Below are 390,064 nucleotides of genomic sequence, written 5' to 3'. Positions count from 1 at the left end.
CTCAAGGAACGGTCGCTTCCTTTGTACTCACCCTCTCGGGCTTTCCTCCGGGCGCTTCCCTTCGGTCTTGCGTTTCCGACTCTATCAGATCTTTCCGATCCGATTTCCTCGGTGCTTTCCAGGTTTCCGCTTCCGCGTTTCCCTTTCCGGCGGTTCCGACTTTATCAGAAGTTTCGGGCCGTACTGACCGGCCGCTCATTTCCGAATCATCGGGAGTGGCTTCAATGAAATCAGCGTTTCAAGGAGCCGACAGATTCTCATGGTCGCCGTCCGGGGTGGAACCCCTCTATAGGCAACTGTTCAAATCTACCTCCCCGCACTTGCCGTGTCAATGGCTCCTGTGGGGCGAAGAGGAGACTAGCAGCTGAACGGACGTGGTCGCACATCCGGCGGGCGAGGGGACGTTCAGGCAGCTGTCGGCACAGTGGCGCTGCGTTCTGCCGCCTCGACGTCGCCCGTGTCTCCGGCGCGGGCGGCGCGACCGCCCAAGACGTAGACGTAGGCGAGGAAGGCCAGTTCTGCGGCGACCCCAATGGTGATGCGTGCCCAGGTGGGGAGGCCGGACGGGGTGACGAAGCCTTCGATGGCGCCGGAGACGAAGAGGACCAGGGCGAGGCCGATGGCCATGCCGATGGCGGCTCGGCCCTCTTCCGCGAGAGCGGTGCGTCGAGTGCGGGGGCCGGGGTCGATGAGGGTCCAGCCGAGGCGCAGGCCGGTGCCCGCGGCCACGAAGACGGCGGTCAGTTCCAGCAGGCCGTGTGGGAGGACCAGGCCGAGGAAGGTGTCGAGTCGGCCGGCCGAGGACATCAGGCCGAAGCCGATGCCGAGGTTGAGCATGTTCTGGAAGAGGATCCAGATGACCGGGAGTCCCAGGAAGACGCCGAGGATCAGGCACAGGGCAGCTGCCCAGGCGTTGTTCGTCCAGACCTGGGCGGCGAAACTGGCAGCCGGGTGACTGGAGTAGTAGGTCTCGTACTGGCCGCCGGGGCGGGTCAGTTCGCGTAGTTCGCTGGGCGCCGCGATGGAACCCTGTACTTCGGGGTGTGTGCCGATCCACCAGCCCAGGAGCGCCGCCACGGCCGTGGACAGGAGCGCGGTGGGTACCCACCAGTGGCGTGACTTGTAGACGGCGGCCGGGAAGCCGTGGGCGAGGAAGCGGGTGACGTCGCGCCAGGAGGCGCGTCGGGTACCTGTCACGGCACTACGCGCGCGTGCCACCAGTTGGCTGAGCCGGCCGGTCAGCTGGGGGTCGGGGGCGCTGGACTGGATCAGGGAGAGATGCGTGGCGGTGCGCTGGTAGAGGGTGACGAGTTCGTCGGCTTCGGCGCCGTTGAGGCGGCGCTGGCGACGCAGCAGGGCTTCGAGGCGGTCCCACTCCGCGCGGTGGGCGGAGACGAAGACGTCGAGGTCCATCGGTGTGCCTGCTCCTCGGCTGTTCGTCGGAGACTCGTCGTGGATCAGCTTGTCGTACTGCGGCGCGATGCGCCCTCAGCTTGGCAGACTGGCTCTGTCCGGGGCAGGGCAGGGGAAGGACGGCAGGCGTGAGTGAGCTGGTGACGGGCGAGGCTGTGGCGTTGGAGCTGCGCCCAGCGAGGCTGCCCAGCAGGGCGCTGGCCGTGCTGCTCGATCTGGTGGCGGCCCTTGCCGTCTACGTGGCGGTGACCATCGTGCTGGTGACTTCCACGGCCTCGCTGGACGAGGCGGCGCAGACGGCGCTGTCGATCGCGACCTTCGTTCTCGTGCTGGTGGGTGCGCCGATCGCGGTGGAGACGCTCAGTCACGGGCGTTCGCTCGGGAAGATGGCGTGCGGGCTGCGGGTGGTGCGGGACGACGGAGGTCCGATCCGGTTCCGGCATGCGCTGGTGAGGGGCTTGATCGCGGTGATCGAGATCCTCATGACCTTCGGGGTCGTCGCCTGTATCGCCTCGTTCGTCTCGGCGCGTGGGCGGCGGCTGGGAGATGTGTTCGCGGGGACCCTCGTCGTACGGGAGCGGATTCCGGTCGCGCGGACCGGCTTTGTGCCGCCTCCTCCGCCCTGGCTGGCGGGACGGTTCTCGGACCTCGATCTGTCCGCGGTGCCCGACGGATTGTGGCTCGCCGTCCGTCAGTACCTGACGCGTATGCAGCAATTGGATCCGCAGGTGGGCTCGTCGATGGCGGAGCGCCTGGCGTCGGATCTCGCGGAGCGTACGGGGGCTCCGGCGCCGCAGGGTGTTCCGCCGGCGGCGTATCTGGCGGCGGTCGTGCAGGAGCGGCAGGCGCGGGAGTCCCGGCGGGCTTTCGGTAGCAGTTCGGCTCCCGCTCCGGCAGCGGACGGGCCTCCGGCCGTGTACGGAGCTCCGGCCGCCGCATACGAACCGCCGACTGCTGACGTACCGCCCGTTGTGGCGCCTGGTGCGGCGTCCGAGTCATCCGGCGGGGGCCGGCCTGTGGAGGCGCCGGAGGTGGCGGCGGGTGACCGGCCCGGCACGGGGTTCGTGCCGCCGGCTTAGTGAGAGCGGGGCTGCTCGCTCAGCTGTGGCTGCCCGGTCAGGTGAATGTCGACGGCGGTGACTCGAGGTCCTCGAGCTCGATGCCGGGGGCCGCGAGGACCACGTCGCCCGCGATGTGCACGGCGTGCTGCTCGCCCGTGTCCAGGTCTGTGACCTGGTATTCGTCCACGGTCAGAGGGCCGTTGTCAGTGGCGTGTGCTTCTCTCTTCAGCAAGGACCACGACTGGTCCACGGTGCGCGGGGCGAGGACCGGGTCCGTGAGGGCGACGAGGCGTACGCGGGTGGCAGCCGCGGAGGGGGTGAGGCGCAGGAGACGGGCGGTGGCGACGAGGAACGCCGGGGAGGTGCCGGTGAAGGCGTGGGCGCGCACATTGCCTTCGGTGGCCTCGGTCCCGGTGGGGTCGGTGCGGACCCAGGTGACGCCGTCGAGGGCGGCGCCGCGGACTTGCCAGGCGGCGGCGTGGAGTTCGAGGCGGATGGGGCGGCCGAGTTCGTCGAGGGTGAGGTCGACGGAGCCGTGGTGATCGCCCGAGGGGGTGGTCAGCTGGGAGACGTAGCGCCAGCCGGAGGGGCCGGTGGCGCAGTGGAAGTGTTCTTCTGCGAGGGGGGTGTGATCGTGCGGATCGTGGAGCGAATAACGGCCGCGGGGCATGGGGGTCGTCCTGGGGCTTGACGGGCCGGTCCGGGCGGTGGTCCGGGAAACGGGGCAGGCCCCCGGCACGGGGGTGCGGGGGCCTGCCTCGAAGGACCTGCTGCCGAGCGGTGCGGCTCAGTAGCGGTAGTGGTCCGGCTTGAACGGGCCCTCGACCTGGACGCCGATGTACTCGGCCTGCTCGGGGCGGAGCGTGGTCAGCTTCACGCCGAGCGAGTCGAGGTGGAGGCGGGCGACCTTCTCGTCGAGGTGCTTGGGCAGCACGTAGACGCCGGTCGGGTACTCGTCGGGCTTGGTGAACAGCTCGATCTGGGCCAGGGTCTGGTCCGCGAAGGAGTTGGACATCACGAACGACGGGTGGCCGGTGGCGTTGCCCAGGTTCAGCAGGCGGCCCTCGGAGAGGACGATGAGCACCTTGCCGTCGGGGAACGTCCAGGTGTGAACCTGCGGCTTGACCTCGTCCTTGACGATCCCGGGGATCTTGGCAAGGCCGGCCATGTCGATCTCGTTGTCGAAGTGGCCGATGTTGCCGACGATCGCCTGGTGCTTCATCTTGGCCATGTCCGAGGCCATGATGATGTCCTTGTTGCCCGTCGTGGTGACGAAGATGTCGGCCTTGTCGACGACCTCGTCGAGGGTCGTGACCTGGTAGCCGTCCATCGCCGCCTGGAGCGCGCAGATCGGGTCGATCTCGGTGATGATCACGCGGGCGCCCTGGCCGCGCAGGGACTCCGCACAGCCCTTGCCCACGTCGCCGTAGCCGAAGACGACCGCGGTCTTGCCGCCGATGAGGACATCGGTGGCGCGGTTGATGCCGTCGATGAGCGAGTGGCGGCAGCCGTACTTGTTGTCGAACTTCGACTTGGTGACGGCGTCGTTGACGTTGATCGCCGGGAACAGGAGGTTGCCGTCGCGCTGCATCTCGTACAGGCGGTGGACGCCGGTCGTGGTCTCCTCGGTGACACCGCGGATCTCCGAGGCGAGCTGGGTCCACTTCTGGGAGCCGTCGGTGATGGTGCGGTTCAGGAGTTCGAGGATGACGCGGTGCTCGTCGTTCTCGGCGGTGTCGACGGCGGGGACCTTGCCGTCCTTCTCGTACTCGACGCCCTTGTGGACGAGGAGGGTGGCGTCACCGCCGTCGTCGAGGATCATGTTCGGGCCGCCGGTGGGGGTGTCCGGCCAGGTCAGCGCCTGCTCCGTGCACCACCAGTACTCCTCCAGGGTCTCGCCCTTCCAGGCGAAGACCGGGACGCCCTGCGGGTTGTCGGGCGTGCCGTTCGGGCCGACGGCGATGGCGGCCGCGGCGTGGTCCTGGGTGGAGAAGATGTTGCAGGAGGCCCAGCGGACCTGCGCGCCCAGGGCGACCAGGGTCTCGATGAGTACGGCGGTCTGCACGGTCATGTGCAGGGAGCCGGTGACGCGGGCGCCGGCGAGGGGCTGGGCCTCGGCGTATTCCTTGCGGATCGCCATCAGGCCCGGCATCTCGTGCTCGGCGAGGGTGATCTCCTTGCGGCCGAAGTCGGCCAGGGAGAGGTCGGCGACCTTGAAGTCCTGTCGGTTGTCGACAGTCGTCATTGCGAGCTGCTCCTCGGAGTTTGGGTCGAGGTGGGTACGGCTGGTCTGCGCGGCGGCGGACACAGGGGTGCCCGAGGAGGACACTGGCATGCCCGCGTACACGCAGCGCAGTCCGTCGGAGGCCCTCTCTCCCTCGGCCGGTCCGCGGTGGGACCGCCCGACCGCCATCAGCAGCGACGTCTGGCTCCGTCCCAAGCTACACCGGGAGGCCGGGCCGTCCCCAGTCCGTGTCCGAACAGATCGCGCCATCGAGGAGGGGCGGGCACGAGAGGCGACGGGCGGGCGCGATAACAGGACACCAACGAACCGTCGACAGGAGGCCATAAAGCGGACCTTCAGGGATCTATTGGCCTTTGAGTCTGCGGCGGCGTGGTGCAGGATGCCCGGGATATCTGAACAACTGATCGATCTTGCGGGGCGTCCGGGACGGCGATTCCGCATGACAAAGGCGTTAGGAGATCGACGTGACCAGTCCGGCCGGCCCTCCCCCCACGGGCGGCGGCGATGGTGAGCGGCAGCGGTTGAAGCTGCTCGCGGTGACCGCATGCCCGACCGGCATCGCCCACACGTACATGGCGGCTGAGAAGCTCGCGCAGGCCGCCGAGAGTCGCGGCATCGAGATGAAGGTGGAGACGCAGGGATCCATCGGGGCTGAAAACGTCCTCGACGACAACGATGTCAAGCACGCCGACGGCATCATCGTCGCCGCGGACAAGGACGTGGACCTGAGCCGTTTCGCGGGGAAGCGGGTCCTGACCGTCGGGGTGGCGGAGGGCATTCGTCACCCGGAGCAGCTGATCGAGCGAGTGCTGTCGGCGCCCGTGCACGCGGAAGGGGGCGCCCCCACGGCTCCCGCGACCAGTGGCGGCAAGGAACGGAGCCTCGGGTACAAGGCACTGATGAACGGGGTCAGTTACATGATCCCGTTCGTCGTGGTCGGCGGGCTGCTGATCGCGATCTCGCTCTCGCTCGGCGGGCACGCCGATCCATCGGGCGGTCTGGTCATCCCGAAGGACTCCTTCTGGATGGACGTGAACAACATCGGCGTCATCGGCTTCACGCTGATGGTGCCGATCCTGTCCGGCTACATCGCGTATGCCATCGGGGACCGGCCCGCCCTCGTGCCCGGCATGATCGGTGGCTGGATCGCCAACACCGGTGAGTTGTACGACTCCAAGGCGGGCGCCGGGTTCATCGGGGCGATCGTGACCGGGTTCCTCGCCGGGTATCTGGTGTTGTGGATCAAGAAGGTCAAGGTCCCGAAGTTCGCGCAGCCGATCATGCCGATCATCGTGATCCCGATCGTGGCGACCACGGCTCTGGGGCTGTTCTTCATCTACGTCATCGGCAAGCCGATCTCCTGGGTGTTCGAGCACCTGACCGACTGGCTCAGCGGGATGACCGGGACCAGTGCGATCCTGCTCGGCGCGATTCTGGGGCTCATGATCGCGTTCGACATGGGCGGGCCTGTCAACAAGACGGCGTTCCTGTTCGGGGCCGGCCTCATCGCGACCGGCAACCAGACGGTCATGGGCATGTGCGCGGCCGCGATCCCGGTCATGCCACTGGGTCAGGGCCTTGCCACGCTGATACGGAAGCGGCTGTACACCGAGCAGGAACGGGAGACGGGGCTCGCCTCGCTGTTCATGGGCTGCTTCGGCATATCGGAGGGTGCGATCCCGTTCGCGGCAGCCCGGCCCGCGCAGGTCATCCCCGCCAACATGCTGGGTGGCGCGGTCGCCGGTGCGATCGCCGGGGTCGCCGGGGTCGAGGACGCGGTGCCGCACGGTGGGCCGATCGTCGCCGTGCTGGGTGCGGTGAGCGGCGTGCCGATGTTCTTCGTGGCCGTGGCGATCGGCTCGGTCGTCACCGCGTTGACGACAGTGGCCCTCGTCGACCTGGGTGAGCGCAAGCGGCGCGGGGAGGCGGGCTTCGGTGCGGGTGCTGCTGGGCTTGAGCCCGTGCCGGCCGGAGTGCCCAGTGGCGGTGCGGTCGTAGAGCAGGCGACAGTACGTGCGCCGGTGACGACCGCTGCTGCCGCGAGCAGCGCCACGGCCGTGGCGGACGAGGCGGCGGTGCCCGAGCAGGCCGAACCGTCCGACCCCGGCGAGACCCCCACCGAGGTCCTCGCCGGTCACCTCACCGACCAGACCGTCAAGGTCAGCCTCGAAGCCGACGACAAGGAGGCCGCCATCCGGGAGATGGCGGAGCTGCTGGCCCGTACCGGCAAGGTCGCTGACCTGGACGAACTGGTGGCGACCGCACTGCGTCGCGAGGCGCAGGGCACGACCGGGCTCGGTGAGGAGATCGCGATTCCGCACGCCAAGACGGATGCGGTGACGGAGCCGGTCGTCGGTTTCGCGCGGTCCGCGCAGGGCGTCGAGTGGGACTCGCTGGACGGTACGAAGGCGAGGCTGGTGTTCATGATCGCCGTACCGGAGGCGGCAGCGGGTGACGAGCATCTGAGGATTCTGGCGCTGCTGTCGCGGAAGTTGATGGACGCCGGGTTCCGGGAGCGGCTGCTGGCCGCGTCGGACGAATCGGCTCTCCTCGGGGTGCTGCGCGAGGTCGGGTAGGAGGAAGCGCAGAGGGCCCGCCGATTGGTTCGGCGGGCCCTCTGCGCGTTCGGGCAGTGCTGCGGGACGTCAGTGTCCGGCGTCGCTCGGCGTCGGTCCCCCGGGCGTCGCCTCGGGGTCGGGGCCCTTGGCGGCTTCGGTCTCGCTGTAGATGTCCGGCTCGAGGTAGATCACGCGGGCGATCGGGACGGCCTCGCGGATGCGGGACTCGGCGGCGTTGATCGCGGCGGCGATCTCGGTGGCCGTGTCGTCGTGCTGGACGGTGATCTTGGCGGCGACGAGCAGTTCCTCGGGGCCGAGGTGGAGCGTGCGCATGTGGATGATGCCGGTGACGGTGTCGCCGTCGACGAGAGCCGTCTCGATCTTCTGCGTCTCCTCGGCGCCGGCGGACTCGCCGAGCAGCAGGGACTTGGTCTCGGCGGCGAGGACCAGGGCGATCAGGATGAGCAGGATGCCGATGCAGAGGGTGCCGATGCCGTCCCAGACGCTGTCGCCGGTGAGCAGGGCGAGGCCGACGCCGCCGAGCGCGAGGACCAGGCCGACGAGGGCGCCGAGGTCTTCCAGGAGGACGACCGGGAGTTCGGGGGCCTTGGCGTGGCGGACGAACTCCGTCCAGGAGCGGCGCCCGCGCAGGACGTTGGACTCCTTGATGGCGGTGCGGAAGGAGAAGGTCTCGGCGATGATCGCGAAGACCAGGACGCCGACCGGCCAGTACCAGTTCGTCAGCTCGTGCGGGTGCTTGATCTTCTCGTAGCCCTCGTAGAGGGCGAACATGCCGCCGACCGAGAAGAGGACGATGGAGACGAGGAAGGCGTAGATGTAGCGCTCGCGGCCGTAGCCGAAGGGGTGTTGCGGGGTGGCTTCACGCTTCGCCTTCTTGCCGCCGAGGAGGAGGAGTGCCTGGTTGCCCGAGTCGGCGAGCGAGTGCACGGATTCGGCGAGCATCGAGGACGAGCCGCTGAAGAGGAACGCCACGAACTTCGCTACCGCGATCGCGAGGTTGGCGGCCAGTGCCGCCACGATCGCCTTGGTTCCGCCTGACGCGCTCATATGTTCGCGTTGTCCCTTCGTACGCCGTTTCAGGGCCCGGGTGCTCGCCTTGGTGCGTCGCCCGTGGCTTTGCCCGTGCTTGACGGTGGGCCATTGTTGCAGCCCGCTCCGGCAGGAGCTCGCCAGGTCACCGTCGGAGGGAGGTCAGGCGATGACCGTGGCCCGGAAGAGGGTGCCGGTTCCGGACACTTCGGCCTTTTCGTCGGCCGGGACGAAGACGGACCGGCCCGGGGTCAGGTCGTGCTCGCCCGCCCGGAGGGAGCCGGCCGTGCAGAGCAGGATCTGCGGGGTGGGGCGGGTGAGGTCGTGGGTGGTGCCGGCCTCGGGCAGGACGTAGCGGGAGAGGCGGAACTCGTCGATCGGGGTCTCGTAGATCTCCTCGCCGTCCGGGGAGGCCTCGGGGCGCAGGACGCCGGGGTCGCCGGCGCGGAAGTGGACGATGCGCAGGAGTTCGGGGACGTCGACGTGCTTGGGGGTGAGGCCGCAGCGCAGGACGTTGTCGGAGTTGGCCATGATCTCCACACCGAGGCCCTGGAGGTAGGCGTGCGGGACGCCGGCGCCGAGGTAGAGGGCCTCGCCGGGCTGGAGCCGGACGTGGTTGAGCAGCATCGCGGCGATGACGCCGGGGTCGCCCGGGTAGTGGTGGGCGATGTCGGCGTAGGGGGCGTAGGCGCCGCCGAGGCGGTCGCAGGCGGCGGCCGCTTCCTCGACCGTGCGGGACATCTCGTCGGGGTCGGCGGTGAGGATCGCCGTGAGGACCTCGCGCAGGGCCGCGTCCTCGGGGTGGGCGTGCAGCAGGTCGACGTACGGCTTGAGGGAGTCGACGCCGAGGTCGTCGAGCAGGCCGGCGGCCTCGATCGGGTCGCGGAAGCCGCACAGGCCGTCGAACTCGGTGAGCGCGCAGATCAGTTCGGGCTTGTGGTTGGCGTCCTTGTAGTTGCGGTGCGGGGCGTCCACGGGGATGGAGCGGCGCTCCTCGTCCGCGTAGCCCTCCTTCGCCTGCGCCAGGTCGGGGTGGACCTGGAGGGAGAGCGGGGCACCGGCGGCCAGGATCTTGAGGAGGAAGGGCAGGCGGGGGCCGAACTTGGCGACGGCGGCCGGTCCGAGTTCCTTCTCGGGGGCGGCGTCCACGACCTCGACGAGCGTGCCCCGGCCGGTACGCGAGGGTGCGCCCGGGTGGGCCCCCATCCACATCTCCGCCTGCGGCTCGCCGGTCGGTTCGACGCCGAGCAGGTGCGGGATGGCGGTCGGGGAACCCCAGGCGTAGGGGCGGATGGTGTTGTCGAGGCGGTCCATGGGGATCTCTCCGCGTGTCCTGTGAGTGCGTACGTACGCCTGCTGCTCCCGGGCGGCTGCCGCGTGGGCGTCAGGGTGTCCCGGGCATGATCAGGCCCTCGAAGCGAGCGCCAGGTAAACGGCGGCGAAATCCGTGATGGCGATCAGTTCCGCGAGGGTCTCCAGCTCGTCGCCCGCCTCCGGTTCCAGTTCACTGATCGGGGTGTCGTGGCTGAGGGCCAGGTCGCGGGCTCCGGGGGCGGCGGTGAGGCCGCCGATGGGGCGGTCGCGGAGCAGCACCACGCGCGCGTGGAGGGCGGGTGCTTCCTCGACGCGGTCGCGGAAGAAGTCGTCGGGGTCGGCGCTGGCGGCCAGCGGGCCCGCGAGCAGGGCGCTGTGTGCGGCGAGGGCCTCGGGGAGTTCGGCGACCACCGCGGGGGTGCCGGACAGTTCGGCGAGGGCGGCGGCGAAACGGCGGCCCGCCGGTCCGGCCGAGACACCCTCGGTCCAGACGATGGGGAGCGCGTCGGCGAGTTCGGCGGCCAGGGTCTTGGCGGCGTTGCTGTACGTCGCGATGGCGGGGCCGCAGCGTTCGGCGATGCGGTCGAGGCGGTCGGCGACCTTGCCGAGGGCCTCCGGCGGGGCGGTGAGCACTCCGGCACGGTCCAGGAGCCCGAGGAGCGGGGTGAGCAGGGCCCACAGGACGCCGGGGGCGGACGCGGCGAAAGGCTCGTCCTGGTCGTACGGGGCGGTCGCCATGGGGACGAACAGGCCGTGCGAGCCGTTTACGGCGTCGGCGAGCGGGGACCTGCCGGGGGCTACGGCCACGACGGTGCAGCCACGGCGGTAGGCCTGCTCGGCGAGGAGGGACAGGCCCGGTTCGGTCCCGTCCGGGGTGGTGATCAGGAGGAGGTCGACGGAGCCGACCCAGCCGGGCAGTTCCCAGCGCAGGGCGCCCGCGGCGGGGGCGACGCCGATGGGGGCCAGGCGGGTGACCGGGCTGCCGGCGCCGGCGAGTGTGCCGAGGAGGTCGGCCGCGTGGGTGGCGGCGGCGCCCGGGCCGGCGATGAGGACGCCGCGGGGGCGGCCGTCGGGCTTGAGGTCGTTGATGCCTGCCTCGGCGGCATGGCGGGCGGCCGTGCGGACGCGCGCGCCGGCTTCCGCGGCGCCGCGGAGCAGGTTGCGGTGGTCGGCCTCCGCGAGGCGCTCCGGGGAGTCGAGCAGCGATTCGTCGAGCATGGGGCGGCAGCCTCCGATCGCCGGGGTCCGTTATGGGGGTGTCGTCCTACCTCGGTGCCCGTTGTGCCGGGAGCTATGTGCACCGGGGCTCACGCGGGTGTCCGCCCGCGTGTCCTACGCGGGGCGGCGGGCCTCGTCGACCAGGAGGACGGGGATGCCGTCGCGGACGGGGTAGGCCAGGGCGCAGCTCTGATCGGTGCAGATCAGTTCGGTGTCCTGCTCCTTGAGCGGGGCGTGGCAGGCCGGGCAGGCGAGGATGTCCAGGAGGCCGGATTCGAGGGGCATATGGCTTCTCTTCCAGGGGTCGGAGTGCTGCGGATGTGCCTGGTCAGGGTACCGCCGGTGAGGGTGGTGCGGAGGGGCCGGAAGCTGACCGGCGGTCCTGTCAGCCCCTGATGATCGCCAGCGCCTCGTCCCGCACCCTGGCCATGGTCTCCGGGTCCCTCGCCTCCGCGTTCAGGCGCAGCAGCGGCTCCGTGTTGGAGGGGCGGACGTTGAACCACCAGTCGGCGGCGGAGACCGTGAGGCCGTCGAGTTCGTCCAGTTCGATGCCCTCGCGGGTCTCGTACGCGGAGCGGATCCCGGCGAGGCGGGCGGCCTGGTCGGTGACCGTGGAGTTGATCTCGCCGGAGGCCGCGTAGCGGTCGTACTGGGCGACGAGGGCGGAGAGGGGGCCCGTCTGGCCGCCCAGGGCCGCCAGGACGTGGAGGGCGGCCAGCATGCCCGTGTCGGCGTTCCAGAAGTCGCGGAAGTAGTAGTGCGCGGAGTGCTCGCCGCCGAAGATCGCGCCGGACCGGGCCATCTCCGCCTTGATGAAGGAGTGGCCCACGCGGGTGCGGACCGGGGTGCCGCCGTTCTCCTTGACGACCTCGGGGACCGACCAGGACGTGATCAGGTTGTGGATGATCATGCCCTTGCCGCCGTGCCTGGCCAGTTCGCGGGAGGCGACCAGCGCGGTGATCGCGGACGGGGAGACCGGCTCGCCGCGCTCGTCGACGACGAAGCAGCGGTCGGCGTCGCCGTCGAAGGCGAGGCCCAGGTCGGCGCCCTCCTCGCGGACGCGCTTCTGCAGGTCGACGAGGTTGGCCGGGTCGAGGGGGTTGGCCTCGTGGTTGGGGAAGGTGCCGTCGAGCTCGAAGTACATCGGGACCAGGGTCACCGGCAGGCCGGCGAAGACCTCGGGGACCGTGTGGCCGCCCATGCCGTTGCCCGCGTCGACGACGGCCTTCAGGGGGCGGACGGAGGCCAGGTCGACCAGCGAGAGCAGGTGCGCCGCGTAGTCCGACAACGTGTCGCGGCCGGTGATCGTGCCCGTCTTCGCCGCCGGCTCCGGGGCGCCCGACTCGCTCCAGCCCTCGACGAGTTCGCGGATCTCCGCGAGGCCGGTGTCCTGGCCGACCGGGGCGGCGCCCGCGCGGCACAGCTTGATGCCGTTGTACCGCGCCGGGTTGTGGGAGGCGGTGAACATGGCGCCCGGCAGGTCCAGCGCGCCCGAGGCGTAGTACAGCTGGTCCGTCGAGCACAGGCCGATCTCCGTCACGTCGGCGCCCTGCGCGGCGGCCCCGCGCGCGAAGGCACGCGACAGGCCAGGCGAGGAGGGCCGCATGTCGTGCCCGGTCGCGATGGCACTCGCACCCGTGACCCGGACGAAGGCCGCCCCGAAGAGCTCGGCCAGGGACTCGTCCCACTGGTCCGGGACGACCCCGCGTACGTCGTACGCCTTCACGACCTGCGACAGATCAGCAGCCACGGCCAACCTTCCCTGGAAAAGTACTGTCGGTCGGCCCAAACTACCCGGCCCCGCTGACAGCGCGCTGTGCGGACGCTGTGCGGGTGCCCGGACGTCGCCTCGGGCGTCAGGGCAGCATCCAGCCCAGGACCGGTGTGCTCTGGCCGACCACGATCAGGCACATGACCAGCAGCAGGCCCAGGCTCCACGGCAGTACCTTGCGCAGCAGGTCGCCCTCCCGGCCCGCGAGTCCGACGGCCGCGCAGGCGATGGTGAGGTTCTGCGGGGAGATCATCTTGCCGAGGACGCCGCCGGAGCTGTTGGCTGCGGCCAGCAGGTCGGGGGAGAGTCCCGACTCTCGGGCGGCGGTCACCTGGAGGGCTCCGAAGAGGGCGTTGGCCGAGGTGTCGGATCCGGTCACGGCGACTCCGAACCAGCCGAGGACGGGCGAGAGGAACGCCAGCCCGGCCCCGGCCGCCGCGACGAAGTGGCCGATCGTCGCCGCCTGGCCGGAGAGGTTCATGACGTAGGCGAGCGCCAGTACGGAGGTCACCGTCAGGATCGCGAAGCGCAGCTCGTGGACGGTCGCGAGCCACTCCTTGACCGCCACGCGCGCGTGCACCCCGATGACGGCGGCCGTGCAGATGCCGGCGAGGAGCACCAGCGTGCCGCCGGTCGACACGATCGGCCAGGTGAAGACGTTGCCGCTGACCGGGTCGCCGTCCGGCCCCGCCACGTTCAGGAAGGGCCAGTCGTAGGTCTGGGTGGTCCTGGCCAGCCAGTCCTTGACGGCCGGTATCTGCGCGACGGAGAAGATCAGGACGATCAACGCGTAGGGGGCGTAGGCGCGCAGGACTTCGCGGGGCGGGTCCTCCTGATCGAGTTCCTCGCTGCGGGCGCCGGTCAGCACGGAGGCGCGTACGGACTCGGCGGCGGGCACGCGCGCGTGCGGCACGGCGACCAGGGCGCCCGCGCCGGCCAGGGCGGCGCCGATGTCGGCGAGTTGGGCGGAGACGTAGTTGGAGGCGGCGAACTGGGCGACGGCGAAGGCGACTCCGCACGCCAGGGCGGGCACCCAGGTCTCGCGCAGCCCGCGCCGGCCGTCCACGAGCCAGACCAGCACCAGGGGCACCACGAGGGCCAGCAGCGGCGTCTGACGGCCCACCACGGACGCCACGGAGTCCAGCGGCAAGCCGGTGACCTGGGCGAGGGTGACGACCGGTGTACCCATCGCGCCGAAGGCCACGGGCGCGGTGTTGGCGACCAGGGCGACGACGGCCGCGCGCACCGGTTCGAAGCCGAGGGCGACCAGCATGACCGCGCTGATCGCGACGGGCGCCCCGAAACCGGCGAGTGCCTCCAGCAGCGCCCCGAAGCAGAAGGCGATGACGAGCGCCTGGATGCGCGGGTCGTCGGACAGCCGCCCGAAGGACCGGCGCAGGATGTCGAAGTGCCGGGTGCGGACGGTCATCCGGTACACCCACACGGCGTTGACGACGATCCACAGGATGGGGAAGAGGCCGAAGACGGCGCCCTGAGCGGCGCTGGAGAGGGTCTGGCCGAGGGGCATGCCGTACGCGAGGCAGGCGACGAGCACGGCGGCGAGGAGGCCGGTCAGGCCTGCCAGGTGCGCCTTGAGGCGGACGCCGCCGAGCAGGACCAGGACGATCACGAGGGGCAGGGCGGCCACGAGGGCGGACACGCCCAGTGAGCCGGCGACGGGTTCCAGTTCCTGGACGTACAACGGGCGCCTCCCCGGTTTCCGTCATGTGAAAGCGATTTCTCGCATCCTCAAACGGAATGGTCATGTCCGCGCCAAGCTCGCGTCAATGGGTGTGCGCGAGACAGCGGCCGAACGGGGCGCTCAGTTGTCGGGGGATCGCAGGACCCGCAGATGACCCCGCCGCGCGACCTCCATCGGGTCGGCCGCACGCCCTCCGCCACCGGCCCCGGCCGCCCGCTCCTGGGGGCGGGCCGCCTCGCGCACGGCGTTGGCAAGGGCTTCCAGGTCGTCACCGCTGGGGCGGGCCGGGGCCGAGCCGTCGAGGAGCCGGACGACCTCCCAGCCGCGCGGGGCGGTGAGGCGCTCGGAGTGCTCGGCGCACAGGTCGTAGCAGTGGGGTTCGGCGTAGGTGGCGAGCGGGCCGAGGACCGCGGTCGAGTCGGCGTAGACGTACGTCAGCGTCGCGACGGCGGGACGGCCGCAGGCGGTGCGCGAACAGCGACGTACAGGGCTCACGATGTTGGACGGTACCGCACTCTTGAGCGGGCCGCGACGACTCTCCATCAGGTCACTCCACCGTGTCGCGTTATGAAACGCCCCACACGCCCCCGTGGGCACACCCGGCTGACCTGCCCGGACACCGTCGGTCGGGGGGTCGGACGAGCCCGCAAGCGGTCAAGAGTCATCACAAAATCCTCAATTGCCGTGACGTCGCCGGTCTCGGCGGGATACGGAATCAAGCCCAACCTTGGCTGGAATGGTCATGTAACGACATGCCCTGTGGGTCGGCCGGAAGCCGTCCGTGGCGCCGCGCGGTGCCGGGCACACGCGCGTGGCGGGGACTACCCTTCAGCAGTGATGGACAAGCCCGTAACGCCCCGTGCCGCCGCCCCCGGGCCCCGCCGTCGTGATCGCCACGGCCGGGGCATGCGCGGCCCGATCGCACCACCGCAGGTGCCGCTCGCCGCGAGCCGCGCGGAGGCGTTCGCGGATCTGGTGCAGGACTCCGTGGAGCGTCTGGAGCGGCGGTGGCCGCAGCTCGCCGACATCGATTTCCTGGTCCTGGAGGTGCCGCGGCTCGACGGGCCCGGCGAGGCGTGGAACGACGAGGCGGTTCCGCTCGGCGGCACGATCAGCGCGCGCGAGGGGCGCCCCGCGCGCGTGGTGGTCTACCGGCGACCGGTCGAGATCCGCACCAAGGGGCGCGACGAGCGGGCGGCGCTGGTGCACGAGGTGGTCGTCGAGCAGGTCGCCGAGCTGCTGGGGCTGACGCCGGAGACGGTGGATCCGCGGTACGGCGAGGAACAGGGCTGAGACGGGGGGGGCCGCCGTACGTCCCCCCTCCCCCGCCGCTCCTGCTACTTCTGCAGCACCGACTACTTCTGCAGCACCGACAGGTCCTCGTCCGCCTCCGGTACCGCCACCGTCCCCCGGTCGTCGGGGAGTGTCTGCACGGTGAAGGCGGGGACGCCGCTCTCGTTCGCCGTCAGGGTGCGGGCGCCGTAGACCGGGCCGCCGGAGACCGGCTCGACCGTGAGGGCGTAGGTGCCCTTGAGGCCGCCGGGGGCCGGGGGCTCGATGTCCTGGGTCGTGCCGGCCTTGATCGTGTACGTCTTCGACGTCGGGGTGCCGCCCTCGCTGCCCGCCGAGGCGGTGACCTTGACCGTGGCGGCACGGCCGGGGGCGGTCAGGGACAGGGTGCTGCCCTTGGCGCTGTTGTCCGCGGACGTCGCGCGCGTGCCGACGGGGCGGGTGGCCGGGATGAACGCCGTCTCCTGCTTGTCGCCCTTGCCCCGTACGACCCGCAGGGCCGCCACGACCGGCACGGACCGGTCCGTCGGCGTCAGCACCAGGGAGCCCGCCTCGCCGCGTGTGACGTCGCCGAGGTCGACGGCGGTCGTCATGCCACCCTTGACGTGCACCGTCTCGTGCCCGGCCGGGGTGATCAGCCCGGAGGGGGAGGCGAGGCGCACCTTCAGGTCCGCGTCGGCGTCGCCGGGGGTGAAGGCGACCAGGCGCACGGAGGTGGCGTCCTTGGGGATGCCGGGCAGGACCAGACTGCCCGACGGGTCCGTGGACGCGGCCAGCCAGTCGCCGCCGAGCTTGTCGTCCAAGGCCTGCACGGAAGCGCCGACGCGTCCGCTGCGGACGTTGACGTGCACGGTGAGGTTGGTCTGCTCCTCGTCCGTGAGCGTGGACAGCAGCACCGGCTCGCTGGAGTGCGGCTGGACGGTGATGCCCTCCCCCACCGTGGACTTCAGGGAGCCGTCCTTGCCGTAGAGCTCGACGTCGACCACGGCGGCCGAGTCGTCGGGGTTCGTCAGGTGGACGTAGTCGGTGCGGCCGGCCGCCGTGCTGGCGCCCGGGAACCAGAAACTCGTGTCCGGAGCCGTGCAGTTGACGCCCTGGAGGCCGCGCCCGGTCCCGGCGGCGACCTCCGTGGTCTCCTGGACGGTCCAGCCGGGCGCGAACCTGCCGTCGGCGGTCCCGACGAGCGCGGGCGCGTCGGAACCCGAGCTGTCCCCGGTGACCGGCTTGCCGGGCTCCTTGGGAGTGAGCACGGGCTTCTCGGCCTTGTCCTCGCCTGACTTCCCGTCGTCCTTGCCCTTGTCACCGCCCGGGCCCAAGCCGTCCGCCGACGCCTCGGCCGCCGCCTGGAGTTCGGCCTTGCCGCCGCTGTCCGTGCCCTTCGTGACGGGCGTGAAGGACGTGTAGGACGTCTCGGCGAGGTCGGACGTGCTCGGCGCCGGGCACAGCAGGCTCGTGCGCTCCACGGGCAGTTGGGCGGCCGCCTCGGCGGTGGCGCCCGCGCCCGGGGCGTCCGGGGCGGACAGCGCGGCGAATCCGGTGACGGCGGCGAGCGCGGTCACGCCGGCGATCAGGGACAGGGTGGTGCGGTTCACTGCTGGCTCCCGTCGGGACGCTCACTGCCCGTGCCGTGGGGGTCGTGCTGCTCTTGCGCCGGGTCGTACGGCGTGCCGTAGCCCTGGGTGTAGGCCTGGTCGTAGCCCGCCTGATCGTACGGCGGCGCCTGGGGCGAGCCGCCGTACGCGTACGGGTCGTACTGGCCGCCCTGGTAGGGATCCGCCTGGTACTGCCCGCCGTACGCGTCCGCCGGATGCGCGGCGCCCTGGTACTGGTCGCCGTAGCCCGCGTACTCGCCGCCGGCCGGGTAACCCGCCGCGTCCCACTGACCGTAATTCTGCTGCTGCGGCACTGCCGCCGGCGGCTGCTCGGGCGGCGGGGGCGGGAACTCCCCGGGCCCGGCCGCTCCTTCGGTCGGGGGCTCGGCCTCGGCCTCGGCCTGGGCGCGCAGGCGGCGGGCGCGGCGGCCCTCGCCGGCGACCGCCTGGGCCGGGACGACCGGCTCCTCGGGCATGTCGTCGTCGACGTCGCGGCGCCGGCCGGGCAGGGCGAGCACCACGAGGACGACGGCGAGCAGGCCCTGCGTCCACAGCCACACGGTGTGGCCGATCGGGTCGTCGTAGGTGACGTCCAGCGTGCCGCCGGTGGCGGGGAGTTCGAAGCCCTGGGCCCAGCCGTCGACGGTGGTGCGGGTCAGCGGCTTGCCGTCCAGCGTGGCGGTCCAGCCGTCGGCGGCGGTGTCGGCGAGGCGCAGCACGCGCCCGTCGGCGCCGGTCGGGATCGTGGTGTGGATGTCGACGGGCCCGGCGGCGACGGGCTGCGGGGTGCCTGATCCGGAGGCGGGGACGATGGCGGCGCGCGCGACCTGCCGGTCGATGCGCCACAGCGCGCCGCCGCTCTGCTGACTGAGCCGGGTCAGGCCGGGTGTGGCGTCCAGGACGCGGGTGACCTCGCGGGGCGCGCCCTGGTGGACGAGGACGTAGCGCACGGCGAAGCCGCCGAGCTGGTCGGCCTGGTCGGCGCCGGAACCGGCGACGAGGTTGGCGACGACCTTGTCGAGCCTGCTGTTCTCGCCGTCGGCCGCGGCGACCTCGCCGTCACCGAGGCGGGCGCCGGAGCCGCGCACGAGCATGTAGCCGACGTGGGCGCCGGAGTCGCTGTCGAGGACGAGGGTGCGGGCCTGGTCGCGGCTGCCGCTCTCCTCGGCGACGAACGCCGGGACCTGGGTCGGGTCGCGCCGCTCCAGGGGACCGTCGGCGCCGCGGATCATCCAGCCGGCGGCGACGAGCAGCGGGCCCGCGGCCGAGGCGAAGGCGATCAGCACGGCGACCGGCTGGCGCCAGCCGAAGCTCTGCTCGGCCACGCGCGCGCGTGCCCCGTCGGCGCCGAGCGCGGCGGCCGCCAGGAGGGCGATGCCGTAGACGAGGGTCGCGGGGCCGGCCCAGGTGGAGCTGTTGGACAGGGCCGCGAAGACGAAGCCCACCAGGGCGACCGCCCAGGCCGTCCGGATGCCCGACTGGCGTTCCGAGCGCAGCAGGGCGGCGAGCGCGGCCAGCACGATGCCGATGAGCATCAGGCCGCTGACGGTGCCGGGGCCGCCCGGGCTGGCGCCGAGCAGGTCGAGGGCGGAGGCGGAGCCGGCTCCGTACTCCAGGCCGGCCTGCTGGAAGAAGCCGAACGGGAGCAGCGACAGCGACCAGGGCGCGAGGACCAGCAGGGGCGTGCCGAGCTGGGCGAGGAACCGCGGCCCGTACGCGGTGATGTCCCTCCGGCGTACGGCCAGCAGCCCCACCCCGAGGATCAGCGCGACGGGCCACACGATCGGGGTGAACGCGGTGGTGATGGTCAGCAGCAGTGCGTACGCCCAGGTGGCGCGCCAACTGCCCCGCGCGCCCGCCGGGTTCGCCAGGCCGCTGGCCGCGATGCCCGCGCGCGCGATGAGCGGCAGCAGCACGGCCAGGACGGCGGTGCCGAGGCGGCCGCCGGCGAGGGCGCCGGTGGCGGCGGGCAGGAAGGCGTAGACGACGGCCGCCCACGCGCGCAGCAGCCGGGACTCGACCAGCGGGCGGGAGGCGAAGTAGGCGGCGACGCCGGCCAGCGGCACCGAGCAGACGAGCAGGACGGTGACGGCGAGGCCGGTCGAGCCGAACAGCAGGGACGCCAGCATCGCCACGAGCGCGACGTACGGCGGCGCGGAGGAGGTGCCTCCAGCGCCGACCGGATGCCAGGCGTCCAGGTAGCGCGCCCACAGTGCGGAGGAGTCGGCCGGGGCGGGCAGCAGGGAGCCGCCCGCGAGCGCGCCGCCGCCGAGGAGTTCACGGCAGGCGAGCAGGGAGACGAGCAGCAGGACGACGAAGAGCACCGGGCCGGGCTTGCGCGCGATGCGCTTGAGCCGGGCGAACTGCTCGATCTGCAGGAAGTCCGCGTCATCGCCGCCGGGGCCCGACTCGACGGCACCGCCGTGCCGTCCGGCACCGGCGGCGACCTCGGGGTCGGAGCTGCCGACGAGGTTGCCCGCGACCTGCTCGACGGTCATGCGGACGGTGGCGCCGGGCGGCGGGAACAGCGGCCGCAGCTCGCCCTTGTCGACCTGGGGGGTGCCTCTGCGGCGCCGCCCGGCGAGGATCCGCTCGGGCCGCAGCAGGGTGCCCATGAGGCCGCGGATCTCGTCGACGGCCTGTCCGGGGACCTTGCCGACAAGGTAGGCGACGGTCCGCAGGAGGGTGCCGAGCACGACGCGCAGCAGCACCCAGGGGAGCACGGCCGTGCGTGTGTTGACGAGCAGGCTGTAGACGGCGCCCGCCTTGTCGACCTTGTGCGGGGAGGCGGAGGTACGGCCCACGCAGTCGACGGCGCGGCGCTCCCGGGACGCCGCCTCGGCGTGCCGGACGACGGCTTCCGGGGCGATCAGCACGCGGTGGCCCGCGGCGTGCGCGCGCCAGCACAGGTCGAGGTCGTCGCGCATGAGGGGCAGGTGCCGGTCGAAGCCGCCGAGCTGTTCGAAGACGTCGCGGCGGACGAGCATGCCGGCGGTGGACACCGACAGCACGGTCCGGACGTGGTCGTGCTGGCCCTGGTCCTGCTCCCGGCGGTCCAGGCCGGTCCAGCGGCGGCCGGAGTTGGCGATGGAGACGCCGACCTCCAGCAGCTGCCGCCGGTCGTACCAGCCGCGGAGCTTGGGGCCCACGACGGCCACGTCCTCGCGGCCCAGCTCGTACTCGTTGTCCACGACGCGCAGCAGCTGGGCCAGGGCGTCGGGTTCCGGGGCGCAGTCGTCGTGCAGCAGCCACAGCCACTGCACCGGCTCGCCGTGCGGGAGCTCGGGCAGGTCGTAGGCGTCGTCGCGCCACGAGCGCGTGACCGGGTCCCAGCCGCTGGGCCGCTTCAGGTACGGCAGCTGCTCCGGGGTGAGGACCGGGGCGCTGCGGCCGCACTCCTCGACGGCCTGGCCGAAGCCGGTACGGCGGGCGAGGTGCAGCACCCGGTCGGCGCCGAGCGCGTCGGCGACCAGCTGGGCGGAGGCGTCCGCGCTGCCGGTGTCGGCCCCCATCGCGTACTGGACGGGTCGCTCCTGGCCGAGCAGCCCGGAGAGCGCGTCGGGCAGCCAGCGGGCGCCGTCGTGGGAGACGAGGACCGCGGTCACCACATGACGCGGGAACTCGGGCGGGTGGGCCGGGTCAAACACGGCTGTGGCAGCGGTGTCGTGATGAGCTGCCGGGTGGCTGTGCACGGACATCGAGGTACGGGCCCCGGTTCGGTGGACTGCGGTGGACGCCTGCGACCGGCGGGGGCCGCGGGGCGTCTCGGACGAGCGCCCACACTATCGGCAGTCCAACAGGGGCGGCGCGCAGCGCCTCGATGAGGGGTGGGGCCGGGAGACGGGCGGGCGAGGCGGCCCGCCGCCTGTGGACAACCCACCGGCGACGGGCCGTTCACGCACCAGGGGTCCGGTCAGACCGCGGCCTTCTTCAGCCGGCGGCGCTCCCGCTCGGACAGGCCGCCCCAGATGCCGAAGCGCTCGTCGTTGGCGAGGGCGTACTCGAGGCACTCGGAGCGGACCTCGCAGGAGAGACAGACCTTCTTGGCCTCCCGGGTCGAGCCGCCCTTCTCGGGGAAGAAGGACTCGGGGTCGGTCTGGGCGCACAGCGCGCGCTCCTGCCAGCCGAGTTCCTCGTCCGCGTCGTCGACCAGCAGTTGCTGCACCAGCTCGGTCATGTGCGCCCCTCGTCTGTTCTTTTCCGCGTCCCCGTGATGTAGCCGTTACCGATTGCGGCTGAACGACACGAGTGAAATTACAAGTGTGCTGCTCCGGGCGAGTCAAGCCGAGATCTGCTATTGAGCCCCTTATTCACTCTGCGGAACCAAGGCCATGCGGAAAGTGTTCAAATCGGCATAAACCTTGACACGCAGACGGAGCCCACGAGAGGCCCCACCGTCACCCGGGCCCCGTACGGACCTGTACGAGGAAGGACGCCCAGGAGTTCGATCTCGTTCCGGCACGCACGTCGAAGCGAATCTGATCACAGTCTGATCACGAGTGCGCAACGAGGTTTGTGTGCCCGGATGGACGCCATGTGTCCCGGCCGGGAGATGAACAAACCTTTCATCTGAGCGAACGACCGGATGAGGTGAACCTCGTCCCACATACCGGGTGCCGAGTTGACAGTGGAGGTGTGACCCGGTGTCCTAGTGGGCATGCTCGCGAACTTGGCACTCACCTCGACCCGCACCGCCGGGTCCCATGGTGCTGCCCGCGCTCGCCGTAGCTGTTGCTGTTCCAGCTGTTGAGCCACACCCGCTCCAGCTGAAGGCCGGGCCACCAGTCCCTCGGCTCCCGTTCCCTCTGACCCACTTTCACTGAGGAACCACCGCACCCATGAACAGCGACAGCGACCTCCAGATCGCCGGCGACATCCTCGAAGTCCCGCACCTGCTCCAGCTGGAACGCGAACACCCGGCCACCGTCGCCGAGTTCGCCGGACTCGCCCGCTCCATCGCCGCCGACCGCTCCCAGTGGGAGCACCTCGTCCGCTACGACGCGGCCAGCCGCTGGTACCACCGGCTGCGCACCGGCCCGGGCTACGAGGTGTGGCTGCTGTCCTGGGTGCCCGGGCAGGGCAGCGGGCTGCACGACCACGGCCGCTCCTCCGGTGTGCTGACCGTGCTGGACGGCACGCTGACGGAGCGCACGGAGCGGGGCACACGCGCGTTGCGGACGGGCGCGCAGCGCGTGTTCGCGCCGGGGTATGTACACGAGGTAGTGAATGACGCACTCGAGTCGGCGGTGAGTTTGCACGTCTACTACCCGGGGCTGACGCAGATGCCGATGCACACCTCTCCGCACTGCGAGGCGGCCCGTACCGAGCCGGGCGCCCTCACTGCCTGACCGGTTGTCGTAGCCGCCGACCCGTTGTCGTAGGGGCCTGCAAGACTGGCTCCCATGCGCATTGTGGTTCTGGCAGGCGGCATCGGTGGTGCCCGGTTCCTGCGTGGTCTGAAGCGGGCCGTCCCGGACGCGGACATCACGGTCATCGGCAACACCGGGGACGACATCCACCTCTTCGGGCTGAAGGTCTGCCCGGACCTCGACACGGTGATGTACACGCTCGGCGGCGGCATCAACGAGGAGCAGGGCTGGGGGCGTGCCGACGAGACCTTCCACCTCAAGGAGGAGCTCGCGGCGTACGGCGTCGGGCCCGAGTGGTTCGGTCTGGGCGACCGGGACTTCGCCACGCACATCGTGCGGACGCAGATGATCGGCGCCGGGTTCCCGCTGAGCGCGGTGACGGAGGCGCTGTGCGAGCGCTGGAAGCCGGGCGTGCGGCTGATCCCGATGTCCGACGACCGCGTGGAGACCCATGTGGCGGTCGAGGTCGACGGCGAGCGCAAGGCGATCCACTTCCAGGAGTACTGGGTGCGGCTGCGCGCCTCGGTGCCCGCCGAGGCGATCGTGCCGGTGGGCGCCGACCAGGCGAAGCCCGCTCCGGGTGTCCTGGAGGCCATCGCCGAGGCGGACGTGATCCTCTTCCCGCCGTCCAACCCGGTCGTGTCGATCGGCACGATCCTCGCCGTGCCCGGCATCCGGGAGGCGATCGCCGACGCCGGGGTGCCGGTGATCGGCCTGTCCCCCATCGTCGGTGACGCGCCCGTGCGGGGCATGGCCGACAAGGTGCTGGCCGCCGTGGGCGTCGAGTCGACCGCGGCGGCGGTGGCCGAGCACTACGGCTCGGGCCTGCTGGACGGCTGGCTCGTGGACACGGTGGACGCGGGCGCGGTGGAGCAGGTCGAGGCGGCCGGGGTGCGCTGCCGGGCCGTGCCGCTGATGATGACCGGCACCGACGCGACCGCGCAGATGGCCCAGGAGGCGCTGGCGCTGGCGGAGGAGGTGCGGGGCGCGTGAGCGGCGAGGGTGCCGAGGGGTACCGGGTCTGGGCCGTGGCCGGGCTGCCCGAGGTCGCCGCCGGGGACGATCTGGCCAAGCTGATCGCGGCCGCCGAGCCCGGTCTGGCCGACGGGGACGTGCTGCTCGTCACCTCGAAGATCGTGTCCAAGGCGGAGGGCCGGATCGTCCGGGCCGCCGACCGGGAGACGGCCATCGACGCGGAGACGGTACGGGTGGTGGCCCGGCGCGGTGCCCTCCGGATCGTCGAGAACCGGCAGGGCCTGATCATGGCCGCGGCCGGGGTCGACGCGTCCAACACCCCCTCCGGGACCGTGCTGTTGCTGCCCGAGGACCCGGACGCGTCCGCCCGCGCGATCCGTGACGGAGTGCGCGACGCCCTCGGCGTCGAGGTCGGTGTCGTCGTCACCGACACGTTCGGCCGGCCCTGGCGCGCGGGGCTCACGGATGTCGCGATCGGCGCCGCCGGGGTGCGCGTACTCGACGATCTGCGCGGGGGCACCGACGCGCACGGCAATCCGCTCAGCGCCACCGTCGTCGCCACGGCCGACGAACTCGCCTCCGCGGGCGACCTGGTCAAGGGCAAGGCCGCCGGGCTGCCCGTGGCCGTCGTGCGCGGGCTCCCGGACCTGGTCGCCAGGGACGACGACGGCGAGGGGGCGCGGGCCATGGTGCGCGGCGCGCGCGACGACATGTTCCGGCTCGGCACGTCGGAGGCGGTACGGCTGGCGGTGACCCAGCGGCGTACGGTCCGGGCCTTCACGGACGAGCCCGTCGACCCCGGTGCCGTACGGCGGGCGGTGGCCGCTGCCGTGACGGCTCCGGCGCCGCACCACACCACTCCGTGGCGGTTCGTGCTGCTGGAGTCCGAGGAGTCGCGGACGCGGCTGCTCGACGCCATGCGGGACGCCTGGATCGCCGATCTGCGGCGGGACGGCAAGACGGAGGAGTCCATCGCCAAGCGGGTGCGGCGCGGGGACGTCCTGCGGAACGCGCCGTATCTGGTCGTGCCCTGCCTGGTCATGGACGGCTCGCACACGTATGGCGACGTACGGCGTGACGGGGCCGAGCGGGAGATGTTCGTCGTCGCCGCGGGCGCCGGCGTGCAGAACTTCCTGGTCGCGCTGGCCGGGGAGCGGCTGGGGTCCGCGTGGGTGTCGTCGACGATGTTCTGCCGGGACGTGGTGCGCGAGGTGCTGGGGCTGCCGGCGGACTGGGACCCGATGGGCGCCGTGGCGGTCGGGCATCCCGCTGAGGAACCGCGACCGCGGCCGGAGCGGGACGCGGGGACGTTCATCGAGGTGCGGTGACCGGCGCGGGGCGGCGTCTACGCTCGTAGGGCTGCTCCTCTCATCCCTCCCGGTGAGTCATACCGGCGACTTCGTTCAGGGGCCTTGTTCATGGCAGGACGGTTCACTCCCCGGCCCACGCGTACGACGGTGCGCGGCGGGCATGTCGCCGTGGGCGGGGGCGTGCCCCGGCAGGCGGCGGCGCCGGGGCGGGTGCGCGACTGGGTGCCGGACGGGCCGCTGGATCTCGGGCTGGTGCTCGGGCCGCTGCGGCGCGGGCCGGGTGATCCGACGTTCCGGGCGACGCCGGACGGGTCGGTGTGGCGGACCGCTCTCACGCCCGCCGGGCCCGGCACGCTACGGGTGCGCGCGTCCGGCGGCGGGGTGCGCGGGGAGGCCTGGGGGCCCGGGGCCGAGTGGCTGCTGGAGCGGTTGCCCGAGCTGCTCGGGGCCGCCGATGATCCGTCCGCGTTCGTGCCGCGGCACCGGCTGGTGGCGTTGACCCGGCATCGGCGGCCGGGGCTGCGGCTGACGCGGAGCGGGCTGGTGCTGGAGTCGCTGATTCCGTCGATTCTCGAGCAGAAGGTCACGACCGATGAGGCGTATCGGGCGTGGCGGTTGCTGGTGCGGAAGTTCGGGGAGCCGGCGCCGGGGCCCGTGCCCGGGCCGATGCATGTGATGCCGGGGCCTCGGACGTGGGCGTTGATTCCGTCGTGGGAGTGGCATCGGGCCGGGGTCGACAACAAGCGGGCGTCGACGATCCTGCGTGCGGTTCGGGTGGCCGGGCGGTTGGAGGAGGCGGCCGGGATGGAGCCGGGGGCGGCTCGGGCACGGCTGGAGTTGGTGCCGGGGATCGGGCCGTGGACGTCGGCGGAGACGGTGCAGCGGAGTCATGGGGCGGCGGATGAGGTGACGGTGGGGGATCTGCATCTGCCGCGGATCGTGGGGTGGGCGTTGGCCGGGGATCGGGATGCGGATGACTCCGTGATGCTGGAGTTGTTGGAGCCGTATGCGGGGCAGCGGCATCGGGCGGCTCGGTTGGTATTGCTGAGTGGGAGGGTGCCGGGGCGTAGGGCGCCGAAGATGCCTCGGTGGGATATCGGGGGGTTGTGATGCACTGCCCGTTGCTCGGTGCCCTGCGTCGGTGCTGAGGGCGGGTGGGTGCGCAGCCCGGCGGAGCGGGGCGCCGCTGCGCCCACCCGTGCCGCCCCTAGCGGCACGCATGCCCGCAGCTGGGGCGGCCGGCGCGCGGAGCGCGGCGGGGATCTACTGGTCCGACGAGAAGCGGACCGCTCCCGCTGGGATCTGGGCGTCGCACCAGATGCGGGTGCCCTCCAGGAGTTCGTTGTCGGGGCCGATGGTCGCGCCGTCGCCTATGACCGTGCCGGTGAGGACGGAGCGTTCGCCGACTCGGGCCCGGGCGCCTATGAGGGAGTCGGTGACGACCGCGCCGGGTTCGATCACGGCGCCCGGCATGATCGTGCTGCCGAAGACCCGCGCGCCCTCGGCGACGAAGGCGCCCTCCCCCACCACCGTGCCGCCCGACAGCTTCGCGTCGGCCGCGACCGTCGCCGTCGGCAGCACCAGGCGGTCGCCGCAGCGGCCGGGAACGGCGGGCGACGGGGCCCGGCCGAGGACCAGGTCCGCCGAGCCCCGGACGAACGCGGCCGGTGTGCCGAGGTCGAGCCAGTACGTCGAGTCGACCATGCCCTGGAGGTGGGCTCCGGCGGAGAGGAGGTCGGGGAAGGTCTCCCGTTCCACCGACACCGGCCGGCCCAGCGGGATCGTGTCGATGACCGAGCGGCGGAAGACGTACGCCCCCGCGTTGATCTGGTCGGTGACGATCTCCTCGGGGGTCTGCGGCTTCTCCAGGAACGCCAGGACCCTGCCCGTGTCGTCCGTGGGGACCAGACCGTAGGCACGCGGGTCCGTGACCTTCGTGAGGTGCAGGGAGACGTCCGCGCCCGTCGACTCGTGGGTGTCCACCAGGGCCCGGATGTCCAGGCCCGTCAGGATGTCGCCGTTGAAGATCAGGACCGGGTCGTCGGGGCCGGAGCTCAGCCGGGAGGCGACGTTGCGGATGGCGCCGCCCGTGCCGAGGGGCTCTTCCTCCGTCACGTACTCCAGGTGCAGGCCCAGCGCGGACCCGTCACCGAAGTACGGCTCGAAGACCTCGGCCAGATAGGACGTGGCCAGGACGATGTGCTCGACGCCCGCCGCTCTCGCTCTCGCCAGCTGGTGCGTGAGGAAGGGCACCCCGGCCGCCGGGACCATGGGCTTGGGCGTGTGCACCGTGAGCGGGCGCAGCCGGGTGCCCTTGCCACCGACCAGGAGGATCGCTTCAGTCACGTGTCGTCTCTGCTTCCTGCCGGGACCGGCCGAACTGTCTTTCGGCCGGTCAGTGTATGCAGACCGTTCCGTGGCGCCTTCGCTGGCCGTGCGGCATTCCGGCCCTCCGTTCTCAGCGGCCCTGGTAGCGGGCCGCCGTGGAGCGGGCCGAGCCGAGCTTGCCGTAGAGCTTCCGTCCCGGGCAGGCCGTCTTGAAGCCGTCCCGGTGACCGGAGATCACGTTCAGTCGTACCTTCTTACCTTTGCGGTGGAGATTGCTGCCAGCCGACTTCAGGTAGGTCTTTCCCCGCGGATTCATCCGGTACAGGCCCAGCTTCCACGCCGTGACGCGGGCGATGGCCTTGACGGCGGCGGACGACGGCTTCTTGGATCCGTACGATCCGAGGACGGCGATGCCCATGCTGTTGCTGTTGAAACCAAGGGTGTGCGCGCCGAGGACCGGCCTCGCCACGCCGCCCGCGCGGCCCTCGTAGATCTTTCCGCACTTGTCGATGAGGAAGTTGTAGCCGACGTCCCGCCAGCCCATGCTCTTGACGTGGTAGCGGTAGATACTGCGGATGAGTGACGGGGACTGCGAGCAGTTGTACTTGTTGCCGCTCGCGGTGTGGTGCACGAAGGCGGCCTTGACCTTCTTCGTGTAGACGAACTTCCGCTCCCGCAGCCCCTCGTTCGCGCCCCAGCCGCGCCGCGTGACGATCCGCGGGCGGGGGCCGACGTACGGCTTCGCCCGCTGCCGATCCACCGAACCGCCGGCACGGAGGGTGTAGAACTCGCGCTCGGTCGCCGCGCGGCTCAGTGCCGTGATCTCGGTGGCGCCGAGGGGGGCGAGGTCCGCGTTGGCGGCGGAGGCGTCGGTGGCGGCGGAGGTCTCGGTGTTCAGGCCGCCGGTGCGGGGGCTGTCCACGGGGCCGCCGGGCAGTGCCTCGTCGCCCTCGCCGGGGTCGACGAGTTCCAGACGGAGGCCGGAGGGGAGCGAGGGCGCGGCGATCGCGACGCTGCGGCCGCCGGTGCCTTGGAGTTCCGAGCGGACCCGGAGTTCCACGCCGTCGGAGTCGCCCACCCACAGCGGTGCCGTGGCGCCGCGGACGCGGCCCGAGGTGCTCTCGGGGGTGTCCAGGTCGGCCGCGTGGTCGGCGTTGTGGGTCTCCACGACCTGCCAGCCCGACCAGGTGCCGGTGCCGGCGGCGCGGGTGCGGACGTGGACGCGGCCGTGCAGTTCGGCATGGGGGTCGTCCCAGATGACGCCGACGAGGGAGAAGCGGCGTACGGCACGGCGGGACAGGCCCTGTTCGGCGGCGGCCGAGGCGGAGGCGGAGGGGGTGGCTCGGTTGCGGGTGAGGGGTTCGAGGGGGAGGGACTGGGTGCTGCCGGCGGCGGACGGTTCGGCCGCGCGCCGGTCGGTCAGGGTCGGGTCCGGCGTCCCCGCGTGGGGCGCGGGTCTCGCGGCCGTGGCGACCTCGGTGGTCGGCACCGGTCTCGCCGTCGCCGCGAGGGCGGGCGGAGTGAGGGGAAGGGCCAGAGCGGCCGCACAGGTGACACCGATCGAGGAAGCAAGGAATCCGCGCATGCCCCTGATCTTGGACATAGTCGTATAAGTCTGTCCATTTGGGAGTTGACGGACTGTCGGCCGGAATTCGGCCGAACCGGTGGTGAACACGGGGCGGGGCGGTGGCCGGGCCGTTGGGTGGAGGCCGGCGTGCCGCGTACCCTTGCGCGGGTGAACGCCACCGATCGCACCCCCGCCGACCTGCTGGGTTCCGCGCTCGCCGCGGATCCGGGACGCCCCCTGGTGACCTTCTACGACGACGCCACGGGCGAACGTGTCGAACTGTCCGTGGCCACCTTCGCCAATTGGGTGGCCAAGACCGCGAACCTGCTCCAGGACGAGCTGTCCGTCGAGCCCGGGGACCGGGTCGCGCTGCTGCTGCCCGCGCACTGGCAGACGGCGGTGTGGCTGCTCGCCTGTGCGTCGGTCGGTGTGGTCGCGGACATGTCCGGGGACGCTCGGGCCGCCGATGTCGTGGTGAGCGGGCCGGACGGGCTGGAGGCGGCCCGGGCGTGTTCCGGGGCGCGGGTCGCCATGGCGCTGCGGCCACTCGGCGGGCGGTTCCCGCAGGCCCCCGAGGGGTTCGTCGACTACGCGGTGGAGGTGCCGGGGCAGGGGGACCGGTTCGTGCCGTACGCGCCCGTGGATCCGGAGGAGCCGGCGCTGATCGTGGCGGGGCGGGAGTTCACTGGGGCCGAGGTTGTGGAGCGGGCTCGGGCGGGGGCGACGGAGCTGGGGCTGACCGGGCCCGGCTCGCGGATTCTGTCGGGGTTGCCGTACGACACGTGGGAAGGGCTGAACGCGGGGTTGTACGGGCCGTTGGCCACGGGAGGGTCTGTGGTGCTGTGCCGGAATCTGGAGTTGGCGGGGGGCGAGGTGCTGGACAAGCGGGTGGAGAGTGAGCGGGTTACGGCGCTCGCCCGGTAGGCCGTTTTTCTTGGTGCTGGGCGTTTCCGCTGAAGGTGGGTGGGTCCGCGTCCCTGCGTAGCGGGGGTGCCGCTCTCTTTGGGACGGGTGCCGCCCTCAGCGGCACGATTGCCCGCGGCCAGGCCGCCAGCGCCCCCCGTTCGGCCCATCCCCACCCCTCCCCCACCGCCCATCCACGCCACAGTCGTAAGAGCAGTGCGCGCGCACGTTCGTACGACGTGAGGGGTGGTCCCTGTCGTGGCCGACACCGGTGGTGGGTCCTTGCCGAGGCTCGGGCCGGGTGCGGGGGCCTCGGCCAGCGGTCGGGGGCTGGCGCGGCGGCGTCGGCGGCGGTGGGTGCGGTGCACGGCGTTCGGGATCGCCGGCCTCGTCGTGGCGGCCGCCGGGGCCGGATGGGCCGTGTACGCGAAGCTCAGCGGGAACATCACGCCCGACGAGGCGGCGGCCGCCGAGCTCGCGCGGTACGAGAAGGAGCGGCCCACCTCGCTGGTCAGGGACGCGCGGAACATCCTGCTGATCGGCTCGGACTCGCGCGAGGGTGACGACAACGCCCGCTACGGCCGGGACTCCGGGACCGAACGGTCGGACACCACGATCCTGCTGCACCTGTCCGCGGGCCGGAGCAGCGCCACCGCCGTCTCCCTGCCCCGGGACCTGATGGTGGAGCTGCCGGGCTGCCGGCGCCCGGACGGGTCCCGCAGCGCGCCGCGGTTCGCCATGTTCAACCAGGCCTTCGCGCTGGGCGGTTCGGCCTGCACCATCCGGACCGTCGAGAAGCTCACCGACGTCCGTGTCGATCACCACGTCGTCGTGGACTTCCACGGCTTCAAGGAGATGGTCGACGCGGTCGACGGTGTCGAGGTGTGCCTGCGGGAGCCGGTCGACGACCGGGCCGCCAAGCTGAGGCTGCCCGCAGGACGCGTCACGCTCAACGGCGAGCAGGCGCTCGGCTACGTCCGCGCCCGCAAGTCCCTCGGCGACGGCAGCGACACGGAGCGGATGGAGCGGCAGCAACGATTCCTCGGCGCACTCGTCAACAAGGTGCGCAGCAATGACGTCCTGCTGAATCCGGTGAAGCTGTATCCCGTGCTGGACGCCGCCACGTCCTCTCTCACAACGGACCCGGATCTTGCCAGCCTGCGCGGTTTGTACGAACTCGTGCGCGGCCTGCGCGACATCCCCATGGAACAAGTGCAATTTCTGACCGTCCCCCGGGAGTCGTATGCGTACGACGCCAATCGCGACCAACTCGTGGAGCCCGAGGCGGAGAAGCTGTTCGAGCGGCTGCGTAAGGACTCGCCAGTGGTCGTCGCGGGGGACGTTCCACACGGTTCTGCCCCGTTGAGGCCCACCGAATCGCGTGACGGGTCGTACGGGGATCCGCATCCGGGTCCGTTCACGAAATCCGTCGTCACCGTTTCTCCTCCACCCACGTTCCGTGGAAACACGGCAGCCGAGGACACCTGCGAGTAAAGCGGACACCAAGGCCGCCTCAAGGTAACGCGCTCTTCACCGGGAAATGGGCGGATTGCCCAGGTGTAGGGACGTGGACTTCGTCACCGTCGTCGCTCGACGCTGAACTGGGCGGTTAGTGTGAGCGATCCCGGTGCGCCCGGCTCTGAGGACGGTCCTGAGATCGCGCACTGTGTGACCGAGACCGAGCGCCTTGGAGGGGAAGGCGCCGCGTGCCCCGACGGAGGAAACAGACAACCGTGGACGCGCAAGGCCGTGGGCGGGCGGACGACATCGATCCCGCCGACCAGTGGGTGCTCAATCCGAACACCGGCGAATACGAAATGCGACTGCCCCCTTCCGCACCGCAGTCAGGTGTCCCCGGGCCCCGCAAACCACCGGCCTCCGATACGGACCCGTCGGCGCTCGGCTCCACGCAGCCGCTCGGCCGTTCCGCGGCGCCCGGCCGCGCCAGGCCCGAGACGCCCGGTCGTGCGGTGCCGCCGCCGCGCAGGCGCCGCGGGGCTCCGGCTCCGGAGGAGCCACTGCCGGGGCGGCGCGGGCGCCGGCCCGCCAAGAAGGCCGCGAAGGGCAAGAAGGTCCTGCTGTGGACCGGCGGCGTGATGGCGTTCGTGCTGGTCGCCGGGGCGGGCGCCGCGTACTTCTACATCGAGCACCTGAACAGCAACATCGCGTCGGTCTCCGACGACGGCGCGAGCACCGGTGGCTTCGAGAAGGACAAGGCCATCAACATCCTGCTGATCGGCACCGACAAGCGCACCGGCGCGGGCAACGAGAAGTACGGCGACGCGGGCAGTGTCGGGCACGCCGACACCACGATCCTGCTGCATGTCTCCAAGGACCGCTCCAACGCGACCGCGCTGAGCATCCCCCGTGACCTGATCGTCGACATCCCGGACTGCCCGACCACGCAGGAGGACGGGTCGCAGAAGGTCATCCCGGGCACGCCGCAGACCCGCTTCAACACCAGCCTCGGCCAGGACGAGCGAACCCCCAGCTGCACCATGCGGACCGTGACGGAGCTGACCGGGGTCAAGCCGGACAACTTCATGGTCGCCGACTTCAACGCGGTCAAGACGCTGACCAGCGCGGTCGGCGGGGTCGAGGTCTGTCTGGGCAAGGACATCGACGACCCGGACTCGCACCTGAAGCTGTCGAAGGGCAACCACACCATCGAGGGCGAGCAGGCGCTGGCCTTCGTGCGCACCCGGCACTCGGTCGGCTTCGGCGGCGACCTGAGCCGGATCGGGCTCCAGCAGCAGTTCCTGAGCGCGCTGATGCGCAAGCTCAAGGACAACGACACGCTCACCAGCCCCTCGAAGATGCTCGATCTGGCCGAGGCGGGCACGAAGGCGCTGACCGTCGACTCGCAGCTGTCCAGCATCGGCAAGCTGAAGGACCTCGGTCTCGAGCTGGGCAAGCTCAACACCAAGAACCTGACGTTCGCCACCACCCCGGTGATCGACAACCCGGCGGAGAAGGTCCCGACCACGGTCGTCCTCAACGAGTCGTCGGCCCCGCAGGTCTTCGACATGATCAAGAACGACGTCTCCTTCACCGCGGTCAAGGACAAGAAGAAGAAGGAAGCCGCCGCGGTGGCCGCCCGGCTCAAGGGCACCAAGTCCGCGGCCTCCGAGGTGCGGGTGCGGATCATGAATGGCGGTGCCGTCGCCGGCAGCGCCCAGGAGACACTCAGCTGGCTGCAGGTCGAGGAGGGCGTGACCAAGTCGGAGAACGCCGGCAACGCCCCCGCCGAGCTGGCGAAGACGACCCTCGAGTACGCCCCCGACCAGGCCGACCAGGCCCGCCGCCTCGCCGACATCATGGGCCTGCCCGGGTCCGCGCTGAAGCCCGGCGAGAGCGTGGAGAACGCCCAGGGCGTCCCCGCGATGACCCTGACCCTCGGCAAGGACTTCAAGGGCGCGGGCTCTTCCCAGACCACCCCGGCCAAGGCGCCGGCGGACGTGGACAAGTCCACGGCGGACAAGGTCGAGTGCGCCGAGTGACCTGAAGGGCCTGTCCTACGTCTCACAGGGCGTACGGCAGGCCTTTTCGGTGACACGGGGGTGGGGGAAGCAGATGGCGCGGAGCAGCGGTGTGTATGGGGAGGGGACGAAACCGGGTGCCGTCCCGCGTGAGCCGGCCCCGGGCAGATCCACCGGGCCGGGCGGCGGGGACCGCCGCAGAGGCCGTCGGGCCCGCCGCGGACGCCGAGTCCTGCGCTGGTCGGCGACGACCCTCTCCCTGCTGGTCCTCGGAACCGCCGGCGCCGGTTACCTCTACTACGAGCACCTGAACGGCAACATCGAGAAGGGCCAGCGCAGCAGCGGCGACTCCAAGGCGCGGCGGGCCGCTCCGAACGCGGCCGGGCAGACGCCCCTGAACATCCTGCTGATCGGCTCCGACAGCCGTAACTCCGACGAGAACGTGAAGCTGGGCGGCGCCAGGAAGGACCGCGGCACTCCGCCGCGGGGCGATGTGCAGATGCTCATCCACCTGGCCGCGGACCGCGAGAGCGCCTCCGTGGTGAGCATTCCGCGCGACACCCGGGTCGACATACCCAAGTGCACCGACCCGAAGTCCGGTCGGACGTACCCGCCGGTCAACACGATCATCAACGCCTCGCTGGCCCGGGGCGGAGCGGGCTGCACGCTGGCGACCTGGCAGAACCTCACCGGGGTCTACGTCGACCACTGGATGACGATCGACTTCGCGGGCGTGGTGAAGATGGCCGACGCCATCGGCGGGGTCGAGGTGTGTGTGGAGCAGAACGTGTGGGACCGCCCGCTGCCCGGCGTGCCCGGCGGCTCCGGCCTGAAGCTGAGGGCCGGCCGGACGAAGGTCCAGGGCGAGCAGGCTCTCCAGTGGCTGCGCACCCGCCACGCCTGGGGCAGCGACCCGCTGCGGGCCAGGGCGCAGCACATGTACATGAACTCGATGATCCGCACGCTCAAGTCGCAGAACGTCTTCACCGACACCGGCCGGCTGACGGACCTCGCGGAGGCGGCCACCAAGTCGCTGCACGTGTCCGAGGAGATCGGCACGGTGAAGAAGCTGTACGACCTGGGGGCGCAGCTGAAGACGGTGCCGACGGACCGCATCACCATGACGACCCTGCCCACGGCCGCGGACCCGGAGGACGCCAACCACCTGGTCCCGGCCGGCACCGACGCCGACCGGGTCTGGGAGATGATCCGCGACGACGTGCCGTTCGACGGCAAGGGCGGGAAGCCGGGCGCGAAGAAGGCGGAGAAGGCCGAGAAGGCGTCCCGGGATCCGGCCGCGGCGGACGGCGAGATCGGCGTCCTGGTGCAGAACGCCACGCGCTCCAGCGCCCTCGGCCCGGTGAGCGGACGCGCGGGCGCCATCGCCCAGTCGCTCGTGGGCAAGGGCTTCACGAAGGCCGCGGCGGACACCTCGGGCGCGCTGGCCGAGGAGCGGACCGTCGTGCGCTATCCGAGCGCCGAGCTGGCGGGCGATGCCCAGCGCGTCGCCAAGTCGCTGGACATTCCGCGGAGTTCGGTGCGGCAGTCCACCGACGTATCCGGCGTCACGGTCGTCGTGGGCGCCGACTGGCGTACGGGTACGGCGTATCCGAAGCGGCCGGCGCCGAAGGCCGGAGACCTGCCCGGTGACGCGGACGCGCTCAACGGCTCGGACGCCGGTAAGTGCATGAACGTGTACGCGCCCTACCGCTGGTAGAGATTCCCGGAACGGAATTGGGCTGGATTGCCCAAATGTAGGGACGTCGAATTTGTCATTCAGCGCACACCGACGTTCAACTGGGCGGATAGTGTGAGCGATCCAGTGCTTCTGTGATGACCAAGTACCCGCGCGCCTTCCGGGGGGAGAAGGCGCCGCGTGCCCCGACGGAGGAATCGGACAACCGTGGACGCGCAACGCCGTGGGCGGGGGGAACAGATGGACCCCGCAGACCAGTGGGTACTCAATCCGAACACCGGCGAATACGAACTGCGACTGAATCCATCCGCAGCGCAGTCGCGGACGGCTCCTCGTACCGCCACCGCACGTTCGACCGGCGCACGTTCGGCCGCTCCCCGTGAGGGCGCGACCCGCAGCACCCGTACCGAGGTTCCGCCGCAACGCAGGCGGCGCGGTGCTCCCGAGGAGCCGCCGCCGGGGCGCCGCGGTGGGCGCCGGACGGTGCAGCAGAAGCCGAACAAGGCGAAGAAGGTGCTGCTGTGGACCGGCGGCACGATGGCGTTCGTGCTGGTCGGGGTCAGTGCGGCCGGCTACTTCTACCTCCAGCACCTGGAGGGCAACGTGTCGACGACCGACGTCGGCAACGCGGGTGCCAGCAACTTCAGCAAGGACGAGGCCTTCAGCGTCCTCATCATCGGTACGGACAAGCGCACCGGCGAGGGCAACGAGGGCTACGGCGACAAGGGCAGTTCCGGGCACGCCGACACCACGATCCTGCTGCACGTCGCGAAGGACCGCTCCAACGCGACCGCGCTGAGCATCCCGCGCGACCTGATCGTGAACATCCCCGACTGCCCGACGAAGCTGGAGGACGGCTCGGAGAAGGTCATCCCAGGGAATCAGAGCGTCCGCTTCAACCGGAGCCTCGGGGAGGGCGGTCGGGACCCGGGCTGCACCATGCTCACGGTGGAGGAGAACACCGGCATCGATGTCGACCACTTCATGATGGCCGACTTCAACGCGGTGAAGACGCTGACCACGGCGGTGGAAGGCGTCGACGTGTGTGTGGAGAAGCCGGTCAACGACAAGGAGTCCAAACTCGTCCTGCCCGCGGGCGAGTCGACGGTCGAGGGCGAGCAGGCCCTCGCGTTCGTCCGTACGCGCAAGAGCTTCGGCAACAGCGGCGACCTCGACCGGATCAAGGTGCAGCAGCAGTTCCTGGGCTCGCTGATGCGCAAGATGTCCTCCAGCGACACCCTCACGAGTCCCTCGAAGCTGCTGAACCTGGCCGAGGCCGCGACGAAGGCGCTGACCGTGGACCAGGCGATCGGCAGGGTCAGCACGCTCAAGGACGTCGCCCTTGAGCTGAAGAAGGTGCCGACGAAGAACATCAGCTTCACCACGGTGCCGGTGGTGGACAACCCGGCGGAGACGGTGAAGGCGACGGTCGTCGTCGACAAGTCCAAGGCGCCGCAGGTGTTCGACATGATCGAGAACGACGTCTCCTTGACCGAGGTCAAGCAGCAGGAGAAGAAGGAGAAGGACGCCCAGGCCGCCCGGCTCAAGGGCACCAAGTCCGCGGCCTCCGAGGTACGGGTGCGGATCATGAACGGCGGTGCCGTCGCCGGCAGTGCGCAGAAGACCCTCCAGTACCTCCAGGTCGAGGAGGGCGTGGACAAGTCGGAGAACGTCGGCAACGCACCCGCCGAGCTGGCCAAGACGACCCTCGAGTACGCTCCCGACCAGGCCGACCAGGCCCGCCGCCTCGCCGACATCATGGGCCTGCCCGGGTCCGCGCTGAAGCCCGGCGAGAGCGTGAACAACTCCCAGGGCGTGCCCGCGATCACCCTGACCCTCGGCAAGGACTTCAAGGGCGCCGGCGTGAAGCTCAACGCCCCGGCCAAGGCGGCGGACGTGGAGAAGTCCACAGCGGACAAGGTGAAGTGCGCTAGTTGACCCGTTGAGGGCAACTGACAGGCCCGTCGTGCGTCTAACAGGAGGCAGGGCGGGCCTGCTGCATGCGCCGGGGGGCGGAGAGGACCGGGGAAGTGACGCAGAGCGGTGTGCGGGAGGACGGTAAGCGGCAGAGCGTCCGCCACGAACCGGATCCGGGCGAGGAGAAGCCGACGACGGGCAGTCAGTCGCCCGACGGCGACGGCACGTCGACAGGGGACGCGGAGACGTCCGACGACGAGGGCGTGTCGGCGGGGAGTTCGAGCACGCCCGACACCGACGACCCCCCGACGGAAAGCACGAGCACCCCCGACACCGACGCCCCCCCGACGGAAAGCACGAGCACGCCCGACACCGACGACCTGCCGGCAGCGAGCGAGAGCACGCCCGACCGCGACAGCGCATCGGCGACCGCCCCGAACTCACCCGGCCGCGACGATGCGGCCGGCGGCGACGGTGGGGAAAGCGGTCGGCTGCCCGGGGGACGGCCCCCTCGCAGGCGGCGGGTGTTGAAGTGGTCAGCTGTCGTGCTGGCCGTGCTGATACTCGGGACGGCCGGGTCCGGCTACCTCTACTACCGGCATCTCAACGGCAACATCAAGAAGGACGTCCTGAACCTCGGCGACAGCAAGGTCGCCGCTCCGACGCCCAACGCCGCCGGGCAGACCCCGCTGAACATCCTGCTCATCGGCTCCGACGCGCGGGACAGCAAGGAGAACCAGAAACTCGGCGGCGCCCGCGAGACGTTCGGCGCCACGCCCCTCGCGGACGTCCAGATGCTGCTGCACCTGTCCGCCGACCGCACCAACATGTCGGTCATCAGCATGCCCCGCGACACCCTCGTGAAGATCCCGAAGTGCACCGACCCGGACGACGGGAAGGTGTACCAGGCGACGCAGGGGCGGACGATGACCAACCAGAGCCTCGGACACGGCGGTCCGGGCTGCGCCGTGGCCACCTGGCAGGAGCTCACCGGCATCCACATCGACCACTTCATCATGGTCGACTTCGCGGGCGTGGTGTCGATGGCCGACGCCGTCGGGGGCGTCCCCGTCTGCGTCGACGCCAACATCCACTCCCGCACCTCCGACGGCAAGGGCTCGGGCCTGAGACTGGAGAAGGGCACCTCGTACATCCAGGGCGAGCAGGCCCTGCAGTGGCTGCGCACCCGCTACGGCTTCGAGGACGGCAGCGACCTCGCCCGCGCCAAGGCCCAGCACATGTACATGAACGCGATGGTCCGCCAGCTGCGCGACAACATGACCCTGAGCAGCCCGAACAAGCTCCGCAGACTGGCCGAGGAGGCCACCCGGGCCATGACGGTCGACCCGGGCCTCGACACCGTCAAGAAGCTCTACGACCTCAGCGACGAGCTGCGCAAGGTGGAGCCGAAGCGCATCACCATGACCACGATGCCCAACCGCTACGTCGGCGCCCGCGTCGAACCCACCGAGGACGCCGAGCAGCTCTTCCGGCTGGTGCGGGAGGACATCGCCCTGGACGGCAAGGACAAGGCGAAGAAGCCGACCGCCGAGAAGGCCTCCGCCGACCCGGCCGCGCCCGACGACGAGATCCCCGTCCAGGTCCGCAACGGCACCCGCACCGACACCCTGGCCGCGGCCCGCGGACGCGCCGGCACGGTGGCCGGCCTGCTGAAGGAGGAGGGCTTCACCCAGGCCGTCGCCGACACCACCGGCTCATGGACCGAGGACAGGACCGTCGTCCGCTACCCGAGCGCCGACCTGGAGGGCGACGCCCAGCGTCTCGCCAAGGCCCTGGGCATCCCGCCGAGTTCGGTGCAGCGGTCCACCGACGTCTCCGGCATCACCCTCGTCGTGGGCGCCGACTGGCGGGAGGGCACGGCCTACAAGGCGCCCGAGGAGAACGACACGACCCCGAAGTCGGCCGAGGCGCTCAACGGCGCCGACGACAAGGCCTGCATGCACGTGAACCCGGCGTTCACCTGGGACTGAACGGCGACGGGCCCTTTCCCCGGCCGGGGAAAGGGCCCGCGTCAACACGCCGGTGATTCAGCTCGCGGAGGCGTCCGCGCGTACCGCCGGCCGGCGGCTCGCGATCACCTTGCGGGCCAGCGCCCGCGGGCTGGTCAGAAAGCCCCAGCCCCACGACATGTGCATGGTGGCCAGCGCCACGGGAATCTGCAGCCGCGCCTTCAGCGGCAGCCCCTTGCCCGCCGGGACCGAACCGGCGAGGATCGCCGCGAGATAGCCGCCGGGCACCACGAAGCCCCACGGGGTCAGCAGCGCGCCCACCACGATCCCCGCCGCGATCGCGCACACGGCGGTCGGCGGGGCGAGGTAGCGCAGGTTGATGGAGCCCTCGTGGTAGCGGGCGACGACATGCCGCCAGCGGCCGTAGTCCTTGTACTGCTTGGCGAGGGCCTTCACGCTCGGCCGCGGCCGGTACGACACCCGCAGCTCGGGCGAGAACCAGATCAGCCCGCCGGCCTCACGGATGCGGAAGTTCAGCTCCCAGTCCTGGGCGCGGATGAACTCCACGTTGTAGCCGCCCTGCTGCTCCAGCGCCTCGCGCCGGAAGACGCCGAGGTAGACGGTGTCGGCCTGCTGCGCCTGGCCGCCCGTGTGGAAGGCGGCGTTGCCGACCCCTATCTTCGAGGTCATCGCGGCGGCGACGGCGTGCTCCCAGTCGTTCTCGCCCTCGGCGTGCATGATGCCGCCGACGTTCTGCGCGCCGGTCTCCTCCAGGAGCCGCACGGCGGTGGCGATGTAGTTCGGCGAGAGCATGCCGTGCCCGTCGACGCGCACGACGATCGGGTGGCGGGAGGCGTTGATCGCCGCGTTCAGGGCGGCCGGCGTACGGCCGGTCGGGTTCGGGACGGTGTGCACACGCGGGTCGTCCGCGACGAGCTGAGCCGCGATCTCGTCCGTGCGGTCCGTGGACGGACCCAGGGCGATCACGACCTCCATCTCGCCGGCGTACTCCTGCGCGAGGATCGCTTGGACTGCTCCCCGCAGATGCCGCTCCTCGTTGAGGACGGGCATGATCACGGAAACGGCGGGGTGGCGCACGTCGGGATTGGCGTTCATAGGGGGCTCACGTTACCGCGAACGGGGGACACCGTTGCGCGCCGCCGGGCCGGTACCGCGGGCTGCAGATCGTATCGGCCTACGGTGTCACGGATCCCACGTACGGCCCTCGTCCGGAGGTGTCCTCTTGCCCACGCCGCCGCGGTCCCCCCGGACCACCGCCGCCCCGCAGCGCCGCCCGCAGCCGCCCTCCTCCCGCCGGCAACCGCGCAGGCCCGTGCGGCGCGGGAAGCCGCGCTGGGGCATGCGGGCGGTGACCACGCTGTCCGTGGTGGTCCTCGCGTCCGCCGGCATCGGGCACGCGGTGGTCACGAGCCTGGACGCGGACATCGCCCGGGTCGACGCCTTCAAGGACATGAAGAACCGGCCCCAGGCGGGCCACGGCATGAACGTCCTGCTGGTCGGCACCGACGGCCGCGAGAAGATCAGCCAGGACGAGCGGCGGAAGTACCGGCTCGGCGGCGCGCCCTGCCACTGCACCGACACGATGATGATCGTGCACATCTCGGAGGACCGGGAGCGGGCGAGTGTGGTGAGCCTGCCGCGCGACTCGTACGCCGTGACGCCGGCGCATGTCGACCGTACGACGGGCAGACGGCACGAGGGCCACCCGATCAAGCTGAACGCGGCGTACGCCGAGGGCGGGGCGCCGCTGACCGTGCGGACGGTCGAGAACATGACCCGGGTGAAGATCGACCACTATCTGGAGGTCGACTTCACGAGCTTCATGAAGACCGTGGACGTGGTCGGGGGCGTGCAGATCTGCACGTCCGCCCCCCTGAGTGACCACTACACCGGCCTGAACCTGCCGGCCGGGCGCCACACGCTCGAGGGCGGGCAGGCGCTTCAGTATGTGCGCGCACGCCATGTCGACGGGGCGTCGGATCTGGGCCGTATGAAACGGCAGCAGCGGTTCATGGCGGCGCTCGTGGAGCGGGTCATGTCCTCCGGGATCCTGCTGAACCCGATGAAGTTCCGGGACGTGACACGGGCGGTGCTCGGCTCGGTGCGGGCCGACAAGGGCTTCGGCACGGACGAGATGCTGGCCCTGGGCCGGGCCATGCGGAACTTCTCCCCCTCCTCCTCCGAGTTCACGACCGTCCCGATCGGGCAGCTCGGATACCCCGTGGAGGGCGTCGGCTCCACGCTGAAGTGGGACCCCGTGAAGGCGGAGCGGCTCTTCCACGCCCTGCGCGCGGACCAGCCCCTGTCCGTGCGGAGGCAGCGCGACGAGGCCCGGGTCGTCCCGGTCGCCCCGCAGCAGATCAGCGTCCAGGTGGAGAACGGCACACCCACGCCCGGCCTCGGCCGCCGGGTCGACGCGGCACTGGCCTCGACGGGCTTCCGTACGACCGGGGTCCCTGCCAACGCCGCCACCACCGATGTGAAACGCACGGTCATCGTCTACGACCCCCGCTGGGACCGCTCCGCCAAGTCCCTCGCGGCGGCCCTGCCGGGCAGCGAGCTGCGCGCGGCCCCGGGGCTGGGCGCGACCCTGAAGGTCATCGCGGGCACGGACTTCGAACGCGTACGCAAGGTGCGGGCGGAGGACACGGGGCAGGGCGAGTCCGGCGTGGTGGTGCGGGGGGACGAGGTGGCGTGCTCATGAAGCTCATCGGTGACGCCTACGGGCCCGCGACGCACGCATGGCGGATTCCTTCCTTCCGCCCCATGGCGGGCAGCGTCGCACAGGCGTAGGACGGAAGGCACGGGGGCCGACCCCCGGCCCCCACCGTCCCCCGGAGGAAGTCATGACCCAGCAGCCCGCCACCGCGACCCCGCTGAGCAAGGAGATGCAGGACTGTGTCCAGGCGTGCATGGCCTGCCACAGCGTGTGCGAGGAGACCATGAGCTCCTGCCTGCAGATGGGCGGCACGGCCCAGATGCAGATCATGCGCGCCGTCATGGACTGCGCCGAGATGACGCGCATGTGCGCCGACATGATGATGCGCCGCTCGCCGCTGTCGGCCGAGATGTGCGCGATGTGCGCCAGGGCCTGTGACATGTGCGCCGAGGCGTGTATGTCCATGCCGGACGACGACCAGATGATGCGCTGTGCCGAGGCGTGTCGCCGCTGCGCCGAGATGTGCCGCTCGATGTCGGCCGCCACGATGTGAGAACCGCCTCACAGGGAAGGGGGGCACCCGCCCGGGTGCCCCCCTTCTTTCCCGCTGCCGCCTTCTTTCCTGCTGCCGCGTGCTCAGTTGCTGGAGACGGTGACCTGCTCGTCGTTCTTCAGCTGGTTCACCAGCGTCTTCACCTTGGCGGTGTCCCACTGGAGGTTGCCGTTCGCGGAGTTGCCCGAGAGCGGCATGTTCATCGACTTGCCCTCGCCGCCGCTGACGCCCTTCATCGCCCAGAACATGGACGCCAGGTCGAACAGGCCCATGTCCTTGTCGACCACGAGGGAGTCCAGGCCCGCGCCCATGGTCGGGTACAGCTTGAACGGGTTGAGGATCGTGCTCGGCGTGGCGACCTGGTTGGCCAGGGCCGACAGGAACTTCTGCTGGTTCTTCGTACGGTCCAGGTCGGAGCCCCTGAGCGCGTAACGGGTGCGGACGAAGGCCAGGGCCTGCTCGCCGCTCAGCGTCTGCTTGCCCTTCTTGAAGTCCGCGCCGGACTTGGTGTCCTTGATGTCCTGCGGGATGTCCATCTCCACGCCGCCGACCGCGTCCACGATGCTCGCGAAGCCGCCGAAGCCGATCTCCACGTAGTGGTCGATGTGCAGGTCGGTGTTGGCCTCGACGGTTCGGACCAGCAGCTCGGGGCCGTCCTCCGCGTACGCGGCGTTCAGCTTGGTCTGGCGGCCCGTGCCCGGGTAGGACTTGCCGGAGTCGGAGCCCACGAACGACGGGATCGTGACGTTCGAGTCACGCGGCAGGGAGATCAGCGTCGGGCCGTTGCTGCCGGTGTGCAGGATCATCATCGAGTCCGTGCGCTTGCCCTCGGCGGAACCGGTGCGGAGTCTCTTCTTCTCCTCGGCCGACATGCCCTCGCGGCTGTCGGAGCCGACGATCAGGTAGTTCGTGCCCTCGCCCGCCTCCGGACGGTCGATGACCTTCGACAGGTCGACGTCGCGGTTGAGCTTGGAGTCGGCCCAGAAGTACGTGGCGACGCTGGTCACCACCAGCACCGTCACCAGCGTGATGGTCGTCACCTTGATACGGCGGCGCCAGTTCGGCGCGGGCCGCGGCTCGTACCTGCCGTCGCCCGGACCGCCGGGGCCCCTGCCACCGGGGGAGCCGTAGACCTGGCCGGTGTTGTAGCCGCTGTCGTAGCCGCCGTCGACGTACGACGGCTGCTGCGGCACTCCGCCGGCGTACGGCGGCGCACCGCCGTACCCGGCCTGCCCGGGCGACGGCGCCGGGCCACGGCGGACCTGCCGCATGGCGCGGGCGCTCTCGGGCTGTGCGCTCGAGCTTCCGCGTCCGTAGCGGTTGCCGCGGTTGTCGTCGGACCGCCCCTCGGGCCAAGTGTTCATGCGGACCAGTGTGCAGGTCCCCGTAGTGCGCCATACAAGAGTCGTCGGAAAATCAGAGCACGGCTGTGGCGAAGCTGACACAAAACATCCCCATACCGCCTCGGCATAGGGTGGGGCCATGACAGACCAGGCCCCAGCTGCGGATTCCGGCAGTACGGATATCCCGGGCAAGCCGACTTCGGCGTCCCGCACCACCCTCAGCCACATCATGACCCACAACGACACGAACCTGCTGGGGACGGTGCACGGCGGGGTGATCATGAAGCTGGTCGACGACGCGGCAGGGGCCGTGGCCGGGCGGCACTCCGGCGGGCCGGCGGTCACCGCGTCCATGGACGAGATGGCGTTCCTCGAACCGGTCCGCGTCGGCGACCTGGTCCACGTCAAGGCTCAGGTCAACTGGACCGGCCGGACGTCCATGGAGGTCGGCGTCCGGGTCCTGGCCGAACGCTGGAACGAGTCCGCTCCGCCCACCCAGGTCGGTTCCGCCTACCTCGTCTTCGCCGGGGTCGACGCCGACGGCAAGCCCCGCCGGGTCCCGCCGGTCCTCCCGGAGACCGAACGTGACAAACGCCGCTACCAGGAGGCCCAGATCCGCCGCACCCACCGCCTGGCCCGCCGCCGCGCGATCATGGAGCTGCGGGAGAAGCGGGCGGCGGAGGGGTTCGAGGACTGATCGATCCTCCCGGCAGGCCGTGCCCTGGCCCGAAGCCGGGGCTCGACGCAGCGCAGCGGGCGAGGTCGTCCGGTTCGAGCTCAACCGCGATCGCGGGGCCGTGATGCGGCCGTCACAGCACGACCTGGGGGGGCGCCCGATCCGTGCCGGGCGCCCCCATGCTCTGGATCGGATCGGGAGCTCTTTACCTGTAGCGCTCCGCCGCGCGGCGGCGGGACGGCAGCGACGGGTCCACGACGGCTCCGGCGCCTTGACCGGCCGTCTCGTCCCAGCGGCGAAGCTTCGCCGCAACAGCGGCGAGACGCGGGTCTCCCGGCCTGGTGGCAATCGAGAACAGGCCCTCGTAGCAGCGGCGGTCGTCCCCTCCCCAGCGGACGACCCCCTCGCATTCGGCGAGGATGTCCCGGATCGTGGCCTTCTGGGCCGCGTCGAACCCGTCACGGGCACCCGGCACGTACCAGGTCGGACGGATCACGACGGCCGTTCCGGACGCCAGGCCGGCCTCCGGCAGATGGCTGTCACGGACCTTGCCCGGGTGGATCCAGCCCTGCAGCGCGGGATCCTCGTCCTTCGAGCCGAGCTGGTCGATCTCGTAGTTGAAGCGGCGGATCACATGCATGAGGACGGTCTCCACGTCACCGGAGCGCAGGGCGACGGTCAGCGGGCCGCGGGTGCCCTCGACTTCGCGGGTCCAGATCGAGCATTCCGCGTCGATCTCGTTCTCCATCTCCCAGCCGTTCGGGGACTTGCGGCCCGTCAGGACGCGTCGGCGCCGGGCTTCGAGACGACGGAGCGCCTCTTTCAGCTCGTCGTTCGTCGAAGGGCCGGGCTCCGGCTGGGCCTGGGGTGCGGCCGCGACCGGGGTGGCGAGGAGGCCGACGGAGCCGAGGCCCGCCGCGGTGGTGACACCGGCCACCACAGTGAGCGTGTTTCTGCGGGTCAGGTCGTTGTGGCTCAACGGTCAGGGTTCCTTCCGTGGTGCCGTGCGCTGCTCGCGGTGGAGGAGGACGGATGCGACGGCACAGGCCAGGGCGAGCAGCAGCAGGACGGCGATGGACGGGTTGATGTAGTCGGGGACGAGGACGGTGAAGCTCCGGCCGTCGTCAGTCCGGCATACGAGTCGCAGAGGGACGAAGTCGCCGTGGAAGGCGGCGACGCGAACCCCACCGGCCTCCTCGGCGCATGCGTTGCCGGCCTCCTGCCGTCCCACGAAGACCACCTGGAGGCAGCCCCACACATACAGGGCGAGCGACGCGGTGGCCGACATCAGGGACACGTCACGCCACACGGCGGGCAGGGTGTAAGCCCTGAGGCGTTGTCCCGTCAGGCGTGAGCAGAAGTAGACGACGAGTCCGAGAAGGGCCGCCGAGCCGACGATCAAAGCGGCGAGTACCGCCGTGAAGTCATGCGTCCGGTACGGGTCGTATGCCGTGCTCATGATGGTCAGGATCCTCGGATGACACGGTTGTACTTCTCGAAGATCGCGTACAGCGGCATGCGCAGCTTCGCGTCACTGAACGCGGGCTCGACCGGGCCCTGGTAGCGCCGGAGCACCTCGTAGATCTCGGTCTCGGAGTAGTCCAGTGCGGGGCGGCGGATCGGGGTCTCCTCCTCGTCGCCCTTCTTGCCGTCGGCGGACCAGATGTGGACGAGGGCCACGGTGCGGACGTTGAACGCGTTGTCCTCGAGCAGCCGGATCCACATCTTGTACCGGTCGGCATCCGGGCGGGGGCGCTTGTCATCGGGGTCGAGGACGGTTCCGTCAGCGAGGCCCGCACGGATGGCGTTGTTCCACGCCAGGATGCCGCTGCGACCCTGGATCTGCCCTACTCCGGTGCTGCTGTCCTCGAACTTTTCGACAATAGGGAGGCCCTCGGCCCAGTCGGGAACCGAACCGGTGTAGTAGAAGCCGACGCCGCCGTCCTTGATGGCGTCCTCTCGGCCGTAGTGGCAGAACTCCCAGAAGGCGGAGGTCTGGATGAGAGCCTTGCGCATGCGGTACCTACGGGCCGTGGACGTGATGACGTCGTCCAGCGAGATGACCGTCTCCAGGCACTGCTTGCGCGTGTATATGTTGTTGCTCTGCTCGCCTCGCCCGATGGAGGCCATGTAGTCGTCGGCTTCCTTCAACAGCGCGTCCCAGTAGGAGAGGCTGAAGCCGATGTCGAGCTTCTGGGCGGGAGGGGCGTCGAAGTCGCCCTGGCCGGTGTCCCGTCCAGAGGCGATGTTGTTGTCGATCTCGATCGCGCCGGCACCAGAACCGACCGTCTTCGTGACGATCTGGTCGAAGGCCCAGTCCGCCGGCAGCGTGTAGCCCAGGTTCCCGGAGAATCCCGACGACATGTCGGACACGAAACTCGCGCCCGAGTATCCGGCGGCGGAGACGCGCGCGCACACGTTGCGCGGCCCGTAGATGCCAATCTTGTAGGGGCTTCCCATCCGGTTCATCTGATTGCTGATGCTCCGGAAGTACGGCAGGACGTGTGAGGTGACCTCCTCGTCGACCGCGTCGTAGTCGACGGCGAAATAGATCCGGGACCCCGGCTTGAACCCGTGCTCCTCCGCTTTGTACGCCGCGTTCATGCAGTCCGTGACACCCTGCTGGACGCTGTAGTAGTCGACCGAGCGGGCCCAGGTCTGGTAGATCGGGAAGCAACGCAGGCCGTACTGCTTGATCGTGGCGAGTTCGCCCGGCTGTATCTCCTTCTCCGGCAGGGAGGTGGTGGACGGGTTGTACAGGTACCGGCCTATGTACTTGTATCCCGCCTCCTTCAGTGCCTGGGCGCGAGCCGGGGTGATCTTCGTGACGCCGTCGCAGGATTCGCCCTTGCGGGTCTGGTCCCCGTAGGAAACCAGCAGCGACGCCCAGGTCTGGAAGTCGCCGAGTCCGGTGACGGGTAACTTCGCGAACGACTGGAAGACCTGTACACCGGCCTTCACGTCCCCGGTGAAGTTCCCGAACGGCACGCTCCGCTTGTTCAGAATCATCGCGGCGGTGAACAGCAGCGCCCAGGTGCCGGTCGTGCCGGCGGCGACGGTGTGGTTCTTCAGGCCGGACTGGGTGCCAGGTCCGAATACGCCGTTCGCCGTGCCGTCGGCCATGCCTAGCTCGTACTGGATCGCATACAGCAGGGACTTGGCGACATCACGGGAGTGGTGGCCGTCGCAGGGGATGACGTAGAAGTCCCTGCGGTTGACGTAGCGTCCGTTCATCCACTGCTGGATTTCGCGGATGGTGGCGGACCCGTCGTTGACGGTGGCGTAGGCGTCCATGTTGAGCAGGCCCTTGAAGACCTTGGGTACCAGGTCGGCCCCGGGAAACACACCGCTGACGCCCATGTCCGCCTTGAGGGCGGCGATCGAGGCGGCGACCCGGTCGCTGTACTTGCCGTCGATGGAACCGCCGTCGTAGCCCTTGCAGTACAGGGCGGACTGAATGATCCGGCAGAAGTCCGCCGACTTCACGGTGGACGCGTTGATCTTCGGGTACTTCGACTGAAGCGTGGAGAGCGTGGTGGGGCCGAAGCTGTTCGACAAGGAGCTGATGCCGAGTTCCCACTGCAGGGCGCGAGTGAGGGCGTACATCACAGGCCACCCTGTCCGCCCGTTCTCCTCGACCGTCATGCCGATGCGGCTGCCGTAGACGCTGTTGACGAACTTCTGGGCTCTGAGAACCATCTCGTCGGCCATGCTGGATGCCTGCTCCTTCATAGGTCGCGGTGAGGCAGGAGACAAACATCCCGTCCCCCTTTGGCCGTGCGCGTGCAATGGCCTGGCCGGGCCGCCTGCAGCGGCGATCACCATAAGCCTGCTATGACAGAGGCGGGCAAGATCAGTGGTTGACATTGGCCGAATGGCGACAGCGGAAGAAAGTGGTTTAGCCAGTAGTCAGGTCGGTGCTGAGCTGCTTGTTCAGGCAGGCCGCCGCACGCACACGCATAGCGGAACCGGCCAGGCCACTTTCTGCACCTCGTGCCGTTCATCGTTCCGCTTCACCGGAATTCCACAGGCCAAGCAGGTCAAGTAAAGGAGCACTGTTCCTCCGGATACTCAGGTAAGGCAGGACTGATTGTTGCCATGTCCTGATCAACCTCTGTTACGGATGGTCGCATTGTGTCTACAGTGCTCAAGCGCTCGGCGGGCTGATCCTTACCCACCTGGCCAGCGAATTCCTCGAAGAAGGGAACACCGGATTTCCATGCACACGCTGATACGCACCGTCGCCCCGGCCGCAGCTCTTCTCTCCACTTTCTTGGTTGCTCCCCAGGCCATTGCCGAAGACCACACCTCCACAGAAACCAGCACTGTCGTCTCCGGGACCAGCGTCGAGTTCTCCGAAGCCGGCGCACTGAACAAGCAGACACGCGCCATCGCAGCCGAGGATCCAGCAGCGGTCCGCGCCACTGCCACACTGTGCGGAAGCGGATATGAGCTGGAATACGCGGAGCGTCTTCCCGACGCACGGCGTTTTGGGACGCTGTTCACCTACACGAAGTACGCGTCCGGTAAGTACGGGGCCTGCGCGGTTTTCGAGAACAACCTCGGCACCGCGAAGAAGATGAAGCTGAAGCTGTGTCCGAACAAGGCGGACGTGTCGTGCAAGGTGGATGAGGGCACCTTCTCGCAGTACGCGGGCCCGGTGAAGTACGAGGCCACCGGCAGCGGCTCCTGGGTGGACTGCTCCGAGGTGACGGCCATCATGTGGTCGGACGGTGTTCCGATCATCGACCGGAAAACGACCGTCGCGGCGTGTGACTGATCCAGAGGTCTGGGGAACGACCGGCCGATGACGCAGCCCCGGCCCGGAACGGCCGGCCGGGGCTGCGTCATCGACTCGTTACGGCAGGTTGCGGGCGATGACGATGCGCTGGACCTGATTCGTGCCCTCGTAGATCTGCGTGATCTTCGCGTCGCGCATCATGCGCTCCACCGGGTAGTCGCGCGTGTAGCCGTAGCCGCCGAGGAGCTGGACGGCGTCCGTCGTGACCTCCATGGCGACGTCCGAGGCGAAGCACTTGGCGGCGGCGCCCTGGTAGGTGAGGTCGGCGTCGCCGCGCTCGGAGGCGGCGGCGGCCTGGTAGGTCAGGGCGCGGGCGGCCGAGATCTTCATGGCCATGTCGGCGAGCATGAACTGGATGCCCTGGAAGTCGGCGATCGGCTTGCCGAACTGCTTGCGCTCCTGGACGTAGCCCTTGGCGTAGTCCAGCGCCCCCTGCGCGATGCCGAGGGCCTGGGCGGCGATGGTGATGCGGGTGTGGTCGAGGGTCTTCATCGCCGTGGCGAAGCCGGTGCCCTCCTCGCCGATCATGCGGTCGGCGGGGATGCGGACGTTGTCGAGGTAGACCTCGCGGGTCGGGGAGCCCTTGATGCCGAGCTTCTTCTCGGGGGCGCCGAAGGAGACGCCCTCGTCCGACTTCTCGACGACGAAGGCCGAGATGCCCTTGGAGCGCTTGGCCGGGTCCGTGACGGCCATCACCGTGTAGTACTCGGACTCGCCCGCGTTGGTGATCCAGCGCTTCACGCCGTTGAGGACGTAGTGGTCGCCGTCGCGGACGGCCTTCGTCTTCATGCCGGCGGCGTCGGAGCCGGCGTCCGGCTCGGACAGGCAGTACGAGAACATGCCGTCGCCCTTGGCGAGCGGGGTCATGTACCGCTTCTTCAGGTCCTCGGAGCCGGAGAGGATCACCGGGAGCGAGCCCAGCTTGTTCACCGCGGGGATGAGGGAGGAGGAGGCGCAGACGCGGGCGACCTCCTCGATCACTATGACGGTCGCCAGCGCGTCCGCACCCGACCCGCCGTACTCCTCGGGTACGTGCACGGCGTGCAGGTCGTTGCCGGTCAGCGCCTCGAGCGCCTCCTGCGGGAAGCGGGCTTCCTCGTCCACCGCGGCGGCGTACGGCGCGATCTTCGCCTCGGCCAGGGAGCGGACGGCGTCACGGAGCATGTCGTGCTCCTCGGACGGGCGGTACAGGTCGAAGTCAGCCGATCCGGCCAAGGTCTCTCACGCTCCAAAACGCTGCGATGCTGACGCTAACTACCGTTAAGTAATCAAAAGTTTATGGGGTCGCCCCCGGGAGTGATACGTGAGCTAGACGACAGCGGAGAAGTTGCCCGGTGAAGCGCCTCCCCATGCCCCGGCTATGCTCGGGCGCGCACCGCATGCCGTAGACCCCTGGAGCACCCCATGGCCCTGAAGATCACCGTGATCGGCACCGGTTATCTCGGCGCGACACACGCGGCGGCCATGGCCGAGCTGGGCTTCGAGGTGCTCGCCCTTGACGTGGTGCCCGAGAAGATCGAGAAGCTGGAGCGCGCCGAGGCCCCGATGTACGAGCCGGGCCTGGAGGAGCTGCTGCGCAAGCACGTCGCCGGTATCGAGGGCTCCAGCGGGCGGCTGCGCTTCACCCAGGACTGGGCCGAGGTCGGTGCCTTCGGGGATGTGCACTTCGTCTGTGTGAACACTCCGCAGCGGCACGGCGAGTACGCCTGTGACATGTCGTACGTCGATTCCGCGATCGCTTCCCTCGCCCCGCATCTGCACGGACCGGCCCTGGTCGTGGGCAAGTCGACGGTGCCCGTCGGTTCCGCCGATCGCCTCGCGGCCTACCTGGCCGCGCACGCGCCCGCCGGCGAGGACGCCGAGCTGGCCTGGAACCCGGAGTTCCTGCGCGAGGGCTTCGCGGTCGACGACACGCTGCACCCCGACCGGCTCGTGGTGGGCGTGCGCAGCGAGCGTGCCGAGAAGCTGCTGCGGGAGGTGTACGCCACGCCGATCGCCGAGGGCTCGCCGTTCGTGGTGACCGACTTCCCGACGTCGGAGCTGGTGAAGACCTCCGCGAACTCCTTCCTCGCCACGAAGATCTCGTTCATCAACGCCATGGCGGAGGTGTGCGAGGCCGCCGGCGGTGATGTCGCCAAGCTGGCGGAGGCCATCGGCTACGACGACCGGATCGGCAAGAAGTTCCTGCGGGCCGGGATCGGCTTCGGCGGCGGCTGTCTGCCGAAGGACATCCGGGCGTTCATGGCGCGGGCCGGTGAGCTGGGCGCGGACCAGGCGCTGACCTTCCTGCGGGAGATCGACTCCATCAACATGCGCCAGCGCGGGCAGATGGTGGAGCTGGCGCGGCAGGCGCTGGGCGGCGGGCCGTTCCTCGGCAAGCGGGTGGCGGTGCTGGGCGCGACCTTCAAGCCCGACTCCGACGACGTACGGGACTCGCCCGCGCTCAATGTCGCCGGGCAGATCCATCTCCAGGGCGGTCAGGTCACGGTGTACGACCCGAAGGGCATGGAGAACGCCCGCCGGGTCTTCCCGACCCTCGGCTACGCGGACTCGGCGCTGGAGGCCGTCCGGGGCGCCGACATAGTGCTGCATCTGACGGAGTGGCGGGAGTTCCGGGAGCTGGACGCCGAGGCCCTCGGTGAGGTCGCGGCGACCCGCCTCGTCCTGGACGGCCGCAACGCCCTCGACCCGGACCGCTGGCGCAAGGCCGGCTGGACGTACCGCGCGATGGGGCGCCCCAAGGCCTGAAGGTGCCTGAAGACGCCCGAAGGTGCCTGAAGGTGCCTGAGAAAAGGTGACGCCGGTTCGGCCGAGGCTCAGTCGGCCGAACCGGCGTCACCGTGCATTCTGCACCACGGGGCGGTGCCGCGGGGCGGGCTGGGCCTCTTGGCCCGGGCAACGGCACGTCCTCGCGAGGGCTCGCGCCCAGGGGCGACGATGCCCAAGCACGCGCCCCAAGCGCCCCCGGCCCGATACCTCGCACGAGCAGGCGTCCCCTCCCATCAGCCAGAGGCAGCGGCATCCCCGCACCCCACACCCGTGACGACGGCCGAGCACACGCCGAGCCCTCTCGGCCCGGCAACAGCAACGAGCCCGCGGCCAGGTTCCCCGGCCCGTAGCGGCCCGTAGCGGCCCACCCCGGGGCCCGGCACACCTGCCTCCACACAGCCGGCGGCACGCCCGCCCCTAGGGCCTGTCGTTTGGGTCAGGTCGCAGGGAATCGGCGGCACCTTGTCAGCGCCGGTGAGCGGGGCCTGGTGCGTGCAGTTGCAAGGCGGAGGAGGGAGTCGATGCGGAGCATCGGCGAGTGACGACAACGCGGCAGATGCGCGTGCCAGGCCCCGCGTCTGCGGCGTGATCCAAACGACAGGCCCTAGCCCCCCGGGACAAGAACCCCCTAAGCCCCCTTGGCGCGATAACGCCGCATCTTCGCGCGAGCCCCGCACACCTGCATCGAGCACCAGCGGCCGCGGCCGGCCGGGCTGCGGTCGTAGTAGGCCCAGTGGCAGTCGGGGGCCTCGCAGGCCTTGAGGCGGGTCCAGGTGCCGGCGACCAGGGACTCGGCGACGGCTGCGGCCACGCGTGCGTGCAGGGAGCGGTCGTCGGCGGGGGTCAGGGCGGCCGAGCCGTCCGTCGCGTCGACCGTGACGATCAGCGGGGCCCGGGCCAGGAGTTCGCCGAGCGGGGGCGTCTCGCGGTGCGGCGGGTGGCCGGCGTGGGCGAGGAGGGTCGCGCGCAGGGACTCGCGCAGGGCGCGGGCCCGGTCCGTCTCGTCCGGTGTGATCCCGAAGCGCGCCCGGCCCTCGGGCGAGTCAAGCGCGTCGGCGCCCGACTCGATGTCCAGCGTGTTCACCAGGGCCTCGACCAGGGCCAGGCCGCCGGGCGCGGGCGATCTCTCCGTCATGGCTGGACCGTACCTCTCGCCTTTTCCCTTGCGAGGTTACCTCCAATGAGGGAGCATGCAGTAACGGTTACTGGTTACCCGATTCTGAAGGTAACAGCGACTTCGAGGAGGAAGTCATGGCTCTCGCCAAGCTGGGTGTCGTCGTCCTGGACTGTCCCGACCCGCACGCACTCGCCGCCTTCTACGCCGAGGTACTCGGCGGCACGCCGGAGGTCGCGACCGACGGGGAGGACGAGTGGGTCGACCTGAAGGTGCCGGGCGGCACACCGCTGGCCTTCCAGGCCGCCCCCGGTTTCGTACCCCCGACGTGGCCCTCACCCGACCACTCGCAGCAGTTCCACCTCGACCTGGACGTGGAGGACCTGGACACGGCCGAGAAGGGCGTGCTGGCGCTCGGCGCCAAGCCGCTGGACACCGAGGACCGCTCCCGGACGTTCCGGGTTTACGCAGACCCCGCCGGGCACCCGTTCTGCCTCTGCGCCTGCTGACACCGGGAGACCTCATGTCCGCCGTGGCACATTTCCGTTCCGTGGTCGTCGACTGCCCCGACCCACGCGAGCTGGCCCGCTTCTACGCGCAGGTCGGCGGCGGCACGCTCGAGGACGACGACCCTGACTGGGTGGTGCTGCGCCTCCCCGGCGGGCCCCGGCTCGCCTTCCAGCGCTCGCCCGGCTACACCCCGCCGGAGTGGCCCCGCTCCGACCGCAACGCCCAGCAGTTCCACCTGGACTTCGTCGGTGGTGCGACCTGGGAGGAGATGGACGCGGCCGAGGAGCGGGTGCTGGCGCTGGGAGCGCGGGTGCTGGACAAGGAGGACGACAAGAAGAAGGACTTCCGGGTCTACGCGGACCCGGCGGGCCACCCGTTCTGCCTCTGCCGGATCGCGCACGACTGATCGGGCGGAGGGGAGCGGAGGAGACAGGACGGCGGGAGAGCGCGGGCGGGGGACGGCTACCCGTCCAGCTCCGAGATCGTCGCCTTCGACGGCGCGCGACGCTGCTGGGCGGCGCGTGCGGTGAAGTCGGCCCCGCGCAGGACGCGCTGGACGTTGCCCCAGGTCAGGAGGGCCACGTCGCCCTCCTCCCAGCCGCGCCGCAGCAGCTCCGCGATCAGTCGCGGATAACAGGAGATGTCGCCGAGTTCCTGCGGATGGGCGGAGCCGGAGTCGTAGGTGCCGGACAGTCCGACGCACCGCGCTCCGGCCACGGCACGGATGTGGTCGAGGTGGTCGGCGACGTCACGGACGGTCGGGCCGGTCTGCTCGGCCGTCAGCGGCACCAGGCACAGCCCCTTGGCCGCGCCCAGCTCCGCCAGCAGCTCGTCGGGGAGGTTGACCGGGTGGGGGCGGATCTCGCGGGCCGCGGAGCGGCTGAACAGCACGGGCGCCCGGGAGAGGCTCAGCACACGGCGGACGGTCTGCTCCGGGGCGCCGGAGAGATCCGCGATGACACCGAGCCGGTTCATCTCGCGCACGACCTCCTCGCCGAACCGGGTCAGCCCCGCGTCGCTCGCCCAGGACACACCGGTCAGCGTCAGGGCGCGCAGGCCGAGGAGGTGCAGCTGGCGCAGGGTGCCCAGCGAGTCGCCCACGGCCGAGGCCCCGGCGGGACCGAGGAGCACGGCGACGCGGCCGCAGTTGCGGGCGTCGGCGACCTGCCCTGCCGTACAGGCGGGCCGCAGGCCATCGTCGCAGGTGCGGACGATGCTCTTCGCCAGGTCGAGCTGTTCCAGGGTGGCGCCGACGGCCCGGTCGCCGTCGAGGCCCTCGGGCAGGTGCAGCGACCAGAACAGCGCGCCCACATGGCCGCGGCGGAGCCGGGGCACATCCGTGTCGACGGTGCTCTCGCCGTCCTCGAGGTCGTAGTAGGACAGGCGTTTGAGCGCCCAGGGCAGTCCGTTGTACCCGTCGGCGACGGGGTGGGCGGCGAGGATGGCGTGGGCCCGGGTCAGGGGCGCGTCGTCCGGATCGGAGACGGGCTCGTAGGGCTCCGCCGCGACGACGCCCTCGTCGGGGTACTGCTCGGTCAGGTCGTCGAACTCTCCGGCTGCGGCGGCCGGGCGCAGGTCGTGCTGGAGATCTGCCATGGCGGCTCCGTACGGTGCTCGTGACGTACGGTCACCGTCGCACGGGGCGAGGGGCTGTTCCTGGTGAGCGGGGCGTTCGGAGTACGGCCCCGGCCCCGGACGGGCGGGCTCCCAGGGCGCTCTCAGGGCACGCTCAGGGCAGGCGGGCCGCGTCGATCACCTCGTCCAGGGTGTCCCGGGAGCGGACCAGGTCGGCGATCATCCGGTCGATGCGGGCGCGCTCGGCGGTGAGGTTCGCGACCAGGCTGGGGGTGGCGCGGGCCGAGGGGCCGCCGTCCGCGTCCCGCATGCACGGCAGCAGCTGGACGATCTTCTCGCTGCACAGTCCCGCCGCGAACAGCTCCTGGATCCGGATGACCCGGTCCACGGCTGCCTCCGGGTACTCCCGGTGCCCGCCGGGCGTCCGCTCGGCGGAGAGCATGCCCTGCTTCTCGTAGTAGCGCAGCGACCGCTCGCTGACGTTGGTACGCCGGGCCAGTTCACCGATCCGCACGTCCACTCCCGCCCTTGAATCTGACATGGGTGTCAGGTTCTAGCGTAAGGGCATGACGCAGCACACGACAGCACTCCTCGAACCGGCTCGTCTCCCCGGTCTCGACCTGCCCAACCGTCTGGTGATGGCGCCCCTGACCCGCAACCGGGCCGAGGCCGACGGCACCCCGACCCCGCTCATGGCCACGTACTACGCGCAGCGCGCCTCGGCCGGGCTGATCATCGCCGAGGCCTCGACACCGAACCCGGTCGGGCAGACGTACCCGAACATCACCGCCGTCCACAGCCCGGCGCACGTGGCCGGCTGGCGGCAGGTCACGGACGCCGTACGGGACGCGGGCGGGCGGATGTTCCTGCAGCTCCAGCACGGCGGGCGGGTCGGCCACCCGGCGACCAGCGGACTGACGCCCGTCGCGCCCTCGCCCGTCGCGCTCCCCGAGACGATCTTCACCCCGGAGGGCCACCGGCCGGCCGTCGTGCCGAGGGAGATGACGGCCGAGGACATCCGCACCACCGTCGCCGACTTCGCGAAGGCCGCCCGCAACGCGGTCGCGGCGGGTTTCGAGGGGGTGGAGGTGCACTCGGCCAACGGCCATCTCCTGCACCAGTTCCTCGCCGCGAACACCAACCTGCGCACCGACGGCTACGGCGGACCGGTCGCGGCCCGGATCCGCTTCACGGCCGAGGTGACCGAGGCCGTGGCCGCCGAGATCGGCGCCGAGCGCGTGGGACTCAGGGTCTCCCCCGGCAACACCGTCAACGGCATCGCGGAGGGCGAGACCGAGGAGCTCTACCCCGCGCTGGTCGAGCGACTCGGCGGGCTGGGGCTCGCCTATCTGCACCTTGGGTATGCCGACCCGGACACCACGGTGTTCCGGAAGGTGCGCGCCGCATGGCCCGGCGTGATCATCGCCAACCCGGTGCTGAAGGAGATCACCACCGAGGGCGTGCACCGGGCGTCCGAGGCGCTGCTGGCGGCCGGAGCGGACCTGATCGCCCTCGGCCGGCCCTTCCTCGCCAATCCCGACCTGGTGACCCGGCTGCGGCTCGGGGCGCCCCTGAACGAGCCGCGCGACCGGTACTTCATGTACGTGGGCGGGGCGGCCGGTTACACCGACTACCCCGCCCTGGACACTCAGCCGTCGAGCGAGTCGATCGTGGCGTTGGACGCCGGCCGCGTCGCCTGAAGGCCACGGGCCACGTCCTCGGCCGCGCCCAGCACCCGTACCGCGTTCTTCCAGGTCAGCTTGGCCAGGTCGGCCTTCGACCAGCCGCGCTCCAGCAGCTCGGCGAGGAGGTTCGGATAGCCGGAGACGTCGTCGAGGCCGTCCGGGGTGAAGGCCGTGCCGTCGTAGTCGCCGCCGATGCCGAGGTGGTCGATGCCGGCGACCTCGCGCATGTGGTCCAGGTGGTCGGCGACCGTCGCCACCGTCGCGACCGGGCGCGGCCGCCGCTCCTCGAAGGCGCGGTGGACCTTCATGGCCTCCGCGGTGGTGTCGAGGTGGTGGAAGCCGTGGGCGCGCATGTTCTCGTCGGCCGCGGCCGTCCAGTCCACGGCCGCCTGGAGCACGAACTTCGGCACGAACGTCACCATCGCGACGCCACCGTTGGCGGGCAGCCGCTCCAGGACGTCGTCCGGGATGTTGCGCGGGTGATCGCACACGGCCCGCGCTGAGGAGTGGGAGAAGATCACCGGCGCGGTGCTCGTGTCGAGCGCGTCCCGCATGGTCGTCGCCGCCACGTGGGAGAGGTCGACGAGCATGCCGACGCGGTTCATCTCCCGGACGACCTCCCGGCCGAACGCGGTGAGGCCGCCGGCCTTCGGTTCGTCGGTCGCGGAGTCCGCCCAGTCCACGTTGTCGTTGTGGGTGAGGGTCAGATACCGCACACCGAGCCCGTACAGACCGCGCAGGGTGCCCAGGGAGTTGGCGATGGAGTGACCGCCCTCCGCGCCCATGAGGGAGGCGATACGGCCCTCCCCGCGCGCGGCCTCCATGTCGGCGGCCGTCAGCGCGGGCCGGAGGTCACCCGGGTGGCGGGCCAGCAACTGCCGTACGCAGTCGATCTGTTCGAGGGTGGCCGCGACCGGGTCCGGCGAGTCCGTACGGACGTACACCGACCAGTACTGCGCACCGACGCCGCCCGCGCGCAGCCGCGGGATGTCGGTGTGCAGGTGGGCGCTCTGGTCGGCGGCGACATCGCGGGCGTCGAGGTCGTAGCGGACCTGCTCGCGCAGCGCCCAGGGCAGGTCGTTGTGGCCGTCGGCGACCGGGAACTCGCGCAGGAGTTCCCGGGCCGACTCCAGGGAGGTCATCGCCGTCACTTCCCCGCGCCGAAGCCGAAGCCGCCCGAGCCCTCGACCTTGGAGCGCAGGCGCTTGCCCTTCTCGGTGGCCTGGTCGTTCAGCTCCTGCTGGAACTCGCGCATCCGGCCGCGCAGCTCCTCGTCGTGCGTGGCGAGGATGCGGGCGGCCAGCAGACCGGCGTTGCGGGCGCCGGCGACGGAGACCGTCGCGACGGGCACACCGGCCGGCATCTGCACGATCGACAGCAGGCTGTCCATGCCGTCGAGGTACTTCAGCGGCACGGGCACGCCGATGACCGGCAGCGGGGTGACCGAGGCGAGCATGCCGGGCAGATGGGCGGCGCCGCCGGCCCCGGCGATGATCACCTTGAGCCCGCGGCCGTCGGCCTGCTCGCCGTACGCGACCATCTCGCGCGGCATGCGGTGGGCCGACACGACGTCCACCTCGTAGGGGATCTCGAACTCGTCGAGGGCCTTCGCGGCGGCCTCCATGACGGGCCAGTCGGAGTCCGACCCCATGACGATGCCAACAACAGGGCTCATTCGGTGATGGTGCCTCTCAGGTAGCCGGCTGCGTGACGGGCGCGCTCCAGCACCTCGTCCAGGTCGTCGCCGTAGGTGTTGACGTGTCCGACCTTGCGGCCGGGCTTCACGTCCTTGCCGTACATGTGGATCTTGAGCTGAGGGTCGCGGGCCATGCAGTGCAGGTACGCGGAGTACATGTCCGGGTAGTCGCCGCCGAGGACGTTGACCATGACCGTCCACGGGGCGCGCGGGCGCGGGTCGCCGAGGGGCAGGTCCAGGACCGCCCGGACGTGGTTGGCGAACTGGCTGGTGACCGCGCCGTCCATCGACCAGTGGCCCGAGTTGTGCGGGCGCATCGCCAGCTCGTTGACGAGGATGCGGCCGTCACGGGTCTGGAACAGCTCGACCGCGAGGTGCCCGACGACACCGAGCTCCTTGGCGATGTTCAGGGCCATCTGCGAGGCCCGGACCGCGAGGTCCTCGTCGAGGTCGGGGGCCGGGGCGATGACCGTGTCACAGACGCCGTTCACCTGGCGTGACTCGACGACCGGGTAGGCGACGGCCTGGCCGTGCGGTGACCGTACGACGTTGGCGGCCAGCTCGCGGAGGAAGTCGACCTTCTCCTCGGCGAGCACGGGGACACCGGCCTTGAACGGGTCGGCGGCCTCCTCCACGGAGTCGACGACCCACACGCCCTTGCCGTCGTAGCCGCCGCGCACGGTCTTGAGGACGACGGGGAATCCCTCGCCCTCGGCGGCGAAGGCCGCCACGTCCCGCGGATCGGAAACGATCCTGTGCCTGGGGCAGGGCACGCCGATCGCGTCGAGCTTCGCGCGCATCACGCCCTTGTCCTGGGCGTGCACGAGCGCGTCGGGGCCGGGGCGCACGGGGATGCCGTCCGCCTCCAGGGCTCTGAGGTGCTCGGTGGGAACGTGTTCGTGATCGAAGGTGATCACATCGCACCCGCGGGCGAAGGCACGCAGCGTGTCCAGGTCGCGATAGTCGCCGATGACGACATCGCTCACGACCTGCGCAGCTGAGTCCTGCGGGGTGTCACTGAGAAGCTTGAACCTGATGCCCAGCGGGATGCCCGCCTCGTGTGTCATACGAGCGAGCTGGCCACCGCCGACCATGCCGACTACCGGAAACGTCACTCCCTCAGGGTATCGGCCGCGCCAAGGTGGCCGGTTTCCTGTCCCTGCCCTCCCCCGCCCGGACCATCTCCGGCCGTCCACCGGTATCCGCAGGAAGATCGCGCGGGAGGGTGGTTAGCATGGCTGCGTTGACATCAGCTGAGGGACGGGGGCCTGCACGACCATGGGACATGGTGCCTCGCGGCTCCGACGGCTCGTTCACGAAGTCGCCAAATTCGGCGCGGTGGGCGGAGCCGGGGTGCTGGTCAACCTCCTCGTGTTCAACCTGGTGCGGCATGTCACCGACCTCCAGGTGGTGCGCGCGAGCGTCATCGCGACCGTCGTCGCGATCATCTTCAACTACGTCGGCTTCCGCTACTTCACGTACCGCGACCGCGACAAGTCCGGCCGCACCCGGGAAATGACCCTGTTCCTGCTGTTCAGCGCGGTGGGCCTGGTCATCGAGAACGGCGTGCTGTACGCGGCGACGTACGGCTTCGGCTGGAACACCCCGCTCCAGAACAACATCTTCAAGTTCGTCGGCATCGGCATCGCCACGCTCTTCCGCTTCTGGTCGTACCGCACCTGGGTCTTCGTCGCCCTCCCGGCCCGGCCACCGGCGTCGGACACCGGCCCGACGGCGGAGCAGGAGCGGAACAAGCAGCGGGTGCCGTAGCCGCACGAGCCTCCGAAGAGCCGGACACGGCCTAGGGCCTGTCGTTTGGATCAGGTCGCAGGGAATCGGCGGCACCTTGTCAGCGCTGGTGAGCGGGGCCTGGTGCGTGCAGTTGCAAGGCGGAGGAGGGAGTCGATGCGGAGCATCGGCGAGTGACGACAACGCGGCAGATGCGCGTGCCAGGCCCCGCGTCTGCGGCGTGATCCAAACGACAGGCCCTAGCGGACCATCGGCTCGTCCTCGTCCGTCATCGACGTCTGGGCGGCCGTGCGGGACAGGAACAGGCCGAAGACCGGGGGCTTGGTCTGGAGCATTTCCAGGCGGCCGCCGTCCGCTTCCGCCAGGTCGCGGGCGACGGCCAGGCCGATCCCCGTGGAGTTCCGGCCGCTGATCGCCCGCTCGAAGATGCGGGCGCCCAGGTCGGCGGGGACGCCGGGGCCCTCGTCCGTGACCTCGATGACGGCCTGGTTGCCGGTGACGCGGGTGCGCAGGGCCACCGTGCCGCCACCGTGCATCAGGGAGTTCTCGATCAGCGCGGCCAGCACCTGCGCGACCGCGCCGGGCGTGCCGACCGCCTCCAGATGCCGCTTGCCGGAGCTGACGATCGCCCGGCCCGCGCTGCGGTACGCCGGCCGCCACTCGGCGAGCTGCTGCTGGATGACCTCGTCGAGGTCGAAGGTGACGGCGGAGCCGGTGCGCGGATCGCGGGAGTTGGTCAGCAGCCGCTCCACGACGTCCGTCAGCCGCTCGACCTGCGTGAGCGCGATAGTCGCCTCGTCCTTCACCGTGGCCAGGTCGTCGGTGAGGGTGATCTCCTCCAGCCGCATGGACAGCGCCGTGAGGGGTGTCCGCAGCTGGTGGGAGGCGTCCGCGGCCAGTCGGCGTTCGGCGGTGAGCATGCGCGCGATGCGCTCGGCGGAACCGTCCAGCACGTCCGCCACCCGGTCCAGCTCGGGCACGCCGTACCGCTTGTGCCGGGGGCGGGGATCGCCCGAGCCGAGCCGCTCGGCGGTCTCCGCGAGGTCGGTCAGCGGCGACGCCAGCCGGTTCGCCTGGCGGACCGCCAGCAGCACCGCGGCCACCACCGCCAGCAGCGCGACCAGCGCGATGATCAGCAGCGTCCGGCCGACCTCGCGGGTCACCGAGGAGCGCGGCTCCTGGACGGTGACCGTCTCGCCCTCCTCGCCGGGGGCGGTCGCGCTGATGACGTCACCGGACGGCTTGCTGCCGACCTCGATGGGCGCCTCCCCGGGGAGGCGGATCACCGCGTAGTAGCGGTCCTGGGTGACCTGGTCGCGCAGCACCTCGGCGTCGACCTGCTGGGCCCCGAAGAGCCGGCTGTCGACGATGCTGGCGAGGCGGACCGCCTCGGACTCCACCCGTTCCTGGGCACTGTTGCTGATCGTCCTGGTCTCGACGATGACGAGCGAGACACCGAAGACGGCGATCACGACCAGCACCACGGCGAGCGTGGACTGGATCAGTCGGCGGCGCATGTCCTGTTACCCGTGCCTGCCTGCCCCGTGGCTCAGCTCTTCTCGAAACGGAAGCCCACACCGCGCACGGTGGCGATGTAGCGGGGGTTGGCCGCGTCGTCGCCGAGCTTCTTGCGCAGCCAGGAGATGTGCATGTCGAGGGTCTTGGTCGACGACCACCAGGTCGTGTCCCAGACCTCGCGCATCAGCTGGTCGCGGGTGACGACCCGGCCCGCGTCGCGCACCAGCACCCGCAGCAGGTCGAACTCCTTGGCGGTGAGCTGGAGCTCCTCCTCGCCCATCCAGGCGCGGTGCGACTCGACGTCGATGCGCACGCCGTGCGTGGCGGGCGGCTGCTGCGGCTCGGCGGCACCGCGCCGCAGCAGGGCCCGGACGCGGGCGAGCAGCTCGGCGAGCCGGAAGGGCTTGGTGACGTAGTCGTCGGCGCCCGCGTCGAGCCCGACGACGGTGTCCACCTCGTCGGCGCGCGCGGTCAGGATGAGGATCGGGATGGTGTGGCCCTCGCCACGCAGGCGGCGGGCCACCTCCAGACCGTCCATGCCGGGCAGACCCAGGTCGAGCACGACCAGGTCGACGCCGCCCTGCAGTCCTGCGTCGAGAGCGGTGGGGCCGTCCTCACGCACCTCGACCTCGTAGCCCTCCCGGCGCAGAGCACGGGCCAGCGGCTCCGAGATGGACGCGTCGTCCTCGGCGAGCAGTACACGGGTCATGGAGTGATGGTAGACCTGCGAGGCCGTGAGCTGGGGTGTGACCGGAAGCGTTGATTCTTACCGTTGGCATACCCGCTTCTTACGTTCCGGGGGAACGCTGACGGACCTCTGCCTTTGGGGTGCGATCCTGGTAAGGACCTTGGAAGTAGGGCTCACGGTTCCCCTGACACCTGTGATCCTCCTCTCAAGTCCTTCCATATGCGGCTGTGTCCTGCCGTATGGTGAATCAACGCCTGTAGCCCTAGGCGACCTTCTGAGGCTTCTCTGCCTCGAAGGTCTCTTTTGTGTCGGGCCTCGTCGTGCGGCGACGCGCGTAGAGGCGTGGACCCCACGTGGACCCCGGTGGCGACCGCCCACCGCTCCGTGACCCGGAGCGGACCCCCGTAGGCGTCGGGGGCGACGGCCGTACGCACCGGTGCCGACAGCCCCCACCGGGCGCACCACCGCTGTCGCGGGGCGCGTCCCGACCAGCAAGGAACGACCATGGCGTCCAGCCTGACGAAGGACTCGGCCCGTCCGGGCACCCCCGACTCCGAGAAGACCTTCTTCGGCCACCCCCGCGGACTGGCCACTCTCTTCATGACCGAGATGTGGGAGAGGTTCTCCTACTACGGGATGAGGGCCCTGCTCCCGCTGTATCTGGTGGCTCCGGGTGGCCTGCACCTGCCCGCGGGGACGGCGACGGCGATCTACTCCGTGTACGTGTCGCTGGTGTACCTGCTCGCGATGCCCGGCGGCTGGTTCGGCGACCGCGTCTGGGGGCCGCGCAAGACGGTCGCCATCGCCGGCGGAATCATCATGCTCGGCCACCTCACGCTGGCCCTGCCCTCCTCCGGCACCTTCTACGCGGGCCTCGGCCTGGTCGCGATCGGTTCGGGTCTGCTGAAGGCCAACATCTCGACGATGGTCGGCCACCTCTACGACGGACCGGACGACCCGCGCCGCGACGGTGGCTTCACCGTCTTCTACATGGGCATCAACCTCGGTGCCTTCGCGGCGCCGCTGATCATCGGCACCATCGGTGAGAGCGTCAACTGGCACCTGGGCTTCGCGCTCGCCGCGCTCGGCATGGCGCTGGGTCTCGTCCAGTTCCTGATCGGCTCGCGCAACCTGGCCGAGCGCTCCAGCGTCGTCCCGACGCCCATGTCCGGCGAGGAGAAGGCCTCGACGCTGCGCAAGGCGGCGATCTGGGCCGCGATCGCGGTCGTCCTCTACGCGATCGTCGGCTTCTCCGGCCACTACACGCTGAACTGGATCCTGGTCCCGCTGACCCTGCTGGGCGTGATCATCCCGACGATGGTCCTGGTCCGCATCAAGCGCGACAAGGACCTGGACCGTGCCGAGCAGTCGAAGATGTCCGCGTACATCTGGTTCTTCGTGGCCGCGGCCGTGTTCTGGATGATCTACGACCAGGGCGGCTCGACGCTGTCGATCTTCGCGGACTCCTCCGCCGAGAACAGCGTCTTCGGCTGGGGGTTCCCGGTCTCCTGGTACCAGTCGGTCAACCCGGTCCTGATCATGGCGCTGGCCCCGGTCTTCGCCTGGTTCTGGCTGGCGCTGAACCGGCGCGGCAAGGAGCCGAGCACGATCGTGAAGTTCGGCTCGGGTCTGGTCCTGGTCGGCGCGTCCTTCTTCCTCTTCCTGGCCCCGCTGTCGATCGCCGAGGGCGGTCACAAGGCGGCGGCGCTGTGGCTGGTGGCGATCTACTTCACGCAGACCGTCGGTGAGCTGCTGCTCTCCCCGGTCGGTCTGTCGGTGACGACGAAGATGGCTCCCGCGAAGTACGCCTCGCAGATGATGGGCGTCTGGTTCCTGGCCGTCACCGCCGGTGACGCCACGACCGGTCTGCTCTCCATCGCCGGGGTCGACCTGAACAAGACGGGCATCGTGGCTCTGGAAGCCACGCTCGCCGTCCTCGCCGGTGGCGCGGTGTGGATGTACCGCAAGAAGGTCAAGGAACTCATGGGCGACGTCCGCTGAGCCGCCCGGCCGGGCCGTGACGCAAGGGCCGCCGCACCCTCGGGGTACGGCGGCCCTTGCGCATGCGCGAGCACGTTCGCGCCCGTCAGGCCTGCGTCGTCGGATCCTTCCCGTACGACGCGGAGGACCGTTCCTCGTCTTCCGGGCCGGCGTCGGGGGTGACCCAGGGCAGGGCCGGGGCCGCGGAGGGTGTGCCCGTCCCGGCGCGCTTCCTCGGGGGGTGCGGCAGCGCGGGCAGCCCCGTACGACAGGCCGGGCGGGCCGCGTGGCCGGGGTGGCGAGGCCGTACGTGGTCCACCACGGCCAGGCCGGCGCGGAACACGGCCGCCGGTACGACCAGGAGGACCAGAACCCAGAACAGCGTCACGCCCCAGGGACGGCCGACGCCCCAGGGGTGTTCGGCGAGAACCTTGCCGCCGTACTTCAGGGACACCGTGTAGTCGCCGTGCGCCCCGGCCGCGAGCTCCACGGGCAGCTCGACGCGGGCCTCGCCGCCGGGCCGGATCGTGCCGCGCCATCGCTGGTCCTGCCACTGCGGGGCGAACACGCCGTGCGCGGTGCCGACCTGGAAGACGGGGTTCTTCACGGGGGACGTGCCGACGTTGCCGACGGTGGCCTGAAGGGTCCGGGCGGGCGGGGAGCCGAACCAGGTCAGCAGCCCGCCGGCGCCGCGCAGCCGGGTGTCCGCGAGCAGGGAGAGCCGCCCGCCGGACCGTTCCGCGGGCAGCGGCTCGACCGTGTGCCCGGCGACCTGGAGGGCCGCGTCGGCCTCGGCACCGGCTCCGGTCACCGTCTCCACGTGCACCACGCAGGGGCACGGCACCGGTGGTTCGACGATGGGCAGTGCGCGGCGGAAGCGTCCCTCGGCGTCGGTGGTGACGGCCCGGCCGTCGGCGTTGGCGCAGGAGTTGGTACCGCCGGTCACACCCCGGTCCGGCTCGGCCTGCCCGCAGACCAGCAACGTCAGCAGAGCACGCGCCCGCCAGCCACTGCCGCTGACAGTGACCGAACCACCGGCCCCGGCCTGCCCCTCGGACAACTCGACCCGGGGCCGATCCACCGCCCCGACGGGCCCGGCCCCCGCCAGAACCATCAGAAGCACCAGCAGAACAGCTCCCGCAAACGTCCGGCGCATGCTCAGTGGCGGACGCGTGCGCTCTGGTGACGTCGGGTCAGCCACAGGGCGCCCGCCGCGCCGGCGAGCAGGACTGTCCCGCCCAGGGTGCCGAGGGCGATGGCCGAGTCCTCGGGCCCGGTCCGCGGAAGCCCGGCGCCGGTGTCCGAGCCGGGCCCGGGGTCGCCGCCCTGGGCGGAGCCGGTGCCGGTGCCGCTCGCGGCCTTGACGTCGAGGGTCAGGGACGGGCCCGGGTCGTTCGTCGGGGTGCATGTGGTCGTCGTACCGAGGGCCTTGATGGTGAGGACGCCGGCCGTGAAGGTGACCTTGCCGCTCTTCTTCGGCAGGTACGTCCCGCTCAGGTCGTTGATCTTGATCGGGGTGTTGGCCGGAAGGGCGGCGTCGTTGGCGGGGCCGGTCACCGTCAGGGTGCCGTTGTCGGCGCCGCCCAGGGCGATCGTGGCGCTCGGGGTCATCGCTCCCTTGCCCAGTTCGACCGGGCTGGAGGAGACGCCCTTCTGCCAGGACATGGTGATCTTGTAGCCGTCGCCGTCCTCGACGCCCTTGATGTCGATGGGCGAGACGGCACTCTTGTCGCCGATCGGCGTCTTGCACTGGTAGTTGACGTCGACGACCTCGGCCCGGGCCACGGGGGCGGCCATCAACACCGCCGAGCCGGCCAGGGCCGCGGCGGACGCGAGCGCGGCGGTTCGATTCCGGTACGACACGGTGCCACTCCCCTTCCTGTTTCCTGACGGCGCATCAGATCGGGCCGCCAAGGTACGCCCGGGGCCTTGAGGAAGGAAGACACAGAGCGCGCCGGATCTGTGGCGATCCGGCGCGCGGTGAAAGTGACGTATGGGGATGTACGGCGGAGAATCCGTGGGCGCGGGGCCCGGTCGGGCAGCGCCCGGCCAGACAGTGGCCCGTCAGGCGGGTGCGCCCAGTTCCGCCCACACCGTCTTGCCGGCCACTCCCGGCGTGCGCACGACACCCCAGTCCAGGCAGAGCCGCTGGACGATGAACATGCCGTGGCCGCCCGGACGCCCCGCCCGGTGCGGATTACGGGGAGCCGGCTGCCCGGTGCCCTTGTCGGCGACCTCGAGGCGGATCACCTTGTTGTCGCAGGTGATCCACAACTGGTCCGGCCCCTCGGCGTGCAGGCAGGCGTTGGTGACCAGCTCGGAGACGACGAGCAGCACATCCTCGGCGGCGGCCCGCTGGTCGGCGGAGGCGGCCGGCAGCCAGCCCCACGCGTACAGCGCCTGGCGGGTGAAGTCGCGGGCGAGCGGAACGACACCGCTCTCCCCGTCGAAGCTCAGCCGGCGCACCTGCCGACCCCCCGGCGGCGCCTCGGCCCCGGACGGCGCGCCCACGCCCTCGCCGGACGCTGTGGCCGCCGGTACGCCACCCTCGGACGCCCCGGAAGCGCCGCTGGGCTCCGGCCCGCGGTCGCCCGGCGGGTAAGGCCGGGTGGTGCTCATCAGCGCTTCACCTCACCGATTCACCAGTTCACGATTCAAAAGATTCTGTACACAGTCAGTTACGCAGTGCGCGGCATATCGGTTTCGCTGCACCCCCGCCACCCCGGTAGCCAACAGGTTCAGGATGTCTCCTGCCCTGGCGTCCCGGCGGAACACCCCCGGATTCGGCACGAAAGGCGTGACGGACATAGGACGTCGGTCACAGAGGGAAGGCCGAGGCTCGGCGCGCCGACGCACCGCCGCTCAGCTCGACTCGTCGGCCAGGGCCGCCTCGAGCGTGTCGTGGACGGTGAAGACCGCGTCCGCACCCGTGATCTCGAAGACGCGCGCCACCACCGGCTGCATCCCGGCGAGGGTCACACCGCCACCGGCGGCCTCCGACTTCAGCCGTGCGCCGAGGAGCACATTCAGCCCCGTGGAGTCGCAGAACTCCAGGCGCGCGCAGTCGATGACCAGGCGCTTGAATCCCTTGGCGAGGCAGTCCTCGAGTGGCTCACGCAACAAATCGGCGGTGTGGTGATCCAACTCACCCGCCGGGGTCACGACGGCACTAGAGCCCTCTTCCCGCACCTCCACCAGAAGCCGGCCAGACTGTGCGCTGCCGACCGTCCCGCGGTCCATGCCGTCTCTCTCTCCTGACGTCGAGGCTGCTTGCTGACGCCCTCGAACACTACGCCTTCCTGACACGCTTCGACACCCGAACAACTACACACAAACGGACATATGCCCACAGAACGCACTTGCGGTGGGCTCAGGAAAGCGGGTAGGCCTAGTAAGGACACGTACCCGACACCACGGCCGGCTTTGGAGGCGCCGCACACCGCAGTGCACGTAACGGCTCCGGCAGCCTTATGCCGAGAACGATGGAGGACATCATGTCACCCCGGCTCGACGCATCGCGTACCCAGAAAGCGACGTCGACACCCCCTCCGGAACATCTGGATCCCATCGAGCAGGACGAGACGCTCGTCACACAGGACGACCTTCTCGCCGGACTTCCGGACATCCCCCCGTACGAGCAGGTCGACGCGGTCGACGCACGAGCTCTGTCCAAGACCCTCTTCGAGCGCCTCGAAGCGCTGGAGGAAGGCACGCACGAGTACTCGTACGTCCGCAACACGCTGGTCGAACTGAATCTCGCGCTGGTCAAGTTCGCCGCTTCCCGGTTCCGCTCCCGCAGCGAGCCGATGGAGGACATCATCCAGGTCGGCACCATCGGCCTGATCAAGGCGATCGACCGGTTCGAACTCTCCCGGGGTGTCGAGTTCCCCACCTTCGCGATGCCGACCATCGTCGGCGAGATCAAGCGCTTCTTCCGCGACACCTCGTGGTCCGTGCGCGTGCCGCGGCGGCTCCAGGAGCTCCGGCTCGACCTGGCCAAGGCCGGTGACGAGCTGGCGCAGAAGCTGGACCGCGCCCCGACGGTGACGGAACTGGCCGAGCGCCTGGGACTGTCCAAGGACGAGGTCGTCGAGGGCATGGCCGCCTCGAACGCCTACACCGCCTCCTCGCTGGACGCCCAGCCGGAGGAGGACGACTCCGAGGGCGCGCTCGCGGACCGCATCGGCTACGAGGACCACGGACTCGAAGGCATCGAGTACGTCGAGTCGTTGAAGCCGCTGATCGCCGAACTCCCGCCGCGCGACCGGAAGATCCTGTCCCTGCGCTTCGTCGCGGGTCTCACCCAGTCGGAGATCGGCGAGGAACTGGGCATCTCGCAGATGCACGTGTCGCGACTGCTGTCGCGGACGCTGGTACGACTGCGCAAGGGGCTGACCGTCGAGGAGTGATCCTCGGGTGATCCCTGCCGGGTGACGTGTCCTTCGGGGGCGGACCGAACGGTCCGCCCCCGGGCGCGTGCCATGGCCCGCCCCCGCGGACACCTTCCGTACCGGACTCAGCCGGCCCGCTGCTCCCGCACCAGCCGCTTCGCGCGGTCGCGCCGCGACGGGGTCAGGACGTCCACCGTCACGCCGGCGCCCTCACCGGGCGTGGCCTCGGCCAGCCGCAGCCGGTCGGCCAGCTCCCGGACCGACGCGTCGTCCGGGCCGCGGTCGACGTAGAACAGCGCCTCGTCCACCGGGCTGTCGTCGCCACCCCAGCGCACCACGCCCGCGCAGTCGGCGAGGATGTCGCGCACCGTCAGCACCTGCAGCGGGAAGAGACTGCCGCTCGCGCCCGCGCCCGGGCGGATCCGCACCGCGGTGCCCGAGGCGAGGTTGGACTCGGGCGCACGCTTGTCGAGTCCTCCGATCGGCTGCCAGCCCGCCAGGTCGACGCGGCCGAGCTGCTCGACCTCGTAGTGGTAGCGCCGTATGACGTGGAGCAGGATCGCCTCCACGTCACCGATCCGCAGGTCGGTCTCCAGGCCGGTGCCCGGGACGGAGCGCGTCCAGACGGTGGAGACGTGGTTGGCCTCCTGCTCCAGGGGCCAGCCGTTGGCGGAGGTGGGAGCCTTCTTCGGCGCGCTCACCGGGCCGCTCTGCGGGGCCGCCGTCGCGGTGGACGGGGCGATCGAGCCGATCGCCGCCGCGGCCGTGATCACACCGGCGCTCTTCACCAGGGTTCGTCTCGATACGGCGTTGCGCGTGTCGTGCTGCACGTCTGCTGTTCCTTTCTCAGGAGATGAGGATGAGGACGACCGTGGGGAGGAGGGGGGCCAGAACGCTCAGCAGCCAGTACGTACGCGGAGCCAGCGTCGTCCGACGCCGGAGGGGACTGTTGGCCAGCCACCAGATCAGGCCGAACAGCGCGACGACGGGGACGACGATCACGAGCCAGAGGGCCATGCCGTCGTTCTCCGTCGGCTCCCGCACCGTCAGCCCGAGTTCGGCGAGCGGCCAGTTCACCGCGAGGTACCACAGCAACCAGATCGGCACCACTGCCGGGATCCCGAGCAGCAGGTTCACCAGGAGCGGTGCCGACCAGTGCTTTGTCATCCGTCCCACTCCTCCGTCAGCGCGGGTCGTCAGTTGCCGCGCGACAGCGCGTTGTAATTCTCCAGCACGCCGTACAGACCGATCAGCTCACGGCCGTACTGGGCGGCCGCGTCACCCGTGCCGTTGTACCGGGCGAGCAGGGCCTGGGTGTCGGCGAGGCTGGTGGTCAGGCTCGGCCGGGCGATGCCGAGCTGGTGGGCGTTGTAGACCGTGAGGTAGGCGACCGAGCGGACGTTGTACTCCTGGTCGTCATGGAGTTTGTTCCACACGTCCGGCTTGTCCGCGTCGGTCAGGGGCGTGCCGTTGATGATGCCCTGCTGCATGCAGTAGTTGCGGGCGTCGATGGTGACCCAGGCCCAGATCTGTCCCCAGCCGGTGCTGCAGTCGTCGGCCGCGCCGGACATGACCGCCGCGTCGGAGGCGAAGTCCTTGGGGTTGAGCTTGCGCAGCTCCCACAGCACGGGGGCCTGGATGAGGGCCTTGCGGAGCTTGAGCTGCCGGGCCAGCGCGGTGAAGAGCCAGTCCGCGTCCACCACCGCGTCGAACGCCTCCGTGTTGGAGATGCCGCCCAGGGTGGCCCAGTCCTTGTCCGTCCAGCCGTCCCCGCCGGTCTCGGGGACGCCGATCGACTCCAGGTAGGTCTTCACGTCCTGGAGCATCAGGCTCCGGTACGCGTCCTTGTCCAGGTCCGTGTCCAGCCCCCCGAGGTCGGCGCCCGGGTTGAAGTCGCTCTGGCCGAAGTCCCGCCCGGAGACGATGTTGTTGTCGATCTCGATGAGGCCGGATCCGGAACCGACCTCGATCGTGGAGATCTGGTCGAACGCCCAGTTCGTGGGCAGCGGGTAGCCGAGATTGCCGGAGAAGCCGCTGGACATGTCCGAGACGAAGCTCGTCGCCGCGTACCCGGCGTCGGCGACGCGCTGGCAGACGTTGCGCGGGCCGTAGACGCCGATGCCGTAGGCGGAGTTCTCGCCGATCGTCCGCATGATGCCGCGGAAGTGCGGGATGATGTAGTCGGTGACCTCGCCGTCCATGGCGTCGTAGTCGACGGCGAAGTAGATGATGGTGCCGGGCTTGAAGCCGTGGAACTCGGCCCACTCGATCGCGCGGAACGCGTCGGCGGTGCCCTGGCTGTAGCTGAAGTAGTCCGCCGACCGGCTCCAGGTCTGGAAGATCGGGAAGCAGTTGAGGCCGTACTCCTTGATGGTGGCCAGCTCGCCCGGCTGGATCTGCTTCTCCGGCAGGCTGGTGCTGGAGGGGTTGAAGAGGTAGCGGCCGATGTACTTGTAGCCGGCGTCCTTCAGGGCCTGCGCACGCTCGGGCGTGATCTTGGTGACGCCGTCGCAGGCCGTGCCCTTGCGGGACTGGTCGCCGTAGGAGACGAGCAGCGAGGCCCAGGTCTGGAAGTCGCCCTTGCCGGTGACGGGGAGCTTGCTGAAGGACTGGAAGGTCTCCACCCCGGACTGCACCGTCGAGGTGAAGTCGCCGAAGGGGACGTTCCGCTTGTTCAGGACCATGGCCCCGGTGAACAGCTGCGCCCAGACGCCGGTGGTGCCGGTCGAGACGGTGTGGCTCTTCAGACCGGACTGCGTGCCGGGCCCGAACACGCCGTTGGCGACGCCGTCCGCCATGCCCAGCTCGTACTGGATCGCGAACAGCATGGACTTGGCGACGTCACGGGAGTGGTGGCCGTCGCAGGGGATGACGTAGAAGTCCTTGCGCAGGATGTAACGGCCGTTCAGCCACTGCTGGATGGTCCGGATGGTGTCCGAGCCGCCGCTGATGGTGACGTAGGCGTCCATGTTGAACAGGCCCTTGACCACCTTCGGCCACAGGGAGCTGCCCGGGTAGGTGCCCGAGACGCCCATGTTCTGGTTGAGCTTCACGACCGCGTCCTTGACCCGGTCGTTGTAGGTGCCGTCGATCTCGCCGCCGTCGTAGCCCTTGCAGTAGAGGGCGGACTGGATGATGCGGCAGAAGTTGGCCGACGGGATCGTCGACTCGTCGAGCTTGCCGTACAACTCCCCCAGCTTCCCGAGCGTGGTCGGGCCGAAGGAGTCGGACAGGGCGGTGATGCCCATCTCGTACTGGAGCGCCCGGGTCAGGGCGTACATCACGGGCCAGCCGGTCTGGCCGTTCTCCTCCAGCTTGGATATGCCCAGCGTCGCGCCGTTGTTGTACGTGGTGTTGATGAATCTCTGGGCGCGCTGCACCATTTCGTCCGCCATGGGCTTCCTCCTGTCGTCCGGAAAACGGGGCGGGGAGGAAAGCGGCGTCATCGCGGTGCGCGCACGGCGCGCGCCCACGTGTCCACGCATGGAACGGCACGCCCTCGCGGGACATGCCGTAACCCCCCTCGTCGCCCGCGTCCGGCGCGGGGTCACGGTGCGCGCGGCGACTGAGCGCGATCTTCCGCCGCGGCGCGAAGGGGGTCAAGTCCGTTATGTGCGAAGGGTGTTGATGTGGCGGATCGTCAACTCCCGTTTGTCATGGACTCGTGATGCATCCGGTATGGAAGTCGTGCACAACCTTGGGGTGAGTTCGCTGGTCAGAGCACCCTTTCGCCGCGCCGCCAGACTCCGGTGACCAGGGGGACGCCGGGGCGGTAGGCCAGGTGGACGTGGCTCGGGGCGTCGAGGAGCGTCAGGTCGGCGTACGCGCCCGGGGTGACGCGGCCGATGTCGGTGCGCCGCAGGGCCGCCGCGCCGCCCGCCGTGGCCGACCAGACGGCCTCGTCCGGGGTCATGCCCATGTCCCGTACGGCGAGCGCGACGCAGAACGGGACGGAGGAGGTGAAGGACGAGCCCGGGTTGCAGTCGGTGGACAGGGCCACGGTGGCGCCGGCGTCGAGGAGGCGGCGGGCGTCCGGCCACGCGGCCCGCGTGGAGAACTCGGCGCCGGGCAGCAGGGTGGCGACCGTACGGCTGTTCGCCAGGGCGTCCACGTCCGCGTCGGTCAGATGGGTGCAGTGGTCGGCGCTGGCCGCGTCGAGCTCGACGGCGAGCTGTACGCCGGGGCCGTACGAGAGCTGGTTGGCGTGGATACGGGGGTGCAGGCCGCGTTCCTTGCCGGCGGTGAGGATCGCGCGGGCCTGGTCGCCGTCGAAGGCGCCCTTCTCGCAGAAGACGTCGATCCAGCGGGCGTACGGGGCGCAGGCGTCGAGCATCTCGCCGGTGACGAGGGCGACGTAGCCGGCCGGGTCCTCGGCGAACTCGGGGGCGACGATGTGGGCGCCGAGGTAGGTGACCTCGTCGGTGTGGGCGGCGGCGACGCGCAGGGCCCGGGCCTCGTCCTCGACGGTCAGGCCGTAGCCGGACTTGGTCTCGAAGGTGGTGGTGCCCTGGTGCAGCGCCTCGCGGAGGTAACGGGTCACGTTGGCCTCGAGTTCCGCGTCGCTCGCGGCGCGGGTGGCGGCGACGGTCGTGCGGATGCCGCCCGCGCTGTACGGCCGCCCCGACATACGGGCGTTGAACTCCTGCGTCCGGTCGCCCGCGAAGACGAGGTGGGAGTGGGAGTCGACGAAGCCCGGGACGACCGCCCTGCCGCCCGCGTCGACCCGATTGTCAGTGGCGGGTGCTTTGCTTTGATCACCGGTCCACACGACGCGGTCGCCCTCGATGGCGACGGCCGCGTCCTGGACCAGTCCGAGGGGGGAACCTCCCCCATTCTCGAATTTGCTCGAACGGGGGGACCCCCATCCGAGGGAGGGGTCGTTGGTGACCAGGCTGGCGATGTTCGTGATGAGCGTGCTTGCGGTGCTCGCGGAGTGGGCGGGGCTGACGGTCGTCGCGTTGCTCATGGCGTCCTTGGTGGCCTGGTCGGCGGTGGGGTCGGGTTCGGGGGCGGAGACGGGGGCGGAGACGGACCGCGCGGGTGGGCGGCCCGCGGTCATCCGCGCAGGGCTTCGACGGCGTCCGCGAGGGCTCGCGGCACATCCGGTACGAGGGAGTGCCCCCCGTCCCGTACGACGTGCCGACCACCCACGACCGTATGCAACACGTCTGCTGCCGACGCGGCGAATACGGCTGTCTCGGCCCCGAGCCGCGGAAGCGGCCCAGCCGTTCTGACCGAGTCGAGCGCGACCGTCGTGAAGTCGGCGAGCGCGCCGGGCTCCAGGGCGCCGGCGTCCGCCCAGCCGAGGGCGGCGTGCCCGCCGGCCGAGGCCGCCCGCAGCAGGGCCGCGGCCGTCCAGTGGCCTCGGGTGCGGGTGCGCAGGCGCTCGTTCAGCTCCAGGGCGCGCGCCTCCTCCAGCAGGTCGATCACCGCGTGGCTGTCTGAGCCGAGGGAGAGCGGGGAGCCCTCGTTCTGCAGGGCGGCCGCGGGCCCGATGCCGTCGGCCAGGTCCCGCTCGGTGGTGGGGCACATGCAGGTGCCGGTGCCGCTGCCGCCGATGAGGGAGACGTCCTCGGCGGTGAGGTGGGTGTTGTGGACGCCGGTCGTGCGCGGCCCGAGGACACCGTGCAGGGCGAGCAGCTGGGTCGGAGTGCACCCGTGGATCTCCAGGCAGGCCTCGTTCTCGGCGGTCTGCTCCGACAGGTGCACATGCAGCGGGGCCCGCCGCTCCTCGGCCCACCGCGCGACGGTCGCCAGTTGGCCGGCGGGCACGGCCCGTACGGAGTGGATCGCCGCTCCGATCCGCGCGTGATCCCGTTCCTTGAGAACTGAACAGCGTTCGGCCCAGGCGTCCGCCGTGCCGTCGGAGAAGCGGAGCTGCTGGGCGGAGGGCGGCTGCCCGAAGCCGGAGGAGAGATAGGCGGTGTCGAGGAGGGTGATGCGGATCCCGGCTTCGGCGGCGGCCGCGATCAGGGCCTCGCCCATCGCGTTGGGGTCGGCGTAGGGGACGCCGCCTGGGGCGTGGTGGACGTAGTGGAACTCGCCGACCGCCGTGATGCCGGCCAGGGCCATCTCGGCGTACACGGCGCGGGCCAGGGCGTGGTAGGTGTCCGGGGTGAGCCGGGCGGCCGTGGCGTACATGACCTCGCGCCAGGTCCAGAAGGTTCCGGAGCCGACCTGGACGGTGCCGCGCAGGGCCCGGTGGAAGGCGTGGCTGTGGGCGTTGGCCAGCCCGGGGAGGGTGAGGCCGCGCAGGACCTCGGCGCCGGGGGGCGGGGTGGTGGCCTCGGTCCGGACAGCGGTGATACGGCCGTCGTGGACGTCGAGGGCGACACCCGGCTCGACGTGCGTGCCGAGCCAGGCGTGTTCCAGCCAGTACGTACGGGGCTGCTGGGTGGGCGTCACGTGCGGGCCAGTCCTTCCAGTACGTCGGCGAGGGCGAGTACCCCGGCCACGCAGTCGTCCTCGGTCGCGGACTCGGCCGGGGAGTGGGAGACGCCGGTCGGGTTGCGCACGAACAGCATGGCGGTCGGGATGCTCCCGGACAGGATCCCGGCGTCGTGTCCGGCGCCGGTGCCGAGGACGGGGACCGTGAGGCCGGTGTCCTTGCCGAGGATGCGGGCGAGTTCGTCGCGCAGGGCGTGGTCGAACTCGACGACGGGGGTGAACGACTCGCGGACGACGGCCAGCTCGACGCCGTGGGCCGCGGCGTACTCCCCGGCCGCCTTCTCCACGCCGGCGACCACGGCGTCCAGGCTGTCCTGGTCGGCGGCGCGCGAGTCGAGCCAGCCGCGCACGAGGGAGGGGATGGCGTTGACGCCGTTCGGCTCGACGGCGATCTTGCCGAAGGTGGCGACGGCACCGGCGAGTCCGGCCTCGCGGCGGGCGGCGAGGACGGTCTCGGCGTAGGACAGCATGGGGTCGCGCCGGTCGGCGAGCCGGGTGGTGCCGGCGTGGTTGGCCTCGCCCCGGAAGTCGAACCGCCACCGGCCGTGCGGCCAGATCGCGCTGGCGATGCCGACCCGGTCGCCGGACAGGTCCAGGGCCCGGCCCTGCTCGACGTGGAGTTCGACGAAGGCACCGATACGGGCGAGCCGTTCGGGGTCGGGCCCGATGGCGTCGGGGTCGTATCCGGCGGCCTCCATGGCGCGTGGCAGCGTCACGCCCTCGCCGTCGGTGAGCCGGTGCGCCTGCTCGCGGGTGAGCTGCCCTGCGGTGAGCCGGGATCCGACGCAGGCGAGCCCGAACCGGGCGCCCTCCTCGTCACCGAAGTTCACGATGGCGAGGGGCCGGGTGAACCGCGCGCCCCGGCCGCGCAGTTCGTCCAGCGCGGCGAAGGCGGACACGACGCCGAGGGGCCCGTCGAAAGCCCCGCCGTCCGGCACGGAGTCGAGATGCGACCCGGTGACGACGGCGTCCCCGGCGGCGGGGTCGCCGAGCCAGGCCCACTGGTTGCCGTTCCGGTCGATCTCGTGGCGCAGCCCACGGGCACGGGCTTGTTCCTCGAACCAGGCCCGGCAGTCACCGTCGACGCCGCTCCAGGCGAAGCGCCGGTAGCCGCCGGAGGCGGGGTGGCGACCGAGGGGGAGCAGCTCGCGCCACATCCGGTGGAAGGAGTCGCCGGTGGGGTCCGGCAGCGCGCCGGCGGCGGTTTCCTGAGTCACGCGTCGTCACCCTCGCGCATCGGGACACGGACGCCCTTGTCCTCAGCGACCGACTCCGCGATGTCGTACCCGGCGTCGACATGCCGGATGACGCCCATGCCGGGGTCGTTCGTGAGGACCCGGCGGATCTTCTCACCGGCCAGTTTCGTGCCGTCGGCGACCGTCACCTGCCCGGCGTGGATCGACCGCCCCATGCCGACCCCGCCCCCGTGGTGCAGGGACACCCAGGACGCCCCGGACGCCACGTTCACCATCGCGTTGAGCAGCGGCCAGTCGGCGATCGCGTCGGACCCGTCGAGCATGGCCTCGGTCTCCCGGTAGGGGGACGCGACGGATCCGCAGTCGAGGTGGTCGCGGCCGATGACGACCGGCGCGGCCAGCTCCCCGCTCGCGACCATGTCGTTGAACCGCTCACCGGCCTTGTCCCGCTCGCCGTAGCCCAGCCAGCAGATACGGGCGGGCAGTCCCTGGAAGTGGACCCGCTCCCCTGCCATGCGGATCCAGCGGGCCAGGGACTCGTTCTCCGGGAAGAGGTCGAGGATCGCCTTGTCGGTCTTCGCGATGTCGGAGGCCTCTCCGGACAGCGCGGCCCAGCGGAAGGGGCCCTTGCCCTCGCAGAACAGCGGGCGGATGTAGGCGGGGACGAAGCCGGGGAAGGCGAAGGCCCGGTCGTATCCGGCGAGCTGGGCCTCGCCCCGGATGGAGTTGCCGTAGTCGAAGACCTCGGCGCCGGCGTCCATGAAGCCGACCATGGCCTCGACATGCCGGGCCATGGACTCGCGGGCCCGGGTGGTGAACCCGGCCGGGTCCTTCGCGGCGGCGTCGGCCATGTCCTCGAAGGCCAGGCCGAGGGGCAGATAGGCCAGCGGGTCGTGGGCGGAGGTCTGGTCGGTCACGATGTCGATCGGGGCGCCCATGGCGAGCAGCCGCGGCAGCAGCTCGGCGGCGTTGCCGAGGACGCCGATGGACAGCGGCCGGCGGGCGTCACGGGCCTCCACGGCCAGCTGCAGCGCGTGGTCGAGGGAGTCGGCCTTCACGTCCAGGTAGCGGTGCTCGATGCGCCGCTCGATGGCACGCGGGTCGCAGTCGATGCAGATGGCGACGCCGTCGTTCATGGTCACGGCGAGCGGCTGGGCGCCGCCCATGCCGCCGAGACCGGCGGTGAGGGTGATGGTCCCCGCGAGGGTGCCGTCGAACTTCTTCGCGGCGACGGCGGCGAAGGTCTCATAGGTGCCCTGGAGGATGCCCTGGGTGCCGATGTAGATCCAGGAGCCGGCGGTCATCTGCCCGTACATGGTCAGGCCGAGGGCCTCCAGGCGGCGGAACTCCTCCCAGTTCGCCCAGTCGCCGACGAGGTTGGAGTTGGCGATGAGGACGCGCGGGGCCCACTCATGGGTCTGCATGACGCCGACGGGGCGGCCGGACTGGACGAGCATCGTCTCGTCCTGCTTGAGCGTCCTCAGGGTGCGGACCATCGCGTCGAAGGAGCGCCAGTCGCGTGCCGCCTTGCCGGTGCCGCCGTAGACGACGAGCTTGTCGGGGTGCTCGGCGACCTCCGGGTCGAGGTTGTTCTGCAGCATCCGCAGGGCGGCTTCCTGCTGCCATCCCAGGGCGCTCGGTTCCGTGCCGCGCGGCGCTCGGACTCCACCAGGGGGCGGCCCGTAGGGCCTCGTTTGAGGGTGGTGGTGGGAGACGGGCGGGCGGGGTCCTGACATGGTCTGCCTCCCGGCGGTCTGTTGTTACTTCTATTCACATCCTGGCTTTCTGAATAGGGCTAGTCAATACCTCGGGAGGTCGGCGCGGCGGTGCCGTGGATGTTTGGCTGGATCCATGGATGACGACATTCAGGCAGGCGACTTGGGCGCCGGGCGGGCGGCCCGGCGGGACGAGGCGGTGCGGGCCGCCGTGGAGCAGGGGCTGGTCGGGGCCGGCAGCCCCGTCGTCGGGTTGCTGGACGTCACCGGCATCCGGGACTCGGCGGCGGAGCTGCGGGCGGCGTTCGACGCGGTCGTGGCACCGGGCACGCCCGTGCTGCACGCCTTCGCGGTGAAGGCGACCCCGCTGGTGCCGGTGCTGCGGCTGCTGCGCGAGGAGGGCATCGGGGCGGAGGTGGCGAGCCCGGGTGAGCTGGCGCTGGCGCGGGCGGCGGGGCTGGGCCCGGAGATGACGGTCCTGGACTCACCCGCCAAGACACCGGCCGAACTGCGCGAGGCGCTGGACCTGGGCATCGCCGTCAACGCGGACAATCCGCAGGAGCTGGACCGCATCGACGGCCTGATGAGCGCCGGCGGCAGTCGCTCCCCGCTCGGGATCCGGGTGAATCCGCAGGTCGGCGGGGGTTCCATCGGGGCGACCTCGACGGCCACGGCGACGTCGAAGTTCGGGGTGGCGCTGCGCGACGAGGGGGCCCGGGAGTGGGTCGTGCGGGCGTACCAGGACCGCCCGTGGCTGACCCGGCTGCACGCGCACACCGGGTCCCAGGGCATCCCGCTGTCGCTGCTGGCCCGGGGGGTCGCGGAGGTGTACGCGCTCGCCGAGGAGATCAACGGGCGGATCGGGCGGCGGCAGATCGACACGCTCGACATCGGCGGCGGGCTGCCGGTGAACTTCGCGTCGGACGCGACGACGCCTACGTACGCGGAGTACGCGCGGATGCTGGCCGGGGAGGTGCCGGGGCTGTTCGACGGGCGGTACGGGCTGGTCACGGAGTTCGGACGGTCGCTGCTGGCCAAGCACGGCACAGTGGTGGCGCGGGTCGAGTACGCGAAGTCCTCCGGCGGGCGGGCGGTCGCGGTGACGCATGCCGGTGTGCAGGTCGCCACGCGGACGGTGTACGCGCCGGAGAGCTGGCCGTTGAGGATCGCGGCGTATGACGCGAAGGGGCGGGTGAAGGAGGGGCCCGTCGTGGTGCAGGACGTCGCGGGGCCGGCCTGTTTCGCGGGGGATCTGCTGGCGGAGGGGCGGTCCATGCCGGTGCTGGAGCAGGGGGATTACGCGGCGGCGCTGGATACGGGGGCGTATTACTTCGCGCATCACTATGGGTACAACTCCCTTGTCCGGCCGGGGGTTTACGGGTTCGGGCCGGGTGGGGAGGGGGGTGTGGTCTTCGCGGTCGTGCGGGAGGCACAGACGGTGGAGGAGGTTGTGGCGGAGTCCGGTGGGGTGCATGTGGAGGCGCTGTCGAGTGGCCAGGCGCCGTGGGGGCTTCCGTAGTTTCCGACGTGCGGGTGCGTTGTGGCTGTTCGCGCAGTTGCCGCGCCCCTGAAAAGCAGGGCACGCGCCCCCGCCCCGCTATACGAGCGCCGGTGATTTCCTTCTCGCCCCGCCCGGCGCCGCGTCCCCCGCCGCGATGCCCGTGCTGCGGTACGCCTTCACCTGCTTGCCCGCCAGGCGTCCCGTGCCCCCGCGCAGCCAGTCCACCCGAACCCACACCAACGCCTCGTCGGCACGCTCCCGGCGGCCCAGCCACGCCGCCTTCAGCCACAGGCCCGCTCCGCAGCCGGCCAGGAGCAGGCCGCCCGCGGCCGGGAGGGCGAAGGCGGTGCCCAGGGCGGCGAGGAAGGCGAGGAGGAGCCACCAGCGGTGGTGGCGGCGCCAGTTGCGTACGGTCACCGCGCGGTCCTGGAGTACGTCGTGCTTGCCGGCGCGGGACGCGGAGGCGGCCAGAGTGACATAGCGCTTGCGGCCACCGTAAGCGACCACGGCCGTCGCCAGGACGAACAGCGCCGCCCCGGCCAGGACGCCGATGCGGCGGCCGGTCAGTCCCGGGGCGAGGACGCCGATGCCCGCGGCACACACGCCCAGCCACCACAGCGGTGCGGCCCCCGCCCGTACGACGACGGCGACCCGAGCCAGTCCATGTCCATGCCCTCCGCGCGTCACGTTCAGCCTCCGTGCGGTCTCCGAAGCCTCTGAAGAGGGTGCAGGAGACGCACGTTAGCGAGGCAACGTGAGACGAGTCTGAGAGGACGGTGCCCGGGCCGTCAGTCCACGAACAGGCCCCGGGCCGCAGCCTTCGCGTCGAACTCCTCCAGGCGGGACTGGGCCTCGGGCAGGTCGTCGCACATCGCCTCCAGCAGCACCCGGCCCAGCAGCATCGGGGCGCAGGCCGTGTCGAAGGCCAGGCCGGTGCCGACCGCGGCGGGGATCAGCAGGTCGGACACCTTGGCGACCGGTGCGAAGGCGGAGTCGGCGACCGTGACGACGGTCAGCCCGGCCTCCTTGGCATGGGCGAGGGTGTCGACGACCTCGCGGGGATGCCGGGGCAGGGCGAAACAGAGCAGTGCGGTCGCACCGGCCCGGACGGCGGCGTCGATGCGGTCCTGGACCATCGTGCCGCCCTCGTTGAGCAGCCGTACGTCGGGGTGGACCTTGGCGGCGAAGTAGGCGAAGCCGTGCGCCTGTGCGGCCGCCGCCCGCAGGCCGAGGACGGGGAGCGGACGGGAGGCCGCGAGGAGGCGCCCGGCCCGCTGCACGGGCCCGGTGTCGGCCAGGGCCTCCGCCAGGTGGCGCAGGTTCTCGATCTCGGCCTCGACGGCCTGCTGATACTCGTTGACGGACCCGGCGTCCGCCGCGGGTTCGGCCGGGGCGACCTCGCGCAGATGGCGGCGCAGGGCCGGGTAGCCGTCGAAGCCCAGGGCCACGGCGAAGCGGGTCACGGACGGCTGGCTGACCCCGGCCAGTTCGGCGAGCTCCACGCTCGACAGGAACGGCACGTCGGCGGCCCGCCGCACCATGCTGTGCGCGATGCGCCGCTGGGTCGGCGTCAGCCGGTGGCCCTCGAAGAGCGCCTGGAGCCGCGCGGCAGGGCTGTCGGTCACGCTCATGACGTGCTCCCCCTCGCCTATTCAGTAGCTGAGGATTCTGCATGAGCATATGCAGACCGGCAAGCGGGAGCCGAGGGCCGCCCCCCGTCCCGACACGGGGGCTAACCCCAGTGCGGCGGGCATCGCTTCTTTCTACCGTGGGTCTCATGACCGGAATGGACGCGCGGGACACCGAGCTGAAGAAGGAACTCGACGCCACCCTGCACGCACGCAGGGAGCTGGGCGAGGAGTACGAGTCCGCGCTGGTCGACTCGTTCCTGGAGAAAGTCGACCAACGGATCGACGGCGCGGTGGACCGCCGGGTGCGCCGGCAGCTCGCCGAGCAGCAGATGCAGACGGCCCGGGAGTCCCGGTCGCCGCGGCCCACGGACTCCTGGGGCGAGCGCTTCGGCTTCGGCATCGTCTCCCTGGTCCTCGCGGTGCCGCTGTCCGCGATCGGCGGGGGCGTGGCCCAGCTGCCCGGCATGCTCGTCGCCTGGGCCGGCATCGTGGGCGTCAACCTCGTCCAGGCCGCCCGCACCAATCCGGACCTGTTCGGCCGCCGCAAGTCCTCCCAGGACAGCGGCTGGGAGGACTGAGCGGGCGCACCCCGTTCAGGCCTGCCGGGTGGGCAGCGCGACGATCTGGCGGAGATTGACCCGGCGCGGCCGGCTGGTCGCGTAGGCCACCAGGTCGGCCAACTCTTCGGCGGACAGCGCACCCACCTGCTCCCGCAGGTCCGCCACCTGCCGGGCCAGTTCCGCGTCACCGATGTGGGTGAGCAGCTCGCTCTCGACGAACCCGGGCTCGATGTTGGTGACCCGGACGTCCCGCGGCCCGAACTCGCCGCGCAGGGACTCCGACAGGTAGGTGACGGCCGCCTTGGTCGCGCCGTACACCGCGTAGTTCGGGAAGCTCATGTGCGCGGCGATGGACGAGATGTTCACGATGTCGGCCGTGCGGCCGTCCGCCGCCGCGCCCACCAGGTCTCCGGTGAAGGCGCCGGTGATCCGCAGCACGCCGGCGACATTGGTGTCGAGCATGCGCTGCCACTCGTCGGCGCGCCGGGCGTCGACGGGGTGCGGCAGCATGACGCCGGCGGAGTTGACGACCAGGTCGACGGGCCCGTACTCGGTGTGGATCCGGTCGGCGGCGGCCGCCACGGACGCGTCGTCGGTGACGTCCGCGACGACGGCCAGGGCCTGTCCGCCGTCGGCCCGGATCTTCCCGGCGAGCTCCGTCAGCCGTTCCTCACGCCGGGCCAGCAGGGCCACCCGTGCGCCCCGGGCGGCCAGCAGGACGGCGATGGCCTCGCCGATCCCGCTCGCGGCTCCGGTGACGACGGCGGTGCGGCCGGCCAGGTTCTCGTACGACATGGGAGATCCCCTCGGTGGTGGCCGGGGCGTCTCCCCGGCCTCGTCCACCACCCTCGGCGCCGTCGGCCGCCGTACCCAGGGGGGCGCTTTTCCTGGGTCTGCCAGTACCAGGCTCACCGCGCGCGGGACGCCTAGGCTCGAAGGCATGGACGGAGAACTGGGAGACTTCCTGCGCTCGCGCCGCGCCCGTATCCAGCCGGAAGAGGTGGGGCTGCCCTCCTACGGCCGCCGCCGTGTCCCGGGTCTGCGCCGTGAGGAGGTGGCGCAGCTGGCCGGGGTGAGCGTCGACTACTACGTCCGCCTGGAGCAGGGCAGGGGCCCCGGGGACCCGTCCCGGACGAAGTCCGGTGGAGTGTCGGACGCCGTGCTGGACGCGGTCGCGCGGGTGCTGCGGCTGGACGAGGCGGAGCACGCGTATCTGCGGGCGGTCGCCCGGCCCCGCCGGGCCGGGAGCGCTCCGGCCGCGCCCCGGGTGCGCCCGGGTGTCCAGCTGATCCTCGACGGCATGGACCGCAACCCGGCGTACGTCCTGGACCATCGCATGGAGGTGCTCGGCTGGAACGCCCTCGCCGACGCCCTGCTCGACTTCAGCGGCTCCGGCTCCGACGAGCGCAACATCCCGCGCCGTGTCTTCCTCGACCCCGCCGCCCGCGAGATCTATCCGGACTGGGCCGCTATCGCGGGCCAGACGGTCGCCCATCTGCGGCTGCAGGCGGGCCACCACCCCGGGGACGCCGCCACCGGGGAACTCGTCGCCGAACTCTCCCGCGTCAGTGAGGACTTCCGCCGGCTGTGGGCCGACCACCTGGTCAAGCCCTGCGACCACGGGGTGAAGCAGCTGCGGCACCCGGTCGCCGGCCTGCTGACCCTTCCGTACGAGACCCTCGCGATCCCCGGGGCACCGGACCAGACGATCGTCGCCTACGCACCGGATCCGGGCTCGGAGACGGCGGAGCGACTGGCACTGCTGGGGAGTTGGGCGACGAGCCGGGCCGGCTGAGCCGGGAAGAAAAATGCGCGGGGACCGCCGCACCCCCTGTTCGGGGGGCGGGACGACGGCGGTCCCCGCGAGGGACGCGGGCCTGGTCAGGGCCGGGCTGGCGCGTCAGTAGGGTCCATGGAGGTCCGGGAGCCGCTCCGGAGGTCCTTGACGCCTACGGTGTCGGCCTGGGCGGGGAGCCGCTCCCGCCCTGCCGACACCCACCAATGTGCAGGACTCGTGTTAAGCGGGTGCTGCGCGAACGTGACACGCTCGTACCACTTCCGCGAAGTCCACGAAGATCACGGACGCCGCAAGTTCACCCGGTTCACGGGTGGTTCACCGGGCGTTCGCCGCCGCTTTCCCGGTCCTGGCGAGGAAGGACAGCAGGTCCTGCCGGCTGACCACACCGGTCGGCTTGCCCTCGACGAGGACGATCGCGGCGTCCGCCCTGCCCAGCACGGCCATCAGGTCCTCGACCGGTTCGCCGGAGCCGACCTGGGGCAGCGGGCCGGACAGGTGCTTCTCCAGCGGGTCGTCGAGCGAGGCGCTCTTGCTGAACAGCGCGTCCAGCAGCTCGCGTTCCACGACCGAGCCGACGACCTCGGCGGCCATCACGTCGGGGTGGCCGGCGCCCGGCTTGACGACCGGCATCTGCGAGACGCCGTACTCGCGCAGCACATCGATGGCCTGGCCGACCGTCTCGTCCGGGTGCATGTGGACGAGGGAGGGCATGCGGTCGCCCTCCTTGTCGGCGAGGACGTCGCCGACGCGGGCGCTCGGGCCCGTGTCCTCCAGGAAGCCGTAGTCGGCCATCCACTCGTCGTTGAAGATCTTGCTGAGGTAGCCGCGCCCGCTGTCCGGCAGCAGCACCACCACGACGTCGTCCGGGCCGAGCCGCCCGGCGACCTCCAGCGCGGCCACGACCGCCATGCCGCAGGAGCCGCCGACCAGGAGGCCCTCCTCCTTGGCCAGACGGCGGGTCATCTGGAAGGAGTCCTTGTCGGACACGGCGACGATCTCGTCCGCGACGGTCCGGTCGTAGGCGGTCGGCCAGAAGTCCTCGCCGACGCCCTCGACGAGGTACGGCCGCCCGGAGCCGCCGGAGTAGACGGAGCCCTCGGGGTCGGCGCCGACGACCTGCACCGTGCCGTCGCTGATCTCCTTGAGGTAGCGCCCGGTCCCGGAGATGGTGCCGCCGGTGCCCACGCCCGCGACGAAGTGGGTGATCTTCCCCTCCGTCTGCTTCCACAGCTCGGGGCCGGTGGAGTGGTAGTGGGAGAGCGGGTTGTGGGGGTTGGAGTACTGGTCGGGCTTCCAGGCCCCCGGCGTCTCACGGACCAGCCGGTCGGAGACGTTGTAGTAGGAGTCCGGGTGCTCGGGATCCACCGCGGTCGGGCACACGACGACCTCGGCGCCGTACGCGCGCAGCACGTTGATCTTGTCGGTGCTCACCTTGTCGGGGCACACGAAGATGCACTTGTACCCCTTCTGCTGCGCCACGATGGCGAGCCCGACCCCGGTGTTGCCGCTGGTCGGCTCCACGATCGTGCCGCCGGGCTCGAGCGCGCCGCTCTCCTCCGCCGCCTCGATCATGCGCAGGGCGATGCGGTCCTTCACGGACCCGCCGGGGTTGAAGTACTCCACCTTGGCCAGGACGGTCGCCCTGATGCCCTTGGTCACGCTGTTGAGCCTCACCAGCGGGGTGTTGCCGACGAGGCTGATCATCGAGTCGTGGAACTGCACCGTTGTCTCCGGATGCCGCAGAAGAAGTGGTCTGAGGGGTCCTTGCACTATGAGCGCCCGATCAGGTCGCGTGGTCTGGTGCCGTGCATCGCAAGGCGCCGGAGAGCCCTCGTAGCGGAGCTACTAGGGCTTTTCGGCAACGCGGCGAGGTGAGGTGCCAGGCCGCGCGACCCGGGCGCTCATAGTGCAAGGACCCCTTAAGTGGTGCCGCCAGCCTATGTGCTGCCCGTGGTCCGTGACGGTCGTTCACTCCGCGTTGAGATTGGGCGACGGCCTGTACGGGGCAAGCACTGGGTGTACGGGTTCGAGGAGGTGGCGGCGACGCATGACGAGCATGTCGAGGGCGAGGGTGGCCCGGCGGATCGCGGCCGGCGCGGCGTACGGCGGCGGCGGTATCGGTCTGGCGGGAGCGGCCGCCGTGGGGCTGGTGCTGGCGGAGGTGCAGCTGGCGCGGCGCCGGGTGGGCAACGGCACGTCCGGTCACGTGCCGAACGCGGACGGGCTGTACGGCCGTGCGTACGCCGGTTCCGGTGAGACGCCGCTGCGGCTGACGATGCTGGGCGACTCCACGGCCGCGGGCCAGGGCGTGCACCGGTCCGGGCAGACACCGGGGGCGCTGCTGGCGTCGGGGCTCGCGGCGCTGGCGGAATGCCCGGTGCGGCTGCGCACGGTGGCGACACCCGGGGCCCGTTCGGACGACCTGGACCGCCAGGTGGCCCTGGTGCTGGCCGACCCGGATCCGGTGCCCGACATCTGCGTGATCATGGTCGGCGCGAACGACGTCACCCACCGCATGCCCCCGACCCGCTCGGTGCGCTGCCTGGCGTCGGCGGTACGGCGGCTGCGCACGGCCGGTGCGGAGGTCGTGGTGGGCACCTGTCCCGACCTGGGCACGATCGAGCCGGTCCGGCAGCCGTTGCGCTGGCTGGCGCGACGGGCCTCCCGCCAGTTGGCGGCCGCCCAGACGATCGGAGTGGTCGAGCAGGGCGGCCGCACCGTGTCCCTGGGCGACCTTCTGGGCCCCGAGTTCGCCGAGAACCCGCGCGAGCTGTTCGGGCCCGACAGCTACCACCCCTCCGCCGAGGGCTATGCGACGGCGGCGATGGCGGTCCTGCCGAGTGTCTGCGCCTCCCTCGGCCTGTGGCCGGCCGAGGAGGAGCGCCCGGACGCCTCCCGTCGCGAGGGCTTCCTGCCGGTGGCCCGGGCTGCGGCGGAGGCCGCCTCGGAGGCGGGCACGGAGGTCGCGGCGGCGATGCCGACCGGGTCGCGGGGCCCCTGGGCCCTGCTGAAGCGCCGGCGGCGCCGGCGGGTACCCGAGCAGGAGCCGGCGCCTGCCACGCCCTCGAACTGAGAGGGAGAGAGAAAAACGAGAACGAGAAAAGCAAGCGCTTAGAAAACTGCGGTCAGGGTCACACCGCGAGACCCGTGACCCAGGCCATACGTACGGGTAACTTCCCAGACAGCCCAGCCAGACCACCCGGTACGTCAATGGAGCCGTGATGCCCGAAGCCGTGATCGTCTCAGCCGCCCGCTCCCCCATCGGCCGCGCCGTCAAGGGCTCCCTCAAGGACCTCCGCCCGGACGACCTGACCGCCACGATCGTCCAGGCCGCCCTGGCCAAGGTCCCCGAGCTGGACCCGAAGGACATCGACGACCTGATGCTCGGCTGCGGCCTGCCCGGCGGCGAGCAGGGCCACAACCTCGGCCGCATCGTGGCCGTACAGATGGGGATGGACCACCTGCCGGGCTGTACCGTCACCCGGTACTGCTCGTCCTCCCTGCAGACCTCCCGCATGGCCCTGCACGCCATCAAGGCGGGCGAGGGCGACGTCTTCATCTCGGCCGGCGTGGAGACGGTCTCCCGGTACGCGAAGGGCAGCTCCGACGGCCTGCCCGACACGCACAACCCGCTCTTCGCCGACGCCGAGGCCCGCACCGTCGAGACCGCCCAGTCCGAGGGCTCGACCTGGCACGACCCGCGCGAGGACGGCCTGCTGCCCGACCCGTACATCGCGATGGGCCAGACCGCCGAGAACCTGGCCCGCGCCAAGGGCGTCACCCGCCAGGACATGGACGAGTTCGGCGTCCGCTCGCAGAACCTCGCCGAGGAAGCCATCAAGAACGGCTTCTGGGAGCGTGAGATCACCCCGGTGACGCTCCCCGACGGCACGGTCGTCGCCAAGGACGACGGCCCCCGCGCCGGCGTCACCCTGGAGGGCGTCCAGGGCCTCAAGCCGGTCTTCCGCCCGGACGGCCTGGTCACCGCCGCCAACTGCTGCCCGCTGAACGACGGCGCCGCCGCACTCGTGATCATGTCCGACACCAAGGCCCGCGAGCTCGGCCTCACCCCGCTCGCCCGCATCGTGTCGACCGGCGTCTCCGGCCTCTCCCCCGAGATCATGGGCCTCGGCCCGGTCGAGGCGAGCAAGCAGGCGCTGCGCCGCGCGAACCTGTCGATCGACGACATCGACCTGGTCGAGATCAACGAGGCGTTCGCCGCCCAGGTGATCCCCTCCTACCGCGACCTGGGCATCCCGCTGGAGAAGCTGAACGTCAACGGCGGTGCCATCGCCGTCGGCCACCCCTTCGGCATGACCGGCGCCCGCATCACCACCACGCTCATCAACTCCCTCCAGTTCCACGACAAGCAGTTCGGCCTGGAGACGATGTGCGTCGGCGGCGGCCAGGGCATGGCCATGGTCATCGAGCGCCTCAGCTGAGCACCGCACCGTAGCCGCCATAGCACCGGCTGTGAGGCCTTGGCCCAGAACCCCGGAAACTCCTGGGTTCTGGGCCGTTTTGTGATCCAATCTCCCCCAGGATGTGACCTATCTCCCTCCGCCCGGGGAGAAGCGCAGGTCACGGCAACCACACCCCCTCCCCCGACGCCGACACCCTGTCCGTTTGGTGACGTTACGCACTGACAGCTGGTTAGTCCGCCCTTCAAGCTGATGTAGGAAGTCGGGGGTCGACTTTGAACCGGGAGTACGTCAGTGAGCGCCATGCCGATCGCGTTGCTGGTCACCACGGCCGCCACGGGCGCCGTGGGCGTTGCCGTCCTGCGCACCGTCCTGCAGCTGCGGCGACAGGTCGCGGCCCTGCACACCGCGCTGGCCGAGAACCGCGCCGCCACCACCCGTGCGCTGCTGCCGGCCGCCCGCACCCAGGCCGACGCCGAGGAGATACGCGCCGCCGTGGCCGCGGCGCTCGCCGAGGAACGGGAGCGCGAGCTCGCCGAGGCGCGGGCCTTCTGGGCCGCCCAGGAGACCCGTGACGCCTCCGACGCACCGTCCCTGCTGGGTCTGCCCGACCACGATCTGTTCCTGCCCCGGCAGGCCGATTTCGCGGGTCTGGAGCCGGTTTCCGAGACCGGCGCCGACACCGAGGAGCCGGCCGGCGAGTCCCCGGAGCTGGCCGCGGCCCGCCGCCGTCACCCCTCCCACCCGGACTTCGTGCCGGCGCAGTCGCCCGTGGTGAACGACCACGAGCGCACGGTCGCCACCCTGGAGGAGCTGGCCTCCTCCCGCGTGGAGCTGACGGACGTCCGTCCGGGCCCGCTGGGCACCCTCGACGTCTACGTCTTCGCCGACGGCACGACCCTGTGCATGACCCCGGGTCACCGCGAGACCGCGGAGCACCTCGCCACGGCCCTGCGCGCGGGCGAGACCCCCGTCCTCCTCGGCGGCTCCGGCATCGCGGGCGCCTACACGCTGACGTTCGAGTGCGGCGAGGAGAACGTCTACATCCTGGCGGACCGGGTCATCTCGTCCCTCTAGGCAAGCGCCCCCGAGGGGCGCGGGGCTGTATCGATCCGCGGCTCCGCCGCGCGGGCGCGAGCAACCACAACGAACGCGCACCCGCGCACGGCGCTAGACCCCCGCCCGCTTCTGCGCCTCCTCAACCAGCCGCACCGCGTCATCGACATCGGCATCACTGGGAATCACCACCGCCAGATCATGCCCGGCAACTGTGATCTGATCTGCCGCTGCAAACATTCCCGCATCCGGCATCTCCCGAGCCTCCACGCCCGGCTCCTCCAACTCCTGCGCCCACCGGGCAAGCTCCCGGGCCAGCCCGAGAGCCTCGGCGGCAGCGCCCCGCTGCAGCCGGCTCTGGGGCGCGGCCCTCAAACGATCGGCGAAGTGATCCACCGCACGGGTCAGAGGCGTCGTATCAACCACGCCGCGAGCGTACGCGTCGCACCGGGACTGTTGCCAACGGGCGAACACTCAGGCACGGTGACCTGAAGGACCGGCTTACATCCCAGCGTCCGGAGGCGCCGATGTCCCAAGTCTTCTCCGAAGAGACCCATCGCAACATGCTCGCCCGCATCCCGCACTGCACCGGTCGTGAGATCACCGACTGGCTTCGCACCGTCGAAGATGGCCCGGCGCTCTTCCGCTTCGAGGAAAAGGTCAGCTGGCTCCGGCACGAACACAACCTGGCCTACGGCCACGCCAAGGCGATCATCCATGAGTACGACCTGAGGAGGGCCGCGCGCAAACTGCTCTAGGCGCGCACCGTCTCGACGACGACACCGTCCGGACAACGTGAGACAACGACAAGGGCCCCGGCCGAAGCCGGGGCCCTATCGCGTACGACGGTCAGGACTTGCCGTACTAGTCGCTGCTGTTGAGGATCGAGATGAGCCTCAGGAACTCCAGGTAGATCCAGACCAGCGTCAGCGTGAGGCCGAAGGCCGCGAACCACGCCTCCTCGCGCGGAGCACCGTAGGCGATGCCGTCCTCGACCTGCTTGAAGTCCAGGGCGAGGAAGCAGGCGCCGAGGATGATGCCGATGACGCCGAAGACGACGCCGAGGGCACCACTGCGGAAGCCGAGGCCGTCACCGCCGCCGAACACCGCGAACAGCAGGTTCACGGTCATCAGCAGGATGAAGCCGAGCGCGGCCGCCATCACGAAGCCGTAGAAGCGGCGGTTGACGCGGATCCAGCCGGCCTTGTAGGCGATCAGCACACCGGCGAAGACCGCCATGGTGCCGATCACGGCCTGCATGGCCGCGCCGTCGGCGATGCGGTTGTCGACGATGTTGGAGACGACGCCGAGGAAGACACCCTCGAACGCGGCGTACGTCAGGATCAGCGCGGGCGAGGCCTTGCGCTTGAAGGACTGCACGAACGCCAGGACCATGCCGATCAGCGCGGCGCCGATACCGATGCCGTAGCTACGGCTGATGTTGGCGTCGTCGATCGGCAGCAGGGCCCAGGAGAGCGCGGCGGTGAGGATGAGCACACCGAGCGTGCTCGCCGTGCGCAGGACTACGTCGTCGATGGTCATCCGGCCGGTGGTGGCCGGCGCCTGCGGCGGCGCGCCGTGCTGCAGGTCCTGCTGGGCGTAAGGGTTCTGCGCGTACGGGTTCTGCGCGTACTGGTCGCCCGTCGGCTGCGCGTACGGGTTGCCCTGCGTGGCGACAGCGGGACCCCCGGCCTGCGGCGCGGTGTTGAAGCCCGCGTAGCCGTTGTCGCGGCTGAACCCCCGTCGCGAGAAGACCGGGTTTCTGCTCCTCATTTCACTCCTCCATGGCCACACGTCATGGCCTTGGCTCAAGAGTAATAGGTAGGCAAAGGAATGACCCTAGTGCTTGGGGAGGATCTTTCCCTCATCGTGCTGCCCAACACGCTACGCGGCTTCATGATTCCCCTCACCGGAGGGGGTCACTCGTCACACGCCGAGCGGAAACCCCGTGTACCCCTCCGCCAGGTCGGTCTCGGCGGCGCGGCTGGAGGCGATGCGCTCCAGCCGGGCGAGCTGGAGCCGGTCCTCGAAGCCGGTCGCGCCGGGGGCGCGGTGCAGCAGGGTCGTCATGTCGTAGGAGAACCGCTCGGCCTGCCAGATCCGGCGCAGACAGGTCTGCGAATAGGTGTCCAGCAGTTCCGCCGAACCGGTCTCCTTCCGGTGCGTCAGGGCCCGCGCGAACGTCACGACGTCGCCGACGGCGAGATTCAGCCCCTTGGCGCCGGTCGGCGGCACGATGTGCGCTGCGTCACCCGCGAGGAAGAGGCGGCCGTGGCGCATGGGCTCGTGGACGTAGGAGCGCATCGGGGTGACGGACTTCTGGGTGATGGGGCCGCGCTCCAGAGTCCAGTCGTCGGCGGTCTCGAAGCGGCGCTCCAGCTCGTCCCAGATCTCCTCGTCGCTCCACGCCTCGGCGTCGGTGCCGTCGGGCACCTGGAGGTAGAGGCGGGAGACGGACGGCGAGCGCAGGGAGAGCAGGGCGAAGCCGCGGTCGTGGCGGGCGTAGACGAGCTCGTCGTGCGAGGGCGGTACGTCGGCGAGGATGCCGAGCCAGCCGAAGGGGTACGTCCGTTCGAAGACCTGGGTCAGTTCGGCCGGGATCGCCTGGCGGGCCACGCCCCAGAAGCCGTCGCAGCCGACGACGTACTCGCACTCAAGGACGTCCTCGCGGCCCTCGTGCCGGAAGCGGACGCGCGGGGCGTCGGTGCCGGCGCCCTCCACGGCCAGCGCCTCCGCCTCGAACAGCAGCGGGCCGCCCTCCTGGAGCTGGAGGGCGATGAGGTCCTTGCAGACCTCGGTCTGGGCGTAGACCATCACGGACCGGCCACCGGTGAGGGCGGGGAAGTCGACACGGTGCCGTCGGCGGTCGAAGCGCAGTTCGATGCCGTCGTGGCGCAGGCCCTCGCGGTCCATGCGCTCCCCCGTGCCGGCCGCGCGCAGTACGTCGGCCGTGCCCTGCTCCAGGATCCCGGCCCGCTGCCGCCGTTCGACGTAGGCACGGTCGCGGCTCTCCAGGACGACGGAGTCGATGCCCGCGTTGTGGAGCAGCCGGGCGAGGAGGAGGCCGGCGGGGCCGGCTCCGATGATGCCGACGGTGGTGCGCATCGGGCACCTTCTCTCTCAGGTTCGCGAAGGCTTGTTCGCGTGGTGAAAATTCTTTCACTACTGTCGGATGTGAGTTTCCGACGGCATGCGCCCGCTGTCAACGGGCGTGCCGTGAAGTCTTCAATGAACCATGCAGGAGTCGGAAGGTGCCCGGAGCCGGACTCGAACCGGCACGCCCGCGAAGGGGCAGCGAGGTTTAAGCTCGCCGTGTCTGCATTCCACCATCCGGGCAGGCCATGGGCTCCGCGTCGAGGTTCCGAGACTATCGGGACGGATCCCCCGAACAGCGGAAGCACGGACCGATGTTGTCTTATTTTATTGACGTCTGAGGGTGCATCAGCACCCGGAACGCGCCATCCGCACTTGCCAATAGCCTTGCGTGCGGCGGTGGGCGCCGCATACGGAATGACGGAATTTCACCGCCCGAACGAGGGCACTCCACCTGTTCTCGACATCCGGACCTCTCAGGTTCCCGACACCGGGGCCACTCAGGGACGTTCGTCATCCCCAGGTATGACACTCCCCCTCGCGGTCAGACCGAAGTCGGCCCTCGGAACGGGAACTACGGGTGACTACACGGCGGCCGGGGACCCGGACGATGGATCACATCCCCCTGACCGCACCACCGTCCGACAGGAGTGCCATCCCGTGACCACCGCTTCCCTCGCCGACCGGGCCACCACCGTGGCCGCGCGCGCCACGGATCTCTCGAAGATCTATGGGCAGGGTGAGACCCAGGTGGTCGCCCTGGACCGGGTCTCCGCCGACTTCCGGCAGGCCGAGTTCACCGCGATCATGGGCCCCTCCGGCTCCGGCAAGTCGACCCTGATGCACTGTGTGGCCGGTCTCGACTCCTTCTCCTCCGGGTCGGTGCGCATCGGCGACACCGAGCTCGGCTCCCTGAAGGACAAGCAGCTGACCAAGCTGCGCCGGGACAAAATCGGCTTCATCTTCCAGGCGTTCAATCTGCTGCCGACCCTGACGGCCCTGGAGAACATCACCCTCCCGATGGACATCGCGGGCCGCAAGCCGGACAAGCAGTGGCTGGACTCCGTCATCCGGATGGTCGGCCTGGCGGACCGGCTGGGCCACCGGCCCTCGCAGCTGTCGGGCGGTCAGCAGCAGCGCGTCGCCGTGGCGCGGGCGCTGGCCTCCCAGCCCGAGATCATCTTCGGTGACGAGCCCACCGGAAACCTCGACTCGCGCTCCGGCGCCGAGGTGCTGGGCTTCCTGCGCAACTCCGTGCGGGAGCTGGGCCAGACGGTGGTGATGGTGACTCACGACCCGGTGGCCGCGGCCTACGCGGACCGGGTCGTCTTCCTCGCGGACGGCCGGATCGTGGACGAGATGCACGGGCCCACGGCCGACTCGGTGCTCGACCGCATGAAGGCGTTCGACGCCAAGGGCCGCACCAGCTGATCCCCCGTCAGGACCGACAGGACTGAGAAGAAGAACCCATGTTCCGTACCGCCTTGCGCAACGTGCTCGCGCACAAGGCCCGGCTCCTGATGACCGTCCTCGCCGTGATGCTCGGCGTGGCCTTCGTGTCGGGGACCCTGGTCTTCACCAACACCATCTCCGACGCCTTCCAGAAGAGCTCCGCCAAGGGCTTCGACCGGGTCGACGTCGCCGTGACCTCGGACTACCAGGAATCCGAGGGCGACCGGGTCGGCAAGGTCCACGACCTGGACCGGGCCGTGCTCGACAAGAGCGAGCGGGTTTCCGGTGCCGCGTCCGCCATCGGGGTCGTGCAGGGCTTCACCGCCATCGCCGACAAGGACGGCAAGCTGATCGGCCAGGGCTTCCAGTCGCAGGGCGGCAACTACTGGGGGGACAAGGACCCCCGTTACCCGCTGGCGAGCGGGCACGCGCCCAAGGGCGCGGGCGAGATCCTCATCGACTCCGAGACGGCCAAGCGCGCCGGGTACGAGGTCGGCGACACCGTACGCATGTCGGTCGACGGTCCGGTCCTGACCCCGAAGATCGCCGGCATCTTCACCACCGACGACGGCAATGTCGCGGCCGGCGGCAGCCTGACCCTGTTCGACACGGCGACCGCGCAGAAGCAGTTCGGCAAGGCGGGCGTCTACGACCAGATCAACGTCACGGCGAAGCCGGGCGTCTCGCAGACCGCGCTCAAGGCGGAGCTGGACAAGGCGCTGCCCGAGGGCACCGTCCAGACCACCACCGGCAAGCAGCTCGCCGACGACCAGGCGGAGACCATCTCCCGGTCGATGAGCGGCATGCAGACGGCTCTGCTGGTCTTCGCCGGCATCGCCCTGTTCGTCGGCACGTTCATCATCGCCAACACCTTCACCATGCTGGTCGCCCAGCGCACCAAGGAGCTGGCGCTGATGCGGGCGGTCGGTGCCTCACGCCGGCAGGTGACGCGTTCGGTGCTGATCGAGGCGTTCGTGGTCGGGGCGGTCGCCGCCGTGACCGGACTGGTCGCGGGCATCGGCATCGGGGCCGGAATGCGCTCCCTGATGGGTTCGTTCGGCGCGACCGTGCCCGACGGCCCGCTGGTCATCAAGCCGGCCACGATCGCCGCCGCGTTCGCCGTCGGCATCCTGGTGACCATGCTGGCGGCGTGGCTGCCGGGCCGCCGGGCCGCGAAGATCCCGCCGGTCGCGGCCATGAGCAGCGTCCACGCCACGGCCACGACCAAGTCGCTGGTGCTGCGCAACACGCTGGGCACCCTGTTCTCGGCCGCGGGCATCGCGGTGGTCCTGGTGGCCACGACCATGGACGGCTCGGACGGCCAGATGCCCATGGGCCTCGGCGCGGTGCTGCTGATCATCGGCGTGTTCATCCTGACCCCGCTGCTGTCCCGGCCGCTGATCGCCGCGGCGGCGCCGGTGCTGCGCGCCTTCGGCGTCTCCGGCAAGCTGGCCCGGCAGAACTCGGTGCGCAACCCGCGCCGTACGGCCGCCACCGCCTCCGCGCTGATGATCGGCCTGACCCTGATCACCGGTATGACGGTGACGGCGGGCAGCCTCCAGCAGGCCATCGACAAGATGGCGGCGTCCGCGATCAAGGCGGACTACGTGGTGTCCATGGCGAACGGCAACCCGCTGTCCCCGGACGTCGAGAAGAAGCTGAAGCAGACCGACGGCGTCACCGCCACCAGCTCGATGACCAACGCCGTCGCCCGTGTCGACGGCAAGACCGACGAGTACCTGACCGGCGTCAACGGCGCCGCGATCGGCGAGCTGGCCGGTCCCAAGGTCGACGACGGCTCGTTCGAGGTCGGCGGCTCCCAGGTCGTCGTGGACAGCACGACCGCCGAGTCCAACCACTGGAAGGCCGGTTCGAGCTTCAGCGTCGCCTTCGAGGACGGCAAGAAGCAGCGGCTCACCGTCGCCGGGACCTACGAGAGCAACGAGTACCTCAGCGGCATCCTGCTCGACCAGTCGACGCTCGCGCCGCACACGTCCGACCCGTACGTCATGAAGGTCATGGTGAAGACCTCCGGCGGCCCGTCCGCCGCGGCGCAGGACAAGCTGGAGAAGGCCCTCGACAACAACCCGGCGATCAAGGTCCAGGACAAGAAGGACATCTCCAACGAGATCGCGCAGATGTTCACGCTGATGCTGAACATGCTCTACGGACTGCTCGCCATGGCCGTGATCGTGGCGGTCCTCGGGGTCATCAACACCCTGGCCATGTCGGTCTTCGAACGCTCCCAGGAGATCGGCATGCTCCGGGCGATCGGCCTGGACCGCAAGGGCATCAAGCGGATGGTCCGTATGGAGTCCCTGGTGATCTCGCTGTTCGGCGGGGTGCTGGGCATCGGCCTGGGCGTGTTCTTCGGCTGGGCGGCCGGTGAGCTGCTGGCCTCGAAGATGCCGACCTACGCGCTGGTCCTGCCCTGGGCGCGGATGGGTGTCTTCCTCCTGCTGGCCGCGACGGTGGGTGTCCTCGCGGCGCTGTGGCCGGCGCGACGGGCGGCCCGGCTGAACATGCTGGAAGCGATCAAGGCGGATTGACATGCTCCTCGCCCTGAAGGGCGAGGATTCTGGCCTTCTCGACCGGGTGCTGTGCCGCTAGGCGGCACGGGGCCCGGTCGGGAATCCGTGGCTTCCTGTTTCTTCACGCTGTGCCGGGACTGCTCCCGGTCTTACCGGCGCTCCGCAGGCCGATACCGCCAGTCCGGCGGCCGTCTTCACGTTGATCGCGGCGTTGGTGTCCCGGTCGTGGACGGTGCCGCAGGCTCTACAGGTCCACTCCCGCACGTTCAGGGCTTTGGGCCCGTCCTTGACGCCGCAGGTGGAGCAGGTCTGGGAGGTCGGCTCGAACCGGCCGATCTTGACCAGGGTGCGGCCGTAGCGGGTCGCTTTGTACTCCAGCATGCTGAGGAACGTCGTTGAACACGACACGAGCGCACCCGAACGCCCTCGCCAACGCCCTCTGCTGGCCGGTGTCCGGGTACAACCTGAAGGCGTACCTGAGCTGCATGACGATCACACTAGGAACGTCGCACAGGTGTCACCAGAGAGAACATGCGGACGAATCATCACCCTGACTGCCTCACCTCACGCCGCCACCACAGCGTCCGGCTCCGCCGGAACGACGCCGCGACGCTCCGCACCGCGACCACCAGATCCGCTTCACCCCCGACCTGAAGGCCGGAGCACTGCCAATGAAACCCGGTAGCGAGACGGTGAAGGCCCCCTGTCCCACCCACGCAAGACCGGTGGGACAGGAGGCCTTCGCCGTGTCAGTTCCAGGTACGGGCGCGCAGCGGCATGCCCGACTCCCCTGATTCGGGGGCCCGCACGGCCAGGACCTGGTTGACGCCGATGCGGTTGCGCTCGAAGGCGACCGCGCAGGCGGCCATGTACAGGCGCCAGACGCGGGCCCGGCCGGGGCCGGTGAGCTGGACGGCACGCTTCCAGTCGGCCTCCAGGCGGGTGACCCACCGGCGCAGCGTGAGGGCGTAGTGCTCGCGGATCGACTCGACGTCGCGCACCTCGAACCCGACACGCTCCAGCTGGGTGACGGTGACGCCGACGGGCTGGAGTTCACCGCCGGGGAAGACATAGGAGTCGATGAACGCGTCGACCTCGTACGTCGTCTCGTCCCGCTGCGGGCGGCGGGCGATCTGGTGGTTCAGGAGCCGTCCGCCGGGCTTGAGCAGGTCGTACAGGCCGTCGGCGTACTCCAGGTACCGGTCGGCGCCGACGTGTTCGGCCATGCCGATGGAGGAGATCGCGTCGTACGGCCCGTCGCGGACGTCGCGGTAGTCCTGTACGCGGATCTCGATCCGGTCGGTGAGGCCCTCCTCGGCGACGCGCTTGCGGGCGTAGGCGGCCTGCTCCTGCGAGAGCGTGACGCCGACGACCCTCACGCCGTGCTCGCGGGCGGCGTGGATGGCCATGGAGCCCCAGCCGCAGCCGACGTCGAGCAGCCGCTGACCGGGGCTCAGGCCGAGCTTGCGGCAGACGAGTTCGAGCTTGTCGTGCTGGGCCTGTTCGAGGGTGCTGTCCGGGCCGTCCGGGCTGTCCCAATAGGCGCAGGAGTACACCATGGACGGGCCGAGGACGATCTCGTAGAAGTCGTTGCCGACGTCGTAGTGGTGGCTGATGGCGCGTCTGTCGCTGCGCTTGGTGTGCAGGTGGCGGCGGGGGCTGCGGGCCTCCTCGGGGGGCGGGGCGGGCGGCAGCGGGGTCCCAGCGAGCCTGACGAGTCCGCGGACCGCGGAGCGGACCTCGGGGTCGCGCAGGGCCTGGGCGAGGGTGCGGGCGTCCTCGCCGCGCTCCCAGATGTCTCCGGCGAGCAGGTCGAGGGCGGCGTAGAGGTCGCCCTCGATGTCCAGGTCGCCCGCCACCCAGGCGCGGGCCAGACCCAGTTCGCCCGGCTTCCACAGCAGGCGGCGCAGGGCGCGGCGGTTGCGTACGACCAGGGTGGGCGCGCCCGGCGGGCCCGCCTGCGAACCGTCCCAGGCGCGGACGCGCACCGGGGGCGGTGCTCCCAGCAACTGTGTGAAGAGGCCCTGCAGCCGCTGCGCGGCGTCTGCCATGGTGTACACCTCCGTGACGGGGAATCCCGGAATGTCCGACACCACGTAAACACCTGCGGGGCCTCACCGCAGTCCCCGGCACGCGTCATGTCTGAGCAAAACCGCCACTTCGCCCACCCGGCGGGTGAGGTCCGTACAACGCCGAAGGACCTCCCGCACCACGGATGGCGGGAGGTCCTTCGTCAGGCGGGTGACCGGGTGAGGGTCAGGAGGCCTTGGCCTTCTCCTCGGTCTTCTCCTTCGGCGCGGCGGCGACCGGGGCCGGCTTGGCGGCCTCGTAGAACTCCTCGCGCGGCGTCTCCATCGCTCCGAGGGAGACGACCTCGCGCTTGAGGAACATCGCCAGGGTCCAGTCGGCGAAGACGCGGATCTTGCGGTTCCAGGTCGGCATCGCCAGACCGTGGTAGCCACGGTGCATGTACCAGGCGAGACGGCCCTTGAGCTTGATCTTCATCTTGCCCATGACGATCATCGCGACGCCCTTGTGGAGGCCGAGACCGGCCACCGCGCCCTTGTTGGCGTGGGCGTAGTCCTTCTGCGGGAAGCCCCGCATGCCGGAGACCACGTTGTCGCCGAGGACCCGGGCCTGGCGCAGCGCGTGCTGGGCGTTCGGCGGGCACCAGGCGTTCTCGTTGCCGGCCTTGCGGCCGACGAGGTCCGGGACCTGCGCGTTGTCGCCGGCGGCCCAGATGTAGTCGGTGCCCTTGACCTGGAGCGTCGGCTCGCAGTCGACGTGGCCGCGGGGGCCGAGGGGCAGGCCGTAGCGGGACAGGGCCGGGTTGGGCTTGACGCCCGCGGTCCAGACGATGGTGCTGGAGTCGACCTCGAGGCCGTTCTTCAGCACGACGTGGCCGTCGACGCAGGAGTCCATGGAGGTGGACAGGTAGACCTCGACGCCGCGGCCCTCGAGGTGCTCCTTGCCGTACTTGCCGAGCTTGGGACCGACCTCGGGGAGGATCTTGTCGGCGGCGTCGACCAGGATGAAGCGCATGTCCTCACGGGACACGTTCTTGTAGTACTTCGCCGCGTCGCGGGCCATGTCCTCGACCTCGCCGATGGTCTCCGCACCGGCGAAACCGCCGCCCACGAAGACGAAGGTGAGCGCCTTGCGGCGGATCTCCTCGTCGGTGGTGGAGTCGGCCTTGTCCAGCTGCTCGAGGACGTGGTTGCGCAGGCCGATGGCCTCCTCGACGCCCTTCATGCCGATGCCCTGCTCGGCGAGGCCGGGGATCGGGAAGGTGCGGGAGACCGCGCCGAGCGCGATCACCAGGTAGTCGAAGGGCAGCTCGTAGGCCTCGCCGACCAGCGGGGAGACCGTGGCGACCTTGCGGTCCTGGTCGATGGTGGTGACCCGGCCGGTGAGAACCTCCGCCTTGGGCAGCACGCGTCGCAGCGGGACGACGACGTGGCGCGGGGAGATGTTGCCGGCGGCGGCTTCGGGGAGGAAGGGCTGGTAGGTCATGTACGACCGGGGGTCGACGACCGTGACGGTCGCCTCTCCGTAGCGCATCTTCTTCTGGATGCGCCGAGCTGCGTACAGGCCTACGTACCCACCGCCTACTACGAGGATCCTGGGACGCTCCGTGGTGCTCATGCCATCGAGTATCCACCCGGCTCAGGGGGGTGGCTCGTGCGCCCCTTCACAAGCTCGGGCAGGGTGTGTGTTATCCTCCGCGACTCGCGTGATCCATGTCATGGTGACAACCGGGCTCCTTTGTGCACCCCGGACCGTTGTCAATGCCGCGTGAGCTGCCTCTCTGGGCGGAAAGGGCCTCCGTGAGGCCACCCCGGAGTCCCGCTCCGGGCCCCTTCCCCGGCACCTCCATATCATGCTTCTGAACATGTTCAAAGGCATCTTGGGGCCCCGGATGGGTCAACCGGACCCCTCTTGTCGCTCTCGCGGGCCGAATTCCTTGTGAAGAACTTCACGAACTTTTCCGATGAGCTGCCGCCGGGGGGTTCACCGGAGCCCCCCGGACGCGCTCAAACGTGATCCATGCCTGCTCAGAAGCGGCCTACGCGACCGACCACGCGATGCCGTCGAGGATGTCGTGCTCGCTCACCACGACCTCCTCGGCGCCGATCCGCTCCATGATCGACAGCAGCACGAGGGCCCCCGCCGCGATCACGTCGACCCGGCCCGGGTGCATGGAGGGCACGGCCGCGCGCTCGGCGTGGGTGGAGCGCAGCAGCCACTCGGTGATCTCGCGGACCCGGTCGTGGGAGACGCGGGAGTGGTGGATGGCGGCCGAGTCGTACTCGGGCAGCTCCTGGGCGATCGCCGACACGGTCGTCACGGACCCGGCCAGGCCCACCAGCGTGCGGGCCTCGCGCAGCGGGACCGTCTCCTCGGCGAGGTCGAGGGCGGCCTCGATGTCCGCCCGCATCGCCGCGATCTGCTCCTCGGACGGCGGGTCGCTCACCACGCCGTCCCGGACCAGGTGACGTTCGGTCATCCGGACGCAGCCGATGTCCACCGAGCGGGCCGCCCGGACATGGTCGTCGCCGACCACGAACTCGGTCGAGCCGCCGCCGATGTCCACGACGAGGTAGGGCTCGGGGAGGTGGTCTCCCCCGGCGAGTTCCTTGGTGGCGCCGGTGAAGGAGAACTCGGCCTCCTGGTCCCCGGAGATCACCTCGGGCTCGACGCCCAGGATGTCCAGCACGCCGCGCACGAACTCGTCGCGGTTCTCGGCGTCCCGGGACGCGGAGGTCGCCACGAACCGCAGCCGCTCCGCCCCGTGCTCCTTGATGATCCCCGCGTACTCGCGGCACGCCGCGAAGGTCCGCTGCAGCGCCTCGGGGGCGAGCCGGCCGGTGCGGTCGACGCCCTGCCCGAGCCGCACGATCGTCATACGGCGGTCCAGGTCGACCAGCTCACCGGTGGCCGGGTCGGCGTCGGCGACCAGGAGCCGGATGGAGTTCGTACCGCAGTCCACGGCGGCGACACGGGTCACTGGGCGGCCTCCTCGGCGTTCGTCACGCACGGGCCCTTGCGCCACCACTCCGGCAGCATCTCGATGGCCTCGTCGCCGAGCGGGTTCACGCCGGGCCCCGCGGCCAGCGAGTGCGCCACCAGCACGTGCAGGCACTTCACCCGGTCCGGCATGCCGCCCGCGCTGGGGAAGTTCCTCAGTTCCTCGATCTCGTCCCGGCGCCTGACGTAGTCCTCGTGCGCCGCCCGGTAGGCCTCCGCCAGCTCGGGGTCCGAGGCCAGCCGCTCGGTCATCTCCTTCATCACGCCGTTCGCCTCCAGCGTGCCGATCGCCGAGGCGGCGCGCGGGCACGTCAGGTAGTACAGCGTGGGGAACGGCGTGCCGTCCGGCAGCCGCGGTGCCGTCTCGACGACGTCCGGGTGCCCGCACGGGCACCGGTGCGCGATCGCGCGCAGACCGCGCGGGGGCCGACCGAGCTGCTGCTTGAAGGCCTCGACGTCCGCGTCGGTGGGCTCGGTGCGCGGGGTGGTCGGCGGGGGCGTTTCCATGGCTGTCTTCAGGCTGTCTTTCTTTGAGTCAGATACTTGAGTCGAATACGTGAGTCGGATGACCGGCTGGTCCTCGGGTCACCGGTCGGAGGCGTCGGACTTGTCGACGCCGTCCCACACGTTGGCGTACCAGGGGCGGTCGGCCGTCCCGAGCACGGCGTGCGACTGCCGCGCCGCGTGCGGGTCGACGACGATGAATCCCGTCTCCCCCGGCATGACGTAGTGCAACCGCTGCCGGATCTGCTGTTCCGCGTACGCGTCGTCCTGCCAGCGCGCCTTCTGGTCGCGCAGCCTTTCGACGCGCTGTCGGGCCTGCTGCTGTTCGCGCTGGAGGTCGTCGATCTCGGCACGCTGGGAGACGTACTCCCGCATCGGGTAGGCGAGCGCCACGATCAGCGTGCACATCACCAGGGCGAGCAGCGCGGCCCGGCCGGTCAGCCGGGAGCGGCGGGCCTGGCGCCGGGTCTGGGAACGGTAGACCCGGGCCGCGGTCTGCTCACCGAGCAGCCGGATCCTGGTCGCGGTGGAGAAACGGTCCCGGTCCTTCACGGCCATGTCTCCCCGCTCTCCCGCTCCACCGTCCAACGCGCGTACGTCCCCGGACACGGTACGGGACCGAGTACGGGGACGTACGTACGACTGGCTCAGGGTTGACCCTTAACGGGTCAGCCCGGGTCAGCCCTTGAAGCGCGGGAAGGCGCTGCGGCCGGCGTAGACCGCCGCGTCGTCGAGGATCTCCTCGATGCGCAGGAGCTGGTTGTACTTGGCGACGCGCTCGGAGCGGGCCGGGGCGCCGGTCTTGATCTGGCCGCAGTTGGTGGCGACGGCCAGGTCGGCGATGGTGACGTCCTCGGTCTCGCCGGAGCGGTGGGACATCATGCACTTGAAGCCGCTGCGCTGGGCCAGCTCGACGGCGTCCAGGGTCTCGGTCAGCGAGCCGATCTGGTTGACCTTGACCAGCAGGGCGTTGGCGGCGTTCTCGTCGATGCCGCGGGCGAGGCGCTCGGGGTTGGTGACGAACAGGTCGTCGCCGACCAGCTGGACCTTGTCACCGAGCTTCTCGGTGATGGTCTTCCAGCCGTCCCAGTCGTCCTCGAACAGCGGGTCCTCGATGGAGACGAGCGGGTACGCGTCGACGAGCTCGGCGTAGTACTCGGTCATCTCGGCGGCGGAGCGGGTCTTGCCCTCGAAGGTGTAGGCGCCGTCCTTGTAGAACTCGGACGCGGCCACGTCGAGGGCGAGGGCGATCTGCTCGCCGGGGGTGTAGCCGGCCTCCTTGATCGCCTCGAGGATGAGGTCGAGGGCCTCGCGGTTGGAGCCGAGGTTCGGGGCGAAGCCGCCCTCGTCGCCGAGGCCGGTGGCCAGGCCCTTGCTCTTCAGGACCTTCTTCAGCGTGTGGTAGACCTCGGCGCCCCAGCGCAGCGCCTCGGAGAAGGACTCCGCGCCGATCGGCGCGATCATGAACTCCTGGATGTCCACGTTGGAGTCGGCGTGCGAGCCGCCGTTCAGGATGTTCATCATCGGCACCGGCAGCAGGTGCGCGTTCGGGCCGCCCAGGTAGCGGAACAGCGGCAGGTCGCTGGCCTCGGAGGCGGCGTGGGCGACGGCGAGGGAGACGCCGAGGATGGCGTTGGCGCCGAGGGAGCCCTTGTTGTCGGTGGCGTCCAGGTCGAACATCGCCTGGTCGATCAGGCGCTGCTCGGTGGCGTCGTAGCCGACGAGCTCCGGGCCGATCTGCTCGATGACCGCGAGGACGGCCTTCTCCACACCCTTGCCGAGGTAGCGGTTCGAGTCGCCGTCACGCAGCTCGATGGCCTCGAAGGCGCCCGTGGAGGCGCCGGACGGAACGGCGGCACGACCGGTGCTGCCGTCGTCGAGGCCGACCTCGACCTCGACCGTGGGGTTGCCTCGGGAGTCCAGGATTTCCCGGGCTACGACGACGTCGATGGACGGCACGAGCATCTCCTTCTTGATGTGACGCGGGTTCGCGGGTCGCGTGGACCCGGCGAGGTGCGGGCCGTGGTGGCTCGCGACATGAGCCTAACCGGCTCCGGCCGATCGGCCACCGGGTCGCCCACCCCATGGACAGAACCGAGAGTAAATTGTTTCCGAACGGAACAAAGCCGGAACGCAAAGACCGGCAGAAAAAACCCCGCCCCGGCGCGTACGGGGGAACACGCACCGGGGCGGGGAGCCCGTGGGGACGGGGAGGGGCCGCTGCCTACTTCAGGTGCAGCTGCTGGCCCGGGTAGATGAGGTTGGCGTCCTCGACGATGTCCTTGTTCAGCTGGAACAGCTTCTCCCAGCCGCCCTCGACCTTCTCGTCCGCCGCGATCGAGCTCAGGGTGTCGCCCTTGGCCACCTTGTACTCGCCGTCGCCCTTCTTGACCTTCTTGCCGGTCGGGGTGGTGACGGTCTTCTTGGCGGCCGGGCGCTCGTCGGAGCGGGAGGCCGGCTGCTGCTGGGTCTCGCGGGACTCGGTGCTCTGCTGCGAGGAGCTGCCGGAGTCGTTCGAGGAGGAGCCGCCGCCGCTGTAGCCGGCGCTCGACAGGCCCTTGCCGCAGACCGGCCAGGCACCCTTGCCCTGACCCGCGAGGACCTTCTCGCCGATCTCGATCTGCTGCTCCTTGGTGGCCTGGTCGGCGGTGGCGGCGTACTTGGTGCCGCCGTAGCCGGACCAGGTGGAGGCGGAGAACTGCAGACCGCCGTAGTAGCCGTTGCCGGTGTTGATGGACCAGTTGCCGCCGGCCTCGCACTGCGCGACGGCGTCCCACTCGGAGGCGGTGGCGGCGGAAGCGCCGCCGGCCGCCATCAGCGGGGCGGCGACAGCGGCGCCGGTGACACCGGCGACGGCGATGGCACGGCTGGCCTTGGACGGACGACGGTGCTTGCCCTTGCTGGAAAACAGCATGGAAGGATCCCCTCACCGACGCCTGCGAGGTGAGCTGTCGGGTTCGGGCCGGTTGAGTTGCCCGGCCGCATCCCTCCCGGGACACGGCTTCACCCCAAGCCCTTCCGGCGCAACTGGCCGGTCGGGCACCTACCTTGGGTCCCCCGCTCCTGCCTACGGCGCTTGACGCGACGACTGTTCCCGTACGGCCGCTGGCAGGATTCGGCGTTGCGGCAGCCGGGGCTCGTGGTGACGAGCGGTCCCGACCGTAGCCACGCGATCCGCCGAATTTCAAAGACGATCAGGGCTTCTGAGATCTATCTCTCACGGAGCCCAAACGGGACATTCGCCGCGAAACATGACGCGAACTCGCCCGGCTTCGGGGCGACTTCCACCCCCGTTTCCGCACTGCCCGAACAGCTACTTCCCGTCCGCTTCGCCCTCTACCGTGAGCTTCTCACCGGGGCGAATGAGGTTCGGGTCGGCGCCGACGGCCTTCTTGTTGCCGTCATAGAGCTCGTGCCATCCGCCGCTGATGTCAAGGGAGTCGGCGATGGACCAGAGACTGTCGCCGATACCCACGATGTAGGCACCCTCGGACGTGTCGTCGGAGCCCTCGTCGCCGCGGTCGTCGCGCGAGGCGTGACGCCCCGTGGACTCGTCCGTACGGCCGTTCTCGGGCGCCTGGGTCTCGTCGGCACTGGGGCCGCGGTGACGGCCGGAACCGGTGTCGGTCCCGGTGCCGGCCTCGGTGGGCGCCGAAGATTCGTCGCCCTGCCGCGAGTTGCCGGACTTGTCACGCTCGGGCGTCGCCGAGGGGGAGCTGCCGGGCTCCTGCGAGGCGGACTCCTCGATGTCGGGCGACTTGTCGGACTTGGTGGATTCATCCTTCGAGGCCGACGACTCGCCAGAAGGCGGCGAGTCGGACGAAGGGGACGACCCGAGAGAGTCGAGCAATCCGGGCGAATCCGATGAATCAGACGAGTCGGATGAACCGTCCGAGTCGGACGAGTTCTTGTCCTGCTCGAGGCCGGAGAGCAGTCCGCAGGTGCGCCAGGCGCCGACTCCCTGGTCGGCGAGGATTCTCTCGGCCACGGCTATCTGCTGGGAACGGCTGGCCAGGTCGGCGCTCGGGGCGTAGTCGAGGCCGCCGTGGTTCTCCCAGTCCTCCTGCGACAACTGCAGGCCGCCGAAGTAGCCGTTCCCGCTGTTCTGGCTCCAGGCGCCGCCGGTCTCGCAGTCCGCGACCCGGTCCCAGGTCGTGGCGTCGGCCGCGCTGGCGCCGGAGGCCCCGAGGAGCGGGATCGCGATGGCGGAGCCGGTCACTCCGGCCGCGACGAGGAGAGCCGGAGCCTGGCGGGGGCGACGGTGCCGACCGTTCCCGGAGAGCATACGGAGACCTTTCGCGAGACAGCAGTGACCGGCGCGGCGGAGTGGATTTCCCAGGCCGCGCCGATGATGGGTGAACGTATAGGCAGACGATCACTTGTCACAAGTTAATGCCGCGTAGATCACGTGAAGATCACAAGCCTGACGGCGTGTCATCCCCGGGCGGGCGTGAACTCCACCGGCAGCGTGCGCAGCCCGCGCATGATCAGGCCGCCGCGCCATCTCAGCTCGGCCGGGTCGGCCGCGAGCCTCAGGTCCGGGAGGCGGGTGAGGAGCGTGGCGAGGGCGGTCTGGCCCTCCAGGCGGGCCAGCGGGGCGCCGAGGCAGTAGTGGATGCCGTGGCCGTATCCGAGGTGCTGGTTGTCGCGGCGGGCGAGGTCGAGCACGTCCGGATCGGCGAACCGCTCCGGGTCCCGGTCCGCGGCGGCCAGGACGACGAGGACCGGGTCGCCGGCCTCGATGCGCTGCCCGCCGATGGTGAGCTGCTGCGTGGCGAAGCGCCAGGTGGCGAGCTCGACGGGGCCGTCGAAGCGCAGGAGTTCCTCGACGCCGGTCTCCAGGAGGCCTCTCTCCCCGGCGGCGAGGGAGGCCTGGAGCCGGGTGCGCTGCTCGGGGTGGGTGAGCAGGGCGTAGGTGCCGTTGCCGATCAGGTTCACGGTTGTCTCGAAACCGGCGAACAGCAGGATGAAGGCCATGGCGGCGGCCTCGTTCTCGGTGAGGTGCTCGCCGTGGTCGGAGGCGCGGATGAGACCGGAGATGAGGTCCTCGCCGGGGGTGGGTTCGGCGGGGAGCGCCTCTCGCTTGCGGTGGATGAGGTCGGCGAGGTAGCCGCGCATCTTCTTCACGGACCGCGCCACGCCGCCCCGGGGCCCGCCCTGGTGACGGATCATCATGCCCGCCCAGTCCCGGAAGTCGTCCTGGTCCTCGCGGGGGACGCCGAGCAGGTCGCAGATGGCGTAGATGGGAAGCGGGAAGGCGAACTCGTGGATCAGGTCGGCGGACCCCTGCTCCGCGAACCCGTCGATGAGGCCGTCGGTGAGCTCCTGCACCCGCTGCTCGAACTCGGCCACCCGGCGGGGCGTGAACGCCTTGGACACGAGCCGCCGCAGCCGGGTGTGGTCCGGCGGATCGATGTTGAGCAGATGCGTCATCAACTCGGCCTTGCGCTCACCGGGGATACCCGTCTTGCCCTTGGCGTGCGCGGGCTCGTGGTGATGCGCCGGGTTCTTGGAGAGCCGGTTGTCGGCGAGGGTCTGCTTGGCATCGGCGTACCGCGTGACCAGCCAGGCCTCCACGCCGCTGGGCAGCTTGGTCCGGTGCACGGGGGCGTGCTCGCGGAGCCAGGCGTAGGCGGGGTAGGGGTCGGTGGCGAACTCCCACGAGAACAGTTCGGGCACCCCGGGCACTTCATGTTGCATGCCATGACCCTACGCAGCGGCTCCGGAGGGCACCGGCCGCCACTGTCAGAGGCCATCGCTACTCTGACCGCTTCGGGATCAGGGAGGGCCGGATGCTTGAAGGTGTGTTGATCGCGGAGAGCCTGCGGGCCGGGGCCGAACTGTCCGGCGTCCCACTGCGTGTCACGAAGATCACCAGGGTGGAGGTGGAGGGAGCGGCGGCCGGGCAGCCGCCACTGTGGACCCTGCTGGACTTCGCGGCTGAAGAGGCCGACGCGGAGCGGCTGGCCGAAAGGCTCGCCGCCTGCCTGGACGACTCCGGGGGCTGGTACGTCAACTACAACACGGCCGGGGAAGCGTTCGTGGTCTTCGCCGGCCGGGTCTTCCGCTATCCGCGCGGTCAGGCGGAGGGGCGTCTGCAGGCACGGGAGCACGGCCGGTCCCTCGGGATCCCCGAAGCGCAACTGGACTGGCAGGACTGACCCCGCCGGGCACCGTGTCACGACCGTCGGTCTCAGGCCCCGGTCTCAGGCCCCGGTCTCAGCCCTCGGTCTCCCTGATCGCGTCCCGGTAGGCACGGGCCGCCGCTCTCAGGGCCGCCTCCGGGTCCACGCCCTCCGACTCGGCGCGGACCGCCAGGGCCAGGAGGTCGTAGCCGATGCCTTCGACGGGTGGGAGCGGTATGTCCAGGTTCGCTGTGCGGGCCCGGGAGGCAAGCTTCGCGGCGAGGGCCAGGCCGGGCTGGCCCAGGGGGATGCCCTCGGTGACGGAGGTGCGCTGCTTCTCGACCGCCTTGGTGCGCAGCCAGTGCTCCTTGACCTCCTCGGGGGTGGTGGCCGTCTCGTCGCCGAAGACGTGCGGGTGGCGGTGGATCAGCTTGGCGACGATGCCGCCGGCGACGTCGTCGATGGAGAAGGGGGTCTCCCCGTCTTCCGGGCGGCCTTCCTCGGCGATGCGGGCGTGGAAGACGACCTGGAGGAGAACGTCACCGAGTTCCTCGCGCAGCTCGTCGCGGTCGCCCTCCTCGATCGCCTCGACGAGTTCGTACGCCTCCTCGATGCCGTACTTCGCCAGGCCCTTGTGGGTCTGGCGGGACGACCAGGGGCACTCGGCGCGGATGCGGTCCATGACCTGGACGAGGTCGAGGAGGCGGGCGCCCGGCAGGTCGTAGGAGGCGGGGAGCAGCTCCAGCTCGGGCATGTCGACGCGGCCGGTGCCGGCCAGGCGCGCCAGGCCGTCCGTCAGGGCCGGCTCGCCCTCGCCCGTCGCCACGACGACCACCGTGCGGCCCCCGGCGCAGGTGTCGATCAGTTCCTGGGCGGCCGGGGACGCCTCGTCGACGGCTATCCCCGCCTCGCGCAGATAGGGCAGCTGCGGGTGGGTGCCGTCCGCGCACAGCACCTGGTCGGCCGCGTGCAGTGCCTGCCAGGCGGGCCAGGAGAGCAGGCCGGGGGCGACGCGGTGGCTGGTGGTGAGCAGGACGATGCGGCCGGGGGCGGCGTGCGTGCCGGGGGCGGCCTGCTCGGGTCGCGGGGTGGCTTCGGAGCTGTTGGCGTTCACGATTCGAAGCTATCCCACGCCGCCGACAGCCCTCGAAGTTATCCACAGGCCGCAGGTCCCGCGGCGCCTGAGTTGTCCACAGGCCCCGCGGAGGGGCGGGCCTACATGCCCTGCTGCGTCTGGGCCGCCGTCACGTCCCGCACCCACGGCGTCTTCGCGTCGGCGCGACTGCTCTTCTGGACGTCCCAGGCGCCGTATCGCGGGTTGAGGTCGACGTCCAGGTCCTTGGAGGCCTCTGACAGGGCCTTCCAGAACTCGGGACGGCTGGTGTCGGTGTTGAGTTCCTCGGCGAGCTTCTGGGCCTCGAGCTGGAGGCGGAGGTTCTCTTCCAGGCGCTCCGGCGGGATGCCGTACTGCTGGAGCCAGGTCGCCTCCAGCGCCTTGGCGCCGCCTGCCTGCTCCTCCAGGCCGGACCGCATCTCCTGGATCTCCCTGCGGGTGACGGTCACACCGGCGTCCTCGGCGGCGCGGTGCAGCACCCGGTCGAGGACCATGGTGTGCAGGGTGTCGCGGGTGAGGGTGCCGGTCCGGGCGATGGCCTGCTGGTACTGGGCGTCGTTCCGCACGGTCGCCCGCTGGGCCGCGCGTACCTCGCCGACCCGCTCCTCCAGCTGGGAGACGGTGATCCGCTGCCCGCCGACCACGGCCGCGGCGCCGGGATGCGCCTCGTTTCCGCAGGCGGTGAGGAGGGGCGCCGCGGCGGCGATCGCGGCGGTGAGGACGAGCGCGGTGCGACGGCGGCGGTGCAAGAGGACCTCCCGAGGAGATTGCAACAACAGGTGCGGCGCGTAGCGCCTCCACCAGGGGTGGTGGTCGGGCGACGGGCGGGCGCACAAGGTCTTGCGGTGATCGATGTTAGGCAGTGAGCAGGCTCTGGCCAACCCATTCGACCAACGATTCACCAGGACTTCCGGCACCGCCGCGCCGCCCCCGAGCCGGGCTCTAGCCGCGGACCTGCCCCAGCCACTGCAGGGTCCGGCGGATCTCCGCGCCCAGCGGGTGGCCGGGGCCATGCGTGCGCTCCACGTCGTGCAGCAGCCGGGCGAGGGTGTCGTGGGCGGCGCCGCGGTCGCCGAGGGCGAGCAGGAGATGGCCGATGCGGCGGCGGACGTCGTGCGCCAGTTCGGGACCGCCGGCGGCGACGTACTGGTTCTCGTAGTAGGGCAGCACCGCCCGGTACTCGGCGAGCGCGGCGGCCGGTTCGCCCAGCTGCTCCAGGCACTGGGCGGCCTCGTAGCGGAAGCGCAGGGACTGCGGGTCGGCCTGCCCGGCCTCGGCGGCGCGTTCGTCGGCGAGGCGGCGCAGCTCGGGCAGGGCACGCCGGTACTGGCCGTCGTCCAGGAGCGTGGCCGCGTACTGCTTGCGCAGGGTGCGTACGACCGGGGAGTGCTCGCCGTGCTGTTCGGCGGCGGCGGGCAGGGTCGCGCCGAGGATGTCGACGGCCTGGGTGATGCGGCCCTCGCCGAGGAGCCGTTTGACCTCGTCGACGGCGCGGGCGATGTCCGTGTTGCCCGGCGTCTCGGTGACGGGCGTGGCGGGCGCGGGCTGGGGCGCCGGGGTGCGCGCTCGGTCGGGCCAGGGGGCGTGCGGGCGCAGGAACGGGCGGGTGGGGTCGAGAGGCGCTCCGGTGGGCGTCCCGCGCGCGGGCAGGAGCAGCTCCAGATGCTCGTACACCTCCTGCGCGGAGGCCGGCCGGTGCTGCGGGTCCTTGGCGAGGAGGCGCAGGACGAGGGCCTCCAGGGCCTCGGGGACCTCGGGGCGGATGCGGCGCACCGGCAGCGGGGGCTCGTAGAGGTGCCGGTGCAGTACGCCGAGGGCGGTGGAGCCGGAGAAGGGGACGTCGCCGCTGAGCAGTTCGTGCAGGACCACGCCGAGTGCGTAGAGGTCGGTGTACGGGCCGACCGCGCCGCCCATCGCCTGCTCGGGGGCCATGTAGGCGGGCGATCCTATGGGGGTGCCGGTGTGGGTGAGGCGGGTGGTGTCCGTGTCCATGACGGAGGCGATGCCCAGGTCGAGGACGGTGACCGTGCCGTCCTGCTTCACCATCACGTTGCGTGGCTTGAGGTCGCGGTGGACGATCGGCACGGCGTGCACGGCGCTGAGCACGGCGCACAGTTGCGCGGCGACCGCCACCGCCCACTGCCAGGGGTACGGGTCGCGCTCGGCGAGATGGCCGGCGAGGTCGGCGCCGTCGATGTACTGCATGACGAGGAACAGCTCCTCGCCCTCACTGCCCGCGTCGTGCACCGTGACCAGGCCCGGGTGGTCGACCTGCGCGGTCACCCGGCACTCGCGCACGAAGCGGCGGCGCAGTTCCTCCGCGTCCTGCCCGGCCACCTTGTCGGGGCGCAGCAGCTTCACCGCCACGCGCCGGTCGAGCCGCTGGTCGTAGGCCGTCCAGACCTGTCCCATGCCGCCCTGGCCGAGGAGCGTGGACAGCTCGTAGCGGCCGGCGACGACACGTCCTGCCGCCGCGCTCACCTGCCGCCCTCGGGGGTGCCGTCCCGGTGGCCTTCGCCCTCGTGCCGGCGCAGGTAGTCGCTGAGTTCGTCGAGTTCGGCGCGTACCTGGTCGATGCGGGCGGGGGCGGGGCGCTGCGGCGACGGCGGTACCGGCCCGGGATGCGGGGCGTCGCCGGCGACGGGTGTGTGCGGCGGCCGCTGCGGAATCGGAGTGGAGGTCGGGGCGTAGGGCGGCGCGGCGGGGTGCGGATAGCCGTACGGGGTGTGCGCCGCCGTCTGGGCGTGGGGCGACGGGTAGCCGGTGAACTGCCGCGGCTCGCTGTGGTGACCGATGTCCACGATCAGGAACCAGATGGAGGCGCCCAGGCCGAGCAGCAGCATCACGGCCAGCGCGATGTCGGTCCGGTAGTCGCCCTCCGGCAGTACGCCGATCACCGCGAAGCACGCGATGGACAGGGGCAGACTCACCCAGGCCAGCACCCAGTCGAGGCCCCGTCCGCGCAGGACGGCGACCCGGAACAGCGGTACGCAGGCCAGCACGCCGCACGTGAGGAATCCGGCCGCGGCGAACAGCACGCGCAGGGAGATGACCGTTGCCGCGCTGCGGGGAGGCGGCGCCGCGCCGTGGCCGTACATGACTGCTCCTGGACCGGTGTAGCCGACGGGGACGGATGTGCGAGTGACAGAGCCCGGATGGGAGTCCGAGCGTATAGCCCGACACGGACAACCCGTCACGGGTTGTACCGAACCGTTGTCGTGCTGATCACTTCGCGCCGTCACACCTCCTGGTCGGCGCTCACAAGGCGTGCCGCATCCACACGTTGGGCTCGACGTACACCGCGTAGCCGCGCGCGGGCTCGCAGCGCACCGGCACCAGGCCGCCGGGCAGTTCGATGTCGCCCTCCGTGTCGAAGGGCAGTCCCGTCCAGCGGCGCCAGTGCGCCAGTGAGGCGGCCACCGTCATGGAGGTGGGTGCCACGGAGTCGATGGTGGCGCCGGCCCGGGCGTGGACGCGCAGCCAGGGGTCCTGGGGCAGGCCGTCGGGGCGTACGCGGTGGGCGTACTCCTCGATCGGGGTGTGCGGTTCCAGGTGCTTGGCGTTGGGGCGGACCGGGGCGACGACCTCGCGGAAGCCGCGGGCCCGGGCGTTGTCGCGCAGGGCCGAGAGCATCACCGCGGACAGGCCTCGGCCCTGGGCGTGCGGGGCGACGGAGACCGAGATCGCGCTGACGGTGTCGGGGCGGACACCCCGGCGCAGGTCGGAGAAGGCCCATACGAGGACCGTGTCCCAGCCGCCCGCGGGCAGTTCGCCGCGGCCCTCGGCGCCGAGAGCGAAGGGCACGCTGTAGGCGCTCGCCACGACCTCGCCCTGCTCGTCCTCGGCGAACAGGACGTACTCGGGGAGTTCGGCGGCGATCCGGGGGAAGTGAGAGGCGCCCACGAGGTCCTGGATCACGAACTCCGGCCAGCTGTCCGCCATTCCGGCCACCCGCTCCAGCATGTCCGGGCGGTCGGCGAGGCTCGATATCTTCGGCTGCATGCGGTCACGCTAGGCGAGCGGGCACACACCCGGTATCGAATTACCAGGTGGGGACCCGGTCCGACGGCTGGGACGCCCTGGCCCGGCGGGCGGCGACCACCATGACGAGGACAGAGGTCAGGGCGATCCCGGCGCCGGCCCAGAGCGGTGCGGTGTAGCCGAGGCCCGCGGAGATGGCCAGGCCGCCGAGCCAGGCGCCGAAGGCGTTGCCGACGTTGGACGCGGACACGTTGGCACTGGCGGCCAGTGCCGCCCCGTGGGCGACGTCGGTGACGCGGGTGATCATGCCGGGCACACTGGCGAAGCCGGTCACCCCCATCAGGAACACCAGGACGACGGACGCGGCGGCGCTGTGGGCGAGCAGTCCGAACAGGGCCAGGGTGAGGGTGAGTCCGAGCAGGGCCAGGACCAGGGCGCGGTCCCGGTCGCGGTCGGCCGCGCGCCCGCCGACCAGGTTTCCGACGACCAGCCCGACGCCATACACCATCAGCAGCCAGGCGACATCCGCCGGGGCGAAGCCGCTGACCTCGGTGAACGTGTACGCGATGTAGCTGAACGCGCCGAACATGCCGCCGTAGCTCAGCGCGGTGGCCGCCAGGGTCAGCCAGACCTGCGAGGACCGGAAGGCCCTGAGCTGGTCCCGCAGGCCGCTGGGCGGTCTCGAGCGCTGCTCCCCCGCCCGGCCGGGGACGAGTGCGGCGATTCCCGCCAGCGCGAGCACGCCGATCGCGGTGACCGCCCAGAACGCCGCCCGCCATCCCCAGCGTTCACCGACGAGCGCGCCGAACGGCACGCCCAGCACGTTGGCGACCGTCAGCCCGGCGAACATGACCGCCACGGCCCGGGACTTCTTCTCCGGCGCGACCAGGCTCCGCGCGACCAGCGAGCCGATCCCGAAGAACGAGCCGTGGCACAGCGCCGCCACGATCCGTCCGAGCAGCATCACGGGATAGTTCGGCGCGATGGCGGAGAGCAGGTTGCCGATGACGAACAGCGCGACCAGGCCGACCAGGACGGGCTTTCGGGGCAGCCGTGCCGTCGCGGCGGTCAGCGCGATCGCTCCGACCGCGACACTCAAGGCGTACCCGGAGATCAGCCACCCGGCGGCCGCCTCGGACACCTCGAAACTCGATGCCACCTGCGGCAGCAGGCCGGCGATCAGGAACTCGGTGAGTCCGATGCCGAAGCCGCCGAGGGCCAGGGCTATGAGTCCGGTCGGCAATTCTTCGCTCCCCCCGTTTCGCGTGCGCACCGTCGCATGTGCGCTATCGCGTGCGCACCGTCGCGTGCGCACCGTCGCGTGCGCACTATCGCGTACGTACGAATCGCGCCCGCTCGTCCGCCGGGAGCAGCTCGGTCGCACAGCGCACGGTGATGCGCGGCAGTTCGGTCTGGTGGCGTTCGAGGAACGCCACCACCAGGGGCGCGTCCCGGCGGCCGATCTCGCGCAGCATCCAGCCGAGCGCCTTGTGGATCAGCGGTTCCGGATCCCGGCACAAGGCGCGCACCAGGCGGAGCGTCGGCTCGAAGCGCCCCTCGCGGATCAACGCCAGCGTCGCGACCACGGCGATCCTGCGGTCCCACAGCCACGCCGAGGCGGCCAGCCGGTCCAGGATCTCCGGGGCGTCCGCCGGTCCGTCCACCAGCCAGGGCCCGAGCACGACATGCGCGGAAGCGTCCACCAGGTCCCAGTTGTCCACGCCGCCGGTGTGCGCCAGATAGAAGTCGACCAGCTCCGCACGCTCGGCCCCGCGCGCCTTCCGCATCCGCTCGGCCAGGACGAGGAGTCCGGCGAGCCGCTCCTCGTGGACGCGGCTGTCCAGCAGCACGTCCACGTCGTCGAGCGCCAGGTCCCGGTACGCCCGGGCCAGCCGGCGCAGCACGGGCACGCGCACGCCGAGCAGTTCGTCGTCCTCCGGGGGACGGAGCACCCGCAGTTGCTGCACTCTGACCCCCGGCTCCGCCATGCCCCGGAGTTCGGCCCGCATGGCGTCGAGCGAATCGGCCGTCATGACGAAGGACGCTAACCCCTTCACCCCCCGCACTGCCGCAGCATCATCTCCTTGTCGGCGGCCGTCACGGGCAGGTCGTACTTCAGGGACACCTGGGCGAAGCGCACCGAGTAGGAACAGCGGATCCGCTTGTTCGGTGGCAGCCAGGACGCCGGGCCGGAGTCGCCCTTCGCGCTGTTGGCCGGGCCGTCCACCGGGACGAGATTGAGCGGGTCGTTGGCGATGGACTCCCGCTTGTCCTTCGTCCAGCGCGCGGCGCCCATCTGCCAGTCGTACGACAGCGGCATGACGTGGTCGATCTGGACCGCGATCGCGCGGGACTTGGTCCACTCGATGACCTTCCCGGTGTACGGGTCGTTCAGCGTCAGTGCCATGACGACGCAGTCCGAGCCCGAGCGGAAACGGAGATCCTCCCCGTCGCGCTTCAGGAGATCGTTCCGCGAGTCGCAGCCGTTGTGCGAGAAGGGAACGTCGCGCGGCGCCGAGTCCATCCAGGCGTAGCCGAACTTGTCCCGTTCGTATCCCGTCCTGGGGCCGCGCCCCTTCGTCCCCACCTTCTCGATCAAGGCGCGTGCCTTCGCCCGGTCCGTGGTGGAGGTGATCGCCGCGAGCCCCGGCTTCGTGCCGTCCGGGTTGTCCAGCGGGTTCACCGCCCGGCCGTCACCCCGGCCGTCACCGGCAGCCGGGGCTCCGGAACCGGAGGGTCCGCCGCCGTCCGCGGGCGGGGCCAGGCCCTCGCAGCCGACCAGCGCCGAACCGGCGAACACCATCGCGACAGCCAGTGCCGCCCCGCCCCTCAGACGCGTCACCGTGCACCCCTCCCCTGCTTGCCTGCACCTGGTCCCACGGTAGCGAGGGAGAGGTCCAGACCACATCGGGCCTAAAGGGGGCATTACTCACATGTCGCGCGTATCGTCGGTTCTGAGTCACCTCCTGAAGGAGTTCTGCATGGGCATCTTCGACAAGTTCAAGAGCCAGGCGCGGCACAAGGGCAAGCAAGGCTCGGACACCGCGGAACAGAAGGCCAACGAGAGGACCGGCGGCAAGTACGAGGACCAGGTCGACTCCGGGCAGCAGCGGGTGGAAGGCTCTCTCGGCATGGACCGGGACCGCGACCGGCCCGACCAGCAATAGAAGCCTTCTGCGTCAGAAATGCACTTCCTGCATCAGAGGCCGTCCGGGGCGAGGCGTACGCGCCTCCCGCGGGCGGCTTCCGACGTCCCGATCGACCCGATGCCCTGAGGGCGGTTCTCCACACGGCGCTTGACCTTGACACCGGCGTCAGGGTCGGACGATCCCCGCATGGCATCCCCCCATCCGAAGACCTCGCGAACCGTGCTCGTCACCGGCGCCGGCACCGGCATAGGCCGCGCCACCGCCCACGCGTTCGCCGACGAGGGCGCGCACGTCGTGGCGGTGGGCCGCCGCGAGGCGCCCCTGGCCGAGACCGCCGCCCACGACCCGTCCCGCATCAGCCCGCTCGCCGCCGACATCACGGCCGAGGACGGCCCGGAGACCATCGTCCGTGCGGCGCTCGACCGGCACGGCCGTCTCGATGTGCTGGTGAACAACGCGGGCATCGTCAACGCGCAGTCCCTGCGTACGTACACACGCGACGCCGTCGAGCCCCAGCTCGCGACGAACCTGCTCGCCCCCGTCCTGCTCACCCAGGCCGCGCTCCCGGCGCTGGAGGAGAGCAGGGGGGTGATCGTGAACGTGACGACGGCGGTGGGACAGCGCGGCTGGCCCGGCAACTCCCTGTACGCGGCCGGAAAGGCGGCCCTTGAGGTGCTCACGCGCAGCTGGGCGGTGGAGCTCGCCCCGCTGGGGATCCGGGTCGCCGCCGTGGCCCCGGGCGCTATCGACACACCGATCGGCGAGCACACCGGCCACACCCCCGAGCAGCGCGCCGCGATCCGCGCGTGGCAGCTCGCCCACACACCGCTCGGCCGGGTCGGCCGCCCCGCGGAGGTGGCGTGGGCGATCGCCCGACTGGCCTCGCCGCAGGCCTCGTTCATCACCGGCGTGGTGCTTCCGGTGGACGGCGGCGCGCTCGTCACATGAGACTGACACGCACCATGAGACCGACGCGCGGGGCGGAACCCCGTACCCGGATCGGCGAACTCGCCGAGGCGACCGGCACGAGCCCGCGCGCCCTGCGCCACTACGAGCAGGCGGGCCTCATCACCTCCGAACGGGCCGCGAACGGCTACCGCCTGTACGACGCCGCCGCGGTGGTGGTCCGCGTCCGCAACATCCGGCAGCTGCTCGACGTGGGGCTGACGCTCGACGACATACGGGTGTTCCTGCCGTGCCTGGACGGTGATGTCATGGCCGGACCCGCCTCCGACCGGGCCGTGCGGACCGCCGCCGAGCGCCTCGCCGTACTGGACGCGCGGATCGCCGCGCAGGCCGCGGTGCGCGACCGGCTGGCGGCGGTCCTTCACACGCGGGGCGTCAGGACCCCAGCACCGACGTCAGGAACTCCCCGACCCACGCCAGCAACTCCCGCCCGACCAGCGGCTTCCCGCCGACCTTCGCGGTCTTCGGGCGCGGCACCAGCACCTGGTGCACCGCCGGCTTGATGACCGTCCCGGGATACAGCCGCTTGAGCCGCAGTTCCTGCGATTCGCGCAACTCCACGGGGGCGAAGCGGATGTTGGTGCCCTGGAGCACGATCTCGCCGACCCCGCACGCGCGCGCGAGCATCCGCAGACCGGAGACGAGCAGCAGGTTCTCCACCGGTTCGGGCAGCTTGCCGTAGCGGTCGACGAGTTCCTCGCGGACGGCCTTGACGTCCTCCTCCGTGTTGGCGGAGGCGATGGCGCGGTATGCCTGGAGACGGAGCCGCTCGCCCGGCGCGTAGTCGTGCGGGACGTGCGCGTCGACGGGCAGCTCGATCTTGACCTCGAGCGGCGGCTCCTCCTCGATCTCACCGGTCTCCAGCTGGCGCCGGTAGTCCGCGACGGCCTCGCCCACCATCCGTACGTAGAGGTCGAATCCGACGCCCGCGATGTGTCCGGACTGCTCGCCGCCGAGGAGGTTGCCCGCGCCGCGGATCTCCAGGTCCTTCATCGCCACGTACATGCCGGCGCCCATCTCCGTGTGCTGCGCGATGGTCGCGAGCCGCTCGTGCGCGGTCTCGGTCAGCGGCTTCTCCGGCGGGTAGAGGAAGTAGGCGTATCCGCGCTCGCGGCCTCGGCCCACCCGGCCGCGCAGCTGGTGCAGCTGCGAGAGCCCGAAGTTGTCGCCGCGCTCCACGATGAGCGTGTTCGCGTTGGAGATGTCGATGCCGGATTCGACGATGGTCGTGGAGACGAGCACGTCGAACTTCTTCTCCCAGAAGTCGACGACGACCTGCTCCAGTGCCCCCTCCGACATCTGGCCGTGGGCGGTGGCGATGCGCGCCTCGGGGACGATCTCGCGCAGCCGGGCCGCGGCGCGGTCGATCGACTCGACCCGGTTGTGGATGTAGAAGACCTGGCCCTCGCGCAGCAGTTCACGGCGGATGGCGGCGCCGATCTGCCGCTCCTCGTAGGGGCCCACGAAGGTCAGCACCGGGTGCCGCTCCTCCGGCGGGGTGGTGATCGTCGACATCTCCCGGATGCCCGTGACCGCCATCTCCAGGGTCCTGGGGATCGGGGTCGCGGACATCGTCAGGACGTCGACGTTCGCCCGGAGCTTCTTCAGCTGCTCCTTGTGCTCCACGCCGAAGCGCTGCTCCTCGTCGACGATGACCAGGCCCAGGTCCTTGAACTTCGTCTCCGACGAGAACAGCCGGTGCGTGCCGATGACGATGTCCACCGAGCCCTCGCGCAGGCCCTCCAGGACCGCCTTGGCCTCGGTGTCGGTCTGGAAGCGGGAGAGCGCCTTCACGCTGACCGGGAACTGCGCGTACCGCTCGCTGAACGTCCCGAAGTGCTGCTGCACCAGCAGGGTCGTGGGCACCAGGACGGCCACCTGCTTGCCGTCCTGGACGGCCTTGAAGGCGGCCCGGACCGCGATCTCGGTCTTGCCGTAGCCCACGTCGCCGCAGATCAGCCGGTCCATCGGGACCGTCTTCTCCATGTCGTCCTTGACCTCGGCGATGGTGGTGAGCTGGTCGGGCGTCTCCGCGTAGGGGAAGGCGTCCTCCAGCTCGCGCTGCCAGGGGGTGTCCGTCCCGAAGGCGTGCCCGGGGGCCGCCATGCGCGCGCTGTAGAGCTTGATGAGGTCGGCGGCGATCTCCTTGACGGCCTTCTTCGCGCGGGCCTTCGTCTTCGTCCAGTCGGCGCCGCCCAGGCGGTGCAGGGTGGGCGCCTCGCCGCCGACGTACTTGGTGATCTGCTCCAGCTGGTCGGTGGGGATGTAGAGGCGGTCGCCGGGCTGGCCGCGCTTGGCGGGCGCGTACTCGACGACCAGGTACTCGCGGGTCGCGCCCTGCACGGTGCGCTGCACCATCTCGATGTAACGGCCCACGCCGTGCTGCTCGTGGACGATGTAGTCGCCCGGCTCCAGGGTGAGCGGGTCGATGGTCTTGCGGCGGCGGGCCGGCATCCGGGCGCCGTCGCGGCCCGCGGCCCGCTGGCCGGTCAGGTCGGTCTCGGTGAGCACCGCGAGGCCGAGGGCCGGGTCGACGAAGCCGTGCTCGATCGAGCCGCACGCCACATGCACCAGGGACGGGGAGATCTCGGCGAGGTCGGCGTCGAGGCGGGCCGCGATGCCCTCGCCGCCCAGCACCTCGACCGTACGGGCCGCCGGTCCGTGCCCCTCGGTGACGAACACCGTGCGCCAGCCGTCGGCGAGCCAGCCCTTGGTGTCGGCGAGGGCCTTGGCAGTGTCGCCCCGGTAGGTCTCCGGGGCGTGCATGCCGAGCTTGAGGGTGTCTTTGTCGAGCTCCTCGTCCGCGGCGAACGGCGACACCGACCACCACATCATGTCCAGCTCGCGGGCCCGGTCCCGGACGTCGGCGATGGACCACAGGGAGGCCGCGCCGACGTCGATGGGCGCCTCGCCGCCACCGGCGGTGGCCGCCCAGGAGGCCTGCAGGAACTCCTGCGAGGTGGCCACCAGGTCCGACGCGCGCGTGCGGACCCGCTCCGGGTCACAGACGACGGCCATGGCGCCCTTGGGCAGCACGTCGAGCAGCAGCTCCATGTCGTCGACCAGGACCGGAGCGAGGGACTCCATGCCCTCGACCGCGATCCCCTCGGCGATCTTGCCGAGCAGTTCACCGAGCTCGGGGTGCCGTTCGGCCAGGGCACGCGCCCGCGCGCGGACGTCCTCGGTGAGCAGCAGTTCGCGGCACGGCGGCGCCCACAGGCCGTGCTCGGCGACTTCGAGGGAGCGCTGGTCGGCGACCTTGAAGTAGCGGATCTCCTCTACGTCGTCGCCCCAGAACTCGATGCGCAGGGGGTGTTCCTCGGTGGGCGGGAACACATCGAGGATGCCGCCGCGCACGGCGAACTCGCCGCGCTTCTCGACCAGCTCCACGCGCGCGTACGCGGCGGCCGCGAGGGCCTCGACGATCTCCTCGAGGTCGACGCTCTGCCCCGGGCTCAGGGAGACCGGCTCCAGGTCGCCGAGGCCCTTGACCTGCGGCTGGAGCACGGAGCGGACGGGCGCCACGACGACGGAGACCGGGCCGGTCTCGGGGTCGTCGGGGCGGGGGTGGGCCAGACGGCGCAGCACGGCCAGGCGGCGGCCGACGGTGTCACTGCGGGGGCTGAGCCGCTCGTGCGGGAGGGTCTCCCAGGAGGGGTACTCCACCACTCCCGCCGGCGGGAGGAGGGAGCGCAGGGCCGCGGCCAGGTCCTCCGCCTCGCGGCCCGTCGCCGTCACCGCCAGCACCGGGCGGCCCGTGTCCCGGGCCAGGGCGGCGACCGCGAAGGGGCGGGCCGCAGGGGGGCCGACCAGGTCGACGTGCATGCGGTTGCCGTCTGCGGCGGCGCTGACCGCTTCCGCGAGGGCGGCGTCTGTGACTACGGCGTCGAGCAGACCGTGCAGGCTCATTCGGGCTTTTCCGTCCGGCTCATTCGGGCTTTTTCCGTCCAGGGTGGACAACACGACGGGCCCGACGCGCGCAGCGGGCCGGGGGTCTCCAGCCTACGACGCTGCGCGGCCGGGCGCCGGGGGCTGTGGATAACGCCTCGGGTGTGAGGTGCTCGGCGTCCTGTCCTGGCCCGCCAGGGGGCTTCGCCCTCTGGACCCCCGTCCCTGTGCCCACCCGCCGCCCGAAGCGGTCGGCCAGGAAGCCGGGCTCGCAGGAGCCGGCCTCGCGGGTCCGCACAGCACCCGGCGCCGGGGAGTCCTGGACTCCCCGGCGCCGGTCCCCCGCAACCCCCGTATGCGGTGGTTCTCGGTGATGACTGCTTCCGCTACTCCGTCGCGATCGCGTTCAGGACGTTCATCCGGCCCGCCCGGAACGCCGGGATCAGTGCCGCGAACAGGCCCACGAACGCCGAGCTGACGAAGACGCCGATGATCGTCGGCCAGGGGATCTCCAGGACCATCAGGCCCTCCAGCGCGAGCAGCTGCTGCGCGGTGGCGCCCCAGCCCATGCCAAGGCCGAGGCCCAGGAGGGCGCCGAAGAGGGCGATGACGACGGACTCCATGCGGATCATGCGGCGCAGCTGGCGGCGGGACAGGCCGATCGCCCGCATCAGGCCGATCTCCCTGGTGCGCTCCACCACCGACAGGGCCAGGGTGTTCACGACACCCAGGATGGCGACGATGATCGCCAGGGCCAGCAGGCCGTAGATCATGTTGAGCAGCTGGCCGATCTGGTCCTTCAGGGCTTCCTTGTAGTCGGTCTGGTCGCGCACGGTGTACTGCGGGTAGTCGTGCATGGCCGACTTCAGGGAGGTGTAGGCGGCGTCCTGCTGCCCGTCCTTGGCGCTGACGAAGAGCAGCGAGTCCAGCGGCATCTTGTCGGCCGGGACGTACTTGGCCATCGTCGAGATGGACGTGTACATCGCGCCCGCGTCGATCACGACGTCACTGCTGGTGATCGCCCGGACCGTCAGGTCGGCCGTACGGCCGTCCTTGAAGGCCACGGAGACCTTGGAGCCGAGGCTGATGCCGTGGTCCTTGGCGAACTTCTCGTGGACGGACATCGAGTCGGGCTTGTAGGCGTCGGGGAGCTTGCCGGCGACCGTCTCGGTGCGCAGGTCGGTCGCGTACGAGGGGTCGGCGGCCGTGATCGCCGTGTCCTTGAGCGTCTTGCCGTCGGGGGTGGTGAAGTCGGCCTGGGTCCACTTGTACTCGGTGACCCGCTCCACGTCCGACGCGGACTTCGCGGCCTTGACCGCCTGCGAGGTGATCAGCTGGCCGCTGTCGGACTGGATGATGAAGTCCGTGCCGACGGTCTTGTCGAGCTGGTCGGTGGCGGACGCCACCATGGAGGATCCGACCACGGACAGGCACGCCACCAGGGCGAGGCCGATCATCAGCGCGGCGCCCGTCGCGCCGGTGCGGCGCGGGTTGCGCAGGGCGTTGCGCTCGGCCATGCGGCCCACGGGGCCGAACATGCGCAGCAGGACGGCGCCGAGGACACGGACCACACCGCCGGCGAGCAGCGGGCCGATGACGACGAAGCCGATCAGCGACAGCACCACGCCGAGGCCGAGCCACAGCGAGCCCTCCTTGGCCTGGTCGGCCGCCGTCGCCAGATACAGGCCGACGGCGCCGCCGCCGGTGAGGACGGTGCCGATCGCGGCGCGGATCCAGCCGGCCTTGGCGTCCGCGGGGGCGCCCGCGTCGCGCAGCGCGGCCATCGGGGAGATCTTGCCGGCGCGCCGGGCCGGCAGGTAGGCGGCCAGGACGGTGACGATCACGCCGAGGACCAGGCCGACCACCGGGGTCGTCCAGGCCACCGTCAGGTCGTCGGTGGACAGCTCCATGCCCATCTGGCCCATGAGCTTCATCAGGCCGATCGCGAGGCCGACGCCCGCTGCCACGCCGAGCACCGAGCCGACGAGACCGAGCAGCAGCGCCTCGGCCAGCACGGAGCGGTTGACCTGCTTGCGGGAGGAGCCGATCGCCCGCATCAGGCCGATCTCCCTGGTGCGCTGGGCCACCAGCATGGAGAAGGTGTTGATGATCAGGAAGATGCCCACGAGGAAGGCGATCCCGGCGAAGCCGAGCATCGCGTACTTCATGACGTTCATGAAGCCCGCGACGTCCTTCTGGTTGGCGTCGGCGGTCTCCTTGGCGGTCTTCACCTGGAAGTCGCCGCCGAGCGCGGCCGCGACGTTCTTCTTCAGCTGCGCGTCGCTGACGCCGGCGGCCGCGGTGACGTTGACGTTGGTGTAGACGCCGCTCTCGCCGATCAGGGTCTGCTGGGCGGTCTTGGTGTCGAGGTAGAAGATCGCGGCACCGGGATTGGTGACGGTGAAGTCGGCGATGCCGGAGATCTTCGCGGTGTGGGTGCCCGTCGCGCTGATCACGCCGATCGGGTCACCGAGCTTCAGGCCGTGCTTGTCGGCGGTGTCGGCGTCGACCATGATCTGGTCGGAGCTCTCGGGTGCCGCACCGGAGGTGATCTTCATGGTGCGGGCTTCGTTGCTGTTCCAGCCGCCGACGATGGTCGGGGCGCCGCTGGAGGGCGACAGGTTGTCCTTGTCGGCGTCGACGACGGTCACCGAGGTGGAGAACACCGTGCCCTCGGCGGACTTCACGCCGTCGGCCTTGCGGACCTCGGCGAGCACGGAGGCGGGCATGACCGGCGGCTTGCCGTTGTCGGCGGTCGTCTCACCGCTGCCGGAGGCGCCCTTGGGGCTCACCGTCACGTCCGAGGAGGTGGCCGCGAAGAGCTTGTCGAACGTGGTGGACATGGTGTCCGTGAAGACGAGCGTCCCGCAGACGAAGGCCACCGACAGCAGGACGGCGATCGCCGACAGCGCCATGCGGCCCTTGTGCGCGAGGAAGTTGCGCATCGAGGTCTTCATGACGGTCATGACGTGCGCCCCCGGGCGTCGAAGTCCTTCATGCGGTCGAGGACGGCGTCCGCGGTCGGCTTGTACATCTCGTCGACGATCCGGCCGTCGGCGAGGTACAGCACGCGGTCCGCGTAACTGGCGGCGACGGGGTCGTGGGTGACCATCACGATGGTCTGGCCCAGTTCGTCGACGGAGCGGCGCAGGAAGCCGAGCACCTCGGCGCCGGCGCGCGAGTCGAGGTTTCCGGTCGGCTCGTCCCCGAAGATGATCTCTGGCCGGGCCGCCAGCGCCCGCGCCACGGCGACGCGCTGCTGCTGGCCGCCGGAGAGCTGGGTGGGCCGGTGCTTGAGACGATCCGAGAGCCCGACGGTCTCCACGACCCGCCCGAGCCACTCCTTGTCCGGCTTGCGGCCGGCGATGTCCATGGGCAGCGTGATGTTCTCTATCGCGTTGAGCGTCGGCAGCAGGTTGAACGCCTGGAAGATGAACCCGATCCGGTCCCGGCGCAGTTGCGTGAGCTTCTTGTCCTTCAGACCGGTGATCTCGGTCTCGTCGAGGTAGATCTGCCCGTCGGAGACGGTGTCGAGCCCGGCGAGGCAGTGCATGAGCGTGGACTTGCCGGACCCCGAGGGGCCCATGATCGCGGTGAACTGGCCGCGTGCGATGTCCACGTCGACGTGGTCGAGGGCGACGACTCGGGTCTCACCGGATCCGTACGCCTTCACGACCTGCCGCGCCCTCGCGGCAACGGCCGTACGCCCGCCAGTACCCCCGTGCCTGGGAATGGTTACAGCCGATGTCACGGTATGTCTCCTATGTCGGTCAGCAATGTCGATCAGCAGAAGGTGATGTGTCTCAAGTCTTTCGGTGGGAAGGGGTCCCGCGCCCTGGTGTTGAGCGCCGTCTTCCTCCTGTGGAAAACCCCACCCCGCCGGTGTGGAACACCGCCCCCCGACGGCGTAAAGCCAGGTTAAGGACGGACCCCCGCGCGTCTCGTCCTCCGCCGGTACGAACCCTCCCCAGGTCGTAGTACGGAGGTACCCCTAGGGGCAGTCCACCGAAGGGTGGAGTCCGTCTCAGGGTCGACTCCACCCCACGGCCCATTCAGGCTCCACCCTCCCGCGACTTGAATCAGACTGGGGTCGCGCGAAGCGCGTCGTTGAGGGGTGGCGGTCGGGCGACGGGCGGGCCAAGTGGGAAGCTGTCGGACGGCAGGTAGGTGCAAGGGGCAGGCAGACTTGAGGAAGAGGCACCCGGGGTGGGCAGCACCAGTTCCGCGGCACGTGAGGCAGCGCCTCCCGCGACGACCGGCCGGCGCGGAGCCGTCGTCGCCGCGCTGATGCTCTCGATGGCGCTGGCGGCGCTCGACTCCACCATCGTCTCGACCGCCGTGCCGCAGATCGTCGGGGACCTCGGCGGATTCTCCGTCTTCTCCTGGCTGTTCTCCGGCTACCTGCTGGCCGTGACCGTCACCCTGCCCGTCTACGGCAAGCTCTCCGACACCTTCGGCCGCAAACCGGTCCTCGTCGTGGGCTCGGTGGTCTTCCTCCTCGGCTCCCTGCTGTGCGCGCTGGCCTGGAACATGGAGGCACTCATCGCCTTCCGCGTCGTGCAGGGCCTGGGCGGCGGCGCGCTGCAGGGCACGGTGCAGACGCTCGCCGCCGACCTGTACCCGCTGAAGGACCGCCCCAAGATCCAGTCCAAGTTCTCCACGGTGTGGGCGGTGTCCGCGGTCGCCGGGCCGGGGCTCGGCGGAGTGCTCGCCGCGTACGCGGACTGGCGGTGGATCTTCCTCGTCAACCTGCCGATCGGCGCGGTCGCGTTGTGGCTGATCGTGCGTCATCTGCACGAGCCCGAGCGGGAAACCCGTGCGCAAGCGCGCGTGGACTGGGCGGGCGCGCTCGCGGTGTTCGCCTGCGGCGGTGTCCTGCTCGCGGCCCTGGTGCAGGGCGGAGTGGCCTGGCCTTGGCTGTCGGCGCCCTCGCTCGCCCTGTTCGGTACGGGACTCGCCCTGGTCGCGGTGGTGGTGCTGGTGGAGCGGCGGGCGGCGGAGCCGATCATCCCGGGCTGGGTGTGGCGGCGCCGCACGATCGCCGCGGTCAATCTGGCCCTGGGCGCGCTGGGCCTGCTGATGGTGGCGCCGACGGTGTTCCTGCCCACCTACGCCCAGGGCGTGCTGGGTCTGGCGCCCGTGGCCGCCGGATTCGTGCTCTCCGTATGGACGTTGAGCTGGCCCATATCGGCGGCGCTGAGCCAGCACGTGTACCGCAGGATCGGCTTCCGCAACACCGCGATGCTGGGCATCGGCGCCGCCGCGCTGATCCTGTTCGCGTTCCCCTTCCTGCCCTACCCGGGGCAGGCTTGGCAGCCGACGCTGCTGATGCTGCTGCTCGGCGCCGCGCTGGGCCTGTTCCAGTTGCCACTCATCGTCGGGGTGCAGTCGACGGTGGGCTGGGCGGAGCGCGGTACGACGACCGCGTCCGTGCTCTTCTGCCGCCAGACCGGCCAGACGATCGGCGCGGCTCTCTTCGGCGCGGTCGCCAACGGGGTGCTGGCCGCCAGGCTCGGCGGGGCGAGCGACCTCGACTCGGTGACCCGGGCACTGGACTCGGGCAGCGCGCCCGAGGCGACCCGGCGGGCGATCGCGGACGCGGTGCACGCGGTCTACCTGGGCGCCTCGTGCGCGGCGGCACTGGCGTTCCTGGTGCTGCTGTTCCTCGCGCCCCGGAAATTCCCGGTGCTCAAGGACTGAGCGTCCGTATCCTCCCGCCCATGCTGACCTTGGAACCACTACGCGCCGATCACGCGGACGCGCTGCTGGCCTTCGAGCGGGAGAACCGCGCGTACTTCGCCCGCACGGTGCCGGACCGCGGGGACGCCTACTTCACGGCGGCGGGGTTCGCCGAACGCCACCGAGCGCTCCTGGCGGAGCAGCACGCGCGCGTGTGCCGCTTCCATGTCGTCCTGGAGGAGGGGAACCTGATAGGCCGGGTGAACCTCATGGATCTGGCGGACGGCAGTGCCGAACTCGGCTACCGCATCGGCGAACAGGCGACGGGCCGGGGCGTGGCGACGGCGGCCGTCGCGCAGGTCTGCCGCCTGGCCGCCACCGACTACGGACTGACGTCCCTCACCGCGGTCACGACGCTGGACAACCCGGCCTCCATGACCGTCCTGGCCCGTAGCGGCTTCACGCGGGTGGAGGAGACGACCGTGGGCGGCCGCCCGGGAGTCCGCTACGTACTCCGGCACCTCGGCGCCACCCCCGACCGCCCCTAGGGCGCGACCCCGACCCGTTTCCGGGGCCGGGCACTCTTGCGGGTGACGCGCGGCGGTGGGCGGTGCGTGTCTGCTGGTGGCATGGACTTCAAGGGCGGACGGCGTGACAGGCCGGTTCGCGCGTCTGCCGGCCCGGCCCGCCGTCACCGGCCCCACCAGCCGCTTCGGCGCCCGCGACGCCGCCCCCGGCAAGGACGACGGGGACGCGCCGCCGCCGCACGGCTATCGCCTCGGCCGCCGTACGCGGATGACCGTCGACGTCTACAACTTCGGCGACACCGCACGCCAGGTGACGGTCACGGCACGGCCGGTGGGCGGCGGGTGGATCGTGCGGGCGGAACAGGGCCGGGAGGCGACCCGCATACGTGTCCCGGCCGGAGGCCGGATCGGGGTCAACTTCACGGTCCGCGCGGAGAGTTCGGTTCCGCGCCGGATCGACCGGCGGCTGGCGTTCGGCGCGACGCTCGACGATCACTCCGAGGTGCCGGCGTCCGTGGCGCTGATCCATCTCAAGTAGCCCGCCGAGGGCACCCGAGAACCTGAGTTAACGGAGGTAACACCCAAGGTCAAAAAGGTAAGCGCATACCGACCAATCAGTTTGGCCAAACCCTCGCGCAGCCCCGGTACTCCGAAGTAACGTGCGTGGCCGCCCGCCCCCCACCTCCCTGCGGCCCGCCGCACCGGATCCAACCCTCGCAAGGAGCACCGGGATGTCTTTCGACCCGCCGCCGTCCCACCCCTATCCCCCACCCGATTCCTCGCCCTCCTACGACACCTACCCCTGGCAGCCGCAGCAGCAGCCCGAACCGCCGGAGCGGCGCCCCCAACGCCACACCGCGCTCGGGCACCACAGCGACCTGCGGGTCCTGCGCAGCGCCTACCGCTGGCAGCGGCGCGTGGCCACGCTCACGGCGCTCGGCTACTTCACCCTGTTCCTGATCCTGTCGGCGTTCGCACCGTCGTTCATGACGAGCACCGTCACCGACGGCCTGCCCACCGGCCTGCTGCTCGCGCTCATCCAGGTCCCCGTGACATGGCTGGCCATCGCCCTGTACGAGCAGACGGCCCGGCGTCGCGTCGACCCGATCGCGGACCGGATACGCAAGCAGGCCGAGCTGGACGCCAAGCGGGAGAGTGCACGGTGATCAGCGAGTTCAGCGGCAACGCCCAGGCGATGTCCCTGGTGGGCTTCACCTCGGTGGCCACGATCACCCTGCTTCTGTGCGTGATGACGGGCCCGGACCGGGACGACCTGGACGAGTTCTACACCGGCTACAGCTCCCTGTCCCCCATGCGCAACGGCCTGGCGATCGCCGGCGACTACATCTCCGCCGCGACCGTCCTCGGCACCGGCGGCGTGATCGCCCTCTTCGGCTACGACGGCACCGTACTGGCCCTGAGCACGGCCCTGTCGCTGATGCTGCTGATGTTCCTGCTGGCGGAACCGCTGCGCAACGCGGGCCGGTTCACCATGGGCGACGCGCTGACCCGCCGTATGCCGGGACGCGGTGTGCGGATCGCGGCCTGCGCGGTGACGCTGGCGGCGCTGCTGCCGCTGATGCTGGTGCAGCTGGCCGGGACCGGGCAGCTGATGGCGTTCATCCTCGGCTTCTCCGGCGAGTCGATGCAGACGGGCTGCATCATCGGCGTGGGCGCGCTGATGATCAGTTACGCGGCGATCGGCGGAATGAAGGGCACCGCCCTCATCCAGATCCTGAAGATCGTGATGCTGCTCGGTTCGGGCATGGTGGTCGCGCTGCTGATCCTGAACCGGTTCGACTGGGACCCGGGGGCCCTGTTCGGCGCGGCCGCCGACAACAGCGGCGTGGGCTCGGCGTTCCTCTCGTCCGGCCTGCAGTTCGCGGGCGGCACCAGCCCCGGCCTGGACATGATCACCTCGCAACTGACGGTGGTCCTCGGCGGTGGCGTCCTGCCGCACGTCACCATGCGCATGTACACCGCCTCCAGTGCCCGGCAGGTGCGGCGTTCGATGTCCTGGGCGGTGTCGGGCGTGGCCCTGTTCGTGCTCGTCATCACGGTCATCGGCTTCGGCGCGACCGCGCTGGTCGGGCGTGCGGCGATCGCGCAGGTCGACCCGCAGGGCAACACGGCCTATCTGCTGGGTTCGCAGGCGGCGTTCGGCGCGGAGGTGTCGACGGCGGAGACGTTCCTGTTCACGACCGTCACCACGGCCGTCTTCCTCACGCTGCTCGCCTCCGTCGCCGGCATGATCCTCGCCTGCGCCAACTCCCTCGCACACGACGTGTTCGCGGCCCGGGTGTCGGAGATGTCACCGCGCCGCGAGATGACACTGGCCCGGCTCTCGGCGCTGGCGGTGGGCATCCCGGCGATCCTGCTGGCCACGCTCGTCCAGCACCGCAGCCTGCAGCCCCTGGTGACGCTCTCCTTCTGCCTGGGCGCCTCGGCCATCGCGCCCGCGCTGGTCTACAGCCTCTTCTGGCGCCGCTACACCCGGACGGGCCTGCTCAGCACCCTCATCGGCGGCTCACTGGCCGTCCTGCTGCTGATGCCGGGCACCAACCTGGTCTCCGGCTCACCCGTCTCGGCCTTCCCCGACGCCGACTTCAACTGGTTCCCGTTCACCACCACGGGCCTGCTCTCCATACCCCTGGGCTTCGCCTGCGGCTGGCTGGGCACGATGGCCTCCGGCCGCCGCAAGTCGGAGGAACAACGCCGCCAGTACGAGGCGGTGGAGGGCTGGATCCTCGCCGGCGCGGTACGAAGGAACCGCTGACCGGGAACGGCACGGGTACGACGCCCCGGTGGCCTCGCGTACGAGCGGCGGTCGGGGCGTCACCCACCCGCGACCGTGCCGCACGCGGGCCGGTGTCACTCCCCCGCAGGCCCCGCCGGCCCCGCCCACGCCGCCAGGCTGGCGTGCACACGGTCGATGTGGGCCCGCACATCCTCTCCCTGCTCCGCGTGCGCGCGCAGCAGCCGCTCCGTCTCCTCCTCGACGCGGTCCGCGTGCTCCCGGGCCTGGGCGACCAGCTCCGCGGCACGCTCCTGCGCCTCTTCCTGCCGGACCCGGGCCGATTCCCCGGCGTCGGCCAAGGCCTGCTCCGCCTCGGACAAGGCCCGCTCGGCGCACGCCACCTCCTCCGCGTGCCGCGCGTCCAGCGCCTCCGCCCGGTCCGTCTCCTCCCGCTCCACCTCCGCCCAGCGCTCGGCACGCTCCTTGTCCCGCTCGGCGAGCATCCCGGAGGAGCGCTGCCGCATCTCCCGCAGCGCGGCCAGCGCCTCACCTCGCTGTTCCTTGGCCCCGCACCGGACCGAGACACGGATCTCGTCGGCCTCCGCACTCGCCACGAGCAGCCGCTGCCGGGCCCGTTCGTCGGCGTCGGCGCGTACGGCGTCGGCCTGCGCCTGCGCGGACTCGCACAGTTCGGCAGCGGAGGCCCGCGCCTCCTCCACGAGGCGCCGCGCCTCCTCCCGCGCCCTGTCCCGTACGGCCGCGGCCTCCTCCTGGCCGAGTTCGAAGAGCCGCCGCGCCCCCTCACCCAGGGACTCGTAGTCCTGCGGGGCGAGCCCTGCCACGGTCTCCCGCAGCAGCGCCAGCTCCGCGTCCATCTGCCGGGCCAGCACCGTCAGCCGGGCGGCCCGCTCCCAGGCCGCGTCACGATTCTGGGAGACGGCCTCGGCGTATCTGTCCACCTGCTCGGGACGGTAGCCGCGCCCCCGCCCGACCACGAAGCCGTGCGGCGACACCGACGCGCTGCTCATCCTGGAACCCCTCTCCACCTCACCGACGCGAAGCCGCACAAGAAACGGGATGATTTCGCGCACATCTTGGTGGATCAGGCAGAAGTGTTCATAACGCGACACTCCGCACAGAGGTCACGGGCCTACGACCGGACCGTACGGCCGTCAGCCCCACGTGGTGCCGACGGGCTCCTGGATCGTCGTGTTGATGCGGTTGAACATGTTCGTGAGCGAGACGGTGAGGATCAGCCCGGAGAGTTCCTTCTCGTCGAAGTGGTCCGCCACCTCGTCCCACAGGGCGTCCGGAACCGACTCCTCCGAGAGGTCCGCGAGCCGTGTGACCGCCTCCGTCAGCTTCAGCGCCGCACGCTCGGCGTCCGAGAAGAAGGGGGCGTGACGCCAGGCCGCGACGGCACTGATCCGCTCCTCGCTCACCCCGGCCTTGCGGAGGTTGACGGTGTGCCCGTGCACGCAGGCGCCACAGCCGTTGATCTGGCTGGCGCGCAGACCGACCATCTCCGCCAGCTCCTGCCCCAGCCCACCCTCCCCGATCGCCTGGAAGAGGGTGCCGATGCCCTTCATCGCGCCGGGAAGGACGTACGCCGGGTTCGTCATCCGTGCCTGCATGATCTCTGCCTCCTGGGTGGGCGGTGCGTCGCTGTCACCGCACTGACGAAGCGGCACGAGGAGATGTGACAGCCGGCCCGGCACGAAGAAGCCGGGCCCGGTCGCACGACCGGGCCCGGCTTCTGTCACCGCACGTCAGCGGCGGCGACGTGTCACAGCAGTCCGTCCCACATCTGCTCCAGCAGCACCGACCACCAGCTCTCCGGCGACCCAAGTGCCGCCGGGTCGAGCGCGGCCAGCTGGGCCTGGAAGTCGACGGTCCAGCGGCCCGCCTGCTCCTGGTTCAGCCCGAACCGCAGCCGCCACATCCGCCCGAGCAGCGCCAGACAGCGCGCGAACTCCGGCAGCCCGGTGTTCACGAACTGCGGCGGCACGGGCGCCCCGCCCGGCCCCGCCTCCACCGGCACGGCGACGATGTTGGCCGTGCCGTACTGCACGCAGATCGCCTTGCCGAAGTCGCTGCCCATCACCAGATAGGAACCCGCGTCCGAGGCCGGCTGCACACCGCGCTCGGCCGCCAGCTCCGCCAGCGTCGGAACGGGCCGGCCCGGCTGCGCCTGCGCCCAGAAGAACGGGCCCATGTCCATCGGCAGACCGGCCGCCACCAGTGTGTGCGCCACGACCGGCGGCACCCCCTGACGGGACACCGCGGCCTGCTCGAACCGGAACACACCCGGCCCGAACGCGGCCCCCAGCTCCTGCGCGATGGCCTCCGGCGGGACCGGCGGCGCCGCCTGCACCGGCGGCAGCGGAGCACGCACCGGAGCCGGACGCGCCGGGCCGTCCGCCACCTGGTGCAACTCGCCCTGGTGAGCCAGCAGCTGCTGCATGCCCTGCTGCCGGCTCGCGTGGTCCGTGCCGTACGGCGCGATGCTCGTGATCCGCGCCTGCGGCCACTGCTCCCGGATCATCCGCGCGCAGTACGCACCCGGCAGTTCGCACGACTCCAGCTCGGTGTGCAGCTCCAGCACCTGGTCCGGGGGCACGTTCATGGCCCGCAGCTCGTGGAAGATCTGCCACTCCGGATGCGGCGTACCCGGCGCCGAACGCCGGATCAGCTGCTGCTCGGAACCGTCTTGCGCCCGGTAGCGCAACACGGCCTGGTAGCCGGGACCGACCGTCGGCTGCCCGGCGGGCGGCTGCGGATAGCCGTACGCCGGCGGCTGCCCGGGGACGGGCTGACCGGGCGGCGGCATCGCGCCGGGCGGCATCGGCGGCGCGGCGGGTGGTGCGCCGGGGGCCTGCGGCGGCGGAGGCACGCCGGGACCGCCCGCCGGGGGCGGCGAGGCCAGCATGGTCTCGGCATGGTGCACGGGCCCCGCACCGGCCCCGGGCGCACCCGGGAAGCCGGGAGCACCGGGAGCACCGGGAGCACCGGGCGGATGCGGAGCACCCGGAGGCTGGGCCGCGCCAGGAACGCCCGGCGCACCCGGCGCACCAGGAGGCCCCGGGGGCTGAGGCGCACCCGGGCCCGTCCGACCGGGATCGGCAAGCATCGTGGCGGCATGGTGGACACCGCCCGGGGGCGTACCACCGGGGGCACCAGGCGGCTGCGGCGCACCAGGAGCACCAGGCGCACCCGGCGGCTGCTGCGGAGGCAGCGGCGCACCCGGGCCCGTCGGAACCCCGGCCCCCGAAGAACCCCCGGCACCACTGGGACCCTGAGGAGCCCCAGGACCACCGGGACCCCCAGGCCCTTCAGGACCAAGCGCCGACACCATCTGCGTCGGCACATACCCACCCGCCGGAGTCCCCGGCGCACCGGGCCCCGACGGCGGAGGCGTATCGCCCGGCCGCGCACCCGGCGTACCCGGTGCGCCGGGCGGAGGCGGCGTGGTCGCACCCGTGCCCCGCCCACGACCCGGCGGCGGAGTCGCCTTGCTGGTCGCGGCGTCGGCGATGTCCCCGGCGTTCGGCGCGAGCGGCCGCTCGGGCCCACCCGGCCCGGCCGGCGGCTGCGGATAGCCGTACGGCTGCCCGCCCGGCACGGGCGGAGGCGTACTCCCCTGCGGCACCCCACCGGGCGGCGTACCCGGCCCACCCTGAGGCGGCGTACCCGGCCCACCCTGAGGCGGCGTACCCGGCCCACCCTGGGGCGGCGTACCCGGCCCACCAGGAGCGGCGCCCGGCCCACCCGGATAGCCGTAGCCCGGACCGGCCGGAGCCCCGGCACCCTGCGCGTTCGGCGCATCCGCCGGAGGCCCGTCCACCGCCGGCGTGACCGCCGTCCGCGGAAGCTGACTCCCGCCGGAGATCAGCGCCGTCTTGGCGTCGGATGCCGTCGCGGGCGGCGGCGTGCTGTCGTCGGCCTCGCTCAGCGGCGGCGCGAAGACCGTCGCGGGCAGCGGTACGGAACGGTCGTCACCGCCATCGCCGTTGGTGTCCGTACCGGCCCAGGGCGTCGCCCCGGCAGGCGCGGCCGGAGCCACCGGACCACCCGGAGCACCGGACGCGTCCGAGTCACTCCCCCCGGCGGCCGGCCACGACGCGCCACTCCCGGAAGCGGACTCACCAGCAGAAGCAGAAGCAGCAGCCCCGGCCCCCCGCCGATCCGGAATCCCCAGCTTGTCCGCCGCGTCCTGCAACCACTCCGGCGGAGTCAGCAGGAAGGACGTCTGGTTCAGATCCACCCGCGCGGGCGGCGCCGGCGCCGGCTCGTCCACCGCGTCCGGACGGCCGTACTCCTCCTCGTACCGGCGGATCACCTCACCCACCGGCAACCCCGGCCACAGCGTCGCCTCGCCGCTGTCCCGGGCGATCACCAGCCGCTGCGCGCCCCCGTCCGAGCGGGGCCCGTCCGAGCGGTCCTCGGCCCACACCACGAACCCGAGGTCGAACTCCCGCACCCGCACCTCACGATGCTGGTACGACGGCAGGTCGCCGTTGATCCACTCTTCCGCGCGCTCCTGCGCCTGAGCGAAGGTCACCATCGCCGAAGTCACTCCCCCACAGCCGAGGACGACACCGCACCCACCGGCACCACACGCGCGAACCCGCCGTCCACCATCAGGTTCGCCACCGTCTCCAACTCCGGCGGATTGCCCGCCAGCCGCGACAGGAAGACATCGAAGTCGTCCCCGCACGGCAGCAGCAGTCGCTCCACCCGCTCCGCCGGCGGCGTCGAGGGATCCACGTCCCGCGCGTCGTCGTACGCGCAGAACCACACGGAGCCGATCCGCTCGCCCTTCACCTTCACGGCGAGCAGCCCGCCCTGGACGAAGGAGATGCCCAGGTAGTCCTTGGTCAGATGGTCCCGCAGACACTTGTTGACGTACACCAGGTCATTAACCGCGGCCTCGTCCCGCACCGTGAAGAACGGCTGGTCGACCAGCAGCCCCAGCTCCGCGTCGAGCGCGGCACCCACCGGCGCGCAGCCGCCCGCCGCCTTCAGGAACGACCGGTACGCGCCCGGCAGCCGGTAGCCGAGCTCCTCCTCGACGCCCTGCACCTGCGACTCCGTCACGGCCACACCCGACTTCGGCAGCCCGAAGTGCGCCGGACGCGTCTCCTGGAGCGGGCGCGTGCCCCGCTTGCCGTGGTCGACACCCGACGTCGCCACGCCGCCGTGATGCCGCAGCAGCGCCTTCACCTCGACCGGGACCAGCTCCAGCCGCCGCGAGGCGACCGCGTGGTGCCAGGTCCAGCCGTGCGGCGTCGCCACCGCGGGCACCGTGTCCCACAGCTCGTTCCCGGACGCCGACAGCGCGCTGTTCGCCGACACGTAGTCCGTCAGCCGCAACTCGTCGACGCCGAACCCCTCCGGCGGCTCCGCGATCTCCGCGACCGCGCGCGCGTAGGGCGAGAAGTCGGGGTAGCCACGCTCGTCGACCCGTACCCCTCTCGGGTGACGGGCCGCCCGGACCGGGTCCGGGAAATGCACGACCTGCCCGGCGTAGGCCGCGTTCGGCGGCGCGGCTTGCTGCCCGAGCCGACCTGTCGTCATGGCGGTTGCCCCCTGCGGCACTCTGTACGAACCGTATTGACCACCCTTGGCGCACTACGACCCGTATCGACTGTCACGTCTGTCTGTCTCGACTGTCCGTCTCGACTTCTCTGCAGTTCCCTGCACTTCCCTGCACGCGCCGACCCCGCGGATCACCCTCCGGTTCACTGCATCGATCTCCGAACGGATCACCGCATCGCCCGCGGTGCCGACAGCCTATGCGGTACGACGACACCGGTCACCGGCACCGGTCGGCGCCCCCTCCGCTTCCGTGACCAGCCGTCACCCCACCGTGACGACACGCCCCGGAACGGGCGTGTCGCCGCGCCCCAGCTTCCGCACCAGCCACGGCATTTGGCAGTCTGTGACCCCCGGGGGGATGCACGGAGGGGTAGACGATCATGAACGCGACGCAGACGGGACCACACACCGGCAGGTCCGCCGACCCACGAAACGGCGACCCCCGGCACGGCGACCCGCGGCACGGCGACCCACGAGGCACCGATCCTCGCCACGGCGACCCACGAGCCGGCGCCCCCCGCAACGGCGATCCCCGCATCGGCTGGAGCGCCACCGAAGCGGCCCACGCCCCCGTCCTCCACCACCGCCGCGACGGCATCCTCCCCACCGTCGCCGCCGCCCTCTCCGTCCGCGGCGCCACCCTCACCGGCACCGCCGTCCGCGGCGACACACCCCCCGCCCTGCACCCCCTCGTCCAGGACTTCCTGGACACCCTCACCAGCGCCCAGCGCGACCGCTTCACCGGCCGCTGCGCCGAGACCATCCTCATCTCCCGGCACATCGCGGCGGCCGACACCACACGCAGCAAACGCGCCGCACGAAAACCCATGACCAACGGCGAGGCACGCAAAGCCCTCAAGCAGGCCAAACTCACCGCCCGGCACATCCGCGAGGACGGCGACCCCCTCCACGGCACCTTCGCCACCCCCTGCCGCGCCTGCACCGCGCTCAGCGCCCACTTCGGGGTCCGCATAGTCGACCCGGCGACCCAGAACGACTGACGCCCACCCCGACCCCACCCCCGAAGCACCCGGCACCCACGGCGCGCGCACCCCACGCCCGCCGCTCCCAGAACCTCGACGAGACGACGGGCAGATGCACACCGACCGCACCTCCTCCACCCGCTTCGGCGTACCCGTCGACGCCGCCCTGCGCGCCGCCGGCTGGCAACCCGGACGCTGGGACATCAAGCAGGCCGAGTACTGGGCCGACGCCCTCCGCGACCACGTCTCACCCGCGGGCCACCGCCACACCGTCTTCCCCGCCGCCGTCGAGGCCTGGGCCGAATTCGGCGGACTCCACATCGCCCCCACGGGCCCCGGCCGCCAGGTCGCCCCCGCCACCCTGCACCTCGACCCGCTGCACGGCCTCCACATGGCCCGCACCCTCGGCGACCTCGGCCGCGCCCTCGGCACCGAGGTCTGCCCCCTGGGCGCCGAGACCGACAGCCAGTCCCTCGTCGCCATCGACACCGACGGCCGCGTCTACACCCTCGACCACACCGGCGACTGGTACCTCGGCCAGGACATCGACCAGGCCCTGTCCACCCTCATCGCCGGCACGGAACCGACCCGCCTGACAGCGAGCTAGCACCCACCCCCGCAGCGACGGGCCCTACGACGCCGGAATCACCGCCGACACCCGGAAACCCCCCGCGTCCGTCGGCCCCGACACGAACACCCCACCCAACGCGGAGACCCGCTCCCTCATCCCCACCAGCCCGTTCCCCCCGGACGGCAACCGCGCCGACGACGCCGCCTCCTCGGCCGGCTCGTTCTCCACCTGCATCGCGATCTCCGACACCCGATGCGCCAGCCGCACATAGGTCTTCGCCCCCGCCGCGTGCTTGTGGACGTTCGTCAACGCCTCCTGCACCACGCGATACGCCGTCTGCTCGACCTCCGGCGCATACGACCGCTCGTCCCCCTCCACGGACAGATCCACCACCATCCCCGCGGCGGCCGACTGCCCGACCAGCTCCTCGATCTCCGCCAGACACGGCCCCTCGTCGTCGACGGCCCGCGAAGCCGCCGCCGCAGCAGCCGCAGCCGCCCCCACCGCCGCCAGCGGCACCGACACCGCACGCTCACGCCGCTCGTCCCCGCCACTGCGCAGCACCCCGAGCATCTCCCGCAACTCGGTCAGCGCCTGCCGCCCCATGTCCCCCACCAGCGCGGCGTTCCGCACGGCCTTCTCGGGATCCTTCCGCGCCACCGCCTGCAGCGCCGCGGCGTGCACCACCATCAGACTCACCCGGTGCGCGACCACGTCGTGCATCTCCCGGGCGATCCGGGTCCGCTCCTCGTTCCGGGCCCACTCGGCCCGCTCCTCCGCCCGCTCGGCGAGCAGCTGCAGCTCCCGCTCCAGATCGTCCGCACGCTCCCGCAGGCTCTCCATCAGCCGCCGCCGGGCCCCCACATACAGCCCGAGCAGCACAGGAGGCGCCGTGAACCCCACCGACATCGTGATGGCGGCGAAGGGCACGAACCAGTCCCCGATGTCCAGGTCCCCCCGCGACATGTCCTGCCGGGTCTTCACGAAGGTCACGATGAGCGTCCCCACCAACGACATCCCCGCCAGCGAGACGAGGATCCGCCGGGGCAACTCGGACGCGGCCAGCGTGTACAGGCCGACGATGCCCATCAGGAAGCCCATCTCGGCCGGCGTGATGGCGATCGACACCAGCACCACCGCGATCGGCCACCGCCGCCGCACGAGCAGCACGGAACCGGCCAGCAGGCCGAACACCACCCCCGCGGCCACCGGGATCCCGGCGTCCCTGGCGAACGGAATGCCCTCGAACCCGCACTCCAGCGCGGACACCACGGCCAGGCTCACATCGAACACGGCACTGCGCCGCCTGGCCCACCACCACGGCCCTCCCCGGGCCGTCACATGGTCTTCCCCCGTCGCGGTCATGCCCTCCAGCCTAAAGGCGCCCGCCGCCGGTTTTCCGGTGAGTTTCCCGGACTGGCCTACACCACACTCCGTGACCGTTCAGACGCAATACCACCCGATATCCCTCGAACTGCTGAATCGCTCACCGTTCGATACCGGAGGCCATCATTCCGCCCGGACGGTGTGCGTATGACACATGCACCTGGCAAATACGCCGACTTCGAGGGGTTGCGGGAGAGGGCGGTGGAGTTGCGACGCGCAGGCCTGAGCCGCCGCCAGATCCGCGACCGACTGCACGTCGACAACAACGACCTCCTCAACCGCCTCCTGGAGGGCGAGCCACCCCCGGCCTGGACGAAACGCCCGAACGCGAAGGACGACCTGAAGGAGAAGGCCAGGGAACTCCGACGCCAGGGCTGGACGTACGACCAGATCCAGGTGGAGCTGGGGTGCTCGAAGAGTTCGATCTCGTTGTAGGTGCGGGACTTGCCGAAGCCTGAGCGCAAGCGTTCAACCGAGGAAGCGTCGGCCATCGCGAGGCGCGGCTGGGAAGTCACGCTGCAACGGCGCGAGGAGGAACGACAGCACACGAAGGCGGTCGCCCAGCAAGCAGTCGGCGACCTGACCGACCGGGAAGTATTCCTGGCAGGAGTGGCCCTCTACTGGGCAGAGGGCGCCAAGGACAAGTCGTACAGCCGCCGCGAGAGGCTGCATTTCATCAACAGCGACCCGAACGTCATCAGATTCTTCCTGCGCTGGCTGGACACACTCGGCGTAGAACGCGAGCGCCTGCGTTTTCGGCTGAGCATCCACGAGTCGGCCGATGTGCAGGAGGCCGAAGAGTTCTGGGCCGGCCTTGCCGGCGTGGCACCCGCCACGTTCCAGAAGGCCACCCTCAAGAAGCACAACCCGAAGACAAGCCGCAAGAACACCTCGGAGGCATATCGCGGCTGCCTGATCATCTACGTGCTCAAGAGCGCCGACCTGTACCGTCGCATGGAAGGCGCCTGGTACGGCATAGTAGGAGGCGCCGCTCGGCGACCTGACTGAATGTCCGGTTTAGTCGGGATTATTCCCCCGTGGTGTAATTGGTAAGCACTGTGGCTTTTGGTGCCATCTGTCCGGGTTCGAGTCCTGGCGGGGGAGCACATGCTCAAATTCGGGCCCTGGTCGGCGACAGCCAAGTCAGGGCCCGCTCTCGTGTCCCCCACAAAACCCCCCGGTATCCTGCGGATGAAACCCCACCCCATCCACAGCCGAAGGGCATCCCGTGAGCGCCAACCGCCCGGCAGCCGTCGTCGTTCTCGCAGCGGGTGAGGGCACCCGTATGAAGTCGGCCACACCCAAGGTCCTGCACGAGCTCTGCGGCCGCAGTCTCGTCGGGCATGTGCTCGCCGCCGCGGGCGAGCTGCACCCCGAGAACCTGGTCGTCGTGGTCGGCCACGCCCGTGAGAAGGTCACCGCCCACCTCGGCGAGATCGCCCCCGCCGTCCGCACCGCCGTACAGGCAGAGCAGAACGGCACCGGGCACGCCGTACGGATGGGACTCGAAGCGCTCGGCGGATCCGTCGACGGGACCGTCGTCGTCGTGTGCGGGGACACTCCCCTGCTCACCGGCGCGACCCTCGACGCCCTCGCCGCCACCCACTCCGCCGACGGCAACGCGGTGACCGTGCTGACCGCCGAGGTACCGGACGCGACCGGCTACGGCCGGATCGTCCGCGACGACACCGGCGCCGTGACCGCGATCGTGGAGCACAAGGACGCCACCGACGCCCAGCGGTCGATCCGTGAGATCAACTCGGGTGTGTTCGCGTTCGACGGCCAGTTGCTCGCCGACGCCCTGAAGAAGGTGCGCACGGACAACAGCCAGGGCGAGGAGTACCTCACCGACGTGCTCGGGATCCTGCGCGAGGCCGGGCACCGGGTCGGGGCCTCCGTGGCCGGCGACCACCGGGAGATCGCCGGCATCAACAACCGCGTGCAGCTCTCCGAGGCCCGCCGGATCCTCAACGACCGGCTGCTGACCGAGGCCATGCTCGCGGGCGTCACGGTGATCGACCCGGCGACGACCTGGATCGACGTCACCGTCTCCTTCGAGCAGGACGCCGTCGTCCACCCGGGCACCCAGCTGCACGGCGCGACGCATCTCGGCGAGGGCGCGGAGGTCGGGCCCAACTCGCGGCTGACCGACACCCGGGTCGGGGCGGGCGGGCGTGTGGACAACACCGTGGCCGTGAGCGCCGAGGTGGGTCCGCAGGCGTCGGTGGGGCCGTACGCGTATCTGCGTCCGGGGACCCGGTTGGGCGCCAGGGGCAAGATCGGGACGTACGTCGAGACGAAGAACGCCACGATCGGGGAGGGGACGAAGGTGCCTCATCTCTCCTACGTGGGTGACGCGACGATCGGTGAGCAGTCGAACATCGGCGCCGCGAGCGTGTTCGTGAACTACGACGGCCAGGAGAAGCACCACACGAACATCGGCTCTCACTGCCGTACGGGCTCGGACAACATGTTTGTGGCGCCTGTCACGGTGGGGGACGGTGCGTACACCGCCGCCGGGTCCGTGATCACGAAGGATGTGCCGCCCGGTTCGCTGGCCGTGGCCCGTGGTCAGCAGCGGAATATCGAGGGTTGGGTGGCTCGTAAGCGTCCGGGGAGCGCGGCCGCGAAGGCGGCGGAGGCGGCTTCCCGGGAGTCGGCCGACGAGGGCTGACCGGAAACCGGTGCCTCAAACACGGCGTACGGTGATAAGTGCACACCCGCACTCCCACCAGTTGAGACGCCCTCTCGCGAGCCCGCTGAGAGGTCTCTCGACCCCAGATCGAAACCCCAGCTGCGACACCTCTGAGGAGACAGTGCTGTGACCGGGATCAAGACGACCGGCGAGAAGAAGTTGATGTTCTTCTCCGGCCGCGCCCACCCCGAGCTTGCCGAGGAGGTCGCCCACCAGCTGGGTGTCGGGGTTGTCCCGACGAAGGCCTTCGACTTCGCCAACGGTGAGATCTATGTGCGTTATCAGGAGTCGGCGCGTGGCGCCGACTGCTTCCTGATCCAGAGCCACACGGCTCCGATCAACAAGTGGATCATGGAGCAGTTGATCATGATCGACGCGCTGAAGCGCGCGTCGGCCCGGTCCATCACGGTCATCGTGCCGTTCTACGGTTACGCGCGGCAGGACAAGAAGCACCGCGGACGTGAACCGATTTCGGCGCGTCTGATCGCGGACATGATGAAGACGGCGGGTGCGGACCGCATTCTCACCGTCGATCTGCACACGGACCAGATCCAGGGCTTCTTTGACGGTCCGGTGGACCACCTGTTCGCGCTGCCGCTGCTGGCGGACTACGTGGGCCGGAAGGTGGACCGGGAGAAGCTGACGGTCGTCTCTCCGGACGCGGGCCGGGTGCGGGTCGCCGACCGCTGGTGCGACCGGCTGGGCGCGCCGCTGGCGATCGTGCACAAGCGGCGGGACAAGGACGTCGCGAACCAGGTCACCGTCCACGAGGTCGTGGGTGAGGTGAAGGGTCGCGTGTGTGTCCTGGTGGACGACATGATCGACACCGGTGGGACGATCTGTGCCGCTGCCGACGCGCTGTTCGCGCACGGTGCGGAGGATGTGATCGTGACGGCGACGCACGGTGTGCTGTCGGGTCCGGCGGCGGACCGTCTGAAGAACTCGCGGGTGAGCGAGTTCGTGTTCACGAACACCCTGCCGACGCCGGGTGAGCTGAGCGGGGACCTGGACAAGATCTCGGTGCTGTCGATCGCGCCGACGATCGCGAGCGCGGTGCGTGAGGTGTTCGAGGACGGTTCGGTGACGAGCCTGTTCGACGAGCAGTAAGGGCTCTCCCGGAGTTCCTGTAGATCGTTTTGGGTGCGGCCTCCCCTGCCGAGTAGACTGCTGCAGTTGCTCGGCGAGGGAGGCCGTTTCCCGTTGTGGGATCGGTGGTCCGTTATCGACGCGCTCTTCGTAGCAGGCCGTTCGTGGCCGGGTGACCACGTCCGTACCTGACTTCGAGGAGTGATTATGTCCGAGGTGAAGATCTCCGCCGCGACGCGCACCGAGTTCGGCAAGGGTGCCGCGCGCCGTATCCGTCGTGAAGACAAGGTTCCGGGTGTCCTGTACGGGCACGGTTCGGACCCGCTGCACGTGACCCTGCCGGGCCACGACCTGCTGATGGCGCTGCGTACGCCGAACGTCCTGATCGCGCTGGACATCGACGGCAAGACCAAGGAGCTGGCGATTCCGAAGGCCGTGCAGCGTGACCCGCTGAAGGGCTTCCTGGAGCACGTCGACCTGCTGCTGGTGAAGCGTGGCGAGCAGGTCAACGTCGACATCTACGTCCACACCGAGGGTGAGCTGGCCCCGGGTGGCTTCCTGCTGGAGCACGTGCTGAACGCGCTGCCGGTCGAGGCCGAGGCCACGCACATCCCGGAGTCCGTGACGGTCTCCATCGAGGGTCTGTCCGCCGGTGACTCCATCCTCGCCAAGGACATCACGCTGCCGAAGGGCACGACGCTGGCCGTCGAGGAGGACACCGTCGTCCTTCAGGTCCTGGCCGCGCAGGCCGAGGAGGCCCCGGAGGGTGAAGAGGCCGAGGGCGAAGAGGCCGCCGAGGCCTGATCCTCTTCGTCGTCGTTTCGTCGGCCGCTGTTCCCGTGCGGAGCAGCGGCCGACGCGTATGAAGGAGACATGGACGTGACGACCGATGCCGCCGCTCCCTGGCTGATCGTGGGGCTGGGCAATCCGGGGCCGGAGTACGCGGGGAACCGGCACAACGTGGGTTTCATGGTGGCCGATCTGCTGGCGGATCGCATCGGGGGGAGGTTCAAGCGGGCGGGGAAGGCTCAGGCGCAGGTGATCGAGGGGCGGATCGGGCCGCCCGGGCCGGCGAACCGTCGGGTGATTCTGGCGAAGCCGATGTCGTACATGAATCTGTCGGGCGGGCCGGTGAACGCGCTGCGGGATTTCTACAAGGTGCCGGTCGCCCATGTGGTGGCGATTCATGACGAGTTGGACATCGATTACGGGATGTTGCGGCTGAAGCTGGGCGGCGGGGACAACGGCCACAACGGGTTGAAGTCGATGACGAAGGCGTTCGGGGCGGATTATCACCGGGTGCGGTTCGGGATCGGGCGGCCGCCGGGGCGGATGCCGGTGGCGGACTTCGTGCTGAAGGACTTCTCGTCGGCGGAGCGCAAGGAGCTGGACTACTTCGTGGACCGGGCGTCGGACGCGGTGGAGGCTCTGGTGATCGAGGGGCTGGAGCGGGCGCAGAGTACGTACAACTCCTGACTTGTCACCCCGGGGAGTTGACCGGCCGTGTGGGTATGGCCAATGATCCCGGCCATGCCCCCCACCGCCACCGCCTCTCGCCAGAGCTCTCGTGCCGTGCTGCGGTTCGGTCGGTTCGCGGCGATGGGTACGGTCGCCGCGCTGATCCTGATCTCGGGTGTGTGGGCGTCGTGGGGTACGGCGCAGCATGTGATGCTGACGAAGGGCCGGGAGCGCGGCACGGTCGATGTGACGCGGTGCGGGCCGGACACGTGCACGGGTGTGTTCACGCCGTTGTCGGAGGGTGCGCAGCCGCGGCCGAGGGTCGAGATCGCGAAGTCGGTCGCGGTGGAGAGGGGCCGGACCTACACGGTGGTCCTGAAGCCCGGCAGTGACGACGCGGTCCGTTCGGGCCCGGCGGGGATTCTGTACGCGTGGATTCCGCTGGGTGGTGCGCTGTTGCTGGCGTCGGTCGTGGTGGCGGGCGGGTTGTTGCGGACGCGGGTGGCGTGGGTGCTGGCGCTGTCGGGGTTCGCGCTGCTGACGGCGGCGTTCTTCGCCGTGTGAGGTCAGGTGCCGTCAGGCGAAGCAGAGGTGCCCCCGGGTTCGTACGGATACGAACCCGGGGGCACCTTCGTTGTGTGGCTCAGCCGGTGTTGCGCAGGCCCGCTGCCACGCCGTTGACGGTGAGGAGCAGGGCGCGGGCGAGCAGCGGGTCGGGCTGTTCGGCGGCGCCGACGGCGTCGCGCTGCCGCTTGAGCAGGGCGACCTGGAGGTAGGAGATCGGGTCGAGGTAGGCGTCGCGGATGGCGAAGGTCTGCTTCAGGACGGGCGCGGCGTCGAGGAGTTCCTCTTCGCCGGTCACGCGCAGCACCTCACGCACGGTCAGTTCGTGCTCGGCCTTGATGGTGTCGAAGACGTGCTTGAGTTCGTCGGGGACGAGGGTGTCGACGTAGTGCTGGGCGATCCGCAGGTCGGTCTTGGCCAGGGTCATCTCGACGTTGGAGATGAAGTTGCGGAAGAAGTGCCACTGTCCGTGCATCTCGTCGAGGACCGTGTCCAGGCCGGCCTCGCGCAGTGCCTTGAGGCCGGAGCCGACGCCGAACCAGCCGGGCACGATCTGCCGTGACTGGGTCCAGCCGAAGACCCACGGGATGGCCCGCAGCCCGTCGAGGCCGGCGCCGGTGTCCGGGCGGCGTGAGGGGCGGGAGCCGAGGTGGAGGTCGGCGAGCTGGTCGACGGGCGTGGAGGCGAAGAAGTACGCCGGGAGGTCGGGGTCTTCGACGAGCCTGCGGTAGGCGGCCTCGGCGGCCTCGGAGACGACGTCCATCGCGGCGTCCCAGCGGGCCAGGGCCTCGTCCGACTGGCGGGGGGCGGTGTGCAGGGCGGATGCCTGCAGGGTGGCCGCGACGCTCAGTTCCAGGTTCTCCCTGGCCAGGGCCGGGATGAGGTACTTGTCGGAGATGACCTCGCCCTGCTCGGTCACCTTGATCTCGCCCTCCAGGGTGCCCCAGGGCTGGGCGAGGATGGCGTCGTGGGTGGGGCCGCCGCCGCGGCCGACGGTGCCGCCGCGGCCGTGGAAGAGCCGGAGGCGGACGCCGTAGCGGTGGGCGACGTCGCGCAGGCGGCGCTGGGCGCGGTGGATCTCCCACTGGCTGGTGGTGATGCCGCCGAACTTGGAGGAGTCGGAGTAGCCGAGCATGACCTCCTGGACGTCGCCCCGCAGCGCCACGAGCCTGCGGTACGACGGGTCGGAGAGCATGTCCTCCAGGATGGTGTCGGCGGCCTTGAGCTCGTCCGTCGTCTCCAGCAGCGGCACGATGCCGATCTTGGCCCAGCCGGCGTGCAGGTCGATGAGTCCGGCCTCGCGGGCGAGGACGGCGGCGGCGAAGACGTCGTCGGCGCCCTGGCACATGGAGATGATGTACGACTCGATGACCTCGGGTCCGAAGACCTCCAGGGCCCGCTTCACGGTCTGGAAGACGCCGAAGGTCTTCTCGCCGGGCGCGTCCACGGGCGCCGGGGTGGGCGCGAGGGGGCGGCGGGAGCGCAGTTCCTTGGCGAGCAGCCGGGCGCGGTAGTCGCGGGGCATGTCCGCGTACCGCCAGGACTCCTCGCCGAGCCGGTCGAAGAGCTGGCCGAGGGCGTGGTGGTGGGCGTCGGCGTGCTCGCGTACGTCCATGGTGGCGAGCTGGAGGCCGAAGGCGGCCAGCGTGCGGATGGTGCGGGCGAGGCGGCCGTCGGCGAAGAGGCCGCCGCGGTGCTCGCGCAGGGAGCTCTGGATGATCCGCAGGTCGTCGAGGAGCTGGCTGGTGCCGAGGTAGTCGCGGCCCGGGACGTGCGCGGTGCCCTTGGCGAGGCGCTTCTTGGTGTTCTCCAGCTTCTGCCGGATGCAGGTGGCCTTGAGCCGGTAGGGCTCCTCGGCGTTGAGGCGCTTGTAGCGGGGGCTGATCTCGGGGAGGTTCTCCAGGTCGGTCTGGAGGGAGGTCAGCAGTTCCTCGGTGGCGCCGGCGTAGCGGATGGAGTTGGACAGGAAGCCGCGCAGCTCGTCGATCGTCTCGAGGGCGTCGTTGATGCCGTGCTCATGCTGGAGGATGAGGACGTCCCAGGTCACCTGGGGTGTGACGTTGGGGTTGCCGTCGCGGTCGCCGCCGATCCAGGTGCCGAAGGTGAGCGGGCGGGTGTCGTCGGGGAGCTTGACCCCGGCGCGCTCCAGCTCGGCGGTGAGGTCCTCCAGGACGTCGCCGACGGCGTTGGCGTGCAGTTCGTCCAGGTAGTAGATGGCGTTGCGGGCCTCGTCGGCGGGCTCGGGGCGGACGACGCGCAGTTCGTCGGTCTGCCAGACGAGGTCGATGTTCTCGGCGAGCCGGATGTCGAGGCGGCGGCGGTCGGACTCGATGACGGGGGTGTCGAGGAGTGCGGCGACGCGCCGGAGCTTGTTCAGGACCGACCGGCGCGCGGCCTCGGTCGGGTGGGCCGTGAACACGGGACGAATATTGAGGTTCCGGACCGTCTCGCGCAGGTGTTCGGGGTCGGCGTCCTTGAGCCGGTCGGCCGTACGGGCGAGCAGTCCGCCCTCGGCGGCGCGCCGGTTGCGCAGCTCGCGGCCGCGGTGGACCTGCTCGGTGACGTTGGCCAGGTGGAAATAGGTGGAGAACGCGCGGACCAGCTTGGCCGCGGTCTGTAGTTCCGTGCCGCGTAGCAGCTCGGCGGCGGCCTCGCCGTCCTCACGGGTGAGGCGGCGGACCTTCTCGACGAGTTCCAGGAGCTCGGGGCCCTCCTGCCGGACAAGGGTCTCCCCGAGGAGGTCACCCAGCCGGCGGATGTCGGCACGCAGCTCACTGCTCGTCGTCGTGGTCTGGTCGTCGGCACTGCTCACAGGTGCGGCTCCTTGCAGTGTTGAAGCTCGTCTGGGAGGGGAACCCGGACGGCGTCTCGCGCGGCGTGCGCCGCATACGGGCCGGACATCCGGGAAGAAATCAGAGCGGACCGCGCTGTCCGACCGACTCCAGGATAGGTGTCGGCGGGGACGCGCAGGCTCTCGGGCTCTTGCCGCCGGGCGGCGCACTGCCATACTTACGATGCCGTAGGTTACGGAACCGTAGGAAGCACTGCGGGGTTCCCGTGGCCCGGCACCCCCTTCACCCTCCTCATACCCCCCAGGGGACGCGTATGACCAGTAGTTCCGACGTGATCGAGGACGCCCCCGAGGCGCCCGGTCAGGCCACCGACGCCGCAGCCCCCTCCGCCACGCTGGGCGGCGAGCAGAAGCGGTCCATCGAGCAGATCACCCTCCTCCTCTTCATCGCCGTCCCGTTCCTCGCGCTGCTGGCGGCCGTGCCGCTGGCGTGGGGCTGGGGGGTGAGCTGGCTGGACCTCGGTCTGCTGGTCTTCTTCTACTACCTGGGGTGCCACGGCATCACGATCGGCTTCCACCGCCACTTCACGCACGGTTCCTTCAAGGCCAAGCGGCCTCTGAAGATCGCGCTGGCCATCGCGGGTTCCATGGCGGTCGAGGGCCCCCTGGTCCGCTGGGTGGCCGATCACCGCAAGCACCACAAGTTCTCCGACGCGGAGGGCGACCCGCACTCGCCGTGGCGTTTCGGGGAGACCGTCCCGGCCCTGATGAAGGGCCTGTGGTGGGCACACATCGGATGGATGTTCGACGAGGAGCAGACGCCGCAGGAGAAGTACGCCCCGGACCTGATCAAGGACAAGACGCTCCGCGCGATCTCCCGCCAGTTCGTGCTGTGGACGGTCGTGTCCCTGGCCCTCCCTGCGCTGATCGGCGGGCTGGTCACGATGTCCTGGTGGGGCGCCTTCACGGCGTTCTTCTGGGGGTCGCTCGTCCGGGTGGCCCTGCTGCACCATGTGACGTGGTCGATCAACTCGATCTGCCACGCGGTCGGCAAGCGCCCCTTCAAGTCGCGCGACCGGTCGGGCAACGTGTGGTGGCTGGCGGTGCTGTCCTGCGGCGAGTCCTGGCACAACCTGCACCACGCCGACCCCACCTCGGCACGGCACGGGGTGATGCGCGGCCAGCTGGACTCCTCCGCCCGGCTGATCCGCTGGTTCGAGATGGCCGGCTGGGCGTACGACGTGCGCTGGCCGTCACGCTCGCGTATCGATTCGCGCCGTAACGACGGGGAAGGCGGCTCCCGGCGCGGGAAGGAACCCGTCGAGGCGGCATGATGGTCGCTGTGGCGACCGACTCGAGCAGCACCCCCAGCAATGACAAGCCGCGGCGAGTGCGTCGCACGCGGATGACCGGCGCCGAGCGCCGCCAACAGCTGCTGGAGATCGGTCGCACCCTCTTCGCGACGAAGGGGTTCGAGGGCACCTCGGTGGAGGAGATCGCGGCGAAGGCCGGGGTCTCCAAGCCGGTGGTCTACGAGCACTTCGGCGGCAAGGAGGGGCTGTACGCGGTGGTCGTGGACCGCGAGATGCGGTGCCTGCTGGACATGGTGACGAGTTCACTCACGGCCGGTCACCCTCGCGAACTGTGCGAACAGGCGGCCTTCGCCCTCCTCGACTACATCGAGGAGTACACGGACGGCTTCCGCATCCTGGTCCGGGACTCCCCCATCCCCCAGTCGACGGGTTCCTTCGCCTCCCTGATCTCGGACATCGCCACCCAGGTCGAGGACATCCTCGGCAAGGAGTTCAAGAGCCGCGGCTTCGACCCCAAGCTGGCCCCGCTGTACGCCCAGGCCCTGGTCGGCATGGTCGCCCTGACCGGCCAGTGGTGGCTGGACGTCCGCAAGCCGAAGAAGGCCGAGGTCGCCGCGCACCTGGTGAACCTGGCCTGGCACGGCCTGGACGGCATAGAGGCGAAGCCGCACTTGATAGGGCGCCGCAAGAGCTGACAGAAGCACTCACAACATTAACCTTGTGGCACCATGTGCGCATGACTGAGATCACGATCAGCTCCGCCCGTTCCCAGCTCGGCGACCTGGTCCGGCGCGCGGCCCACAGCCGCGAGACCATCGCCATCACCGACCACGGCCACGTGGCCGCGCTGCTTGTGTCTCCCCAGGTGATAGAGGATCTCGAAGACGCCCTCGCGGTCGCGGACTACAAGCGGCGCAAGGCGGAGGGCACGCTCGGCGAGGGCATCCCCATGGCCGAGGTGCGCAGGCGGCTGGGGCTCGACAAGAAGTGACCTACGAAATCATCTTCGAGCCGCACGCCCTCGACGCCGCGGCGCGGTTCCTGAAGGAAGACCCTCACGGCCTCGCAGCCGTCCTGGACAGGATCGACCAGCTCGCCGACGACCCTCGTCCGGCGGGCACGGTTCCTTACGGAGTGGACATCCGCCGCCTGCGCGTCGGCGACTACCGCGTCCTCTACGTCATCGAAGACGAGGTGATCCGCATCCTCATCGCCCACCTCGGCCGCACCACCTGAACCACTCCCTCACCCTCGTTTCCGGGCCACCGCGAAAACCCGGCGGAACGGGAACGGGGTGCCCTGCGGCCCGGCCGGATAGGCGGTACGCAGGGCGGCCCGGTACTCGGTGACGAAGCCCTCCCGCGCCTCGGGGTCGTCGGCGAGGGCGGTCAGCACGGGCCTGAGGCCGGTCCCCTTCACCCAGTCCAGCACCGGGTCCTCGCCCTGGAGCAGATGGATGTACGTCGTCTCCCAGACGTCGGCGGTGCAGCCGAGGGCCGTGAGGTGCTCCAGGTAGGCCTCGGGTGTGAGGACGGCGTCGGCGTGGCGCAGCGTGTCGGCGAGCCGGTCGCGCCAGCGCGGGGAGCCGGCGAGTTCGCGCATGAGCCGGTGGCTGGGGGCGTCGAAGTTCCCGGGCACCTGGAAGGCGAAGATGCCGGACGGTTTCAGCCCGGCCTCCCAGTCGGCGAACCGCTCGACGTGCCCCGGCACCCACTGCAGCGTCGCGTTGCTGACGATCAGGTCGTACGGCTCGGCCGGCGCCCAGGTGCGCACATCGGCGTGGGCGAAGTCGAGACGCCCCCCGCCCGGGGTGGGGCCCTGGTGATCGACGTGGGCCTTGTCGAGCATCTCGGGAGAGTTGTCGTAGCCGGTGATCCGGGCGGTGGGCCAGCGATCGGCCAGGACCCGCGTGACGTTGCCGGGGCCGCAGCCGAGGTCGGCGATGCGGGGTGCGCTGCCGGGCGGCTCGGGGACACGGGCGAGGAGATCGGCGAAGGGGCGGGCGCGGTGGCCGGCGTGCCGGAGGTACTGGGCGGGGTCCCAGGTGGGGGCGGCAGCGGGCATGAAGTCCTCCGGATGTCCTGGTGGTGACCGTCAGGGACGCCCACCCACCGTGACATCGACATATCTCGACGTCAAGAAAATGGACGTCAAGAGACTCTACGTCGACACAACCACTACACTGATCGCCATGGAGGACGAGGTCGACCGGCTGGTCGCAGCATGGCGCCGGGAGCGCCCGGACCTCGACGTGGAACCGCTCGAGGTGCTCAGCCGCGTGAGCAGACTGGCCCGGCATCTGGACCGGGCGCGTCGGCTGGCCTTCTCCGAGCACGGCCTGGAGCCGTGGGAGTTCGACGTCCTGACGGCCCTGCGCCGCGCGGGCACGCCGTATCAGCTCTCGCCGGGACAGCTCCTCACCCAGACCCTGGTCACGTCGGGCACGATGACGAACCGCATCGACCGCCTGGCGAAGAAGGACCTGGTGGAACGCCTCCCCGACCCCAGCGACCGCCGAGGCGTCCTGGTCCGGCTGACGGACGAGGGCAGGGACCGCGCGGACCAGGCCCTGGCGGGACTGCTGGACCAGGAGCGCGCGATCCTCGCGGAGCTCTCCCGGGCCCAGCGCGGCGAACTGGCGGGGCTGCTACGCCAGCTGACCGCCCCGTTCGACAACATCCCCGGCTAGGTCGACGGGCCCGACTCCGGCCCGCCGGGCCAGGGCGACGGCGGCCAGGGTGGAATGCACGCCGAGCTTTCCGAGGACGTTCTGCATATGGGTCCGCACGGTGTGCGGTGACAGAAACAGCCGCTCGGCGACGGCCTTCCGGCCCAGCCCGGCGACCATGCACCGCAGCACTTCCCGCTCCCGCGGCGTCAGCGACTCGACCAGTTGCTCGCTCTCGGTGCGGTGCTTGCGGGCGGCGGTGAGTTCCCGCAGTACGCCGGTCAGCAGGGCGGGCGGCAGATGGGTCTCGTCGCGCAGCACGCCTCGGATGACGGTCAGCAGCCGGGACAGCGAGCAGTCCTTCGCCACCCACCCCGAGGCCCCGGCCTGCAGGGCCAGGGCGGCCCGCCGCGGGTCGTCCTTCTCGGCGAGCACGACGATCCGTACGTTCGGCTGCGCGGACCGCACGCCCGTGACGAGGGAGATCCCGTCGACGAGCCCGTCCTCGTTGCTCTCCTGCACCGGCACCGCGGGCCGTATGCCCGGCACCATGCCGCCCAGATCGGCGTCCACGAGCAGCACGTCGAAGCGCCGCCCCTCGGCGACCGCCCGCTCCAGGCTGCGCAGCGCGGCGGGACCGCTGCCGGCCGCGGAGACGTCGACATCGGGCTCGGCGGCCAGGGCCGCGGCGAGTGACTCCGCGAAGATGCGATGGTCGTCGACGACCAGGACTCGGATGCGAATCACGTAACCCCCTTCCCCAGGCTCCTGAGAGCAGGGGATTCCCCATCGTCGGAACACGACACCGCACGGATACGACGCCGGAGTGCCCGGCCGCTACGTCTGTCTGTCTGTCCGTCCCGCAGCAGCCTGACGGGGTCGCCGCAGCCGCACGGCCGCCGCCGTGCAGACACCGCTACCCCCACCCCGGGCGTCGTACCCGGCTGTCTCGCCCCCTGATCGGCACCGGCCCCCACCGGTGCTGTTCATCAGGGTACGGCCGGGGGCCGGGAGCGGAAGGTTATTTGCAGAACTGACTGTCCAGCACGTTTATGGTGTGCCGCATGTTCCGTCTTGAGACAGAAGTCGACAAGGCCCGACGTGATCTGCTCCGCACGCGCCTGCGGGAAGCGAACACAAACGCCTCTCCGATCCTGCGAGCTCTGCGCGGAACCCCGGACGAAAGGGACGTCCCGTTGCACGTGTGGGCTGTGAACGACTCGGACGACACTCTGGCCGGCGGCCTCGTCGGCTACACCTGGGCGACCTGGCTCCACGTCACCTACCTCTGGGTCGACGAACGCCACCGGGGCACGGGCCTAGGCGCCGCCCTGCTCCGCGAGGCGGAACGAATCGCCTCCAAGGACCGCGGCTGCCGCTCGTCCCGCCTGGAGACCTGGGACTTCCAGGCGCCTCGGTTCTACGAGAAGCAGGGGTACGAGGTGGTGTGCGTGATCCCGGACTATCCGCCGGGGATCACGGAGTACTCGCTGATGAAGAGGCTGGGCTGAGCCGACGGCCAGAGCTCGTCGAGTCGGGCGAAAGCGTTGGTCCGTTTGACTCACCCCCACCTCAACGGGAGCACATCGGCGGCTCTGACGTCCTGCGTCGACGAGAGCAGGGCGGACCTCAAGAACCGCGAGACGAACAAGCTGCAGGGCACCAAGACCACGCCCGACAGCTACGTCTTCTACAACCTCGGCCTGAAGAAGAACGAGGACGGTGCCTGGCAGACCTGGGATCTCACCGAGGACCGGGGGTCCCGGAGGTGCCGGCCCTGACGCTCGGTGCAAATGCCGCGTTGGCAAAGGAGCATGGAAGCTCCGATAGCGTTGGTTCGCTTGAGTTAACTTCACCTCAACGGGAGACCTGAGTGAATCGCCCCGCCCGGCTCGCAGCAGCCGCGCTCACCGCGTCCATGGCCGTGTTGACAACCGCATGCGGGTCGGAAGGAGGCGACTCGCCCTCCGACCCGATCAAGGGTGCGGACGCCGCCGACGGCAAGACGTCGGCCAGCCCCTCCGCCGTGGCTTCGCCGGGCGGCGCCGAGCGGCCGGAGATCACGCTGTCCAAGGAGTTCCAGGCGGACTTCGAGAGCTGGACGAACAGTGATCCGAAGCTTCAGGCGATCCTGAACGACGGCCGTGAGCAACTCCGGGCGAAGTACGCCGCGGTCATAGACGCGGATCCGGACTCCGAGGCGGTGGCCTTCTACAGCTCGGAAGCCACCCAGGTATCTGCTCGCAAGTGGATCAAACAGTTCGTCGAAGACGACAACGACATCATTGGCAGGGTCACGGCCTTCAACGCCAAGGCTCTCATCAGCGACAGCGGCTCCGGCGTCCTCTTCTACTGCGTCGACGAGCGCCAGGCATCCACGAAGAACCGCAAGACCGGAACGGTCGTCAAGACTCCGGACAAGCCCGAATCGGTACTTCAGTACCGAACCCGGCTGGACAAGTCCTCGCAGGGCGTGTGGAAGACAACGTCCGTGACCGTGGTAGCGGGGGGATGCAGCCGATGAGGTTGGCTGCGAGGTCGGGTGTTCTGGTCACCATCTCACTCTGCGCTGTGGTCTTGTCCTGCACAGCGGCGTACGCGCTCGGAGATGAGGAGATCGAGCCGCCGTCCTCGGGGACGCATCCGGCGATGCATCCGGCACCACGCTGACCGCTTCGGCTACCACCACAGGTATCAAGGTCAAGCAGGTCAGCGGCGGTACCTCGGGCGGCTCCACCAAGTCGCTCGCCCCGGTGGACCCCAACTGGGAGCCCCCGGCGTGCTGGTACGAGCCAGTGGCGACGTCTCAGCAGCTCAAGAGCGCCGTGGACCGTCTGAAGAAGAACCCCAACGAGAATCTGGTGCCCGTCACCCCCACGCTCAGTTGGGGGGAGGAATTGATGGTGGACCACTACGAGAAGGGACAGGACAACACCGACAGCGGGTTCAGCTACAAGAACTACAACCTGGGCAAGAAGGGCAATTTCTGGCGCGGGGTGATCAACAAGAACCGGGAAGACGACCCCGAGTCCGCCGCATGCGAGCGGAACCTGTTCTGGCAGAACGCCAACACTCTCCCTGACGACGACCACGCTCCCACGCCTGACATCCTCGCCGGCTACGCGTACGACAAGATCAACGTCCCGCAGACCGAGGTCGAGCTGAAGCCCGCGGCCAGGTCGACCGTGAACCTGCCGACCTGGGTGTGGCTGGACAAGGCGGCCTTCAAGGAGGTCAGGGTCCGCGCCGAGCTGCCCGATGCCGGCGTCTGGGCGGAGACCACGGCCAAGCCCGTCGCCCTGCACCTGAATCCCGGCACCGAGGACGCCGAGACCTACCCGGCCTCCGGGGACTGCGCGATCAATGACGACGGCTCCATCGGCACGCCGTACACCAAGGGCGATGCGAGCCGGACTCCGCCGTGTGGCATCCGGTATCTGCGGGCCACGAACGGCACGCCGTACCAGCTCAGGGCGTCGATCACATGGCAGATCTCCTGGGAGGGCTCCGGCGGAGCACAGGGCGACCTGCCGGACGGAACCTTCGAGACGACCCAGGCGATGACGGTCCGGGAGATCCAGTCCGTCAACCGCTGAAGCCACGCGAGAAGATCGGGCGCCCTCGGGGAGAAGGCGCCCGGCTCTCCGCCTGGATGTCAGCGCACCCGCCGCGCCCCCGCCGACGGGACCGCCTCGAACACCCGCGGTGCCGTGAAGCCCGCAGCCGCGAAGGCTTCCGTCACCGCCTTGGTGATGGCGTCGACGTCCGTCTCCTCCGCGAGGACGATCGCCGAGCCGCCGAAGCCGCCGCCGGTCATGCGGGCGCCGAGGGCGCCGGAGGCGAGGGCCGTGTCGACGACCAGGTCGAGTTCGGGGCAGGAGATGCGGAAGTCGTCCCTCAAGGAGGCATGGCCCTCGACCAGGATCGGGGCGATCGCGCGGGTGTCGTCGCCCGATTCCAGCAGGGACACCACCCGTTCGACGCGCTCGTTCTCCGTGACGATGTGGCGGACCAGGCGGCGGACCTCCTCCTCGTCGCCGAGGCGGGACAGGGCCGCGTCCAGATCGTCGTAAGGGACGTCCCGGAGCGCGTTCACGCCGAGCAGCGCCGCGCCCTTCTCGCAGCCCGCGCGGCGCTTGCCGTACTCGCCCTCGCTGTGGGAGTGCTTGACCTGCGTGTCGACGGCGAGGAGGCGCAGGCCCTCGGCCGCCAGGTCGAAGGGGATCTGCTTCTGGGAGAGGTCGCGGGTGTCGAGGAAGAGGGCGTGGCCGGCCTCGCAGCAGGCGGATGCCGTCTGGTCCATGATGCCGACGGGGGCGCCGACGTAGACGTTCTCCGCGCGCTGGCACAGGCGGGCCAGCTGCCAGCCGCGCAGGCCGAGCGAGAACAGGTCGTTCAGGGCAAGCGCGACCACGACCTCCAGCGCCGCCGACGACGACAGGCCCGCGCCCGAGGGGACCGTCGAGGACAGGTGGATGTCCGCGCCCGTGACCGCGTGGCCGGCCTCGCGCAGGGCCCAGACCACGCCCGCCGGGTACGCCGTCCAGTTCTTGTCCGACTCCGGGGACAGGTCGTCCAAACGGAGTTCGGCAACCCCGCCCTCGACGTCCGCCGAGTGCAGGCGCAGGACGCCGTCCTCGCGGCGTGACACCGCCGCCACCGCCGTGTGCGGCAGGGCGAACGGCATGACGAAGCCGTCGTTGTAGTCGGTGTGCTCGCCGATGAGGTTGACGCGGCCCGGTGCCGCCCATACCCCGTGCGGCTCCGCGCCGTACAGCTCGCCGAACCGTGCGGCGACCGTCTGCGCCACAGCCTCGCTCATGCCTGTCCCCTGACCCTTCCGTACCTTTGGACCTGCTAGTTGCCGCGCCGCTGCGCGAAGTCCCACGCGTCCGCGACGATTCCCGCGAGGTCCGCGCGGGACGGGTTCCAGCCCAGCTTCTCGCGGGCCGTGGCGGCCGAGGCCACCAGGACCGCCGGGTCGCCGCCCCGGCGGGGGGCGACCACTTCGGGGATCGGGTGGCCGGTCACAGTGCGGACCGTCTCGATGACCTCGCGGACCGAGAAGCCGTTGCCGTTGCCGAGGTTGCAGATGAGGTGCTCGCCGGAGGTGGCGGCCCGCAACGCCAGCAGGTGGGCCTCCGCCAGGTCCGCCACGTGGATGTAGTCGCGGACGCAGGTGCCGTCCGGCGTCGGGTAGTCGTCACCGAAGACGGAGATCGCCTCGCGCCTGCCCTGCGCGACCTGGAGGACCAGCGGGATCAGGTGGGACTCCGGGTCGTGGCGCTCGCCGTGCTCGCCGTAGGCGCCCGCCACGTTGAAGTAGCGCAGCGAGACCGCGCCCAGACCGTGTGCCGCCGCCTCGCCGGTGATCATGTGGTCGACGGCGAGCTTCGAGGCGCCGTACGGGTTGGTCGGGGAGGTGGGCGCCGACTCGACGATCGGGACCTGCTCGGGTTCGCCGTACGTCGCCGCCGTGGAGGAGAAGACGAGCCTGGCCACGCCCGCCTCGCGCATCGCGGCCAGCAGGGCCATGGTGCCGCCGACGTTGTTGTCCCAGTACTTCTCCGGTTTCACGACCGACTCGCCGACCTGCGAGAACGCGGCGAAGTGCAGGACGCCGTCGTACGAGGAGTCCAGCCATTTGGCGGCGTCGCGGATGTCGCCCTCGATGAAGGTCGCGCCCGCCGGGACGCCTTCACGGAAGCCGGTGGAGAGGTTGTCCAGGACGACGACCTCGTGGCCCGCCTCCAGCAGGTGCTGGGCGACGACGCCGCCGACATAGCCCGCACCGCCCGTCACCAGGTACTTCCCGCTCATGAACTCGCTACCTCTCGCAGTCGCTCGGCCGCGCGCTCCGGCGGCACGTCGTTGATGAACACGTTCATGCCGGACTCGGAACCCGCGAGGAACTTCAGCTTGCCGGAAGTGCGGCGGATGGTGAAAAGCTCGAGGTGCAGCGCGAAGTCCTCACGCACGACCCCGTCGAACTCCTCCAGCGCGCCGAACGGTGCCTGGTGCCAGGCCGCGATGTACGGCGTCGGAGGCTCGCCCTCACCGAAGATCCGGTCGAAGCGCCTCAAGAGTTCCAGATAAATCTTGGGAAACTCTGTGCGCGCGTCCTCGTCCAGACCCAGCAGGTCGGGCACCCGGCGCTTGGGGTAGAGGTGCACCTCGTACGGCCAGTGCGCCGCATAGGGCACGAATGCCACCCAGTGTTCACCCTCCAGGATGACCCGCTCGTCGGCGAGTTCCCGCTCCAGGATCGCGTCGAAGAGGTTCTCCCCGCCGGTCATCTCCTTGTGGGTCGCGACGGAGCGGAGCATCAGCGCGGTGCGCGGGGTGGTGAAGGGGTAGGCGTAGATCTGCCCGTGCGGGTGCTGGAGGGTCACACCGATCTCGGCACCGCGGTTCTCGAAGCAGAAGACCTGTTCGACGGAGGGGAGATGGGACAGCTCCGACGTACGGTCCGTCCATGCCTCCAGCACCAGGCCCGCCTGCTCCTCGGTGAGGCCGGCGAAGGAGACGTCGTGGTCGGAGGTGAAGCAGACGACCTCGCAGCGGCCCGAGTCCCCGGCCAGCGAGGGGAAGCGGTTCTCGAACACGACGACGTCGTACGACGAGTCCGGGATCTCGCTCAGCCTCTCGCCCTCGGAGGGGCACAGGGGGCATTCGTCGGCCGGCGGGTGGTAGGTGCGGCCCTGGCGGTGCGAGGCGATGGCGACGGAGTCGCCGAGCAGGGGGTCGCGGCGGATCTCGGACGTCGTGACGGTGCGGTCCAGGGGGCGGCGGTCGGCCGCGTCGCGCACGCTGTCGTCGCGCAGGTCGTAGTAGATGAGCTCGCGACCGTCGGCCAGCCGGGTCGAGGTCTTCTTCACGCCGGACTCCTCATCCTTCAAACATAACCCAACATATAAAAACATCACTCCCCCCAGCCGTCAACATCACAATCAAACAAAGAGCACCAACAGGCGTGTTCAATGACTGAACGCGGAGGCGTAGATTCCGCGGCGTATCGGTTCGCGCAACGAAGCGAGGGCTCATGCAGACCCCCACATATCTGTCAGCCGAGCTGCGACTCCCCACGAACTGGCTCGACTACTCGCTCCTCGGCATCTACTTCGTCGTCGTCCTCGGCATCGGCTTCGCCGCCCGCCGCTCGGTGAAGACGAGTCTCGACTTCTTCCTCTCCGGCCGTTCCCTGCCCGCCTGGGTCACCGGTCTGGCCTTCATCGCCGCCAACCTGGGCGCCACCGAGATCCTGGGCATGGCCGCCAACAGCGCGCAGTACGGCGTCTACACGACGCACTGGTACTGGATCGGCGCCATCCCGGCCATGGTCTTCCTGGGCCTGGTGATGATGCCCTTCTACTACGGCTCCAAGGTCCGCTCGGTCCCCGAGTTCCTGCTGCTGCGCTTCGACAAGGGGGCGCATCTGCTGAGCTCGATCCTGTTCGCCTTCGCCGCGATCCTCATCGCCGGCGTCAACCTCTACGCCCTGGCCATCGTCGTCGAGGCGCTGCTGGGCTGGCCGGAGTGGGTGGCGATCGTCGTAGCCGGCTTCTTCGTCCTCGCCTACATCACGCTCGGCGGCCTGTCCTCGGCGATCTACAACGAGGTCCTGCAGTTCTTCGTCATCCTCGCCGCGCTCATCCCGATCGCGGTCCTCGGCCTGAAGAAGGTGGGCGGCTGGGACGGCCTGTCCGACTCCCTCACCGCCTCCCGCGGCGCCGACTTCATGACGTCCTGGGGCGGTACGGGCATCGGCAGCGACAACCCACTGGGGGCGAACTGGCTGACGATCGTCCTGGGCCTCGGCTTCGTCCTCTCCTTCGGCTACTGGACGACGAACTTCGCCGAGGTGCAGCGCGCCCTGTCCGCCAAGAACCTCTCGGCGGCGCAGCGCACACCCCTCATCGCCGCGTTCCCGAAGATCTTCATCGTGTTCCTGGTGATGATCCCGGGTCTGGTGGCCGCCGTCCTGGTCCCCAAGATCGGTACCTCCGGCTCGGACCTGCAGTACAACGACGCGATCCCGTACCTCATGGCACAGCTGCTGCCGAACGGCGTGCTGGGCATCGCCGTCACCGGCCTCCTCGCGGCGTTCATGGCAGGCATGGCGGCGAACGTGTCGTCGTTCAACACGGTGTTCACGACGGACATCTGGGCGAAGTACGTCGTACGGGGCCGCGAGGACGAGTACTACGTGCGCTTCGGCCGGCTCATCACCGCGATCGGCGTCTTCGCCTCCATCGGCACGGCGTTCCTGGCGCGGTCCTTCTCGAACATCATGGCCTACCTCCAGACGCTGTTCTCCTTCTTCAACGTGCCGATGTTCGTCGTCTTCATCATCGGCATGTTCTGGAAGCGGGCGTCGATGAAGTCGGGCTTCTGGGGGCTGCTCGTGGGCACCAGCGCCGCGATGATCAACTACTTCGTCCTCTATAAGCAGGGCATCGTCGACATCCCCTCCGACCAGGGCGCCAACTTTGTCTCGGCGATCGCGGGGTTCGTCGCGGGCGCGGTCGTCATGGTGGCGGTGTCGCTCTTCACCGCGCCGAAGCCGGCCGAGGAACTCCAGGGGCTGGTCTACGGCACGACCTCGCCGGGCATGGCGGAGCCGCCGGCGCCCGGGGACGATGCCTGGTACCGCAAGCCGGCACTGCTCGGCTGGGGTGCGATCGTGCTGGCCGCGGCCTGCTACATCCCGTTCTCGTTCTGACCGTTCCCGTTCCGACCGTTCCCGTTCTGACCGAGGGAGGATTGACCTATGTCCGAGTTCTACTCCGACAAGGACGTGCAGCGGGAAGTCACCGAGCTGCAGGGCAAGTCGGCGACGGCCGCGCGGCTGTTCGACATCCGGCGCATCATCGGTGGGCTGTTCGTGGTGTACGGCGTGATCGTGACGATCGCGGGGTTCACGGCGTCCGATGCCGACATCGACAAGGCGGAGGGCGTCAATATCAATCTGTGGACCGGGTTGGGGATGTTGCTGCTCGGTCTGTTCTTCCTTGCGTGGCTGAAGCTGCGGCCTGCGGCTCCGCCGCCGCCGGATGTGGTGCCGGGGGATGAAGCGAGGAAGTGAGGGCGGGCGCCCGGTTGCGCGACTGGGCGCCGACGTCTGCACGGCGGTGATGGCGGCGGTCAGGCGTCAGGTGCTGGACACACCGGCGCGAACCGCGGCCCAGACGGTCAGGCCGTGTGAGCGTCGGGGCGGCTCGATGCAACCCGCCCCCACCAGCACACGGCCGGCGGGGGCGGGTTGGCGGGCCAGTCCACCCGCACCCGGACCGTCACCGAGACGTCAGGAAGCCGCTCCCAAGAGCGCGGCCGAGAGCGCCTCGCCCGTCATCTCGATGACGACGGCGTCCTCCTGCATGCCCGCAGGGAGCTGAGTGCGCTCCTCCTCGCGGCACACGATGCGGCCTGCACTCGGAGCCATGACGACCGCTCCCAGCCGGGAAACCAGTTCGGCGACGATGGCGAAGACGCCCCCGGCGTGAGGGCGCTCCACCAGGATGCCGGTTTCGTCGGCCGAGATCTCGGCTTCGCTGCCGTCGGAAGCCCGGATCCAGCAGGCTGCCGTCCTCGACCACGGTGAATCGCGGGTCCCCGACGTCGTAGGGCTCCAGAACTGCCCGCACCACGTCCAGGTCCGGCGGAACCGGAACGTCACCGCCGTCGACGAATTTGTAGATCGACGGGCTGTAGCCCATGCCCCTCCTTTCGACGTCCGGCCACCGAGATGGCCGGACTCCGGACTCCTCAGCCTGTTACGACTCCTGACAAAAGGAGGTTTCTGGACCTCTGGGAATGACGGTGTGTCAGTTCTCGTTGATGCTGGCCGAAGGGGGGTACGAGCCAGTCGAGACGAGGAAGACCGCTGCCAGACCGTGGGAGATCGACGACGAGTTGTGGGCGCGGATCGAGCCGCTGCTGCCGGTCGTCCCGCGTGATCCGCGGCGTCCAGGTCGTAAGCGTCTGGATAGTCGCAGGGTGCTGTGCGGGATCCTGTTCGTGCTGTACACCGGGGTCCGCCCGGAGTTTCTGCCCAGGAGCTGGGCTTCGGCTCGGGGATGACCTGCAAGCACCACCTGATGGTCGAGGCGCACGGCACCCCGCTCGCGGCTATGACCACGAGGTCTACCGGGACAAGGTCCGCCGGTTCCAGATCACCCCGCACATCGCCCGGCGCGGCACCGGGCACGGCTCCGGCCTGGGCGTGTACCGCTGGGTCGTGGAAGGAGAGAACGCGCTGCTGCACTGGTTCCGCCGCCAGCGCATCCGCTGGGAGATCCGCGACGACATCCACCACGCGTTCGTCACCCTCGGCTGCGCCGTCATCTGCTGGCGACGACTGCGCACCGCACTTTGTCGAGAGTAAGGGCGGGCGATCGCCCCAGGGGTGGCCTGCTCGATGCGTCAGAACGCATTCGTAGCAATCGGGCCCGCGCAGCCTCACATCCGGGATCTCAGCACGTCGACCTCACAGCCCGGCGCGAACGGGTCGAAGCCGTGCTCGATCAGCCAGCGAACTGCCAGCAGGCTTCGCAACGACCACCACGCGTGGATCACGTCGAGGTCGATGTCGGTGCCATAGCCGGCGACGACATCGTCGAGGTACTCCTCGTGTCCGAGCGTGAAGGTGGCGAGGTCGTACAGGGCATCACCCTGGCCCGCCTCGGACCAGTCGATGATGCCAGTGATCTCGTCGCCGTCGACGAAGACGTGCGCGATCTGCAGGTCGCCGTGAGTGAACGCCGGAGGCCACGGCCGGAGCGCGGCCTCGGCGACCTGGCGGTTGCGGGTGACCAGGTCAGCGGGCAGGACACCGTTCGTCACGAGCAACTCGCACTCGTCGTCGAGTTCCGCCGCCAGCGCGACGATGCTCCGGCCGGCCCGGCCGGGCCGGGGCGGCAGCGGCGCATCATGCAGCTTCCGGATGGCGGCGCCCGCCGCGGCCCACGCCACCGACGACCCGGTCGACGGCCCGCCGAGGCGCCCAAGCGTCGTCCCCGGGAGTGCGGCGATCGCGAGCACGGGCGGCTTGCGCCACAGGACCTCCGGGGTCGGGACCGGCGCGAGGGCCATCGCCTCGACCTCGACGTCGATGCGCGCCTGATCGGCGTCCACCTTCAAGAACACGTCACCGACGCGCAGAGTCGCGCGCTCGGAATGGGCGACAACGACTTTCACCTCATCCATGGGCGACCAGTATCCCGGGGATGATCGCCGACGTCGCCGGGTTTGTCGCGTGCGATTACGCGGCTGACCGCGTCCCGCTACCCGGCGGCCTCGTGCGCGACACCGACCTCTGACCAGGTCAGGTCCACCACTCTAGGGCTGAGATCGACCAGAAACCGACCCACACCGCAACGTACGGCGTACAGCCGGGTCTCAGGCCTCCGGCCCCGGCCGCGACACCGGCCCCGCCCGGTCCAGCAACCCCGTCCGCGCCGCCAGTGCCGCTGCTTCCAGCCGTGAACCGACGCCCAGCTTCATCAGCACCCGCTGGACATGCGTACGGGCAGTGGACGGCGCGATGCCCATGCCCGCCGCGATGAGGCGGGTGTCCTCACCGTCGGCGACGCGGACCAGGACCTCCACCTCTCTCGGCGTGAGCATCTGGAGCAACCGCTGGCCCTCGTCGTCCGGTTGGGCCGCAGGGTTCAGCAACTCGCTGAACGCGCCCTGCAGAAGCTGGGGCGCCACCGCCGCCTCGCCCGCCCGGGCCTTCATGATCGCCCGCTCGACGCCCTCTATCCGCTCGTCATGCCGGACGTATCCGGCCGCCCCGGCCGCGAACGCCGCCGCGATCCCCCGCGGGCTGGGCACAGGACCCAGCACCAGCACCGCCACCTGCGGCCGCTCCCGCTTGATCCGCACCACCGGATCGAAGATCCCCGGCTCCGCCGGCGTGGCCGTGCCCAGCAGGCACACCTCCGGCGCGCGTGTGATCACCAGCTCCGCCGCCCCCGCGGCCGGCGCCGCCGCGGCGAGCACCCGGTGCCCCCGCAGCTTCAGCGCGGAGGCCAGCGCCTCGGCCAGCAATCGGTGGTCGTCGACCACCATGAGCCGCACTCCCATCGAGCAACCCCCCAGTCACCCCAGTCCCCCCAATGGAAGCCCCCCGGCTCCCCCGCCTTCATGCCCCCGGAAGCTACACGCTTGTTCGACGTTGCGCTCCCCTACCCGCGAGAATCGCCCCGGATCGCCGAAATTCCTCTCATTCGAGGTTGACTGAGCCAAACGCGAACGGTCCCGCCCCTGAACAGGGACGGGACCGAAAGGAACCTCAGTCGATCACCAGATGATCATCGGACGATCAGCCCGTACCGAACCCGACCGCCAGGTACTCCTTGTCACCCGTGGAAGAGCGCTTGCTCGCGTACACCTTCGACATGTACAGGTGCCCCTCGGCGTACAGGAACTCCGAGTAGTCCGGCGACATGCTGCTCTCCACATCGCGCACCTGCTCCGACGCGGGGTTCTCCAGCAGCTTCGTCTCCTTGAAGCTGCCCCCGTCGATGCTCACGATCTGCCCGCCCTTGTCGTACGGCGGCCGCTTGTACGCGATCAGGTTGCCGCCGTCCATGCGCAGCGGCGAGATCGTGTAGCCGTCACCCGCGTCGGCCCGCTGCCCGGTCTGCTTGCCGGTGGCGAGGTCGAAGGCGACGATCTCGTTGGTCTGGCTGTACTCGCCCTTGCCGTCGTGCTCCTCGGTCGGGATGTACAGCCGGTCGCCGCCGACGGCCAGCTGGTTGCAGTACTCGATGCGGGTGATGCCCTCGCAGCGCGCCGCGAACTGCTCGCCCGGCGCCGAGATGCGCGTGCGCAGCTTGCCGGTCTTGTTGTCGATGGAGAAGAAGTCCGAGATGCCGCTGCCGTCGCCCGCGGAGTCGCCGACGTCGGCGGCCACCACGAGCGGGTTGGTCGACACGACGCTGGCGTACTCGATGCCCTCGGCCATCTTGTACTCCGAGATCACCTTCCCGGACTTCGGGTCGATGGTCTGGATGTGCAGCTGCCGCTGCTCGTACGAGCCGCACTTGCGCACCGCGACCAGCTTCTCGCCGCCGCCGTACCCGGCGTCGTAGCAGGAGTCGCTCGGCTTCGGGCTCCACAGCGGCTTGCCGGAGATGTCGAAGGCGGCGCCGCCGCTGCTGCTGCCGACGGCGACGGTGTTGCCGCTGACCGTGACGTTGTCGAAACTGATCAGCTGGTCACCGGTCTTGACGGTCTTGCTCCACAGCTCCTTGCCCGCGTCGAGATCGATCACAGCGACCTGGCTGCACCCGTGCGAGGGGTCGGCCTTGGTCGGCATCGCGGGCTGGTAGAGGATCGCCGTCTTGTTGTCGTCGGTGACATGGCGGCTGGCCTGGCAGACGGGGCCGTCCAGCGGGATCGTCCACTGCTTGCCGCCCGTGTCGCGGTCGTAGCCGACGATCTGGGCGATGCCGCTCTTGGCGTACGTCTTGTCGGTGAGCCACGAGCCGGAGACGACGACCGTGCTGTCGTTCTTCACCTCGGGCGCCGGGACCTGGAAGAGGACCTTGGCGCCGGGGTCGGACGGTGCCTTCTCCTTGCCGCCGGAGGTGGTGCCGCCGTTGTCGTCGTCCGTGCCGCCGGTGCTGCCGCCGGAGCTGGCGGTGTCGTCCTTCTTGCCGTCGTCCTTGGACGAGGAGTACCAGACGCCGCCGCCGATGATCAGGGCGATCGCCACGACCGCCGCGACGATGATCACCAGCTGCGCGTTGAACTTCTTGCCGCCGCCGGGCTGTCCCGGGTATCCGGGCTGTCCGGGCTGCGGCTGGAGCGGCATGGTCCCCTGCGGATAGCCGTAACCGGGCTGTCCGTAGCCCGGCTGACCCGGCTGACCCGGCTGACCCGGCTGACCGTAGGGCGCCTGCGGCTGCTGACCGGGGTAGCCGTAACCGGGCGGCGGACCCTGCGGGGCCTGCGGCGGCTGGGGCGGCGTCTGCGGAGCCGTCGGCGGGGGCGTCGGGGGAGCCTGCGGATAGCCGTACCCCGGCTGCGGGGACTGGTCCTGGGGCGGCCCGAAGCCGCCACCGGGCGGGGGCTGCTGGGGCGGCGGGGGCGGCGGCTGGGTCATGACGTGAGCACCTCGGGGAAGGGGAGGGACGACGAAGAGGGAGGAGAAGAGGGAGGAAGAGTCACTTGCCGTAGGCGAGCATCAACTTCTCCTTCGTGTCGTCGTTTCCGCTCAGCCGGGTGGTCGAGATGTAGAAGCGGCCGTCGACCCAGTCGAGGTCCTTGGAGAAGAAGCCGTTCTCGATGTCCGCGGCGCCCTGCGGGTTCTGCAGCAGCTTGACCGGCTTGTGGGCGCTGCCGCCGGTCGGGATGGACACGATCTGGCCGCCCGCGTCGTACGAGGGCTCGATGTAGGCGATGAGCTTGCCGCCCTCGATCTTCATCGGCAGCATCGACTCGTCGGACGGGGACTTGACGCGCCACTTCTCCTTGCCGTCGGCGAGGTTGACCGCGACGATCTCGTTGGCGCCGGTGGTCGCCTCGGTGGGCAGGTAGAGCGTGGTGTCGTCGACGGCGACGCCCTGGCAGCCCTGGAGGTCACGCTCGAGGATGGCCCAGCCGCACTCGGGGGCGAAGTCCTCGTCGAAGCCGACCTGCGAGCGGAACTTGCCGCCGGAGGTGAAGGTGGAGATGTTCCAGGCCTTCTTGTCCTCGTTGGTGCTGTAGATGACCAGCGGGCTCACGGAGTAGGCGCGGGCGACCCGCCAGCCCTTGTCGAACTTCTGGGTCCACTCGACCTTGCCGGTGCGCGGGTTGAGCTGCTGCACCTCGTCGTGCTCGTTGTTGCCGCCGGCGCCGCAGGAGGAGACGGCGATCAGCTTCTCGCCGCCCGCGAACGCGGCGGGGAAGCAGGAGTCGCCGTAGCGCTTCTTGTCGAAGAGCTTGTCGCCGTTGGTGACGTCGTACGCCGTGCCCGACTGGGAGCGGCCCACCATCAGCGTGTTGCCGGTGACGGACAGTTCGACGGAGAGCGTGGAGTCGAACAGGGCGCCGTCGGCGACCTCTTCCTTCCAGCCCTTCTCGCCGGTATTGAGGTCGATCTCCTGGAGCTGGTTGCACTTGGCGCGGTCGCTGCTGCCGCTCATGTAGGCGACGACGATCTTGTCCTCGGCCGTCTTCTCCGGAGTGGTCGCGCAGATCTTCTGGGGGAAGGTGATCGTGTCCCAGGCCGGCTTGCCGTCGCCGACGTTGTAGGCGAAGAGCTGCTTGTACGCAGCCTTCACCGCGGACTTCTCGGTGATCCACATGCCGGGGGCGTCGGCGCCGGAGCCGGGCGCGTCGGGCGCCTCCTTGTACCAGAGGACCTTGGCCTCGCCGGCCTGGCGGCCCTCGTTGAGGTTCTCCGGGTCGTCGCCGCCGTCGCCTCGGCCGTCACCGGGGTTGACCGGGTCGGAGCCGCCGCCCTTGGAGTCGTCGCTCTGCTGGGCGACCGGCTTCTTCTTGCCCTTGCCGTCGTCGCCGCCGGTGACCGCCCACACGGTGCCCCCGACCACGAGCAGCGCGGCGACCGCGGCGCCGATGATCAGGGCGGGCTTGCCCTTGAAGGGGTTGCCCGAGCCGCCCCCGGGCGGGGTGCCGGGCGCGCCGGGGTACTGCGGCTGGGGCGGGTAGCCGTAGCCGGGCTGGCCGTACGGGCCCGGCTGCTGCGGCTGGCCGTAGGGGCCGGAGTTGTACGGGCCCGGCTGTCCGTAAGGCCCGGGCTGCTGCGGATAGCCGTACCCCGGCTGCGGAGGCGGCGGTGTCTGCGGCGGGCCCTGCGGAGGCGGCGGCGTCTGGGGCGGGCCCTGGGGTGGTGGCGGGGTCTGCGGTGCCCCGTAGCCACCGCCCTGCGGTGGCTGGTTCTGCGGTGCTCCGAAGCCACCGTGCGGTGGCTGACTGGGCGGCTGAGTCATCAGCGGCTCCCCCGTTCGATCACTGATTTTTAGCCACGCCCTGAGGTACGCGATGGGCTCAGAGTCGCTTCATAAAGTTCTAAGACGGCTCTTTCTATCACTCCGTTCCGACAGCAGACCGGGCCGATCATCCCCTGTTCCCAAGGGAGGACCGGCCCGTGATGCCGTCGTTATGCGCCTTCACTCACCCTTCACGCGTCCTCGGCGAGTTCCAGCCAGCGCAGCTCCAGTTCCTCGCGCTGACCCGCCAACTCGCGCAGTTCGGCGTCCAGTTCGGCCACCTTCGCGAAGTCCGTGGCGTTTTCGGCGATTTGGGAGTGAAGCTTGGTCTCCTTCTCGGAGACCTTGTCGAGCTGCCGCTCGATCTTCTGGAGTTCCTTCTTGGCGGCCCGCTGGTCGGCGGCGCTCTTCTCCGGGGCGGCGCTCTGCTGCGCCGCGGCGGCGGGTGCCGAGGCGGCCGCGGCCTCCTCCATGCGCCGGCGGCGCTCCAGGTACTCGTCGATGCCGCGCGGCAGCATCCGCAGGGCGCCGTCGCCGAGCAGGGCGAACACCCGGTCGGTGGTGCGCTCGATGAAGAACCGGTCGTGGGAGATGACGATCATCGAGCCGGGCCAGCCGTCGAGCACGTCCTCGAGCTGCGTCAGTGTCTCGATGTCGAGGTCGTTGGTGGGCTCGTCGAGGAAGAGGACGTTGGGCTCGTCCATGAGCAGGCGCAGCAGCTGGAGCCTGCGGCGCTCACCGCCGGACAGGTCGCCGACCGGCGTCCACTGCTTCTCCTTGGTGAAGCCGAACGTCTCGCACAGCTGCCCGGCGGTCATCTCGCGCCCCTTGCCGAGGTCGACGCGCTCGCGCACCTGCTGCACGGCCTCCAGCACGCGCGTGCTCGGCTCGAGTTCGGCGACCTCCTGGGACAGGTAGGCGAGCTTGACGGTCTTGCCGACCTTGACCTGCCCGCCCACGGGCTGCGCCTCCCCGTCGGTCCGGGACGCCTCGGCCATGGCCCGCAGCAGGGAGGTCTTCCCGGCGCCGTTGACACCGACGAGACCGATCCGGTCGCCGGGCCCGAGCTGCCAGGTGACGTGCTTGAGGAGGACCTTGGGGCCGGCCTGGACGGTGATGTCCTCCAGGTCGAACACGGTCTTGCCCAGCCGGGTGGACGCGAACTTCATCAGCTCGCTGCTGTCGCGGGGCGGCGGTACGTCCTTGATGAGCTCGTTGGCTGCCTCGACCCGGAAGCGCGGCTTGGACGTACGGGCGGGTGCCCCGCGCCGCAGCCAGGCCAGCTCCTTGCGGACGAGGTTCTGCCGCTTGACCTCCTCGGTGGCGGCGATGCGCTCGCGCTCGGCCCGGGCGAAGACGTAGTCGGAGTAGCCGCCCTCGTACTCGTAGACCGCTCCGCGCTGGACGTCCCACATGCGGGTGCACACCTGGTCGAGGAACCAGCGGTCGTGGGTGACGCAGACGAGGGCGGACCGGCGGACCTGGAGGTGCCGGGCCAGCCAGGAGATGCCCTCCACGTCGAGGTGGTTGGTGGGCTCGTCGAGGACGAGCAGGTCCTGCTCCTCGATGAGCAGCTTGGCGAGGGCGATACGGCGTCGCTCACCACCGGACAGCGGCCCGATGACGGTGTCCAGGCCCGCGGGGAATCCCGGCAGGTCGAGCCCGCCGAACAGGCCGGTCAGCACGTCCCTGACCTTGGCGTCGCCCGCCCACTCGTGGTCGGCCATGTCGCCGATGACCTCGTGGCGGACGGTCGCCTCGGGGTCGAGGGAGTCGTGCTGGGTAAGCACGCCGCTGCGCAGTCCGCCGGAGTGCGTGACGCGCCCGCTGTCGGCCTCCTCCTGCTTGGCGAGCATCCGGATCAGGGTGGTCTTGCCGTCGCCGTTGCGACCGACGACACCGATGCGGTCCCCTTCGGAGACGCCGAGGGAGACGCCGTCGAGCAGGGCGCGGGTGCCGTACACCTTGCTGACGTTCTCGACATTGACCAGATTGACGGCCATTACTCTCCTGACAAGGGGGATGGATCGACCCTCCAGGGTAGTCGGGCGGCGTGGTGCTCCGGCCGGGGTCGTCAAGAGGTCCCGGCGGCCTCCTGTCGGCGTTGGTACCGCCACACGTCCATCAGCCTCTCGTCCTGCAGCATTTCCTCGCCGACGGGGCCGATCCGATGCTCGGCCTCGACACAGCGCGGGTCGTCAGGCCAGGCCAGGCCGGACACCGCGCAGACGCGGAGCGGCTGCCGCTCGTCATGGGTGAGCGCGACGAGCGTGTCCCCCCACCTCGGGCTCGCTCCCCCGGTAGTGCGCGAGCCAGCGGCACGCCGCCTCGCGTACGCCGGGATCCTCGTCGCGGGCCAGGGCGAGCACGGTGGCGAGGCTCTCGGGGCGGACCTGGGACAGTCCGTCCTCGGAATGCTCCAGAGTCCCGGGGACCAGGGCGCGCACCGCCGGGTCCGGGTGGGTGAGGTGAGAACGTCCGACGGCCTCGATCTCCGGAGCGCTGTCGTGGGTCATCGCGTGGAGCAGGACCGCCAACACCTCCGGGTCCTCTTCCCGCTCGGCCCAGGGCACGAGCTCCCGCCCTCGGTCCCGGAACGGCCGGCGACCCGTGACGACGTCCCCGAGGATCAGGGACAACAGGAGGTCGGCCGCGAGCAGGCGGTACAGCCGGTCGGGGTGGTTGAGCAGGTCCCTGCTCCACTGCCAGGTCTCCTCGTCGAGCCGGCGGCCGAGAGTGAAGACGACGTCGCACCACACGACGTGGTCCCGGTCGGGGTGGGCGAGGGCCCGCGCCACCAGGTCGTCGAACGGGGTGCGGACGCCGTAGTGGGCCTCCATGCCGGTGAGGACCGCCCGGTGCTCGTCGCGCACGGTCAGATCGCCGAGCGTGAGCCGCTCGCACCACCAGCCGATCTCGTCGTCCTCCACCCGGACCCGCTCGACGGGCCACGTCAGGCCCGTGCGGCGGCGCAGCTCCGCCTCCACCCCCGTCTCGGTCCAGTGCAGGGCACGGGCGAGCAGCGCGGCGCGCTCCGGCGCGGGGAGCGGTACCCGGTGGATGGCGAGCGCGTAGACCATGAGGTGTGACCCGCCGTCCACGGCCCGCAGCAGTGGGGTGCTCCCGTCGTGCAGCCGCCGCGACGGGTCGGCGCCGGCCTCGATCAGTGCCTCGGCGACCGGTATGTCGAACGCCGCCACGGCGAGGCAGAGCACCGGCAGGCCGTCGGCGAGGGTCTCGGGGTCGGCCCCGGACTCCAGCAGGGCCCGGACCTCGTCCGCGTCTCCGCGTCGTACGGCCGCGACGAGTTTCTCCACGTGTGTGCCCCCTTTGTCGGACAACCGGGGGAGCCTGAGCGGCCCCCGGCGACCGGGGCACGCGATCAAAGCCCGGCTAGAGCCCGGCCACCGTCGCCCCGGGCGTCGGCCCCGATGCCGTCCGCACGGTCCGGCACGTGCCGGAGGACAGCAGCGCCTGCGCCACCGCGGCCGCCGACTCCGGGTCGCGGACGAGGAACGCCGTGGTCGGGCCGGAGCCGGAGACCAGGGCGGCGAGGGCACCCGCGGCGCGGCCGGTGGCCAGGGTGCCGGCGAGGTCCGGGTAGAGGGACAGGGCGGCGGGCTGGAGGTCGTTGGAGACGGCGGCGGCGAGCGCGTCCGGGTCGCCCTTCGCCAGGGCCGCGAGGAGTTCCTGGGAGGCGACGGGCTCGGGGATGTCCGTGCCCTCGCCGAGCCGGTCGAACTCGCGGAACACGGCCGGGGTGGACAGGCCCCGGTCGGCCATGGCGAACACCCAGTGGAAGGCGCCGCCGACCTCCAGAGGCGTCAGCTGCTCGCCCCGCCCGATGCCGAGGGCGGCCCCGCCGACCAGGCTGAACGGCACGTCGCTGCCCAGCTCGGCGCAGATGTCGAGCAGTTCGTCGCGGGAGGCGCCGGTCTCCCACAGCGCGTCGCAGGCGACCAGGGCGGCGGCGCCGTCCGCGCTGCCGCCCGCCATGCCGCCCGCGACGGGGATGTCCTTGGCGATGTGGACGTGGACGTCGGGGCTGCGGCCGTATCGCGCGGCGAGCGCCTCGGCCGCCCGCGCGGCCAGGTTCGTACGGTCCAGGGGGACCAGGTCGGCGTCCGGGCCCTCGCAGGTGACGCGGAGTTCGTCGGCCGGGGTCACGGTGACCTCGTCGTAGAGGCTGACGGCGAGGAAGACGTTGGCCAGGGGGTGGAAGCCGTCGGGGCGGGCTGGGCCCACCGCCAGCTGGACGTTGACCTTGGCGGGGACACGGACCGTGACGCTCACACGGGCTCCTTCTCCTGGTGCTGGTTCGCCTTGTGCTCGGCGATACGCGCGAACTCTTCCACGGTCAGTGACTCGCCCCGCGCCTGCGGGGAGACCCCTGCGGCGACGAGGGCCGCCTCTGCGGCGGAGGCGGAACCGGCCCAGCCGGCGAGCGCGGCCCGCAGCGTCTTGCGGCGCTGGGCGAACGCCGCGTCGACGACGGCGAACACCTCCTTCTTCGAGGCCGTCGTCCTGACCGGCTCGGTCCGGCGGACCAGGGAGACCAGACCGCTGTCGACATTGGGCGCGGGCCAGAAGACGTTCCGCCCGATGGCGCCCGCCCGCTTGACCTCGGCGTACCAGTTGGCTTTGACGGAGGGGACGCCGTACACCTTCGAGCCGGGGTCGGCGGCGAGCCGGTCGGCGACCTCCGACTGGACCATGACGAGCGTGCGGTCGATGGTCGGGAAGGTGGCGAGCATGTGCAGCAGGACCGGGACGGCCACGTTGTAGGGCAGGTTGGCGACCAACGTGGTCGGGGCCGGGCCCGGCAGCTCCGTGACGTGCATCGCGTCGGAGTGGACGAGGGCGAACCGGTCGGCGCGCTCCGGCATGCGGGCCGTGATGGTCGCGGGCAGCGCGGCGGCGAGGACGTCGTCGATCTCGACGGCCGTGACGTGGTCGGCGGCCTCCAGCAGCGCGAGGGTGAGGGACCCGAGCCCCGGGCCGACCTCGACGACCACGTCGTCGGGGCGGACCTGTGCGGTGCGGACGATACGGCGGACGGTGTTCGCGTCGATCACGAAGTTCTGGCCGCGTTGCTTGGTGGGGCGTACGCCGAGGGCGGTCGCGAGTTCGCGGACGTCGGCGGCGCCGAGGAGGGCGTCGGGGGCGGGGCTGGTCACGGGGACAAGGGTACGGGGGGTTTCATGGGGCCGGTTTCCTGGTTGCCCGGCGTCGGTGCTGAGGCCGGGTGGGTCCGCAACCCGGCGGAGCGGGGTGCCGCTCTCTGTGGGACGGGTGCCGCCCCGGGGCACCTCCCAGGCCCTTGAGGCACTGGGGGAGGCACGCATGCCAGCAGCTCGGTTGTCACCCGTGCAGCCGCCCCCCGCAGTGCGGCCAGGGACTCGCGCCCCGCCGCACATACAGCTTCTTCGCGCGGTACGTCTGTTCCGCCGCCGGGGCGTCCTGGGGGCGGCCGCTGCCGCCGAGGGACTGCCAGGTGTGGGTGTCGAACTGGTAGAGGCCGCCGTAGGTGCCCGAGGAGTCGACCGCGTCGGGGCGGCCGCCGGACTCGCAGGCAGCGAGGCCCTGCCAGTTGAGGTGGTCGGCGCCCTGCACGGACGTCGGCCGGGGTTTCGTGCCGACCTTCACCTCCTGCGGGCGCGGCTCGCGCACCACCTCGGCCCTGATCCGGCGCGGCTTCTGCTTGACGCCGTTGACGGTGCGCAGGGAGTACGTGACCCGGCGCAGGCCCGCCTCGCCCGCGCGCTCCACGACCTCCGTGCCCTGGAACAGGGTCGGATCCTCGCTGCGCCGCGTCTGGAAGGGGATCGCCTCCTCGCGGACCTCCTTGCCGCCGGTGATCCGCAGCACCGTGACGGTCTGCCCGTCGCGCGGGAAGCTCCCCTGCGGGACGGACGTGGTGTCCTGGCCGCGCAGGGTGATCCCGGCCTCGTCCACGGCCTCCCGCACGGTCGCCGCGTTGGTGCGGACGGTGCGGGCCCGGCCGTCGGCCATGACCGTGACCGTGCGCTCGGTCCGCACGTCCAGCGCGAGCCCCTCACGGCCGATCTGTCGGGAGCGCGAGGTGGACAGGTACGCGCCCTCCTGACGCACCCCCAGCTCTCGGAGCGCCCCCGCCACCGTGTGCGCCGTCGTCCACACCTCGCGCCGGTGCCCGTCGAGGGTGAGCCGCACGGGGCGGGCGTAGTGCACGGCGACCTCGTCGCCGCTGGCGATCTCCTCCCCGGGCCCGGGGGCCACCACGTCGTGGGCGCCGACCTCGACGCCCTCCTCCGACAGCAGCTCGGTGACGTCGTCGGCGAAGGTGTGCAGCGTGCGGGCCTTGCCGTCGACGTTCAGCTCGATCGCCTTGTCCTTGGCGACGAACGCCGTGGTGCCGCCCGCCAGGAAGGCGACGACCAGGGCCTGCGGGAGCAGCCGCCGCATGGAGCCGTCCGAGCGCTCGGCGTACCGCGCCTTGCGTCGGCGGGCGGACCGGCGATGTGCGCCGGTGCGCGCCGCGGCGCGGGCTTCGGCGCGTGTCGGGCGTACGACGGACGCCGGTGCCGACTCGGCTTCGGACTCGACCTCGAGTCCGGTCTCCGGCGCGCCCTGCCGGGGCAGTCCGGGCAGGGGCAGCCCGGGCAGGGGCAGCCCGGGCAGGGGCGGCGGCTCCTCGTAGGCGGGCCGGTAGGTGTCCTCGTAGACACCGTCGAAACCGCCATGCACCGGCTCCGCACAGGCCGGGCCATACGTCTCGTACTGCGAGTTGCTCACGCCGACACGCTCCAGGGGCCGGAGGGGGTCCAGAGGGGTCCGGATCGGGCCCCCAGAACCTAGCGGAGCGGTCGTCACTCTCCAAAGCGACGCGACTACGCACAGTCGTGCGGTGAGGTCGGCGGTGCGGGTCAGTAACCGAAGGCGCGTGCCGTGTTCGCGGCGAGTGCGGTGGCCAGCGTGTCCTCGTCGACGCCGCGCACCTCGGCCATGGCCCGCACCGTGATCGGTACGAGATAGGGGGCGTTGGGCCGCCCGCGGTACGGCGCCGGTGTGAGGAAGGGCGCGTCCGTCTCCACCAGCAGCAGCTCCTGCGGGGCCACCGCCACCGCGTCCCTCAGGTTCTGGGCGTTCTTGAAGGTGACGTTGCCGGCGAAGGACATGAAGTAGCCCGCGCTCGCGCAGATCTCCGCCATCTCGGCGTCGCCGGAGTAGCAGTGGAAGACGGTCCGCTCGGGGGCGCCCTCCTCCTTCAGGACGCGCAGGACGTCGGCGTGGGCCTCGCGGTCGTGGATGACCAGGGCCTTGCCGTGCCGCTTGGCGATCTCGATGTGGGCGCGGAAGGACCTCTCCTGCGCCTCCTTGCCCTCGGGCCCGGTGCGGAAGTAGTCGAGGCCCGTCTCACCGACACCCTTGACCTGCTCCAGCGCGGCCAGCCGGTCGATCTCGGCGAGCGCCTCGTCCAGCGCCGCCTGCCCGCCCGGCTCCCGAGCGCCCTGCCTGGACCAGCCGTCGGGGTCGCCGTGCACGATGCGCGGGGCCTCGTTCGGGTGCAGCGCGACCGTCGCGTGGACGGCGTCGTACGCGGCTGCCGTCTCGGCGGCCCACCGCGAGCCCTTGAGGTCGCAGCCGACCTGGACGACCGTCGTCACTCCGACCGAGGCCGCCTTCGCCAGCGCCTCCTCGACCGTGCCGGACTGCATGTCCAGGTGGGTGTGGGAGTCGGCGACCGGCACCCGGAGGGGGTCCGGGAGCGGGGGCGCGGCGTGCTTGCCGGAGTCGTTCGAAGGCATGCCCCGATCCTACGAAAAGGGGTACGCCCTCCCCGATGGGGGAGGACCGGGGAGGGCGTCGAACAAGGTGAGCCGGACGGGTCAGCTCGCCTTGCGCTGGAAGGGGTGGAGCAGGTCGGACAGGTGCCAGTGGTGGTGCTCGGGCTCCACCCGCCCGTCCGCTCCGCTGTCCTCGGCATCCGCCTGCGACGCCTCGGCCGGCCCGCCGGGCGGCGGCACGCGGTGGGGCCTGCGCGCGGCGTTGCGCGCCGACTCGACACGCCCGGGCCGCATGATCCGTACGACGTGGCCGTCGCAGTTCTGGCACGTGGGCTTGGACAGGGGTGAGGGCACGACCTTGCCGTCCGCCACGTAGAGGACGAACTCGTGCCCGGCGGCGTCCGTGTGGTGCTCTATCTCGTACGACTGCTCCCAGCCGTGCCCGCAGCGCATGCAGGCGAAGGAGTACGACTCGTTGACGACGGCGGTCGCACCGGCGCGGAGCCCGGTCTGCCCTGCGATCTCAGTCATGCCAGCTCCTGTTGTCCGCTGTGGCGTGAGGACGATTCCGTCCCCGCGACCCAGTGGACTCCTCCGCCGGACCGAAGGCAGCAGACCTGTCGACTATTGGCGCCGATTTGGGCGTTCCTTGCCCCAACGCCCTTCCTGCTTTGCCCACCCATGGGGCGCACGCTCATTCGACATGCGCCCTGCTCAGAGGGTGTCCTGAACAACCGTCACCCGGAATTCTTCGCGGCAACAACGGCATCGAAGACCACTCGCTTGGGCACCCCGGCCTCCACCGCGACCGCGGCAATGGCCTCCTTGCGCCGCTCCCCCGCCTCCTCCCGCACCCGGACCCTCCGCACCAGCTCCTCGGGCCCGATCTCCTCAGGCCCCTTCTCGGGCGCGCCCTCCACCACCACGGTGATCTCCCCGCGCACCCCCTCAGCGGCCCAGGCGGCCAGTTCCGCCAGCCCCCCGCGCCGCACTTCCTCGTACGTCTTGGTCAGCTCCCGGCACACCGCGGCCCGCCGCTCCGCGCCGAACACCTCGGCCATCGCCGCCAGCGTGTCGTCGAGCCGGTGCGGAGCCTCGAAGTAGACGAGGGTGCGCCGCTCCCCGGCCACCTCCCGCAGCCGCCCCAGCCGCTCCCCCGCCTTGCGCGGCAGGAACCCCTCGAAGCAGAACCGGTCGACGGGCAGCCCCGACAGCGCGAGCGCGGTGAGCACGGCGGACGGCCCGGGCACGGCGGTGACCCGTATGTCCTGCTCGACGGCGGCCGCGACCAGCCGGTAGCCGGGGTCCGACACCGACGGCATGCCCGCGTCCGTGACCAGCAGCACCCGCGCCCCGCCCGCCAGCTCCTGGACCAGCTCGGGCGTCCGCGCCGCCTCGTTGCCCTCGAAGTACGACACGACCCGCCCCTTGGGCGTGACACCCAGCGCCTGGGTCAGCCGCCGCAGCCGCCGCGTGTCCTCGGCGGCGACGACATCGGCTCCGGCCAATTCGTCGGCGAGCCGGGGCGGGGCGTCCGCGATGTCGCCGATGGGGGTACCTGCGAGTACGAGGATTCCAGTCACCTCACCATCCTCCCAGGGGCGGAGGACGCGGACGCATACCGGCCATGCACGGGACTCACACAGAACGGTTCCCTACGATGGCGCGGTGACCAGTACCGCGTCCTCCACGGACACCCGGCAGGGCCAGGCGCCGCACGAGCAGCGGCCGTCCTGGCAGCAGCGGCTGCGCCGCTTCGGCTACCAGGGGCAGCCCAGAAGCGACGCCCGCGACGTCCGTGAACGCCTGGTGCCGCCGTACACCGAGCCCGGCCCGCGCCTGTGGGCGGCGCTCGGCGTCCCGCACACCCTGGCGGGACGGCTGGTGCGCTGGTCGGCCTGGATCGGCCCGCTGCTCGTCACGCTGCTGGCGGGCGTGCTGCGGTTCTGGAACCTGGGCCACCCCAAGGCGGTGATATTCGACGAGACGTACTACGCCAAGGACGCGTGGGGTCTGGTCCACCGCGGGTTCGAGGTCAACTGGGACAAGAACGCCAACGATCTGATCCTGTCGGGCGGGCACGTCACGATCCCGGCGGACGCGGCGTACGTCGTGCACCCGCCGGTCGGCAAGTACGTCATCGGGATCGGCGAGCTGCTGTTCGGCTTCGACCCCTTCGGCTGGCGCTTCATGACGGCGCTGCTCGGCACGCTCTCCGTGCTGATGCTCTGCCGGATCGGCCGCCGGCTGTTCCGCTCCACCTTCCTGGGCTGTCTGGCGGGCGCGCTGATGGCGGTGGACGGCCTGCACTTCGTGATGAGCCGCACGGCGCTGCTCGACGGCGTGCTGATGTTCTTCGTGCTGGCCGCGTTCGGCTGTCTGCTCGTCGACCGCGACAAGGCCCGCGCGAAACTCGCCGCGGCGCTCCCGGTGGACGCCGACGGCCGGGTCCGGCCCGACCGGCACACGGCCGAGACGGCCCGGCTGGGATGGCGCCCCTGGCGCTGGGCGGCGGGTCTGATGCTGGGCCTGGCCATCGGCACGAAGTGGAACGGCCTCTACATCCTGGCCGCGTTCTGCCTGATGGCGGTCCTGTGGGACGTCGCCTCGCGCCGGGTGGCCGGCGCCCGGCACCCGTACTCGGCGGTCCTCAGGCGCGATACGGGCCTCGCGTTCCTCGCCACGGTCCCGGTCGCCGTCGTCACCTACGTCCTGGCCTGGACCGGCTGGATCTTCTCCGCGACCGACGGCTCCGGCGGCTACTACCGCAACTGGGCCGCGACCAGCGGCAAGGGCGGCAGCTGGACCTTCCTGCCCGACTGGCTGCGCAGCCTGTGGCACTACGAGCACCAGGTGTACGAGTTCCACGTCGGCCTGTCCTCGCCGCACACGTACCAGTCCAACCCGTGGAGCTGGCTCGTCCTCGGCCGCCCGGTGTCGTACTTCTACGAGTCCCCGGCGCCCGGCAAGGGCGGCTGCCCGGCCGACGCGGGCGAGAAGTGCGCCAGCGAGGTGCTCGCCCTCGGAACACCGCTGCTGTGGTGGGTCGGCTGCCTCGCAATCCTCTACGTCCTGTGGCGCTGGCTGTTCCGCCGCGACTGGCGCGCGGGCGCCATCGCCTGCGGCATCGCGGCCGGCTACCTGCCCTGGTTCATGTACCAGGAGCGCACGATCTTCTTCTTCTACGCCGTCGTCTTCCTGCCCTTCCTGTGCCTGGCGGTGGCGATGCTCCTCGGCGCGATCATCGGCCCGCCCGGCTCCTCCGACACCCGCCGCGTCGCGGGCGCCACGGGCGCGGGCGTCCTGGTCCTGCTGATCGCCTGGAACTTCATCTACTTCTGGCCGCTGTACACGGGCACCGCCATCCCGATCGACGACTGGCGGTCCAGGATGTGGCTGGATACGTGGGTCTAGCTGCACAGACGTAAGGAAGGGGCCCGGCACTCTGCCGGGCCCCTTTGGTCGTTGTTGGCCACTGGCGGTCGTCGTTGGCCCTCTTCGCACGGCCCCTGGACGGCCCAGCTCCGGGCCGTGCAGCAGACTTACGCCGGCCCCCGTCTTCCCCACGACCTGCGGCCTTCCGCGTACCACCTCTACCTGGGGAGAAGAGACAGACAAGTGGTCCACTCAGACATTCATGGCAGGCGGATGAGCACCGCTTCGGAGTTCGATCGCGCGTGCCTGACAGAGCACTTAGCAGCGCACCGCCCGGCCGCTCCCGACTGCTCAACGCCGTTCTCATCTGCTGTTGTTGATGTTATTTGGTGATGTCAGGTTGGATGGCCCTATGGAACGCGCTGAGGCCGAGCTGCTCATGGATGGTGGGAGCAACGCTGTGGTGCCCCTGCCCGGTCGACAGTTCCCCGGTGTACTGATCCAGGGTGACTCTCTTGACGGGAGGGTATCGTACAAATGGGCGAATTCGAGCAGGATCTTTCGGGACGAGTGGAACAGATTCCAGGGTTGCTGACCGGCCGGGACCTACAGCGCGAGCTGCGACGTAGAGGACTGCTGGAGCTCGAGTTCCCCCCCGTGCGCAACGGTCTCGACTACTTAGAGAGCGTCGTCGAGCACCTAGACGAGAACGAGTCCGACGTAACGCCTCGCGATGTGAAGTACGCCGTACTCCATCTCCAGGCCGCCGTCGAAGTCCTGCTTAAGGCACGTCTGCTCGCCGAACACTGGACCCTGGTCTTCACCCACCCCGGCGAGGCGAAGCGGAAGGAATTGGAAGACGCCAGCCTCAACAGTGTGTCCACCGACAAGGCCATCACTCGGCTGCGGAACATCGTCGGCGTCCCCATCACCGACAAAGAGCAAAAGGCACTCACCAAGCTCACCGAAGACCGGAACAAGCTCCAACACTTTGGCCTGACTCACAATGCCCGCGCCGTCGAGGCCCGCGCTGGTGCCGTACTCGATTTCCTGATCCATTTCATCGAGGGACAGCTCCTGCCCTACCTCGACGAGTCGGAGGCGACGGAGACGGAGCACTCGCTTAATCGTCTGCGCGAGGGACTGAACAACATCAACTCCTACGTGCGTGAACGGATGAACCGGATCGGGGGAGAGCTGAAGGCGGAGGGAGTCGAAAACCGCACCATCGAGTGCGTCTCCTGTGAGGAGATGGCCTTGGTGCTGCAGCCGCGCACCGCCTCAGGGCTCCCGGATGACTGGGGCGGCCGCGCGACGTGCCGTTTCTGCTCAACGTCCTGGCCGCCGGAGGGGCTCCACGTGCACTTCAGCGGGCGCACGCAGGGAGCGCCATGGGAGCAGGCAGACATCTGCCCGACATGCGGCGAGGCGGCGCTCGGCTACAACGTCCGCGTACGCAGCGAAGGGACCAGCCCTGTCTACTTCTGCTTCGCCTGCGCGACGGCCTTCGCGACCCTGGTGCCGTGCGACGGATGCACCCGCGTCGTAGACGGCTCGGGCGTCACCGGTGCCGTCTGGTGCGGCCTGTGCGAGACGCACTTGGAAGAGGAGAGGCACGGAGCGTCGTACGAGAGTCCGGCGGACTACGGGTACGCAGAGGAGGCGGAGGGGTGACCACTGTGGCCGAGCCCCCTGGCCCGCGGTTGCCGAACGCGAGTCCCTGATCGCCCGATGGGCTGAGCGGCACAGGATCGACACGGTCGCCGCCGAGATCACCCGAGTCCACGCCGCCGACACGTACAACAGGGCCTGGCGGGTGTGGATCAGGTCCTGCCAGACGGCCGGACTGCCCGAGGTGGAGCGCGGCGGCCACTGCTCCACCTTCTGGCCCCTGTACACGGGCCAGGCCATCCCGATCGACGACTGGCGGTCGCGGATGTGGCTGGATACCTGGGTCTAGCTGGGCAGAAACACCACGAGGGCGCGGCAGTTTGCCGCGCCCTCGTGGTCGTTGTTGGTCGTTAGCGGTAGTCATTGGCCACCCTCGGACGGCCCGGAGACGGCCCGGCTCATGAAGCCCGGCAGATTTACAGTCTGCGCGCACACTCGAGCATGACCAGGGCAAACCTTCGCCGGAGCACCCATCGCCCCCACGGCTGCCCCACAACTGCAGTGCGTGACCGCACCGCCAGGGCCGCGGTTCAGCCTGAGCTAAGCGCGCGGCAACGGGATGCGCCCCGCTCGCGCGCTGTGGGCGCCATAACTTCGCACCAATCCGTCCGCCTGTACTGAGAAGCCAGACCAAGGCTGCTTCAATACCAAACAGCAGGAGGTAGTGCATGCCAGAACGCAAGATACGAGCTTTCCACTTTCCGAAACGCGAGCCTTGGGGGCGGCATTGTCCGAACAGACAACGGCGCTAATTTCCGCTTTAATCGGAGCAGTTGCCGCGCTACTAGTGGGAGGAATAGCTTTCCTTGCCGCTTTAAGGCAAGTCGCGAAAACCGCTTATACGCAACGCCAACAGGCGTTCTGGCAAATGCGCAGAGACTCCTACGCAGCTTTTCTGGTAGCTCTCTCCAGCCTCACGAAGACCGCAGGTAAATGTTACGCCAGATTGAAGTCCTCTCAACAGGCGGGGGAAGAGATCCTAGCTGCCATGGATGCGGCCCTTATTCAGGCCGTTGATGCTGCCGCCGTTCTGGAGCTGGTAGCTCCGGCGGAGGGTGACCTTCGATTGCGTGCACAAGGTGTTACGTCCGTCGCTATGCTGATCACCACCCAAATCCATCTATGGAACGACACTGTTGATGAAGGGCAGACTAGTGGAAATCAGCAGGAAGACATTTACGAAAACTTCGTTCGCCTGAGTTCATGGCAATCACAACTGCAGGAATCTTTCCGCGAAGACCTCCATCGTGAAATCGAAGGCAAGTGATCTTGCTTTATCCTGTCGAATGTCGTTTTCGATGTCACGCAGAGGTTTTACAGTCCCCTCAAGACCAACCAGCGATCCGGCCCCTGACCTGCGCAAACGCGAAGGTGCTCATGGAGTGCAGGCATCTCCGTCCACGCGTCGTCCATAGGCCTGCCCAACTAGGGTCCTGCTACGACGCGTCGCGCTGAGTTGGAACGGCCATGTGCAGCCGCTGAAGGCCGAGCGGCGGACTCCTCCAAGTTCATCGAACTGGACGCACACACCACTTCGACGTCAGGCCAGAGCTTCCGCATCATGGCGTACGAGCGTCGCTCTTCGTACGGCTTGCTCACGAGCAGGACGGACGAGACCTTGACGCCAGCCTCTGCCAACACCGCCTTCGTGAACTCGATGTTCTCGCCGGTGTTCGTGGCACGCGGTTCCAGGAGTACCGCGGACTCGGGCACTCCCAGCTGCAACGCTCGCTCGCGGTAGTGGACAGCTTCACCGCGCGGCATGCGCGCCGGCTCGTTCAAGCCTGAGCACATCCGCGCCTGGATCGCCGACCTGGAACCCACCGTGCCGGCGGAGTCGCACCGCCGCATCATCATTTGGGGATACGCGGCGGTGCGGCTGCAGCGTCCAGGCAGAATGCTTCCATGGATCAGGGGGTTGCCGCAGTCTTTGCAGGCATAGCAGGACTCGCGGGGGCAGGGATTGGCGGCTTCGCGACCGCATACGGAGCTCGTATCGGAGCGCAGAAGTCCTTCGAAGCCCTACAGTCCCAGGTTGAGCGGCAGTCCACGGCCGAGCATGGACACTGGGTCCGCGAGCAACGCAGGCTCGTCTGCAGCGACCTCCTTGGCACTCTCGACGCCGCACTGCCCATCATGGTGCGGTGCGGCACGCCCGTCCGAGAGGGAATCCCTATAGCGCAGGAACTGCGCACTCAGCTCAGCGAACAGACACTACAGATCGCAACGCACGCGGCACGGGCGTCCCTCTGGGGGCCTGACAATCTGATTGCCGCCGCTCAAAACGTGTCGAACTCTGCAGCTGAGATCTACGGGTGCGTCTGCACATGGGCAGATGCCCTTGAAAGCGGCGAAGCGGAACGGATACGAAGCCAGGCGGCAGCCTTCTTCGATCAAGAAGACCGACTGACGACGGCAAGGCGAGAGTTCGTCTTCCTCGCACGCACGTGCCTAGGAAGGCCACAGCCGGAGCAGTGACGGCTCACAGACGGCCCCGGCCGTACACCGCTCCAGAGTCGCCCCGAAAGCCCGAGGTCAGGGCATTGGGCGTCACCGAGTGAGAGTCTTCATCTACTTCTGGCCCCTGTACACGGGCACCGCCATCCCCATCGACGACTGGCGGTCCAGGATGTGGCTGGATACGCGGGTCTGACCTACGTTTCGGTCAAGAATCGAAAACTCCCACCCCTGTGGTAACCGCTTTCCCCTAGAGTGCTCCCGGGACCGAGCTTTTTGAACGCGTTCAAAGGAGCGTGTGGAGGCTCGACGGGGAGAGGACGGCCTGATGGCCAAGGGGGTCAAGGTCGCTGTCATAGGCGGCGTGTTCGCGGTGATGGTGGGCGGGGCCGGGTACGGCGCCTTCAACATCGTGAGCGCGCTGACCGGCGACGGGGGCACGAGCGGGGTGGCCGCGGAGAAGAAGTCGGGGCCGCCCGGCAAGGACGAGGTCGAGGAGACCAGCGCCAAGTTCTTCGCGGCCTGGGAGAAGGGCGAGGCCGCGCGGGCCGCGGGGTACACGAACAACGACGCGGCCGCCGAGCAGCTGCTCACCGCCTTCGGGGACGACGCGCACATCACCGACGTGAAGATCACGCCCGGCACGGCGCGCGGCACCACCGTGCCGTACACGGTGAAGGCCAAGGTGGCCTACGACGGGAAGTCCGAGCCGCTCGACTACAAGAGCGAGCTGAAGGTCGTGCGCGGACTCACCACCGGGCGGGCCCTGGTCGACTGGCAGCCCGCTGTCGTGCACCCCGGGCTGAAGAAGGACGACACGCTCGTCACGGAGAAGTCGGCCAACCCGCCGATCGAGGCCGTCGGCCGTGACGGCACCGAGCTGACAAAGCAGAAGTACCCCTCCCTCGGCCCGGTCCTGGACGCCCTGCGTGCCAAGTACGGCAAGGAGGCCGGCGGCACCCCCGGCATCGAGCTGGCGATCCGGCACGCCGGCGAGGGCGTCGCCGACACCCCGCTGCTGACCCTCGCCAAGGGCAAGCCGGGCAAGCTGACCACCACGATCAGCCCGAGCGCGCAGGCGGCGGCCGAGAAGGCGGTCAAGCGGTTCGCCCAGTCATCGGTGGTGGCCGTCAAGCCCAGCAGCGGCGAGGTCCTGGCGGTGGCCAACAACCGTACGGACGGCTTCAACGCGGCCTTCGAGGGACAGGCCGCGCCCGGCTCCACCATGAAGATCATGACGGCCGCGATGCTCATCGACAACGGCGTGACCTCGATGAACGGCCCGGCGCCCTGTCCGGACACCGCCGTGTGGCAGGGGCAGACCTTCAAGAACCTCACCGACATGAAGCCCAACGAGGACGCCACGCTCGCCAACAGCTTCATGCGGTCCTGCAACACCGCCTTCATCAAGCTCATCGACGAGAAGCCGCTCACCGACGCCTCGCTGACGCAGGAGGCCGAGCAGCGCTTCGGGCTCGGGCAGGACAACTGGAAGACCGGCATCGTCTCCTTCGACGGCAGCGTCCCCGCGGTGAGCGGACCGGACCGGGCGGCCGGCGCCATCGGGCAGGGCCAGGTCCAGATGAGTCCGCTGAACATGGCCTCGGTGACCGCGACCGCGATCACCGGCAGCTTCCGCCAGCCCTACCTGGTCTCGCCGGAGCTGGACGGCCGGCAGCTCGCGCGGGCCGAGGGCCTGCGGGCGAGCACCGCCGCGCAGCTGAAGCAGATGATGCGGCTCACCGCCACGCAGGGCACCGCCGCGGAGGCCATGCGAGGGCTGGGCGGCGACATCGGCGCCAAGACCGGTTCCGCCGAGGTCGACGGCAACGCCAAGTCCAACAGCTGGTTCACCGGGTTCCGGGGCGACGTCGCGGCGGCGGCCATGACCGAGGAGGGCGGTCACGGCGGTGACGCGGCCGGGCCGATTGTCGCAGCCGTGCTACGAACGGGTGGCTGATCTCACGCGCGCATGACGGGACTCTAGGGTGGTGGGCGTCGTTGGGACAGCTGAGGGCAACGGGGACCCTGGGGATTCGCGGAGGAACGGACAAGCAGTGGGCAACAGAAGGCGCGTCGCCGAGCGACGGAAGACCAGACCCGCCGTGATCGGCGGGGTGATCGCCGTGGTCGTCGGTGGCGCCGGGTTCGGCGCCTACGCGCTGTTCGGCGGCGGCGCGGCCGCCGAGGACGGGAGCCGGGCGGCATCGGACCAGAAGCCCAAGGTGAAGACCGGGCCGCTGTCGGCGACCGAGGTCACCACCACCGCCCGTGCCTTCCTCACCGCCTGGCAGTCCGGGAAGGTTCCGCAGGCCGCCGCGGCCACCGACGAAGCGGCCGCGGCGACGGCCCTGCTCACCGGCTACACCAAGGACGCCCGTATCAAGGACGTCACCCTCACCCCGGGCAAGCCCACCGGTGACAAGGTGCCGTTCTCCGTCAAGGGCACGGTGGCGTACAAGGACACCGAGAAGCCGCTGGCGTACGAGAGCGCGCTGACCGTCGTGCGCCGCACCAGCGACGGAAAGCCGCTGGTGGACTGGCACTCGGCGGTCGTCCACCCGGACCTCAAGGACGGCGACAAGCTGGTCACCGGCGAGGCGGGCACGCCCCCGGTCAAGGCGCTCGACCGGGACGGCGGCGAGCTGACCAAGCAGAAGTACGCCTCGCTCGGCCCGGTGCTGGACGGGCTGCGCGAGAAGTACGGCAAGGAGGCCGGCGGCAAGGCCGGTATCGAGCTGCGGGTCGTGCGCGGGAAGGCCGCCAAGTCGGACGACCTCTCCGACAAGACCCTGCTGGAGCTGAGCGAGGGCACGCCCGGCACGGTGAAGACCACGCTGGACCCCGCCCTCCAGGCGGCGGCCGAGAAGCAGGTCGCGAAGAAGGCCAAGTCGTCGGTGGCCGTCATGCGGGCCTCGACCGGCGAGATCCTGGCCGCCGCCAACGCCTCGCCCGGCTTCAACACCGCCTTCCAGGGCTCGCTCGCGCCCGGCTCCACGATGAAGGTCATCACCGCCTCGCTGCTGCTGGACAAGGGCCTGGCCTCGGCGGACAAGAAGCACCCGTGCCCGAAGTACTTCACGTACGGGCACTGGAAGTTCCAGAACGACGACAAGTTCGAGATCAAGAACGGCACGTTCAAGGCGAGCTTCGCCCGCTCCTGCAACACGGCCTTCATCAGCCAGGCGCCGAAGCTCAAGGACGACGACCTGACCAAGCAGGCCCAGCAGGTCTTCGGCCTGGGGATGAACAACTGGGCGATCGGTGTGCCGTCCTTCGACGGCGCCGTGCCGGTGCAGTCGGCGGCCCAGATGGGGGCCTCGCTGATCGGGCAGGGCGGGGTCCGGATGAACCCGCTGAACATGGCGTCGGTGTCGGCGACGGTCAAGGCCGGCACCTTCCACCAGCCGTATCTGGTCTCCCCGGACGTGGACGAGCGCAAGCTCGCCAAGGCCTCGCGCACCATGTCGTCGGGCACGCTGTCGCAGCTGCGTGAGCTGATGTCGTACACGGCCGCCTACGGCACGGCCGCGGAGGCGATGTCGGGCGTCGGCGGCGATGTCGGCGCGAAGACCGGGTCGGCCGAGGTCGACAACCAGAAGAAGCCGAACGGCTGGTTCACCGCCTACCGAGGCGATCTCGCGGCAGCGGGCGTGGTCCAGCAGGGCGGCCACGGCGGCGAGACGGCCGGGCCGATCGTGGCGGCGCTGCTGAAGATGGGGAGCTGACCCGGAAGGTCAGTGGATGACCGGTTCCGCGGCGGCCATGTACGTCCGCCGCAGGAACCGCAGCAGCGCCTGCCGTTCGAACTGCACCACCAGCACGCCCTCCGGGGAGTGGAACTCGACCACGGCCTGCACCCGGCCGCACGGCCACACCCGCACCTCACCGCTGCCCGCGGGGGCCCGCAGCCCCTCCTCCAGGAGGTCACGGCCGAAGGTCCACTCGCGCGCCCCGGCACCCGGCAGTCTGATGCCCACCGCACGGGGATCCCGGTCCGGGTCGTACCGCAGAGTGACCGGAACCGCCTCCAGCTCATCGATCAACGGTACGGCCGCGTCCGTGACGATATGGGCTCGCGCGTACTGCTCGACTACGGACATCGGACGGCCCCTTCACCGTGGGCAACCTGAGCGGAAACTGTGCGTCCGCTCCCTCTCCAATGTCGCATATTTTCCGGATTACGCCCTTGGGGCCGGACATATCACGGGTGAGATAAGACAAGCGTCACGCTCTTGCAAACCGTTCGCATCAAGCCACATCATCGAATCGTGCATGTACCTGACGGATTCATCGACGCCCCCACCTCCGCCGCCACCGGTGTGATCGCCGCGGGCGCCATCGCCGTGAGCCTGCGCGGAGCGCGGCGCGAACTCGACGAGCGCACCGCCCCGCTGGCCGGCCTCGTCGCGGCGTTCATCTTCGCGGTGCAGATGCTCAACTTCCCCGTCGCGGCCGGGACCAGCGGCCATCTATTGGGGGGCGCGCTCGCCGCGATCCTCGTGGGCCCCTACACGGGGGTCCTGTGCGTCTCCGTCGTCCTGCTGATGCAGGGCCTGCTCTTCGCGGACGGCGGCCTGACCGCGCTCGGCGTGAACATCACCAACATGGCGATCGTCACGACGGTCGTCGCCTACGCCCTCTTCCGCGGCCTGGCGAAGGTGCTCCCCCGCTCCCGCCGGTCGATCACCGCGGCCTCCTTCGTCGCCGCCCTCGTCTCCGTCCCGGCCGCCGCTCTGGCCTTCACGCTCATGTACGCCATCGGCGGCACCACCGACGTGTCGATCGGCAAGGTCGCCACCGCCATGATCGGCGTGCACCTGCTGATCGGCATCGGTGAGGCCGCGATCACCGCGCTGACCGTCGGCGCGGTCCTCGCCGTGCGCCCGGACCTGGTCCACGGGGCCCGCGGCCTCACCCCCAAGCTCAAGCTGCGGGTGAACGGCGAACTGGTCGACGCGCCCGGCGCCGAGCCCGAGCCCGCCCCCGTGGCCGCCCGGACCTCCCACCGCAGGGTGTGGGCCGCGGGCCTGGTCGCCTCCCTCCTGCTGGCCGGACTCGTCAGCTTCTACGCCTCGGCCGATCCGGACGGCCTGGAGAAGGTCGCCACCGACCACGGCATCGACAAGAAGGCCGAGGAGCACGCCGCGGCCGACTCCCCGCTCGCCGACTACGGCGTCAAGGATGTCGATGACGCCCGCCTGTCCGGGGGGCTGGCGGGCGTCATCGGCGTGGGTGTCACGGTCGTCGCGGGCAGCGCGGTCTTCTGGGCGGTACGCCGGCGCCGTTCTGACGACGCGTCCCCGACGGAAACGTCGAACGCGACGAGCAGCACGGGCGTCTGACATGGGTGCGGGTCACGCGCACAAGCTCTACCGGCACGGGCACTCGCCGGTGCACGCCCTGCCGCCGCACACCAAACTCGCCGCCGTGTTCGCGTTCGTGCTGGTCGTGGTGGCGACGCCGCGCGAGGCGATGTGGGCGTTCGGGGGGTACGCCGTACTGCTGGGCGTCGTCGCGTACGTCGCGCGCGTGCCCGCCGGGTTCCTGCTCCGGCGGCTGCTGATCGAGGTGCCGTTCGTCGCGTTCGCGGTGCTCATGCCGTTCGTGGCGGAGGGCGAGCGGGTCGATGTCCTGGGCATGTCCCTGAGCGTCAACGGCCTGTGGGGCGCCTGGAACGTGCTCGCCAAGGGCACGCTCGGCGTCGCCGCCTCCGTACTCCTCGCCGCCACCACCGACCTGCGCGAACTCCTCCTCGGCCTGCAGCGCCTCAAGCTCCCGCCGCTCCTCGTGCAGATCGCGTCGTTCATGATCCGCTACGGCGACGTCATCGCGGACGAGATGCGGCGCATGCGGATCGCCCGGGAGTCCCGCGGCTTCGAGGCGAAGGGCGTCCGGCACTGGGGCGTGCTCGCCAAGTCCGCCGGCGCGCTGTTCATCCGCTCCTACGAGCGCGGCGAACGCGTGCATCTGGCCATGGTCAGCCGCGGCTACGCCGGTGCCATGCCGGTCATCGACGAGGTGACCGCGTCCCGGACGCAGTGGTCGTACGCCCTGGCCCTCCCGGGCGCGGCCCTCGTCGTCTGTCTGCTGGGATGGTCCCTGTGACTGATGTGACCCCTTCACTCGAAGTGGCCGGACTGGCCTTCGCCTATCCCGACGGCCACCAGGCCCTCTTCGGCGTCGACTTCTCGATCGCGCGCGGCGAGCGGGTCGCGCTGCTCGGGCCGAACGGCGCCGGCAAGACGACCCTCGTGCTGCACCTCAACGGCATCCTGACCGGCGGCGCCGGCACGGTGCGGGTCGCCGGGCTGCCCGTGGACAAGCGGCACATGGCCGAGATCCGGCGCCGGGTCGGCATCGTCTTCCAGGATCCGGACGACCAGCTCTTCATGCCGACCGTCCGGGAGGACGTGGCGTTCGGGCCGGCGGCGGCCGGACTGAAGGGGCCGGAGCTGGAGGAGCGCGTGGACCGGGCCCTGGAGCGGGTCGGCATGGCGGAGTTCAAGGAGAGGCCCCCGCACCACCTCTCCTTCGGGCAGCGCCGCCGGGTGGCCGTGGCGACCGTCCTCGCCATGGAGCCGGAGATCCTCGTCCTCGACGAGCCCTCCTCCAACCTCGACCCCGCCTCCCGCCGCGAACTGGCCGACATCCTGCGCTCGCTGGACGTGACGGTCCTGATGGTCACGCACGACCTCCCCTACGCCCTGGAGCTGTGCCCGCGCTCCCTGGTCCTCAGCGAGGGCGTGATCGCGGCGGACGGCCCGACCGGTGAACTGCTCTCCGACGAGGAGCTGATGCGCGCCCACCGGCTGGAGCTGCCGTTCGGCTTCGATCCGCGTTCCGTGCCGGCCGCGGAGGCCCGTCCGTGACAATGGGCGCGTGACGAACGAGGAGACCGAAGGCTCACTGCTGCTGGACGAGCAGCTGTGCTTCGCCCTGTACGCCGCCCAGCGCGCGGTGACGGCCGCGTACCGCCCGCTCCTCGACGCACTCGGCCTCACCTATCCCCAGTACCTCGTGCTGCTGGTCCTGTGGGAGCGCGGCGAGACCACGGTCAAGGAACTGGCCGCGGCCCTGCGCCTCGACTACGGCACGGTCTCGCCGCTGCTGAAGCGGCTGGAGGCGGCGGGTCTGCTGCGGCGCGAACGGTCGGCGCGGGACGAGCGGTCGGTGCTCGTGGCGGTGACCGGGCGCGGGGAGGAACTCCGGGAGCGCGCGACCTGCGTGCCCGGTGCGCTGCTCGCGGCGACGGGCCTGGACGGCACGGAGATCGCACGGCTCCGCGAGGAGCTGTGGCACCTGGCCGGGAAGGCGGAGTCGGCGGCGGACCGGGCCCGCTGATCGCGGGTTACCCCGGGTTGCAACCCCCTGGTGGCGCGGGCCGGTTACTGGCCAGTACCTTGTGCACGATGTGTTTGTGCACACCTGTTTCCGGGGGAGGACAGCATGACTGACGGCCCCGCCGTCGACACCCGCCCGACGAAGATCATGTACGTCGCGGAGGCCACCGCCCACGGCGGCCGTGAGGGCTACGTCACCAGCCAGGACGGCCAGATCGAGCTCAAGGTCGCGATGCCCCCGCAGCTCGGCGGCGACGGCAACGGCACCAACCCGGAACAGCTCTTCGCGGCCGGCTACAGCTCCTGCTTCCACAACGCCCTGATCCTGGTCGGCAACCGCGAGGGCTACGACCTGACCGGCTCCACGGTCGCCGCGAAGGTCGGCATCGGCCCCAACGCCCAGCACGGCTACGGCCTCGCGGTCGCCCTGAGCGTCTCCCTCCCGGTCGTCGACCCCGACCTCGCGACCAAGCTGGTGGACGCGGCCCACGAGATCTGCCCGTACTCGAACGCGACCCGCGGGAACATCGACGTGACGATCCTGCTTGGCTAAGGGGGAGCACCGCAGGACCGCAGCAGGACGAGGAGTTCGGACGTGGACGTGAACGGCACAGTCGCCGAGGGCTTCGAGCCGGTCAGGGAAGCGTTCGTACGGAACTTCGAGACGCTCGGGGAGCGGGGTGCGTCGGTCGCCGTCTACCGGGAGGGGCAGCAGGTCGTCGACCTGTGGGCCGGCACGAAGGACGTCGACGGCACGGCCCCCTGGGAGCACGGCACCGCCCAGGTCGTGCGCTCGGCGACGAAGGGCATAGCCGCCGCCGTACTGCTCCTGCTGCACCAGCGCGGACAGCTGGACCTGGACGCGCCGGTGGGCCACTACTGGCCGGAGTTCAAGGCGCGGGGCAAGGAGGGGGTACTGGTCCGGCACGTCCTGAACCACCGGGCCGGCCTGCCGGTCCTCGACCACCCCCTCACCCCCGAGCAGGCCCTCGACCCGCTGCGGGGCCCCGCGGCGGTCGCCGCCCAGGCCCCCGTGTGGGAGCCCGGCACCGACCACGGCTACCACGCGCTCACCTACGGCTGGATGCTCGACGAACTCGTGCGGCGCGTGACCGGGCAGGGCGCGGGCGAGTGGCTCGCGGCACAGATCACCCGCCCGCTGGGCCTGGACCTCTGGCTCGGCCTGCCCGAGTCGGAGGCCCACCGGGTGGGACGCGCGGGCCGCGTCGAGGGCCCCGAGCCGACCGGGGGCCTGCGCGCCCGCCCGAAGCGCTCGGTCACCGAGGCCTACGAGGACCCGGCCTCCCTCACCCGCCGGGCCTTCGCGGCGATCACGCCGTTCCCGGAACAGAACGACCCCGCCTACCGCGCGGCGGCCCTGCCCGCGACCAACGCCATCGCGACGGCGGACGGACTGGCCCGCTTCTACGCGACGCTGATCGGCGACACGGCCGGCGCCTCACGCCTCTTCACGCCGGAGACGGTCGAACTGGCCCGGGCCGAGGAGGCGGCGGGCCCCGACCGCGTCCTGGTGGTCGGCACCCGCTTCGGCCTCGGCTACATGCTGCACGGCAGCGCCTCGCCCTTCCTGACCCCGGGCTCCTTCGGCCACCCGGGCCGCGGCGGCGCCCTGGGCTTCGCGGACCCGGAGTCCGAGATCGCCTTCGGCTACGTCACGAACGGCTTCCGCAAGACGGTGACGGCGGATCCGCGGGCGCAGGGGCTGGTGCGGGCGGTACGGCAGGCCCTGGGGCTCTGAGGCCCCCGATCAACCGGCTCTAGACATGGATCGGGTGGGAGATCCGCCCGGACGCCTGGTCGATCTCCTCGTGCGCTTTGGTCAGTAGCTGCATGGCGAGTTCGTTGAGCGCCCGGGCCCCGGCGATCTCCTCTCCGACCCTGGGCTGATTGGCGTCGGACCGGTGCCGGTTGGCTGCCCCGTGCGCCCGTACCTCGGTACCGTCGGGCAGCCGCACCAGCGCGACCGCGCGCGTGTGCTGGTCGTCCTCCATGAACTCCATCTCGACGTGCCATCCCGCTCGGGTGTGCATCATGACGATCACCTCCGGAAGACCTAGTTCCAGGGTGCTCCTCACGTGCGGCAAGCGCACCCGTCTCGCCTACCCGGCGTGCAGCATCAACCCGATCCCGACGACGAGCAGCCCGGCCGCCGCGATCCTCGGAACCCCGAACCGCTCCTTGAAGAACACGGCGCCGATCGCCGCGCCCACGATGATCGACGACTCGCGCAGGGCCGCGATGGGCGCGAGTTCGGCCTTGGTCTGGGCCCACAGGACGAGGGCGTAGGCGGCGACGGAGAGGGCGGCCCCGATGAGCCCGGTCACGGCGAACGGCCGCAGCAGGGCGACGGTCCGCCCGCGCCAGCGGCTCACGGCGTACGCGGGGATGACGGCCCCTTGCACGGCCATCAGCCAGGCGATGTACCCGAGCGAGGACCCCGACGCACGCACGCCCAGCCCGTCCACGACGGTGTACACGGCGATCGTCAGCCCGGTCGCCAGGGCCGCCCCGATCGCCGCCCAGTCGGGCCGCCGCCCGCGCAGCCCCCACAGGGCGACGCCGGTCAGCCCCGCGCACGACAGGGCGATACCGGCGGCGGCCCACCCGTCGGGCACCTCGTGTGCGAAGAGCGCCGCGAGCAGGGTCACGACGAGGGGCGCGGTGCCGCGCGCGATGGGATAGGCCTGCCCGAAGTCGCCCAGCCGGAAGGACTTCATCAGCAGCGCGTAGTAGGCGATGTGAATGGCGGCGGACAAGAGCAGATACGGCCACGCCCCGGCCGCCGGGAACGCCACGAACGGCGCGAGCGCCAGCCCGATGACCAGCCCGCCGCCCGAGATCAGCGCGAACCCGGCGAGCTTGTCCGTGATCCTGTGCGCGAGGGCGTTCCAGCTGGCGTGGGTCACGGCGGCGAGCAGCACCGCGGCCGTGACCAGCGGCGTCACGTGGCGCTCTCGCGCACGTCCACCAGAGTCGCGCCGGCGTGGGCGACGAGGTCGGGGGGCGTCATGGGGAACACGGTGTACGGCGTCCCGGCCGCCGCCCACACGGTCTCGTGGTCGAGCAGGGACCGGTCGGCGAGCACGCGCGTCTTCGTCCGGTGCCCGAAGGGCGGCACGCCACCGATGGCATAGCCGGTCGTCTCCCGCACGACATCGACCTTCGCCCGGGTGACCTTGTCCGCGCCGAGCTCCTTCCGCACCAGTTCGAGGTCGACCCGGGAGGCCCCGTCCATGAGCACCAGCACGGGCACCCCGTCCGCCGCGAAGATCAGCGACTTGCAGATCTGGCTCAGCTCACATCCGAGAGCGGCGGCGGCTTCGGCTGCGGTACGGGTGGCTTCCGGAAAGCGCCGGACGAGCGGAACGACCTCGTCGAGCCCGAGCTCCCGCAGGGCCTGGGCGAAGAGGGGATGTGCTCCGGAGTCCTCGGCGTCAGTGGCGGCTGTCGTCGTCATGGGGGCACGCTAGCGGTCCGTGTATCTGGCACGCGAGGGGGTTCAGCGGACCTCGCGCCGCCTAGGCCGGGTCCGCCTTCGTACGGAGGATCTCGCGTGCCTGTTCCGCCGCGCGGGCCGTGCTCTCGCTGACGAAGTCGAGGAAGCGGGCGATGTTCTCGAGGCGGGTGGCGACCGGGGTGCCGGGGCCGAGGACGCCGACGCCCTGCCGTGCGATCTCGACGATCTGGGCGATGGACCGGGCGCTGGCCATCATCGACTGGTACCAGATGTCGTCGTCGACGATGTAGCGCTCGCGGCGGCGTTCGTCGCGTTCCCGGCGGACGAGGCCCTGGCTGTCGAGGAACGCGACCGCTTTGGAGATGGACGCCGGGCTGACCTGGAGGCGCTGGACGAGTTCGGACGCGGTGAGGCTGCCGGTGTCGGTCAGGGTGAGGCAGGCCATCACCCGGGCCGGCATCGTGGTCATGCCCGAGGACATGAGGACGGTGGTGAACATCTCCTCGTACTCACGCACGGCCTCGATGTCGCGCCCGTGGGCCTGCGAGGGCGCCTCGGCCGCCCGGGGCGTGGTCTGCCGGCGCCGGTGGGCGCGGCGTTCGGTGGCGCGGTGGGCCAGGTCGGCGCGGTAGGCGGTGGGACCGCCGTTGCGCATGACCTCGCGTGTGATGGTCGAGGTCGGGCGGTCGACGCGTCGGGCGATCTCCGCGTAGGCGAGGCCGTCGGCCAGTCCCAGCGCGATCTGCTGACGTTCCTGCTGGGTGAGCCTGCCTCCCGGCATCGAAATCTCCTTCGTTCGTCTCAGGTGGCCTTCAGCATAGCGTTCACCTTCATTTCATTGCAACGATAGCGCGAGTGGCGTTGCATTAAACCAGCGACCATTGCAACGAAATTGCTGACCTCACCTGCATTTATGCTCTTCAATCGCAACGAGTGTGTTGCCATAGTCATGAACGCAACGTAGCGTTTCATCCATCAGAAACGACGAGCTCAAGGAGAGCACGATGCAGAAGTTCACCACCCCCGCCCCGATCTCCGCCGTCCTCGACATCCCCGCCGGACGCATCCAGTTCATCGCCGCCGACCGGGCCGACACCACCGTCGAGGTCCGGCCCGCGGTCAGCTCGAACGGCCGCGACGTGAAGGCGGCGGAGCAGATCAGCGTCGAGTACGGCGACGGCGTCCTGCGGATCGAGGCCGCACCGGCGAAGAACCGGATCCTCGGCAACTCCGGGTCCGTCGAGGTGACCGTCCAGTTGCCCGCCGGCTCCCGCGTCGAGGCGAAGGCGGCCAGCTCCGAGTTCCGGGGCGTCGGACGGCTCGGCGATGTCGCCTTCGAGGGCGCGCACGGCTCGGTCAAGCTCGACGAGACCGAGGGCGCCCGCCTCACCCTCCTCGCCGGCGACGTCTCGGTCGGCCGCCTGGGCGGCGCCGCGGAGATCAGCACCCAGAAGGGCGACATCCGGGTCACCGAGGCCATGGGCGGCACGGTCGAGCTGCGCACCGAGCACGGCGAGATCTCGATCGGCGCCGGCCGCGGCGTCTCCGCCTCCCTGGACGCCGGCACCGGCTTCGGCCGGATCCACAACGCGCTGATGAACGCCGACGGAGCCGCCGCCGGTCTGAACATCCGCGCGACCACCGCCTACGGCGACATCACCGCCCGCAGCCTGTAGGGGAGATGAGCGCGGAAAAGCCGGTGAGGGCGCCCGTCCCCACGGAGCCCTCACCGGCCGGTTTCTCCACAGACAGCGGAGCGTCAGGCGCGTACCAGCTCCCGGTCCGTGTCCCCGCGGTCGGTGTCCGAGCGCAGGCCCTCGCCCTCGACGTCCACGTTGGGCAGCACCCGGTCCAGCCACTTGGGCAGCCACCAGGCCTTGCGGCCGAGGAGGGCCAGGACGGCCGGGACGATGGCCATGCGGACGATGAACGCGTCGAAGAAGACCGCGATCGCGAGGCCGAAGCCGATCATCTTGACCATCGACTCGGACGAGCCGATGAAGCCGGCGAAGACCGCCATCATGATGACCGCCGCGGCCGTCACCACCCGGGCGCCGTGCCGGAAGCCCGTCACGATCGCCTGGCCGGCCTTCTCGCCGTGGACGTAGGCCTCCCGCATCCGGGTCACCAGGAACACCTCGTAGTCCATGGCGAGGCCGAAGACCACACCGACCATGAAGATCGGCATCATCGACATGACCGGGCCCGTCTGCTCCACGCCCATCAGGTCCGACAGCCAGCCCCACTGGAAGACCGCGACCACCGCGCCGAGGGCGGCCATCACCGACAGCAGGAAGCCGAGGGCCGCCTTCAGCGGGACCAGGATCGAGCGGAAGACCACGATCAGGAGGAGGAAGGCCAGGCCGACCACCAGGACCAGGTAGGGGATCAGCGCGTCGTTGAGCTTCTCGCTGACGTCGATGTTCATCGCCGTGCTGCCGGTGACCAGGACGTTCGCGCCCGTGTCGGCCTTGATGCCCGTGCCCGCGTCCCGGATGCCGTGCACCAGGTTCTCCGTCGTCACGGAGGACGGCTGGGAGCCCGGGATCACGGTGATGGTGGCCGTGTCGCCGGCCTTGTTGGGCGCCGGCGGTGTCACCGTGACGACGTCCTTGAGGCCCTTGATCTCGTCACCGACGTCACCGAAGACCGCCTGCGGGTCGTCGCTGTCCTTGGCGTCGACGACGACCATCAGCGGGCCGTTGAAGCCCGGGCCGAAGCCCTCCGACAGCAGGTCGTAGGCGCGGCGCTGGGTGGTGGAGGTGGGCTGGGAGCCGTCGTCCGGCAGGCCCAGTTCCAGGCTCGACGCCGGGACGGCCGCCGCGCCGAGGCCGATGACACCGAGCAGCAGGACCGCGACCGGGCGACGTACGACGAAACTCGCCCAGCGCGTGCCCAGGTTGGGGCGCTCCGGCTTCTTCGACGCCCGGCCGAACCGCTTGCCCTTCTCTCCCATGGGCTTCACCTTCCGGCCCGCGTACCCGAGCAGCGCCGGGATCATGGTCAGCGCGATCAGCACCGCGATGGCCACCGTGCCCGCCGCCGCGACGCCCATCTTCGTGAGCATCGGGATGTTGACGACCGACAGACCCACCAGCGCGATCACGACCGTCAGTCCCGCGAAGACCACCGCCGAACCCGCTGTGCCGGTGGCCCGCCCCGCCGCCTCCTCGCGGTCGCGGCCCTCGGCCAGTTCGGCGCGGTAGCGGGAGACGATGAACAGGGCGTAGTCGATGCCGACCGCGAGGCCGATCATCATCGCCAGGGTGGAGGTCGTGGAGCCCAGATCCAGGGCACTGGCCAGTGCCGTGATCGTGGAGACACCGATGCCCACGCCGATGAGCGCCGTCAGCAGCGGCAGACCGGCCGCGACCAGTGAGCCGAAGGTGATGACGAGGACGACCGCGGCGACCGCGATGCCGATGATCTCGCTGCTGCCGGTGTGCGGAACGGTCTGGAGCGCGTCACCGCCGATCTCGACGGTCAGCCCGGCCTTCCGCGCGTCCTGCGCGCTGTCCTGAAGGGCGTCGCGGGAGGAGTCCTCCAGCTCCATGCCGGAGACCTTGTACGACACCTGCGCGTAGGCGATCGTGCCGTCCTTGCTGACGGCCTTCGCCTGGTACGGGTCGGTGACGCGGGTGACCTCGGAGCCGTCGGCCAGTTCCTTGACGGTCTCCCGGACCGTCGCCTTGTTGCCGGGGTCGGTCATCTTCTCGCCGCTCGGCGCCTTGAAGACGACGCGTGCGGTGGCTCCGTCGGCGCTCACACCGGGGAAGCGCTGTTCCAGCAGGTCGAAGGCCTTCTGGGCCTCCGTACCGGGGATGGAGAACGAGCTGTTGCCCGCGGCGGGGGCGCTGGCCGCGCCGACACCGGCGAGGGTCAGCAGGGCCACCCAGATCAGGGCGACGAAGTGCCGCCGCCGGAACGAGAGCCGGCCGAGTTTGTAGAGGAAAGTGGCCACGAGGGCGTACTCCCGGTCAGGTCGTGGGGTATTTCAGGGCAGGGGTGATCAGCCCGACGACGTGAGCGGTGATCGCGTCAGGTGCTGCGGTGGGGATTGCTCAGGTGGTGGTTCAGGTGGTGGGGATGCCGAGGGCGGGGAGGACCACGGCGTCGATGTACGAGATGAGGAAGGCCTGCGTCGGCGGCTGGTCGTCGATCAGCGTGCGGGTGGCGAAGGCGCCCACCAGCATGTGCACGACGTAGTCCAGGGCCGGGCAGTCGGCGCGGATCTCGCCGCGGTCGACCGCCTTGCGCACCACCCGTTGGAACTCCTCCATCTCCGGCTCGATGAGCAGTTCCCTGAAGGCCTGGAGGAGATCCGGGTTGGCGTGCACCGCCATGAACAGACCCCGCATCAGCGCGGCGTTCTGCTGCATGGTGCAGTCGTCCTCACGCGAGGTGAGGGCGTGGAGGTCGCCGCGCAGGGAGCCGGTGTCGACGTCGGCGATGTTGCCCGGCTTGTTGTGCCGGACCGCCTTCGCCACCAGCTCCGGCTTGCCGCCCCACTGGCGGTAGAGCGTCGCCTTGCTGGACCGGGTGCGCGCTGCCACGGCGTCCATGGTGAGGGCGTCGTAGCCGACTTCCCGGAGCAGGTCGAGCACGGCCGCGTACAGCTCGGCCTCCCGCTCGGGGGTGATCCGACTGCGACGCGCGGTGGCGGCCTCAGCCATCTCGCTCACCTTCCTGCTCCGAACCGTGCCTCCGAACGACACGGTTTCGTACGCGACTTCGTACACGACGAATGTAGCGCAGCCACTATGGAAACGAAACCGTTTCGTACGTGTCCTGCGTCACGGGGCCCTGTTTGTCATAACTTGCTGCGTTCCGCCCCCGGGCAAAGCATGGGGACGTGAGCTATCTGCGTCTGCCGCATCTCCATGACGACCTGCTGTGCTTCGTGGCCGAGGACGACCTCTGGCTCGCCCCGCTCGACGCCCCGGGCCGCGCCTGGCGGCTCACCGTCGACCGCACCAAGCTGGGCCACCCCCGCTTCTCCCCCGACGGCCGCCGCCTCGCGTACACGAGCTGGCGCAGCCTGCTGCCCGAGGTGCATCTCGTGCCGGTGGACGGCGGCCCGGGCCGCCGGCTGACCCACTGGGGCAGCGCCGACACCCGGGTCTGCGGCTGGACCCCGGACGGCGAGATCCTGGCCGTGGCCTCGCACGGCGAGCCCTTCTCCTTCTTCACCTGGGGCTACAAGGTCCCCCTCGACGGCGCCCCGGGCCGCAAGCTGCCCTGGGGGCCGGTCGCAGACCTCCAGGTCGCGGACCTGGACGGGGAGCGGAAGACCCTTCTCCTCACCGGCACCCCGCCGCACGAGCCGGCCTCCTGGAAGCGCTACCGGGGCGGGGCCATGGGCCGGCTGTGGCTGCACGGCGAACGGCTGCTCGAAGGCCTCGGCGGCCATCTGCACTCCCCCATGTTCGTCGGCGGCCGGATCGCCTTCCTCTCCGACCACGAGGGCGTCGGCAACCTCTACTCGTGCGCCTACGACGGCTCCGGCCTGCGCCGCCACACCGACCACGACGCCTTCTACGCCCGGCACGCCTCCAGTGACGGGACCCGGGTGGTGTACCAGTGCGCGGGCGACCTGTGGCTGGTCGACGACCTGTCGCCGGACTCCGAGCCGCGGCGGCTGGACGTACGGCTGAGCGGGCCGCGCGCGGGGCGGCGCCCGTACCAGGTGGCGGCGGCCCAGCACATCGACGGGATCTCGGTCGACGAGACCGGCCGGGCCAGCGCGGTCGTCGTACGCGGCAGCCTGTACTGGCTCACCCACCGCGACGGGCCCGCCCGCACCCTCACCGACACCCCGGGCGTCCGGGTGCGGATGCCGGAGATGCTCGGCGCGAGCGGGCGGGTGGCGTATGTGACGGACGCGGAGGGCGAGGACGCGATCGAGATCGCCTCCCTGCCCCGGGCGTCCGGCGACCGCGGGCCGCGGCGGCTGGCCTCGGGCGCCCTGGGCCGGGTGCGCGAGCTGGTCTCCGACCCGGAGGGCGAGCGCCTCGCGGTCGCCTCGCACGACGGGCGGCTGCTGCTCGTGGACGTGACCGAGGACTCCGACGGTGCGGTCACCGAGCTGATCCGGTCGGTCAACGGGCCCGTGCGCGACCTCGCGTTCTCCCCGGACGGGGCGTGGCTGACCTGGTCGCATCCGGGCATCGGGCGGACCCTGCGGCAGATCAAGATGGCCAGGATCAAGGGGGGTTCCGTCATCGACGTCACCAACGGCCGCTTCGAGGACGAGAACCCGGTCTTCACACGCGACGGCCGCTACCTCGCCTTCCTGTCCTGGCGCGGCTTCGACCCCGTCTACGACGTGCACACCGGCGACCTGTCCTTCCCGCTGGGCTGCCGCCCCTACCTCGTGCCGCTGTCCTGCGCGACGCCCTCCCCGTTCGCGGTGAACCCGGAGGGCCGTCCGGCCGCCGGGGGCCTGGACCCGGTGGAGGACGACGAGAACGGCGACGGCGGGGCGGTGACCGTCGAGGCCGAGGGGCTGGAGAGCCGGGTCACGCCCTTCCCGGTGGCCGCCTCCAAGTACTCGGCGCTGCACCCGGTCGCGGGCGGCGGACTGGTGTGGCTGCGCTGGCCGATCTCGGGCGCGCTGGGCGAGACGTTCGCCAACCCGGACGACACCAGCGGTCGGCCGACCCTGGAGCACTTCGGCATCACCAAGGCCAAGAAGTCCGAACTGGTCGGGCATCTCGACTGGTTCGCGGTGAGCGGCGACGGCAGCCGGCTGGTCGTGGTCGACGAGGGCGAGCTGCGCGCGGTACCGGCCACCGAGTCGGGCGACGCCGACTCGACGGTGTGGATCGACGCGCGCCGCATCCTGCACGTGGCCGACCCGGCGGCGGAGTGGCGGCAGGCGTACGAGGAGGCCGGGCGGCTGATCCGGGCGTACTTCTGGGAGCCGGGCATGTGCGGTATCGACTGGGCCGGGGTGCTGGACCAGTACCGCCCGCTGGTCGAACGGGTCGCCTCCCCGGACGAGTTCGCGGACCTGCTGCGCGAGGTGCTGGGCGAGCTGGGCACCTCCCACGCGTACGTCACCGCCGCCCGGCGCAACGAGGGCCCACCCCACTACCAGCGCCGGCAGGGCCTGCTGGGCGCCAACTTCGTACGCCGGGACGGCGGCTGGACGGTCAAGCGGATCCTGGCCGGCGACTCCTCCGACTCCAAGGCCCGCTCCCCGCTGGCCGGCACGGGCATCCGGGAGGGCGCGGTCCTCACCCACGTCGACGGCCGCCCGGTGGATCCGGACGCGGGCCCCTATCCGCTGCTGGCGGGCGCGGGCGCCTCGACGGTGGAGCTGACCTTCACCCCGGCCGGGGACTCGACGCAGGGCCTGGGCCCGCCCCGGCGGGTCGCCGTCGTCCCGCTGGTCGACGAGCGGCCGTTGCGCTACCAGGACTGGGTGGCCAAACGCCGGGCGGTGGTACGGGAGTTGAGCGGCGGGCGCTGCGGCTATCTGCACATCCCGGACATGGGCGGTTCGGGCTGGGCGCAGTTCAACCGCGATCTGCGCATGGAGGTATCCCGGCCGGCCCTGATCGTGGATGTGCGCGGCAACGCCGGCGGCCACATCAGCGAGTTGGTCATCGAGACGCTGAGCCGCACGATCCTGGGCTGGGACCTGACCCGCGACGCCCAGCCCGTGTCGTACACCTCGAACGCGCCGAGGGGCCCGGTGGTGGCCCTGGCGGACGAGGCGACCTCCTCCGACGGCGACATGATCACCGCCGCCTTCAAACTGCTGAAGCTGGGCCCGGTGGTGGGGCAGCGGACCTGGGGCGGTGTCGTCGGCATGACCGGCCGCCACGAGCTGGGGGACGGCACGGTGATCACGGTGCCGATGAACGCGGCCTGGTTCGACGCGTACGGCTGGTCGGTGGAGAACAGGGGCGTCGCCCCCGACATCGACGTCCTGCGCACCCCGCTGGACTGGGCGGAGGGCCGCCACGCCCAGCTGACCGACGCGGTGGAGCTGGCGCTCGGGCTGCTGGAGAGCAACCCTCCGGCGGTGCCGCCGACGTACAGCGACGTACCGGACCGCTCCCGGCCGAAGCTGCCGCCGCGGACCTGAGAAGGACGGGGACGCGAGGAAGGGGTGCCCCGCGCGAGGCACCCCTTCCTTTCAGCACGCGTCGTCAGGCGTCGTAGTCCTGGTCGAAGCGGTCCTCCTGCTCGCGCTCCCGCTCGCGGTCACGCTGCGGGTTCTGCGGGTTCTGCGGGTGCTGCGGGTTCTGCGGGTGCTGCGGCGAGTCCATGTCCTCGTCCCGCCGGCGACCGCGGCCCTGCATCTGCTCGCGGGCCTGGTCGGCCTTCTGACGGGCCTGGTTCTGCCACTGCTCGGACTTCTCCTGGAACTGGTCCTTCATACCCATGTGGGTTCACTCCCGTTGGGGGTGAGGGGATCTGGCCCGATCAGATTCACACGGGTCGTGACCCTGCGCATGTCGATCACTTACGGAGCGTAGTCCGCTGCTGCTCGTCGGCCGCTCCACCCGCCCCGACGAGGCCCGTGCGCATGCCCGTCAGCCGGTCCGCGAACCGCCGCATCTCGCGCTGCCCCACGGTCCCGATGACCCCGGGCAGATAGCCGCGCACGCCCTGCATGCCGCGCAGCCACCACTGCCCGTACACATGGCTCGACCGGCTCTCTATCCCGGCCACGAGCCGGTCCACGGCCGGGCCCAGCGGATAGGTCTTGTTGGACGGCCAGGGCAGCCGCTGCCTCAACTCCCGCATGACGTCGTCCTGGTCGGCCCCGCGCACCATGTCGGTGTCGGTCCACGACAGATACCCGACGCCGACCTTCACACCCCGGTGCCCGACCTCGGCGCGCAGGCTGTGCGCATACGCCTCCACTCCGGACTTGGACGCGCAGTACGCGGTCATCATCGGCGCCGGGGTGATCGCGGCGAGGGACGCGATCTGGAGCAGATACCCCCGGCTCTGGAGCAGCATCGGCAGGAAGGCGCGGCCGGTCACCGCCGAGCCGATCAGATTGACCTCGATCACCCGCCGCCAGGACTCCGGGTCGGAGTCGGCGAAGGGACCGCCGGTGGCGACACCGGCGTTGGCGACGACGATGTCGACCCTCCCGAAGCGCTCCTCGACCTCGCTCGCGACCCGGGCCATCGCCTCGTGGTCGGTGACGTCGGCGTGCCAGTGGTCGCTGTCGCTGTGCAGCCGCCCGGAGACCTCCTTGAGCGCGTCGGGCTCCAGGCCGACCAGCGCCACCTTCACGCCGCGCGCGGAGAGCTTGCGGGCCAGCAGCTCCCCGACGCCACGCGCCGCCCCGGTCACCACGGCGACCTTCCCCTCGAGGCTCACCCTGCTCATGCGCTCTCCTCGGATACGACCTGGACGTGTGCGTGGACGAGTTCCCGTATGCGTTGGCCGACCAGCCCCGGCGCCTCGATGGGCGTCATGTGGCCGATGCCGGGCAGCTCGGTGAGCCCGGTGCACTGCGGCAGCGCGGCGGCCAGGGCCCGGGCCTGCACGGGCGGGGTCAGCCGGTCCGCCGTACCGACGACGACGGCCGTGGGCACGCGCAGCTCACGTACGCCGTGGTCGAGGTCGAGCAGGTCCAGCACCTGCGACCAGGAGTGGCGGACCTTGCGGGGGCAGGCGTGCACGATGCGGGCGCACGCCTCGACCATGTGCGGGGCCGAACCGGCGCCCATCGTCCCGTACTTGAGGATCCGGCGGGCCAGCGGTGTGACCGGTCCGAGCGGCGCCCGGGAGCCGAGGATCCGTCGCGTCAGCCAGGTGCGCGGCCGCCCGGCCCGGATCGGTACGACGGTGGAGGCGGCGACCAGCCGCGAACTGCCCGTGCTGCACAGCAGGACAGCGGCCGCGTGCGCCCGGAAGCCGGCCCGCTCGGAGGCCGCCATCACGGTCATGCCGCCCATGGAGTGCCCGGCGATCACGGCCTGTTCGCCGGGCGCCAGGGTGGCTTCGAGCACGGCCTCCAGGTCGTCGGCGAGCGCCTCGGCACTGCACGCGGGGCTCGCGGGGCTGCGCCCGTGGCCGCGCTGGTCGTAGGCGATGACCCGGTGGTCGGCGGCCAGTTCGCGGATCTGCGCCGCCCAGAAGGCGGTGGAGCAGGTCCAGCCGTGGGCGAGGACGACGGCCGGGGCACCGTCGGGGCCGTGGATCTCGACGTGCAGCCGGGCGCCGTCGGCGGACACGGCGGTCAGTTCGCGCGCGGGGGCGGGCGGGGCGTAGGGCCCGGAGTCGACGTGCAGGAGGCGGCTCACGCGTCCACCCCGGCCTTCTCGGCTTCCTTCCGCGCGGGGACGCGCAGGACGTCGTACTCCGCGAGATCCACCCGTCGTGTCGCCCGCCGGAACTCGCCTGTCGTGCCGGGCCAGATGGTGGTGTTGCGGCCGCTCGCGTCGAGGTACCAGCTGGTGCAGCCGCCGGTGTTCCACACCGTGCGCTTCATGCGCTCCTGCACCCGGTGGTTCCAGGCCTGCACGGCGGCCGGGCGTGCGTCGAGGGCGACCCTGCCCCCGAGGACGTCGAGTTGGCGGACGTAGTCGGCCAGGTAGTTCAGCTGGGACTCGATCATGAGGATCATCGAGGAGTTCCCGAGGCCGGTGTTGGGCCCGATGATCGTCATCCAGTTGGGGAACCCGGCGGCGGAGGCGCCGCGCAGGGCCTCCATACCGCCCTTCCAGGTCTCCGCGAGGGTCCGTCCGTCGGCGCCCACGACCCGGTCCGCGATGGGCATGTCGGTGACGTGGAAGCCGGTGCCGAAGACGATCGCGTCGACCTCGGCCTCACTGCCGTCGGCGGCGACCAGGGTGGATCCGCGGACCTCGGCCAGGCCGCTCGCGACCACGTCCACGTTGGGTTGCGCGAGCGCCGGGTAGTAGTCGCTGGACAGCAGGATCCGCTTGCAGCCGATGCGGTAGTCCGGGGTGAGCTTCGCCCGCAGGGCCGGGTCCTTGATGGAGCGGGCCATGTTGCGCCGGGCCATCTCCTCGACGAGGCCGAGCTGGCCCGGGTGCTTGGTGAACGCCTGCACCTGCAACTCCCGGATGCCCCACAGCAGTCCGCGCCGAAGCTGCGAGGTGAAGGGCAGCTGCCGGTGCAGCCACCTCTCGGTGCCGCTGATGTTCCGGTCCACGCGGGGCATGACCCACGGCGGGGTCCGCTGGAACAGGGTCAGGCGCGAGACGTCGGGCTGGACGGCCGGCACGATCTGGGCGGCCGAGGCCCCGGTCCCCACCATCGCGACGCGCTTGCCGCGCAGGTCGTAGTCGTGGTCCCAGCGGGCCGAGTGGAAGACCTTGCCGGGGAAGGACTCCAGCCCCGGTATCTCCGGCACCTTCGGATCGGACAGCGGCCCGGTCGCCGAGACGACCAGGTCCGCCGACAGGTTCCCGCTGCTGGTCTCGATGTCCCAGCACAGCCGCTCCGCGTTCCAGCTCATCCGCTTCACCTCCGAGTCGAAGCGGATGTGCGGCCGCAGCCGGAACACGTCCGTGACGTGCTCCAGATAGGCGCGGATGTGCTCCTGCCCGGAGAAGGTGCGCGGCCATTCGGGGTTGGGCGCGAAGGAGAACGAGTACAGATGCGAGGGCACGTCGCACCGGCACCCCGGGTAGCTGTTGTCCCGCCAGGTGCCGCCGACGCTGCTCGCCCGCTCCAGGACGACGAAGTCGGTGACGCCCTCGCGGCGCAGCCGCACGGCGGCCCCCAGCCCGCCGAACCCGGACCCGACCACCGCGACCCGTACATGCTCGCGTTCGTGTTCGCGCTCGCCCATGCCGACACCTCCACACACACCACGAGAACCATGCCAGTGAACACTGGCGCAATGGGAGCGTAGGGCAGCGGCGTACTGATGGGTAGGGGGCGGAACGAGGAAGTCACCCGTGGTACGCCTTAAGGTGCCCAGGTGGCCGAGAAGCGTGAATACCGCATGGAAGAGCTGGCCCGCCTGGCCGGGATCACGGTGCGCACCCTGCGCTTCTACCGCGAACGCAAACTGATCCCGCCACCCCGCAGGGATGGCCGTATCGCCTGGTACGACGATCACCACCTGGCCCGGCTGCGCACGATCACGGCCCTGCTGGAACGCGGCCACACCCTCAGCGGCATCGCGGAACTCGCGGAGGCCTTCGACAACGGCCGGGGCGTCGGCGACCTGCTCGGCGTCGGGGGCGCCCCCACCGAGGAGGAGCCGGTCCACCTCACCCCCGAGGAACTCGCCGACCACTTCTCCGGCGAGACCACGCCCGAGAACCTCGCCGCCGCGATGGAACTCGGCTACCTCGGCACCGACGGCGACGAGATCGTCCACATCAGCCGCCGCCTCCTGGACGTCTCCTCGGCCCTGGTCCACGAGGGCATCCCCCTCGCCGACGTCCTCGACGCGGCCAAACAGGTCCGCACCCACGCCGACGCCCTGGCCGAACTCTTCACCGACCTGGTCCTGCGCCACGCCTCCCCCCAGGACCTGCCCCGCCTGCGCCCGCTGGCACGGAGCGTGGTGGAGGCGGAACTGTCGCTGGCGCTGGACCGGCGGATGCGCAGGCCGTCCTAGCGGTCGTACACCACGGTCACGGGCGCGTGATCGGACCACCGCTCCGCGTGCGTGGCGGCCCGCTCGACGAACCCCTTGACCGCCCGCCCGGCGAGCCCGGGCGTGGCCAGGTGGTAGTCGATCCGCCAACCTGTGTCGTTATCGAAGGCCCGCCCCCGATACGACCACCACGAGTACGGCCCCTCGACCTCGGGATGCAGCGCCCGTACGACGTCGACGTAGCCACCGTCGGCCGGGTCGAGCACGCGTCCCAGCCACTCGCGCTCCTCCGGCAGGAACCCGGAGTTCTTCCGGTTCCCGCGCCAGTTCTTGAGGTCGGCCTCCTGGTGGGCGATGTTCCAGTCGCCGCAGACCAGGACCTCGCGGCCCTCGGCCGCGGCACGCTCCCTGAGTCCCTTCAGATGGGCGAGGAACTCGCCCATGAAGCGCATCTTCTCGTCCTGTCGCTCGGTGCCGACCTCACCCGAGGGCAGATACAGGGAGGCGACGGTGACGCCCGGGAGGTCGGCCTCCACGTACCGCCCGCTGCCGTCGAACTCCTCCGACCCGAACCCGACCTGGACCCGGTCGGGCTCGCGGCGGCTGTACAGGGACACCCCGGCCCGCCCCTTGGCGGCGGCCGGCGCGTGTGTCACATGCCACCCCTCGGGCGCCCGCACCTGCTCGGGCAGCTGCCCCGGCTCGGCACGCACCTCCTGCAGGCACAGCACATCGGCGTCGGTCGCCGCCAGCCACTCCACGAAGCCCTTCTTCGCGGCGGCCCGCAGCCCGTTCACATTCACAGAGGTCACTGTCAGCAAAACACTCTCCTCGACATCACAGGCGACCCCATCGGCAGGACCCGTTGTCGGAGGTCACAGTGAGCACCCCGGCACGATACCGGCACACTGGACGGGGTCCAGTTCCGGATCGAACACACTCCCGCCCCCTCATGAGCTGACTTACGGTACACAGCATGCATATACGCCGGGTCCCCTTCGACCACCCCGACGCCACGAAGCTCAACGACCAGGTCCAGGCCGAGTACCACGTCCGCTACGGCGACGGAGGCGACGCCACGGCCATGGCCGCCTCGGACTTCGCACCGCCGAACGGCACCTACCTGATCGCGTACGACGAGCACGACTCCCCCGTCGCCTCGGGCGGCTGGCGCAGCCAGGACGCGAACGACGAGGGCAATCTGGACGGCGACGCCGAGATCAAGCGCATGTACGTGGTCGACGGCATGCGCGGCCGGGGCCTCGCGCGCCGCATCCTGGCCGCCCTGGAGGAGGACGCCCGCGCGGCGGGCCGGACCCGCATGGTCCTGGAGACCGGCACGAAGCAGCCGGAGGCCATAGCCCTGTACACGTCCAGCGGCTACGAGCCGTGCGGGAAGTTCGGCTACTACCGACACTACGAGTCGAGCCGCTGCTTCGCGAAGGGCCTCTGACGCGTGGGGTGCTGAACATACGTCAGAGCCCCGGTCGGGATTCCCGACCGGGGCTCTGAGCTGCGTGGACCTGAGGGGATTTGAACCCCTGGCCCCCTCGATGCGAACGAGGTGCGCTACCGGACTGCGCCACAGGCCCTTGCAACGAGTGAAACTTTAGCACCCCGATCGGCCTGCTTGGAAATCCGTTCCCGAGGGGCGGTCACCTGCGGGTTCGGGGGTTACTCGTTGGCGGCCCGGGGCCGGTCCCCGTCCTCGTACTGGTCGAACAGCGGCGTGCGGCCGCGCTCCCGGGCCCGCCGCGCGGAGGCCGCGCGGCGGGCGTCGGTGCGCCCTTCGTCGTCCGCCCGCTCCTCGGCGTGGGGCTCCGGCTCGCCGGGGAGGTCGGCGTCGTCCTCCAGGTCCGGGGTGACGGCGCTCGACCGTGCCGAACTCCAGGTGTCGGGGGCCCCGAGGTCGACGTCGCTGGTGGCCCGGGGGGCCACCGGTGCGGTGACGTAGGTCGGCAGGGGCACCGGCACCGGCTCCCAGCTGTCGCCCTGCCCGGGGCGCCGCTGCCGCTCGCGCTGCTGGTCGACCCACTCGGCGTGGTCGGTCTGCTCGACGAGCGCGCGCCGGTCGGCCGCGAGGGCGGACAGGCCGGGGTCGGTCACCGGCCCGGGTCCGTCCTCCGGTTCGTCGGCCTCCTGGTCGGCACCGGCGCGCCGGCCGGGCTGGCGCTGCCGCTCCCGCAGCCGCTGGGCCGCGAGCTCGGCCCGGCGGCGGTCCATCTGGTACGTGAAGCGGCGGCGCTCCTGCGAGCGCAGGTACGCGATGTACACGCTGAGCATGACCGCGGGTACGCCGGGCGCCCACAGGAACGCCAGGCCTCCGACCGCGGCGACGATCGCGCCGAGGGTGAAGGCGAGGAACAGCATGGTGGTGGTGCGCCGACGGCGCGCGAGCACCTTCGAGCGCCGGGCACGCGCCGCGGCCGCCTGGGCCTGCGGCGACGGGCGGCGCCGGGCGGCGGGCACACGGCCCTCCCCGCGGGCCGCGGACGCCGCGTTCGGTGCGGGTGCCGGGCGGGCCGGCTGCTCCGCTCGCGCCGGCTGTTCCGGGGCGGGCGACGGTACGGGTGCCTGGGTCTGCGGACGCGTTTTGGACACGGCGAAGGCCCGGACGTCCACCGAGTCGGTGACGGCATCCGGATCGTCGGCGCCCTGCTCCCCCTCCTCGGTGGAGCGCGCCCGCAGGTCCTTGGCGTACCGGCGCTCCATCCCCGCCCGGCCGGAAAGCAGCCGGATGGCGGTGCTGAAGCGTTCCGTCGGACGGGCCTCGTTCAGCTCGTCCTGCCTACGGAGCCACATCGGCACCAAGTAGGCGGCCCAGGCCCCGACAATGACTGCGTAGATGAGGCCGCTGCTGCTCACGTCTCACACCGTAGAGGGGTTTGCGTGAGGCCATCTGCCAATTGAGCCGGTGTGTCGCACGATCTGGCTGATATTTCGAACTTTTTTTGTGACCGATGCGATCAGCAGACCGCCCAGGCCGGGAATTCATTGCCCTGAGACGGTCACTGGCCGATCATTTTCGAACACATATTCAATTTCCGGGGCGGTGCCGGATTCCCGGATTACTCTGCGATCGTGCCCGGTGCCAGCGGCGCAGCAACCCGTCCGGCACCTCTTCCGCCGTGAGCGCGAACACGAGGTGGTCGCGCCAGCCCCCGTCGATGTGGAGATAACGGGGCCTGAGCCCCTCCTCGCGGAATCCGAGTTTCTCCACGACCCGGCGGCTGGGCCCGTTCTCGGGGCGAATGCAGACCTCGATGCGGTGCAGTCCGACGGTGCGGAAACAGTGGTCCACGACGAGCGCCACCGCCGTCGGCATCACCCCGCGCCCGGCCACCGACTCGTCCACCCAGTAACCGATGTGGCCCGAGCACATCGAGCCCCAGGTGATCCCGGCGACGGTCAACTGCCCCACCAGCCGCCCCTGGTACTCGATGACGAAGGGCAGCATCCGGCCCGCGTTCGCCTCCGACCTCAGGTGCCGCACCATCTGGCGGAAGGTCGGGCGGTGCGCGAGCGGCCCGCCGGGCGCGGGCGGCGGAATGGTCGCCTCCCAGGGGCGCAGCCAGTCGCGGTTGCGCCGGTTGACCTCGCGCCATGCCCGCTGGTCGCGCAGCTTTATCGGCCGGAGGACGATGTCGCCGTCCACCAGCTCGACGGGCCAGGATGCGCTGTTCAGCTCGCACCCCCCGTGCCGGGTCTGGGGTGGTCGCCGCCTCGGAGCTGCTCGACGGCGTGGACCAGCAGCGGCTCCAGTACGGCCAGTCCGTCCTTCACACCACCGCTGGAGCCGGGCAGATTGACGATCAGCGTTGTGCCGGCCACTCCGGCCAGGCCCCGGGAGAGCGCCGCGGTCGGCACCTTCTCCCGGCCGAACGCCCGGATGGCCTCGGCGATGCCCGGCACCTCGTGGTCGATCACCCGGCGTGTCGCCTCGGGGGTGCGGTCGGTGGGCGAGATGCCCGTGCCGCCGGTGGTGACGATGACGTCGTAGCCGGTGTCGACCCCGGCGCGCAGGGCCGCCTCCACGGGGTCGCCGTCGGGGACGACCTGCGGTCCGTCGACCTCGAAGCCGAAGCCCTTCAGACCGGCGGAGATCAGCGGGCCGCCCTTGTCCTCGTAGATCCCGGCGGCGGCCCGGTTGGAGGCGGTGACGACGAGAGCGCGATACGTCATGCCCGGCTCCAGTCGCCCGACTTACCGCCCGTCTTCTCTTCCACCCGTACGTCCGTGATGACCGCTCCCTTGTCGACCGCCTTGACCATGTCGATCACGGTGAGCGCGGCGACGGAGACCGCGGTGAGGGCCTCCATCTCCACCCCCGTACGGTCCGTGGTCTTCACGGTGGCCAGGATCTCCACGGCGTCGTCCGCGACCGACAGGTCCAGTTTCACACCGGAGACCGACAAGGGGTGACAGAGCGGGATCAGGTCGGGGGTGCGTTTGGCGCCCATGATTCCGGCGATCCGCGCGGTCGCGAGGGCGTCGCCCTTGGGGACGCCCTCGCCGCGCAGCAGTTCGATCACGCGGGGCGAGACGAGGACGCGTCCGCTGGCGCGGGCGGTGCGCGCGGTCACGTCCTTCTCCGACACGTCGACCATGCGGGCGGCGCCGGCGTCGTCGATGTGCGTCAGTCGGTCCTGCGTAGGGGGATCCTGCGTGCTCATGCTGTGTGGCGCTCCCGGTCCGGGCCTGCTGTGCGCGACACGGTACCCCCAACCAGCGGCTATCGGCCGAGCAGGACCACCTCGACCTCGGCGCCGGGCTCGACGGACTCGGTGTCCTCGGGGACGACGATCAGGGCGTCCGCGTGGGCGAGGGCGGCGACCAGATGGGATCCGGCGCCGCCGACCGGGGTGGCCCGGCCGTCGGCGCAGGTGGCCCGCAGGAACTGGCGGCGGCCCTTCGGCGAGGTCAGCGCCTTGTCGGCGGCCAGGGTGGCCCGGGTCGTCGGCCGGTGGACGTCCCGCAGGCCCATGAGGGTGCGGATCGCGGGGCGGACGAACAGTTCGAAGGAGACGTACGACGACACCGGGTTGCCGGGCAGGGCCAGCAGCGGGGTGTGGTCGGGGCCGATGGAGCCGAAGCCCTGTGGCTTGCCGGGCTGCATGGCGAGCTTGCGGAACTCGATGCCGCTGCCCGCCTCATCCTCGTCGCCCACGTGGGACAGGGCTTCCTTGACGACGTCGTACGCCCCGACGCTGACACCGCCCGTGGTGACCATCAGGTCGGCGCGGACCAACTGGTCCTCGATGGTGGAGCGCAGGGTCTCGGCGTCGTCGGCGACGGCGCCCACGCGGTAGGCGATGGCGCCGGCGTCACGGGCGGCCGCGGTGAGGGCGAAGCTGTTGGAGTCGTAGATCTGACCGGTGCGCAGCCTCGCGTCGGGCTGGACGAGTTCGCTGCCGGTGGAGAGCACCACCACGCGCGGGCGCGGGCGGACGCGTACGGTGCCGCGGCCGATCGCGGCGAGCAGGCCGATCTGGGGCGGGCCGAGGATCGTGCCGGCCCGCAGGGCGCGGTCGCCGGCCTTCACGTCGCTGCCCTGCGCGCGCACATGCGCGCGTGCCTCGGCCGGGCGGTACACCCGCACATGCCCCAAGGCGCCCTCGGGGCCGAGGCTGCGGGCGCGCATGCCGTGCACCGGGCCCTCGCCGAGCCCGCCGTCGGTCCACTCGACGGGCACGACGGTCTCGGCGCCGGGCGGCAGCGGGGCGCCGGTCATGATGCGGGCCGCCTGGCCGGGGCCCACGTGGACCAGCTCGGCCTGGCCCGCCGCCACGTCCCCGACGACCTCCAGGGCCGCCGGGAACTCCTCGCTCACGCCCGCCACGTCCGCGACCCGTACCGCGTAGCCGTCCATGGAGCTGTTGTCGAACGGCGGCAGGGACACCGGCACCGTGATGTCCTCGACCAGGACGCAGCCCTGCGCGTCGAGCAGCTGCAGCTCGATGGGTTCCAGGGGGCGGACGGTGGTGAGGATGTCCTCCAGGTGCTCGGCCACCGACCAGAGGTGGTCGGGGCCCGAGTGGTCCTGGACCGGGGTGCGGGGCGCGGCGCTGCTCAACGTGTTACATCTCCTCGGCTACGTAACTGCGAAGCCAGGTCCGGAAGTCCGGGCCCAGGTCTTCACGTTCGCATGCGAGTCGGACAATGGCACGCAGGTAGTCGCCGCGGTCGCCGGTGTCATAGCGGCGGCCCTTGAAGACGACGCCGTGCACCGGGCCGCCGATCTTCTCGTCGGCCGCGAGCTGCTGGAGGGCGTCCGTGAGCTGGATCTCGCCGCCGCGGCCCGGCTCGGTCCGGCGCAGTATGTCGAAGATGTGCGGGTCGAGGACGTAGCGGCCGATGACCGCGTAGTTCGACGGGGCGTCGGACGGGTCGGGCTTCTCGACGAGGCCGCCGACCTTGACGACGTCACTGTCCTCGGTGGTCTCCACGGCCGCACAGCCGTAGAGGTGGATCTGCTCGGGGGCGACCTCCATGAGCGCGATGACGCTGCCGCCACGCTGCTCCTGGACCTCGACCATGCGCTGGAGCAGGGGGTCGCGGGGGTCGATGAGGTCGTCACCGAGGAGGACGGCGAAGGGCTCGTCGCCCACGTGCGGGGCGGCGCACAGGACGGCGTGGCCGAGGCCCTTGGGGTCGCCCTGGCGGACGTAGTGCATGGTCGCGAGGTCGCTGGACTCCTGGACCTTGGCGAGGCGGCCGGCGTCGCCCTTCTTCTGAAGCGCCGACTCGAGTTCGTAGTTGCGGTCGAAGTGGTCCTCGAGGGGGCGCTTGTTGCGGCCCGTCACCATGAGGACGTCGTCGAGACCCGCGCCGACGGCCTCCTCGACCACGTACTGGATCGCCGGCTTGTCGACGACCGGCAGCATCTCCTTGGGAGTGGCTTTGGTGGCCGGCAGGAACCGGGTGCCGAGGCCTGCTGCGGGAATGACAGCCTTGCTGATCCGAGGGTGCGACTGAGTCATGCCCGCCACCATATCCGGTGCCTTTGGGCGGAATCAGCCGCTCCGTTTCATGGACGCTCATATGAGCGTATTAGCACGATACGGGAGCAACCATTGAGTCACATCGGGCGTCCGGGCGAGCCTGACAAGCGGAGTTTGCGGCGAGAGCTCCTCTCGGTGAGGAACAGGTTGACGGCGGATGACCTGCGGGAAACCTCGGCCGCACTGGCCGCGCGGGCGTCGGAACTGCCGGAGCTGGCGCGGGCCGGCACGGTCGCCGCGTACGTCTCGGTGGGGAGTGAACCGGGGACGCTCGCGCTACTGGACACGCTGCGCGCCCGGGGCGTGCGCGTCCTCCTTCCGGCCCTGCTGGCCGACAACGACCTCGACTGGGGCGTCTACGAAGGCGAGGGCTCGCTCGCGCGTGTCCGGCACGGCGGCGGCCGGATGGAGCTCTTCGAGCCCTCCGGCGAGCGCCTCGGACCGGACGCCGTGACCGGTGCCGACGCCGTACTGCTTCCGGGGCTCGCGGTCGACACGCGCGGGATGCGGCTCGGGCGTGGCGGCGGCTCGTACGACCGTGTCCTGGCGCGGCTGGAGCGGGCGGACGCCCGGCCTTCCCTGGTGGTGCTGCTGTACGACTCCGAGGTGATCGAGCACGTCCCGGAGGAGCCGCACGACCGGCCGGTGCACGCGGTGGTGACTCCCTCGGGGGTGCGGCGGTTCGGGGAGCGGACCGGCTGACACGAGAACGGCCCTCCACGCGCGCGTGGAGGGCCGTTCTCGTGGTGCGGGCGTCAGCGGCTCACGGCTTGAGCACCAGCTTGTCGGTCGTGCCGCCCTCGACCGCCTTGTCCGAGTAGGACCACGGCAGCAGTTCGCCCTCGGCCCACTTGTCCGTCTGGTCGACGTAGTGGGCGCTGTAGGCGTGCCCGGACGCGCCGGAGAGGTTGATCCACTTCGACTTGTCGAGGTCGCCGAGGTTCACGACCATCCGCATCGACGGCACCCAGACGACGCTGTAGCCGGCGGCCGCGTTCCAGCCGGTCGCGTTGACCGTCGCCTCGCCGCCGCCGAGCTCCCACGGCCCGCGGTTGAGGGCGAACTGGACGAACCCGGGGCCCTCGGTGCCGAGGGTCTGGTTGTCCAGGAACAGGCGGTGCAGCCGGCCCCAGCTCCAGCTGTCGATGTCCTTGCCGAGCTTGGCGGTCAGCTCCCAGCGGGCGTCGATCATGGCCCGCCTGAACAGCTGGTCGCGGTTGACGGCCTGGGGGCGGGTGCCCGCCTCGGGCGTCTTCCACCAGTCGCTGTCGGGCTGCTCCATCAGCTTGCGTACCACCTCGAACCAGCGGTCGCCGCCGTCCGGCTGCGCCTGGTCGGGGGCGCGCTGGCCGCACTCGCGGACCTCCTCGGTCTCGTCCGCGGGGCCGGTGGTGTTGACCGGCTTGACCCACAGGCACTGGCCCTTGGGCCGCAGCTCCTTGGGCAGCTTGTTGCCGAAGGCGAGCTTGAGGATGTTGCGCCAGACCGCGTTGAAGTAGGCCGCGGCGGCCGAGTCGGCGTCCTGGGTGTAGTCCCAGCCCTCGAGGAGCTTCTGCGCCTCGCGGACGTCCTTGTTCTCGGGGTCGATCTTCAGCAGCGTGGGCACCAGCAGCCGGGCGATCTCGCTGCTGTTGTCCAGCTGCATCTGGCGCATGTCGTCCGTGGAGACCTTGCCGCCGTTCTTGATCTTCGACTGGATCAGATCGCTTATGCGCTGGCTGCGCGTGCCGTAGCCCCAGTCCTCGGTGAGCGTGTAGGGGTACTTGTCCGGGTCGATCACGGCCTGGTTCGCGGTGACGATGTAGCCGCGCTTTGGATTGTACTCGTACGGCAGCGCGTCCTGGTCGATGTAGCCGGTCCAGCGGTACTTGGGGTCCCAGCCGGGCGCGGGGATCGAGCCGTCGTCGCCCTCCGCGCGCTTGGGGATCCTCCCCGGGAGGGTGTAGCCGATGTTGTCCTGGGTGTCCGCGTAGATCAGGTTCTGCGAGGGCACCTCGAACTGCGCGGCGGCCTTGCGGAACCCGTTCCAGTCCTTCGCCTTGTCCATGGCGAAGACGGCGTCCATGGTGGTGCCCGGCTGGAGCGCGGTCCAGCGCAGCGCGACGCCGTAGCCGTCGCCTCTGTCGGGTGCGGCGGTGTTGACTCCGGCCTTCTTGCCGACCTTCACGAGCTCTTCGTCACGGTCCGACAGCAGGGGCCCGTTGTCGGTCTCGCGGACCACGATCTTCTTGGGCTCGCCGCCGGCGACCTTGATGGTCTCCTCGCGCGTCTGGAAAGGCTTGATCTTGCCGTCGTACTGGTAGCCGTTGCCGGTGATCTTCTCCAGGTAGAGATCCGTGACGTCGACGCCGGAGTTGGTCATGCCCCAGGCGATGTCCTGGTTGTGACCGATTATCACGCCGGGCATGCCCGCGAAGGTGTAGCCGCTGACGTCGTACTGGCACGCGCTGGAGACGCTGCGGCAGTGCAGGCCCATCTGGTACCAGACGGACGGCAGCGAGGGCGAGAGGTGCGGGTCGTTGGCCAGCAGCGGCTTGCCGGTGATGGTGTGCTCTCCGGAGACGACCCAGGAGTTGGAGCCGATGCCGTCGCCGTTCACACCGACGGCCGGTGGGAGGTCGTCCAGGACCTTGGTGAGGCCGGTGAGCTGGCTCTGGAGGCCTTGCGTGCCCGAGCTGCCGGAGGCGGTGCCCCCGGTCCCTGTGGAGGCCCCGGTGCCGGTGGAGCCGCCTGTGCCTGTGGAGCCGCCGGACGTGCCGCTCGTGCCGCCCTGTTCGAAGGTGCCCGTCAGCTCGTTGTACTGGCCCTCCTGGACGATCGCCTTGTTGCGGCCGGACGGGTACTCCGGGTACAGGTCGGCGATCTGCTTCGGGCCGAGGCGGCTGGTCAGCAGGGCGCGGTCGATCTCGTCCTGCATGTTGCCGCGCAGGTCCCAGGCCATCGCCTTCAGCCAGGAGACCGAGTCGACCGGGGTCCAGTTCTGCGGCTTGTAGTCGTTGGTGAAGCCGAGCGCCGCGTACTCCAGGGAGATGTCCTTGCCGTCCTTGCCCTGGAGGTAGGAGTTGACCCCCTTGGCGTACGCCTGGAGGTACTTCTTCGTGGAGGCGGACAGCTTGGTGTCGTACTCCTTCTTGGCGACGCGGTCCCAGCCGAGCGTGCGCAGGAACTCGTCGTTGTCGACCTGGCTCTTGCCGAACATCTCCGACAGCCGCCCGGAGGCCATATGGCGGCGTACGTCCATCTCGTAGAACCGGTCCTGCGCCTGGACGTAGCCCTGCGCCATGAACAGGTCCGCGTCGGAGGAGGCATAGATCTGCGGAATGCCGTAGTTGTCCCGCTTCACCTCGACCGGTCCTGAGAGGCCCTTGAGCGTGAGGGTGCCCTTGGTCTGCGGGAAGGAGGCCCGGACGGTGCTGATGGACCAGTACCCCCCGAAGCCGACGCCCCCGATGAGGGCCAGCACCAGGACGAGCACGATCAGACGGGCTTTGCGCCCCTTTCTCCTGCCGGACTTGCCGGGCTGCTGACCCGTGGAGGCGGTGGTGTTGGGGGGCATCGCTGTCCTTGCTGTCCTAACGCGAGCGGCAGGTTCGGCTGTGCTTTTAACTGAGCGCTGGAGCAACGATAGGCGCAGGGCCCTGCGCCCCTTGACGCGGAGTCGGGAACCGGCACGGACGAACGTTCGATCTCGCCCTCGGAAGCGTCAAGAAATCGTCAAGAGTTAGGTAAGGTAACGAAGTAGTTGGCGCGGTGCGCCACAGCTTCATGTGCGATGTACGTGAGCCCACGCGCGTGTGCGGGTGGGCCAGGGAAGGATTCGGCCGCTGACTGTTCACCACCTCAACCAGCTCTTGCTCGTCTGCTCGCTCGTCCTGCTCGTCGCCGTCGCAGCGGTACGGATCTCCTCGCGCAGCGGGCTCCCCAGCCTGCTCGTCTACCTGGGCATAGGCGTCGCCATGGGCCAGGACGGCGTGGGCGACATCCACTTCGACAACGCCGAACTGACCCAGGTCATCGGATACGCGGCCCTGGTCGTGATCCTGGCCGAGGGCGGTCTGGGCACGAAGTGGAAGGAGATCAAGCTGGCCCTGCCGGCCGCCACGGCACTGGCGCTGGCCGGTGTCGCGGTGAGCGTCGGGGTCACGGCGTCGGCCGCGCACTACCTGATCGGTCTCGAGTGGCGGCAGGCGTTCATCATCGGGGCGGTCGTCTCCTCGACCGACGCGGCGGCCGTCTTCTCCGTGCTGCGCAAAATCCCCCTCCCCGCGCGCGTGACGGGCACCTTGGAGGCGGAGTCCGGCTTCAACGACGCCCCCGTGGTCATCCTCGTGGTCTCCCTGTCCACGGCGGGCCCGGTCGAGCACTGGTACGTCCTGCTGGGCGTGATCCTGCTGGAGCTGGCCATCGGCGCGGCCATCGGGCTCGCGGTGGGCTGGCTGGGCTCCTGGGGGCTGCGGCATGTGGCCCTGCCCGCCTCCGGCCTCTACCCGATCGCCGTCATGGCGATCGCCACGGTGGCGTACGCGGCGGGCGCGCTGGCCCACGGCAGCGGGTTCCTCGCGGTGTACCTCGCCGCGATGGTGATGGGCAACGCGCGGCTGCCGCACTGGCCGGCCACGCGCGGCTTCGCCGACGGGCTCGGCTGGATGGCCCAGATCGGCATGTTCGTCCTGCTCGGCCTGCTGGTCACGCCGCACGAGCTGGGCGACGACATCGTGCCCGCGCTCGCCATCGGGCTGGTGCTGACCATGGTGGCGCGTCCGCTGAGCGTGGTGTTCTGCCTGACGCCGTTCCGGGTGCCGTGGCGAGAGCAGGCCCTGATGTCCTGGGCGGGACTGCGCGGGGCCGTGCCCATCATCCTGGCGACCATCCCCATGGTGGAGGGCGTCGACGCCAGCCGCCGGATCTTCAACATCGTCTTCGTCCTGGTCGTCGTCTACACCCTGGTCCAGGGCCCGACGCTGCCGTGGCTGGGCCGCAAGCTGCACCTGGGCGATGGTTCGGAGGCCGCCGACCTCGGCATCGAGTCGGCCCCGCTGGAGCGGCTGCGCGGGCATCTGCTGTCCGTGGCGATCCCCGAGGGGTCGAAGATGCACGGCGTGGAGGTGGGCGAGCTGCGGCTGCCGCCCGGCGCGGCCGTGACGCTCGTCGTGCGCGCGAACGAATCGTTCGTCCCGCTTCCCACCACGGTGCTGCAACGCGGGGACGAGCTCCTCGTCGTGGCCACGGATCCGGTCCGGGACGCGACGGAGAAGCGGCTGCGGGCGGTGGGCCATGGCGGCAAGCTGGCGGGGTGGCTGGGGACGGACGGGGCGAGTCGTTGAGACGGATGCTCGTACACGGATACCTGTACGATGAACGTCGCACCCAAGATCGAACCAACTCTGTCTGACGCAGAGCTGGCGCGACCGTATGGCGGTCGGGACGTCCCTCCTCACCGGGCCCCGGCATCTACCGCAGTTCCGCGCAAGAGGACAGCTCTCGGCGCCGCCCGCCTGCCGGGCCGCGCTACCAGGCGGCAGAAAGGCACGGGCCGTGGCATCCACGGTCACCTCAAAGAAGTCGAAGAACTCGAAGAACGCGAAGATCTCGCAGAACTCGACGGCTTCCGCCCGCCCCGGATACGGCCGGCTGCTGCGCACCCGCGGCGCCTGGACGTTCCTGCTCCCCGGTTTCGCGGCACGCCAGCCGTTCGCGATGCTGACGATCTCCATCGTGCTGCTGGTGCAGCACACCACCGGTTCCTACGGAGCGGCGGGCGCCGCCGCGGCCGTCACCGGTGTCTCCATGGCCCTGTTCGCGCCCTACAGCGGCCGCCTCGCCGACCGCTACGGACAGCGCTCCGTGCTGATCCCCGGGGTGCTGCTGCACGCGGTCTCCGGGCTGACGCTGACGGCGCTCGCGCTGCTGGACGCCCCGCTGTGGGCGGTGTTCGCGGCGGCCGTCCCGACCGGCGCCTCGGTGCCGCAGGTCGGGCCCATGGTGCGGGCCCGCTGGGGCGTGAAGCTCAAGGACTCGCCCCTGATGACCACCGCGGCGGCCTTCGAGTCCGTCACGGACGAACTGACCTTCGTCGTCGGACCGCTGCTGGCCACCGCCCTGTGCACGGCGATCGACCCGGCCGCCGGACTGGTCACCGAGGCCTCGCTGACGCTGATCGGCGGTCTGCTGTTCGCCGCGCGGAAGAGCACCCAGCCCTCCGTCGAAGGCGGCGGGCACGCGCGCGTGGAGCACGCTTCCGCGCTGCGCGTCCCCGGCGTGCGCGTGCTGACCGTGACCTTCCTGGGCATCGGTGCCGTCTTCGGCGGCATGCAGGTCTCGCTGGCCGCGTTCACCGAGTCGATCGGCGAACCGGGCCTGAACGGCGTCCTCTACGGCGTCTTCGCCGCGGGCAACATGCTCTCCGGCGTCGTCTGCGGCGCGATCGCCTGGAAGGCGGCCCCGCAGCGGCGCCTGGTCATCGGCTACACGGCGCTCGCCCTCACCGCCTCGGGCCTGTGGGCCGCCCACTCGGTACCGGTCCTGGCCGGCCTCGGCCTGCTGGTCGGCATGTGCATCGCGCCCGCCCTGATCACCGGCTACACCCTGGTCGACGGTCTGGTGCCGGCCGGTGCCCGTACCGAGGCCTTCACCTGGCTGACCGGCGCGGTGGCACTGGGCCAGGCGGCGGCCGTCAGCATCGCCGGGCAGCTGGAGGACCGTCTGTGGGGCGGTGCCGGTTTCCTGGTGCCCATGGGCGGCACCGTGCTCGCCCTGGCGACCCTCCTGGCCCTGCGTTCCCGGCTGGCGGGGCGTGCCCACGGGCGGACGGTCGCACGTGGCGTGGGTCACCGCGTGCCGGTGGCAGTGGACTGAGCGGCTGGAATACGTCACTATGGACCGTCGTTAGCACTCATCGAGTGAGAGTGCCAGGAGGAAGACAGTGCCGACCTACCAGTACCAGTGCACCGAGTGCGGCGAGGGCCTCGAGGCGGTGCAGAAGTTCACCGACGACGCCCTCACCGAGTGCCCGAACTGCGCGGGCCGCCTGAAGAAGGTGTTCTCGGCGGTCGGCATCGTCTTCAAGGGCTCCGGCTTCTACCGGAACGACAGCCGCGGCTCCTCGTCGAGCAGCTCCCCGGCGAAGTCGTCGAGTTCCTCCGCGTCGTCCTCCGACTCCGGTTCGGGCTCCGGCTCGAGTTCCGGTTCGAGCTCTTCGTCGAGCTCGTCCTCGAGTTCTTCGTCGGGCACGGGCAGCTCCACCAGCAGCAGCACCACCGCCGCGTAAGGCCTGATACCTACGGGACCCTGCCGCCCCTTCGGGCGACGGGGTCCTCGGCGTTTCCGCGTGCGGTTAGGGTGCGGACATGGCGAACAAGGCGAACGTGGCGGGCCCGGCGGACGTGGCGGGACCGGTGGACGGGCAGGGCGCCGGCATCGGCGTCATCGGCGGCTCCGGGTTCTACTCCTTCCTCGACGACGTGACCGAGGTCCAGGTCGACACCCCGTACGGGCCGCCCAGCGACTCCCTCTTCCTCGGTGCCATCGCCGGCCGGCCGGTCGCCTTCCTGCCGCGGCACGGGCGGGGCCACCACCTGCCGCCGCACCGGATCAACTACCGGGCCAACCTGTGGGCCCTGCGGTCGGTCGGCGTGCGCCAGGTGCTCGCCCCGTGCGCCGTGGGCGGCCTGCGTCCCGAGTACGGGCCGGGCACGCTGCTGGTGCCGGACCAGCTGGTCGACCGCACGAAGTCCCGCGCGAACACGTACTTCGACGGAGAGCCGCTGCCCGACGGGTCGGTGCCGAACGTGGTGCACGTGTCGCTGGCCGACCCCTACTGCTCCGCCGGGCGGGCCGTCGCGCTGAAGGCGGCGCGCGGCCGGGACTGGGAGCCGGTGGACGGCGGCACGCTGGTCGTGGTCGAGGGGCCGCGCTTCTCGACCCGTGCCGAATCGTTGTGGCACCAGGCGCAGGGCTGGTCGGTGGTGGGGATGACCGGGCATCCCGAGGCGGCGCTCGCCCGGGAGCTGGAGCTCTGCTACACGTCCCTGACCCTGGTCACCGACCTCGACGCGGGTGCCGAGAGCGGGGAGGGCGTCTCGCACGACGAGGTGCTGCGGGTGTTCGCGGCGAACGTCGGCAGGTTGCGGGGGGTGCTGTTCGACGCGGTGGCCGGGTTGCCGGGTGAGGACGAGCGGGACTGTCTGTGTGCCGGTGCGCTGGGTGGGATGGATCCGGGGTTCGCGTTGCCGTAGGTGGTGGACGTCTGGTGCGGGCCGTGGCGGTGGGGCGGCGGAACTTGCCGTTCGGGTGAGGGAGTTGTCCACAGGCCGGGGTAGGTCCACAGGCCCGAGCGGGCGGCGGCGGGAAGCCTCATCGTGGGGAGCTCAAGCCGGTCCTCGTCGCAGGTGGTGGTTCCCGTGTCCCTCGCTCCGCTCACGTCCTCTCTTTTCGGCGGCTCCCCCGTCGCCGCGCTCCCGCCCGGCCCCGAGGTGCCCGCGACGCGTGAGGTGCCGCGCTTCGATCCCGTGCGAGTGCGCGGGGGCCGGTACCGGTCGGGCCGGCTCGGGCGGCACCGGCGGCGGGCCCTGGCCGTCGGGCTCGCGGTCACCGCGACCGCGCTGGTGGCGGCGGGGCCGCGCGACGGTGACGGGGCCCGTGGTCAGCCCCGGGCTCAGTCTCCCGCGCACACGGCCTCGGTGTCCGGGGAGCGGTCCGGGCGGACGCGCGGTGCCGCGAGGGCGGGTGCGGCGGGGCCGGTGACGGCCCCGATCCGGATCGCCGACGCGGCGACGGTACGGCTGCTGCGGCCGGGCGACCGGGTCGACGTCATCGCCGCCGAGGGGACGGTGTCGGGCGGCGGCGCCCGTGTGGTCGCGCGCGGGGCCAGGGTGACGAAGGTGCCGGAGCCCCTGGAGGGCGCGACCGACGGCGGGGCACTGGTCGTGCTCTCGGTGCCGCGTGCCACCGCCGCCCGGCTCGCCGGGGCGAGCGCGACGGCACGGTTGGCGGTGACCCTGTGGTGATGCTGTGCACGATCTCGTCAAGGCTCTCGTTCGAGGGACCCAGGTGCTCGGTTCGGCCCAAGCGTGACGTAGGTTGCGGAGCGTTTTGTTCCATAAGCTGCTCGTGCGAGGAAAGGCCCCGAGGTGAGCGAGAAGAAGGAACCAAGCCTCTGGGAGGGCTTCAAGGCCTTCCTGATGCGCGGGAACGTCGTCGATCTGGCTGTGGCGGTGGTGATCGGCGCCGCGTTCACCAACATCGTCAACGCCGTGGTCAAGGGGATCATCAACCCGGTCGTCGGGGCCATCGGGACCAAGAACCTCGACCACTACAGCTCCTGCCTGAGCTCGACGTGCAAGGGCGAGGAGGGCATCCAGATCGCGTGGGGCTCCGTCCTCGGCGCCGCCCTGAGCTTCGTGATCACGGCCGCTGTCGTCTACTTCCTGATGGTCCTGCCCATGGCGAAGTACCTGGCCCGGCAGGAGGCCCGCCGCAAGGCGAAGGAAGGCACGCAGGAGGTCATCGAGGTGACCGAGCTGGAGGTGCTGAAGGAGATCCGGGACGCGCTGGTCGCACAGCGTGGTGCGGGGCACGACCAGCAGGAGCGGTAGCGCCGGCTCAGATGTGGTGGGGCGGCTTCTCGTCGAGGAAGCGCTTGAGGTCGGCCGCGCCACCGCCGGAGTCGGTGCGCTCGCCCCAGCCGCGGTCGGTGTCGTCAAAGGACTGCTGGTCGAGCGGGTCGTCGAAGACCAGTGCCGGCTTCGGCGCGTGCGGCTCGGGATCGGGGGTGCTGCTCATGCGTCCAGGGTACGGTCGCGGAGAAAATCCCCCCGCCTTCTGTTGTGCTGGGAATCATGACGTCCAGCCCCACTCCCCCGCCCGTCCCCTCCGGCCCGCCCGCCGGCCGGGGGCCGCTGCGCAGGCTCAGGGCCCGCGGACGCGACGAGGCGCACCGGACGGCCTCGCCGCTGGAGCTCTTCTTCGACCTGTGCTTCGTCGTGGCCGTCGCCCAGGCGGGCATCCAGCTGGTGCACTCCGTCGCCGAGGGCCATGCGGGCGAGGGGATCCTCGACTACGCGATGGTCTTCTTCGCCGTGTGGTGGGCCTGGATGAACTTCTCGTGGTTCGCCTCGGCGTACGACAACGACGACGTGCTGTACCGGGTCGTCACGCTGGTGCAGATCGCGGGTGTGCTGGTCCTCGCGGCGGGGGTCTCGCAGGCGTTCGAGGAGCACGACTATCTCGTGGTCTGGCTGGGCTACGTGATCATGCGACTGGCCCTGGCGACGCAGTGGCTGCGGGCGGCCCGTGCCGCCGAGGGCCCGGAGCGGACGACTGCCCTGCGCTACGCCGGCGGGGTGCTGCTGTGCCAGGTCGGCTGGCTGGGTCTGCTGCTCCTGCCCGAGGGCGCCCGGCCCTGGTGGTTCCTGGTGATGGCGCTGCTGGAGATGTGCGTGCCGCTCTTCGCGGAGCGGGGGCGTCCCACGTCCTGGCATCCCCGCCATATCGCGGAGCGCTACGGACTGTTCACCATCATCGTGCTCGGCGAGACGATCGCCGCGGCCACGATCGCCGTGAAGTCCGGTATCGACGAGAACGACGCGCTGGGCGAGCTCCTCCCCATCGCGTCGGGCGGGCTGCTGATCATCTTCGCCGCGTGGTGGATCTACTTCGTGGTGCCCATCCACGGCCATCTGCGCTCCAACCGGCAGGCGTTCCTGTGGGGCTACGGCCACTACCTGGTCTTCGCCTCGGCGGCCGCGATCGGGGCCGGACTGGAGGTGGCGGTGGAGCAGACCGTCGGCGAGGCGCACATCTCCACGCTGGCGGCGTCGGCCGCCGTGACCCTGCCGACGGCCCTGTATCTGCTGACCGTGTGGGCCCTGCACTCGCGTCACTTCAAGGCGGGCATCACCCAGCAGCTGGTGCTGCCGACGACGGCACTGCTGGTGATCTGCTGCACGTTCCTGGGTGACTGGGCGGTGCTGGCGGCGGGCTTGGTCTGCGTGCTGTCGGTGGTGGCGGGAGAGACGCTGGCCACGCGCCCGGCGAGGGCCCAGGAGTCGTCGAGCCCGGCCGGCTGAGCGCGCCGTCCGGCCCGGTACGCCCGCGAGGGCCGACGACTGGACAACACTGGGCGCCATGACAGTTGACGCTCTGGTGGACGCTCTGACGGATGTCTCCGGCCTGCGCGTGGGGCACGCGACCCGCGCCGGCGACGGCTGGCTCACCGGCACCACGGTCGTGCTCGCCCCGGAGGGCGGGGCCGTGGCCGCCGTGGACGTGCGGGGCGGTGGCCCCGGCACGAAGGAGACGGACGCGCTCGATCCGCGCAACGTGGTGCGGAAGGTCGAGGCGATCGTGCTGACCGGCGGCAGCGCCTACGGGCTGGACGCGGCCTCGGGGGTGATGGCCTGGCTGGAGGAACGGGGGCGCGGGATCCGGGTCGGGGCGGATCCGGCGCAGGTCGTGCCGGTGGTGCCCGCCGCCTGTGTCTTCGATCTGGGGCGGGGCGGCGACTTCCGGGCCCGGCCGGACGCGGCCACCGGCCGTGCCGCTGTCGAGGCGGCGGCGGCGAGCGGGCTCGGCGCGCGGGTGGCCCAGGGCTGCGTGGGCGCCGGTACGGGGGCGGTGACCGGGGTGGTGAAGGGCGGCATCGGCAGCGCGAGCTCGGTGCTCGGCTCGGGTGTCACGGTGGCCGCGCTGGTGGTGGCCAACGCGGCGGGCTCGACGGTGGATCCGGAAACGGGGGTGCTGTACGGGGAGTTGTTCCAGGGACGGGTGGAGTATCCGGAGGCGGAGGTCCATGAGGCCGCGCGGCGGCGCCTCGCCGAGACGGCCGCGAGGAGCGCGCCTCCGCCGCTCAACACCACGCTCGCGGTGGTCGCCACGGACGCGGATCTGTCGAAGGCGCAGGCGCAGAAGCTGGCCGGCACGGCTCACGACGGCATCGCCCGCGCGGTGCGGCCGGTGCACCTCCTCAACGACGGGGACACGGTGTTCACGCTGGCGACGGGCGACCGCGCCTTGGACGCCGCGAACCCGCTCGCCCTCAACGAGATCCTCGCTGCCGGCGCCGATGTGGTGACCCGGGCGATCGTCCGGGCGGTGCGCGCCGCCGGGTCGGTCGACGGTCCGGGCGGGGCGTGGCCGTCGTACGGGGAGTTGTACGCGGGCCGTTGAGCGGCCGGGCACCGCACAGCGGCTCCACAGCCGTGCCGGACATTGTCCCGGCCATGTAACGGTGATGTCGTTCCTGGCGGTCGGACGGAACCCGAACGGCCGCCGGGCCCCTCTTCCTTCACGTACTGGAGCGGATCACTCACATCACACGAACTGGGAGCAGCCCGTGACAACGCCGGACATTGCTGCGCGGCGCGCACTGGGGGCCTGTGCCGCCCTGATGGTCGGCGCCCTGACGCTCACCGCCTGTGGTGGCAGCGCCACCGCCAAGGACGACGAGAAGGGCGGCAAGGGCACGGGCAACACGTCCGTCGCGAAGATAGCCATCTCGGCGAAGGACGGTTCGACGGGCGCGTCCATCAACTCGACCGGCGTGAAGGTCAGCGACGGGAAGCTGACCGACGTGAAGATGACGGTGACGGGCGGCGGTCAGGCCGTGCCGGGCTCGATCTCCTCCGACGGCAAGGCGTGGAAGCCGAAGGAGCAGCTGGAGCGCGGGACGAAGTACCAGATATCGGCGACCGCGAAGGACTCGGACGGCCGGACCGCCGCCGCCAACTCGATCTTCACGACGGTGTCGTCGTCGAACAGCTTCATCGGGACGTACACGCCGGACAACGGCACCACGGTCGGTGCGGGCATGCCGGTGTCGTTCACCTTCGACAAGGCCATCACCGAGCGGAAGGCCGTACAGTCGCGCATCACGGTCACCTCCAGCAGCGGGCAGAAGGTGGTCGGGCACTGGTTCAACGGGCAGCGCCTCGACTTCCGGCCCGAGGAGTACTGGAAGGCCGGCTCCAAGGTGACGATGAAGATCGACCTGGACGGGGTCGAGGGCGCGAACGGCGTCTACGGCGTGCAGAAGAAGACGGTCACCTTCACCGTCGGGCGCTCGCAGGTGTCCACGGTCGACGTCAACACGCAGACCATGACGGTGGTCCGGGACGGCAAGACCATCAAGACGATCCCGATCTCGGCGGGCAGCCCGGAGCACACCACGTACAACGGGCAGATGGTGATCTCGGAGAAGTTCACGCAGACCCGGATGAACAGCCGGACGGTCGGTCTCGGCGGTGAGTACGACATCCCGGACGTGCCGCACGCGATGCGCCTGACGACGTCCGGCACCTTCATCCACGGCAACTACTGGTACAACAAGGGCAATCCGCCCTTCGGGCGCCAGGGCACCAGCCACGGATGCGTCGGCCTCGCGGACGTCCAGGGCGCCGGGGGCAGCACGCCCGCCAAGTGGTTCTACGACAACTCGCTCATCGGCGACGTGGTGATCGTGAAGAACTCCCCCGACAAGACGGTGTCGCCGGACAACGGGCTCAACGGCTGGAACATGGCATGGAGCCAGTGGGTCGCGGGCAGCGAGTCGTGAGCGACTGAACAGCCGCCCCAACTGGGGTTTTGACGGACCGACCGGGCCGCGCGGGAACTTTTCGCGCGGCCCGCGCGTTTTCCCGGACGTACGTTTTCTCGGTTCCCGGACATGATGTCCGACCGAGGGGCTACGGTATGCACCCACAAGGTGACATGCAGCAACGCCGGGAGAAACCTTGAGCGTTCCGTACGAGACGGCAGCGTACGAACCCCACGACTCGCCCGAGTCTCCGGAGGAGCACCTCGCGCGACTCCTCGGCCGCGCCCTGAACTCCTTCGAGCTACCGGACGAGACGATATGGCGGCTGGACTGCGCCCTGGCCCACGACGGTTCGCTGCACTCCGCGCACCACAGCGCGGGCCTGCACCGGGAGACGTACCGGCACACGTGGCTGCTCGCCGACGGTTCGGCGCTCACGCTCTGGGAGCTCGTCCACAACACCGCCCCGGGCAGCGAACCGCAGCACGAGGTCTATGTGGACGAGGAGGAGCTGCGGGCCGCGACCGCGCGTCTGCCGCTGCCGCCGGACACGCCTGACTTCGAACTGCCGGTGACGGTGCAGCTGTCACCGGTCCCCGTGCCCCGGCATGCCTTTGCCGGCGACGACTCGGCGGACCACGCGCGCCGTTTACTGCGCCGGGCGGAGAACACGGACCGGCCGGGCGCGGACACGGCGGCCCTGCTGGCCACGGCGTCCGGCCACCGGATCACCCAGGCCTTCGGCCGCCCCTGCCGCGCCGGCCGGGCGGGGCTGGGCTTCTCGCTCTACGAGCACGCGTTCCTGCTGCGTGAAGGCGAGGAGCTCTCCCTCTGGGAGGTCGAGCACACGGCGACGCCGGACGGCCGGCACATGTGTGAGGTGTACGTCAGCGAGGACGCGGCGCGTGAGGCGATGGAGCGGCGGGCGGCGCAGCTTTCCTAGACGCCTCGGTCACCTAGACGCCCCGGTCGTCTCCGCCCAACTGGCGCACCAGCTCGCTGAAGGCGTCTCTCTCCTCCGTGGTCAGCTCCACGGACTCCGACCGGGGGCCTGTCTGCCGCTGTTGCGGGAGAGCGGGGAGGGAGTGACCTTCGGGCCACCCGGAGACGTGCTCAGGCATGCGTTCCAGTAGACACCACGGCCCGGGACTTCAGTCCCGGGCCGTGATTTTCGTGATCTATCTCGCAGGTGGCATGAACGGTTCACACGCCACGAAAGGGACGGACCGCGGCGGGTGTCACGCCGCCACCGGCTGCTTGCTCTCCGCCGCCGTGGCCGCGCTGCCCTCGCCGGGAGCCGCGGTGGCGCCCGGGGCCTGCTTGCGCATGCCCTTCAGGACGATCACCAGGGCGGTCGTGACGCAGACGCCCGCGGCGATGGCGACCAGGTAGAGCAGCGGGTTGCCGATCAGCGGGACCACGAAGATACCGCCGTGCGGAGCGCGCAGGGTGGCGCCGAAGGCCATCGACAGGGCACCGGTGATCGCGCCGCCCGCCATGGAGGCCGGGATGACGCGCAGCGGGTCGGCCGCGGCGAACGGGATCGCGCCCTCGGAGATGAAGGAGGCGCCGAGCACCCAGGCGGCCTTGCCGTTCTCGCGCTCGGTCGCGTTGAAGAGCTTGCCGCGCACCGTCGTGGCCAGGGCCATCGCCAGCGGAGGCACCATGCCGGCCGCCATGACCGCCGCCATGATCTTCATCGCGGAGTCGCTGGGGTCGGAGACCGCGATACCGGCCGTGGCGAAGGTGTAGGCGACCTTGTTGACGGGGCCGCCGAGGTCGAAGCACATCATCAGGCCGAGGAGGGTGCCGAGCAGGATGGCGTTGGCGCCGGACAGGCTGTTCAGCCAGTCGGTCATGCCCTTCTGTGCCTCGGCGATGGGCTTGCCGATGACGACGAACATCAGGAACCCGACGATCGCCGAGGAGATCAGCGGGATCACCACCACCGGCATGATGCCGCGCAGCGCCGCCGGGATGTTCACCTTCTGGATCGCGATCACCACGCCACCGGCGATCAGACCGGCCGCGAGGCCCCCGAGGAAACCGGCGTTGATGGTCAGGGCGATCGAGCCGCCGACGAAGCCGGGCACCAGACCGGGCCGGTCGGCCATGCCGTAGGCGATGTAGCCGGCCAGGACCGGGACGAGGAAGCCGAAGGCGACGCCGCCGATCTGGAAGAGCAGGGCCGCCCAGCTGTCGGCCTGCGTCCACAGGAAGTGGTCCATCACCGACGGGGCCTTGTTGACCTTGTAGCCGCCGATCGCGAAGCCGAGGGCGATGAGCAGACCGCCCGCCGCGACGAACGGCACCATGTAACTGACGCCGGACATCAGCCACTTGCGCAGCTTGGTGCCGTAGCCCTCGCCGGAGTCGCCGGTGCGCTCGACGGGCGTGGTGCCCGGGGAGCCGGAGGTGACCTCGCCGCGCGCGGCCTTCTCGCGGACCTCGGCGATGAGTTCGGCGGGGCGGTTGATGCCCGCCTTCACACCGACGTCGACGGTCGGCTTGCCCGCGAAGCGGTCCTTCTCCCGTACGGACACGTCGTGGGCGAAGATCACGCCGTCCGCCGCCGCGATGACCTCCGGGTCGAGCCGGGTGAAACCGGCCGAGCCCTGCGTCTCGACGGTGACCTCGACACCCGCCTCGCGGCCGGCGTTCTCCAGCGACTCCGCCGCCATGTAGGTGTGGGCGATGCCGGTGGGACAGGAGGTGACGGCGACGATGCGGAACGGGCGCTCCTCAGGAGCACCCTCGGAGTCGGCGTCGGTGACCGTGGCGGCGGCGGGAGAGGCCGCTCCCGCCGACGCCACGGTGTCTTCGGAGGCCGTCGGCTCGGACACGTCGGACGAGTCGGCGGCCTCGGGCTCGTCGCCCCGGACCAGCGCCGCCGCGGCCGTCGCGTCGCCGACCGAGCGCAGCGCGTCGGTGAACTCGGTGTTCATCAGCTGCCGGGCCAGCGACGACAGGATCGTCAGATGGGCGTCGTCGGCACCGGCCGGCGCGGCGATCAGGAAGATCAGGTCGGCGGGGCCGTCCGTCGCACCGAAGTCGATGCCGTCGGAGCTGCGCCCGAAGGCGAGCGTCGGCTCGGTGACGTGCTCGCTGCGGCAGTGCGGGATGCCGATGCCGCCGTCGAGGCCGGTCGGCATCTGGGCCTCGCGGGCGGCCACGTCGGCGAGGAAGCCGTCCAGGTCGGTCACCCGGCCCAGGGCCACCATGCGCTCGGCGAGGGCGCGCGCCGCCGCTTCCTTGGTGTCGGCGGACAGGTCGAGATCGACCAGGTCCGCGGTGATCATGTCGCTCATCGCGGGCTCCTTAGCTCGCGTATCGCCCGGTGCGTGGGGTGGGCGGGGGAAGGGACGGGGGTGCTGCGGTGGGGGGTGACGAGAGTGGCGGCGGGGAGTAACGGGGAGGCCCGCCGCTCGGTGTCCGGTTCGTGCGGCTCGAAGTACGTCATGACACCGGCTCCTTCAGCACACGGTCCGCCGGGACCTCCGCCGTGACCGTCACCGCAGCGGGGTCCAGGTCACCCGGCGTCGGCATGACGCTGCCGGGCAGCTGGACGGCCGCCGCGCCATGGGCGACCGCGGAGGCGAGGGCGTCCGGGCCGCTGCCGCCGGCGATCAGGAAGCCGGCGAGGGAGGAGTCACCGGCGCCCACATTGCTGCGGACGGCGTCCACGCGGGCGCTGCCGAACCAGGCGCCCTCGTCGGACACCAGCAGCTGCCCGTCGGCGCCGAGGCTCGCGAGCACGGCCCGGGCGCCCATCGCGCGCAGTTCCTCGGCCGCCTTCACGGCGTCGCCGACGGTGGCGAGGGGGCGGCCGACGGCTCCGGCGAGTTCCTCGGCGTTCGGCTTGACCACGTCGGGCCGTTCGCGCAGCGCCTCCAGCAGCGCGGGCCCGGAGGTGTCCAGGGCGATCCGGGCACCGGCGGCGTGCGTGCGGGCGACCAGCTCGGCGTACCAGGAGGGGGCGAGGCCGCGCGGGAGGCTGCCGCAGCAGGCGATCCAGGCGGCGTCGCCGGACTGCCGCCGTACGGTCTCCAGGAGCAGTTCCCGCTCGGCCTCGGACAGTTCCGGACCCGGTGCGTTGATCTTCGTCAGGACGCCGTCGGCCTCGGCGAGGGCGATGTTGGAGCGGGTGGCCCCGGCGACGGGTACCGGAGCGACCTCGATGCCCTGCTTGTCGAGCAGGTCGGCGACGAGCGCGCCCGGGGCGCCGCCCAGGGGCAGGACCGCGACCGTGCGCTGTCCGGCCGCGGCGACCGCGCGCGAGACGTTCACGCCCTTGCCGCCCGGGTCCATCCGCTCGCCGGTGGCGCGGATGACCTCGCCGCGGTCGAGGGACGGCACCTCGTAGGTGCGGTCCAGTGACGGGTTGGGGGTGACGGTGAGGATCATGCGCGCACTACTTCCGTGCCGCCGCGCTCGATGGCGACGGCGTCTTCGGGGCTCAGCCCGCTGTCGGTGATCAGCAGGTCCACATCGCTCAGGTCGCCGAAGCGGGCGAAGTGCTCCTGGCCGTGCTTGGAGGAGTCGGCGATCAGGACCACCCGGCGGGCGGCGGCCACGGCCGCCCGCTTCACGGCGGCCTCGGCGAGGTCGGGGGTGGTCAGACCGTGTTCGGCGGAGAAGCCGTTGGCGGCCACGAACAGCACGTCGGCGCGGATCTCGCCGTACGCCCTGAGCGCCCAGGCGTCCACGGCGGCGCGCGTACGGTGCCGCACGCGCCCTCCGATGAGGTGGAGCTGGATGCCGGGGTGATCGGCGAGTCGGGCCGCGATGGGCAGGCTGTGCGTGACGACGGTGAGGGAGGCATCCAGCGGGAGGGCGGCGGCCATCTTGGCCACCGTCGTGCCGGCGTCGAGGATCATCGTGCCCTCGCTGGGCAGTTCCGCGAGGGCCGCCTTGGCGATGCGGTCCTTCTCGTCGGCCGCCGCGGTCTCGCGCTCGGCGAGGTCCGGCTCGAAGTCGAGACGCCCGACCGGGATGGCTCCGCCGTGCACCCGGCGGACCAGGCCGGCCCGGTCGAGGGCCGTCAGATCCCGGCGGATCGTCTCCGCCGTCACCTGGAACTCCTCGGCCAGCGACACGACATCCACTCGGCCGCCGTCACGGGCGAGCCGGAGGATCTCCTGCTGCCGCTCCGGTGCGTACATGTCTGTTTCGCCTCCGCCTCGTGCCCGAACGTGTGGTTTCAGCGGGAGGCTACGCCGAGATTTCTGCGAAGTAAACAGGTTCGGGCCTAATCGGGCATGATCGGAAACAGAAACGGGCCCGGCACCCTGTGAGGTGCCGGGCCCGTACGTACCCCGCTGTCAGACCAGCGCCGGTTCCTTCCCCTCCGCCGGCAGCGCCTCACCCTCCACGTGCTGCGCCGGCCGCTTCGGCAGGGCGAACATCAGCAGGAAGATGACGGCCATCACCGCGGCCACCCAACCGAGCGCGTTCTCGAAGGCGTTGGCGAAGGCCGGGCCCACCTGATCCCGGCTCAGGTGGTCGCTGATCGAGCCGAAGAACACGACCGACACCAGCCCGAGCCCGAGCGCGTTGCCCATCTGCTGCACGGTGTTGATGAGGCCGGAGGCCGAGCCGGAGTGCTCGCGCGGCACCTCGGAGAGGATCGCGTCGGTCAGCGGCGCGACGATCAGGCCCATCCCGACGCCCATCACGACCAGGGGGAGAGCCATCTGCCAGGAGGAGATGGCGAGGCCGTAGTGCCCGGACTCCCAGATGTAGAGCAGCACCCCGGCCGCCATCACCAGCGCGCCCCCCTGGAGCACCTTGCGCCCGAAGCGCGGGACCAGCTTCTGCACCGACATCCCGGCGGCCACGGACACCGCGATCGAGAACGGCACCCCGGTCAGCCCGGCCTTGAGCGGGCTCCAGCCCAGCCCGAACTGCATGTACAGCGTCCACACCAGGAAGAAGATGCCGAGCGCGACTCCGAAGACCGTCTGTACGGCGATCCCGGCCGCGAAGCTCTTGACCCGGAACAGCGACAGCTCGACCAGCGGGGAGCCGTCCCGTGCGCTCTTGCGCCTCTCGAACGCCACCAGCGCCGCGAGGACGACGAGCGAACCGGCCATCGAGACGTACCCCCACAGCGGCCAGCCCAGCTCGCGGCCGCGGATGAGCGGGTAGAGCAGCATCAGCAGACCCAGCGTCACGAGCGCGACACCCACCAGGTCCAGCTTGAGGGCCTTCGGCGCCTTGGACTCGGTGATGAACCGGCTGCCGAGGATCAGGCCCGCGACACCCACGGGCAGGTTGATCAGGAAGATCGAACGCCACTCCCACCCGAACAGGTTCCACTCGGTCAGCAGCGCGCCGAGCAGCGGACCGGACACGGCCCCGAGCCCGACCACCGCGCCGAACAGCCCGAAGACCTTGCCCCGTTCGTGCGCCGGGAAGGTCGCGTGCACGATCGACAGCACCTGCGGCACCATCAGCGCCGCCATACCGCCCTGCAGGAACCGCGAGGCCACCAGCATCTCCGGGTTCACCGCGAGCCCGCACAGCGCGGAGGCGACGGTGAAGCCGCCGATGCCGACGAGGAAGATCCGCTTGCGGCCGTGGATGTCCCCGAGCCGTCCGCCGGTGATCAGCCCGGCGGCGAAGGCCAGGGCGTATCCGGCGGTGATCCACTGGATCTCGCTGAAGGACGCGCCCGCCTCCCGCTGGATCGACGGTATGGCGATGTTGACGATCGTGACGTCGACGAGGTCCATGAAAGCCGCGGTCATCACGATCGCGAGGGCGAACCAGCGGCGGCGATCGGTGCCGCCGCCCGTGGAGCCGGGGGTGGTGTCGGTGGAGGTCATGCTTCGAAACTAGGGGGTCACTAGGTCAGATCATGACCTAGTGGTGCGGCATCCTCGTCGGTATGACGACGGACACACCGGCCCGGCTGCTCGCGCTCCTCTCGCTCCTCCAGACGCCCCGCGAATGGCCCGGCGGCGAGCTCGCCGACCGGCTCCGGGTCTCCCGCCGCACGGTCCGGCGGGACATCGACCGGCTGCGCGAACTGGGCTATCCCGTGCAGGCGACCAAGGGGTCCGACGGCGGCTACCGGCTGGTGGCCGGCAAGGCCATGCCGCCGCTCGTGCTCGACGACGAGGAGGCCGTGGCCATCGCGGTCGGGCTCCGCGCCGGGGCGGGCCACGCGGTGGAGGGCCTCGACGAGGCGTCGGTACGGGCGCTGGCCAAGCTGGAGCAGGTGCTGCCGGGCCGGCTGCGCCACCGCGTGACCACCCTGCAGGCCGCGACCATGCCGCTGACCAGCGGGGACGGCCCCAGCATCGCACCCGAGACGCTGACCGTGATGGCCTCGACGGTGGCCGGGCACGAGCGGCTGCGGTTCTCCTACCGGGCCGCCGACGGCACCGAGTCGCGACGCCTGACAGAGCCGTACCGGCTGGTCTCGACGGGCCGCCGCTGGTACCTGGTGGCGTACGACATCGACCGCGACGACTGGCGTACGTTCCGCGTCGACCGGGTGAGCGAACCGTTCGCCACGGGGGCCCGGTTCGTACCGCGCGAGCTGCCGACCGGGAGCGCTGCGGAATTCCTGCGGCAGTCGATGCAACGGCAGCAGCGGACCTACGACTTCGAGGTCACCTTCGCCGCACCGGCCGAGTTCGTCGCCGCCCGGCTGCCGAACTGGCTGGGGGCGCCCGAGCCGTTGGACGACAGCACCTGCCGGCTGCGGGGGTCCACAGGGGACCATGTGCAGTGGGTGGCGTTCCGGCTGGCGATGCTGGAGTGCGACTTCGTGGTGCATGCGCCGGAGGAGCTCGTGAGGGGCGTACGGGAGATGGGGGCCCGGTTGAGCAGGGCGGCGGGGGAACGGGGCGCGACGTGAAGCGCCCGTTACCGGGGCGGCCGCACCGAACGGCCGGATGGAGCAAGCCCGGCTGCACGTTGTCCGTTCACCATCAAGGCTGGCCCTCATGGAGAAGACTCCCAGGGTGATCGTGGAGCCGCCGGACAGCAGGGGCCTTCGCGCAGTCAGCGTGGGTGGCACGACGGTGGGCAGTGCCTGGTCCCCGAGGGATCTGCGCAGGGTTCTCCGCAGACTCGGTTGCCCGGAGGACATCGATCTGGATGACCGGAGAGTCATGGTCTGGCGCGGGGCCGGCAGCGAGACATGGCCCGACCTCACGTGGCGAAGACGCACGGTCACGGCACTCATGATGGCGGGACTCGTCCTGTCCATGGGCCTGCTCACCGCCGTCGGAACACCGGACGCCATGGGGGCACTGACTTTCGCGCAGCGCATCACGGGGTTCCTCTTCATCCTGTCCGGCGCGGTGCAGGGCCTCGCGGCGCTGGCGGCCCTCGACCATGAGGGAAAACGGCAGGTCAGGTACTCCGGGGCCGTGGTACTGGTCGGGGCGCTGATCGCCTTCATCACAGAGAGCATTTTCCTGTTCACCTGGCTCCAGGAAAGAGAACCGACGCTCTATCTACCCGTGTACCTGCTGCTCTTCGCGTGGTCACTTTGGGCACTCTGGCGACTTTTCCAGGAGCAGGTTTGGAGAGTCATTCCCCATCCCAAGGGGTTTGCGACCGGGGTGGCCCTGTCCGGCCTTCTGGCCGCCACGAACTTCGCATACTCCGCCGTCTACCAGCCCACATCCGCTCCCTTCTATGTCACTCTCACGGCAAAGTTCGGAACCCCTCACACCGACCCCGCCCGCCCGTTCATTCATGTGCCTCTCACGTTCCAGGTGGAGAACACCGGAAAAGTTCCGGCATACATCATCATCGATAAATACCTGGTGTACGGGCGCTCAGCCGACTACTCGAAGGACGACGGAGAGCTAAGGGGCTGGAAGAAGGCTCTGGAAAATGAATCCGACGCAGAGCTCCACGTCGCCGAAACAGACAGCAAGACGCTGAGCGCCGGACAGTTCGCTGGACCGGGCTACTGGCTTCATCCGGGAGAGGAGCACGTCAAGGAAAAAGTAATACAGGTCCCCAGGAGCGTTGAATACGATCTCCTGGAAGCGACCTTGGGCGTGGTGGCTATGCGGATGGATCGCGGGAAGATCAATCTCCTGCAACTACAGCAGGCGCACCCCTCCTGGCACAAGAAGGAGGGGCGATTCTACTGCTCAGAATGCGGCGAGATGATCATCCATCAAGGGGTAGTGCGCCACAACAACAACATCATCAATGTCACCCGCAAACCCCGGTACGTGACCGTACTCTGGTACGGCACAGGGGAGGATTTCAATTACTCGTACGCCATCTCCTCCTACAAATTCAACGGCAGAGAAAAGCCTGATCTGAAAGAATTGAGTAGGGAAATCGCGAGAGAAGAGGACCGGTACGGCGTGGAGTCGCGCTCGACTTCGACCAGAGTATCCGTCGCGGCATTGATGGCGTCGTTGCAGTCGTTGTAGCGGGCCGGGCTGCCGAGTTGCACGAGAGCACAAATGAGCCGAAAATAGCTATAAGTGGTTGTTGTGTCTGCAGGGGCAAATTCCGCACGTCCCACAGTGCATCTGGATGCGCCATGGCCCGAAACATTCGACGACGAGTCTCCCGTTCCAAGGGCTGCACGTACTGTCTGGTTGCGGCACTCTCGCTTTCGGGAGGCGTGGCCGGCGCCACAGCGACGGGAGTCTTCGGCCAAGCCGCGGCCGTGAAGCCGGCCCAGACCCCCAGCCCACCCCCGGAGCCGGGCACACCGGATTCCGGCACGCCGACCGGGCCCGATACGACGCCGACCGGACCCAGTACGGCGCCCGAGCCCAGCTCGCCGTCGGAGCCCGGGACGACGGGATCCGACAAGCAGACCGGGCCGAGCGAGCCGACCGACTCCGGCGAAGCAAGCGACTCCGGCGAAGCGAGCGACTCCGGCACCGCGTCGAAGCCCTCGTCATCGGCCGCCTCCTCGGAAGAAATGAAGCGTCTGGAGCGGCGCACGGCGGCGTTGAAGGTGCCCGAGGAGGTCAGGGAGCAGGTCGAGAAGGAGCTTGCCGGGTTGCTGAGGATGAGCAGGAATCCAGATATCCCGCCCGGCGAGCGGGCCGCCTGCGCGAGGATCGTGTCTCGGCTGACCGACGCGTTGGGGACGCTCCAGGATCCCAAGACACCCCGCAAGCAGCGGATCGCCTACACCCACATCGTGGACAGGGCGACCGAAACGCTGGGCGTGATCCAGGATCCCAGGACGCCCAAGAAGGATCGGTCCGCCTACACGAGAATCGTGGACGGGACGGTCGGAACGCTGGCTGCGACCCAGGATCCCAAGAGGTCCCGCGAGGAGCGGTCCACCTACATGGAGGTCGCTGACGAGGTGGCCGAACGCTACGGGCTGTTCGCGGCCCCGGAAACCGCAGAGGGCTCGGGCTCGGGCGCTCCACCAGCGGCGGACGGCCCGGCCCGTCGGTACTTCTACCTCAAGAGCACGGAGCAGGACGTCAATACGCTGACTCACGCTCGCAGCCGGCCGACATCGCAGGATGATCGCAAGCGGCTTGTACGGGGCATGCAGACCTTGGGGACAACCCATCAAATTCTTCGCGACCAGACCCTTTCGAAGGGGCTGCGGGCACAGCTCGAGGAGAACGTGGAGCAGCTGAGCGAAGCTCTGCTGAAGTCCTACGACCGTTCGGCATCCCGCGACGACCGGGACAAGGCGAAGGGCACGGCAGATGACTTCATCAACAAGCTCGGCGACGACAACGACAAGCACGCGGACAAGCCTCTGCTGGAGATCAGGGACACACCCTTGAACCCTGCGGTCGCCCCGGGAGAGTTCCAGTCCTTCACCATCAAGGTGACCAATCACGGGGATGACGACGTCACCGATGTGACGGTGAAGGGCAAGTTCGCGTCGGCCTCGGGCGGTGCCGAGGGAGGCGTCATCCGCCCCGTGTTGCACGCCCAGCTGATGAGGGATTCGGGTGACAAGACCGACTGTGACCTCACAGCGGGGAACACCGCGGTGAACTGCCCCACGGGCGGTGACACCAAGATCGTGCCGGAGGAGACGGTCACGGTCGCCATCCGTGCGGTGGTGAAGGCGTCGCAGGTGCCTTACGGGGAGAAGGAGAACGTCACCCATGTGAAGTACGAGGAAGGTGCGGAACAGGCCAGCGCCAAGTTCGCCGTCGTCAGGTCTCCGAAGCTGTCCGAGCAGGATCTCGAAGACGAACTGCAGGCCACCCGGCAATGCACCGCGCACTTCGAGTCGTCCGGCGTCTCGAGGAAAGCTCTGACCGTCTTCACCGAGGTGATGGGTGAGGAACTCGGGCAGAGGGCGTCTCCCGCTCAGGCCAGCGCCGAGGGTTACAAGGCCGCTCTCCGCAGAGCGGGACCCGACGAAGCGGTGACGCTCGCGGACATACGCATGTTCGACGTGTCTCTTCGCGACGCCGCGAAGGCCTTCAAGTCGGGAGAGAACTGCTACGGATTCGTCGACAAGGCCCTGTCGGAGGAGTGACCGTACGTCCGGTCAACGGCGTCACCGTCCCTCGTCGAGCCTTCGGCTGTCCCAGGGGAAATCCCGCAGCACCCCCAGATTCCGCAACGCCGCTTCCGCCGGCGTCTCCGGCCCGTCCAGCCCGTCCGCGGAGACGTCTCCGGACGCCCAGCCCTCCATCGCCACACGTACGGCGGCACTCGCGACCGCGGCGGCGAAGCGCAGGTGTGCGGGTACGGCAACGTTGTCGGGGTCGGTTGTCGAGCCATCCCCCGCAGGACCGGCATCGGCCAGCCGCGCGGCGAGCACCTCCCCCAGCATCCGTTCCGACGTCTGGCACACCTCCGCCCACACCCGGCGCAGGGACGGATTCGCCTCGGCGAGGCGCAGGAGTGTGCGCACCCACTCCCAGGAGGACGCCGAGACGCCGACGCCCGGGGTCAGGGTGTGGCGGACGCCCTGTTCCAGGGCCTGGAGCACGCTCGCGTCGGCCGGAGCGGCGCGTACCGCCGCCACCCAGCGCTGGGCGCCGGCCGCGTAGAGCGGGGCGACGGCCTCTTCTTTGGTGGCGAAGTACCGGTAGAAGGTGCGCGGGGCGATACCGGCGGCCTGGGCGATGTCCTCCGCGCGGGTGGCGCGCAGGCCGTGCCGGACGAAGAGGCCCGCCGCCGCCCGGGCGATCTCCATCCGCGTCTCGGCCTTCCGCCGCGCGGTCAGCGAGGCCTGAGGCGGGGTCGGGGTGGTGCTGCTCACGCCCGGCAGGGTATGCCCATGTGACACAATCTGCCATCTGGCGGGCCACCCCGTGGTTCAGGTACGGGGTGCCCCGCCCTCCCAGCACCGCGCGCGAGGCGCCGGCAGGAAAAGAGCCGGACCCCGGCGCCCGGGGGGAGGGGCGCCGAGGCCCGGCCTTGGGAGAGTCCCGGCGCCGGGGGGAGTGCGACGGGACTTGGTTCTTGGGGGCCGAGGGGGTGTGGGCCCCGGGCCCGAACTGGTGGACCCGGAAGTCTTGTTCCCCGAGTCCTTCGGGTTAAGCGGCGATACAACGCCATGTTTGCGCGGTCTTTCGCCACCCGGCGTACGCGGTGTCACGCATCACGCAGCCGGGTGCGAACCGGACGTCACGCCGCCGCGTCGAAACCGGTGCTGCGCGCCAGCTTCTTCAGCTCCAGCAGCGCGTGCTTCTCGATCTGCCGGATGCGCTCGCGGGTCAGTCCGTGTTCCTTGCCGACCTCGGTCAGGGTGCGCTCCCGGCCGTCCTCTATGCCGTAGCGCATCTTGATGATGGAGGCCGTGCGCTGGTCGAGGCGGCCGATGAGGTCGTCGAGCTCCTCACTGCGCAGCAGCGTGAGCACCGACTGCTCGGGCGACACCGCCGAGGTGTCCTCCAGGAGGTCGCCGAACTGGGTCTCGCCCTCGTCGTCCACCGACATGTTCAGCGAGACCGGGTCGCGGGCCCAGTCGAGCACGTCGGTGACGCGCTCCGGCGTCGAGGCCAGCTCGGCGGCGATCTCCGCGGGCTCCGGGTCCCGGCCGTGCTCGCGGTTGAACTCGCGCTGCACACGGCGGATCCGGCCGAGCTCCTCCACGAGGTGGACGGGCAGGCGGATCGTACGGGACTGGTCGGCTATCGAGCGGGTGATGGCCTGGCGGATCCACCACGTCGCGTACGTGGAGAACTTGAAGCCCTTGCGGTAGTCGAACTTCTCGACCGCGCGCACCAGGCCGGCGTTGCCCTCCTGGATCAGGTCCAGCAGCGGCAGACCGCTGCGGGGGTAGCGGCGGGCGACGGCGACGACCAGGCGGAGGTTGGAGCGGATGAAGATGTCCTTGGCCCGCTCCGCGTCGGCTATCAGGGCCTCGAGTTCGTCACGGGTGGCGTCGGCCTTGGTGTCCTCGAACCCTTCGAGGACCTGCCGCGCGAACACACCCGCCTCGATGACCTGCGACAGCTCGACCTCCTTGGCGGCGTCGAGCAGTGGTGTGCGCGCTATTTCGTCGAGATACATGCCGACCAGGTCGCGGTCGGCGATCTCGCCGCCATGGGCGCGAACACTGCTTGCCGCGTCGGCCGTCTCGCCGGTGGCGGACTTACGACGGGCGACGGCACGGGTTGCCATGCGTGCTCCCTTGCGATGGTGAGGTCAGCGGGCGGTCCTTCGGACGCTGGACTCCGTCTCCGGGACTCTCCGGACTCTCCTCGGGTGCCCTGCATCCGATGGAAACAACGACTGGAATCAGGACAGAATTCCCAACCCGCCCCACGATTTTCCTGATCATGCAGTACCCTGTCCGGCCACCTAGGGAGGCACGATGCTGTCAGAACATACAGAGGTGCAGGTCAGGCCGGGAGTCGAGGCCGACCTCGAAGCTCTCACAGCCCTCTACAACCACTATGTACGTGAGACGGCGATCACATTCGATACCGCGATCTTCACTCCGGAAGAGCGCCGCCCTTGGCTGCTCTCCCATCCAGTAGACGGCCCGCATCGCCTGATGGTTGCCACGGGCACCAACTCACAGGAAATTCTGGGCTACGCCACATCAAGCCCTTTCCGGCAGAAGCCCGCTTATGCCACCTCGGTGGAGACGACCGTGTACGTCGCCCCGCACGCCGGCCGCCGCGGCATCGGCACTCTCCTGTACGAGGCCCTCTTCAAGGCCCTGTCCGGCGAGGACCTGCACCGCGCCTACGCCGGCATCAGCCAGCCGAACGAGGCGTCCGGCCGGCTGCACGAGCGCTGCGGATTCCAGTACGTCGGCACGTACCGGGAGGTCGGCCGCAAGTTCGGCCGCTACTGGGACGTGGCCTGGTACGAGAAGCCGCTCTGACACCCGGAGCGCGGACCCCGGGCTCGTCGAGGTCGATTTCAGCCGAACTGCACGGACCGCTTGGCCAGCCCCATCCAGAACCCGTCGATCACCGACTTCTGCACGTCCAGCTCACCGGCCGCGTCGGCGGCGCCCATGGTCACGAACAGCGGGGCGAAGTGCTCGGTGCGCGGGTGGGCGAGCTGCCCAGCGGGCGACGTGTGGAGGAAGTCCAGCAGGGCGTCCACGTCCCGTGCCTCCAGCGCCCGCCGGCCCCAGTCGTCGAACTCCGCCGACCAGCCGGGGATGCCGCCCTGCCGGAGCGCGGCCAGGTTGTGCGTGAAGAAGCCGGAGCCGACGATCAGCACGCCCTCGTCCCGCAGCGGGGCGAGCTTGCGGCCGATCTCCATGAGCCTGACCGGGTCGAGCGTCGGCATGGAGACCTGGAGGACGGGGATGTCGGCCTCCGGGTACATCTCGACCAGCGGGACGTACGCGCCGTGGTCGAGGCCGCGGTCGGGGACGTCCTGGACGGGCACACCGGGGGCGCGCAGCAGCTTTCGTACCGACTCGGCGAGCTCCGGTGCGCCGGGAGCCTGGTACCTCACCCGGTAGTAGTGCTCGGGGAAGCCCCAGAAGTCGTAGACGAGGGGGACGGTCTCGGTGGCGCCGAGGGCGAGCGGGGCCTCCTCCCAGTGGGCGGAGACCATCAGGATCGCCTTGGGGCGCGGCAGTCCGGCGGACCAGGCGGCCAGTTCACCGGGCCAGACCGGGTCGTCGGCCAGCGGCGGGGCGCCGTGACTGAGGTACAGAGCGGGCATGCGCTCCTGGGTGGCGGCGGACATGCTGCGACTCCCTCCAGAATGGTTCCCTGACAAAACTGTACGGGCCATTTGTTTAATCTTCAAGGAGGGGCCACGTAGAGTGGAACACATGAAGGCACCCGCATCCGCACCGACACCAGGCCCAGGCCAGGAGCCCCCGGAACCGCGCTGGCTCACCGACGAGGAGCAGCGCGTCTGGCGCTCGTTCATGGAGGGCGTCACCCTCCTCGACGACCATCTCGACCGTCAGCTCCAGCGCGACGCGGGCATGCCGCACGTCTACTACGGCCTTCTGGTCAAGCTCGCCGACGCACCCCTGAGGCGGCTGCGGATGACCGAGCTCGCCATGCTGGCGAAGATCACCCGCTCCCGCCTCTCGCACGCCATCGCGCGCCTGGAGAAGAACGGCTGGGTGCGCCGCGAGGACTGCCCCGACGACAAGCGGGGCCAGTTCGCCGTACTCACGGAGGAGGGCTTCGAGGTGCTGCGGCAGACCGCCCCGGGCCATGTGGAGGCGGTACGGCAGGCGGTCTTCGACCGGCTCTCCCCGGAACAGCAGAAGTCCCTCGGCGAGATCATGAGGATCGTCGCCGAGGGACTTCAGCCGACCGAAGCGGGTGCGGACCTGCCCTGGCTCCGCTGAGCCGGGGCAGGTCCTGGAATCCATAGGTACGAGGCGTCCCCTTCCTCGTGCCTACGGGTGGCCCGAAGGGGTTGTTGCGGGGGCCGCCGTCAGTGGGCGACGACCGGGATCTGCACCTCGTCCGCCGCGTCCGCGTCCGAGCCGGTCACCGTGGTGCTGCCGGGCCGGCCGGCGTTGACGAAGGTCAGGGCGATCGCGGCGGCCACGACGAGGATGCCGACGGCGAACCAGATGGCGCTCGTGTAGCCCTCGACCATGCCCTCCAGCTGGACCAGCTGCTGCTGGGACCGGCTGGTCGCCCCCACGATGTGGTCGGCGATGTACGACGTCGTCGCCGAGGCGGCGATGGTGTTCAGCAGGGCGGTACCGATGGCGCCGCCCACCTGCTGCGAGGTGTTGACCATCGCGGAGGCGACACCGGAGTCCCGGGGCTCGACGCCCTGGGTGGCCAGGGACATGGCCGGCATGAACGCCGTACCCATGCCGAGCCCGAGCAGCAGCATCGCCGGCAGCAGCAGGGCCGCGTACGAGGAGCCGATCTCCAGCTGGGTCAGCAGCAGCATGCCGAGCGCGGCGACCAGGAAGCCGGGGCCCATCAGCAGGCGCGGCGCGACCCGGGTCATCAGACGGGTGCCGATCTGGGTCGAGCCCGTGATCATGCCCGCGATCATCGGCAGGAAGGCGAACCCGGTCTTGACCGGCGAGTAGCCCTTCACGATCTGCAGGTAGTAGGTCAGGAAGAGGAACAGGCCGAACATCGCGATGATCGCGAGACCGAGGGAGAGGTAGATCCCGCCGCGGTTGCGCTCGGTGATCACGCGCAGCGGCAGCAGCGGGGCCTTGACCTTGGACTCGACGAGCACGAAGGACGCCAGCAGCACGGCCGAGGCGACGAACATGCCGACAGTCACGGAGTCGCTCCAGCCGTCCGACTCGGCGCGGGTGAAGCCGTAGACCAGGGCGACCAGGCCGAGGGTGGACAGGATCACGCCGGGGATGTCGAGCGAGGAGCGGTTGCGGCCGCCCTCCGGCTCACGGATGACGAAGTAGGCACCGGCCGCGGCGACGATGGCGAACGGGATGTTCACGAAGAACGTCCAGCGCCAGTCCAGGTACTCGGTGAGGAAGCCGCCCAGGATCAGACCGACGGCACCGCCGCCACCGGCGATCGCGCCGTAGATGCCGAACGCCTTGGCGCGCTCCTTGGCGTCCGTGAACATCACGGCGAGCAGGGAGAGCGCGGCGGGCGCGAGCAGGGCTCCGAAGACGCCCTGCAGGGCGCGGGCGCCGAACATCATCGCCTCGTTGGTGGCAGCGCCGCCGAGCGCGGAGGCCGCGGCGAAGCCGCCGAGCCCGACGACGAACGCCCACTTGCGGCCCCACAGGTCGGCTATCCGGCCGCCGAACAGGAGCAGACCGCCGAAGGCCAGGGCGTAGGCCGTGACGACCCACTGCCGGTTGCCGTCGGAGATGCCCAGGTCCTGCTGGGCGGAGGGCAGGGCGATGTTCACGATGGTGGCGTCCAGGACGACCATCAGTTGGGCGAGCGCGATGAAGACGAGCGCTTTCCAGCGGCCGGCGTCCGGTTCTCTGGCCGGTGTGCCGAGTGCCTTTGAGGCTGTTTCAGACATGGGGGTACCCACTTCGGGACTTCGTGACGGAAAGTGATGTCGAAAGTGACGTCAGGGACGCCGAGAGACAGCGGATCGTCCACGGGGACGGCCGCAGGGACTGTCGTCTTGGCTACAGACGGATGGGACGCGCTGAACTAATCGGTCAGGGCTGGCGCAGATCCTCCAGGGTCACGGCCGTGCCCGGCAGAACGGAGCGAGCGGGCGCCCGCAGCCCGTCCAGGAACAGCTGAAGATGGCGGTGGACGAAGGGGTCGGCACGGAAGCAGTCCGTCCCGGCCGGGGGCCGGCTGAGCTGGGCCACGGCGATCATGACGTCTCCGACGCCCACGTCGGAGCGGAGCTGCCCGGCCGCCCTGGCACGGTCCATGACCTCGGCGACCTGGCTCTCGACCCGTTCGCGCGCGGCTTCGAGATCCGGGTGGTGCTTGTCGAACGTGCTGGAGACCATCGGGCACAGCGCGCTGATCCGCTCGTCGGCGGCGGCGTGCACGAAGCGCTCCAGCGCCTCGAACGCGTCGCCGGTCTCGGCGAGCGCGAGCTCGGCCGCGGCGGCCGTACGGTCCATGACGGAGCAGACGACCTCGCGGACCAGCGCGTCGCGGTCCGGGAAGTTGCGGTACACCGTGGCGTTGCCCACGCCGGCCCTGCGGGCGATCTCGTCGAGCGGCACCTCGGGGCCGTGCTCGACGAACATCTCCCGGGCGGCGGTGACGATCCGCTCCCGGTTGCGCAGGGCGTCGGCGCGAGGCCGGGGCGCCTTGCGCTGTTCGGGGGTGGCGGTCTGCACGGCGTACTCCTGGATGGGTGAGGTGTGCGGTGTTCGCGATCCGGGGAGCGCGTCCCCGTTTCGCTCTGACACATGGCTAAACGGGGAGTGGGTCCCCGGTATTTCCCGTAGCCGGGATTTTTTCTTTGTGACCTGGATCACAAGTGCTCTGGGGGGGCGCGTGGCGCTACTGATGGGAAACCCACGATCGGTCTCCTCCAACGCGCGCCCCCATCCGCCGCAACGCAGGGTGAGCGAAAGGGTGCAGCCGGAGACCGGCGGCTGCCGTGGCGCGGGAGGTCCCCTGCATGCAGCCGCAGCCTCAGCGACCCCGGCCGGGTGCGGCGGGGTCGCTCGGCCCAGGCCGTACGCACCATTCCGGGTCGGGCCGTACGGGGTCGGCCGGCTCGGGCCGTACGCAGCCGCCCCGCTGTCGGATACCCCGGCCGCCCCGCAGCCGTCTGGCCGCCCTGGCCTGCGTGACCGCCCTGACCTTCTCGGTCAGCACCTCGGCCGGCACGGGCCACCTCACCCCCGGCGCCACGGCGGCGGGAGCCGGACCGATCTCCCTGGCCCGTACCTCCTCCCACGGCCCCTGCCTGATCCGCGGTGCCCGCGAGGTCCAGATGTCCGAGGGCATCCCCACCTCCGACGGCTACACCCGTTCCACCGGCACCGTCCGCGCCCTCACTCTGATGATCGACTTCTCCGACGCCCCCGGTGACGGCGACGCCCTGGACCGCTTCCGGGAGTTCTTCCCGCAGACCCGCGAGTGGTTCCGCACCAGTTCCTACGGCCGCCTCGACTACCGCCCCGAGACCCCGGTCCCGGGGTGGCTGCGGATGCCGAAGTCCTTCCGCGAGTACGGCATAGAGCGTGGCGCCCCCTTCGACCCCGGCTACCGCGCGCTGGTCCAGGATCTCGTGGCCGCGGCCGACCCCAAGGTGGACTTCCGCGCGTACGACCTGGTCAACGTGCTGGTCACCCCGAACGCCGGCCCGTCCGCCCTGGACACGGTCCTGTCCGTCACCTTCGCCGGCAACCCCGAGGCCCCGACAGCCGACGGCACCCCCGTGGCCAACGCCTCGTTCGTCTACTCCCGCCAGGACGACGGTTCCGGCTCCTACGACCGCAACGGCTACCGCGTACTCCCCCACGAGAACGGCCACGTCTTCGGCCTGCCCGACCTGTACACCGCCGAGGGCGGGGGCGCGGTGGGCCACTGGGACATCATGAGCGAGGACTGGGGCGCCAACAACGACTTCCTCGGCTGGCACAAGTGGAAGCTGGGCTGGCTCGACGCGGCCCAGGTGCACTGCGTGGCGACCCCCGGCACCTCGGAGTACACCCTGACCCCGCTGGCCCGCGCCGGCGGCTCCAAGCTGGTCGTCCTCCCCCTGGACAGCGGAACCGGCTACGCCGTGGAACTGCGCACCCGCGCGGGCAACGACGAGACGGTGTGCCGCCCGGGCGTCCTGATCTACAAGGTCGACGCGGAGGTGGACACGGGCATGGGCCCGGTCACGGTGTACGACTCCCGCCGCGACAGCGGCGGCTGCACCCGCGCGCCGAACGTCCACGCGGAACTGTCGGACGCGCCGTTCACGCCCGGGGAGACGTTCCGGGATGCGCGCGAGGGAGTGGAGATCGAGGTGGCGGGGATCGATCTGGGGGGAGGAGGCGGAGGTGAGGGCGGGTATCGCGTGCGGGTGACGAGGGGGTAGCGACGCCAGGGGGAACGCGTCCCGGACTCCGGATTACCGTAGGCCTGCCGCGACCGCCGTACCGGAGAGCCGATGCCAGCGAAGCCCATGAACGACGACCCCGAGGGGTCCGCCCCCTCGGCCGACGAGAACGGGGGGTCGGTGAACGAGGGCGGGACGCCGGCCGAGGCGGACGGGCACGCTGCCGATGCGGGTGGGGCACCTGCCCGGGGGACGGGCGCGTCCAGGGGTTCGACCACACCGGACGAGGCGGTCACGCCGCTGATACGCGGCATCGCGGTACTGCGGGAACTGACCGAGGCGGACGGCACGCTGAGCCTGAGCGGCCTCGAACGGGCCACCCGCCTCGCCCGCTCCACGGTCGACCGCATCACGGCCACGCTCGCCCGCATGGGCTACGTCCGCGTGGACGGCAGGGACGTACACCTCGCTCCCCGGCTGATGGAACTGGGCAACGCCTACCTCGCCGCCCTGCGCCTCCCCGCCCTGCTCGCTTCTCGGGCGGACGCCCTGGCCGACGAACTGGACGAGTCGGTCTCCCTGGCGGTCGCCGACCGCGACGGCATCCGCTTCATCCACCAGGCCACCCGCCGCCGAGCGATGTCCCTGAGCTTCCGCATCGGCGACCTGCTCCCCGCCGAACGCACCGCCCCCGGCCCCCTGTTCGCAACGGAGTGGACGGCCACCGACTGGCAACGCTGGCGCGAACGCCGGGCGGCGGACCCGAGGGACCTCTCCTTCACGGCCGTACCACCCCGCAAGTACGGAGCGGACGCGAGAGACGACGAGATGTTCGTGGGCCGCACGCAGGAGGCGGCCGCGAACGGCTGGGCCTTGGACGACCAGCTGATCGAACCGGGCCTGGTGGCGGTCTCGGTACCGGTCCGCTCCCCCCACACGGCCGGCGACCACCGGCCGCCGGCGTGCGTGGCCAGCGTGGTCAGCCACACGAGCCGCCACACGGCACACAGCCTGCGCACCACCCTGCTGCCGAGACTGCGGGCGGCGGTCACGCGGATGGAGCAGGAGCTGGACCGCACCCCACCCCCGCCCCCCGGCAGGTCACCGTCCGACCTGGCGCTCTGGACGGGCGCGTCGAAACAGCGACTCGGCCGCGACTTCATCGAATCCCTGGCGCGGGGCCTGACGGTCCTCACGGCCTTCGGCGACGGCAGGCCGGAGCTGACGCTCACCCAGGTGGCCCAGGCAACGGGCCTGGCCCGGGCGACGGCCCGCCGCGCACTGATCACCTACGAACACCTGGACCTGGTGACGCAGACGGACGACCGCACCTTCGCCCTGACCCCCCGGGTCCTCTCCCTGGGCTTCCCGCCCCTCTCCCGCACGACTCTCCCCGACATCGCCCACCCCCACCTCGCCGACCTGACGTCCCGCACCCACGAGTCGACGTCCTTGGCGGTGCTCTCCGACTCGGGCGAGGAGATCCAGTTCACGGCGAGGGTGGCGACGGGCCGGGTGATGAGCGTGAACATCACGCTGGGCACCCGCCTGCCGGCGTACGCGACGGCTCTGGGCCGAGTCCTCCTGTCGGACAGGGCCACCACGGACACCCTGACCGCGATCCGCTCCCAGGGCTACGCCCTGGTGGACGAGGAACTGGAAGAGGGCCTCCGCTCCATCGCGGTCCCGATCCGCGACCGTTCCGGAAGAGTCGTGTCCGCCCTGAACACCGCGATGCACGCAAGCCGCCACAGCCTCCGGGAGTGCGTGACGGACCTCCTCCCCGAACTGACGACCACAGCCACCCGCATCGAGTCCGACCTCCACACCGCCGCCCGCTTCGCCCACGTCCCCCTGACCTGACCCCCACGGTTCGCGCCGGCCGGCCTTCGGGCCCCGTGCCACAGGGGAGGCGGAAGCCCGTCCGACCAGGGCACGACGCACTATCGTGAGGGAAGGAAGGCGCCTGATCCGGGTGCGTCCGCGTGAGCCGGTCGGAGGCGACGATGAGCGGGGAACGGCCCGGTCGATCCGAGCAGCACCTGCCCAAGCTGCGGCTGGACGAACTGCTGGACGAGCTGCAGGCGCGGATCGACGCGGCGCGGGGTGCCCAGGATCGTGTGCACAGCCTGCTGGAGGCGGTGCTTTCCGTCGGCCGGGAGCTGGATCTGCCCCAGGTGCTCCGGCATATCGTCGAGGCGGCCGTGGTGCTCGTGGACGCCGAGTACGGGGCCCTGGGAGTCATCGGCGACGACCTCATGCTCTCCGAGTTCCACACCGTCGGTATCAGCGACGAGCGGCGGGCCCGGATCGGGGACCTGCCCAGCGGGCACGGCATCCTGGGCGAGCTGATCCGGCACCCCGAGCCGCTGCGGCTGACGGAGATCTCCGAGCACCCGGCCTCGTACGGCTTCCCGTCGCACCACCCTCCGATGCACTCCTTCCTCGGCGTGCCCATCCGGGTACGTGACCGGGTGTTCGGCAACCTCTACCTCACGGAGAAGCGCAGCGCGGAGGAGTTCGACGCCGAGGACGAGTCGGTGCTCGCCACCCTCGCGGTGGCGGCGGGCGTGGCCATCGAGAACGCCCGCCTGTACGAGGAGACGCGGCTGCGCGAGCGGTGGCTGGGGGCGAGTTCCGAGGTCACGCGGGCCCTGCTGTCGGGCGCTCCGAGCATGGACGTCCTCGAACTGATCGTGGAGCAGGCGCGTCAGATCGCCGACGCCGATGCCGGGCTGATCGCCGAGCGAGTGCCCGAGGAGAACGCACTGCGGCCGCTGCTCGCCGTCGGGCTGGACGCCGAGCGGCGCAGCGGTCTGGTGATGTCCGGCAAGGACGGATTCGTGGCCGCCGTTCTCACCACGGCGGAGCCGGCGGTGAGCGCCGACATCCGGGAGGACCAGCGGACCAGCGGGGACGCGGCGCAGTGGGTCGGGCTCGGACCCGTGGTCGGTGTTCCGCTGGAGGCCGGGGGCAAGGCCCGCGGTGTGTTGCTGCTGGGGCGCGCGGCGGGACGTACGCCGTTCACGGACGCCGACACGCGCCCCCTGCTCGGGTTCGCCGGGCAGGCGGCACTGGCACTGGAGCTGGCCGAGCGGCGCCGGGACGCCGAGCAGATCGCGCTGCTGCGGGACCGTGACCGCATCGCCCGCGACCTGCACGATCTCGCCATCCAGCGACTGTTCGCGGCGGGGATGACGCTACAGAGCGCCCAGCGTTTCATCGACCATCCGGAGGCTGTGGAACGGTTGTCGCGGACGGTGGACGATCTGGACGAGACCATCAAGATCATCCGGTCCACGATCTTCGGGCTGCGGACGCACGGCGGGGCGAGGGAGGGCAGCGGCCTGCGTGGCCGGGTCTCGGACGCGGTGACGGCGGCGGCCTCGTCTCTGGGCTTCGCTCCCGCGGTGCGTGTCGAGGGGCTGGTCGACACGGAGGTACCGGGCGACGTCGCCGATCACACGCTCGCGGTGCTCGGCGAGGCGCTGAGCAACGTGGCCCGGCACTCCGGGGCCCGCTCCGTGGACGTGCACCTGAGGTGTGCCCAGGGCGAGTTGACGCTGACGGTGACCGATGACGGCTGCGGGATACCGGAAGGTGCCGTACGCAGCGGCCTGCGGAACATGGAGGAGCGGGCCGTCGCCCTCGGCGGCGACCTCCGGCTCGGTGAGCGCCCGGAAGGTGGCGGCGCGCGGGTGGTGTGGCGGGTGCCGGTGCGGTCGGCCCGAGGATGACTGTGGCTCGTCGGTGGCCCCGGCTCAGTGTGACGGGTGCTCGCTCGTCACAGGACGCTCCAACTGCGATGCGAGGACCGCGGCCTGAACCCGTCGCTGGACGCCGAGCTTGGCCAGGAGCCGGGAGATGTGGTTCTTGACGGTCTTCTCGGACAGGTAGAGCCTCTTGCCGATCTCGCGGTTGGTGAGCCCGTCCCCGATCAGGGCGAGAATCTCCCGCTCGCGCGGCGACAGGCTCGCCAGCTCGGGTGCGATGGCCGGTTCCTCGGACGGGTCGGCGCGCAGCGAGCGCATCAGCCGGGCCGTGGTTTCCGGGTCCAGCATGGACCGCCCGGAGGCGACCGTGCGAACCGCCGAGATCAGGTCGGAGCCCTTGATCTGCTTGAGGACATAGCCGGACGCCCCGGCCATGATCGCGTCGAGCAGAGCCTCCTCGTCGTCGAACGAGGTCAGCATCAGAGCGGCCAGACCGGGCATCCTGCTGCGCAGTTCGCGGCAGACGGTGATGCCGTCGCCGTCCGGCAGGCGTACGTCGAGGACGGCGACGTCGGGGCGGAGCGCCGGGCCGCGGGCGAGCGCGTGCGCGGCGTTCTCGGCGTCCCCGACCACCGAGATGTCGGGTTCGGCGTCCAGCAGGTCGGCCAGGCCGCGGCGCACGACCTCGTGGTCGTCGAGCAGGAAGACCCGGATCGGGTGCTCTTCGCTGAAGGTGCGCGGCTCGGTCATCTCGACCCCTCGTCGGCCGGAAGGGCGGACTGCGGACCGCCCGTGACCACGATCATTACGTGCGGAGGCCGGATGCACTAGGGCCGACCGGCCCAAGGCATGTCGTGGGACGGAGTACCGCCCGCGCCTGCCGCCTCCACCGTGCGGTAGGGCCCTTCGGCCGCGGCACGGGACCTGTGGCCCCTTCACCGCGACGGCCGGTGGAGGGGACGCTCGAAGCAAGAGCTTCTACTCCGGAGGTGGAGACCATGTCCCGCACCATCACCGTGGGTCTGGACGGCTCGCCCGAGAGCCGCGCCGCCGCCGAGTGGGCTGCCCGTGAGGCGGCGCAGCGCCGCCTGCCGGTGAAACTCCTTCACGTGTGGGAGCCGGCGCCGGAGCCCATCGCGCAGGCCCCGCAGCTGGGTGTCGAGACCCAGCAGGACTGGGGCGAGGAGATTCCCCGCGAATCCGCGGAAGGGCTCGGTCTGCGTCACCCCGGCGTCGAGGTGACCTCCGAGCACCTGGTCGGCCACCCCAGCAAGGTGCTGGGCGATGCCGCCAGGGAGGCCGAACTGCTCGTCCTGGGATCGCGCGGTCTGAGCGGCATCGGCGGGTTCCTGGTGGGTTCGGTCGGCCTGGCCGTGGTGGCGCGTGCCGAGCGGCCCGTGGTCCTGGTCCGGGCCGGTGAGCAGGCGGCCGACGAACACGAGAGGGATCCGGCGGGCATCCCGTCGGCCGCGACGCGGTACCGGCCGGTCGTGGTCGGCATCGACACCGACCACCTCGACGCGTCGGTGATCGACTTCGCCTTCGACGCGGCCGCCCGGCGCGGGACCGCCCTACGGGCCGTGCACGGATGGCAACTGCCCTCGTGGTTCGTCTACGGCCGAGGCTCCGGCGACGTGTACCGGTATGACCAGGTCGTCCGTTCGCAAGCCACCGCGCTCACCGACGCGCTGCGCCTGTGGAGGGACAAGTACCCCTCCGTCGAGGTGGTCGAAGCGTCCCACTCGGGCAGCGCGGCGGCGCAGCTGATCGACGCCTCTCGCCAGGCATCGCTGGTCGTGGTGGGACGGCGGATCCGCCGCAGCCCGTTCGGGACGCACATCGGTTCCGTGACGCATGCCGTGCTGCACCACGCCGCCGCCCCCGTCGCCGTCGTTCCGCACCACTGACGCGTCACCGACCCAGCAGCATGCCGACGGCAGTCGCCGCCCGTTCCGAGTACCCGCCGAGGAGGGATCAGGGCGATGAATCTGCCCGTCATCGTCGGCGGGGACGGCTCCGAGTCCAGTCTGCGGGCGGTGGACTGGGCGACCGACGAGGCCGCGCTGCGCGGGGTACCGCTGCGCGTGTGGTGTACGCGTCCTTGTGGGACCGCTACGAACACGCCGTCTTCGCCGCGGGGCCGGGAAGGACGGAGCAGATCCTCACCGATGTGCTCGTGGTGGCGCCGCCGCACCGCGCACGAGACCGCCGACCACCCGCTGCTCGCCGGTGAACCCGCCCATGCGCACGAGCAGAGCGCCGTCGACGCCCTGGAAACCGGGCTCCACGCACCGGCCGAGGAGTACCCGGCTGCCGAGGTGCGCCGCCGGGCCGTCGAAGGCACCACCCGCACCGTACTGCTCGACGCCTCAGCCGATGCCGCCCTCCTCGTGGTCGGCGCCAGACGTCCCCACGGCCGCATCGGACTCCGGATCGGCCGCGTCACGCACGCCGTTCTGCACCACGCGGCCTGCCCGGTCGCGGTCGTCCCCGAACGAGGTCGCGGTCGTCCCCGAACGGGGTCGCGGTCGTCCCCGAACGGGCCTGACCGCATCGCGGCCGCGGCCCTCGACGCAGCGGGCCATAGGGCCGATCGGCCCCCGGCCGACCCCGGACAGCCCATGCGGCCTCTCCTCGATCCGCCGGATGCTCGAAGCGTCGAGAGGCTCGGAGGAGACCACGATGACGCCCGACGTGCTCGACCGGCCCCCGGTCCACGCGCTGCTCAGGGACGGCACGACCGTGTGCATACGCGCCGTGCGGCAAGAGGACCGCGAGCGGTTGCGGGACCTCCACGAGGAGATGTCCCCCTAGAACCTGCGCCTGCGGTTCTTCGCCGCGAGCCGCCGATCCGCCGCCCTGGCCGCCGCCCTGGCCTGCGCGCCGGCCCGCCCGGGCCACCAGGCCCTGCTCGCCGAGGCGCAGGACCGGGTGCTCGGTCTCGCCGAGTACGACACCGGAGGCGAGGCGGACACGGCCGAGATAGCGGCGCAGGGATCGTCCGTCCCGTTGCCTCCGGCCGTTCCCGTTGCCTCCGGCCGTTGTCGTGGAGGCAGGGGTCCCGCACGGGCGACGGTCACCCCGCCGCCCGAGTCTCCGCTGCGCCCGCGGTCGGGGCACCGGCCACGCCCAGGGGCAGGCACCGAAACACCTCGAAGACGCCCGCCAGCCCCGTGTGCCGCAGAATGCGCCGGAAACCGGCGCTGTCGGAGACCAGGCGCAGCCGACCGTGCCGGGCCAGCACGCGGTTCCGCGCCCGGCACAGGATCCCCAGCCCGGTGCAGTCGATGAAGGCCACCGGACGCAGGTCCAGCACCAGGTCGCAGTGAAGGCCCGCCGTCAGCGCGTCGAGGCGCGCCGTCAGACCCGGTGCCGTGAGCAGGTCCATCTCGCCGCCCAGCGTCACGACGGTGCTCTCGCCGAACGTGCGCTTCGCAGGAGGCGGCGCGGACCTGAGCGGTTTGTCGGACATGGTCCGAGCAAAGCCGGACCGACGGATCCGCGGTAGGGCCGACCGGCCCAATTGCCGGCCGGGGGCGAAGGGCCCTGGGGCTGATTCACCGACCGCCGGCCGCGGAAGAACCCGTCCGGCCACTGGATGGGGCCGACCGGCCCATGCGCCTCCCACCGGCCCGCGCCAAGCTGGAAGCGCGGTGCACTCCCGGCACCGCGCCCGCACCGGAAGGTGGGAACGCCATGAAGGGCTACGTCTTCCACGGCCCCGGACAGTCCGCATGGGAGGACGTCCCGGACCCCGGTATCAAGGAGGCGACCGACGTGATCGTGCGGGTCGACGCCGTCACCATCTGCGGAACGGACCTGCACATCCTCAAAGGCGACGTTCCCGAGGTACGCCCCGGCACGGTGCTGGGGCACGAGGCGGTCGGTGAGATCGTCGACGTCGGCGGCGACGTGCGCACGGTGCGGCCGGGAGACCGGGTGCTGGTCTCCTGCATCACCGCCTGCGGCCGCTGCCGCTACTGCCGCGAGAGCATGTACGGCCAGTGCCGGGGCGGCGGAGGCTGGATCCTGGGGCACCTGATCGACGGCACCCAGGCCGAGTACGTCCGCGTGCCGTACGCCGACCTGTCCGTGCACCCGCTGCCCAGCGCCCTGGACAGCAAGGACGCCGTACTGCTGGCCGACATCTTCCCGACCGGGTACGAGGTGGGTGTGCTCAACGGGCATGTCCGGCCCGGCGACACCGTGGCCGTCGTGGGCGCCGGCCCCGTCGGGCTCGCGGCCATCGCGACCGCCCGGCTGTTCGCACCGGAGCGGATCGTCGCCGTGGATCTTGCCGCCGCCCGGCTGGAGGCAGCCAAGCGGCTCGGCGCTGACGCGGTGGCGGACGCCCGGGAAGTCCCCGAGCAACTGGTCTCGGACCTCACCGACGGGCTGGGCGCGGACGTGGTCGTCGAGGCCGTGGGCGTCCCGGAGACGTTCGAGCTCTGCACGCGCATGGTGCGGCCGGGCGGGCACGTGGCCAACGTCGGCGTGCACGGCAAGCCCGCGACCCTGCACCTGGAAGACCTGTGGATCAAGAACGTCACCATCACCACGGGCCTGGTGGACACCTACTCCACCCCCACGCTGCTCCGGATGGCGGCCGCCGGCCGACTGCCCACCGGGCAGCTGGTCACGCACACCTTCCCGCCGGCCCACATGGAGGAGGCGTACGACGTCTTCGGCCGGGCCGCGGACACCGGCGCGCTCAAGGTCGTGCTGGGCGAGGAGCAGCACGAGGAGATCGTCCCCATGGGGGCGGCCTGACGAAGGAGAGAGGTGAAGGGCCATGACCGAACCGGCCTCGTCCCACACTGTGGAAGGGCGCCCGATGGGCGATCTCGGGCGGCGGATCACCCAGCGCCGTACGGAACTCGGCCTGACCCGCCAGGAGACGGCCACTCGGGCGGGCATGGCTCCGGCCTACCTCCAGTACCTGGAGGAGCGGCCGCCCGCGGACCCGGGCGCCGGCACCCTGCTCCGGCTCGCGGGAGCGCTGAAGACCACCGTGTGGCATCTGACCGGCGGCGACACCGAGCTGCCGCCCGGCCTCGGACGGGCCTCCCGTACTCCCCGGTTCACGGAGCTGACCGAGGCGGAGTGCCGCTCCCTGCTCTCGACGCACGGGGTGGGGCGTCTCGCCGTGTCCACGGCCGCCGGCCCGGTCGTCATGCCGGTCAACTACAGCGTCGTCGACGGTGAGATCGTCTTCCGTACGGCCCCCGGCTCGACACCCGCCCAAGCGGCCGGCTACCAGGTGGCCTTCGAGGTCGACCGCATCGACGAGGCGTTCAGCGAGGGCTGGAGCGTGCTGGTACGCGGCCCCGCGAGGGCCGTGACGGATCAGGACGAGGCGGCCCGTCTCGAGGAGCGGGTGTTCAGCACGCCGTGGGCGGGTGGCCGGCGCGAGCTGTGGCTGTGCATCGAGCCCGTCGGCGTCACCGGCCGCCGGATCACGGTCTGACACGACTTCACCCTCCCACGACTTCACCCTCCAGAGAACGGGTACCGCGCTGACCTTCCACCGCTCCATGACCTCGACGATGTGCGGGCTGCCACGCATGGCTGCTCTCCCGGGGACGGTCAGGTCGGTCAGCACCGCGGTGGGAGCGGTGGGACATGGCTCATACCGAACTCCCGCTGCCGTACGGGGCGTACAGGTCGAGCAACCGGACACGCGACGCGTGCAGCCGGTGGGCGACCGCACGGCCGACCCAGACCGCGATCGCCCGGCCGAACTCGGCGTCCTGGGCGCACAACGCCCGCACGGCTTCCGCGTCGAACTCGAAGGCCCGCACCGGGCTCATCGCTTCCCCGCCCAGGTGCCACACGTGCGGCGGGAAGTGCCACGACCAGCCGACCAGTTCGCCCTGTCCCAGGGACTCGACGACAGCGGCCCGCCGGCCCGGGACATGGAGATCGAGCACGACGGTCCCCGTGCGCACGATCCAGAACCGGTCGGCTCTCCGGCCTTCCTCAAACAGGCGTGCACCCGCGTCGAAGGACACCTCGCGGGCGATGCGCATCAGCCGCTCGCGCTGCGCGGCCGGGAGAGCCTCGGCCAGGTTGGTGGTGGAGGTCATCGCTCCGACTCCTTTCCGCCGGCCTTGCTGATATCAGCGTGTGCCGGACCCCTGCGGGGCACCACGGGCCGAACGGGCCCGGCAGGGGCCGGCCGGCCCCTCGTGTCCCGCCTCCACGCCTGCGACGGTGAGAGTGGATCTGCAGGCTGCCCGGTGACGAGGCGGTGGGAACGATGACGATGGAACTGCCACTGGTCGTGGGCGTCGACGGATCGGACGGCAGTCTGACGGCGGTCGACTGGGCGGTCGACGAAGCCGCCCTGCACGGTCTTCCGCTGCGGCTGGTCCATGCCTCCCTCTGGGAGCGATACGAGGGCGTCACGCCGTCGATCGGTTCGGACCGCCCGACGGGGCAGGTGATGGCCGACCACATCGTCGCCTCCGCCGCGGAGCGCGCCGGGCGGCGCAACCCCGATGTGAAGGTGTCCGCCGACGTCATCCTGGCCGAGGCGGCGGACGCGCTCCTGCACGAGGGCAACAACGCCACCGCTCTGATCACCGGGTCGCGGGGCCGCGGCGAGCTGAAGGGACTGCTGCTCGGCTCCGTCGGGCTGGCCGTCGCGGCCCGCGCGCACTGTCCGGTGATCGTGGTGCGGGGAGACAAGGCCGGCCTGGCCGGTACCCACGAGCGGATCCTTCTCGGCGCCAAAGACCCCGCGACGAGCGGGGAAGCCGTTCGGTTCGCCTTTCATGAGGCCGAGGCCCGTGGGTGCGCCCTCGACGTGGTCCGCGCCTGGCGCTGCCCCGCGCGCGAGGCCGACGACACGGCCGCGCTCGCCGAGGCACCTGACCGGTACCACGAGGAGCGGGCCCGCACCGAGCTCGACGAACTGTTGCGTGACGCGATGGCCGAACACCCGGGTGCCCGGGTGCGCCGTACGACGGCGGAGGGACCCGCCCGCAAGGTGCTGGTGCACCTGTCGGCCGCGGCCGACCTCGTGATCGTCGGGGCGCAGCGGCGGCAGGGCCACTTCGGGCTCCAGCTCGGCAGGGTGGCCCACACGCTGCTGCACCACGCCCAGTGCCCCGTGGCCGTCGTACCTCAGCGGGTCTGAGCGCCCCCGCGCCGAAGAGCGCGGCGGGCCCGGCGAAGGGAGAATGGGAGAGCGTCGGGCCTCGCCGCCCCTATCGCAGAGGAGACAGCCTCGTGACGGACCGGAGGCGGGAGCGCGAGGGGACCTGGGAGCACGAGGGGACCTGGGAGTACGAGGGCTACCGTCCCGCGGACGAGCGGCTGAGGGAGTCGCTGTGCACCCTGGGCAACGGCCGCTTCGCCACTCGCGGGGCGCTGCCCGAGTGCGCGGCGGACGACATCCACTATCCGGGCACGTATGTGGCGGGCTGCTACAACCGGCTCACCTCCGAGGTCGCGGGACGCCAGGTCGAGAACGAGGACCTGGTCAACGTCCCCAACTGGCTCCCGCTGCGCTTCCGGCTCGCGGACGGGGAGTGGCTCACCCCCGATACGGGGACCGTCCTGGACCACCGTCAGGCCCTCCACCTGGACTCGGGAGTGCTGGAGCGCCGCACCCGGTACGCCCTCGGTCAGGGGCGAGCGCTGTCCCTACGGCAGCAGCGACTGGTGCACATGGCCGACCCGCACCTCGCGGCGCTGCGCACCGAGTTCACCGCCGAGGACTTCACCGGTGAGCTGGAGGTCGAGGCCGCGCTCGACGGCGGCGTCACCAATGCCGGGGTGCCGCGCTACCGGGACCTGGACGGTCGCCACCTGACCCATGTGCACACCGGCACGGCGGCGCCCGGCACGGTGTGGCTGCGCTGCCGGACCCGCACCTCGGACATCGGGATCGCCCTGGCCGCCCGGCTCACCGCCCCCGCGCCGGTCGCGGACCTGCACCGGCCCTCGCGCACCGTGCAGCGCCTACGGCTGTCCCTGGACCCCGGCCGGACCGCCACCGTCGACAAGTGCGTCGCCCTGCACACCTCGCACGACCCCGCGATCAGCGATCCGCTGCAGGCCGCCGTGGACCGGATCGACGCGGCGCCCGGCTTCGAGCAGCTGCTGGAGTCCCACCGCGGGGCCTGGAACCAGCTGTGGCGGCGGACCGAACTCGATGTCCCCGGGGAAGCGGGCCAGATCCTGCGCCTGCACCTCTTCCACGTGCTCCAGACCCTCTCCCCGCACACCGCCGACCTGGACGTGGGCGTCTCGGCCCGCGGACTGCACGGCGAGGCCTACCGCGGGCACGTCTTCTGGGACGAGCTGTTCGTCCTGCCGTACCTGAACCTGCGCCTCCCCGAGGTGTCCCGCGCCCTGCTCCACTACCGCCACCGGCGCCTGGACCGGGCCCGCGCCGCAGCCCGGGCCATCGGCCGACGCGGCGCGCTGTATCCGTGGCAGAGCGGCAGCGACGGACGCGAGGAGACCCAGCAACTGCACCTCAACCCGCGCTCGGGCCGCTGGCTGCCCGACCACACCCACCTTCAGCACCACGTCGGATCGGCGATCGCCTACAACGTGTGGCAGTACTGCGAGGCCAGCCGCGACGCGGAGTTCCTGCACGCCGAGGGCGCCGAGATGCTGCTGCACATCGCGCGGTTCTGGGCGGACTCGGCCACCTGGGACGAGAACCTCGGACGGCACCGTATCCGGGGCGTGGTCGGCCCCGACGAGTACCACGAGGCCTACCCCGGCGCCGAGCGGCCCGGACTGGACGACAACGCGTACACCAACGTCACGGCCGCCTGGGTGCTCACCCGCACCCTGGAGGTGCTGCGCACACTGCCCGAACCCCGCCGCCGAGAACTGGCCGAATGCACCGCTCTGGACGACGGTGAACCGGACCACTGGGAGGACGTCTCCCGCACGCTCCACGTCCCCTTCCACAACGGTGTCATCAGCCAGTTCGAGGGCTACGGCGACCTGGCGGAACTCGACTGGGACGACTATCGCAAGCGGTACGACGACATTCGGCGCCTGGACCGGATCCTGGAGGCGGAGGGCGACACCGTCAACCGCTACAAGGCGTCGAAGCAGGCCGATGTGCTCATGCTCGGCTATCTGTTCTCGCCGGCCGAACTCCAGGGGCTCTTCGCCCGGTTGGGCCACCCGCTGGACGAGGACACGTGGCGGCGGACGGTCGACTACTACCTCGGCCGCACCAGCCACGGCTCCACCCTCAGCGGCCTGGTCCACGGCTGGGTCCTGGCCCGTTGCCGACGCGCCGAGGCATGGACGTTCTGCCAGGAGGCCCTGCGTGGCGACATCGCCGACCTGCAGGGCGGCACCACCGGCGAGGGCATCCATCTGGGCGCCATGGCCGGCACCCTCGACCTGGTCCAGCGAGGTCTGACCGGCCTGGAGACCCGCTCCGGTGCGCTGTGGCTGGACCCCGTCCCGCTGCCCGAGCTGTCCTCGTACGGCTTCTCCATCAGCTACCAGGGCCACTGGGGCATAGAGCTGCGGCTGACGAGCGGACGACTGGAGATCGCCGTGCCGCCGTCCGACCTCATGCCGATCGACATCGAACTGCCCGACCGCACGGTCAGCGTCCAGCCGGGGGAAACGTGCCGGCTGCTCCTTGCGGACTGAAGCTGGACTCGACTCGCCGTTCCCGCTCCGACGACCGCCGCACTGGCCCCCTTCTCCAGAGCCGGGCTCGGCCTGCCCGATGAGGAGGCTGCGCGCCTTCGGCGCTGCAAGAAACGCACATAAACTGACACAAATCGCACAACAGTCCCGCCATCCTCCTCGTCTGCTCCTGTACCGACGACGCTCGCCGACGCGCATCCGCTACGCTGTCTGTGGTCGGTCTTCGGTACGTCGCGTTGTCTGCTCAGGTGACACTGCGGAGGACGTCGCACCATGTCTGACCAGCGGGCTTGCGATCCTGGCTGAAGATCCACTTCCTGGATGTTCTCCGAGGCTCTCTGCAGGCCCCCGCCTTCGTAGCTCAGGGGATAGAGCACCGCTCTCCTAAAGCGGGTGTCGCAGGTTCGAATCCTGTCGGGGGCACAGACTTAAGGGCCAGCTCAGGAGGGGTTTCCTCCCAGGCTGGCCCTTAGCCGTTTCAGGCGCCGTGCCACACGCGTGCCACTACGTCCGCTCGGCGTCCTCTCCGGAGGAACCTGAGGCCACTCCCCCGCCCCGGATCATGGCCCCGAGCCGATCGGCGATGGCCCGGTCACGGTCGCTGGTCATGTGCTGATAGATCAGCGCTGCCCGAGAGCTGCTGTGCCCCATGCGCGTCATCAGTTCCCGCGTGCTGGCCCCGGCCGTAGAGGCGAGCGTGTTGCCCGTGTGGCGCAGGTCGTGAAAGTGCAGCTCGGCCGTGACGCCCGCGGCTTTCCGGGCCTTGACCCAGTCGTCGCGGAAGTTGCTCCGTCGCAACTGCCCGCCCTGCGGGCCCACAAAGACGTGCCCTTCACGGCCGGGAGCGGCGAACTGCTCCAGGTGGTGCGAGACCGCGTCGAGCAGTTCGGCCGGGAAGGAGACAGAGCGCACGCCAGCCGCAGACTTCGGCGCCTTGTCGAAGAGCCGACCGTCCTGCAATTCGGCCTGGGCACGGCGCACAGTGACGGTCAGCCCCTCCAGGTCGACGTCTCGGCGTCGCAGGGCTGCCAGCTCCCCGAACCGCAGTGTGGTGAAGGCCGCCAGGAGCATGAGCAGCCGGTAGCGGGGCGCGGTGGAATCGGCGATGGCGAAGACCTCCGCCACCGTGAGAACTGGCCGCTCGGGCACGTCGTAGCGGTCCGCGCCCTTGATGCGGCATGGGTTGCGCCGGATCAGCTCGTCGTCCACAGCCGTGTTCATCAGGGCACGCAGCAGTTGGTACGCCTTGACCACCGTCAGCTCCCCGATGCCGGCCGCGAGGAGCTTGCCGCGCCAACTGCGCACCCTGGCCGTCGTCACGTCGGCCACGCTCCCGGCCCCGAAGGTGGGCAGGATGTGCAGCCGCATCACCGACTCGTTCCGCTCGCGGGTGCGGTCAGCGAGCTTCCGGTCTCGCAGCCACGCTGAGGCGTACTCCTCGAGATCCACCGCCCCGCCGTCCGGGTCGGACCACTGCCCGCGCGCTACGTCCGACTCAATGTGTGTCAGAGCGACTTGGGCATCGGTCTTGGACCCGTAGGTCTTCTCCGCCGGGCGCAGCTGCCCTGTCTCCGGGTCGCGACAGCGGACCTGCCAACGACCGGACGGAAGCTGCCTGACCGAACCGAAGCTCCATGGCAACCACCCGCGTCACCTGGACGATCCGACCGGCACTCTTCCTGCCCCTCGCGCACCGCCAGGTCGCCGAACGGCCAGCGTGCGCGTACGAATTCAAGCCCCACAGAACAGTGCCCAGTCCCAGTTGATGCGCGACGTTTTGGTCCCGGTTGATGTTTGACGGTGGGCTAGCCAACGTCTGGTAGGTCGCGGGACCGAGAACCGGCGTGTGCATGCGACTCACGCCTTGGCGGGCCGTCTCGGAGTGCCTGTGACGAGCCACTCAGACGACAAGCCCGAGAGATGGCGGGCGAACAAGAACCCCGTGGCTCGCCACCCTGCCAAGGGCTTAGGCTGCAACGCCCAGATCAGCAGGGAGAGGGATGGGATCGAGACCGCGTTTCGTTCTCTTCGATGAGTTCAGTAAGGAACCCCTGGCCTACTGCGCCGACGTTGCAGGCTTCTTCTACGCGAGCGAACCAGGTAGGCGCACCATCACGCTGAAGCAATGCAGCCCCAGGCCGACCTTCCTCGACGTAGCTGTGCAAGCCCGGGTGGAGCAAGTTGACGTATCGATCGCGATGCTCGACATGCAGGGACAGCCGTTCGCCAGCGAACTGATCTGCGGCCTGGAGGTAGGTGACTTGCGGGACTCCGGCGAGCCGTGCGATGTCCCGATCGTCGGGACCACCTGGAGTGCTCCCACCGTGGCAGCTCGCCCCATTTGGGACCGATGGTGCCAGGGCCGCCCGCAGGCCAAGAATCTCTGGGCAGCGTACGCACCCAATGGCCGCGAGGCCTGGCTCGACCTGGTGTGTAGACAACAGCGACAACCTGGCACCGACGCCCGAAACGGGGTGTATCACCTCGACGGCCGCTACATCAGCAGTCTGACCAGCTTCTACCTGGCCATCGGTGAGGCGATCAATGGGCCCGGTGGCTACTTCGGGGCTGGCTACTTCTGGTTCGAGGAGGCTCTCAAGGGCGGGTATGGCGCCATGCCGCCGTTCACTCTGATCTGGAACGACTGGCAGCGAGCTATGACCCGAATGAGGTTCTCCTACCACCCCGCAGGCGGGTCCCCGAGTGATTGCTTTGAGATGACGGTTGCCCATCTGCGCCATGCTGGCGTCGAGGTCATCCTGCCGTGATCTTCCCTCGCAGATGGCACATGCCAATCCCGGTGCGCGAACAGGGAGAAACGTACGACCAAGCCAATCACGGTCACCGTCAACCATCAGCTGAGATCGGACTGTCAAGCATCTACCGGGACCGGACAGGCCCCAGCAGCCCGACTGAGTTACAACTTTCTCTACGGGTTCAAGGCGGCCCGCCTACGGCGGGCCGCGCGCGCTGGCTGCCCGTGGCCGCCGCCGCTCCTTGTCTCCGCCACCGCTCCGGCGGCCCCCCGCCGCTCAGCGCGCACAACCGCCAGGGCGGACAACCAGACCAGGAAGCAACGCGCCCACTCCGAGCACCAGGACCAGGCCGGGACGCGGCAAGCTCGACCGCGCCACCAGACCGCACCCAGCTCACATCCGCGCGGCCGGTGGAGTCGCAGGACATGTCGGCAACGCTCATGCAAGATCGAGGGCCAGGCCGTGACGTTTGGAAGAAGCGTGGTTGAGGCCGGTGAGTGGTTGCTGGAAGCACACGTGGCGGGTGCTCGTTCGGCTCGCCCGCCGTCATGGCTGACTTTCGGTGGCTCAGGTCAAGGCCCTTCCTCGTTGGACAACATGAAGCCGAGGGCCCGCACCCGCGTCCGAGCACGCCAACTGCCCCGGCTACCACCGGCACCGGGGTCCTGATCAGGGCTTCCGCGACCGGACCACCCGGAATGCTGTCCAGGCTGAGGGGTGGTCCGGTCTCTTGTTGTTGGTCTTGGTTATGCGAGCGTCGCCGGGCGAACCAGGCTCTAGAGGCAGCTCAGGGCCTGACCCACCTCGTAGATGGTCGGCCGGTCTTCGGGAGCATGGCTGAGCATGGCTTCGATCAACTCGCCCAGCTCACCAGGCGCCTTGACGGGACGGCGTCTGCCGTTGGCCACGGCCTCTCTCTGGACGGGGCGGGGAGCGTCGTCCGGGTACTCGACGGCCCGCCAGCCGGTGGCCGAGATGAGCAGGGAGGCGCCGAGGGCGTAGACGTCGGCTTCCGGCGTGGGCTCGGCCTCACCCGTGGCGAGCACGCTGCGCGCGATCTCCGGTGCTTCGTAGTGGACGAGGCAGCCGCGGAACGGGAAGTCGTACCCCTCGGGGACGTGTCCGCCTCGGGCTAGAGCCAGGTCGATCAGATGCGTCCGATCCGGCCCGACGATGAAGTGGGCGGGCTGCACGTCGCCGTGGGCCCAACCTTTGGCGTGCAGTTCGGCCAAGGCCTCGACACAACCCAGCGCCACGCCGGCGCGCGGTGCGACGGACGAGCCTTTGCCACGGCAGGGTTCCCACAGTCGGTACAGGTCCGGCCCTTCATGCCACGGCTGGAAGTTCCACGTCCCGCGCTCCCACTCTCCGTACGCGAAGTCGTCGAAGCCGAGGCGATGCAGCACGGCGCCCTCACGTGCTGGCGCGAGGGCGGTCCAGGGCTGGGCGGGCCAGTCGGCCGTAGCCTCGATCGGATAGCCGACCTTGACGGCGTAGTGACCTCGATGGCTCCGCACATCCCAGACCATGGAGCCCCGGCGGTTCAGGACCAGGCGCTGAGACGTGGGCATGAGTGCGTCGAGCACCACGATCGGCAGTTCAGAGGGTGAGCCGGACAACGTCTGTTCTCCTTCCGGGCGAACGCGGCCGACCACGAGTCGAGGCCGGCCGCGCCGCTGCTGTCTTGCTACGCCTGGCCGTACGGGCGGCCGCAGTCGGAGTCGCACTGGGCAAGGTTCGTGCCGTTCACGGTCCACAGGTCATCGAAGACCGTGAACCCGGCCGTCTTCATGGCGCGTGCCGAAGCGGCGACCTGCTTCCGGTCGCGGGCCCCGCCACCGGGCTTCGGGTTGTGGTGCAGGAAGCGGCCCGCGTACCGGTCGCACAGCTCGGCGTACTCCTTCGTGTGCAGGATGAGCGCGTGCAGGCCCAGGTCCACGTCGTCCGACGGGACCATGGGGACGATGGCGGTGGCTGCGGTGACCACGAAGGCGACCGCCTGGTCCGCGATCCGCTCGGCACGCTCGGGTGACTGCCCGTTGTGGACGACCACGAAGTGGGCGAGGCTCTGGAACAGTTCCTCGCCAGCCACCGCGCGGCCGGTCCTTTGGTCGTTCGCCGTTGCCGTCATGCGAGTACTCCCTTTTTGGGTAGTGGAGCGTGGCACTTACGGAGTTGGGAGGCCGCCCCGAACGGGGGTGGGGGAACCGGGGAATGGGCACCCGTCCGGGGCGGCCGGTCTACTGGCCGACAGCGAGAGCCATGCCGATCACCAGGCCGCATGACCCGCTGATCATGATGATGAAGAGGACTCCCGCGTATCGGCCGATGGCGCGCATCACAGCCCGTCCCTGCTGTTGCCGTTCCTGATGGCCAGGCGTGCGCTCAATTCCTCCCGAGCACTCGGCTGCACCACCATGTCCGGCATGGCGTCCCACTCCCGGCCGCCGCCGATGGGCCGTATCTGCACTCGGCCGCCGAGCTCACCCATGACGATGCCGATACGTCCCTTGGCGGTGTCCTTCGCCAGTTCACCGATGCCTGGTCTGGTCTGCTGGTTGCTCGCCATGCACACGAGCATCGCGATCGGAGGGCCGCCGCTAAAAGGTCAGGCTGATTACCCAACTTGGGTAACATCGCGGGAAGTAGATAACCAGCGACGTTGCGTAGCCCTCGCAGTGTGGGAGCTTGCCGATGCCCGACCCGGACCGGCCGCAGGAACTGCCGGCCAGGCTGCTCACCGATCCCGAGATGATCGATGCGTGTCGGGTCCGGGACTTCGCCAGAGTCTTCCGGCTGGTGAAGGTCAGGGCGGGGATCTACCCCTCGATGATCGCCCGGCGTTGTGACCTGACACCGAGCCGCGTGGGCGAAGTCATCGCGGGCCGACGCCACTTGCAGCACATGGACGTCATCGAGCGAATCTCAGACGGTTTGCGCATCCCGGGAGACATGCTCGGGCTTGCCCGCCGAGCGTGGGAGACGCCTCAGGCCCTCGTGGCCGACGAGCGCGAGGCGCCCCAGATGTCGGAGCCGGAGCAGCAGGCCCCCGCGTCTCTGCCAGGTCCCGATGTGGACAGCATCTTGGCGCTGGCCACGCGAACCAGTCTGAACAAGGCCACGCTTGAAGCCTTCCGCTCTTCGATCGAGGACTACTGGCGCCGGGACGACCAGCACGGCGGCGAAGCACTGCGGCCCGCCATCGTTGGCCAGCTCCGTTATGTCGTCGGACTCTTGAAAGAGAGCCGACCGCCGTCGATCCAGAACGGCCTGTACGGCATCGCGGCCGAGCTGGCACGCCTGACAGGCTGGACCTACTTCGACGCCCGCCAGTACAACCAGGCCCGCGCGTACTTCACCGAGGCCCTGCAACTGGCGAAGGAGATCGACGACCGCCAGTTCATGGCCAACGTCCTCGCCTGCATGAGCTTGCAGGCGACCTACCAGGACAAGCCCGCGGACTCGTTGGCACTCGTGACCGCCGCCCAGGACCAGGCTCGGTCGGCACTCGGCAGCACGCCGCGCGTGATGTCGATGCTGGCCATGCGGGAAGCATTCGCCCATGCCACCCTCGGCAACCGTGATGACACGCACCGGGCGATCGGGGAAGCACACAGTCAGTTCGAGCAGATCGGGGCGAGCGATCCGGACCCCTCATGGGTGACCTACTTCGATGAGCCGAAGCTCATCGTGGACACGGGCATCGCCCACGGCCGACTGGGCGAAGCGGCGACCGCCGAACCCTTGATCGCAGACGCCCTGCGGCGGGAGCACCACACCAACCAGCGAGGCCGCGCGTTCCACTCGTTCTGGCTGGCCCGTACGCAGTTGGACCAGGGCAAGCTTGACCAGGCGTGCCACACCGCCACGCAAGCTCTGGAACCTGCCTCGGCGGTGGCCTCCGAGCGGGTATCAGGGCATCTCAGGGAGTTTTACGACCAGTTGGCCCCTCACAGGCAGGAGCCCGTAGCCCTGGCCTTCGAGGCACGGCTACGGGAACTCCTCCCGCTGGTCAGCGGATCGCTTCGTCCATGAGCAGGTAGAGCAGGCCGACGAGCGATCCACTGCTCACGACCTCGCGGCGGTCTATCATCCCGCGCACCTCTGAGAGAGGGACCCACTCGATGCGGTCGGACTCGTTCTTCTCCGTGGGCGGACCGACGTACGTGGCGCCGTCGATGCGAAAGACGTGATGCTGTGAGTCGGTGATCCCGTTCGCCGGCTCGGCATAGATCAGAGGCTTGATGGGGCCGGGGCGCCAGCCGGTCTCTTCCAGGACTTCGCGGGCAGCAGCTTCTTCCGGGGTCTCGCCGTCCTCGACCAGCCCCATGGGCAGCTCCCAGGCCCACGAGTCCGTGATGAAGCGGTGCCGCCACATCATCAGAACCTCTTGGCGGTCGTTGACCACGGCGGCAACGGCCAGGTGCCGGAGGCGGACGACGTGGTACTCCCACCTACGTCCGTCAGGCTGTTGGACGTCGACCAGACACAGATTCACCCACTTGTTGGTGTAGACCTGTCGCTCACCGTGGGTCTTCCACTCCATACCTGCGGCCCCTCTCGATCGGTCTCCAGGATCTCAGACCGATCAGGGGCAGGGGGCATGTTCCCCTCTTTTCGCGTCACACTGACGAGATGTCCAACGAGGGCCTCGCCAGCCAGGAGCGACGGGCATGCGTCTTGTGTCGGAGCGCGCGGTCAGTGCTGACCCTCCCCTGACCTGCTGTCGGCGGAGCGGAACTCGTAACCATACGGTCCCATTTCTCCCGCAATGAAGAGGACAGGTTGAGTCGGGCTCCAAGCGATGATGTGTGCGCTGGCATCGATACGGGTCATCGCAAGCGCCACTCCGGTGGTTGGGTCCCATACGCGGACTGTCTTGTCCTCGCCAGTAGTCGCAATCCAAGCGCCGCACGGGCTAATAGCCACAGCAGTTACGGCGCCAGCATGCCCGGTGAGTCTGTGCAATTCTACCCCAGTTGTCGCTTCCCAGATGCGCACAGTCGTGTCGTCGCTGCCAGTCGCGAGCCATTTTCCGTCAGGGCTGATCGACACGGAATAAACCGCGCCCGTGTGTCCCTCAAGAACTTGTAGCACACGCCCGTTACATGCATTCCAGATTCGAGCCGTTTGGTCCAAGCTGGTAGTTGCGAGCCAACTCCCGTCTGAGCTGATACTGATTTGCTGCACTAGTCGAGTGTGACCGGTCAAAGTGTGAAGGCGCCTGCCCGTGCCAGCGTCCCAGATGAGAACCTTCTCGTCCTCACACGCAATAACACATTGGCCGTCGGGGGAAATCACTACCTGGCCGAGGGAACCGGTAACGCCTGTCAAAGTATGCTGTTCAGTTCCATTAGTGGGATCCCAAACCCGCACGGTGCCATCTTCTGCGCAGGTAGCGAGCCAGGTACCGTCTGGGCTAATCGCTACGGACCAGACCGTATCCGTATGGCCAACCAAGGCTCGGCGCTCTCGGCCAGTGGTCGAATCCCAGATGTGCACGGTACAGTCGCTGCCCGCAGAGGCGAGCCAGGTAGAGTCTGGACTAATAGCCAAATGCCAAACAGAATCCGGTAGGTCTAGGACGTGGAGTTCTTGACCAGTCTCAGAATTCCAAACACGGACCGTTTCGTCTAGGCTGGCTGTAGCGAGCCACGAGCCATCGGGGCTGACGCCCATCGACCACAATCTGTCGGAGTGGCCACTCGTAGCTTCGATTTGTTGTAGCGCTGTCAAATCCCAGATGCGGACGGTAGTGTCGTGGCTGGCCGTGGCGAGCCAAGTACCGCAAGGACTTATCGATGCTTGCAAACAGGTGTCGGTGTGGCCTCTGAGTATATGCAGCTCTGTGGCGGACGACATGTCGTAGATGCGAATCGAGCCGTTATCGGAACAAGTGAAGAGTCGAGTCCTGTCAGGGCTGATGAGTACCGACCAGGCCGCCCCCCTTCCGTGGCGCAGGACGCTTCTCACCCCTCCGTTAACGGCGTCCCGAATGAGCACTTTTCCATCCCCCCCTGCAGTAGCGATCCAGGTGCCGTCTGAGCTGATCGCTACTTCAAGGACCGAGATGGAATGCCCTTGCAAGACAGAACGCTCTTGCCCTGTTCCCGCATCCCAAATCCTGGTTGTGGTATCGCCGCCTGCTGTGGCGAGCCAGGTGCCGTCTGGGCTAATAGCTACCGAACTCACATGAGAGGTGTGTCCGGTCAGAGTGTGGCGGAGGGTTCCGTCGACGGCATCCCAGATGCGGGCTGTGTGGTCGCTACTGGTTGTGGCGAGCCAGGTGCCGTCTGGGCTTATGGCAATTGAACTCACACTCGCCGTGTGTCCGGTCAGAGTGTGGCGGAGGGTTCCGTCGACGGCATGCCAGATGCGGGCTGTGTGGTCGGTACTGGTTGTGGCGAGCCAGGTGCCGTCTGGGCTGATAGCCACCGAGGTCACCGATGCATCGTGCCCGGTGATAGCTAGCCGCTCTTCCCCAGTGGTTGCATCCCAAGCGCGGGTTGTGCCGTCCGCGCTGGCTGACGCAACCCAAGTGCCGTCTGGGCTGATAGCCACAGAGGTAACCGGCTGGGTGTGGCCGGCCAGAGTGCGACGAAGTGCTCGGTATGGAAGATCAGGAGGTGGCCACTTATCAATGAGGACAGGTGGAGATAGAGGGAGGTGATCTACTTGAGTATTCCAATGAGGAAGTGAGTGCAGCCGACTCCTTAGTACAGCATCGCGGAGATTTGGAGGGTCGGCGTGAGAAAGCAGGTGCCCAGCACGGGTCAAGTCCGCGGCGAGCACACGAGCTGAGGGTGTGTCGACAGATGCTAAATCACGGATAGGAGCGGTGGGCCCCTGCCGGTTCATGCGGCAGCGTACCCACCGCAGGTCGCCAGCCAGTTCCTCCGCCTCTCCTTGACGCCCGGCGTCTAGGAAGTGCTCTATCAGGTGATCATTTAGATAGGAATCCGTTATTTGCCACCATTCTCGGTTCGGTATAGCGCTAGCGACTGCTTCCAGGAAGGTGGCATTCAGTGTCGCCAAGCGATCTCCGAGCTCGGCACGCTGATAGTCGCGAATTACATCGTGAAGCTCAATAGCCCCGCCATCGGTGGCGGTATCAATGGAGATGAGGGAAAGATCGGACATTTGCTTGACTAGGTGGCGAGTTTTCGCCTCATCCATTCCAGCGGTTGCTTTCCATAAAACCGCTAGGAGGCGCATTGGAATCTTCTCGTCTTCGGCAAATATGCCTAGTTCGACAAAGCGCTCGTCCGCTGAGGGCAACAAGGTGATTGAGGCCTGGATACTTGCTCGCACTGCCCGATTTCGACGCTCAGGATCGTCTAGGTTCAAGGTGTCGTCATGGTCGGCTCCAGCGGGACCAAAAGTTTGAAGCCGTTTATGGATTTGCTGCGCAGCTTCTCCGCAATCGATTCCGGTTGCTGCTAGTGTTGCAATATATTGATTAACCATGCGCAACAGTAGCGCCCATCGGCCGGTGACCTTTAGTAGCGCATCCAAGGCGGGGTCGGGAATTGGATGATCTAGGCCATGGCACAATACTGAGCGAGACTGTTCTTCGGACATCCGGTCAACGGTGATCTGCTCTGCGTGAGGCGGCAATGCGTCAGGATTGCGTGTCGTTACCAACCGGACGCAACGATCCTCGGCCCCCCGCAAGAAAGGGCTGAGCTGTTCGAATTCCCAAACGTCGTCAATTACTAGCAGCGTACGAGGGCGACGAGTCAGCAATCGGCCAAGATGTTCACCCATTTGTGCAGGGTCAGCCTCTGGTCCGGGATCTACTGGCTCGCCGGTTACGGCCTGCGTTACGGCAGCTACTTTGGCGGCTATTGCCGCCCGACCGCGAACATCCCGACCCACGGTCACAAAGTAAATGTGTTCCCCGAAGGCTTTCTGTGCACCAGGGTGCGCGCAGACCAGCTTTGCAAGAGTCGTCTTCCCGAATCCACCAGCGCCCTTCAGTGCTGTCGTTAGGGCGACCGCTGAGCTGTTTCCGCGCTGACACACGGCTGCGACTGCCCGCTCTAGTTCATCTCGGTGAACGACCCAGGAATCTAGCGCAGGAGCCTTCGGTTGTAAGACCGTGGCTTCCTTTGGGCCAGTTCTAGGCATGACGAGGGAGACGACGAAGGCGGTAACGCCAACCACTCCACCGAAGACGCTTGCGATGGGGTCGGCTTTTCCCCATCCGTCACTGACTGTCACAAGGAGCAGCCATGCGATGGCAGCCACTCCCAATGCGATGACGATCGCCAGAACCCAACGCGCCCTGTTGCTCATAGCAGATGATCCTGCGTCCCACGCGGCGCGAGTGCACCTGGTTTGGCCAACTCGTCGCCGAAGAGTGGGCGACAACATGGCAGCGCCAGCTGAGGCCCGGACACTTGGCGAGGGCGCTGTATCTCGTGTTTTGACGGCAGTCATGACGGCAACGACGACACACGCTCGCTCTTGATCACCAGCTTGGGCGATCGAAAACATGGGCTATCGACATCGCGTCAGGCGCCCTGCCCGATCCTACGGATCAGAAGGCCCGCGAAAGGTGGCGGTGCGCGGTCGGCTCTGGCAGGTCATCCGCTGGCCATCGACGAAGCCCGACCGTCGGCTAGGTCCCGAACGATTCTCCGGGCCGCCCCCAGACAGGCCGGGGATGCAACCATTCCCTACAGAACTGGAACCCCCGGAAGCCGACCGCGCGCTTGAGACCCTAAGGGTCTGCACTGACAACGGCCCTGTGCGTGGCTGGCTGTTGAGCGGTGAGTGTTTAACTGCGTGACAACGCCAGCGGACAACGGCGGATGAGCGCGAACGTCTGCGGACCGTCAGTGCAGGTGAGGGGCGCATCGGCTCAAGGCAGAGTCGCTGAACAAGTTGCTTCGGGACGAAGAGGTCCGGGGTTCAAGTCCCGCGCGGCACGAATCGCGTGGCTCAGCGAGGCGCGTACGCGACGCGCTCGAAGGGCCAGTCGCGGGCCAGCCAGTCGCTGACGACGAGATAGACCTCGGCATCGAGCGAAGCATGGTCCGCCCGGACCCAGGAGCGGACGTCCGTCACACCAGGCTCCTGACGTGAGCCGTATACGTAGACACAGCCGATGACTTCATCCCCCGGGACCGACAGGACGGTGTAGGTGAAGCCGACGCGCCGGTCGAAGTCCTCCGCGTGCTGACGCAGGTCGTCGAGGTTGGCCTCCAGGGTCATGCCCTCTGGCGGCGGCCAGGAGCGGCCGGCGAAGTCGGGATTGGCCCGGATGTGGGCGATGCTGGAGGTCCAGGCGGCGTGGTCGGCAACATTGTGTTGAGGGCCGAGGGGCTCCAGGCGGAAGCGGTCAGTGGCAGGCGGGTCCGGCAGGGCGAAACTGGGGGCCACGAGGAGCTGGTCAGGTGAGGTCATCGCGGGAGGGTATCTCGGACCCCTACTGATCTATCGCAATTTTTGGAAGGCAGCACCGACAGCCGTCGTGACGACCCCTGACATCCAAGCCTGACATCAACGTCTCCGGACAAGCGTGGACCTACGCACGCCGAAACGGTCGTCGCGACAACGGCCTACGGCACCAGGACTGGCCTCCGATCGAACTCCTAAAGCGGGTGTCGCAGGTTCGAATCCTGCCGGGGCACCAGCGCAAAGGCCCCGGACCGATCATGGTCCGGGGCCTTTGACATGCGCTTCTGACATCAACGCGGGCGGTCGACGGCTCCCCTCGCTTCGGCTACCAGCGAATGGTCTGGCCTTCCGGGGTAACGGTGACGGTGAACTCTTCCAGCTCCGGTGCGCCGGCGGCGTACCAGCGGCCGAGCTGTTCTTCCACGCGGTCCCACAGCCCCTCCGGCCCGCCTTGCCGGACGAGCCACCGACCGCCGTCCTCGTACACCGCGGCCCACGAACCGGAGTCGACGTCGACCAGGACGTTCTCGGTGCGCCCGTCCCGCTGCATCGTCAGCCGTTGGGCGCCCGGTACGGCGAGCTGTGTGACGAAGCGTGCGCTCCAGTTGTTCAGCACGTCGGCCCCGGTGACGGTCTCGCGTTCCTTGCCGTCGTCGAGGTCGGGGAGCATGCCGAGCGAGGGCGGCAGCTGCGGCCGGGCGAGCATGAAGGAGATCTGCCCCCCGAGCAGTTGGCCGTGGGCCACCCCGTCTTCGCCGACAGTAAGCCGGGCCAACTCCGAGGCATACAGCCACCCGCACAGGGTGGCCAGGACGACTCCGCCCGGTGCGGTCTGCTCGATCCAGGCGTGCGGCACCTCCAGCACCCCGCAGGTGGCGACCAGCCGGTCGTACGGGGCCCCGTCCTTGTGCCCGGCGAGGCCGTCACCGACAACCAACTCGGGGAAGTAACCGCAGGAACCCAGGGCAGCATTCGCCCTGCTGGACACCTCCGCGTCCACCTCCACCGACGTCACCAAGTCTTCTCCGAGTCGGTGGCACAGCAGCCCGGTCGAGTAACCGGTGCCGGTGCCGATCTCAAGCACCCGGTTGCCGTCGTCGACTTGGAGCTCCTCCAGCATCCGCACGACCAGGCTCGGCATGGTGCTGGACGACGTGGGGGTGCGCATGATCTCACCGCGGATGTCGCCCGGCACGACGGTCCCGGCGATCTGAGTGACCAGAGACTCATCCGCATAGCAGCGCTCGAGCCAGCCGGCGGTGCCGGGCAAGACTGGCCGCCAGGCGGTCGGTGCGGAGCCTTTGACCAGATCGAAGAAGCCGCCGCGCAGGAACTCATGGCGGGGCACGGTTTCGACAGCCGCGCGCCACGGCGAGGTACGCAGGAAGCCGCCATCGGCGAGTCGACCCGCCAGCGCACGGCGATGGGCTGCGGAGTCCACGAGGGTCATCAGCGCATCTTCCTTTCCAGCAGGTCGGCCATGGCCGCGAGCATCGGCAAGCCGGTCTCCGGTTCCAGCCAGTACCACTGCCCGGACGGGTTGCACTCCAGGAACCACCATTGCCCCTCACGGTCGATGGCGAAGTCGAAAGCGCCGAAGACGAGGCCGAAGCGGGCCAGGTATGCGTGCAGGGTGTCGACGATGCCGGGCGGTGGGCTGACCACGGTGTAGCGCAGACGGCTGTAGTCGGTGCGCCAGTCCAACAGGTCCGAGTCGATGCGGACAGGGAACACCTGGTCACCGATGACAGTCACGCGTACGTCCGCGGTCTTCTCGATCCGCTGCTGGAACAGGTGCGCGGTGCCGGAGACGGCCTCATCGATGTCATCGGCCGCCACCTCGGCGACCTCCACGGTGCAGGAAACCCCGTCGATGCGGTACAGCGGCGCCGACAGAGGCTTGTAGATCACGGGTGCGTGCTGCTTGATGAACGATCGCGCGGCATCCGGGTCCGAGGTGATGACCGTCGGCGGGAGATGGAACCCCGCAGCCGCAGCGGCGGCCAGGCCGGACGGTTTGAACTCGGCGTCCCCAATGCGGTGCGGGTGGTTGACGTACAGGCAGCCGGGAAGCGACGCGAGGACTCCCCCCAGGCCGTAGCGGGCCTGAGCGACCGCGAACCGGGCGTCCTGCTCGTCCGGGTGCGGGAAGGTGAAGCCTGAAGGCCGGCGGTAGTACAGGGAACGGACCTGTGTCAGGTCGGCGATCCGTGACGGCGTGGACAGCGTTCCTTCCACGCCGTTCGACGTGATCGTGGCCGTGACCGACAGGGCGTGAGGGAAGTCCCCCGAGTCGAACCGCACGACCGGGACACCCCGGTCGTGCAGCTCACCGATCACCACGTCGGCCGTGGGGTCGTCCAGATTGGTGACGACCAGCACCGGACCGAGATCGCTCACTGGTCGGTGTCGTTCCCGGTGTCCTGGTCACCGCCGCCGCTGCCACCGCCGCCGGAGCCGTCTGACGGGTTACCGGTGTTGGTCGCCGGATTCGTGCCACTGCTGGTGCCGTGCTTCCCCATCTCCAGCACATGGCCGTCGGCGTCGAAGTAGCGAGCCGTCTGGGTGGTTCGGTCGAGCTCGACGCGGGCGTAGCCCGACGCCATCGCCGGATACGGAGCCATGCGCCGCACACCCCAAGGTGACGGTGTGGCCGCGCCGGACGGCAGAGGCGTCCCGGTCGGGAGCCGATCGGAGTGAGTAAACAAGAGTTCTTCCTCTCTTCTTCGGTTGCTTGACGAGCCAGCCCCGGCGCTCGACCTGTCCTGGGTTGGGGCCGGGGCGGGACTCTCCTTGGGTCAGGCGCCACGGCGCGCGTCCCGGCATTCCCTGCTCAGCCGTACGGCTTCCGGGCACGTCAGCCGAAGGTTCGCGGCCTGGTCATCAGTGGCCGTGCACGTCGGGCACGTCATGCAGTGGTCCGCCAAGCGCTCGAACGCGGCTGCCCAGGGGGCGTCGACGGACGACGGATACTCGCGGCCGCTCATGCCTCCGGCTCCGCGGGCATGCAGTGCGGTCCGGCGGCGATCAAGCGGGCGACCTCGACGGGCGAGCACAGCGCCGAGGGCAAGTCCATGGGCGCCGACCAGTAGGTGGCGCGGGGACGAGTCCATTGCACGGCGTCCACCCTCGGCACGCCGAGGTAGCTGCCGCAGCCCAGGCAGTCAACGTCCATGGCCCGCCAGTCGTCGAGCGCCTGGTGCCAGGTTCTGGGCATTCTCGCGGGGACCAGGGCGTAGTACCGGCGGAAGCGCGGATCGCAGATGACCGGGCCGCCGTCGAGGGTCTCGCGCAGGAACTGGTCCAGCTTGGGGGCCTCGGTGATGCCAGTCAGGGCGACGAGGAGGCGGCCGGGGATCCGCACAGCGGAGAACAGGGTGCCCAGCGGCAGCAGCGTCACCTGGTGCTGGTCCCATTCCAGCCGGGCGCGGTCACGGCTCGGTGCCGGAAGGGTTGCCAGCAGCCAGTGCTCCGAGGCCAACCGCCGGTCAGCGGTGGGGTGAATGAGCACACCGGGCGCAGCCTCGATCGGTCGTAAGGCCAGATGGCTGTGATCGCTGTTCATGCTCGCGTCTCCCCTGTCGCATGTGGTCCGCCTCACACATGGGACGGTAGGGCGCGGTACAACAGAGCTGGGCACGCAAAGTGCGTGCCTTGTACGGGGGCACTGGGATGGACACTTCAGGCATCGGCCGGCGCATTGCCTACTGGCGAGCCGAGCGCGGCTACACCCAGTCGGACTTCGGTCACCTCATGGGCCAGACGAAGCGCTGGGTGCAGGACATCGAAGGCGGCAAGCGCCAACAGGACCCGCGGCTTTCGGTACTGGTGCGCGCGACCGAGATCCTCCGCGTCCCCCTGGAGCAGCTCTTGACCGACACTGCGCCCCAGCAGCCCGCAGACAGCACCCCGCCCGCTGACGTCCTCCGCGTCATCGACGCCCTGTACGGCCCCGACCGCGACGACGACGTGCCCCCGCGCCATGTTCTGCAACGCCGCCTCGACTATTGCTGCGTGGCCTTCCAGGCCTGCCACTACGCTGCGCTCTCCCGGGACCTGCCCGCACTGATCGGGGATGCCGGGCGGGCGGTGCACACGGCGCCGGTCGGCGAGCAGGGTGAGGCGCACGCGCTGCTTTCCCGCGTGTACCAGCTCGTCACCTCGTACCTGCATAAGTACGGTGCGGCGACGGCGATCCCGGCGGCGCTCGCCGCTGACCGGGCGCTGGTCGCCGCCGAGCGGTCCGGTGATCCGGTGCAGATGGGCGCGGCTGCCCGGCGGGTCGCGAAGAGCCTCGTCTACCAGCAGCGTCCGGCTGCGGCGGTCGAGTTCGCGACAGCAGCCGCGCGGCGCCTGGCCGACGGGCTCACCGACCGCGGGGCGCTCGGCCTGTCCACCCTCGGAATGCTGTACCTGTCCGCCGCACTCGCCGAGTCCTCGCAGGAGCGGACCCCCGGGCGCGTCGCAGCGGCGGGCGGGTATGTGGCCGAGGCCGGGGACGTAGCCGCGCGGCAGGGCGCCGACCTGGACGAGGACTACACCCAGTTCGGGCCGACGAACGTCACCTTGCACCGGATGGACGTGCTGCTCCGCTTCGCGGACGGATGGTCCGCGCTCGAAGCCGCAGAGGATGCGAGGCCCGAAGCGCTCGCGGGGATGACCCGGGAGCGGCAGGCCGGGCACCGGGTCGCCATCGCGCGCGCCTCGCTGCTGACCCGACGCAAGGGCGCCGCCGCAGCAGCCCTGCTCCAGGCCGACGAGTTGGCGCCCGAGGAGGTGCGCGGACGCCCGGAGACGGTGAACCTCGTCAAGGACGTCGTTCGCGTTACCCGGGACCCCGGACCGGCCTTGCGCACGCTCGCCGAGCATTGTGGACTGCGGGCATGACCCAAGTGCTCTACCTCATCGCCTGCGCCGCTGGCCCGACCCAGCACATTGACGACGGCGTCCGCGCCGCGCAGGACGACGGCTGGGACGTATGCCTGATCCTCACCCCGTCCGCAGCGACCTGGTGGGAGCCGCGCGTGGAGGAACTCGTCGAGCTGACCGGGCACCCGGTTCGGTCGCGGTACAAGCTGCCGTGGGAGAAGGACGCCCTACCGAAGGCCGACGCAATGCTGGTAGCGCCGATGTCGTGCACCACGTTGAACAAGTGGGGGGCCGGCATCTCGGACACTGTCGCCATCGGTATCCCGTCGGAAGCGGTGCACATGGGCGTGCCAGTCGTAGCGATGCCCTACTTCAACCAGGCTCAGGGCGCGCAGCCAGCGGTGGCACGGTCGATTGCTGTCCTGCGCGAGCAGGGCATTCTGTTCCTCGATGGCGCGGACGGATACCAGTCGCACCCTCCGAAGCGGGGGAATCCCCAGGCGTTTCCATGGGGGAAGGCGCTCGCTGGCGTTCGGCGACAGACCGGCGATCGCTGAACAGCGGACGTGACGAAACGCCCCCTCCCGCCCGAAGGCGAGAGTGGGAAAGAGCTCTTAAGGGAACTGACGGCGGAGTTCTCCCCGTCACGGAAGCCCGTACGGCCTCTGTACCTCATGCCCATACCCCATCCGATGGACGACCACGGCCACTGTCAACCATCAGCCGGGACCGAAGTGTCAAGCATCTACCGGGACCGGACAGGCCCCAGCAGCCCGACTGAGTTACAACTTCCATGGCGTCCAGGTCGTTCGTACAGTGGCGCGCTCCACCTGGACGCCATGAGCCACGCCCGCTCCACGGTGTGTGGGTCGACGGCGGACGGGATGGGAGCTGGGGAGAGTGGTGGGTGAGGAAATGTGGGCGGCTAATTAGTCGCGCTTGGGCCAGATCGGGCCCTGGTCGGTCCAGATGACGCCCTTGTTGCGGCACAGGCAGAAGGGGTGGCCGATCGGGTCGGTGTAGACCTGCCAGCCGTAGCCGTTGGGGCCGATGAAGTCCTGCCTCAGCGTCGCGCCGAGGTCGAGGACGCGGCGCTGCTCGGACTCGATCTCGTCCACTTCGAAGTCGAGGTGGAACTGCTTGGGGTGCTCGCTGTCGGGCCACTGCGGAGCGCGGTAGTCGTCCACCCGGATGAATGCCAGCTCGATCTCGCCGAACTGGATGCCAGCCCAGTTCTCGGAGCTGCCTTCCTTGATCGGACGGCCCGTCACCTCGGAGTAGAAAGCCGCCAGCTTCATCGTGTCCGGGCAGTCGATAATGAAATCGGTGAGTCGCAGCATCCCGCGATCTTGGCACAAGCTCACACCCGACTTCGAGACAGGCTCTGCGTTGGGTTTGTCAAGTGCGCCCCTCATCGCTGACATCAACGGCCGACATCAACAGGGGCGAACGGCAGCGGTCAGCGCCGAACACCGACGGACGATCCATCGAGGCCCAGAGCGAGTTGGCCGACGTGCATGACCCCACATGATCGACCTGATAAGGATGAGGCCACAGGTTCAAACCCTGTTAGCCCTACCAGCCAGAAGACCCCCGGGCCAATGGTCCTGGGGTCTTCTGACACCCGCGATGTACACGACGCCGTTGATCATCACCCAGGGGGCGTCAAGTCGTTCGTACGTGGCGCGCTCGACCTTGGCGCCCCTGAAGCACGCCCGCTCCACGGTGTGTGGGTCGCAGGCGGACAGGATGGAAGCTCCGAAGATGTGTCGCTCGGGCGAACCAGCGCTCCCGCCTTACGCCTTATCCCCAACGAGCACAACGATCACCACTACGATCAGGATCAGGATTGCCGCACCCCACCAGTCCTGCGGCCTCCTTCCCGGAAGCGGCGGACGGTCACGTTCTCCCGCCCCGAGCATCAGCCCACATTGCCGACAGAAGCGCAGACCGGGCCCCCAGACCTTCCACTCGGCCGCACATCTCGCGCATCGAACTATCCGACCCTGATCCACCATCCTGAGAGGCTAGAGCGTCTCAACCGGACGCGGTTGCAGATTCCGCCCTTCATGAGGGCGTGCCCTATGCGTGCCCGTAGCAGCATCGTCGGCGAAGATCCTCAGGCGATGGCTAGAGTGGCGCCATGCTGCAGCTCCCGCCCGGCCGTCTCGAGGACGAAGTCACGAGCAGGGAGGATCTGGTGGCCTTCATCGCCCAGCTCCGGGACGACTTCGTGAAGGGGGCGAGCAGTGGGAGAACGCCACCTTGGACCGCTTCTTGGATGCGCTGGCTGCCTGGATCAGGGCCTCCCCCGGTTGGTACAGGAACTCCGACCAGGAAATGCCCCCCAACGGCGACTGGACTCTCTTCGCTCGTGCCCTGAGTGCCGCAATCGTCTACGAGTAGGCGTCCACGCCCTGCGCTGCACCAGATCGATCCTCGGCACCGCACCACAAGCGCACCAGATGGGGCGGGGAACACCGGGGAACCACGGCGAAAGCACAGAGCCCAGCGGGACCAAACATCCACCACTCGCCCAGGTCAGCACCCAAGCCAGCCCCAAATGACCGCAGCTTCCCAAGCTATGGCTCCTGGGTGAGACTCAGTAGCTCTCGCAAGCAGTTGCCCCACAGTCGCACCCTGCATGCACAGGCTCTGCCAGACTCGCTTCAGGGGGCGTTGCGCTGGGGTGACACGGCAGGGACGAGCGTGCGGAAACCCGGCCGGATGGACGGCTACTGCCATCTGCACGGTGGTGGAGGTCGACGAAGCCGAAGCCCACGTGTCTCTGCTCCTCCCCGACTTCCGCGCACGCCGGCGCGTCAGGAACCGCAGCCACAGGGCCGGCGGAGAGGCTGGTTCTGGTGGCTGAGGTGGCTCTTCATGGGTTGGTTCGAGGCGCTGCGTAACGCGGTAAGCCGACGCCCATAACGGTGCTGGCTGGGCCGTCCCTGGGCCGTCCGAGGCCGCTCGACAGTGGCCAATGACGACCAACGACGACCACCAGGCGCACGAGCCCACCGCTCCTGAGCAGCAAAAACCCAGCTCACCAAGATCCCCGGCAAGACCCAGGGCAACAAGAAGCCCAGGCCCGCCGGTAACGTTCGATGCCGGTCACCACGGGTGAGGGGCAGCAAGTGACGCAGGGCAGTAACTCGAACTATCAGGTGGGCAACATACTCCGGGTGTCGTGTACGCCGACCCCGGCGCGGGTTACTGAGGTATCGAGGTTCTATGTGTCGATCGAGTGGCCATGGGGAGAAGCCGATCCTGACTCGCAGTACGGCTGGAACGGCCGATTCGCCCTTCCTGTCGAACCCGACGGCTGGGAGTGGTCACTCTTCCGAACGGAACAGGACCCACGAACCCTGAAGCCGCACGACACATGCCTCGTCGGCATCCCTGAGACACTGGTGCGCGTCATCGATGTCGGGCACTACGACCCGCCAATGGATACCGGCCGGCTGCCTCGGCCACACACCTTGCTGATCGTGCTTCCTGTCGATCGCCCCAGCGTCGCAGGGGGCAGCGAAGACGAAGGGGACACGATCGAGCTGGACTCCGCTGCGCCTATCGCGATTGAAGGAGTCTCTACAAACGGATCCTGCTAGGTCGTCCTCGACGAGGTTTGCAGCAGGTCGCGAGACCAACCCCGTTGGTCTCGCACGTGAATCCCTGTGCCAGAAGAACTGTGCCAGATCGTACGGTGAACCACGGGGAACACCGGGGAGCCAATCGGCCGCCCACCAGGCACCGACACTCCTCCGCCGCAGGTCAGCCCCGGAGCAAGCCGCAAGGGCCTTAGCTTCCCAAGCTGAGAGCGCGAGTTCGATTCTCGTCACCCGCTCCACGAAGAAGGCCCAGGTCAGAGACCTGGGCCCTTTGCTGTCCGCTGTGATCACTGGCCGCGTGCCAGATTCATGCCAGAAGGTGTCTCGGCCGTCTTCCGGGCAGCCTCTTCCCGGGCTTTCCGGACGGTGGCATCGAGGCCGGCGGCGACCTCCTCCTGGCGCTCCTCGTCGGAGTGCTGATAGATCAGCGCGGCCTTCTCGGACGAGTGTCCGGCGCGCACCATGGTGTCCTTCAGGGTGGCGCCCGACCGAGTGGAGAGCGTGGGCCCGGTGTACCGCAGGTCGTAGAACCGGAAGCCCTCCGGCATGCCGACGACCTCCCGGGCCTTCCGCCACTTCCGCCCGAAGGTGCTGCGCCAGAAGGGAGCCCCCTTCTCACCGACGAAGAGCAGCCCGTCCGGCCCCGGCTCGGCGTAGGACTCCAGATGCCAGCGAAGCTCCCGGCGGGTGCTTCTCCTGGCACGGGTGCCGGGCGGAGTGACTCGGGTTGCACCTTCCGTAGCGGCATGTGGTCCGGTGGACTCACGTCCCGCCCCACTGAGGAAGGCCCCTGCTCATGTATTCGTCCTTCATCCCGCCGCGCCGGGTCAAGATCGGTGACGCGGCGGCCTTCGTCGGCACCACACCGCGGGCGATCCGTCACTACCACGAGATCGGCCTGCTCCCCGAGCCCGTGCGGGGCGGCGACGACCGCCGCCGCTACGGCTACGAAGACATGATCCGGCTGCTGTGGATCCGCAAGATGGCCGACGCCGGGATCGCCCTGGACGACATCCGTGACGCCTTCGCCGACACGGCTTCCGCCGGTGCCGACAGCGACGACGGCATCGCGAGCATCCTGGAACGGCTGGAGGAAACCCTCGTCGCCCAGGAAGCAGAACTGCGGCGGCAACGGACTGCCGTGCAGCGCATGCGTACCGAGGGCAGCAGGATGGGTCTGCTCTCCGACTTCGTCACCAGCCGCCTCAAGAGCCTGCCCGAGGGCTCCCTGCGCCAGGCGGACCTGGACAGCCTGCTTGTCACCGAGCGGATCTTCGGCCCGCTCGGTGCGGCCGTCCAGGCCACCCGTTTCATCGCCCTGGCCACTCACCCAGATCTGCGGGAGGACTCCGACCGTATTGATGCCGCCGAGGAGGCACTCGATGACACGATCGCTGTCGATGACCCCCGCGTGGCCCGGGTGGCTGCCGAACGGCACGCCTTCGAAAAGGCGCTGCAAGCCGTTATCGAGGATTCCGGCCTGGCGGAGAGCGACGACGCGCTCTTCGAGTCCTGGGACACTTTGCACCCCGCTACCGCTGATGAGGGTGAGGACGAGGCCGGCCAAAGCTCTGGCAGGGGGCAAGAGTCCATGAGCGCATTCGAAGCCACAGGAAAGATGCCCTACGACTTCTCCCCGGCCCGCCTGCGCTGCATGGAATTGGCCGAAGAACTCGCCGCCCACGAGTCACCCGCTTCCTAGAACACGGCCTAGGTGCCGCTTGACCGCAGCGCGAGATGCGCAGCGGGGCGGCACGGACGACCTACTCGGGCGCACCGTTGCTCGAAATCCGGAGGAAGCCAACCGCGGTTGAGTAAACGCGGGTGGGCAGGGAACGCGGTGATCGCAGCGAGAGCGAAGGCGAGCGAAGCCCACGGCGTCTGCACTCGAACCGTCGTCTGGTAACCGCGAGTGTCGATGAAGCTCGTCTGGAACACGTCAGGAGCCGCGAGCTCGATGGAGCTCAACGCCCGCCAGTCAAGGTCTAGTTCGGCAGCATGCGCAAAGTGGAGCCTCTGCAGCGTGAGGGTGACTTCGCCGGTACCGTCCACCACCCACCGTGGCTGAGCATCACGCGCTGCCTGACGACGTCGGGCGGAGTTCCCGATGGCAGAGCCCACCAAGGAGCCGACCACAAAGCCAGGGCTGCCGAAGGCAACCATGTTGGTGTGCGTGTATCTCCCGCTACCGAGGGGCCTCCAGGTCAGGCGTTGACCCGGCCCTACTGCGAGTGCACGATCACCGTGCTGCAGTCGCGCGGTCGTGGCCACGATGGGCCGGCGGGCCGCTTGTCCTTCGAGGACATCGGCGAGGATGTCGCATGAGTGCCAGAGGTACTCATCGACCGGCGACCATGACGGTTGACCAGAGTTCTCTGGCGGCGGTGCAAAGGGGTTAGCCACTGTCGCTCCAGCCTCCCGTCAGGAGTCAAGGACTACCGTGCGCGATCAAGCCTACTCAGATCGTTCTGCCTGTCGGCCCGCCAACTGCCCACTCACGTAACGGCGACTGCACCATAAGCGCACCAGAACGGGCGGGGAACCACGGTGAAGGCACTACAGCTCAACGAGGCCGCAGCTCAGCCGTTCGCCCAAGTCAGCGCTGAATTAGGCTCTAAAGCGGTGTCGCAGGTTCGAATCCTGCCGGAGGCGCCAGGCAAAAGGCCCCGGACCGATCATGGTCCGGGGCCTTTGACATCTGCTTCTGACATCGACGCGGGCGGTCACTCGCAACCGCCCCTGAAGAAGAACGCGGGGCACCCTCCCGACAAGCAGAGGGCACCCCCGTCAACTCGGCCAGAGCCAAGCGCGGCGTCCGCGGCCGCTACTGGGGCACGACCGCGTCCTTGGCGTTCTCCGGGCGCCTGCGCTCCCGGACCAGTGCGATCGCGATCACCAGAGCGGCCACGAGCAAGGAGAGCAGTACCTGGCTGCGTCCGCCGCCCTCCTTGTCGTCGGTGAGCATGTAGACGAGGACGAACGAGATCATCGCGATCGTCACCCACGTCAGATACGGGAACAGCCACATCCGGACGACGAGCTTCTCCGGGTTCTCGCGCAGGATGATCCCCCGCATCCGCAGCTGCGAGAAGCAGATGACCAGCCACACGAAGAGCGCGACCGCACCCGAGGAGTTCAGCAGGAACTGGAACACCGTGTCGGGCCACAGGTAGTTGAAGGCGACCGCCACGAAGCCGAAGGCCACGGAGGCCAGGATCGCGGGCTGCGGGACACCTCGCGCGTTCGTCCGTACGAAGGACCGCGGGGCGTCGCCGCGCTGCCCGAGGGAGAAGGCCATACGGGAGGCGGTGTAGAGGCCGGAGTTGAGACAGGACAGCACGGCGGTCAGCACGATGAAGTTCATGATCTCGCCGGCGTGCGGGATGCCGATCGAGTCCAGGGCCGCGACGTACGACCCCTTCTTCTCGATCGCGGGGTCGTTCCACGGCAGCAGGGCGACCACGACGAGGATCGAGCCGATGTAGAAGACGCCGACCCGCCAGATCACGCTCCGGGTGGCCTTCGCGACCGCCCGCCGCGCGTCCGGGGACTCGGCGGCGGCGAGGGTGACGATCTCGCTCCCCATGAAGGAGAAGACGACCAGCAGGATGCCGGTGAGGATCGCTCCGGAGCCGTTCGGCAGGAAGCCGCCGTGTTCGGTGAGGTTGCCGAAGCCCGTCGCGGCATGGTCGGTGCCGGGCAGCACACCGAAGATCGCCAGGACGCCCAGGAGGATGAAGCCCGCGATGGCGACGACCTTGATGCCGGCGAACCAGAACTCGAACTCGCCGAAGGAACCGACCGAGATCAGGTTGGTGGCGGTGAGGACCACCATCACGATCAGCGCCCAGGCCCACTGCGGCACGGCCGGCACCCACCCTTCCAGGATCACGGCACCCGCCGTCGCCTCCACGGCGAGCACGACGACCCAGAAGAACCAGTACAGCCAGCCGATCGAGAACCCGGCCCAGCGGCCCAGCGCCCGGTCCGCGTAAGCGGAGAAGGAGCCGGAGGTCGGGTAGGCCGCGGCCATCTCGCCGAGCATCCGCATCACGAACACGACCAGGGCCGCGACCAGCGCGTACGACAGCAGGATGCCGGGCCCTGCGGCGGCGATACCGGAGGCGGAGCCCACGAAGAGGCCTGCGCCGATCACACCACCGATGGCGATCATGGACAGATGGCGGTTCTTGAGACCGGCCTTCAGGCCTGCCTGCTCCGGGGACGACTGGCCGTCGGCAGGTGGGGCGGTGTCAGGGGCCGGAGCATCTGGGGGACGTGTGGTCATGTCGACATCCATCCGTCGAGGGGTCGGGAAGCCGTGTGGGGAGTGGCTGCCGTGGTTGCTGGGGCACTTCCTCACCGGTCACCGGTTCGCAGATCACCGAGGGAGGCGATGGCCTTGAGGATCCCGAAAGCGTTCAGGGTGCGGCTCGCGGTATCCGGATGCCGTGCAGGTGATGGGGTGGTCACCGCACGTCCGCGCCGCGCTCCGCCTCCTCATGAGAGGCGGCCCGTTTCACTTACGGGAGGAGATTTGCGCCAGCGTATGAGGGGGCGTGGGGCAGCAGGCTTGTCCAGTAGGACGAATTCATCGCCGATGGCTGTACGGCCCGCCGATGCGGAGGGGGAGCGGGATCAGATGCCGGGCGGCAGCCGCAACTGGAGCATGGCAAGCAGACGCTGGTCAGGACGGCTCAGGTCGAGACCGGTCAGCTCCTCGGCCCGGCGAAGGCGGTAGCGCAGCGTGTTGGGGTGCACATGCAGCTGGGCGGCGGCCGCCCGTACGTCACCGAAGGAATTCAGGTAGGTCAGAAGGGTCTCCGCCAGGCGGCCCTGGTGCCGGCTGTCGTGGGCGACAAGGGCGGTCAGCCGTGGATCCCGTATCTCGGGATGGCCGGAAAGCAGCGTCAGCACTTCACTGACCAGTACTTCCGCCTGGATGTCCGGCAACGCGGCGACCGCGGTGGGGACGTCGGCTCCCAGCATGGCATCGAGGATGCGGTCGGCCTCCCGGCGCGACTCCGTGACGTCGCCGAGCGTGGACACCACGCAACCGACCGAGCCACGCAGTGGCAGGCCCAGGTGCCGGCGTACGGCGTCGGTGATCTCCTGACCCCAGCCGCGCAGCGTGTCTATGTCGATGCTGCGCGGCAACTGGGGCAGGAGCACGTAGATGCGGGGATCGACCTGCGTGACCAGCGCGCTGCGATGCCGGGCGGCTATGTGCACGGAGACCAGGTTGGTGACTTCGGCGTGGGTCAGCTCCGGTGCGGCGACGGCCTCCGCGCTTCCGTACGAGAAGCCCAGGACGGCGGCCGGGCGGGTCGCGTCGAATCCCAGGTGGGTGGCGAGCGGCTGTGGCCCGGTGTTCCCCTCCAGAAGTCCGGCCAGCAGGGTCCGGGTGAACGTCAGGTTCTCCGAGTGCTCCCGGCGGCGGCGCACCAGATGGAGCACGGCGACCCGGGCGGCACCCAGCAGTGCCTGGCCCGAGCGTTCGGACAGCGGTGTCGAGCCCTCCTGCACCCAGATGGTCCCCAGCTGCCGGTCCCCGGACCGGATGGCCACCGCGAGCCGACGGCGGATCCCCAGCTCGGGGTGACTGTCGATGCTGATCACCTCGTCGCTGGAGTGCAGGTGCTGGAACACACCCCACTCGCGCAGCTTCGCCAGATACGCCTCCGGTCCCTGCCAGCCGAGGATGGAGCGCCGCCGCAGGTCATCGATCTCGTCGGAGTCGGTGGAGCGGGAGTACGCCAGCACCCGGTTGGCGGCGTCCTCGATGCTGACGATGCCGCTGGTGAGGATGGCGGTGGTCTGGGCGAGCGAGAACAGGTCGCTCTCCTCGGCTTCGCCGGAGTGGCCCGGCGGCGCGTCGTCGAGGGCGGCGCGGGCCAGCGCATGCACCTGTTCCCAGCGTGCTTCGCTGCGCAACGAGAGCAGGGCGACCCCGGCCTCGGTGGCGGTCTCGCTGAGGGCCGCGGCCTGGCCGGGGCCCTCCGTTTTGACCACGACGCCGGCGGCTCCGTCGCGCCCGGCGGCCCGCAGCGCGGGATAAGCGGCTCGGCCACGGGCACCGATGACGAGTACCAGCTCGCCCGGCTGAGTGGTCGGCGGCTCCTCGGGATCGAGCAGGGCAACGCCGCGGATCTCGACGTCCAATCCGGCGGGAGCGGCCTGCACCTCCACCAGCGAATCGCCCAGAGCCATGAGCAACTCGCGCAGGCTGATGCTCGCGGGAAGCGGAGTTACCGCGGCCGGATCCATGATCGTCGCCTTCACTGGGAGCCACGCCGGAGCCCTGATGCTATCTGTCCGGCGACAAGCACCGCACTGGAGCTGTTTGTGGACCGCGGCGCGTGCGACGGCACGATGCCTTTCGAGCTGGATCAGGAACACGTGGTTCGTTCGTGGGACTCGGTCAGGCCGCTCACCGCATCCGCCCGCGCCTGAGCGATGCGTGCGCGGATGGCCAGGCAGCAGCCGTCTCGAGCCGGATCAGGAATGATGCCCGCACCTCTGACCTGCACAGACAGCAGTGGGCGGCAGGGCAGACGAGGCTGGTGGCCGACGACAGCCGCTCACAGCTGCGGCTGAGCGCGCCGGTCGAAGACGGTGATCATTCGCGGGTCAGGCCCATCTCGCCCGCGCGCAGTCCGGCACCAGGCAGCACACGGCAGAGAGTGGATCCACCGCGCCGCCGTGATCTCGGACTGAGTGCCCACACTCCGAGTATGACAGTCGTTATAAGCGGGTGTAACCTCGAAATCTATAACGCCCGTCATAGGAGGACGCAGTGACGATCATTACCGTGAACGCCCCCAAGGGACGCCTCGGCCTCGAGCAGCGACGTGAGCTGGCCGAGACACTGACGGACGCGGTACTGGTGCCCGAGGTGGGACGGGCCGCCCCGGCCGCCCGCGTCGGGTTCCAGGTGCACTTCGTCGAGCGCGAGCCGGACATGATGGCCATCGGCGGACGGCTGCTTTCGGACGCCGGTCAGGAACTCGATGTGATGGTGATCGACATCGCGGTCATGGACGCCGCCTGGCAGCCGGACGTACGCGGCCAGGTCATCGAGCGCGTCCTGGCCGCGCTGGCGGAGTCCTGCGGACTGGAGAAGCCGTCACCGACGTGGTGGGTCAACTTCCGCGTGATCGACGAGGGCAGCTGGGGCTCGTCCGGGGGCGTGCTGTCCGTCCTCCCGCTCCTTGAGAGCGGTGTGTTCACGGAGGAGAGGGCCAAAGCCGTCCGCGCCGCGCTGGGCGCCTGAAGTCCGACGGCGACGGGCTTCCGGCACGCGTGGAGCCCTGTCCCCGTCGGTCAGCCCTTGATCGCGGCGCGGACGAGGGCCTGCAACTGCTCCGCGGTGTGGTCCAGCGGCTGAGTGCTGCGCTTGGCGCGGCACATGGCCACGGTCCCCTCGACCGCCGCGACGATCAGCGTCGCGAGCTGTGCCGCCTGCTCGGGCTCGGCGCCGTGCTCGCGCAGCGAGGCCGCCAGCAGGCCCTCCCATTCCTCGAAGACGTCGGCGGCGGCCGCCAGCGCGGTGGGCGTCTCGTCGGCGGGCGGCTCCTCGATGGAGACGGCGAGGACCGGGCAGCCCGCCCGGAAGTCACTGTCCACGACGATCTTGCGCCACAGGTCGAGGAAGGCCCGCAGCCCGGCGACCGGGCCCGCCTCCAACTCCCCGCGCAGCCTGCGGGCGACCCACTCGCCCGTGTGGCGGACGGCCTCGGTCGCCAACTGCTGCTTGCCCTCGGGGAAGTAGTGGTACGTCGAGCCGAGCGGCGCCCTGGCGTGCTTGGCCGTCTCACGGATGCTCGTCGCGTTCAGACCGCGCCGGCTGATCATGTCGGCCGCGCCGGCCACGATCCGCTCGCGCGCAGTCGGGCTGTGCTTGGTCACGTACGCGGTCCCTTCCGACCCCACTGGCTATAACGGACGTCATAGTCTAGCGTGACCGCCACCTATAACGACTGTCATAGAAAGGCACGTCCATGCCGCTGATCCAGCTCACGGCCCCGGCCGCCGCCCTGACCGAAGAAGGCCGCCGGTCCGTCCAGCGCGACCTCGCCGGCGTACTGCTGCGCTGGGAGGGCGCACCCGACACACCCTTCTTCCGCGCCCAGGCGTGGAGCTACCTCGTCGAACTGCCCGAAGGCGCCCAGACCACCGCCGAGGACGACGCGCCGCGCTTCCTCGTGGAGGTCACCGTCCCGCAGGGCGCCCTGTCCGAGCGCCGCAAGGCCGGCCTGGTCGAGGAGGCAACGCAGACCGTCCTGGCCGCCGCCGGACTCACCCCGGACGACGCCCTGCGGGTGTGGGTGCTGGTGCATGAGCAGCCCGACGGCACCTGGGGCGCGGGCGGCTCCGTCATCCGCCACGCCGACCTCGTCGCCCTGGCGAAGGGGCAGAGCACCGATGCGTGAACTGACCTATGCCGCCAAGCGCACCGTCGAGTGGCGCGAGGCGCCCGACCCCGCGCTTCACTCCGACCGGGAGGCGATCGTCGCCCCGGTGGCGGCCACGCCCTGCGATGTGGACTCCTCGATCCTCGCCGGACACGGCTTCATCGATCCGCCCTTCGCCCTCGGCCACGAGTGCGTCGCCCGGGTCGTGGAGACCGGCGACGCCGTCACCGCCGTAGCCCCCGGTGACCTGGTCGTCGTCCCCTGGTCCATCAACTGCGGCACCTGTGACCGCTGCCGGGCCGGGCTGACCGCGCACTGCACCGCCGTCCCCTACATGGCGATGTACGGCGCGCCGATCGGCGGCAGTTGGGGAGGACTCTTCTCCGACCTGGTCCGCGTGCCCTACGCCGACGCCATGCTCGTCCCGCTCCCGGCCGGCCTCGACCCGGTCGCCATGGCCTCCGCCAGCGACAACTGGTCCCTGGCCTGGCGCCTGGTCGCCCCCCACCTCAAGGCCCGTCCCGGAGCCCGGGTCCTGGTCGTCGCCCGCGGCAGCATCGGCCTGTACGTGTGCGACATCGCCCGCGCGCTCGGTGCCTCCGAGGTGCTCTACGTCGACCCCGACCCCGAACACCGCACTCTGGCCCGTACTTTCGGCGCCGCCACCGCCGAGACCCTGGAGCCGGTCCCGCAGAGCTTCGACATCGCCGTGGAGGCCACCGGCCGCGTCGAGCAGCTCGCCCTCGCCCTCAAGTGCCTGACGCCGGAAGGGATCTGCGAGAGCGCGGGCAACCACTTCCGGCCCGGCGAGCTGCCCCTGCTCGACATGTACCTCACCGGTGTCACCCTGCGTATCGCCCGCGACAGCGTGCGCGCGCACATCCCCGACGCCCTCGCACTCGCCGCCTCCGGCACGGTCGCCCCGCAGAAGGTGGTCTCCCACGTCATCGACTGGGAGGACCTGCCGGACGCGCTGCCGGAGAAGCTCCTCAAGCCGGTCTTCGTCCGGGCCGATGAGTGACCGCACCCGGCCCGCACCCCACCAGCCCACCACACCGAGATACCCGATGCACACTTCCCCCACCGACACACCACCCACCGGCACTGCCACCGAACCCACGCGAGCGACAGCCGAGGAACTGGAACACCATAAGGCGGCCATCGCCCGCCTCGGCCACGAACTGCGCGCCCTGGTGGAAGCCACCGTCCGCACCACCGCCTCCCCGGACGCCCTGCACCGCGTGGCGGACGGGGTACGCCAGGTCACCGGCCAGTTGGCTGGGCGACGGCGGTCGCGAGGGGAGATCCCCGAGGTGGACGAGTTCCCCGCGGGAGCGCGGATGTACAGCCCTGTCACCGGGGCCGGGAGCCCGCTGGCCCCGCCCGTGCAGGTGACGCCCACCGATGACGGCCTGGTGGGCCACTGCACGCTCGGCATCGCCCACGAAGGCCCGCCCGGCTACGGCCACGGCGGCATGAGCGCCATGCTCCTGGACGAACTCATGGGGCGCGCCTGCGCGGCAGCCGGGATGCCCGGCCTGACGGTCTCTCTCCAGATGCGCTACCACCGCCCGGTCCCACTGGAAACGCCCCTGCGGATCCTCGCCCGCGTCACCGGCACGGACGACCGCAAGATCTTCGTGAGCGGATCGATAGCCGCCCAGACAGACCCTGACGCGAACCTCGTCACTTCCGACGGGGTCTTCATCGCTCCCGAACCTCACCGCGCTCGCACCCTGTTCCCGGGGCTGCGAGCCGAACCGTCCTGATCGGGTACCGCGACAGCGTGGCGGAGAAAAGGGCACTGTTTCCTGGTATGTCATGAGTGGATGACCGAGCCGTCTGCCGCCGCACGCCTCCGCCGGATCGCACGTCGACGGGCCGCCAGGGATCGTCGACGGCACCGGAGCCACTCCATCGGGCCGGGCGGCGACAGTGGTATCAGCCGACTGACGTGGCTGGCACTCGTGGCGTCCATGCTGCCGGGACTGGCCGCGCTCGTGGCCCTGCTGTTCACGTGGATGTCGGTCGGGCAGACCAACAAGGATCTGCAGATCGCCGAGCAGGGGCAGATCACCAACCGGTTCAACGCCGCGATCACCAACCTGGGATCGGAATCGCTGGATGTGCGCCTAGGGGGTATCTACGCCCTGCAACGCATCATGCAGGACTCCTCTCGAGATCAGCGCACGGTCGTCTCGGTGTTGTCCGCGTTCGTACGCCGGCACGCTGCCGTTCCGGTCAGTGGCTTCAAGCCGGCAGAGGAGTACAGACCCCCTGCCGACGTAGCGGCTGTGGTTTCCGTGCTGGGCAACCGGTCCGCCGGCCGGGAGGCGACCGAAGACGGGAAGCCGCTGTACCGAGTTGATCTGAGCAGTGTGGATCTGCGCGGTCTGGAGCGCGAAGTGGGGCTCACGGAAGGCGGCATGCCCAGACGCGGCAACTTCCGCTTCGCGAACTTCACCGGCGCGGATCTCCGAGACGCGGGCCTCGAGAATTTCGACCTCTCAGGAGCGTCCCTCGACAACGCGAACATGTCCGGCGTGAAGCTGCTGAACGCGGACCTGCGGCACGCGTTTCTCGGGGAGGCCGATCTGTCCGACGCGCGCTTGGGCGCGGCCGACATGACCGGCGCGGATCTCGGCGGAGCGAGCCTTCGCGGCGCGCACCTGAGCAGGGCCGAGGAAACCAACGAGACCCGTGAGGCCGAGTCGAGCGCCACCTTGACCCGCGCGCACCTGATCGGCGCGGACCTGCGCACCGCGGACCTGCGCGGCGTGATCCTGATCGACGCGGACTTGACCGACGCGGACCTGACCGACGCCGACCTGCGCGGCGCGGACCTGAGCAACGCGGACCTGAGCAACGCGGACTTGACCGGGGCGAGGATGTCGGGCGCGAACCTGTCGGGCGCGATCCTCGAGGGCGCACGCGGAGCGCCTGGAGGCTTTCCCGGGCCGACCGAGGTTCCCGGGGGCCGGACCCTGGGCCTTCAGGCCGCCTCGGCCGGGACCCGTCCGGTCCTGATGGCGTCGACCAGGGCCTGGTGGTCCTTCTCGTTCTGGTCCGCGTACAGCTCGGCGAACGTGACCAGCGCGCGGTCGAAGGCGTCGCCGCCGCCCAGGTAGGCGGCGATCGCGATGCGGTCGCCGGAACGGGCGTGGGCGCGGGCCAGGGTGGCACCGCAGAGGCCGCCGAAGAGGGCCATCCTCCTGGGCGACATGTCCTCGGCGACGACGATGCCCTTCCAGTCCCGCAACTGGCGTACGTAGAAGTCCCGTCGCCTGCCGTCGATGCCCTGGACGCGTTCCCAGCCCAGGAAGATGTCACTGGTGGCCTGCATGAGCCGCTGGCCGGCGACGACGCGCTCGCCCTGGTTGCGGAAGTCGCTGCCGCCGATGTAGGGCGCCAGCACCGACTCGTCGGCCTCCTTGGCCTGGAGGAACAGGGGATCCTCGTCGTCCCTGCCGAGCAGGAGGACGATCCAGCAGCGGGTCCCCACACTGCCCACACCGACCACCTTGCGGGCCATGTCGGCGACGCGGTAGCCCCGCAGCAGGAACCGGCGGTCCGTCTGCAGGGTCTGGCCGTAGTGCTCTATCAGGCGGGTGATCTCCGTCTCCAGCGCGCCGCGTTCGGCGTCCGGCAGCAGGTCCTGGAGCCGTGTCAGCAGTGGTGGATCGGGTGCGATCTGCCGCCGCCCGTCGACGACGTGCGTCAGCTTGTCGAAGACCTGCACCGTGTCATGCGCACGGGCCCGCTCCTGGGCGTGCTCCCAGCGACCGCGTTGCCCGGAGGTGAGCGTCCGGCCGAGCTGCCCCTCCAGCTCGTCGGCCTCGTAACGGGTGTACCACACGTCGAGATTGCCCATTCCGGCGAAGCTCCGCATGCGTTCGCGGTAGGCCCCCACTGCCGCGCGCACCACCGTCGCCCGCTCCTTGGCGCTGAAGCCGTTCGCCCGGCCCGCGATGACGAAGCTGGCGGACAACCGCTTGACGTCCCACTCCCACGGACCGGGCAGCGTCTCGTCGAAGTCGTTGATGTCGAACATCAGCCGCCGCTCCGGGGACGCCAGCAGCCGGAAGTTCAGCATGTGCGCGTCGCCGCAGCACTGCACCCTGATACCGGTGCGGGGCGTCTCCGCGAGGTCCGCGGCCATGATGGCGGCGGCCCCGCGGTAGAAGCGGAACGGCGCCTCGCTCATCCTGCCGTAGCGGATCGGTACGAGTTCCGGCACCCGCCTCGCCGACTGGTGCCCGATGATCTCCACCGGGTCCGTGCGCTTGGGCGGGGGCTTGAACTCGCCGTGGCTGGAGCGGGGTACGTCCACGCGTGCGGCCTTGCCGCGGGCGACCCGCTCCTGCGGGGTGAGGTGCCGTGTCTCGTCACCGGAATGGTGGTTCTCGGTCATCGCGGACACGCTCCCTCATCTGGTGGCCGACGCGCAGCGCGTCGGCGGCTCGGCGGCCACAGAGGTCGTGGGTCGTCCAGCATGACGTCGATGAATGGGCATATTCACCCATTTGCCTCAGGCTATCCTCGTACGGTTCCCCCAGCTACCTGGGCCCGATCGTCGCGCGAGCCGTACTCACCTACGTGTCACGCTTGACCACGCACAGCGCCCAGATGACGAAGGCGTACAGCGCGATCAGGGTGATCGACCACACCGGGTAGTACGGGATGGACAGGAAGCTGACGATGAGCAGCAGCCCTGCGATCCCCACCCCGATGACCCTCGCCCACACGGCGGCCGAGAACAGTCCCATGCTCACCAGGACGGCCACGGCTCCGAGGATCAGGTGGATCCAGCCCCAGCTGGTCAGGTCGAACTTGAAGACGTAGTTCGGGGTGGTGACGAAGACGTCGTCATCCGCGATCCCCATGATGCCCCGGAAGATGCCGAGGACACCGCCGATGAAGAGCATCACCGCGGCGAAGGTCACCAGACCGCCCGCGGCCGCACTGGACGATCCCGATCGATGGGGAGTAGCAGTCGTCGCCATGGCCATCCCTCGATTCATCCCGGGGGCCGCAGGCTCGCGGCCCTGCTCGTCCATGCTGCGCCGTTCGGGCGAACGGGGCCATTTCGGGCCGGTGAGGCGCCGAGGTCTCCGAGCCGCGTCTCAGCTGTCTCCGTCCGGCAGCCGGCGCAGTCCCGCTCGCGGAGCGGGGTGGGCGCGGCATGTTGCACGGCGTCTGGGGAATGGGTCACCGCACGTCGCGACAAGCGGCGAAGTGGACCTCCCCCATGCCTGGTTCGAGGAGGGCCGACAGCCGAGTCGCCTCCTCGACCGTCACGGTTCTGCCGGGCCCCGGACCTGTCCCGGGCCCCAGTTCGCCTCGCTCGATCCGCCCGCCGTCCTCATCGGTGAGACCGTGGCCGTGCGGGGTGTGGAAGTGCACCGTCGTTTCTTCGGGGACGGTGATCGTCCCGGCGCCTCCGGTCTGATCGTGGGCACCGTGACCGCCGAGGACCGTGCCGCCGTCGCCCCGTCCTGGTGTCTGATGTGCGTGGCGGTTTCCCGCCGGGTCATCGATCCTGGCTCGTTGCGCCGTGTGCTGAACCCTGCGCGGCGTGCGGAGCTGCTGGACACCGCGCTGGCCGTCCGGGCGGAAGAACCCGACGCGGACGGCTGGCTGCGGCTGAAGGTGACCTTCCAGGACGCACGTCACGCCGAATGGGCGCTGTGGCAGCTCGGCACGGACGCGGAAGCCCTGGCCCCGCAGTCGTTGCGCTCCTCCCTGCGCCAGTCGTTGCGCTCCCCCCCTGCGCCACCGCGATGGCCACCCGCTACGGAGACTCGGGGAAGAGCTGAACACCTGGCGCGGCGACAGGAGACTCAGCCTCGGGCCTCACTGCGGGCGGCGTGGTGGTCGGGCCCGGGTCCTCCGGCGCGGCTCGGCGCGGCTCAGGGCTTCTTCGTAGCCGACCGCGTCGTGTTCTTGGTCTTGCTCGTGCTCGCGCGCTTGGTGGTCCGAGCGGCCTCGGTGGGCGGCTTCTTCCGCTTCGGGGTTGTGGTCGGCCATGTGAGTTCGATTTCCAGCTCGATCTCCCCGTTGTCGATCTCGACCTCCATCTCGCTGCGGAGGTCGTCGGGGATGCGCAGGCTCAGCGTTCCGGGGCCGAGTTCCAGGTCGGCATCGCCACCTTTCCTCAGGGCGGCTGCGAGTGCCGTGAGCTGGTCGGCCGCCTCCAGGCGTGACAGCGAGCGCTTCTGCTCAAACTTGAGATCTGTCATGCGTGTCTCCGATCCGGCACAAAAGGCTGGACAACGTCCATTCTGGTGCCATGTGCGGGATGGGACATCCTCAAGGCCGGGCGAAGCGCCGGAACGCGCTGTGACCTGGGCGCCGGCCGTGTAGGCCATGTCTCCCGAGACGTCGTACGCCTGCGGCTCGAACACGTACGACGTGCAGTCGGAGAAGCTCACGCATCGCGCGCTCCGCCCCGTACCGGGCGGTCCTGACCCCCGCCAGAAGTCGTAGCGGTCGGTCATGCCTTCATCGTGCGCCTGCTGATCGGGGGCCCACTCGGCGGCGCTTCCCGTACGCGACGGTCAGTACGGCCAGCAGCGGGCCCCAGAGGATCAGGGGCGCGTAGCAGGCGTAGAACCAGGCCGTCTCCCAGCCGCCGGTCTCACCGGGGGAGTTGGCGGGCAGGGCGTCGCCGCGGATCGTGGTGCCCAGGATCTGGGTGACGAGGGTCAGGGCGGTACCGAGCGTGAGGATCGTGGCGCCGGTGGCTGACGCGATGACCGTTGCCTTGGCCGGTACCTGACGGCCCCGGAGGAGCGGTATCCAGCGCGGGAACACCTCGCCCCAGGGGGCGATCAGCCCGATCGCCGTGAACGCGAGGGCTTCGGAGAGGAGGGACAGGAAGACGATGTACGCCTGCTCGCCGGGTCCGATCCCGTCGTCCAGTACGGCGGGCAGGCGCCAGATGCCGGAGGGCAGGACGGTCAACGGTACGGCGTAGGCGAGTAGTTGTATGGGGCGAGGGACTCCGGCCGTGGGCTGGTGGGCCGCCTGCCATGCGGTGCGGAGTCGCCCGGGGCGGGGCGCTGTCGGGTTCTCGGCGTTCGGGAGCGGCTGCATGCGCGGTCCTCGGTTCGGGTGGGCTGGTGGCCGGCCGGGTTCCGTCACGAGCGTCGCAGTCGCGGGGGCCGCCGAGGATCGGCCCGTGGGTCCGACTCGGCCCCGCCGTGCGGGGGACGGGGCATGCGCCCAGAGGATGGTGGCGGGGTGCCGGATCCGCTCTGAGGCCGATCCCTTCGGGTTCAGTCCGTGCCGAGGCCGTCGATCAGGCGGTTGAGGAAGCGGGTGAAGGTGGCCTCGGGGGTCAGGGGGCGGGCGGGGGCCGAGAGGGCCTCGGCGAGTTCCGGGTGGTGGCCGTCCGCGGCGACGGTCGCGAGGTAGCGGGCCTCGGCCGCGGCGCGGTCGGGGGAGCCGGCGGCTGCCGCCTGGGTGAGTTCGTGGGTGACGTGTCCGGCGACGAAGGCCGTGAGCTGGGCGAAGACCTCCAATTTGGCCGCGCCGTCCAGGCCCGTGGGGCGCAGGGCGGTGAGGGCGTGTTCCAGGAAGGCCAGGGTGTTGGGGCCGAGGCTGCGGCGGGTGGACAGGGCGGTGGGCAGCCAGGGGTGGCGCAGCATGTTGGCGCGCTGGAGGTGGGCGATGGTCTTCAGGTCGGCGCGCCAGTCGCCGGTGAGAGCGGCCGATGGGGTCAGTTCGCCGCTGACGTGGTCGACCATGAGCTCCAGCAGGGTGTCCTTGTCGGGGGCGTAGCTGTAGAGCGACATGACTCCGGCGCCGACCTGCGCGGCGACGCGCCGCATGGTGACCGCTTCGAGGCCCTCCGCGTCCGCCAGGGCCACCGCGGCCGTCGTGATCGCTTCCCGGCTGAAGGCAGGCCTGCGGCCCCTGCGGGCGCGGGGCTGGGCCTGGGCCTGGGGCTGCTGGTGGTTCAGCCACAGCTGGTGCGGGTCGCGTCCCGGGGTTCCGGACCCGTCCTCACGCGTCACGGTCTTCGTACTCCTGTCACTGAGGGCCGCTGTCGTCGTCATCCAAGCATCCTCTATTCTCGTACAACGTACGGAAAATCGAGGAGGGGACCGACCATGGCTTCACGCACCCACGATCCCGCGGCGAAACCGGCCTGGACGCCGTCCGCACGGAAGCCGCCGCTGTCCTCTCGGATGATGCGGGCGATCTGGCGCGGGCTTCCGGAGAAGCGGTACGACGTCGGGTGGGAGCCGGGGCTGGAGGTGCCGGCCGCCGATGGCAGTCCGTTGGTCACGGACCACTACTTCCCCCGTACGGACACGGACGGCGATCTCCCCACCCTGCTGGTGCGCTCGCCGTACGGCAGGGGTCTGCCCTGGTCCCCGCAGTACGGCATGCTCTTCGCCGAGCAGGGCTTCCATGTGATCCTGCAGAGCTGCCGCGGCACCGGCGGCTCGGGCGGTGTGTTCGATCTGTGGCACAACGAGGCCGCCGACGGCCAGGCCACGGTGGCCTGGCTGCGCGAACAGCCCTGGTTCAACGGGACGCTGGGGACCATCGGCCCCAGCTACCTGGGGTACGTGCAGTGGGCGCTCGCCCTGGACCCGCCGCCGGAGCTGAAGGCGATGGTGGTGCAGGTCGGGCTGCACGACCCGTACGCCCTGTTCTACGCGGACGGCGCCCTGCGGCTGGAGAACGCCCTGCTCGTGGGGCTGGGCATGACGTACCAGCACCAGGGGATCCTGCCGGTCGCCAAGGCGACGCTGCGGCTGCAGCGCCGTATGCGCGACATCGTGACCGCGCGGCCGCTGCGCGGGGCGCATGCCTCTGCCCTCGGGGACGTGCCGTGGCTGGACGACGTGATGACGCACCCGGACGCCGGGGACCCGTACTGGGACGGCGCGTCCCTGGCGCGGGCGGCCGAGGGGCTGAGCGTCCCCACGAGTCTGGTCTCCGGGTGGCACGACGCCCTGGCCGACCAGACCTTCGAGCAGTACGCCCGGCTGCGTGCGGCGGGATGCGACACCGCCCTGCTGGTCGGCCCCTGGACGCATACCTCCGCCATGCAGCAGGGCTGGCCCGAGGTCTTCGCCGAGAGCCTCGCGTGGCTGCGCGCGCACCTGTGCGGCGATCCTTCCGGGCTGCGTCCCACGCGGGTGCGTGCGCACGTCGGCGGCGAGGACGTATGGCGGGACCTCGACGACTGGCCGTCCCTCTCCTCCCCCGTCACCACCTCATGGGTCGCCGCGGCGGACGGGCACCTGGACCGGCGAGCTCTTACGGCTCCCACCGACGGTGCGGAGTCCGCGCCCCTGGCGTCCCTTCGCCACGACCCGGCCGACCCGACGCCGTCCATCGGCGGTCCCCTGCTGTCCCGGACGGCCGGTGCCCGCGACAACAGTGCTCTGGAGGAGCGGGAGGACGTCCTGACGTTCACCAGCCCCCCGCTGGCCGAGCCCGTGGACGTCCTCGGTCCCGTCTCCGCGCGGCTGAGGGTCTCCACGGACACCGGGTACGCCGATGTCTTCAGCCGCCTGTGTGACGTGGACGCGCAAGGGCGCTCCATCAACGTCTGCGACGGGCTGGCCCAGGTGGAGACGGCGGGGGAAGGGCCCTCGGAGGTCACCGTGCGGATGAGCTCCACCGCCTACCGCTTCCCGGCCGGGCACCGGATTCGCTGGCAGATCAGCGGGGGTGCGCATCCGCGGTACGCCCGCAATCCCGGGACCGGCAAGTCGGCGGTGGAGGCCGTCGACTTCACGGCGACACGCGTCACGCTGCACGACGGCTCCGTGCTGTTGCTCCCCGACGGGTCGGGGGCTGTGTGAACACCCGGGCACACGGACAGGCCGCTCGCATGTGAGTGCGAGGATGGCAGACATGTTCGTACAGCTCCTCGCGGCGGTCGGCGTGCTTGCCGTCCTGACGATGGTTCCCGGGCCGGACATGGCGGTCGTGACCAAGCGGGCGGTGGCCTGCGGCTGGTGGGACGGGCTGCGGACGGTCGGCGGCATCACGGCCGGACTGCTGGTGTGGGGTGTACTCACCGTGGTCGGACTGGCGGCCGTCCTGGCGGCGTCCGCCACGGCCTACACCGTCGTCAAGCTGGTCGGGGCCGCGTATCTCGTCGCCCTCGGGGTCCAGTCGCTGCTGGGCAGTCGGAAGAAGCGGACGCCTGAACAAGGGGGAGCGGCGCCGGCCGGGAACCCTTGGCGGACGGGGCTGGTCAGCAACGTCTTCAACCCCAAGATCGCCGTCTTCTACACCGGCCTGCTGCCGACACTCGCGCCCACCGGTGTGTCTCCCCACGCCGGTATGGCACTTCTGGTTCTGCTGCACGCGGGGCTCACCGTCCTGTGGCTCAGTGGCTATGTCGCGCTGCTGTCCAGGGCCCGCGCCTTCTTCGAACGGCCCGCCGTGCGCCGGGCCATGGACCGGGTGACCGGAGTCGTCCTGATCGGCTTCGGCGTCAAGGTCGCGGGGACGCAGCCCTGAGGGTCGGGTCGGTCGGCTCCACCGGTGTCAGCGGCCATCGGAGAGCGCCGTGCCGTCGTCGCTGACGCGCAAGTCCTCCCGCATGCGCGCCCGGAGCAGAGCCAGGGCGTCGTCGTAGCTTCGGCGTCCCTCCAGATACGCCGGCTCGGTGGCCGGCACTCCCTCCATCACCCGGTCACGGAGGTCGCGCAGCCGGCGGAAGGCGTCCTCCGAGGCGTCCACGACGCGGCTGGGCGCGCTGATGGTCATCTGGTACCTGAGTCCGATGCACGGCCCGAACGCCTCGCGGGCGGTGGTGCGGCGCGTCGGGATTTCCATGTCCGGGTCCCGGGCCACGTTGCCGCAGGCGTGACGGGCCTCTGACAGGCGGGCCAGGTACTCCCCGTACAGGGTGCGCCGGGCTTGCGACGCTCGATCCGCCCGCTCGCGCCTCCACCGTTGCCGGTCCAGGAGCATCGCGGAGCCGGTGGCGATCGCCGCGCCGACTATGGTGCTGATCAGGGTGAGCCACTGCATGGAGCGACCGTAGCCACCCGTGAACGTCTCAACGGGCCCGTTCCGCCAGCCACCCCGCCATCGCCCGCACCCCGATGCCGATGGCCCGCTCGTCCGGGGCGAAGTCGGGGAAGTGTGGGTAGCTGGTGGTGACGGGGGTGCCCGGGGTGCGGACGCCGAGGAAGGTGTAGGTGCCGGGGACGCGGTCCAGGTAGAGGGCGTAGTCCTCGCCGCTGAAGGGCGGGAACGCGGCATGGAGGGTGGTGACGGAGTCACGGCCCAGCCGGCGGCGCAGGTGGTGGGCCAGGGCGCGGCCGTCCGGTTCCGGGCAGCGCAGGGCGGGGAACGGCTCGGCGGGGAACCGGACTTCGGTCCCCGGGTAGGGCTCGGCCAGTCGGTGGATGTCCTCGCGTACCTCCGTGTACCGCTCCTCCGGCCAACAGCGGTAGGACACACTCACCTTGGCCTCCTGTGCCGAGGCCCGGACGGCCACGAAGCGGGCCAGCGGGCCGTCGGGGGTCTGGGCGTCGGTGATCATCCGCTCGATGTCCGCGGGTGTCTGAGGGGGCGTCACCGTGGCGAGCGCGCCGATCTCTGCGGCCAGTCGCCGCGCGGCGCCGGGTGCGTCCGGGCCCTGGAGGGTAACCTCCGCCTTGTCCTGGCCCGGCATCCCGTAGCCCGGGGTCACGGCGAACCGACCGACGGGGAAGGGCCCGCAGTGCAGCGCGTGGATCTCCTCGACGCCGGTGCGCTCCAGCACGCCCGCCTCGATCAGGGCGCGGGCTCCGGAAAGGCTCTCCTCGGCGGGCTGGAAGAGGAACACCACCGTGCCGCCCAGGTGCTGCCGCAGCCGTGCCAGGACCTTCGCGACGCCGAGGGCGACGGTGGTGTGGACGTCGTGCCCGCAGAGGTGGGCCGTGTCCCGGCCGCCCCCGACGATGTCCTTGGGCGGTACCGCGTCCATGTCCGCCCGGTACGCGACCGTCCGGCCGGGACGCCCGCCGCGCAGGACGCCGACCACACCGTGACCGCCCACTTTGGTGGTGACGGCCAGCCCGGCCGCCCGCAGCTCCCGGGCGACCACACCGGCGGTACGACGCTCCTCCCCCGGCAGCTCGGGGTGCCGGTGGATGTCCCGCCTGAGCCGGATCAACCCGTCCTCCAGACGCGCCACCTCGGCGTCCACCGGTCCTTGTCCCCCCGGCCCCATCCGCCCACCGGCGGCGGCCGTCCCCGCGGTACCCCACACCGTTCCCGCGCCGGCTGCCGCCGCCATGCCGGCCAGCAGCGTGCGTCGCGCGAGTGCGTTCTTCGTAGGACGCTTCACTGTTCCCGTTCCCCCTGGGTGATCGTCGAGTGGTCGCCCGGCGAGCGGGAGACGCGTCCGTACACGATCACCGCAAGCGCAGGCCGTCGCCCATCCGGTGAGCCACCGCTCGCGGGTGGGGAAGACCCCCGCCCCCTCCCTTCGTGCGCCGGGAATTCCGTTGCCCGGCCCCGGGGGCGTTCGGCACCATTCCGGCATGACCACCTCTCCCCACGCCGACGGCCGGGCCGGGATCGACGCCGCCTTGGTGAGGCGGTTGATCGCCTCGCAGTTCCCGCGGTGGAGCCGGCTGAGCGTGGTGCCGGTCGAGGTCGACGGCTGGGACAACCGGACCTACCGGCTCGGCGGGACGATGACCGTGCGGCTGCCCACCGATGAGGCGTACGTCCCCGCGATCGCCAAGGAAGACCGCTGGCTTCCGGTGCTCGCGCCGTCGCTGCCCGTCCCCGTTCCGCCGATCGTGGCCCGGGGAGAGCCCGGGGAGGGCTATCCCTTCGACTGGTCGATCCGCGGCTGGCTGGACGGTGACCTGGCCCGCCCCGAACGCATCGACGACATGCCGCGCTTCGCGGAGTCGGTGGCCGGGTTCGTGCGCGCGCTGCAGGGCGTCGACGCCACGGGCGGACCAGCCGCCGGAGCGCACAGCTTCTACCGGGGAGCGCCGCCGGCCCACTACGACGGCGAGACCCGCAGGGCCCTGTCAGCCCTCGCCGGGCGGATCGACACCGATCGGGCGGCCGAGGTGTGGGACACGGCGGTGCGGGCGACCTGGGAGGGCTCGCCGGTCTGGTTCCACGGAGACATCGCCGCCAACAACCTGCTGGTCAAGGACGGCCGGTTGACCGCCGTCATCGACTTCGGCACCTCCGGCGTCGGCGACCCGGCCTGCGACCTGGTGATCGCCTGGACGATGTTCTCCGGCGACAGCCGCGAGGCGTTCCGCCGTGCCGTGGGCCAGGACGATCCGGCCTGGGCCCGGGCCCGCGGGTGGGCCCTGTGGAAGGCTCTGATCTGCCTGGCGCAGAACATCGACACGGATATCGATGCCGATGTGGACACCGATGCCGGGCAGGCCGCCGTCCATCGTCGTGTCATCGACGACGTGCTGGCCGATCACGATCGCTCGGCCTGAGCGGCCACGGCCGCCCCAGGCCCCCAGGCCCCCCGGACCCCGGGACCCCCGGCCCCCGGGACCACATCGGGAATACCCACGAGTACGCCACCTACCGGCATCGACAACGGGCAGGATTCAAGTCGAGTGACCGACCGGCCGGGGGGGGGAGCCTGCCATGCCGTACAGCTCCGCGGAGTGGCCCGCGCGCAGTCTGCTGGGGGCGGTGCCGCCGGAAGCGCGCGGTGAGTTGCTCGAACTGGGCGTGCCGGCGCGGTTCGAGGCCGGGAAGGTGCTGCTGAGCGAGGGCGCCCGGGACCGGCATGTGCTGGTGCTGCTGTCCGGCTTCGCCAAGGTGACGGCACGGGTGGAGAACGGCGAGGAGTCCCTGCTCGCGGTTCGGGTCGGCGGGGACAGTGTCGGTGAGATGGCCGCGTTCGACGGTGCGCCGCGCTCTGCCACCGTGACGGCGTGCGGTCCGCTCACCGCGCGGCTGGTGCAACCGGGGCCGCTGCACGCCCTGTTGGTCCGGCGTCCGGAGGTGCATCTGGCGCTCACCGGGATCATCGCCCAACGGCTGCGCTGGGCCAACCGCAGGCGTCTCGACTTCAAGGGCTACCCGGCGAAGGTACGGCTGGCCCGGCTCCTCGTGGAACTCGCCACCTCCTACGGCCGTCCCGGCCAGGGCGGCATGGTGCTCGGCTGCCGGCTGACCCAGCCCGAGCTGGCCGCGCTCACCGGCGCCGCCGAGACCACCGTCCACAAGGGGCTGGCGGAGCTGCGCCGGGACGGGCTGCTGGAGACGGGGTACGGATCCACCGTCATCCGCGACCTGGAACGGCTCAGGGAGATCGGGGACCTCGCTCCCGAAGACTGACCGGACCTCGCTCCGAAGACAGACCCGCCGGGCCGCGCACGTCAGTTCAGCACCGGCCGCAGGACGACCAGCAGGCCCGCGCTCACCCCCATCACCGCCGTACACCCCACCGCCGCCGTCACGCACCGGTACTTGCGCACCGCCACCTGGGACAGGAACCGGATCGTCTGGGACAGCTCCTTGCGCTCCCGGTCCGGGTCGTCGTCGCCACCGTCGCGGGCGGGCAGGATGTCGGGGCCCGAGGCGAGGTGGACGAAGCTGTAGCGGTTGGCGCCGGCGGGGCGCAGCACCCGGGGGCGCAGGGTGGCGGCCAGGAAGCCCGCGCCGCCGAACATCGCGCAGAGGAACAGGGCGAGCAGGGTGGCCGCGAGTATGCCCGCCGGGCCGCCCGCGGACGCGGAGCGCAGGGCCGGAGGGGACCAGTAGCCGGCCGTGCCGACGAGGGCGGCCTGGGCGGCGGCGAGGATCCCGGCCTTGGTGTCGGCGTGCTGGTGGGTGGTCTGCAAGGCGGTGAACATGAACTGCGCGGGACGGCTGTCGGGGCGGGTACCGGTGGACGACGGCATGCTGCTCCTTCTGGGGCCGACGGTCTGTTCCATGCCTCCAGTACGCCCCGGAACCGGTCACGGAACCCGGGATTTCTGCGGGATTGGGGACGTCGATCGGCCACCGTCCGCACCAACTTCCCGAACCCGTCCGTAACGTGCGGCCACCGCTGTATGTTTCCGCACCTTTCCGCATCCCGTATTTCGACGGGGTTCGCGGCGGACGGCGCGTGTAGGACTGGCCTACCGGCGTCCGCGCGAGGGGAGCGGACGCCGGTGTCCGCCGGAGTGCGCCCCCGGATCCGATCGCGGGGTGCGGCTCCACTTCAGTGAGCGGGGAGTTCAGGCATGGGAACGTTCGGTCGCAGACTGCTGCTGGCGGTCGACGCGAAGGGATACGGCGGCGTCGACGTGGTGACGCAGCGCGAGTGGCAGGAGGCGATCCGGCGGCTGCTCCGGGAGGCGGCCGGCGAGGCCGGGCTCGACTGGGAGCAGTGGACGACTCAGGTCGGCGGGGACTCGGTGTTCGCGGTCCTGCCGAAGGGGGCGTCGGAGCCGGACCTCGTGGACCCGTTCATGCGCCATCTGGAGGCCGGTCTGCGCACCTTCAACCGCAACCGGCGCGACGAGGCCCGGCTGCGCCTGCGGGCCGCCGTGCACTTCGGCACCGCCTCGCCCGCGGCCAACGGCTTCGAGGGCCGCGCCCCGGTCGAGATCGGCCGGATGCTGGACAGCCGCGTGCTGAAGGCGGCCCTCGCCGCGGCGCCGGCCGCGCAGCTGGCGCTCGCGGTCTCCGCGACCGTCTTCAACGACGTGATCGGCGAGGCGTACACGACGATCCAGCCGCGGGAGTTCCGCGAGGTGCGCGTCGCGGAGAAGGAGTACGCGGGGCGGGCGTGGATCCGGGTCCCGGGGTACGACGTGACGGCCCTGGACCTCGGGGAGACCGAACCCGGCGCAGAAGGGGGCACGGGGGGCGCGGCGACTGTCGACACGCGCCCCTTGAGCGCCCCAACTGCTCCTGGTGACACGGTAGTTCAGGTCATAACCGGAACCGTCCATGCCCAGGGTGCCGTCTTCGGGATCTCCAAGTGACCTGAGTGACGGCCGAGGATGAACGAGGAACACGAGGAACACAGCGAGCAGCGCGCCCAGGACGCACCAGAGGCGCACCACGCGGACGATCCGCAGCCCCAGACCCAGAATCAGAACCAGCCCGACATGCCCGAGGAGACGGCGGCCCCCACCACCCCTGCCACCTCTTCGGAGCAGGTCCACCACAACAACGTCAACCAGTACTTCTACGGAGAACTCGACGCCTCCGGCGCCCAGTTCGGCATCGGCACCGCCGGCTCCGACAACGCCCGGCGCCGCGCCGTGGGCCGTCTCGACGCGGGCGAGGCGGACGCGATCCTGGCGCCCTACGTCAAGCCCGCCTGCTTCGAGCAGGCCGTGCTCGCCCTCGAACAGGACGGGGTCGTGGTCCTGGTCGCGCCGCCGGGGACGGGCAAGCGGTCCGGGGCGGTGGCGCTCGTCGACGCCCTCGCGGAGGAGTCGGAGTACGTCGTGCTCTCCCCCGGCCGCAGCCTGGACGACCTCGCGAGCGGCAAGGTCGCCTTCGAGAAGGGCGTCGGCTACGTCCTGCTCGACCGGATGAGCGAGGACAGCTCCCAGACGGCGGACTTCGACTGGCGGCGGGTGCGCGACACCGTCCGCGAGCACGACGCCCACCTGGTCGTCACCACCGTGCGCCCGGTCGAGAGCGGTGTCGTCGAGTCCGTACGGCACGTGCCCTGGCAGCTCCCGGACCTCACCGCCGTACTGCGCTTGCGGCTGGTGCGGGCCGGGTGCGCGCAGGACGCCGTGGAGCGGGCCGTGTCGCTGATGCCCGGCGGGTGCCGGATCGCTGAGGTCGCGGTGGCCGCCGAGCGGATCGCGTGCGGCGCGGCGCCCGACGAGGTCTGGCAGGACTACGGCAGCAGCGCGGCGCAGCCCGTGCGCGACTGGTTCGACCGGGACCGTACGCCGCAGGAGTGGGCCGAGGTCACCACACTGGCCTTCGTCAACGGCGCCGGCTACCGCGACTTCGAGACCTGCCAGGAGCGGCTGGAGGGCTGGGTGGCCCCGGCGTTCCCGGAACCCGTCACCGAGGAGGAGCAGGCCGCGGCGGCCCGGCGTGCCGTCGACCGCCGGCTGTCGCTGTCCCGCAACGACCTGGTCGCCGTGGAGCAGCGGAAGAACGGCGCGCTCACCCGTACCGCCCTGGTCTTCCCCCACCCCCAGTACCGGCAGTGGGCGCTGGAGGAGCTGTGGACCAAGCGCTCCACGCCGTACTGGAACGGCGTACGGGACTGGCTCACCGAACTCGTCGCCGCCCAGCCGGGGCTCGGGCTCCAGCTGTCCGTCGCGCAGGGGCTCGCGCTGCTCACCCGGCCCGCCTTCGACGAGGTCGCCGACAACTACCTGCACCCGTGGGCGGGCGGTGCGGCCGGTCCCGCCGGGCAGTCGACGGCCGTGCTGGTGCTGCAGTGCATGTGCCTGGACGAGAGCCTCGCCTCGACCGCGCTGGGCGTGGCCCGGGGCTGGGCCCGCTCCTACGACCCGGTGCTGCGGTCGACCGCGGCGGCGGCGTTCAGCGGGGCGCTCGGCGTGCGCTTCCCCACGGACGCGGTCACCAACCTGCTCCGGATGGTCCGCGGGGGCGTCCGGTCCGTGGACGCGGCGTTCGCGCTGGCCGGTCTGGTCGCCGTCCTCGCGGAGTGCGGGCAGGACACGGGCGCGGTGTTCCGGCCGCTCGCGTACCGGCTGCGGGCCCAGCGCGAGACGCTGACCGGGCAGCCCAAGGAGAACATCCTGGACGCCACGCTGATCGTCCTGCGGGCCCGTGACGCGCGGACCGGGCGGCTGGTGTGCGCGTCGCTGATGGAGCGGGACGACCGGCAGACCGCCACCATCGGCGAGCTGTGGGCGGGTGTCCTGGACAACCTGCCGCGCCGGGGCCGGGCCCTGGCGGCCCTGAACACCACCCTGCGCGAGCTGCCGGCGGTGTCAGAACGGCCCGAGCGGGTGGCCGAACGCTTCGGCCGGTCCCTGGGCGACGCCCTGACCGCGGACGAGGGCCCGCCGCTGGCCGCGGCCCTGCGGCAGATCGCCGCCCGCGCCGACGAGGCGGCCACGCTTCCCGGCGGCGCCCTCGTCGAGATCTTCCTTACCGCCGTACTGAGCACGGAGGACTGACAGCCATGGCTGAGAAATACCCACTCGTCGAGCAGCGGGAGTACGGGCGGCCGGACCGGCGCGGCGGCATCTGGCGGAAGCGGGTGGCGCGCGCAGACGACGAGTTGCCCAGGGTCGCCGCCCACCATGTGCGGGTGTTCCGGGTCGGCGAGGAGTACGTCGAGGACCACGGGCAGCTGCGCGCCGACGACCCGGTGGTGACCGGGGCCAGCTCGGTCACGGTCGTGGACCGGCGGATCGAGGTGCCCGTCGTCGTGGAGACGCGGATCCCGTCGGCCGAGGCGGGCGACTTCACCGTACGGGCCTGCTTCTACTGCACGGTCACCGACCCGAGCGCGGTCGTGCGCGACGGCGTCACCGACGTGGAGGCGCTGCTGCTCGCCCATCTGCGCGAGGTGCCGGGGCTCACCGAGGACGGCAGCGACCTGCCCGTCGTCGACACGGCCGCAGTCCGCGCCCGGATCGACGCCCGGCTGACCGCGTACCACGAGATGCGGCCGTCCCTCGTGTCCGGGATCCGGGCCCGGCACGGGGCGATCGAGGTCCTGACGCCCGAGGAGATGTCGGCGCACGTCGAGGAGATGGAGCGGGCCCGCCGGGATCGCACGCGCCGGCGTCACCAGGAGGAGATGGAGCAGCAGGCGGCCCTGGACCGGGCCCTGCGCGAAGCCGAACTGGAACTGAAGCACGAGGAGATCCGCAACCTCCAGGCGATGCGCAAGGAGCGCAACCGGCAGGAGGAGGAGACGCTGCGCACGGGCTACGAGCGCGGCGCCGGTGCCGAGCAGCAGGACTACGAGCTGGAGATCGAGCGCCGGCGCAACCGTTTCACCCGGGCCGAGATCGAGGACGACATCAAGCTGATCGGCGCGGACCCGGTCGCCGCCGACTATCTCGCCTGGCGCAACGGCGACATCAGCGCCGACGAGCTGTCCAAGCGGCTGCACGCGGCCGAGGAGCGCTGGGACTCGCGCAAGGACGACCGGCTCCGGCTCGACCGGGACTACGAGATGACGCGCCGCGGCCTGGACCGGGAGGACCTGCGCTGGCAGGTCGAACGCGAGGACCGGCGCCACGAGCTGACCCGCAACGAGGAGCGGGAGGAGACCGCCGCGCAGCGTCACGAGGCCTCCCGGCGCTGGGACCTGGAGCACGAGGACCGGCTGCGACAGCGCCACGAGAAGCGCGAGGACACCAAGGAGATCCAGCGGGACCAGCACGAGTTGGCGAAACAGCAGCTCACGGTCCGGGCCACGCTGGGCAAACAGGCCATCGACCGAGGCCTGTTCGACAGCACCATGTACGACGCGGGTGCCTTCATCAACAGCGTCGGCGACGTCCCGCCCGCCCAGACCCCGTCTCAGGGGGAGCTGAAGGGCGGCGTGAAGGGCGAGCTGCGCCGGGCGCCCGGGCGCACCGCCGAAGCCACGCCCGCTCCGGCCGACGGTGATGACGCCGACGACTTCGACCCGGCGAACCAGGAGGGGAGCCTTGGCAACTGACACCCCGCTCCGCCCGGCCGACAGCGCGGCGTACGACGAGAACCGGAGCCAGTCGCGCCCGGCGCCGCCCGCCTCCGGATGGACACCCCGGCTGCGCCGGCTGATCGGCATCGACGAACCGCTGCTGGACTGGGTGCCGGAGGAGCGCGCCCGTTACACCTGGTACGGCGCGCTCGTCGTCAACACGGCCCTGCTGGGCGCGCTCTCCATGGTCCTGGCGCTCTCCAGCTTCCGTTCCGACCTGCCCCTGGCCGCGGTCATCGGCGTCGCCGTCGTCTGGTTCTGGGTCGTCCTGGCCCTGGACAGCTGGCTGGTCTCCAGCACCCACGGCACGACGGTCCGCAAGTGGACGCTGCTGGTGCGCTTCTTCCTCTCGGTGCTGCTCGGCCTGTTCATCGCCGAGCCGATCCTCTTCCAGATCTTCGACAAGGAGATCCGCCAGTCGATAGCCGTCGGCAACGAGCAGAAGGTCGCCGACTACCGAGGCATGCTCGTCTCCTGCAATCCCACGGACGGCGCCTCCACCACCGACCGCCGCGAGTGCGCCCGCTACCAGCTGAAGGTGGCCGGCTCCCCCGCGGAACTGGCCCGCCAGATCAAGAGCAACGGCGACCGCGTCAAGACCCTGAGCACCCAGGTCGCCGGCATCAACAAGACCCTCAGCGCCAAGCAGTCCACCGAACAGCGCCTGTGCGGGCCGAAGTACTGGATCTGGCGGGGCGGTGTCCGGGACGTCACCATCACCTGCGAGCGGGCCCGCGAGGCGACCTCGGAGTACGAGAGGAACAGCAAGGTCAAGACGTACGAGAAACAGCTGGAGGGCCTGGTCGCCCAGGGGCAGAAGCTGGCCGCCCGGAAGGACGGGGCCGCCGACGACTACCAGCCGCTGCTGCAGAAGGCCGTCGACGACAAGACCCGGCAGCGGGCCGCCGATCTGGACACCGACGGCATCCTCACCCGGGCGGCCGGCCTCAAGGAGGTCGCCGAGTCGGACGGCTTCGCCCTCTTCCTGACGATCGTGCTGCACCTGCTCCTGCTCTGCCTGGACGCGATGCCCGTCCTGGCCAAGGTCCTCAGCGGCGCCACGACCTACGACACCCTCCTCGGCGCCCGCCACCGGGCGAGCCGCAAGCTGTACGCCGAGGAACTCCAGGTCCAGCACACCTGCGCCCGCATGGAGCACGACGTCCAGCGGCACCGGGTGGAGTGGGACACGGCTGACCGCATGCGCCGCCTGGAGCAGGAACACCAGCGGGCCCAGGCCGAGCGGGCCGCGCAGGAACGGGCGGAGCTGGAGGCGAGGATGGGGCGGATCATGCGGACGCGAGGGGCATGAGGGGCATGAGGACCACTTGATCCGGAAACAGTCCGAAAGATTCGAGTAGCGGAATTCTGCATTCCGGCTGGGATGGCGCCCCTTCTCCCGTCGCTCTTGGCCCATCCCAGCCCCAACCCGCCCTCGAACAGCGGATATGCACCACGGCGCCCTCGCTCGGGCCGACGAACCTTTCGCAACAAGCACCGAAACTATTGACAGTTGACAGGGTCCGGCCAACACTCCCGGGTGACAGAGCACCCCCGTCCACCCCACGAGGACGATGGAGGAAGCACCCCCATGAGCAACGCACTCAGCCGCTTACGGCTGCTCATCAGCGGTGTCTGCACGATGCTGCTGGTCGCGGGGGCCGTCCTGGCCCTGCCGGGCACCGCCCACGCCGACACGGTCGTCACGAGGAACCAGACCGGCACGCACGACGGCTACTACTACTCGTTCTGGACCGACAGCCAGGGCACGGTCTCCATGAACCTGTCCGCCGGCGGCAGTTACAGCACGTCATGGCGGAACACCGGCAACTTCGTCGCCGGCAAGGGCTGGGCCACCGGCGCCCGCCGCAGCGTGACCTACTCCGGCACCTTCAACCCGTCCGGCAACTCGTACCTGACCCTCTACGGCTGGACGGCGAACCCGCTCATCGAGTACTACATCGTCGACAACTGGGGCACGTACCGGCCGACGGGAACGTACAAGGGCACCGTCACCAGCGACGGCGGCACGTACGACATCTACAAGACCACGCGCTACAACGCCCCGTCCGTCGAGGGCACGAAGACCTTCGACCAGTACTGGAGCGTGCGGCAGTCGAAACGGACGGGCGGCACCATCACCACCGGCAACCACTTCGACGCGTGGGGCCGGGCCGGGATGCCCCTGGGCAACTTCAAGTACTACATGATCATGGCGACCGAGGGTTACCAGAGCAGCGGCAGCTCCAGCATCACGGTGCGCTGACGATGGCAGCCACAGCGCGCGTCGCGCTGCTCACCGCCCTCCTGACGGCAACGGCCGCGTTGACCACCACCGCTCCGGCACAGGCCGCCGCCTGCAACGGATACGTCGGCCTCACCTTCGACGACGGCCCCTCCGGCAACACGACGAGACTGCTCAACGCCCTCCGGCAGAACGGGCTGCGGGCCACGATGTTCAACCAGGGCCAGTACGCCGCCGCCAACCCGTCCCTGGTCCGGGCCCAGGTGTCCGCCGGCATGTGGGTCGGCAACCACAGCTACACCCACCCGCACCTGACCCAGCTCAGCCAGGCGCAGATCGACTCGGAGATCTCCCGGACCCAGCAGGCCGTCGCGGGCGCGGGAGGCGGCACCCCGAAACTGTTCCGCCCGCCCTACGGCGAGACCAACGCGACGGTGAAGTCGATCGCGGCCCGGCACGGGCTGACCGAGATCATCTGGCACGTCGACTCACAGGACTGGAACGGCGCGAGCACCGACGCGATCGTCCAGGCCGCCGGCCGTCTCACCAACGGCCAGATCATCCTCATGCACGACTGGTCCGCCAACACCCTCGCGGCCGTCCCCCGCATCGCCCAGGGCCTGACGGCCCGGGGCCTGTGCGCGGGGATGATCTCCCCACAGACGGGGCGTGCCGTGGCACCCGGCTGAGGGACGCTCGGAAACGGCGCGATGGCGGGTCCGGGCCATCGCGCCACTCTGGCGGCAGGCCCACGTACTTGAGTACGCGTGCTCATGACTGAGCCGCCCCGACCCCGTGACCATGGACGCATGAAGAATCGGGGAACGCTTTCCGCAGGGGTCGCGCTCGCTCTCGGGGTGCCTGTCGCTGCTTGGGGGCTGATGGGGCAGCAGAACTACGACGGGCTGCCGGCGAGTGAGCTCGACTACGCCTACCAGCCGTGGGGCATCGGGGACGGTGTCGCGGCGGTCGTCGGCGGGCTCGCGCTGGTGCTGGCGGGGGCCGGGGCCGCGGTGCTCGTGCGGGCGGCGCGGCGTGGGGCGCTGGACCGGCGCTGGTGGGGGGTGCTCGGGCCGCTCGTGATCGTCGGGCTCATGGCCGGTGTGGGCTGGCGGATCCTGACCGCGGGCGTGGTCGGCGCCAACATCGGAGCCGGGATGCTGATCATCTTCGGTACGCCGGTCGCCGCCGGTCTGCTGCTGTGGGCCCTGGGACGGGGCGTGTGGCTGGCGACGCGGGGGCACGGGGGCGGCAGCGGCGGGTCCGGGCGTCTGGGCGGGGTCTCGCCGCGCGGCGTGTGACCCGGCCAGGACGGATGGCCGAAACGCCATGGTGGTGAGTGGCGGGGAGCGGACAACTTCACTGTCCGGCCAGGTGGTTCGCCTAGGTTGGTGAACCGGTCCCCCTTCCCCACCCCCAGGAGGCCTGCCGTGCTCGACGACAGCCTGCGTGCCCGTATCGACACCTCCAAGCCGCACTCGGCCCGCTTCTGGAACTACTTCGTCGGCGGCAAGGACAACTACGAGGTCGACCGCGAGATCGGCGACCAGATCAAGTCGATCTTTCCGGGCCTGGTCGACGTGGCGGTCACGAGCCGCCGCTTCCTGGGACGGGCCGTCCGGCATCTGGCCGAGGAGCAGGGCGTCCGGCAGTTCCTGGACATAGGCACCGGGTTGCCGACCGCCGACAACACGCACGAGGTCGCCCAGCGCGTCGCACCGGACGCCCGGATCGTGTACGTCGACAACGACCCCATCGTGCTGGCCCACGCCAACGCGCTGCTCACCAGCACGCCCGAGGGCGTCACCGCGTATCTGGACGCCGACCTGTACGACCCCGAGGCCGTCCTGGAGGCCGCGGCGGGCACGCTCGACCTCTCCCGGCCGGTCGGGCTGATGATCCTCAACACGCTGGGGCATGTCGCCGACTACGAGCAGGCGCGTGAGCTGGTGCGGCGGCTGATGGCCGGGTTGCCGGCCGGCAGCCACCTGGTGATCAGCGACAGCACGGCCACGAGTGAGGGCATGATCGCGGCGTCGGAGGCGTACAACTCGAGTGGGGCGGTGCCGTATTACGTCCGTCCGGTTGCCGAGATCGCCGGGTTCTTCGATGGTCTTGAGTTGGTGAGGCCGGGGGTGGTGCGGGTGCCGGAGTGGCGGCCTGAGCTGTCCGGCGGGGCCGGTGTCGATACGGCTGTGGACGCGTACTGCGGCGTGGGGCGCAAGCCGTAGCCGGTGCGTGGTCGGGTGCCGCGGTGTGGGGGCTGGTCGCGCAGTTCCCCGCGCCCCTGAAGACAGGGGCGTTCGCCCATCCGTGGTTTATCACCTCAGCCACCTACAGTCCCCGGACGATAATCAGGGAATGATCACCCCACCCCCCGTCCCCGAACCGCGCGACCGTCTGGTCGGGGATCTTCTGGTGGTGGGTGAGGAGTACTCGCTCGTTCTCGCGGGCGGGTACGCGGTGCTGGCGCACGGGCTCGTGGAGCGGGCCGGGCCGGATGTGGACGTGGCGACCGAGCACCCCGCCGGGATGGACGCCATCGCCGGCACCGTCCGGGCCGGGCTGGTGGCGCGCGGCTGGCTCGTGCGGACCCGGGAGACCGAGCCGCTGTCCGCCCAGTTCCTCGTCACGGACGCGGCGACCGAGGAGGAGTACGACGTCGGCGTCCACAAAGAGGTGCTGTGGCGCCCGCCCGTGCCGACGGAGCTCGGGCCCGCGCTCTCCCTCGAAGACCTCGTCGGCACCCGGGTGCGGGACCTGGCCGACCGGGGACTTGCCCGCGACCTGGTCGACGTACACGCCGCCTCGGCCCGCTGGAGCCACCCCGAACTCGAGGAACTCGGCCGCCGCCACGCCCCCGACACCTTCGACCTCACCGACCTCCAGGCCCGGCTGACCGGCACGGACTGGATCGACGACCGGGCGTTCACCGTCCACGGTCTCGAGGTCTCCGCCGTCGCCGGACTGCGCCGCTGGGCGCAGGAGTGGGCCGACGACATCGCGGAACGGCTCATCGAAGGAGAGGCCCCGGACGAGGAGTGACCGGTACGCCACCGAACCGGCCGAGCCGGTCCTACCGCTCGGTACCCTGACCCGATGGGGAACGGGGCAGGCGGGCAGGTGGGTGTCGTCGCCGCGCTGGTGCGGGCGGCGTTCCTGGTGGACGGTGTCTACGCGGAGGCCAGCCGGGCGTACGGGCTGACGCCCCAGCAGGGACAGCTGCTGTGCGTGCTGATGCCGCAGCCGTACGGGATGGGGGAGCTCGGGGAGACGCTCGGGCTGGCGAAGTCGAGCCTGACCGGGCTGGTGGACCGGACGGTGCGCCGGGGGCTGGTGCGGCGGGAGGCCGACCCGAGGGACGGCCGGGCCGTGCGGGTGGGGCTGACGGAGGAAGGGGCCTCGCTCGCCGAGAAGTTCTACGCCGAGACCGTACGCCGGATGGAGGCCCTGCCGGCCGGGCTCAACGGCGTCGAGCGGGAACGGCTGGCCGTGCTGCTGTCGCGGGTCGTGGTCGACAACGAGGTTCCCGAGGTGTTCGCGGAGGCGGACGGCTTCGGCGTCGAGTAGCCGGGCGCGGAGCAGCCGTACGGGCGGCAGTCACGACTCGCGGGCCACGGCCGGCACCGCCCGCTCCTCGCGCCGCCCCGCCGCCATCAGGGACAGCGTCACTCCCGTCGACACCGTGGCCATCGCCGTCATCGCCACCGCCGGGGAGGTCAGTTGGGCCACGGAGCCCGCGAGCGCCGCGGCCACGCCCTGCATCGTCAGCATGCCCGCCGAGTGCAGGCCCAGCGCATGGCCCGTCAGGGCGTCGGGGGTCAGGGCCACCAGGCGCTCCTGCTGCACGAGGCTCGCGCCGAAGCCGACGGAGGCCAGTGTGACCGCGGCAGCCGCCAGGGGGAGCCTCGGGTGCAGCAGGAAAGGCACGTACGGGACGGCCAGGAGCAGCAGGAGCGGGAATCCGAGGCGGGGGCGCGGGCGCGGCGGGAGCAGGCGGCCCACCAGGACGTCACCGGCCAGCATGCCCAGCGCGGCGCAGGCGAACAGGGTGCCCGCGGACCCGGGTGCGTAGGAGACGTAGAGGGATTCGCAGCCGACGATCAGGCCGTTGGGGATCCAGAGGGCCAGATAGACCTGGCGGCGGGGCGCTGACGACCACAGCAGCGCGTTGGCGCGCCAGGTCGCCGCGACCGAGGGGCGGCCCGTCGTACGGGGCGCGCGGCGGGTCAGGCCGAGGCGGACGACCACGGCGGCCATGGCGTACAGCGCGGCGGCCACCAGCAGGGACACCCGTGGGGACAGCAGCGCCACCAGGGCGCCGCCGGTCGCGTAGCCGGCGATCTGCATGAGGCCGCTCATCATGTTGAAGACCGAGCGGCCGAGCAGATAGCCGTCCTTGGAGAGGATCTCGTTCAGCAGGCCCCAGCGCACTCCCCCGCCCACCGACTCCGCCAGCCCCTTGGCCAGGACGATCACGAAGAGCGCCCAGACCGGCAGGCCGGGCAGGGCCAGGGCGGCCGTGGCCGCCGCGAAGAGCAGGGGCAGGGCGGTCAGGGCCGCGCGCGGGGGCAGGCGGTCGGCCGCCGAGAGCAGGAACGTCGCGCCCAGTACCTGCACCAGCGACGAGCCGAACATGCTCACTGCGGACAGCAGGGGCGACTCGGTCGCCCGGTACACCAGGGTGCCCAGGGCCAGGCCGCCCATCGTCTGGGCCACCGTCTGGGCCGACGCGGCCAGGAAGAACGGGGTGAACTCGGGGGTGCGGAACAGATCGCGGTAACTGCGCATGCGCGGAGTCTGTGGCGGCCCGCACGGGGTGGTTATTGTTTCGCGCGGGTGCGAAACGTCGGGGGTGCGCGATGGGCTGGTGGCAGATCAATGCCGACACCCTGGCCGGGAGCCGGTTCGTGCTCTCCCCGCTCGCCGAGACCTTCGCCTGCCTCCAGTTGCTGCACCGGGGCACACCCGCACACCCCGGCGAACAGGCCTGGCTGCGCGACCATCTGCCCGGCTACCGGGCCCGCCTGGCCGCCGACCCCGTGACCGCGCTGCTCGTCCGGGCCGGACTGGGCCGTTCCTGGATCGCCGACTTCCTCACGCCCACCCCGAGGAGCCGGGAGACCTTCGAGGAAGGGGTGGCACGGGTGCGGGCCGCCCGTCCCGACGAGGCCCGGGCCAACCTGCGGATCTCCCTCGCCGGCCCGCTTCCCGCGGCCCTGGACCGGGACGACCTCCCCGAGCGCGCGGCCGGCCTTCTGTCCTCTGTCTGGACCGGGACCGTACGGCCGGACTGGGACCGGCGCCGGCGGGTGCTGGAGGCGGACGTGACCGCCCGGACCGCGCAGGTGAGCCGGGGCGGCTGGGCGGCGGCGCTGGACACGCTGCGACCGGGCCGGACCCGGTGGCTGGGCGACAACCGGCTCCAGGTGAATCCGCACGAGTACCCGCCCCGCGAGATCTCGGGCGCCGAGCTGCTCTTCGTGCCGGTCACCCCGAAGACCGGCTGGGTGTCCTGGGAGGAGCCCGACCGGTACGCGGTGGTCTACGCGTGCGCGGGCGCGCTCGCCGACCCCGGTGGCACACCCGTGCCCGCGAGCCTCGGCGCGCTGCTCGGCACCGCCCGCGCCGGTGTGCTGGTCCGGCTCGGCTCGCCCCTGAGCACCAGCCAGCTGGTCGCCGTGACCGGGCAGGGGCTCGGCTCGGTGGGACGGCATCTGCGGGTGCTGCTGGACGCCGGCCTGGTGGAGCGGCGGCGGGCGGGCAGGTCGGTGCTGTACTCGCGGACGGCGGCGGGGCAGGTCCTGGTGGACGCCGTGGAGGCCGGGAACCGGGCCGGCACCCGCCGGAGCTAGGCTCCGGGCATGACGACTACCAACGGTTCCTCTCCCCTCGACGTCCAGATCGGTGCACTGCAGGGCGGTTCCGCCGACCTGTCCCAGTACGCGGGCAAGGCCGTGCTCGTGGTGAACGTCGCCTCCAAGTGCGGCCTGACCCCGCAGTACACGGGGCTCGAGAAGCTCCAGGAGCAGTACGCGGAGCGCGGCTTCACCGTCCTCGGCGTGCCCTGCAACCAGTTCCTCGGGCAGGAGCCCGGCAGCGCCGAGGAGATCGCCGAGTTCTGCTCGGCGACGTACGGCGTGACCTTCCCGCTGACCGAGAAGGTCGACGTCAACGGTGACGACCGGCACCCGCTGTACGACCGTCTGACCGGCTTCGCCGACGCCGAGGGGCACAGCGGCGACATCCGCTGGAACTTCGAGAAGTTCCTCATCGGCCGGGACGGCCAGGTCGTCGCCCGCTTCTCGCCGCAGACCGAGCCGGAGTCGGCCGAGGTCGTGACGGCGGTGGAGGCCCAGCTGGGCTGAGACCCGACCGGTTGACCTTGCCCCTGGGGCAGGCCCGAATGTCCTCGTCGCCGGGCGGAAGAGCCGCCCGGTGACGGAGGATGCCGTGGTGGACGTACCGGACCGGGAACTGCTCACCATCGGGGTGTTCGCCGCGCGCGCCCGGCTCTCGGCCAAGGCCCTGCGGCTGTACGACCGGCTGGGGCTGCTGGCCCCGGCGCACGTCGACGAGGCCACCGGCTACCGCTACTACCGTGCCGGGCAGGTCGAACAGGCCCGGCTCGTGGCCATGCTGCGGCAGCTGGACATGCCGCTCGCCCGGATCGCCGAGGTGGTCGCGGCGGGCGACGGGCCCACGGCGGCCGCTCTGCTCGGCACGTACTGGGCGGACGTCGAGGCACGGGTCGCGGGGCAGCGGACGCTCGCCGAGTACCTCCGTGGACGACTGTCGGGGAGGAGCTCCGAGATGTACCGGAAGTTCGCGGTCGAGACGGTGGACGTGCCCGCGCAGGTGGTGATCACCGAGACCCGGCATGTGCTGGCGGGCGAGCTGCCCGCGTGGATCGGGGCGTCGCTGGGCCGGCTGGAGTCGGCGGCGCGGGAGTGCGGCGGCGTCACGGCGGCGCCGTTCGTCGTCTACCACTCCGAGGTGTCGATGGAGAGCGACGGCCCCGCCGAGTCCTGCGTACCCGTGGCAGACGAGGCGGCGGCCCGGGCGTGGGTCGAGAGGCACGGCCGGACCTGGGGGACGAAGGTGGCGGTGCACCCCGCCCAGCGGCTGGCCTACACCCGGATCACCAAGGCGCAGGTGGCCCATCCGCAGATCATGGCGGCCTTCGAGGCGGTGGAGGAGTGGATCGCCCGGGAGGGCCTGGAACAGGCGGGCCCGTGCCGGGAGGTGTACTTCGCCGACTGGGAGGCGACGGGGGCACAGGATCCGGTGTGTGACGTGGCGTTCCCGGTGAGCTGAGGCCTCTGGGGAGCCGGGCACGAGCGGAGCCCTCTCGGCAAGGACGGCGATGCTGGTCGAGAGGGCTCTGTCGGTGGTGCTTGTGCTGTTGTCGTTCGCGAGGTCAGGCCTTGACCGAGGTCACGAAGGCGTTCCACGCGTCGGCGGGAAACGCCAGCTTGGGACCCTCGGGGATCTTGGTGTCCCCGAGCTCCAGGGCCTCGTCGACGGTCGACCTGACCATCACGCACGCGCCGTTGTTGTTGGTGTAGGAGGACGTCGTCCACGTTTCCGTGGTGCCCAGACGAATTGCCATGTTCGCTCCGTAGCCAGTTGCGTTTACGCCAACCCGTGCTGGTGGGTGGCGTGATCGACGCTACTCGCCAACATCCTCGTACGGAGCAGCCATTCACTCGACCGGATGGCATATTCCAGGGGAGACTTCCAGTCAGGCGTGTCAGAGGTGTACGATCCCGCGCTTTGCCTGCTGGAAGCCTCGCCCGAAGCCTTCGCCCGACGGCGGATCAGCGCGCGTACTCCTTCGCCACCCGCTCGATGAGCTGCCGCGACTGGTCCACGTTCAGCGACTGGGCGCGCAGATGCTCGTACATCACCGTGTACTTCTGCACGTCGAGCGGCTTCTCCAGGTACAGGTCGCTGGTGACGCCCTCGATGTACACCACGCTCGAGTCGGCCGCGTCGGCGAACTCCAGGATCGAGTACTGGCCGTTGATGCCGGCGTGCGCGCCGACCTCGAACGGCAGGACCTGCACGGTGATGTGGGGCAGCTGGGACATCTCGACGAGGTGCTCCAGCTGCTCGCGCATCACCGGGCGGCTCCCGACGATCCGGTGCAGGGACGCCTCGTCCAGCACCACCCACAGCCGCAGCGGGTCCGTCTCGGCGGTGATACGGCCCTGCCGGCGCAGCCGGACCTCGACGCGCTTGTCGTTGTCCGCCTCCGACGCCTCGGGCGAGCCGCCCCGGATGATGGCCTCGGCGTACGCGCGGGTCTGCAACAGGCCGGTGACGATCTGCGGTTCGTAGACCCTGAGCGACTCGGCGTCCGTCTCCAGGCCGATGTAGACGCTGTAGGGGATGTCCCCGAAGGCGTGCCACCAGCCCTGCTGCCGCGAGTCCTTGGCCATCTGCATCAGCGAGTCGACGATGCGCTGGTCCTCGACCTCGTAGACCCCGCACAGATCGCGCACGTCACGCTGGCTGATGCTGCGCCGGCCGTTCTCCAGCCTGCTGATCTTCGACTGCGACACCAGCAGCCGCTCGGCGACCTCTTCGGCCGTCATGCCCTTGAGCTCGCGGAGCCTGCGGAGCTCCTGGCCCAGCCGGCGCCGTCTGACGGTGGGATTGACATTGGACGCCACGGGACGTGCACCTCCGGCTGCGTGCCTCTACTTTGCGTATCTGCTGTTGAGCAGACTGCCACCAAGGTGCTTCCTACCGCTGGGAAACGGTGGATATGCGACGGGTACACGCCAGTTCGGACAGGCACGCCGAGCGGGGCGGGGAGAGTGTGTGCTCTCCCCGCCCCGCTCGGACAGCGGCTCCCGTGACCGGGTCGTGGGTGCGGCGTCGTGCCGGTGGTGCGGCGCGGCTCAGTGGGCCGGGACGCGGGCCATGCTTGCGCGGTGCGGCTGCATAGGAACACCGCGGGCGGGTTCCGCTGCGGGCCTGGCTCCGCCGGCGGCCTGACGGCCGGGCGGTGCCGGGTTGCGGCGCGGCTGCGCGGCCACGCCGTTCTGGACGTCCATCACCGCGTGCGCGACGAGACCGCCCATGGGGTCGTGCCTGATCAGGTCCCGCAGCCGGGACCGGGACGAACGTCCCTCGTTCCCCGGATACAGGTGCTTGCCGAGGCCGACCGCGTGTGCCAGGGCGGCGAGCGCGGCGGTCCGCGGGTCCGGCGGTACGCCGGTGCGGATCGCGGAATCCAGCCTGGCCTTGATCTCCCGGCTGATTTCGGTGTCCGTCGCCTGGTAACGAGTCGTCGGCAGCACTCCGCACATCTGGCCCGCCACGGCATGCACCATGCCGCACCGCTCCAGATGCGAGAGGTAGGTCTGGCGGAGCCCCAGTCGCGGCCCGCCAATCCAGTGGACGGCCCGCACGGGAGCGCCACGCCTTCGCAGCAACTCCAATGCGCAGTCCAGTGTTGGATCTCCAGTCGGCCGTGGTGCCACCACGGCGATACGATCCCCGTCTGGGGCTATCCGTCCGGCCAGCGCCAGCTCTACTAGCTGTGCTCCGGCCAGACCGAGGTCGAGCGACTGCGGCTGTGCAGTGGTACCCGTGGTCGGGTCCAATGCCAGCAGCAGAAGCTCCTCCGGAAGTGTTCTGCGGCTCCTGCCCATCCATGCCTCCCCGCGTGGATGACAGACAGGGTGACCCCTCTCACATTGGTCTGTCGAGGGTGCGTGACCGGTTCGTAGTGGAACCAGTAGGTATGTCGTTCTCGTCTACCGGATGGGTTCGACCCGTACACAGGACACTGGTACATGGTTCGGACAGCGCCGGGGAGCGGTGTCACGGCGGCGGTTCACGGTTCGTTACGCGTACGCGGGGAGTGCGGCGCGAGGAGGAGGCATCGGTGGCGGGCGAGTCCCCCGACAGGTCGAAGAAGCGCGAGTCGTCGGCACAACGGACGTCGGGGAGCGCGAGTCCGGTTCCGGAAGCCAGGAGCGAGGCGTCCGCGGAAGCCCGGGACCCGCGCCTCGCGGTGGCCCGGGACGCGGAGAAGTCCTCGGCACGCGGCGGCGTCGACACGGCGACCCGCGTGTTCTCCGTCCGCACGTCGGACGAGCCGACGGACACGCCGCCCGAGGCCTCCGGCCCCAAGGAGCCCGCGGACGCGACGGGTGACGCCGAGGAGGGCGACGGCGACGCGGGGGCCGAGGGCGCGGCAGGCGACGCCGAGCGGGGTGACAGCGACGCGGCGGGTGATGCCGCGGACGGCGACAGCGACGCGGGCGCCGAGGGCGCGGCAGGCAACGCCGAGCCCGGCGACAGCCACGCGGATGCCGCGGGTACGGCGGGCGACGCCGAGCGGGGCGAGAGCGACGCGGCGGGTGACGCCGAGGCCGACGCGGGCGCGGCGGCTGATGAGGCCCGGGAGCCTGCGGAGGGTGCCGCCGAGGCTTCCGGCTCCGCCGAGGGCAGTGAGTCCTCCGGCTCCGGTCAGGGTGACGACACCGCGGGCAGTGACGGGCGGCTGCGGGACGCGGTGGCCGCGTGGGTCGCGTCGGCGGACACGGACGAGGGCAAGGAGCCCGCAGAGAGCTCCGAGAAGGACTCCACGGACGACCGGGAGGCCGCCGAGGGCACGGACGAGCCCACGAAGGCCGAGACGGACGACCAGGAGGCCGAGAGCGCGGACGAGCCCGCGGAGGCCGACGCGGACGCCCGGGAGGGCCAGGAGGCCGCCGAGAGCGCGGGCGAGAGCCCGGGCGAGCCTACGGACGCCCCTGGGGCCCAGGAAGCCGTAGAGGAGGCGTCCGAGGGCGCCGAGGCGAGCCAGGACGAGGACGAGGCGGACCGTTCCGCCACCGCCGACAGCACGGACGCGGACACCCCCGAGGCAGAGGCCAAGGCCGACGCCGACGCCGACGCCGCCAGCGAGCCGGGCACCGCCGGGTCCGGGGCCGGAACGAAGCCCGACGAGGGCGGCAGCACGGCGGCCACCGACGACGAGGCCGACAAGCCCAACGACCCGCGCACCTCCGACGACGCCGAGTCCGAGTCGAAGGCGGACAGCACGACGGCCACCGACGACAAGGCCGACAAGCCCAACGACCCGCGCACCTCCGACGACTCCAAGTCCTCCCCGAAGACCGACAGCACGACGGCCACCGACGACAAGGCCGACAAGGCCGACAAGCCCAACGACCCGCGCACCTCCGACGACTCCGAGGACGGTTCCCCCGAAGCCAAGAAGACCGGCGACGAAGGCGAAGGCACCGGCGAGGGCCGGAAGTCGGACGACGACGGCGAGGACGGCGGCGACAGCCCCGCCGAACCCGTCGTCGATCAGCCCACCGCTGTCTTCAAGGCGCCGCGGCCGGCGGTCGACCAGCCGACCACGATGCTGAAGATCGGGGGCGCGACCAAGGACAAGGGCGCTCCCGAGAAGGACGCCGAGCGGACCAGTAAGTTCGTCGCGCTCAAGCCGCTGGACGACCCGGCGACACGGAAGCCGACCGCACCGGCCACCTCCGCACCCGCACCCGCACCCGCACCCGCCCAAACCACCGCCCCCGTCCCCACCGTCAGCCCCGAGCGGACCACGCAGCAGCCGTTGCCGCCGCGGCCGCCGCTCGACATGCTGGCCGAGCTGACGAACACCCCGCCGCCCCCGGACACCCCGCTGCGGACGGCCGTACGGCGGGTGAAGATCTGGACGCCGCTGGCGCTGCTGCTCGTGATCGTCTTCGCGGTCGTGCAGAACGTGCGCCCGCTGCCGACGCCCACGCTCCAGCTCACCGCGAAGGACAGCTACACCTTCGAGGGCGGCAAGGTCGACATCCCCTGGCCGGCCGACGGCCAGGCCGCGCTGGACGTGCAGGGCATCGGTACGTTCGGCTCGTCCGGCGAGCAGAAGCCCGTGCCGATCGCGAGTGTCGCCAAGGTCATGACCGCCTATGTGATCCTGCGTGAGCACCCGCTGAAGAGCGGCGAGGACGGGCCGAAGATCGGGATCGACCAGGCGGCCGAGGACCAGTCCGACGCCGGCCAGGAGTCGACCGTCGATGTGACGAAGGGCGACAAGATCACTCAGCGGGAGGCTCTGGAGAGCATCCTGATCGCGTCCGCGAACAACGTGGCGCGACTGCTCGCCCGCTGGGACGCGGGGTCCGAGAAGGCGTTCGTGCAGAAGATGAACGACGCCGCCAAGGACCTCGGCATGAAGAACTCGACGTACACCGACCCGTCGGGCCTGAACAACACGACCGTGTCCACGGCCGTGGACCAGGTGAAGCTCGCCCGGGCCGCCATGGAGCAGCCCGCGTTCCGCGAGGTCGCGGCGATGATGTCGTACGTCGACTACAAGGGCACCAAGCACGACAACTGGAACCGCCTGGTCGGCTACAACGACGTCACCGGCATCAAGACCGGCACCACCACCTCGGCACTCGGCAACCTCGTCTTCGCGGCGAAGAAGGACGTCGACGGCGAGACCCACCGGGTCATCGGCGCCGTCGTGCGCCAGCCCGCCGGCGGTCCGGACAACACGATCCTGGGCGCCGCGCTGCACGAGGGCGACAAGCTGATCCGGGCCGCGCAGGGCGCGCTGGAGTCGGCGACGATCCTGAAGAAGGGCGACATCGTCGGGTACGCCGACGACGGTCTCGGCGGCCGTACGCCGGTCGCCGTCACCGAGGACGTCACGGCCGTCGGCTGGGCGGGCCTGTCCGTCAAGCTGACGTTCGCCCCGGACGAGCTGCCGCACACGGCCAAGGCCGGCAAGAAGGTGGGCACGCTCACCGTCGGTGACGGCAGCAGCAGCGCGGTCAAGGTTCCGGTCGCCCTCCAGGAGGACCTCGTGGAGCCGGGCTTCGCGGACAAGCTCACGCGCATCGGCTGAGCCGGGGCACCCACCCGCACCACCGCACCCCGCCGGTCGCGGCCCGTCCGGGCTCCGCCCGGCGGGGTGCGTGCTAGCGTCCCGAATCGGGGCAGGTCGCCGTCCGCGGCGGCGCGGTCACGAACCGAGGGTGAACGGTACGCGGCCGGGAAGCAGAAGCTGAGAACAGAAGACGGGACACGGGGAGTGCCTTTCAGTGGCCACTGCGGAGCCGACACGCACCGAGAACGCCGATCCGGACCCGGGATCCGGCCCGCGAATAGGCATGCCCGAGACGCGGGAAGCCGACGCACGGGACGCTGACGCACGGGGCGCTGACGGCACGACCGGCCGTGAGCGCGACAACCGGCTGCGGACCGCCGTACTGACACTGCGTGAGCGCATGCTGCGCCACCCGGTCCTGTCCATCACCGGCCTCGCCGGAGTGCTCCACGTCGTCTGGTTCTTCACGTTCGCGAACAGCGGCGGCGACCTCGCCGCGCAGGACGCGTGGGCCGAGTTCGTCGGCCGGCACCCGGATTCGGCGTACAACCTCGCCTGGTACGGCGGGATGCACCCGGTGTCCTACAGCATCGTGTCGCCGTATCTGATGTCGGTGCTCGGCGTGCGGACGACGATGATGATCGCGGGGACGGTGTCGGCCGGGCTGCTGACGCTGCTCCTCCTGCGCAGCCGGTCCGTCCGCAACCCCCTGTGGGCGTCCATGGCGGGCGTGTTCGGGCTGTTCTGCAACGCGGTCTCCGGGCGGGTGACGTTCGGCCTCGGCATGATGTTCGCGCTCGGCGCGGTCGCCGTCGTGTTCTGCTGGCCGTACAGGTGGCGTTACAAGCGCTGGGCGAAGGCCCTGTGCGCGGCGCCGCTGGCCGCGCTGGCCACCATGGCGTCGCCCGTCGCGGGTCTGTTCGTGGGCCTGGTGGCGGTCGCGCTGTTCCTGCAGAAGCGGCGGCCGGGCGCGTGGGCGCTGGGGCTGGCGCCGAGTGCGGTGGTGGGCGTGTCGGCGTTGCTGTTCCCGTTCTCGGGGACCCAGCCGATGATATTCGGCTCGGTGATCCTGCCGGTCGCGTTCTCGATCCTCGTCTTCGTCCTCGTCCCTGAGGACTGGAAGACGGTCCGGCTGACGGCCGCGGTCTACGGACTGAGCGTCGTGCTGGTGTGGCTGGTCAGCTCCCAGATCGGTTCGAACATCACGCGTCTGGCGATGCTGTTCGCCGGGGTCGGGCTGGTCACCGCGCTGCCGTTCACGGTGCCGCGCAGCCGCAGGTGGTACGCGGTCGTCGTCGCGTTCGTCGGTTTCACCGTGTGGATCGGCTTCAAGTCGGTCGACGACATCATCCACACGGCCCCGGAGGCGTCCTGGTCGCGTGAGCTGGCTCCGCTGGTCAACGAGTTGCAGGAGGTGGGCGCCGAGAAGGGCCGGGTGGAGGTCGTCCCCGCCCGCTCCCACCGCGAGGCCTCCGCCCTCGCCCCGTACGTCAACCTGGCCCGCGGCTGGCTCCGGCAGGCCGACATGGAACGCAACCCCCTCTTCTACGACGACACGCTCAACTCCGCGAACTACCACGAGTGGCTGAAACGCTGGGCGGTCCACTACGTCGTCCTGCCGAAGGGTGAGCCGGACGGCGACGGCGGCCAGCGGGAACGGGCACTGGTGCAGCGCGGCCTGCCTTATCTGAACCAGGTCTGGGGCGATGCCAACTGGCAGCTGTTCAAGGTGACCGACCCCACCCCGCTGGCAGCGCCGAACACAGTGGTCGACCGGGCCGAGCAGGGCGAGATGATCCTTCAGGTGAAGAAGGCGGGCCGGGTCCTGGTCCGGATCCCGTACACGCCGTGGCTGAGCATCGTCGACGCGGAGGGCAAGAGTCTGAAGCCGCCGCGGGAGACGGCGGAGTCCAGTAACCGCCCCGAGGGCGAGCCCAAGACGTACGTCAACGTCAACGGCTGCCTCACAGAGACGGAGGAGGACGCGCACGGCGACAAGTGGACGGAGCTGCTCGCGCCGAAGGCGGGCACGTACCGGCTTGCGGCGCCGTATCAGTTCCCCCGGGGGACTCCGTGCCCGCAGGAGCTGCGCTGATCGCCTGAGTTCTCAGCGGAGCCGGTCCACGTAGGTGTCGGTGCCCGGCAGGGTCGGTACGAACGGTGCCACCAGCTCCACCCTGCCGAGCCCCGCCTCCGCCACCACCGTGTCGAGGCCCGTGAAGCGGTCCTCCCAGCACTCCCTGGGGTCGGCCTGGAGGAACCACAGCAGGGTCAGTCGGGTGTCGACGCCCTCGACCTGCTTGACGTAGGTCATGCGGTCGCCGGGGAGCGGGGTCGGGCGGAAGACCGTCACCATCGCCGCCGGGGAGCCCGCGAGGCGCTTCGGCAGGTGGCGGGAGCGCAGCCACTCCAGCAGCTCGGCGCGCTGCTCGGGGGTGTCGGCCTCGACGACCTGGAGGACCAGGCCGGCGTAGGGGTGGTCGAGGGCGTGCTGGTCCCTCGGGCCGGCCGCGCCGTCCCGGTACACGGTCGCCTCGTGGTCCTGGAACGCGGTGAGGACGTGGGTGCGGTCCTGGTAGACGCGGCCGTCGCGGTTGAGGCGCTTGTTGATGGCGACCGTCCAGCGCATGTGGTCGTCGTAGCGGCCCGCGGTGATCCAGTACGTGGAGAGGTAGCAGCCCGTGGTGACGGGCTGGGCGATCGCCGACTTCTCGGGGTAGCGCAGGAGTTGCAGGTCCCGGGTCGCCACCCAGCGGCGGCCCGCGTACATCCAGGGCATGGCCATCGCGCCGGCGTAGTAGTGGTCGTCCTCGTACCAGCGGTTGTAGGCGTACTCGTGGCCCGGGTGCGGTTCGACCATGGTGATCAGGGCGTGGCCGGGGTGGGTGCCGTAGGGGCCGACGGCGGCCAGTTCGGCGTACAGCTCGCTGCGGGTGTCGTCGCTCATGCCCTTCCCCTTCGTCGGTGACAGGCCCATACTCTGACGCTCCGTCAGATAAAGCGCCAGGGGTCCGGCTTCGGGGAGGTCCTGCCATGTCATTGCTCGCGGGGAAGACGGTCGTGGTGTCGGGGGTCGGGGCCGGGCTGGGGTGGCAGGTCGCGGCGGCCGTGGTGCGGGACGGCGGGCGGGCCGTGCTCGGCGCCCGGACGGAGGCGAACCTGGCGAAGGCGGCCGCCGAGATCGATCCCGGCGGGGCGCACACCGCCTACCGGGTCGTCGACATCACCGACGAGGCGCGGTGCGAGGCGCTGGCGGGGCTGGCGGCGGAGCGGTTCGGGCGGATCGACGCGGTCGTGCATGTGGCCGCGCTGGACAGCTACTTCGGCGGTGTCGAGGACGCGGACTTCGAGAGCTGGCGTTCGGTGCTGGACGTGAACCTGCTGGGCACACTGCGGATGACCCGGGCCTGCCTGCCGTCGCTCAAACAAGGCGGCGGATCCGTCGTGTTCGTCGGGACGCAATCGGCGGTGGCGGCTCCGTCCCAGGTGCGGCAGGCGGCGTACGCGGCCTCGAAGGGGGCGCTGACGAGCGCGATGTACTCGCTGGCACGGGAGCTGGGGCCGCACCGGATCCGGGTCAACACCGTGCTGCCGGGCTGGATGTGGGGGCCGCCGGTGCAGGCGTACGTGCGGTTCACGGCACAGACGGAGGGCGTGTCCGAGGCGACGGTCCTGGAGCGGCTGACCGGGCGGATGGCGCTGCCCGAACTGGCGACGGACTCGGATGTGGCCGACGCGGCGGTGTTCCTGGCGTCGGACCGGGCCCGGTCGATCACCGGGCAGTCATTGCTGGTCAACGCTGGGGAGTTGATGCGATGAGTTCACGTAGATGAATCGAGACCATCACGCCGAACATTTTTACCCCTCCTTGACCTGACCGTCACTTGTCGTGTTCACGCAGCAGCGCCCACGATGAGCGCCGGGCTGATCGCTGGGCTGACCCCTGGGAGGGCGCACATGAACGGTCTCGACTGGGCCGTGCTCATCGGCTATTTCGCCGTGATGGTCGCGATCGGCGTCTGGTCGCACAAACGCGTGGACAACGTCAGCGACTTCTTCACCGCAGGCGGCAAGATGCCGTGGTGGCTCTCCGGCATCTCGCACCACATGTCGGGCTACAGCGCGGTGATGTTCACCGGGTACGCGGGCATCGCCTACACCTACGGCGTCACCTCCTTCGTCACCTGGTCCTTCCCGATCGCCCTCGGCATCGCCATCGGGTCCAAACTCTTCGCACCGCGCATCAACCGGTTACGCTCCCGCCTCCATGTGGCCTCCCCGCTGGAGTACCTGAAGAACCGCTACGACCTGAAGACCCAGCAGGCGCTGGCCTGGTCCGGCATGCTGCTGAAGATCGTCGACGTGGGTGCGAAGTGGGCGGCGATCGCGACGCTGCTGTCCGTCTTCACCGGGATCTCCCTCAACCAGGGCATCCTCATCACCGGCGGCATCACGGCGGTCTACTGCACGATCGGCGGCCTGTGGGCGGACGCGCTCACCGAACTCGGCCAGTTCATCATCCAGTTGCTGGCCGGCATCGCGATGTTCGTCGCGGTGTTCGTACGACTCGACGACCACGGTGGCTTCTTCGGGGTCTGGGACTCCCCCGAACTCCAGGGCCACGAGAAACCGCTGGTCGGCCCGTACGGCACGGTCTTCCTGCTCGCGTTCCTCTTCATCAAGCTCTTCGAGTACAACGGCGGCATGCTCAACCAGGCCCAGCGCTACATGGCCACGCCGAACGCGAAGGAGGCCGAGCGCTCCGCGCGGCTCTCGGCGATCCTGTGGCTGGTCTGGCCGCTGGTGCTGTTCTTCCCGATGTGGATGTCGCCGCTGCTGGTCGAGTCGCAGAAGCAGGACGGCTCCGACTCCTACGCCCTGATGACCGAACAGCTCCTGCCCCACGGCCTGCTGGGCCTGGTCATCGTCGGCTTCTTCTCGCACACCATGGCCATGTGCTCCTCGGACGCCAACGCCATCGCGGCGGTGTTCACCCGGGACTGCGCGCCGGTGATCTGGGCCAGGGCGCGGACGTGGAACCAGAGCCAGGGACTGCGGGTCGCCCGGATCGCGACGGTCGTCTTCCTCGGCCTGTCCATGGCGGCGGCGACGCAGGTCAACTCCCCCGCGTTCAAGGACATCATCACCGTCGTCATCAAGTGGGTGGCCGGTCTGATGGGCCCGATGGCCATCCCGATGATGCTGGGCCTGCTGCGCGCGTTCCGCCGCTCCGGGCCGACGGCGGCGCTCACCAGCTGGTCGATGGGCCTGCTCGCGTTCTGGCTGGTGAACTACCCGATCCACTGGAACGTCGAGGGCGGCGTGCCGCTCCAGTACCAGGTGTCGATCCCGCTGGCGGTCTCCCTGGTCCTCTACATCCTCGTCGGCTACATCAGGCCGGAGGACACCCCGGAGCGGCTGGCGATCATCGAGCGGATCAACACGGACGGCGACGGGGCCGCCGCGGCTGCCGTACCCGCGCCGGCGGGCGGTGTCGAGGACACCGCCACGCGCACGACCGTGAAGGACTGACGGCCTCTCCCGCGAGCCGCGATGCGGACGTACGCCTCCGCCCAGAGGGGCGGAGGCGTACGGTGCGATGTGCTCAGTCGTCCTCGTCCAGCGCGCCGGTGACCTTGCGCAGGTCGACGAACTTGAAGTCGGTGTTGTCGCGGACCTCCCCGTCCGCGTCCGTCTCGTCCGGGGTGTTGTGCCCGTCCTGCACCACGAGCAGGCCGTTCGGGTAGCGGGAGCCGAGGGGCGCGTTCAGTACGGCGGCGCCGTCGCACTCCTCGGAGCCGTCGACGGTGCCGGCGGTGATCCGGAAGCCGCTCTCGTACTCGTTGTCGTCGGAGACCTCGCGGTCGTACGCGGCGAAGGTGTCGTCGCCCTGGCTGGAGGCGAGCAGGTAGCCGTCGCCGGAGCCCTCGTCGAGGATGGTCAGGCCCTCGACGTCGGCGGACAGGTGCGTGCCGCCGTAGCCGGGGTCCGCGCCCGCGACACACTCCTCGGTCGCCTCGTCGTAGGTGGCGGGGACGCCGTACTCCCGGACCTTGTCGATCAGCTTCGGCTTGCCGCCGAGGTCGGCGGGGAGCCGCCAGATGCCGACGTCCTCCTGGCCGGCATAGAGCACCTTGTTCGCCGGGTCCACGACCATGCCCTCGACCTGCGGGAGATCGCCGGGGTCGGTGCAGGGGGTCCAGGACCGGCCGTCGGGGAGCGTGAAGGAGGCGGGCAGGTCATAGGTGCGCACCTGCCGGTAGGAGACCGCTCCGCTGGAGGTCGCCTTCAGCTCCAGCAGGGCGAGCCGGGTGCGGCTGCGCCGGCTGACCACGGCGTAGGAGCGGCCGGTGGCCTTGTCCTTCCAGGTGGCCAGGCCGTAGGGGGTGGCCTGGTCGTTGACCTCGTCCTCGGTCTTGGAGAAGACCAGCGGGGCGTGGGGGTCGGTGACGTCGGTCAGCGGCCGGGCCGCCCCCGGGGTGATGCGGTAGATCCGCAGGTGGTCGCGGCCCCGGTCGCTGACGACGGCGACGTCGGCGCGGCCGGTCGGCAGCGGGAACCCGGAGATCAGGTCCACGTTGTTGAAGCGGCCCGGCTTGGCGCCGGGAGCCGGGGCGGGCGGCGCGGGGATCGACTGCACCTCCTTGCCGGCCAGGTCGTACACGCGCAGGCCGCCTTCCTTGGCGGTGGCGATCACCAGGCTGGCGTCGGGGTCGGCGGCGCTGCGCCAGATCGCCGGGTCGTCGGCGTCGGCGTTGCCGCCGGCGTCGTCGCCGTGGAGGGCCGGGGTCTCGGTGGTGGCGGTCACCTCCGGAAGCCCGGAGTCGGCGGCCCGGGCCGAGGTGGGCAGAACCGCCATGGCCGTCAGGGCCGCGGCGACCGCGGCCGTCTGTGTCCCGCGCAGGTTGCGCACAGTGCCTCCACGAAGGGGGGATGAACGGACGAGACCCGGTGGAGCAGCCACGGAGAGGTGATCCCCGCGTCGGGCCGTGTGGATCCTGTGGACCGAAGGTGACGGAACGACCACTGTACGGTGACGTGCTCATGCCATGGGAGTGAGCAATGGGAAGGGGGCATGGACCTGGGGTGTCCTACGCGCCGCGCGGGTACCGGGCCAGCCAGCCCGGGGACGAGCCCGCCGGACCGTGCAGGGCCGGCCCCTGGGTCATCTCCATGGCGAAGTCGTCGGCCAGTTCCAGGATCGTGGGGCGGCCCTCCAGTTCGGCCAGCCAGGCCGGAGGGAGGGCCGTCTCGCCGTGCAGGGCGCCGAGCAGGCCGCCGGTCAGCGCGCCGGTGGCGGCGGAGGGGCCGTCGTGGTTGACGGCGAGGCACAGCCCGTGCCGGACGTCGGCGGCGACGAGGGCGCAGTACACGGCGGCGCCGACGAGGCTCTCCGCCGTACCGGCCCCGCACAGCTCGCTCACGCGCTCCGGGCCGGGCATCCCCTGCCGTACGGCGCCCAGCGCGTGCTGGAGGGCGTCCGACACGGGCTGGTGCCCGGGCCGGGCGGCCAGCATCGCGAAGGCCCGCTGCACGGCAGCGTCGAGGCTCTCGCCGAGGGCGAGGGCATGCACGATCACGGCGTACGCACCCGCCGCGAGCGAAGCCGTGGGGTGCCCGTGGGTCTGCGCCGCGCACTCGACGGCGAGCTGCGCGACGAGCTGCGGCTCCCAGCCCACGAGCAGTCCGAACGGGGCGGACCGGGTGGCGGCCTCGGGCCCGGCCTCACCGGGGTTCTTGGGTGTCTCCGGGGTGCCCATGATCTCGTCGCCGAGCCCCAGCAACAGCGAGCGGTGGGGATCCCGCCGCGCGTACAGCCACTCCTCCCGCGCGAGCCAGCCGTCGTCCTTGCGGCGCTCGTCGGGCCCCCAGTCCCGCTGGGTGGCGGCCCAGCGCAGATACGCCCGGTGCACATCGGTGGGCGGATGCCAGGCTCCGGTGTCCCGGCGCACCTGGGCCCGGATCAGTCCGTCCACGGAGAACAGGGTGAGCTGCGTGATGTGCGTGACAGCACCGCGTCTGCCGTAGGCGGGGGCCAGATCGACCAGCCCCTCAGCCCCGTGCGCCTCCCTGATCCCGTCGACCACCAGCCCGTCCACGGGCGTGCCCAGCGCGTCCCCCACAGCCACGCCGAGCAGCGTCCCGCGCACCCTGCTGCGGAAGTCCTGCTGCTCCGTACGGCCCCAGACGGCGCCGGCAGTCGCACCCACCTTGACCTCCCAGGGACCGTCCATACGTACGACAGCTAGGCACTGTAATCGAACGGGGACGGTGGGTTCAGTGGGTGGAATGGCGCCTTCACGGCCGGCTTACGGACCGTCGCTCTGAGCACCCGAGGTATCGGACAGGTGTGCGAGGATCCCCGGATGAACGATCTACGCGTCCGCCCGGCCGCCGAGGCCGACCTGCCCACCCTCGTCCGCCTCCGCGACGACGCGGCCCGCTGGATGCTGACCCGCGGCATCACCGGGCAGTGGCAGCCGGGAGAGCTCGACGAGTCCCACTTCCGCCGGGTCATGACCCAGGGCGAGGTCTGGCTCGCGGAGGCCGACGGGCGCGTCGCCGGCGCCTGGGAACTGTGGTGGGAGGACGAGGCCGCCTGGGGCCCGCAGCCGCCCGTGGCCGGGTACGTGCACCGCCTCATGGTGAACCGGAGCGCCTCCCCGCCCGGGACGGGACGGCTGCTGCTGGAGGCCGCGGAACACCGCGTGTCCGCTGCGGGCCGAACCCACGTACGCCTGGACTGCCTGGCCGGCAACACCCAGCTCACCGCGTACTACCGCGACGCGGGTTACCGGATAGTGGGCCACAAGGAGGGCAAGCCCCAGCCGGGCGGAACGCCCAAGTCCTTCACGCTGCTGGAGAAGGAGCTCGGGTTGTAGTCCCAGGACCAGTCCGCCACAGGCCTGCCTCTGCCTCTGCGGCCTCCCGGATGGCGCGGATCTCGGCGATGGCGTCGGAGGGGTCCTCTTCGCCGACGTCCACGATCCGTTCCAGCTCCCGCAGCCGCTCAGCCCGCGCGGGGTGTCGTTCGATCGCGACGAAGACCGCCCAGGAGTGCACGAAGGCGCGCAGGGGGGCGAGGCTCTGGGTCTGCTGTGCGTTGGTGGTGGCCTCGAAGAGGTGCCGCGTGAGCGTAGGCAGCCGACCCGGGGCGATCCGGGCGACGGCATCACGCAGCGCGTCCGGGGCCAGCTGAGACATGGGGATCAGCGGTCGCATGCCTAGGCCGCGTCCCGCTCGGCAGGGCGGCAGTCGCGGCACCGGCCGCCGGGACGCACTGCCCGGAAGGCTCGTTCGCAGCCGTCGCAGGTTTGGAGCGGGGCCGGGCGGGGGGTGGGTGCCGGGTGGGGTGGGGCCGTGGGGAGGGGCGGTGGGAGGAGGGTGGTCAGGCGGTGGGCGACGAAGGCCGCCGGGTGCTTGATCGGGTCGTGGGGCAGGCCCGACGTCAGGGTCCGTTCCACCGCCGCGGCGGGGACGCCCCGCTCCAGCCAGGCCGACACCTGCGGGGCCAGACGATGCACGTCGCGCTCGCTCAGCAGCAGGCGGGAGTCGGCCGCACGCAGGCCGGTGAGGAGGTCGGCGGCGGTGCGGTGGGGCTTCGGGGCCGGGGATTCCGTCCGGGGCGGAGGGGAGGCCGGGCGGTGCTCCAGGATCGTCGTCCGGGGCTTGTTGTACGAGACCGTGCGGGTTACGACTCGGCCGGATTGAAGACGCTCCCTGGCGCGCGTCAGGTAGCCGTGGGTCTCCAGCTCGCGGAGGGCTGCGGCGATCCGGATCTCGCCCTCCTGGAACTTGGCCGTCAGTGCCTTGATGCCGATCGGGGTTCCGGCGGGCAGCGACTGGATGTGGACGGCCAGGCCGATGGCCGTCAGGGACAGGTCCGGGTGCTGGGCCAGGTGGTTGCCGACCACCGTGAAGTTGTCCTCGTGGCGTTCCGTCACGTGCTGGACACCGGAAGTGCCGGACTGCGCGCGTGCGGGCGCGCTAGGGTGCTGGTCAGTCATCGGGAAGGTCCGTTCTTCCTAGGTGATCAGGCCCTCGCAGTGGGATGGCAGTCCCGGCGGGGGCCGTATTCGTTTGTGGGGTTGTCTGCGCTGACGCTGCACCATCGACTGCCTTCCACGCCAGTTGAGTTGGCGATGTTCACCCCTGCGGGTGAGCTGCGGGGGCGGTGGGGGTGGGTTGGTTCTTTGCCCGGTTCTTTGGTTCTTGGCGTCGGGAGCAGCCGGGTCATGACGGGCCGCGATCCGGCTCCTCGAAGTCGTGGAAGAAGGCGGTGGCGTCGCCGTAATAAGAGGGCATCTCCGTACCGTGGTCGGCGTCCTCCGTAATCCCCAGGTCTCGGCGCATCGCCTCTCTCATGGCGGCTATCAAAGGCCAGAGGCCGTGTTGGGCCTCGACGGCCGACCGCAGGGTTTCACCGGGTCGCGGGTTTCCCTGCTCCAGGCGTTTGACCTGGCCATAGACCCTGTTCAGGGCCCCGTTCACCTCCCGGGCCGGGGTGATCACCGCGTCCGGCGCGATCATCAGGGCCTCGGACCAGCGGTCGCGGTAGGAGTCCTTGGCGGACTCCAGCGCCTGAATGTCCTCGCCACCGGGCGTACGGTCCCGGAGCCCGTACAGATGGCGGCTCAGGGCCGTGCAGAACTGTCTCGCGTCCCGGTGCTGCTCCGAATAGCAGCGCCGCCGGAGTTCACGGTTCTCCCGCGCCTCCTGAATCGCCTGAGCGATCTCCAACTCACGCCGCTTGGCCTTCTCGGCACCGCGTTGAGTGAGCAGGGCTCCCCCCAGAGTTCCCGCCACTCCGGCCACGGCTATCAAGACCGCCCCCACGTCCATCACGTCACCCTAGATCCCAGACTCAGTTCGGCCCACACCGTCTTGGCGTGAGCCGGTGCCTCCTCCACTCCCCAACGGCTCGCGTACACCGCGACGATCCGCAGGCCCCGGCCGAACTCCGCGTCCTCCGCCACCGGTTCCGGGTCTCGCGGGATCCGGTCGCCCCGGGCGTCGGTGACCTCGACGCGGAGCGTGCGGTCGGCGTGCAGCTTCAGGCCGAGCCGGAAGTCCCTGCCGCGGACGCGGCCGTGCAGCACGGCGTTGGACGCCAGCTCGGCCACCACCTGCGCGGCAGCGTCGTAAGGCTCGCCCCACTCGTCGAGTTGGCGTTCGGCGAGCAGGCGAGCCAGCCGAGCGCCTCTTCGGGTGGCGGACAGCTGGATCGCGAAGTGGCGGGTGAGGAGCGGGATCTGCGTGGGGGATTTCTGACTCATGTCACCCAGCGTGGCCGTTCGTCCCTACTCTGAACAGCAACGACCCCGGTACGGAGCGTGGCTGTCCGGACACCTCGGGGGGTCGTACGGCTGGTACGTCAGGAGGGGAAGGCGTGGAGGACGAGGAGGCGGCGGCCGTGCTCAGGACGGTCGGGCGGCAGATCAGGATGTGGCGCGAGGCCGCCGGGCTGAAGCAGGCGGAGTTGGGGGCGGCCATCGGGTACGGGGAGGAGATGGTCTCGTCCGTCGAGCGGGCCCGGCGCGTTCCCAAGCCGGACTTTCTCGACAAGGCCGATGAGGTGCTCGGCGCGGGCGGCAAGCTCTCCGCGATGAAGGAGGACGTGGAGAAGGCCCGGTATCCGAAGAAGGTGAGGGACCTGGCGAAGCTGGAGGACGAGGCCGTCGAGCTCGGCGCCTACGACAACCATCAGATCCACGGGCTTCTCCAGATCCCGGAGTACGCCCAGGCGCTGTACGCCATGAGGCGGCCGGCCTTCACGGAGGACGAGATCGAGCGGCACGTCGCGGCGCGTATGGCGCGGAAGGCCGTGTTCGATCGCGTGCCGCGAGCGCTCATCACGTTTGTCCAGGAAGAGTCCACGCTGCGGAGGCCGATCGGAGGCAGAATGGTGCTGCGCCGACAGCTCGAACATCTGTTGGAGATCGGCAAGTTGAGGCACGTGTCGATCCAGGTCATGCCGACGGATCGGGAGGACCACGCGGGCATGGCGGGCCCGTTCCGAGTGCTGAAGCTCCAGGAGGGCAAGACGCTGGGACACTTCGAGGCCCAGCTGCACAATCGCGTGATCAGCGACACCCGGGACGCCCAAATCCTCGACATGCGCTATGGAATGATCCGGGCGCAGGCCCTCTCGCCCCGAGAGTCCCTGGCCTTCATCGAGAAAGTTCTGGGAGAAGAGACGTGACCGCTGAACTCGCCTGGTTCAAGAGCAGCTACAGCAGCAATGACGGTCCGGATTGCGTAGAGGCCGCCATATCCCACCCCACCATCCACATCCGCGACTCCAAGAACGAGGACGGCGCCCGTCTGGCCTTCACCAGCGGCACCTGGTCCGAGTTCCTGGAGTTCGCGGCGGGACGCTAACCGACCCGCTGCATCGCCTTCCGGTGCCGTTCCGCCATCGCCGCCCCGGACTCTCGGCGGGCCATCCTGCGCAGGACGGAGGGTGCGAGGAGCAGACCGGCGACCGCCCACGCACCCAGCACGCCCGCCGTCTCCAAGTGCCGCCAGGATGTGCCGATCTCGACGGCGACCGCGTCGGCCGGCAGCAGCGCGGACCGGAGACCGAGGCCGAGCCAGTACACGGGGAAGATCTGCCCGACGGTCTGCAGCCACTCGGGCAGTTCCGACAGCGGGAAGTAGATACCGGAGATCACGACGAGTCCCATCACCGGGAGCATCAGCAACCCGATGGTGCGCGGACTGCTGACGAGTGAGCCGATGACGGCGCCGATCGGCAGGGTCGCCAGGAGACCCAGCGGGATCGCCCACACCAGCGCCAGCAACGCTCCGCCGCCCTGCCGGGCGACTCCGTCCACCAGGAGCAGGCCGACGGCGAAGGGGAGGGCCATGGAGGCCAAGGCCGTACCCGACACCATAATGATCTTGCCGACCAGGTGACCGACCATGCCGTTGGGCACGGCCTTGGCCCGCAGCAGCGTGCCGTCCTCACGTTCGGTCGCGAGCAGCTGTGCCGTGGTCATCATCCCGGTGAACGCGAGCGTCATGCCCAGCATGCTCGGCAGCATGAACGCGCCGGTCGAGATGCCGGCGCCCTTCAGCGGATCGTCCTTGAGCAGGAAGAGCGGCACCATGAGCAGGATCGTCCAGAGCACGTAGCCGAACACGTCCTGGCCGGTGGTGAAGGTCTGCCGGAGTTCCGTCCAGCCGCGCCGGACTCCTGCTCCGGCCGCGTGCCACACCGGGCTCATCGGGATGCCTCCAGCTCTCGCACCATCGTCAGGTAGGTGTCCTCCAGGCTCGCCCGGCGCACTTCCAGCCCGCCGACCGCCTCGCCGTGCTCCTCGAACAGCTCACGGACGAACCGGGTGGGCTCTGCCGTCGCCTTCTCGAAGGGCCGTCCGTCCAGCGTCCAGCGCACGGTGGCCTCCGCCGACGCCTGCCGGGACAGCTCCTCGGCCGAACCGTCGGCCACGATCCGGCCACCGGCCAGAATCAGGATCCGGTCGGCGAGCTTCTCCGCCTCGGCGAGGTCGTGCGTGGTCATCAGGACGGTCGTGTTCTCGTCCGCGAGCCCGCGCACCAGGCCGTGGAACTCGTTCCGGGCCTCCGGGTCAAGACCGGCCGTCGGCTCGTCGAGGAACAGCAGCTCGGGTCGGCCGACGATGCCGATGGCCACGTCGAGACGCCTGCGCTGACCGCCGGACAGAGTCCCGACCCGCTTGTCCGCGTGCTCGGTGAGCCCCACCGCGGCCAGGAGTTCGTCAGCGTCCCAGGGGCGCTGGATGGTGGCGGTGGAGTAGGGCACGTAGTACGAGCCGAGATGGGCCAGCAGTTCGCGCACGCGCCACTTGCCATGGTCTCGCCAGGACTGCAGCACGATGCCGAGGCGTGCCCGCCACTGTTCGTCCCCGTGAGCCGGATCGGTGCCGAGGACGGTCACGTCACCGTCCGAACGCATCCGGAAGCCTTCGAGGACCTCGATCGTGGTCGTCTTGCCGGCGCCGTTCGGGCCGAGCAGCACGATCACTTCGCCTCGCCGGGCCCTGAAGCCAACGCCCTTCAGCACGTCATGGCTGCCGCGGTAGCGCATGCGCAGATCGCGTACGGCGATGACGGCGTCGCTGTCAGGTGGTGGGCTGCCGCTCCCGGCCTCACTCCCGGCCTCGGGCTCGGTTAAAGCGTGAGCATCCGTCATCTGCGTTTTCCCCCGGGCGACTTGCGTGTGCGGAGCAGCCTCGGACGGGCCCTCCCTTGACTAACACATTACCGAACGTTCATACGGGTGCGGGACCAAGCGCGCACGGAGCAGAGCCGGTTCGCGGTGTCGCGTCCGCCCCGGCGTCCGGGGAGAATGATCGGCATGGCCACCTCCCCAACTTCACGCGGCGTGCTGCCTCTTGCCGCCATGCTGCTCACCGCCACCATCGCCCTCTACATGACGCTCGTCGCCTTCGGGAACATCACCGACTTCGGCACCAACCAGCAGTTCGTCCGGCATGTGCTGGCCATGGACACCACGTTCAAGGACGAGGACCTGATGTGGCGGGCCATCACGAGCGAGGCCCTTCAGGACGCCGCGTACATCGCGATCATCGCGTGGGAGACGGTCGCCGCGTTCGTCCTCATAGCCGGGAGCTGGCTGTGGGCCAGGCGTGATCAGCGGCGGGCCCGGCAGCTGTCGACGTACGGGCTGCTGATGGTGATGCTGCTGTTCGGGGCCGGGTTCATCGGGATCGGCGGCGAGTGGTTCTCGATGTGGCAGTCCGAGAACTGGAACGGGCTGGACGCGGCGACCCGTGTCTTCCTGTTCAGCGGTGTCGTGCTGATCGTCAACCAGATGTCGGACCGGGGGACGCAGACTCCCGCTACTTGACCACGGCCACGGTCGTACCGACCGTGCCGAACGCCCACAGTGCCGTGCCGTCCGCCTTCCGCATCCGGACTCCGCCCGTCTTGGTGCCGGAGGCGGAGGGCGGCGGTGAGGCGCCGTCGACCGCGTTGGAGAAGGCGACGGAGACGCCGGACTTCGCGGCGAAGTACATGATGTGCTCGATCTGGACGCCGTCCGAGCCGGTCGTGCCCTCATTGCGCGACGACACCGTGTACGAGCCGGGGTCGGGGCTGACCGTGCCCGGCCACACGGTGAACGTACGGCGGCGCCCCTCGCTCGCGTCGACCAGCCACACCCGCTTCTCGCCGAGGGAGTAGACGATGCGGCGGCCGGTGCCGGAGCCGTCGGGCACCCGGGTCGGTGCGGACGCGGTGGGGGTGGGCCGCACGCCCGCCGAGGCCGCGCTGCTCGGCTTGGCCGACGTGGCGGTGGGGTGCGGGCCCCGGTCCGCCTGTACGGCCAGGACCGTCACCGCGGCTATCGCTCCCACGGTCAGCCCGGTCGTCCAGGCCCACGAAGGAAGTCGGGCAGGCACGGGCACGCATCTCCTCGGTCACGGGACCCCGCACGGACATCGGGGTTCCGATCATCGTACTGCGCGCATGGCCCTTTCCCGGCGGCCTCAGGGGGTCTTGCGGACCGGTACCGGACCGGTTCCGGCGCCATGGGCGGTGTGGAGCGGCGCGCGGGCGGGGGCCGGGTAGGAGAGGTGCACGAGCCGTGACTGTTCCTGCCGCATGTGCATGAGCGACTCGAGGATGTAGCCCACGAGCAGGACGAGGGCCGCGATGGTCATGATGGCGGCGGCGAGGATCGCCGTGGGGACACGGGGCACCGTGCCCGTCTCGATGAAGTCGGCGATGACGGGGATGCCGAGGATGACCGAGACCAGGGCCAGCACACCCGCGATCACGGTGTGGACGAGCGAGGGGCGCTCGCGCCGCGCCAAATCGAGGATGACCCGCAGGATGCGCCAGCCGTCCCGGTAGGTGCGCAGTTTGCTCTCGCCGCCGGCGGGCCGGACCCGGTAGTCCACGACGACCTCGGCGGTGGGGAGGCGGAGGTGGAGGGCGTGGATGGTCATCTCGGTCTCGGTCTCGAACTCGCGGGCCAGCGCCGGGAAGGACTTCACGAAGCGCCGCGAGAAGACCCGGTAGCCGCTGAGCATGTCGGTCACGTCGTTGCCGAACAGGGACCGTACGGACCCGGTGAGCAGCTTGTTGCCGACCGCGTGTCCCGCCCGGTAGGCCCCGTCGACCGTCACCCGGCGGGCGCCCACTACCTGGTCGTAGGGCCCCTCGAAGAGCAGGTCCACCAGGTCCCGGGCGCGGGCGGCGTCGTAGGTGTCGTCGCCGTCGATGAGGAGCAGGGCATCGGCGTCGACGTCGGCGAAGGCGCGCCGGATGACATTGCCCTTGCCCTTGCGGGACTCCTCCCGGACGATCGCGCCCGCGCCCCGGGCGATCTCCACCGTGCGGTCGGTGGAGGCGTTGTCGTACACGTAGACGACGGCCTCGGGGAGGGCCGCCCGCAGGTCGCGGACCACCTTGCCGATGGCGGCCTCCTCGTTGTGACACGGCACGACACACGCGATCGTCGGTTCCACGGCCGCTCCCTCCTCGGATCTCGGGCCGAATGCTCACACAATAGGAAATATTGCGATATGAGCGTGGCTGTGCGGTGAGGGCGCGCCGGGTCGTTACTCTCACCGTGTGCCGGTCCTCGCATCTGCCGCGCTGCGTGCGCGGGACGCTGTCAAGGGCATCTGGCGCGAGGCCGCCAAGTTCGGTGTCGTCGGGGCCCTGGCCTTCGTCGTCGACAACGGCGGTTACAACCTGCTCGTCTTCGGTGTGCCCGGCGGCGCGCAGGGCGGAGTGCTGCGGACCGCGCCCGTCCAGGCGTCCGTTTTGGCGACGACGGCGGCCGCGCTCTTCAGCTGGGTCGGCAACCGCTACTGGACCTATCGCCACCAGCACCGCGAGAAGGTGACCCGCGAACTCCTCCTGTTCCTCGTGGCGAACGGCGTCGGGCTGCTCATCACGGCCGGCACGGTCTTCGCCTCCCGGGAACTGCTCGGGCTCGACTCGGCGCTCAGCGACAACACCGCCCGGATCTTCGGCTGGGTGCTCGCGACCCTGTTCCGCTTCTACGCCTACCGGCGCTACGTCTTCGTCACACCCTGAGAAGCTAATATCCGACATATGAGACGAAAGCCGCTGGTGCAGCACTGGGTCTGGGTTCTGGCCGCCGTCGCCGCGTGCTGCTGCCTGGCCACGGTCCTCGTCTTCGCCCCCGGCTATCTGAGTCCCGACAGCCTCGACCAGCTCCGCCAGGCCGAGGGCAAGCTGCCCCTGACGGACTGGCACCCGCCCGTGCTGAGCCTGGTGTGGCGGGCACTCATCGCCGTCACCGGCTCGATCGCGTCGATGCTCGTCCTGCAGTCCCTCGTCTTCTGGGGCGCACTGGGAGTGCTGTCCTGGTGCGTGTGGGGGCTGACCGGTAGCCGTGGCGGCTCACTCGCCGTGCTCGGCCTCGGACTGGCGCCCTTCGTGCTGACGTTCGTCGGGGTGATCTGGAAGGACGTCCACGCGGCGTTCGCGCTGCTCGCCGCGTGCGCGGTCGCGTTCACCGGGCTGCGGCTGCGACCGCGGGACAGCGGCCTTCGCCGTCCCGCCCTGCGGTGGGGGCTGCTCGCTCTGGGCGTGCTGTTCCTCGCGTACGCCATGCTGGTGCGCAAGAACGCCTTCTTCGCCGCCATCCCCGTCTTCGTCCTGCTGGTCCTCGCGCTGTGGGGCTCACCCGGACGCCGTACGTGGGTGACGTGCACGGCGGCACTCGTGGCCGCCCTGGTCGTGCCGGCCGCCGCCATCTCCCTGTTCGCCCGGCCCCTGGAGACGAAACAGGGCACACAGATCATGCTCGACGACCTGGTCCACGTCCTGCGGGTGGACGAACTCCGGTCGGCGGACGTGTCACCCGGCCTCAGGGACCGGCTCGTCGCCTCCGCCGAGGAGTGCCGGCGCGTCGGCGCCCTGTCGGACGCCTACTGGGCCTGCTACGCGCGCCCGGCGGACGGGCTGCGCGGGGACTCGGGCGAGATCACGTCCCTGTGGCTGGACGAGATGAGCGGGCATGTGCCGGGGTATCTCCAGTACCGGCTGCGGCTCTTCGCGAGTCTGCTGTTCGACACCGGCTACGTCTACAAGGCGGGGATCACCCGCAACGACCTGGGCGTCGAGGTGGCGCACCCCCGCCTGGAGGACATGCTCAGCACGTACGTACGCGGCATGGCGAGTGACCTGCCGTGGCTGTTCCGCGGCTGGTTCTGGCTCGCCGTGGCACTGGTGCTGGCCGTCCGCCCGGGCAAGGGCGTGTTCTGCCTGCCGGTCCGGGCGCTGGGCATCAGCTCGGCGGCCTACATCCTCGGCTATCTGCCGATCATGCCCGCGACGGACTTCCGCTACCTCTACTGGCCGGTGATCGCCTGCTCCCTGGGGCTGGCCCTGCTGTGGCTGGGCCGGGGCACGGCTCCCCCGCCGCCGAAGAGCCCCGGTGCCGCAGCCGACCGTGCCGTGACGGCACATCAGCCGGCGGACACCGGGGGTCGGTAGAGCGTCAGTCCAGTACCGGCAGCAGCTCCGGCAGATGCCCGTCCGACGCCTGGGCCGCCTGCTGTCGCTCCTCGGAGATGTCCCCGTAGAGGGTGTTCCGGGGCTTCGACGGGCGGCCCGCGGCGTCGGCCACCGCGATGAGGTCCTTGACCGACTTGTACGAGCCGTACGACGAGCCCGCCATGCGGGAGATCGTCTCCTCCATGAGCGTGCCGCCCAGGTCGTTCGCGCCGGAGCGGAGCATCTCGGCGGCGCCCTCGGTGCCGAGCTTCACCCAGCTGGTCTGGATGTTGGGGATGTACGGGTGCAGCAGCAGCCGGGCCATGGCCGTGACCGCGCGGTTGTCCCGCATGGTCGGGCCCGGGCGGGCGATCCCCGCCAGGTAGACCGGCGCGTTGGTGTGCACGAACGGCAGCGTCACGAACTCGGTGAAGCCGCCCGTGCGCTGCTGGATGCCCGCGAGGGTGCGCAGGTGCCCGAGCCAGTGCCGGGGCTGGTCGACATGGCCGTACATCATCGTCGAGGACGACCGGATGCCCAGCTCGTGGGCCGTCGTCACGACGTCGATCCAGTCCGCGGCGGGCAGTTTGCCCTTGGTGAGGATCCAGCGGACCTCGTCGTCGAGGATCTCGGCGGCCGTGCCCGGGATGGTGTCCAGGCCCGCTTCCTTGGCGGCGGTCAGCCACTCGCGGATGGACATGCCGGTGCGGGTCGCGCCGTTGACGACCTCCATCGGCGAGAAGGCGTGCACATGCATGCCCGGGACGCGTTCCTTCACCGCCCGCGCGATGTCGAAGTACGCCGTGCCGGGCAGGTCCGGGTGGATGCCGCCCTGCATGCAGACCTCCACCGCGCCGACGTCCCAGGCCTGCTGCGCCCGGTCGGCGACCTGGTCGAGGGAGAGGGTGTAGGCGTCGGCGTCCGTGCGGCGCTGGGCGAAGGCGCAGAAGCGGCAGCCCGTGTAGCAGACGTTGGTGAAGTTGATGTTGCGGGTGACGATGTAGGTGACGTCGTCACCGACGGCCGACTTCCGTACGTCGTCGGCGACCCGGGCGAGGGCGTCCAGCGCCGGTCCGTCCGCGTGCAGCAGGGCCAGCGCCTCGTCGTCGGTGAGCTTCGTGGGGTCGTCGGCGGCCGTGCGCAGGGCCTCGCGCACGTCCGTGTCGATGCGCTGCGGCGCCATGCCCGGGACGGCGGCCTCGCGCAGGGCGCCCCAGTCGCCGTACACCTCGTCGAAGTCGTCCCGGCGGTCGGAGGTACGGCCCTCGGTGTCGATCGTGGAGTGCAGGTCGGTGCGGCCGGACGCCGTGAAGACCTCCTCCGGCTCCTGCCACGGCAGGCCCTTCGGAAGGGCGTCGGGGCGGGCCAGCCCGGTCTCCGGGTCGGCCAGCGCGGCCACGTGTGGGCGCAGCCGCGGGTCCAGCCAGGGCTCGCCGCGCCGCACGAACTCCGGGTACACGCAGAGCCGTTCCCGCAGCTCGAAGCCGGCCGCCCGGGACTTCTCGGCGAGCTGCTCGATCTGCGGCCAGGGGCGCTCGGGGTTGACGTGGTCGATGGTCAGCGGGGAGACCCCGCCCCAGTCGTCGATACCGGCGCCGATCAGCCGCTCGTACTCGTCGTCGACGAGGTTGGGCGGGGCCTGGATGCAGCCCGACGGGCCCATGAGCAGCCGGGCGACGGCCACCGTGGCGACCAGCTCGTCCAGTTCGGCGTCCGGCATGCCGCGCATGGCGGTGTCCGGCTTGGCGCGGAAGTTCTGGATGATGAGTTCCTGGATGCCGTGGTAGGCCCGGGTCACCTTCCGCAGCGCGAACAGCGACTCGGCGCGCTCCTCGTAGGTCTCCCCGATGCCTATGAGGACCCCGGAGGTGAAGGGGACGGAGGACCGCCCGGCGTCCTCCAGGACGCGCAGGCGCACGGCGGGCTCCTTGTCGGGAGAGCCGTGGTGGGGACCGCCCGGCTCGGACCAGAGCCGGGTCGCGGTCGTCTCCAGCATCATGCCCATGCTGGGGGCCACCGGCTTCAGGCGCTGGAAGTCGGTCCAGCTCATGACGCCCGGGTTGAGGTGGGGCAGCAGGCCGGTCTCCTCCAGGATCCGGATGGAGATGGCCCGTACGTAGGCGAGGGTGTCGTCGTAGCCGTGCGCGTCGAGCCACTCGCGCGCCTCGGGCCAGCGGTCCTCGGGCTTGTCGCCGAGGGTGATGAGGGCTTCCTTGCAGCCGAGGGCGGCGCCCTTGCGGGCGATGTCCAGGACCTCGTCCGGGGACATGAACATCCCGTGGCCCTCGCGGCGCAGCTTGCCGGGGACGGTGACGAAGGTGCAGTAGTGGCACTTGTCCCGGCACAGCCGGGTCAGGGGGATGAACACGCTCTTCGAGTACGTGATGACGCCGGGCCGGCCGGCCGCCTCCAGGCCGGCGTCCCGGACCCGGGCGGCCGAGGCCGACAGGTCCTCCAGCTGCCCGCCCCGGGCCTGGAGCAGCACCGCCGCCTCGGCGACATCGAGGGAGACGCCGTCCCTGGCCCGTTTCAGGGCGCGACGCATGGAGTTCTCGGTGGGGCCCGTTCCGGAGGTCGCGGAAGTCGTCATCCTTCGAGCATACGAGTGCGCTGATCAACCCGGGCGAGCCACGTCAGTGGAAGGCCAGCCACCCGATGCCCAGGGCGGACGTGAGCCCGGCGCCGGCTATGGCGGCCGGCCTGTTGCGGTGCAGCGCGAACCAGACCAGCGCGGCGGTCACGAGCACGGCCAGGGTGCCGATCGCGGCACGCGACAACCCTTGGCTGTAGCCGTACTCGTTGAAGTGCCGGACGAGCCAGGCCAACCAGGCAATCCTCATGACGCTTCCCCCCATGGCAGCTGGAAACCGGGCGGGTCACACCTGTCGGCCGCGATGGTCGGTCGCGCACCGGTGCTCGCCCACCCGGCTCTTTCGCCCGCAGCTTACTGATCGTTCCGGGCGCGCGGCCGGGGCCTGCCGTCAGGCGGCCCAGACAAGCCAGCGCTGGGAAGGACCGCCGGTGCACAGCGCCGTGGAGACGCGGTCGTTCGCCCCGCGCGCGAGGCACTTGTGGTTCACGTTGTTCTGGATCAGCGCGCCCCCGGGTGACGATGTGTCGACGGACCACAGCGCCGCCTCGTCGGCGGCGGCACAGGGCTTCATGGTCAGCTCGCCGTTGCGCAGCGTGAGACACAGCTTCGTGGCCACCTGCCGGAGCGCGGTGAGCCGGATCTCGTCGTTCCAGTGCCACTTCTGGTAGTCGGTGCCGTTGCAGTTGAAGACGTACGGGCCGTAGTCGGCCCGGAAGTCCAGGCACGCCCCTGCCGGTGCCTGGTTCTCGAAGGCGCTGGTCCTCGGTGCCGCGCTCGCCGGTGCGCTGCTCAGGCCCAAGGCGAGCCCGACGACCGCTCCCACGGCGGCCAGTCTGGTCAGATTCATGAGTCCCCCTCTGCTCGGCCGGTTCCGCCCAGGTGGTACCCGGATGCGGCCTCGGCGAGGCCGGAGTGACCACACCTGTACATCTGTTCCACAAGCGGCGAACCCACCTCCCTGAAGGGGGAGTTGTCAGAGGTACTCCTGGTACGCGTCCAGCGCCTTCAGCACCTCGGCCTCCCCCGCCGGCGGCAGCTGCACCACGACCTCCTCGATGCCGAGGCCGGCGTAGTGGGCGAGCTTGCCCGGGGTCGGGTGGACGGCGTACGGGACGACCTGGAGGGCCTCGGGGTCACGGCCCGCTTCGGTCCAGGCCGTGCGCAGCCGGGGCAGGGATTCGGAGAGGCCGCGGCCGCCGATGGGCAGCCAGCCGTCCGCGTACTCGCAGATGTGGGCGAACAGCTTGGGCCCGGCGGCCCCGCCGAGCAGCGTGCGCGGGCCCACGACCGGGCCGCGCGGCTTCTGCACGGGCTTGGGGTGCGCGTGACTGGCCCGGACACCGCCGAACTCCCCCTCGTACGCGACCGGTTCCTCCGACCACAGCGCCCGCATCAGGGCCATCCGGTCCCGGCCCAGCTCGCGCCGGGTGTGCCACCGTACGCCGTGGTCGGCGGCCTCCTCGACGTTCCAGCCGAAGCCGAGCCCGAGGGTGAACCGGCCGCCGGACAGATGGTCCAGGGTCGCGACCTGCTTGGCCAGGTCGATCGGATCGTGCTGGGCGACGAGCGTGATGCCCGTGCCGAGACCGAGCCGCTCGGTGACGGCGGCGGCCTGGCCGAGCGCCACGAACGGGTCGAAGGTACGGCCGTACTCGCGCGGCAGCTCGCCGCCCGCCGGGTACGGGGTGGTCCGCTCGACGGGGATGTGCGTGTGCTCGGGCAGATACAGCCCGGCGAAACCGCGGCCCTCCAGCTCCCGGGCGAGCCGGGTCGGGGTGATCGTCTCGTCGGTGAGGAAGATCGTTACGGCGATGCGCATGACCCATCTGTACCCGAGGGACAACCAGGCGTCCATACCGACCGGTCGGGCTTTCAGGTGACCGTCGCGAGTGCCGCATAGCCGATGCCGGTCTCGGCGGTGGCCCACAGGGCAGCGGCGGCGGTGCTGTAGGGCGCGATGCGGTGGTAGGGCAGGCGGGTGGCGCCCGCGAGGTGGGGGGTGAGGGTGCGGACCACCGGGAGGAAGCGGGCCAGGAAGACGGCTCCGCCACCGCGGCGGTCCATCTGGGTCTCGGCCTGCCGCCAGGCGGCGGCCGGGATGCGGCTGCCCAGGTTCCCCGTGCGCAGGCGGTCGCCCAGCAGGGCTCCGGTGCGGTGGGCCAGGAAGTCACCGGTCACCGCCGCGGCCGTGGTGACACCGATGACCAGGGGCAGGCTCAGAGGTCCGGTGCGGGCCAGCGCCCCCGCCGCGAGCAACAGGCCGAGGCTGGGGACGAAGGCGCCGAGCAGCAGGACGGACTCGGCCAGGACCGCGGCGGCCAGCACCGCGTAGGCGGCGGTGGCGGGGAGGTGACCGAGGAGGTCCGACGGGACGGTCACCGGCCGGTTCCGGTGACGGCATGCGGCTCGCCCCGCTCTTCCCGCCCGGCACGGCACGGCTTGCGCAACTGCCAGACCCGAGCCGGCGGAAGGTTCGCCCACACCGACCAGCGGCCGGTGGCGTACCGGCGCTGGTAGGCGGCCATGACCTCCTCGACGGCACGGTGCCTGCGGGTCTGCGCGCGGGAGGACAGCAGGGTGCGGGCGGACCGGGTGCCCAGGTAGGCGAAGTAGGTCAGGGTGCCGCCGGGGTGCAGCAGCTCCAGGTAGCGGGCCATGATCGCTTCGACGCCGTCGGGGGTGAAGTTGGTCAGGGGCAGGCCGGAGACGATCACGTCGTAGCACTGTTCGCCCGGGAGGTCCTCGACGTAGGAGCGGTGGACGCGGACCCGCTCGGGCTCGCCGGCCAGGTGCGGGTGGGTGTCGACGAGCCGGCGCAGCCGGTCGGCGAAGCGCGGGTTGGCCTCGACGACGTCCAGGCGGCTGCCCGGGGTCAGTTGGGGTATCAGGGCGCGGGTGACCGCGCCGGTCCCGGCGCCCGCCTCCAGTACGGTCAGCGGCCCCGGGGCCAGGGTGCGCACCGGGTCGGTCAGCACACGGGCGAGGGCCTTGCCGCTGGGGGCGACGGCGCCGGTGGTGCGCGGATCGCGGGCGGCTTCGGTGAGGAACGTCCAGTCCATGGTTCGTAGAGCCATGGTTTTGACGCTAGGAACCGGGCCGCGCCCGGAGATCATGCGTTGTGCGGCCGTCTTCCCCTACGAAAGTAGGGGGTGGAAGGGGACTGAGGTCGTACGGCGGGCGGACCGTGGCCGCCTAGGATCCGATGGGTGAAACGGAGAGATGGCTTCCGGTGGGGCACCCTCGGGCGCTGGTGCCTGGTTGTGCCGCTGACCGCCCTCGCCGTGCTGAACAGCGCCAACACGGCCGGCGGCCGGTATCTGATCCCGGCCACCGTCGCGGCGGTGCTGTGCGGGGCGGCCCTGCTGGTGCCGCGGCTGCCCTGGTACGCCGCGGCCGGGCTCACCACCGTGGCGACCGGGCTGTGGGGGTGGCCTCTGCTGGTGCTGCTGCTCGTCGCGCTGTTCGACCTGGCGTCGCAGCGGCGTGCCTGGGCGGCGCTGGGCTGTGCCGCGACCGCGCTGGTCGCCAACCTGCTCATCCCTCCCGCGGTCTCACTGTGGACCCCGCAGCGGTACGGCTCCACCCTGTTCGTGCCGCTGGCCCTGGTGGGCGGGCTGTGGGTGGGCAACCGGCGCCGGCTGCTGCGGGCGCTGGGCGACCAGGTCGAGCATCTGCGGATCGAGCGGGCGCTCCGCGAGGAGGCGGCCCGGTCCGCCGAGCGGTCCCGGATCGCCGCGGAGATGCACGACGTACTGGCACACCGCCTGAGCCTGATCGCCCTGCACACGGGTGTCCTGACGACCAGGAGCGAGCCGCTGCCCGAGCCGGTCGTGGAACGCCTGACCCTGCTGCGTACCGCCTCCACCGAGGCCCTGGCCGACCTCCGCGACGTCCTCGGCGCCCTGCGCGATCCCGGGGCCGAGCCCGTCGAAGCCGCTCCCGTCCCCGTCCTGCGCGATGTGGACGAGCTGGTCGAGCAGGCTCGGGCAGCGGGGCAACAGGCCGAGCTGGAGAGGGACGGGCTGCCCGAGGAGGCTCCCGCCGCGCACCGGCTGGCCGTCTACCGTCTCGTCCAGGAGGCGTTGACGAACGCCCGTAAGCACGCCGGAGGTGCCCCGGTGCGCGTCCGCGTCACCTACCGGCGGCCCGCCACCACGGTGGAGGTCACCAACACCCCCGGCAGCTCGGCCGGACCCGCCGTCGCGTCCGGTTTCGGGCTGGTCGGGCTGCGCGAGCGGGTCACCGCCCTCGGCGGCGACCTGTATGCCGGGCCGAGCGGCGCCGGCAGCTGGCGGCTGGCCGCCCGCATCCCCCACCCCACCTCTGTCGAGCAGAACGGCATCCCCACATGATCCGCGTCCTGATCGCCGACGACGACGCCCTGGTCCGCCTGGGCCTGGCCGACCTCCTCGACGGGGACCCGGGCATCGAGGTCGTCGCCCAGGCCTCCGACGGCCTGCACGCCGTCGAGCAGGCCACCGCGCACCGCGCCGACGTCGCCCTCGTCGACGTACGCATGCCCCGCATGGACGGCATCACGGCCACCGCCCGGCTGCGCGCCCTACCCCACCCACCGAGGGTGATCACGCTGACGACCTTCGACCTCGACGAGTACGTCTACGACGCCCTCGCGGCCGGGGCCGACGGCTTCCTCCTGAAGGACACCGACCCGGCCGAGATCCTGCGCGCCGTCCGCCTCGTCGCCGCCGGCTCGGCGATGCTCCACCCCAGCGCCGCCCGCCGCCTCATCGACCGCTACCACCGGACGGGCGGGCCGCGGGCGACCGCCGCCCGGGCCGGCCTCGACCGGCTCACACCCCGGGAACGCGACGTGCTGGCCCTGCTCGCCCAGGGCGAGACCAACGCCGACATCGCCGCCCGGCTCGGCATGCGCGAGAGCACCGTCAAGGCCCACGTCAGCCGCATCCTCACCGCGCTGGAGGTCACCAACCGGGTACAGGCGGCCCTGCTGGCCCGCGACGCCGGCCTCACCGCCTGAAGTCCCCGCCCCACGCGGCCTGTTCCGCTGCTGCCCGCCGCCGTATCCCCTTCCCTTGCCCGCGAGTTCACGGCTCAATACAACGGTTGCACGCACCACCCCTGCACCACCCATGCCTTGTCACCGACGACACCTTGGGAGCAGCAGCATGTGCGAGGACAACCACGGCGGGCTCGCCCGACGCGCTCTGTTCGTGACGGGAGCCGCCGCCGCGCTTACGTTGGGAAGCGTGAGCTTCGCTTCAGCGGCCGACGGGGACCAGGAGACCAGAACGGTGCGGGGCACCCTGCCGCCCGGCTCCCCCGACTTCGTGTACGTGCCCGTCGAGGTCCCGGCCGGGGTCCGGGAGATCAAGGTCGCCTACACCTACGACCGGCCGGCCGTCCCGGCCGGGACCACGGGCAACGCCCTCGACATCGGCGTCTTCGACGACCGCGGCACCGAGCTCGGCGGCCGGGGCTTCCGGGGCTGGTCGGGCGGGGCGCGCACCGAGTTCTTCCTCCGCGCCGACGACGCGACGCCCGGCTACCTCCCGGGCCCGGTGCGCGAGGGCACCTGGCACATCGCGCTCGGCCCGTACACGGTCGCCCCGCAGGGCCTGTCCTACGAGATCACGATCACGCTGACGTACGGCGAGCCGGGCGAGGCCGCCCGGCCGGTGTATCCGCCGGAGCGGGCCAAGGGGCGGGGGCGTGCCTGGTACCGGGGCGACTGCCACCTCCACTCCTGGTACTCCGACGGCCGCCGCACCCCCGCCGAGATCGGGGCGCTGGCGCGGGCGGCGGGGCTGGACTTCATCAACTCCTCCGACCACAACACGCACTCGGCGCACGCGCACTGGGCGGATGTGGCCGGGGACGACCTGCTGGTCATGCTGGGCGAGGAGATCACCACACGGAACGGGCACGTGGTGGCGCTCGGAACCGACCCGGGCACCTTCGTCGACTGGCGCTACCGTGCCCGCGACAACCGCTTCGGCCGCTTCTCCCGGCAGATCCGCCGCGCCGGCGGCCTGGTCGTCCCGGCCCATCCGCACGCGACCTGCGTCGGCTGCAACTGGAAGTTCGGCTTCGGCGAGGCGGACGCGGTGGAGGTGTGGAACGGCCCCTACACGCCCGACGACGAGGTGACGCTGGCCGACTGGGACAGCATGCTGGTGGCGTCCGTGCGGGGCGAACGCGGCTGGATCCCGGCGATGGGCAGCAGCGACGCCCACCGCGACCCGGACCCCGTCGGCAGCCCCCAGACGGTCGTCCTCGCCGACGACCTGACCCGTCAGGCGATCCAGGAGGGCATCCGGGCGGGACGGTCGTACATCGCCGAGTCCGCCAGGCTCGCGCTGTCGTTCCGGGCGTCCGGGGGCCGCGGCGAACACGCGGGCATCGGCGAACGTCTCGCCGTCGGCCGCGACACCCCGGTCACCGTCCGCCTGGAGGTCACCGGCGCCCCGCGCTGCACGGTCCGCTTCGTCACCGACCAGGGCGTACTGCACACGAGCGCGCCGCTGCCGGTGGCGGGCGCGGGGGTCGTCGAGTGGCGCACGACGCCGTCGTACGCGGCCTACGTACGGGCCGAGGTGCGCCACGAGGCGGCGGCGGGGCCGGTGCCGGGGCCGCTGGCGGCGTTCACGAACCCGATTTTCCTGGGGCGTTGACACGGCGCACCACGTACTCGAACAGGTCGGGGCTCCAGCGGCTCATCATTGCCTCGAGCAGGTCTTCGACTCTGGCTCCCAGTTCCTTCAGCAGCCGGTCGAACAGGGAGAGGTCGCCGTCGGCCCCGAAGTACATCATCACGGCGACCGCTCCCACCAACCTGTCGTCGGCCTCCTCGACGAGGAACCCGAACAGGTCGCGGAGCGCCCGTTCGTCCAGTTCTCGCAGGCCCCGGTGGAACCGCTGGGCCACGGGGGCCGCGGGCCTGAGCTTCGGGCTGTCCTGGCGGCTGACCCGCACCATGACGGTCCCGGCCATGTCGCTCAGACCGGCTCCGATCAGCCCCGCCATCACGTGGAACGGGAAGCCCGGGTCGACGGCGATGCGATAGGGCGCGGCCACCGCACCGATGGTGAGGTGGAGCCCGCCGCCGGACGGCTCCCCGCCCGTCAGGGCCGCGGTGATCAGGCCCAGGGCCTCGGCCGGTGTGGTCGCGCGCCGCACCGCCGCGGCCAGCATCCGGTCGCTCAGCGAGCCGCTGGGCCCCTCGAGGTCCGACACCTCCCGGTAGTAGCCGGCGACATTGCTCTCCGTGATGCGGGACGCCACCGCCGTCACCCACGCGTCCTGGACCGTCGTTTCGCCCAGCACCGCTCCCGGCGGGCCCGAGGCTTTGGCCAGCAGCTCCGCGGCGATCCGCAGGACGTCCCGGGCCGGGCGCAGGCGGCCGACGTCGGAGACAAGAGCGCTCACATGCTCCCGGTCCTTCCTCTGCGCCAGCCACGCCATGAGGTCCAGCACCTCGTCCATCGGCCGCGACCACGCCGCCTCCGTCAGATCACGCGACGCCTCGGGAAAGTTCTCCTCTTCCCACATCCGCAGCAACTGGCCCTTGAACACCTCCAGCGGGATCGCACCCGCCGCCCCGCGCTCCGCCAGTTCCTCCTCCAGGCGCAGGACACGCTCCCGCAGCTCGCGGCTGTGCTCCTCCGCCTCGGAACGGAGTCGCTCAGCCTCCTGAAGGTCCCTCTTCAGCTGCTCGATCTCGCGTAACAGCACCTCACGCGACGCCGACAGGGATGCCTGCTCCCTGCTCAGCTCGCCCCGTGCACCGGCGGCATCGGCCCGCTCGGCACTCCAGTCCAGCTGGAGCTGCGCCAGATCCCTGGCGGCGTCATGGGCCTGCGCCTCCCGCTGCTGCAACAGAAGGTGCAGGGCCTCGACATTGCGGTTCGCCCGCTCGGTGTCACGCCGGGATCTCGCCAACTCCCCGCGCAGACTCTCCAGTCGGAACTCGGAGGGGTCGGTCTCCTTCAGCGCTGTGAGCCACTTGGCGTGGATCGCGTCCCTCGCCGCGGGCGTGACGGAACCACCGCGTTCGGCCTCGACCTCGGAGATCAGCTGCTCGATGAAGTGCTTGGTGGGCATCCGCCGGCCGCCGAAGGCGCGCGAGACCACCGACGGATCGAGGCTGATCCGTTTCGCGTACTGCCGCTGGCTGATGCCCAGCGTGTTGAACAGGTCCTTCAACATGGTGCCGAGCTCGGCAAGTTCGGGCACCTCACCGCGTTCGATCTCCGATGAATTCCCGGAATTGCGGGCCACGACGGTCAAGGCGTCCCCCCGAAGTGTTGACTCGGTCCTGGCACCATGGTGCGCCTTTCGCAACGTACCCGACAGGACGGAGGGTTCCGGCATCGATCGCTCGTCGGCTCGAAGCCGCGACTCGAAGGGAACCCCCACATGCCTACCCGCTGGACCGGTCTCCTCGTCGGCGCCCGCTGGGCGCAACGTGTCCTGCTCGTCCTGGGCGCGCTCGTACCCGTGCTCGTCGTGACCCTGGCGTTCGTGCCCGCCTTGCTCGTCCTGCCCTTCCTCCGGTCGCGTACGGCGCACGCGCTCACGATGGTCGGCCGGCTGGCGGCCTGGACCCGTGCGCTTCTGGTGGCGAGCCGGGAGCGGTGATCAGATGGACACCCTGCCCTCAGCCACGTACGAAGGAGTCCACTGACGATGCCCCGCCTCGCCGACATCAGGTTCCGTGGCGCCACGGCCTTCCAGCGCCGGATCAATCCGCTGCTGCGCCGCCTCCCCCTCCAGACGGTCATCGAGACGACGGGCCGCGTCTCCGGGCTGCCCCGGCAGACGCCGGTGGGCGGGCGGCGCGTCGGGGACGCCTTCTGGCTGGTGTCGGAGTTCGGTGAGCGGTCGCAGTACGTCCGCAACATCCAGGCCGATCCGCGGGTGCGGGTGCGGATCCGGGGGCGGTGGTACGCGGGGACAGCTCAACTGGTGCCGGACGACGATCCGGTGGCGCGGCTGCGGCGGCTGCCCCGCTTCAACGGCCTGGGCGTGCGGGCCTTCGGGACGAATCTCCTGACGGTGCGGGTGGACCTGGACAGCTGAGAGGCGTCAGCCCGGCCACACGATCGCCTGCACCTCGCTGTACGCGTGCAGGGCGTAGGAGCCGACGTCCCTGCCGACCCCGCTCTTCTTGAAGCCGCCGAAGGGGGCCTCCATGTTGCGGCCGACGGTGTTGACCCCGACCCCGCCGGCCCGCAGCCGCCGCGCCACCCGGAAGGCTCGGGCCACGTCCCCCGACCAGACGTAGTCGATGAGGCCGTAGTCGGTGTCGTTGGCCAGTTCCACACCCTCCTCCTCGTCGTCGAAGGGGATGACGACCACCACCGGGCCGAAGATCTCCTCGCGGGCCACGCGCATGTCGTTGGTGCAGTCGGCGAGGAGTGTCGGGGTGATGTAGAAGCCCGGTGTGAGGGCGGGGCGTTCGCCGCCCGTGACGACCACCGCGCCTTCCTTGCGGCCCAGTTCGACGTACGACTCCACGCGGTCCCGGTGTGCCGCCGAGATCACCGGACCCACCACCGTGTCCCGCTCCCTCGGGTCGCCGACCTTCAACCGGCCCGCATAGGCGGCCAGTTGCTCGACCAGACGGTCGTACACCCCACGCTGGGCCAGCACCCGCGTCGGTGCCGTGCAGATCTGGCCGCTGTAGAAGGAGAAGGTGGTCCCGATCCCGGCAACGGCCGACGCGAGGTCCGCGTCGTCGAAGACGACCGCCGCCCCCTTCCCACCCAGCTCCATCAACTGCCGTTTCATACCGCGCCCGCACACCTCGGCGATGCGCTGCCCGACCGCCGTCGAGCCGGTGAAGCTGACCATGTCGACGTCCGGCGACTCCACGGCCGCCTCACCGACCTCCGTACGGGATCCGCTGACCACGTTCACCACGCCCGGCGGCACGCCCGCCGCCTCCAGCGCCTCCGCCATCCGGTAGACCGACAGCGGGTCCTGCGGGGCGGGTTTCACCACCACCGTGTTGCCCATGGCCAGGGCCGGGGCGATCTTGCCGGCCGGGTTGGCCCAGGGGTTGTTGTACGAGGTGACGCAGGTGACGACCCCGACGGGCTGGCGGACGGCCAGGGCGCCCATCACACCCGCCCTGCCCATCGGCCCGGCCTCGTTGATCTGGGGCGGGATCGCCCACTCGGCGGGCTCCACGCGCGCGTAGCGCCGGAAGCGGGCGGCGGCGACCCCGACCTGCATGGCACGTGCGGTGGCCGTGGTCGCACCCGTCTCCGCCCGGGCCAGCTCCGCGTACTCCCCGATGCGGCCGGCGATGATCCGCGCCGCCCGGCCGAGGACCGCGGCCCGTTCCTCCGGCGAGGTCCGTGACCAGGGCCCGAAGGCCTCGCGGGCCGCGGCACAGGCCGCGAGCACCTGATCCCGCGAGGCCTCGGGCGCCCACCCGACGCTCTCCTCGGTCGCCGGGTCGATCACCTCGTAGTGCCCGCCGTCCGGCCGCACCCAGGAGCCGCCGACAAACAACGCCTGGTGTGAAGTGGCCCGTGTCGCCCCTCGTGTCGTCACCCCTGTCGCCCCCGTGCGATCGCCTCTGTCGTCTCCCGCGCCGTCGCCTCTGTCGTCGCCTCTGCCGTCTCCCGCACCGTCGCCCCTGTCGGCCCCCATGCGGCCTCCCGCGTCATCACCCGTACCGCCGCCCCGGTCGCCCCCGTGCGGGCTCCCGCCTCATCACCCGTACCGCCGCCCGTGCCATCACCCGTACCGTCACCTGGTGCTCACCGTCTCCGTGTCCCGACCGGAACGCAGCACGCGCCCCGGTACCGCACCCGTCACCACGTCGTCCCGGATCGCCTCGACGCCGTTGACCCACACGGCCCGTACGCCGAGCGCCCGGGAGTCCAGCCGCGGGCTGTCACCCGGCAGGTCGTGCACCAGGGTGGCCGGGCCCGCGTCGATGCGGTCCGGGTCGAACAGGACCAGGTCCGCATGCCAGCCCTCCCGCACCTGCCCCCGCTCCCGCAGGCCGAAGAGCCGGGCCGGGTCGTCGGTCAGCATCCTCACCGCCTGCTCCAGACCGACCAGCTTCCGGCCCCGCAGGCAGTCCCCGAGGAACCGGGTCGTGTACGGCGCCCCGCACATCCGGTCCAGATGGGCGCCCGCGTCGGAACCGCCGAGCAGCACGTCCTCGTGCTGCCAGGTCTCCGCCCTGAGCGCCCAGGACGCCGGGTCGTTGTCGGTCGGCATCGGCCACAGGACCGTACGCAGCCCGTCGGCGGCGCAGATCTCCACCAGGCACTCGAAGGGCTCCTGGCCGCGCTCCTCGGCGATGTCCTTCACCACGCGCCCGGTCAGCCCGGCGTTCGCGTCGCTGTAGGTGTCGCCGATGACGTACCGCCCGAAGTTGGAGAGCCGCCGGAAGACACCCGCCTCCTTCGACTGAGCGCGGCGCAGCAGCTCCGCCCGTACGGCCGGATCGCGCAGCTTCTCGATCCGCTCGGGCACGGGCAGCGCGAGCACCGGCCCCCACCCGGGGATCAGGTTCAGCGCGCAGAACGTACCCAGAGACATGTTCATCGGCGTGAGGATCGGCATGGTCAGCGCCACGACCCGGCCGCCCGCCTTCCGGGCCTGCTCGCTCGCGAGAAGCTGCCGGGGCACGCGCTCGGGAACAGACGCGTCGACCGTCAGCACGTTCCAGTTCAGCGGCCGCCCCGCCACCGCGCTCATCTCCACGAACAGATCGATCTCGGCGTCGCTGAACTGATCCAGACAGCCCGCGACGATCGCCTCGATCTGCGTCCCCTCGTGCTCACCGACGGCCCGCGACAGCGCGAGCAGTTCGGCCGGCCCGGCATGCCGGGAGGCCACCGGCTGCCCGTCGCCGTCGGAGTGGCTGGTCGACTGGGTGGTGGAGAACCCCCAGGCGCCGGCGTCCATGGCCTCGCGCAGCAACCGCACCATGTCGGCGAGCTGCTCCGCACTCGGCTGCCCGCCCACCGCCTGTGGCCCCATCACATACCGCCGCAGCGCACAGTGCCCCACCATGAAACCGGCGTTGACCGCGATCCGCCCCTCCAGGGCATCCAGATACTCCCCGAAGGAACGCCAACTCCACGGTGTCCCCTCCTCCAACGCCACCAGCGCCATGCCCTCGACCTTCGACATCATGCGGCGCGTGTAGTCGGCGTCCTCGGGGCGGGCAGGGTTCAGCGGCGCGAGCGTGAATCCGCAGTTCCCGCCCGCGACCGTGGTGACGCCGTGATTGAGCGAGGGCGTGGCGTACGGGTCCCAGAAGAGCTGGGCGTCGTAGTGGGTGTGGGGATCGACGAAGCCGGGCGCGAGGACGAGACCGGCAGCGTCTTCGGTGGTGCGGGCTTCCTCGGTGACCTGACCGATGACGGCGATACGGCCGTCGCGAATGCCGACATCGGCGGTGTACGCCGGGGCGCCCGTCCCGTCCACGACGGTCACACCCTGGATGACGTGATCGAGCATGAGCTACTCAACTCCCTTAGGTTCGTTGCCCCTAAGGGGCGCGGGGAACTGCGCGACGAGCCACGACGCACCCGCACCCGCCAACGGCGATCAGGCAGCACCCCGGAACCGCGAAGTCCGATGCACAGGATCCGTATCGATCTTCGGAATCACGTGCTCCCCGACCAACCGGATCGTCTGCAACGTCTCCTCCTTCGGCACCCCCACCGGCAACCCGAAACTCAACTGATCCGCCCCGGCCCGCTCCCACCGCTCACACTGCCGCAGCACCTCGTCCGGATCCCCGCAGATCAGCAGCTCCTCCTCGATGAGCACCTCCACGAACTCCTCGGTGTACGCCGGCAGCGTCTCGGGCCACACCGGAAACCCCTCGGGCCGGGGAAACGTGTCGTGGTACCGGAACACCAGCGAGGGCAGATAGTGCAGCCCCCCGCTCGCCGCGATCCGCACAGCCTCCGCATGGGTCGGCGCACAGATCGCCGTGGTCGTCACCATCACGTTGTCGTTCACGAAGTCACCCACCGGCTCCGCGTCCACGATCGCCGTCTTGTACTGCTCCAGCACCCACTCCATGTCGGAGACCTTCTGCACGCTGAAGCCGAGCACGCCGAGCCCCTTCTTCGCGGCCATGGCGTACGAGGGCGGCGACCCGGCCGCGTACCACATCGCCGGGTGGGACTTCCCGTACGGCTTCGGCAGGATCTTCCTCGGCGGCAGCGACCAGTGCTTGCCGTGGAAGCCGGCGTACTCGTCCTGGAGCCACATCTTCGGGAACTCGGCGATGGTCTCTTCCCAGAGTTCCTTGGTGTGGTTCATGTCGGTGATCCCCGGCAGGAACCCGAGGATCTCGTGCGATCCGGCGCCCCGCCCGCTGCCGAACTCGAAGCGTCCCTCGCTGAGATGGTCGAGCATGGCGACCTTCTCGGCGACCTTCACCGGGTGGTTGACCGGGGCGAGCGGGTTGAAGATCCCCGAGCCGAGATGGATCCGCTCGGTGGCGTGCGCCAGGTAGCCGAGGAAGACGTCGTTGGCGGAGAGGTGCGAGTACTCCTCCAGGAAGTGGTGCTCGGAGGCCCAGGCGTACTTGAAGCCCGACTTGTCCGCCTGGATGACGTACTCGGTCTCCTCCATCAGCGCCTTGTGTTCGGCGAGCGGGTCGGTCTCGGCCCGCTTGCCCACGTATCCCTGTACGAAGAGCCCGAATTCCACGGAGATCCACCGCCCCACGGTCACTTCTGACGAATCGTCAGATTCATGGCTCCGACTGTTCCACCGGCCCTCGGGAGCGTCAATAGCTGACGCCCCGTCAGCTCAGTCGGCGTGGTCAGATGACGCTGACGCCCGCCAGCCATCCCCCGTCGATCACGAACGGCTGCCCGGTGATGTACGACGAGTCCTGAGAGGTCAGGAACAGGGCGAGCCTGGCCACCTCCTCCGGCTGCCCGACCCGCCCCAGCGGCACGAGCTTGCGGTAGAGCCGGTCGAGGCCCTTCGCCGTCTCCTTCAGATCGGCGCCCGGGTCCAGCCGGGCCGGGTTGGACATCGCCGTGTCGATGGCGCCCGGGCACACGGCGTTGACGCGGATCCCCCGCCCGGCCAGCTCCAGCGCGGCGACCCGGGTCAGCCCGACCACGGCGTGCTTGGTCGCCGCGTAGGAGCCCACCGCGGCCATACCGGTCAGGCCGGTGTAGGAGGCGGTGTTGACGATCGTGCCCCCGTCGGCCATCTCCGGGGCGACCGCCCTGATGCCGAGGAAACAGCCCACCTGGTTGACCTGGACGACCTGCATGAACTCGTCGAGGGGCGTGTCGAGGAGGGAGTTGAAGCGCAGGATGCCGGCGTTGTTGACGAGCCCGTCGACATGGCCGTAGGCGTCCTTGGCGGTGGCGACGGCGGCTTGCCAGTCCTCCTCCCGGCCCACGTCGAGATGGACGTACCGGGCGCCGATCTCCTTCGCGAGGGCCTCGCCCTGGCCGTCGAGGACATCCGCGACGACCACCCGCGCCCCCTCGGCCCTGAACAGCCGGGCCTCCTGCTCGCCCTGGCCGCGCGCGGCGCCGGTGACGATGACGACCCGTCCGTCGAGCTTGCCCGTGGGCTCACCCATGAGAGATGTGGACACGTGGACACCCTTCCTGACGCATCGTCATGCGGGTTCGGAGGATGCCCATGGTCGTATCTGACGATCCATCAGACAAGAGCCGGGGGATCGCGGGGTGTGTCGCGACGCACACGTCAAGCAACTGGCCGGTAGGGACATTTGACTCTGTCGGCTCTTCCGGCCCGAGCCAATAATCCCTTCTCGGTAAGGCAAAGAAGCCACCAAGGACGGAGCAAGACATGGGCAAGAGGGCCCTGAAGAGCAAGAAGGTCCGACTCATCGCCATCGGGTCCGCGCTCGCCACCGGTGCCGGGGTCCTGGCGCTGCTGCCGTCGGCGAACGCGGCCGAGGAGAAGACGCCGGAGCAGATCATGGGGATGTGCGAGAGGTCTGCGGTGATCGACGGTGTGAAGCGGTCGACCAGCGATTTTGGAGGCGGTCTGGGAGACGGATTCCAGGCCGACAACTGCGAGTTCGCCGAGACGAAGTTCGAGACCTTCGACGGCCCCAAGGAGAAGGCCTCGATCGACTTCCCGAACTGCGAGCCGAACGCCACCGAACCGGCGAAGGTCAGCATCACCTGGAAGGCCACCGTGGGCCAGGGCGAGGGCAAGTACACCGCGACACAACAGGGCGCCGGCGGAGGCCTCTTCGGCTTTCTGAGCGGATCCTGGCTCAAGCACAAGGGAACGACCGACCTGACGATCAAGTCGGTGACCGCCGGCGACACGGAGACGAGGGAAGTCCCGGTCGGCAAGGTCCTGCACATGGAGTTCACGCCGAAGATGCAGCGCATGACGGGCGAATGGCGCGTGCGGATCGACGCCGACCCGGGGAGCTTCGCCGTCAATCCCAGCCCCGAGCAGAACTTCGCGGCGCCCGAGGTCATCGAGGGACCCGTCGTCCTGGCCGGAGCCGCCGGCGCCCCCGGAATCGCGGACGGGGTGGCCAAGCCCGTCCTGACGGACTGCTGAGGACTCCCGATCCCCACTGTCATCGGGTTGCCGACAGCCCGGCCGCCCGTGGCAGACGAACCTCGTCCCCCTCACTTCCCCCCAAGGAGACGCACCATGACACGCACCGGCCGCAAGGGACATCACCGGAGCAAGAAGAAGCGCATCGCCCTCATGCTGGCCCCGGTGGTGGCCGTCGCGGTTGCCGTTCCGCTGATGAACCAGGCGGGTGCCGCCACCCCCTCCGAGGTGTCCAAGGACTGCGCGGAGGACTCCGCGAAACTGGAGAACTGTGAATTCGTCGATGTCCAGGTCAAGAGGAACAGCCTGGGCGCGAACAAGCGCGTTTCCACCGTGACGGACAACTGCGGATCCACGACCGCCGCCACGAAGGACTTCAGCGTGTCCGCCTCGGTGACGAGGTCCATCACTCTTGAGGACGGGTTCACGGCCGCCGCGGACTCGAAGCTGGGGAACTCGTTCTTCGAGATCGGCGCCAAGTTCAACACGACGGAATTCAGCATCAAGCGCGACGACACGGGAACCGGATTCGACTTCTCCAGGACCGACACCGTGAAGGCCGACCACCTCGGCTTCTTCATGTGGTCGGAGAAGCGCACCGATGTGAGCGGCTTCCTCAAGGCCACGTACAAAGAGGCGCAGGACGGCCAGAAGGTGTTCTTCTCCCCCAGCGAGGGCGGCACGAGCGTGCACGTCTTCTATCCGCAACTCCTGAAGAACGGCACCCCTGACGGCCGCCTCTGGCTGCGCAACGTGAAGTGCGGAACTCCCGAGGCCGGCGGAATCCAGAACTCGTCGAACAGCCTCAGGGCGGAACCCGGCTTCGAAGAGGGCGGCCCGAACGTCGCGGACGTCGAGATCCCACTGTCGGAGATACCTGCGCCGTAGCGGAAACAGGAGCCGCCACCGGAGCGCCGACCGTAACGGCAGCACCGGCACCGGCACCGGCACCGGCCCTGCGAACGGCAACGGCAACAAGGCACAACCGGCCCCCGCGCTGCACGCGGGGGCTTCATCGTCGGTGCCCGGAGCGCCGCGTCAGCGTGCGGTCGACCCCAGCTGGTCGCCGGGCGTGGCCCCCAGCCACCGCAGCGCGGCGTCCGTGCCGCCACGGGCGTCGAGCTTGGCGTAGATGTTGCTGAGGTTGTTGCGGACGGTCTTCTCGGTCAGCCGTAATCTGAGGCCGATCTCCTGGGCGCCGAGACCGGTCGAGAGGAGTTCCATGATCTCCCGCTCCCGCGGCGAGAGCAGCGAGCGCAGCCGCTCCGCCTCCCCGCCGCCGGGCATCCGCTGGGCCGCGTCCCGCAGGGCGGCGCACGCGCTCGGCGAGAGGTAGGTGGAGCCGACCATGGCGGCCATGACCGCCGAGGACAGCATGTCGGTGCAGTACTCGCCCTCGACCAGATAGCCCGCTCCGCCCCGGAACACCTCGACCACCGTGTCGGGGTCCTGCCGGGGGCTGACGACGATCACCGGGACGCTCATGGCGCCCGTGGCCTTCAGGAGCCCCGCGTAGGCGGTCGACGGATCCTCGCAGCGCAGGACGACGACGTCCACCGCACCCTTCAACGGACGCTCGAGGAGCGCGTGGAAGGGCGGGGACACGGGCAGCGCCCGGCCCACGTACGGATCGTCGGGGTCCGGCCAGTCGTCGTGCGGCCAGTCGCCCTCCGCGCAGGCCAGGGCGACGGACAGCCTGCGGAACGGATCTGCTCGAACGGTGGTACTCGCGTCCTTGGAAGATCGGACGTGCCGGGGGGATCGCACTTCGCGTGTCCTTCCGCCGAAGCCATGACGCCCTTACGTACGTGGCCGGGACGAAAGTTGTTCGAAGTTTCAAGAATGAATTGTCTGGCTGTCAGACAGGTCTCCGCGATGCCGTACTCCTGCTTCAGGGGCACGGCACTCCCCCGGCGCTCTTACAACAGGGGAGCCACCTCCGTCCCGAACGCGCCCATCTGATGGGTCAGTTCACTGCGGCTACGGCTCCGGAACCGCACCTGGATCTGGTGCACGCCCATCGCCCGGTAGGCCCGCAGCGACTCGGCGAGCTCCTGCGGACCGCCGGAGAGGGTCCTGCGGCCCACGTCCCAGCGGGGCGCGCCCACGTAGAGCGGCTCGGTGATGGCGCCCACGGTGAACGGCCCCCGCACACCGGCCTGTTCGCGCAGCTCCCGGATCCGTGCGATCTGCCCGGGCAGCCGGTCCCTCGGATCGCCCTGCGGCAGCCAGCCGTCGCCCTTGAGCGCGGCCCGTCGTACGGCGGCGGGCGAGGAGCCGCCGACCCACAGGGGGACGCGGTCCTGCGCCGGGCGGGGCCGCTGACCGAGTCCCTCGAAGTCGTACAGCTTGCCGTGGTGCTCGGGGAACTCGTCGGGTCCGAGGGCGGCGCGCAGGGCGTCGAGGCACTCGTCGAGCACGGCCCCGCGCTGGTGGAAGTCCACGCCCAGGGCCTCGAACTCCTCCTGGACGTGCCCGGCGCCGACCCCGAGGACCAGCCGGCCTCCGCTGAGGTGGTCGAGCGTGGCGTACTGCTTGGCGGTGAGCAGGGGGTGCCGCAGCCCGACGATCGCGACATGGCTGAGCAGCCGGACGCGTTCGGTGGTGGCGGCCAGGAAGGAGAGCGTGGCGACGGGGTCGTACCAGATGGTGCTCATCGCGGCGGCCAGCCGGCGCGGGATGCCGACGTGGTCGCAGCTCGCGAGGTAGTCGAAGCCGGACCGGTCGGCGGCGCGGGCGATCTCCAGCAGGTCCTCGGGACCGGCCTCCGCCTCCCAGGGCTCGGCGTAGAGGGTGCTCTGGGACTGGACGGGAAGCTGCATCCCGTACCGCAGGCTCACCGCGCACCACCGCCGCCGCCCGGGCCCGGCCACAGGCCCTCGTCCGTGAGCCCGAGCAGCTCGATGGCGTTGCCCCGCACGATGCGCTCCACGACCTCCGGCGCCAGGTGCCCCATCTGCGCCTCGCCGACCTCGCGGGACTTGGGCCAGGTGCTGTCGGAGTGCGGGTAGTCGGTCTCGTAGAGCACGTTCCCGACGCCGATGGAGTCGAGGTTCTTCAACCCGAAGGCGTCGTCGAAGAAGCAGCCGTAGACATGCTCGGCGAAGAGTTCGGACGGCGGCCGGTGCACCTTGTCGGCGACGCCGCCCCAGGCCCGGTTCTCCTCCCACACCACGTCGGCCCGCTCCAGGATGTAGGGGATCCAGCCGATCTGCCCCTCGGCGTACATGACCTTGAGGCCCGGGAACCGCTCGAACTTGCCGCTCATCAGCCAGTCGACCATCGAGAAGCAGCAGTTGGCGTAGGTGATGGTGGAGCCGACGGCGGGCGGGGCGTCGGCGGAGGTCGACGGCATACGGCTGGAGGAGCCGATGTGCATGGCGATGACCGTGCCGGTCTCGGCGCACGCGGCGAGGAAGGGGTCCCAGGCGTCGGTGTGGATGGAGGGCAGCCCGAGGTGCGGCGGTATCTCGGAGAACGCGACGGCACGGGCCCCGCGCGCGGCGTTGCGCCGGACCTCGGCCGCCGCCAGCTCGGCGTCCCACAGGGGGATGAGGGGCAGAGGGATGAGCCGCCCGTGCGCGTCCGGGCCGCACCACTCCTCCAGCGTCCAGTCGTTGTAGGCCCGGACGCAGAGCAGGCCCAGTTCGTGGTCCTTGGCCTCGGTGAACGTCTGGCCGCAGAAACGCGGGAAGGTCGGGAAGCACAGGGCGGACTGGACGTGGTTGACATCCATGTCGGCGAGCCGGGCCGGGACGTCGTGGGAACCGGGCCTCATCTGCTCGTACGTGATGACTTCGAGGCGTATCTCGTCCCTGTCGTACCCCACGGCGGTGTCGAGGCGGGTCAGAGGACGGCGGAGGTCTTCATAGACCCACCAGTCACCGACCGGGCCGTCGTCGCCGGGCCGCCCCATCACGGGCTTGAAGCGCCCGCCGAGGAAGGTCATCTCCTTCACGGGCGCACGGACGACACGGGGTCCGACGTCCCGGTACTTCTCCGGAAGCCGGTCCTGCCAGACGGTCGCGGGCTCCACGGTGTGGTCGTCCACGGAGATGATCAGCGGAAACGAGCTGTCGTGGGTGTCCATGGCGCTCACGGTAGCGCCGATCTGACGGATCGTCAGCTATGTGACGGGCGACGGCCCCAAGGCGGTCAGGGCCGCCCGGATCCCCGCGATCATTCGGTCGGGCTCCCGGAACACGTCCTGGGCGGTGAAGCGCGGCAGACTGCGCACCTCGGGGCACTGGAGGACCTGATCGGCGGGAGACGAGCCCGCGGCAACCGGATGAACGGTTTTGGACATGCATCGGCCGCGACGGCTCCCCCTCCGCGCCGCCGCGGCCGAACCCCGTGTGGGAGTGGCTTACTTCGTCGGCTTGAAGGGCTCCGACGTGGCGTGCATGTCCTTCGTCTCGAGCGGCTCGTCGGTGGCGTGCAGGTCCTGCTTCTTCACCGCGCCCTCGTCCGTGGCGTGCAGGTCCTCCGTCGACACCTCGCCGGCCTTCGCGTCCGTCGCGTGCAGGTCCTGCGGCTTGAGCTCGTCGCCCATGATCGTCAACTCTCCTTGGCGTGGGTCGAGTACTGAGGTCCGCGGGCCCGCCCGGTCACTCCCCCGAGGGTGACCGGGCGGGCCCGCCTGGGCCGTTCACCCTAATGTTGAGGTGCCAGGCCCAGTGCGGTGACCCGTCTGCCCCCCGACGCGACGGATCGACTTCGTCAATCATGGCGTGCGGCGATAAACGAACGATGAACGCGACCGGCCGGCCCCGGGAGCTGTCGTCAGGCCGCCTGCACCGGGGACAGCAACGCGCGCACCTCGGCGGCCTCGGGCGAGCCCAGCTCCTCGTAGATCCCGGCCGCCTCCTGCCAGCAGACCTGGGCCCTGCCCGTCTGCCCGATGCCGCTGAGCGCGCGGCCGAGGACGGTGAGGACGTTGCCCCGCCGCCACTCCCCGCCGATGCCGCGGAGCACGGTGAGGGCCCTCTCGGCGTGCGAGGCGGCCTGCGCGGGTCGTCGGGCGGCGAGATCCAGCTCGGCCAGCCGGAACAGGCTCATGCCCTCCCAGAGGCGCTGCCTGCTGTCGCGGAACACCTCCACCGCTTCCTGGAGCCGGTCGGCCGCGTTGCCCAGCTCACCGCTCTGGGTGAGGGCGAGGCCGAGGGCGTAGCGGGCGTTGGCCCCGCGCAGGGAGTTGCCCATGGCGTCGTAGATGGCGATGCCCTCCTGGGCCAGCGCGACCGCGCTCTGGGTCCGCCCGGTCGCGAGATGGATCCGGGACAGGTTGCACAGCGCGGCGGCCTCGCCGGGCCGGTTGTCCAGGGCCCGGAAGTGCTCGATGGCCCGGGAGAGGTGTTCCTCGCCGTCCTCGTGCCGGTTCTGGTACAGCGCGATGATGCCGCGCGCGTTGCGGGCCCAACAGACGGGCAGCAGGTCGTCGGCCTCTTGGGCGAGGAGGATGGCCCGTTCCGCCTCCTGGTCCGCCCGCTCGAAACGGCCGCTCACATGGTGGACGCTGACGAGCGTCGTCAGCGCCCGGGCCTCCGCCCGCCCGAGGCCGTGCAGCCGGGCCGCCTCCAGGAGCGCCGTGGCCGTCGCCTCGTACTCCCGGGAGTTGGCGCCCGACTCGGAGAGGTCGTGCGCGGCCCACAGCAGATCGATCGCCCGGGGGAGCGTCTCCGGCTGCCCCGCGGACTGCCGTACGCACGCGAGGACACAGATGGCCTCCGCGTACAGCCAGTCCTGCGCCGCGTGCCGGTTGTCGAACCGCAGCCCCGGATAGGCGGTCGGCTCCAGATGGTCCACCAGCCGGTCACCGGGCCGCTCGATCGCGTACACCCCGGCCGCGGACGACAGATAGAAGTCCAGCAGCCGCGACACCGCCGCCGTGCGCTCGCTCGGCGGCCACTCGTCGCGCTCCGCGCACGCACGCGCGTAGAGCCGTACGAGATCGTGGAAGCGGTAGCGGCCGGGGGCCGCCGACTCCAGCAGGGACGTGTCGACGAGGGACTCCAGGAGGTCCTCCGTGTCCTCGACGCCCAGGTCCAGGACCGCGGCCGCGGCCGGGAGGGACATGTCCGGGCCGTCGGCGAGTCCCAGCAGGCGGAAGGCGCGGGCCTGGGCGGGCTCCAGCTGGCCGTAGCCCAGCTCGAAGGTGGCCTTCACGGCCAGGTCGCCGGCCTGGAGTTCGTCCAGGCGGCGGCGTTCGTCGGCGAGCTTCGCCGCGAGCACCGACACCGTCCAGGTGCGGCGGGCCGCCAGACGGGACGCCGCGATGCGGATCGCCAGCGGCAGGAAGCCGCAGGCCGCCACCACGTCCAGGGCGGCCTTCCGCTCGGACGCCACCCGCTCCTCGCCCACGATCTTCGTGAACAGCGCCAGCGCCTCGTCCGGGGACATCACGTCCAGGTCGATCAGGTGGGCGCCCGCCAGGTCCACCATCCGCACCCGGGAGGTGACCAGCGCGGCGCAGCCGTCCGTGCCGGGCAGCAGGGGGCGTACCTGGGCGGCGTCGCGGGCGTTGTCCAGCAGCACCAGGACGCGGCGGCCGGCCAGGACCGAGCGGTACAGCGCCGCGCGCTCCTCCAGGGAGTCGGGGATCGCCGAGTCGGCGGTGCCGAGGGCGCGCAGGAAGGAGCCGAGGACCGTCTCCGGGTCCGCCGAGCGGGCGCCCGCGCCCTGGAGGTCGACGTACAGCTGCCCGTCCGGGAAGGCCGTGCGTGCCAGGTGGGCCACGTGCACGGCGAGGGTCGTCTTGCCCACGCCGCCGATCCCTGCCAGGGCCGAGACCGCCATGACCCGGCCCTCGGCGGCGGTCAGGATGTCGCCGAGCTCGCGGACGAAGGCGGAGCGGCCGGTGAAGTCCGGCACCGTCGCCGGCAACTGGGCCGGGCGCACCGGGACGGAGGCGGGCTCGGCGGCCGGGGAGGAGGGCTCGGCGAGGCCCGGGTCGGCCTGGAGGATGCGCTGCTGCAGCTCGCTCAGGCCGGGGCGTGGGTCCACGCCCAGTTCGTCGGCGAGCAGGCGCCGGGTGTCGGCGTACACCGCGAGGGCCTCCGCCTGACGGCCGCTGCGGTACAGCGCCAGCATCAGCAGCTCGCGGAGCCGCTCGCGCAGGGGATGGTCGGCGGTGAGGGCCGTGAGCTCCGAGACGGCCTCCGCGTGGCAGCCCTGCTCCAGGTCCATGTCCAGGCGGGACTCGACGAGCTGGAGCCGCCACTCCTCCAGACGGACGCGCTGCGCCTCGGCGTACGGGCCCGGCACGCCCGCCAGGGTCTCCCCGTCCCACAGGGCGAGGGAGCGCCGCAGGGTGTCGCGGGCGTGACAGAGGTCGCCCGCCGACCGGGCCTTCTCCGCCTCGGTCGCGAGGTCCTGGGCGACGGCCAGGTCGAGGGCGCCGTCGGCGAGGCCGCGTACGGCGTAGCCGCCGGACTCGCTGACCAGGACGCCCGGGTCCAGCACCTTGCGCAGGCGGGAGGCGTACGTCCGCAGCGCCGCCAGGGCCTGCGAGGGCGGTTCCTCGCCCCACAGGGCGTCGATCAGCTCCGCCGCCGTGGCCGTACGGCCCTCACGCAGCAGCAGGGCGGCGAGCAGGGCGCGTTGCTGGGGGGAGCCGGTGGTGATCGGCTCGTCGCCGCGCGAGGCGCGCACCGGTCCGAGCACGCTGAAGCGCAGCGTCGTCGAGGCCACCGGTTCCGCCGACTTCGGTGACTTCGGTGAGGAGTCGGTACGCCGCTGCTCCGGTACGCGCGGCACACCGTCCGGTACACCGTCCATGCAGTCCCCCTAGACATCCTGAGCAACCACGCCAGTTTGCCTTGTGCAGGGCGGATACGTCAGCCGTGGGGGGCACCGATCACAGGGCGACGCACGGGAGTCCACAAGGTCCGCACACTCTCTCCGCAAGCGGCAGCGACGCCACTCGCTGCCGGGGCTTCGATGACCTCCCGAACCCTCGAGGTTCCCTTACAACGCGACGACTCGCACGCTCGCCCCGCACAGCTTTCCCATGTCGTCCTCATCGGACGTGAAGAGCACCACGCCCCCGGCCTGCCGCCCTGCGATCACCGCCAGGGCCGCGTCGATCGCGTACTTGTGGCCGTGCAGCCCCGTGTCCTGGAGCAGCGTGACAGCGGCGTCGGCGACGTCCCGCGTCACGGGTTCCACGACGACACGCGACATGGCCCACGCCCAGGCCGCACGCTGCACGCGGCCGTGGTAGGCCTCGATCAGCGTCATGGAGCTGGTCACGACGCGGATGCCGGAGCGGTGGGCGTCCTTGAGTCGCGCGAGCATCGCCCGATCACCCAGTACGGCTCGTGACAACGCCTCGCAGTCCAGCACGTAACAGGACGGCAGCATCAGCTCGCCTTCCGGTGCTGCTGCCCGGCCGGAGCACCCTGCTCCGTGAAGTGGCGCTCGAACTCCCTGCGCTCAGCCTCTGCCGACGCCAGCTCGCCGTCGGTGACGGAGCCGTGTTCCTCCTCCAGCCGGGCCACCAGCTCACCGAGGCGGTCCCGCTCACGCTGACGCTCTATGGCCCGCGTGACATAGGCACTGAAGCCGCCGGATCCGACATCCTGCCGGATCTCCTCGGCGAGCTCCTCGGGCAGCGTGACGGTGTACTTCTTCGTTGCCATACCACTTACCATACCGCTCCGGGGCGTCTCCGTCCTGGCGGAGGTCCGTGCGGCCCCGGCCATCGGGTGTCAGTCCGGACATGGACTGCGGCAGCGCGCGATAGTGGGTCCGGCAGATCAGCACCAGTCGGATCGATCGTGGAGGCGGCCGTATGCCCGGCGAGCAACCCCAGTTGTACGAGACCCTCGACGAGCGGTTCCGGACCGGCAGGTGTCAGGCCGGGGACTCGAGGCTGGAGGCGTTGTACGAGGGGTGCCGGTGGGCCGAGGGGCCCGTGTACGTGCCCGCCGGGCGGTATCTGCTCTGGAGCGACATTCCCAACGACCGGCTGCTGCGGTGGGACGAGACCACCGGGGCCGTCGGCGTCTTCCGCTCCCCCGCCGGGTACCCCAACGGCAACACCCTCGACGGGCAGGGCCGGCTCATCACCTGTGAGCAGGGCAATCGGCGGGTGACCCGGACCGAGCACGACGGGTCGGTCACCGTGATCGCCGAGCGGTTCCGGGGGAAGCGGCTCAACAGCCCGAACGACGCCGTCGTGAAGTCCGACGGGTCGGTGTGGTTCTCCGACCCCGAGTTCGGGATCGCCACCGACTACGAGGGCCATCGGGGCGAGAGCGAGATCGGCGCCCGGAACGTCTACCGCGTCGACCCGGGCAGCGGTGAGGTGCGGCTGGTGGCCGAAGGGTTCCAGGGGCCCAACGGGCTCGTGTTCGACCCCGGCGAGCACCGGCTGTACGTGTCGGACAGCCTCGCCAACCACATCCGCGTCTTCGACGTCCAGGACGACGGGACCCTCACCGGCGGGGACGTCTTCGCCGAGTGCGCGAACGGCAGCTTCGACAACATCCGGTTCGATGACGAGGGGCGGCTCTGGGCCGGCGCCATGCACGGCGGCGTGCACTGCTACGACCCCGACGGCACCCTCCTCGGCCGCGTCCTGGTCCCCGGCACCGTCGCCAACATCCGGTTCGGCGGCGCCCGGCGGAACCGGATGTTCATCGCCGCCGACACCACCCTCTACTCCCTCGTCATGTCCGTGACCGGGACCCCGCCCCTGCCGCCGGCCGGACCCTGAGCCCGCAGCGCCCCCTTCAGGACCTTCCCGCTCGCGTTCCGCGGCAGTTCCGCCACGAACTCCACCGCCCGCGGGACCTTGTAGTTCGCCATCTCCCGGCGTGACCAGGCGATCAGGTCGTCGCCCGTGACCAACGCGCCCGGCCGGCGGACGACATACGCCCTGCCGACCTCCCCGAGCCGGGCGTCCGGTACGCCGATCACGGCCACGTCCGCCACGTCCGGGTGGAGGCCCAACAACTGCTCTATCTCGGCGGGGTAGGCGTTGAAGCCGCCGACGATGAACATGTCCTTGAGGCGGTCGGTGATGCGCAGGTTGCCCTCGATGTCCAGGACGCCGACATCGCCCGTGCGCAGCCAGCCGTCCTCCGAGAGCACCTCGGCGGTGGCCGGGGCGTCCTCGTAGTAGCCGGTCATGACGTTGAAGCCGCGGACCAGGACCTCGCCCGGCGCGCCGGGGCCCAGCGACCCGCCCCCCTCGGGGTCGACGACCCGTACCTCCGTGCCGGGGATCGCCCGGCCCGACGTCGACGCGATCACCGTCGGGTCGTCGCCACGCCGGCACATCGTGACGACGCCGCCCGCTTCGGAGAGGCCGTACGCGGTCAGGACCGTGCCGATGCCGAGTTCCGCGCGCAGGCGCTCGACGAGCCGCAGCGGCACCACCGCCGCCCCGGTCACCACCAGGCGCAGGGCAGAGAGGTCGTGTGCGTCGCGGGCCGGGTGGTCCAGGAGGGACTGGAGGAGCGTCGGCGGGCCCGGCAACACCGACACCCGTTCCGCGGCGATGTTGGCCAGGACCGTGTTCACGCCGAACACCGGCTGGGGGATCATCGTCGCGCCCCGCATCAGGCAGGCGATGACCCCGGCCTTGTAGCCGAAGGTGTGGAAGAAGGGGTTGACGATGAGGTACCGGTCGCCTTCGGTCAGACCCGCCAGCTCACTCCAGATGTCGTACGCCCGCAGCGTCTGGGCGTGGGTGATGACCGCGCCCTTGGGACGGCCCGTGGTGCCCGAGGTGAAGATGATGTCCGAGGGACTGGCTCCGGCGACCGCGTCCGCCCTCGCGCGCACGTCCGCCGACCCCACCCCCTCCCCGCTGGCCAGGAAGTCCTTCCAGGCGAGGAAGTCGGCGGGGGCGTCCTCGGAGAGTACGACCACGCGTTCCAGGGCGGGCAGGCCGGGCAGCGGGCCGGTGCCCGGGCCCTCTCCCGCCGCTCGGCGCAGCGAGGCCACGTACGAGGTGCCGAGGAACGTGCCCGTCACGAACAGCAGCCGCGCCCCGCCGCGCCGCAGGACGTCCGCCGCCTCGGCGCCCTTGAAGCGGGTGTTGAGCGGGACGAGGACCCCTCCCGCCGACACCGCGCCCAAAGCCGCGACGATCCAGTCGAGGGTGTTCGGCGCCCAGACGCCGACCCGGTCGCCCGGCCCGACCCCGTTCGCCAGGCAGGCCGCCGCCGCGCGCTCCACGCGTGCGCCCAGTTCCGCGTAGGTGATCCGGGTGCGGCCCTCGACGACCGCCTCGACGTCCGCGTACCGCTCGGCCGCCGACCGGACCAGGTCCGGAACGCTCTCCCATGCCGTATCCGCTCGCACCGCACGCCTCCAGCAGTAGCCGGACCTCACCGCTGACCTCATAGCTGACTGCCCGTCAGATTAGCTGTAATCTGACGACCTGTCAGCGACCGTCCGTCGTTCGGGCCCGGAGGTGCGCGCACCATGCCAGCAGGATCGGGGAGCCTCAAGGACGCCACCGCCATCGTCGGGATAGGCCAGACCCCCTTCGCCAAGCAACTCCCCGAAGACGAACGCACCTTGGCCTGCCGGGCCGTGCTGGCCGCGCTCGACGACGCCGGGATCGCGCCCGGCGAGGTCGACGCCCTCGCCTCCTACACCATGGAGGAGACCGACGAGGTCGAGCTGGCCAAGGCCTGCGGCTTCGGGGACCTCACCTTCTTCAGCAAGGTCGGCTTCGGGGGCGGCGGTTCGTGCGCCACCGTCGCCCATCTCGCCACGGCCGTCGCGGCCGGGCAGGCGAACGTCGGGGTCGCCTGGCGGTCGCGCAAGCGGGGCAGCGGGCCCCGGCCCTGGACCAACACCACCGTCCAGCTCCCGACTCCGGCCCAGTGGACCCGGCCGTACGGGCTGCTCAGGCCCGTCGACGAGATCGCCATGCTCGCCCGGCGCTATATGCACGAGTACGGGGCCACCCGTGACCACCTGTTCAACGTCGCCCTGGCCTGCCGCAACCGCGCCAACCAGAACCCCGCCGCGATCATGTACGACCGGCCCCTCACCCGCGAGATGTACATGACGTCCCGCTGGGTCAGCGAGCCGCTCTGCCTCTTCGACAACTGCCTGGAGACGGACGGGGCGTTGGCCTGTGTCGTCGTCTCCGCCGAGCGGGCCCGGGACTGCCGGCGCAAGCCCGTCTACGTCCACTCCGCCGCCCAGTCGCTCCCCGCCCAGCACCACGGCATGGTCAACTACTGGAACGACGACCCCCTCACCGGCCCCGCCTGGAGCGCCGCCCGGCATCTGTGGAAGCACTCCGACCTGGCCCCCGAGGACGTGGACGTCGCCCAGATCTACGACGCCTTCACTCCCCTGGTCCTGCTCTCCCTGGAGGGCTACGGCTTCTGCGGGCGCGGTGAGGGCGGGGCGTTCACCGAGGGCGGGGCGCTGGAGACCGGCGGGCCGCTGCCCGTGAACACCGGCGGGGGCGGGCTGTCCGAGGCCTATGTGCACGGCTTCAACCTCATCAACGAAGGGGTGAAGCAGCTGCGCGGGACCAGTACCGCTCAGGTGCCGGACGCCTCCGTCTGTCTGGTCACGGCGGGCGAAGGCGTGCCGACCTCCGCCCTTCTGCTGAGGAGTTGAGATGCTGCGTCCCGTCACCGACCCCGACGGCGCCCCCTTCTGGGAGTACGCCGCCCGGGGCGAGCTGCGCGTCCAGGCCTGCGCCCGATGCGGCGAACTCCGCTTCCCGCCCCGGCCGTGCTGCCCGCACTGCCAGTCCTTCGCGTCCGAGTGGCGCCTCGTCTCGGGTGGCGGCCGCATCTGGTCGTACGTCGTTCCGCATCCGCCGCTGCTGCCCGGCTACGCGGAGCTGGCGCCGTACAACGTGGTCGTCGTCGAGCTGGACGAGGCGCCGCGCGTCCGGCTCGTCGGCAATCTGGTCGCGGAGCCCGGCGCGGCGATCGACTCCGTGCCCGCCGGACGGCTCCGCATCGGTGCCCGGGTGCGGGTCCTCTTCGACGACGGCCTGCCGCGGTGGGTCCTGGAGCGGTCATGAGCAGTGTGCTCGTCAGCGCGGACAAGGACAGCGGGGTAGCCGTCGTCACCCTGAACCGGCCTGGCCGGCTCAACGCGATCGACCTGGAGATGGCGGACCGACTCGCCGACGTCTGGCGGGAGTTGCGGTTCGACGACACCGTGCGGGCCATCGTGCTCACGGGGGCCGGGGAGCGTGCCTTCTGCACCGGCATCGACCGGGACGCCGTGGTGCCGCAGCCGAACTCGCCGTTCGCGCAGGACGATCCGCTGCTCGGGATCGGGCCGAAGGCGAACGACCTGTGGAAGCCGGTCGTAGCCGCCGTGCGCGGGATGGCCTGCGGGGGTGCCTTCTATCTGCTCGGCGAGGCGGAGTTCATCGTCGCCGACACCACCGCCTCCTTCTTCGACCCGCACACCACCTACGGCATGGTCAGCGCCTACGAGTCCGTCCTCATGACGCAGCGCATGCCGTACGGGGAGGTCGCGCGGATGGTGCTGACGGGGACGGCTGAGCGGATCTCGGCGCGGCGGGCGTACGAGGTCGGGCTGGTGTCCGAACTCGCCCCGGAGGGCGGGGCGCCGGCGGCCGCGATCGCGTGTGCGGCCGTGATCGCCGGGCATCCGACGGAGGCCGTGCAGGGCACGGTGCGGGCGTTGTGGGCGGCGGGTGCGGCGGGGCGGGAGCAGGGGTTCGCACAGGCGCCGCACCTCATCGCGCTCGGGAACATGGCGGGTGAGCGGCAGGACCGGCTGTTCGCCGGCCGAGGGCGTGCGTACCGGTTGCGGTAGTAAAAGTCGTTTACTCATACACGCGTATGCTCGAACCGTGGTTGAGCATCGGATGATCGACGTGAACGGCATACAACTGCACATCGCGGAGCAGGGCGAGGGCCCGCTCGTGGTGCTGCTGCACGGTTTCCCGGAGTCCTGGCACTCCTGGCGGCACCAGTTCGGTCCGCTGGCCGAGGCCGGTTTCCGGGTGGTCGCGCCCGACCAGCGCGGGTACGGCGGCAGTGACCGCCCCGAGGACGTGTCCGCGTACAGCATCCTCCACCTGGTGGGCGATGTGGTCGGGCTCATCCACGCGCTGGGCGAGGAGCGGGCGTTCGTCGTCGGGCACGACTGGGGGGCGCCGGTGGCCTGGCACACCGCGCTGCTGCGGCCCGACGTGATGCGCGGGGTGGCGGGGCTGAGCGTGCCGCCGCCCTTCCGTGGTGCGCAGCCGCCGCTCAAGACCATGCGGGAGCGGTTCGGCGGGCACTTCTACTGGAACTACTTCGAGGAGCCCGGCGTCGCGGACGCCGAGTTCGCCGCCGACACCCGCACCGCCCTGCGCAAGCTCCTGTACTCCGCCTCCGGTGACGCGCCGGACGCCGGCCGTCCCGAGCAGGCCCTGGTCGAGGATCTGGGGCGCGGCTGGCTCGCGGACGCCCCGAACCCCGAGGTGCTGCCCGACTGGCTCACCGAGGCGGACCTCGACACCCTCACCGAGAGCTTCGAGCCGGGCTTCACGGGCGCGCTGAACTGGTACCGCAACCTGGACCGCAACTGGGAGCTGACCGCCCCGTGGCAGGGCGCGGTCGTGTCCCCGCCCGCGCTGTACGTGTACGGCGACCGCGACCTGGTCCCGGCCTTCCCGGGCACGCCCGAACTGATCGAGGCCCTGCCCCGGTTGATGCCGAACCTGCGGCGCGATCCGGTCGTGCTGCCGGGCTGCGGCCACTGGACGCAGCAGGAGCGGCCCGCCGAGGTGAACAAGGTACTGATCGACTTCCTGACGGAACTGCGGGACTGAGCCCCGGTCCCGTCGGTCGTTCCCGTCAGTCGTCGACGAGGGCCTGGCGGTCGACCTCGCAGTGGTCGACCGAGTCGGCCAGGCCCGTGCCGCCGCCCACCTGGACGTCGACGGTGGCCTTGCCGTTCGCGGGGACGGTGACGTCCCCGTACCGGTCGATGACGGTGATGCCCTGCGCGTCCTCGAAGGTGACCGAGACGGAGAAGTCGGCCTCGCGGCCGTTGGGGTTGCCGACCTCGACGGTCGCGTACGGCCGGGCCGGGGTCGCGCAGCTCACCAGCTTCGCCGTGCCGTCGCGCAGCGCCTTGCGGCTGCCGGATCCGGCGGAGGACGTCGGCGTGGAGCCGTGGTTCGGCCTGCGGGTGTAGGAGCTGCCGCCGCTGCTCCCGTAGGAGTCGTCGTCCGAGTCGTAGGACCCGCCGCCGTACCCGCCGCCCGACGTCGACGACCTCGAACTGTCGTGGTCCTGGCTGGAGCTGCTGCACCCGCCCCCGCCGCTGCCGCCGCCGTGACCGTGGCCGCCGCCGCGGCCCCGGCCGGTCGAGAAGCCGGTCAGTGCCAGGACCACCAGGACCAGCACCGCTGTGAACTTGAGCCCGCGCCCCCGTATCCGCATGGCCGGGAGCCTAGTGATCGCCTGTCACGGTCATGTCACCGCGTGGCGACCGGTGCGTACCCGGCGTAGCGTCTTGGGTGGTGAGAGCGGTGATCGGATCGCTCCCCGGAGCGACGGCCGCCGTCCGGAACCCTTCCGTGCGCCGGTACGACGGCCGTCCCGGACGCGTCACGCGGTGCGTGCCGTGCCCGTGCCCTTCTCCGCGTCCAGCGCGTACACACAGCGGTCCTTGCTGCACGCGTACACCACCCCGTCCTGGACGACCGGGGAGCCGGTGATCTCGCCGCCGGTGGCGAGCTTCCAGCGCAGCCGGCCGTCGTCGGCCTTGAGGGTGTAGAGGAGATGGTCGGTGGAGCCGAAGTGGATGCGGCCCTCGGCCACCGAGGGGGCGCCCACGATGTCGCCGCCCGCCTGGAAGCGCCACTTGGGCGTGCCGGTGACCGCGTCGAGGGTGTAGAGGCCCTTGCCGCTGCCCACGTGGACATGGCCGGCGGCGACCAGGACTGGCTCGACGGAGGCGCGGGACTCGGTGGCGATGCGCCAGCGGTCGCGGCCGTCGGTGGCGTCGAGGGCGTAGACCGTGCCGAGGTAGTCGGCGAGGTAGATGCCGCCGCCGGTGACGGCCGGGCCGGGGACGAAGGTGGGCGGGGAGAGGAAGACCGCCGGGGCCTCGAAGTGCCACTTCACATGGCCGGCGGCCACGTCGAGGGCCAGGACGCGGGTGCCGGCGCAGACGTACACGTATCCGTCGGTCGACGGAGTGACCCGGACCGGGACGCCGCCGCAGGAGGCCGCGTCGCCGATCGGGTACGACCAGCGCTCGTCGCCGGTACGGGCGTCCAGGGCGCGCAGCCGGGCGTCCTGCCACACGTAGACCGTGCCGTCGTGCAGGGCGGGTCCGGCCTCGGGCGACTCGAAGTCGGTCTGGCAGCCGGTGACCTCCCAGAGCTTCTGGCCGGTCGAGGCCTCCCAGCCCTGGACGCCGCCGCCGCGGGTGCCGGTGACGACGGTGCCGCGGCCGGCCTGGAGCGCGTAGACCCAGGCGTCCGTCTGCAGGCGCCACAGGTCGGCGCCCTCACGGGCGTCCAGGGCGAACAGCGTGGGCCCGTCGGAGGCGTGGATACGGCCCTCCGCGACGGCCATGGACCAGGCGACGTCCCGGGTCTTGAAGCGGCGGCGGCCGGTGCCCACGTCCAGGGCGTGCACCTCGAAGGAGGTGACGTAGACGAGGTCGCCGTCGACGGAGGGGGTGCCCCAGACGTCGTTGGACATGCGGAAGCGCCAGGGCCGCCAGCCGCTCGCCTCGGGCGGCGCGACCGGGGCCGGGGGCGCGGCGACGGCGGGGCCCACGGCGGGGTCCGTGCCGTTGACGCCGGGGCGGGGCTTGGACCAGGAGGCGGTGAGGGCGGCCTCCGGAGGGGGTGCCTTGACGGCGGCGGCACGGACGTCGGCGACGCGCGGGCCCGGGCCGATGGGCACCTGGGCGCCGGCCAGCCGGACGGGGCCGGTGTCGGGGCCGCCGCCCACGGGAGCCACCACGGACGCGGCCACGGAGGCGGGCGCCGGGACGACGGGGTCGTGCGAGGGCGGGGGCGGGATGGGCGCGGGGCCGGGGGCCGGGCCCGGGGCGGGGCGTCCGCCGCCGCTGCGGCCGGCGGGAGCGGGCTTGCCGGCCGGGCGGCCGTTGCGGCGGGACTCGATCAGGCCCACGGCCCGCTCGGGCAGCCACGCGGAGGCGGTGCCGCTGTCGTCGGAGCCGGAGCCGAAGAGGTGGGGAGCGAGCTGGGCCTGGAGGTCGGCCGGGTTGGGGCGGCCCGTCGCCTCCATCTGCATACAGGACTCGATGAGCGGACGCAGCTCGTCCGGGAGACCCTCCAGGTCCGGGCCCTCGCGCAGCAGCATGAAGACCGTCTCGACCGGGTTGGCGCCGTGGAAGGGCGGGTGCCCGGTGGCGGCGAAGACCAGCATGGAGCCGAGGGAGAAGACGTCGGAGGCACCCGTGACGCTGCGGGAGTCCTTGGCCTGCTCGGGGGACATGTAGGCGGGTGTGCCGACGGCGACGTTCGTCATCGTCAAACGTGTGTTCGATACACCGGAGGCGATACCGAAGTCGATCACCCGGGGGCCGTCCTCGACGACGAGGACGTTGGAGGGCTTGAGGTCGCGGTGCACGAGCCCGGCGCCGTGGATGGACTGGAGTGCCTCGGCCACGCCCGCCGCGAGCCAGCGCACCGCCTGGGCCGGGAGCGGCCCGCAGTCGTTCACTATCTCCTCGAGGGAGGGCGCGGGGACGTAGGCGGTGGCCAGCCAGGGCACGGCGGCGCGCGGGTCGGCGTCCACGACCGCGGCCGTGTAGAAGCCGGAGACCGCCCGGGCCGCCTCCACCTCACGCGTGAAGCGGACCCGGAACAGCTGGTCCTCGGCCAGCTCCGTGCGGACGGTCTTGATCGCCACACGCCGGCCCGACGCCGAGCGCGCGAGATAGACCAGCCCCATGCCGCCGGCACCCAGCCGTCCCAGCACCTCGAACGGCCCGATCCGCCGCGGATCGTGCTGCGTCAGCTGATCCACCACTCTGCCTGCCACCTCCCCGTACGAGCCGCGCCAAGCCACATGTTCCACGCGACCCCGTGCAGCGTCTCACCACCGCACCGCCATGGCGGCACGCACCCCGATTCTTCCTGGCCGGAGCCGTGGTGGCGAACCCGGCGACGATTGGGGTGTCTCCGTACATACAGGGGCAATAGATGACCATATGGCGCCTGGTCAGGAGCCTGGCGTGCGGTGCAGCAGCGCGAAGGACGCCCCCTGGTCGTCCGTGACGACGGCGACCGTGCCGTACGAGGTCTCGAACGGCGGGACCTGGACCCGGCCGCCGAGCCGGGTGACGTCCTCCAGCGCGGCCGGTACGTCCTCGACGGCGAAGTGGACGAGGAAGTGGGGCGGCATCTCGGCCGCGAAACGGTCGGAGACGGCGGCGCGGCCGAAGTCGGGCTCGGCGTCCGGCCCGAACAGGGCCTCCTGGAAGAGATCGCCGTAGAAGTCGTCGGCCGCCTCGGTGTCCCGCGCGTACAGCTCGGCCCAGGCGAAGGTGCCCGGCTCGTGCCGCTTGCCGAAGCCGGGGTGCTCGTCCGGCTGCCACAGGGCGAAGACGGCCCCCTCCGGGTCGGTGACCAGGGCGGTGACGCCCAGGTCACCGGCCGGCACCGGCGCCGAGACGACCTGTCCGCCGGCCGACCGGATGCGCCGGGCCAGCGCCGGGGCGTCCGGGGTCGCGAAGTACACCGTCCAGACGGTGGGCAGCCGGCCGTCCACCTTGCGGACCAGGGCGGCCACGGGTTCGCCGTCCTTCAGCGCCTCGGCGAAGGAGCCGTACCACTCGTCCTCGAAGGTCCACCCGAAAAGTTCACCGTAGAACCGCTTGCCCGCCTCGACGTCGCGAAGCTGCGCGTCCACCCAGCAGGGGACGCCCTCTGCGTACACCGATGCCCTGTTTTCGGCCATGCCGCCAACGTAACCGCGACGGCCGCACCCCGCAGACCAGGCACACCAGCCTCCGCACTCCCTTACACCCCATTTGCAGTCGGCCGAATCGCGCCTCGATCCCGCCTCGGTAAGCTGACGTCATGACAGGACAAGTGCGTACCGTCGACGGCCGCGTGGCCGGCCGGCGTGGGCAGGCGACCCGGCAGAAGCTGCTCGACTGCCTCAGCGAGATGCTCAGCTCCTCCCCGTACCGGGATGTCAAAGTCATCGATGTCGCCCGGAAGGCGGGCACTTCGCCCGCGACCTTCTACCAGTACTTCCCGGACGTCGAGGGCGCCGTCCTGGAGATCGCCGAACAAATGGCGACCGAGGGCGCCGCGTTGACCCAGCTCCTGGAGGGCCGCTCCTGGGCCGGCAAGGCCGGCTGGCAGACGGCGCAGGAACTCGTCGACGGGTTCCTGGAGTTCTGGCGCAAGAACGACGCGATCCTCCGGGTCGTCGATCTCGGAGCCGCCGAGGGCGACAAGCGCTTCTACAAGCTCCGGATGAAGATCCTCAACTCGGTGAACAACTCCCTCTCGGACGCCGTCGCCGAGCTCCAGGCCAAGGGGAGGGTCGACAAGGACGTGAACCCCGCGGCCGTCGCGGGCTCGCTGGTCGCGATGCTCGCGGCCGTGGCCTCGCACCAGAAGGGCTTCACCTCCTGGGGCGTGAAGCAGGCGGAACTGAAGCCGAACCTGGCGCTCTTGGTGCACCTGGGCGTCACCGGCAGAAAGCCGACGAAGTAGCGGCCGCCCCGGCGCCTTCGGCCCTTTCCTTTGCTCCTTCTGTTCACAAGTCCTGTCTGGCAGGCGGCGGTCCACCCGGTGGGCCGCCGCCTGTCGCGCTTTCCGGTTCTAGCTCCGTACGATCCTGAAGAGCCGTATCTCCCGCTCCACCCGGGCCTGGTACGCGGCGTACGGCGGCCAGAACTCCAGCACCGCCTTCCATGCCGCCGCCCGTTCCTCCCCCTCCAGCAGCCGGGCCGTGACCGGGATGTCCTGGCCCTTCCAGCTGATCTCGGCTCTCGGATGGGCCAGCAGATTGTGGCTCCAGGCGGGGTGCCCCGAGCGCCCGAAGTTGGACCCGACCAGGACCCAGCCGCGCTCTCCGTCGCCCTCCGGCATGCAGGCCAGCGGCGTACGCCGGGCCAGCCCGCTGCGGGCCCCGGTGGAGGTCAGCACCACGCCCGGCAGCAGCTGCGCGCTGAGCAGCACCTTTCCGCGGGTGAGCCGGTGCACGGCCCGGTCCAGGGCCGGGAACACATGCGGGGCCACCCGAGCGAACCCGGGGGTGGAGGACACCTTCTGCACGAACCGCACGCCTCTCATCGGCCGGCCTCCTCGAAGACATGCGCCGCGTCGGCGGCCCGCGTCCGCAGCCGGTGCACCGGCCCGAACAGCAGCTCGTCGCCCGCGGCACGCTTGAAGTACAGATGCGTGTCGTGCTCCCAGGTGAATCCGATGCCGCCGTGCAGCTGGATCCCCTCGGCGGCGGCCCCGCGCAGGGCCTGCAGCGCCTGGGCGAGGGCGAGCCCGCCCGCCTTCTCGCCGTCGGCGGCGGCGCCGGCCCAGGCCGCGTAGTACGCCGCCGAGCGGGCCGCCTGCACCTGGACGTAGGCGTCGGCCAGCCGGTGCTTGACGGCCTGGTAGGAGCCGACCGGCCGCCCGAACTGCTCGCGCTGCCCCACGTACTCCACGGTCCGCTCCAGCACCCGGTCGGCGGCCCCCACGGCCTCGGCGGCGAGACAGACGGCGGCGGTGTCGCCGAGCCGGGCGAGGGCGGTGAGGACGTCGTCGCCGTCACGCCCCAGCAACTCGGCTCGCACATGCCGGAGTTGAACGCGCGCCTGCGGACGGGTCGCGTCCAGCGCGGTCTGCCGTACGCGGGTGAGACCGTCGGCGTCCGCCCGCACGAGGAAGAGCAGGACGCGGGAACGGGCGAACCCCCCGGCGTGCGCGGCGACCAGGAGCAGCCCCGCGCTGTGCCCGTCGAGGACCTGCCCGACCTCCCCGTACAGCCGCCAGCCGCCCTCCGTCCGCCGGGCCTGTACTCCCCCGGCCCGTCCGCCGCCGGCCCACACCCCGTGCCGGTCGTGGCCGGTGAGCGCGAGGGCGGTGGTGAGGGCGGGGCCCGGTACGGCGAGGGCGGCGGTGAGGGCGCCGGAGGCGATCCGCGGGAGGAGGTCCGCCCGCTGGGCGTCGGTGCCGAGGGCGAGGAGCAGCGGGGCCGCGAGGACGGCCGTGGCGAGCAGGGGCGAGGGGGCGAGCGCCCGGCCCGTCTCCTCACAGGCGAGGGCCAGCTCGGTGACCGAGCAGCCGACACCGCCGTAGGCCTCGGGGAGGGCCAGCCCGGGCAGGCCTAGCTGGTCGGCGAGGGCGGTCCACAGGGCCGGGTCGTGTCCGGCCGGGGTGTCGAGGGCGGCCCGCAGCTCCCCGGGACCGCACCGCTTGTGGAGCAGCTCGCGCAGGGTGCGGCGGATCTCGTCCTGTTCGGCGGTGAGGCGGGCGTCCATGGGGGTACCTCCGCATCTGACGGTGCGTCATATTAGGGCGCCGGGGCGGGGATGCCCAGAGTCCCGGCGCTCCCGCCGAGGGCCTTATCTGATGTACCGTCAGATTCATGGTTGCCCGGAGGAAAGTGGCCGTCGTCGGCGTGGCCCTCTCGGACTGCGGCCGCGTGGACGACGCGACCCCCTACGCCCTGCACGCCCAGGCGGCCCGCCGCGCCCTGGCCGACTCGGGCCTGGACCGCTCGCTGGTCGACGGCTTCGCCTCGGCGGGCCTGGGCACGCTGGCCCCCGTCGAGGTCGCCGAGTACCTGGGACTGCGGCCCACCTGGGTCGACTCCACCTCCGTCGGCGGCTCCACCTGGGAGGTCATGGCGGCCCACGCGGCGGACGCGATCGCGGCCGGGCACGCGCGCGTGGTGCTGCTCGCCTACGGCTCGACGGCCCGCGCGGACGTCAGGGCCGGCCGCCGCACCGGGACGTTGTCCTTCGGCACCCGCGGCCCCCTGCAGTTCGAGGCACCCTACGGCCACACCCTGATCGCCAAGTACGCCATGGCGGCCCGCCGCCACATGATCGAGTACGGCACGACGATCGAGCAGCTCGCGGAGGTGGCGGTCCAGGCCCGGGCCAACGCGGCCCTGAACCCGGAGGCGATGTTCCGCACGCCCATCACTTCGGACGAGATCGCCTCCGGCCCGATGATCGCGGACCCCTTCACCAAGCTGCACTGCTGTGTCCGTTCCGACGGCGGGGCGGCGGTGCTGCTGGCGGCGGAGGAGTACGTACGGGACTGCCGCAGGCCGCCGGTGTGGGTGCTGGGGAGCGGGGAGTCCGTGTCGCACTCGGCGATGTCCGAGTGGCCGGACTTCACGGTGTCGCCGGCGGCGGTGAGCGGACGGCTGGCCTTCGAACGAGCGGGCGTACGGCCCTCGGAGATCGACTTCGCCGAGATCTACGACGCGTTCACCTACATGACCCTGGTGACGCTGGAGGACCTCGGCTTCTGCGCGAAGGGCGAGGGCGGGGCGTTCGTGGAGAAGGGCAGGCTGCGGGTCGAGGGCGGCGAGCTGCCGGTGAACACCGACGGAGGCGGTCTTTCGGCCCAGCACCCGGGGATGCGGGGGCTGTTCCTGCTGGTGGAGGCGGTACGGCAGCTGCGGGGCGAGTGCGGCGACCGGCAGGTGCGGCGGAGCGACGGCTCCCTGCCGCGACTGACGGTGGCGTCCGGGACGGGGGGCTGGTTCTGCTCGTCGGGGACGGTGGTGCTGGGGGCGGGGTGAGGTGAGGGGAACACTGATGCCGGGGCCGGTGTTGGCTTGGGGAAGAAGGATCTGAGCGAGCCGCTGGAGGAGACCGGAATGGCCCTGACCCGCGAAGAGCGCGAACAGTTCCTGGCCGAGCCGCATGTCGCCGCGCTCGCGGTCGACGCGGGGGCGGGCCGCGCCCCGCTCACGGTGCCGATCTGGTACCAGTACGAGCCCGGTGGCGACATCTGGATCATGACCGGCCTCGATTCCCGTAAGAACGAGCTGATCAGCACGGCGGGCCGGTTCTCGCTGATGGTCGACCGGCTCGAACCCACGATCCGGTACGTGTCGGTCGAGGGCCCGGTCGTCGACACGGCCCCCGCGACCCTGGACCGGCTCCGGGAGCTCTCGGCGCGCTACCTGCCGGCCGACAAGGTCGACGGCTATGTCGACTTCGCCTGGAAGAACCACGGAGAGCAGCTGGTGCTGCGGATGCGGCCGGAGCGGTGGGTGTCGTCGGACCTCGGGCAGGTGTGACAAGCACCCACGAGCGCCCCCGGGTGACAATCGGCCCATGGCACCCGATCTTCACGAGCTGCTGAGGTCACTGCGGGTCTGGGACCCGCAGTCCACCCATCTGCCCCCCTTCGACCCGACAGCCGCCCCCGCGACGCCGCTGCCGCTCTTCACCGAGTGGTTCGCGGCGGCGGTGGCGGCCGGGCAGAGCGAGCCGCACACCATGTCCCTGGCGACCTCGGACGAGTCGGGCCTGCCCGACGTACGGATCGTCATGCTGCACGGCGCGGACGAGACCGGCTGGTCCTTCGCGTCCCACGCCGGCAGCCGCAAGGGCCGGCACCTCGCCGCCCGCCCGTACGCCGCGCTCAGCTTCTACTGGCCGGTGCTGGGCCGCCAGGTCCGGGTACGCGGCCCGGTGACGGCCGCCCCGTCCGCCGACGCCCAGGGCGACCTCCACGCCCGCTCGACGGGCGCCCTGGCAGCCGCGCTGACCGGCCGCCAGAGCGAGCTCCTGGACTCGGTGGAGGAGCTGACCCGGGCCTCCGAGACGGCCTGGGAACGGGCCCGGACCGAGCCGGAGGCTCCCGTACCGTCCTGGACCCTGTACCGGCTGCGGCCGGAGGAGGTGGAGTTCTTCCAGGGCGACGGGGAGCGGCGGCACGTACGGCTGCGCTACCGGCGTGGGGAGGAAGAGGGGTGGCTGCGGGAGCTGCTCTGGCCGTGAGGTGCGTCAGTTGAAGTCGTACACCGCGAAGTCCGCCACCGGCCGGTAGCCGATGCGCTGGTACAGGCCGTTGCTGGTCGGGTTCGCCAGGTCGGTGAAGAGCAGCACCTCCTGTGCTCCGGAGGCGAGGGCGGTGCGGCTGATCTCGGCCGTGGCCGCGCCCGCGTACCCGCGGCCGCGGAGGTGGGGCGGGGTGTAGACGGAGGCGACGCGGATCTGGCCGGCGATCCGCGGGGTCACGCAGGCCATGGCGACGGGCGTGCCGTCCGGGGTCTCCCAGAAGGTGACGCCGCCCTGTTCGACGCGGGCATCCACCCACTCGTCGGCCTCGTGGATGGTGCCCATGCCGATCGCGGCGCTGAACTCCGTGTGCCAGCGGACGAGCAGGGCGCGGTCCGCCTCGACGGCGATCCGGGAGCTGCCGGGCGGTGCGGGGTCGGGCGCGGTCAGGGCGCCGATCCGGTAGAGCCGCTGGCGCTGGCGGAGCGTGGCCGTGGCGCCGGTGTGCCGCTGCCAGGCCTCGGTGAAGGCGGCGGCGGTGTCGCGGTCGGCGTTCACTCCGGGCAGCCGCTGCCCGAGAGCGGCCAGTCGCGCCGCGAGCGTGTCGGCTTCCTCGGGGGTGAGGGCGGTGAGGTTCAGCCAGTGGGGCGGAGTACGGAAGAACGACGCCCGGACGGCGCCGTCCCGCTCCAGTACGCCGAACTCCGGCAGTCCGTCGCCGTAGACGTGCGCTCCGCGGGTGCGCAGCGTCTCCGTGACGGTCAACGGTACGGTGTGCAGGGCGGGTTGGGAGCGGAGGAAGGATCCCGCTCGAGCCAGGAAGTCGTCGAGGTCCTGGGTGAAGTACCAGTCGTCGGTGCGCATGCCCCATGGTGCGGCCCGCGCCCCCTCCGGCACCTCCGATTTACGCCCGGGCCCCTCGGTCCGCGTCAGCCTCCGGTTCCGGATCCGTCGCCAGCCGCGCGTGCAGATGGGCGTCCCGGAACGCGTCGTGCCGGTCCTCCTGGAAGATCGCCCCGCGCAGGGTTCCCTCGTACGCGAAACCGCACCTCCCCGCTATCCGGCACGACACGTCGTGGCCGACCGCGTGGTCCAGCTCCAGCCGGTGCAGACCGAGTTCGGCGAAGGCCCAGCGGGTGGCGAGCAGCAGGGCCCGGGTGGCGACGCCCCGGCCGCGGGCCTCGGGGAGCACCCAGTAGCCGACGCGGGCGGTCTTCATGTGGTACTTGATCTCGTTGACGCCGATGTGCCCGAGGGCCGTCTCGCTGCGCGCGTCCGCGACCCGGAACGACATCGACGTGCCCTCCGCCGCGCTGTGCGCCCGCGCGAGCAGCGACTCCCGGGCACTCGCCTGGTCCGTGACCGGCCTCAGCGGGGTGTTCCAGCGCCGGAACTCCGGGTCCCGCAGGCCGCACAGCCATGTCTCGACGTCGGCACCGGACGTGGCGTCCCAGGGGCGGAGACGGAGGCCGTGGCCGTGGAGTTCGGGGAGAGCAGCCGAGGACTGGTCGCGTATGGGGGCCATGGGGGTATTCAAGCCGGTGGGGCGGAAGGGGTCACCTCTCTTTGTGATGCCGAAGTGGGCTCCTCCTGGCTGGAGGAGCCCACTTCGGGGGACGGGTGAGGGGTGAACAACAGTCGCATTTTTTATCAGTAGTTATCTGCCCTCATCAGCTTTTGTCTTGATCGTGTGAAGCTTTCCGAGTGGGCGGCGCGCAACGGCGTGCACTACCAGACTGCGTGGGCGTGGGCGAAAGAGGGCCGTATGCCGGTCCCTGTCATGCGGACGCCGTCCGGTATGTGGCTGGTCGAAGAGTCCTCTCCCGAGGTCGCTGGGCGGACGGTGGCGTACTGCCGTGTCTCGTCCGGTGACCAGAGGGCGGATCTCGATCGGCAGGTCTCCCGCGTCGTCCAGGGAGCCAACGGGCTGGGGCTCGCCGTCGCCGAGGTTGTGACCGAGGTCGGATCCGGGCTGAACGGGAAGCGGCGAAAGCTGCACCGTGTTCTGTCGGACCCGGCCGTTGTCGTCATCGTGGTGGAGCATCGCGACCGGCTGGCCCGCTTCGGCGTCGAGTATCTGGAATCGGCGTTGTCGGCTTCCGGCCGGCGCCTGGTGGTGCTCGATCCGCAGGAGACGACCAGCGACCTGGTCCGGGACATCACCGAAGTCCTCACCTCGATGTGCGCCCGGTTGTACGGGCAGCGGGCGGCGAAGAACCGTGCCGCCCGCGCTATCGCCGAGGCCACCGCCCCGGCGGCGGAGACGACCGGGTGAGCGGGGCGGAGCCGGCCGGGAGCGGGAAGAAGAAGCGCCGGGGGTTCGAGGCGCGGCCCGGCTTCCACGTTGTGGGCCACAGGCTCGCCCTCGACCCCAACGTGTCCGCCCTGCGGGCTCTGGCCTCGCGTTGTGGGGCGGCGCGGGTCGCCTACGACTGGGCGGTGCGGCATGTACTGGCGAGTTGGTCGCAGCGTGCGGCGGAGGAAACCTACGGCGTCCCCGAAGCAGAGCGCGTTCCGTGGCGGTCGTGGTCGCTGCCGTCGTTGCGGAAGGCGTTCAACGAGGCCAAACACACCGACCCGTTCCTGCGGGAGTGGTGGGCGGAGAACTCGAAGGAGGCCTACAACACCGGCCTCGCGAACGCTGCCGCCGCGTTCGACAACTACGCCAGGTCCCGGCGCGGCGAGCGCAAGGGAGCTCGGATGGGCAGGCCCCGTTTCAAGTCGAAGCGAAAGGCCCGTGCGGCGTGCAAGTTCACCACCGGCACCATCCGTCTCGATGACCGGCGGCATATCGTCCTGCCCCGCCTCGGCCGGATCCGCCTCCACGAGGACGTCCAGCCTCTCGTGGACGCGATCGCCGAAGGCGGGACGCGGATTCTGTCGGTGACGGTGCGGTTCGAGCGGGGCCGCTGGTTCGCGGTCCTGCAGACCGAGGAACGCCACACCATCACCCCTGCCACCCGGCCCGGCACGGCGGTCGGGATCGACCTCGGCGTGAAGACTCTCCTCGTCATGGCGGACTCGGCCGGCGAGGTCCGCGAGGTCGCGAACCCCAAGTACTACGACCAGGCCCTCACACAGCTCCGGAAGGCCTCCCGGACCGTTTCCCGCCGACGCGGCCCGGACCGGCGCACCGGACAGGCCCCGTCCCGCCGCTGGGAGAAGGCCAACGCGGTCCGCAACCGGGTGCACCACCGGGTGGCGAACCTGCGGGAGAACCATCTCCACCAGGCCACCGCGCGTATCCCCGCCGAGTACGGCACCGTCGTGATCGAGGACCTCAACGTGAAAGGCATGGTCCGCAATCGGCGTCTGTCCCGCCGTGTCTCCGACGCGGCGTTCGGGGAACTGCGGCGCCAGCTCACCTACAAGACCCAGCGCCACGGTGGACGTCTGATCGTCGCCGACCGCTGGATGCCCTCCTCGAAGACCTGCTCCCGCTGCGGTGCGGTGAAAGCCAAGCTGCCCCTCGGTGTGCGTGTCTTCGAGTGCGACGCCTGCGGATTCGTCCTGGACCGGGACGCGAACGCAGGCCACAACCTGGCCGCCCTCGCGGCGGCCAACCGTGAAACGGGTACCGGAGTGGCCGGAGACCCGGGCCCCACCCTGGCGGTGGTGCCGAAGCCTCGTGGAGCCAAGCAGAAGACCCGCACCGCCCGGACCCGCAAGGGGACGGGCACGCGGGCGGCTGGCGCAACACCCCGCCAGGGGACGGAAACGAGAGATCGTCGACAGGGCACCAGACGCGAGCAACTCGCACTCTGGTGACACCGTCACGAACCTTCCGGGCGGAAACGCCCGGAATGCTGAGAGTCACTGAGACTCAAAGCAACGGCTATTCCGTGCGCAGGCCCTCCGGGCGCATCATCCGCAGCAGCGGCGGCAGGCTGAGCAGCGTGACCACGCCGACCACGGCCGCGCCCACGCCGGTCATGGTCAGGACGCTCTCCCAGTCCATGGCCACCGGTGTATCGGTCATCTTCAGCAGCACCGAGCCGAGAGTGACACCCACCGTCGTGGCCAGTACGAGGCCGAGTCCGACCGGGAGGGCCGTCTGCCACAGCACCGACAGACTCAGGGTGCGGCGCCGGGTGCCGAAGGCGACCAGCGCGGAGAGCAGCTTCCTGCGCTCGCGCAGCTGCTCCAGCTGGGAGACCAGCAGACTCGCGCCGATCAGTGCCAGCACGAAGGCGGAGCCGACGAACAGGCCGGTGCGGATGGAGGCGTACTTGGTGTCCTCCTCGGTCGCCACCCAGGTGTAGGTGCTTGCCAGGGGGTCGATCCGGGCGGCGACGTTGCGTATGTACTCCCGTGAGTCCGGCACCGACGGGTCCAGACGCAGGTAGACCCCGTCCGAGACCAACGCGGGCGCGGCCTCGGCGGGCAGGGCCGCGGGGGTGACCAGCACGCTGTTGGACTCCACCAGTGAGTCCTTGCGCGCGTCCACCACCCGCACGTTCGCCGGAACGGTCCAGGGCGCCTCCATGCCGCGTTCGCTCGTCGCCTCGCCGTACGACGGGTCGAGGTAGAGCTTCCGTCCGGGCTTGAACAGGGCGATTTCGTCGGCGTTGCTGGGGTCTTCGTAGTGGCTCCTCGTCCGCGTGACGAATACGTCGCCGTCCTTGCAGGAGGGCAGCGTGGCGAGTTCGCGCAGGGCGGTGCAGTTGCCCACGGTCATGCCGCTGGTGAGCTCCGGGTCGCGACGCGTATCCCCGTACTCCAGGTTGGCCAGGGCCACCGCCGCCCGTACCCCCTTGGTGCCGGTGAACTCGCGCTCGACACCGGACAGCGGCTCGCGGTCGCTGAACTCGACCTGTATGCCGATCCGGCCGGGGTCCTGACCGGTGGCCTTGGTGTACTGGCTCTCCGTTCCCGTGAACAGCATCTGCAGGGCGATGGCTCCGGCCACGGCGACGGCGATGCCGTTGACCATGCGTGCGGCGGTTCCGCTGCTCAGCTGCAACCGTCGTACCGCGAGCTGCCAGGACAGCGCGCCCTTGCCGAGGCGGACGACGACCGCCTCCACGACCCAGGGGAGCAGCGCGGTGATGCCGATCAGCAGCAGCAGCACGCCGCCGATGACGTAGTACTGGTTGAAGTCGCCGTTCTCACGGCCCTTGCCGATCATCGGGTAGAGCATCGCGAGGCCGGCCAGCGGCGGCAGCAGCCGCCACCACAGCCGGCGGCGGCGCTGCCTGGCCGCGCGCACGACGCCGAGCGGTTCCACCACCACACCACGCATCGCGAGCAGCGTGACGAGTACGGCGGCGACCGGGACCGCCACCGCGACCAGAGCGGCGAGCGCGGGGGAGGGATCGAGGTAACTGGGCCAGACGCTCACGCCCAGCAACTCGGTGGAGCCCAGCGTCTGACGGCCGAGGAGGAAGAAGCCGGTGCCGACGACCAGGCCGAGCAGGGCTCCGGCGAGTGCTTCGCCCGCCGCGATCCGCCGGGTCATGTGGCTGTCGGAGCCGACCAGGCGCAGCGCGGCCAGCCGGCGGTCGCGGCGCTCGCCGCCGAAGCGGACGGCGGCGGCGATGAACACGGCGACCGGGGTCAGCAGCACCACGAACACGACCAGGATCATGAGCAGCAGCACCGGGTCGGTCTCTTCGGGTGCCACGTCCGCGTCCGGTCTGCCGTATCCGGTCAGCCGGTGCACGGGGGAGAACTCCGTGACCTTCAGCCCCGAGGCGCCCGCGTAGTAGGCCAGTTCGTGGGAGCCGATGAGTCCGCTCTCGCCGATCGTGCCGGTGATCCTGTAGGGCAGCCGCTCCCGCAGCAGCTCGGCGTCGTCCGAGGCGAGCAGGTCCTTGAGCGCGGGGGAGACGACCATCTCGCCGTCGCCCGGGAAGCTGTCGACTCCTGGGGGCAGCGGCGCCCGCTTGCCCTCCGGCTCGATGAGCCGGCCGCGGACGTAGTCGTCGTGCCAGGTGGTGTCGGTGCCGGCGATCAGGAAGGTGTTGTCGGCCTTCGGCGGGGCCTTGCCGGAGTACACGAACGTGCTGTCGTAGCGGGCGTCTTCCACCTTGCCGCGGGCGGCGAACACGTTGGGCAGGGCGGTGCACAGCAGGAGCAGTGCCACGCCGAGGCCGACGCCGACGGCGGTGAGCGTCATCCGGACCCAGCCCTCGCGTCCGCCGGTGAGGGCGAAGCGGGCCCCCATGGCCAGGTCGGTGCCCCACTGGCGAGGACTCATACGGCGCGCTCCATGGCGCGGGACCTGCCGTCGCGGACGACGATCTCGCGGTCGGAGTAGGCGGCCACGCGTGTCTCGTGAGTGACGAGGACGACGGCGGCGTTGGTCGAGCGGGCCGCTTCGGTCAGCAGTTCCATCACGCGTTCGCCGTTGAAGGAGTCGAGCGCGCCGGTGGGCTCGTCGGCGAACAGCAGGTGCGGTCCGGTGACCAGCGCGCGGGCCACGGCGACGCGCTGGCCCTGGCCGCCGGAGACCTCGCCGGGGCGCTTGGTCTTGAGGTCGTCGACCTCCAGGCGCTGCATCCAGCCGAGCGCGGCACGCTCGGCGTCCTTGCGGGAGGAGCCGTTCAGCCGCAGCGGCAGGGCGACGTTCTCCACACAGGTCAGCTCGGGCACCAGCTGGCCGAACTGGAACACGAACCCGAAATCGGAGCGGCGCAGCGCGCTGCGCTGGGCATCGCTCATCTTCGTCAGTTCACGCCCGTTGTAGGTGATCGACCCGGAGTCGGGCGGCACGATTCCGGCGAGGCAGTGCAGCAGCGTGGACTTGCCGGACCCGGAGGGGCCCATGATGGCGACGACCTC

The 390,064-nt window shown here is 70.6% G+C and carries 349 protein-coding genes, 4 tRNA genes, 10 pseudogenes and 1 riboswitch; of the genes and pseudogenes, 166 read left to right on the top strand and 197 right to left on the bottom strand.

All coding sequences use genetic code 11. From position 1 onward, the window contains the following. Nucleotides 1–405 precede the first annotated feature (405 nt). Entirely contained in the window at nucleotides 406–1,413 is a 1,008-nt protein-coding gene (locus ACZ58V_RS31805; protein ID WP_382839655.1) for a stage II sporulation protein M, read from the bottom strand. Nucleotides 1,414–1,541: 128 nt separating this feature from the next. Here ACZ58V_RS31805 and ACZ58V_RS31800 point away from each other — a divergent pair, with 128 nt between their 5' ends. Further along, nucleotides 1,542–2,492 (top strand): RDD family protein, encoded by a 951-nt coding sequence (locus ACZ58V_RS31800; RefSeq protein WP_468197519.1) that lies wholly within the window; start codon nucleotides 1,542–1,544, stop codon nucleotides 2,490–2,492. Nucleotides 2,493–2,529: 37 nt separating this feature from the next. Here ACZ58V_RS31800 and ACZ58V_RS31795 read toward each other — a convergent pair whose 3' ends face one another. Then, entirely contained in the window at nucleotides 2,530–3,144 is a 615-nt protein-coding gene (locus tag ACZ58V_RS31795; protein ID WP_468197521.1) for a hypothetical protein, read from the bottom strand. A gap of 117 nt (nucleotides 3,145–3,261) precedes the next feature. Beyond that, nucleotides 3,262–4,719: an adenosylhomocysteinase gene (ahcY, locus tag ACZ58V_RS31790; protein ID WP_468197524.1), complete on the bottom strand. Its 1,458-nt coding sequence runs from the start codon at nucleotides 4,717–4,719 to the stop codon at nucleotides 3,262–3,264. A 464-nt stretch (nucleotides 4,720–5,183) separates the two neighbouring features. Between ahcY and ACZ58V_RS31785 the strand changes: the two genes are divergently transcribed. Continuing rightward, entirely contained in the window at nucleotides 5,184–7,295 is a 2,112-nt protein-coding gene (locus ACZ58V_RS31785; RefSeq protein WP_471294285.1) for a fructose-specific PTS transporter subunit EIIC, read from the top strand. Between the two features lie 69 nt (nucleotides 7,296–7,364). On the opposite strand, the gene ACZ58V_RS31780 is transcribed toward ACZ58V_RS31785, so the two are convergent. The 7 genes from ACZ58V_RS31780 to ACZ58V_RS31750 form a co-directional block, all read right to left on the bottom strand. Then, on the bottom strand, nucleotides 7,365–8,345 hold the full coding sequence (locus ACZ58V_RS31780; protein WP_468197529.1) for a cation diffusion facilitator family transporter: 981 nt from the start codon (nucleotides 8,343–8,345) through the stop codon (nucleotides 7,365–7,367). A 144-nt stretch (nucleotides 8,346–8,489) separates the two neighbouring features. Then, a complete protein-coding gene (gene manA, locus ACZ58V_RS31775; RefSeq protein ID WP_471294281.1) occupies nucleotides 8,490–9,641 on the bottom strand; it encodes a mannose-6-phosphate isomerase, class I in 1,152 nt (383 codons plus the stop codon). A gap of 90 nt (nucleotides 9,642–9,731) precedes the next feature. Continuing rightward, nucleotides 9,732–10,859 carry an SIS domain-containing protein gene (locus ACZ58V_RS31770; RefSeq protein ID WP_471294278.1) on the bottom strand — a complete coding sequence of 376 codons (1,128 nt, stop codon included), beginning with the start codon at nucleotides 10,857–10,859 and terminating at the stop codon, nucleotides 9,732–9,734. Between the two features lie 114 nt (nucleotides 10,860–10,973). Further along, nucleotides 10,974–11,144 (bottom strand): Trm112 family protein, encoded by a 171-nt coding sequence (locus tag ACZ58V_RS31765; protein ID WP_184598287.1) that lies wholly within the window; start codon nucleotides 11,142–11,144, stop codon nucleotides 10,974–10,976. A 100-nt stretch (nucleotides 11,145–11,244) separates the two neighbouring features. Continuing rightward, nucleotides 11,245–12,609: a phosphomannomutase/phosphoglucomutase gene (locus tag ACZ58V_RS31760; RefSeq protein WP_471294275.1), complete on the bottom strand. Its 1,365-nt coding sequence runs from the start codon at nucleotides 12,607–12,609 to the stop codon at nucleotides 11,245–11,247. Nucleotides 12,610–12,715: 106 nt separating this feature from the next. Further along, entirely contained in the window at nucleotides 12,716–14,332 is a 1,617-nt protein-coding gene (locus tag ACZ58V_RS31755) for an L-lactate permease (RefSeq protein ID WP_471294272.1), read from the bottom strand. Nucleotides 14,333–14,452: 120 nt separating this feature from the next. Next, on the bottom strand, nucleotides 14,453–14,875 hold the full coding sequence (locus ACZ58V_RS31750; RefSeq protein ID WP_189726709.1) for a DUF3499 domain-containing protein: 423 nt from the start codon (nucleotides 14,873–14,875) through the stop codon (nucleotides 14,453–14,455). A gap of 294 nt (nucleotides 14,876–15,169) precedes the next feature. Here ACZ58V_RS31750 and ACZ58V_RS31745 point away from each other — a divergent pair, with 294 nt between their 5' ends. Further along, nucleotides 15,170–15,625 carry a metallopeptidase family protein gene (locus ACZ58V_RS31745; protein ID WP_184598282.1) on the top strand — a complete coding sequence of 152 codons (456 nt, stop codon included), beginning with the start codon at nucleotides 15,170–15,172 and terminating at the stop codon, nucleotides 15,623–15,625. A gap of 62 nt (nucleotides 15,626–15,687) precedes the next feature. On the opposite strand, the gene ACZ58V_RS31740 is transcribed toward ACZ58V_RS31745, so the two are convergent. The 3 genes from ACZ58V_RS31740 to ACZ58V_RS31730 form a co-directional block, all read right to left on the bottom strand. Further along, nucleotides 15,688–17,214: a DUF5719 family protein gene (locus ACZ58V_RS31740; protein WP_471294268.1), complete on the bottom strand. Its 1,527-nt coding sequence runs from the start codon at nucleotides 17,212–17,214 to the stop codon at nucleotides 15,688–15,690. Continuing rightward, nucleotides 17,211–20,912: a glycosyltransferase gene (locus tag ACZ58V_RS31735; protein WP_471294265.1), complete on the bottom strand. Its 3,702-nt coding sequence runs from the start codon at nucleotides 20,910–20,912 to the stop codon at nucleotides 17,211–17,213. Before ACZ58V_RS31735 ends, ACZ58V_RS31740 begins: the two co-directional genes overlap by 4 nt. Nucleotides 20,913–21,127: 215 nt before the next feature. After that, on the bottom strand, nucleotides 21,128–21,391 hold the full coding sequence (locus tag ACZ58V_RS31730; protein ID WP_003990679.1) for a WhiB family transcriptional regulator: 264 nt from the start codon (nucleotides 21,389–21,391) through the stop codon (nucleotides 21,128–21,130). Nucleotides 21,392–22,052: 661 nt separating this feature from the next. On the opposite strand from ACZ58V_RS31730, the gene ACZ58V_RS31725 reads away from it, so the two are divergent. From ACZ58V_RS31725 to ACZ58V_RS31710, 4 genes are all read left to right on the top strand, one after another. Beyond that, complete coding sequence (locus ACZ58V_RS31725) at nucleotides 22,053–22,562, top strand: cysteine dioxygenase (protein WP_468197547.1); 510 nt, start codon at nucleotides 22,053–22,055, stop codon at nucleotides 22,560–22,562. A gap of 54 nt (nucleotides 22,563–22,616) precedes the next feature. Next, nucleotides 22,617–23,576, top strand: coding sequence for a 2-phospho-L-lactate transferase (gene cofD / locus ACZ58V_RS31720; RefSeq protein ID WP_468197549.1), 960 nt, complete (start codon nucleotides 22,617–22,619; stop codon nucleotides 23,574–23,576). After that, nucleotides 23,573–24,886 (top strand): coenzyme F420-0:L-glutamate ligase, encoded by a 1,314-nt coding sequence (locus ACZ58V_RS31715; RefSeq protein ID WP_468197551.1) that lies wholly within the window; start codon nucleotides 23,573–23,575, stop codon nucleotides 24,884–24,886. Before cofD ends, ACZ58V_RS31715 begins: the two co-directional genes overlap by 4 nt. A 90-nt stretch (nucleotides 24,887–24,976) precedes the next feature. Then, nucleotides 24,977–25,978 (top strand): DNA-3-methyladenine glycosylase family protein, encoded by a 1,002-nt coding sequence (locus ACZ58V_RS31710; RefSeq protein ID WP_468197553.1) that lies wholly within the window; start codon nucleotides 24,977–24,979, stop codon nucleotides 25,976–25,978. Nucleotides 25,979–26,131: 153 nt separating this feature from the next. Here the strand turns inward: ACZ58V_RS31710 and manB are convergent, their stop codons facing one another. Further along, a complete protein-coding gene (gene manB, locus ACZ58V_RS31705; protein ID WP_468197555.1) occupies nucleotides 26,132–27,214 on the bottom strand; it encodes a mannose-1-phosphate guanylyltransferase in 1,083 nt (360 codons plus the stop codon). Between the two features lie 112 nt (nucleotides 27,215–27,326). Continuing rightward, a complete protein-coding gene (locus ACZ58V_RS31700; RefSeq protein WP_468197558.1) occupies nucleotides 27,327–28,781 on the bottom strand; it encodes a peptidoglycan recognition protein family protein in 1,455 nt (484 codons plus the stop codon). Nucleotides 28,782–28,931: 150 nt separating this feature from the next. Here ACZ58V_RS31700 and ACZ58V_RS31695 point away from each other — a divergent pair, with 150 nt between their 5' ends. From ACZ58V_RS31695 to ACZ58V_RS31670, 6 genes are all read left to right on the top strand, one after another. After that, nucleotides 28,932–29,687: a TIGR03089 family protein gene (locus tag ACZ58V_RS31695; protein ID WP_468197560.1), complete on the top strand. Its 756-nt coding sequence runs from the start codon at nucleotides 28,932–28,934 to the stop codon at nucleotides 29,685–29,687. A gap of 237 nt (nucleotides 29,688–29,924) precedes the next feature. Then, a complete protein-coding gene (locus ACZ58V_RS31690) occupies nucleotides 29,925–31,160 on the top strand; it encodes an LCP family protein (RefSeq protein WP_468197562.1) in 1,236 nt (411 codons plus the stop codon). 239 nt (nucleotides 31,161–31,399) lie between these two features. Then, nucleotides 31,400–33,166, top strand: a complete 1,767-nt coding sequence (locus tag ACZ58V_RS31685) for an LCP family protein (RefSeq protein WP_468197564.1) — start codon at nucleotides 31,400–31,402, stop codon at nucleotides 33,164–33,166. A 73-nt stretch (nucleotides 33,167–33,239) separates the two neighbouring features. Then, nucleotides 33,240–34,862 (top strand): LCP family protein, encoded by a 1,623-nt coding sequence (locus ACZ58V_RS31680; protein WP_468197567.1) that lies wholly within the window; start codon nucleotides 33,240–33,242, stop codon nucleotides 34,860–34,862. 186 nt (nucleotides 34,863–35,048) lie between these two features. Further along, nucleotides 35,049–36,779 carry an LCP family protein gene (locus tag ACZ58V_RS31675; protein WP_471294259.1) on the top strand — a complete coding sequence of 577 codons (1,731 nt, stop codon included), beginning with the start codon at nucleotides 35,049–35,051 and terminating at the stop codon, nucleotides 36,777–36,779. Between the two features lie 470 nt (nucleotides 36,780–37,249). Continuing rightward, the gene (locus ACZ58V_RS31670; RefSeq protein WP_471294315.1) at nucleotides 37,250–38,749 is read left to right on the top strand and encodes an LCP family protein; all 1,500 of its coding nucleotides are present in this window, start codon (nucleotides 37,250–37,252) and stop codon (nucleotides 38,747–38,749) included. A gap of 57 nt (nucleotides 38,750–38,806) precedes the next feature. Here ACZ58V_RS31670 and ACZ58V_RS31665 read toward each other — a convergent pair whose 3' ends face one another. Next, nucleotides 38,807–39,844 carry a glycosyltransferase family 2 protein gene (locus tag ACZ58V_RS31665; RefSeq protein WP_189726725.1) on the bottom strand — a complete coding sequence of 346 codons (1,038 nt, stop codon included), beginning with the start codon at nucleotides 39,842–39,844 and terminating at the stop codon, nucleotides 38,807–38,809. Nucleotides 39,845–39,971: 127 nt separating this feature from the next. On the opposite strand from ACZ58V_RS31665, the gene ACZ58V_RS31660 reads away from it, so the two are divergent. Both ACZ58V_RS31660 and ACZ58V_RS31655 read left to right on the top strand, forming a co-directional pair. Continuing rightward, nucleotides 39,972–41,453, top strand: coding sequence for an LCP family protein (locus tag ACZ58V_RS31660; RefSeq protein ID WP_471294256.1), 1,482 nt, complete (start codon nucleotides 39,972–39,974; stop codon nucleotides 41,451–41,453). Between the two features lie 142 nt (nucleotides 41,454–41,595). Next, nucleotides 41,596–41,961, top strand: a complete 366-nt coding sequence (locus tag ACZ58V_RS31655; protein ID WP_468197575.1) for a four-helix bundle copper-binding protein — start codon at nucleotides 41,596–41,598, stop codon at nucleotides 41,959–41,961. Nucleotides 41,962–42,044: 83 nt separating this feature from the next. Here ACZ58V_RS31655 and ACZ58V_RS31650 read toward each other — a convergent pair whose 3' ends face one another. Next, nucleotides 42,045–43,325 carry an LCP family protein gene (locus ACZ58V_RS31650; RefSeq protein WP_468197577.1) on the bottom strand — a complete coding sequence of 427 codons (1,281 nt, stop codon included), beginning with the start codon at nucleotides 43,323–43,325 and terminating at the stop codon, nucleotides 42,045–42,047. Between the two features lie 118 nt (nucleotides 43,326–43,443). On the opposite strand from ACZ58V_RS31650, the gene ACZ58V_RS31645 reads away from it, so the two are divergent. Then, a complete protein-coding gene (locus tag ACZ58V_RS31645; protein WP_399018246.1) occupies nucleotides 43,444–44,001 on the top strand; it encodes an acyl-CoA thioesterase in 558 nt (185 codons plus the stop codon). A 184-nt stretch (nucleotides 44,002–44,185) separates the two neighbouring features. Here ACZ58V_RS31645 and ACZ58V_RS31640 read toward each other — a convergent pair whose 3' ends face one another. The 3 genes from ACZ58V_RS31640 to ACZ58V_RS31630 are packed head-to-tail and all read right to left on the bottom strand — an operon-like array spanning nucleotide 44,186 to nucleotide 47,691. Further along, nucleotides 44,186–44,959: a hypothetical protein gene (locus tag ACZ58V_RS31640; protein ID WP_471294252.1), complete on the bottom strand. Its 774-nt coding sequence runs from the start codon at nucleotides 44,957–44,959 to the stop codon at nucleotides 44,186–44,188. A gap of 3 nt (nucleotides 44,960–44,962) precedes the next feature. After that, on the bottom strand, nucleotides 44,963–45,439 hold the full coding sequence (locus ACZ58V_RS31635) for a hypothetical protein (RefSeq protein ID WP_468197583.1): 477 nt from the start codon (nucleotides 45,437–45,439) through the stop codon (nucleotides 44,963–44,965). A gap of 5 nt (nucleotides 45,440–45,444) precedes the next feature. Beyond that, nucleotides 45,445–47,691, bottom strand: a complete 2,247-nt coding sequence (locus ACZ58V_RS31630; RefSeq protein WP_471294250.1) for a glycoside hydrolase domain-containing protein — start codon at nucleotides 47,689–47,691, stop codon at nucleotides 45,445–45,447. A gap of 508 nt (nucleotides 47,692–48,199) precedes the next feature. Here ACZ58V_RS31630 and ACZ58V_RS31625 point away from each other — a divergent pair. Further along, nucleotides 48,200–48,760: a hypothetical protein gene (locus ACZ58V_RS31625; RefSeq protein WP_471294247.1), complete on the top strand. Its 561-nt coding sequence runs from the start codon at nucleotides 48,200–48,202 to the stop codon at nucleotides 48,758–48,760. 78 nt (nucleotides 48,761–48,838) lie between these two features. Here the strand turns inward: ACZ58V_RS31625 and ACZ58V_RS31620 are convergent, their stop codons facing one another. Next, the gene (locus tag ACZ58V_RS31620) at nucleotides 48,839–49,996 is read right to left on the bottom strand and encodes an acyl-CoA dehydrogenase (protein WP_471294245.1); all 1,158 of its coding nucleotides are present in this window, start codon (nucleotides 49,994–49,996) and stop codon (nucleotides 48,839–48,841) included. Between the two features lie 189 nt (nucleotides 49,997–50,185). Here ACZ58V_RS31620 and ACZ58V_RS31615 point away from each other — a divergent pair, with 189 nt between their 5' ends. Continuing rightward, nucleotides 50,186–51,529 carry a UDP-glucose dehydrogenase family protein gene (locus tag ACZ58V_RS31615; protein ID WP_471294242.1) on the top strand — a complete coding sequence of 448 codons (1,344 nt, stop codon included), beginning with the start codon at nucleotides 50,186–50,188 and terminating at the stop codon, nucleotides 51,527–51,529. A gap of 649 nt (nucleotides 51,530–52,178) precedes the next feature. On the opposite strand, the gene ACZ58V_RS31610 is transcribed toward ACZ58V_RS31615, so the two are convergent. Continuing rightward, a complete protein-coding gene (locus tag ACZ58V_RS31610; protein ID WP_468197594.1) occupies nucleotides 52,179–52,685 on the bottom strand; it encodes a CGNR zinc finger domain-containing protein in 507 nt (168 codons plus the stop codon). A 116-nt stretch (nucleotides 52,686–52,801) separates the two neighbouring features. Here ACZ58V_RS31610 and ACZ58V_RS31605 point away from each other — a divergent pair, with 116 nt between their 5' ends. Both ACZ58V_RS31605 and ACZ58V_RS31600 read left to right on the top strand, forming a co-directional pair. Beyond that, nucleotides 52,802–53,173, top strand: coding sequence for a VOC family protein (locus ACZ58V_RS31605; protein WP_468197597.1), 372 nt, complete (start codon nucleotides 52,802–52,804; stop codon nucleotides 53,171–53,173). A gap of 14 nt (nucleotides 53,174–53,187) precedes the next feature. After that, a complete protein-coding gene (locus tag ACZ58V_RS31600; protein WP_468197599.1) occupies nucleotides 53,188–53,580 on the top strand; it encodes a VOC family protein in 393 nt (130 codons plus the stop codon). Nucleotides 53,581–53,636: 56 nt separating this feature from the next. Here the strand turns inward: ACZ58V_RS31600 and ACZ58V_RS31595 are convergent, their stop codons facing one another. Together ACZ58V_RS31595 and ACZ58V_RS31590 are read right to left on the bottom strand one after the other, a co-directional pair. Further along, nucleotides 53,637–54,770, bottom strand: coding sequence for a dipeptidase (locus ACZ58V_RS31595; protein ID WP_468197602.1), 1,134 nt, complete (start codon nucleotides 54,768–54,770; stop codon nucleotides 53,637–53,639). 133 nt (nucleotides 54,771–54,903) lie between these two features. Beyond that, a complete protein-coding gene (locus ACZ58V_RS31590; RefSeq protein ID WP_391114313.1) occupies nucleotides 54,904–55,263 on the bottom strand; it encodes a MerR family transcriptional regulator in 360 nt (119 codons plus the stop codon). A 52-nt stretch (nucleotides 55,264–55,315) separates the two neighbouring features. On the opposite strand from ACZ58V_RS31590, the gene ACZ58V_RS31585 reads away from it, so the two are divergent. Further along, nucleotides 55,316–56,449: an alkene reductase gene (locus ACZ58V_RS31585; RefSeq protein WP_471294237.1), complete on the top strand. Its 1,134-nt coding sequence runs from the start codon at nucleotides 55,316–55,318 to the stop codon at nucleotides 56,447–56,449. Here the strand turns inward: ACZ58V_RS31585 and ACZ58V_RS31580 are convergent. The 3 genes from ACZ58V_RS31580 to ACZ58V_RS31570 are packed head-to-tail and all read right to left on the bottom strand — an operon-like array spanning nucleotide 56,398 to nucleotide 59,245. Beyond that, complete coding sequence (locus tag ACZ58V_RS31580; protein ID WP_468197606.1) at nucleotides 56,398–57,576, bottom strand: dipeptidase; 1,179 nt, start codon at nucleotides 57,574–57,576, stop codon at nucleotides 56,398–56,400. The two genes, ACZ58V_RS31585 and ACZ58V_RS31580, sit on opposite strands and share 52 nt — an antisense overlap. 5 nt (nucleotides 57,577–57,581) lie before the next feature. Further along, the gene (gene purE, locus ACZ58V_RS31575; RefSeq protein WP_471294233.1) at nucleotides 57,582–58,109 is read right to left on the bottom strand and encodes a 5-(carboxyamino)imidazole ribonucleotide mutase; all 528 of its coding nucleotides are present in this window, start codon (nucleotides 58,107–58,109) and stop codon (nucleotides 57,582–57,584) included. Next, on the bottom strand, nucleotides 58,106–59,245 hold the full coding sequence (locus ACZ58V_RS31570; protein ID WP_468197610.1) for a 5-(carboxyamino)imidazole ribonucleotide synthase: 1,140 nt from the start codon (nucleotides 59,243–59,245) through the stop codon (nucleotides 58,106–58,108). The genes purE and ACZ58V_RS31570 overlap by 4 nt, the downstream gene beginning before the upstream one ends. A gap of 163 nt (nucleotides 59,246–59,408) precedes the next feature. Here ACZ58V_RS31570 and ACZ58V_RS31565 point away from each other — a divergent pair, with 163 nt between their 5' ends. Further along, a complete protein-coding gene (locus tag ACZ58V_RS31565) occupies nucleotides 59,409–59,900 on the top strand; it encodes a GtrA family protein (protein ID WP_471294230.1) in 492 nt (163 codons plus the stop codon). A gap of 218 nt (nucleotides 59,901–60,118) precedes the next feature. On the opposite strand, the gene ACZ58V_RS31560 is transcribed toward ACZ58V_RS31565, so the two are convergent. Then, a complete protein-coding gene (locus ACZ58V_RS31560) occupies nucleotides 60,119–61,396 on the bottom strand; it encodes an ATP-binding protein (protein ID WP_468197615.1) in 1,278 nt (425 codons plus the stop codon). A 32-nt stretch (nucleotides 61,397–61,428) separates the two neighbouring features. Next, entirely contained in the window at nucleotides 61,429–62,106 is a 678-nt protein-coding gene (locus tag ACZ58V_RS31555; protein WP_189726740.1) for a response regulator transcription factor, read from the bottom strand. A gap of 483 nt (nucleotides 62,107–62,589) precedes the next feature. Between ACZ58V_RS31555 and ACZ58V_RS31550 the strand changes: the two genes are divergently transcribed. After that, nucleotides 62,590–64,086: an oligopeptide:H+ symporter gene (locus ACZ58V_RS31550; RefSeq protein WP_468197617.1), complete on the top strand. Its 1,497-nt coding sequence runs from the start codon at nucleotides 62,590–62,592 to the stop codon at nucleotides 64,084–64,086. 85 nt (nucleotides 64,087–64,171) lie between these two features. Here ACZ58V_RS31550 and ACZ58V_RS31545 read toward each other — a convergent pair whose 3' ends face one another. From ACZ58V_RS31545 to ACZ58V_RS31530, 4 genes are all read right to left on the bottom strand, one after another. Beyond that, on the bottom strand, nucleotides 64,172–65,179 hold the full coding sequence (locus tag ACZ58V_RS31545; RefSeq protein ID WP_471294313.1) for a hypothetical protein: 1,008 nt from the start codon (nucleotides 65,177–65,179) through the stop codon (nucleotides 64,172–64,174). 44 nt (nucleotides 65,180–65,223) lie between these two features. Beyond that, the gene (locus ACZ58V_RS31540) at nucleotides 65,224–65,928 is read right to left on the bottom strand and encodes an LPXTG cell wall anchor domain-containing protein (RefSeq protein WP_471294226.1); all 705 of its coding nucleotides are present in this window, start codon (nucleotides 65,926–65,928) and stop codon (nucleotides 65,224–65,226) included. A 201-nt stretch (nucleotides 65,929–66,129) separates the two neighbouring features. Further along, complete coding sequence (locus ACZ58V_RS31535) at nucleotides 66,130–66,684, bottom strand: ATP-binding protein (protein WP_471294223.1); 555 nt, start codon at nucleotides 66,682–66,684, stop codon at nucleotides 66,130–66,132. 243 nt (nucleotides 66,685–66,927) lie between these two features. Next, nucleotides 66,928–67,305 (bottom strand): STAS domain-containing protein, encoded by a 378-nt coding sequence (locus ACZ58V_RS31530; protein WP_184598227.1) that lies wholly within the window; start codon nucleotides 67,303–67,305, stop codon nucleotides 66,928–66,930. A gap of 242 nt (nucleotides 67,306–67,547) precedes the next feature. Between ACZ58V_RS31530 and ACZ58V_RS31525 the strand changes: the two genes are divergently transcribed. After that, nucleotides 67,548–68,474, top strand: coding sequence for an RNA polymerase sigma factor SigF (locus tag ACZ58V_RS31525; protein WP_193480042.1), 927 nt, complete (start codon nucleotides 67,548–67,550; stop codon nucleotides 68,472–68,474). Between the two features lie 107 nt (nucleotides 68,475–68,581). Here the strand turns inward: ACZ58V_RS31525 and ACZ58V_RS31520 are convergent, their stop codons facing one another. The 7 genes from ACZ58V_RS31520 to hutU all read right to left on the bottom strand — a co-directional run bounded on the left by ACZ58V_RS31520 (nucleotide 68,582) and on the right by hutU (nucleotide 77,835). Next, on the bottom strand, nucleotides 68,582–69,286 hold the full coding sequence (locus tag ACZ58V_RS31520) for a hypothetical protein (protein ID WP_468197628.1): 705 nt from the start codon (nucleotides 69,284–69,286) through the stop codon (nucleotides 68,582–68,584). A gap of 16 nt (nucleotides 69,287–69,302) precedes the next feature. Beyond that, nucleotides 69,303–69,623, bottom strand: coding sequence for a hypothetical protein (locus ACZ58V_RS31515; protein WP_468197630.1), 321 nt, complete (start codon nucleotides 69,621–69,623; stop codon nucleotides 69,303–69,305). A 29-nt stretch (nucleotides 69,624–69,652) separates the two neighbouring features. After that, a complete protein-coding gene (locus ACZ58V_RS31510; RefSeq protein WP_471294220.1) occupies nucleotides 69,653–71,851 on the bottom strand; it encodes a glycoside hydrolase domain-containing protein in 2,199 nt (732 codons plus the stop codon). Nucleotides 71,852–72,171: 320 nt separating this feature from the next. Beyond that, complete coding sequence (gene hutI, locus ACZ58V_RS31505; protein ID WP_468197634.1) at nucleotides 72,172–73,515, bottom strand: imidazolonepropionase; 1,344 nt, start codon at nucleotides 73,513–73,515, stop codon at nucleotides 72,172–72,174. Further along, nucleotides 73,512–74,861 carry a formimidoylglutamate deiminase gene (locus ACZ58V_RS31500; RefSeq protein WP_471294217.1) on the bottom strand — a complete coding sequence of 450 codons (1,350 nt, stop codon included), beginning with the start codon at nucleotides 74,859–74,861 and terminating at the stop codon, nucleotides 73,512–73,514. The genes hutI and ACZ58V_RS31500 overlap by 4 nt, the downstream gene beginning before the upstream one ends. Next, a complete protein-coding gene (locus ACZ58V_RS31495) occupies nucleotides 74,858–76,060 on the bottom strand; it encodes an allantoate amidohydrolase (RefSeq protein WP_471294311.1) in 1,203 nt (400 codons plus the stop codon). Before ACZ58V_RS31495 ends, ACZ58V_RS31500 begins: the two co-directional genes overlap by 4 nt. A 56-nt stretch (nucleotides 76,061–76,116) precedes the next feature. Further along, entirely contained in the window at nucleotides 76,117–77,835 is a 1,719-nt protein-coding gene (gene hutU, locus ACZ58V_RS31490) for a urocanate hydratase (protein WP_468197638.1), read from the bottom strand. A 115-nt stretch (nucleotides 77,836–77,950) separates the two neighbouring features. Here hutU and ACZ58V_RS31485 point away from each other — a divergent pair, with 115 nt between their 5' ends. Then, a complete protein-coding gene (locus tag ACZ58V_RS31485; RefSeq protein ID WP_471294215.1) occupies nucleotides 77,951–79,333 on the top strand; it encodes a type III PLP-dependent enzyme domain-containing protein in 1,383 nt (460 codons plus the stop codon). Nucleotides 79,334–79,411: 78 nt separating this feature from the next. Here the strand turns inward: ACZ58V_RS31485 and ACZ58V_RS31480 are convergent, their stop codons facing one another. Then, nucleotides 79,412–80,002: a hypothetical protein gene (locus ACZ58V_RS31480; protein WP_471294213.1), complete on the bottom strand. Its 591-nt coding sequence runs from the start codon at nucleotides 80,000–80,002 to the stop codon at nucleotides 79,412–79,414. Nucleotides 80,003–80,103: 101 nt separating this feature from the next. After that, nucleotides 80,104–80,946, bottom strand: a complete 843-nt coding sequence (locus tag ACZ58V_RS31475; protein WP_193480035.1) for a MurR/RpiR family transcriptional regulator — start codon at nucleotides 80,944–80,946, stop codon at nucleotides 80,104–80,106. A gap of 155 nt (nucleotides 80,947–81,101) precedes the next feature. On the opposite strand from ACZ58V_RS31475, the gene ACZ58V_RS31470 reads away from it, so the two are divergent. Next, nucleotides 81,102–81,524, top strand: a complete 423-nt coding sequence (locus ACZ58V_RS31470) for a hypothetical protein (RefSeq protein WP_468197949.1) — start codon at nucleotides 81,102–81,104, stop codon at nucleotides 81,522–81,524. 15 nt (nucleotides 81,525–81,539) lie between these two features. Here ACZ58V_RS31470 and ACZ58V_RS31465 read toward each other — a convergent pair whose 3' ends face one another. Further along, nucleotides 81,540–82,301 carry an SDR family oxidoreductase gene (locus ACZ58V_RS31465; RefSeq protein WP_471294210.1) on the bottom strand — a complete coding sequence of 254 codons (762 nt, stop codon included), beginning with the start codon at nucleotides 82,299–82,301 and terminating at the stop codon, nucleotides 81,540–81,542. A gap of 145 nt (nucleotides 82,302–82,446) precedes the next feature. Between ACZ58V_RS31465 and ACZ58V_RS31460 the strand changes: the two genes are divergently transcribed. Further along, nucleotides 82,447–83,301 carry a helix-turn-helix transcriptional regulator gene (locus ACZ58V_RS31460; protein WP_471294208.1) on the top strand — a complete coding sequence of 285 codons (855 nt, stop codon included), beginning with the start codon at nucleotides 82,447–82,449 and terminating at the stop codon, nucleotides 83,299–83,301. Between the two features lie 318 nt (nucleotides 83,302–83,619). Here ACZ58V_RS31460 and ACZ58V_RS31455 read toward each other — a convergent pair whose 3' ends face one another. Next, on the bottom strand, nucleotides 83,620–85,026 hold the full coding sequence (locus ACZ58V_RS31455; RefSeq protein WP_468197650.1) for a cystathionine beta-synthase: 1,407 nt from the start codon (nucleotides 85,024–85,026) through the stop codon (nucleotides 83,620–83,622). 325 nt (nucleotides 85,027–85,351) lie between these two features. Between ACZ58V_RS31455 and ACZ58V_RS31450 the strand changes: the two genes are divergently transcribed. The 3 genes from ACZ58V_RS31450 to ACZ58V_RS31440 all read left to right on the top strand — a co-directional run bounded on the left by ACZ58V_RS31450 (nucleotide 85,352) and on the right by ACZ58V_RS31440 (nucleotide 88,802). Beyond that, on the top strand, nucleotides 85,352–86,377 hold the full coding sequence (locus ACZ58V_RS31450) for an SGNH/GDSL hydrolase family protein (protein ID WP_468197653.1): 1,026 nt from the start codon (nucleotides 85,352–85,354) through the stop codon (nucleotides 86,375–86,377). A 148-nt stretch (nucleotides 86,378–86,525) separates the two neighbouring features. Then, nucleotides 86,526–87,746 carry an acetyl-CoA C-acetyltransferase gene (locus ACZ58V_RS31445; RefSeq protein ID WP_468197655.1) on the top strand — a complete coding sequence of 407 codons (1,221 nt, stop codon included), beginning with the start codon at nucleotides 86,526–86,528 and terminating at the stop codon, nucleotides 87,744–87,746. 273 nt (nucleotides 87,747–88,019) lie between these two features. After that, the gene (locus tag ACZ58V_RS31440; protein ID WP_468197657.1) at nucleotides 88,020–88,802 is read left to right on the top strand and encodes a hypothetical protein; all 783 of its coding nucleotides are present in this window, start codon (nucleotides 88,020–88,022) and stop codon (nucleotides 88,800–88,802) included. Between the two features lie 93 nt (nucleotides 88,803–88,895). Here the strand turns inward: ACZ58V_RS31440 and ACZ58V_RS31435 are convergent, their stop codons facing one another. Further along, nucleotides 88,896–89,207, bottom strand: a complete 312-nt coding sequence (locus tag ACZ58V_RS31435) for a hypothetical protein (RefSeq protein WP_468197659.1) — start codon at nucleotides 89,205–89,207, stop codon at nucleotides 88,896–88,898. Nucleotides 89,208–89,308: 101 nt separating this feature from the next. Between ACZ58V_RS31435 and ACZ58V_RS31430 the strand changes: the two genes are divergently transcribed. Next, nucleotides 89,309–89,539, top strand: coding sequence for a DUF4287 domain-containing protein (locus ACZ58V_RS31430; RefSeq protein WP_142163328.1), 231 nt, complete (start codon nucleotides 89,309–89,311; stop codon nucleotides 89,537–89,539). A 106-nt stretch (nucleotides 89,540–89,645) separates the two neighbouring features. Here the strand turns inward: ACZ58V_RS31430 and ACZ58V_RS31425 are convergent, their stop codons facing one another. The 3 genes from ACZ58V_RS31425 to ACZ58V_RS31415 all read right to left on the bottom strand — a co-directional run bounded on the left by ACZ58V_RS31425 (nucleotide 89,646) and on the right by ACZ58V_RS31415 (nucleotide 92,117). Beyond that, entirely contained in the window at nucleotides 89,646–90,554 is a 909-nt protein-coding gene (locus ACZ58V_RS31425; protein WP_189726758.1) for a Bax inhibitor-1/YccA family protein, read from the bottom strand. A 153-nt stretch (nucleotides 90,555–90,707) separates the two neighbouring features. Continuing rightward, nucleotides 90,708–91,886 carry a 4-hydroxybenzoate 3-monooxygenase gene (locus ACZ58V_RS31420; protein WP_471294204.1) on the bottom strand — a complete coding sequence of 393 codons (1,179 nt, stop codon included), beginning with the start codon at nucleotides 91,884–91,886 and terminating at the stop codon, nucleotides 90,708–90,710. Between the two features lie 147 nt (nucleotides 91,887–92,033). Further along, a tRNA-Leu gene (locus ACZ58V_RS31415) sits at nucleotides 92,034–92,117 on the bottom strand. Nucleotides 92,118–92,534: 417 nt separating this feature from the next. Between ACZ58V_RS31415 and ACZ58V_RS31410 the strand changes: the two genes are divergently transcribed. After that, a complete protein-coding gene (locus ACZ58V_RS31410) occupies nucleotides 92,535–93,305 on the top strand; it encodes an ABC transporter ATP-binding protein (RefSeq protein ID WP_471294202.1) in 771 nt (256 codons plus the stop codon). 38 nt (nucleotides 93,306–93,343) lie between these two features. Further along, nucleotides 93,344–95,875, top strand: a complete 2,532-nt coding sequence (locus ACZ58V_RS31405) for an ABC transporter permease (protein ID WP_471294200.1) — start codon at nucleotides 93,344–93,346, stop codon at nucleotides 95,873–95,875. Nucleotides 95,876–95,932: 57 nt separating this feature from the next. On the opposite strand, the pseudogene ACZ58V_RS31400 reads toward ACZ58V_RS31405, so the two are convergent. The 11 genes and pseudogenes from ACZ58V_RS31400 to ACZ58V_RS31350 form a co-directional block, all read right to left on the bottom strand. Further along, nucleotides 95,933–96,253, bottom strand: a pseudogene (locus tag ACZ58V_RS31400) (zinc ribbon domain-containing protein); the annotation flags it as partial. Between the two features lie 40 nt (nucleotides 96,254–96,293). Then, nucleotides 96,294–96,344 (bottom strand): annotated as a pseudogene (locus ACZ58V_RS31395) (helix-turn-helix domain-containing protein); the annotation flags it as partial. Between the two features lie 262 nt (nucleotides 96,345–96,606). Then, nucleotides 96,607–97,908 carry a class I SAM-dependent methyltransferase gene (locus ACZ58V_RS31390; protein ID WP_468197667.1) on the bottom strand — a complete coding sequence of 434 codons (1,302 nt, stop codon included), beginning with the start codon at nucleotides 97,906–97,908 and terminating at the stop codon, nucleotides 96,607–96,609. Nucleotides 97,909–98,113: 205 nt separating this feature from the next. Then, on the bottom strand, nucleotides 98,114–99,502 hold the full coding sequence (locus ACZ58V_RS31385) for an NAD(P)/FAD-dependent oxidoreductase (protein WP_184598197.1): 1,389 nt from the start codon (nucleotides 99,500–99,502) through the stop codon (nucleotides 98,114–98,116). A 421-nt stretch (nucleotides 99,503–99,923) separates the two neighbouring features. Then, nucleotides 99,924–100,865, bottom strand: coding sequence for a Ppx/GppA phosphatase family protein (locus ACZ58V_RS31380; RefSeq protein ID WP_468197670.1), 942 nt, complete (start codon nucleotides 100,863–100,865; stop codon nucleotides 99,924–99,926). Beyond that, complete coding sequence (locus ACZ58V_RS31375) at nucleotides 100,862–101,392, bottom strand: DUF501 domain-containing protein (protein WP_468197672.1); 531 nt, start codon at nucleotides 101,390–101,392, stop codon at nucleotides 100,862–100,864. The genes ACZ58V_RS31380 and ACZ58V_RS31375 overlap by 4 nt, the downstream gene beginning before the upstream one ends. A 78-nt stretch (nucleotides 101,393–101,470) precedes the next feature. Further along, nucleotides 101,471–101,947 (bottom strand): FtsB family cell division protein, encoded by a 477-nt coding sequence (locus tag ACZ58V_RS31370; RefSeq protein ID WP_376390706.1) that lies wholly within the window; start codon nucleotides 101,945–101,947, stop codon nucleotides 101,471–101,473. Nucleotides 101,948–102,067: 120 nt separating this feature from the next. Then, nucleotides 102,068–103,348 carry a phosphopyruvate hydratase gene (eno, locus tag ACZ58V_RS31365; protein ID WP_468197674.1) on the bottom strand — a complete coding sequence of 427 codons (1,281 nt, stop codon included), beginning with the start codon at nucleotides 103,346–103,348 and terminating at the stop codon, nucleotides 102,068–102,070. 265 nt (nucleotides 103,349–103,613) lie between these two features. Beyond that, nucleotides 103,614–104,303: a transglycosylase family protein gene (locus ACZ58V_RS31360; RefSeq protein WP_468197677.1), complete on the bottom strand. Its 690-nt coding sequence runs from the start codon at nucleotides 104,301–104,303 to the stop codon at nucleotides 103,614–103,616. A 4-nt stretch (nucleotides 104,304–104,307) separates the two neighbouring features. Further along, nucleotides 104,308–104,474: riboswitch (cyclic di-AMP (ydaO/yuaA leader) on the bottom strand. Nucleotides 104,475–104,702: 228 nt separating this feature from the next. After that, nucleotides 104,703–105,674: a transglycosylase family protein gene (locus ACZ58V_RS31355; RefSeq protein ID WP_471294194.1), complete on the bottom strand. Its 972-nt coding sequence runs from the start codon at nucleotides 105,672–105,674 to the stop codon at nucleotides 104,703–104,705. Nucleotides 105,675–105,823: 149 nt separating this feature from the next. After that, nucleotides 105,824–107,089 carry a cytochrome P450 family protein gene (locus tag ACZ58V_RS31350; RefSeq protein ID WP_468197681.1) on the bottom strand — a complete coding sequence of 422 codons (1,266 nt, stop codon included), beginning with the start codon at nucleotides 107,087–107,089 and terminating at the stop codon, nucleotides 105,824–105,826. A gap of 92 nt (nucleotides 107,090–107,181) precedes the next feature. Between ACZ58V_RS31350 and ACZ58V_RS31345 the strand changes: the two genes are divergently transcribed. Beyond that, a complete protein-coding gene (locus ACZ58V_RS31345; RefSeq protein ID WP_471294192.1) occupies nucleotides 107,182–107,550 on the top strand; it encodes a hypothetical protein in 369 nt (122 codons plus the stop codon). Between the two features lie 58 nt (nucleotides 107,551–107,608). Here the strand turns inward: ACZ58V_RS31345 and ACZ58V_RS31340 are convergent, their stop codons facing one another. The 8 genes from ACZ58V_RS31340 to ACZ58V_RS31305 form a co-directional block, all read right to left on the bottom strand. Next, nucleotides 107,609–108,628, bottom strand: a complete 1,020-nt coding sequence (locus ACZ58V_RS31340; RefSeq protein ID WP_471294189.1) for a nucleoside triphosphate pyrophosphohydrolase — start codon at nucleotides 108,626–108,628, stop codon at nucleotides 107,609–107,611. 101 nt (nucleotides 108,629–108,729) lie between these two features. Further along, entirely contained in the window at nucleotides 108,730–109,377 is a 648-nt protein-coding gene (locus tag ACZ58V_RS31335; protein WP_468197689.1) for a SurA N-terminal domain-containing protein, read from the bottom strand. A 193-nt stretch (nucleotides 109,378–109,570) separates the two neighbouring features. After that, a complete protein-coding gene (locus ACZ58V_RS31330; RefSeq protein WP_468197951.1) occupies nucleotides 109,571–111,067 on the bottom strand; it encodes a protein kinase domain-containing protein in 1,497 nt (498 codons plus the stop codon). 38 nt (nucleotides 111,068–111,105) lie between these two features. Next, nucleotides 111,106–111,726 (bottom strand): hypothetical protein, encoded by a 621-nt coding sequence (locus ACZ58V_RS31325; protein ID WP_468197691.1) that lies wholly within the window; start codon nucleotides 111,724–111,726, stop codon nucleotides 111,106–111,108. A 160-nt stretch (nucleotides 111,727–111,886) separates the two neighbouring features. Beyond that, nucleotides 111,887–112,630, bottom strand: a complete 744-nt coding sequence (locus ACZ58V_RS31320; protein WP_471294186.1) for a GNAT family N-acetyltransferase — start codon at nucleotides 112,628–112,630, stop codon at nucleotides 111,887–111,889. Nucleotides 112,631–112,670: 40 nt separating this feature from the next. Continuing rightward, nucleotides 112,671–113,852: an MFS transporter gene (locus ACZ58V_RS31315; RefSeq protein ID WP_471294183.1), complete on the bottom strand. Its 1,182-nt coding sequence runs from the start codon at nucleotides 113,850–113,852 to the stop codon at nucleotides 112,671–112,673. 85 nt (nucleotides 113,853–113,937) lie between these two features. Then, complete coding sequence (locus ACZ58V_RS31310) at nucleotides 113,938–114,642, bottom strand: DNA alkylation repair protein (RefSeq protein WP_471294181.1); 705 nt, start codon at nucleotides 114,640–114,642, stop codon at nucleotides 113,938–113,940. Nucleotides 114,643–114,662: 20 nt separating this feature from the next. After that, nucleotides 114,663–115,451, bottom strand: a complete 789-nt coding sequence (locus ACZ58V_RS31305) for an HNH endonuclease family protein (protein ID WP_468197700.1) — start codon at nucleotides 115,449–115,451, stop codon at nucleotides 114,663–114,665. Between the two features lie 139 nt (nucleotides 115,452–115,590). Between ACZ58V_RS31305 and ACZ58V_RS31300 the strand changes: the two genes are divergently transcribed. The 3 genes and pseudogenes from ACZ58V_RS31300 to ACZ58V_RS31290 form a co-directional block, all read left to right on the top strand. Then, nucleotides 115,591–115,776, top strand: a complete 186-nt coding sequence (locus tag ACZ58V_RS31300; protein ID WP_189726778.1) for an antitoxin — start codon at nucleotides 115,591–115,593, stop codon at nucleotides 115,774–115,776. Nucleotides 115,777–115,944: 168 nt separating this feature from the next. Continuing rightward, nucleotides 115,945–116,706, top strand: coding sequence for an SDR family NAD(P)-dependent oxidoreductase (locus tag ACZ58V_RS31295; RefSeq protein ID WP_468197703.1), 762 nt, complete (start codon nucleotides 115,945–115,947; stop codon nucleotides 116,704–116,706). A gap of 14 nt (nucleotides 116,707–116,720) precedes the next feature. Continuing rightward, nucleotides 116,721–117,095, top strand: a pseudogene (locus ACZ58V_RS31290) (MerR family transcriptional regulator); the annotation flags it as partial. Between the two features lie 4 nt (nucleotides 117,096–117,099). Here the strand turns inward: ACZ58V_RS31290 and mfd are convergent. The 3 genes from mfd to ACZ58V_RS31275 form a co-directional block, all read right to left on the bottom strand. Beyond that, nucleotides 117,100–120,633: a transcription-repair coupling factor gene (gene mfd, locus ACZ58V_RS31285; protein ID WP_468197705.1), complete on the bottom strand. Its 3,534-nt coding sequence runs from the start codon at nucleotides 120,631–120,633 to the stop codon at nucleotides 117,100–117,102. 365 nt (nucleotides 120,634–120,998) lie between these two features. Continuing rightward, nucleotides 120,999–123,578, bottom strand: a complete 2,580-nt coding sequence (locus ACZ58V_RS31280; protein WP_471294176.1) for an ABC transporter permease — start codon at nucleotides 123,576–123,578, stop codon at nucleotides 120,999–121,001. Continuing rightward, a complete protein-coding gene (locus ACZ58V_RS31275; protein WP_468197710.1) occupies nucleotides 123,575–124,363 on the bottom strand; it encodes an ABC transporter ATP-binding protein in 789 nt (262 codons plus the stop codon). The genes ACZ58V_RS31280 and ACZ58V_RS31275 overlap by 4 nt, the downstream gene beginning before the upstream one ends. A gap of 455 nt (nucleotides 124,364–124,818) precedes the next feature. On the opposite strand from ACZ58V_RS31275, the gene ACZ58V_RS31270 reads away from it, so the two are divergent. The 5 genes from ACZ58V_RS31270 to ACZ58V_RS31250 all read left to right on the top strand — a co-directional run bounded on the left by ACZ58V_RS31270 (nucleotide 124,819) and on the right by ACZ58V_RS31250 (nucleotide 129,594). Continuing rightward, nucleotides 124,819–126,312, top strand: coding sequence for an MFS transporter (locus ACZ58V_RS31270; RefSeq protein WP_471294174.1), 1,494 nt, complete (start codon nucleotides 124,819–124,821; stop codon nucleotides 126,310–126,312). Between the two features lie 20 nt (nucleotides 126,313–126,332). Next, nucleotides 126,333–126,839, top strand: coding sequence for a GNAT family N-acetyltransferase (locus ACZ58V_RS31265; RefSeq protein WP_471294171.1), 507 nt, complete (start codon nucleotides 126,333–126,335; stop codon nucleotides 126,837–126,839). 103 nt (nucleotides 126,840–126,942) lie between these two features. Continuing rightward, on the top strand, nucleotides 126,943–127,356 hold the full coding sequence (locus ACZ58V_RS31260) for a hypothetical protein (protein WP_471294169.1): 414 nt from the start codon (nucleotides 126,943–126,945) through the stop codon (nucleotides 127,354–127,356). 193 nt (nucleotides 127,357–127,549) lie between these two features. Continuing rightward, nucleotides 127,550–127,984 (top strand): DUF485 domain-containing protein, encoded by a 435-nt coding sequence (locus tag ACZ58V_RS31255; protein WP_471294167.1) that lies wholly within the window; start codon nucleotides 127,550–127,552, stop codon nucleotides 127,982–127,984. Continuing rightward, nucleotides 127,981–129,594 (top strand): sodium/solute symporter, encoded by a 1,614-nt coding sequence (locus ACZ58V_RS31250; RefSeq protein WP_471294164.1) that lies wholly within the window; start codon nucleotides 127,981–127,983, stop codon nucleotides 129,592–129,594. The genes ACZ58V_RS31255 and ACZ58V_RS31250 overlap by 4 nt, the downstream gene beginning before the upstream one ends. A gap of 95 nt (nucleotides 129,595–129,689) precedes the next feature. Here ACZ58V_RS31250 and ACZ58V_RS31245 read toward each other — a convergent pair whose 3' ends face one another. The 4 genes from ACZ58V_RS31245 to ACZ58V_RS31230 form a co-directional block, all read right to left on the bottom strand. Then, on the bottom strand, nucleotides 129,690–130,583 hold the full coding sequence (locus ACZ58V_RS31245) for a cellulose-binding protein (protein WP_468197722.1): 894 nt from the start codon (nucleotides 130,581–130,583) through the stop codon (nucleotides 129,690–129,692). Nucleotides 130,584–130,727: 144 nt separating this feature from the next. Further along, a complete protein-coding gene (locus ACZ58V_RS31240) occupies nucleotides 130,728–131,189 on the bottom strand; it encodes a carboxymuconolactone decarboxylase family protein (RefSeq protein WP_382832233.1) in 462 nt (153 codons plus the stop codon). Between the two features lie 152 nt (nucleotides 131,190–131,341). Next, nucleotides 131,342–134,119: an SUKH-4 family immunity protein gene (locus ACZ58V_RS31235; protein WP_471294162.1), complete on the bottom strand. Its 2,778-nt coding sequence runs from the start codon at nucleotides 134,117–134,119 to the stop codon at nucleotides 131,342–131,344. Nucleotides 134,120–134,127: 8 nt separating this feature from the next. Next, nucleotides 134,128–135,132, bottom strand: a complete 1,005-nt coding sequence (locus ACZ58V_RS31230; protein ID WP_468197726.1) for an SMI1/KNR4 family protein — start codon at nucleotides 135,130–135,132, stop codon at nucleotides 134,128–134,130. A 401-nt stretch (nucleotides 135,133–135,533) separates the two neighbouring features. On the opposite strand from ACZ58V_RS31230, the gene ACZ58V_RS31225 reads away from it, so the two are divergent. Together ACZ58V_RS31225 and ACZ58V_RS31220 are read left to right on the top strand one after the other, a co-directional pair. Further along, nucleotides 135,534–136,154 (top strand): YwqJ-related putative deaminase, encoded by a 621-nt coding sequence (locus ACZ58V_RS31225; RefSeq protein WP_471294159.1) that lies wholly within the window; start codon nucleotides 135,534–135,536, stop codon nucleotides 136,152–136,154. 94 nt (nucleotides 136,155–136,248) lie between these two features. Further along, entirely contained in the window at nucleotides 136,249–136,743 is a 495-nt protein-coding gene (locus ACZ58V_RS31220; RefSeq protein WP_471294157.1) for an SUKH-3 domain-containing protein, read from the top strand. 24 nt (nucleotides 136,744–136,767) lie between these two features. Here the strand turns inward: ACZ58V_RS31220 and ACZ58V_RS31215 are convergent, their stop codons facing one another. Beyond that, the gene (locus tag ACZ58V_RS31215) at nucleotides 136,768–138,072 is read right to left on the bottom strand and encodes a sensor histidine kinase (protein ID WP_468197732.1); all 1,305 of its coding nucleotides are present in this window, start codon (nucleotides 138,070–138,072) and stop codon (nucleotides 136,768–136,770) included. Nucleotides 138,073–138,240: 168 nt separating this feature from the next. Here ACZ58V_RS31215 and ACZ58V_RS31210 point away from each other — a divergent pair. From ACZ58V_RS31210 to ACZ58V_RS31180, 7 genes and pseudogenes are all read left to right on the top strand, one after another. Next, a pseudogene (locus tag ACZ58V_RS31210) lies at nucleotides 138,241–139,101 on the top strand (hypothetical protein). 23 nt (nucleotides 139,102–139,124) lie between these two features. Continuing rightward, nucleotides 139,125–139,197, top strand: a tRNA-Gln gene (locus tag ACZ58V_RS31205). A gap of 124 nt (nucleotides 139,198–139,321) precedes the next feature. Further along, on the top strand, nucleotides 139,322–140,767 hold the full coding sequence (gene glmU, locus ACZ58V_RS31200; RefSeq protein WP_468197736.1) for a bifunctional UDP-N-acetylglucosamine diphosphorylase/glucosamine-1-phosphate N-acetyltransferase GlmU: 1,446 nt from the start codon (nucleotides 139,322–139,324) through the stop codon (nucleotides 140,765–140,767). Nucleotides 140,768–140,914: 147 nt separating this feature from the next. After that, on the top strand, nucleotides 140,915–141,895 hold the full coding sequence (locus ACZ58V_RS31195; protein ID WP_215120928.1) for a ribose-phosphate diphosphokinase: 981 nt from the start codon (nucleotides 140,915–140,917) through the stop codon (nucleotides 141,893–141,895). 186 nt (nucleotides 141,896–142,081) lie between these two features. Beyond that, on the top strand, nucleotides 142,082–142,678 hold the full coding sequence (locus tag ACZ58V_RS31190) for a 50S ribosomal protein L25/general stress protein Ctc (RefSeq protein ID WP_468197738.1): 597 nt from the start codon (nucleotides 142,082–142,084) through the stop codon (nucleotides 142,676–142,678). A gap of 69 nt (nucleotides 142,679–142,747) precedes the next feature. Beyond that, nucleotides 142,748–143,350: an aminoacyl-tRNA hydrolase gene (gene pth, locus ACZ58V_RS31185; RefSeq protein ID WP_468197740.1), complete on the top strand. Its 603-nt coding sequence runs from the start codon at nucleotides 142,748–142,750 to the stop codon at nucleotides 143,348–143,350. 42 nt (nucleotides 143,351–143,392) lie between these two features. Next, nucleotides 143,393–143,896, top strand: coding sequence for a hypothetical protein (locus ACZ58V_RS31180; RefSeq protein WP_468197955.1), 504 nt, complete (start codon nucleotides 143,393–143,395; stop codon nucleotides 143,894–143,896). A gap of 79 nt (nucleotides 143,897–143,975) precedes the next feature. Here ACZ58V_RS31180 and ppc read toward each other — a convergent pair whose 3' ends face one another. Beyond that, nucleotides 143,976–146,708 carry a phosphoenolpyruvate carboxylase gene (gene ppc, locus ACZ58V_RS31175; RefSeq protein ID WP_468197742.1) on the bottom strand — a complete coding sequence of 911 codons (2,733 nt, stop codon included), beginning with the start codon at nucleotides 146,706–146,708 and terminating at the stop codon, nucleotides 143,976–143,978. A 293-nt stretch (nucleotides 146,709–147,001) separates the two neighbouring features. Here ppc and ACZ58V_RS31170 point away from each other — a divergent pair, with 293 nt between their 5' ends. The 4 genes from ACZ58V_RS31170 to ACZ58V_RS31155 are packed head-to-tail and all read left to right on the top strand — an operon-like array spanning nucleotide 147,002 to nucleotide 149,236. Beyond that, nucleotides 147,002–148,021, top strand: coding sequence for an acyl-CoA desaturase (locus ACZ58V_RS31170; RefSeq protein WP_468197744.1), 1,020 nt, complete (start codon nucleotides 147,002–147,004; stop codon nucleotides 148,019–148,021). Beyond that, nucleotides 148,018–148,695, top strand: coding sequence for a TetR/AcrR family transcriptional regulator (locus tag ACZ58V_RS31165; RefSeq protein WP_184598139.1), 678 nt, complete (start codon nucleotides 148,018–148,020; stop codon nucleotides 148,693–148,695). Before ACZ58V_RS31170 ends, ACZ58V_RS31165 begins: the two co-directional genes overlap by 4 nt. A gap of 41 nt (nucleotides 148,696–148,736) precedes the next feature. Then, nucleotides 148,737–148,991 (top strand): type II toxin-antitoxin system Phd/YefM family antitoxin, encoded by a 255-nt coding sequence (locus ACZ58V_RS31160; protein WP_468197747.1) that lies wholly within the window; start codon nucleotides 148,737–148,739, stop codon nucleotides 148,989–148,991. Further along, nucleotides 148,988–149,236, top strand: coding sequence for a type II toxin-antitoxin system RelE family toxin (locus tag ACZ58V_RS31155; protein WP_468197749.1), 249 nt, complete (start codon nucleotides 148,988–148,990; stop codon nucleotides 149,234–149,236). Before ACZ58V_RS31160 ends, ACZ58V_RS31155 begins: the two co-directional genes overlap by 4 nt. A 9-nt stretch (nucleotides 149,237–149,245) precedes the next feature. Here the strand turns inward: ACZ58V_RS31155 and ACZ58V_RS31150 are convergent, their stop codons facing one another. Beyond that, nucleotides 149,246–150,064: a trans-aconitate 2-methyltransferase gene (locus tag ACZ58V_RS31150; protein ID WP_471294149.1), complete on the bottom strand. Its 819-nt coding sequence runs from the start codon at nucleotides 150,062–150,064 to the stop codon at nucleotides 149,246–149,248. A 127-nt stretch (nucleotides 150,065–150,191) separates the two neighbouring features. Here ACZ58V_RS31150 and tamR point away from each other — a divergent pair, with 127 nt between their 5' ends. Next, the gene (gene tamR / locus ACZ58V_RS31145; protein WP_215120920.1) at nucleotides 150,192–150,689 is read left to right on the top strand and encodes a MarR family transcriptional regulator TamR; all 498 of its coding nucleotides are present in this window, start codon (nucleotides 150,192–150,194) and stop codon (nucleotides 150,687–150,689) included. On the opposite strand, the gene ACZ58V_RS31140 is transcribed toward tamR, so the two are convergent. Continuing rightward, complete coding sequence (locus ACZ58V_RS31140; protein ID WP_468197753.1) at nucleotides 150,648–151,415, bottom strand: LuxR C-terminal-related transcriptional regulator; 768 nt, start codon at nucleotides 151,413–151,415, stop codon at nucleotides 150,648–150,650. The genes tamR and ACZ58V_RS31140 overlap by 42 nt on opposite strands. A gap of 305 nt (nucleotides 151,416–151,720) precedes the next feature. Here ACZ58V_RS31140 and ACZ58V_RS31135 point away from each other — a divergent pair, with 305 nt between their 5' ends. The 4 genes from ACZ58V_RS31135 (at nucleotide 151,721) to ACZ58V_RS31120 (ending at nucleotide 154,264) form a co-directional block, all read left to right on the top strand. Then, nucleotides 151,721–152,179: a GNAT family N-acetyltransferase gene (locus ACZ58V_RS31135; protein ID WP_471294146.1), complete on the top strand. Its 459-nt coding sequence runs from the start codon at nucleotides 151,721–151,723 to the stop codon at nucleotides 152,177–152,179. A gap of 45 nt (nucleotides 152,180–152,224) precedes the next feature. Then, nucleotides 152,225–152,449, top strand: a complete 225-nt coding sequence (locus tag ACZ58V_RS31130) for a hypothetical protein (RefSeq protein WP_471294143.1) — start codon at nucleotides 152,225–152,227, stop codon at nucleotides 152,447–152,449. Nucleotides 152,450–152,541: 92 nt separating this feature from the next. Continuing rightward, nucleotides 152,542–153,192: a hypothetical protein gene (locus ACZ58V_RS31125; RefSeq protein ID WP_471294141.1), complete on the top strand. Its 651-nt coding sequence runs from the start codon at nucleotides 152,542–152,544 to the stop codon at nucleotides 153,190–153,192. Between the two features lie 271 nt (nucleotides 153,193–153,463). Beyond that, nucleotides 153,464–154,264 (top strand): hypothetical protein, encoded by an 801-nt coding sequence (locus tag ACZ58V_RS31120; protein ID WP_471294138.1) that lies wholly within the window; start codon nucleotides 153,464–153,466, stop codon nucleotides 154,262–154,264. Between the two features lie 59 nt (nucleotides 154,265–154,323). Here ACZ58V_RS31120 and galK read toward each other — a convergent pair whose 3' ends face one another. Genes galK through galT form a run of 3 tightly spaced genes read right to left on the bottom strand, consistent with a single transcriptional unit; the run spans nucleotide 154,324 to nucleotide 157,546 of the window. Continuing rightward, nucleotides 154,324–155,490, bottom strand: coding sequence for a galactokinase (galK, locus tag ACZ58V_RS31115; protein ID WP_471294135.1), 1,167 nt, complete (start codon nucleotides 155,488–155,490; stop codon nucleotides 154,324–154,326). Nucleotides 155,491–155,525: 35 nt separating this feature from the next. Continuing rightward, entirely contained in the window at nucleotides 155,526–156,488 is a 963-nt protein-coding gene (gene galE, locus ACZ58V_RS31110) for a UDP-glucose 4-epimerase GalE (RefSeq protein ID WP_468197764.1), read from the bottom strand. Further along, entirely contained in the window at nucleotides 156,485–157,546 is a 1,062-nt protein-coding gene (gene galT / locus ACZ58V_RS31105; protein WP_468197766.1) for a galactose-1-phosphate uridylyltransferase, read from the bottom strand. Before galT ends, galE begins: the two co-directional genes overlap by 4 nt. A gap of 164 nt (nucleotides 157,547–157,710) precedes the next feature. On the opposite strand from galT, the gene ACZ58V_RS31100 reads away from it, so the two are divergent. Together ACZ58V_RS31100 and ACZ58V_RS31095 are read left to right on the top strand one after the other, a co-directional pair. Then, complete coding sequence (locus tag ACZ58V_RS31100) at nucleotides 157,711–159,390, top strand: sodium:solute symporter family protein (protein ID WP_468197768.1); 1,680 nt, start codon at nucleotides 157,711–157,713, stop codon at nucleotides 159,388–159,390. Nucleotides 159,391–159,438: 48 nt separating this feature from the next. Continuing rightward, on the top strand, nucleotides 159,439–159,753 hold the full coding sequence (locus ACZ58V_RS31095; protein ID WP_468197770.1) for a hypothetical protein: 315 nt from the start codon (nucleotides 159,439–159,441) through the stop codon (nucleotides 159,751–159,753). A 219-nt stretch (nucleotides 159,754–159,972) separates the two neighbouring features. On the opposite strand, the gene ACZ58V_RS31090 is transcribed toward ACZ58V_RS31095, so the two are convergent. Further along, complete coding sequence (locus ACZ58V_RS31090; protein ID WP_471294131.1) at nucleotides 159,973–160,344, bottom strand: hypothetical protein; 372 nt, start codon at nucleotides 160,342–160,344, stop codon at nucleotides 159,973–159,975. Nucleotides 160,345–160,505: 161 nt separating this feature from the next. Here ACZ58V_RS31090 and ACZ58V_RS31085 point away from each other — a divergent pair. After that, nucleotides 160,506–161,052: pseudogene (locus ACZ58V_RS31085) on the top strand (transposase). A 74-nt stretch (nucleotides 161,053–161,126) separates the two neighbouring features. On the opposite strand, the gene ACZ58V_RS31080 reads toward ACZ58V_RS31085, so the two are convergent. From ACZ58V_RS31080 to rsmI, 12 genes are all read right to left on the bottom strand, one after another. Continuing rightward, a complete protein-coding gene (locus tag ACZ58V_RS31080; RefSeq protein ID WP_468197772.1) occupies nucleotides 161,127–161,873 on the bottom strand; it encodes a phosphotransferase family protein in 747 nt (248 codons plus the stop codon). 192 nt (nucleotides 161,874–162,065) lie between these two features. Further along, entirely contained in the window at nucleotides 162,066–162,755 is a 690-nt protein-coding gene (locus ACZ58V_RS31075; protein WP_468197775.1) for a helix-turn-helix transcriptional regulator, read from the bottom strand. 238 nt (nucleotides 162,756–162,993) lie between these two features. Next, the gene (locus ACZ58V_RS31070) at nucleotides 162,994–164,781 is read right to left on the bottom strand and encodes an outer membrane protein assembly factor BamB family protein (protein WP_471294127.1); all 1,788 of its coding nucleotides are present in this window, start codon (nucleotides 164,779–164,781) and stop codon (nucleotides 162,994–162,996) included. 61 nt (nucleotides 164,782–164,842) lie between these two features. Next, complete coding sequence (locus tag ACZ58V_RS31065; protein WP_471294124.1) at nucleotides 164,843–166,612, bottom strand: outer membrane protein assembly factor BamB family protein; 1,770 nt, start codon at nucleotides 166,610–166,612, stop codon at nucleotides 164,843–164,845. A gap of 191 nt (nucleotides 166,613–166,803) precedes the next feature. Continuing rightward, nucleotides 166,804–168,615, bottom strand: coding sequence for an ABC-F family ATP-binding cassette domain-containing protein (locus tag ACZ58V_RS31060; RefSeq protein ID WP_468197782.1), 1,812 nt, complete (start codon nucleotides 168,613–168,615; stop codon nucleotides 166,804–166,806). 246 nt (nucleotides 168,616–168,861) lie between these two features. Beyond that, complete coding sequence (locus tag ACZ58V_RS31055) at nucleotides 168,862–169,929, bottom strand: hypothetical protein (RefSeq protein ID WP_471294121.1); 1,068 nt, start codon at nucleotides 169,927–169,929, stop codon at nucleotides 168,862–168,864. Between the two features lie 76 nt (nucleotides 169,930–170,005). Beyond that, a complete protein-coding gene (locus tag ACZ58V_RS31050) occupies nucleotides 170,006–170,905 on the bottom strand; it encodes a 4-(cytidine 5'-diphospho)-2-C-methyl-D-erythritol kinase (protein ID WP_468197787.1) in 900 nt (299 codons plus the stop codon). Continuing rightward, nucleotides 170,902–171,789, bottom strand: a complete 888-nt coding sequence (gene rsmA, locus ACZ58V_RS31045; RefSeq protein ID WP_471294119.1) for a 16S rRNA (adenine(1518)-N(6)/adenine(1519)-N(6))-dimethyltransferase RsmA — start codon at nucleotides 171,787–171,789, stop codon at nucleotides 170,902–170,904. The genes ACZ58V_RS31050 and rsmA overlap by 4 nt, the downstream gene beginning before the upstream one ends. Before the next feature lie 184 nt (nucleotides 171,790–171,973). Next, nucleotides 171,974–173,386 (bottom strand): ubiquitin-like domain-containing protein, encoded by a 1,413-nt coding sequence (locus tag ACZ58V_RS31040; protein WP_471294117.1) that lies wholly within the window; start codon nucleotides 173,384–173,386, stop codon nucleotides 171,974–171,976. 131 nt (nucleotides 173,387–173,517) lie between these two features. Then, nucleotides 173,518–174,399, bottom strand: coding sequence for a TatD family hydrolase (locus ACZ58V_RS31035; protein WP_471294114.1), 882 nt, complete (start codon nucleotides 174,397–174,399; stop codon nucleotides 173,518–173,520). Between the two features lie 81 nt (nucleotides 174,400–174,480). Next, complete coding sequence (locus tag ACZ58V_RS31030) at nucleotides 174,481–174,909, bottom strand: hypothetical protein (protein ID WP_468197795.1); 429 nt, start codon at nucleotides 174,907–174,909, stop codon at nucleotides 174,481–174,483. 206 nt (nucleotides 174,910–175,115) lie between these two features. Then, a complete protein-coding gene (gene rsmI / locus ACZ58V_RS31025; RefSeq protein WP_468197797.1) occupies nucleotides 175,116–175,961 on the bottom strand; it encodes a 16S rRNA (cytidine(1402)-2'-O)-methyltransferase in 846 nt (281 codons plus the stop codon). An 85-nt stretch (nucleotides 175,962–176,046) separates the two neighbouring features. Between rsmI and ACZ58V_RS31020 the strand changes: the two genes are divergently transcribed. The 5 genes from ACZ58V_RS31020 to ACZ58V_RS31000 all read left to right on the top strand — a co-directional run bounded on the left by ACZ58V_RS31020 (nucleotide 176,047) and on the right by ACZ58V_RS31000 (nucleotide 180,691). Further along, a complete protein-coding gene (locus tag ACZ58V_RS31020) occupies nucleotides 176,047–177,792 on the top strand; it encodes a dolichyl-phosphate-mannose--protein mannosyltransferase (protein ID WP_468197799.1) in 1,746 nt (581 codons plus the stop codon). 340 nt (nucleotides 177,793–178,132) lie between these two features. Continuing rightward, a complete protein-coding gene (locus ACZ58V_RS31015) occupies nucleotides 178,133–178,348 on the top strand; it encodes a DUF6959 family protein (protein WP_471294111.1) in 216 nt (71 codons plus the stop codon). Then, on the top strand, nucleotides 178,291–179,427 hold the full coding sequence (locus ACZ58V_RS31010) for a serine/arginine repetitive matrix protein 1 (protein WP_468197804.1): 1,137 nt from the start codon (nucleotides 178,291–178,293) through the stop codon (nucleotides 179,425–179,427). The genes ACZ58V_RS31015 and ACZ58V_RS31010 overlap by 58 nt, the downstream gene beginning before the upstream one ends. Nucleotides 179,428–179,569: 142 nt before the next feature. Further along, nucleotides 179,570–179,713: a hypothetical protein gene (locus ACZ58V_RS31005; RefSeq protein WP_471294317.1), complete on the top strand. Its 144-nt coding sequence runs from the start codon at nucleotides 179,570–179,572 to the stop codon at nucleotides 179,711–179,713. Between the two features lie 375 nt (nucleotides 179,714–180,088). Beyond that, nucleotides 180,089–180,691, top strand: coding sequence for a hypothetical protein (locus ACZ58V_RS31000; RefSeq protein WP_468197806.1), 603 nt, complete (start codon nucleotides 180,089–180,091; stop codon nucleotides 180,689–180,691). Nucleotides 180,692–180,921: 230 nt separating this feature from the next. Here the strand turns inward: ACZ58V_RS31000 and ACZ58V_RS30995 are convergent. Continuing rightward, nucleotides 180,922–181,191 (bottom strand): annotated as a pseudogene (locus ACZ58V_RS30995) (YdcF family protein); the annotation flags it as partial. A 138-nt stretch (nucleotides 181,192–181,329) separates the two neighbouring features. Between ACZ58V_RS30995 and ACZ58V_RS30990 the strand changes: the two are divergent. The 3 genes from ACZ58V_RS30990 (at nucleotide 181,330) to ACZ58V_RS30980 (ending at nucleotide 185,609) form a co-directional block, all read left to right on the top strand. Continuing rightward, the gene (locus ACZ58V_RS30990) at nucleotides 181,330–181,902 is read left to right on the top strand and encodes a hypothetical protein (RefSeq protein WP_471294108.1); all 573 of its coding nucleotides are present in this window, start codon (nucleotides 181,330–181,332) and stop codon (nucleotides 181,900–181,902) included. A 307-nt stretch (nucleotides 181,903–182,209) separates the two neighbouring features. Beyond that, entirely contained in the window at nucleotides 182,210–183,841 is a 1,632-nt protein-coding gene (locus tag ACZ58V_RS30985; RefSeq protein ID WP_471294105.1) for a penicillin-binding transpeptidase domain-containing protein, read from the top strand. A gap of 97 nt (nucleotides 183,842–183,938) precedes the next feature. Continuing rightward, the gene (locus ACZ58V_RS30980) at nucleotides 183,939–185,609 is read left to right on the top strand and encodes a penicillin-binding transpeptidase domain-containing protein (protein WP_471294103.1); all 1,671 of its coding nucleotides are present in this window, start codon (nucleotides 183,939–183,941) and stop codon (nucleotides 185,607–185,609) included. A gap of 9 nt (nucleotides 185,610–185,618) precedes the next feature. Here the strand turns inward: ACZ58V_RS30980 and ACZ58V_RS30975 are convergent, their stop codons facing one another. Further along, nucleotides 185,619–185,984 carry an SsgA family sporulation/cell division regulator gene (locus ACZ58V_RS30975; RefSeq protein WP_468197814.1) on the bottom strand — a complete coding sequence of 122 codons (366 nt, stop codon included), beginning with the start codon at nucleotides 185,982–185,984 and terminating at the stop codon, nucleotides 185,619–185,621. Nucleotides 185,985–186,152: 168 nt separating this feature from the next. Between ACZ58V_RS30975 and ACZ58V_RS30970 the strand changes: the two genes are divergently transcribed. The 6 genes from ACZ58V_RS30970 to ACZ58V_RS30945 all read left to right on the top strand — a co-directional run bounded on the left by ACZ58V_RS30970 (nucleotide 186,153) and on the right by ACZ58V_RS30945 (nucleotide 190,983). After that, complete coding sequence (locus ACZ58V_RS30970; protein ID WP_471294100.1) at nucleotides 186,153–187,226, top strand: energy-coupling factor ABC transporter permease; 1,074 nt, start codon at nucleotides 186,153–186,155, stop codon at nucleotides 187,224–187,226. 1 nt (nucleotide 187,227) lies between these two features. After that, nucleotides 187,228–187,989, top strand: a complete 762-nt coding sequence (cbiQ, locus tag ACZ58V_RS30965; RefSeq protein ID WP_468197818.1) for a cobalt ECF transporter T component CbiQ — start codon at nucleotides 187,228–187,230, stop codon at nucleotides 187,987–187,989. Next, nucleotides 187,977–188,753 carry an energy-coupling factor ABC transporter ATP-binding protein gene (locus tag ACZ58V_RS30960; RefSeq protein ID WP_468197821.1) on the top strand — a complete coding sequence of 259 codons (777 nt, stop codon included), beginning with the start codon at nucleotides 187,977–187,979 and terminating at the stop codon, nucleotides 188,751–188,753. The genes cbiQ and ACZ58V_RS30960 overlap by 13 nt, the downstream gene beginning before the upstream one ends. 10 nt (nucleotides 188,754–188,763) lie before the next feature. Continuing rightward, nucleotides 188,764–189,225, top strand: a complete 462-nt coding sequence (locus tag ACZ58V_RS30955; RefSeq protein ID WP_468197823.1) for a MarR family winged helix-turn-helix transcriptional regulator — start codon at nucleotides 188,764–188,766, stop codon at nucleotides 189,223–189,225. 105 nt (nucleotides 189,226–189,330) lie between these two features. Next, a complete protein-coding gene (locus ACZ58V_RS30950) occupies nucleotides 189,331–189,777 on the top strand; it encodes an organic hydroperoxide resistance protein (protein ID WP_468197825.1) in 447 nt (148 codons plus the stop codon). Between the two features lie 42 nt (nucleotides 189,778–189,819). Further along, the gene (locus ACZ58V_RS30945; protein WP_468197827.1) at nucleotides 189,820–190,983 is read left to right on the top strand and encodes a serine hydrolase domain-containing protein; all 1,164 of its coding nucleotides are present in this window, start codon (nucleotides 189,820–189,822) and stop codon (nucleotides 190,981–190,983) included. Nucleotides 190,984–191,002: 19 nt separating this feature from the next. On the opposite strand, the gene ACZ58V_RS30940 is transcribed toward ACZ58V_RS30945, so the two are convergent. From ACZ58V_RS30940 to ACZ58V_RS30925, 4 genes are all read right to left on the bottom strand, one after another. After that, nucleotides 191,003–191,278 (bottom strand): DUF1876 domain-containing protein, encoded by a 276-nt coding sequence (locus tag ACZ58V_RS30940; RefSeq protein WP_468197829.1) that lies wholly within the window; start codon nucleotides 191,276–191,278, stop codon nucleotides 191,003–191,005. A 66-nt stretch (nucleotides 191,279–191,344) separates the two neighbouring features. Beyond that, the gene (locus tag ACZ58V_RS30935; protein WP_471294094.1) at nucleotides 191,345–192,190 is read right to left on the bottom strand and encodes an EamA family transporter; all 846 of its coding nucleotides are present in this window, start codon (nucleotides 192,188–192,190) and stop codon (nucleotides 191,345–191,347) included. Then, nucleotides 192,187–192,702: a YbaK/EbsC family protein gene (locus tag ACZ58V_RS30930; protein WP_471294092.1), complete on the bottom strand. Its 516-nt coding sequence runs from the start codon at nucleotides 192,700–192,702 to the stop codon at nucleotides 192,187–192,189. The genes ACZ58V_RS30935 and ACZ58V_RS30930 overlap by 4 nt, the downstream gene beginning before the upstream one ends. A 61-nt stretch (nucleotides 192,703–192,763) precedes the next feature. Then, a complete protein-coding gene (locus tag ACZ58V_RS30925; protein ID WP_471294090.1) occupies nucleotides 192,764–193,483 on the bottom strand; it encodes a helix-turn-helix domain-containing protein in 720 nt (239 codons plus the stop codon). Between the two features lie 223 nt (nucleotides 193,484–193,706). Here ACZ58V_RS30925 and ACZ58V_RS30920 point away from each other — a divergent pair, with 223 nt between their 5' ends. Next, complete coding sequence (locus tag ACZ58V_RS30920) at nucleotides 193,707–194,378, top strand: DUF4097 family beta strand repeat-containing protein (RefSeq protein ID WP_471294087.1); 672 nt, start codon at nucleotides 193,707–193,709, stop codon at nucleotides 194,376–194,378. A gap of 83 nt (nucleotides 194,379–194,461) precedes the next feature. On the opposite strand, the gene ACZ58V_RS30915 is transcribed toward ACZ58V_RS30920, so the two are convergent. Further along, nucleotides 194,462–196,663: an MMPL family transporter gene (locus tag ACZ58V_RS30915; RefSeq protein WP_471294085.1), complete on the bottom strand. Its 2,202-nt coding sequence runs from the start codon at nucleotides 196,661–196,663 to the stop codon at nucleotides 194,462–194,464. A gap of 112 nt (nucleotides 196,664–196,775) precedes the next feature. Then, a complete protein-coding gene (locus ACZ58V_RS30910) occupies nucleotides 196,776–197,375 on the bottom strand; it encodes a TetR/AcrR family transcriptional regulator (RefSeq protein WP_468197842.1) in 600 nt (199 codons plus the stop codon). Nucleotides 197,376–197,554: 179 nt separating this feature from the next. On the opposite strand from ACZ58V_RS30910, the gene ACZ58V_RS30905 reads away from it, so the two are divergent. Further along, complete coding sequence (locus ACZ58V_RS30905) at nucleotides 197,555–200,797, top strand: S41 family peptidase (RefSeq protein WP_471294082.1); 3,243 nt, start codon at nucleotides 197,555–197,557, stop codon at nucleotides 200,795–200,797. Between the two features lie 64 nt (nucleotides 200,798–200,861). Here ACZ58V_RS30905 and ACZ58V_RS30900 read toward each other — a convergent pair whose 3' ends face one another. The 4 genes from ACZ58V_RS30900 to ACZ58V_RS30885 form a co-directional block, all read right to left on the bottom strand. Continuing rightward, nucleotides 200,862–201,098 carry a hypothetical protein gene (locus tag ACZ58V_RS30900; protein WP_471294080.1) on the bottom strand — a complete coding sequence of 79 codons (237 nt, stop codon included), beginning with the start codon at nucleotides 201,096–201,098 and terminating at the stop codon, nucleotides 200,862–200,864. 76 nt (nucleotides 201,099–201,174) lie between these two features. Next, nucleotides 201,175–202,059, bottom strand: coding sequence for an SDR family oxidoreductase (locus ACZ58V_RS30895; RefSeq protein ID WP_471294078.1), 885 nt, complete (start codon nucleotides 202,057–202,059; stop codon nucleotides 201,175–201,177). Further along, nucleotides 202,056–202,979, bottom strand: a complete 924-nt coding sequence (locus ACZ58V_RS30890; protein ID WP_471294076.1) for an alpha/beta fold hydrolase — start codon at nucleotides 202,977–202,979, stop codon at nucleotides 202,056–202,058. The genes ACZ58V_RS30895 and ACZ58V_RS30890 overlap by 4 nt, the downstream gene beginning before the upstream one ends. Beyond that, complete coding sequence (locus ACZ58V_RS30885) at nucleotides 202,976–204,496, bottom strand: flavin-containing monooxygenase (RefSeq protein WP_468197852.1); 1,521 nt, start codon at nucleotides 204,494–204,496, stop codon at nucleotides 202,976–202,978. The genes ACZ58V_RS30890 and ACZ58V_RS30885 overlap by 4 nt, the downstream gene beginning before the upstream one ends. Before the next feature lie 132 nt (nucleotides 204,497–204,628). On the opposite strand from ACZ58V_RS30885, the gene ACZ58V_RS30880 reads away from it, so the two are divergent. Further along, nucleotides 204,629–205,276 (top strand): MerR family transcriptional regulator, encoded by a 648-nt coding sequence (locus ACZ58V_RS30880; protein ID WP_468197854.1) that lies wholly within the window; start codon nucleotides 204,629–204,631, stop codon nucleotides 205,274–205,276. Here ACZ58V_RS30880 and ACZ58V_RS30875 read toward each other — a convergent pair. Next, complete coding sequence (locus tag ACZ58V_RS30875; RefSeq protein ID WP_468197856.1) at nucleotides 205,273–206,076, bottom strand: exodeoxyribonuclease III; 804 nt, start codon at nucleotides 206,074–206,076, stop codon at nucleotides 205,273–205,275. The two genes, ACZ58V_RS30880 and ACZ58V_RS30875, sit on opposite strands and share 4 nt — an antisense overlap. A gap of 155 nt (nucleotides 206,077–206,231) precedes the next feature. Here ACZ58V_RS30875 and ACZ58V_RS30870 point away from each other — a divergent pair, with 155 nt between their 5' ends. Then, on the top strand, nucleotides 206,232–206,708 hold the full coding sequence (locus ACZ58V_RS30870; RefSeq protein WP_468197859.1) for a GNAT family N-acetyltransferase: 477 nt from the start codon (nucleotides 206,232–206,234) through the stop codon (nucleotides 206,706–206,708). A 65-nt stretch (nucleotides 206,709–206,773) separates the two neighbouring features. Here ACZ58V_RS30870 and ACZ58V_RS30865 read toward each other — a convergent pair. From ACZ58V_RS30865 to galU, 7 genes are all read right to left on the bottom strand, one after another. Then, a tRNA-Ala gene (locus ACZ58V_RS30865) sits at nucleotides 206,774–206,847 on the bottom strand. 82 nt (nucleotides 206,848–206,929) lie between these two features. Beyond that, complete coding sequence (gene sepX, locus ACZ58V_RS30860) at nucleotides 206,930–208,120, bottom strand: divisome protein SepX/GlpR (RefSeq protein ID WP_468197868.1); 1,191 nt, start codon at nucleotides 208,118–208,120, stop codon at nucleotides 206,930–206,932. A gap of 172 nt (nucleotides 208,121–208,292) precedes the next feature. Beyond that, the gene (locus ACZ58V_RS30855) at nucleotides 208,293–208,913 is read right to left on the bottom strand and encodes a GNAT family N-acetyltransferase (RefSeq protein ID WP_382832325.1); all 621 of its coding nucleotides are present in this window, start codon (nucleotides 208,911–208,913) and stop codon (nucleotides 208,293–208,295) included. Nucleotides 208,914–208,936: 23 nt separating this feature from the next. Then, nucleotides 208,937–209,437 carry a MogA/MoaB family molybdenum cofactor biosynthesis protein gene (locus ACZ58V_RS30850; protein WP_468197871.1) on the bottom strand — a complete coding sequence of 167 codons (501 nt, stop codon included), beginning with the start codon at nucleotides 209,435–209,437 and terminating at the stop codon, nucleotides 208,937–208,939. Next, nucleotides 209,434–209,928, bottom strand: coding sequence for a cyclic pyranopterin monophosphate synthase MoaC (gene moaC, locus ACZ58V_RS30845; RefSeq protein ID WP_193479936.1), 495 nt, complete (start codon nucleotides 209,926–209,928; stop codon nucleotides 209,434–209,436). Before moaC ends, ACZ58V_RS30850 begins: the two co-directional genes overlap by 4 nt. Nucleotides 209,929–209,987: 59 nt before the next feature. Continuing rightward, a complete protein-coding gene (gene glp / locus ACZ58V_RS30840) occupies nucleotides 209,988–211,328 on the bottom strand; it encodes a molybdotransferase-like divisome protein Glp (RefSeq protein WP_471294071.1) in 1,341 nt (446 codons plus the stop codon). A 4-nt stretch (nucleotides 211,329–211,332) separates the two neighbouring features. Next, nucleotides 211,333–212,235 carry a UTP--glucose-1-phosphate uridylyltransferase GalU gene (gene galU, locus ACZ58V_RS30835; protein WP_468197878.1) on the bottom strand — a complete coding sequence of 301 codons (903 nt, stop codon included), beginning with the start codon at nucleotides 212,233–212,235 and terminating at the stop codon, nucleotides 211,333–211,335. 93 nt (nucleotides 212,236–212,328) lie between these two features. On the opposite strand from galU, the gene ACZ58V_RS30830 reads away from it, so the two are divergent. Beyond that, the gene (locus ACZ58V_RS30830) at nucleotides 212,329–212,958 is read left to right on the top strand and encodes a 5-formyltetrahydrofolate cyclo-ligase (protein WP_471294069.1); all 630 of its coding nucleotides are present in this window, start codon (nucleotides 212,329–212,331) and stop codon (nucleotides 212,956–212,958) included. A gap of 61 nt (nucleotides 212,959–213,019) precedes the next feature. Here the strand turns inward: ACZ58V_RS30830 and ACZ58V_RS30825 are convergent, their stop codons facing one another. Next, entirely contained in the window at nucleotides 213,020–215,812 is a 2,793-nt protein-coding gene (locus ACZ58V_RS30825; RefSeq protein ID WP_471294067.1) for a penicillin acylase family protein, read from the bottom strand. Between the two features lie 238 nt (nucleotides 215,813–216,050). On the opposite strand from ACZ58V_RS30825, the gene ACZ58V_RS30820 reads away from it, so the two are divergent. The 6 genes from ACZ58V_RS30820 (at nucleotide 216,051) to mscL (ending at nucleotide 221,849) form a co-directional block, all read left to right on the top strand. Then, nucleotides 216,051–217,580 (top strand): potassium/proton antiporter, encoded by a 1,530-nt coding sequence (locus ACZ58V_RS30820; RefSeq protein ID WP_471294065.1) that lies wholly within the window; start codon nucleotides 216,051–216,053, stop codon nucleotides 217,578–217,580. 211 nt (nucleotides 217,581–217,791) lie between these two features. Next, on the top strand, nucleotides 217,792–219,111 hold the full coding sequence (locus ACZ58V_RS30815) for an MFS transporter (protein WP_471294063.1): 1,320 nt from the start codon (nucleotides 217,792–217,794) through the stop codon (nucleotides 219,109–219,111). A gap of 67 nt (nucleotides 219,112–219,178) precedes the next feature. Then, on the top strand, nucleotides 219,179–219,523 hold the full coding sequence (locus ACZ58V_RS30810) for an FmdB family zinc ribbon protein (protein WP_468197889.1): 345 nt from the start codon (nucleotides 219,179–219,181) through the stop codon (nucleotides 219,521–219,523). 79 nt (nucleotides 219,524–219,602) lie between these two features. After that, nucleotides 219,603–220,490 (top strand): S-methyl-5'-thioadenosine phosphorylase, encoded by an 888-nt coding sequence (locus ACZ58V_RS30805; RefSeq protein WP_471294060.1) that lies wholly within the window; start codon nucleotides 219,603–219,605, stop codon nucleotides 220,488–220,490. Nucleotides 220,491–220,727: 237 nt separating this feature from the next. Continuing rightward, nucleotides 220,728–221,261 (top strand): hypothetical protein, encoded by a 534-nt coding sequence (locus tag ACZ58V_RS30800; RefSeq protein WP_471294307.1) that lies wholly within the window; start codon nucleotides 220,728–220,730, stop codon nucleotides 221,259–221,261. 123 nt (nucleotides 221,262–221,384) lie between these two features. Next, nucleotides 221,385–221,849, top strand: a complete 465-nt coding sequence (gene mscL / locus ACZ58V_RS30795; protein WP_468197893.1) for a large conductance mechanosensitive channel protein MscL — start codon at nucleotides 221,385–221,387, stop codon at nucleotides 221,847–221,849. Nucleotides 221,850–221,856: 7 nt separating this feature from the next. On the opposite strand, the gene ACZ58V_RS30790 is transcribed toward mscL, so the two are convergent. Beyond that, nucleotides 221,857–222,036: a hypothetical protein gene (locus ACZ58V_RS30790; RefSeq protein WP_468197895.1), complete on the bottom strand. Its 180-nt coding sequence runs from the start codon at nucleotides 222,034–222,036 to the stop codon at nucleotides 221,857–221,859. Between the two features lie 56 nt (nucleotides 222,037–222,092). On the opposite strand from ACZ58V_RS30790, the gene ACZ58V_RS30785 reads away from it, so the two are divergent. From ACZ58V_RS30785 to ACZ58V_RS30770, 4 genes are all read left to right on the top strand, one after another. Beyond that, the gene (locus ACZ58V_RS30785) at nucleotides 222,093–223,322 is read left to right on the top strand and encodes a low temperature requirement protein A (RefSeq protein WP_471294056.1); all 1,230 of its coding nucleotides are present in this window, start codon (nucleotides 222,093–222,095) and stop codon (nucleotides 223,320–223,322) included. Between the two features lie 58 nt (nucleotides 223,323–223,380). After that, the gene (locus tag ACZ58V_RS30780) at nucleotides 223,381–224,421 is read left to right on the top strand and encodes a P1 family peptidase (protein ID WP_468197900.1); all 1,041 of its coding nucleotides are present in this window, start codon (nucleotides 223,381–223,383) and stop codon (nucleotides 224,419–224,421) included. A gap of 166 nt (nucleotides 224,422–224,587) precedes the next feature. Further along, nucleotides 224,588–225,805, top strand: coding sequence for a L,D-transpeptidase (locus tag ACZ58V_RS30775; RefSeq protein WP_471294052.1), 1,218 nt, complete (start codon nucleotides 224,588–224,590; stop codon nucleotides 225,803–225,805). A 178-nt stretch (nucleotides 225,806–225,983) separates the two neighbouring features. Next, a complete protein-coding gene (locus tag ACZ58V_RS30770) occupies nucleotides 225,984–226,730 on the top strand; it encodes a DUF6227 family protein (RefSeq protein ID WP_468197905.1) in 747 nt (248 codons plus the stop codon). A 13-nt stretch (nucleotides 226,731–226,743) separates the two neighbouring features. Here ACZ58V_RS30770 and ACZ58V_RS30765 read toward each other — a convergent pair whose 3' ends face one another. The 5 genes from ACZ58V_RS30765 to ACZ58V_RS30745 form a co-directional block, all read right to left on the bottom strand. Further along, nucleotides 226,744–226,908 (bottom strand): hypothetical protein, encoded by a 165-nt coding sequence (locus ACZ58V_RS30765; protein ID WP_468197907.1) that lies wholly within the window; start codon nucleotides 226,906–226,908, stop codon nucleotides 226,744–226,746. 117 nt (nucleotides 226,909–227,025) lie between these two features. Further along, nucleotides 227,026–229,095, bottom strand: a complete 2,070-nt coding sequence (locus ACZ58V_RS30760; protein WP_471294049.1) for a PTS fructose transporter subunit IIABC — start codon at nucleotides 229,093–229,095, stop codon at nucleotides 227,026–227,028. Between the two features lie 148 nt (nucleotides 229,096–229,243). Further along, a complete protein-coding gene (gene pfkB, locus ACZ58V_RS30755) occupies nucleotides 229,244–230,191 on the bottom strand; it encodes a 1-phosphofructokinase (protein ID WP_405505926.1) in 948 nt (315 codons plus the stop codon). Beyond that, nucleotides 230,188–230,949 (bottom strand): DeoR/GlpR family DNA-binding transcription regulator, encoded by a 762-nt coding sequence (locus ACZ58V_RS30750; protein ID WP_382829088.1) that lies wholly within the window; start codon nucleotides 230,947–230,949, stop codon nucleotides 230,188–230,190. Before ACZ58V_RS30750 ends, pfkB begins: the two co-directional genes overlap by 4 nt. A gap of 159 nt (nucleotides 230,950–231,108) precedes the next feature. Further along, nucleotides 231,109–232,614 (bottom strand): MFS transporter, encoded by a 1,506-nt coding sequence (locus ACZ58V_RS30745; RefSeq protein ID WP_471294046.1) that lies wholly within the window; start codon nucleotides 232,612–232,614, stop codon nucleotides 231,109–231,111. Nucleotides 232,615–232,676: 62 nt separating this feature from the next. On the opposite strand from ACZ58V_RS30745, the gene ACZ58V_RS30740 reads away from it, so the two are divergent. The 3 genes from ACZ58V_RS30740 to ACZ58V_RS30730 all read left to right on the top strand — a co-directional run bounded on the left by ACZ58V_RS30740 (nucleotide 232,677) and on the right by ACZ58V_RS30730 (nucleotide 237,248). After that, the gene (locus ACZ58V_RS30740; protein WP_468197921.1) at nucleotides 232,677–233,654 is read left to right on the top strand and encodes a helix-turn-helix transcriptional regulator; all 978 of its coding nucleotides are present in this window, start codon (nucleotides 232,677–232,679) and stop codon (nucleotides 233,652–233,654) included. An 88-nt stretch (nucleotides 233,655–233,742) separates the two neighbouring features. Next, nucleotides 233,743–235,200 (top strand): hypothetical protein, encoded by a 1,458-nt coding sequence (locus ACZ58V_RS30735; RefSeq protein ID WP_471294043.1) that lies wholly within the window; start codon nucleotides 233,743–233,745, stop codon nucleotides 235,198–235,200. Between the two features lie 197 nt (nucleotides 235,201–235,397). Continuing rightward, a complete protein-coding gene (locus ACZ58V_RS30730) occupies nucleotides 235,398–237,248 on the top strand; it encodes a hypothetical protein (RefSeq protein ID WP_471294041.1) in 1,851 nt (616 codons plus the stop codon). 21 nt (nucleotides 237,249–237,269) lie between these two features. Here ACZ58V_RS30730 and ACZ58V_RS30725 read toward each other — a convergent pair whose 3' ends face one another. After that, nucleotides 237,270–237,980 (bottom strand): TetR/AcrR family transcriptional regulator, encoded by a 711-nt coding sequence (locus ACZ58V_RS30725; RefSeq protein WP_471294039.1) that lies wholly within the window; start codon nucleotides 237,978–237,980, stop codon nucleotides 237,270–237,272. A 368-nt stretch (nucleotides 237,981–238,348) separates the two neighbouring features. Continuing rightward, nucleotides 238,349–239,347 (bottom strand): sigma-70 family RNA polymerase sigma factor, encoded by a 999-nt coding sequence (locus ACZ58V_RS30720; protein ID WP_468197930.1) that lies wholly within the window; start codon nucleotides 239,345–239,347, stop codon nucleotides 238,349–238,351. Between the two features lie 193 nt (nucleotides 239,348–239,540). Here ACZ58V_RS30720 and ACZ58V_RS30715 point away from each other — a divergent pair, with 193 nt between their 5' ends. Next, nucleotides 239,541–240,059 (top strand): GNAT family N-acetyltransferase, encoded by a 519-nt coding sequence (locus tag ACZ58V_RS30715; protein WP_468197931.1) that lies wholly within the window; start codon nucleotides 239,541–239,543, stop codon nucleotides 240,057–240,059. A 38-nt stretch (nucleotides 240,060–240,097) separates the two neighbouring features. Here the strand turns inward: ACZ58V_RS30715 and ACZ58V_RS30710 are convergent, their stop codons facing one another. Further along, on the bottom strand, nucleotides 240,098–240,883 hold the full coding sequence (locus ACZ58V_RS30710; protein WP_468197933.1) for a dioxygenase family protein: 786 nt from the start codon (nucleotides 240,881–240,883) through the stop codon (nucleotides 240,098–240,100). Between the two features lie 88 nt (nucleotides 240,884–240,971). On the opposite strand from ACZ58V_RS30710, the gene ACZ58V_RS30705 reads away from it, so the two are divergent. Then, the gene (locus ACZ58V_RS30705) at nucleotides 240,972–241,505 is read left to right on the top strand and encodes a MarR family winged helix-turn-helix transcriptional regulator (protein ID WP_468197935.1); all 534 of its coding nucleotides are present in this window, start codon (nucleotides 240,972–240,974) and stop codon (nucleotides 241,503–241,505) included. A gap of 89 nt (nucleotides 241,506–241,594) precedes the next feature. Here the strand turns inward: ACZ58V_RS30705 and ACZ58V_RS30700 are convergent, their stop codons facing one another. Continuing rightward, entirely contained in the window at nucleotides 241,595–243,136 is a 1,542-nt protein-coding gene (locus ACZ58V_RS30700) for an MFS transporter (RefSeq protein ID WP_471294035.1), read from the bottom strand. Nucleotides 243,137–243,281: 145 nt separating this feature from the next. Then, a complete protein-coding gene (locus ACZ58V_RS30695; RefSeq protein ID WP_423570428.1) occupies nucleotides 243,282–243,926 on the bottom strand; it encodes a TetR/AcrR family transcriptional regulator in 645 nt (214 codons plus the stop codon). A 458-nt stretch (nucleotides 243,927–244,384) separates the two neighbouring features. Between ACZ58V_RS30695 and ACZ58V_RS30690 the strand changes: the two genes are divergently transcribed. From ACZ58V_RS30690 to ACZ58V_RS30680, 3 genes are all read left to right on the top strand, one after another. Beyond that, the gene (locus ACZ58V_RS30690) at nucleotides 244,385–245,629 is read left to right on the top strand and encodes a M6 family metalloprotease domain-containing protein (RefSeq protein ID WP_471294032.1); all 1,245 of its coding nucleotides are present in this window, start codon (nucleotides 244,385–244,387) and stop codon (nucleotides 245,627–245,629) included. A gap of 72 nt (nucleotides 245,630–245,701) precedes the next feature. Then, nucleotides 245,702–247,453, top strand: coding sequence for an IclR family transcriptional regulator domain-containing protein (locus tag ACZ58V_RS30685; RefSeq protein WP_471294030.1), 1,752 nt, complete (start codon nucleotides 245,702–245,704; stop codon nucleotides 247,451–247,453). A 143-nt stretch (nucleotides 247,454–247,596) separates the two neighbouring features. Further along, nucleotides 247,597–249,327: a sensor histidine kinase gene (locus ACZ58V_RS30680; protein WP_471294028.1), complete on the top strand. Its 1,731-nt coding sequence runs from the start codon at nucleotides 247,597–247,599 to the stop codon at nucleotides 249,325–249,327. Nucleotides 249,328–249,351: 24 nt separating this feature from the next. Here ACZ58V_RS30680 and ACZ58V_RS30675 read toward each other — a convergent pair whose 3' ends face one another. Then, nucleotides 249,352–250,053, bottom strand: coding sequence for a response regulator (locus tag ACZ58V_RS30675; protein WP_468194570.1), 702 nt, complete (start codon nucleotides 250,051–250,053; stop codon nucleotides 249,352–249,354). Nucleotides 250,054–250,301: 248 nt separating this feature from the next. Between ACZ58V_RS30675 and ACZ58V_RS30670 the strand changes: the two genes are divergently transcribed. From ACZ58V_RS30670 to ACZ58V_RS30660, 3 genes and pseudogenes are all read left to right on the top strand, one after another. Next, complete coding sequence (locus tag ACZ58V_RS30670) at nucleotides 250,302–251,210, top strand: universal stress protein (RefSeq protein ID WP_468194567.1); 909 nt, start codon at nucleotides 250,302–250,304, stop codon at nucleotides 251,208–251,210. Between the two features lie 75 nt (nucleotides 251,211–251,285). Beyond that, nucleotides 251,286–251,804: pseudogene (locus ACZ58V_RS30665) on the top strand (universal stress protein); the annotation flags it as partial. Nucleotides 251,805–251,985: 181 nt separating this feature from the next. Next, the gene (locus tag ACZ58V_RS30660) at nucleotides 251,986–252,117 is read left to right on the top strand and encodes a hypothetical protein (RefSeq protein ID WP_471294025.1); all 132 of its coding nucleotides are present in this window, start codon (nucleotides 251,986–251,988) and stop codon (nucleotides 252,115–252,117) included. A 262-nt stretch (nucleotides 252,118–252,379) separates the two neighbouring features. On the opposite strand, the gene ACZ58V_RS30655 is transcribed toward ACZ58V_RS30660, so the two are convergent. After that, nucleotides 252,380–252,775, bottom strand: coding sequence for an STAS domain-containing protein (locus tag ACZ58V_RS30655; RefSeq protein ID WP_471294023.1), 396 nt, complete (start codon nucleotides 252,773–252,775; stop codon nucleotides 252,380–252,382). A gap of 224 nt (nucleotides 252,776–252,999) precedes the next feature. On the opposite strand from ACZ58V_RS30655, the gene ACZ58V_RS30650 reads away from it, so the two are divergent. Both ACZ58V_RS30650 and ACZ58V_RS30645 read left to right on the top strand, forming a co-directional pair. After that, nucleotides 253,000–254,073 carry a zinc-dependent alcohol dehydrogenase family protein gene (locus ACZ58V_RS30650; RefSeq protein ID WP_471294020.1) on the top strand — a complete coding sequence of 358 codons (1,074 nt, stop codon included), beginning with the start codon at nucleotides 253,000–253,002 and terminating at the stop codon, nucleotides 254,071–254,073. Between the two features lie 22 nt (nucleotides 254,074–254,095). Next, nucleotides 254,096–254,770, top strand: coding sequence for a helix-turn-helix domain-containing protein (locus ACZ58V_RS30645; protein WP_471294018.1), 675 nt, complete (start codon nucleotides 254,096–254,098; stop codon nucleotides 254,768–254,770). 160 nt (nucleotides 254,771–254,930) lie between these two features. Here ACZ58V_RS30645 and ACZ58V_RS30640 read toward each other — a convergent pair whose 3' ends face one another. Next, the gene (locus ACZ58V_RS30640) at nucleotides 254,931–255,389 is read right to left on the bottom strand and encodes a Crp/Fnr family transcriptional regulator (RefSeq protein WP_468194556.1); all 459 of its coding nucleotides are present in this window, start codon (nucleotides 255,387–255,389) and stop codon (nucleotides 254,931–254,933) included. Between the two features lie 179 nt (nucleotides 255,390–255,568). Between ACZ58V_RS30640 and ACZ58V_RS30635 the strand changes: the two genes are divergently transcribed. The 3 genes from ACZ58V_RS30635 (at nucleotide 255,569) to ACZ58V_RS30625 (ending at nucleotide 259,365) form a co-directional block, all read left to right on the top strand. Then, nucleotides 255,569–256,444, top strand: a complete 876-nt coding sequence (locus ACZ58V_RS30635; RefSeq protein ID WP_471294303.1) for a universal stress protein — start codon at nucleotides 255,569–255,571, stop codon at nucleotides 256,442–256,444. A 92-nt stretch (nucleotides 256,445–256,536) separates the two neighbouring features. Beyond that, entirely contained in the window at nucleotides 256,537–258,942 is a 2,406-nt protein-coding gene (locus ACZ58V_RS30630; RefSeq protein ID WP_471294015.1) for a glycoside hydrolase family 65 protein, read from the top strand. 350 nt (nucleotides 258,943–259,292) lie between these two features. Beyond that, a tRNA-Arg gene (locus tag ACZ58V_RS30625) sits at nucleotides 259,293–259,365 on the top strand. Between the two features lie 81 nt (nucleotides 259,366–259,446). On the opposite strand, the gene ACZ58V_RS30620 is transcribed toward ACZ58V_RS30625, so the two are convergent. Continuing rightward, nucleotides 259,447–260,583 carry a tyrosine-type recombinase/integrase gene (locus ACZ58V_RS30620; protein ID WP_468194553.1) on the bottom strand — a complete coding sequence of 379 codons (1,137 nt, stop codon included), beginning with the start codon at nucleotides 260,581–260,583 and terminating at the stop codon, nucleotides 259,447–259,449. Between the two features lie 359 nt (nucleotides 260,584–260,942). On the opposite strand from ACZ58V_RS30620, the gene ACZ58V_RS30615 reads away from it, so the two are divergent. Continuing rightward, nucleotides 260,943–261,710, top strand: a complete 768-nt coding sequence (locus ACZ58V_RS30615) for a barstar family protein (RefSeq protein ID WP_471294011.1) — start codon at nucleotides 260,943–260,945, stop codon at nucleotides 261,708–261,710. Nucleotides 261,711–262,474: 764 nt separating this feature from the next. Here ACZ58V_RS30615 and ACZ58V_RS30610 read toward each other — a convergent pair. The 3 genes from ACZ58V_RS30610 to ACZ58V_RS30600 form a co-directional block, all read right to left on the bottom strand. Beyond that, the gene (locus ACZ58V_RS30610; protein ID WP_471294008.1) at nucleotides 262,475–263,317 is read right to left on the bottom strand and encodes a protein kinase family protein; all 843 of its coding nucleotides are present in this window, start codon (nucleotides 263,315–263,317) and stop codon (nucleotides 262,475–262,477) included. Between the two features lie 68 nt (nucleotides 263,318–263,385). After that, complete coding sequence (locus ACZ58V_RS30605; RefSeq protein WP_471294005.1) at nucleotides 263,386–263,829, bottom strand: glycine-rich domain-containing protein; 444 nt, start codon at nucleotides 263,827–263,829, stop codon at nucleotides 263,386–263,388. A gap of 207 nt (nucleotides 263,830–264,036) precedes the next feature. Next, nucleotides 264,037–264,279, bottom strand: a complete 243-nt coding sequence (locus tag ACZ58V_RS30600) for a hypothetical protein (RefSeq protein ID WP_391253035.1) — start codon at nucleotides 264,277–264,279, stop codon at nucleotides 264,037–264,039. A 113-nt stretch (nucleotides 264,280–264,392) separates the two neighbouring features. Between ACZ58V_RS30600 and ACZ58V_RS30595 the strand changes: the two genes are divergently transcribed. Further along, on the top strand, nucleotides 264,393–265,733 hold the full coding sequence (locus ACZ58V_RS30595; RefSeq protein WP_471294003.1) for a hypothetical protein: 1,341 nt from the start codon (nucleotides 264,393–264,395) through the stop codon (nucleotides 265,731–265,733). On the opposite strand, the gene ACZ58V_RS30590 is transcribed toward ACZ58V_RS30595, so the two are convergent. The 7 genes from ACZ58V_RS30590 to ACZ58V_RS30560 all read right to left on the bottom strand — a co-directional run bounded on the left by ACZ58V_RS30590 (nucleotide 265,711) and on the right by ACZ58V_RS30560 (nucleotide 274,668). After that, entirely contained in the window at nucleotides 265,711–266,244 is a 534-nt protein-coding gene (locus tag ACZ58V_RS30590; RefSeq protein WP_392364651.1) for an NUDIX hydrolase, read from the bottom strand. The two genes, ACZ58V_RS30595 and ACZ58V_RS30590, sit on opposite strands and share 23 nt — an antisense overlap. 152 nt (nucleotides 266,245–266,396) lie before the next feature. Then, complete coding sequence (locus tag ACZ58V_RS30585) at nucleotides 266,397–269,828, bottom strand: NB-ARC domain-containing protein (RefSeq protein ID WP_471294300.1); 3,432 nt, start codon at nucleotides 269,826–269,828, stop codon at nucleotides 266,397–266,399. Between the two features lie 816 nt (nucleotides 269,829–270,644). Next, nucleotides 270,645–271,109, bottom strand: a complete 465-nt coding sequence (locus ACZ58V_RS30580; protein WP_243380671.1) for a GNAT family N-acetyltransferase — start codon at nucleotides 271,107–271,109, stop codon at nucleotides 270,645–270,647. A 319-nt stretch (nucleotides 271,110–271,428) separates the two neighbouring features. Further along, nucleotides 271,429–272,553, bottom strand: a complete 1,125-nt coding sequence (gene tgmC / locus ACZ58V_RS30575) for an ATP-grasp peptide maturase system methyltransferase (RefSeq protein ID WP_471293998.1) — start codon at nucleotides 272,551–272,553, stop codon at nucleotides 271,429–271,431. Beyond that, nucleotides 272,553–273,503, bottom strand: a complete 951-nt coding sequence (tgmB, locus tag ACZ58V_RS30570; RefSeq protein ID WP_471293996.1) for an ATP-grasp ribosomal peptide maturase — start codon at nucleotides 273,501–273,503, stop codon at nucleotides 272,553–272,555. The genes tgmC and tgmB overlap by 1 nt, the downstream gene beginning before the upstream one ends. Continuing rightward, nucleotides 273,500–273,811 carry a putative ATP-grasp-modified RiPP gene (gene tgmA, locus ACZ58V_RS30565; protein ID WP_471293994.1) on the bottom strand — a complete coding sequence of 104 codons (312 nt, stop codon included), beginning with the start codon at nucleotides 273,809–273,811 and terminating at the stop codon, nucleotides 273,500–273,502. Before tgmA ends, tgmB begins: the two co-directional genes overlap by 4 nt. Nucleotides 273,812–274,086: 275 nt before the next feature. Beyond that, nucleotides 274,087–274,668 (bottom strand): hypothetical protein, encoded by a 582-nt coding sequence (locus ACZ58V_RS30560; RefSeq protein ID WP_468194538.1) that lies wholly within the window; start codon nucleotides 274,666–274,668, stop codon nucleotides 274,087–274,089. A 107-nt stretch (nucleotides 274,669–274,775) separates the two neighbouring features. On the opposite strand from ACZ58V_RS30560, the gene ACZ58V_RS30555 reads away from it, so the two are divergent. After that, on the top strand, nucleotides 274,776–275,990 hold the full coding sequence (locus ACZ58V_RS30555) for a helix-turn-helix domain-containing protein (protein ID WP_468194536.1): 1,215 nt from the start codon (nucleotides 274,776–274,778) through the stop codon (nucleotides 275,988–275,990). After that, on the top strand, nucleotides 275,987–276,529 hold the full coding sequence (locus ACZ58V_RS30550) for a flavoprotein (protein ID WP_471293992.1): 543 nt from the start codon (nucleotides 275,987–275,989) through the stop codon (nucleotides 276,527–276,529). Before ACZ58V_RS30555 ends, ACZ58V_RS30550 begins: the two co-directional genes overlap by 4 nt. A 372-nt stretch (nucleotides 276,530–276,901) precedes the next feature. Here ACZ58V_RS30550 and ACZ58V_RS30545 read toward each other — a convergent pair whose 3' ends face one another. Next, nucleotides 276,902–277,312 (bottom strand): VOC family protein, encoded by a 411-nt coding sequence (locus ACZ58V_RS30545; protein WP_468194530.1) that lies wholly within the window; start codon nucleotides 277,310–277,312, stop codon nucleotides 276,902–276,904. A gap of 748 nt (nucleotides 277,313–278,060) precedes the next feature. On the opposite strand from ACZ58V_RS30545, the gene ACZ58V_RS30540 reads away from it, so the two are divergent. After that, complete coding sequence (locus ACZ58V_RS30540) at nucleotides 278,061–278,378, top strand: DUF7660 family protein (protein WP_471293989.1); 318 nt, start codon at nucleotides 278,061–278,063, stop codon at nucleotides 278,376–278,378. 701 nt (nucleotides 278,379–279,079) lie between these two features. Continuing rightward, nucleotides 279,080–279,583, top strand: coding sequence for a hypothetical protein (locus ACZ58V_RS30535; RefSeq protein WP_471293987.1), 504 nt, complete (start codon nucleotides 279,080–279,082; stop codon nucleotides 279,581–279,583). A gap of 287 nt (nucleotides 279,584–279,870) precedes the next feature. Here ACZ58V_RS30535 and ACZ58V_RS30530 read toward each other — a convergent pair. Next, nucleotides 279,871–280,269 (bottom strand): annotated as a pseudogene (locus tag ACZ58V_RS30530) (tyrosine-type recombinase/integrase); the annotation flags it as partial. 110 nt (nucleotides 280,270–280,379) lie between these two features. Here ACZ58V_RS30530 and ACZ58V_RS30525 point away from each other — a divergent pair. Next, nucleotides 280,380–281,285: a MerR family transcriptional regulator gene (locus ACZ58V_RS30525; protein ID WP_471293985.1), complete on the top strand. Its 906-nt coding sequence runs from the start codon at nucleotides 280,380–280,382 to the stop codon at nucleotides 281,283–281,285. A gap of 1,122 nt (nucleotides 281,286–282,407) precedes the next feature. On the opposite strand, the gene ACZ58V_RS30520 is transcribed toward ACZ58V_RS30525, so the two are convergent. Together ACZ58V_RS30520 and ACZ58V_RS30515 are read right to left on the bottom strand one after the other, a co-directional pair. Continuing rightward, nucleotides 282,408–283,871, bottom strand: a complete 1,464-nt coding sequence (locus ACZ58V_RS30520; RefSeq protein ID WP_471293983.1) for an amino acid permease — start codon at nucleotides 283,869–283,871, stop codon at nucleotides 282,408–282,410. Between the two features lie 350 nt (nucleotides 283,872–284,221). Further along, the gene (locus tag ACZ58V_RS30515) at nucleotides 284,222–285,850 is read right to left on the bottom strand and encodes a PucR family transcriptional regulator (protein ID WP_471293980.1); all 1,629 of its coding nucleotides are present in this window, start codon (nucleotides 285,848–285,850) and stop codon (nucleotides 284,222–284,224) included. A 529-nt stretch (nucleotides 285,851–286,379) separates the two neighbouring features. Between ACZ58V_RS30515 and ACZ58V_RS30510 the strand changes: the two genes are divergently transcribed. Further along, nucleotides 286,380–286,856, top strand: a complete 477-nt coding sequence (locus ACZ58V_RS30510; RefSeq protein ID WP_468194516.1) for a tautomerase family protein — start codon at nucleotides 286,380–286,382, stop codon at nucleotides 286,854–286,856. Nucleotides 286,857–286,906: 50 nt separating this feature from the next. Here the strand turns inward: ACZ58V_RS30510 and ACZ58V_RS30505 are convergent, their stop codons facing one another. Next, nucleotides 286,907–287,491 (bottom strand): TetR/AcrR family transcriptional regulator, encoded by a 585-nt coding sequence (locus ACZ58V_RS30505; protein ID WP_471293977.1) that lies wholly within the window; start codon nucleotides 287,489–287,491, stop codon nucleotides 286,907–286,909. 92 nt (nucleotides 287,492–287,583) lie between these two features. Between ACZ58V_RS30505 and ACZ58V_RS30500 the strand changes: the two genes are divergently transcribed. The 4 genes and pseudogenes from ACZ58V_RS30500 to ACZ58V_RS30485 form a co-directional block, all read left to right on the top strand. Further along, nucleotides 287,584–288,015, top strand: a complete 432-nt coding sequence (locus ACZ58V_RS30500) for a tautomerase family protein (RefSeq protein ID WP_468194511.1) — start codon at nucleotides 287,584–287,586, stop codon at nucleotides 288,013–288,015. After that, the gene (locus ACZ58V_RS30495; protein WP_471293973.1) at nucleotides 288,008–289,018 is read left to right on the top strand and encodes a zinc-dependent alcohol dehydrogenase; all 1,011 of its coding nucleotides are present in this window, start codon (nucleotides 288,008–288,010) and stop codon (nucleotides 289,016–289,018) included. The genes ACZ58V_RS30500 and ACZ58V_RS30495 overlap by 8 nt, the downstream gene beginning before the upstream one ends. A 46-nt stretch (nucleotides 289,019–289,064) precedes the next feature. After that, nucleotides 289,065–289,766 carry a PaaI family thioesterase gene (locus ACZ58V_RS30490; RefSeq protein ID WP_471293971.1) on the top strand — a complete coding sequence of 234 codons (702 nt, stop codon included), beginning with the start codon at nucleotides 289,065–289,067 and terminating at the stop codon, nucleotides 289,764–289,766. 60 nt (nucleotides 289,767–289,826) lie between these two features. Beyond that, a pseudogene (locus ACZ58V_RS30485) lies at nucleotides 289,827–290,912 on the top strand (pentapeptide repeat-containing protein); the annotation flags it as partial. Nucleotides 290,913–290,989: 77 nt separating this feature from the next. Here the strand turns inward: ACZ58V_RS30485 and ACZ58V_RS30480 are convergent. The 3 genes from ACZ58V_RS30480 to ACZ58V_RS30470 all read right to left on the bottom strand — a co-directional run bounded on the left by ACZ58V_RS30480 (nucleotide 290,990) and on the right by ACZ58V_RS30470 (nucleotide 293,535). Beyond that, nucleotides 290,990–292,408 carry a DUF2252 domain-containing protein gene (locus ACZ58V_RS30480; RefSeq protein ID WP_471293968.1) on the bottom strand — a complete coding sequence of 473 codons (1,419 nt, stop codon included), beginning with the start codon at nucleotides 292,406–292,408 and terminating at the stop codon, nucleotides 290,990–290,992. Nucleotides 292,409–292,589: 181 nt separating this feature from the next. Further along, a complete protein-coding gene (locus tag ACZ58V_RS30475; protein WP_468194501.1) occupies nucleotides 292,590–293,000 on the bottom strand; it encodes a DUF7144 family membrane protein in 411 nt (136 codons plus the stop codon). A 205-nt stretch (nucleotides 293,001–293,205) separates the two neighbouring features. Beyond that, complete coding sequence (locus ACZ58V_RS30470; protein ID WP_471294298.1) at nucleotides 293,206–293,535, bottom strand: putative adhesin; 330 nt, start codon at nucleotides 293,533–293,535, stop codon at nucleotides 293,206–293,208. Between the two features lie 21 nt (nucleotides 293,536–293,556). Between ACZ58V_RS30470 and ACZ58V_RS30465 the strand changes: the two are divergent. Further along, nucleotides 293,557–293,745: pseudogene (locus ACZ58V_RS30465) on the top strand (WCX domain-containing protein); the annotation flags it as partial. A gap of 161 nt (nucleotides 293,746–293,906) precedes the next feature. Here the strand turns inward: ACZ58V_RS30465 and ACZ58V_RS30460 are convergent. From ACZ58V_RS30460 to ACZ58V_RS30450, 3 genes are all read right to left on the bottom strand, one after another. Beyond that, nucleotides 293,907–294,236, bottom strand: a complete 330-nt coding sequence (locus ACZ58V_RS30460; protein WP_471293966.1) for an amphi-Trp domain-containing protein — start codon at nucleotides 294,234–294,236, stop codon at nucleotides 293,907–293,909. Between the two features lie 262 nt (nucleotides 294,237–294,498). After that, a complete protein-coding gene (locus ACZ58V_RS30455; RefSeq protein WP_468194496.1) occupies nucleotides 294,499–295,092 on the bottom strand; it encodes a hypothetical protein in 594 nt (197 codons plus the stop codon). Between the two features lie 182 nt (nucleotides 295,093–295,274). Continuing rightward, complete coding sequence (locus tag ACZ58V_RS30450) at nucleotides 295,275–296,057, bottom strand: TetR/AcrR family transcriptional regulator (protein ID WP_471293964.1); 783 nt, start codon at nucleotides 296,055–296,057, stop codon at nucleotides 295,275–295,277. A 54-nt stretch (nucleotides 296,058–296,111) separates the two neighbouring features. Between ACZ58V_RS30450 and ACZ58V_RS30445 the strand changes: the two genes are divergently transcribed. Together ACZ58V_RS30445 and ACZ58V_RS30440 are read left to right on the top strand one after the other, a co-directional pair. After that, the gene (locus tag ACZ58V_RS30445; RefSeq protein ID WP_471293961.1) at nucleotides 296,112–297,824 is read left to right on the top strand and encodes a CocE/NonD family hydrolase; all 1,713 of its coding nucleotides are present in this window, start codon (nucleotides 296,112–296,114) and stop codon (nucleotides 297,822–297,824) included. 52 nt (nucleotides 297,825–297,876) lie between these two features. Further along, complete coding sequence (locus ACZ58V_RS30440; protein WP_471293958.1) at nucleotides 297,877–298,491, top strand: LysE family translocator; 615 nt, start codon at nucleotides 297,877–297,879, stop codon at nucleotides 298,489–298,491. A gap of 27 nt (nucleotides 298,492–298,518) precedes the next feature. On the opposite strand, the gene ACZ58V_RS30435 is transcribed toward ACZ58V_RS30440, so the two are convergent. Together ACZ58V_RS30435 and ACZ58V_RS30430 are read right to left on the bottom strand one after the other, a co-directional pair. Continuing rightward, entirely contained in the window at nucleotides 298,519–299,007 is a 489-nt protein-coding gene (locus tag ACZ58V_RS30435) for a hypothetical protein (RefSeq protein WP_423570460.1), read from the bottom strand. A gap of 28 nt (nucleotides 299,008–299,035) precedes the next feature. Beyond that, nucleotides 299,036–300,262: a M20 metallopeptidase family protein gene (locus ACZ58V_RS30430; RefSeq protein ID WP_471294295.1), complete on the bottom strand. Its 1,227-nt coding sequence runs from the start codon at nucleotides 300,260–300,262 to the stop codon at nucleotides 299,036–299,038. A gap of 247 nt (nucleotides 300,263–300,509) precedes the next feature. On the opposite strand from ACZ58V_RS30430, the gene ACZ58V_RS30425 reads away from it, so the two are divergent. Beyond that, nucleotides 300,510–301,445 (top strand): aminoglycoside phosphotransferase family protein, encoded by a 936-nt coding sequence (locus tag ACZ58V_RS30425; RefSeq protein WP_471293956.1) that lies wholly within the window; start codon nucleotides 300,510–300,512, stop codon nucleotides 301,443–301,445. A 157-nt stretch (nucleotides 301,446–301,602) separates the two neighbouring features. Next, nucleotides 301,603–302,301, top strand: a complete 699-nt coding sequence (locus ACZ58V_RS30420) for a Crp/Fnr family transcriptional regulator (protein WP_468194483.1) — start codon at nucleotides 301,603–301,605, stop codon at nucleotides 302,299–302,301. A gap of 41 nt (nucleotides 302,302–302,342) precedes the next feature. Here ACZ58V_RS30420 and ACZ58V_RS30415 read toward each other — a convergent pair whose 3' ends face one another. Then, nucleotides 302,343–302,867, bottom strand: a complete 525-nt coding sequence (locus tag ACZ58V_RS30415) for a Pycsar system effector family protein (RefSeq protein WP_471293953.1) — start codon at nucleotides 302,865–302,867, stop codon at nucleotides 302,343–302,345. 327 nt (nucleotides 302,868–303,194) lie between these two features. Between ACZ58V_RS30415 and ACZ58V_RS30410 the strand changes: the two genes are divergently transcribed. From ACZ58V_RS30410 to ACZ58V_RS30365, 10 genes are all read left to right on the top strand, one after another. Beyond that, nucleotides 303,195–303,941 (top strand): hypothetical protein, encoded by a 747-nt coding sequence (locus ACZ58V_RS30410; RefSeq protein WP_471293951.1) that lies wholly within the window; start codon nucleotides 303,195–303,197, stop codon nucleotides 303,939–303,941. A gap of 18 nt (nucleotides 303,942–303,959) precedes the next feature. Continuing rightward, entirely contained in the window at nucleotides 303,960–306,083 is a 2,124-nt protein-coding gene (locus ACZ58V_RS30405) for a hypothetical protein (protein ID WP_471293948.1), read from the top strand. 5 nt (nucleotides 306,084–306,088) lie between these two features. Beyond that, complete coding sequence (locus ACZ58V_RS30400; RefSeq protein ID WP_471293946.1) at nucleotides 306,089–307,585, top strand: hypothetical protein; 1,497 nt, start codon at nucleotides 306,089–306,091, stop codon at nucleotides 307,583–307,585. Beyond that, nucleotides 307,575–308,921 (top strand): DUF4407 domain-containing protein, encoded by a 1,347-nt coding sequence (locus ACZ58V_RS30395; RefSeq protein WP_468194472.1) that lies wholly within the window; start codon nucleotides 307,575–307,577, stop codon nucleotides 308,919–308,921. Before ACZ58V_RS30400 ends, ACZ58V_RS30395 begins: the two co-directional genes overlap by 11 nt. A 279-nt stretch (nucleotides 308,922–309,200) precedes the next feature. Then, the gene (locus tag ACZ58V_RS30390) at nucleotides 309,201–309,875 is read left to right on the top strand and encodes a glycoside hydrolase family 11 protein (protein ID WP_468194469.1); all 675 of its coding nucleotides are present in this window, start codon (nucleotides 309,201–309,203) and stop codon (nucleotides 309,873–309,875) included. A gap of 2 nt (nucleotides 309,876–309,877) precedes the next feature. Beyond that, nucleotides 309,878–310,543 carry a polysaccharide deacetylase family protein gene (locus ACZ58V_RS30385; protein ID WP_468194466.1) on the top strand — a complete coding sequence of 222 codons (666 nt, stop codon included), beginning with the start codon at nucleotides 309,878–309,880 and terminating at the stop codon, nucleotides 310,541–310,543. A 168-nt stretch (nucleotides 310,544–310,711) separates the two neighbouring features. After that, nucleotides 310,712–311,155 (top strand): hypothetical protein, encoded by a 444-nt coding sequence (locus ACZ58V_RS30380; protein WP_471293941.1) that lies wholly within the window; start codon nucleotides 310,712–310,714, stop codon nucleotides 311,153–311,155. A 129-nt stretch (nucleotides 311,156–311,284) separates the two neighbouring features. Beyond that, nucleotides 311,285–312,085 carry an SAM-dependent methyltransferase gene (locus ACZ58V_RS30375; protein ID WP_468194460.1) on the top strand — a complete coding sequence of 267 codons (801 nt, stop codon included), beginning with the start codon at nucleotides 311,285–311,287 and terminating at the stop codon, nucleotides 312,083–312,085. A gap of 130 nt (nucleotides 312,086–312,215) precedes the next feature. Next, nucleotides 312,216–312,899, top strand: coding sequence for a hypothetical protein (locus ACZ58V_RS30370; RefSeq protein WP_468194458.1), 684 nt, complete (start codon nucleotides 312,216–312,218; stop codon nucleotides 312,897–312,899). Between the two features lie 54 nt (nucleotides 312,900–312,953). Further along, the gene (locus tag ACZ58V_RS30365) at nucleotides 312,954–313,424 is read left to right on the top strand and encodes a MarR family winged helix-turn-helix transcriptional regulator (protein WP_471293939.1); all 471 of its coding nucleotides are present in this window, start codon (nucleotides 312,954–312,956) and stop codon (nucleotides 313,422–313,424) included. Nucleotides 313,425–313,454: 30 nt separating this feature from the next. On the opposite strand, the gene ACZ58V_RS30360 is transcribed toward ACZ58V_RS30365, so the two are convergent. Next, on the bottom strand, nucleotides 313,455–314,645 hold the full coding sequence (locus tag ACZ58V_RS30360) for an MFS transporter (RefSeq protein WP_471293936.1): 1,191 nt from the start codon (nucleotides 314,643–314,645) through the stop codon (nucleotides 313,455–313,457). 71 nt (nucleotides 314,646–314,716) lie between these two features. Here ACZ58V_RS30360 and ACZ58V_RS30355 point away from each other — a divergent pair, with 71 nt between their 5' ends. The 3 genes from ACZ58V_RS30355 to ACZ58V_RS30345 all read left to right on the top strand — a co-directional run bounded on the left by ACZ58V_RS30355 (nucleotide 314,717) and on the right by ACZ58V_RS30345 (nucleotide 317,171). Beyond that, a complete protein-coding gene (locus ACZ58V_RS30355; RefSeq protein ID WP_471293934.1) occupies nucleotides 314,717–315,709 on the top strand; it encodes an ArsR/SmtB family transcription factor in 993 nt (330 codons plus the stop codon). A gap of 9 nt (nucleotides 315,710–315,718) precedes the next feature. Next, the gene (locus tag ACZ58V_RS30350) at nucleotides 315,719–316,222 is read left to right on the top strand and encodes a glutathione peroxidase (protein WP_468194447.1); all 504 of its coding nucleotides are present in this window, start codon (nucleotides 315,719–315,721) and stop codon (nucleotides 316,220–316,222) included. Between the two features lie 70 nt (nucleotides 316,223–316,292). Next, entirely contained in the window at nucleotides 316,293–317,171 is an 879-nt protein-coding gene (locus ACZ58V_RS30345) for a MerR family transcriptional regulator (protein WP_468194444.1), read from the top strand. 103 nt (nucleotides 317,172–317,274) lie between these two features. Here ACZ58V_RS30345 and ACZ58V_RS30340 read toward each other — a convergent pair whose 3' ends face one another. The 3 genes from ACZ58V_RS30340 to ACZ58V_RS30330 all read right to left on the bottom strand — a co-directional run bounded on the left by ACZ58V_RS30340 (nucleotide 317,275) and on the right by ACZ58V_RS30330 (nucleotide 319,519). Continuing rightward, nucleotides 317,275–317,466, bottom strand: coding sequence for a DUF397 domain-containing protein (locus tag ACZ58V_RS30340; RefSeq protein ID WP_189726921.1), 192 nt, complete (start codon nucleotides 317,464–317,466; stop codon nucleotides 317,275–317,277). A 208-nt stretch (nucleotides 317,467–317,674) separates the two neighbouring features. Next, entirely contained in the window at nucleotides 317,675–318,532 is an 858-nt protein-coding gene (locus ACZ58V_RS30335) for a helix-turn-helix domain-containing protein (RefSeq protein ID WP_468194441.1), read from the bottom strand. Nucleotides 318,533–318,763: 231 nt separating this feature from the next. Next, nucleotides 318,764–319,519, bottom strand: coding sequence for a GOLPH3/VPS74 family protein (locus ACZ58V_RS30330; RefSeq protein WP_468194438.1), 756 nt, complete (start codon nucleotides 319,517–319,519; stop codon nucleotides 318,764–318,766). Between the two features lie 236 nt (nucleotides 319,520–319,755). Here ACZ58V_RS30330 and ACZ58V_RS30325 point away from each other — a divergent pair, with 236 nt between their 5' ends. After that, complete coding sequence (locus ACZ58V_RS30325) at nucleotides 319,756–322,746, top strand: D-alanyl-D-alanine carboxypeptidase family protein (RefSeq protein WP_471293928.1); 2,991 nt, start codon at nucleotides 319,756–319,758, stop codon at nucleotides 322,744–322,746. A 196-nt stretch (nucleotides 322,747–322,942) separates the two neighbouring features. After that, complete coding sequence (locus tag ACZ58V_RS30320; protein WP_468194436.1) at nucleotides 322,943–324,823, top strand: MFS transporter; 1,881 nt, start codon at nucleotides 322,943–322,945, stop codon at nucleotides 324,821–324,823. A gap of 12 nt (nucleotides 324,824–324,835) precedes the next feature. Here the strand turns inward: ACZ58V_RS30320 and ACZ58V_RS30315 are convergent, their stop codons facing one another. Further along, the gene (locus tag ACZ58V_RS30315) at nucleotides 324,836–325,675 is read right to left on the bottom strand and encodes a hypothetical protein (protein WP_468194434.1); all 840 of its coding nucleotides are present in this window, start codon (nucleotides 325,673–325,675) and stop codon (nucleotides 324,836–324,838) included. 86 nt (nucleotides 325,676–325,761) lie between these two features. On the opposite strand from ACZ58V_RS30315, the gene ACZ58V_RS30310 reads away from it, so the two are divergent. Then, nucleotides 325,762–326,547, top strand: coding sequence for an SDR family oxidoreductase (locus tag ACZ58V_RS30310; protein ID WP_471293924.1), 786 nt, complete (start codon nucleotides 325,762–325,764; stop codon nucleotides 326,545–326,547). 138 nt (nucleotides 326,548–326,685) lie between these two features. Next, complete coding sequence (locus ACZ58V_RS30305; RefSeq protein WP_468194428.1) at nucleotides 326,686–328,260, top strand: sodium:solute symporter family protein; 1,575 nt, start codon at nucleotides 326,686–326,688, stop codon at nucleotides 328,258–328,260. Between the two features lie 73 nt (nucleotides 328,261–328,333). On the opposite strand, the gene ACZ58V_RS30300 is transcribed toward ACZ58V_RS30305, so the two are convergent. Continuing rightward, on the bottom strand, nucleotides 328,334–329,641 hold the full coding sequence (locus ACZ58V_RS30300; RefSeq protein WP_471293920.1) for a phytase: 1,308 nt from the start codon (nucleotides 329,639–329,641) through the stop codon (nucleotides 328,334–328,336). A 178-nt stretch (nucleotides 329,642–329,819) separates the two neighbouring features. After that, nucleotides 329,820–330,938, bottom strand: a complete 1,119-nt coding sequence (locus ACZ58V_RS30295) for an ADP-ribosylglycohydrolase family protein (protein ID WP_468194422.1) — start codon at nucleotides 330,936–330,938, stop codon at nucleotides 329,820–329,822. Between the two features lie 156 nt (nucleotides 330,939–331,094). Between ACZ58V_RS30295 and ACZ58V_RS30290 the strand changes: the two genes are divergently transcribed. Next, nucleotides 331,095–331,610: a GNAT family N-acetyltransferase gene (locus ACZ58V_RS30290; RefSeq protein WP_471293918.1), complete on the top strand. Its 516-nt coding sequence runs from the start codon at nucleotides 331,095–331,097 to the stop codon at nucleotides 331,608–331,610. Here the strand turns inward: ACZ58V_RS30290 and ACZ58V_RS30285 are convergent. From ACZ58V_RS30285 to ACZ58V_RS30270, 4 genes are all read right to left on the bottom strand, one after another. Beyond that, nucleotides 331,579–331,932, bottom strand: a complete 354-nt coding sequence (locus ACZ58V_RS30285; protein WP_468194417.1) for a hypothetical protein — start codon at nucleotides 331,930–331,932, stop codon at nucleotides 331,579–331,581. The genes ACZ58V_RS30290 and ACZ58V_RS30285 overlap by 32 nt on opposite strands. A gap of 20 nt (nucleotides 331,933–331,952) precedes the next feature. Continuing rightward, the gene (locus tag ACZ58V_RS30280) at nucleotides 331,953–332,735 is read right to left on the bottom strand and encodes a helix-turn-helix domain-containing protein (protein WP_471293915.1); all 783 of its coding nucleotides are present in this window, start codon (nucleotides 332,733–332,735) and stop codon (nucleotides 331,953–331,955) included. Between the two features lie 226 nt (nucleotides 332,736–332,961). Further along, a complete protein-coding gene (locus ACZ58V_RS30275) occupies nucleotides 332,962–333,570 on the bottom strand; it encodes a hypothetical protein (RefSeq protein ID WP_471293913.1) in 609 nt (202 codons plus the stop codon). Next, entirely contained in the window at nucleotides 333,570–334,004 is a 435-nt protein-coding gene (locus tag ACZ58V_RS30270; RefSeq protein WP_471293911.1) for an ATP-binding protein, read from the bottom strand. Before ACZ58V_RS30270 ends, ACZ58V_RS30275 begins: the two co-directional genes overlap by 1 nt. Before the next feature lie 113 nt (nucleotides 334,005–334,117). On the opposite strand from ACZ58V_RS30270, the gene ACZ58V_RS30265 reads away from it, so the two are divergent. Both ACZ58V_RS30265 and ACZ58V_RS30260 read left to right on the top strand, forming a co-directional pair. Beyond that, entirely contained in the window at nucleotides 334,118–334,930 is an 813-nt protein-coding gene (locus tag ACZ58V_RS30265; protein ID WP_471293909.1) for a helix-turn-helix domain-containing protein, read from the top strand. After that, nucleotides 334,927–335,109 (top strand): DUF397 domain-containing protein, encoded by a 183-nt coding sequence (locus ACZ58V_RS30260; protein WP_471293907.1) that lies wholly within the window; start codon nucleotides 334,927–334,929, stop codon nucleotides 335,107–335,109. The genes ACZ58V_RS30265 and ACZ58V_RS30260 overlap by 4 nt, the downstream gene beginning before the upstream one ends. On the opposite strand, the gene ACZ58V_RS30255 is transcribed toward ACZ58V_RS30260, so the two are convergent. Both ACZ58V_RS30255 and ACZ58V_RS30250 read right to left on the bottom strand, forming a co-directional pair. After that, entirely contained in the window at nucleotides 335,106–335,957 is an 852-nt protein-coding gene (locus ACZ58V_RS30255) for an ABC transporter permease (protein ID WP_471293904.1), read from the bottom strand. The genes ACZ58V_RS30260 and ACZ58V_RS30255 overlap by 4 nt on opposite strands. After that, nucleotides 335,954–336,904, bottom strand: coding sequence for an ABC transporter ATP-binding protein (locus tag ACZ58V_RS30250; RefSeq protein WP_468194400.1), 951 nt, complete (start codon nucleotides 336,902–336,904; stop codon nucleotides 335,954–335,956). Before ACZ58V_RS30250 ends, ACZ58V_RS30255 begins: the two co-directional genes overlap by 4 nt. Before the next feature lie 165 nt (nucleotides 336,905–337,069). Here ACZ58V_RS30250 and ACZ58V_RS30245 point away from each other — a divergent pair, with 165 nt between their 5' ends. Next, nucleotides 337,070–337,582, top strand: a complete 513-nt coding sequence (locus ACZ58V_RS30245) for a DUF2165 domain-containing protein (RefSeq protein ID WP_468194397.1) — start codon at nucleotides 337,070–337,072, stop codon at nucleotides 337,580–337,582. Here the strand turns inward: ACZ58V_RS30245 and ACZ58V_RS30240 are convergent. Together ACZ58V_RS30240 and ACZ58V_RS30235 are read right to left on the bottom strand one after the other, a co-directional pair. After that, nucleotides 337,575–338,135: a hypothetical protein gene (locus tag ACZ58V_RS30240; RefSeq protein ID WP_471293900.1), complete on the bottom strand. Its 561-nt coding sequence runs from the start codon at nucleotides 338,133–338,135 to the stop codon at nucleotides 337,575–337,577. The two genes, ACZ58V_RS30245 and ACZ58V_RS30240, sit on opposite strands and share 8 nt — an antisense overlap. Nucleotides 338,136–338,222: 87 nt before the next feature. After that, nucleotides 338,223–339,206, bottom strand: a complete 984-nt coding sequence (locus ACZ58V_RS30235; RefSeq protein ID WP_471293897.1) for a glycosyltransferase family 2 protein — start codon at nucleotides 339,204–339,206, stop codon at nucleotides 338,223–338,225. A 106-nt stretch (nucleotides 339,207–339,312) separates the two neighbouring features. Here ACZ58V_RS30235 and ACZ58V_RS30230 point away from each other — a divergent pair, with 106 nt between their 5' ends. Both ACZ58V_RS30230 and ACZ58V_RS30225 read left to right on the top strand, forming a co-directional pair. Then, the gene (locus ACZ58V_RS30230) at nucleotides 339,313–339,783 is read left to right on the top strand and encodes a GtrA family protein (protein ID WP_468194390.1); all 471 of its coding nucleotides are present in this window, start codon (nucleotides 339,313–339,315) and stop codon (nucleotides 339,781–339,783) included. Between the two features lie 18 nt (nucleotides 339,784–339,801). Continuing rightward, complete coding sequence (locus tag ACZ58V_RS30225; RefSeq protein WP_471293894.1) at nucleotides 339,802–341,211, top strand: hypothetical protein; 1,410 nt, start codon at nucleotides 339,802–339,804, stop codon at nucleotides 341,209–341,211. A gap of 4 nt (nucleotides 341,212–341,215) precedes the next feature. Here ACZ58V_RS30225 and ACZ58V_RS30220 read toward each other — a convergent pair whose 3' ends face one another. From ACZ58V_RS30220 to ACZ58V_RS30195, 6 genes are all read right to left on the bottom strand, one after another. Then, nucleotides 341,216–343,801, bottom strand: a complete 2,586-nt coding sequence (locus ACZ58V_RS30220; RefSeq protein WP_471293892.1) for a bifunctional FO biosynthesis protein CofGH — start codon at nucleotides 343,799–343,801, stop codon at nucleotides 341,216–341,218. Between the two features lie 43 nt (nucleotides 343,802–343,844). Further along, complete coding sequence (locus ACZ58V_RS30215; protein ID WP_468194383.1) at nucleotides 343,845–344,051, bottom strand: hypothetical protein; 207 nt, start codon at nucleotides 344,049–344,051, stop codon at nucleotides 343,845–343,847. Nucleotides 344,052–344,192: 141 nt separating this feature from the next. Next, nucleotides 344,193–344,651, bottom strand: coding sequence for an RICIN domain-containing protein (locus tag ACZ58V_RS30210; RefSeq protein WP_471293890.1), 459 nt, complete (start codon nucleotides 344,649–344,651; stop codon nucleotides 344,193–344,195). Between the two features lie 126 nt (nucleotides 344,652–344,777). Beyond that, the gene (locus tag ACZ58V_RS30205; protein ID WP_468194379.1) at nucleotides 344,778–345,623 is read right to left on the bottom strand and encodes an LLM class F420-dependent oxidoreductase; all 846 of its coding nucleotides are present in this window, start codon (nucleotides 345,621–345,623) and stop codon (nucleotides 344,778–344,780) included. Between the two features lie 53 nt (nucleotides 345,624–345,676). Next, the gene (locus ACZ58V_RS30200; protein WP_471293886.1) at nucleotides 345,677–346,183 is read right to left on the bottom strand and encodes a DedA family protein; all 507 of its coding nucleotides are present in this window, start codon (nucleotides 346,181–346,183) and stop codon (nucleotides 345,677–345,679) included. Further along, nucleotides 346,180–346,878, bottom strand: coding sequence for a class I SAM-dependent methyltransferase (locus ACZ58V_RS30195; protein ID WP_468194373.1), 699 nt, complete (start codon nucleotides 346,876–346,878; stop codon nucleotides 346,180–346,182). Before ACZ58V_RS30195 ends, ACZ58V_RS30200 begins: the two co-directional genes overlap by 4 nt. A 132-nt stretch (nucleotides 346,879–347,010) precedes the next feature. Between ACZ58V_RS30195 and ACZ58V_RS30190 the strand changes: the two genes are divergently transcribed. The 3 genes from ACZ58V_RS30190 to ACZ58V_RS30180 all read left to right on the top strand — a co-directional run bounded on the left by ACZ58V_RS30190 (nucleotide 347,011) and on the right by ACZ58V_RS30180 (nucleotide 350,457). After that, a complete protein-coding gene (locus ACZ58V_RS30190) occupies nucleotides 347,011–348,156 on the top strand; it encodes a sensor histidine kinase (RefSeq protein WP_471293883.1) in 1,146 nt (381 codons plus the stop codon). Beyond that, entirely contained in the window at nucleotides 348,153–348,803 is a 651-nt protein-coding gene (locus ACZ58V_RS30185) for a response regulator (RefSeq protein WP_468194368.1), read from the top strand. Before ACZ58V_RS30190 ends, ACZ58V_RS30185 begins: the two co-directional genes overlap by 4 nt. A 148-nt stretch (nucleotides 348,804–348,951) precedes the next feature. Beyond that, a complete protein-coding gene (locus ACZ58V_RS30180; RefSeq protein ID WP_471293880.1) occupies nucleotides 348,952–350,457 on the top strand; it encodes a CehA/McbA family metallohydrolase in 1,506 nt (501 codons plus the stop codon). Here ACZ58V_RS30180 and ACZ58V_RS30175 read toward each other — a convergent pair. Then, a complete protein-coding gene (locus tag ACZ58V_RS30175) occupies nucleotides 350,429–352,072 on the bottom strand; it encodes a hypothetical protein (RefSeq protein WP_471293878.1) in 1,644 nt (547 codons plus the stop codon). The two genes, ACZ58V_RS30180 and ACZ58V_RS30175, sit on opposite strands and share 29 nt — an antisense overlap. A gap of 129 nt (nucleotides 352,073–352,201) precedes the next feature. Between ACZ58V_RS30175 and ACZ58V_RS30170 the strand changes: the two genes are divergently transcribed. Both ACZ58V_RS30170 and ACZ58V_RS30165 read left to right on the top strand, forming a co-directional pair. Then, a complete protein-coding gene (locus ACZ58V_RS30170) occupies nucleotides 352,202–352,423 on the top strand; it encodes a hypothetical protein (protein WP_468194360.1) in 222 nt (73 codons plus the stop codon). 48 nt (nucleotides 352,424–352,471) lie between these two features. Next, nucleotides 352,472–352,864, top strand: coding sequence for a nitroreductase/quinone reductase family protein (locus ACZ58V_RS30165; RefSeq protein ID WP_468194358.1), 393 nt, complete (start codon nucleotides 352,472–352,474; stop codon nucleotides 352,862–352,864). A 6-nt stretch (nucleotides 352,865–352,870) separates the two neighbouring features. Here ACZ58V_RS30165 and ACZ58V_RS30160 read toward each other — a convergent pair whose 3' ends face one another. The 4 genes from ACZ58V_RS30160 to ACZ58V_RS30145 form a co-directional block, all read right to left on the bottom strand. Then, on the bottom strand, nucleotides 352,871–354,304 hold the full coding sequence (locus tag ACZ58V_RS30160; protein ID WP_471293875.1) for an aldehyde dehydrogenase family protein: 1,434 nt from the start codon (nucleotides 354,302–354,304) through the stop codon (nucleotides 352,871–352,873). A gap of 240 nt (nucleotides 354,305–354,544) precedes the next feature. Continuing rightward, complete coding sequence (locus ACZ58V_RS30155; protein WP_471293873.1) at nucleotides 354,545–356,275, bottom strand: N-acyl-D-amino-acid deacylase family protein; 1,731 nt, start codon at nucleotides 356,273–356,275, stop codon at nucleotides 354,545–354,547. Between the two features lie 90 nt (nucleotides 356,276–356,365). Then, the gene (locus ACZ58V_RS30150; RefSeq protein WP_471293870.1) at nucleotides 356,366–357,484 is read right to left on the bottom strand and encodes an LLM class flavin-dependent oxidoreductase; all 1,119 of its coding nucleotides are present in this window, start codon (nucleotides 357,482–357,484) and stop codon (nucleotides 356,366–356,368) included. A 115-nt stretch (nucleotides 357,485–357,599) separates the two neighbouring features. Next, on the bottom strand, nucleotides 357,600–358,382 hold the full coding sequence (locus tag ACZ58V_RS30145; RefSeq protein WP_468194620.1) for an SDR family NAD(P)-dependent oxidoreductase: 783 nt from the start codon (nucleotides 358,380–358,382) through the stop codon (nucleotides 357,600–357,602). Between the two features lie 233 nt (nucleotides 358,383–358,615). Between ACZ58V_RS30145 and ACZ58V_RS30140 the strand changes: the two genes are divergently transcribed. Next, on the top strand, nucleotides 358,616–359,350 hold the full coding sequence (locus ACZ58V_RS30140; RefSeq protein WP_468194347.1) for a hypothetical protein: 735 nt from the start codon (nucleotides 358,616–358,618) through the stop codon (nucleotides 359,348–359,350). 96 nt (nucleotides 359,351–359,446) lie between these two features. Beyond that, the gene (locus ACZ58V_RS30135; protein WP_468194344.1) at nucleotides 359,447–360,238 is read left to right on the top strand and encodes a hypothetical protein; all 792 of its coding nucleotides are present in this window, start codon (nucleotides 359,447–359,449) and stop codon (nucleotides 360,236–360,238) included. A 150-nt stretch (nucleotides 360,239–360,388) separates the two neighbouring features. On the opposite strand, the gene ACZ58V_RS30130 is transcribed toward ACZ58V_RS30135, so the two are convergent. The 7 genes from ACZ58V_RS30130 to ACZ58V_RS30100 all read right to left on the bottom strand — a co-directional run bounded on the left by ACZ58V_RS30130 (nucleotide 360,389) and on the right by ACZ58V_RS30100 (nucleotide 367,989). Then, the gene (locus ACZ58V_RS30130) at nucleotides 360,389–361,117 is read right to left on the bottom strand and encodes a response regulator transcription factor (RefSeq protein ID WP_423570503.1); all 729 of its coding nucleotides are present in this window, start codon (nucleotides 361,115–361,117) and stop codon (nucleotides 360,389–360,391) included. A 152-nt stretch (nucleotides 361,118–361,269) separates the two neighbouring features. Then, the gene (locus ACZ58V_RS30125) at nucleotides 361,270–362,172 is read right to left on the bottom strand and encodes an LLM class F420-dependent oxidoreductase (RefSeq protein WP_468194340.1); all 903 of its coding nucleotides are present in this window, start codon (nucleotides 362,170–362,172) and stop codon (nucleotides 361,270–361,272) included. Nucleotides 362,173–362,186: 14 nt separating this feature from the next. Further along, complete coding sequence (locus ACZ58V_RS30120; protein ID WP_468194338.1) at nucleotides 362,187–363,440, bottom strand: amidohydrolase family protein; 1,254 nt, start codon at nucleotides 363,438–363,440, stop codon at nucleotides 362,187–362,189. A gap of 276 nt (nucleotides 363,441–363,716) precedes the next feature. Continuing rightward, nucleotides 363,717–363,902 (bottom strand): hypothetical protein, encoded by a 186-nt coding sequence (locus tag ACZ58V_RS30115; protein ID WP_468194336.1) that lies wholly within the window; start codon nucleotides 363,900–363,902, stop codon nucleotides 363,717–363,719. Nucleotides 363,903–364,132: 230 nt separating this feature from the next. Continuing rightward, the gene (gene afsR, locus ACZ58V_RS30110; RefSeq protein WP_471293865.1) at nucleotides 364,133–367,126 is read right to left on the bottom strand and encodes an SARP-family global regulator AfsR; all 2,994 of its coding nucleotides are present in this window, start codon (nucleotides 367,124–367,126) and stop codon (nucleotides 364,133–364,135) included. Between the two features lie 189 nt (nucleotides 367,127–367,315). Then, nucleotides 367,316–367,711: a hypothetical protein gene (locus tag ACZ58V_RS30105; RefSeq protein ID WP_468194330.1), complete on the bottom strand. Its 396-nt coding sequence runs from the start codon at nucleotides 367,709–367,711 to the stop codon at nucleotides 367,316–367,318. Beyond that, nucleotides 367,711–367,989 carry a hypothetical protein gene (locus ACZ58V_RS30100; RefSeq protein WP_471293862.1) on the bottom strand — a complete coding sequence of 93 codons (279 nt, stop codon included), beginning with the start codon at nucleotides 367,987–367,989 and terminating at the stop codon, nucleotides 367,711–367,713. Before ACZ58V_RS30100 ends, ACZ58V_RS30105 begins: the two co-directional genes overlap by 1 nt. Before the next feature lie 152 nt (nucleotides 367,990–368,141). Between ACZ58V_RS30100 and ACZ58V_RS30095 the strand changes: the two genes are divergently transcribed. Continuing rightward, the gene (locus tag ACZ58V_RS30095) at nucleotides 368,142–369,068 is read left to right on the top strand and encodes an SMP-30/gluconolactonase/LRE family protein (protein WP_471293859.1); all 927 of its coding nucleotides are present in this window, start codon (nucleotides 368,142–368,144) and stop codon (nucleotides 369,066–369,068) included. Here ACZ58V_RS30095 and ACZ58V_RS30090 read toward each other — a convergent pair. Next, nucleotides 369,011–370,663 (bottom strand): FadD3 family acyl-CoA ligase, encoded by a 1,653-nt coding sequence (locus ACZ58V_RS30090; protein WP_471293856.1) that lies wholly within the window; start codon nucleotides 370,661–370,663, stop codon nucleotides 369,011–369,013. The genes ACZ58V_RS30095 and ACZ58V_RS30090 overlap by 58 nt on opposite strands. A gap of 123 nt (nucleotides 370,664–370,786) precedes the next feature. Here ACZ58V_RS30090 and ACZ58V_RS30085 point away from each other — a divergent pair, with 123 nt between their 5' ends. From ACZ58V_RS30085 to ACZ58V_RS30070, 4 genes are read left to right on the top strand one after another with little or no spacing between them, the layout of a single operon-like run. After that, on the top strand, nucleotides 370,787–371,947 hold the full coding sequence (locus ACZ58V_RS30085; RefSeq protein ID WP_471293854.1) for a lipid-transfer protein: 1,161 nt from the start codon (nucleotides 370,787–370,789) through the stop codon (nucleotides 371,945–371,947). A 1-nt stretch (nucleotide 371,948) separates the two neighbouring features. After that, nucleotides 371,949–372,362 (top strand): Zn-ribbon domain-containing OB-fold protein, encoded by a 414-nt coding sequence (locus ACZ58V_RS30080; RefSeq protein WP_471293851.1) that lies wholly within the window; start codon nucleotides 371,949–371,951, stop codon nucleotides 372,360–372,362. Then, complete coding sequence (locus ACZ58V_RS30075) at nucleotides 372,359–373,132, top strand: enoyl-CoA hydratase/isomerase family protein (protein ID WP_471293849.1); 774 nt, start codon at nucleotides 372,359–372,361, stop codon at nucleotides 373,130–373,132. Before ACZ58V_RS30080 ends, ACZ58V_RS30075 begins: the two co-directional genes overlap by 4 nt. 52 nt (nucleotides 373,133–373,184) lie before the next feature. Continuing rightward, nucleotides 373,185–374,138 (top strand): alpha/beta fold hydrolase, encoded by a 954-nt coding sequence (locus tag ACZ58V_RS30070; protein WP_471294291.1) that lies wholly within the window; start codon nucleotides 373,185–373,187, stop codon nucleotides 374,136–374,138. A 25-nt stretch (nucleotides 374,139–374,163) separates the two neighbouring features. Here ACZ58V_RS30070 and ACZ58V_RS30065 read toward each other — a convergent pair whose 3' ends face one another. The 3 genes from ACZ58V_RS30065 to kbpA all read right to left on the bottom strand — a co-directional run bounded on the left by ACZ58V_RS30065 (nucleotide 374,164) and on the right by kbpA (nucleotide 378,258). Continuing rightward, entirely contained in the window at nucleotides 374,164–374,754 is a 591-nt protein-coding gene (locus ACZ58V_RS30065; protein WP_468194309.1) for a hypothetical protein, read from the bottom strand. A gap of 168 nt (nucleotides 374,755–374,922) precedes the next feature. Then, nucleotides 374,923–377,328 carry a protein serine/threonine kinase AfsK gene (gene afsK / locus ACZ58V_RS30060; RefSeq protein ID WP_471293847.1) on the bottom strand — a complete coding sequence of 802 codons (2,406 nt, stop codon included), beginning with the start codon at nucleotides 377,326–377,328 and terminating at the stop codon, nucleotides 374,923–374,925. Between the two features lie 192 nt (nucleotides 377,329–377,520). Further along, a complete protein-coding gene (kbpA, locus tag ACZ58V_RS30055) occupies nucleotides 377,521–378,258 on the bottom strand; it encodes an AfsK-binding protein KbpA (protein WP_471293845.1) in 738 nt (245 codons plus the stop codon). 134 nt (nucleotides 378,259–378,392) lie between these two features. Between kbpA and ACZ58V_RS30050 the strand changes: the two genes are divergently transcribed. Then, nucleotides 378,393–379,028: a TetR family transcriptional regulator gene (locus ACZ58V_RS30050; protein WP_468194614.1), complete on the top strand. Its 636-nt coding sequence runs from the start codon at nucleotides 378,393–378,395 to the stop codon at nucleotides 379,026–379,028. 108 nt (nucleotides 379,029–379,136) lie between these two features. On the opposite strand, the gene ACZ58V_RS30045 is transcribed toward ACZ58V_RS30050, so the two are convergent. Further along, nucleotides 379,137–379,610, bottom strand: a complete 474-nt coding sequence (locus ACZ58V_RS30045) for a nitroreductase family deazaflavin-dependent oxidoreductase (protein ID WP_193479834.1) — start codon at nucleotides 379,608–379,610, stop codon at nucleotides 379,137–379,139. Next, the gene (locus tag ACZ58V_RS30040; protein WP_471293842.1) at nucleotides 379,607–380,794 is read right to left on the bottom strand and encodes an acyl-CoA dehydrogenase family protein; all 1,188 of its coding nucleotides are present in this window, start codon (nucleotides 380,792–380,794) and stop codon (nucleotides 379,607–379,609) included. Before ACZ58V_RS30040 ends, ACZ58V_RS30045 begins: the two co-directional genes overlap by 4 nt. A 107-nt stretch (nucleotides 380,795–380,901) precedes the next feature. Between ACZ58V_RS30040 and ACZ58V_RS30035 the strand changes: the two genes are divergently transcribed. From ACZ58V_RS30035 to ACZ58V_RS30025, 3 genes are all read left to right on the top strand, one after another. Then, entirely contained in the window at nucleotides 380,902–382,071 is a 1,170-nt protein-coding gene (locus tag ACZ58V_RS30035) for a thiolase C-terminal domain-containing protein (RefSeq protein WP_471293839.1), read from the top strand. 78 nt (nucleotides 382,072–382,149) lie between these two features. Then, a complete protein-coding gene (locus ACZ58V_RS30030; RefSeq protein WP_468194611.1) occupies nucleotides 382,150–382,575 on the top strand; it encodes a pyridoxamine 5'-phosphate oxidase family protein in 426 nt (141 codons plus the stop codon). A gap of 37 nt (nucleotides 382,576–382,612) precedes the next feature. Beyond that, on the top strand, nucleotides 382,613–383,281 hold the full coding sequence (locus ACZ58V_RS30025) for a pyridoxal 5'-phosphate synthase (protein ID WP_468194293.1): 669 nt from the start codon (nucleotides 382,613–382,615) through the stop codon (nucleotides 383,279–383,281). Between the two features lie 6 nt (nucleotides 383,282–383,287). On the opposite strand, the gene ACZ58V_RS30020 is transcribed toward ACZ58V_RS30025, so the two are convergent. Continuing rightward, nucleotides 383,288–384,145, bottom strand: coding sequence for a GNAT family N-acetyltransferase (locus tag ACZ58V_RS30020; protein ID WP_471293836.1), 858 nt, complete (start codon nucleotides 384,143–384,145; stop codon nucleotides 383,288–383,290). 40 nt (nucleotides 384,146–384,185) lie between these two features. Continuing rightward, complete coding sequence (locus ACZ58V_RS30015; protein WP_471293834.1) at nucleotides 384,186–384,806, bottom strand: GNAT family N-acetyltransferase; 621 nt, start codon at nucleotides 384,804–384,806, stop codon at nucleotides 384,186–384,188. A gap of 165 nt (nucleotides 384,807–384,971) precedes the next feature. Between ACZ58V_RS30015 and ACZ58V_RS30010 the strand changes: the two genes are divergently transcribed. Both ACZ58V_RS30010 and tnpB read left to right on the top strand, forming a co-directional pair. Then, entirely contained in the window at nucleotides 384,972–385,556 is a 585-nt protein-coding gene (locus tag ACZ58V_RS30010) for an IS607 family transposase (protein WP_468194286.1), read from the top strand. Then, complete coding sequence (tnpB, locus tag ACZ58V_RS30005; RefSeq protein ID WP_471293831.1) at nucleotides 385,553–387,049, top strand: IS607 family element RNA-guided endonuclease TnpB; 1,497 nt, start codon at nucleotides 385,553–385,555, stop codon at nucleotides 387,047–387,049. Before ACZ58V_RS30010 ends, tnpB begins: the two co-directional genes overlap by 4 nt. A 67-nt stretch (nucleotides 387,050–387,116) precedes the next feature. On the opposite strand, the gene ACZ58V_RS30000 is transcribed toward tnpB, so the two are convergent. Together ACZ58V_RS30000 and ACZ58V_RS29995 are read right to left on the bottom strand one after the other, a co-directional pair. Beyond that, nucleotides 387,117–389,480: an ABC transporter permease gene (locus ACZ58V_RS30000; RefSeq protein ID WP_468194280.1), complete on the bottom strand. Its 2,364-nt coding sequence runs from the start codon at nucleotides 389,478–389,480 to the stop codon at nucleotides 387,117–387,119. Continuing rightward, nucleotides 389,477–390,064: ABC transporter ATP-binding protein (locus ACZ58V_RS29995; RefSeq protein WP_471293828.1), on the bottom strand; the 588-nt coding region annotated here is incomplete at its 5' end. The genes ACZ58V_RS30000 and ACZ58V_RS29995, both read right to left, overlap by 4 nt.

The sequence above is a fragment of the Streptomyces sp. NPDC040589 genome (genome assembly GCF_055594445.1).
Note: the sequence above shows the minus strand (reverse complement) of the source record. Positions and strands in the feature narration are given on the sequence as shown.

What these genes read in the sequence shown, in the direction of transcription:
- ACZ58V_RS31805 (WP_382839655.1), bottom strand. Translation starts at nt 1,413, where the DNA reads ATGGACCTCGACGTCTTCGTCTCCGCCCACCGCGCGGAGTGGGACCGC.
- ACZ58V_RS31795 (WP_468197521.1), bottom strand. Translation starts at nt 3,144, where the DNA reads ATGCCCCGCGGCCGTTATTCGCTCCACGATCCGCACGATCACACCCCC.
- ahcY (WP_468197524.1), bottom strand. Translation starts at nt 4,719, where the DNA reads ATGACGACTGTCGACAACCGACAGGACTTCAAGGTCGCCGACCTCTCC.
- ACZ58V_RS31780 (WP_468197529.1), bottom strand. Translation starts at nt 8,345, where the DNA reads ATGAGCGCGTCAGGCGGAACCAAGGCGATCGTGGCGGCACTGGCCGCC.
- manA (WP_471294281.1), bottom strand. Translation starts at nt 9,641, where the DNA reads ATGGACCGCCTCGACAACACCATCCGCCCCTACGCCTGGGGTTCCCCG.
- ACZ58V_RS31770 (WP_471294278.1), bottom strand. Translation starts at nt 10,859, where the DNA reads ATGCTCGACGAATCGCTGCTCGACTCCCCGGAGCGCCTCGCGGAGGCC.
- ACZ58V_RS31765 (WP_184598287.1), bottom strand. Translation starts at nt 11,144, where the DNA reads ATGCCCCTCGAATCCGGCCTCCTGGACATCCTCGCCTGCCCGGCCTGC.
- ACZ58V_RS31750 (WP_189726709.1), bottom strand. Translation starts at nt 14,875, where the DNA reads ATGGAGAGTCGTCGCGGCCCGCTCAAGAGTGCGGTACCGTCCAACATC.
- ACZ58V_RS31745 (WP_184598282.1), top strand. Translation starts at nt 15,170, where the DNA reads ATGGACAAGCCCGTAACGCCCCGTGCCGCCGCCCCCGGGCCCCGCCGT.
- ACZ58V_RS31735 (WP_471294265.1), bottom strand. Translation starts at nt 20,912, where the DNA reads ATGTCCGTGCACAGCCACCCGGCAGCTCATCACGACACCGCTGCCACA.
- ACZ58V_RS31730 (WP_003990679.1), bottom strand. Translation starts at nt 21,391, where the DNA reads ATGACCGAGCTGGTGCAGCAACTGCTGGTCGACGACGCGGACGAGGAA.
- ACZ58V_RS31725 (WP_468197547.1), top strand. Translation starts at nt 22,053, where the DNA reads ATGAACAGCGACAGCGACCTCCAGATCGCCGGCGACATCCTCGAAGTC.
- cofD (WP_468197549.1), top strand. Translation starts at nt 22,617, where the DNA reads ATGCGCATTGTGGTTCTGGCAGGCGGCATCGGTGGTGCCCGGTTCCTG.
- ACZ58V_RS31710 (WP_468197553.1), top strand. Translation starts at nt 24,977, where the DNA reads ATGGCAGGACGGTTCACTCCCCGGCCCACGCGTACGACGGTGCGCGGC.
- ACZ58V_RS31700 (WP_468197558.1), bottom strand. Translation starts at nt 28,781, where the DNA reads ATGCGCGGATTCCTTGCTTCCTCGATCGGTGTCACCTGTGCGGCCGCT.
- ACZ58V_RS31680 (WP_468197567.1), top strand. Translation starts at nt 33,240, where the DNA reads ATGGCGCGGAGCAGCGGTGTGTATGGGGAGGGGACGAAACCGGGTGCC.
- ACZ58V_RS31665 (WP_189726725.1), bottom strand. Translation starts at nt 39,844, where the DNA reads ATGAACGCCAATCCCGACGTGCGCCACCCCGCCGTTTCCGTGATCATG.
- ACZ58V_RS31655 (WP_468197575.1), top strand. Translation starts at nt 41,596, where the DNA reads ATGACCCAGCAGCCCGCCACCGCGACCCCGCTGAGCAAGGAGATGCAG.
- ACZ58V_RS31650 (WP_468197577.1), bottom strand. Translation starts at nt 43,325, where the DNA reads ATGAACACTTGGCCCGAGGGGCGGTCCGACGACAACCGCGGCAACCGC.
- ACZ58V_RS31645 (WP_399018246.1), top strand. Translation starts at nt 43,444, where the DNA reads ATGACAGACCAGGCCCCAGCTGCGGATTCCGGCAGTACGGATATCCCG.
- ACZ58V_RS31635 (WP_468197583.1), bottom strand. Translation starts at nt 45,439, where the DNA reads ATGAGCACGGCATACGACCCGTACCGGACGCATGACTTCACGGCGGTA.
- ACZ58V_RS31630 (WP_471294250.1), bottom strand. Translation starts at nt 47,691, where the DNA reads ATGGCCGACGAGATGGTTCTCAGAGCCCAGAAGTTCGTCAACAGCGTC.
- ACZ58V_RS31625 (WP_471294247.1), top strand. Translation starts at nt 48,200, where the DNA reads ATGCACACGCTGATACGCACCGTCGCCCCGGCCGCAGCTCTTCTCTCC.
- ACZ58V_RS31615 (WP_471294242.1), top strand. Translation starts at nt 50,186, where the DNA reads ATGGCCCTGAAGATCACCGTGATCGGCACCGGTTATCTCGGCGCGACA.
- ACZ58V_RS31610 (WP_468197594.1), bottom strand. Translation starts at nt 52,685, where the DNA reads ATGACGGAGAGATCGCCCGCGCCCGGCGGCCTGGCCCTGGTCGAGGCC.
- ACZ58V_RS31605 (WP_468197597.1), top strand. Translation starts at nt 52,802, where the DNA reads ATGGCTCTCGCCAAGCTGGGTGTCGTCGTCCTGGACTGTCCCGACCCG.
- ACZ58V_RS31600 (WP_468197599.1), top strand. Translation starts at nt 53,188, where the DNA reads ATGTCCGCCGTGGCACATTTCCGTTCCGTGGTCGTCGACTGCCCCGAC.
- ACZ58V_RS31595 (WP_468197602.1), bottom strand. Translation starts at nt 54,770, where the DNA reads ATGGCAGATCTCCAGCACGACCTGCGCCCGGCCGCCGCAGCCGGAGAG.
- ACZ58V_RS31585 (WP_471294237.1), top strand. Translation starts at nt 55,316, where the DNA reads ATGACGCAGCACACGACAGCACTCCTCGAACCGGCTCGTCTCCCCGGT.
- ACZ58V_RS31580 (WP_468197606.1), bottom strand. Translation starts at nt 57,576, where the DNA reads ATGACCTCCCTGGAGTCGGCCCGGGAACTCCTGCGCGAGTTCCCGGTC.
- purE (WP_471294233.1), bottom strand. Translation starts at nt 58,109, where the DNA reads ATGAGCCCTGTTGTTGGCATCGTCATGGGGTCGGACTCCGACTGGCCC.
- ACZ58V_RS31565 (WP_471294230.1), top strand. Translation starts at nt 59,409, where the DNA reads ATGGGACATGGTGCCTCGCGGCTCCGACGGCTCGTTCACGAAGTCGCC.
- ACZ58V_RS31560 (WP_468197615.1), bottom strand. Translation starts at nt 61,396, where the DNA reads ATGCGCCGCCGACTGATCCAGTCCACGCTCGCCGTGGTGCTGGTCGTG.
- ACZ58V_RS31555 (WP_189726740.1), bottom strand. Translation starts at nt 62,106, where the DNA reads ATGACCCGTGTACTGCTCGCCGAGGACGACGCGTCCATCTCGGAGCCG.
- ACZ58V_RS31550 (WP_468197617.1), top strand. Translation starts at nt 62,590, where the DNA reads ATGGCGTCCAGCCTGACGAAGGACTCGGCCCGTCCGGGCACCCCCGAC.
- ACZ58V_RS31545 (WP_471294313.1), bottom strand. Translation starts at nt 65,179, where the DNA reads ATGGTTCTGGCGGGGGCCGGGCCCGTCGGGGCGGTGGATCGGCCCCGG.
- ACZ58V_RS31535 (WP_471294223.1), bottom strand. Translation starts at nt 66,684, where the DNA reads ATGAGCACCACCCGGCCTTACCCGCCGGGCGACCGCGGGCCGGAGCCC.
- ACZ58V_RS31530 (WP_184598227.1), bottom strand. Translation starts at nt 67,305, where the DNA reads ATGGACCGCGGGACGGTCGGCAGCGCACAGTCTGGCCGGCTTCTGGTG.
- ACZ58V_RS31525 (WP_193480042.1), top strand. Translation starts at nt 67,548, where the DNA reads ATGGAGGACATCATGTCACCCCGGCTCGACGCATCGCGTACCCAGAAA.
- ACZ58V_RS31515 (WP_468197630.1), bottom strand. Translation starts at nt 69,623, where the DNA reads ATGACAAAGCACTGGTCGGCACCGCTCCTGGTGAACCTGCTGCTCGGG.
- ACZ58V_RS31510 (WP_471294220.1), bottom strand. Translation starts at nt 71,851, where the DNA reads ATGGCGGACGAAATGGTGCAGCGCGCCCAGAGATTCATCAACACCACG.
- hutI (WP_468197634.1), bottom strand. Translation starts at nt 73,515, where the DNA reads ATGACCGCGGGCCGCCCACCCGCGCGGTCCGTCTCCGCCCCCGTCTCC.
- ACZ58V_RS31495 (WP_471294311.1), bottom strand. Translation starts at nt 76,060, where the DNA reads ATGTGGCGCGAGCTGCTCCCCCTCGGTCGCCACCCCGCCTCCGGCGGC.
- hutU (WP_468197638.1), bottom strand. Translation starts at nt 77,835, where the DNA reads ATGTCAGGACCCCGCCCGCCCGTCTCCCACCACCACCCTCAAACGAGG.
- ACZ58V_RS31485 (WP_471294215.1), top strand. Translation starts at nt 77,951, where the DNA reads ATGGATGACGACATTCAGGCAGGCGACTTGGGCGCCGGGCGGGCGGCC.
- ACZ58V_RS31475 (WP_193480035.1), bottom strand. Translation starts at nt 80,946, where the DNA reads ATGAGCGTGACCGACAGCCCTGCCGCGCGGCTCCAGGCGCTCTTCGAG.
- ACZ58V_RS31470 (WP_468197949.1), top strand. Translation starts at nt 81,102, where the DNA reads ATGGACGCGCGGGACACCGAGCTGAAGAAGGAACTCGACGCCACCCTG.
- ACZ58V_RS31465 (WP_471294210.1), bottom strand. Translation starts at nt 82,301, where the DNA reads ATGTCGTACGAGAACCTGGCCGGCCGCACCGCCGTCGTCACCGGAGCC.
- ACZ58V_RS31460 (WP_471294208.1), top strand. Translation starts at nt 82,447, where the DNA reads ATGGACGGAGAACTGGGAGACTTCCTGCGCTCGCGCCGCGCCCGTATC.
- ACZ58V_RS31450 (WP_468197653.1), top strand. Translation starts at nt 85,352, where the DNA reads ATGACGAGCATGTCGAGGGCGAGGGTGGCCCGGCGGATCGCGGCCGGC.
- ACZ58V_RS31445 (WP_468197655.1), top strand. Translation starts at nt 86,526, where the DNA reads ATGCCCGAAGCCGTGATCGTCTCAGCCGCCCGCTCCCCCATCGGCCGC.
- ACZ58V_RS31430 (WP_142163328.1), top strand. Translation starts at nt 89,309, where the DNA reads ATGTCCCAAGTCTTCTCCGAAGAGACCCATCGCAACATGCTCGCCCGC.
- ACZ58V_RS31425 (WP_189726758.1), bottom strand. Translation starts at nt 90,554, where the DNA reads ATGAGGAGCAGAAACCCGGTCTTCTCGCGACGGGGGTTCAGCCGCGAC.
- ACZ58V_RS31420 (WP_471294204.1), bottom strand. Translation starts at nt 91,886, where the DNA reads ATGCGCACCACCGTCGGCATCATCGGAGCCGGCCCCGCCGGCCTCCTC.
- ACZ58V_RS31405 (WP_471294200.1), top strand. Translation starts at nt 93,344, where the DNA reads ATGTTCCGTACCGCCTTGCGCAACGTGCTCGCGCACAAGGCCCGGCTC.
- ACZ58V_RS31390 (WP_468197667.1), bottom strand. Translation starts at nt 97,908, where the DNA reads ATGGCAGACGCCGCGCAGCGGCTGCAGGGCCTCTTCACACAGTTGCTG.
- ACZ58V_RS31385 (WP_184598197.1), bottom strand. Translation starts at nt 99,502, where the DNA reads ATGAGCACCACGGAGCGTCCCAGGATCCTCGTAGTAGGCGGTGGGTAC.
- ACZ58V_RS31375 (WP_468197672.1), bottom strand. Translation starts at nt 101,392, where the DNA reads ATGGAAACGCCCCCGCCGACCACCCCGCGCACCGAGCCCACCGACGCG.
- ACZ58V_RS31370 (WP_376390706.1), bottom strand. Translation starts at nt 101,947, where the DNA reads ATGGCCGTGAAGGACCGGGACCGTTTCTCCACCGCGACCAGGATCCGG.
- ACZ58V_RS31360 (WP_468197677.1), bottom strand. Translation starts at nt 104,303, where the DNA reads ATGCTGTTTTCCAGCAAGGGCAAGCACCGTCGTCCGTCCAAGGCCAGC.
- ACZ58V_RS31355 (WP_471294194.1), bottom strand. Translation starts at nt 105,674, where the DNA reads ATGCTCTCCGGGAACGGTCGGCACCGTCGCCCCCGCCAGGCTCCGGCT.
- ACZ58V_RS31350 (WP_468197681.1), bottom strand. Translation starts at nt 107,089, where the DNA reads ATGCAACATGAAGTGCCCGGGGTGCCCGAACTGTTCTCGTGGGAGTTC.
- ACZ58V_RS31345 (WP_471294192.1), top strand. Translation starts at nt 107,182, where the DNA reads ATGCTTGAAGGTGTGTTGATCGCGGAGAGCCTGCGGGCCGGGGCCGAA.
- ACZ58V_RS31325 (WP_468197691.1), bottom strand. Translation starts at nt 111,726, where the DNA reads ATGTACGGCCACGGCGCGGCGCCGCCTCCCCGCAGCGCGGCAACGGTC.
- ACZ58V_RS31320 (WP_471294186.1), bottom strand. Translation starts at nt 112,630, where the DNA reads ATGCAGCCGAAGATATCGAGCCTCGCCGACCGCCCGGACATGCTGGAG.
- ACZ58V_RS31310 (WP_471294181.1), bottom strand. Translation starts at nt 114,642, where the DNA reads ATGACGGCCGATTCGCTCGACGCCATGCGGGCCGAACTCCGGGGCATG.
- ACZ58V_RS31300 (WP_189726778.1), top strand. Translation starts at nt 115,591, where the DNA reads ATGGGCATCTTCGACAAGTTCAAGAGCCAGGCGCGGCACAAGGGCAAG.
- ACZ58V_RS31295 (WP_468197703.1), top strand. Translation starts at nt 115,945, where the DNA reads ATGGCATCCCCCCATCCGAAGACCTCGCGAACCGTGCTCGTCACCGGC.
- mfd (WP_468197705.1), bottom strand. Translation starts at nt 120,633, where the DNA reads ATGAGCCTGCACGGTCTGCTCGACGCCGTAGTCACAGACGCCGCCCTC.
- ACZ58V_RS31280 (WP_471294176.1), bottom strand. Translation starts at nt 123,578, where the DNA reads ATGACCGTCATGAAGACCTCGATGCGCAACTTCCTCGCGCACAAGGGC.
- ACZ58V_RS31265 (WP_471294171.1), top strand. Translation starts at nt 126,333, where the DNA reads ATGCTGACCTTGGAACCACTACGCGCCGATCACGCGGACGCGCTGCTG.
- ACZ58V_RS31255 (WP_471294167.1), top strand. Translation starts at nt 127,550, where the DNA reads ATGTCTTTCGACCCGCCGCCGTCCCACCCCTATCCCCCACCCGATTCC.
- ACZ58V_RS31245 (WP_468197722.1), bottom strand. Translation starts at nt 130,583, where the DNA reads ATGAGCAGCGCGTCGGTGTCGCCGCACGGCTTCGTGGTCGGGCGGGGG.
- ACZ58V_RS31240 (WP_382832233.1), bottom strand. Translation starts at nt 131,189, where the DNA reads ATGCAGGCACGGATGACGAACCCGGCGTACGTCCTTCCCGGCGCGATG.
- ACZ58V_RS31235 (WP_471294162.1), bottom strand. Translation starts at nt 134,119, where the DNA reads ATGGTGACCTTCGCTCAGGCGCAGGAGCGCGCGGAAGAGTGGATCAAC.
- ACZ58V_RS31230 (WP_468197726.1), bottom strand. Translation starts at nt 135,132, where the DNA reads ATGACGACAGGTCGGCTCGGGCAGCAAGCCGCGCCGCCGAACGCGGCC.
- ACZ58V_RS31225 (WP_471294159.1), top strand. Translation starts at nt 135,534, where the DNA reads ATGAACGCGACGCAGACGGGACCACACACCGGCAGGTCCGCCGACCCA.
- ACZ58V_RS31220 (WP_471294157.1), top strand. Translation starts at nt 136,249, where the DNA reads ATGCACACCGACCGCACCTCCTCCACCCGCTTCGGCGTACCCGTCGAC.
- ACZ58V_RS31215 (WP_468197732.1), bottom strand. Translation starts at nt 138,072, where the DNA reads ATGACCGCGACGGGGGAAGACCATGTGACGGCCCGGGGAGGGCCGTGG.
- ACZ58V_RS31190 (WP_468197738.1), top strand. Translation starts at nt 142,082, where the DNA reads ATGTCCGAGGTGAAGATCTCCGCCGCGACGCGCACCGAGTTCGGCAAG.
- pth (WP_468197740.1), top strand. Translation starts at nt 142,748, where the DNA reads ATGGACGTGACGACCGATGCCGCCGCTCCCTGGCTGATCGTGGGGCTG.
- ACZ58V_RS31180 (WP_468197955.1), top strand. Translation starts at nt 143,393, where the DNA reads ATGATCCCGGCCATGCCCCCCACCGCCACCGCCTCTCGCCAGAGCTCT.
- ACZ58V_RS31170 (WP_468197744.1), top strand. Translation starts at nt 147,002, where the DNA reads ATGACCAGTAGTTCCGACGTGATCGAGGACGCCCCCGAGGCGCCCGGT.
- ACZ58V_RS31165 (WP_184598139.1), top strand. Translation starts at nt 148,018, where the DNA reads ATGATGGTCGCTGTGGCGACCGACTCGAGCAGCACCCCCAGCAATGAC.
- ACZ58V_RS31160 (WP_468197747.1), top strand. Translation starts at nt 148,737, where the DNA reads ATGACTGAGATCACGATCAGCTCCGCCCGTTCCCAGCTCGGCGACCTG.
- ACZ58V_RS31150 (WP_471294149.1), bottom strand. Translation starts at nt 150,064, where the DNA reads ATGCCCGCTGCCGCCCCCACCTGGGACCCCGCCCAGTACCTCCGGCAC.
- tamR (WP_215120920.1), top strand. Translation starts at nt 150,192, where the DNA reads ATGGAGGACGAGGTCGACCGGCTGGTCGCAGCATGGCGCCGGGAGCGC.
- ACZ58V_RS31135 (WP_471294146.1), top strand. Translation starts at nt 151,721, where the DNA reads ATGGTGTGCCGCATGTTCCGTCTTGAGACAGAAGTCGACAAGGCCCGA.
- galK (WP_471294135.1), bottom strand. Translation starts at nt 155,490, where the DNA reads ATGAGCGAGGCTGTGGCGCAGACGGTCGCCGCACGGTTCGGCGAGCTG.
- galE (WP_468197764.1), bottom strand. Translation starts at nt 156,488, where the DNA reads ATGAGCGGGAAGTACCTGGTGACGGGCGGTGCGGGCTATGTCGGCGGC.
- ACZ58V_RS31100 (WP_468197768.1), top strand. Translation starts at nt 157,711, where the DNA reads ATGCAGACCCCCACATATCTGTCAGCCGAGCTGCGACTCCCCACGAAC.
- ACZ58V_RS31095 (WP_468197770.1), top strand. Translation starts at nt 159,439, where the DNA reads ATGTCCGAGTTCTACTCCGACAAGGACGTGCAGCGGGAAGTCACCGAG.
- ACZ58V_RS31080 (WP_468197772.1), bottom strand. Translation starts at nt 161,873, where the DNA reads ATGGATGAGGTGAAAGTCGTTGTCGCCCATTCCGAGCGCGCGACTCTG.
- ACZ58V_RS31075 (WP_468197775.1), bottom strand. Translation starts at nt 162,755, where the DNA reads ATGGGAGTGCGGCTCATGGTGGTCGACGACCACCGATTGCTGGCCGAG.
- ACZ58V_RS31070 (WP_471294127.1), bottom strand. Translation starts at nt 164,781, where the DNA reads ATGACCCAGCCGCCGCCCCCGCCGCCCCAGCAGCCCCCGCCCGGTGGC.
- ACZ58V_RS31065 (WP_471294124.1), bottom strand. Translation starts at nt 166,612, where the DNA reads ATGACTCAGCCGCCCAGTCAGCCACCGCACGGTGGCTTCGGAGCACCG.
- ACZ58V_RS31060 (WP_468197782.1), bottom strand. Translation starts at nt 168,615, where the DNA reads ATGGCCGTCAATCTGGTCAATGTCGAGAACGTCAGCAAGGTGTACGGC.
- ACZ58V_RS31035 (WP_471294114.1), bottom strand. Translation starts at nt 174,399, where the DNA reads ATGCCTTCGAACGACTCCGGCAAGCACGCCGCGCCCCCGCTCCCGGAC.
- ACZ58V_RS31030 (WP_468197795.1), bottom strand. Translation starts at nt 174,909, where the DNA reads ATGACTGAGATCGCAGGGCAGACCGGGCTCCGCGCCGGTGCGACCGCC.
- ACZ58V_RS31015 (WP_471294111.1), top strand. Translation starts at nt 178,133, where the DNA reads ATGTTATTTGGTGATGTCAGGTTGGATGGCCCTATGGAACGCGCTGAG.
- ACZ58V_RS31010 (WP_468197804.1), top strand. Translation starts at nt 178,291, where the DNA reads ATGGGCGAATTCGAGCAGGATCTTTCGGGACGAGTGGAACAGATTCCA.
- ACZ58V_RS30990 (WP_471294108.1), top strand. Translation starts at nt 181,330, where the DNA reads ATGGATCAGGGGGTTGCCGCAGTCTTTGCAGGCATAGCAGGACTCGCG.
- ACZ58V_RS30985 (WP_471294105.1), top strand. Translation starts at nt 182,210, where the DNA reads ATGGCCAAGGGGGTCAAGGTCGCTGTCATAGGCGGCGTGTTCGCGGTG.
- ACZ58V_RS30975 (WP_468197814.1), bottom strand. Translation starts at nt 185,984, where the DNA reads ATGTCCGTAGTCGAGCAGTACGCGCGAGCCCATATCGTCACGGACGCG.
- cbiQ (WP_468197818.1), top strand. Translation starts at nt 187,228, where the DNA reads ATGGGTGCGGGTCACGCGCACAAGCTCTACCGGCACGGGCACTCGCCG.
- ACZ58V_RS30960 (WP_468197821.1), top strand. Translation starts at nt 187,977, where the DNA reads ATGGTCCCTGTGACTGATGTGACCCCTTCACTCGAAGTGGCCGGACTG.
- ACZ58V_RS30950 (WP_468197825.1), top strand. Translation starts at nt 189,331, where the DNA reads ATGACTGACGGCCCCGCCGTCGACACCCGCCCGACGAAGATCATGTAC.
- ACZ58V_RS30940 (WP_468197829.1), bottom strand. Translation starts at nt 191,278, where the DNA reads ATGATGCACACCCGAGCGGGATGGCACGTCGAGATGGAGTTCATGGAG.
- ACZ58V_RS30930 (WP_471294092.1), bottom strand. Translation starts at nt 192,702, where the DNA reads ATGACGACGACAGCCGCCACTGACGCCGAGGACTCCGGAGCACATCCC.
- ACZ58V_RS30925 (WP_471294090.1), bottom strand. Translation starts at nt 193,483, where the DNA reads ATGCCGGGAGGCAGGCTCACCCAGCAGGAACGTCAGCAGATCGCGCTG.
- ACZ58V_RS30920 (WP_471294087.1), top strand. Translation starts at nt 193,707, where the DNA reads ATGCAGAAGTTCACCACCCCCGCCCCGATCTCCGCCGTCCTCGACATC.
- ACZ58V_RS30910 (WP_468197842.1), bottom strand. Translation starts at nt 197,375, where the DNA reads ATGGCTGAGGCCGCCACCGCGCGTCGCAGTCGGATCACCCCCGAGCGG.
- ACZ58V_RS30900 (WP_471294080.1), bottom strand. Translation starts at nt 201,098, where the DNA reads ATGGGTATGAAGGACCAGTTCCAGGAGAAGTCCGAGCAGTGGCAGAAC.
- ACZ58V_RS30895 (WP_471294078.1), bottom strand. Translation starts at nt 202,059, where the DNA reads ATGAGCAGGGTGAGCCTCGAGGGGAAGGTCGCCGTGGTGACCGGGGCG.
- ACZ58V_RS30885 (WP_468197852.1), bottom strand. Translation starts at nt 204,496, where the DNA reads ATGGGCGAGCGCGAACACGAACGCGAGCATGTACGGGTCGCGGTGGTC.
- ACZ58V_RS30870 (WP_468197859.1), top strand. Translation starts at nt 206,232, where the DNA reads ATGCATATACGCCGGGTCCCCTTCGACCACCCCGACGCCACGAAGCTC.
- ACZ58V_RS30850 (WP_468197871.1), bottom strand. Translation starts at nt 209,437, where the DNA reads ATGACGTATCGCGCTCTCGTCGTCACCGCCTCCAACCGGGCCGCCGCC.
- moaC (WP_193479936.1), bottom strand. Translation starts at nt 209,928, where the DNA reads ATGAGCACGCAGGATCCCCCTACGCAGGACCGACTGACGCACATCGAC.
- galU (WP_468197878.1), bottom strand. Translation starts at nt 212,235, where the DNA reads ATGACTCAGTCGCACCCTCGGATCAGCAAGGCTGTCATTCCCGCAGCA.
- ACZ58V_RS30825 (WP_471294067.1), bottom strand. Translation starts at nt 215,812, where the DNA reads ATGCCCCCCAACACCACCGCCTCCACGGGTCAGCAGCCCGGCAAGTCC.
- ACZ58V_RS30805 (WP_471294060.1), top strand. Translation starts at nt 219,603, where the DNA reads ATGGCGAACAAGGCGAACGTGGCGGGCCCGGCGGACGTGGCGGGACCG.
- ACZ58V_RS30790 (WP_468197895.1), bottom strand. Translation starts at nt 222,036, where the DNA reads ATGAGCAGCACCCCCGATCCCGAGCCGCACGCGCCGAAGCCGGCACTG.
- ACZ58V_RS30785 (WP_471294056.1), top strand. Translation starts at nt 222,093, where the DNA reads ATGACGTCCAGCCCCACTCCCCCGCCCGTCCCCTCCGGCCCGCCCGCC.
- ACZ58V_RS30780 (WP_468197900.1), top strand. Translation starts at nt 223,381, where the DNA reads ATGACAGTTGACGCTCTGGTGGACGCTCTGACGGATGTCTCCGGCCTG.
- ACZ58V_RS30765 (WP_468197907.1), bottom strand. Translation starts at nt 226,908, where the DNA reads ATGCCTGAGCACGTCTCCGGGTGGCCCGAAGGTCACTCCCTCCCCGCT.
- ACZ58V_RS30760 (WP_471294049.1), bottom strand. Translation starts at nt 229,095, where the DNA reads ATGAGCGACATGATCACCGCGGACCTGGTCGATCTCGACCTGTCCGCC.
- pfkB (WP_405505926.1), bottom strand. Translation starts at nt 230,191, where the DNA reads ATGATCCTCACCGTCACCCCCAACCCGTCACTGGACCGCACCTACGAG.
- ACZ58V_RS30750 (WP_382829088.1), bottom strand. Translation starts at nt 230,949, where the DNA reads ATGTACGCACCGGAGCGGCAGCAGGAGATCCTCCGGCTCGCCCGTGAC.
- ACZ58V_RS30745 (WP_471294046.1), bottom strand. Translation starts at nt 232,614, where the DNA reads ATGACCTCCACCGACACCACCCCCGGCTCCACGGGCGGCGGCACCGAT.
- ACZ58V_RS30740 (WP_468197921.1), top strand. Translation starts at nt 232,677, where the DNA reads ATGACGACGGACACACCGGCCCGGCTGCTCGCGCTCCTCTCGCTCCTC.
- ACZ58V_RS30735 (WP_471294043.1), top strand. Translation starts at nt 233,743, where the DNA reads ATGGAGAAGACTCCCAGGGTGATCGTGGAGCCGCCGGACAGCAGGGGC.
- ACZ58V_RS30720 (WP_468197930.1), bottom strand. Translation starts at nt 239,347, where the DNA reads ATGGCAACCCGTGCCGTCGCCCGTCGTAAGTCCGCCACCGGCGAGACG.
- ACZ58V_RS30715 (WP_468197931.1), top strand. Translation starts at nt 239,541, where the DNA reads ATGCTGTCAGAACATACAGAGGTGCAGGTCAGGCCGGGAGTCGAGGCC.
- ACZ58V_RS30710 (WP_468197933.1), bottom strand. Translation starts at nt 240,883, where the DNA reads ATGTCCGCCGCCACCCAGGAGCGCATGCCCGCTCTGTACCTCAGTCAC.
- ACZ58V_RS30705 (WP_468197935.1), top strand. Translation starts at nt 240,972, where the DNA reads ATGAAGGCACCCGCATCCGCACCGACACCAGGCCCAGGCCAGGAGCCC.
- ACZ58V_RS30700 (WP_471294035.1), bottom strand. Translation starts at nt 243,136, where the DNA reads ATGTCTGAAACAGCCTCAAAGGCACTCGGCACACCGGCCAGAGAACCG.
- ACZ58V_RS30685 (WP_471294030.1), top strand. Translation starts at nt 245,702, where the DNA reads ATGCCAGCGAAGCCCATGAACGACGACCCCGAGGGGTCCGCCCCCTCG.
- ACZ58V_RS30680 (WP_471294028.1), top strand. Translation starts at nt 247,597, where the DNA reads ATGAGCGGGGAACGGCCCGGTCGATCCGAGCAGCACCTGCCCAAGCTG.
- ACZ58V_RS30675 (WP_468194570.1), bottom strand. Translation starts at nt 250,053, where the DNA reads ATGACCGAGCCGCGCACCTTCAGCGAAGAGCACCCGATCCGGGTCTTC.
- ACZ58V_RS30670 (WP_468194567.1), top strand. Translation starts at nt 250,302, where the DNA reads ATGTCCCGCACCATCACCGTGGGTCTGGACGGCTCGCCCGAGAGCCGC.
- ACZ58V_RS30660 (WP_471294025.1), top strand. Translation starts at nt 251,986, where the DNA reads ATGACGCCCGACGTGCTCGACCGGCCCCCGGTCCACGCGCTGCTCAGG.
- ACZ58V_RS30655 (WP_471294023.1), bottom strand. Translation starts at nt 252,775, where the DNA reads ATGTCCGACAAACCGCTCAGGTCCGCGCCGCCTCCTGCGAAGCGCACG.
- ACZ58V_RS30650 (WP_471294020.1), top strand. Translation starts at nt 253,000, where the DNA reads ATGAAGGGCTACGTCTTCCACGGCCCCGGACAGTCCGCATGGGAGGAC.
- ACZ58V_RS30645 (WP_471294018.1), top strand. Translation starts at nt 254,096, where the DNA reads ATGACCGAACCGGCCTCGTCCCACACTGTGGAAGGGCGCCCGATGGGC.
- ACZ58V_RS30640 (WP_468194556.1), bottom strand. Translation starts at nt 255,389, where the DNA reads ATGACCTCCACCACCAACCTGGCCGAGGCTCTCCCGGCCGCGCAGCGC.
- ACZ58V_RS30635 (WP_471294303.1), top strand. Translation starts at nt 255,569, where the DNA reads ATGGAACTGCCACTGGTCGTGGGCGTCGACGGATCGGACGGCAGTCTG.
- ACZ58V_RS30615 (WP_471294011.1), top strand. Translation starts at nt 260,943, where the DNA reads ATGGGATCGAGACCGCGTTTCGTTCTCTTCGATGAGTTCAGTAAGGAA.
- ACZ58V_RS30605 (WP_471294005.1), bottom strand. Translation starts at nt 263,829, where the DNA reads ATGACGGCAACGGCGAACGACCAAAGGACCGGCCGCGCGGTGGCTGGC.
- ACZ58V_RS30600 (WP_391253035.1), bottom strand. Translation starts at nt 264,279, where the DNA reads ATGCTCGTGTGCATGGCGAGCAACCAGCAGACCAGACCAGGCATCGGT.
- ACZ58V_RS30595 (WP_471294003.1), top strand. Translation starts at nt 264,393, where the DNA reads ATGCCCGACCCGGACCGGCCGCAGGAACTGCCGGCCAGGCTGCTCACC.
- ACZ58V_RS30590 (WP_392364651.1), bottom strand. Translation starts at nt 266,244, where the DNA reads ATGGAGTGGAAGACCCACGGTGAGCGACAGGTCTACACCAACAAGTGG.
- ACZ58V_RS30585 (WP_471294300.1), bottom strand. Translation starts at nt 269,828, where the DNA reads ATGCCTAGAACTGGCCCAAAGGAAGCCACGGTCTTACAACCGAAGGCT.
- ACZ58V_RS30580 (WP_243380671.1), bottom strand. Translation starts at nt 271,109, where the DNA reads ATGACCTCACCTGACCAGCTCCTCGTGGCCCCCAGTTTCGCCCTGCCG.
- tgmC (WP_471293998.1), bottom strand. Translation starts at nt 272,553, where the DNA reads ATGACCCTCGTGGACTCCGCAGCCCATCGCCGTGCGCTGGCGGGTCGA.
- ACZ58V_RS30560 (WP_468194538.1), bottom strand. Translation starts at nt 274,668, where the DNA reads ATGAACAGCGATCACAGCCATCTGGCCTTACGACCGATCGAGGCTGCG.
- ACZ58V_RS30555 (WP_468194536.1), top strand. Translation starts at nt 274,776, where the DNA reads ATGGACACTTCAGGCATCGGCCGGCGCATTGCCTACTGGCGAGCCGAG.
- ACZ58V_RS30550 (WP_471293992.1), top strand. Translation starts at nt 275,987, where the DNA reads ATGACCCAAGTGCTCTACCTCATCGCCTGCGCCGCTGGCCCGACCCAG.
- ACZ58V_RS30545 (WP_468194530.1), bottom strand. Translation starts at nt 277,312, where the DNA reads ATGCTGCGACTCACCGATTTCATTATCGACTGCCCGGACACGATGAAG.
- ACZ58V_RS30535 (WP_471293987.1), top strand. Translation starts at nt 279,080, where the DNA reads ATGCCGGTCACCACGGGTGAGGGGCAGCAAGTGACGCAGGGCAGTAAC.
- ACZ58V_RS30525 (WP_471293985.1), top strand. Translation starts at nt 280,380, where the DNA reads ATGTATTCGTCCTTCATCCCGCCGCGCCGGGTCAAGATCGGTGACGCG.
- ACZ58V_RS30520 (WP_471293983.1), bottom strand. Translation starts at nt 283,871, where the DNA reads ATGACCACACGTCCCCCAGATGCTCCGGCCCCTGACACCGCCCCACCT.
- ACZ58V_RS30515 (WP_471293980.1), bottom strand. Translation starts at nt 285,850, where the DNA reads ATGGATCCGGCCGCGGTAACTCCGCTTCCCGCGAGCATCAGCCTGCGC.
- ACZ58V_RS30500 (WP_468194511.1), top strand. Translation starts at nt 287,584, where the DNA reads ATGCCGCTGATCCAGCTCACGGCCCCGGCCGCCGCCCTGACCGAAGAA.
- ACZ58V_RS30495 (WP_471293973.1), top strand. Translation starts at nt 288,008, where the DNA reads ATGCGTGAACTGACCTATGCCGCCAAGCGCACCGTCGAGTGGCGCGAG.
- ACZ58V_RS30490 (WP_471293971.1), top strand. Translation starts at nt 289,065, where the DNA reads ATGCACACTTCCCCCACCGACACACCACCCACCGGCACTGCCACCGAA.
- ACZ58V_RS30480 (WP_471293968.1), bottom strand. Translation starts at nt 292,408, where the DNA reads ATGACCGAGAACCACCATTCCGGTGACGAGACACGGCACCTCACCCCG.
- ACZ58V_RS30475 (WP_468194501.1), bottom strand. Translation starts at nt 293,000, where the DNA reads ATGGCGACGACTGCTACTCCCCATCGATCGGGATCGTCCAGTGCGGCC.
- ACZ58V_RS30460 (WP_471293966.1), bottom strand. Translation starts at nt 294,236, where the DNA reads ATGACAGATCTCAAGTTTGAGCAGAAGCGCTCGCTGTCACGCCTGGAG.
- ACZ58V_RS30455 (WP_468194496.1), bottom strand. Translation starts at nt 295,092, where the DNA reads ATGCAGCCGCTCCCGAACGCCGAGAACCCGACAGCGCCCCGCCCCGGG.
- ACZ58V_RS30450 (WP_471293964.1), bottom strand. Translation starts at nt 296,057, where the DNA reads ATGACGACGACAGCGGCCCTCAGTGACAGGAGTACGAAGACCGTGACG.
- ACZ58V_RS30445 (WP_471293961.1), top strand. Translation starts at nt 296,112, where the DNA reads ATGGCTTCACGCACCCACGATCCCGCGGCGAAACCGGCCTGGACGCCG.
- ACZ58V_RS30440 (WP_471293958.1), top strand. Translation starts at nt 297,877, where the DNA reads ATGTTCGTACAGCTCCTCGCGGCGGTCGGCGTGCTTGCCGTCCTGACG.
- ACZ58V_RS30435 (WP_423570460.1), bottom strand. Translation starts at nt 299,007, where the DNA reads ATGCAGTGGCTCACCCTGATCAGCACCATAGTCGGCGCGGCGATCGCC.
- ACZ58V_RS30430 (WP_471294295.1), bottom strand. Translation starts at nt 300,262, where the DNA reads ATGGCGGCGGCAGCCGGCGCGGGAACGGTGTGGGGTACCGCGGGGACG.
- ACZ58V_RS30425 (WP_471293956.1), top strand. Translation starts at nt 300,510, where the DNA reads ATGACCACCTCTCCCCACGCCGACGGCCGGGCCGGGATCGACGCCGCC.
- ACZ58V_RS30420 (WP_468194483.1), top strand. Translation starts at nt 301,603, where the DNA reads ATGCCGTACAGCTCCGCGGAGTGGCCCGCGCGCAGTCTGCTGGGGGCG.
- ACZ58V_RS30415 (WP_471293953.1), bottom strand. Translation starts at nt 302,867, where the DNA reads ATGCCGTCGTCCACCGGTACCCGCCCCGACAGCCGTCCCGCGCAGTTC.
- ACZ58V_RS30410 (WP_471293951.1), top strand. Translation starts at nt 303,195, where the DNA reads ATGGGAACGTTCGGTCGCAGACTGCTGCTGGCGGTCGACGCGAAGGGA.
- ACZ58V_RS30405 (WP_471293948.1), top strand. Translation starts at nt 303,960, where the DNA reads ATGAACGAGGAACACGAGGAACACAGCGAGCAGCGCGCCCAGGACGCA.
- ACZ58V_RS30400 (WP_471293946.1), top strand. Translation starts at nt 306,089, where the DNA reads ATGGCTGAGAAATACCCACTCGTCGAGCAGCGGGAGTACGGGCGGCCG.
- ACZ58V_RS30390 (WP_468194469.1), top strand. Translation starts at nt 309,201, where the DNA reads ATGAGCAACGCACTCAGCCGCTTACGGCTGCTCATCAGCGGTGTCTGC.
- ACZ58V_RS30385 (WP_468194466.1), top strand. Translation starts at nt 309,878, where the DNA reads ATGGCAGCCACAGCGCGCGTCGCGCTGCTCACCGCCCTCCTGACGGCA.
- ACZ58V_RS30370 (WP_468194458.1), top strand. Translation starts at nt 312,216, where the DNA reads ATGATCACCCCACCCCCCGTCCCCGAACCGCGCGACCGTCTGGTCGGG.
- ACZ58V_RS30365 (WP_471293939.1), top strand. Translation starts at nt 312,954, where the DNA reads ATGGGGAACGGGGCAGGCGGGCAGGTGGGTGTCGTCGCCGCGCTGGTG.
- ACZ58V_RS30360 (WP_471293936.1), bottom strand. Translation starts at nt 314,645, where the DNA reads ATGCGCAGTTACCGCGATCTGTTCCGCACCCCCGAGTTCACCCCGTTC.
- ACZ58V_RS30355 (WP_471293934.1), top strand. Translation starts at nt 314,717, where the DNA reads ATGGGCTGGTGGCAGATCAATGCCGACACCCTGGCCGGGAGCCGGTTC.
- ACZ58V_RS30350 (WP_468194447.1), top strand. Translation starts at nt 315,719, where the DNA reads ATGACGACTACCAACGGTTCCTCTCCCCTCGACGTCCAGATCGGTGCA.
- ACZ58V_RS30340 (WP_189726921.1), bottom strand. Translation starts at nt 317,466, where the DNA reads ATGGCAATTCGTCTGGGCACCACGGAAACGTGGACGACGTCCTCCTAC.
- ACZ58V_RS30330 (WP_468194438.1), bottom strand. Translation starts at nt 319,519, where the DNA reads ATGGGCAGGAGCCGCAGAACACTTCCGGAGGAGCTTCTGCTGCTGGCA.
- ACZ58V_RS30315 (WP_468194434.1), bottom strand. Translation starts at nt 325,675, where the DNA reads ATGAGCGACGACACCCGCAGCGAGCTGTACGCCGAACTGGCCGCCGTC.
- ACZ58V_RS30310 (WP_471293924.1), top strand. Translation starts at nt 325,762, where the DNA reads ATGTCATTGCTCGCGGGGAAGACGGTCGTGGTGTCGGGGGTCGGGGCC.
- ACZ58V_RS30305 (WP_468194428.1), top strand. Translation starts at nt 326,686, where the DNA reads ATGAACGGTCTCGACTGGGCCGTGCTCATCGGCTATTTCGCCGTGATG.
- ACZ58V_RS30290 (WP_471293918.1), top strand. Translation starts at nt 331,095, where the DNA reads ATGAACGATCTACGCGTCCGCCCGGCCGCCGAGGCCGACCTGCCCACC.
- ACZ58V_RS30285 (WP_468194417.1), bottom strand. Translation starts at nt 331,932, where the DNA reads ATGTCTCAGCTGGCCCCGGACGCGCTGCGTGATGCCGTCGCCCGGATC.
- ACZ58V_RS30280 (WP_471293915.1), bottom strand. Translation starts at nt 332,735, where the DNA reads ATGACTGACCAGCACCCTAGCGCGCCCGCACGCGCGCAGTCCGGCACT.
- ACZ58V_RS30275 (WP_471293913.1), bottom strand. Translation starts at nt 333,570, where the DNA reads ATGGACGTGGGGGCGGTCTTGATAGCCGTGGCCGGAGTGGCGGGAACT.
- ACZ58V_RS30270 (WP_471293911.1), bottom strand. Translation starts at nt 334,004, where the DNA reads ATGAGTCAGAAATCCCCCACGCAGATCCCGCTCCTCACCCGCCACTTC.
- ACZ58V_RS30255 (WP_471293904.1), bottom strand. Translation starts at nt 335,957, where the DNA reads ATGAGCCCGGTGTGGCACGCGGCCGGAGCAGGAGTCCGGCGCGGCTGG.
- ACZ58V_RS30250 (WP_468194400.1), bottom strand. Translation starts at nt 336,904, where the DNA reads ATGACGGATGCTCACGCTTTAACCGAGCCCGAGGCCGGGAGTGAGGCC.
- ACZ58V_RS30245 (WP_468194397.1), top strand. Translation starts at nt 337,070, where the DNA reads ATGGCCACCTCCCCAACTTCACGCGGCGTGCTGCCTCTTGCCGCCATG.
- ACZ58V_RS30225 (WP_471293894.1), top strand. Translation starts at nt 339,802, where the DNA reads ATGAGACGAAAGCCGCTGGTGCAGCACTGGGTCTGGGTTCTGGCCGCC.
- ACZ58V_RS30220 (WP_471293892.1), bottom strand. Translation starts at nt 343,801, where the DNA reads ATGACGACTTCCGCGACCTCCGGAACGGGCCCCACCGAGAACTCCATG.
- ACZ58V_RS30215 (WP_468194383.1), bottom strand. Translation starts at nt 344,051, where the DNA reads ATGAGGATTGCCTGGTTGGCCTGGCTCGTCCGGCACTTCAACGAGTAC.
- ACZ58V_RS30210 (WP_471293890.1), bottom strand. Translation starts at nt 344,651, where the DNA reads ATGAATCTGACCAGACTGGCCGCCGTGGGAGCGGTCGTCGGGCTCGCC.
- ACZ58V_RS30205 (WP_468194379.1), bottom strand. Translation starts at nt 345,623, where the DNA reads ATGCGCATCGCCGTAACGATCTTCCTCACCGACGAGACGATCACCCCG.
- ACZ58V_RS30195 (WP_468194373.1), bottom strand. Translation starts at nt 346,878, where the DNA reads ATGGCTCTACGAACCATGGACTGGACGTTCCTCACCGAAGCCGCCCGC.
- ACZ58V_RS30185 (WP_468194368.1), top strand. Translation starts at nt 348,153, where the DNA reads ATGATCCGCGTCCTGATCGCCGACGACGACGCCCTGGTCCGCCTGGGC.
- ACZ58V_RS30180 (WP_471293880.1), top strand. Translation starts at nt 348,952, where the DNA reads ATGTGCGAGGACAACCACGGCGGGCTCGCCCGACGCGCTCTGTTCGTG.
- ACZ58V_RS30170 (WP_468194360.1), top strand. Translation starts at nt 352,202, where the DNA reads ATGCCTACCCGCTGGACCGGTCTCCTCGTCGGCGCCCGCTGGGCGCAA.
- ACZ58V_RS30165 (WP_468194358.1), top strand. Translation starts at nt 352,472, where the DNA reads ATGCCCCGCCTCGCCGACATCAGGTTCCGTGGCGCCACGGCCTTCCAG.
- ACZ58V_RS30155 (WP_471293873.1), bottom strand. Translation starts at nt 356,275, where the DNA reads ATGCTCGATCACGTCATCCAGGGTGTGACCGTCGTGGACGGGACGGGC.
- ACZ58V_RS30145 (WP_468194620.1), bottom strand. Translation starts at nt 358,382, where the DNA reads ATGGGTGAGCCCACGGGCAAGCTCGACGGACGGGTCGTCATCGTCACC.
- ACZ58V_RS30140 (WP_468194347.1), top strand. Translation starts at nt 358,616, where the DNA reads ATGGGCAAGAGGGCCCTGAAGAGCAAGAAGGTCCGACTCATCGCCATC.
- ACZ58V_RS30135 (WP_468194344.1), top strand. Translation starts at nt 359,447, where the DNA reads ATGACACGCACCGGCCGCAAGGGACATCACCGGAGCAAGAAGAAGCGC.
- ACZ58V_RS30125 (WP_468194340.1), bottom strand. Translation starts at nt 362,172, where the DNA reads ATGCAGCTTCCCGTCCAGTCCCAGAGCACCCTCTACGCCGAGCCCTGG.
- ACZ58V_RS30120 (WP_468194338.1), bottom strand. Translation starts at nt 363,440, where the DNA reads ATGGACACCCACGACAGCTCGTTTCCGCTGATCATCTCCGTGGACGAC.
- ACZ58V_RS30115 (WP_468194336.1), bottom strand. Translation starts at nt 363,902, where the DNA reads ATGGGCGACGAGCTCAAGCCGCAGGACCTGCACGCGACGGACGCGAAG.
- afsR (WP_471293865.1), bottom strand. Translation starts at nt 367,126, where the DNA reads ATGGACGGTGTACCGGACGGTGTGCCGCGCGTACCGGAGCAGCGGCGT.
- ACZ58V_RS30105 (WP_468194330.1), bottom strand. Translation starts at nt 367,711, where the DNA reads ATGCTGCCGTCCTGTTACGTGCTGGACTGCGAGGCGTTGTCACGAGCC.
- ACZ58V_RS30100 (WP_471293862.1), bottom strand. Translation starts at nt 367,989, where the DNA reads ATGGCAACGAAGAAGTACACCGTCACGCTGCCCGAGGAGCTCGCCGAG.
- ACZ58V_RS30095 (WP_471293859.1), top strand. Translation starts at nt 368,142, where the DNA reads ATGCCCGGCGAGCAACCCCAGTTGTACGAGACCCTCGACGAGCGGTTC.
- ACZ58V_RS30085 (WP_471293854.1), top strand. Translation starts at nt 370,787, where the DNA reads ATGCCAGCAGGATCGGGGAGCCTCAAGGACGCCACCGCCATCGTCGGG.
- ACZ58V_RS30080 (WP_471293851.1), top strand. Translation starts at nt 371,949, where the DNA reads ATGCTGCGTCCCGTCACCGACCCCGACGGCGCCCCCTTCTGGGAGTAC.
- ACZ58V_RS30075 (WP_471293849.1), top strand. Translation starts at nt 372,359, where the DNA reads ATGAGCAGTGTGCTCGTCAGCGCGGACAAGGACAGCGGGGTAGCCGTC.
- ACZ58V_RS30070 (WP_471294291.1), top strand. Translation starts at nt 373,185, where the DNA reads ATGATCGACGTGAACGGCATACAACTGCACATCGCGGAGCAGGGCGAG.
- ACZ58V_RS30065 (WP_468194309.1), bottom strand. Translation starts at nt 374,754, where the DNA reads ATGCGGATACGGGGGCGCGGGCTCAAGTTCACAGCGGTGCTGGTCCTG.
- kbpA (WP_471293845.1), bottom strand. Translation starts at nt 378,258, where the DNA reads ATGGCCGAAAACAGGGCATCGGTGTACGCAGAGGGCGTCCCCTGCTGG.
- ACZ58V_RS30045 (WP_193479834.1), bottom strand. Translation starts at nt 379,610, where the DNA reads ATGAGAGGCGTGCGGTTCGTGCAGAAGGTGTCCTCCACCCCCGGGTTC.
- ACZ58V_RS30040 (WP_471293842.1), bottom strand. Translation starts at nt 380,794, where the DNA reads ATGGACGCCCGCCTCACCGCCGAACAGGACGAGATCCGCCGCACCCTG.
- ACZ58V_RS30035 (WP_471293839.1), top strand. Translation starts at nt 380,902, where the DNA reads ATGGTTGCCCGGAGGAAAGTGGCCGTCGTCGGCGTGGCCCTCTCGGAC.
- ACZ58V_RS30030 (WP_468194611.1), top strand. Translation starts at nt 382,150, where the DNA reads ATGGCCCTGACCCGCGAAGAGCGCGAACAGTTCCTGGCCGAGCCGCAT.
- ACZ58V_RS30025 (WP_468194293.1), top strand. Translation starts at nt 382,613, where the DNA reads ATGGCACCCGATCTTCACGAGCTGCTGAGGTCACTGCGGGTCTGGGAC.
- ACZ58V_RS30020 (WP_471293836.1), bottom strand. Translation starts at nt 384,145, where the DNA reads ATGCGCACCGACGACTGGTACTTCACCCAGGACCTCGACGACTTCCTG.
- ACZ58V_RS30015 (WP_471293834.1), bottom strand. Translation starts at nt 384,806, where the DNA reads ATGGCCCCCATACGCGACCAGTCCTCGGCTGCTCTCCCCGAACTCCAC.
- ACZ58V_RS30000 (WP_468194280.1), bottom strand. Translation starts at nt 389,480, where the DNA reads ATGAGTCCTCGCCAGTGGGGCACCGACCTGGCCATGGGGGCCCGCTTC.